Origin of the sequence: Nitratireductor mangrovi, from assembly GCF_007922615.2 — a bacterium.
Classification (GTDB): domain Bacteria; phylum Pseudomonadota; class Alphaproteobacteria; order Rhizobiales; family Rhizobiaceae; genus Mangrovimarina; species Mangrovimarina mangrovi.
The window spans coordinates 2,078,437-2,528,132 of sequence record NZ_CP042301.2 but is presented as its reverse complement, the minus strand read 5'-3'; the positions used below and the strand labels follow the sequence as shown (position 1 = coordinate 2,528,132).

Below are 449,696 nucleotides of genomic sequence, written 5' to 3'. Positions count from 1 at the left end.
CTCGATGCCGGTCACGCAATTGTCGGTGAAGGAGCGCGCTGCGTCCGACATCAGCTGCACCGACTGCAGGAAATTGTAGGCCATGACGGGGTTGTAGACGTTGAGCTCGAAATGGCCCTGGCTGCCGGCGAAGGTGAGCGCGGCATGGTTGCCGAAGACCTGGACGCAGACCTGGGTCAGCGCCTCGCACTGGGTCGGGTTGACCTTGCCGGGCATGATCGAGGAGCCGGGTTCGTTTTCCGGCAGCGCCAGTTCGCCCAACCCGGAACGCGGGCCGGAGCCAAGGAAGCGGATATCGTTGGCGATCTTGTAGAGTGCGGCGGCGGCGGCGTTGATCGCGCCATGGGAAAACACCATGGCGTCGTGGGCGGCGAGAGCCTCGAACTTGTTGGGCGCCGTGACGAAGGGCAGGCCGGTGATCGCGGCAACGTTTTCGGCCACCTTCTCGGCAAAGCCGAGCGGCGCATTGAGCCCGGTGCCGACGGCGGTGCCGCCCTGCGCCAGCTCCAGCAGGCCGGGCAGGGTGGTCCCGATACGGTCGATCGCCGAGGCGACCTGCGCGGCATAGCCCGAAAACTCCTGGCCGAGCGTCAGCGGGGTGGCGTCCTGGGTGTGGGTGCGGCCGATCTTGACGATGTGGTCGAAGGCTTTCGCCTTGGCCTCAAGCGCGGCGTGCAGGTGCTTGAGCGCCGGCACGAGGTCGTGAACGATGCGTTCGGCGCAGGCGATGTGCATTGCGGTCGGATAGGTGTCGTTCGACGACTGGCTCATATTGACGTGGTCGTTGGGATGCACCGGCTTCTTCGATCCCATCTCGCCGCCGAGCAGTTCGATCGCGCGGTTGGAGATGACCTCGTTGGCGTTCATGTTGGACTGGGTGCCCGAACCCGTCTGCCATACGACGAGCGGGAAATGATCGTCGAGCCTGCCGTCGATCACCTCCTGCGCGGCGGTGACGATCGCCTTGCCGATTTCGGGGTCGAGCCGGCCGAGCGCCATGTTGGCTTCTGCCGCGGCACGCTTGACGATGCCGAGCGCGCGAACCACCGAAAGCGGCTGCTTTTCCCAGCCGATCCGGAAATTTCCGAGCGAGCGCTCGGCCTGCGCGCCCCAGTAACGGTCGGCCGCAACCTCGATCGGGCCGAAGGTGTCGGTTTCAGTTCGTGTCTGTGTCATGGTCGTGGTCCCGAAGCTGATGGAGGTGAAGGGCCGCGGCGCCGGCTTGCCACCGATCGGGCAGCCAAGGCAAGGCGTCAAAATTTTTCGGGCCCAGTTGTCGAATCCGGATTTCGCCGCTCGTCGTGTGGTTGAAGGCCGGCAATGGAGCAGGCCGAGCGCAACCGAGAAGGAGAAAGTCATGCGTGTGATGGTGATGGTCAAGGCGACGCCCGAATCCGAAGCCGGCGTCATGCCGAGCAAGGAAATCCTGGCCGAGATGGGCCGTTTCAACGAAGAACTGGTGAAGTCCGGCGTGATGCTGGCCGGCGAAGGCCTGCATCCGACGTCGAAGGCGGTGCGCATCAACTTCTCCGGCAAGGAGCGCATGATCGTCGACGGCCCATTCACCGAAACCAAGGAACTGATCGCCGGTTTCTGGATCCTGCAGGTGAAGTCGATGGAAGAGGCGGTCGAATGGATGAAGCGTTCGCCGTTCCAGGAATCGGCAGTCGAACTCAGGCCGATCTTCGAGATCGACGATTTCGGCGACGCGGCGACGCCGGAAATCCGCGAGCAGAACGACCGGCTGCGCCAGCAGACCGAAGGCCGAGGCTGATTTTTCGTGAGGGTGGCCGGCGTGAGAGCCGGGCGCCGGAGGAGCTTGATATGCGATTCATGATGCTGATGATCCCCGCCGGCTACGAAAGCGCGGCGCCGGGAACCATGCCCGACGACACGGAACAGGTCGACGCGATGATGGCCTATAACCGCTCGCTGCAGGAGGCAGGGGTGCTGGTTGCCTGCGACGGGCTGCACCCGCCATCGATGGGCGCACGGGTACGCTTCGACACCGGACGGCCGGTCGTCACCGACGGGCCGTTCGCCGAGGCGAAGGAGGTGCTCGGCGGCTATTGGGTGATCAACGTCGCTTCGCGCGACGAGGCGATCGAATGGGCCAAACGCTGCCCGGGCGCGGTGAACGAGACGATCGAGGTCCGCCAGGTGATGGAAACGGACGATTTTCCGCAGGAGATGCAGACCTCGCTTGCGGATTTCGAAGCGATGCAGAACCGCTGATACCGCTTCCTGCGTTGTCGCGATGACGAGGCAGGTCATGGATTCGTGGCGGCGCCAGCCACTGGCAACAACCATGTCAGGACCGACATCAACCGTGCCTTGCGCGGTCCCGGCCTCCGTTCTATCCGGGGGCCGTGACGGCTACGGACACACATCGCGCCATCGAGGCGGTCTGGCGGATCGAGCAGGCGAAGCTGGTAGCCAGCCTTGCACGGCAAGTGCGCGACGTCGGCCTGGCCGAGGAGTTCGCGCAGGAGGCGCTGGTCGCGGCGCTGAAGCGCTGGCCGGAGACCGGCGTACCGGAGAAGCCCGGCGCCTGGCTGATGGCGACGGCGAAACGGCGGGCGATCGATCATTTCCGCCGCAACAAGCTGATCGATCGCAAGCATGCCGAACTCGGCCACGAGATCGAGACCGAGGAGGACCCGGTCGCGGGGCTGGAAGCCGCGCTCGACGACCATGTCGGCGACGACCTCTTGAGCCTGATCTTCACCGCCTGCCATCCGATCCTGTCGGCCGAGGCACGCGCCGCGCTGACGCTGAAGCTGCTCGGCGGGCTGACGACAGGGGAGATCGCGCGCGCTTTCCTGGTTCCCGAGCCGACCGTGGCACAGCGCATCGTGCGCGCCAAGAAGACCCTCGCCGAAGCCAACATCCCCTTCGAAGTGCCGCGCGGCGAGGAAATGGCCGAGCGGCTCGGCTCGGTGCTGGCGGTCATCTATCTGATCTTCAACGAGGGCTATTCGGCGACCGCCGGCGACCACTGGACGCGGCCGCAGCTCTGCGACGAGGCCTTGCGGCTCGGCCGCATCATGGCCGAGCTGGCGCCGGCCGAGCCGGAGGTGCACGGGCTGGTGGCGCTGATGGAAATCCAGGCCTCGCGCATCGGCGCCCGCATCGACCGCAACGGCGAGCCGATCCTGCTTCCGGACCAGGACCGCAGCCGCTGGAACCGGCTGCTGATCAACCGCGGGCTGGCGGCGCTCGAACGCGCGGAACGCCTTGGCGGCGGCCGCGGCTTCTACGTTTTGCAAGCGGCGATCGCGGCCTGTCATGCACGCGCGGCGAGCGCGGACGACACGGACTGGACCCGCATTGCCGGGCTCTATGCCGTGCTCGGCGCGGAGGCGCCGTCGCCGGTGATCGAGCTCAACCGCGCGGTTGCGGTCTCGATGGCCGAAGGACCGGCCGCCGGGCTCGAAATCGTCGACCGGCTCGTCGGCGACAAGGCGCTCAAGACCTACCACTTCCTGCCCAGCGTGCGTGGCGATTTTCTCGCCCGCCTGGGGCGCTTCGACGAGGCACGAGGCGAATTCGAGCAGGCCGCCGCACTGACCCAGAACGCACGCGAGAAGACCCTGCTCACCGAGCGGGCGCAATCCTGCGCGCGCGGCGAGATGCCTGACAGGTGACCGCATGAAGCTCTATTTCAGCCGCAATCCCAACCCGCGCCTGGCCGTCGCGGTGGCGCGCTACCTGCAAGCGCCGGTCACGTACGAATTCGCCGCGCCCCTGGCGCCGGGCGAGGCGGCGCGGTTCGCGCCGCTCAATCCGAATTTGCGCCTGCCGATCCTCGACGAGCAGGGACGCGGGCTGTGGGAAGCCGATGCCATCGCCTGCCGCCTGTCGCGCGTCGTTTCCTCCGGCTTCTGGCCGAGCGGCGATGACGAGCCCGAGATGATCCGCTGGCTGAGCTGGGGCAAGGCGAATTTCGTGCACGCTTGCGACATGGTGCAGTTCGAGCGCGGAACCAGGCGGCGCTATGATCTCGGCCCGACCGACGAAAGGCAGGTGGAGGAAGGGCTGGCGGCTTTCCGCAGGGCTGCGGCACTGCTCGAGCCGGTGCTTGCCGGCCGGGACTGGCTGGTAGGCGATGCGCCGACCTATGCCGATTTCCGCATGGCCACCTTTCTGCCGTTCAACGACGTGGCCCGGCTGCCCTTGTCCGAATTTGCGGCTGTCAGCCGCTGGTATGAGAGGCTCGAGGCGATCCCGGCCTGGCGCGACCCCTTTCAAGGATTGAGCGCACCGGAACTTCCGCCGGTCACGGGATGAGGCCGCCGCAGGGGTGACCGGTTCCGGGCCCTGGGCCTACCAGGTGCCCATGGTGCCTTCCGGCTCGACGGACCGTACACCCTCGATGGCGCCAGCCGCCTGGCGGACCACCTCCGGCTTGCCGCGCAGAACCAGCGTGCCGATGAATTCCATGCGTTCCTCGACCGTGACGCCGCGCTGTTCGAACTGCCGTGCGACCTCGTCGAGCGAGGTCAATGACGGGTCGATGGCGCAGGTGAACCTGCCGGTCGTCTTGCGTTCTTCCTGATCGGCCATGGCATGGCTCCCGACGCTTTCAGATGCTGGCGCCGCCGTCGCGGCGGCGCCAGGGGTCAAGCGATGTTGCCGCTCGCGGCCGATCCTACTCCGCCGCCTCGGCCGTCGGATAGGTCGGCTGGAAGTAGCGCCACCACCAGGGCAGCGGCTTGACGACGACGTTGCGGCGGTAGGGCGCCTGCACGACACCCGCGCCGACATGGCCGGCCGGCTCTCCGCTGATGGCGTCGGCGGTGGCGATCAGGCGCTGCCAGAGCGCACTGCCGCGATAGGAGGCGTTGGATTCGGCGATCAGGGCGGCGATGCCGGCAACGTGCGGCGTGGCCATGCTGGTGCCGGACTTCAGGCCGTGCGTGCCCTGGGCGACAGGGATCGACGACAGGACGCGCACCCCGGGTCCGGCAATGTCGACCTTGCCGTGCGGCGGGTGGAAGGTGACGTTCGAAAACGCCGCGCGGCGCAGGTTCTCGTCGAGCGCACCGACGGCCATGATCGAGGGCGAGTTCGCCGGGCGGCCGACGGGCTGGAGACCGTTGGTGGATTCGTTGCCAGACGCGGCGATGATCAGGCAGCCGGCATTGAGCGCGGCCAGCGCCGCGTTTTCGTAGACCTGCGAGAAGCCGGCGCCGCCGGCGGGCGCGCCGAGCGACATCGAGATCACCTCGCATTTGTTGGCCACCGCCCAGTTGATGCCGGCGAGAATCCAGCCGTCGGCGCCGCTGCCGCCATTGTTGAGCACCTTGCCGGCGAAGATCTCGGCCTCATAGGCGACGCCGTAGCGGTCGGTGGTGCCGTCGGCGGGTTCCTTGGGACCGCAGGCGGTGCCGATGCAATGGGTGCCGTGGCCCTGCAGGTCCTGAACCGCCTCGCCCGGAACGAAGGAGCGGCTGGTGATGTTGCGGCCGGCGAAATCGGGATGGTTCAGGTCCATGCCGGTGTCGAGCACGCAGACCTTGATGCCCTTGCCGGTGCGGTTCTGGATCAGCGGAAAGGAGACGACCGTGCGCGTCTTCTGCAGGCCCCATGTGGCGCCGACGGCGAGCATGCCGGCATCGGCGGCCTGGGGCATCTGGCCCGACGGCGCGCCGTACTGGTCGGCGAGTGCGTTGGCGGCGTCGCGGAAGCCGCGGACATAGTCGCCGAAATCGCCGGCGAGCGCATACATCATCTGCTCGGGCTCGACGATCGGGCCGTCGGCGTCCTCGGCCAGCACCGACATGGAGGAGATGCGGCCGAGCTGGTCGGCGTCCGACGGCGTGACCACGGCCACGCCGATTTCGTCGAAATAGATGCCGTCGCCGCTCTCGATCGCCTCGGCGGTGACGTTCTGGTCGTCAAAGTCGCGCGAGCTGGCGATTTCGAGCCCGACGTCGTTTTTCATCGCCTTCTGGGCCTTCTTGCCCTGATGCGGTCGGCCGACCACAAGAATGCGTCCGGTGAATTCGGGTTCTCTCGGCAGTTCGATGATTTCGGAGGTCATGACAGGCTATCCCTGGCTGTGCCATGGTCGCTCCACCGGCGCCTGTTGCGCGGCGGATGCCACGGCGTTGCGCCCCTTCAAGCTGGACTTCTCTTCCGCCGCCCCCGTTGCGGACGCCCTCGTTTGTCACCGCCGGGCAGGCCGGCGGCGCGTCTTTCTTCGGCTGCTGCAACGATATGAGCAGTAGCCGCACGCGTCTGTGCGGCGCTTCACAGTACGGGTGAAGTTTTTTGCCGGGCTCGCCTTTGCGTTGCGTCCGCCTGGCACCAGCCGCGGCGCATGGGCCAGCGGCGGGTGCGGGTCTTGCTAGGCCTGCTGACGGAATACGCCCCAGCGCCGTCCGGTGCGGACATGGCCATGCAGGAGCACCAGCACGGTGAGGCTCACCGCGCCGACTTCGGAGAGCGGCGAGGCAAGCCAGATGCCGTTTTCGCCGAGCAGCGGCGGCAGGGCGAGCGTCAGCGGAATCGCGAACAGGTAGGTGCGCGACAGGTTGAGGACGGCGGTGCGCGGTGCATCGCCGATTGCCTGGAAATAGCCGGCAAGCATCATCAGCGGGCCGGCAACGACATAGGCCGCGGTGATGACCGGCAGGATGCGGGTGAGTTCGGCGACCGTCGCCGCGTCGTCGACGAAGATGAAGCCGATCTCGCGCGATGCGAAAAACAGCGTCGCCTGCACAATCGCGCAGTAGACGAAGGCGGTGGCGAGCGCGAGCCGCAGGCTGCCATTCGAACGCGGCCACAGCCCGGCGCCGTAGTTGTTGCCGGCGATCGCCTGCAGCGCCATGCTAAGCCCCAGCATCGGCAGGTAGGTGAAGGTGAGCACGCGGGTGGCGATACCGTAGGCGGCGACCGTCTCGGCATAACCGTCGCCGCCCCAGGCCTGGACCATGGCGATGGTGGCGCCGGAGCCGAGCGAGATGCCGAGAAAGGTGAGGCTTTGCGGCGCGCCGAGCGCCAGGAACTCACGCCAGCCATGACCCCAGTCGGCGAGCGACAGCCGCGCCAGCTTGAGCGGCGTGTCGGCGCTGAGCCGGAAGACGAGGATCGCGGCGAAGGCGAGCAGCATGGCGGCGACCGTGCCGATGGCCGAACCGGCGACGCCGTAGCCGAGCACCGCGATCAGCAGGTAGTTGAAGCCGATATTGGCGAGCGAGGTGGTGAGGCTGACCGCCGCCATCAGGGCCATGCGGCCCTCGCAGCGCAGCGCGTCGGAGTTGATCGACAGCACGAACAGCAGCGGCGAGCACCAGATCAGGATCGAGATGTAGAGATAGCCGTCGTGGGCAAGCTGCCCGGAGCCGGCGGCGAGCCATCGCGCCAGCGGGCCGCCGGTGGCGGCGAAGAGCGCGATCAGGGCGCAGCAGACGAGCAGCGCCAGCACATGCGCGCCGACAAAGGTGGCGCGGGCATTGTCGTGGTCGCCGGCGCCGAGCCGGCGGGCGAGCACGCTCGCCATGCCGCCGGCCACCAGCGTGGCGAGCGCCACCAGGAGCATGTAGACCGGAAACATCAGCGTGACGGCCGAAAGTGCGGCCGCGCCGACGTACTCGCCGAGGAAGTAGGCGTCGATGACGGTCTGCAGCCCGTTCATGCTCATGACCAGCACGATCGGCGCGGTGGTGCGCAGGAAGAGGGCGGGCAGGGGCCCGCTCAGGAAAGGGTTTTTTTGCGCGGAAGGCGTGTCGGGCATCGGGTCGGTCTCCTTGCGCCGGAGAACGCGAACGGGGCCCGCATTGCCATTCCATCGGCGCGCCGGAAAGCGACGTTTGTCCGAGAGGCTTCACCGTGGCATGTGCCTGCGGGCGGCGGGTGCCTCGACCGGCGGCGGATTTAGCTGCGCCGGGCGGTGATGTCAACGCGGTCGGGATATGCTTGCGCGCCGGCCGTCCTTTGCGTTGACCCTGCGGCATTGCCGGGCTACTCGGTTTACCGGATGTTCGAACTCATCATCGCCGCCATCCTCATCGTCCTGAACGGTGTCTTCGCGCTCTCCGAACTCGCGCTCGTGTCAGCGCGCCGGCCGCGGCTGCAGATACTCGCGGCCAAGGGCAAGCGCGGCGCGGCGGCAGCGATGCGGCTTTCGGAACACCCCGGGCGTTTCCTGTCGACGGTGCAGATCGGCATCACGCTGGTGGGCATCCTCGCCGGCGCCTTTTCGGGCGCGGCACTCGGCGAGCGCATGAGCGCCTATCTGGTCGAGGCAGGCATACCGGCCGGCAGCGCCGGGGTGGCCGGCTACGCGCTGGTGATCGGGGCGATCACCTTCCTGTCGCTCCTGATCGGCGAACTGGTGCCGAAACATCTGGCGCTCAAGAACGCCGAGGGTTTCGCCTGCATGATGGCGCCGGCAATGGAGATGCTGTCGAAGGTCGCCGCGCCGCTGGTCTGGCTGCTCGACGGCTGCACGCGGGCGGTGCTGTTCGTGCTCGGCATGTCGGCCGAGCCGGAAAGCGCCATCACCGACGAGGAGATCCAGACGCTGATCGCCGAGGCCGAAAGCGCCGGCGTCATCGAGACCGCCGAGCAGACGATGATCGCCGGCGTCATGCGGCTCGGCGACCGCAATGTGCGGGCGCTGATGACGCCGCGCACCGAGGTCGAGATGCTCGACGCGGCGGCAAGCGAGACCGCGCTGCGCAAGGCGCTGACCGGCTCGACGCATTCGATCATCCCGGTCTACGAGAAGGATGCCGACGTGCTGCTCGGCGTGGTGCGGCTGCGCGATCTGGTCAGGCCGCTCAACCTGAAACGCAAGTTCGACCTGAAAAAGCACGTGCAGGCGGCGCCGGTGATCCCCGATACGCTGGGCGCGCTGGCGGTGCTGAGAACGCTGCGCCACGCCGACGTGCCGATGGCGCTGGTCCATGACGAGTTTGGCCATTTCGAGGGGGTGGTTACGCCGGCCGACATCCTCGACGCCATCGCCGGCGCCTTCAAGTCGGACCTCGACGACGACGAGCCGGAGGCGAGGCAGCGCGCCGACGGCTCATGGCTTTTGAGCGGGGCGATGCCGGCCGACGAGATGGCCGATCTGTTGTTCATCGAACTGCCCGAAAAGCCCGGCTACGACACCGTTGCCGGCTTCCTGCTCGACAAGCTGAAACGCATTCCCGAGACCGGCGAGGTGGTGGAGGCGAGCGGCTGGCGCTTCGAGGTGGTCGACCTCGACGGCCGCCGCATCGACAAGGTGCTGGCCAGCCGGGCGGAGAACTAGCCTGGGTGGCGGGAATACGATTCGGTTCAAGAAAGAACGCCTCCCGCACTTTGACAGTGCCGGGAGGCGCCCTTTCGTCCGTCGCTGTTCCGTAAAGCTGCGTTGGACAGCCAAAAAACACGCGCCGGGTGAAAAAGTTCCGGCGGACCGCGCGTTTTGCTGGCTTTCTGATACCCGGCCAAAAGCCTCTGCGATCAAATCAGATTACAAAAAATGGCGGCAGCGTCGCCGCTGCCGCCCTTCCTGATTGAAGCCGGATGGCTTCCCGGGCAAGGCCCGGGACGGACTTAGAAGTCCATGCCGCCCATGCCGCCCATGCCGCCGCCGGGCATCGCCGGAGCCGCCGATTCCTTCTTCGGCGCCTCGGCGATCATCGCCTCGGTGGTGACCAAGAGGCCGGCAACCGACGCGGCGTCCTGGAGCGCGGTGCGCACCACCTTCACCGGATCGACGATGCCCATGGCGATCAGGTCGCCATATTCGCCGGTCTGGGCGTTGTAGCCGTAGGTGGCCGACTTGTTCTCGAGGATCTTGCCGGCAACGATGGAAGCCTCGTCGCCCGCATTCGAGACGATCTGGCGAGCCGGGGCCTGGAGCGCACGGCGCACGATGGCGATGCCGGCCTCCTGATCGGGGTTCTCGCCCTTGGCCTTGATTGCAGCCGAAGCGCGCAGCAGCGCGACGCCGCCGCCCGGAACGATGCCTTCCTCGACGGCCGCGCGGGTCGCGTTGAGGGCGTCGTCGACGCGGTCCTTCTTCTCCTTGACCTCGACCTCGGTCGCACCGCCGACGCGGATGACGGCGACGCCGCCGGCGAGCTTGGCCAGCCGCTCCTGCAGCTTCTCGCGGTCGTAGTCGGAGCTGGTCTCCTCGATCTGCTGCTTGATCTGGGCAACGCGGCCCTGGATCTCGCCCTTCTTGCCGGCGCCGTCGACGATGGTGGTGTTTTCCTTGTCGATGCGAACGCGCTTGGCGCGGCCCAGCATGTTGAGGCCGACATTCTCGAGCTTGATGCCGAGATCCTCGGAGATCACCTGGCCACCGGTCAGGATGGCGATGTCCTCGAGCATGGCCTTGCGGCGGTCACCGAAGCCCGGTGCCTTGACGGCCGCGACCTTGAGGCCGCCGCGCAGCTTGTTGACCACTAGCGTGGCCAGGGCCTCGCCCTCGACGTCCTCGGCGATGATGACGAGCGGCTTGGACGACTGCACGACCGATTCCAGAACCGGGAGCATGGCCTGCAGGTTGGAGAGCTTCTTTTCGTGCAGGAGGATGTAGGCGTCCTCGAGCTCGGCGACCATCTTGTCCGGGTTGGTCACGAAGTAGGGCGACAGGTAGCCGCGGTCGAACTGCATGCCTTCGACGACCTCGAGCTCGGTCTCGGCGGTCTTGGCTTCCTCGACGGTGATGACACCCTCGTTGCCGACCTTCTGCATGGCCTCGGCGATCATCGCGCCGATTTCCTTCTCGCCATTGGCGGAGATGGTGCCGACCTGGGCGACTTCCTCGGAGGTCTTGATCTTCTTGGCCTTCTTGACCAGATCGCCGGCGACCTCGGCAACGGCGAGGTCGATGCCGCGCTTCAGGTCCATCGGGTTCATGCCGGCGGCAACGGCCTTGGCGCCTTCCTGCACGATCGACTGGGCGAGAACGGTTGCGGTCGTGGTGCCGTCGCCGGCCACGTCATTGGTCTTCGAGGCCACTTCGCGCACCATCTGGGCGCCCATGTTCTCGAACTTGTCCTCGAGCTCGATCTCCTTGGCGACGGTGACGCCGTCCTTGGTGATGCGCGGCGCGCCGAACGACTTGTCGATGACGACGTTGCGGCCCTTGGGGCCGAGCGTCACCTTCACCGCATTGGCGAGGATGTCGACGCCGCGCAGCATGCGCTCGCGGGCGTCACGGGAAAACTTTACGTCTTTTGCAGCCATATCCTAGCTCCTGGGCAAACGCCCGATTGTCCTTCTGGATGTTCTTGAAGCGTTTGTCGGGGTCAGGCGATGACGCCCATGATGTCGGACTCCTTCATGATCAGGAGCTCCTCACCATTGAGCTTCACTTCGGTGCCGGACCACTTGCCGAACAGAACCCGGTCGCCAGCCTTGACGTCGAGCGGGACCAGCTTGCCGGTCTCGTCGCGGGCGCCGGAGCCGACGGCGATGATCTCGCCTTCCTGCGGCTTTTCCTTGGCCGTGTCCGGGATGATGATCCCGCCAGCCGTCTTTTCCTCGGATTCGACCCGGCGAACGACCACGCGGTCATGAAGCGGGCGAAACTTCGACTTAGCCATTTGCATATCCTCAATGCGGATGGTTTCTCTGGAAACTTCCGCCCGGCGAAGCCCGGACGGCCGGTTAGCACTCACAGATGGCGAGTGCTAACGAGCGGTGAGATAGTCGCTCGTCCATATCGTGTCAAGAAGTCGGGGCAGGGGGCCGCGCCACCTGGTCAAGGGGGGCGCGCGGTTTCTAGCTGACGATGCGCAGATTGGAAAGCTCGTCGCCGATTTCCTTGAACTTTTCCGACAGATTGCTGCCGGTGGCATTCCAGAACAGCTTGGCCGGCTTCGATGGATCGATCGGATCCTTGCGGAAGCGAGACTCCGACGCGCAGGCCTTGAGGCCGTCGATCTGGGCCTTCTCGGTGCTGTTGCCCTCGCTCAGATCGAGCGCCACGGTCATGATCATCACGCCGGCGGTCTTGGCGTTGGCGCACAGCGTCTGCAACTGCTCGTTCAGCGCCGCGGTGTAGTTGGCGTTGGAATAGTCGAAATCGCCGATCGCGCTGCTGGTGCCCATGAACAGGCGCGTCTCGCTGCCGCCATCATAGGCGACGCCGGTGTAGCCATAGGCGGAATAGGTCGACTTGTTGCCGGCGGGATCGCTGTAACCGAGCGAACCCGGCGTGTAATAGGTGTTGGCGCCGTCGGTCAGAACGATGACGACCTTGTCGTTGCCCTTCTCGCCGTCGCCGCGGCCTTCGGTGTAGGGCGCGCCGCCGGAGACGGTGCGCCAGCCCCAGGCAAGACCCTCGGGCACGTTGGTGGCGCCGTTGGGCGACATGGCGTCGATGGCGCCCTTGATCGTGGCGATGCCGGCCTCGGTCGTCACGTCGGTCAGAGGCGTGATCGGCTTGGTGGTGCAGGAATAGTTGGGCCCGGAGCCCTGCGGCGAACTGGCGCCATAAGGCCGGACCTCGAAATATTTGCCCATGTTCTTCTGGCGGGTGGCGCCGGAACTGCTCTCGGTGCCGTCGTTCCACCAATTGTTGACGGCGGAGAAATTGTCGGGATCGGCATCGAGCGCGGTTTCCCAGCGGTCGCCGGGTTCGTCGGGCGCGAACATGGGCACGAACAGCGTCGCCGGATCGCCGGTATAGACCCCCGCGACCCCGGTCGGCACGGCCGGCGCGGCGTCGGTGACGTTATAGGGGTGAGGCCGCGCCTCTACGCAGCCCTGCCAACTGGCATATGTGGCGATGGTCTCGTCGTAATAGCCGGTCTCGCGCCATTCGCCATGGCGGCAGGAGCCGTTCTTGCGATAGCTGGTGCAGACCCATTCCTGGCCGGTGACCACCCATTCGCGGGTGTCGACCTTCTTCATGTCCTTGTAGAGCGAAAAGCGCGACAGCGGATCGCCTTCCTCGCCATCCCAGGCCGTGCCGGCCTTGACCCACATGGCGCCGGTCTTTTCGGCGCGCTTCTCGCCGGTGCTCATCGTCGACCAGTCGAAATTCTCGTGGTGGACCGGCGAAACGCCGTCGACGTCCATCCAGGCAGCACCCGCATTGTCCGGCCCGACATTGACCGAGGCCGCGAACGGGACCAGCGAGAACTGGACCGGCTTGTCGACCTGCTTGATCAGGGCTGCCTGCTGGGCCAGCGTATCGACGAGCTGCTTGGCCGCGGCCTTCAGGAGGTCGATGCGCTTTTCGCCGGAGCCGGAGCCCAGATAGCTCATGGAGCCAGAATTATCGAGCGCCAGCGCCACTTCGAGCGTGTTCTTCAGCCGCAGCTCGGTCCTGGCGCCGAAGCTGATGTTTTCGGTCTCGGCGCCCTTGGTCAGAAGGCTTTTGAAGATCGGGAAAAAATAGGGCTGGTAGTCGAGCTGCGCCGACAGCTTCAGCGTGCCGCCGCCGGCCTCGTTGGTCGGCAGGGTGACGGTGAGCACCGTGTCGGCGGGCTTCACCGGGCCGAGATTGGCCTCGAAGAAATCCTTCGCATAGGCCTTCAGTTCGGTCTCGGTTGCGCCTTCGACGATGCGGCGCGCGGTGGCAATGCCGGCGGCGTCGAGCGCGTTCAGCATGGCCTGTTTCTGGCGGTTCATGTCGGTGAAGTCGATCGCCACCGCGACGCCGCCCATGATCGGCAGCAGACCGATCGCGAAGGCGACCGAGTAGTTGCCGCCGGTCGCGCCCAGGAAGCGGCGCAGCAGGCCGCGCCCGTCACCCCGCCGCGCCGCGGCGCGCGGCGCGGGTGCCGCAGCGTGGGTTGTCATCCGACGATGCGCAGGTTGGAGAGCTCGTCGGCGATCTCCTCGAACTTCTCCGAGAGATTGCCGCCGGTGGCGTTCCAGTAGAGCCTCGCCGGCTTCGACGGGTCGGTCGGATCCTTGCGGAAACGCGATTCCGAGGCGCAGTCCTTGAGCGCGTCGATCGCCTTCTTTTCGTCGGACTTGCTTTCCGACAGGTCGAGCGAGACGGTCATGAGAATCAGGTCGTTGCTCTTTGCGTTGTCGCAAAGCTGCTTCATGTGATCGTTCATGCCCAGCGTGTAGTTGCTGTTGGTATAACCTGACTTCGACACGCCCGAGCCGGTGCCCATGAAGATGCGGGCGTAGGAGCCGCCAGGCTGGGTCTTGCCGGCGTAGCCGTAGGCCGAATAGGTCGACTTGTTGCCGGCGTCGTCGCTATAGCCGAGTGAACCCGGGGTGTAATAGGTGTTGGCGCCGTCGGTCAGAACGATGACGACCTTGTCGTTGCCGTTCTCGGCCTCCGAGCGGCCCTCGGTGAAGGGGGCTCCGCTGGAAACGACGCGCCAACCCCAGGCGAGGCCCTGCGGAACGTTGGTCGCGCCATTGGAGGCCATGTCGTCGATGGCGTCCTTGATCGTTTGCAACCCGGCGGCCTTGGTGACGTCGGTCAGCGGCGTGATCGGCTTGGTGGTGCAGGAATAGTTGGGTCCCTGGCCGGAACCAGCCGCGCTGATTCCGGATGCCGGGGCAAAATATTTCGGCATGTAGGACTGGCGGTAGCTCGAGCTGCCGGAGGTGTTGTCCGACCAGTAGCTGTTCGGCGCCCAGCCGCCCGAGGTCAGATCGCTCTCGTCGGGAGCGAAGGTGGGCACGTAAAGCGTCGCCGGTGTGGCGACCGTCGGTGCCGTATCGTTGGTGTTGTAGGGATAGGGACGCGCTTCCACGCAGCCCTGCCAACTGGCATAGGGGCCGTAGGTGTAGACCCAGCCGCCATTGTCGACCCAGTCGTACTTCTTGCAGCCGCCCCACCAATAATACTTGGTGCAGCCATATTCCCAGTTGCTCTCCCAGTTCTGGCCGGTGACGCGCTTGATCTCGTTGAGCAGCGAGAAGCGGGTCACGAGCGCGCCTTCCTCGGCACCCCAGCCGGAACCGCTCTTGTAATAGGCGCCGCCGCTGGCCAGCACCTTCTTGTCGCCGGTCATGCTCGACCAGTCGAAATTCTCGTGATGGATCGGGGAGCGGCCCTGCGTGTCCATCCAGCTCGCCGAAGCGTTGCCCGGGCCGACATTGACGGTGGCGGCGAACGGCACGAGGCCGAACTGCACCGGCTTGTCGACCTGTTTCATCTGCTCGGCCTCGTTGGCGAGCTTTTCGACGAGCTTCTTGGCCGCGTCCTTCAGGAGCACCATGCGCTTCTTGCCCGAGCCCGAGCCGAGATAGTCCATCGATCCGGAATTATCGAGCACGAGTGCCACCTCGAGCGTGTTCTTGAGCCTGACCTGCGTCTGCGCGGCGAACGTGATGTCGCCCATCTCCGAGCCGATCAGGCTGCCGAAGGTGGACAGGAAGTACGGCTGATAGGGGTGCTCGGCATCGATCGTCAAAAGTCCGCCGCCCTTGGTGCTGGTGGGCAGCGTGACGGTGAAGGTCGTCTTGCTGGTGTCGACGCCAGGCATGTTGGCGGCGAAGAAGTCCTTGGCGTAGGCCTTGGCCTCGTCGTCGGTCGCGCCTTCGACGATGCGGCGCGCGGTGGCGATGCCAGCGGCGTCGAGCGCGTTGAGCGTCTGGATGCGCTGGCGCGTGATCTCGGCATAGTCGACGGCAAGCGCCAGGCCGCCCATGATCGGTACGATGGCGATCGCGGTAGCGATCATGTAGTCGCCGCGCCTGTCGCGGAGAAACTTGCGGAACATCGTCGTGCACCCCTGCAGTCCAAACGGATCAGGGCACCATGCCAAAAACTCGCTAAGTTCCCGTTTTCGCCGCCGCTCGAATTCCGACGATTGCGTTCAGCGGCCGTTAACCGAACCGCTCACGCGACGCGCCCCATGCCGGGACGCAGCCGCTTGGGCGGCGAAAAGCGCTCGCCGACCATGATGTCGACCCCGATGTCGAGCAGGTTGACGGCGTCCTCGTCGGTGGCGACGCCGGTGGCGATGACAGCGATCCCGGCTTCGGCGGCGGCTGCGACGATGTCGAGGCCGGAGGGTGCCTTGCGCCTGGTCCTGGTGCGGTCGAGCAGCCGGTCGGTCGAAAGCTTGAGGAACCCGGCATGGCTGGCGCGCAGGCCGGCGATGTTGCCGACACCGCCGTCCCAATCCTCGGCGGCGAAGCTTATGCCGGTGTCGAGCAGCCGGTCGATGGCGTCGCGGTCCGCTCCGTTCGCGTTGAGCAGCAGCGCCGATGGCGCCGACAGCACCACGAGGCGGGCGAGCGGCGGATGCAGTTGCAGAAACCCGATCGTCTTTTCCAGCTCGGCCGCGTCGCGAAGCAGGTTTTCCGAGACCGGGCAATGAAGCGGCGATTTCTCGCCGCCCGTTCCAAGCATGCGCCGGCTCGCCTCGGCGGCGCTGGTAATGGTCAGCCGCTCCAGCGCGGCGCGGGCGAGTTCGGCGCCGTCGGCGAGGCGGCCGACATCGACCGCCAGTTCGTCGTCGATCTCCAGGTGCACGAAGGTCTCGAAGCCGACGGCTGCATTGGCGTCGACCGAAACGATCGGCTGCAGGCTGAGTTCGATGTCCCCGGCCTCGATCGCGCTGGCGAGCGCGGCCTCGACCTTGCGCGCGCTGGGTGCGCCGCGCTCCTTGCCGGGGGCGGACGGACGCGCACTCGCCAGCTTGATGACGTTGCGGTCGCCGTCATCGGCGTCGCCGCGTTCGTCACGCTCGGCCAGCCGGCGCGACAAGGTCTCGATTTCGCCGCGCATGGCGTCCTGCATCTCGCCGATGGTGCTGGCGCTGGAGACGCTGGTCGAGGCGACCTGGCGCAGAGCGTGATCGACGGAATAAAGCAGCGTGTCGAACTGTTGCGCGACGCGCCGGGCCCGGGCGAGGGCGATCCAGGCAATGATCAGGGCGAGGAGCGCCACGGCGAGTGCGCCGAAGACGGCAGCAGTGGGGAGGGCTGCGGCGTTTTCCGCCGCGGCCGCAGGCGTCGCGACGAGCAGCGCCGGCGGCGCGCCCCAAAAGGCTGCCCGGCGCGCGCGAACCATCCGCGAAAACCCCGATCCCATGACCTGCAAAGCCGTCCGTCCTCTCGATTTACCGGCGGCATTTTCCCACGCCGGGCGGCGCGCGTTAAGCGAAAGCTGGTGACACGGTGAACGGGTTCGGTTAATTGCCGACACCGTGAAACGCCCGCCCAGGGCGGCATTGTCGATTTCCCGGCGGAGCCTCATGACCATCACCGCGAACCCGATCGATACGCTCGAGGCGATTTCGGATCGTTATGCGGTCATCCTGTGCGATGTCTGGGGCGTGGTCCACAATGGGGTACGCGCCTTTCCCGATGCCTGCGCGGCGCTCGAGCGGGCGCGCGCGGCGGGCAAGGCGGTGGTGCTGATCACCAATGCGCCGCGCCCGCGCGCCGACGTGACGGAGCAACTCGGCATCCTCGGCGTGCCCGATACCGCCTATGACCGCGTGGTGACGTCGGGCGATGTCACGCGCGACCTGATCCGCTCGGGTCCGCGCCGCGTCATGCATATCGGCCCCGACCGCGACCTCTCGATCTTCGACGGCATCGACGTGGAGCTCGCCGAGGAACCGGAGGCTTCCGCCGTGGTCTGCACCGGGCTTGTCGACGACGAGACCGAGACCCCTGAAGACTATGCCGAGATGCTGCGCCGGCTGCGCGCCCGCGACCTGCCTTTCGTCTGCGCCAATCCCGACATCGTGGTCGAGCGCGGCGACCGGCTGGTCTGGTGCGCCGGGGCGCTGGCGCGCGACTTCACCCAGCTTGGCGGCCGTACGCTGATTGCCGGCAAGCCGCACCGGCCGATCTACGAGCAGGCGCTGAAGGAGGCTGGCGAGGTGCTCGGACGCCCGGTCGGCAAGGACGACGCGCTGGCCATCGGCGACGGCGCGCTTACCGATCTGAAGGGCGCGGTGCAGAACGGCATCGATGCACTCTACGTTTCCGGCGGCATCCACGCGCGCGACTATGGCGACCCGGCCAATCCGGATCCCGAACGCCTTGCCAGTTTTCTTGCCGGCCATGGCCACGAGCCGGTGGCCGTGATGCCGTTCCTTCGCTAGCCGGCCGCCGGTGACAGCAGGCCGATGAAAAGCTTCGCCCGTATCAAGGATGTCGCAGAGCTGCCGGCGGAATTGCGCGGCGGCGTGGTCGCGATCGGCAATTTCGACGGCGTGCATCGCGGCCACCAGTCGGTGCTGGAGCGCGCGCTGGGCGAGGCGAGGAAGCTCGGCGTACCGGCGCTGGCGCTGACCTTCGAGCCGCATCCGCGCACCTTCTTTCGACCCGATACGCCCGTGTTCCGCCTGACACCGGCGCCCATGAAGGCGGAACTTCTAAGGGCGATCGGCTTTGACGGCGTCGTCGAGCAGACTTTCGACCGTGCCTTCGCCGACCAGAGCGCAGAAGAATTTGTCGGGTATATCCTGATGGACGGCCTCGGCATCGCACACGCGGTTACCGGGTTCGACTTCCATTTCGGCCGCGACCGGCAGGGCGGGCCGGCCTATCTCATTGAAGCCGGCGAGCGCCACGGCTTCGGCGTGACGCTGGTCGACGCCTTCCGCGACGAGGGCAGCGAGGTGGTGTCGTCGAGCCGCATCCGGGCGCTGCTCGCAACCGGTGACGTCGCGCAGGCGGCCGGTCTGCTCGGCTACCGCCACACCGTGGCTGGCGAGGTGGTACGCGGCAAGCAGCTTGGCCGCACGCTCGGTTTTCCGACCGCCAACATGGTGCTGCCGCCGGAAGCCGACCTCAAGCACGGCATCTACGCGGTGCGTTTCCGCCGCGCCGACGGCTCGCTGCACGATGGCGTGGCAAGCTTCGGCCGGCGGCCGACGGTCGACGAAGCCGGCGCACCGCTGCTCGAAACATTCGTCTTCGATTTTTCCGGCGACCTCTACGGCGAGACCTGCCGGGTGTCGCTGTTCGGCTTCCTGCGCGGCGAGGAGAAGTTCGACAGCCTCGAAGCGCTGACCGAGCAGATGCGCCGCGACGAGGCCGAGGCGCGTGCCCTGCTTTCCGGCGTCACGCCGCTATCGGAACTCGACATCACAATCGCGTTTTGAGCGTTGTTGCGGCTCGACCGGGACGACCGGGCGGGGCATTGAGCGGCGATGAAAAAACGTATTCTGGTCACCGGCGGCACGTCCGGCATCGGGCTGGCGCTTGCGCGGCGTCTGACGCCGACGGCCGACCTGCTTCTGACGGGGCGCCGCGCCGCCGCCGACATCCGCGACCTGCTGCCGGAAGGCGCCGCCTATGCCGCCGCCGACCAGGCGCACCCGGAAGCGGCGACGGCGACGATCGCGGCGGCACTTGCCGAGCTTGGCTGGGACGGGCTCGACCTTGCCGTGCTCAACGCCGGCCTGGGTCGGGTCGGCGACCCGGCGGCGGAAGCGCCGGAAGCGCTGAGGGAGACGCTCGACGCCAACCTGCTTGGGCCGATTCTTCTTTCCCGACTGCTGCTGCCGCGGCTGGAGGCGTCGCGCGGCAAGCTGGTGCTGATCGGCTCGACCGCGCATCGCGGTGCGCCGGGGTTTGCCAGCTACGCCGCCTCCAAGGCCGGCCTTAACGGCTTCGCCCGCGCGCTGGCGGAAGAGTGGCGCGGGCGGGTCGAGGTGCGCGTGATCCATCCCGGCCCGACGGCGACCGGCATGCATCAGCGCGCCGGCCATGATCCCGGGCGGGCAGGGCGGTTCTTCGCCTCCCCGGAAACCATGGCGGCGCTGGTGGAAGAGGCGATCGCGGCGCGCCGCGCCGCGACCACGATTTCCTTTGTGCGCTTCCTGCTCCGTCGCAAGCCTGCCCCAGGCGCGAGGGTTGGGCGGTGAAGCGGGCGCTGGTCACCGGCGGCGCGGGCGGCCTGGGTGCGGCCCTTGTCGCGGACCTTGCCGCGCGCGGCTACGCGGTGGTGTCGGTCGACCGCGCCGAGAGCGGCACCGGGGAATGTGTGAGCCGGATCGTCTGCGACCTTGCCGAACGTTCCGAGGTCGATCGGGCGCTGCCGATGATCGCCGATGCCGGACCGTTCGACGTCGTCGTCCTCAATGCCGGCGTCAGCGCCACCGGCCGCTTCGAAAGCGTGCCGGCCGAGGCCTATCGGCGGCTGATGACGGTCAATGCCGAGACGCCGATGCTGATGGCGGCCCGACTCGTTAACGCCGGCGCGGTGCGGCATCTCTGCTTCGTGTCGTCGCTCTCACATTTCACCGGCTATCCGGGAGCCGCGGTCTATGCGGCCTCCAAGGACGCGCTTGCGATCTATGCCACGAGCGTGAGGAAACCGTTCGCACGGCGCCGCGTCTCGGTGACGCTTGCCTGTCCCGGCCCGCTGCGGACGGACCACGCCGCCCGCCACGCGCCGGCGGGCGCCGACGAAAGCCGGCGGCTGGCGCCCGAGGCCGCGGCGCGGCAGATCCTTGACGCGACCCTTGCCGGGCGGCGGCTGGTCGTGCCGGGCGAAAACGCGCGGCTCTTCGCGCTTGCCGGGCGGCTGGCCCCGGCGGCGGTGACGCGCCAGATGCGGCGGCTCATCTTCGAGCGGCTGGAGAAGGAGGTCTGGTAGCTATCCGAACAGCCTGCTGTCGAAGGGATAACGCCAAGTGCCGACGATCGAGATCAGGCGCGCGGAAGGATGCAGGGGGTTGATCAGCAGGTTGGCCGCTTTCGGCATGATGGCGGATGGCACGCGCAAAACGGCGCTCTTGCGCGCCTCAAGGAATTGCGAACCCACGCGCTGCGAGACGGCAAGGTCGCGCTCCCAGCCGGCGGGCAACTCGACGTCGATGACGTGGATGTCGTCGGGGACGTCGATGTCGATCAGCTGATAGCCGTCCGGCACCGTCTCCCGGCTCGCGTGGACAAGAATTTCAAGCAGCGATGTTGAAGGGTGGTCGGCGCAATAGATGATGGGCCGTCCCTTGACGTGCCAGCGTCCGGACACGGCTCGGCCGCCTTGTCCGGAGAGGTCGGCGTAGTTGGAAATGCGCCAGGCGCGCATCGCTCAGGCGAGCATGCCGTGGTCGATGCGCGCGAGTTCGTCTTCCACCAGACGCGCGCCGGTTTCGGACTGCATCAGGTCGATCGGCCTTGCCCCATCCAGTGCTACGCTCTCGTGGCGCAGCCAGCGCCGGAATTTCTCCGCGCTGGCGAACACACGTGTGCCATGCTCGGAGATGCGTTCGAGCCTGATCACGCGATCGGACTCGACCGGCGAAAGCACCTCGCCCTTCGCCTTGCGGCGCGCCAGCGTGCGGCGCGGGGCGATGATGCGATAGAGCTCGTCGTCGGAGAAGCCGAGCTTGCGCAGACCGTCGAGCCGCTCGACCGGAACGGTGAAGCTTCCTGGGGAAGCGGTGACGGGGAAGGCGGTGTTCATGAGTTCCCTGCCGATCATGCCATTCGCCCATGAATATAGGCGCAAATGGCCAGAAAGCCAAATTCCGGTGCGCCGGACTTGCCCCTTTATTCTTGCTGCCGGCTCCTTTAAATAGCGCGCCCATGAGCACGAGCCAGCGTCCGCGTCGGACCGCGATACGAATTACCGGCCCGGGCTTCCGGGCGGCCTGAGGCCGCCGGAAGCGCCGGGTGTTGCCGCGCGCCCCGCCGCGCAATCCGTTCGATCCCATCAGCCCGGCCCGCAGCGCATCGCGCGCGGCCACCGACACGGCGAGACCATGACCGACACGTCCGACAAGCTCGACTATTCCAAGACCCTCTATCTGCCCAGGACCGACTTCCCGATGCGCGCCGGCCTGCCGGCCAAGGAGCCGCAGCTGGTGGCGCGCTGGGAGGAACTCGACCTCTACCGGCGGTTGCGCGAGGACGCGGCCGGGCGGCCGAAATTCGTGCTCCATGACGGCCCGCCCTACGCCAACGGCAACATCCATATCGGGCATGCGCTCAACAAGATCCTGAAGGACGTCATCACGCGTTCGTTCCAGATGCGCGGCTACGATTCCAACTACGTGCCCGGCTGGGACTGCCACGGCCTGCCGATCGAGTGGAAGATCGAGGAGCAGTACCGCGCCAAGGGCCTCGACAAGGACCAGGTGCCGGTCAATGAATTCCGCAAGGAATGCCGCGACTTCGCCAGCCACTGGATCGAGGTGCAGACCGGCGAGTTCAAGCGGCTGGGCGTGGTCGGCGACTTCGACGATCCGTATCTGACCATGAGCTACCACGCCGAGGCGCGGATCGCCGGCGAGCTGCTGAAATTCGCGATGTCGGACCAGCTCTATCGCGGCTCCAAACCGGTGATGTGGTCGGTGGTCGAACGCACCGCGCTGGCCGAGGCCGAAGTCGAATATCACGACTACGAGTCGGACACGGTGTGGGTGAAGTTTCCGGTCGCATCCCTAACCGGGGATACGTCGGACCTTGCAGCTCTCGATTTCGAAGCAGCCCAGAAAGCGGTACTGGCAAAAGTTCTGGAAGCGACTGCCGCCACCGAGGCCCATGATCTTTTCGGTGCCTCCGTCGTCATCTGGACGACGACGCCGTGGACGATCCCGGGCAACCGCGCCGTGTCGTTTTCCCCGCGCATCGACTACGGGCTTTACGAGGTGACGGCCGCGGAGAACGATTTCGGCCCGCAGCCCGGCGAAAGGCTGATCTTTGCCGATGCGCTGGCGGAAGAGTCGTTCGCAAAGGCGAAGCTTGCGTACAAGCGGCTGCGCGCGGTTTCGGCCGACGCACTCGCGGCGATGACGTGCGCTCACCCGCTGAACGGCCTCGGCGGCGGCTACGATTTTCCGGTGCCGCTGCTGGCCGGCGCCCATGTCACCGACGATGCCGGCACCGGCTTCGTGCACACCGCGCCCGGCCACGGCCGCGAGGATTTCGACGCCTGGATGGACGCGGTCAAGGAACTGCGTGAACGCGGCGTCGATACCGCGATCCCTTTCACCGTCGATGATGCCGGCTTCTTCACCAGGGACGCGCCGGGTTTCGGGCCGGACCGCGAGGGCGGACCGGCACGCGTCATCGACGACAACGGCAAGAAGGGCGACGCCAACAAGGCGGTCATCGAGGCGCTGATTGCCCGCGACATGCTGTTCGCGCGCGGGCGGCTGAAGCACCAGTACCCGCATTCATGGCGCTCCAAGAAGCCGGTGATCTTCCGCAACACGCCGCAATGGTTCGTCCATATGGACAAGGAACTGGACGAGTTCGGGCTGGGGCAGAGCGACCAGTCGCCAAAGCCCGACACGCTGCGCACGCGCGCGCTGGCCGCGATCGACGCGACACGCTTCGTGCCCGCCGCCGGGCAGACACGGCTGCGCTCGATGATCGAGGAGCGGCCCGACTGGGTGCTCTCGCGTCAGCGCGCCTGGGGCGTGCCGATCTGCGTCTTCGCCGACGAGAACGGCGACGTGCTGAAGGACGAGGCGGTCAATGCCAGAATCCTCGAAGCCTTCGAGGCAGAGGGCGCCGACGCCTGGTTCGCCGACGGTGCGCGCGAACGCTTCCTCGGGAGCCGCGCCAACGAGCCGTGGCAGATGGTGACCGACATCCTCGACGTCTGGTTCGATTCGGGCTCCACCCACGCCTTCACGCTGGAGGACCGGCCCGACATGAAATGGCCGGCCGATGTCTATCTGGAAGGATCGGACCAGCATCGCGGCTGGTTCCATTCCTCGCTGCTCGAAAGCTGCGGCACGCGCGGCCGCGCGCCCTACGACACCGTCATCACGCATGGCTTCACCATGGCCGAGGACGGTCGCAAGATGTCGAAGTCGCTCGGCAACCAGGTGCTGCCGCAGGACGTGATGGCGAAGTCCGGCGCCGACATCCTCAGGCTGTGGGTGATGACCACCGACTACTGGGAGGACCAGCGGCTCGGCCAGAACGTCATCCAGACCAATGTCGACACCTACCGCAAGATGCGCAACACGATGCGCTGGATGCTGGGCACGCTCGCCCATGACGAGGGCGAGGAGGTGGCGGCGGCCGACATGCCGGAACTGGAGCGGCTGATGCTGCACCGGCTGGCCGAACTCGACCAGATCGTGCGCAAGGGCTACGACAATTTCGACTTCAAGCGCATCGCCCGCTCGCTCAGCGATTTCATGGTGATCGACCTGTCGGCGTTCTATTTCGACGTGCGCAAGGACGCGCTCTACTGCGACGCGCCGTCGAGCCTGCGCCGCCGGGCGGCGCTGGTCGTGGTGCGCAGGCTGTTCGACGCGCTGGTGAAATGGCTGGCGCCGATGCTGCCCTTCACCACGGAGGAGGCCTGGCTCGACCGCCATGGCGACGCGGTCTCGGTGCATCTGGAGCAGTTTCCGGACATCCCGGCCGAATGGCGCGACGAGGCTCTGGCGGCGAAATGGCGCAAGGTGCGCCAGGTCCGCCGCGTCGTCACCGGCGCTCTGGAGCTCGAACGCGCCAACAAGACCATCGGCTCGTCGCTGGAGGCGGCGCCGAAGGTGTTCGTCGCCGATGCCGAGCTGATGGCGGCGCTTGGCGGTGTCGACATGGCCGAGATCTGCATCACCAGCGGCATCGAACTGGTCGGCGGCGAAGCACCGGGCGACGCGTTCCGCCTCGACGAGGTGACGGGCGTCGGCGTGGTGTTCGCACGCGCCGGCGGAGTCAAATGCGCCCGCTCGTGGCGTTACACCGACGATGTCGGCAGCGACCAGGCCTTTCCGGAGGTCTCGGCGCGCGACGCGGCGGCACTGCGCGAGTTACAGGCCATGGGCCGATTGTGATCGAAACCGCGCACGTCCGGGGCAATCGGGGCGAACCCGCTTGCCCCGCTCTTTTTCCGGCCTCAGGCGCCGGCGGGCGCATCCGCGCCCCTGGCTTGCGGCGCATGAGCGCCGGCGGCCGGTCGGCCTCGCCATTTTCGCCCCGGCGCAAGTGCCAGGGCGGGACCGGACTGGGACAATGTTCCATCACCCTATCGCCATGGCGCGCCGGCGCGTTGCCCTTGTCAGGGCGTTCCTGTACAAGGGCGTCCGGCGTGCCTCGTCAATATGTTGCCGGATTTACGGTTCATCAGGCGCTCGACGGGCACAATATCTTCGGTGATACCGAGAGGCGGTTGGAGTGAAGGATTTGCGCATCATGCGTGCACGCGGTTTTGCACACCCTGCGGCGATCGCCGTGGCGGCAGCCGCGATCGCGCTTTCGGGCTGCGTCGGCTCGCCGACCTACGGCACCGACAAGCCGGCCGACCAGCAGCTTCTGGAAGACCTGACCGGAGTGCTGTCGCTGGCGCCCAAGGACAAGAAGAACATCGAATACAAGCCGCGGCCCGAACTGGTTAAGCCGGCCTCGACCGCGGCGCTCCCTGCGCCCCAGGACGGGATCGTGACCGCGTCGAACCCGGCCTGGCCTGAATCGCCCGAGCAGCGGCGTGCCCGCATCCGCTCGGAAGCGACCATCAACTCCGAAGCCTACAATTTCGACCCCGAGGTCACCGACGACGTTGCGGCCGTCACACCGACGCAGCGCCGGCACACGCGTGGCGACCCGGTCGACGTGAACGGCAATCCGCTGGTCGACATCAATCGCGGCGGCCGCGATGAGTTCAATCGCCGCCTTGCGGAGCGCAACCAGGGCAACCCGACCAACCGCAAATATCTCTCCGAGCCGCCGCTCGACTACCGCGTTCCGGCGGCTTCCGCGCCGACCGACGATATCGGCGAGGACGAGTGGAAGAAGAAGAAGCGGCGCGAGAATAACGCCAAGGAAGGCTGGGGCTGGGAAGACATCCTGCCCTGGTAGGCTCGCCGTTGCTTCCGCCGTGACCGCCGCTAGGAAGTGTCGCGGCGCTGGACGAAAAAGTCCTTCAACAGGTCGGCCGCCTCGCGTTCGGCAAATCCCGAATAGACCTCCGGCGCATGATGGCATGTGGGCGCAGTGAAGAAGCGCCCGCCATTGACGACCGCTCCGCCCTTGACGTCCTCGGCGGCGAAATAGAGCCGGCGGATGCGCGCAAACGAGATAGCGGCCGCGCACATGGCGCAGGGCTCCAGCGTCACATAGAGATCGGCATTCTCGATGCGTTGCGAGCCGGCCGCCCGGCAGGCCTCGCGGATCGCCAGCAATTCGGCATGCGCGGTCGGATCGCTGAGTTCGCGGGTGCGGTTGCCGGCGCGCGCGACGATCGCACCGTCGACGACGACGACCGCGCCGACCGGTACTTCCTCGCGGGCCGCGGCGGCGCGCGCCTCGGCAAGCGCTTCCCCCATGAAATCGGGCTGTCGGGCCGGCATTCGCTCTGACAATTCCTCTCGCAAGCGGTGCGCGATGCTGATAGTTAGCCGCCCGGAAAGGCCACGACCAGATGAACGACAAAAAAGACGACGGGCGCAATGGCGGCAGGCCCGGCGGCAGCGCGGGCCGGCGGCCTGAGCGGCGCGGTTCGCCAGACGAGCGCCGTGGCGACAAGCATCGCGACGGCAAGCAGCGTGAAGGGGGGCGCCGTGAAGACGGGGCTCGTGAAGGGGGGCGAGGCCATGACCGACCGCGCGGCGGCAAGCCGGGCGGAAAACCGCAGGGCGGCGGTTTCAAGTCGGCCCCGCGCCCGCGTTCCGGAGAAGAACGGGCCAGTGCGGAGGCAGGCGCAGGCGAGCGCATCGCCAAGCGGCTGGCGCGCGCCGGCATCGCCTCGCGGCGCGATGCCGAGGCGCTGATCGAGGCCGGCCGCGTCGCCGTCAACGGCGTGGTGCTCAAGAGCCCCGCGGTCAATGTCTCGGCCAGCGATACGATCACGCTCGACGGCGAACCGATCCCGGCGATCGAGCGCACGCGGCTGTTCCTGTTCCACAAGCCAGCCGGCGTCGTCACCACCAACCGCGACCCGGAAGGCCGCCGGACCGTGTTCGACGCGCTGCCGAAAGACCTGCCGAGGCTGATGACGGTCGGACGGCTCGACATCAACACCGAGGGGCTGCTGCTTCTGACCAATGATGGCGGGCTGGCACGGGTGCTGGAACTGCCGGCGACCGGCTGGCTCAGGCGTTATCGCGTACGCGTCCACGGCACGGTCGACGAGGCGCGGCTGCGCGCGCTCGGCGAGGGCGTGGCGGTCGACGGCGTCTTTTACGGCGCGGTCGAGGCGTCGCTCGAACGCGTGCAGGGCACCAATGCCTGGCTCAGCATCGGCCTCAGGGAAGGCAAGAACCGCGAGGTCAAGAACATCCTCGGCGCGCTCGGGCTCGAGGTTACCCGTCTGATCCGCGTTTCCTACGGGCCGTTCCAGCTGGGCGAACTGGCCGAGGGCGCGGTGCTGGAAGTGCGCGGGCGCACACTGCGCGAGCAGCTTGGCGAGAGGCTGATCGAGGAGGCCGGCGCCAATTTCGACGCGCCGGTCGCGGTGCCGTTCTCCAACAAGCCGGTGGTTGCCGATCGCCCCCGCAAGGAAGAGCGCCCGCCCGCAGGCGGGCGCCGGGGCATCGAGGAGCCGGGCGAGGGCGGGCTGATCCGCAACCGCAAGCGCCAGCGCGAGGATCGGCGCGAGAATGCGCTGTCGCGGCTCGACACCCGGCAACCGGGAAGAGGCCGCAAGGACGAGGAGCGCGGCAAGGACGCACGGCGTTCGCGCACCAGCAACGTCTGGATGGCGCCGGGCGCGCGTCCGGCCGGCAAGAAGGCCGCGAAGCCCGAGCCGGACAGTGCGCCGGAACGGCCGCGCAAGCCGGCTTCCGCGCTGCGCCGGGCGCCCGAACGTGAAGGCGAGGCAGGCCGTCCCGCATCGCGCCCGGGCCAGCCGGCGAGGGACAAGCCGTTTCGCTCACGCGCCGACAGGCCGGCCGGAAAGCCGTTCGCGGGCAGCGAGGCAAAGCGCGACGGAGACAAGCGGGCGCCGGGCGGCGCAGATCACGCTGGCCGGGCGCGGCCCGGCCATGATGCCGGCAAGGGGCGCTACGGCAAGACGGGCGGCCAGTCCGGCTCGTTTGCCGGGAAACCCGGCCGGGGCAAGGGACCGGGAGGGCCGCGCAAGGGGCCGAAGGGCCGCTGATGCGCATCGTCGGCGGGGCGTTTCGCGGCCGTCCGCTCGCAGCACCACGCTCGGACGCGATCCGCCCGACGACCGACCGCACCCGCGAGGCGCTTTTCAACGTGATCTCGCACCGCTATGGCGAACGGCTCGAGGGCGCCCGCGTGCTCGACCTCTTCGCCGGAACGGGGGCTCTCGGGCTGGAAGCGCTGTCGCGTGGCGCAGGCTTCTGCCTTTTCATCGAGGAATCGGCCGAGGGCCGGGCGCTGCTCAGAACCAATATAGAGGCGCTTGGCCTGCAGGGGCGCACCAAGGTCTTCCGCCGCGACGCCACGCGGCTCGGCGAGGCCGGCACCATCCAGCCTTTCGATCTGGTCTTCGCCGACCCGCCCTACGGCAAGGGGTTTGGCGAAAGGGCTTTCGCTGCCGCGCGCGACGGCGGCTGGCTCGGGCCCGGCGCGATGCTGGTGCTCGAAGAGGCGGCGTCCGCCCCGTTCGCCACGCCGGAAGGCTTCACCATTGCCGACGAGCGTCATTATGGCGACACGATCATCCGCTTGATCGAGACGAGTTGAGCCGAACGCGTCGCGGGCGATCCCGAAGAATTCATCCGCCGTGCGTTCGTCGCCGCCCGCCAGATGCGCTAATATTCTGGTGATCAAGCTGCCCCCGAGAGGTGATTCTCCATGATTTTTGCTGATCGAAGCGCCCGGCTGCCGGTGCTCCGTATCGTCCTCGCCCTGGTTTTCTGCGTTGGCGCCGTGCCTGCCGCGTTGGCCGAGACGACGGCGCAAGACGAGGAGAGCAGAGTCACCCGCCATGTGCTCGACAACGGTCTCGAGATCATCGTCATTCCCGACCACCGCGCGCCGGTGGTGACCCACATGCTCTGGTACAAGACCGGCAGCGCCGACGAGACGCCGGGCAAGTCGGGTATCGCGCATTTCTTCGAGCATCTGATGTTCAAGGGCACGACCAACCACGGGCCGGGCGAGTTTTCGCGACGGGTGGCGGAGATCGGAGGCCAGGAGAATGCCTTCACCTCCTACGACTACACCGCCTATTTCCAGCAGGTCACGCCCGAGGCGCTGGAGACGATGATGGCGTTCGAGGCCGACCGCATGCGCAATCTCGTGCTCAGCGACGAGGTTATCGGGCCGGAGCGCGACGTGATCATCGAGGAGCGGAACTCGCGGGTCGAGAACGAGCCGGGCGCGCTGCTGGGCGAGGAGGTCGATGCCACGCTCTACCAGAATCATCCCTACGGCATTCCGGTGATCGGCTGGATGCACGAGATCGAAGAGCTCAACCGGGCCGACGCGATCGCCTTCTACGAGCGCTACTATGCGCCCAACAACGCGGTCCTGGTGGTGGCGGGCGACGTCACCGCCGAACAGGTACGGACACTCGCCGAGGCCACCTACGGCAAGGTGGCGCGCGGCCCTGATTTGCCGCCGCGCATCAGGCCGAAGGAGCCGGAGCAGAACACAAGCCGCACGGTCACGCTCACCGACGCGCGGGTGACGCGGCCGTCCTTCCGCAAGGCATGGGTGGTGCCGTCCTATTCGACGGCCGAGCCGGGCGAGGCGGAGGCGCTCGACCTGCTTTCCGAAATTCTCGGCGGCGGGGTGAGAAGCCGCGCCTACGAGACGCTGGTGGTGGAAAAGGGGATTGCCTCCTCCGTAGGGGCCTATTTCCAGTCGGATGCACTCGACGATACCAGCTTCGAGATCTATGGCGCGCCGCGCGGTGACGCGACGCTCGCCGAGGTCGAGGCGGCGATGGATGCCGAGATCAGCCGCATCGTCGACGACGGTGTCACGGAGAAGGAACTTGCCATGGCCAAGAAGCGCTATGTGCGCAGCATGATCTTCGCCCGCGACAGCCAGCAGGGCATGGCGCGCATCTATGGCGCCACGCTTGCCACCGGCGGCACGATCGAGGACATCGAGGAGTGGCCGCGGCGCATCGAGGCGGTGACGGCCGAGCAAGTCAAAAGCGCTGCGCGCCGTTATCTGTCGCCGGACCGCTCGGTCACCGGCTATCTGCTGCCCGCAACCGAGGAGCGTTCGTGATGCCCGCACTTCTCTGCGCACCGTTCCGGATCGCCCGCCCGCAAGCGGTGGAAGCCGCACGCCTGATCGTGGCCCTGGTGGCGCTGGCCTTCGTGGCGCTGCCGGCGAAGGCGGCCGTCGACATCCAGAAGGTCGAAAGCGAGAGCGGCGTCACGGCCTGGCTGGTCGAGGATTACAGCGTGCCGCTGATCTCGGTGCGGTTCGCCTTCGAGGGCGGCAGCATCCAGGAGCCGGCCGGCCAGGAGGGCCTTGCCCGGCTGATGAGCGGTCTCTTCGATGAAGGTGCCGGCGGGCTGGACCGCGCCGCCTTCCAGGAGCAGCTCGACCAGAGCGGCGCCGAGATGTCGTTCGATTCGGGCGCCGACGCCTTCTACGGCTCGATGCGGATGCTGGCCGAGGAGCGCGAAGCCGCCTTTTCGCTGCTGGCGCTGGCGGTGAACGCGCCGCGCTTCGATCCTGAACCGCTGGCGCGCATCAGCTCGCAACTCGCCAACCGCATTGCGGCGCGCGAGAACGATCCCGACACCAAGGCCAGCATCGCCTGGGCGAGCGCGATCTATGGCGACCATCCCTATGCACGCCGCCAGGAAGGCACGCCCGAAACACTGGCCGCGATCACCGCCGACGATCTGCGCGCCTTTCACCGGCGTCTGTTCGCGCGCGGCAATCTGGTGGTCGGCGTCGTCGGCGCCATCGATGCCGAAACCCTGAAGACCGAGCTCGACAAGGTGTTCGGCAGCCTGCCGGCCGAGCCCGATCTGCAGCCGGTCGAGGTGGTCGAGCCGAAGGTCGACCAGAAGATCCTGCTCGAATTCGACCTGCCGCAGGCCTCGCTCCGCCTCGCCTATCCGGGGATGCGGCGCGACGATCCGCGTTTTTTCGCCGCCTATCTGATGAACCACATTCTCGGCGGCGGCACATTCTCCTCACGCCTGTTCGAGGAGGTGCGCGAGAAACGCGGGCTCGCCTACGGCGTCGGCTCGACCATCGTCAACCGCGATTATTCCTCAGCGCTGATGATCGGCACCTCGACGCGCGCCGACCGGGCGCAGGAGACGCTTTCCGTCATCCGTGACGTGGTGAAGACGATGGCTGAGGAAGGGCCGAGCGAACAGGAACTGGCCGACGCCAAGAACTACGTGCTCGGCGCCTACGCGATCAACAATCTCGACACCTCCTCGGCGATCGCACGAACGCTGGTGGACCTGCAGATCGAGGAACTCGGCATGGACTATATCGAGCGCCGCGAAGAGCTGATCGGCGCAGTGACGCTGGACGAGGTGCGCGAGGCGGCGCGGCTTCTGCTTTCCGGCGAGCCCGCGGTCATGATCGTCGGGCCGGCGGACGAGGCCGGGAAGGAAGGCTGAACCTTGCAGGAAGCGCTGCACCCCCCCGAACGCGCCGCAAGCGGTGGCGATCCGTCCTTTGCCGTCGCCTTCGGCGGTGGCGGCGCGCGCGGGCTGGCCCATATCCATGTCATCGAGGCGCTGGACGAGCTCGGCCTCAGGCCGGCTGTCATCAGCGGCTCCTCGATCGGTGCGATCATGGGCGCCGGCATGGCTGCCGGAATGAGCGGCCGCGACATTCATGACTATGCGCGCTCGGTGCTGTCGCGCCGCGCCGAGGTGGCGACACGCATGTGGCGGGCGCGGCCCGGCACCATCGCCGAGTTCGTCGCAGGCGGGCTGAGGGTCAGCCAGTTCAATGTCGAGCGCATCCTGAAATCCTTCCTCCCCGAAGATATCCCGACGGCCTTCGAGGACCTCAAGATCCCGCTCAAGGTCACCGCGACCGACTACTACAAGCACGAACTGGCCGTGTTCGAGAGCGGCGACCTCATCTCGGCGCTCGCGGCGTCGGCGGCCATTCCGGCCGTGTTCAGGCCGGTCCGGCGCGACGGCCGCATCCTGATCGACGGCGGCATCTACAACCCGGTGCCGTTCGACCTTCTCGAAGGTGCGGCGGACATCGTGATCGGTATCGACGTGGTCGGCGCGCCGGCGCAGGAGGGCGTCAAGATGCCCAACTCGATCGACCTGATGTTCGGCGCCACGCAGCTGATGATGCAGTCGATCATCGCCCACAAGCTGAAGACCTGCCGTCCGGCGATCTTCCTGCGCCCGCCCGTCTCCCGTTTCCGGGTGCTCGACTTCCTGAAGATCGACGCCGTGATGGCGGAGACCGTTTCGATCAAGGACGAGACCAAGCGCGCGGTCGAACTTGCCGTGGAGGAGTATCGCCGGGTGGCGGCGGAGTAGATTCTCCGTCAGCCGGCCGTGGTGGCCTTGCCGGTGGAGAAAGGCGACTGCGCCGCCGGCGGCGGACCCGGCAGCGGTTCGTCGGGCGGTTCGCGCGTCGCGATCCGCGCCAACACCCTGAAACAGACGGCGACCGCCGCCAGCCCGAACACGACCGCGCCCAGGCCCCAGCCGGCGATGACGCCCTTGGCGCCATAATAATGGGCGCCGAGCCAGACGAAGGGGATGATGCCGAGCGTCGAGCGGCCCCAGTTGAAGACGGTCGAATAGGTCGGGTAGCCGAGATTGTTGAAGGCGGCGTTGGCAACGAACAGGGCGCCGTTGAACAGGAAGCTGCCAGCGGCGAACAGGCAGAAGAAGATGACGAGGTCACGCGCCTCGCCGGTGGCGTTGAAGAGCGCGGCGATGGCGTCGGAAAAAAGCGCCAGCAGGGCCCAGGCCGCGAGCACGTAGATGACGGTGACGGCCATGGCGTCGCGCATGGTCGTCTGCAGGCGGTCGAAGCGTCTGGCGCCGTAGTTCTGGCCGAGGATCGGCCCGACCGCGCCGGACAGCGCGAAAATGGCGGCGAAGGCAACCGGGACCAGGCGGCCGATGATCGCCCAGCCGGCCACCGCCTCGTCGCCGAAGCGGGCAATCATCGCGGTGACGTAGGAATTGCCGACCGGCGTCGCGATCTGGGTGGCGACGGCGGGCAGCGCGATGGCAAAGAAGGGTCGGGCGACCGCCATGAAACGGGCACGGTCGGGCAGTCTGACGAGACGGTGGACATGATGGGCGCCGTGCAGGCCGACGATCACCATCACCAGCCGTGACAGCACGGTGGCGATCGCGGCGCCGTCGAGGCCGAGACCGAAGCCGAAGATGAAGAGCGGATCGAGGATGGCGGCGGCGAAGCCGCTCGCCAGCGTCACATACATGGCGCGCCGTGCATCTCCGGTGCCGCGCAGGATGCCGGTCGTGGCCATGCCGACGCCGACGATCGGCGCCGACGGCAGCACGATCTGCAGGAAACGCGTCGCCATGTCGAGCGTTGCGCCCTCGGCGCCGAGCAGCGCGGTGAGCTGCCTCAGGAAAGGCCAGACGAGGGCCGTGATCAGGCCGAGGGTGAGCGCGACATAGAGGATGGCGGCTCCGCCGGCCGCCGCCGCATCATCGCGCGCGCCACGGCCGAGCGCACGCGAGACCAGCGCCGAGGTGGCAATCGTGAGGCCGATGCCGATCGACACGGTGAAGAACATCAGCGTCGAGGCAAAGCCGATCGCGGCCGCCAGTTCCTGCACGCCCAGAAGCGAGATGTAGAACAGGTTGAGCGCGTCGACGACGAAGATGGCGACGAGGCCGATGGAGCCGGTCGCGGTCATGACCACGACATGGCGCATCGTCGAGCCTGCGGTGAATTTCGCCGGCGCTGCGGCCTTGTCCGCTGCTGCCATGGCCGCTCGCGGCGTTACGCCGCGAACACCTTTTCCAGCGAGGCAAAGCCCTTGAACTCGAGCGCGTTGCCCGAGGGATCGCGCAGGAACAGCGTCGCCTGCTCGCCCGGTTGGCCGCGGAAGCGGATTTGCGGCCGCTCGATCCAGGCGATGTCGTCGCGCGCCTCGAGCCGTTCGGCCAGTTCCTGCCAATCGGCCATCTCCAAGACGACACCGAAATGCGGGATGGGCACGGCGACGCCGTCGACCGTGCCGGCGCCCGCCGGATCACCCGTGTCCGGCCGCAAATGCGCGGAGAGCTGGTGGCCGAAGAGCGAGAAATCGACCCAGCTTTCCGACGAGCGCCCGATCTCGCAGCCGAGCACGTCGGCGTAGAAGCGCCGTGTCTCTCCGAGGTCGCGCACCGGAAAGGCGAGGTGGAAGGGCGTCATGAACTGTTCTCCGCTGGCAATTGCCGGCTATTCCGCGGGCTCGGCGCCTTGCGACGCATCTGTCGTTCCGGTCTTGTCGAGCCGGCGGGATTCGCGGCTGGGCTTGATCAGGGGTTCGGGCGTCATCGGGCGGGTCTTGAGCTTGTCGGAGCCGGCATAGAGACCTTCGACGGCCTGGATCGCCAGCCGCTCCTCGTCGCGGCGGCGCACGTCCTCGCCGATCTCGGCAACCGTCTCTTCGTCGAAGCCGAGCGCTTCCAGCGTGCGGCGGCCGAACAGCAGGCCCGATTCGAAGGTCTCGCGCAGCTCGTAGTCGACGCCCTTGGCGCGCAGCTCCAGCGCATGGGTGCGGTCGTAGGAGCGCACATAAAGACGGGCATGCGGATATTCCATCTGCACCAGTTCGACGATCTTGTCGGTCGCCTCCTTCTCGCGCGTGCACACGGCGACGATCTTGGTACGCCGGATGCCGGCGGCCTCGAGCACGTCCTTGCGGGTGCCGTCGCCGAAATAGATGCGGAAGCCGAACTTTTCCACCGCACGCACCCGATTGGCGGAGTGGTCGATGATGGTCACGTCGCGGCCGCCCGACAGGAGGATCTGCGCGGCGATCTGGCCGAAACGCGAAAAGCCGATCATCAGGACATCGGAGCCGGCGCCGTGGAAATCCTCCTCCATCGTCTCCTCCTCCTCGGCGGGGATGAGGAAACGCGAGAGGCCGGACGCGATCGGCGTCAGCACCATCGACAGCGTCACCACCGAGATCAGCAGCGAGGAGGTGTCATGCGAGAAGATCGACGCCGCGGCGGCGGCCGAAAAGATCACGAAACCGAACTCGCCGCCCTGCGGCAGCAGCAGGGCCACGCGCACGGAACTCGCGTGCGGCGACCCGAACAGACGGCAAAGGGCGTAGATGCAGACCGCCTTGAGCACCATGAGAATCGGCACGGCAACGATGATCGTCAGCCAGTTGTCGACGATGACGTCGAGTTCGAGCGACAGGCCGACGGCCATGAAGAAAAGGGCGATCAGAATGCCGCGGAAGGGCTCGATGTCGGCTTCCAGTTCGTGCCGGTAGGATGATTCGGCGAGCATCACGCCGGCGATGAAGGCGCCCATCGCCATCGAAAGGCCGGCGAACTGCATCAGCGCGGCGGCACCCAGGACGACGAACAGGGCGGCCGCGATCATCGCCTCCTTGGCGCCGGTGTTGGCGATGATCCGGAAGAGCGGGTTGAGCAAGTAACGCCCGGCCGCCAAGAGCGCGACGATGGCGACGACGGCGATTGCGAACTGTTCGAGGCCGGAGCGCTCGCCCTCGCCGCCGCCGGGCGCGAAGAGCGGCACCAGCGCGAGGAGGGGAACGATGGCCAAATCCTGGAACAGCAGGATCGAAAACGCCGTCTGGCCGTAATTGCGGTTGGTGTCGCCGCGCTCCTCGAGAAGCTGCATGGCAAAGGCCGTCGACGACAGCGCCAGCGCAAAGCCGACGATCACCGCAGGCTGCCATTCGAGCCCGGTCATGGCGAGTGTGGCCGCGGTCAGGACGATGCCGGTGATGACGACCTGGGCCAGGCCGAGCCCGAAGATTTCCCGCCGCATCGCCCAGAGCCGCGACGGCTTCAGTTCGAGCCCGATGATGAACAGGAGGAGCACGACCCCCAGTTCGGCGACGTGCAGCAGACCCTCGCCATCGGTGATCAGCGCCGCGACCGGGCCGATCGCCACGCCCGCGGCCAGGTAGCCGAGGACCGTTGCCATGCCGACGCGCTTGAACAGCGGCGCCGCGACGACGGCGCCGCCGAGCAGCAGCAGTGCCTGCGAGAAATAGGTCGCGCCCTCGGCAGCCATGTCGTTCCCCTGCTTGTCGACCGAACCTTGATGCGGGCCCGCCTGGCGTCCGCCCATTGCACATGCATGCGCGGGGCAATAGATGGGGGCTGTCCGCGACGCTGCCAACGCTGCCCGCATGGCGAGGCCTTCCAACCGGGAATACCGCATGTCGGAACCGATGAATACCGAAAAGCTCGTCGATACGGTGAGCGCGCTTGTCGAGGCCGGACGCCGTGCTGGCGCCGAGGTGGCCGACGCGGTGGTGGTGCGCAGCCGCTCGACCAGCGTCTCGGTGCGACTCGGCAAGGTCGAATCGACCGACGCCTCGGAAAGCGACAACATCTCGCTCAGGGTGTTTGTCGGCAAGCGCGTCGCCAGCGTCTCGGCGACGGCCGGCGCCGACGCGGCCGCGCTGGCCGAGCGGGCGGTCGCCATGGCCAAGGCGTCGCCGGAAGACCCCCACCAGGGACTGGCGGACGAGGAATTCCTGGCGCGCCAGGTCCCCGACCTCGATCTCTTCGACGCAACCGAAATCGGCGCCGACCGGCTGCGCGCCGACGCTCTCGCCGCCGAGGAAGCCGCGCTAGCGGTCGAAGGCGTCACCAATTCCAGCGGCGCCGGCGCCAGCGCCGGCCTTGGCGGGCTGATGCTTGCGACCTCCAGCGGTTTTGTCGGCCAGTATGTCGCCTCGCGCTTCTCGCGTTCCGTCAGCGTCGTCGCCGGCGAGGGCACGGCGATGGAACGCGATTACGAGTTTTCCTCGCGGCTGCATTTCGCCGATCTGGAGGATGCGGCGGCGATCGGCCGCAAGGCCGGCGAGCGCACCGTCAGGCGGCTTGGCGCGCGCAAGGCGAAAAGCGGTCCGGTGACCGTCGTCTACGACCCGCGCGTGGCGCGCGGCATTGCCGGGCATCTCGCCGGCGCGATCAATGGCGCGTCGGTCGCCCGCAAGACCAGCTTCCTGCGTGACAGCATGGGCAAGAAGGTCGCCAACGCGGCGGTCACGGTGACGGACGAGCCGCGGCGCGTGCGCGGCCCGTCTTCGCGGCCCTTCGACGGGGAAGGTGTCGCCGGCCTGCCGCTCGTCATGGTCGACAAGGGCGTGCTCGGCCACTGGCTGCTTTCGACCGCCGTGGCGCGCGAACTCGGACTGGAGACCAATGGCCGCGGGGTGCGTTCGGGATCGTCGATCACCCCGTCCTCGACGAACTTCGCGATCGAGCCGGGCGAGGCCACGCCCGAAGACTTCATCGGTGCGCTGAAGTCCGGCTTCTACGTCACAGAGGTGTTCGGCCAGGGCGTCAACATGGTCACCGGCGAGTACAGCCGCGGCGCCTCGGGCTTCTGGATCGAGAATGGCCAGATCACCTACCCGGTGTCGGAAGTGACGATCGCGGCCAACCTCAAGGACATGTTCCTCAACATGATACCGGCCAACGACATCGACCGCCATTTCGGCACGGCCGCTCCCACGCTTCTGATCGAGGGCATGACGCTTGCCGGGAGCTGAGGCGTTTTCTTCCGACGAGTCCGATCTCGACCTCGTTCGAGACGCCGCGGCCGAGGCCGGCCGCATCGCGCTGCGCTACTTCCGCAAGGATCCCGATGTGTGGATGAAAGGCGGCAATTCGCCGGTGAGCGAAGCCGACATCAGTGTCGATCGCTTCCTGCGCAGGACGCTCGGCGGCGCCCGGCCGGATTATGGCTGGCTGTCGGAAGAGACCGCCGGCCATGAGCGTAGGGGCGCGCACCGGACCTTCGTCGTCGATCCCATCGACGGCACGCGCGGCTTCATCGAAGGCCGCAGCACCTGGTGCGTCAGCGTCGCCGTGGTGGAAGGCGGCCGGGCCGTTGCCGGCGTGCTCGACTGCCCGGCGAAAAACGAAATCTACTGGGCTCGGCGAGGCGCGGGCGCGTTCTTGAACGGCCGAGCCATCGCGGTGCGCAAGGCCGGCCCGACGCCGATGGTCGGCGGCCCGAAACCGCTCATCGATGCGGTCGCCGAGCCACTGCGCGCAACGCTGAAGCGGACCCCCTACGTACCATCGCTCGCCTACCGCATCGCGCTGATCGCCTCGGGCCAGCTCGACGCGACCTTCGTCAAACCCAATTCCCATGACTGGGATCTCGCCGCGGTCGACCTCGTCCTGACCGAGGCCGGCGGCGAAGTGCTCGACGAGAACGGAGATCGTCCGATCTATGCCGGTCCGTCACCGCGCCATGGAGCCCTGGTCGCCGGCAGCGGCCCGCTCCTGGCCGGGCTGGCGCGGGCCATCGCCGCAGGGGCGCCTGAATCGGCCGGCACACGGTGAGCCTTGTCCCCGGCTGCCGGCGAAAGCTTACGTAAACGGCAAAGCGCAGGTTTCCAATCGCGCCGGAATGATCTAAGCAGATTCGATTTTCACCAACATGCACGGACACCGAAATGGCTGAGGACACAGGCAAGAAGCAGCTTTTGCACCTCGTCTTCGGCGGAGAGCTCAAATCATTGAAGGGCGTCGAGTTTCGCGATCTGAACGACCTCGACATCGTCGGCGTCTTCCCCGACTACGCGACGGCGGAAACAGCCTGGCGGTCGAAGGCCCAGCAGACGGTCGACAACGCCCATATGCGCTATTTCATCGTGCATCTGCATCGTCTCCTCGACCCCGAGGCGGACGGTTAGCGGGGCGACAGCGATGACGGATGAGCGGCTCGGCCGCATCGATGACGCGCATGCATTGCGCCGCGGGCGATGGTCGACGATGAGGAAGTCCTTGTGGCGGAAGATGCGGGTCCGGCTCGCACAGTCCGATCTCGTGAACGGTGCCCTTGTCGGCGCGATCTCGCTGGCGCTGCGCTTCATCTACCTGACCAACCGCACCGCCAGGGGCTCGCAGGACGCGCAGCGGGCGTTCGACGCGCATGCCCCGGGAATTGCCGCCTTCTGGCATGGCCAGCACATCCTGGCGCCCTGCATGAAACCGAAGGGCGTGGAAATGGCGGCGCTGTTTTCGCGCAGCAAGGACGCCGAACTCAACGCGCGGGTGGCGGAACGCTTCGGTTTTGCCGTCGTGCGCGGTTCGGGCGGGCGCGACCGCGCCCGGACGCTCGAAAAAGGCGGCATCAGGGCGCTGCTTGCCCTCAAAAAGGCGCTCGACGATGAGAAAGCCGTGGCCATGATTGCCGACATTCCCCACGGCACCCCGCGCGAGGCCGGCCTCGGCATCGTCATGCTTGGCCGCATTTCCGGCCGGCCGATCGTGCCGGTGGCGCTGGCAACGAGCCGCCGCAAGGTCATCGAGAGCAGCTGGGACAAGACCACCATCAACCTGCCCTTCGGGCGCAAGGCAGTGGTGTTCGGCGACCCGGTGCTGGTCCCGGCCAATGCCAGCGACGAGGAACTGGAGGCCAAGCGCCGCGAGATCACCGACGGCCTCAACGCGGCTACAGCCGAAGCCTACAGGCTCGTCGACGGGCCATGAGCGAACGCTGGGCCCGCACCATCCTGTCGGCCTACCGGATGGCCGGCGCCGCCGTCTATCCGCTGGTCGGCGGTTACATCGCCTGGCGCTCGACCAAGGGCAAGGAGGAGGCGGGCCGGCGGCGCGAACGCTACGGCTTCACCCGCATCGCGCGGCCAAGGGGCCCGCTGGTGTGGATGCACGCGGCCAGCGTCGGTGAAACCAATGCGGTGATCCCGCTGGTGGAACGCATTGTCGGCTACGGCATCGGCGTCGTCATGACGACGGGCACTGTCACCTCGGCGCGGGTCGTTCGCGAGCGCTTCGGCGACAGGGTCATCCACCAATATGTGCCGCTCGACCTGAAGCCGACGGTGAACCGCTTCCTGTCGCACTGGTCGCCGGACCTCGCCATCATCGCCGAATCCGAGATATGGCCGATGACCATCCTGGAGCTCGGCGCCCGGCGGGTGCCGCAGGTGCTGGTCAACGGGCGGCTGTCGGACCGCTCCTTCGCCGCCTGGAAGAAGCGCTCCTACCTGGCCGAGGCTTTGATGGAAAATCTCGCCCATGTGGTGGCGCAGTCGGAAGAGGACGGCGCGCGCTTCGCCGCGCTCGGCGCGCGCCCGGTGACCGTCTCGGGCAATCTGAAGGTCGACACCGACCCGCCGCAGGCTGATCCGGAAAAGCTTGCCGCGCTTGCCAAGGACGTTGCCGGCCGCCCGACCTGGGCCGCGATCTCCACCCATGACGGCGAGGAGGAAATCGCCGCCGACGTTCACCTGCTCCTGAAGGCACGCCACGCCGGCATCCTGACCATCATCGTGCCGCGCCATCCCGACCGGGCCGACACGCTGGAAGCGATGTTTTCGGCCAAGGGGCTGACGACGGCGCGCCAGAGCCGCGGCGACCGCGTGTCGCCGGCGACCGACATCCTGTTCGGCGACACGATCGGCGACATGGGGCTCTATCTGCGCCTGACCGAGATCGCCTTTGTCGGCCGCTCGCTGGAGGCCGAGGGCGGGCAGAATCCGATCGAGCCCGCCATGCTCGATACGGCGGTGCTGTCGGGACGCAACGTCCAGAATTTCCGCGAGGCCTACCACCAGCTGATCGAGCGCGGCGGCGCGCGCCTCGTCAATGACCGCGAGATGCTGGCCGGCGCGGTCAACTTCCTTCTCAACAATGAGGGCAAGCGCCGCGAGATGATGGCTGCCGGCCGCGCCACCGTCGACGAGATGCGCGGCGCGCTGGCGGCGACGCTGCGTGCGCTCGAACCCTACATCCAGCCGCTGATCGTGAAAGCCCGGCTCGAGGACGGTTCCGGGAGGCGCTGACGGTGACCAGCGAAGCCCCTCCGTTCTGGTGGGAAGAGCCGGACTGGCGCGCGCGCGTTCTGTCGCCGGTGTCCTGGGTCTACGGTGTCGTCGCCGGCCGCCGCATGGCGCATGCGCGCCGCGAAAAGATTGCAGCGCCGGTGCTCTGCGTCGGCAACCTGACCGTTGGCGGCTCGGGCAAGACGCCGACGGCGATCGCCATGGCGCGAGCGGCCAGACGCGCCGGCCTGAAGCCGGGCATCCTCTCGCGCGGCCATGGCGGCGGCATCGCTGCTGAGCCGCATCTCGTCGACCGCGACCATGACAGTGCCCGCCATGTCGGCGACGAACCGCTGCTCCTTGCGCGTCATGCGTCGGTCGTCGTGACGCCGCGGCGGGCCGACGGCGCCCGGCTGCTGCTCGAAAAGGGCTGCGATTTCCTGATCATGGATGACGGCTTCCAGAGCGCGCGCATCCATGCCGACCTGTCGCTGATCGTGATCGACGCGCGGCGCGGGCTGGGCAACGGCCACACGATACCGGGCGGCCCGATGCGGGCGCCGCTCAACCGCCAGATGGGCTATGCCGATGCGGTGCTGGTCGTCGGCGAGGGCGACAGCGCCGCGGCGGTGGTGCGGCTTGCCTCGCGCGCCGGCAAGCCGGTCTACGCGGCGACGCTGAGGACAGTGAAGGCGAAGCGGCTCGCCGGACGCGACTTCCTCGCCTTTGCCGGTATCGGCGATCCGGAGAAATTCTTCCGCACCGTGTCGGAGGCCGGCGGCCATGTCGCGCAGCGCCGCGTCTTCGGCGACCACCACGCCTTTGCGGAGGACGACCTGGCCGAACTGGCCGCCGACGCGCGGGCGAAGAAGCTCGAACTGGTGACGACGGAGAAGGACGCCGTGCGGCTGGCGACCGGGTCGCAGGCGGCGCGCGATTTCGTAGCCGGACTGGAAGTCGTCGCCGTGGAGATGAAGTTCGAACTGGCTTCGGTGCCCGACCGTATCATCGCCGACACGATCGAGGCGTACGACGTGCGCCGCCACGGCGTGTCGCGGGCAGGGTAAGCCGGCGACGCTCAGCCGCGCTTGCGCAGTCCGGGGTCGACGTCGATCTCGCGGCTGAGCGAGATCGCGGCGCTGGCATAGGCCTCCTGGCGCGCGACGCTCCAGTATTTGAGCTCGTCGAGCGGGATCGCTTCGCCGGTGACGGCGCAGCGCACGAAGGAGCCCGGGCTGGCGACCTGAAAGTCGCCGTCCAGATAGCGCAACCGCGCTTCCTTCGCGCCTGGTCCTTCGAACCGGTTCATCCGCCGTTCGGCCTCTTCGTCATGAGTGCGCCCTAAGCGCCATATTTCCGCTGCCGGGTCAAGCCGGTTGCGCCCGCGTGCGGCGCCGTCAGCGGCGGCCGAACAGGCGCTCGATGTCGCTGAGCTTGAGTTCGATATAGGTCGGGCGGCCGTGATTGCAGGTTGCCGAGCCCGGCGTCGCCTCCATCTGCCTCAAAAGCGCATTCATCTCGTCGGGCTTGAGCCGGCGGCCGGAACGCACCGAGCCGTGGCAGGCCATGGTGGCGGCGATCTGGTCGAGGCGCTCCCGGAGCGTCTCGGCGGTGTCGTTTTCGGCGATCTCGTCGGCGAGGTCGCGCACCAGCGCGGCAATGTCGGTCTCGCCAAGCATGGCCGGCGTCTCGCGCACGGCGACCGCGCCGGGGCCGAAACGTTCAAGCCCGAGGCCGAAACGTTTCAGCGTTTCGGCGTGGCGGGCGAGGCGGTCGGCGTCGTCTTCGGCAAGGTCGACGATCTCCGGCATCAAAAGCAGTTGCGCGGCGAGCGGGCGCGCGTGAAGGGCGTTCTTCAGCGCCTCGTAGACCAGCCGCTCATGTGCCGCATGCTGGTCGACGATGACCAGCGCGTCCTCGGTCTGGGCGACGATGTAGTTCTCGTGGACCTGCGCCCGGGCCGCGCCGAGCGGCGCGCGCAAGGTTTCGGCGGGCGGTTCGGCAAGGGCGGCCCCGGCGTCGCCGCTGGGTGCCGCGGCCGTTTTGAAGGTGGCCTGCCCGTCCTCCCCGAAACCCGACAGCGGCCGCTGCGGTGAACGCGCGAGGTCGAAGGGCATCGATGCATAGGCGCGCTGCAGCCCGTCATGCGAGCGGTGCTGGTTGGCGGGGCCGGGATGCGAGGCGGGCATGCCGCCGGGCCGGAAGGCACCGGCGAGGCCCGCCGCGGCGCTTGTCGCCGGGCGGATGCCGGCGCCGGCGAGCGCCTGGCGGATGGCGCCGATGATGAGGCCGCGCACCAGCCCCGGGTCGCGGAAGCGTACATCGGCCTTGGCCGGGTGGACGTTGACGTCGACCAGTGCCGGGTCGAGCGTCAGGAACAGGGCGGCGACCGCGTGGCGGTCGCGCGGCAGCACGTCCTGATAGGCGGCGCGGATCGCCATCGCGATCTGGCGGTCGCGCACCGGCCGGCCGTTGACATAGGCATATTGCTGCAGGGCGTTGGCGCGCGTGAAGGACGGGATGGAGACCTGCGCGGCAAGCCTTACGCCCTCGCGCTCGGCTTCGACCTCGAGCGCATTGGCCGGGAACTCCTCGCCCAGCACCCGCGCCAGCCGCCGCAGCGTGCCCTCGGCGTCGCCGGTCTCGGCGGGCAGGTCGAGCCGCGTCCGGTCGCTGCCGGACAGGGTGAAGCGCACCGCGGGAAAGGCCACCGCGATGCGCCTGACGACGTCGGTCACGGCGCTGGTCTCGGCGCGCTCGCCCTTCATGAATTTCAGCCGCGCCGGGGTGGCGAAGAAGAGGTCGCGCACCTCGACCATCGTGCCGGGATTGGCGGGTGCGGGATGCGGGCGCGAGATTTCGCCGCCTACGACCGCGATCTCGCTGCCGTCGTTGGCGCCGCGGGCGCGGCTGCGAATCGAAAGCCGCGCCACCGCTCCGATCGACGGCAGCGCCTCGCCACGGAAGCCGAGCGAGCGGATGTCGTGGATATCGTCGGCAAGCTTGGAGGTGCAGTGGCGCGCGATCGCCAGAGGCAGTTCGTCGGCCGGGATGCCGCTGCCGTCGTCGATGACGCGGATCAGGTTGAGCCCGCCGCCGGCGGTCGTGACCTCGATGCGGGTGGCGCCGGCGTCGAGCGCGTTCTCGACCAGTTCCTTGACGACGCTCGCCGGCCGCTCGATCACCTCGCCGGCGGCGATCTGGTTGACCATGGTGTCGGTAAGCTGGCGGATCGGCATGCCCGCGCTTATAGCCGGATTCGGCGCCAAGCACAGGTGGTGCGCGGGCGCCAGACACGGCGGGCGGCGAACTCAGCGCTGGTAGCTCGGCAGTTTCGCGATGCGGTCGACGAATGTGGTCGGCAGGGGGTGGGCGAAGGTGGCGTTGATGAGCAGGCGGTCGCGGTTGAGCACGTAGCAGACAATGCGCTCGTTGCTGAAGGGAAAGCGGACATAGAAGGAGTCCGGCAGGTCGGCGATGCCGCGCGTGTCGAGCTGGATGCCGCCTTCGGAGATGTTGCGCACCAGCGCCTTGGCTTCCCGCAGCGAACGGATACCACGGGAGAACTGGATTTCCGCCAGGATGGCGACAGGCCGCCGGCGATAGCGCCGCTTCTCGGCGGTCGCCGCCTGTGATGCGCCTTTGCGCGCCAGTGTGCCGTCCATGGCCGTTGCTACCCGTGAGCGTTGCCGACCCCGAATGCGGATTCTGACATTCGGGGGTTATCAAACCGTTACGTATGAAACAGATGCCGGCGGACCATCAGGCCTGCGCAAGCAGCCAGTCGCGAACCTTCAGCGCGTTCGGCGACAGGTCGCGGTCGCGCTGCCAGACGACATGGAACCATTTGCCGGTCGCCATGGCGTGGCCGGTGACCCGGGTGAGCAGTCCGCTGGCCAGGAGCCGTTCGGCAAGATGGCGCCAGCCGAGCGCGATGCCCTGGCCTTCCATGACCGCCTGGATGACCAGCGCATAGTCGTTGATCAGCAGCCCGCGGGCGGCCACCGGGCCGGCGTGGCCGGCCGAGCGGAACCAGTCGGACCAGCTTGCCGCCTCGCGATAGGGTTCCTCGAGATGGATGAGCCGGTGCTGGTGCAGATCCTCCACGGTGCGCGGCAGGCCGAAACGTGCGGCATAGGCGGGGCTTGCGACCGGGAAGATTTCCTCTTCCGCCAGTGGCAACGCCTCGTAGCGCGGCCAGTCCCTGGGGTCGCCGCCGCGGATGCCGAGCGGAATGCGCTCGGCGACGATGTCGAGGTCGCGCTCGGCGGTCTGGATGCGCAGGTCGACGCCGGGCACCTCGTCGCGGAACTGCTGCAGGCGCGGCATCATCCAGAAGGAGGCGAAGGCGGTTGAGGCCGACAGCGTCACATGGCCGCCCGTGGCCGCCAGGCGCAGGTCTTCGGCCGATTTGCGGATATGCGACAGGCCGAGCGCCACGTCGGCGAAAAAGCGCGCGCCAGCCTCGGTCAGGAGCACCTTGCGGTGGCGGCGCTCGAACAGCGGCACGCCGAGCTGTTCCTCGAGCCCGCGGATGGCATAGGAGACGGCGGCCTGGCTCATGCCGAGCTCACGGCCGGCGGCAGTGAAGCTCTCCAGCCGGCCGGCGGCCTCGAAGACGATCAGATTGCCGGCCGAGGGCAGCAGGTGGCGCAGGCTTTGCATAAGTCAAGCTTATACAAGAAATGAAGATTTTCCAGCGTCACAGCGACCGGTGGCGCGGTTAGGGTCGACCAGGCTTTTGCTCCGGAGGTCAGGTGATGGCGGTGGCGCAGACAGCGACGGCAGGCCAGCGGCGCGAGCGCGGCGGACGCAGCGCCCGGCGCGAGCAGCGCAGCCACGGCGCCAGCGGGCCCGGACGCCCGTTCATCAAGCGGGCAATCCCGACCTACGACATCCTGTCGGAGGACAACCTCGTCCGCATCGAGACCGCCGCCGACCGCATCCTGGCCGAGATCGGCATCGAGTTCCGCGACGATCCCGCCGCGCTCGACCACTGGCGGCGCGCCGGCGCCAGGGTCGACGGCGTGCTCGTCAAGTTCGAGCCGGGTATGCTGCGCGAGATCCTCAAGACCGCGCCGGCCGAATTCGTCCAGCATGCACGCAGCCCGGAAAAATCGGTGCGGATCGGCGGCGACGCGGTGGTGTTCGCGCCCGCCTACGGCTCGCCCTTCGTCATGGACCTCGACAAGGGCCGCCGTTACGGCACCATCGAGGATTTCCGCAATTTCATCCGGCTGGCGCAGTCCTCGCCCTGGCTGCACCATTCCGGCGGCACGATCTGCGAGCCGGTCGACCTGCCGGTCAACAAGCGCCATCTGGAGATGGTCTACAGCCATATCCGCTATTCCGACCGCCCGTTCATGGGCTCGATCACGGCGGAAGAGCGGGCCGAGGATTCGATCGAGATGTGCCGCATCCTGTTCGGCTCCGACTTCGTCGACGAAAACTGCGTCATCCTCGGCAATCTCAACGTCAATTCGCCGCTGGTATGGGACGGCACCATGACGCGGGCGCTGCGGGCCTATGCGCGCGCCAACCAGGGCACCGTCATCGTGCCCTTCATCCTCGGCGGGGCGATGGGGCCGGTGACCAATGCCGGAGCGATCGCCCAGTCGCTGGCCGAGACCATGGCTGGCTGTGCGCTCGCCCAGCTCGAGCGGCCGGGCGCGCCGGTGATCTTCGGCAATTTCCTGTCGTCGATGTCGCTGCGTTCGGGCTCGCCGACCTTCGGCACGCCGGAGCCGGCGATCGGCTCGATGGTGATCGGGCAACTGGCGCGGCGGCTGAACCTGCCGCTCAGATGTTCGGGCAATTTCACCACCTCGAAGCTGCCCGACGCGCAGGCGATGACCGAATCGACATTGTCGATGATGGCGGCGATCCATTGCGGCGCGAACTTCATCCTGCATTCGGCCGGTTTTCTCGACGGGCTGTTGTCGATGTCCTACGAAAAGTTCGTCATGGACGCCGATCTGTGCGGCGCACTCGCCACCTATCTCGACGGGGTCGCGGTCGACGACAACCAGCTTGCCCTCGACGCTTTCCGGGAGGTCGGGCCGGGCAGCCATTTCTTCGGCTGCCAGCATACCATCGCCAACTACGAGACCGCGTTCTGGGACAGCGAGATCGCCGACAACGACCCGTTCGAGAAATGGGAGGCAGGCGGGGCCGAAGACGCGGCAACGCGCGCCAACCGGCTGTGGAAGAAAAAGCTGGCCGAGTTCGAGGCTCCGCACCTCGACCCTGCGACGGACGAGGCGCTGAAGGACTTCATCGCGCGAAAGGACGCGGCGATGGAAGACGCCTGGTACTGATGGTTGCCGGGGTGCAGCGACAATGACGTCGAACGCATGGTCATGCCGATGAAGATCACCGATATCCGCGTCACCCATGTCAACGTGCCCTTCGACGCGCCGTTCTGGTGGACGGCCGGACTTTACGGCGGCGCCTCGAAATCGATCGTGGAGGTCGAGACCGACGAGGGACTGGTCGGCCTCGGCGAGGCGCCTTGGTGGCATTTCGGCGAGGTCATCAAGGCGGAGATCGCGCCGGCGCTGATCGGCGCCGACCCGCTCGACCTTGCCGATTGCGAGGCGCGCTGCGTGCCGCCGTGGCAGATCACCGCCAATACCGGCGAGAACGCCGCCTCCGTCGCCTTCGGCGCCGTCGAACTGGCGCTGTGGGACATTCGCGGCAAGGCGTTCGGGCTGCCGCTCTACAAGCTCCTCGGCGGGGCGGTGCGCAAGGACATCCCGTTCTCCGAATATTTCGCCTTCCGGCCGCAGCAGGACGGCGCCGGCGGCGAGATGAGCCCGGAGGCGATCGTCGACTATTGCCTGAGGATGCGCGCCGAGCACGGCTCCTCGATCTTCGAGGGCAAGCTCATCCTCGGTGATCCGGAACTGGAAATCCGCACGGTGCGCATGCTGCGCGAAGCGCTGGGCGCGGGCGTCCAGCTCAAGCTCGATTCCAACATGCAATGGTCGCTGACCACGGCGCGCTGGGTGCTGCGCGAGATCGAGCCGTTCAACATCCGCAATTACGAGGACCCGGTCGCAAGCTTCGAGGAGATGGCGGCATTGCGCCAGCATTCGCGCATTCCCTTCTCCACCCACGTGCCGGATTTGCGCCGCGCCGTCGCGCTCGGCGCGCCCGATACCTTCGTGTGCAATTTCGCGGCGCTTGGCGGGCTGTCGCGGACGCTGAAATTCATCGCCGCCTGCGAGGCGATGGGCAAGGGTTTCTGGTGCTATTCCAACGATCTCGGCATCATGACGGCGGCCTATCTGCACGTCGTCGCCGCAACGCCGTGGATCACGGAAGCCTCGCAGTCGCTGTTTCGCTGGCAGGTGGGCGACGTGATCGAGGACGGGCCGTTCCGCCAGCAAAACGACACCGTCAGGGTGCCGGAAGGTCCGGGGCTGGGCGTGGCGCTCGATGACGGCGCGATGAAGCGCTGGGCGGCGCATTTCGCCGAAAACGGCCCGATGAACCATTTCACCGACCCGGCCAGCCCCGGCCGCTATCGCCGCCTGCCTTTGAATTGATGTGATCGGAATGGAGCATGATGGTATGGAATGGACATGACGAAACTGCTCGAACAGGTTTTTGAAGAAGCCAAGCGCTTGCCGCCCGAGAAGCAGGATGAGCTCGCCCGTGCAATCATAAATATCATGTCCGGTCGGTCGGACGACGATGTCTATGTTCTCTCGGAGGCTGAACGAGCGGCGATAGAGGTTGCCCGCCGGCAGGTTGCGCGCGGCGAATTCGCGAGCGAGGAGGAGATAGAGGCGCTCTTCAAGACTTATGCTTCATGAAAACGAGCCTTTCGCCTGCCGCCCTCGCGGATTTGGCCGAAATCCTCAAGCTGCTCGCGACCGAGTCGCCGTCCGCCGCGCGCGGGTTTCGCGAACGGTTTCGAAACGTTCGCACGCTCCTCGCGAACTATCCCGCTGTGGGCCGTCAGACGGATGATCCTTCGCTGCGCTGCGTGAATCCGGGCCGCTATCCCTATCTCGTGTTCTTCGAGGTAGTCGGTACACAGGTCGTCATCATGCGCATCATGCACGGTGCGCGCGATCCCCGCTCAATGCCAGCCACACCCAGCTAGCCAACCATGACATCCATCGCCAACGACCCGCTGCTCCAGCCCTACCGGCTCAAGCACCTGACGCTCAAGAACCGCGTCATGTCGACCGCGCATGAGCCGGCCTATTCTGACGACGGGCTGCCGAAGGAGCGCTACCGGCTCTATCACGCCGAAAAGGCAAAAGGCGGCATGGCGCTGACCATGACCGCCGGCTCGGCGCTGGTCTCGCGCGACAGCCCGGCGGCGTTCGGCAATCTGCAGGCCTACCGCGACGAGATCGTGCCATGGCTGGCCGAACTCACAGATGCCTGCCATGCGCATGACTGCAAGGTGATGATCCAGCTCACGCATCTCGGCCGCCGCACCGGCTGGAACACGGCCGACTGGCTGCCGGTGCTCTCTGCCTCGCCGGTGCGCGAGCCGGCGCACCGCTCGTTCCCGAAAGAGGCCGAGGACTGGGACATCGAGCGCATCGTCGCCGACTATGCGGCGGCGGCGCAAAGGATGCAGGCCGCCGGCCTCGACGGCATCGAGTTCGAGGCCTACGGGCACCTGATGGATTCGTTCTGGTCGCCGGCCACCAACCGGCGCGAGGACGAGTTCGCCGGCAGCCTCGACAACCGGCTGCGCTTTTCCTTCCGCGTCATCGACGCGGTGCGCGCCGCGGTCGGCCCGGATTTCGTCGTCGGCATCCGCATGGTCGCCGACGAGGACTGGGAGAGAGGGCTTGCGCGCGAGGACGGCGTCGAGATCGCGCGCCGCTTCGCGGCCTGCGGCAAGGTCGATTTCCTCAACATCATCCGTGGCCATATCGAGACCGACGCCGCACTCACGGAGGTGATCCCGATCACCGGCATGCGGTCCGCGCCGCATCTCGACTTCGCCGGCGAGGTCAAGGCGGTGACGAAGTTCCCGGTGTTTCACGCCGCGCGCATTGCCGATGTCGCCACCGCGCGCCACGCGATCGCCGCGGGCAAGCTCGACATGGTCGGCATGACCCGGCCGCACATGGCCGACCCTCATATCGTCAGGAAGGTGATGGCCGGCGAGGAGGATCGCATCCGCCCCTGCGTCGGCGCCACCTACTGTCTCGACCGCATCTACGAGGGCGGCGAGGCGTTGTGCATCCACAACGCCGCCACCGGCCGCGAGGCGACGATCCCGCATGTGATCGCGCGCAGCAACGGGCCCTTGCGCCGCGTCGTGGTGGTCGGCGCCGGGCCGGCCGGGCTGGAGGCGGCGCGCGTTGCGGCCGAGCGCGGCCACCAGGTGACGGTGCTGGAGGCGGCGTCGCAGGCCGGCGGCCAGGTGCGGCTGGCCGCACAGAACCCCCGACGCAAGGAACTGATCGGCATCGTCGACTGGCGGCTGGCCGAACTCGAGCGGCTCGGCGTCGAAATCCGCTACGATTGCTGGGCCGAGCCGGACGATCTCAGGGCGCTCGCCCCCGAAATGGTGGTGATCGCCACCGGGGGGCTGCCGCAGCCGCCGCCGCTCGCCGAAGGGGACGATCTTGTCACCACGAGCTGGGACATCCTTTCCGGTTCGGTGAAGCCCGGCGGCTCCATCCTGTTCTATGACGACAATGGCGGCCACCAGGCGATGAGCGCGGCCGAAGTCGCCGCCACCTCCGGCGCGTCGGTCGAATTCGTGTCTCCGGAGCGCTTCTTCGCGCCGGAAATGGGCGGCATGAACCATGTGCCCTATATGCGCTCATTCCATGAAAACGGCGTGCGGGTGACGATCAATACGCGCCTTCTTGGAGTGCGCCGCGAAGGCAACCGGCTCGCCGCCACGCTCGGCTCGGATTTTGCCTCCGGCTTCCGCGAGGAACGGCTGGTCGACCAGGTGGTGGCCGAACATGGCACGACGCCGCTCGACGAGCTCTATTTCGCGCTCAAGCCGCTTTCGTCCAATCAAGGCGCGGTCGACTACGAGGCGCTGGTTTCGGGTGGCGACATCTTCCCGTCGTCCAATGCCGACGGCGCGTTCGTGCTTTTTCGCATCGGCGACGCGGTCGCCTCACGCAACATCCACGCCGCCATCTATGACGGCATCCGCTACGCGATCAGGCTGTAGCGCCTTCGGCAGCGGCCTCTTCGACCACCCACGCCAGGAACTCCCGCAGGCCGGCCTGCTCCTCGGCGCCCGGCCGGTGGACGAGTCGGTAGGGGTGCTCGCCGGCGATCGTGTTGCGCGAGGCGTTGGCGAGCCGGCCGGCGGCGAGTTCGCGGCCGACCAGCAGCCTTGGCACCAGCGCCACGCCGAGCCCCGCGGCGGCGGCCTCGATCAGCATCGAGAACTGCTCGAAGCGATGGCCGCGCAAGGTGGTGCGCGGATCGATGCCGGCGGCCTGGAACCACTCCAGCCACAATGTCGGCCGCGTCGATTGCTGCAGCAGCGGCAGGCCGGCCAGTTCGGCATCGTCGAGAAATTCCCTGCCGGCAAGCAGTGCGGGTGCCGCGACCACGATCAGTTCCTCGCCGAACAGCGGCACGATGCCGGATGTGTCGGCTTCGGCCGGGCCGCGCTGGATCACCGCGTCGAAGGGTTCGGCGTGCAGATCAACCGGGTCGAGCCTGACGGTGATGTCGATGGTGACCTGCGGCGCGCGCTCCAGGAAACGGCCAAGCCGCGGCACCAGCCAGCGGTCGGCGAAGGTCGGCAGCACCGCCAGGCTGATGACGTCGGACTGGCCGCCGAAGGCCATCACCCGCACCGAGGCCTCGTGCAGGTGGTCGAGCACGGCCTCGGCGTCGCGCAGGAAACGCCGGCCGGCGTCGGAAAGCACCAGGCGCTGGCGTACGCGGTGGAACAGGTTGACGCCGAGCCGGTCTTCCAGCATGCCGAGCGAGCGGCTCACCGAACTCTGTGTCAGGCCTAGATCATCGGCGGCGCGAATTGTCGTGCCGTAACGCACGCAGGCGCGAAACGCCTGGAGTTCGGCTACGGTTGGGATGTAGGCGCGGCGCATGACGGCTGTTTGATCCCATTGATCGCAAAAACGCATAAACTTCGCGGGAATTGTTGTTAGCGCGAAGCGCCGTTGCGGTCTAGGATGGGGCCAATGGCGGTCGTCCGCCAAGATCGCGCATCGTTGGGAGGTCCCATGAACATTTCCGCACAAAAGCCGGCGAGCTTCGTCTGGAACGACCCGTTCCTGATCGAGGACCAGCTGTCAGAAGACGAACGCATGATGCGCGACGCGGCGGCGAGCTTTGCCGCCGACAGGCTGATGCCGCGCGTCCAGGACGCCTATATGGAGGAAAAGACCGATCCGGAGCTGTTCCGCGAGATGGGTGAGGCGGGCCTGCTCGGCGTCACCATTCCGGAGGAATATGGCGGGCTCGGCGCCAACTACGTCACCTACGGGCTGGTGGCGCGCGAGATCGAGCGTGTCGATTCGGGCTATCGCTCGATGATGAGCGTGCAGTCGTCGCTGGTCATGTATCCGATCCACGCCTACGGCTCCGCCGAACAGCGCAAGAAATACCTACCCAAGCTCGCCTCGGGCGAGTTCATCGGCTGTTTCGGCCTGACCGAGCCCGATGCCGGTTCCGATCCCGGCGGCATGAAGACCAGGGCCGAAAAGACCGATGGCGGCTACCGGATCTCCGGCTCCAAGATGTGGATCTCCAACGCGCCGATCGCCGACGTGTTCGTGGTGTGGGCGAAGTCGGCTGCGCATGACAACCAGATACGCGGCTTCGTGCTCGAGAAGGGCATGAAGGGGCTTTCCGCGCCCAAGATCGGCGGCAAGCTTTCGCTGCGCGCCTCGATCACCGGCGAGGTGGTGATGGACAATGTCGAGGTCGGCGAGGACGCGCTGCTGCCCAACGTGTCGGGGCTCAAGGGCCCGTTCGGCTGCCTCAACCGGGCCCGCTACGGCATCTCCTGGGGCGCCATGGGCGCGGCCGAGGATTGCTGGTTCCGTGCCCGTCAATACGGGCTCGACCGCAAGCAGTTCGGCAAGCCGCTCGCCGGCATGCAGCTCTATCAGAAGAAGCTCGCCGACATGCAGACCGAGATCACGCTCGGCCTGCAGGGCTCGCTGCGCGTCGGGCGGCTGATGGACGAGGGCAAGATGGCGCCGGAGATGATCTCGATCGTGAAGCGCAACAATTGCGGCAAGGCGCTCGACATCGCCCGCCAGGCCCGCGACATGCATGGCGGCAACGGCATCCAGATCGAGTTCCACGTCATGCGCCACGCGCAGAACCTGGAGACGGTCAACACCTATGAGGGCGCGCACGACGTGCACGCGCTGATCCTCGGCCGCGCGCAGACGGGATTGCAGGCGTTTTTCTGAGGCTTGCGAAAATGATTTGCGCCGGGGAATGCCCTGTCGGCCGCGCCATTCAGGCGACGTGCCGAGCCGCGGAGGATTTGCCGATGCAGACCACGTTGCGCCCGTCCGCCTTTGCCCGGTAGACGGCGGCGTCGGCTTCCTCCATCAGGGTGGCAAGCGTCTTTTGCTGATCGGCATCGCGCGTTGAAAGGCCGATGCTGACGGTGACCTTGCGCCTGACGCCGTTCGTTCCAGCGACCGGCAGCGCCTGAACGCCGGCGCGGATCGCCTCGGCCTGTTCATGCGCCTGCTGCGCATCCACGTCGGTCAGGATCACAGCGAATTCCTCGCCACCGAGCCGGGCGACGATATCCTCGTCCGGCCGCACACTGCCAAGCAGCGCCCTCGCCACCGTGACGAGGCAGGCATCGCCTTCGACGTGGCCGTAGCTGTCATTATAGGATTTGAAATGATCGATATCGACGATCATGACCGCGCAGCGGCCGCGAACGGCGCGGGCGAACGACATCAACCGCCGGCGGTTGGCAAGACCGGTGAGCGGGTCGGTATGGCTCTCGATCTCGAGTTCGCGATTGGCGGCTTCGAGTTCGGCGCTGCGCTCCTCGAGGCGCTCCGCCAGCCGCCGGTTCTCGATCGACAGCCGCAGCGCGTTGGTCAGCTGATCGCCAAGCACGCGGCCGATGACGACGGCGAAGGCACCGAGCAGGAAGAAACCGATGGCAATCGGCCATTTGAACTGCAGCGTGCTCAACGCGGCGCCGACCGCATAGGGCCAGAAGATCGGCAGATGGAACAGATTGTAGGCGCGCAGGTGCACCACCGAAGGGATCGAAACGGTGACGGCGGCAAGACCGATCGTAACGGTGACCAAAGCCTGGTGCTCATTGGCGAAGCTCAGCATCCAGCCGCCGCCGACACCCCAGCTGAGGCCGGACAAAAGATGCATGAGGCAGACGAAGCGCGCCCAGGAGCGGGCGTTCCAGCTTTGAGGAATCCTGCGTGCGTAAAGGACCGTCGAGACAAGGTTGGTGACGGCGACCGCCACGATGCAGCCCAGCCAGAACAGCAGAACCGTCGCGGTTGACGGCGACCAGTAGACGTAAAGCGCGATCAGCGCGCCGACGATGCTGAGAAACGACGCGGGCGAGGAGTTGAGCATCGCGTCCATCCGCATCGACAGAATGACATCCTTTTCATTCCTGTCGGCCGATGCGTCGCTCACGGCAATTTGCTCCTGCCCATCAATCGCGAGAGCCTAGCGCGGCACTCCTAACATTTGCTTTCGCGACGTGCCCGCCGCCCTTGGCGAGGAATACGGCGGCGGGTGTCGCCTGGGCGATTGTCTGCGCAGGCCGAATGGGCCACAAATCCGGCTGGAGGTAAGCGATGACGAAGGCATTCCTGACCCATCTGGAGGGCGAACTCGCCGAACTGCGGCGGTCCGGGCTCTACAAGTCGGAGCGTGTCATCACCTCCACGCAGTCGGCCCATATCGAGGCCGGCGGCGCCGACGTGCTCAATTTCTGCGCCAACAACTATCTCGGGTTGGCCGACAATCAGCGCGTGCGCGCGGCGGCCAAGGCGGCACTCGACCGCTATGGCTACGGCATGGCCTCCGTGCGTTTCATCTGCGGCACGCAGGAGGAGCACAAACAGCTGGAGGCCCGCATCTCGGCCTTTCTCGGCTTCGAGGACACGATCCTCTATTCCTCCTGCTTCGACGCCAATGCCGGCCTGTTCGAGACTCTGCTTTCGGAAGAGGATGCGATCATCTCCGACGCCCTCAACCACGCCTCGATCATCGACGGGGTGCGGCTGTCGAAGGCGAAACGCCTGCGCTACGCCAACAACGACATGGCCGATCTCGAGGAAAGGCTGAAGGAGGCCGAAGGCTGCCGCTTCAAGCTGATCGCCACCGACGGCGTCTTTTCCATGGACGGCATCATCGCCAACCTTGGCGGCATCTGCGATCTGGCCGAGAAATACGGTGCGATGGTGATGGTCGACGACAGCCATGCCGTCGGTTTCGTCGGCGAAAACGGCCGCGGCACGCCGGAGCATTGCGGTGTCGAGGGCCGGATCGACATCGTTACCGGCACGCTCGGCAAGGCGCTCGGCGGCGCGTCCGGCGGCTACACGGCGGGCAGGGCGGAGGTGGTCGACTGGCTACGCCAGCGTTCGCGGCCCTATCTGTTTTCCAACACGCTGATGCCGGCGATCGCCGGGGCCTCGCTCGAGGTGCTCGACCTGATCGAGGCGGGCGGCGAACTCAGGAAAAAGCTCTATGACAACGCGGCGCGCTTCCGGTCGTCGATGACCAAGCTCGGCTTTTCGCTCGCCGGCGCCGGCCACCCGATCATCCCGGTGATGATCGGCGACGCGGCGCTTGCCGGCAAGATGGCCGAGATGATGCTGGAACGCGGCATCTATGTGATCGGCTTTTCGTTCCCGGTGGTGCCGAAAGGGCAGGCGCGCATTCGCACGCAGATGTCGGCGGCGCATTCGGCCGAGGACATCGACCGCGCGGTAGCCGCGTTCGGCGAGGTGGGGAGGGAACTGGGGGTGATCGGGTGACGATCGAGATGGTGTTTGGCCGTCCCTATCTTTCGGAGACATCGAAGTGTCCAACATGATGCGCGCGCTGGTGAAGGCGAAGGCGGAGCCCGGCATCTGGATGGAGAACGTCCCGGTGCCCGAGGTCGGGCCCAACGACGTGCTGGTGCGGGTGAGGAAGTCCGCGATCTGCGGCACTGACGTCCACATCTACAATTGGGACGAATGGGCGCAAAAGACCGTGCCGGTGCCGATGGTGACCGGCCATGAATTCGTCGGCGAGGTCGCCGATACGGGTTCCGCGGTCACGGAATACCGCATCGGCCAGCGCGTCTCGGGCGAGGGCCATATCGTGTGCGGCCATTGCCGCAACTGCCGGGCGGGCCGCGGTCATCTCTGCCGCAACACGCTCGGCGTCGGCGTCAACCGGCCGGGCAGCTTCGCCGAATATGTGTGCCTGCCGCAGCACAATGTCGTCGCCATTCCCGACGACGTGCCCGACGAGATCGCGGCGATCTTCGATCCGCTCGGGAACGCCGTTCACACCGCGCTTTCCTTCGACCTCGTCGGCGAGGACGTGCTGGTCACCGGCGCCGGGCCGATCGGCATCATGGGCGCGCTGGTGGCGCAGGCGGTCGGCGCGCGCAAGGTGGTGATCACCGACATCAATCCCGTGCGGCTCGACCTTGCCCGCAAGATGGGCATCCATCACGTGGTCGACGCGGCCAACGAGAAGCTTTCCGACGTCATGCGCGAGGAACACATGAAGGAGGGTTTCGATGTCGGGCTGGAAATGTCGGGCTCGGCCGGCGCCTTCCGCGACATGATCGACGTCATGAACAATGGCGGCAAGATCGCCATTCTCGGCATCGCGCCGACCGGCTTCTCGATCGACTGGAACAAGGTCATCTTCAAGATGCTGACGCTGAAGGGCATCTACGGCCGCGAGATGTTCGAGACCTGGTACAAGATGATCGCGCTGGTGCAGGGACCGCTCGACGTTTCCGGCCTGATCACGCACAGGATCGGCATCGACGACTTCCAGGCCGGCTTCGACGCCATGCGCAGCGGCAGTTCCGGCAAGGTGGTGATGGACTGGTGAGCGGACGGCCGCGCAAAGACGTGGTGTCAATGGATCGACGACGCTCAGGTCGACTGCTCTCGCGAAGCGATTTCGCCATCGGTGGCCGGCCTTTCGCCGGCAAGCAGGAAAGTGGACATCGGTCCTACGCCGCGAACTTCGATTGCGCCCCTTGCCTCGAAAAAGAAGGTGTCGCCCGCCATAAGGCGGAATGCCTCGCTGACCTGGATGGAACCCGGCAGGCCGTGCGATTCCATGCGCGCGGCGACGTTCACGGCATCACCCCAAACATCGTAGGTGAAGCGGGTCTCGCCGATGATGCCGGCCGTGGCGCTGCCGGAATGGATGCCGATGCGAAGGGCGAGCGGCGTTTCGCCGAGCGGCCGCCGCACCTCCGGCGCGTCCCGCATCGCCAGCGCCAGCCGCCCGATCGCCAGCGCACCGCCGCGGTCGTCACCATTGAGCCCGCCGACGGCCATGTAGCTGTCGCCGATGGTCTTGATCTTTTCCGCGCCTGCCTGTTCGCATAGGCGGTCGAAGGCACGCACTAATCCGTCGAGATGGTCGACGATGTCTTCAGGCGGCAGGTTGCGTGCGGCCGCGGTGAAGCCGGCGAGGTCGGCGAAAAGCACACTCAGCCCGTCGATGCGGTCGGCGACGCGGCGGCCCGGATCGTGGCTCAGCCGCTCCACCACGCTGGCCGGCAGCACGGCGGCAACAAGCATCGAAGCTCGCGCATGCTGGTCTTGCAGGGCGATTTCGGTGCGGCGCAGGCTCGAAAGCACGAAATAGATGACCAGCGCGTTGACCACCGCGACATTGACCATGGCGTGAGAAGAGACCAACCGCCGCAGACCATCGTCGCCGGCCGCCAGCATGCCGTCATCGCTGACCAGCGGCAGCGCCGCAAGGAGGCTGGCCAGCGCCACCATGAACCACGGCGCATAGGCGCGCGGATTACCGATGCCGAAGGTGAACAAGATGATGCCGGCAAGGGCGAAGTAGACGTAGATCTGGCTGTCGCGGCCGAGCATGACGAGCGTGAAGAGGATCGCCGCGGTGCTGATTCCGGCAAGGACATGCGCGGCGACGAAATCGCCGGCGCGGTGGAGAAACGGGACCGCCAGAAGGCCCGCCAGAAAGACGACGTCGGCAAGAACGAGAGGAAACAGGCCGAAGAGGTCGTATGCGCAGAACGCGGCGACATGTGCGGCCACGTTGGCGGCCGAAGCCCAGGCAAAAATGTTGGTGAAGCGCTGCCGCCGGACGACCATCGGGTCGTCGGCGCTGATGCCGAAGGAGGCGGCCGCCTCGAGCCATCGCGGCAATGGCGCGGCGTGGACCGCCGGCAATGCCAGTAGGTCGCTCAGCCGTGCCGGCTTCGGGTGGCGGCCGTCAGTCATCGCGCGAACCCGCGCTCCAGCGCGTCGAGCCCGGTCAGCAGAGCCTTGCGTTCACTTTCACGCAAGGCGGCCAGCATGGCCGCCTCGAACGCGCGGGCGAACGGCACGAGTTCGCGATAGACGCGCTGGCCGGCACGGGTGAGCGTCAGGTTTTCCACGCGCCGGTCGGCGTCGTCGGTCGCCCGGGCCAGCCACAGGCGCTTTTCGAGCGCGGCGACGGCGCGCGATACCTTGGTCTTGTGCATGGAGGAATGCGCGCCGATCTCGGTCGCGGTCATGGCGCCATACTGGCCGAGGGTCGCAAGCAGCCGCCATTCGGGACGGGTCAGGCCGTGACGATCCTTGTAGATGCGGGCAAAGTCGCGGCTGACCGCGTCGGCGAGCCGGTTGAGCCGATAGGGCAGGAAGTTTTCCAGTTCCAGCGCCGCGGCTTCCATGGTCTCATGGCGGGGAGAGGTCATGGGCAAGACCGTTGATAGTTGCACTTTCGATCGTTACGGGTGCAACAAATTTTTCCGGCGGTCAAATGCGGCCGCGGCAGACCGACAGCGCCCGGCAGAGGAGTGGCAATCTTGAAACTGGCGACACTGAAGAACGGTACGCGCGACGGCAGGCTGGTGGTCGTGTCGCGCGACCTGACGCGTTGCACCGACGCCTCCTTCCTGGTGCCGACGATGCAGGCGGCACTCGACGACTGGAAACGGATGGCGCCGCATCTGGAGGCACTGGGCGAGGGGCTGGAGCACGGCTCCGTGCCTTCCGAACGCTTCCACGAGCATGACGCCCATTCGCCGCTGCCGCGCGCCTATCAGTGGGCCGACGGCTCGGCCTATGTCAATCACGTCGAACTGGTACGCAAGGCGCGCAATGCCGAGATGCCGCAAAGCTTCTGGACCGATCCGCTGATGTATCAGGGCGGCTCGGACGCGTTCCTGGCGCCGCGTGATCCGATCCTGATGGCCGACGAGGCTTATGGCATCGACATGGAGGGCGAGGTCGCCGTCATCGTCGACGACGTGCCGATGGGCGCGAGCGCGGACGAGGCGCGGGACGCGATCCGGCTGGTCATGCTCGTCAACGACGTTTCGCTGCGCGGTCTGATCCCGGCCGAACTCGGCAAGGGTTTCGGCTTCTTCCAGTCAAAGCCGTCCTCGGCCTTCTCGCCGGTCGCGGTGACGCCGGACGAACTCGGCGAGGCATGGGATGGCGGCAAGGTCTCGCTGCCCCTGTGTGTCGACCTCAACGGCAAGCCGTTCGGCCGCGCCGAGGCGGGTCTCGACATGACCTTCGATTTCCCGACGCTGATCGCGCATGCGGCCAAGACAAGGCCGCTCTCGGCCGGCGCCATCATCGGCTCGGGCACGGTCTCCAACAAGCTCGACGGCGGGCCGGGCAAGCCGGTCGCCGAAGGCGGCGTCGGCTATTCCTGCATCGCCGAAATCCGCATGATCGAGACCATCGAAGGCGGCAAGGCCTTGACGCCGTTCATGGGTTTCGGCGACACGGTGCGCATCGAGATGAAGGACCGGAGCGGCCATTCGATCTTCGGCGCCATCGAGCAGGTGGTGGAGAAATACGAGCGCTGACGACGGGGGCCGTGGCGTCGCGATTGCATGGCGCCGCGGCCGCGCTATCCTGCGCCGGGGCTCAAACCGGGAAACGGCGATTGCATGAACGACGGGTTTTTCGTGGCGACCGGCCTCTGGGCCGTGGTCATGCTGGCGCTCTTCATCCAGGCGATCCGGCTTTCCTACCGGATCGAGGAACGCTCAGAGGGCCTGAAGAACCGCACCGGGCTGCCGCGCTATGCGGCGATGCCGCTTACCGTCGCCAACTACAAGGTGGCGCGCGACGCCGAGACCCAGGCGATGCGCCGGCGCATGCTGATCCTCCTGGCGCTGGTCGCGGCAGGCTTCGTGCTGATGGCGGCATGGCTGGCGATGACCGGCAGCCCCTAGGCCGGTAGGCGGCCTACGAATCGCCAAACGAAAAAGCGGCGGAGGCCCGCCGCTTTTTCCGCCGTTTCGCGTTGAGGGCTGCTACTCGGCGGCCTCGGTTTTGATCACGCCGCGGCGGATCTGGTCTTCCTCGATCGATTCGAACAGGGCGCGGAAATTGCCCTCGCCGAAGCCTTCGTCGCCCTTCCTCTGGATGAATTCGAAGAAGATTGGGCCGATCACGGTCTTGGAGAATATCTGCAGCAGGATCTTGGTCATGCCGCCGTTCAGCACGCCTTCGCCGTCGATCAGAATGCCGTGCTCCTTCATGCGCTCGATCGGTTCGTCGTGGCCGTTCACGCGGTCATACGACATCTCGTAGTAGGTCTCGGGCGGGCCGGGCATGAATTTCAGACCATTGGCCGCCAGCCTGTCGGTGGCGTCGTAGATGCCGTCGGTGCCGACGGCGATGTGCTGGATGCCTTCGCCGCGATACTTCTTCAGATATTCCTCGATCTGGCTGGTGTCGTCCTTGGATTCGTTGAGCGGAATCCGGATCTTCCCGCAGGGCGAGGTGATGGCGCGGCTCATCAGGCCGGTGATGCGGCCGTCGATGTCGAAGAAGTGGATCTGCTGGAAGCCGAAAAGCTCGCGGTAGAACGCCCACCACTTGTCCATGTTGCCGCGATAGACGTTGTGAGTGAGGTGGTCGAGGTAATAGAAGCCGACGCCTTCCGGCTTCGGGTCGGTTTCGCCGATCCAGTCGAATTCGTCCGCATAGGCCGAGCCCTTGTCGCCGTACTTGTCGACGAAATAGAGCAGCGAGCCGCCGATGCCGACGATGGCCGGCACGTCGAGCGTCTTGCCGCCGCCCTCATAAGGCGTGGCCCCCATCTTCACGGCATGCTCGAAGGCATGTCTGGCGTCGACCACGCGCCAGGCCATGGACGGGGCGCAGGGGCCGTGCTTGCCGACGAATTCCATGGCGTGCGAGCCGGGCTCGGCATTGACGACATAGTTGATGTCGCCCTGGCGCCACACGGTGATTGCCTTCGACTTGTGCCTGGCGACGGCGACATAGCCCATGCGCGTGAACAGTTCGCCGAGTTTTTCGGGCTCGGGATGGGCGAATTCGACAAACTCGAAGCCGTCGGTTCCGGCGGGATTTTCCGGCGAGATCTTCGGCGGCGGGGCATCGTGCGGGAAGGGGCCCATGTCATCCTCCTGTGGCGCTGCTGGCACATATGTTCGATTGGCCGGATTCTAGCGCGAAACGCCCGCACGAGGCTTGCAATCTGTGGTGTCCAATGGTCATGTTGCGCACAGATCGTGCACATATCCACGGAAATTCGTCTCCATGACGCAGCTTGATCAATTCGACCGCAAGATACTGGCTCATCTTCAGGATGACGCGCGCCTGACCAACAACGACCTTGCCGAACGGGTCAACCTGTCGCCGTCGCAATGTTCGCGGCGGCGCCAGCGGCTCGAGGAGGACGGTTATATCCGTGGCTACCGCGCCGTGCTCGACCGTGAGAAGCTGGGATACACGCTGGTCAACATCATCTCGGTGACGCTGGCCACCCACAATCGCGACAATGCCCGGCACTTCGCCGAGCTCCTGTCGCGGCTGCCGGAGGTGCAGGAGGCGCATGCGCTGACCGGCGAGATGGACTACATCCTGAAGGTGGTGACACCCGACCTGCGGTCGCTGTCGGAATTCGTCAACGGCGTGCTGTTGCCGCACGAATCGGTGCAGCACGTGAAGACGGCGATCGTGCTGGAGTCGCTCAAGGAAGCCGGTGGCCTGCCAGTCCGGCAGACGGCATCAGGCCGCGCATGACGCGCGCACCGGCGCTGCAGCAGAATAATGTTACGATAAAATCGGGAATCCCTGCTTTATTGTTACGCGTTTTCCGCTAAGGATAGGCTCGACCGGAGACCGGTCGTGATCGATAATCACCTGGAACCGGGTTGAAGATCCAACGGGAGGAACCGAATGAACATGAAATCCCTGAAAACGCTGGCGCTTGCCGGCGCGGTCGCGGCGACGACATTCCTGTCCGGAAGCGTTGCAGGCCTCGCCCAGGAAGTCACGCTGAAGATGCACCAGTTCCTGCCGGCGCAGGCCAATGTGCCGAAGCTGGTTCTCGACGTGTGGGCCAAGGACGTCGAAGAGGCGTCGGGCGGGCGCATCAAGGTCGAGCATTATCCCTCGATGCAGCTCGGCGGCACGCCGCCGCAGCTCATGGACCAGGCGATCGACGGCACCGTCGACATCATCTGGACCGTGGTCGGCTATACGCCGGGCCGCTTCCCGCGCGTGGAGGTGTTCGAGCTTCCGTTCATGATGACCAATGCGGACGCGACCTCGCGCGCCTATTGGGATCTGTTCGAGAAGGAGATGAAGGACACCGACTTCAAGGATGTCCACATCATCGGCACCTGGGTGCACGGCCCGGGCATGATTCATTCCAAGACGCCTGTCAACGGCCTTGGCGACATGAACGGCCTCAAGCTGCGCGCCCCGACCCGCATCATCACCGGCCTTCTCGGCGAACTCGGCGCCACCGCCGTGGGCATGCCGGTTCCGGCGGTCACGGAAGCACTTTCCAAGGGCGTCATCGACGGCTGCGTCATTCCGTGGGAGGTCACCGCGGCGCTGAAGGTGCCGGAGCTGGTCGAGAACCACACCGAATTCGGCGGCGACCACGCGCTCTACACCACCGCCTTCGTGCTGGCGATGAACAAGGAGCGCTACGAGAGCCTGCCCGACGACCTGAAGAAGGTCATCGACGACCATTCGGGCCAGGAATTCTCGGCTTTCGCCGGCCGCACCCAGGCTTCGGCTGACGGCCCGAGCAAGCAGATCGCGGTCGACCGCGGCAACAACATCATCACCCTTGGCGATGAAGAAGTGGCCCGCTGGAAGGAGGCCGCGCAGCCGGTCTACGAGAACTGGATCAAGGAAATGGAAGGCAAGGGCATCGACGGCCAGGCGCTGATCGACGAAGCCCGCATGCTGATCGACAAATACAGCAAGATGTAAGGCCGCAAGGCCTTCCGGAACGGGGCGGACGGCATACGTCCGCCCCGTTTTTTGCAAGAGCGCCGGGAGCGGACCGGACAGGGCGGACGGCCGCCGCCGTCCGCTTTCCCATTTCGATCGTTGCGCATCAAACGGTATAGTGGCATCTAGGCTTGCCGGCCCGACGCAATTGTTATAGGGCATAGCAAAAATTCCGGCCGTTCAGGCCGAGGGGCGCGGTCGGCAGGCCGCGGGCTCGGGGAGGACGATGAGAACGCTCTCGGTGTTCATTAACGCTCTCGCGCGGTTCCTTGCGATCATCGGAGGCATTGTGCTGGCCGCGATCACCGTGCTCACGGTGGTCAGCATCACCGGGCGCTCGCTGGTGCCGTTCGGCCTTGCGCCGGTGCCGGGCGACTTCGAACTCGTCGAAGCCGGCACGGCCTTTGCGGTGTTCGCCTTCCTGCCGTGGTGCCAGCTCAATCGCGGCCATGCGACGGTCGATCTCTTCACCAGCTATCTGCCTGAGAGCACCAACCGCTGGATCGACCTCGTGTCGGAGATCCTGATGACGGTGATCCTGATCCTGCTGGCGGTGCGGCTCTGGTACGGGATGATGGACAAGATCCGCTACGGCGAGACGACCTTCATCCTGCAGTTTCCGGTGTGGTGGGGCTTTGCCGTGGCGATGGTCGGCGCCGTCGTCGCTGTCATCGTTTCGGTCTATATGGTCGTGGTTCGGGTCAAGGAGGTGCGTGAAGGCCGTACGCTGCTCGCGCCGACCCTGGGGGGCGGGCATTGAGCAATCTCGAAATCGGCGTCTGGTCCTTTCCGGTCCTTTTGCTCCTGATCTTCCTGCGCCTGCCGATCGGGCTGTCGATGCTGATCTGCGGCATCGTCGGCACCTATCTCGTCACCGGCACCTGGAAGCCGATGCTCGGCAAGCTGAAGCTCGAGACCTATTCGACCTTTTCCAACCATTCGCTGTCGATCATTCCGCTGTTCCTGCTGATGGGCCAGTTTGCCGGCCTCGGCGGCATGTCGCGGGCGCTGTTCAAGGCGGCCGAGACCTGGCTTGGCCACCGCAAGGGCGGCGTGGCGATGGCGGCGATCGGCGCCTGCGCCGGTTTCGGCGCCATCTGCGGCTCGTCGCTGGCGACGGCGGCGACGATGGCCCAGGTCGCACTGCCCGAACTCAGGCGCTACGGCTATTCGGGTGCGCTGGCGACCGGCACGCTGGCCGCCGGCGGAACGCTCGGCATCCTCATTCCGCCGTCGATCGTGCTGGTCATCTATGCGATCCTCGCCGAGCAGAACATCGCCAAGCTGTTCCTGTCGGCCTTCGTGCCGGGCGTGCTGGCGGCCATCGGCTACATGATCGCGGTTTCGATCTATGTGCGGGTGTTTCCGGATTCGGCGGGCGCCAGCCCGCGCGTGCCCTATGCGGAGCGTTTTCGCGCGCTGCTCGACGTCTGGCCGGTGCTGCTGGTTTTTCTGACGGTTGTCGGCGGCATCTATTTCGGCTGGTTCACGCCGACCGAGGGCGCCGCGATCGGCGCGGCCGGCACCGGGCTGATTGCGCTGGTCAATGGCGGGCTGACCCGCAAGACCTTCATCGATTCGGTGCTGGCGACGGCGACCGCCACGGCGATGATCTTCTTCATCGTCTTCGGCGCCTCGATCTACAACGGCTTCCTGGCGCTGTCGCAGGTGCCGCAAGAAATTGCTGCCTACATCTCCGGCCAGGGGTTCAACCCGTGGATCGTGCTGATCGGCATCCTGGCGCTCTACCTGGTCCTCGGCTGCGTGATGGATTCCCTGTCGATGATCCTCTTGACGATCCCGATCTTCTTCCCGATCGTCACCGCCCTCGACTACGGGCTGAGCCCCGAAGAGTTCGCGATCTGGTTCGGCATCCTGGTGCTGATCGTGGTCGAGGTGGGATTGATCACGCCACCCGTGGGCATGAACCTGTTCGTCATCAACTCGATGGCGCAGGGAACGCCGATCTCGCACACCTATCGCGGCGTGGCGCCGTTCGTGGCAGCGGACCTGACCCGCACCGCAATCCTGGTGCTTTTCCCGTCGATCTCGCTGTTCCTCTTGCGCTGGCTCTATTGAGCCGGCGCGGTTTGGCCGCTTCCGGGTTTGGCGAGACGCGAGATCGCCTGGTGCTGTGACAGGAAGACCTCGCCGCTCATGTGATCGAGGAAGTCGGTGCGTTCGAGGCGGTCCATCACCGGGCCCTTGACCTCCGAAAGATGCAGCGTGACCTCCATGTCGGCCAGCCGCCGGTTGATGGCTTCCAAAGATTCCAGCGCGCTCATGTCGATGTGGTTCACCGCCGGGCACATCAGTACGACATGCCTGATCTCCGGTGACCGGGAAACGAGATCGTAGACGCGGTCCTCGAGAAAGCGGGCATTGGCGAAATAGAGGCTTTCGTCGACCCTGAGCGAGAGGATGCCGGGTGAAGTCTCGACCGCATGGCGGCAGATGTTGCGGTAGTGCTCGGTGCCTGGGACACGCCCGACCACGGCGGTGTGCGGCCTCGACGTGCGGTAGAGGTGAATGAGCACCGACAGCACGACACCGGCCGAAATCCCGACCTCCACGCCCGACAGCAGCGTTGCGGCGATGGTGACCGCCACGGCGGCGAAATCGGCCCTGGAATAGCTCCATGACTTGCGCAGCACCGAAAGGTCGACCAAGGAAAGCACGGCAACGATGATGGTCGCGGCCAGCGTTGCCTGCGGCAGGTAGAAGAGCAACGGCGTCAGGAAGACGGTGGCGAGCGCCAGCCCGGCCGCGGCGAAAGCCCCGGCGGCCGGCGTGCGTGCCCCGGCGTCGAAATTCACCACCGAACGCGCGAAACCGCCGGTTACCGGATAGCCGCCTGAAACGCTGGCTGCGATGTTGGCAGCGCCGAGGCCGATCAGTTCCTGGTCCGGTACGATATGCTGGCGTTTCCGCGCCGCAAGCGTCTGGGCTACAGAGACAGACTCGACGAAGCCGACGATCGAGATCAGCGCGGCAGGGCCGGCAAGAGCCAGCCACAGATCGGGGTCGAGGACCGGCGTCGTCAGGGGCGGCAGGCCCTGCGGCACACTGCCGACGAGCGCGACCCCGGCAGACCCCAGGTCGAGCAGCCAGGCGACCAGCGTGGTGACGGCGACGGCGAAGACGGGCCCGGTCTTGGCGACGATGTCGGCGGCGCGCGGCCCCAGCCCGGAGCGCAGGAGGATCGGTTTCAGTCCCTTGCGGACCCAGAACAGGAACCCGGCGGAAGCGATGCCGATGGCGGCGGTCGCGGGATGAAGGTCGGGAAGTGCGGAAACAAGCGAAGTGAGCAGCTCGGGCAGGTTGTGGCCGCCGGCGGAAACGCCGAAGACATGCCTGAGTTGGCTCGCCGCGATCAGGATTCCCGATGCGGTGATGAAGCCCGAGACCACCGGGTGCGACAGCAGGTTGGCGAGAAAGCCGAGCCGCAGCAGGCCCATGGCGAGCAGGAGCAGGCCGGACATGAAGGCAAGCAGGATCGCGGCGGTCGCATAGTCGGCACTGCCCTGTTCGGCGATGCGGCCGATGGCGGTCGCCGTCATCAGCGACACGACGGCGACGGGGCCGACGGCGAGGGCACGGCTGGTGCCGAAGACGGCGTAGGCGACCAGCGGCAGGATCGAGGCGTAAAGGCCCATCTCCGGCGGCAGGCCGGCCAAAAGCGCGTAGGCGAGCGATTGCGGGATCAGCATGATGGTGACGATGACCGCGGCGACGACGTCGTCTCCGAGCGCCTCGCGATCATAATCCCGGCCCCAGTCGAGGACCGGAAAGTAGCGGCGCCAGCCGCCGTTTTTTGCTGCTTGCATGGCCATTCCGTGCGTTCGTCGCGCACGACCTTTCATCGCGCCGGCGGTCCGCCGGGGCGTCGTCCATTCGACCTTCCAGCTGTCGGGCGTCGCCGCCCTGCGCGTCAGCCGCTTTTCTGCTGGACCAAGCCGTAGAGGTTCATGCAGCGGCCACCGGTGCGGCAATAGGCGAGAACCGGCCGTGGCAGGTCGGCGAGCGCGGCCGCCATATCGTCGACATCGTCGCCGGTGATGGCACCGGAAACGACCGGGATAAAGCGGAACTCGAGCCCGGCTGTGCGCGCCGCCGATGCCACGGTGTCGTGCGGCACGGCGCCGTCCTCGGTGTCGGGGCGGTTGCAGACGAGGCTCTTGTAGCCGGCCTCGGCGATCGCCGGAACGTGCTCGGGGCCGATCTGGCCGGCCACCGAGAAGTCCTCGTCGAGTTTGCGGATTTCCATCATTCGTTTCCTGCTTGCCTGCGTCCGCCGTCAAAGCCCGTTCACGGGCACCTTCAGAAAGCTTTTGCCGCTTTCGTCCTTGGGAGGCAAGCGGCCGGCGCGCATGTTGACCTGCAGCGACGGGATGATGAGTTTGGGCATGGCGAGTGTGGCATCGCGCGCCTCGCGCATGGCCACGAACTCGTCCTCGGTCACGCCGTCGCGAACGTGGATATTATGCTCGCGCTCCTCGGCGACCGTCGTCTCCCATTTGATGTCGCGACCGTTCGGCCCGTAATCGTGGCAGATGAAGAGCCGCGTCTCGCCGGGCAGGGCGAGAACACGCTTGATCGAGCGGTAGAGCGCACGCGCGTCGCCGCCGGGGAAATCGGCGCGCGCCGAACCGCCGTCGGGCATGAACAGCGTGTCACCGACAAAGGCGGCATCGCCGACGACATGGGTCATGCAGGCCGGCGTGTGGCCGGGCGTGTGCATGACATGGGCCGTCATCGTGCCAATCTGGTAGCTGTCGCCATCCTTGAACAGCCGGTCGAACTGCGAGCCGTCGCGCTGGAACTCGGTGCCTTCGTTGAAGATCTTGCCGAACGTGTCCTGGACGACGGTGATGTTTTCGCCGATGCCGAGCTTTCCGCCCAACTGCTCCTGGATATAGGGCGCGCCGGAAAGGTGGTCAGCATGGACATGGGTCTCGATGATCCACTCCAGCTTCCAGCCCTTGTCGCGGATATGCGCGATGATCTGGTCGGCATGATCGTGGGTGATGCGGCCGGCGGCGTAGTCGATGTCCATGACCGAATCGATCACCGCGCAGGCGTCGGAGTTCGGATCCTTGACGATGTAGGAGACCGTATTGGTGGCCTCGTCGAAAAAGGCGGTAACCTCCGGTTTCACGGAAAGGTCCGCGGTGAAGGGCAGGGCGGTGGTCATCCCATTCATGCTCCTCTGCTTGGTGTTTGCTGTGCGGCCACGACGCTGCTGCCGCGTACCTTGATCCAGCGCGCCAGGGCGATGCCGGCGATCATTGCTGCCAGAAAGACCGGCGTTTCGGGATGGCCGAGGCCGAGGGCGGGCACGGCTCCGCCGGGACAGAAGCCGGCAATGCCCCAGCCGACGCCGAAAAGCGCCGAACCGCCGACCAGCGGCAGATCGATCGCGCGGCTGGTGGGCAGCCCGAAGCTCTTCTCGAACAGCGGCCGCTGCCGCGCGCCGAAGACGAGGCGGTAGCCAATCGCGGTCGTGACCAGCGCGCCGCCCATGACGAAGGCGAGGCTCGGATCCCAGGTTCCGGCGATGTCGAAGAAGTTCAGCACCTTGGCGGGATTGGCCATGCCGGACAATGCGATGCCGAGGCCGAAGATGGCGCCGATGATGAAGGCGGAGAGCAGCTTTGGCATGGGTCAGGCTCCGAACACGTGGCGCACGACATAGACCGTGGCGAAGGCGGCGATCATGAACACGATGGTGGCGGTGATCGAACGCGGCGACAGCCGCGCGATGCCGCAGACGCCGTGGCCGCTGGTGCAGCCGGAGCCGTAGGTGACGCCGACGCCGACGATGAGCCCGCCGACGACCAGCGCCAGCGTCGAGACCGGAACCGCGAACGGTACGATCCCGCCGGCGACGATGAAGACGAAAGGCGCCAGGGCGGCGCCGGCGAGGAAGGCTGCGCGCCACGGCCAGTCGACCGGCAGAGGCGGCACGACGCCGGCGAGAATGCCGGTCATGCCGGCGATGCGGCCATGGAGAAGCATGAGGAACACCGCCGACAGTCCGATCAGGACGCCGCCGGCGAGCGACAAGAGGGGGGTGAATTCGGTCATTTCGGTTACGGGCCTTCAAGGCTTGCGGATGCGATCTTGACGCTATATATGATGATGTGTTCATGTGTTCAAGGGAAAAATCGCATGCAGATGGATATCGACCGGCTCAACCACTCCGCCGAGCAAGCGGCCGAGCTTCTGTCGGCGCTGGCCAACAAGAACCGGCTGATGATCCTGTGCCATCTGCTCAACGGGGAGATGGCCGTGCAGCCGCTCGCCGACGCCGTCGGCATGAGCCAGTCGGCGCTGTCGCAGCAGCTTGCCAAGCTCAGGCTGCAGAAGCTGGTTGCGACGCGGCGCGCGGGCCGCGAAATCCATTACAGCGTTGCCTCGGCGGAGGCGGCCGAGGTGCTGGCCACGCTCTACCGGCTCTATTGTGCGCCGGAGGCGGGCTCGGCGGCCGCGCGCCGCGAACCCGTCACCGCCGACGCCTAGGGCCGGCCCCCGTTCCCGACCGTCGAACGGCCCTGTCCGTCGTTGCTCAGCAATTCCGGCAACCGTGTTCCCGCTCTTCTCGGAGTGCCTTGGCCGGTCGCCGGCCTCAGGCGGCGTTCGGGAACAGTCCGCCGGCCTGCGCCAGCGCTCGCAAATGATGGTCGGCATTGCCGAAGGCGACGTCGATCATGGTCAACCGCTTGAAATAGTGGCCGACGGCATATTCCATCGTCATGCCGACGCCGCCATGAATCTGGACGGCGTTTTCGCCCACCAGCCTGCCGCCGCGGCCGATCTCGGCCTTGGCGGCATGCATCGCGCGGGCGCGTTCGCCGGCATCGGGCTCGTTTGCCATCATGGTCGCGAACATGGTGATCGAGCGCGCCTGCTCGATGGCGACATACATGTCGACGGCGCTGTGCTGCAGTGCCTGGAAGGAGCCGATCGGCACCCCGAACTGCTTTCTGACCTTCATGTAGTCGAGGGTCAGGGCATGGGTCGCCGTCATGACGCCGACCGCCTCGGCGCAGAGCGCGGCGATCGCCTGGTCGACGACGTGGCGCACCAGCGGCAGGCCGTTTTCCGGATCGCCGAAGACGGCAGAGGCCGGCACCGCGACATTGTCGAGGCGGATTTCGGCGACGCGCAGACCGTCCTGGCCGGGATAGCCGCGGCGCGAGACGCCTTCTGCGGTCGCATCGACGAGGAAGACGCCGATGCCGGCCTCGTCGCGAGTGTCGCCTGCGATGCGCGCGGTGACGAAGATGCGGTCGGCGCAATCGCCATGCAGCACCACGCTCTTGGCACCCGACAGCACCCAGCCGTCGCCGCTTTTCGTCGCCGTCGTCGTCACATGGTTGAGGTCGAAGCGGGAACCTCGTTCGGTATGGGCGAAGGCAAGCTTGAGCGCACCTTCGGCAACCTGCGGCACCCATTTGGCGCGCTGCTCGGCCGATCCGCCGAGGCGCAGGAAGCCGCCGCCGAGGATCACCGTGGCGAAAAACGGCTCCAGCGCCAGCGCCTTGCCGAGCGCCTCCATGACGATCATGGTCTCGACCGGGCCGCCGCCGATGCCGCCATCCTCCTCGGCAAACGGCAGGGCCATCAGCCCCATCTCGGCGTAGTGCCGCCACATCTCGGCGCTCCAGCCTTCGTCGGAGGCGAGCACCCGGTTTCGCTCCTCGAAGCCGTAGCGGTCGGCCATGAGCCGCTCGAGCGAGTCTTTCAGGATCGATTGTTCTTCGGAAAGGTCAAAGTCCATACAAGCTCCTATGGGACATCGTGGCCCTTGTATCACTATCGCGATATGAGATATTGGGATGAAGCAGGTCATCATCCTGCCGGGGGCGGCGAAAGCCCTGCGCAAACACAGGGCAGAAGCGGCGCGTATCGTCAGCAAGGTCGAGGACTACGCTCGCGAGCCCGCGTCGCTGGCGAAAAATGTGAAGGCCCTGACCGGGAGCCGCACCTTGCGGCTGCGGGTCGGGGACTATCGGGTCGTTTTCGAGGAAACCGAGACCGAGATTATCGTGACGGCGATCGGCCCGCGAGGATCGGTCCATGAACAACGGGAGCCGACGATGAATGTGCGCTTCTTCAGGGACGACGAGGGCCGTGAAATGGCGGTGCTGCCGCGTACCGAACTCGATGCGCTGGCGCAGGTCGCGTCGCATGCGGAGGCGGTCGCCGACTATCGCTCCGGACGCCTGCCTGGCCTGTCGCCTGCCGAGGCCCTTGCCTTCGCGCAGTCGTCGTCCCCGCTTGCCTTCTGGCGCAAATATCGCGGACTGACCCAGGCGGCGCTGGCCGGGCGCGCCGGCATCTCGCAGAACTACCTTTCGGACATCGAGAACGGCAAGCGCAGCGGCCCGGTCGAACTCTGGGTGCGGTTCGGCAAGGCACTCGATCTGCCGGTCGAGCACCTGCTCGAAGCGGAATAAGGCGTCAGGGCGCCCGTCCCCGCTGACGCCAGCGGCAGCCGCCATCACAGCCCCAGCACCGCCTTGGCGATGATGTTTTTCTGGATCTCGTTGGAGCCGCCGTAGATCGAGACCTTGCGGTTGTTGAAATAGGCGGGCGCGGCGTGCAGCGCATAGTCCGGCACGTCGGAGGGCTCGTTCCAGCGGTCGTCGTCCTCGGCCATGTAGGGCATGGCGTAAGGCCCCATCACCTCCATCAGGAGATGCGTGGTCGCCTGCTGGATTTCGGAGCCCTTGATCTTGAGGATCGAGGAGGCGGGGTCGGGCCGGCCGGTGTTGCCGCGCTTGGCGTCGGCGGCGACCACCCGCAGCTGGGTCAGTTCCAACGCCTTGAGGTCGATCTCGATCGAGGCCAGCTTCTCGCGGAAGCGCTCGTCCTCGATCAGCGGCCGGCCCGACGACATCTCCTTGCCGGCCAGTTCGCGGATGCGGGCGACACGCTGCTTGGAGACGCCGATGCGGGCGATGTTGGTGCGCTCGTTGCCGAGCAGGAACTTGGCGTAGTCCCAGCCCCTGTTCTCCTCGCCGACCAGGTTTTCGACCGGCACCCTGACGTCGGTCAGGAACACCTCGTTGATCTCGCGGCCGCCGTCGATGGTGACGATCGGGCGCACCTCGATGCCCGGGCTCTTCATGTCGATCAGAAGGAAGGAGATGCCTTCCTGCTTCTTGGCCGCCGGGTCGGTGCGCACCAGGCAGAAGATCCAGTCGGCATATTGCGCCAGCGTGGTCCAGGTCTTCTGGCCGTTGACGATGTAGTGGTCGCCGTCGCGAACCGCACGCGTCTTCAGCGAGGCGAGGTCGGAGCCGGAGCCGGGTTCCGAAAAGCCCTGGCACCACCAGTCGTCGAGATTGGCGATGCGCGGCAGGAAGCGTTTCTTCTGCTCCGCCGAGCCGAAGGTGTAGATCACCGGGCCCACCATGTTGACGCCGAAGGCGAGCGGCTGCGGCGCCGGGTAGCGCTGCAGTTCCTCCAGATAGATATATTGCTTCATCGGGTCCCAGCCGGTGCCGCCATGTTCGACCGGCCAGTGCGGCACAGCCCAGCCCTTCTCGTTGAGGATACGGGTCCAGCGCACGAAGTCGTCCTTGCCGACATGCTCGGCGTCGATCATCTTCTGCCGGATTTCCTCGGGCAGGTTGTCGCGGAAGAACGCTCTCACCTCTTCGCGGAAGGCGTTTTCGTCGTCGGTGAAGCGAAGGTCCATCTCAGCCTCGTTCAGTTTGATTGGACGGCCCCCTGCACCAGGCAAAGGCTCGGTGGAGGGGGCGCGGGGCAGACATCAGTTGATCTCGAACAATCCCGCCGCGCCCATGCCGCCGCCGACGCACATGGTCACGACGGCATATTTGACGCCGCGGCGCTTGCCCTCGATCAGCGCGTGGCCGGCAAGCCGCGCGCCCGACATGCCGTAAGGGTGGCCCAGCGCGATGGCACCGCCGTCGACATTGAGCTTTTCGGGGTCGATGCCGAGCTTGTCACGGCAGTAGATCACCTGCACCGCAAAAGCCTCGTTCAGTTCCCAAAGGCCGATGTCGTCGACCTTGAGGCCGTGGCGTTCGAGCAGGCGCGGCACGGCGAAGACCGGGCCGATGCCCATCTCGTCGGGCTCGCAGCCGGCGACGTTGAAACCGCGGAAGATGCCCAGCGGGGTGAGCCCGCGCCTTTCGGCCTCCTTCGCGTCCATCATGACGCAGGCCGAGGCGCCGTCGGAAAGCTGGCTGGCATTGCCCGCCGTGATGACGCCGTTCTCGCGTACCGGCTTCAGCCCGGCCAGGCCCTCAGCGGTCGATTCCGGCCGCGGGCCCTCGTCATGGGCAAGGGTGACGTCCTTGTGGGAGACCTCCTTGGTCTCCTTGTCGACGACGGCCATGCGCACGTCGATCGGCGCGATCTCGGCGTCGAAGCGGCCGGCCTCGCGCGCCGCTGCGACGCGCCGCTGCGACTGAAGCCCGTATTCGTCCTGCTTTTCGCGCGAGATGCCATAGCGCTTCGAAACGATCTCGGCGGTGTCGATCATCGGCAGGTAGACCTCCGGCTTGATCGCCATCAGCTTGTCGTCCATCAGCCGGAACGTGTTGCGGTGATCGTTCTGCACCAGGCTGATCGATTCCAGCCCGCCGGCGATGCCGGCCTTGACGCCGTCATTGCGGATGGCGTTGGCGAGCAGCGCCATCGACTGCAGGCCCGAGGAGCACTGGCGGTCGATGGTGGTGCCGGCCGTGGTCACCGGCAGGCCGGCGGTCACCAGCGCCCGGCGGGCGACGTTGAGGCCGGTCGCGCCCTCCTGCATGGCGCAACCCATGATCACGTCCTCGATCTCGCCGCCTTCGAGGCCCGAGCGCTTCAGCGCATGCTCGATGGCGTGGCCGCCGAGTGTGGCGCCCGGCGTGTCGTTGAGGGCGCCGCGATAGGCCTTGCCGACCGGGGTGCGTGCGGTGGATACGATGACGGCTTCGGCCATTCCTGGTCTCCTGTTTGTCCGTTCAGGAGGCTGCGCGCGCGCTTTCGCGCCGTGCCGCCTCTTCCTGCTTGAGTTCGAGTTTCGACAGCTTGCCGACGGGGGTGCGCGGCAGCGCATCGCGGATTTCGAGTGCGGCCGGCATCTCGTGGCGGCCGAGCCGGCCCTTCAGGAAGGCGCACAGCGCTTCCAGCGTCAGCGGCGCGGCGCCCTTGCGCAGCTTGACAAAGGCCTTGGCCGCCTCGCCGCGATAGGCGTCGGCGATGCCGATCACCAGCACCTCCTCGACGTCGGGATGCTCGTAGATCATCTGCTCGATCAGCTGCGGATAGACGTTGTAGCCGCCGGACAGGATCATGTCCTTCTTGCGGTCGACGATGGTGAAAAAGCCTTCCTCGTCCATGAAGCCGATGTCGCCGGTGAGAAGCCCGCCCTCGCTGAAGGCGGCGGCGGTCTCCTCCGGCCGGTTGAGATAGCCCTTGGTGACGTTGGGGCCGAAGATGCGCAGCTCGCCGGTCTCGCCCTGCGGCAGCACGCGCGCCGGATCGTCGAGCGCCACGACGTCGACCCAGATGCCGGGCAGGGGGATGCCGATGGTGCCGACCTTGTCGGGCCGTGTGGTCGGAATGTTGGTGCCGGCCGGCGAGGTCTCGGTCATGCCCCAGCCGCCGAGCAGGTCGTGGCCGGTCGCCGTCTTCAGCTTGCGCGCGGTCTCGACCGGCAGCGGCGCACCGCCGGAGCCGCAGAAATGCAGCGAGGAATAATCGCGCTTCTCGAAACCCGGCACCGAGCAGATGGCGATCCACATCGTCGGCACGCCGGGGAAGATGGTCAGGCCGGCCTCGATCTCGTCGAGCGCGACCTCGGGATCGAAGCGCGTGTGCATGACCATGGTCTGGCCACCGCGCACGCAGCGCAGCATCACCGCCGTCAGGGCGTAGATGTGAAACAGCGGCAGCACGAGAAGAACGCGCTCCTGGCCGCGGCGCATCGTGCCGGTGAAGTCGGACCAGAGATCGTAGCTTTCCACTGCGGTCGAAATGTTGCGGTGGGTCAGCATCGCCCCCTTGGGCATGCCGGTGGTGCCACCGGTATATTGCAGGAGTGCCAGGTCTTCGATGTCGACCTCAGACTTCGATTCAACCGGGTCAGAAACCGATTCAGCTTGCTCCGGGGATGATTCAACGAATACCGCGAAGGTGCTGAAATCATTGCCTTCCGGCATCGGACCGGTGAGTGCCGAAGGACCAAAGGCCTGATCCTCGCCGACGATCAGCCGGTCGATCAGGCCGCGCGCCTTCAGCCCCGCGGCGCGGATCGCAAGCTCGCCGATATTGGTGGTGACGACAATGCGTGCGCCGCTGTCGGCGAGCTTGTGTTCGAGCACGCGCTCGCTGTCGAGCGGCGACAGGTGCACGACCGTCGCGCCGGCCTTCAGCGCTCCGAAGAAGCTGACGAGATGGTAGACCGTATTGGGCAGCAGGAAGGCAATGCGCGTGCCCCGGCCGACCCCGGCGGCGCGGAAGGCGCGCGCGGCGCGGTCCATCTCGGCCTTGAGATCGGCGAAGGTCAGGACCGCGTCGCGGAAGATGACCGCTTCGCGTCCGCCCCATTGCACGGCCGCCTCGTCGACGACCTGATGCACCGGCCAGCCCTCAAGCTCCACCGCCGGCGACAGGCCGGGGGGATAGGAGGCTTTCCAGGGCGCGGACGCAAGGTCCATGGTCAGGCGGCCTTGCCCTTGCGGGCGGCGGCGAGGCTTCCGCTGTCGGCGGCCTCCCTGAGCAGTTCGGCGGGCTCGAAGACGGCCTTGCCGGTGCGGCCGTGCCAATGCTCGAGCCGCTCGACGATCTTGCCGAGGCCTTCGCTTTCAGCCCAGAACATCGGACCGCCCTTGCCGATCGGGAAGCCGTAGCCGTTGACCCAGACGATATCGACGTCGGAGGCGCGCGAGGCGATGCCCTCCTGCAGGATTTTCGCGCCCTCGTTGATCATCGGATACATGGTGCGCTCGGCAATTTCCTCGGCCGAGATGTCGCGTCGGTTGACGCCCTTTTCGCGCGCCTTCTCCTCAATCAGCGCCGCAACCTCCGGGTCGGGCGTCGGGGTGCGCGAGCCGGCTTCGTAGATGTAGAAGCCCTTGCCGGTCTTCTGGCCGAAGCGGCCCTGCTCGCACAGTGCGTCGGCGATCGCCGCCGTCTTGCCGAGCGACTTGCGGTTGCGCCAGCCGATGTCGAGCCCGGCGAGGTCGCCCATCGCGAACGGACCCATCGGCCAGCCGAAATCGGTGAACACCTTGTCGACCTGCTCCGGCGTGGCGCCTTCGAGCAGGAGGTCCTCGAGTTCCGCCGAGCGCGAGGCGAGCATGCGGTTGCCGACGAAACCGTGGCACACGCCGACGACCACCGGTACCTTGGCGATCTTGCGGGCGACGGCCAGGGCGGTCTTCAGCACGTCCGGCGCGGTCTTCCTGCCGCGCACGATCTCCAGCAGTCGCATGATGTTGGCGGGCGAGAAGAAATGCAGGCCGACGACGTCGGAAGGCCGGCTGGTCGAGGCGGCGATTTCGTCGACGTCGAGATAGGAGGTGTTGGAGGCAAGGATCGCGCCCGGCTTGGCGACGGCGTCGAGCTTGCCGAAAACCTCCTTCTTGATCGCCATTTCCTCGAACACGGCCTCGATGATGAGATCGCAATCGGCGAGATCGGCATAGTCGGTGGTGCCGGTGAGAAGCCCCATGCGCTTGGCCTTGGCCTCCTCGGTCAGCGAGCCGCGCTTGACCGAGATGGCGTAGTTGCCGTCCATGCGGGCTATGCCGCGATCGAGCGCCTCGCGGTCCATCTCGAGGATCGTCACCGGAATGCCGCCATTGAGGAACGACATGGCGATGCCGCCGCCCATGGTACCGGCGCCGATGACGCCGGCGCGCCTGACTTCGCGCGGCTCGACCTCCTTGCCGACCCCCGGCACCTTGGCCGCCTCGCGTTCGGCAAAGAACAGGTGGCGCTGGGCCCTCGACTGTTCACCCTCGACGAGTTCGACGAAATAGGCGCGCTCCTGGGCCAGCGCCTCGTCGAAGGGCATGGTGAGGCCGTTGCGCACCGACTGCGCGCAAAGCCGCGGCGCGTCGAGGCCGCGCTTCTTTTTCAGGAGCGCGGCGACGCCGGCGTCGAACGTGTCGAGGTCATTCTTCGCCTCGGCGATCTTGTCCTCGCGCCGGCTGACCGGGACCAGCGCGGTTGCCTTGTCCGCCTGCTCGCGGGCGAAGGCGACGGCGTTGGCCACGAGGCTATCGTCATAGACCGCCTCGACCAGACCTTCGGCGAGCGCATCCCTGGCGCCGATCGGGTTGCCCGACACGATCACCGTCAGCGCTTTCAGCGGTCCGATCAGCCGCGGCAGCCGCAGCGTGCCGCCGGCGCCCGGCAGCAGGCCGAGCTTGACCTCCGGCAGGCCGAACCTCGCGTTGCGGTCGGCGACGCGGAAATGGCAGCCCATCGCGAGTTCGAGCCCGCCGCCGAAGGCGGTGCCGTGTATGGCGGCCACCGTCGGCTTTTCGAAGCTTTCGAGCAGCACGATCAGTTCGCGCAGATTGGGGCTCGCCGTCGCCTTCGGCGTGTTGAACTCGGTGATGTCGGCGCCGGCGATGAAGGTCGCGCCGGCGCAGGCGATCACGACGCCGCGCACCGCCTCATCGTCGCGCAGCGCCTCCAGTGCCTTGCCGAGCGGCTCGCGCAGATGGAAGCTCAGCGCGTTCACCGGCGGATTGTCGAGCGTCACGATCGCGATCTCGCCGTCGCGGCTGACGGTGACATGTTCGGTCATCGAATTCCTCCCTGGCCGGGCTTCTGCGGCGCCGGATGGTCCGTTCTACGCCCTGAAGGCGTGGTTGTGAAAGTTGGAAATCAACCGGGCAACGGCATCCGGCTGTTCGATGCAGGGCAGGTGCCCGGCATTGCCGACGATCTCGAAGGCCGCGTCCGGGATCAGGTCCGCCGTGGAGCGCACCAGATCGGGCGGCGTCGAGCCGTCCTGGTCGCCGACCATGCACAGGGTCGGCAGCCGAAGCGAGGCCGTGCTTTCGGTGAAGTCGGCATCGCGCAGCGCCGCGCAGGTGCCGGCATAACCGTCGACGGTGGTGCGCGTCAGCATGGCGACATAACCGACGAAGTCGGCATTGTCCGGGCTGCGGTAGGCCGGGGTGAACCAGCGCTCCATGATGCCGTCGGCGAGAGAGGCGATGCCGTTCTTCGTCACGCCGTCGATGCGCTGGTTCCACATTTCGGCGGTGCCGATCTTGTGGGCGGTGTCGCACAAGACCATCGCCTTGACGAGGTCGGGACGCCTGGCGGCAAGGCCTTGCGCGATCATGCCGCCGACGGAAAGCCCGACCACCGTGCAGGCGCTGACGCCGAGATGGGCAAGCAGCGCCTCGAGGTCGCCGACATGGTCGTCGATCGCGTAGGGCGCCGGCGTGGCCTCGGACAGGCCGTGGCCGCGCTTGTCGTAGCGGATGAAGCGGAAAGCGTCGCCCAGCCGCGCCACGACATCGTCCCAGATGCGGAAGTCGGTGCCGAGCGAATTGGCAAAGACCAGCACCGGGCGGTCGGTTCCGCCGCGATCCTCATGATGCAGCACGACGCCGTTGGCGCGCACGAATGCCATCGATTGTCCTCCCTGATCACCGACATACTACCGAGTATGTTGGCGAGTTCAAGGGGTGGAATCGCACCAGTGGCGCTATTCGGGACGGAAGTGCCCTTTCTCCAGGTTCCACAGAGACATGCCGGCGTCGCCGGCCTGCGGGAAGCGTTGCGATTCCTGGATTGCCCGCAATTGCGCGCGGGCTTCCTGCGGTGCAACGGCAAGAGTCGACTTTGCCGCGTTGAGGCGCACCTGCATGTTCGGGTGGTTGAAAAGCGTGAGCAGGACGCGGCGCTGGTCGCCCGGCCGGGCGCGCAACTCGTTCACGATCTCGGCCTTACGGTCGTAGAGGCGATTGAACTTGCGGGTGTCGAATGCGTCGAGCGCATCGGCCTGGGCAACGCCGATCTCGATGAAACGCTGGACGAGTTGGGTTATTCTCATCGAAGTGACGCTCGGTTTGCTCATCGCTATTCGGGGCGGAACACGCCCTGTTCGAGGTTCCAGAGTGACATGCCCGCCTCGAGTGCCTGCGGCTGGCGCCCCGATGCGCTCAGTTCCTCGAGGGTCTGACGGGCCGCGTCGGGGGCGATCGCCAGCGTGTGCTTGGCGGCCTTGATGCGGACCTGCGCATTCGGATGACCAAGAAGTGCGACAAGGGCCGTGCGCCCGTCCGGTTCGCGGTGCTTCAGTTCGTCGCTCACCGCGCGCATGGCGTCGAAAAGCCGGTTGAACCTGCCGGTGTCAAACTCTTCGAGCGCATCGGCTTGCGCGATGCCGATCTCGACGAAACGCTCGACCAGTTCTGCAGGGGTCATCGCGGCGAAGTTCGGTTTGGCCATGGCTATTCGGGGCGGAAATACCCTTTCTCCAGGTTCCACAGCGACATGCCGGCGTCGCCGGCCTGCGGGAAGCGTTGCGATTCCTGGATCGCCCTGAGTTGCGCGCGGGCTTCCTGCGGCGCAACGGCAAGCGTCGACTTAGCCGCGTTGAGGCGCACCTGCATGTTCGGGTGGTTGAAAAGCGTGAGCAGGACGCGGCGCTGGTCGCCGGGCCGGGCGCGCAACTCGTTCACGATCTCGTCCTCGCGGTCGTACAGGCGGTTGAACCTGCGGGTGTCGAATGCGTCGAGCGCATCGGCCTGGGCAACGCCGATCTCGATGAAACTTGAAATCAGCGTGTCGAGCGGCGTGTTGTTCAGCCTGGTCATGCCACCTCCGAGCGATCGGCACAGAGGCATGCTACCACAAGTCGATGAAAGCCGGCGATCGCACTTGCCGGGCGGACTAGATGCGCACCTCTTCGATCTCGCCACCGGATTCCGCATTGAACGCCGACGCGAAAACGAGCACGTCCTCGATGGTTTCGTCCGCGTGTGCGGAAGTGACGATGAAGCAATCTTCATCTCCGTCGCCGATGATCAGCCAATCGATCTTGTCCTCGACGGCATGGGCGTCCTTGCCGACGACGGCTATCAGCGACACACCGTCCGCCAAGCAGTCTTCCACGAAGGCCGGCAGGCGGGACGGGTCGGTCAGTGGTGTATGGAGGATAATCTTGGCAGCGTAGGTCATGGCGTAGGTTGAGGCTGGAGTTTGCGGCGCTTGGCGCAGAGCATACTGCCAACCGGTGACGTCTGAAAATCCGCCGCTTGCCTTGCCATCACGGCGCCGCTATACGTCTCGGCATGTCTTCCGCCCGCATCGAGACCGGTTATGCCGCGCGCGCCTTTTCCGCGCAGGCGACGGTGCGCGCGCTTTCCTCGACCCTCCTGCTTCTCGGCCTTATCGGCGATCGCCGGGTCCGCTGAAGGAGCGCCCGGCGGTCGATATGCCTGACCGGGCCTGCTGCTCCTCGCACAAACAGCACGACGAAACCGAGATTTGCGCCACGCGACGGGACCGCCCTTCGCCGGCGGCGCGGGAGACGAGACGATGAACGAACAATCCCCCATCAGACAAGCGCCGGTCGGCATGCCGGACGCGGCGCGCAAATACCAGCCCTATCCGGCTGTCGGCCTCGCCGATCGCACATGGCCGGCCAAACGCATCGAGAAGGCGCCGATCTGGTGTTCGGTCGATCTGCGCGACGGCAACCAGGCGCTGATCGACCCCATGGGCCACGAGCGCAAGGCGCGCATGTTCCGCCTGCTGCTCGACATGGGCTTCAAGGAGATCGAGATCGGCTTTCCGTCGGCCTCGCAGACCGATTTCGACTTCGCCCGCTGGGCGATCGAGGAGGGCGGGGTGCCGGCCGACGTCAGCCTGCAGGTGCTGGTGCAGTGCCGGCCGGAGCTGATCGCGCGCACCTTCGAATCGCTCGAGGGCTCGGTGAACCCGATCGTGCATTTTTATAATTCCACCAGCGAGTTGCAGCGCCGGGTCGTGTTCGAGAAGGACGTCGCCGGCATCCGCGGCATCGCCACCGACGCGGCCAAGATGATCACCGACATGGCGGCCAAGGCCGGCGGCGGCTACCGCTTCCAGTATTCGCCGGAAAGCTTCACCGGCACCGAGCTCGAAGTGGCGCTGGAAATCTGCAACGCGGTGACCGAGATCGTCGACCCGACGCCCGACCATCCGCTGATCATCAACCTGCCGGCGACCGTCGAGATGTCGACGCCCAACATCTATGCCGACCAGATCGAGTGGATGTGCCGCCAGCTCGACCGCCGCGACAGCCTGATCGTGTCCCTGCACCCGCACAACGACCGCGGCACCGGCATCGCCGCGACCGAGCTCGGCTTGATGGCGGGCGCCGACCGCGTCGAGGGCACGCTGTTCGGCAATGGCGAGCGCACCGGCAATGTCGACATCGTGACGCTGGCGCTCAACATGTACACCCAGGGCGTCGACCCGCTGCTCGACTGCACCGACATCACGCGCATGAAGGACGTGTTCGAATATTCGAACCAGATGAAGATCCCCGAGCGCCATCCCTATGTCGGCGAACTGGTCTACACGGCCTTTTCCGGCTCGCACCAGGACGCCATCAACAAGGGCATGAAGGCGATCAAGAAGGCCAACAAGGAGCTCTGGGAGGTTCCCTACCTGCCGATCGACCCGGCCGATGTCGGCCGCACCTACGAGGCGATCATCCGCATCAACTCGCAGTCGGGCAAGGGTGGCATCGCCTATGTTCTGCAGGCCGATTATGGCATCAACCTGCCGCGCAACCTGCAGGTCGAGTTCTCCAAGGTGGTGCAGCAGATCACCGACGCCGAGGGCAAGGAACTGCCGTCGAAACGCATCCATGACAGCTTCATGGAGGTCTATGTCGAGCAGCCCGGCGCGCGGCTCAAATATGTCGACCACCACACCTATCCCGACACCGCGGCCAAGGGACGCCGCGTCGTCGAGGCGGTGATCACCGACGGCGGCCGGGAAGTGACCATCCAGGGCACCGGCACCGGGCCGATCGACGGGTTCGTCGACGCGCTGTCGCGCCATATCGGCGTGCAGCTCTCCGTCCTCGACTATTCGGAACATTCGCTGCAGCGCGGCTCCAATGCCGCGGCGATCAGCTATGTCGAGGTCGAATATCCGGATGGCCGGCTGTTCGGCGTTGGCGTCAACACCAACATCGTCGCTGCCTCTCTCGAGGCCGTGGTCTCGGCCGCCAACCGCATCCTCGGATAACCGGCCGGCCGCCTCTCCCGCAGCGGGCGGGGCGGCCCCGACCTGACGCGTCGAAAACCAAAAGGAGCCCGGCTTGAACGACAGGCTTTTCGCGTTCGAGGCGGGTTCCGGCCCGCAAACAATCGTCTTTCTGCACGGTTTCGCCGGTGGCCATTTCGTCTGGAAGGCCGTCCAGGGTGCCCTTTCCGGCACGTTCCGCACCATCGCCTACGATCTGCCCGGTCACGGCGGTTCCCTCGACTTTCCGGACGCCGGTCCGCCCAAGGTGGCGGCGCGGGCGGTGCTGGCCGACCTCGAAGCGCGCGGCATCGAAAGGGCGCATGTCGTCGGCCACTCCATGGGCGGCGCAGTCGCGACGCTGATGGCGCTGTTCGCGCCCGAAAGGGTCGCCTCGCTGACGTTGCTGGCGCCGGGCGGCTATGGCGAGACCATCAACGCCGCGCATCTGCGCTCCTACGCCGCGGCGCGAACCCGTGAGGATGTCGCCACGGGCCTTGCCGAAATGTACGCGCCCGGTGTCGCGATCGCGCCGGAAACCATCGACGATTATGCCAACATGGTGTCGCAGGCCGGTCAGGCCGAAAGGCTCTCCGCCTTCGCCGCCGATCTGTTCCGGGGCGACCGCCAGGGCGTCATCCCCGCAGCATCGCTCGAGGCCCTTCGCATGCCGGTCACGGTGTTCTGGGGCGAGATGGACGCCATCCTGCCGTTCGAACACACGGCCAATCTGCCGCCAAACTTCGCGCTCGAGGCGCTGCCCGGGGCGGGCCACATGCTGCCGGACGAACGCTCCGCCGAAATCGTCGAGTTCCTGCGCCGTCGGCCTGGCTGACGCCGTTGCGGTCCGGTTCGCAGCCGCTCAGGCTCTGAGCGGCCGGCGCGGTGGCCGGCTGTCGGTGGGCACCAGACGTTCCTTGCTCGCCCAGATGGCGACGTCCTGGCGGCGGCCTTCGAGATGGTTGGCGCCGAGCGCGTCGAAACCCCGCAGGAGGCCGTCGGTGGCCTCGGGATAGCGCGCGACGACGTCGGCGACGACAGCGTCGCTGATCACCGCCATGCGCCCGAGGGCGCGGGTCGATTCCTCGAGCCGGCTCGCCGCGTTGACCGTGTCGCCGACGACGGCCAGTTCCAGCCGGCGTTCGGTGCCGATATTGCCCACGACCACCGGGCCGTAATGCAGCCCTACCGCCACCTGAACCGGTTCCTCGTCGCGTGCCAGGCGCCGCGCATTGAGGCCGGCGATATCGTCGATGATCGCCTTCACGCAGGAGACCGCGTTGAGCGAATCCTGCGGCAGCGGCTCCGGCGTGCCGAAGGTGGCCATGATGCCGTCGCCGATGAACTTGTCGAGCGTGCCGCCGTGGCGGAACACCGCCTCTTCGAGCAGGCCGTGGACCTCGCGCAAGAGGCTGATCGTCTCGGCCGGCGTATGGCGCTCCGACCAGCGCGTGAACCCGACAAGGTCGGCGAAAAGCACCGCGGCCTTGAGTTCGCGGATCTGGGTCAAGGGTACGTCGTTGCGGGCGAGCTGGTCGACGGTCGCCTGCGGAAAGTAGCGCGCAAGGTTCAGCCGCTGGCGTTCCAGCGCGGCATAGCGCCATACCAGCCGGCGCGAGCGCGACACGCCGGCCGCGAGGATCACGGCGACGATGGCGAAGACGACGACGTTCTGAAGGACGACGGAAAGGTCGACGAGTTCCGGGTCGGCGATCAGCGCGATGCGCGAAGTGATGTCCATGGCGCCGCCGCCGATCGGCGAATAGATCACGCTGCCGGGCAGGGTCGCGAGCCAGGCGATGCCGACTAGCCAGCAGACGATGCCGACGAAGCCCCCCCAAAGCACCAGCTTGGGCTGGTCCGAGAAGGCGAGGCTGGAAATCAGCACGAAAAAATAGATCGAGGTCTGGAAGCGGAGCGCGAATTGCGGCGGATACTCGACCGGCGACAGCGGGTTGGGATGAATGAGCATGAAGGTCATCAGCGCGAAATCGAGCGTGACGAACACATACATGTGCCAGGATTTGAGGCGTCCGATGCGGTCCATCAGCACCGGAACGAAGCCGGTCAGGATGAAGAAGACGACCAGTGCCTGATAATAGAGGAAATCGGGGTAGGGGGCGACGATCGCCACCAGGAAGAAGATCACGGTCAGCGCGGCGACGCGGCCCTGCATCTGCAGCCGGCGCCCTTCACGCTCGTGGTTGTCGAAGGTTTCGTTGAGAAGCGCCGGAAAGTTCGGCCTGCGGCCGACCCTGCTCCTGAGAGCGGAGCCGACCCTTTCAGCAACAGCCATCGATCTCGTTCCGGCGCGGTTGATACCGACGCACAGATAGTAAGCGTTGCCGGTGCTGCAAAGGCGTTAGTGGCGCGCGTGCCGCCATCTGCTGTCGTTTTGTCCCGGCGATATTCTTTTTGGCCCTGCCGGACAGTGTGTTAATGGGTAGTTAACCATGATCGGGTCCGGCAGGAGGTCGGCATGAACGAGACCAGGAACGGCGCTTCCGCCGAAAGCAAGGGCAGGCTGGCGGAGGCGATCCGCGAGGCAAAGACCGCAGCGGCCGACCGCGAGGACGTGGTCGTCGAGCTGCGCGAGGCGGCGCGGATGCGGCTGGAACTTCTGGCGCAGGAACTCGAACCCGTCTTCGCAGACGTACCTGCCGACGATCTGCTGTTCGATTTCGCGATATCTTCAGGCACGCAGCCGCGGCTGTGGATCGACGCCGTCTCCCATGTCGCGATGGGCCGCGACCGCCGCACCTTCCGTTTCGTGCGCGACACCCGCCTGGGGCGAACGGTGCTGGCCGAATCGACCGATATGCGCCCGGTCGCCGACCAGGTGACGCGCTACATCGCCGAGCGCATGATCGAGCGCCAGCGCTGGCTCGACGGTCCGGTCACGTCGCTGCGCGGGCGAACTGATGGTGAAACCGACGAGGCAGAGGCGGTCCGGCAGAGCGATGCTCCCGCCATGCCATCGCGGGCGGTTTCCGCCGAGGAGGCGCAGGAAGCCGCCGGCCCGGACGGAGACGGCCGGGGGCTCAAAGGTTTCCTGTCGGGAATGGGCCTCGTGCTTGGCGGCGCCGCACTTGTGTTCGCCGTCGCCGCGGCCATCTACTGGGATCGTCTGGCCGCCTATGTCGCGGCCAATTGAGGCCTGACGCGAAGGTCCACCGTCTCGATATCCTTGACTGAAAGGGCCGCGCCGCTGACGCCGCGCCGCGTCAGCGTGACCGACCAGTCCTTTCCGGCCTGTGCGATCTCGAAAAGATTGTATTGCGCCGGCGGCTTGTGGCCGCCCGCGCCCTGGCCGGCGGCGGTCACGCCGACGACAGGCACCTTGTCCCTGGTGCCGTCGATCCAGTGCAGCGTCGGCAGGTGCGTGTGGCCGTGGAGCACGAGTTCGGCGCCGTGGCGGCGAACCGTCTCCTGGAACAGGCCGATCCCGTAAAGCCGCTTGTGCGCGGTGGTGGCTCCGCGCACCGGCGGGTGGTGGATCATGATCACCCGGAAGAGCCCGCCCTCGCCGGCGATATCGAGCAGCTTGCCGAGGCGCCTGGCCTGCTTCTCGCCGAAATGTCCCAGCGCCATGAACGGTCCGGTCGCGCGCGCCGAGGAGACGCCGACGAGTGCGATGTCCTCGCGAACACGGAGATAGGGGTAGCCATATTCGCTGGAGCCGACATGGGTCACCTCGCCCTTCATCCAGGGCCGCCAGGCGCGGCAGCTCTTGGCCAGCGCGCCGGGCACATAGGCGTCATGGTTGCCCGGCACCACGGAAACGGTTTCCGGCGTTCCGAGGCTGACCAGCCACTCGCGTGCCACTTCGATCTCGGCATCGAGCGCCAGGTTCACGAGGTCGCCGGTAACGGCAATGTGGTCGATGTCGGCGGCGGCCATCCCGGCCAGCAAGGCATCGGTGACGCCGTTCTGGATGTGATGGCGACGGTTGCGGCGCCAGTTGACATATCCGGTGATGCGCTTGGACGCGAGCTCGCGATAGGTTAGCGAGGGCAGGGGACCGAGATGGATGTCTGAGATATGGGCCAGTCGGAACATCAACCCTTTCTAGGGCAGGGACTTCGCATGATCCAGCCCGCGGCCGCGTTCGCATGAGCCAGGCGCCGTCCCGGCCCGCCCTGTGGACGCGGCTGCGCAACCGCTTGTTCCATCTCTATTTCCTGCTCTCGCGGCCAATGACGCTGGGCGCCCGCGGGGTGATCTACCGGACCACGGACGACGCGGTTTTCCTGGTGCGGCACACCTACGTTCCGGGCTGGCAACTGCCCGGCGGCGGGCTGGAGGTTGGCGAGACGATGGAGGACGCGCTCACGCGCGAACTCGCCGAGGAGGCCGGGGTCGAACTGACCGCGCCGCCTGTCCTGAGGTCGATCCATTTCAACCGCCGCGCCAGCCGCCGCGACCATGTCGCGCTGTTCCTGATCACCGACTTCGTGCAGGCGGCGCCCAAGCAGCCGGACCGCGAGATCGCCGAAGCCGGCTTTTTCCCGCTTGCGGCTTTGCCCGACGGCACCACGCCGGCGACCAGGGCGCGGCTCGACGAGCTCTTCGCGGGAAAGCCTGTCTCGCCCTATTGGTGACGGTGCATCGAGCGGCGTCAGGCGGCGGCCCTGAACCGGTCGCGGTCGTGGGGCCGCGTGTAGTCGATCTCCGGGCCGACGGGCACGATGCGGGTCGGGTTCACGCTTTCGTGGCTGCCGTAATAATGCTGCTTGATGTGGAACATGTTCACCGTCTCCGCGATGCCGGGCACCTGGTAGAGTTCGCGCAGATAGTTGGACAGGTTCTGATAGTCGGCGATGCGGCGCAGATTGCACTTGAAATGGCCGACATAGACCGGGTCGAAGCGCGCCAGCGTCGTGAACAGGCGCCAGTCGGCCTCCGTCAGGCGGTCGCCGACGAGGTAGCGTGACCGGGCCAGCTGCGCCTCGACCTCGCCCAGCGCCTCGAAAAGCGCGGCGAACGCTTCCTCATAGGCTTCCTGCGAGCGCGCGAAGCCGCATTTATAGACACCATTGTTGACCGCCTCGTAGATGCGGTCGTTCCAGCGGTCGATGTCGGAGCGCAACTCGGCGGGGTAGAAATCACGCGATGCGTCGCCCCATTCGTCGAAGGCGCTGTTGAACATGCGGATGATCTCGGAGGATTCATTGGAGACGATGGTCTCCTGCTTCTTGTCCCACAGCACCGGCACCGTCACGCGGCCCGAATAGTGCGGGTCGGCCCGGGTATAGATCTGGTGCAGGAAATCGCTGCCGTAGAGCGGGTCGCCGGTCGCGCCGTCGCGTTCGACGAAGGTCCAGCCGTCGTCGCCCATGAAATAGTCCACGACCGAGACGGAGATCGCGTCCTCGAGCTTCTTCAGCACCCGGAAGATCAGCGTGCGGTGGGCCCAGGGGCAGGCATAGGAGACGTAGAGGTGGTAGCGGCCGGGTTCGGCCTTGAAACCGCGCTCGCGGCCGGGCGCCGGGCTGCCATCCGCCGTGACCCAGTCGCGGAACTGCGACTGCGAGCGCACGAAGCGGCCGTCGCGAATGCGGCCGTCCTCCCATTTCTGATGCCACTTTCCCTCGACGAGCAGACCCATGCGAATAACTCCTGTTCGGCCCAAATCTAGGGGCTCGCGGGGAAATGCCAAATGCGCCGGGCCGTAAACAATTCGTCACCCGGCCAAAGGACCGCCGCATTGCGGCGCCACTTTCGCGTGGACGCGCCCGGGATTTGGTGCTAGCGAACGTTCCCCGGAGGAACCCGCTCGTGACGCATTTCCGTATCCAGCGACGACGACCAACGCGACGCGCCTGAGGCGCGCTCCCTCGCGCCGCATCCGCGCGGCCTGGTCCTTGCCTTGCGATACGGAAAAAAGATGCTCGACATCGCCTATCTGGCCGAAACGGCCGCTCACGACGACGCCATTGAGGATATCAACCAGGAAGCCTTCGGGCCGGGCCGTCACACGCGCGCTGCCTACAAGATCCGCGAGGGCGGGCCGCACGAGCGCGCACTGTCTTTCGTCGCGCTGCATGACGATCAGGTGATCGCCACGGTGCGGCTGACCCGGGTGGCCGTCGGCAAGGGCCGCTCGCTGCTGCTCGGCCCGCTGGCGGTGAAGCCGGCCTTCAAGGATATGGGGATCGGCCGCAAGCTGGTGCGCATGGCCGTCGAGGCGGCGCACGAGGCGGCGGCAGGCTCGGTCATCCTGGTCGGCGACGAGCCCTATTACGGCCCGCTCGGCTTCCGCAAGATTCCGCCCGGACAGGTGACGATGCCGCGGCCGGTCGATCCGCACCGGCTGCTGATCCATGAGATCGCGCCGGGCGCTCTAGAGTTGCTGCAGGGCGCGATGGTTCACGCCGATCTGGCGCGTCAGCCGGCCTGAAGCCCGCTCAGCGGCCCTCGCGGTACCACATCGCAGAGAAGGCCAGGAGCAAAAGCGCCAGGCCGAAGAAACCCGCGAAGAGCGGCACCCGGTTGACCGATTTCAGGATCGAGTCGCTGGTCGTGCGCAGCCCGATCCAGTCGCGGCCGGAGGCGTCGCCGCTGGAGCGCACGGGCACGATGCCGGGCAGCGCCAGACGCCCGGCGAAGCCGGCAAGCCTGCGCACGCTGCCGCCGGTCTCCTCGGCAAGCGGCGCCAGCACCTCCTCCGTCGACACCGTCTCGGCGAATTCGGGCGCGTTGACCGGGCCGACATGGGCGAGCGTGGCGAGGTCGCCATTGGCGATCTGGTAGAGCCCGATCTCGTCGACGGTGGCGGTGCCGGTGAAGATGCCGGGCGTCGCGGCAACGAGCGGCACGTCGAGGGTCGCGCCCGACGGCGTGATGACGCGGGCCGGTCCGGCCTCGTCGCTCATCGTCTGGCGGCGCACCTCCAGCGTCATGCCGCGGCCATGCGCGGTCAGCCGCTCCTCCTCCAGTTCCGGCTCCTTCATCAGCCAGTGCGCGATGCGCCGGTAGAGCGCGACATGCGGGCCGCCGCCCTCGAAGCCGCGCGCCCACAGCCAGCCATGGTCCGACAGGAACATGCCGACGCGGCCCTCGCCATTGCGGTTGAGCAGCAGCAGCGGCTCCTCGCGCGGCCCCTTCATGACGACGTGGCCGGCGGGGCGGTCGATGCCGATCAGGCGGAACCAGCGGCTCCAGTTCGGCGGCTCCTGGCCGGAACCCTCGAGCCCGCGGGTGACCGGGTGACGCGCTCCGGTCTCGGTCAGGCGTGGATAATACGCCTCCTCGATGACGTTGCCGGTCGGCAGCGCCGGCAGCGCCGACATCAGCGGCGTGCGCGAGATCGACTGGTTGCCGGCATATTCGGGGCCGGCGGCGACCAGCAGCGCGCCGCCCTGTTCCACATATTCGGCGATGTAGTCGTAATAGAGGATCGGCAGCACGTCGCGATGCTGGTAGCGGTCGAAGATGATCAGGTCGAAGTCGTTGATCTTCTCGACAAACAGCTCGCGGGTCGGGAAGGCGATCAGAGACAGGTCGTTGATCGGCGTGCCGTCCTGTTTCTCCGGCGGCCTGAGAATGGTGAAATGCACGAGGTCGACGGCGGCGTCCGACTTCAACAAATTGCGCCAGGTGCGTTCGCCGGCATGCGGCTCGCCCGAAACCAGGAGCACGCGCAGGTTCTCGCGGATGCCGTCGACGATGGCGATGGCGCGGTTGTTGGTGTCGGTGATCTCGTCCTCGGCACGCTCGATCGCCAGTTCGACGATGTTTCGCCCGGCGCCGGGCACGGTGATCTGCAGCGGCATGTCCTCGCCGAAGATGGCGCGGTCGACGGCGACCTGCTGGCCGTTGACGGAGATGCGCACGTCGACCGGCTCACCGTCCTCGCCGCTGCCGGTGACGCGGTAGGTCATCTCCAGCGGCTTGTCGACGATGCCGAAGCGCGGCGCGTTGACGAAGCGGATGCGGCGGTCGCGCTCGTCCTCGTCGCCGGTGATCAGCGCGTGCAGCGGCCCGGGCATGCCTTCCGCCGTCGCCGGCAGGTCATGCACCTGGCCATCGGTGACCATGATGGCGCCGGCGATGCGCGACGGCGGCACGTCGCGGAAAACGCTTTCCAGTGCCGCGAAAAGCCGCGTCTCGGTGCGGTCGTCGGTCTCGCTCGCGCGGCCCGCCTCGACCACGCGCACGTCGAACTGCCTGAAGCGGCCGAGCCGCGCCTTCAGTTCCTCGATGGCGCGGTCGGTGGTGTCGGTGCGTTCGCCGATATCCTGGCTCTGGCTGCGGTCGGCGACCACGGCGACGACGCTCTGCAGCGGCTCGCGTTCCTCGTCGAGCAGCACCGGGTTGATCAGCGCCAGCGCCAGGGCGGCAAACGCGGCCGCGCGCAGCAGCGCACCGCGCTGGCGCATGAAAAGCGACGCCAGCGCCAGCACGGCCATCGGCGCGATCAGCAGCGCCAGCACCGGCCAGGACAGAAGCGGTTCGAAGGCGATCGACCAGTTCACGATACGCTCCTACTGGCCCAGCCGTTCGAGAAGGATCGGCACATGCACCTGATCGGATTTGTAGTTGCCGGTCAGCATGTACATCATGATGTTGACGCCGGTGCGCATGGCGTAGACGCGCTGCATCGGGTCGGCCGGCACGGTCGGCAGCAACGGGTCGCCATTGGCGTCGATGGCCCAGGCGCCGGCGAAATCGTTGGCGGTGATCATGATCGGGCTGACGCCGTCGCCGGTCCTGACCGGCCGGTCCTCGTCGCTGCGTGCATTGAGCGAGGCTTCGACCCAGAGCGGGCTGCCGCTGAAGCGGCCGGGGAAGCTGCGAAGGATATAGAACGACTTGGTCAGAACGTGGTCTTCGGGCACCGGCTCCAGCGGCGGCACGTTGAGGTCGGCCAGGATGTCGCGCAGCCGGCGGGTCGCCGCGCTGGCCGAGCCTGAGAGTTCGAGGCTGGTCGAATACTGGTCGCGCGTGTCGAACAGAACCGTGCCGCCCTGGCGCATGTAGCTGTCGATACGGGCGACGGCGTCTTCGGACGGCATCGGAGCGGCCGGATCGATCGGCCAGTAGATCAGCGGATAGAACGCCAGTTCGTCATTGGCGATGTCGACGCCGGCCGGCTCGCCGGGTTCGAGCGCCGTCTTGTCGATCAGGAAGCGCGTCAGGCCGGCGATGCCGGCGCGGCTGACCGCGTCGATCGAGGAATCGCCGGTGAGCACATAGGCGATCCGGGTCGTGGCGATTGCCGCGATCGCCTCGGCGTCGCCGGGCTTGGCGTCCTGCGCGAACACGGTTGAAGGGGCGAGCACGAGGCCCGCACCGGTCAGCCCGGCCACCAGCAACAGACCCGCGGCTGCGGCGCGGCGCGCGGCGCGCGGACGGCGCGTGAACAGGCCGCCCATCCAGAACACGGCCAGCGTGTCGAGCACCATCAGCGCCAGCGCCGCGGCAATCAGGATACCGCGCAGGTCACGCGACTGGTCGAGCGCATATTCGCCGACGGTCACCGGTACCGAGGTCGCGGGCCTTTCGATGGGGGTCAGCGTCGCGTCGGCGGCCAGCAGATTGTGCGCCACAAGGCCCTCCTCGGTGCCATAGAGGCCGGGCGGGTTCTCCACCGTCACCCTGCGTTCGCCGGCCAGCGCCAGCGGTCGTGCATCCGGCGTTGGCGGCACCAGCACGCCATCGGCCGACACCAGCCGGAACGGCGCCAGCGTCTGTCCGCCGCCATTGGCGCCGGCTTCGATGGCGCCCTGGTTGCGCGAAAGCTGCACGATGCGGCGCAGCATTTCCACGAAGCTGCCCGAGATCGGCAGGTTGGACCAGGTGGCCTCCGGCGTCACATGGAAAAGCACGATCGTGCCGTCACCTTGCTTGGCGCCGGTGACCAGCGGCGTGCCGTCGGCGAGGTTGGCCCAGGTGTGCTCGAAAAGGTTCGGCGTCGGTTCGGCCAGCACCTGCCGGTTGACCTTGACCTCGCGCGGCGGCGTCAGGTCGGCGAAGGGCCCGGAAGGCGGAAACTCGGCGACCGGCTGCGGCTCGGTCCAGGTCAGCGAGCCGCCGAGTGCGCGCTCGCCGAGCCTCAGCCTGACCGGCAGCAGGTCCTCGTCATTGTCGGCCGCGGCCAGCCGCGAACCGGCGAAACGCACCAGCGTGCCGCCGCCATTCAGCCAATCGATCAGCTGCCGCCGGGCAGTGTCGGGCAACGTGCCGATGTCGGCCATGACGATCATGGCCGGCTTGCGCTCGATCAGCGCCGGGATCGCCTCGCTCAGGTCGGAGGTTTCCGGCTCGACCAGATCGGCGAACGGTTCGAGCGCCCGCTCGATGTAATAGAGCGGCGACAGCAGCGGCTGCGCCTGGTCGCCTTCGGCCTGCGACAGGAGGCCGACGCGGCGCCGCTTCGAATTTTCGTCGAGCAGCCGCACCGCCGCGGCCTGGTTCTCGCCGTCGACGCGGATCGTGGAAAAGTCGTTGCGCAGTTCGAAGGGCACCTGAATCTCGGCCACTGCAGTCGTCTCGCCGGGACCGAAGGTGAAGGCGGTGTCGGCGATGCGGCGGCCGCGATCGTCGAAGGCGCCGGCGGTGACCTGGCGCGGCGCGGGGTCGCCCGCGGGCCTCTCGGCCGTCACCGTGAAGACGTCGGGCCGGTTTTCGGTCGCGGTCAGGCCGAGCATGGCCAGCCGCTCGGGCTCGATCCAGAGCAGATTGGCCGCGCCATCGCCGAGAAGCGTGGCGAAGGCGGCTTCGTCGCCGGCGGTCGCCAGTCCGTCATTCAACACGGCCACCGTTGCGCCGGGCAGGGTCTCGAGCGCTGCGGCGACGCGGCCGTAGATCGACGCCCGGTCGACCGGTACCGGACGGGGCCCGGCCGCGTGCAGCCGGTCACGGGCCTGTTCGGCGTCGAAGGGGCCGATCTCGGCGTTGGGTTTTTCCGCAGTCATGGCCAGGATTACCGGTGCGCCGCTTTCGGCGGCATCGGCGATCAGCCGCTCGGCGGTCGCCACTCTCAGGTCCCAGTCGGTCGCCGAGGCCCAGCCATTGTCGATGACCAGCGCCAGCGCTTCGCCGCCGGTCTCCAGCTTCTCGCGCGGGCGGAAGACCGGCTCGGCAAGCGCCAGGATGATCAGCGCCGCCATCACCAGCCGCAGCAACGTCAGCCACCACGGGCTCTTGTAGGGCGTTTCCTCCTTCTTGAGCACCCGAGCAAGGATGCGCAGCGGCGGAAAAATCTCCGATTGCGGCTTCGGCGGCGTCAGCCGCAGCAGCCACCAGATGACGGGCAGGGCAAGAAGGCCGAGCAGGACGAGCGGTTGTGCGAAGGCGAGAAAGCTCATGGCCGGACCCCCGCAGCATAGCTGGTGCCCGCGCCCAGCGCCATATGTACGCGCACCAGCGCCTCGGAGGCGAGGCGGTCGGTGTGATTGACCGTGTAGCTCCAGGACAGCCGCTTGCACCAGGCGCCGAGCGCCTCGCGGCGCGCCAGATAGAGCTGGCGGTAGTCTTCGCCCAGCGTCTCGGCACGGCCGGCGGTGAGCTTTTCGCCGGTTTCGGGATCACGGAACTCGGTGCGCCCGGCATAGGGGAAGTTCTCTTCGGCCGGGTCGGCGACCTCGATCAGGTGGGCGCGCACGCCGTGGCGGGCGAGCGGGTCGAGCCATTCCATGGTTTCCTCGACCGGGTCGAGGAAGTCGCTGGCGATGACGATATCTGAGAAGCGGCGAATGGTCGAAAGGTCCGGCCGCTGCGGGAACTCGGCGGTGTGGCTGAGGATCGCGGCCAGCCTTTCGGCGCCGTTGCGGGCCACGAAGGGATCGGACAGGCCGGGCCAGGCGATGCGCTCGCCGCTGCGCGACAAAAGTTCGGCCAGCGCCAGGGTCAGCACCATGGCGCGCGACTCCTTGGAGACGGTGGCGTTGACCGACTTGTAGAGCATCGATGGCGAGGGATCGGCCCAAAGCCATACTGTGTGCGCGGCCTCCCATTCGCGGTCGCGCACATAGGTGTGCTGGTCGTCGCGAGCCGAGCGGCGCCAGTCGATGCGGGCGATCGCCTCGCCCTCGACATAGGGCCGGAACTGCCAGAAATTCTCGCCGATGCCGCGCTTGCGGCGGCCGTGCCAGCCGGAAATGACAGTGTTGACGATGCGGCGGGCGTCGATCAGCAGGTCGGGGACGAGGGATGCGCGGAGCCGACCGCGCGCAAGGGCGTCACTGGTTGCGACCGGGACGGCCGCTTCGCCGATTTGCGCCATCAACCGCCCGCTTTCACCAGCCTCGCGATCACGTCGCGTACGTTCATGCCTTCGGCGCGCGCCGCAAAGGTCAGCGCCATGCGATGCTGAAGCACCGGCTCGGCGAGCGCGTGGACGTCATCGACAGATGGCGCCAGCCGGCCGTCGAACAGCGCCCGGGCGCGCGCGCACAAGGTCAGCGCCTGGCTTGCGCGCGGGCCGGGACCCCAGGCGACATGCTTGTCGGTGTCGGCGTTGCCCATTCCGGGACGCGCCGAGCGGACCAGGTCGAGGATCGCCTCGACCACGCTTTCGGGAACCGGCATACGGCGGATCAGCGCCTGGATCTCGCGGAGCCTTTCGCCTGTCAGCACGTTGACGGCCTTTGCTTCCTCGACCCCGGTGGTCTCGAGCAGGATGCGGCGCTCGGCCTCGATCTCGGGATAGAGGATGTCGACCTGCATCAGGAAGCGGTCGAGCTGCGCCTCGGGCAAGGGATAGGTCCCTTCCTGTTCGAGCGGGTTCTGTGTCGCCAGAACGTGGAACGGGGCCGGCAGGTCATGGCGCGCGCCAGCCACGGTGACGTGGTACTCCTGCATCGACTGCAGCAGCGCCGACTGGGTGCGCGGGCTGGCGCGGTTGATCTCGTCCGCCATCAGCAGCTGCGCGAAGACCGGACCGGGAATGAAGCGGAAATAGCGCTTCCCGTTCTCGTCCTGCTCCATGACCTCGGAGCCAAGGATGTCGGAAGGCATCAGGTCGGGGGTGAACTGGATGCGCCGCGAATCAAGGCCGAGAACGATGCCAAGGGTCTCGACCAGCTTGGTCTTGGCCAGTCCCGGAACGCCGACCAGCAGCGCATGGCCGCCGGCGAGGATCGCCACCATGGTGCGCTCGACTACGGTTTCCTGGCCGAAGATCACCCTACCGACGGAGTCGCGGACCCTGGAGAGGTCGGCGAGCGCGCTTTCGGCCGCCGCGATGATCTCCTTCTCCGTGGCTGCCTTCTCCTTCGCGCTCACGCCCATGCCGAGTTTTCCCCTGTTGACCGGAACCCGTTGCCGAGAACACATGATCCGCTGATTCGTGGCATTCCGATATATCGAGCCTGAACTTAAAACAGCCAAAGTGGCTGACAAGCGGAACGACAGTGACTATTTCGTGACCATGTCCGAGCAAAACAGCCATACATCCAAAGGCTTGAACGAGGCTGGTGATGCGGCTGGTCTTGCGGCATTGATTTCGCGCGCTGCGCGGGCCGGCAAGGGATTGCCGCCGGTGGAGCGCTGGAACCCTGAATTCTGCGGCGAACTCGACATGGAAATCAGGGCCGACGGCACCTGGTTCTACATGGGAACGCCGATCGGCCGCATGCCGCTGGTGCAGCTTTTCTCCACCGTGCTGCGCAAGGACGCTGACGGCATCACCTATCTCGTCACCCCGGTGGAGCGGGTGGCGATCCGCGTCGAGGACGCGCCTTTCGTGGCCGTCGAGGTCGACGTTTCGGGTTCAGGCGACGACCAGGTGATGACGTTTCGCACCAATGTCGGCGATGTGGTCGAGGCCGGGCCGGAACATCCGCTGCGCTTTGTCGACGAGGACGAGACCGGCGGGCTCAAGCCCTACATCCTGGTGCGCGGCCGGCTGGAGGCGCTGGTCGCGCGCCCGGTCATGTACGAACTGGTCGAGCATGGCGAGGAACTTGAGATCGACGGCCGGACGATGTTTGCCGTGCGCTCGCGGGGCGAAATCTTCCCGATCATGCCCGCCGCGGAACTGAAGAAGCTGAGCGGGCAGTGATGGAGGCGATCGAGGCGCTGCCGTTCTCGGCCGAGGACTTCCGCCGCCGTGCGTTGCGCGAACAGGCGCCGCATACCGTCGAACTCGGCGATCACGTGCTCAACCCGTCGCTCAAGGACCTGATCCTCGGCAACCGCCTGCGCGACGCGGCGGTGCTGATTCCTGTCGTCGACAGGGGCGACGAGGCGACGCTGCTTCTGACCAAGCGTACCGACACATTGAAAAACCATTCCGGCCAGATCGCCTTTCCCGGCGGGCGGATCGACCCCGATGACGGCACCGCCGAGATCGCCGCGATCCGCGAGGCGCAGGAAGAAATCGGGCTCGACCCCGGCTTCGTCGCCATTGCCGGCCGCATGCCCGACTACGTCACCGGCAGCGGCTACCGCATCGCGCCGGTGCTGGCGACGGTGCGGCCGGGCTTTTCGATCACCATCAACCCGGCCGAGGTGGACGATGCCTTCGAGGTGCCGCTGCGTTTCCTGATGGACCCGGCCAACCACCGCCGCGAAAGCCGAGTGTGGAACGAGCGCGAGCGCTTCTTCTATACGATGCCGCATGGGGAAAGGTATATCTGGGGCATCACCGCCGGCATCATCCGCACCGTCTATGAAAGGCTCTACGCGTGAGCAGGGTCTCGATCGCGGACAGCGCCGAATGGCTCGGCGCGGCCGAACTGCAGCGGCTTCTGGCCGTGCTTTCGGAGCGTGGCGAGGAAGCGCGGGTCGCCGGCGGGGCGGTGCGCAACACGCTCCTCGGCGAGGCGGCCGGCGACATCGACATCGCCACCACCTGCCTGCCCGACGAGACGATCGCCCGCGCGGGAAGGGCCGGTTTCAAGACGGTTCCGACCGGCTACGAACATGGCACCATCACCGTGGTCGCAGGCGGAAAGGCCTATGAGGTCACGAGCTTGCGCGCCGATATCGAAACGGATGGCCGGCGCGCCAAGGTGCGTTTCGGCCGCGACTGGCAGGCCGACGCGGCGCGGCGCGACTTCACCATCAACGCGCTTTACGCCACTGCCGAAGGCGAGGTCATCGACCTCGTCGGCGGGCTGGCCGACATCGAGACGCGGACCGTGCGTTTCATCGGCGATGCCGAAGAGCGCATCCGTGAGGACTATCTGCGCATCCTGCGCTTCTTCCGCTTCTTCGCCCGTTACGGCTCCGGCCGTCCCGACGCCGAGGGGCTGAAGGCCTGCGCGCGGCTGAAGCAGGGGCTCGACGGGCTCTCCGCCGAGCGGGTCTGGGCGGAACTGAAGAAGCTGCTTGCGGCGACCGACCCGTCGCGGGCGCTTTTGTGGATGCGGCAGGCGAGTGTTCTTTCCCGCATTCTGCCGGAAAGCGAGAAATGGGGCATCGACGGCATTCACGGCCTGATCGAGGCCGAGCGTGATCTCGGCTGGGCGCCGGACCCGCTGTTGCGGCTGGCATCGATCATCCCGCCCGATCCGGTGAGGATCGCGCCGATGGCGCAGCGGCTGAAACTGGCCAACGCCGAGCGTGACCGGCTGGCCGCCTGGGCGGCGACGCCGGCGGTCGCGCCGACGACGACCGAGACCGAACTGGCGAAACTCGCCTACCGCGCCGGACGCGAAGGGTTCGAGGACCGACTGCGGCTGGCGCTCGCCTCTGCGAGAGCGCGTGCCGCGGGCGATGACAAGGCGATGGTCGAGGCCGGCGGCTTCTACCGGCTGAAAAAGTTCCTCGACGGCTGGACGGCGCCGAAATTTCCGCTCGGCGGAACCGACCTTGTCGAACTCGGCATTCCGGCCGGACCAAAGATGGGCAATGCGCTGCGCGACCTGGAGGAGATGTGGATCGATTCCGGCTTCCGGCTGGAGCGGTCAGAGCTCATCGACGAGGCGGAACGCATGAAACGGGAATTGCTCGGCTAGCTGCCCGACTTTTCCGTGACTTCTGCCCGGGTTTCACGAATTTCGGCGCAAACCCTGCAAAAAAGCCCCGGAAACACCGGGGCTTTTGAGCGCGTTTTCGCTGGCAATGTCAGGCGGCGTCGCGCGCCTTCTGGATGCGCGAGCGGATGGCGTCGACCATCGTTTCGCGGATGACGTCCTCGCCATGGTCGACGCGCATGTGCTCGACCGCGCGGCGCATCACCTCGGCTTCGTCTTCGTGCCGGGTGTGCCAGTCACAGCCGGGAACGAGCGATCCGCAATGGAATTCCTTCATCGTCTTCCTCCTGTTTCCGTTCTGCTGGCGGGTTTCAACAAGGATAACACGAAATGCGGCGTTTCGTTGCCGGATTGGCGATCACGATTTCAACTGGTTACGGCCATTTCACCATTGGCGGCATCGATGACAGGATCGAATCGACATTGCCGCCGGTCTTGAGCCCGAAGGTGGTGCCGCGGTCGTAAAGCAGGTTGAACTCGACATAACGGCCACGGCGGATGAGTTGCTCGTCGCGGTCGGCATCGCTCCAGGCGTCGTTGAAATTGCGCCGCACCAGTTCTGGATAGATCGCGGCAAAGCTTTCGCCGACATCCCTGGTGAAAGCGAAGTCTGCCTGCCAGCCGCCCTTTTCGGGCGCCGAATGCAGCCAGTCGTAGAAGATGCCGCCGATGCCGCGCGCCTCGTTGCGGTGGGTGAGAAAGAAATATTCGTCGCACCAGGCCTTGTATTTCGCATGGTCGGCGATGGCATGCCGGGCGCAGGCGGCCTGCATGGCGGCGTGGAAATCGACCGTGTCGGGATCGTCCTGGCGGCGGCGGCGGTCGAGCACCGGGGTCAGGTCGGCGCCGCCCCCGAACCACTGCCGGGCGGTGACGACCATGCGGGTGTTCATATGCACGGCCGGCACGTTGGGATTCCACGGATGGGCGATCAGCGAGATGCCGGAGGCCCAGAAGCGCGGGTCTTCCTCGCTGCCGGGGATCTGCCTGCGGAACTCGGGCGAGAACTCGCCATAAACGGTCGAGGTGTGCACGCCGGCCTTTTCGAAGACGCGGCCATGGATCATCGACATGACCCCGCCGCCGCCAAGGCCTTCATCGCGCTGCCACGGCCTTTTTTCGAAGCGCCCGGCCGGCTGGTCGGACAGCGGCCCGTCGAGTTCGTCCTCCAGCGCCTCGAATTCGGCACAGATGCGGTCGCGCAGCTGCTCGAACCAGGTCTTTGCCTCGGCCTTCCTGTCCTCGATGTCGGCCGGCATGTCGGCCGGAATTTCCGGGCGCTGCATCACAATCCCTTCCGCCGCCGGCGCAGTTGCCGGCACCCGGCGCAATAGCGCCGATCGGGCGGTTCGGGCAAGCGCGGCGGCGCTTCGTCGACGCCGGCACAAATGACTCGCCAGCCATGCGATTCGTTAATAGGCTTGCCGGGACCTTGGGAGAGGCTTTGTGCGAACACCGCCGAGACCGCCCCTTGAGGGGTTGAAAAAGAGGCTCGACAGGCACCGTTCGGAGGGGGAGCGGCTGCCGCGTGACGGCTTCCTGCGCGAGACCTATATCCTGCCGCGCGACGATGCCCGGGCCAAGGCGCGCGAATGGTTCGACCGCTGGCCGAAGCAGGCCTACTGGACCGCGATCGAAAGCTGGTGCGAGCGCCCCGAGGACGTCATCGAATTCACCATGCGGCGGCTGCCGACGGCGGATTGATGGCGCGGCAGATATGGTTTCTGTTCGATCAGGCGGTCGCTTGGCGCCGACCGCCCGATGTTAGGCGATTGCGGTCTCACGACAGCGGACTATCCTTGGCCTCGATCGCGGTGACGTCCGATCGGCATCACGCCGTTGGCAATCGCCAACTCGCCTCCAACTCCTGCTAGCGCGCTCCCACCTGCCGCATCGCTTCGCCGGCGGCCATTGCCGCGGCCACCGCGAGGTTGAGGCTGCGGCCGCCACCCGGCATCGGGATCGTCAGGCGTTCGTCGGCGGCCGCGTGCACATGGTCGGGAGCGCCGGCCGATTCGCGGCCGAAGAGCAGGATATCGCCGCGGCGATAGTCGAAGCCGGCATAGGGCAGGGCGGCGCGCGTCGAGAAGAGCAACAGGCGGCGATTTTCGTCCACGCGCCAGGCGTTGAACATTTCCCAGTTGGCATGGCGGGTCAGCGCCGCCATCTCCAGATAATCCATGCCGGCGCGTTTCAGCGTCCGGTCGGAAAGGTCGAAGCCGGCCGGTTCGACGATATGGACCTGAACGCCGAGGCAGGCCGCGAGCCGCAGGATGGCGCCCGTATTGCCCGGAATGTCCGGCTGGTAGAGCGCGATGTCGAAGGGGCCGGTCACGCAGGGGGGCCGCACGCGACGACCTTCTTTTCGAGCAGCATGCGCACGAACGCGCGTCGGTCGGGAATGGCGATCTTGAAATCGCGCTCCAGAATTGAGGCCAGTTCGTCGGGGTCGTTGAGCTCGCGCCGTTGCGTGCGGCCGCCCTTCTCATGGATTGCGAATGAATTTCCGCGAAGGGCGTAGCGGCGACCGGGCACAGCGCGGGCGGCGATGAGGCTGGTGACGAAATGCGAGGCCGGGTTGGTCGACAGGAAATAGCTCGAGACCTGATAGTCGACGTCGAACTGCGGTGCGAGGTCGAAGCGGTAGAGCGTGCGCCATTGGCCATCGACTTCGGCCTGCAAGCGAAAATGATCGCCGGTCTCCAGGATGCGGAAGCTTTCGTGCGGCGTCTCCTGCACGATGCCGGGCGCCAGCAGCAGCGGCGTCGTCAGCGTCAGCCCGCCGAAGCCGACATCGGCAATCAGGATGCGACCGTCGAGGTCGATGCGCAGCAATTGGTGTCCGCGCGGGGTCACCGCGTCTTCCGCTTGGCCCCAGAGCACGCGTGCCGCAAGTCCGCCGACAGTGAAGCCGAGCGCTCGCAGCGCGCGCATGAAGACGAGGTTGTGCTCGAAGCAATAGCCGCCGCGGCCGCGGCCGATCAGCTTGTCGAGGACGCGAGCCGGTTCGAGGTCGACGGCCTTGCCCATGAAGGGATCGAGGTTTTCGAACGGGATTGCCTGCGGGTGGGCCTCGTGAAGCGCGGCGAGCACCGCGAATGTCGGCTCGCGCGGCCCGTGATAGCCGATGCGGCGGAAGTAGGCGTCGAGATCGAGGGGTTCGGACGCCGCATCGCCGCGTGGCAAGGTGGCTGCATCTGACATGGGAACAGGCCTTTGCTGGTCGTCTTTCCGGTCACGTAAGGGGGTTGTGTACAGCTTCAAGGATGGTTGAAGTCAAGCGGGGGCGCGTCCGTTCAATCCGGACGGTCGCCTATCCAGTAGCGCGGGCCGGCGCCGCGCCGGGCGGCGGTGTCGGCAGGGTTGACCAGCTTGCATTTTCCCATCGACAGGCAGCCGCAGCCGATGCATTCGGTCAGTCCGGCCTTCAGGCGCTCCAGTTCGGCGATGCGGGCATCGATCCTTGCGGACCATTTGCCGGAAAGCTTCTGCCAGTCCGTTTTGGTCGGTGTCCGCCCGTCGGGCAGCCGGGCGAGTTCGGTGCCGATTTCTTCCAGGGTCAGCCCCACCTTCTGGGCGAAGACGATGAAGGCGATGCGCCGCAGCACGGAGCGGGGAAAACGCCGGTGGCCGACGCCGGCGCGTTCGGAGCGGATCAGGCCGCGCTCCTCGTAAAACCTGAGTGCTGACGCTGCGACGCCGGAACGCTTGGCGATGGCGCCGATGGTGAGGGTCGTTTCCATGAGAGAGAAAAAAGCACAAGCCGCCCTTGATCTCAAGTTAAGTTGAACTTCTATCTTCGTGTCATCGAGGCCGGCAGCCTGGTCGCACAGGGACCGGCGGTTGGCGAGATGTTGGCCGAAAAGGCGCAAGGAGCGGAGCAATGGTGCCATTTTTGCAAAACATGTTGAGACGCGGGAGGACAGCGCTCGCAAGGGTTACGCAGGAGCCGTGGCGCTGCGATCCGCTGGCGCACCCGGTGCTCGACCGTATGACGCCTGCGGAGCTGGGCGATCTGCCGCTGGGCGAGGTCTGCTACGATTGCAGTACCGACCGTTGAGCGGGCGAGGGTTGCCGATTGACAACACCTGGCCGGTTTGTGCCCGCGGGTTGCAAATGCGGGTTGGCCCCGAGGGAAGGCGGGTCTATAAGCGCCCGGTCCGAAACCGAAGCCAGAAGGAGGCAGCCATGACAATCATGATGTTCGCATCATCCCTCTGCCTCTCCGGCAGACCCCGTTCCTGACGGCGGCATTCGGTTCGACGCTTTTCTACTGACAGGCATTTCCGTTTCGAATCCCGCCGGGCTTTTAGACCCGACACCCGAGGATTCGAACCGTGTCACATCCGTTCCGCCCCTTTGCCGCCGCGCGGCCGCGCCCTGAAGACCCCTCGGCGTCGCTGGCGCCCGGCATCATCGTCGCGCTGGTGCTGGCTGCGATCGCGGTCCTGACCGCCAGTCTCGGCCCGCGCATGCGAAGCGCCGACACCGCCCTGGAAACGCGGCTCGCCGCGCCCGCTCATGACACCTGTTGGCAGCACACGCCGCAAGCGCGCTCCTGTCAGCCCGATTTGCTTCTATATTGATCTTTCGAGGCCAAGACATGTTTCGCTGGTTTGAAAAGAGACTGGATCCGTTTCCGCCCGAAGAGCCGGAGGAACCGCCGCGCACGCTGCTGGCGTTCTGCCTGCACTATACGCGCGGCGCCTGGCCCTATCTGGTGCCGGCGGCCATCCTGATGGCATTGATCGCGATCACCGAAGTGTGGATGTTCGCCTTCCTCGGCAACATCGTCGACTGGCTGACCGAGAAGGATCGCGCAACCTTCCTCGACGAGGAGGGCTGGAAGCTTGCCGGCATGGCGCTGGTGGTGCTCGTGGCGCTGCCGGTGATGGTCTGGCTGCACTCGCTGGTGAGCCAGCAGACGCTGATGGGCAACTATCCGATGCGGATACGCTGGCAGGTGCACCGCTACCTGCTCAAGCAGTCGATGACCTTCTACCAGGACGAGTTCGCCGGCCGCATCGCCACCAAGCTGATGCAGACGGCGCTCGCGGTGCGCGAATGCGTCATCAAGCTGTTCGATGTGCTGAATTACGTCACCGTCTACTTTGCCGGCATGCTGTTCATCGTGGCCGCAGCCGACTGGCGGCTGGCGGCGCCGCTGGCGGTGTGGCTCGTCGCCTATGTGTTCCTGATGCGGTACTTCGTGCCGCGCCTCGGCAAGGTTGCGGAAGAGCAGGCCGATGCGCGCTCGCTGATGACCGGCCGCGTTGTCGACAGCTACACCAACATCCAGACGGTGAAGCTGTTCTCGCATGCGCGCCGCGAGGCCTCCTACGCCCGCGACGGCATGGGCCGTTTCCTCGGAACGGTCTACCGTCAGATGCGGCTGGTGACCTGGCTCTACGGCATCCTCTACGCGCTCAATTCGCTCTGCCTTTTCGCAGTCGCCGCTCTCGGCATCTGGCTGTGGTTTGTCGAGGCGGTCACGGTGGGGGCGATCGCGGTCGCGGTCGGCCTGGTCTTGAGGCTCTGGGGCATGTCGCAATGGATCATGTGGGAACTGTCGGCGCTGTTCGAGAACATCGGCACGGTGCAGGACGGCATCAGCTCGATTTCACTGCCGCGGCTGGTCGACGACCGGCCGGGCGCGAAAGACCTTGTGGTCGAGGACGGCGGCATCTCCTTCGACAAGGTACGCTTCCACTACGGCAAGGAGAAAGGCGTTATCGAGGAACTGTCGCTCGATATCGCCCCGGGCGAGAAGGTCGGCATCGTCGGCCGTTCCGGCGCCGGCAAGTCGACGCTGGTCAACCTCCTACTGCGTTTCTACGACATCGAGCGCGGCCGCATCCTGATCGACGGCCAGGACATCGCCGCGGTCACGCAGGACTCGCTGCGCGCCAATATCGGCATGGTCACGCAGGACACCTCGCTGCTGCACCGCTCGGTGCGCGACAACATCCTCTACGGTCGGCCGGACGCCAGCGAGAAGATGGTGCTGGAGGCGGCGCGGCGGGCCGAGGCGCTGGAATTCATCGGCACATTGTCCGACCCCAAGGGCCGCAAGGGGCTCGACGCCCATGTCGGCGAACGCGGGGTGAAGCTTTCCGGCGGCCAGCGCCAGCGAATCGCGATCGCCCGCGTGATGCTCAAGGACGCGCCCGTCCTGATCCTCGACGAGGCGACCTCGGCGCTCGATTCAGAGGTCGAGGCGGCGATCCAGGAAAACCTCTATCGGCTGATGGAGGGCAAGACGGTGATCGCGATCGCGCACCGGCTTTCCACCATCGCCGCGATGGACAGGCTGGTGGTGATGGACAAGGGCCGCATCATCGAGGAGGGCACGCACGAACAGCTTCTTGCCGGAAACGGGCTTTACGCCCAGCTCTGGGAGCGGCAGTCGGGCGGCTTCCTCGACCTGCAGCCTGCCGAGGCCGCCGAATAGTGGGACGAAAAGGCCGGCCGCCATGCTTATGGGCAGGCGACCGGCCAAGGCTCAATCGGCTAAGTTGACAGCATGCGCGACGGTACCGACATCGACCACATGACCGAAAGCGGGATATCAGAGCGGATTTGGCGGCGCGTGGAAGGCGTCATCAATCCGTTTCAGGACACCGAGGAAGAGGTGCTGCCGCGCGATGCGTGGCGGTTCATCCTCTATTTCGCGCGCCAGGCGAAGGGGCCTTTCATCCTGCTCCTGATCACCGGTGGGCTTGTCGGAGCCGTCGACGCCGGGCTCTACTGGTCGATCGGCTGGCTGGTCGACCTGCTCGACAGCGCCGAACCAGCGACGCTTTTTGCGGAACACTGGCCGGAACTGGTCGGGCTCTTGCTGCTGGTTTTCGTGATCCGCGCCGCGGTGATGGTCGGGGCGGCGATCGTCGAGCAGCAGATCATCGTGCCCGGTTTCTTCGCCATGGTGCGCTGGCAGGCGTTCCGGCGTGTTATCGAGCAGCCCTACGAATTCTACCAGAACGATTTCGCCGGCCGCATCGCGACCAAGATCATGCAGGGCGGCGAGGCGGTTGGCGACTTCATCGTCTCTGTGCTGCAGTCAATCTGGTCGTTCCTGACCTTCGTCATCCTGGCAACCACGCTGCTTGTCGCGCTCGACCCGCTGATGGGGCTGGTGGTGGCGCTGTGGTTCGGCGGCTACCTCATGATCATCCGCTTCCTGCTGCCCCGCCTGAGGCGCGCCGGACGCGCGACCGCCGACCAGCGCTCGATCTTCAACGGGCGGCTGGTCGACGCCTTCACCAATATCATGGCGGTGAAGCTGTTCGATTCGGGTCGGCGCGAACACGCCTTCGTGCGCGACGGACTGGAAGGCTTTTTCCAGGCGGTGAAAAGGTTGACGCGGGCGATCACCACGGTGCGCGCGGCGGTCAACTTCCTCAACGGCGCGATGATGGCGGCGGTCGGTACGATCGCGGTCTGGAACTGGTCGCAAGGCACGATCTCGACCGGCGCCATCGCGGCGGCGCTCGGCCTGGTCTTCCGGCTCAACAACATGTCGGGCTGGATGATGTTCAACATCAACGGGCTGATCCGCTCCTACGCCACCATCCAGGACGCGACCGGCACGATCTCGGTCGAGCCGGCGATCCGCGATGCCGAAAACGCGGTCGAGGCGCAGCGTGCCGACGGCGACATCCGCTTCGAAAACGTCTCCTTCCATTACGGCAAGGGCGGTGGCGTGGTCGACGGGTTCAACCTGCACATCCGTCCCGGCGAGCGCGTGGCGCTGGTCGGGCCTTCGGGCGCCGGCAAGACCACGATCGTCAACCTGCTGCTCAGGCTGTTCGACGTCGAAGGCGGACGCATCCTGCTTGACGGGCAGGACATCCGGCAACTGACGCAAGGGTCGCTGAGGGCGCAGTTCGGCGTCGTCAGCCAGGAGCCGATGCTGATGCACCGCTCGATCCGCGACAACATCGCCTATGGCCGGCCCGGCGCCAGCGACGAGGAGATCGTGCTTGCGGCGAAGCGGGCCGAGGCGCACGACTTCATCATGGGGGTTTCCGACCCCAAGGGTCGCACGGGCTATCAGGCGCATGTCGGCGAGCGCGGCGTGAAGCTTTCCGGCGGCCAGCGCCAGCGCATCGCGATCGCCCGCATGATGCTGAAGAACGCGCCGGTGCTCATTCTCGACGAGGCGACCTCGGCGCTTGATTCGGAGGTCGAGGCGGCGATCCAGGACAATCTGCAGCGCATGATGGAAGGCAAGACCGTGATCGCGGTGGCGCACCGGCTTTCGACCATCGCAGCGCTCGACCGGCTGGTGGTGCTCGACGAGGGCCGTATCGTGGAGGACGGCAGCCATGACGAGCTGGTTGCGCGCGGCGGGCTCTACGCGCAGTTGTGGAAGCGCCAGTCGGGCGGTTTCCTGCCCGGTCGGGTGGCGGCGGAGTAGCGGACGATGGCCGTGCGTGTGCCGCAGGCGCTGGCGCCGAAATCGGATGCGGACAGTCCGCTCGCCATCGACGTCGACATTCTGGCCGAGAAGGCGACCGCGCTCGGTCGCGCCGGCGAGAAGGTCGAGAAACGGCTTGCCCTGCTGAGCGAGGGCGCCGATGACGGCCCGGAGCGCGAGCGGCTGTTGAAGGCGGCGGCCGAGGCCGTGCACGCCTATTTCATCCAGCGCGAACTCTGCGGCATGCGCCGCCACGAGGCGGTCATCCGCGAATATGCCATTCCGCGCGCGGTGCTGGTGAGGCTCGGCGCGCGATAGGGCAGGTGACGGCTATTCCAGCCATTCGGTCTCGAAGCTTCCTGCCTCGTGGATGTCGATCGTCTCCAGCGGGCCGGGGCCGAGATTCTCGAATTTGTGCGGAACGCCTGCCGGCACCACCAGGATGTGGCCGGCGGCCGCCTCTATCTCTTCCCCACCGACCGTGAAGAGAGCCCGGCCGCTTCTGATGACGAAGGTCTCGGCATAAGGATGGCGGTGCAGGCGCGGTCCGCCGCCCGGCCGCTCGATCCTGTTGGCGATCACGCAGATGCCGGCGCCATGGACACCGCCCTGCCATTCGCCTTCGAAACGGCCCGTATCGGGAAGCCAGTCTTCGGGTGGGATGATGCTGGTCATGGCACAGATTCGTTCCGGTGGTGCGACAGCCTATTCCGGGATCGGGGCGCGGCGCTACTGACAGCGGGCGTCATGCTGACGGGCGAGGCGGGAATCGCTGGCGGCACGCCATCCATAAGCGTGGACGGCCCCGTCGCGGACGCGGCCAGGCGTGATTTTCGGGCGCCAGGAAAACCCCGCGACAAACTGCCCACCCGCCGGGCAATCGTATGGACAAGCGCCGGCATCACGCCTAGAAACCATCGCCAATTGCCGGGATTCCAGCCGGCCTGCGCGCTGCCGCGTGCGGGCGCCCCGATCCAGCGGAGCGGAGCGCGGGGCAAAGGCTCACATTCGCGAAGAGGACATGACCCGTGAGCGTCGACGAAACCCATGAACCCAACCGCCGGGACTTTCTCTACGTAGCGACCGGAACCGCGGCCGCGGTCGGCGTCGGCGGCGCCGTGTGGCCGTTCATCGACCAGATGCGTCCCGACGCCTCGACGCTGGCGCTGGCGACGATCGAGGTCGATGTTTCGGCCATCGAGCCCGGCATGTCGGTTACGGCCAAGTGGCGCGGCAAGCCGGTCTTCATCCGCAACCGTACGCCGGAGGAGATCGAGGCTGCCAAGGCCGTCCCGCTCGCGGACCTGAAGGATCCGGTAGCGCGCAACGCCAACCTTTCGTCCGACGCGCCGGCCACCGACGTCGACCGCTCGGCCGGCGAGGGCAAGGAAAACTGGATCGTGATGATCGGCTCGTGCACGCATCTGGGCTGCGTGCCGCTTGGCCAAGCCGGCGATTTCGGCGGCTGGTTCTGCCCCTGCCACGGCTCGCACTACGACACGGCTGGCCGCATCCGCAAAGGCCCGGCGCCGGAAAACCTGGCCGTGCCGACTTTCGAATTCATCTCCGACACCACCATTCGGATCGGTTGAGGGACTGGGGAACAGCATCATGGCCGGTGGACATTCGACCTACAAACCCTCGACGGGCTTCGAGCGCTGGATCGACAAGCGGCTGCCGCTGCCGCGCCTCATGTACGATTCCTTTGTCGCCTACCCGGTACCGCGCAACCTGAACTACGCCTATACCTTCGGCGGCATCCTCTCGATCATGCTGGTGGCGCAGATCCTGACCGGCATCGTGCTGGCCATGCACTACACGTCAGACACCGGCATCGCCTTCCAGTCAGTCGAAAAGATCATGCGCGACGTGAATTCGGGCTGGCTGTTGCGCTACCTGCACGCCAACGGCGCGTCGATGTTCTTCATTGCCGTCTACGTCCACATCTTCCGCGGGCTCTACTACGGCTCCTACAAGGCGCCGCGCGAGCTTCTGTGGATCCTCGGCTGCATCATCTACCTGTTGATGATGGCGACGGCCTTCATGGGCTACGTGCTGCCCTGGGGCCAGATGAGCTTCTGGGGCGCGACCGTCATCACCGGCTTCTTCACGGCAATCCCGCTGGTCGGCGAGTGGATCCAGCAGCTGCTTCTGGGCGGCTTCGCGGTCGACAACCCGACGCTCAACCGCTTCTTCTCGCTGCACTACCTGCTGCCGTTCATGATCGCCGGCGTGGTCGTCCTGCATGTGTGGGCGCTGCACGTGACCGGCCAGACCAATCCGACCGGCATCGAGGTGAAGTCCAAGACCGACACGGTCGCCTTTACGCCCTACGCGACACTGAAAGATGCGTTCGCGATGGTCGTCTTCTTCATCGTGTTCGCCTATTTCGTCTTCTACATCCCGAATTTCCTCGGCCATCCGGACAACTATATCCAGGCCGATCCGTTGAAGACGCCCGCCCACATCGTGCCGGAATGGTACTTCCTGCCCTTCTACGCCATCCTGAGGGCGATCACCTTCAACGTCGGACCGATCGATTCCAAGCTTGGCGGCGTGCTGGCCATGTTCGGGGCTATCGCGGTGCTGTTCATCGTGCCGTGGCTTGATACGTCGAAGGTCCGTTCGGCCTCCTACCGGCCGTGGTACCGGCTTTTCTTCTGGCTGTTCGTGGTCGATTCGATCTTCCTGGGATGGCTCGGCTCGCGCCCGGCGGAAGGCACCTACGTGATCATGGCTCAGGGCGCGACGCTCTACTACTTCGCCTTCTTTATCGTCATCATGCCGGTGCTGGGCCTCCTAGAGACGCCACGACGGCAGCCAGGCTCGATTACCGAGGCGGTGCTGGCGCGCCATGGCGGAGGAGCCGCCGCGCTGCCCGACAGCGCGAATGCAGCGCCCGAGAAGACCGTCTGAGCGCGCGACCGTGAAGCTTGAAAGGAATTTCCGCATGAAGACGATCCTGAGCGGTTTCGCGGCGCTCGCAATCGTGGTCGCCGGCCTCGCGGGCCCGGCGGTTGCCGCCGAGGGCGAGGCGGAGCCGACACACTTCCCGATCAAGAAGCCGGCGGAGCTCAACTGGTCGTTCGAAGGGCCGTTCGGAACCTACGACAAGGCTCAGCTGCAGCGCGGACTCAAGGTCTACAAGGAGGTCTGCGCGGCCTGCCATTCGATGAGGCTGGTCGCGTTCCGCACGCTGGCGGACCTCGGCTATTCGGAAGCGCAGGTAAAGGCGTTCGCGGCCGAATACACGGTCCAGGCCGGCCCGGACAATGATGGCGAGATGTTCGAGCGCCCTGCCATTCCGTCCGACTACTTCCCGGCGCCGTTCCCGAACGACGCTGCTGCAGCTGCGGCCAATGGCGGTGCCGCGCCGCCTGACTTCTCGCTGATCGCCAAGGCGCGGGCGGTGGAGCGCGGCTTCCCGACCTTCGTCTTCGACATCTTCACGCAATATGCCGAGGGCGGCCCGGACTATATCCACGCGCTCCTGACCGGCTACGATGAAACGCCGCCGGAAGGCATGGAGATCGCCGAAGGCACCTACTACAACCCGTATTTCGTCGCCGGAAAGTCGCTGGCCATGGCGCCGCCGTTGTTCGAAGACATGGTGACTTATGACGACGGGACGCCGCAGACGGTCGACCAGTATGCAAGGGACGTGTCGGCGTTCCTGATGTGGGCCGCCGAGCCGCACATGGAAGAGCGCAAGAAGACCGGCTTCCGGGTCATCGTGTTCCTGCTGCTGTTTGCCAGCCTGGTCTACCTGACCAAGCGCAAGGTGTGGTCGAACATCGCGCATTGAGCGCGGCCACAAGGGCGAATCGGGAAAGGGCGCTGCGAGCGCCCTTTTCTTTTGGCCCGCATGAGGCCAAAACTATCGCGCAACGGGGCTCCTTCTTTCATGCGACAGACACTCGAAGACACGCTGCTGGCAGCGATCCGCACCATTCCGGACTATCCCAAGCAGGGCATCCTGTTTCGCGACATCACCACGCTGCTCGGCAATGCGCGCGCTTTCCGCCGCGCCGTCGACGAACTGGTGCATCCCTATGCCGGGACCAAGATCGACAAGATTGCCGGCATCGAGGCGCGCGGCTTCATCCTCGGCGGGGCGATCGCGCATCAGCTTTCGGCCGGCTTCATCCCGATCCGCAAGAAGGGCAAGCTGCCGCACGACACGGTGCGCGTGGCCTACAGCCTCGAATACGGCATCGACGAGATGGAAATGCACAAGGATGCGGTTGCGCCGGGCGAGAAGGTGATCCTGGTCGACGATCTGATCGCCACCGGCGGTACCGCCGAGGGCGCGGTGAAGCTGTTGCGGCAGATGGGTGCGGAGATCGTTTCCGCCTGCTTCGTCATCGACCTGCCGGATCTCGGCGGCCGCGCCAAGCTCGAGGCGCTCGGCGTCGATGTCAGGACGCTGATTTCCTATGAGGGTCATTGAGGCTGGCGGCCGGCGGACTTTCGTCGCCGTCATCGTTGGTCCTATGCTGCCTTGATGCTCACTGCCTTGCCGCCGAAACGCGACTGTCTTGGGCCGACGCTGCGCCGCTGGCGTGTGATCAACCGCGTCAAGCAGGCGGCACTCGCCGAGGAACTCGGCGTCTCGCAGGCGACGGTGTCACGCTGGGAATCGGGCGCGCTCGCGCCGGACCGGCATGAAAGCCGCCGGCTGACCCGGCTCCTGACGGCACGGCCGTCATCGTCCGCCGACAGGGCGTTGCTCGACCTCGTGCGCCTGTCGAGCGAACCTGTGCATCTGATCTGCGACCTGACGCACCGGCTGCTGGCGGCCTCGCCGTCGCGCTGCCGGACATGGCGGGTGGCTTGCGAAGATCTTCAGGGCACCTCGCTGTGGCGCTTCGCTTCCGAAGGCATCGATGACGGCGAGGCGTCGCTGGGTGACCGTGGCTGGTACGATGAACTGGCGCCGGAACTCGCGATCTGCACCGAGCGGGCCGAGTTCGCAGAACTGACCATCCGCGCCGGCACGATCCGCTATGCGCGCCTGGCACTTTCCGACGGCCGCTTCGCGCGCCTCGTGCGCGACGGACGGCGTTCGGGGCCTGCATAAGATATTCCGCCGGTCGCATTGGCGATCGCTGCGGACTAGCCTGTCGGCATGGAATCAGTACGGCCAGCAGACACGCAACGCCTTGCCGCCATCCTCAGTTTCGTCCAGGCGGCGGAACGGCTGAAGGATACGCTGAGGAGCGGGATCACAGCGCAGGGTCGCGCCGAGAGCACGGCCGAGCATTGCTGGAGGCTCTGCCTGCTCGTGATGCTGTTCGAGCGCGAACTGGCGGGCTACGACCATCTCAAGCTCCTGAAGCTTTGCATCGTCCACGATCTCGGCGAGGCAATCTCCGGTGATGTGCCGGCGATCCACCAGGATGGCGATCCGGGACGTGCGGCGCGCGAACGGGCCGACCTCGTGACGCTGTGCGCGCCGCTGCCTGATGATTTGCGTGACGAGATTGTCGGGCTATGGGACGAATACAACCAGGCGGCGTCGCCCGAGGCGATGCTGGTCAAGGGTTTCGACAAGCTGGAAACCATGCTGCAGCACGTGATCGGCAAGAACGCGCCCGACTTCGACTATGTCTTCAACCTGTCCTACGGGGTCGCGCAGACGGAAAGACATCCGCTGCTGCGGGCGCTGAGGGAACTGGTCGACAAGGAGACGACGAGGCGGGCCGAAGGGGCGGAATGAGTGCGCCCGGGAGCGAGTGTCTCAGCCGGCCGTGGGCACTTTCTTCAGAGTCAATTCGACCACGTCGGGGGTGACGGCCACTTCGGCGAAGCCGAGCTTGCGAAGGATGTGGCGCGAGGCCGCGTTGTCGGGATGCACGGTCGCCCGCAGCGATGAAAGGCCAAGGTCTTTGAACGCGAAGCGGACGAGACCGGCCGCGATCTCCGAGCCGTAACCCTTGCTCCATACCGGCCGCTCGAAGCCGTAGATCATTTCTTCGGGTGCACCTTCAGGCCTTGCGAAACCGGCCCAGCCGATGAGGCGGCCGGTGGCAAGCTCGATCACGGCGCCGGTTCCGTAGCCGTGGCGGGCGACGTTTTCGCGTGACCGCTCGATCCACAAACGGGTCGTGGCCCAAGCAAGCGGGGTTCCGTCGTCGGTGTAACGGACAACCTCCGGGTCGGCGACGATACGAAAAAGCGGCTCCAGGTCGCCGGCGGCGAAGGGCCGGAACAATAGCCGCTCGGTGCGAAGGAACATTGCCGGTATCGGATGCGGCATCGGTCGCTGCTTTGGCTTCAACATCTCTCGCACTTGGCGACCGGAACCGACCTGGCCGTTACTCCGCCTTCATCAGCACCATGGTGGTGAAGGTCATGACCGTTTCGCCGTTCTGGTTGATTGCCGCATTGTCGGTGGTCAACATGCGCCAACCGGGCCGCGTGGCCAGAGCGCGGTGGGCGCGGGGGGTACGGGTGAAGGTGATGGTGTCGCCGACATAGACCGGCTTCAGCCATTTGAGGTCGCGCAGGCCGGCCGCCGGACCGAATTCGATCGGCGTTCCCCATTGCCTGGAACGCTCGACGGTTGCCGGGAAGGAGGCAGCGTTGTGCTTCATCCACATCGATATGGTGTGCCATCCCGAAGCACAAAGCCGGCCGAAGACGCTTCTGGCGGCCGCTTCCTCGTCGATGTGAAATCGCTGCGGGTCGTATTTGGAGGCGAACTCCTTGATCTCCCCGGCCTGAAAGGTGTGGCTCCCGAGATCGACCGTCTCGCCGATACCAAGCTTTGCGTCGAGGCTCATGCCGCCGTCTCCGGGTTGCGCAGCAGGAACATGCCGGTATTGGCCATTTCGCAGATCACCTCGCCGCGCTGGTTGCGCAACTCGTGCCGTACCGAGACGAAGCCCAGCCCGGGACGCGATTTCGAGATCCGCTTTTCGAGGATGACGGAGCGCCCGGTAAGGGTGTCGCCGGCCAGCAGAGGCTTGCGGAAATTGACGTAGTCGACGCCCGGCGCGCCCTGCGAGGTCGAATCGAGGATATAGGCGTCGCACATCATGCGCATGAACAGGGACGCAGTGAACAGGCCGGCGGCGGAAAGCCCGCCAAGCATGCTGGCCTTGCCCGCCGCCTCATCAAGATGCATCGGCTGCGGATCGTAGCGGCTGGCGAAATCGATCATCTCCTCGGCCGTGACCAGCCGCGGGCCGAACTCGATCGCGCCGCCGACCTCGAAGTCCTCGAAGGCCCATTTTTTGTCCGTCATGCGCTCACCTGTTCAATTGCGAACAGTCTTTGGCGGGTTTGCGCGGGCGGCGCAAGCGCCTCGCGCGGCAATCGATGGGCCAGTCATGAGCGTGCCGCAGACATCATCCGTGGTGCGTAACGAAGAAGAAGGCCGGCACGGCAACGTAGAGGGCGAGCGCGACGAGCAGCGCGATACGTACCCACAGGGCCCGATAGCGCCGGAACAGGATCACCACCAGCAGGATGCCGATCGCGGCCTCGAAAAGCCCGAACCAGTTGCCGTAGTGGTTGGCGTCCCAGTAGGAGACCGGCGAACGGAACCGCCAGTCGCTGAGTGGCCAGAAATGCATGTGGGCATCGTCGCGATGGAACAGGAAATCGATTGCCGAATGAAGCAGCGCCGAGGCCGAAAAGGCGAAGACGAGAGCGGCTGCACCCTCGCGAGATGTCTTTGCCGTAAGCGGACGGGCGCCGGGCTCGGCTGCGGCCGCGGGCCAGGCGCGGCGGGTCCTGCCGGAAAGCGCCAACCCGGAAGCCAGCGCCAAGCCGCTCCAGAGCAGGAAATTATGGCCGACCGCGTTGGCGATCTGCCACCAGTCCTGCCAGTAGATGCGGCGGAAGATCTCGGAAAGGGGGAAGCCGGCAATCCTCAGTGTCCCGACGGTGACATACATCGGCAGATCGGGCACGAGGCTGCCGGCGGCCGCCGCCCAGGCCAGGCGCGGCATCGGCTTGCCGAACAGGGCGGCACCCATCAGCACGTGGGTCTGCGAGTTCATGGATGCAAAGTGGCCGAGCCACGAGCGGGGGTAAAGCACCTCGGCGCATAAAAACAAGCGCACCGAACCGGCTGAGCGGCGGCGTAGGAAATGTCACGTTACCGTGGCCGCCTTGCGACAGCGCTAGTTAAACCTTTCCTCACATAGACTTGATAGCATCATGGGAAATCGTTGACAGGAGCAGGTGCCGATGGGCGTCTACGAGGCAAGCAAGCGCGGGATCATGGCGCTCTGGTACTGGTATGTCAGGAGGCTCAACAGCGTCTGGCCCACCACAACAATCGAAGGCAGACAGTTCGCGGTGTTCCCCGGCGTCTACAGGCCACTGGAAAACGAGCATGCCTGCGCCGCCTACTGCCGCGAAGGAGACCGGGTGCTCGATCTCGGCTGCGGTATAGGGGTCGGCGCCATCTTCTGCGCCGACAAGGCGGGGCATGTTCTGGCCACCGACATCAGCGAGACGGCGCTGCGCAACGCAGAGGAAAACTGCCGGCGGCACGAGGTGCGGAACATCGACTTCCTGCACAGTGACATGTTCGACAAGATCGATGGAGAGTTCGACCTGGTCATTGCGAATCCGCCCTATATCGCGGCCGATTTCGCCGATGCCGAAAACCAGTATGCGACCTCGGTGCGTTACCTGCCGCTGCTCTTCGACGCCATCCACGATCATCTCGCACCTGGCGGACGCCTGCTGGTCCAATACCCGGCATGGTTCCGTGGTAGCCTGCTGAAGCTCGCCGCGTCCCATGGCATGGTCCTCAAGGAGGAGCGGCGCATGCCGAGGAAATCGCTTGGTTTGGCGCTGACCAGCCTGCTTTACCTGCAGGTTGGCTTCCGCTCGACCTTCTTCCTGTTCGAGCCGGCGGCGGGAAAGCCCGCGGCACAAGACGCGCCCAAAGCCCGCGCCGCGTAAGGAACGACGCGCCTGGGGTGACGGAAGCCGATCGGCACGGAATGACCTGTGTGTTCGGGCTCAGGCGACCTTCAGCGCGCCGCCGACCTCGTGGATGCGCTTTTCAGGGCCGTGCTCAGCCAGGTGTGCCTTGATGACCTTGAGCCCGTTGGCCATGTTGCGTTTCCAGTCGAGCGCAACGAACAGCTTGACGACATTGAGCGCCAGCCTGTTGCGGGCATGGAAGGCATAATCCCAGACGATGCGGGCATTGTCGCCTTCCGGCAAAGCCGTCATGCGGCCCTTGGCGTGATCCGAAAACAGCCGGATCGGATTGTCGTAGGCATAGGGCATGTAGAAGTAGGAGTTCGGAAAGTCGGTGCTGAGAATGCGCTCGCGCGCAACGGTCCCGTCCTTGAACTTGATCAGCCGCTCCGACCCCGGCACGCCGTAGGGATCGCCGGGAAGGGGTTCGCACCCGAGAACCGGCGACACGAAGGGTGTGCCGAGCATGAAGTTCTCGATCGGCTCGTCGATATACCAGTCGAAGAAACGCTCGGCCCGGATCGGCAACACGTCAACGACCTGGCAGTGCGCGTAATTCGACTCGTCAGGGTCGAGTGCGGGAACGACGACATCGCTCATCTTGGCGGAACCCCAATTGCGGTTCCGCCAGCATATGCCGCCAAACTCGTTTCGGTATGGTTAACGGGCGTCCTTTTGGCGAGGCTGGAAGATCAAGGAATGTCAGGTGTTGAACTTGAACAGCATCACGTCGCCGTCCTGAACGACATATTCCTTGCCTTCGTCGCGCGCCTTGCCTGCTTCCTTGGCCGCGACCTCGCCACCGAGCGCGACATAGTCCGGGTAGGCAATCGTCTGGGCGCGGATGAAGCCGCGTTCGAAGTCGGTATGGATGACGCCGGCCGCGCGCGGGGCCTTGGCGCCGCGCGCCACGGTCCAGGCGCGCGTCTCCTTTGGTCCGGCGGTGAAGAAGGTGATCAGGTCGAGCAGGGCGTAACCCTCACGGATCAAGCGGTCGAGACCGGCTTCCTCCAGCCCCATCGCTTCCAGATATTCCGCCGCCTCGGCGTCGGGAAGTTGCGCGACCTCGGCCTCGATGGCGGCCGAGATGACGACGGCGCGGGCGCCCTGGGCGGCGGCCATCTTCTCTACCGCAGCACTAACCGCGTTGCCGGCCGCGGCATCGCCTTCGGCGACATTGCAGACGTAAAGCACCGGCTTGGAGGTGAGAAGGTTCAGCCCCTGCAGAAGCCTCAGATCCTCGATGGCGATGCCGGGCAAGAGCAGGCGCACCGGCTTGCCGTCCTGCAGCAGGGCGAGCGCCTTTTCCATCATCGGCAGAACGGTGATGGCTTCCTTGTCCTTTCCGGTGGCGCGCTTGCGGGTCTGTTCGGTGCGCCGCTCCAGGCTTTCGAGGTCGGCCAGCATCAGTTCGGTCTCGACCGTCTCCGCATCGGCGACGGGATCGATGCGGCCTTCGACATGGGTGATGTCGTCATCCTCGAAGCAACGCAGCACATGCACGATGGCGTCGACCTCGCGGATGTTTGCGAGGAACTGGTTGCCGAGACCTTCGCCCTTCGAGGCGCCACGTACGAGGCCGGCGATGTCGACGAAGGAGATGCGGGTCGGGATGATCTCCTTCGACTTGGCGATCCGGGCGATGGCGGCGAGGCGCTTGTCGGGGACGGCCACCTCACCGGTGTTGGGCTCGATGGTACAGAAGGGATAGTTGGCCGCCTGCGCTGCGGCCGTCCTGGTCAGCGCGTTGAAGAGCGTCGACTTGCCGACATTGGGCAGGCCGACGATGCCGCATTTGAAACCCATGGTGATTGGTCCTGTCGGGAAACGTCGTGTGGAGGCCTATGGTCAATGAGGCCGGGAAGGTCAAGGCGCGCGGCGGTCAGTCGCTGCCGAACAGCTTTTTCAGCATAGCCGCCATCGGCCCGGTTTCGGGAACGGAGACGGACGGCTTTTGCGGCCGCGCCTGACGAATATGGCTGCGTCCCTTGGCGGGTTTGGCTGCCGGGACGTCCATGTCCGCCTTCTTCGCTCCTGCCGGTCTCAGGCCAGCGCCGGGCACGGCGAGTGCGAGCTTGTTCATGAAGCCGTTGTCGTCGCCGGTCGCCAGCCTGTCGGCATTGTCGGCGATGGCTTCGAGCAGCGGTTCGAGCCAGGCCTGGTCGGCCTTGGCGAAATCGCCCAGGACATGGTTGTGGACCAGCGCCTTGTCGCCCGGATGGCCGATGCCGATGCGCACGCGGCGGTAGTCCTTGCCGCAATGGGCGTCGATGGAGCGGATGCCGTTGTGTCCGCCGGCGCCGCCGCCAGTCTTGACCCGCACCTTGCCGGCGACGAGGTCGAGCTCGTCATAAAAGACCGTCAGGTCGGCCGGGGCGAGCTTATAGAAACGCAGCGCCTCGCCGATCGCCTGCCCGGAGAGGTTCATGAAACCCTGCGGCTTGACGAGCAGCACCTTTTCGCCGCCGAGACGGCCTTCGGCGACCTCGGCCTTGAACTTGTTCGACCAGGGTGAAAAGGAATGGCGGCGGTGAATGGCCTCCGCCGCCATGAAACCGACATTGTGCCGGTTGTTCGCATATCTGGGACCGGGATTGCCGAGACCGGCAAAAATGAGCACAGCGCGTACGCTCCCGGCGAACCGGGCCTATTCTTCCCCGTTCTCGGCTTCGCCCTCGCCCTCGGCATCCTCCTCGCCGACGAGTTCGGTTTCCGGAGCCTCCGGAGCACCTTCGTCTTCCTCGGACTTGAGGCCGGCGGGAGCCGCGATGGTGGCGATGGTGAAGTCGCGGTCGGTGATGGTCGGCTTCACGCCTTCCGGCAGCTCGACGGCCGAGATGTGCACAGAATCGCCGATGTCGAGGCCGGTCAGGTTGACGGTGATCGCCTCGGGGATGGCGTTCGCGGGGCAGGTAAACTCGATCTCGTGGCGCACGATGTTGAGCACGCCGCCGCGACGGATGCCGGGCGCGTCGTCCTCGTTCTCGAAATGCACCGGGATGTTGACGGTCACGATCGTGTCCTTGCCGATGCGCAGGAAATCGACATGCATCGTGAAGTCGCGGACCGGATCGAGCTGGTAATCCTTGGGCAGCACCTGGATCTTCTTGCCGTCGACGTCGATCGTGGCGATCGTGGTCATGAAACCGCCGGCGTTGATCCTCAGATGCACCTCCTTGTAGGGCAGGACGATCGGAAGCGGGGGCTGCTTGTCGCCGTAAATGACGGCGGGCACCTTGCCGTTGCGGCGAATGTCCCGGGCGGACCCCTTACCGACCCGTTCGCGCGCCTCGGCCTTGAGCTCGTAGCTCTCGTGGCTCATGGCTTTTCCTTTCAAGTTTTGGAGCGTTCGCGGGTGGCCAAGCCGGGCCCGAAAACGTCGAAAGCCGCCGGTGGGCGGCCCTCATCCGCGGTGCCTCCAAGGGTGTCTACGCGGGTGGCGGTGCTATAGGCGAATGCCGTGCAAAACGCAAGCGACATGCAGCGGGCATGGTCGGTCCGCTACAGGCCGACGCCGCCGACCGGTTCGGTACGCGTCTGGCTGTCGAAACCGGCGATGATCGGTCGCGCCTTTGCAATCGTCGCCTGTACCCGTGGCAGGTCGAGCGAGGCCTTGTGGCTTTGCTCGTCGGTCCAGACCTCGGTGATCCAGATCGTGTCGGCGTCCACCGGATCACGGGCAACCACATAGCTGAGGCAGCCCGGCATGGCCTCGGTGCCATCGAGGAGCAGCGCCACGAGTTCATCGCGCTTGCCGGGGCTCGCCCGCATCCTGCCGATCAGTCCAAACAAGGCCTTTCCTCCGGGGTCGTCGACGGTACGACGCTTAGCGATGGCGCTTGGTCCTCACAAGCTCACCGAGGCGCCGGCCAAAGCCACAGATGACAGATGCTGCCACTTGACCCGGCTTGACGAGGACCTCTGTTGCGGGCCCAATCGTGCGGACAGGAGGAACTTCATGAAACATTTTCCAAGCGGCTCGCGGCCAACCCGGCGGGCGCCGTCCGACTGGTTCACGGGCACGGTGTGGCAAGACCCGATCGTGGAGACCGAGGCACCGGCCCGCCTGCGCGCCATCACGGTGCATTTCGAACCGGGCGCCCGCACCAACTGGCACACGCACCCGCTCGGCCAGACGCTTCACGTCGTCGCGGGGCTCGGGCGAGCGCAAAACGAGGGCGGCGCGGTGATCGAGCTCAGGCCGGGCGACACGCTCTGGATCCCGCCCGGCGAAAAGCACTGGCATGGCGCCGGGCCGGAGACCGGGATGACGCATATCGCCATGCAGGAAGCGCTCGACGGCAAGGCGGTGGAGTGGATGGAGCCGGTGTCCGACGAGGACTATCGCGGCTGACGACGCAAGAAAAAACCCCGCCAGCCCGAAAGCCGGCGGGGGAGTGAGGAGAGTGCAATCTCCATTCCCGTATCCGCGGGCTTACCGCTGACACGGGAATTCCGTTCAGAGCGACCAGATGCGGCGCTGCAACGCGATCGTGTGCTGCGCAGACGCCTCGACGCCCAGCAGTGCTTCGCGGTCGAGGCCGACGTCGCGCAGCAGACGATCGTCGTGTTTGGCAAGCACGGCGCGGGTCGCCGCGTCGAGAGTCCGGCGTGCGCGGTCAGTCCGCTCGCGCTTTTGCGCGAACCAGCCGGCCGATGATTGAAAGTCCAGTGCGATAGCCATCTTAGCCACCTCGAAAATGCTCGTTGGAGGCGGAGATAGGACGCGCTTTGACATGTTTCAAACGAATTGCAATGATGCCTGTCATCAGGGTTTTTGATGGGGTCGATCGTGCAGCTCGACAGCGACCTGCTGAGAACATTTGTCGCCGTGGCCGACAGCGGCAACTTCACGCGCGCGGCGGATTCGGTCGGGCGCACGCAGTCTGCGGTCAGCATGCAGATCAAGCGACTGGAGGAGATCGTCGGCGAACAACTCTTCGAGCGCGGCTCGCGCGGCGTGGAACTGACGCGCAAGGGTGAACTGCTGCTCGGCAACTCACGCCGCATCGTTTCGCTGATGGAAGAGACCGAGGCGTCGTTCCGGGCGCCGCCCCTGTCGGGGCGGGTGCGGATCGGCATCCCGGAGGAGTATGGCTATACGGTGCTGTCGCAGGCGCTGGGTAGCTTTGCACGTGCTCATCCGCGGGTCGACATCACCGCGCATTACGGCCCCTCGGCCCGCAATCTTGCTGCGCTCGATGCCAACCAGCTCGATCTCGCCGTTGTTTTCGAGTGGGAAGACGTGTCGAGCGGCGAAACGCTCAGGATCGACCCGACAGTCTGGGTGACGTCCGACGATCACAATCAGCACCTGGAAAGCCCGCTGCCGATCGCGCTTTACGACCGGTCGGGCTGGTGCACGGATTTCGCGATGAAATCGATCGAGCAGCGCCGGCTGGAGTATCGCATCGCTTATCGGAGCGACACCAGCGGCGGGCTCAAGCTGGCGGTGGCGTCCGGCCTGGCGATCGCACCGATCTCGCGTTCCAACATCCCCGAAGGATGCCGTGAACTCGGGGCCATGGAGGGCTTCGGCGACATCGATACGTCGCGGGTGGTGCTGCACCGCAATCCGAAGTCGAAAAGCGCGGTGACTGACGGCATGGTGGAGGCGATCCGCGCCGCGTTCAGGGATGTGGAGCCGGTCTTCTGACCGGCTCCGACGGGGCCGCACCTGCCCGTTGAACGGCGCCTCGCGATAGCGTAATGTTCCACTCACGGGGGCATGGGTGGACTCCCCGTCGAGGCTTCGGCCCAAGCTCCGCCTTCGCTTTCTCGCGGAGGATGCCATGCCCCGAAGAATCTCGCCCCACGACCTCATCGCACTCACCGGGATTGGCCGCCGGCCGCTTGTGGTCGACGTGCGCCGACCGCCGGCATTCGAGGAGAGCGGCCGGAGAATTGCCGGCTCGATCTGGCGCGACCACATGGCCGTCAGCCAGTGGCTGCCCGAACTGCCCCATGACCTCCAAGTCGTGGTCTATTGCGCGCACGGCCACAATGTCAGCGAGATCGCCGCGGCCGAACTGGCGGCCGCCGGGGCTGACGTGGCCATGCTGCATGGCGGTTTCAGCGCCTATGTCGAGGCTGGCGGCCCGACCGTGGCCAATGAGGGCGAGGGCGTCGACGTGAGCGGGCCAGGCAGCGCCTGGGTCACGCGCGAGCGGCCCAAGATCGACCGCATCGCCTGCCCTTGGCTCATCCGCCGCTTCATCGACCCGCTGGCCCAGTTCCGGTTCGTTGCCGCCGAATGGGTTCGCGACGTCGCCGAGGAGACCGGGGCGATCCCGTTCGATGTGGAGGGCGTGCGTTACTCGCACCGCGGGGATGGCTGCACCTTCGATGCGCTGATCGAGGATTTCCACATTGACGATTTGCCATTGTCACACCTCGCGGCCATTGTGCGCGGCGCCGACACGGCGCGGCCCGATCTGGCCCCGCAGGCGTCGGGGCTGCTGGCGCTGTCGCTCGGGCTTTCGGCGATCGAGAACGACGACCTTGCGCAACTGGAAACGGGCATGATCTTCTACGACGCGCTTTATGGCTGGTGCCGCCATGCCCGCGAGCAAACCCACAACTGGCCTGCGAAATCGGCATGAGCGGCGAGGTGTTGACGCGGACGGCTGAGGGGCCGTCCTTCGGCGACACGGTCGCCGTCTTCGCCCGCATCGGTTTCCTGTCCTTTGGCGGACCGGCCGGGCAGATCGCACTCATGCATCGCATGCTGGTGGAGGAAAGGAAGTGGCTCGATGAGCCGCGGTTCCTGCACGCGCTCAACTATTGCATGCTTTTGCCGGGACCGGAGGCGATGCAGCTTGCGACCTATGCCGGCTGGCTGATGCACGGCGTGAGGGGCGGGCTGGTTGCCGGGCTGCTTTTCGTGTTGCCCGGCGCGCTGGTGATCACGGTGCTTTCGGCGGTCTATCTGGCGCTGGGCGATTTGCCGATCGTGGCGGGCCTGCTCTTCGGCCTCAAGGCGGCGGTGCTGGCGGTGGTGCTGGAGGCGCTGATCAAGGTCTCCAAAAGGGCGCTCAAGGGGCCGGTGATGGCCGTGATCGCGGTGGCGGCGTTCATCGGCATCGCGTTTTTGAAGATGCCGTTCCCACTGATCATCCTGTTGGCGGCGGCTGCCGGCGCGCTGCTCCATCTGACGGCAGGGGAGGGCAAGGCAACCTTGCCCGGAGGCGATCCCGTGCTGGCGCCGCCGGCACCGGAATGGACACGGCCGAGCATGCGCCGCTTCGCTGGCACCACCGCGACCTGGCTGTTGATCTGGTTCGGGCCTCTGTTCCTGCTTTCGGCCGCGCTGGGCGCGGGCCATGTCCTGACGCAGGAGGCAAGCTTCTTTTCCAAGATGGCCGCGGTGACCTTCGGCGGTGCCTATGCGGTGCTCGCCTATGTCGCGCAGCAGGCGGTCGAGGTGCATGGCTGGCTGATGCCCGACGAAATGCTGACCGGGCTGGGCCTTGCCGAAACGACGCCGGGGCCGTTGATCCTCGTCCTGGTTTTCGTCGGTTTCCTCGGCGGCGCCGGCCTTTCAGGGCTGGAACCGCTGGCCGGCGGGCTAGCGGGGGCGACGGTGACGCTGTGGTTCACCTTCGTGCCGTGCTTCCTGTGGATCTTCGCCGGTGCGCCCTATGTCGAGACCGTGCGGGCCGTGAAGTGGCTGGCGAGCGCGCTGGCCGCTGTGACCGCGGCGGTGGTCGGCGTCATCGCCAATCTCGCCGCGTGGTTCGCGTTGCATGTACTCTTCGGAACAGTCGGCGAGGCCCGGTTCGGACCGTTTGGCATACCGGTGCCGGATGCCGGAAGTTTCGATCCGGTGGCGGCGATCATTGCCGCAGGGGCCGCAGTCGCGCTTATCGGCTTCCACCGCAACATGATCCTGGTGCTCGGGCTTGCGGCCGTTGGCGGGCTGCTCGCGCGGCTGGTGCTCGGCTGATCAGTCGAACAGGCTCGACACCGATTCTTCGGTCGCAGTGCGCGAGATCGCTTCGCCGATGAGGTCGGCGATGGAGACGACGCGGACATTGTGACCGGCCTGGACGCCGGACGTGGGCTGGATGGAATCGGTGATGACCAGTTCCTTGAGCTTGGAGCCGGTGATCCGCGCCACCGCGCCGCCGGACAGCACTCCGTGGGTGATATAGGCGGTGACGCTGGTGGCGCCGTTGGCAAGCAGGGCGTCGGCTGCGTTGCACAGCGTGCCGCCCGAATCGACGATGTCGTCGATCAGCAGGCAGTCCTTGCCACGCACGTCGCCGATGACGTTCATGACCTCGGATTCGCCCGGACGCTCGCGGCGCTTGTCGACGATGGCAAGCGGCGCGTCGATGCGCTTGGCGAGCGCGCGCGCCCGCACCACGCCGCCGACGTCGGGCGACACGACCATGACGTTGGCGAGATCGTAATGCGCCTTCACGTCACGTGCGAGCACCGGCACCGCGAACAGATTGTCGGTCGGGATGTCGAAAAATCCCTGAATCTGGCCGGCATGGAGATCGAGGGTCAACACCCGGTCGGCGCCGGCCTGGGTGATGAGGTTGGCGACCAGCTTGGCCGAGATCGGGGTGCGGCCCGACGCGCGCCGGTCCTGGCGGGCGTAGCCGAAATAGGGAATGACGGCGGTGATGCGCCTTGCCGAGGAGCGGCGGAAGGCGTCGATCATGATGAGCAGCTCCATCAAATGATCGTTGGCCGGGTAGGAGGTCGACTGCAGCGCGAAGACGTCCTCGCCACGGACGTTTTCCTGGATCTCGACGAAGATTTCCTGGTCGGCGAAGCGCCTGACACTGGCTTTTCCGAGCGGCGTGTTCAGGTATCGGGCGACGGCTTCGGCCAGCACCCGATTGGAATTGCCCGCGAAAAGTTTCATCCAGGATCCCCGGCGGTCGGCGAGATATGTAGGCGGCTTTTAGCGATGCACGGCGCTATTGCAAGCGCGCGCCGGCCAATTCGTAACGCTAATCCAAAGAAAGGGTTTCAATGCGGGAGCCGCCGGCGTGGTGGCGGACGAGGTCACCCCCGGCCCGCACCAAGCCATGTCGAAAACTCGTCGATGGTGCGATCGGCGATCGTTTCCATCGTTGCCGTGGGGACTGCCGCCCAAGCGTCCGGCGCGGTCGAGGCGACGCGCTCCTGGCCCTGGATGCGGTGCAGGCGATTGCCGTCGGGACCGACCACGTCCCAGACAAAAATGACGATGGTCTCCTTGTCCTCGCTGATGGCGGAGAAATAGCCCTTCAGGAGATGGGTGGCGGGCGTGTCGCCGCCGCCGGTGATGGCGAGCCCGCGCTGGGCGGCTCGTACCGAGAGGCGGTTGGCGAGCGGCGTGGCCGCGGCCACCGTGGGGCCGACAACGGGCGCGAAGGCCAGCCGCGTATCGGCTTGGGCGAGGTTTGCCGTCTGTGGCGGGGTCGGCAGGTTGCCATTGCCTTCCTGTGGCGCCAGCGCGTTCACCGGCACGCCGCTCCGACCGGCGCGAACCGCGTTCGGGTCGAGCGCGTCGGTGCTGCTGCAGCCGGCAAGGGCCGCAACGGCAAGAAGGCAACAGATGGCGAAAGGCGTCTTGCGGCGCACCTCACTGTTCCTCCCTGTTGGCGACGACGGCGCGCAATTCTAACCGAAACCGGTCTTCAGCGCACGATCAAGTCGAGATCGTGGCGGGACAGAGAGGTGGGCGGGCCATCCGTCGTGAGATAGGTGCGCCCGAGCGTCATCGCGGTCTCGGTGTCGGAATCCATGATGATCATGTGCGCAAACAAGGTCATGTCGGGTGCGACCGGCTCCGGATTGCCGGCGTAGAACATCGGCTGGTCCATCCATGACGGCGTGAAGCGTGCCCCCAACGAATAGCCGCAGGCGTTGAGGCGGTGACGGGTAAGGCCATGGCTTTCCATGACACGGGCATGGGCGTCGAAGACATCGCCGAAAGTCTTGCCGGGCACCATCGCCTCCTCTACCGCGCCCATGGCGGCGCGTGCCGCCTCGAACAGTTCCTGATGGCGCTTGGAGACCTTGCCGAGCACGACGGTGCGCATCATCGCCGCGTGGTAGTGGTGATAGACGCCGGCCCATTCCAGCGTCAGCTGGTCGTTCTTCCTTAGCTTGCGACGGCCGGCCTTGTAGCGGCACAAGAGCGCGTCGGGACCGGAGCCGATGATGAATTCGTTGGCCGGATAGTCGCCGCCGCCGGCAAAGATCGCGCCCTGCATGGCGGCCAAGATCTCGCCTTCGTCGCCGCCCTGCTTGATCAGCGGCAGCGCGGCGTCGAGAGCGTCGTCGGCAAGCTGGGCCGCCTTGGTCGCCTTGGTGACCTCGGCCGGGCTCTTGAACTGCCGCAGCCTGCTGACCACGGCCGAGGCATCGGTGATCTTGCCAAAGGTCTGGAGCTGCTCGTCGAGCCTGCGCCCGTTGAACGCGGTAAGGCCGTGGGTGTTGTATTCGACGCCGATCTGGCAGCCGAGCAGGTCGAGGTCGTTGAGAAGATTGCGCAGGTCGACAGTCGGATCGGCGCCGTCGCGATCAGTCCAGACGCGAATGTCCTCGATGATCGAGGTGTGGCGAGCCTGGCGCAGGTCGGCCGAGCGGGTCAGGAGAACCATCTGGCCGTCCGCCTTCACGACGAGGCACTGGAAAAAGCAGAAGCCGAAGGTGTCGTAGCCGGTCAGCCAGTACATGCTCTCCTGGGCGAAGAGCAGCATGGCGTCGAGCTTGCGGTCGGCCATTTCGATCAACAGCCGGTCCTTCCGCGCATCGAATTCCGTGCGCTCGAAATGCAAAGCCATCAGTTCCCCTCCAGAACGATTGCCGAAATCTGCCGACCGTAGTCCGGCTCCTTGCGATGTGTGGTGCGCCGGTAGGAGAAGAACAACTCCTCCTCGGCATAGGTGCAGCGATCTACCTGCGTCGCGCCGATGCCCGCTGCCCGAAGCCGGTCCACCGTGTAGGTGTTGAGATCGAACTGGGCGTGTCGTTCCCGGGCGGCGGGCGCGAAATAGCGGTCGTTCTTCGGATCGGCAAGCCGGAAGCGCGCGACGAATTCGGGGCCGACCTCGTAGTTCTTCTGGCTGATCGACGGGCCGAGGACGGCCACGATGTTGTCGCGCCTGGCGCCGATCTCGATCATGCGTTCGATGGTCGATTCCAGGATGCCGCCAAACGCGCCCTGCCAGCCGGCATGCGCGGCGCCGATGACGCGGGCCTCGGGATCGGCGAAAAGCACCGGGCCGCAATCGGCGGTCAGGACGCCGATCGCCAGCCCCGGCACGTCGGTGACGAGCCCGTCCGCCTCCGGACGATCGCCGGCGACCGGTTCGCGGACAATGCGCGCCTCGGCCGAATGGACCTGGTACTGGGTGACCAGATGCGTGGGGGCAACGCCGAGTTGACGCGCCACGCGCGCCCGGTTCTCGCGCACGAGTGCCGGATCGTCGCTGGAGCCGAGGCCGACGTTGAGGGACGCATAGAGCCCGTCCGATACGCCGCCTTTGCGGGTGAAAAAGCCATGGTCGATGCCGTCGAGTTGGGCAAGCGCGGGTGTTCGGATGGGCTCCGGCCTCAAATCGTTCAGCATGCTTCGCCTTGCCGTTGGTTGCCGCCGCGGCGCGGATCGTGGGGCAGGGACATGGGCAAGTCAATCCGCCCGGCCGAAGGGATGGACCGTCCTGCCGGGTCTTGAAAGAGCCAATACCTTGAAAAGGCTTCCCATTTTATCTTGGCCGGCGAGCCGCTCGACTTCGCTCGCGAGACGTTCGCGCAGGGTCGCGTCGCCCGACGCGCCGAGGTGCCCGGCGCGCTCCAGCAATCCCATGGCGAGCAGGAAATCGCCCTGGGTCATCGTGTGGGCAGCAAGGCCGGCCTGAGCAGCGGTTGCGGCCAGCGCGGAAAAATCGACGTGGGACGTCAGGTCGGCCTCGCCCGGCGTGTCGAGAATGCCGGCGAATTCGTGCGCGCGCACGGCCTGCAAGGTGTCGCCGAGATCCGGCTCGAGGTGACCGTAGTCGAAAAAGAGGCCGGCGCCGTCATGAGACGCTATGCGCACGGCGACTTCCTCCATAAGGGCGGTGCGGGCCGGGGCGACCTCAAAAACGGCGCCGTCAGGGGCAATGCCGGCGCTTGCGGGCAGCAGCCCGGCGTCGAGCGTGCCGGCGCCTGCGACAAAGCGAAAGGCACCGCCGTTCGCGTCGAGCCCGACATGCCGTTCGAGCCAGTGATCGCCGGACTTCACGAATTGGCGCAGGGGCAGGGCGTCGAAAATCTCGTTGCCGACAACCAGAAGCGGTCCGGCGGGAACGTCGCGAAAGGAGCCATACCAGGCGACCTTGGCGCCGGCATCGGCAAGCGTCCGGCGCTGAACCTCGGTCAGGCGCGGGCTGGCCTCGACCATGGCGATTTGGGCCGCGGCCAGGAATGCGGGGTCGAGGCGACGCAGGGTGCGGATGACGTCGGCCATCAGCGTGCCGCGGCCCGGCCCGATCTCGACGATCGTCGCCCGGTCGGCGATGTCTGCCAGTCGCCAGGCCGAGTAGAGCCAGACCGCGACCAGTTCACCGAACATCTGGCTGACCTCGGGCGCGGTGGTGAAGTCGCCGGCGGCGCCAAAGGGCTGACGGGTGGTGTAATAGCCGTGCTCGGGATCGAACAGGCACATCGCCATATAGTCGCCGACCGGTATCGGTCCGGTCTGGCGGATCAGCCCGGCGATCTTTTCGCCAAGCGCGTTCATGCCGCGGCGGCGCGCCTTGCCGTCATCATGGCCCACAAGCCGACGAGCACCATCGGCAAGGAAAGCACCATGCCCATCGTCAGCCAGCCGCTGAAGAGATAGCCGATATGGGCGTCGGGCTCGCGGAAGAATTCGACGATGATGCGCGACAGGCCATAACCGGTGACGAAGGCGCCCGACACCAGCCCGGGCGAGGCAAGTGCGCCGAATCGGTGAGTGAAAAGGCGCAGGACGATGAACAGCACCAGGCCTTCGAGCAGCGCCTCGTAGAGCTGACTGGGGTGGCGCGGTTCGGGTCCGCCATTGGGAAAGATGAAGGCCCAAGGCACGTCGGTCGGGCGACCCCAGAGCTCGGAATTGACGAAATTGGCGACCCGGACCAGACCGAGGCCAACAGGCACGCCGGCTGAAACCACGTCGAACAAGCGCCATACCCCGACGCCGCGCGAACGCGCGAACAGGATCATGGCGAGTGTGGTGCCGAGAAAGCCGCCATGGAAGGACATGCCGCCCTCCCAGACGGCCAGGATGGCGAGCGGGTTTTCGATGTAGCGGGCAAAATCGTAGAACAGGATGTAGCCGATGCGCCCGCCGAGCACGACGCCCGCCGCCGCCCAGACGATGAAGTCGTCGAGGTCGTCGGGCCGCATGGGCGCGCCGCCCGGCAGCCACAGGCGCTCATTGGCCAGGAGACGCTTGCCGTACCACCATGCGAACAGGATGCCGATGACGTAGCCAAGCCCGTACCAATGTATGGCGAGCGGGCCGATGCTGATCAGCACCGGGTCGATCTCGGGGAAGGGAAGCACGGCCAGCGGCACGAGCAGGTATTCGGTCAAGCAGGCCTCCGGCGCCGTTATGGCGAACGCGCGGAGATATGCGCGGGGATGGCAGCCCGGTCAAGCTAGGGTTCGAACGGCTGCACAAGGGCCTTGCAGGGGACACCGGCGCCGGGCGGCTTGCATTCGGCGCGCGCGCCCACTACCTCGATAGGGCACGGAGACACATTCGCCATGACCACGACCGGACCGGGCGGACCACACCGCATTCTCGATGACCTCGCCAAGCTCTTCACGGACGCGGCGGGCGCGGCGCAGGGCGTGCGCAACGAGGTCGAACAGGCGTTCCGGGCGCAGGCCGAACGCATTCTCAATTCGATGGACGTGGTCCAGCGCGAGGAGTTCGAGGCCGTGCGCGAAATGGCGGTCAAGGCGCGGGCCGAAAACAAGACGCTGGCCGCGCGGCTGGAACAACTCGAGGCCAAACTTGCCGGAGACGCCACCGGCAAGGCCAAAAAGGGCGGCCAGGAGCCGAAATCGCCAAAATAATTTGTGCCGATTTCCACAGGCTCGGACTGCAAAAAAGGCTTGATGCAGAATCCCTTACGCGCGGGCACGAAAACGCCGGCAAACGGTCTATCCACATGAGGGCGCTGTTCGGGCAAAAAAGCGCTGGCACTCCGACTCTGTATCAATACACTGAATTTACTGCATGATTCGTTTCAGGGTCATGCGCCGGGGGAGGGGTGGATCGGCCAGGTTTGGTTTGGCCGCGTTGTGCCCGCCCGGCGTCTTCAAGGTTTGTCGCGCGTGCGCGTTGCCAGCGGAGCGCGCGATGGCGCTCCCACAATGACAGGGAATTCTTTATGAGCCTTCTGGAACTCGACCTCGCTCGCACCGCCCATCCGGTCGACGTGATCGAACAGGTCGCGCATGCGAATGACTGGGCTTTCGAACGCGCCGGCGATGACGAGATCGCGATCTCGGTCGCGGGCAACTGGACCGACTACCACATCTCCTTTTCGTGGATGGAAGAGTATGAGGCGCTGCATCTGGCCTGCGCCTTCGATATCAAGGTGACCGACCAGCGCGTGACCGAGGTCATGCGGCTCCTGGCGCTGATCAACGAACAAATGCTGATCGGCCATTTCGACCTGTGGGAGCAGGAAGGCGCGATCATGTTCCGTCAGGCGCTGCTTCTGGCGGGCGGGGTCGAACCGACGGCGCAGCAGGTCGAAATGCTGCTCGCCAGCGCGCTCGAAGCTTGCGAGTGCTATTTCCAGGCCTTCCAGTTCGTGGTCTGGTCCGGGGTCTCCGCCCGCGACGCGCTCTCCGGCACGCTGTTCGAGACCCAGGGCAACGCGTGAGCCCGCAAAACGCATGAATTCCGGCGGTAACAGGAAGCCAGAGATCGGCTTTGCCGATTTCGACAAGGTCGATATCCGGGTCGGCACCATCGTGGCCGCCGAGGATTATCCGGAAGCACGCAAGCCGGCGATCAAGCTGAGGGTCGATTTCGGCCCCGAGATCGGCGTGAAGAGATCCTCTGCGCAGATCACCAGGCACTACCAGCCGCAGCAGCTTGTCGGGCGCCAGGTGATGGCGGTGGTGAATTTTCCGCCGCGCCAGATCGGCAAGTTCCTGTCAGAGGTGCTGACGCTCGGCTTTCCGGACGAGGACGGCGAGGTGGTACTCGCCGCCATCGACAAGAAGGTGCCGGACGGCGGCCGGCTGTTCTGAAGCAGGTTCCGTGCCCTATTCGTGCAGCCTGACCGCCCGTAGAGGATTGCCGTCGTCGACGTAAAGCAGGCCGCCCGGCTTGAGCGCGGCGGCGATGCGGGGCATGGCTCGGCGACCGGCCTCCGGATGGCGACCATCGAAGGCACCGACCCTGACCGCGAAGGCGATGTCGAACGGCTCTTCGCCCGGCTCAAGGGCTAATTCTTCGGCCGCGACCTGACGCAGGCTCAGCAGACCGGCTGCGATCTCCTCGCTGCACGCGGAGCGCGCTTGCGCGATCGCCCGGGCCGAACGGTCGGTGGCGAGCACGTGACCGGTGCCGATCCGGCGCGCGACCTCGCGCGCGGCCGCACCCGGGCCGCAGCCGATCTCCAGCACGCGCATGCCGGGCCTGAGCGGCAGGGCGTCGACGATCGCCACGAGGCGGGGTGAGAGGTTGGTCGTCATTTGCGACTTTCGCAATCGAGCGGAAGCTGCTCCCCCGGCGCGCCAGGGCAAGCGCCTGTCAGGCCCGTGCCATCATGCGGGCAAGTTCCTCAAGGCCGGCGAGCATGGCCTTGCGTCGTTCGTGCGGCAGATCGGCGAAACGGTCGACGAACTCGGCGCCGAAATAGCCGGGTGAAGCTGTGACCATGGCGCGGCCCTTGTCGGTCAGACGCGTATAGACGATGCGCCGGTCGGCGGTCGAGCGGTAACGCTCCACGATGGCGCGGCTTTCGAGATTTTCCAGGATGGTGACGACCGTCGCCGGGCTGAGGTCGGCGAACTCGGACAGCGCGTTGGTGGTCACCTCGCCGAGTTCGGCAACGCCGATCAGCACTACCAACTGCGGCGTCGTCAAACCGCTGGCGCGCGCCAGCGCCCGCGACTGAAGGTCGATCGAACGGACGATGCGGCGGATCGATTTCATCAGGCCGCGAAGCTCCCCCGAAGGGAACGATTCGCCGCTTGGCGCGTTTTTAATCTGCTGTTCGTTCATCGGCAGCCGGGAATGATTTGACTTCTAATAATTCGAACTATAATAAACCGGCCACGAAAGCAATGGCATCCCCAACGACAACGGAGGTTTGAACACGCGCATATGTGCGGCATTTGTGGTGAGATCAGATTCGACAGGGCGGAACCGTCCGCCATCGCAATTTCAAGGATGGCGGACGCGCTGGCGCCACGAGGCCCCGACGGCTCCGGAATCGTGATCCACGGCAATGCCGGCTTCGGGCATCGGCGGTTGAAGATCATCGACCTGTCGGAGCGCGCGCGCCAGCCGATGAACGATCCCGAACTCGGGCTCACCATCGCCTTCAATGGCTGCATCTACAACTATCCGGAACTGCGTACGGAACTGGAAGGCAAGGGCTACCGGTTCTTCTCGACCGGCGACACCGAGGTCATTCTGAAGGCTTGGCATGCGTGGGGCGAAGAATGCGTCGAGCGGTTTCACGGCATGTTCGCCTTCGTGCTGCAGGAGCGCGAAACGGGCCGCGTCGTGATGGCCCGCGACCGCTTCGGCATCAAGCCGCTCTATCTCGCCGAGGATGTCGAAAGGCTGCGTTTTGCGTCGTCGCTGCCGGCCCTTCTGGCCGCGGGTGACGTCGACACCAAGATCGATCCGGCCGCGCTGCACAACTACATGAGCTTCCACGCCGTGGTGCCGCCGCCGCGCACCATCCTTTCGGGCGTGCGCAAGCTGCCGCCGGCGACGATCCGCGTCATCGAGGCGAACGGCGTCAGCCGCCAGTCGGTCTACTGGAACCCGCCGCACGAGCGCGATCCGGCCGACAGCGGCGTCGGCGCGGAGGAATGGCGCGACCGCGTGCTGGAAGCGCTGCGGCTTGCCGTCAAGCGGCGGATGGTGGCCGACGTGCCGGTGGGCGTGCTCCTGTCGGGGGGTGTCGATTCCAGTCTGATCGTCGGTCTGCTCGCCGAAGCGGGCCAGACCGGACTGATGAGCTTTTCGGTCGGCTTCGAGGAGGCCAATGGCGAGAAGGGCGACGAGTTCGTCTATTCCGACCTGATCGCCGAGCGTTTCGGTACCGACCACCACAAGATCTTCGTGCCATCGGACAAGCTGATGGACGCGCTGCCCGGCACGATCGGCGCCATGTCGGAACCCATGGTCTCCTACGACAATGTCGGCTTCTACCTGTTGAGCCAGGAAGTCTCGAAGCACATCAAGGTGGTGCAGTCGGGCCAGGGCGCCGACGAGGTGTTCGCCGGCTATCACTGGTACCCGCCGCTGATGAATTCCAACGATGTCGTCGGCGACTACGCCAAGGTCTTCTTCGACCGTTCGCACGAGAAGCTGAAGACCCAGCTCGGTCCGGACTGGATCAACGGCGTCGACCCAAGTCTCGAACTCGTGCGCGAGCATCTGGAACGGCCCGGCGCCGATACGCCTGTCGACCGGGCGTTGCGGCTCGATGCCAATGTCATGCTGGTCGATGACCCGGTCAAGCGGGTCGACAATATGACCATGGCCTGGGGGCTGGAGGCGCGGGTGCCTTTCCTCGACCATGAACTGGTCGAACTTGCCGCGCGCATCCCGCCTGAGGAGAAGATCCGCGACGGCGGCAAGGGCGTCCTGAAGGACGTCGCGCGCCAGGTCGTGCCGAGCGAGGTGATCGACCGCAAGAAGGGATACTTCCCGGTGCCGCAGCTCAAATATGTCGACGGACCCTATCTCGACATGGTGCGCGACGCGCTGACCTCGCAGGCAGCGCGCGAGCGCGGGCTTTTCCGCAAGGACTATCTGGAAACGCTCTTCGAAGCGCCCTCCGAGCACATCACGCCGCTGCGCGGCTCGGAACTGTGGCAGGTGGGGCTCCTGGAGATGTGGCTGCAGACGCATGGGATCTAGGCCAATGACCAAGGACCGCGGTACGGACGCCAAACCCCATTCGGGCCGTGCGGAAAAGGCGCTCGGCTATCGGCTGAAGCGCCTGCGCGCGGACTCGCTCAAGCCGCCGATCGCGCATGGCGAGGCCGAGCAGAGCGCGATGCGCGGGGAGGTCGCGCTCGATTGCGGTTGGGGCCGGCTGCTCTTTGCGCAGACCTACCCGGACAATGAGAGCATCATCGCCGCGCTTGGCGAGGAAGGCGACAAACGACGCGACATCGCCTTTTACATCCGCGATCCGCACGTGATCCTGTCGCTGGCGCCGCAGGAAACCTTCCTCGATCCGTCGCACACCTATCGGCTCGACCTGTCCACGTACCGCCCAAGCCGGCGCAAGCCGAAGAGCTTCTTCGTCCGCCGGCTTTCGTCGAAAAGCGATGCCGAGGCGGTCAACAACATCTATGCATCGCGCGGCATGGTGACGGTTGACCCGGATTTCTTCTGGGCGCAGCGCGACAGCCGCGCGATCACCTACTTCGTTGCCGAGGACGAGCAGACCGGCGAGGTGATCGGCACGGTGACCGGCATCGACCATCAGCGGCTCTTCGCGGACCCGGAGAAAGGCTCGTCGTTGTGGTGCCTGGCGGTACATCCGCAAACGCGCCATCCCGGGGTGGGCGAGATGCTGGTGCGGCGGCTGGCCGAGCACTTCCAGGCCCGCTCCGCCGCCTTCATGGACCTCTCCGTGATGCACGACAACGAGCAGGCGATTGCGCTTTATGACAAGCTCGGCTTTCGGCGCGTGCCGATCTTTGCCGTCAAGCGCAAGAACTCGATCAATGAAAAGCTGTTCGTGACACCGATCGAGAACCAGGACGCGCTCAACCCCTATGCCCGCATCATCGTTGACGAGGCGCATCGGCGCGGCATCAAGGTCGAGGTGACGGACGCCGAGGGCGGGTTCTTTCGCCTGACCTATGGCGGCCGCTCGGTGCATTGCCGCGAAAGCCTGTCGGAGATGACCTCGGGTGTCGCAGTGTCGATCTGCGACGACAAGGCCGTCACGCGCCGCGTCGTCGAGCGGGCCGGACTGGTGGTGCCGGAGCAGATGACCGCCGACGCGGACGCGGCCAACGTCGCCCCGTTCCTCGAAAGGCACGGAAGCGTCGTCGTGAAGCCGGCGCGCGGCGAGCAGGGGCGCGGCGTCGCCGTCGGGCTGGAGACGATGGGGGATATCGAGCGCGCGGTCGCCGAGGCGCACAAGGTCTCCGATCGGGTGCTGGTCGAATCCTGCTTCGAGGGCGAAGACCTTCGCCTCGTCGTCATCGACGGCAAGCTGGTCGCCGCCGCCGTGCGCCGTCCGCCGCGTGTCGTCGGCGACGGCGAGCATGATATCGGTGAACTGATCGCGCACCAGTCGCGCCGGCGCGAGGCGGCGACAGGAGGGGAAAGCCGTATCCCGATCGACGACGAGACCCTGCGCTGCCTGGCGGCGCAGGGGCTGACGCTGGAAACCAAACCCGATGCAGGACACGAGATCGTCGTGCGCAAGACGGCGAACCTGCACACTGGCGGCTCGATCCATGACGTGACCGGGATCGTGCATCCGCGGCTCGTCGAGGCGGGCTGCGCGGCGGCGCGCGCCATCCGCATCCCGGTCGTCGGCATTGACCTGATGGTGAAGGCGCCGACGAAACCCGACTATGTGTTCATCGAGGCCAATGAGCGGCCGGGCCTTGCCAATCACGAGCCACAACCGACGGCGGAACGCTTCATCGATCTTCTCTTCCCGCATTCGCGCATGCCATGGGCGGATGCGTCGGCACGTACGCTGGCGGAGGCGGCGACGTGACGGGCATGAAGATCGACATGGACTATCTGATCGGCCAGTTGAAGACGCTGCTGTCGATCGACAGCCCGACCGGCTATACCGATTCCATCGTGCGCTACTGCACCGAGGAACTGGAACGTCTCGGCCTGAAGCCGGAACTGACCCGGCGTGGCGCGATCCGCGCGGTGCGGCAGGGCAGCCGCCGCTCCGGTGCACGTTCCGTGGTGGCGCATCTCGACACGCTGGGCGCACAGGTCAAGCTGGTCAAAGCCAACGGTCGCCTGGAACTGGTACCGATTGGCAGCTGGTCGTCACGCTTCGCCGAGGGCGCGCGGGCCAACATCTATGCCGAGGATGCCATCGTTCGCGGCAGCATCCTGCCGCTGAAGGCATCGGGGCATACCTACAACAACGAGGTCGATACCCAGCCGGTCGACTGGACCAATCTCGAAATGCGCATCGACGCCTTGACGACCTCGGTCGAGGAGACGCGGGCGCTCGGTATCGATGTCGGCGACATCGTCGCAATCGACCCGCAGCCGGAGTTTCTCGACAACGGCTTCATCGTGTCGCGCCACCTCGACGACAAGGCCGGCGCAGCTATCACGCTGGCGACCGTTGAGGCGCTTGAACGGGCAGAAGCACGGACCCCGGTCGACATCCATTTTCTGTTCACGATCGCCGAGGAGGTCGGGGTCGGTGCGACCTCGATCGTCGCCCCCGAGGTCGCCTCGATGGTCACCGTCGACAACGGCACGACGGCGCCGGGGCAGAACTCATCGGAGTTCGGGGTGACGATCGCCATGGCCGACCAGACCGGACCGTTCGACTATCACCTGACCAAGAAGCTGGTCGAACTTTGCCGCGAGCACGAAATCGATTTCCAGAAGGACGTGTTTCGCTTCTACCGGTCCGATTCGGCCTCGGCGGTGGAGGCCGGCCACGATGTCCGGACCTCGCTGGTGGCGTTCGGCATCGACGCCTCGCACGGCTATGAACGCATCCACGAGCATGCGCTGGAATCGATCGCGCGGCTGTTGACGATCTACGTGACCAGCCCGCTCGAAATCCAGCGCGACGTGGAGGAAATCTCCGACGTCGAGGGCTTCACCGAGCAGCCGATGGCCGAACGCGACGAGGAATAGTTCCGATCGTTTCCGTAGCCGATCAGGCCGGGATACGGACCACGGCGCGCAGGCCGCCAAGCGGACTGTCGTCGAGGGTGATGTCGCCGCCATGGCTGCGGGCGATGTCGCGGGCAATCGACAGGCCAAGGCCGGTACCGCTTGAATCCTGGTTGCGTGCTGAATCGAGCCGAACGAAGGGCCGGAACACGTGCTCGCGCTTCTCCGACGGAATGCCGGGACCATCGTCGTCCACGGTGACGACGAGGGAGCCCCGGCCGTGGGCGGCGTTGACGTGCACCGTCTGGGCGTAGCGGAAGGCGTTGCCGACCAGATTGGTCATCAGTCGCGAAAAGGCGGTCGGGCGCACGTGCACTTCGGGATCGCCCGAGAGCTGGACACTGAGCTTGCGCTTGCGCAGCTTGGCTTCCTCGGCCAGCTTGGCGAACAGGGTCTCAAGGTTCAGTCCGCCGGTATCCTCCAGCGCCTCTCCGCGCGCGAAGGACAAATAACCCTCCAGCATCGACTGCATGTCCTCGATATCGTTATCGAGTGCCTCGACATCTGCCTTGCGCCCCGAGACGGCGAGTTGAAGCCGGAAGCGGGTGAGGATGGTGCGCAAGTCGTGACTGACGCCGGTCAGCATGGCCGTGCGCTGCTCGATCTGGCGCTCGATGCGCTCGCGCATCTGCAGGAAGGCCTGGCCGGCGCGGCGGACCTCGTCGGCGCCGCGGGGGCGGAAGTCCTCGGGCGTGGGCCGACCCTTGCCGAAACTCTCGGCGGCCTCCGCCAGTTGCTGGATCGGGCGGATCTGGTTGCGCAGGAACAGCACCGCGATGACGATCAGCACCAGCGAGGTGCCGACCATCCACAACAGGAAGATATGGGTATTGGAGGCATAGGCCTGGCTGCGGCGCGCGAAGACACGCAGGACCTTGTCGTCGAGCTGGATGCGGATTTCGACAATGTTGGAATTGCCGACCGTATCGATCCAGAACGGCCGGTTGATCTGGGCGGTGATCTCGGCGCTCAGAATCTGGTCGAGGATCGAGAAGAACGGCTTCGGTCCCGGTGCCGGCAGGGGGTCGGGCGGCATGATGTCGACCTTGAGCGACAGGCGTTCCTGCGCGATGCGCACCGCGTTCTGATGACCGGCCTCGTCCGGATAGGTCTCGATCATGTCGATGACGGCGGCGATGTCGCGGGTGACGGCTTTCGAAAGTCGCTGGGTCACCGTCTGCCAGTGCCGCTCCATGAACACGAAGGCCACGACCGACTGCAGCAGGATCATCGGCGCAATCACGATGATCAGCGAGCGGGCGTAGAGCCGCTTCGGCATGTAGCGCGAGACGCGCCGCCAGAACCGTCGCCAGGTGTTGGGCACCGGGCTGAGGGCGCGCGTGACCCGACCGGCGATGCCGGTCGGTTCGGCCGGTGATGTCTCGCTCGTCGTTGCCATCAAGCGATTCCGTGGAAGCTCGCGCCCGTGCATCTCCCGCTGCCGGACCAGGCCAGTCTATTCGACGCTCAGACGGTATCCAACACCGCGTACCGTCTGCAGCCAGATCGGGTTGGCCGGATCGCGTTCGATCTTGCGCCGCAGGCGATTGATCTGGACGTCGATGGTGCGCTCGCCGACTTCGGCGTCGCCGCTGACCAGTTCGTGGCGGGCGATCGTCTCGCCGGGCCGTTCGGCGAAGATGGCGAGAATCTCCTGCTCGCGGTCGGTCAGCTTGATGCCCTCGCCGGCGCGCTTGAGTTCGCGGCGCGCAATCTGGAAGGTATAGGGGCCGAAGACGATCTGCTCGACCTTGGGCGATTGCGGCGGACCACCGCGGCGGAGCACGTTGTTGATGCGCAGGATCAGCTCGCGCGGGTCGAACGGTTTGGGCAGGTAATCGTCGGCGCCTGCCTCCAGCCCGGTGATGCGGTTGTCCGTTTCCGAGAGTGCGGTGAGCATAAGGATCGGCACTTCGCGGGTCTCACGCAGCGCCTTGGTCAGGTCGACGCCGCTTTCACCGGGCATCATCACGTCGAGGATCAGCATGTCGAAGTCGAGGCCTGCCAGCTGGCGCCGGGCTTCGGCCGCGGTTCCGGCGACGGTGACGCGGTAGCCGTTGGCGGTCAGGAACTGGTTGAGAAGGGTGCGGATGCGCGTGTCGTCGTCGACCACCAGAAGATGGGGGGCGTCGTCCCCCGGTATGATCATTTCATCGGCCATCGTTTGGTCCTCGACTGCCGGGCCGGCCGGGCAGATTGTCGATCTGCGCGCGCAGCTCCGGATTCACCATCGCCTTGAGGAAACGTTCTATCACATCCCGATGCGTCGGGCCCGTTTCCAAGAGGGCAGCACCGATGCGCCGAGACTGTGGCTTCGCAAGGGCAAGGGCGAGCGAGCGCCCTTTGGCGGTCGGGTAGAGTTCGCGCTGGCGCCGGTCCTTGGGGCCGGGCAGTTGCACGACGTGTCCGGTGTCGATCAGCTGCTTTAGGACACGCGCCAGGCTCTGCTTGGTGATCTTCAGTACGTCGAGCAGTTCGGCCACCGTCAGGCCCGGCATGCGGTTGACGAAATGCAGCACCCGGTGGTGGGCACGGCCGAAGCCGTCGGCAGCCAGGATCTGGTCCGGATCGGATGTGAAGTCCCGGTAGGCGAAGAAAAGTAGCTCGATCAAGTCGAGGTCGACGCCGTCCTTTCGCGACAGCGCGGTCCTGATCGGTACGGCATCCGTTTCAGCCTCGCCGGGCATGGGCACTTCCTGTGTCGAAAAATATGTCAGCTATATTGACATATATAGGGCGGAGGGGTAATTTTCGACAAGCTTTTCGGCAGATTGCGAACGAAAAGGCAAGGCTGGCATTGCGCCGTGACGTTTCCTTCCCTTTGCCTTTTGCCGTGTGATCAGCGAGAATTGTGACCGGTCGCGGGTGGCGGCACGGAATCCAAGCATTTTTGGTTTGGCGGCTCGGGTCCGCGGGAGGTGAGTATGGCATCCGTTCCATTCGATCAGCTTGATGGATCAATCTGGATGAACGGCGCGTTCGTGCCGTGGGCCGATGCCAAGGTCCACGTACTGTCGCACGGGCTGCATTATGCCAGCGCGGTGTTCGAAGGCGAGCGGGCCTATGGCGGTGAAATCTTCAAGCTGACCGAACACACCGAAAGGCTCCACGAATCGGCCCGAATCCTGGGATTCACGATACCCTATTCGGTCGCGGAGATCGACGATGCGTGCCGCAGCCTGCTGAAAAAGCAAGGTTTTCTAGATGCTTACGTGCGCCCGATCGCCTGGCGCGGCAGCGAGCAGATGGGCGTGTCGGCGCAGAACAATCGCATCAACTGCGCGATCGCGATCTGGCAGTGGCCGAGCTATTTCGACCCGGCGCAGAAGCTCAAGGGCATTCGGCTCGATATCGCCGAATATCGCCGACCGGACCCGCGTACGGCGCCGTGCAAGTCGAAGGCGGCCGGCCTCTACATGATCTGTACCCTTTCCAAACACGCTGCCGAGGCCAAGGGCTATGCCGACGCGCTGATGTTCGACTGGCGCGGCCAGGTCGCCGAGGCGACCGGCGCCAACGTCTTCTTCGTCAAGGATGGTGTGATCCACACGCCGAAGCCGGACTGTTTCCTCGACGGCATCACCCGGCGCACCGTGATCGAGCTTGCCCGCCGGCGTGGATACCAACTGGTCGAGCGCGCCATCATGCCGGAGGAGATGGAAGGGTTCGAGCAATGCTTCCTGACCGGCACGGCCGCCGAGGTGACGCCGGTCTCCGAAATCGGCCCGTACCGCTTCGAGGTCGGCGAGATCGCGCGCACCCTGATGGAGGACTATTCGGCCGAAGTGCAGCCCCGCCACGCGGCGGCCGCGGCTGAATAGGGTATCGGCAGCGTCAACTTTGCGCTTTGTGACGAATGGCCGACAAGTTGTGTGGAACTTTCCACGCAACCGAGGTCGTGTTTGACTTTAGTCTGGTTCGGGCGTTGCATCGGACAAGCTGGCGTCTTGCTGGCGTGAACCGGAGGGATGTCCCATGGAAGCATTGATGCCCATCATCGTTCAGATCGTCACCGGCATCATCGGCGGCCAGGCCGTCGGCGCGGCGGTCAAGCAGGCGGCGATGAGCCAGCTGCCGAAAATTCTCAGCGGTGCCATCGGTGGCGTGGCCGGCGGTCAGATCCTCGGCTCGCTGATGGGCGATCCGGCGACGGCAGGAGCGCTGAGCGGCATGCTTGGCGATGCGGTCGGCGGCGTTGCGGGTGGCGGCATTCTGACCGCTATTGTCGGCGCCGTCATGGGTGCGATGAAGAAGTAACCAAAGACCGCCGCTGGTCTCTTCGGGCGGCCATTCGAGCCGCCCGTCTGCTGTTGTGTTTCGCCCGTGCTACCGCAGCGCAGGCTTCGGAGCAGTCACGGCCTCCGCCAGCAATTCGGGCCGGGCGTTGCTGCCGGTGATGATCGTCGCGACCTTGAGTCCGCGGAACATCGGGCGGTTGCGCATGATCGCCGCAAGACCCGCCGTCCCGGATGGCTCGGCCACCAGACCGCCTGCCTGCAGCAGCAGCGCCATCGCGCCCAGCAGCGCGTCTTCGTCCACCTCGACAATGTCGTCGATGACGGCCGCGACGTCGTTGACGGCCGACGCGATCGGCGTGTCGATCGCCATGCCGTCGGCGATGGTGCGTGCGGCGGCGCTTACCGGCTTGCGCGCGGCAAGCGACTGGCGCATCGCGGGCGCGCTTGCCGCGGTCACGCCGATGACGCGCGTGCCCGGCGACGTTGCCTTGATCCAGGAGCCGACGCCGGTCACCAACGCGCCGTCGCCGATCTGTACCAGCACGGCGTCAAGCTCCGGCGCCTGCCGGAGAAGTTCCATGCCGATTGTGCCGGCGCCAGCGGCGATTTCCGGGTGGGCGCCGTCCTCGATGTAGAAGGCGTTCGTGTTGGCCGCAGCCTGCCGCGCGGCTGCCTTGAAGTCGTCGCCCTGCGGCACGAGCCGGACCTCGGCGCCCAGCCGTTGCATCGCGGCCAGCTTGCCCGGATTGATGTCGTCGGTCGAAAAGATCGTCGACCTGATGCCGCGTCTTGTCGCCGCGCGGGCCACGCCCTGGCCAAAATTGCCGCTGGACGTGGTGACCACGTGCAAGGGGCTGTTCTCAAGCGAGGCCATCAGCGCCTCGGTGCCACGTCCCTTGAAGGAGCGGATCGGATTGAGTGTCTCTACCTTCAGCGCCACCTGGCAACCAAGCTGTTGGTCGATGGTCTCCTGTCGCACCAGCGGAGAGCCAAGGAAAACCGGGTCGATGAGCGCACGTGCGCTGGCGATGTCGGTCTCGGTGATGGGAATGGTCACTTCGCTTCTCCGTCATTGGCGTTGCCACGACGCTGTTGTAGGCTATAGCCCGCGCGGTCAGGCCGCGTATATTGAGCAACCGACGCCTATTTTTCGCACTCTTGATGTCATTGACGCGCGTTTCCATGAACCTCAACTCAACCCTTGATCCGGCCGACCGCATTCTGCTCGACGCGCTGCAGCGTGATGCCAGGGTGAAACTGGAAGCGCTTGCCGAGGAGGTGGGGTTGTCGGCCTCCGCGGTTCAGCGGCGGATCGCGCGCCTGCGCGAGACCGGCGTCATCGCCGGCGAATGTGTCGTGCTCGACCCCAAGGCGGCCGGCAACCGGGTTACGGTGATCGTGGAACTGATGCTGGAACGCGAACGGTCGGCCTTGACCGAAGGGCTGAAGCGCTGGCTGATCGCGGCGGAGGAAGTGCAGTCCGCATGGGGTGTCACCGGCGAAACCGACTTCGTGCTGGTGGTGACCGCGCCGGACCTTGAAAGCTACGAGCGCTTCACCCGGCGCATGATGGATGACAACGAGGTCATCCGCGAATTCCGCAGCAGCGTCGCCCTCAACCGGCTGAAGCACACTCTGTTCGTGCCGGTGCTGTCTGAAGGCGCGGGCTGAACGGCCGGGCCAGCGCCGCCAGAGGATCGGCTGCCGTCAATCGCGCCGCTGCTCGGCGCGAACATAAACCCAGCCGGTCGCGCCGGAACGCAGTTGCGCCTCCACCCGCTGGTAGTCATCGACTTCGTAGCTGTCGGCAGCGACCAGTTCGGCTGCGGTAATGGCAAAGACGGTCCCGTCGACCGTGTCACCCGGATCGCCAGTGAAAACCACGATCGGATGGTGAGCCTCGCCGCTCAGTTCCACGACGGCGGGGTCGGCCATCGCTATCATCTCGCGCCGGTACCCGACGAGGGCGTCCGGGCTCCCTTCAAGGGCGCGGCCGAAACTGGCCAGTTGGACCTCCCGCTTCTGCAAGGTGCCGTAGGAAAACAGCCGAACGTTACGCGGCTCGCCAACATCCATTTGCCTTCTCCCGATGCGGGGCGGTCGCGGGTAGACGGCCCGGGACGCGATCACTAAGGGTGTTCCGACAAAGCCGAAGGGAATTCAATGGGACAGCTCAATGCCGGCGTCATTCCAGTCACGCCGTTCCAGCAGAATTGCACCATCCTGTTCGATACCGAGAGCAAGGAAGGCGTTGTCGTCGATCCGGGCGGCGAGGTCGAGCGCATCATCGAGGCGATCGGGCAGAACGGGCTCAAGATCGGCGCGATCTGGCTGACGCACGGCCACATCGACCATGCCGGCGGCGCCATGGACCTCAAGGATGCGTTGGGCGTCGACATCATCGGGCCGCATGAAGGCGACAGGCAGATGCTGCTCAACCTGGAGAGCCAGGCGCAGATGTTCGGGCTGGCCGATCCGGTTCGCAACTGCACGCCCGACCGCTTCCTGGCGGAAGGCGAGCGGGTATCGTTTGGCGGGCACGAATTCGAGGTCCTGCATTGCCCGGGCCACGCACCCGGCCATGTGGTCTTCTTCAACCGGGCAGCCAATTTCGCCCATGTCGGCGATGTGCTCTTTTCCGGCTCGATCGGGCGCACCGACCTGCCCGGCGGCGACCACACGGCGCTGATCCGCTCGATCAAGGAAAAGCTGCTGCCGCTCGGCGACGATGTCGGCTTCATTTGCGGCCACGGTCCCGGCGGCCGTTTTGGCGACGAGCGGCGCAGCAATCCGTTCCTGACCTGACCGCACGCCCCTGGCGCCAACACGAAAAAAAGCCCCGCCCAGGGAGGCGGGGCTAAAGCGTTCGGCCTGGAGGTCAGTTGGCGACGCAGAAATGGTCCTGTCCGTCGTAGCCGCGGAAGGTGCCGGTGCGGTCGTTGAACGACCGGTAGCGGTTACGGCAGTAGTCGAACCATTCGCGCGTCCATGGCTCGAGGCCGCCATAGGCGTGCTGATCGGCATAAACAACCTGCGGGCGCGGATAGCGCTTGCCGGGCGCCGGCGGGAAATAATCGACGTCCGGATAGTCGTCGATGACATAGTCGGGCTCGCTCTCGGCCGCGCTGATGGCGCCGACGACGAGGCCGCCGATCACCAGGCCGAGAATACCGGCGGCGAGCAAGTCGTCCTTGGCCTGTTCGCGATGGTGCTGTTCGGGATGGCGCGGGCGGTGCTGACGCCAGCGCTCGCCGGCGCTCGCCTCGATGATGGGAACGAGCGTCGTCGCGGCGACGGTGGTCGTGACAAGAACGGATTTCAGGAAACGGTTCATTCGCATGCTCCTGGGAAGGATGCCGGTCCGGAGAGGGCCGGGCGCTTGCGAATGGATAAGTCAGTGCGGCTGAACGCGGGCTGAACGAGACGTTCAGGCTCGTCGTCGCGAAACGCCGCGGGTAGCGGCAAGACTGGCCGGTGCGGGACACGCGGCCCCGCGACCTGAAACTATTGGGGTGCCGGTCAGGCGATCACGAGATTGACCGCTTTCGGACCCTTGCCGCGGCGGTCGGGCTCGGTGTCGAACGATACCTTCTGCCCGTCTTCGAGACCGGGAAGCCCGGAGGCCTGCACGGCTGAGATGTGCACGAAGATGTCCTTGGCGCCATCGTCGGGCGTTATGAAGCCGTAGCCCTTGGCATGGTTGAAAAACTTGACGGTCCCGGTCATCTGACCCATCGGAATCTCCTTTCTCCCGTCAGGTAGTTCCCTTGCGGAGCCATGCCCCGCACGTCATCGGCCGTTCACTGGGGGAGAAGAAACAGTCGGATCCACGCCGGGGCGGTGCCAAGGGCCCTCTCGTTTCGCGATCCACCCGGACGCCATCGGCGCAAGTCAAGACCGGGGCATGCTATTCCAGTCTCCGGGCCGGCAAATGCCCGAATGCGGCAGTTGTCCCCCATTTTCGGGTGAACGGCAAGGGCAGATTTACGTTACGGCAGGTCCGGCGCCGAGATTGCCTAATCGTTGGGCAAAGGCTCGCCGGAACGCCTGATTTCGCGGATGCGGCAGTTGCCGCCGACGTGGCGGTGATAGAGCATGCCGGCGCCCGGCACGTAGTGGCGGCGCGCGTCGCGGTGGCAATCGAGCGGTTTGGCCGTTTCAGGCGCTCCGGTGGCGACAGGAGCACAATCGCGCTGCCGGTGGCGGTGCGGCACCGTCTGGCGGAACTCCTGCACGTAATGGCGGCGCACGCTGTCGTGGCAACCGCCGGCCAGCAATAGCTGGCCGCGAGGTGCAGGCGTGATGTCGACCGGCGGCGGCATGGCAACCGCGCCGCCGGCCAACATGAACGCCAGGAAAGCTGTCGTCGACGGGCCTGCCGGCATGATCGGTTCCTCGTTCCCCCGCAGATATAGGTGGCGCACCTCACAATGCCCGCGCTGAGCCCGACACTTCGCGGGCGAGCCTTAACGGAGGATGAATCCGGCGCCGGCCGGGCGTTCTGTACGGAATTCGGGCAAAGATGTATGGTTTCGCGACAAGGCCGATGTGCGCAACGCGTGAGCGTCACCGGATCGTAACGCAACGGAACAAAGATTGATCGCCGTTGCCGATCCGTTTCCGCAATCTGCGCGTTGAATGACCAGAGTAGCAGGTTCACCGGCCATAGAAGCCGGCCCGACAGGAGGCCCAGGAGATGTCACGCCCCACCCAGACGACGGTTCGCCGGCCCGTGCCGGCGCCGCCGCGACCGAGCGAAGCCCGCGACGCCATCCGCGAGGTGGTGGAAGCGGTGTGTTCCGAACTCGGCGTTTCGGCGCGCGAAAGGGTCCGCCGCGCCGCGATCGAGCAGCGCGTGCTGGTCGCCTACAAACGCGGCCCGCGCCAGCCACTCGATCTCGTCCAGGCCGGCCTCGACGGCTGACCGTCGTCAAGGCCTCCACTTCGGACCGCCGGTGTGGCGCGTCCGGGCCTCGGTACTACCTTCCGCAGTTCGCCGGCACCGACGGCCGTTCCACATTGTCCCGAACAACAAGCTGTGCGCAGCACGCGCGCTTTGCTATGCCTTCGCCCGAAAGGGTGGGGGGCTGGGTCCGTTGTCTTTCGTGATCGCAAGACCCGTCGCGTGGTCCAAATCGATACTAACGCGGCCGCAATAGCATGGCGAATTTCCCGCCACGCTACGTGGTCTCGTGGCCGTTTCGGCTGGTCTGGCCTTCATTGCGAGGCGGCGAAGGGCTAGACCGGGCGCCGTTGCGGGCGAAGATCGACGATGGAGCGGGCAAGCCGGCGGCGCGGATCGTGGTTCTCGGCGATCTCGGTGCGACCCCGAACGCCAGACCGCTCGCCTGCGATCCGACGCTCCGGGAACTGATCGCCTCCGCCGATCTCGTCGTCGCGAATTGCGAGGGACCGGTAATGCGGCGGCCACGCAACCTCGCGACCCGGAGCGGGCTGCGACATGCCATAGAGCCGGACCACCTTGCCGGCCTGCTGGCCGCGTTGGGTGTCGAGACCAAACGTCTGGTGCTCGGCCTCGCCAACAATCACATCCTCGACCAGGGTACGGTCGGACTGGCGGAGACCCTCAATCATCTCAAGGCCATGGGCGTGCGCAGCGTCGGTGCGGGCATGGCCGGACCGGTCCCGACACTCACGGTGTCCGCCGGACTGGTCGACATCACGCTGGTCGCCTTCACCCGATGGCGCAACGGCGGCGACGCGGCCTACCGCCGTCACGTCGCCTTGCAGGATGCGCTCGAACCGGACGACTGGCGGGTGGTTAGGGAGGAGGCGGCGCGCGGCGGCCTGACCTGCGTCCTGCCGCACTGGGACTGGGAGTTCCGGCACTTTCCCAGACCGCAGACCCGGCGGCTGGCCCGCGAACTTGCCGGGAAGGGGGCGACGCTGATCGTTGGCAGCCACCCGCATGTGCTGCAGCCACTCGAAAGGGTTGACGATGCACTGATTGCTTACGGGATCGGCGACCTTGCCGGATGCCTGCACGAACGGCAGCCCTGGCCGACCCGGCTTTCGGGCATGCTTTCGGTGGACGTCGACCGCGCGGGGCGCCTGCTCGGTTACGAACTGACGCCGGTGGTCCGGCTCAGGGGCGAACGGTCGGACCGGCTGGTGCCGGTAAGTGCGCGGAGCAACGGCGCGTCCGCGAATCGCGTGGCGCTGCTGTTTCCGCCGTAGGCGGACCTGGCCTTTGCCGGACCGTTCGTCCGGTCGTTAAAGGACCGACGCAATCAGCGCGGTATCGTAATATTCGCGCATTTCGACCGGCTTTCCGTCCCTGAAAAGCCAGAAGTCGGCCGCGTTGACCTCGACTTCCTCATCCGTCGTCCGTCGGCGCAAACGCATGCGCGTTTCGGCGGCGACGCGATCGCCATCGGCGAGGATGGAGATCGCCTCGAAGGACAGGTATTCGAAATCGGCATCAAGCTGCATCAGGCGGGCCAGAAACGCATCCTTGCCGGCGCATGTCCCCGCGTAGCGCGATTGAGAAGGCTCGGCGATCCACTGGAAGCAGATGTCGTCGGCGCAATGGGTGAGCGCGCCGGCAATATCGCGCGCGGAGTAGTCCTGATAAATCTGCCTGACGGTCTCGGCCGGTGTCATGACGCTTCCTCCCATGGTTGCAGGGAGCAAGCATTGCAGCTTCCTGACGGAAATGGGAAGTGGGATCACCGTCGTTGAAACGACCGCATGCTCGCGGGAACTTTGAGCGGCAATATTGTCCGCCTAGCTCCCAGGCCGGCCGGTCTTTTTGGACCGGCGGGCACGGCGCTCGTCGGCGGCCTCTTCGTAAGAGCCGGCGCCTGCGCGGTGCCGTCTGACCGGCCTGGCATCCTCCGGTGGTGAGGGCGGGGTGCCGCCGGCCGGCTTTTCGGTGCGCCGTACCGTCATCTCGTCGAGCGTGTTCTTTCGAAACAGCGAGCCCTTGCCGCCGCTGCCGTCATCCGGGGTGCCGTAGTCCGAGCCATGCGCCTCGCGATGGTTCTGCTTCTTGAACAGCGAGCGCGGTACGGCGCCTGCCGGTGTCGCGTGGTCGCCGCTGGAGCCCATCTCGTCGAGCTCCGGCTTGGCGAAATAGCCGCCGGACCTTCCGTCTTGTGAGGCAGTTGCCTCGGGGGCGCCGGCGGGCGGCGCAGCACTTCGGCCTGAACGATCGTCGCCGCGCCCCCTGGCCTTGTCGCGACGGCTCTTCTTCGTATTGGCGATGCCGGTGTCGCGGGCAAGCGGGTCGTCCATGACCGCCAGTTCGGTCTCCTGCAGGCGCTTGATCTCGTCGCGCAGCCGGGCGGCCTGCTCGAAGTCGAGATCGGCGGCGGCGTCGCGCATCTGTTTTTCGAGATGCTCGATATGCGAGCGCAGATTGTGGCCGACCAGAGCGCCTTCCTCGGCGCGGTCGGAAATGTCGGCGCGGACATGATCCTTCTCGTAGACGGAATCGAGAATGTCGGCGATGCGCGAACGCACGCTTTCCGGGGTGATGCCGTGCTCGGCGTTCCAGGCGAGCTGCTTCTCGCGCCGGCGCTCGGTCTCGGCCATGGCGCGTTCCATCGAGCCGGTGACCGTGTCCGCATAGAGGATGACGCGGCCGTCGACATTGCGCGCGGCGCGGCCGATGGTCTGGATCAGCGAGGTCTCGGAGCGCAGGAAACCTTCCTTGTCGGCGTCGAGGATGGCGACGAAGCCGCATTCGGGAATGTCGAGGCCCTCGCGCAGCAGGTTGATGCCGACCAGGCAGTCGAAGGCGCCGAGGCGCAGGTCGCGGATGATCTCTATGCGCTCCAGCGTGTCGATGTCGGAGTGCATGTAGCGCACGCGCACGCCCTGCTCGTGCAGATATTCGGTGAGGTCCTCGGCCATGCGCTTGGTCAGCACAGTGCAGAGCGTGCGGTAACCGCGCGCCGCGGTCTCGCGGATTTCACCGAGCACGTCGTCGACCTGGCTCTTGGCCGGACGCACCTCGACCGGCGGGTCGATGAGGCCGGTCGGGCGGATGACCTGCTCGGCGAAGACGCCGCCGGCCTGCTCCATCTCCCAGCCGCCCGGCGTCGCCGACACGGCGACGGTGAGCGGGCGCATGGCGTCCCATTCCTCGAAACGCAGCGGCCGGTTGTCCATGCAGGACGGCAAGCGGAAGCCGTATTCGGCCAGCGTCGCCTTGCGGCGGAAGTCGCCGCGATACATGCCACCGATCTGCGGGATGGTGACATGGCTTTCATCGACGAAGATCAGCGCATTGTCGGGCACGTATTCGAACAAGGTCGGAGGCGGCTCGCCCGGCCTGCGGCCGGTGAGGTAGCGCGAATAGTTCTCGATGCCGGCGCAGGAACCAGTCGCCTCCAGCATCTCGAGGTCGAAGCGGGTGCGCTGCTCGAGCCGCTGCGCCTCGAGCAGGCGGCCGGCCTTTTCCAGTTCGTCGAGGCGGTGGGCCAGCTCCTCCTTGATCGACTTCACGGCCTGATTCAGCGTCGGGCGCGGCGTCACATAGTGCGAGTTGGCGTAGATCTTGACCGACTTCATGTCGCCGGTCTTCTTGCCGGTCAGCGGGTCGAATTCTGTGATCGACTCGATCTCGTCGCCGAACAACGAAACGCGCCAGGCGCGGTCCTCGAGGTGGGCCGGGAAGATTTCGATGGTGTCGCCGCGCACCCGAAACGAGCCGCGCACGAAGTTGATGTCCTGGCGCTTGTATTGCTGGGCGACGAGGTCAGCGAGAAGCTGGCGCTGGTCGAGCCGGTCGCCGATCTGCATCTGGAAGGTCATTGCCGTGTAGGTCTCGACCGAGCCGATACCGTAGATGCAGGAGACGGAAGCGACGATGATGACGTCGTCACGCTCCAGCAGCGAACGCGTCGCCGAGTGGCGCATGCGGTCGATCTGCTCGTTGATCGAGCTTTCCTTCTCGATATAGGTGTCGGTGCGCGGCACGTAGGCCTCGGGCTGGTAGTAGTCGTAGTAGGAGACGAAATATTCGACCGCGTTTTCCGGGAAGAACTGCTTGAACTCGCCGTAAAGCTGAGCGGCCAGCGTCTTGTTGGGCGCCAGGATCAGCGCCGGGCGCTGCGTCTCCTCGATCACCTTGGCCATGGTGAAGGTCTTGCCCGAGCCGGTGACGCCGAGCAGCACCTGGGTGCGGTCATGGGTGCCGACACCTTCGACAAGGTCGCGGATCGCGGTCGGCTGGTCGCCGGACGGCTTGTATTCGGTCTCCATGCGGATCGGCACGCCGCCTTCGGACTTTTCCGGCCGCTCGGGGCGGTGCGGCGTCCAGAGCTGGCCGTGCTTGTGCAGCGGGTTGCCGCTCTCGATCAGATCGGCCAGCGCCTTCACCGTCGCGGTAACCCCGGTATTGGCGAGCGAGGCCGCGTCTTCGAGGGTCACGTCGAGCCCGGCGACCGGCATCAGGCCGGCGGCGGCGCGATCCCTTGCCGAAGCCGCGCCGCCCATCGAGGTGCCGCGCGCGGTTTTGGTCGGAGCGGCCGAGCGCTCCGGAATCTTCTTCGCACCCTTTCCCGGCTTGGCCTCCTCGGTGTCGCCCGCGCGCACGCGGTGCTTGCCGGCCTCGGAGCGGATACGGCGCATTTCCGATTGGCGCGCTTCCGCTTCGGCGGCCCGTTCCATATCGCGCGCCCAATCCGACACCGGGCCGGAAAGCGGGGCGCCCGAGAGCTCCGGCTGCGGCGCTTCGCCGAAGCCGCCTTCGCGGTCCAGCGGTTCGGCGGCGTCCATGAAGTCGGTCAACGGGCTACGCCGCTTGCGCGCGGAACGCTCCTCGCCAGCCTGCTTGCGCGGCGCCTTGTTTCCGGGGGATCGGGCCATGGCGCGAATATGGAGAGAGTCCGCCGGAAAGGGAAGGGCGAGCGGCAAGGTTTGACCGAGGCCGGCGCCGGTCCTGACAGGAGGGTGTCAGCAGGGGTTCAGTCGCGACGGGCCACGATAAATGGCCGTATGTCCATGCCCCTGCTGCCATGGCGGGCGCGTTCGATGATGCTGAAGCCGGCGTCCGTGATGACGTTTTCCAGCCGTGCGGCGGTAAAGCTGCTCACGGAGGGTGCCTTGCCGATCATTTGCATCACCGGCACCGCCATGCGGATCAGGATGTTGGCGTCGCCCAGGCAGGGTGTCTTGGAGACGAACAAGCCGCCAGGCTTCAACAGGCGCCTGACGGCGGCGACCCCGGCCGCAACATCCGTCAGCATGTGAACCGCGTTGAAGGCGAGGATGGCGTCGAACGAGCTGTCTTCCCAGGGCGCATCGTCCAGCGTGCCTTTCTGAAAATCGACACGGCCTTCGCCACCCGCAGTGGCCTTTTCGCGCGCGATGGCAATCATCTCGCCGGAAATGTCGGTGGCGACGTAAGTACCGACATGAGGCGCGAGCTTCAGCGCCGTGGTGCCGGTGCCGCAGCCGAACTCCAGCACCCGATCGCCGGCGTGCAGATAGGTCCGCGTGCGGCCGAGCGTCTTTTCGTATCCGGCCATGTCGGTGATCGGATCCTTGGCATATTTGCGCGCAAGGCGATCCCAGAAGCGCTCGTCCCGCAGGGTCTGTGACATTTGGCGTGTCTCCTTGGGCGGCGATTTAGCACAAACCGATCGGAAGAAAATTGCATAAATACGGAAGATATATATACGATTTCGTATGAGTGATTTCGACTGGAATCAGGCCCGCGCCTTTCACGCGACGGCCGAGACGGGCTCGCTTTCGGCGGGGGCGCGCAAGCTGGGCCTGACCCAGCCGACGCTATCGCGTCAGGTGGCGGCATTGGAGGCACAGATGGGCGTGACCCTCTTCGAACGGGTCGGCAAGCGGCTGGTGCTGACGGAGTCGGGACACGATCTGCTCGACCATGTTCGGGCGATGCGCGAAGCCGCAGACGCGATGGCGCTGGCGGCATCGGGCCGGTCGCAGACCATTGCCGGTCGGGTGAGCATCTCGGCCAGCGACGGCATCGCCGTGCATGTCCTGCCCGACATTGTCGAGCGCATCCGGGTCGATGCGCCGCAGATCGTGCTTGAGATCGTTGCCTCCAATGCGCTCAGCGACCTGCGTCGGCGCGAGGCAGACATCGCCATCCGCCATGTGCGTCCGGAGCAGCCGGACCTGATCGGCAGGCTCGTCCGCGAGACCACGGCCAGCCTCTATGCCTCGCCCGACTGGGTCGCTCGGCACGGACTGCCCGAGGCGCCAGTTGATCTCGCCGACGCCTGCTTCGTTGGTTTCGATGCCGACGGCCGTTTCGTCGAGCATCTGGTGTCGGTGGGGCTGCCGGTCAGTGCCGAGAATTTCCAACTGATCAGCGAGAACAGCCTCGTCGTCTGGGAACTGGTCAAGCGCGGGCTGGGTCTCACCTTCATGCTGCGGGAAGTGGCCGAGCAGACGCCCGGCATGATCAGGCTGCTGCCTGAACTGGACGTAACGTCGATACCGTATTGGCTGGTGACGCATCGCGAGCTGCGCACCAGTCGCCGTATTCGCATCGTCTACGACATTCTCGCGGAGGAGTTGGGGCGATAGAGGACTATTTCAGATCCCGCGGCCGCAGGAAATGCGTGAGGGTCGCGCCGCCGGCTGCAAGGTCCGACCAGATACCATCGAAGGCGAAGCGGGCGAGTGCCGCGGTCGGGAATTTGGTGCGCAGCCGGTCGACAGCTGCGGCATCAGTGCCGGCGTTGGCCAGCATCGCCGCGAGGTCTTCCATGCCTGGGTTATGGCCGACAACGATCAAGCGACGGCAGTCGTTATCGGCGTTGCGGATCGCAGCGAGAATCGCCTGCGGGCCGGCCTCGTAGATCGTTGCGTCAAAACGGGTATCGAGGGCCGGAAGTGCGTCAGCGACTAGTTGCCAGGTCTGGCGCGTCCGCAGCGCCGGCGAGACGATGGCGAGATCGGGCACCCAGCCGCGACGCAGGATTTCCTTGCCCATGGCGTGAGCCGCCCTTCGGCCGCGCTGGGCAAGCGGCCGGTCGAAATCCGCGAGCGTCGGATCGTCCCAACTCGACTTGGCGTGGCGCAAGAGCAGAAGTTCGGGCACGATTCAAAGGCAATCCACGAGCGCTGCATCAAGGACGGCACCGGCGCCTTCGAGCGGGATGATCGCAAAGGTCTCGTAGGGCGATCCGTCGGCCGCGTTGGCCGGCGTAATGTCGAAATGGAGTGCGAGGCGAGCGCCGTCGCGCATCGCCTCCACCAACTGGCGGTCAACCGGTGCCAGATGGTTTTCCGCGACGGTTCCCTCCGAGAACAGCACCACGGCGATATCCGAGCCGGCCGCGACCAGCGGGTAGTCGTGATCATCGACGCTCGCGACGATCTTGCCCGGTGTGTAGAAATAGTCGGCGGTGCCGCCGCTTTCGGGCAGCACCGGGCCGTCGTCCCGGGAATAGAGCTCGAGCTGGAAAGGATCGCCGCAGGCCACGACGACGGCCTCGAGCGTGCTGTTGGTCGAGCGCGGCGTGCCAATGGCGACGCCGTTGTCGAAACGCCACTCGGCATGGGCGGATTGGCTGGCGGCGATCAGCATGGCGGCAGTGAGGCAGGCTCTGATTGTCGGCATGGGCAGACCTTGCGCGAGATTCGCACCTTTGGAAAGGGCGGACGGTCCGCATGTTCATGACGGCAGGCTGTCAGCACGTGGGTGTTACGGCATGCCGCGGCGCGTTTGGAGCGTCCTTGAATATGTTCTGGAGTAGGTGTGAATGTCTAATGACGACAGGACGCGTGTCATCGAACTGCGTCAGTATCAGCTTCGTCCAGGCGCGCGCGATACGCTGATCGAGCTCTTCGACAGCCAGTTCATCGAGAGCCAAGAGGCGTGCGGCATGCGGGTGATCGGCCAGTTCCGCGACCTCGACGATCCGGACCGTTTCGTCTGGCTGCGTGGGTTTGCCTCGATGGAGGAGCGGGCGGCGGGCCTCACGGCATTCTATGGCGGACCGGTCTGGACCGAGCACGGCCCAGCGGCCAACGCGACCATGGTTTCCTCCGACGATGTGCATATGCTGCGCCCCCTCGCGGAGCCGCCGACGTTCCAGGCGAGCGACCGGACGCAGCGGCTGTTGCTGGCAGCAATTCTTCCTTGCGCGCCAGATGGCGAAATCGTCGGCGAGATTGCTGCCGCGTGTTCCGGCGCCGAAGGCGACGTGCTCGCCTTGCTGGGGAAGGAAGACGCGCCGAACAATTGGCCGCGGCTCTCGGTTCACGATCGACTGGTATGGGTGCTGATTGCGCGGTTTGCCAGTGAATGGGCGCTAGATCGCGGTGTTGCCGCGGTAGCGGCCGCGGCGGCGTTGCATGCCGATATACTCGATGGCCCGCCGGAATTGCGCCGGCTGGCGCCGACCGCACGCTCAAGGCTGTAGCAATTTCTCATTCCCAAACGACCTGGCACGGGCGCGCAAGGTTGAAAATTCGCTTAAAACTTTATCCTTAAAATTCGCATCCAAGATCGCCCGAGTTTTCCAACGCGCGCCCCTCGCTTACGATACTGTCCGGACTCAGGAGAGGGAGGCTGAAACCGGGTTGGCGGGCAACGGGGCACAGGCTTGCGCAAATCCGGAACTCACTGCGATGCCGATATGGTGTCATGACGTAATCGCAACGCGGCAAAAAATATCGCAACATCTTGCAAGGGTCCGCCACCTCACCCCACGGGGAGGCACCCCCAAATCCACGGGATCAGGAGTGAGAGCTCTTCCCTGAACCCGGGATGCGCGGCCAGCGCTCAACCCCACCCCTATGGTCGCTGGCCGCGCAGGTTTTCCTGCGCCGATCTTGTGAATCATCCAGAGAGCGCGCCCGGTCGTGCCGATGCGGCGCGGGCCGACGTTCGCCAGGAAGCGCTTAGTCGATCAGGCGCAGGCGTATCGCCTTGGCAACGGCCTGGGCGCGGTTGACGGCGCCCAGCTTCTGGCACCCCGACGTGACGTACTGGTTTACCGTGTGCTCGGACAGACCGAGGATGGCGGCGATCTCGACACTGGTCTTGCCGGCGCCGATCCAGGTGAGGCATTGCCGTTCACGCATGGTCAGTCGGGGCTCGGACATCGACGGTATCGGCTTGTCCAGTGTCATCATGCGGTCGAACAGGCCGATCGCGCCAAGCGAGAGACGTCCGACCTCGTCGATGTCTGGCAAGGGCCGATCGCCGCCAAACGCGACCAGACCGCGGGCTGAGCCAGACGAGAAGACCGGGATGCCTAATCCCATGCGAATGCCGGCCCGCGCCAGCACGGCTCGACCGTGGTCATCCGCCTGCTGGGGGTCGGCTGTCGTCTTGCCGATGTGCTGCCAGGTAAACGGGCGGGCGGTTCGCAGCGCTGAGCCGAGAGCGTTCTCGGCTGCGTCGTAGCCGCGAATGACCGTCTCCGGCAGGCTTGTGAAGATCAACTGGCGCGACAGGCCGCCTTCGCCGTCATGCTGCATCTTCAGGGCGGCGAAATGGCGGAAGCCGGCCTCGTCGGTGAGACCGCGCAGGAAATCATAGGCGTCGACCATGTTGGCGAGACGATCAAGACGATCGCAAAACCAGTCCCAGTCCTGCCGGGACGATTTCAAGGCGGGTTGCATGCAAGCGGGCTCGGGTTCGGTCCAGGGCGCGGGACCATGACGATTGGCGCTGTCGGGTCTGGCCTGGCAGCGACGATAACGGGCAGGTAATGGATCGCGCGCGGATTTCAATCCTGACGCGCATCGCCGGAGCAGACCCTGGCGGCAATTGCCCCGCTTCGCCAGACACGCTGATGAAACGGAATTTCGTTTTTTGCCGGGAAACAGACTGCAGGGAAACAAAAATTGCCGGGAAGCCGCCCAGCAGATGCGCAATCGTTCCCCGCACGCGAGTCGGTTGTGAATGCCCGCCCGTGGAGCGACATTGCGCACATCCGGTTTGCAACCTCGGGTTCCTTTTGGGAAGCGGACGGGCTCAGAGGAGTTCCCTGTCCTCCCGCCGACGGGCTCGCCTAGTCAGTCAATGAGAGCCCATCGGATCGCCTTTGCGACAGCCTGGGCTCGATTGACCGCGCCGAGTTTCTGGCAACTGGAGGTAATGTACTGATTGACGGTGTGCTCGGACAGCCCGAGGATCGCGCCGATCTCGGTGCTCGTCTTGCCCGCCGATGTCCACACCAGGCACTGCCGCTCGCGATCGGATAGTTTGGCCGGCGGTTCGCCGTCGACGTCGTCGAAGATCACCTGCAGTCGCTCCGCGAAGTGCGTCATCAACAGCAGCAGCGATGCGATCTCGCCGCTGACGGGCAGGCCGCGCTCGCCAAGCAGGCAGAAGGTCAGCCTGGGGCCACGCGCCGTTCCGACCGGAATGATCACACCGTTGAGAATCCCGAAATCCTTGAAAAGATCCCGGGCGCGGCCTTCGTCCGCCTTGTTGCGTCGGCGCGAGGCCGCCTGCCAGGACCACGTGATGGGTGCGACGGCGCGGCGGGCGCTCGCGAAGGTCGGGCTCGTCGTCAGCAGGCCAGATTCGTCATAACCGCGGATGAATTCAGCCGGCCAGTTGCTGAGCAGGACATGATCAGCCAGACGCTGGTCGCGTTCGGGCGGCAGTGCAATGACGGCTCCGTAGCGAAAGCCGGTGTTGCCACAGATCTCCTGCAGAACGTCATAGGCATCGTAGCGGTTCTGAATGCCTTCCATCCTCCGGACGAGATCTTCGTGCGGGAACGCATCGGGTTGGGTCATTTGCTGGGGTCGACCGTAGCTTGCTCATCTGCGTCATCACTCGTGCAGGGATCACGCCTGGGCAACGTTCTCCCATCGCCGCCGAAGCCGATTCGGCAGCTTGCCGCTAGCGGTGTATCCTTTTTTTCCAAAATTGGCAGCGATTATTGCCGGCTTCGTTGCGTATCGGTGTCACTTGCAGCCTAAATGCGACACGTCGTGTTAGGCGACGGTCAAGAATCGGTGCCGGCGGGATTCCAAACGTCGGTCCTGGATGTCGCGACCAGAGCAGGGCATCGTACGCATCGCGGACAATCGGGCGAAAGGCGAGAGAGGCAAGCTGATGCGGTGGCCGGCTATCTCGGCGAAATGCCACCGGAGCGCCGCCGGGCGCTGAAGGCGGTTCGCGCGGTCGTTCTCGAACATCTGCCGGACGGCTACTTGGAAGCGGTCAATTGGGGCATGATCAGCTACGAGGTGCCGCTGGCGGCAAGCGGCAAGACATATAACGGCAAACCACCGATGCTCGCCGCGCTTGCGAACCAGAAACGCCATATGGCGCTTTATCTTTGCGGGCTCTATTGCCGTCCAGCCCTCGAGCCCGACTTCAGAAAGGCCTTTGCCGAGAGCGGGCGCAAGCTCGACATGGGCAAGGCCTGTGTGCGGTTCAGGGCACTTGATGACCTCGACCTGAAGGCCGTCGCCAAGGTCGTCGCGGCGGTGCCCATGCAAGAGTTCATCGAACTCGCGAGGTCAGCCCACCGGAAGCGCTGAATGCAGCCGGGAGCGATTTCCGGTCGTCAAAAACCGTAAGCTGGCCTTGCCGTTGTGGATGCTTTCGTGATCCGCGGCGAGATCGATCGGGACAAAAGGATGGCGCCGAAATTGCGGTGTTTGCGGCGACGAGGCACCCGGGCGATGCCGTCGCTGGGTGTCCGGCATCCAATTGTGTCTTTTTCAAGCCATTGAATATGTTGAAAAAACACACCCAACGTGATTTGCGAACCGGGTTCGTGGCGCGTAGCTCTTGCGTCGTCCGGCGGGGCTTCCCGGCATTCCCCCAAGAAGGGTTGCCCCGTCCGGATCCGATTATCGACGAGGAAGGAACAACCCTTATGAAGACGATTCTGGTCTCCGCCACAGCCTTGCTTGCCGCGATCGGCGCAGCCTATGCGATCGACGCGGAAGGTGTGGTGCAGTCGGTCGACGAAGGAGCCCGCATGGTGATCCTCGAGGACGGCACCACGCTGAAGGCGGCCGACGACGTTTCGCTCGACGGCGTCGCGGCCGGGACGAGGGTGAAGCTCACCTTCGACGAAGCAACCTCGACCATCACCGCGCTCGAAAAGGCCATGTAGCACGGCAACAACAGGCGATATCACCAACTGGCCGGCCCCTCGGGCCGGCTTTTTCGTTCGCGCCGCGTCCCGGTTGCACTCGCACGCGAAAGCCGCTCTAACCGTTTCCGGCAATCCGAGCGAGGGAGGCGGGCGTGGCACGCGGACGGTTCTGGATGTCGAGGCGCTTCCTTCTCGGGGGCGCGGTCGCGGCGGGCGCCGTCGCATGGGGCGGGACGACGCTGGCCAGGCTCGCGCGTGCGCCCTCCGGCGCCAAGGACGCCGGGCGCATCGCCGACGTTGACGGGATCACGCTGACCAGCCCGCGGCCGCTGAACCCGCCGCCCCACGATACCGACCTTCCCTGGCTGTCGCGGGGCGGCAGCCTCAACGATGCCAGCGCTCTGTCGCGCACGCCCGTTTATGGTGTGGTTGGCGTCAGGAGCGAGGAGGATGTGGCCCGGGCGCTTGCCTTCGCGCGCGAGAGCGAGCTCAAGGTGTCGGTTGCCGCAGTCCGGCACTCGATGGGCGGGCACGCGTTCGACGACCATGCGCTGGTGCTCGACATGCTCGCCTTCAACAAGGTCGAAGTTGACGAAGCGGCGCGCACCATGACCGTGCAACCCGGCGCGACCTGGCATGACATCCAGAACCGGCTGCATCCGCGCTTCGCGGTCAAGGCCATGCAGTCGACCGACATCTTTTCGGTCGGCGGTTCGATCTCGGTCAATGCCCACGGAATGGATCACAATGCAGGCGCACTCGCCGGAAGTCTGCGTTCCATGCGGGTGATGGTGCCAAACGGCGAGGTTTTGGCCTGTTCGCGCGACCACAACGCCGATCTCTTCCGCCACGTCGTCGGCGGCTACGGCCTCTTCGGCGTCATCTTGTCGGCGACCCTGGATATCGTGCCCAACGCCGTTTACCAGACCTCGCGCGCGATCATCCGCTCACAGGACTTTCCAGGTTTTTTCGAGCGGGAACTCGAAGGGGAGAACGGACCGGGCCTGTTCTATGGCCACCTTTCGACGGCACCGGGCAATTTTCTCGACGACATGATCGTCTACCGCTACGACGCGGTCGCCGAAGAGGCGCCGCCCGACATGCCAGCGCTTGGGGCGCCAGGGTCGGTCTGGCTCAAGCGGCTGATCATGAACCTTGCCAAGCGCGGCGACCTTTTCCAGCGCTTCAAATGGTTCGCCGAAAAGAACCTCGAACCCGAGTTCGAAGCCTGCACCGTGCCGCGGACCGCGGCGATGGGGGAGGGTGAGGCATGCCTGGTGTCGCGCAACAACCCGATGCACGATTCGGTGCCGTATCTCTTCAACGATCTCGGCGACGAGACCGACATCCTGCACGAATATTTCGTACCGCGCGCTGAATACAACGGCTTTATCGACGATGCGCGGGCGATCCTCGCCGCGCAGGAGTTGCCCGTGCTCAACGCTTCGGTGCGGGTGGTAGACGGCGAGGACATCGCGCTTTCCTATGCGCGCGAGCCTGCGTTCTCGCTGGTGCTCTACATCAACCAATCCGCTGACGAGGCCGGCAACGCGGCGATGCGCAAGCTGACGCGCGACCTCATCGACCTCACCTTGCGCCACCGCGGTCGGTTCTTCCTGCCCTACCAGTTGCATTACACCAAGGAGCAATTGCTCAAGAGCTATCCCGAGTTGCCGCTTTTCCTTGCCAACAAGCGCGCCTACGATCCGGAAGAGCTTCTGACCTCGACCTTTTACCGGACGCTCAAGGCGCTCGCCGAGGGCGCGCCGCTGCCCGGCCCGGCCTGAAACGGACATTCCCGCCTTTGCACCCGTCGAGACGACCGAGTTGCCGCGAATCGTGATTCTGGGAGGCTACGGCGTGTTCGGAGGACGGCTGGCGCGCCTGCTCCTGGCCGATGGCGGGGCCGACATCGTGGTCGCCGGCCGAAGTCTGGCAAAAGCGCGTGCCTTTTGCGAGCAACATGGCGGCAGACCTCTGGCGATCGACCGCGACGGCGATCTTGCCAACGTCTTCAACGGCCTCCGCCCGGCGATCGTCATCGATGCGGCTGGGCCGTTCCAGGCCTATGGCGACGATCCCTATCGGGTCGCGCGTACCGCAATCGAGGCCGGAGCACACTATTTCGACCTCGCCGATGATGCCGGCTTCGCTGCCGGCATAAGCTCGCTTGACGCCTTTGCCTGCGACAACGGCGTGGCCGCGGTCTCGGGAGTGAGCAGCGTGCCGGCGCTGTCGGCGGCCGCCGTACGTGCGCTCGTTCCCGAGGGCGCCGCCATCGATCTGATCGAAACCGCTATCCTGCCGGGCAACCGGGTTCCGCGCGGCCGCTCGGTGGTGCACGCCATCCTTTCGCAGGTCGGGCGACAGGTCGCCGTCTTCCGCCATGGCCAACCAACAATGACGACGGGCTGGGGGAAGGGCAGGATTTACAACGTTTGGACCAAGTCTGGGCTGCCCTTGCGGCGACGCGCCCGCGCCCTTTGCGTGCCTGACATTGCCCTCTTCCCGGAGCGCTTCGCGGCGCGCAACGTGGAGTTTCGGGCAGGACTGGAACTTGGCCTGATCGACCGGGGGCTGTGGTGGCTCGGGCTGCTCGTGCGGTCCGGCGCGATACGGGACCTAACGGCACTGGCGCGCCCTCTGACAGCGCTGGCCCGCCCGCTTGAAGAGTTCGGCAGCGATCGCGGGGCGATGGTCGTGCGCGCCTTCGTGCGTGATGGCGATGACGTCGAACGGCGTGAGTGGCAACTCGTTGCCGAGGCCGGCGACGGCCCCTTCATTCCAGCCGTCCCAGCGAGGGCTCTGGTGCGCAAGGCACTGCGAGGCGGGCTGACGGCCGGAGCGCGACCCTGTCTCGATGACATCGATCCGGACGACGCGACCAAGGCGATGGCCGGGCTGCAGGTCTCTACCGTCATCAGTCGAGAACGGGAAACGCCGCTCTTCCGCGAAGCCCTAGGGCCTGACTTCAACCGGCTGCCGGCGCCGCTGCGCGCGGTCCACGACGCGCGTGTCCATAAGCGCTTCGTCGGGCGGGGCCGGGTTCGCCGTGGTTCGGGGCCGCTGACGGAACTGCTGTGCCTGGCTTTCGGGTTGCCGCAAAGCAGTGATGATCTTCCGGTCACGGTATCGATCGAACGCGACGGAGCAGCCGAGATCTGGACGCGACACTTCGGGCGCCAGCGATTTCGTTCCGTTCTCAGACGCAGCGCCAGCGACGGCAAGGGTAGGGTCAGGGAGCGCTTCGGACCGGTGTCGATTGAGATCGACCTTGCTCTTGCCGACAGTACGTTGAGCTATCCCGTCGGCGGCGGGTCGTTCGCGGGGGTTCGGCTGCCGTCCTTCCTTGTCCCGCGCAGCGAGACGCGCGAGTCCGTCGACGAAGACGGTCGCTTCTGCTTCTCGGTGCGAATATCGCTGCCGCTCACCGGCCTGTTGATATCCTACGAAGGCTGGCTCGAGGACGCTTCCTGATTGCGCGCCTCCACAAGCGGCGCGACGTTCACGTGGCTGAAATCCTGCGTAACGCGAATTTAGCAGTGGCAACCGGCCCGTTCACGCCGTGTGATTTCGGTTGCAGGCGATTTCGGCAAAGTTGCGACGGTTGTGGCGGGCAGGTCGTGCCGCGCGGTCGCGAAAATCAGCGCTTGCACGCCCCGGGCGGCGTTCAACGAGGCGGACGGACGGCAATGTGGCGAAAACAAGTCGTTGAAATCATTTATTTCTTTCACTGTTGTTGATTTGCGACAGCCGACCGGACGCGCCTAGCTTCCGGGTGTCGGCGGGCTTTCCTCGCTCGGGCAACGGAAACACGGAAAGCCTGACCGGCAAGACAACGAACGACGGGAGTCAAAACGTCATGAAGAAGATCCTCTCAGCCCTCGCCGCCACCGCGTTTCTCGCCAGCGCTGCTTATGCAGCCGAAGTGCAGGGAACGGTACAGTCGGTCGACCCGGCGACCCGCACCATCACGCTCGAGGATGGCACCAGCTACACGGCCGACCAGGCGGTCGACCTGAGCACCGTCGTGGCTGGCGACAAGGTGATGATCACCGTCGACGACACCACCACGAGCGCGGTCGAGATCAACAAGGCGGAGTAGCGCTTCTCGAACCCGAACCTCCTGCAAGGCCGGTCCCGCTGGGGCCGGCCTTTTCGATTGGCCGGGCCGCCGCGGCGCTTTCGTTTCGACGGCGTACAATTCCTGTCATAAATGCCGGCTAGGCACGCGGCGACGTCCAAGAGAGGGATCGATTCGATGAAGATTGCGGTTCTCGGCGGCGACGGTTTCGTCGGTTGGCCCACTGCGCTGCACCTTTCTCAGCTCGGCCACGACGTTCATATCGTCGACAATCTCTCGCGGCGCTGGATCGATACCGAACTCGGCGTGCAGTCGCTGACGCCGATGGATTCGATCCAGGAGCGCACCCGTATCTGGCATCAGGAGACCGGGCGCCGGATCCATTTCCACCTGATCGACCTGGCGAGAGATTACGAGGTGCTGAAGCGCTGGCTCGCGGACGAGCGGCCCGACGCCCTGATCCACTTCGCCGAGCAGCGTGCCGCGCCCTATTCGATGAAAAGCGACCGGCACAAGAACTACACCGTCAACAACAATGTCAGCGCCACGCACAACGTGCTGAACGCGATGGTCGAGACCGGGCTCGACGCGCATCTGGTTCATCTCGGCACAATGGGCGTCTATGGCTATTCCAATGTCGGAGCGGCGATCCCCGAGGGTTATCTGCCGGTCGGGGTCGAGACGCTGGCCGGCGAGACGGTGACTCAGGAAATCCTCTATCCGGCCAATCCGGGCTCGATCTACCACATGACCAAATGTCTGGATCAGCTGCTGTTCCAGTTCTACGCGAAGAATGATGGCGTGCGCGTCACCGACCTGCACCAGGGCATCGTCTGGGGCACACATACCGACCAGACGCGGCGCCATGCGCAGCTGGTCAATCGCTTCGACTATGACGGCGACTACGGCACCGTGCTCAACCGTTTCCTGATCCAGGCTGCGATCGGGTATCCACTCACCGTGCACGGCACCGGCGGCCAGACGCGCGCCTTCATCCACATCCAGGATTCGGTGCGCTGCATCGAACTGGCCCTGAAGAACCCGCCGAAGGCCGGCGAGCGGGTGAAGATCTTCAACCAGATGACCGAGACGCACCGGGTTCGCGATCTCGCCAAGATGGTGGCGCGGATTGCCGGCGGCACGGTCGCCTATCTGCCGAACCCGCGCAAGGAAGCGGCCGAAAACGACCTCGTCGTCCACAATGAGCAGTTCCTCGACCTCGGGCTCGACCCGACGACGCTCGAAGAGGGGCTTTTGTCGGAAGTGATCGACGTAGCAAGGAAATTCGCCTATCGCGTCGACCGCAGCCGTATTGCGGCCGTCTCCGCCTGGACCAAGGACATCGCGCCGACCGTTGAGCGTGATCCCGAGGGCAAGCGGCTGAAGAAGGTCAGTTGACGTCAGTTCCCCCATGACTGGAAGGTGGCGAACGAAGCGAGCCGGGAGGGTCCTCCATCCAGAGCGCTGCCGAAACGAACCCACCCGGCCGATCGTCTCAGGCGCTTGGCCACCCTCCACTCGAGGGGGAGGGAACTGGCCGCAACGCCTACGTAACCCTCGTCACCAATACCGATTTTGCCAAGGGTGCTACGGCGCTGGTACGCTCGCTCAGGCATAGCGGAACCAAGGCGGATATCGTCGTCATGCACACTGGCGGAGTCGGCGCCGCCGAACTCGCGCACGTCGCGGCGATGGGCGCGATGCCGCGAGCAGTCGACCTGCTGCCGACCTCGGACGCATTCAATGCACGCCACGCGAAACGCGAGATCCACGGCCGCAATCCCTTCACCAAGGGGCGCAAGCCGGCGTTTCACACACCGCTCGACAATTTCGCCAAGCTGCGGCTTTGGGAACTGACGGAGTACGACCGGGTCGTCTTCCTGGACGCCGACACGCTGGTCGTGAAAAACATCGACAAGCTGTTTTTCTATCCCGAGTTCTCCGCCGCGCCAAACGTCTACGAGCACCTCGGCGATTTCCACCGGCTGAATTCGGGTGTCTTCGTCGCCTGCCCGTCGCAGGCGACGTTTGACGGGATGCTGACGGTGCTCGACGCACCGGACGCGTTCTGGCCGCGCACCGACCAGAGCTTCCTGCAGCACTTCTTTCCCGACTGGCACGGCCTGCCGATCTTCTGCAACATGCTGCAATATGTCTGGTTCAACCTGCCGGAACTGTGGGATTGGAACTCGCTGTCGGTGATCCACTACCAGTATGAAAAACCCTGGGAGACCGACCATCCGAAAGCCGAGCGGCTGAGGCCGCTGATCGAGCTGTGGCAGGCTTATTTCGACGGCGGGCAAATCCCCGACCTGGAGGACCTGCCCGGCCCAGTGAAAGAGGCGCGCTGACCGTGGCCTCCGTACTCGTCTCAGGCGGCACCGGTTATGTCGGTCGCTTCATCGTCGAGGCCCTTCTCGATGCCGGGCACGTCGTCGCAGTGTTTGGCCGTACCGCGCCGCAGCGAGGTTTCTTTTCGCGCGAGGTTGGCTTCGTCGAGGGCTCACTCGATCCCGACCGCGATCAGGAACGCGCTTTCGCCGGCATCGACCACTTCGTCCATGCCGCTTTTCACCATCTGCCCGGACGTTATCGTGGTGGCGAGGGCGACGATCCGACGACATTCCGCCGCCTCAACGCAGACGGCAGCATCGCGCTGTTCGAGCAGGCAAAGCGTGCCGGTGTGAAGCGCGTTGTGTTCCTTTCGAGCCGCGCCGTCTACGGCCGCCAGCCGCCGGGCACGGCGTTGACCGAGAATACGCCGCCACTTCCAGACACGCTTTACGGGCAAGTGAAGCGCGAGGCGGAGCGGGCGCTGGCCGGTCTCTCCGGCGAGGACTTTGCCGGCGTCACCCTGCGCGTCACCGGGGTCTATGGACCGGGCGGGCTGGGGAAGACCCACAAATGGGCCGGCCTGTTCGAGGATTTCCTGACCGGCAACACGATTGCGCCGCGCGTTGCGAGCGAGGTCCATGGGGCAGATGTCGGCGCGGCGGTGCGGGTGGCGCTGGAGGCGGATCAGGAAAGCGTGGCGGCTGAGGTTTTCAACGTCTCCGACATCGTGCTCGACCGCCGCGACCTGCTCGCCGACGTCAATCGTGTGACCGGCAGTTATTTCGAGCTGCCGCCCGCCGGCGACCGTTCCGGGCTCAATGTGATGGCGACCGAGAAGCTCGAGGCGCTCGGCTGGCAACCGGGCGGAATGGCGTTGCTTGAGGATACCGTGAAGGCGATGTGCGATCGGACGATGCGGCCGGTCCGCTAGCTCGCCGCTGCCGCAACCTCGCGGCGGCCGACCTCGGCGAACAGGCTCAGCGCGAACCATCTGCGGAAGGCGGCGATGTCGGCACGCGAACCTTCAAGGCGCAGCCTATCACTGCGGATTGCTTCGCCGAGGTCGAGGTGACCAAGCCAGATTCTGGACATGGTCCGGATGTGTGTCCGGACAAGAAGACGGACCTCGAAACCAGGATCCTTCACGCACAAATCGGTGCCATCGTCGTCGAAGACGAGCCAGTAGAAGCGGTGGCTGGCCGGCACGCCCTCATAGTGAAACTGGACCACGAAGCGCCCGTCGCGCGGCACTTCGCGGGCGACGGCGCGGCGCCTGACGTCCCACATCAGAAGGTCGGGATCGAGGTTTTCCGGTGCGGTCAGTTCGTGCCGCAGCCAGCGCTGGGCCCAGTTGCCCATCGTTTCCAGCACCGGCAGCAATTCTCGCCCCGAGGCGGTGACACGATATTCGCCAGCCCGGCCGTCGGCGCTGCGATGATGTTTGACGATGCCGGCCTGCTCGAGTTCCTTCAGCCGCCGGGACAGCAGCGCGGATGACATGCGCGGCACGCCGCGCTGGATGTCGTTGAAGCGCAGGCTGCCGCACAGGAGTTCGCGCACCACCAGCGCCGTCCAGCGTTCGCCCAGCACCTCGGCGGCGAGCGCGATCGGGCAGAACTGCCTGTATCCCCTGGAGCGAGCCATGACCGAGATCGTAACGCGCCCTGTTCGTCGCGATCAACTTCACATTTGAAAGTTGAAGCGGGCGGACGGCGGAAGCACCCTTGTGGCGGACACGAGATATCAAGGAGTATCCGATGACCGAGAAGATCGACCTGCAACACGTCCTCGCCGAGGTGGGCCCTGCCTTTTCCGACGGCGTGGCCGAGCGTGACCGCGAGGCCGTTTTCGTCGCCGGCCACTACGACATGCTCCGGCGATACAAAGTGTTTTCAGCGATAGTGCCGCTGGAGCTCGGCGGCGGAGGGGCCTCGCATGGCGAGATGTGCGCCTTCATCCGCGGCCTGGCGCATCATTGCAGCGCGACGGCGCTGGCGCTTTCCATGCACCAGCATCTGGTGGCGGCGGCGGTCTTCAACGACCGCAACGGCAAGCCGGGCCGCAAGCTTCTCGAAAAGGTTGCGGGCAACGAGACGATCCTGGTCAGCACCGGCGCCAATGACTGGCTGTCCTCCAACGGCACGGTGGAGAAAGCGGATGGCGGCTATCTGGTCAGCGCGCGAAAACCGTTTGCGAGCGGCTCGCCGAAAGGCGACGTGCTGGTCACATCCGCGCCATGGCAAAATCCCAACGAGGGATGGCAAGTGCTGCATTTCCCGGTGCCGATGCGGGCGGAAGGCGTTTCGCTCGGCGGCGACTGGGACACGCTCGGCATGCGCGCCACCGGCTCGGAGACGGTAATCCTCGACAAGGTGTTCGTGGCCGAGGACGCGGTGGTGCTGAAACGTCCGCGCGACGCCTATCACCCCGCGTTCAGCGTCATCCTGACGGTGGCGATGCCACTGATCGTATCGGCCTATGTCGGTGTTGCCGAGGCGGCCGCTGACATCGCGCGCGGGCTTGCGGTCAAGCGCGCCGACGATCCGGCTACGCCCTATCTGCTTGGGGAACTCGAAAACCGGCTGACGACGGCGCAGATCGCGGTCGATGACATGGCAAGGATCACCAATGATTGGGCGTTCGCGCCCACGCCGGCGAACGCAAACGCCATCCTGGTGCGCAAATCGATCGCTGCCGGCGCCATCATTGCGACCGTCGAGAAGGCGCTGGAGGTTGCCGGCGGGGCCGGCTTCTACAGAAAGATCGGGCTGGAGCGCCTACTGCGCGACGCGCATGGCGTCCAGTTCCATCCCTTGCCGGAAAAGCGCCAGCAGCAATTCACCGGTCGCCTTGCGCTCGGCCTCGAACCGATCGACCTGACCGGAACGGAGACGAGCCAGGCCAGGCGCGCGGCCTGATGCGACCTTCGGGTGTCGCCTGCCTTGCATCGCGCTCGCCAATGGCGTCCTAGGTTCGAGGCGGACCGGAGGCACGAAGGAGGTCGGCGGATGGCGGACGAGGAGCATCGCAGCCCGGGCGCGGGTTATGCCTCGCCGCCCTGCTTCATGCACGAGTTGCAGCCGGGCTACGCGGCAGCGGAGGCGGACCCGCAAGCGGTGGCCGATGTGATGCGCTGGCGCAAGGCCGAACGGCAGCGGCTGATCGAAAAGCGCCTTGCCGTCTCGGCCGACGAAAGGGCCGCGATGGCAGGCCGGATCGCGGAGCATCTGTGGCAGACGATCGGCGAGCCGGCCGGGCGCCGGCTCAGCCTCTACTGGCCGTTTCGCGGCGAGCCGGACCTGCGCGGTTTCGCCGCCGAGTTCCATGCGGACGGCGGCAGCCTCGCGCTGCCGGTCGTGATCGAGAAGGCAGCCCCGCTCGTCTTTCGCGACTGGCGCCCGCGCATGAAGCTCGAAAAAGGTGTGTGGAACATTCCGGTACCGCCCGAGGCCCCCGCGGTGGTGCCCGATATCGTGATCGCCCCGGTAGTCGGCTTCGATGCGCGCAGCTACCGGCTTGGCTATGGCGGCGGTTTTTTCGATCGCACGCTCGCAGCGCTGCCGGCGAGGCCGCTGGTCATCGGGGTCGGCTACGCCGATGCCGCCATTGCGACGATCTATCCGCAAGCGCATGACATCGCCATGGATTTCATCGTCACCGAGGACGGCCGGGTGGGGTAGGCAGGTCAGTCGGCTTCGGCCATGGTGGACCGGACCAGGGTGCCGCTAATGCTCCGTTGCCAGTGAGCCGCGGAGGTGGTCGTTTGCCGTGTCGCTGTCGTCGGCAGCCGGCGCGTCGGCGAGAAAATCGAGCATCTCCCGTACCACCTCGGCCGGCTTTTCCACATGCGGGATGTGGTTGACGTCGTCGAGCACGCTCAGGCGGGCGTCGCCGAAAGCGGCCGCGATCGCCTCGCCCTGATCGAGCGGGGTCACCGTGTCCTGCCGGCCCCAGACGATCAGCACCGGCGGGGCGAAGCCGCCATAGGCAGCCGGGTCGGCCGAACGCGCGCCGCTCTCGTTGCCGAAAAGCCCGCTCAAGAACCAGTCGCCGACCGCCGTCGTGGTGCCGGCGACGACGAGCGGGCGCTGGTAGAGCGCGATGCGCTCGGCTGTGACGATGGCGTCGTCGTGGATGAAGTCGCGCAGCCCCTTGCCGGTCATCCACGGATTGGTGAACGTTGCCGCAATCGCTGCGTCGCGCAGCCAGCCGACGCCGAAGAGCGGGGCCAGCGGCGGGCCGGAATGCGGGCGGCCGAGGCCGATTGCGACGTCGAGCAGGGCCAGCACCTCGACGCGTTCCGGCGCGGCAAAGGCGGCCTCGATGGTGGCGCCGCCGCCGAAGGAGTGGCCGGCAAGCGCAAACCGGTCGAGCCCGAGCACATCGGCGAAGCCGAGCAGGCGCCTTGCCTGCGCGGTGCGCGAATAGTCGCCGTCTGCCGGGCGCCGCGAAAAGCCGAAAGGCGGCAGGTCGGGCGCGATCACCCGGAAGCCGGCATCAGCGAGCGGACCGGCGATGTCGCGCCAGGTCTCGGCCCAGGCCATGGTGCCGTGGACGAGGACAAGCGGCCTGCCATCGGTCTTGCCCCATTCGCGGTAGTGGATCGGCAGGCCGTCGACAGTGACGAAGGTCGCGCCAGCGCCGGCTGCCGTCCCCGGGTCGGCGCGCTCGCGCAGCGTGGCCCAGCCGCGCAGCCCGGCGAGTGCCGCGACGGCGACGATGAGGAGCAGCAGCACGAGGCGCAGGGCGATCTTCAGCATGCAGGCCTGCCTTCGGCGTTGGCGGCGGAACGGTAGCCGCGGCCGTGCGGCTCAGTAGTCGTAGACATGCTCCAGCAGCACCTCTTCGGCCTGAAGCGCCGGGATGATCTCGTGAAGGTGGCGCACCGAGGCGACGAGCCCGGTGCGGCGCGCCGATGGCTCCGCCGGCAGCTGGTAGGCGAAAAGCTCCCGCGTCGCCTCGGGCGCGGCGATCGCGTCATTGGAAAGCACCGTCAGCAGAATCTCGTCATTGCCGCCGATCTCGATGAAACGCACGCCCTTGTCGACCAGCCGCGGGATCATGTCGGTGAAGACCTGATAGCGCCGGGTCACGAACACAGAGCCGTCGAGGCCGAGGTCCTTTTCCAGCATTGTGTCGGCCTCGTCGGCGATGGCCTCTCGCACCGGGCCGGCGGCCCAGACATGGATGTCGAGGAAGGCGGGATCGGCGGTCGCCTCCAGCCCGGCGGTAATCAGCGCCGCATATCCCTGCTTGATCGAATAGCCGAGGCCGAAGGCGAGCTTGCGCTCCCATGAGCGCACCGCCGCGAAGCCGGATGCCGTCTCCGTCTGCCATAGCGCGGCGCGCTTTTCGGCATAGGGAAAGCGGTACCAGGGCACCTGGTCCAGGAAGGCGGCATACTCGGCGGCGGTGATCGCCTGGAAACGGTCCTGCGGCGTCTTTTGCCAGCCGGCAGCGAATTCGGTCAGGCGGCCGATGGTGTTTTCCCATGTCCACTGAACGGCGTTTTCGATCGTATGGCTGGTGCCGATGACGACCAGCATCAGATGGTTCTGCGAATGGAAAGGGTAGCGCGCGGCGGCGCGCACGACGAGTGCGTAGTCCTGCCAGAAGCGGCCGATATAGGCCCAGTAGGGAAAGTCGGTCTCGCTACGCACGGCGACGAAGCCGGCATATTCGCGCGCCGCGTAAACGATCGCCCATTCCGGATAGGTGAGGAAGGTCGATTCTTCCGCACGCTGATAGCCGTCGATGCCGGATCGTACCTCGGTGCGCAGCACCTCCAGCGGCGCCGTTTGGGCGACGCCAGGCGGCGGCGCGGCATCGTATGAAGGCGTCGTCAGCCAGCCATACGCGAAGCCTGCCACCGGGATCGCCACGACGATGACGACGAGCGTGACGAGGAGGCGGAAGAGCCGCCCGATGAGCCGCAGCATGGCGTCAGGCCGGTGCGTAGGTTTCGCGGATGCGGCCGGCCAGCCAGAAGCCGATCAGGACCGCGATGCCGCCGATCGCAAGATGCGGCAGGTTGGCAAAAAAGCGCGTCGGCAGTTCGACATCGTTCAATGAGCGGAAGCCGTCGATGAAGATGCCGCCGTCGAGGCAGCCGGAACCGGTGACCAGCCCGAGCACGCCGTCGAACAGATAGACCGAGCCGAAGAGGCGGAAATAGAGCACCGAGGCGCGGTGCGAGACGATCGCGGCGGCGAGCGCCCAGACGCCGGAAAAGGCGTGCAGCAGGTCGTCGTACCATTGCAGGGAGAACAGGCCGAACAGATAGCCGTTGGCGTCGTTGAAGGCCGGCACGTAGCCGATGCCGACCACGGCGAAAAACATCACGGCATAGGCGATGCCGAGCTTCTGTATCAGCGTCATGGGCTGCTCCCCTCGTTGCGGGCGCGAGTGTAGCCGATTCCGTTGCGCCTGGCAGGCGGGATTCGGGCATTGCCGATACTTCAGGATGCCGGATTCCTACGGTCAGAGGCGATGCTTTTTCTGCCGGCGGTGCCGGAGTGCGGCAGGCGACCGCGACGGCTATTCGCCCAACCTGGCGGGAAAGCCGGGAGCGCGCAGATCGGTGCCGGTCTCGTCCTCCAGCAGCTTGACGATCATGGTCGACCAGGCGTCGCCGCCATAGGCCGCCTTGCCTTTCTCGAAGATCGCCGCGACGCGGTTGGCGAGGTCGAGCGGCGCGCCGAACTCCTCGGCCATGGCGCGCGCGAAACCGAGGTCCTTGAGCGCGAGGTCCATCGTGAAGCCGATATCGTAGGAACCGTTCAAGACCAGCTGGCTTTCGGTCTCGTGGACGAAGCTGGTGCCCGAGGAGGCGGCGATGGCGTGATAGGCCTGCGCCAGGTCGAGCCCGCCGCGCCTGGCAAGCATCAGCGCCTCGCCGGCGGCGACCAGATGGACGAAGGCGAGCATGTTGGTGATCACCTTGATCACCGCCGCTGCGCCGACCGGTCCCATCAGGAAGTGCCTTTCGCACATCGCGGCAATGGCGGCGCGGTGGCGTTCATAGAGAGCGGGGTCGCCGCCGACCAGCGCCGTAATCTTGCCGGATGCCGCGAGATGGACGCCGCCGGTGACCGGGCATTCGAGCACCTCGATGCCACGCGCGGCGGCGAGGGCGGCCAGCCGCAGCATCTCGTCACGGCCGTTGGTCGACATCTCGATCCAGGTCCCGCCCGTGGGCAGGCCGTCGAGCAGGCCGTCCGGTCCGGCGAGAACAGCTTCGCTGACGGCGGGCGAGGGCAGGCAGGTGATGGCGTTGCCGGCCTTGCGCGTGGCCTCCGCCGGGGTGGCGCAGGCGACCGCGCCCTTTTCGGACAGCCGGCGAACCGCTTCCTCGTCGCGGTCGACGACGAAAACGGCAAAGCCGGCGCGCAGCAGACTGGCGGCGAGATGACCGCCGAGATGGCCGAGGCCGATGAAGGCGTAGGCGGGGCGCTCGTTCATGGCTCGCTGCTACGGCATCAGCGGGGTCTGCATCATCTGCAGGTGCAGGTCGGTGCCCTCATAGGGATGCGCCTCGCAGACCGCCTCGTCGAGTTCGACACCGATGCCGGGCTCGGTCGAGGGGATGACATCGCCGGCCTGCCATTCGATCTTCTTTTTCAGGAGTTTTTCGTGGAAGCCGTCCCACTGCTTTAGCGATTCCAGGATCAGGAAGTTGGGCAACGTGACGGCGAGCTGGATGTTGGCGGCGCCGACGATCGGCCCGCAATAGCAGTGCGGGGCGACCTGGATGTGGTAGGCCTCCGCCATGGCGGCGATCTTCTTGGTTTCGAGGATGCCGCCGGAGCGGCCGAGATCGGGCTGCAGGATGGTGGCTGCGCGATGCTCGATGATGCGAGCGAACTCGGCCTTGGTGGTCAGCCGCTCGCCGGTCGCGACGGGGATCGAGGTGGCGCGCGCCACCTGCGCCATCACCTCGGGCATGTCGGGCGGCACCGGCTCCTCGAACCAGAGCGGATCGTAGGGCTCGATGGCGCGCGCCAGCCGGATCGCGCCGGAGGCGGTGAACTGGCCATGGGTGCCGAACAGGATGTCGGCCCTTGTGCCGACCGCTTCGCGGATCGCCTTCAGCATGCGCGCCGAGGTGTCGATGTCGGCGAGCCGCGGCTGATGGCCGTCAAAGGCGGTGTAGGGGCCGGCCGGATCGAGCTTGACGGCATTGAAGCCCTGACGGACATATTCGGCCGCGCATTCGGCTGCCATTTCAGGGTCGTTGTAGACATTACGGCCGGACGGCGCGTCCTCGGAATGCACGCTGCCTTGCTGAGGATAGAGATAGGTGTAGGAGCGCAGCGTCTCGTGCACGCGGCCGCCGAGAAGCATGTAGACCGGCTTGCCTGCTTCTTTGCCGATGATGTCCCAGCAGGCGATCTCGAGCGCGGAAAAACAGCCCATGACGGAAACATCCGGGCGCTGGGTGAAGCCGGAGGAGTAGCAGCGGCGGAAAAAGGCCTCGACGTCGTGCGGGTCGCGGCCGATGAGGTAACGCTCGGCCAGATCCTCGATCATTCTCGCCGTCACATGCGGGCCGAAGGTGGCGTTGTAGGCTTCGCCATAGCCGACGACGCCGGAATCCGTGGTCAGCCGCACGAAGATGAAATATTTGCCGCCGATGCCGGGCGGCGGATTGCCAACCACCCAGGTCTTTACGTCGGTGATCTTCATGGCGCTGCTCCGGTGATCAGTTAGTGAGTAGTGATGTAGGCAGTAGGCAGTAGGCAGTAGGCAGTATCGAGTTTGTTCTATTCCCTATTCCCTTGTTCAAACACGATCACGTTGCGCAGCGCGTGTCCGGCATTGACCTCGGCGATCGCTTCGTTGATCTCTTCCAGCGGATAGCGCCTCGTGATCAGTTCGTCGAGCTTGAGGCGGCCATTGCGGTAATGCTCGACCAGGGCGGGGATGTCGGTGGCGATGTTGGCCTCGCCCATCTTGGAGCCAATGATTTTCTGGTTCCATGCCGCAAGCGTGCCCGGGTCGTATTGGGCAAAGACACCGGAGGGCGGCATGCCGACGACGACGACCGTTCCGTTCTTGGTGATGTAGTCGAAGGCGCGGTCGAAGGCAGCCTTGGCGCCGACCGTTACGAAGACATGGTCGACGCCGCGGCCGGCGGTCAGTTCGCGGATGCGGGCCGCCGCGTCCTCTTTTGCCGGATTGACGCCGTGGGTGGCGCCGAAAGTCTTCGCCGCCGCCAATTTGTCGTCGGTCAGGTCGATCGCCACGATCACCGATGCGCCGGCCACCACGGCGCCCTGGACGCTGTTCAGCCCGACGCCTCCGCAGCCGACCACCGCGACGCTCTGCCCCGGCTTGACCCGGGCCGAATTGACGACGGCGCCGAAGCCGGTGATGACGCCGCAGGCAAGCAGCGAGGCGCTGTCGAAGGGCACGTCTTTGGGGATCGCCACCAACTGGCTTTCGTGCACCACCACCTTGTCGGCAAAGGCGCCGGTGCGCATCGACTGGTCGTAGCGGCGGCCGTCGGCGCCGGAAATCGCGCCGTTCCTGTCGAGCGGAAACACCTCCTCGCACATGACGCGGCTTGCCTGGCGGCAATAATGGCAGTCGCCGCAGGAGCGGATCAGCGTCACGACGACATGGTCACCTTTGCGGGTCCCTGTCACACCTTCGCCGGTAGCGGCCACGATACCGGCCGCCTCGTGGCCGTAGACCGCCGGAAGCGTTCCGCCCCAGGCGCCTTCGGCATAAGAGATGTCCGAGTGGCAGATGGCGCAGGCGGCGATGTCGACGAGTACCTCACCGGGTCCCGGCTCGGCCAGCATGATCTCCTCGATCGTCAACGGCTGGCCAAAGGCGTGGCAGACGGCGGCTCTGGCTGTTGGCATGGCTGGCGATCTCCGGACGACAGGCGGGTGCCGGCAGCCTAGGCGAGGCGGCTCGGGCGTGCGCACGGCCACGGCGACATGAAGCGTCGTGATTGTCTTGGTCGCGATGCTTGTCGTGGCTGTCGCGAGCGGCGTTGACGCTTGTCGGAGCGCCCGCTACGAGCGAAAGGCGATCAACGAACGGACGGCATGACATGAGCGACACCGCAACAGCGCCGCTGGGCGAACTGACGCTTAGGACGCTCGCCATGCCGGGCGACGCCAATGCGGCCGGCGACATTTTCGGCGGCTGGGTGATGGCGCAGATGGACCTTGCATGCGGCATCCGCGCCGCCGAGCGGGCCAAGGGTCGGGTGGTCACGGCGGCCGTGAAGGAAATGTCGTTCGCCAAGCCGATGAAGATCGGCGACACGCTGTGCATCTACACCAACATTGCCCGCGTCGGCCGCACCTCGATGGTGCTCAAGGTCGAGGCGTGGGCGCAGCGTTACCTCTCCGACCTGATGGAGAAGGTCACCGACGCCGACTTCATCATGGTCGCGCTGGACGGCCAGGGAAAGCCGACGCCCGTGCCGGCGGACGGCTGAGCCGGGCGCCGCGCGGTGAACGCCGTCCTGTCTCCGAGGCACTACGGCGAATTGCGCGCCATGGCGCGGCGGCTGATGCGCGGCAGGCACGACGCCGACGATCTGTTCCATGAGGCGTTGATCGTCGCCATGCGCGCCGGGCGGCTGGATGATCCGGCAGCGCCTGCCTGGCTCGGCGGCGTCATGCGCAACCTGGCCGCCGCGGAGGCGCGCAGCGCCGTTCGGCGCCGGCGGCGGGAGGAGCGGTTTCCTTTCCTGCCAGGCGCCTCGGACAATCTTCATGGCTTCCCCCCGGATTTCCTGGCTGGGCTGCCCGCCGGCTTGCGGATCGTGGCGCTGCTTGCCGACTGCGGCGCTACCCGGGCCGAAATCCGTCATCTTTTGGGACTCAACGATACAGCGTTGCGCCAGCGCATTTCAGCGTTGCGGCGCAGATGGGCGGCATTTGACGACGGCAACCACGCTGGGTACCGCCGGCCTGAACAGCCGCTCGCGCTCGGGGCGATCCGCCGCGCGCTGCTGCCCCTCGCACGCCGAGCGCTGGTGCATCTGGCGAGCCACGACCCCGATGGTCATCTGATGGCCTTTGGAAAAATTGCGCGGCCGCCTCACAAAACGTCAAGCAGTGGCAACTAGCGGTGTCGAAAGCATCACAGGAGGAACCCATGCTTGGACAGGCCCGCATCGGCACGATCTGCTACTACGTCACCGACATCGACCGTACCGAAGCCTTCTGGCGCGATGTGGTCGGCCTCGAAGTGCGCCGGATGGGTGACGACGGCAGCGGCAATGACTGGCTTGCCGCGAACACCGCCGGCGGCCTTGAACTGATCTTCTTCATGAACGAGTGCCGGCCCGGCAACACGCCGATCATCGTCTTCGACCTGACCGAAGGCGGCATTGATGATGTCATGGCCGGGCTTGCGGCGAAGGGAGCCACGATCGTCACCCCGGTAAGCCACGCGCCCGGAGGCTGGTCGGGCGATTTCGCCGATCCTGATGGCCATGCGATCTCGCTCTACCAGACGGAGGGCGTGCCTCGCAGCCGCGGCTGAGCCATCGCGGGGGACCGCGCCTACTTGCAGGCGCGGTAGCCGTTGCGGCGCGGCTTGATGTCGAAGTGGAAATGATCGGCGTGGTCGCGGTCGTAGCCGGGGCCAAGCACGGTGGTGAAATAGTCACAGGCGTCGGAACGCACCGAGTTCAGCAGCCCGCGCTGGCGGAAGGAGAACCAGCCGGGCTTGCGCACGTCGATGTCGCGGCCGTTCTTCAGTTCGATGCGCATGACGTCGAGCGCATTGCCGCGCGAGTGCTCCGACATCTTGGAGGTGCCGTTGACCTTGCGGCACGAATAGCTCGACCCCTGATGGATCGTCCGTACGCCGGAAAAATAGCGCCAGCGCGCGGCAGGCGCGAGTTCCTCCTTGGCCCAGCGCGCGAAGGCAAGGGCCATCTGGCAGTTGAGCGTCGCCGCAGGCTTCATCGCGATGCTGCCGGAAAAACCCGAGACCTCGACCGGGTGGTCGATGCCGCAGGAGGCGCTGTCGCGGATCGCCGCTATGTCGCGGTACTTTACGCCGAGCCGCTTCAGGTCGCGCCGGCACTGCACCTCCTCCGCGGGCATCGAGGCGAAGGGCGAGGCCGGCCGGTTCGAACGCGGGAAGCCGACCAGGAACGGGTTTGACGGGATCAGCCGCTGCAGCCCACGCGCCGGTGCGACGGCGCTGGTGCGCGTGCCGACATCGACGTCCGGCCGCAAGGCCTCGGATACCGAGCAGGCGGCCAGAACCGCGCCACTCAAGGCGAGCGCTGAGAGGCTGGCAAGGGCGGTTCGTGGCCGGCCCGCAACCGGCGCCCCGCGGCGGAACAACTTACGCATGAACTTCGGTTCCCGTCCTTCTCGCCTGAAGGTAGCGGTCAACGGTAAAGGAAAGCTCACGCCGGCCGTTTACGAGTGGGGCCGGATCGTGGCGTCGTAGTTGGCGAGAGCCGCGAGGCACTTTTCCAGGAAGCGGCGCTCGGCCGGCTGGCGGCAAAGCGCCAGCGCCTGCCGGTAGGCGGCGCGGGCGTCGACGACGCGGCCAAGGCGGCGCAGCATCTCGGCGCGAGCCGAATGGGCGAGGTGATACTCGTCGAGGCCACCATCGGCGATTGCCGCCTCGATTGCGGCGAGACCTGCCTCGGGGCCGTCGCGCGCACCGATTGCGGCAGCGCGGTTGAGCGCGACGACAGGCGACGGCTCGACCTGCGAGAGCACATCGTAGAGCCCGACGATGCGGCTCCAGTCGGTCGCGCCGAAATCAGCCGCGTCGGAGTGCGTGCCGGCGATCGCCGCCTGCGGCAGGTAGGGGCCGGCGCGGCGCGTGGCGAACGCCGCCTCGATCAGTCCCTTCGCCTCGGCGATCAGGCCGCGGGCCCAGGCCGAGCGGTCCTGATCCTCGAGCAACACGATGTCGCCGGCAGCATCGACGCGGGTCCGGCGTCGCGATTCATGCAGCAGCATCAGGGCGAGCAAGCCGCGCGCTTCGGGTTCGTCGACGAGCGAGAGCAACAGCCGGGCGAGGCGGATCGCTTCAGCCGAAAGGTCGGCGCGGATCAGACCCGGGCCGGTCGTCGCGGCATACCCTTCGTTGAAGACGAGGTAGATCACCCGCAACACGCTTTCGAGCCGGGCCGGAAGCTCGCGCCGTCCCGGCACCTCGTATGGGATGCCTTCGTCGCGAATTTTCGCCTTGGCGCGCACGATGCGCTGGGCGATGGTCGGAGTGCGGGTCAGGTAGGCGCGAGCAATCTCCTCGGTGGTCAGTCCGCCGACTTCGCGCAAGGTGAGAGCGATACGCGCGTCCGGCGAAAGAGCCGGGTGGCAGCAGGTGAAGATCAGCCGCAACTCGTCGTCCTGGATATGTTCGGGCATCTCCGGCTCCGGTTCGGGTTCCGTGATCACGACAAGACTGGGCAGCGCGGCGGCCAGCCGCCCCTGTTTTCGCCAGCGGTCGATGGTCTTGAAGCGACCCGCCGAGACCAGCCAGGAATAGGGGTTCGCGGGCACACCCTCGCGCGGCCATCGTTCGGCCGCTGCCGCGAAGGCATCGTGGAGTGCTTCCTCCGCTGCCTCAAAGCCGCCGAGCAGGCGCACCAGCGTCGCCAGCACACGCCGCCTTTCGTTGCGGTAGGCGGCTTCGACCGCGGCGGTGGCATGCTGGACCATGATCGAGCCCCTAGAGTTCGGGCCGCGGCTTCGAAAAGTCGACCAGAGGGCGCACCTCGACCGAACCGACACGCGCCTGCGGGATGCGGGCGGCGACCTGCAGCGCCTCGTTGAGGTCGACGGCCTCAATCACCACAAGGCCGCCAAGCATCTCCCGGGTTTCGATGAAGGGACCGTCGACGGCCGACATCTGCCCGTCGCGCACGGTCACCGTCATCGCCTCGTCGGGCAGTTCCAACGCGACCGAGGACACGAAATGGCCCGTCTCCTTCAGCCCTTCGTCGCTGGTCTGACATTCGTCGAGAACGGCGTTGGCCTCCGGTGCTCCGCCGAACATAAGCTTGGGATCGTAGTAGATGAGGCAGGCATATTGCATGTCGGGTTTCTCCAATTCGCGCAGGGACGCATGTGGTCGCTCGACGGCGCCGATTTTCGACAGTGCTACAATTTTTTCGGAGGGCGTTGTCGAAAAGGTCGGCCGGCCGACGACAAGGGGTGTCATTTCAACAGGAGACACCCCGCATGCATATCCAGTTTGCAGAACTTCCGGTCAGGGACCAGGACCGCGCCAAGGCCTTCTATGGCGAGCATTTCGGTTGCCGGGTCGCGGCCGATGCGCCAATGGGCAATGACGGCTGGCGCTGGATCGAACTCACGTTCGAGGGTGCCGAGACTGCGCTCCATTTCACGCGCCGCAAGGACAACAAGCCGTCGGCCGAACCGGTCATGGTGCTTGTCGACGACGATGTCGCAGGGACCGCGAACCGGCTGAAAGCGGCAGGCGTCGAGATCATCACCGAACCGCAGGAAGCGCCCTGGCAGCCCGGCCGCACCGTTGCCGAGTTTCGTGACAGCGAGGGCAACCGCATTGTCCTCGCCGATCGGCAGGGGGCCGGCCGATGAACCTTCGCAATGCTCTCACCGTGCTGGCGGCCGCCGCAGCTTTCGGCCTGCCGTCTGCCGCTCTTGCTCAATCGACCGCATCTGCGGCCGCCCGCGCCGCCAATAAGGAACAAACCGAGATGAACACACCACTCACCACCGCCACCCTGAAAGTGACCGGCGCCAGCCTTCATTACGAGGTTCGCGGCTCCGGACCCTTGCTGGTCATCATCCCCGGAGGCCCGCAGGACGCCGGCGTCTTCGCTGAACTGGCCGAACGGCTTGCCGACCGCTATCGCGTCGTCGCGTTCGATCTGCGCGGCAACTCGCGCAGTTCCTTCGACGGTCCGGCCGTCGATCTGGACGTCGACGTCCATGCCGACGATGTCGCGCGCCTGATCGAGGAACTTGGCGGCGGCTCAGCCTATATCTTCGGCACCAGCGGCGGCGCGCAGATCGGCCTCAACCTTGCGGCCAGGCATCCCGGCAAGGTCAAGGTTCTGGTGGCGCATGAACCGCCGTCGGTCATGATGCTCGACGACCCGTCCGAGGCGCTGGCCGCTGACCGCGCGCTTCACGAGACCTACAGGCGCGAGGGCGTCGATGCAGCGATGGCCGCGTTCTTCGCCATGAGCGGCCTCGACGATGGCAATGCGCAGGACGGGCCGCCTCCATTCGACATTCGCCCGGAGGCGGCCGAAACCTTCGAGCGGGTCTCCGGCAATTTCGAATATTGGCTCGCGCACGGCCTGCTACCGCTGTCGCTCTACGAACCGGATGTCGAGGCTCTCAAGGCGGGTGCGCCGAAGGTCGTGGTGGCGCTCGGCGAGGCCTCGGTCGGCCAGCCGATCCACGAGATGGGCAGCGCGCTGGCACGCATGCTCGGTATCGACCCGGTGCCGTTTCCCGGCGACCACATGGGGTTCGAGCAGGACGCAAGAGCGTTTGCCGACCAGCTTCACCGGAGCTTCGCGGCGCAATAGCCTATCCCTGAGGCAGGGGCGTCCGGCCGGGCGGCCTCGCCTACTGGCAAAACGTGCCGCCGTTTCGCCTCTTTCCAAGGTCGAAATGGAAGTGGTTGGCGTGGTCGGCGTCGCTGCCGGGGCCGAGCACGGTCTTGAACGGCCCGCAGGCGGCAGTGCGAACCGAGCGCAGGAATTCGCGCCGGCTGCGATCGATGGTGCCTTCGACGCGCACCACGGTGCCGCCGGCAAGCTCGAACGCGGCAATGTCAAGCGCATTGCCATAGGCGTGTTCGGAGAGCTTTTCGCTGCCGTTGCGCGGCCGGCAGACATAGCCTGAGACCTGCCGGACCGCTTCGACGTCCTTGCCGAAATGCAGTGTGGCGGCCGGGCCGACGACTTCACGCAGGAAACGCGCTGCGGCCGTCGCGACGGCGCAATTGACGAGGGCCGGCGGTTCCAATGCGACGCCAGCGCCGAGGCTCGTCACAGTCACGGGGTAATCGATGCGGCAGCCGGCGGGATCGCTCACCGGGTCGGCTTCGGAGAAGGCAGCGCCAAGCGCCCTCAGTTCGACGCGGCAGGCGATTTCGGCTGCCGGCATGGAGGGCGGGAGATTGTGCGCGCCGTCTGCGTTTTCGTCGGCCCGGGGCGCGGTTTGAGGCACGGCGCGACTGCGCCGCGGAAGCGCGTCCGGCGGAACCCGGTCATTGTTTTTCGTCCCGGCGCCAGGGCGGGGTAGCGGTTGCGGGGCGGTCTCCGGCAAAGCCTGCGCTGCCGCGGCTTGCTTGACGGGCAAATGCAAAAGACATGCAAAAACAATGAAGAGCGCGCTTTTTCGATGGATCTGATTCAACCCTCTGAGATTGCGATTCAACGGCTTGAGAAAACGATTCAGCTAGGATGTGGTTGCATGCTGCGGCCTGCCGGCAACGAATGAAAGGCGGTCGGGTTCACAAAACGTGTCCGCCGCGAAAGATCAGTCTCGTATCTGGAAGTCAGGCGCCGATCGCCTCGAGACCTTCCTCGAGCCAATCCCCGAGCATGGGCATGCCGAGCAGATATTTGGCGGTGCGGCGGCGGTCACGCAGGCGCGCCTCTGCAACCGCGTCGTCCCATTCCGAAATTTCGTAATCGCCGCGGCCGATCCATGCGATGGCAACGAGTTCGGCGGCCTCATCGACATTGAGGTCGCCGATCAGTTCGCGCAACTCGGCCTCTGTGAGGTTTTCCGATTCTTCCTCGACCAGGCCGTCATGGTGGTGGCCGTCGGTCATCTGGTCGTCGAGTTCGATCTCGTGCTCGGCGCCATCATTGTAGTCGTCATTGATGGCGGCACTGATCGCTTTCGCCTTGAGCACGAAGAGGCGAACCGTGTCGGGGTCGATGCTCAGGTCCCAGCTGCGTTCGATCGGTTTCTGCACGGTGTTTCTCCACCCCGCGACCCTGATCATAATGGATTTATCCGCGCCTTGATGCAATCGGGGACGGAACCGGACTCAGGCCGTGCGGCGCCGGCGCTCGATCAGCGGAGGCAGGGCCTCGACCAGAATGATCGCCGCGAAGATCAGGCCGCAGCCGGCAAGTCCCGCCGCCGGCAGCCTTTCGCCCAGGAAATAGGCGCCGAACAGTGCCGCGAAAACCGATTCCGACGCCAGGAAGATCGCAGCCTGCGGCGCCGTGGTGTAACGCTGCCCTACCGCCTGCAGGGTAAAGGCGATGCCGCCGGAGAAGATGCCGGCATAGAGGATCTCGGGCGCGGCGGCGCGAATCGCGTCAAGCCCGATGGGTTCGACAAGCAGGGCCACAGCCAGGCCTAGCGCGGCGCAGACGGCGAATTGCGTGACCGCCAGCGTGACCGGGCGGCCGCTGCCGGCGGCGTGGCGGGCGATGAAGATCATCTGCAGCGCCCAGAACAGCGCGCACAGGATGGTGAGCCAGTCGCCGACGGTGAGCCGCTCGATCGCGCCGCCCGATAAAAGCCAGATGCCGGCGAGCGCCATTGCCGCCGAAGGCCAGACGACAGGGTGCGGCCATTGCCGATAGATAAGCACGGCCAGGAACGGAACCATCACGACGTAGAGTCCGGTGAGGAAACCGGAATTGGTCACTGTCGTGGTGAGTAGGCCGACCTGCTGGGCCGCCATGCCGCCGAACAGAAACAGGCCGATCACGGCGAAAGCGCGCCAATCGCGCGTCTGGAGGCCGGTCTTTGCGACGGCGTGCTCACGCAGCGCGAAGGGCAGCATCGCCACGGCGGCGACTAGGAAGCGCAAGCCGACGAACAGGAACGGTCCGACGGCGGCCATTGCAGTCGACTGGGCGACAAAGCCCATGCCCCAGAGAGCACCGGCGAGGAGAAGAACCAGATTGGCGACCGGGCGTGACATGCAGGTGACCGAGGTTGGCGACTGGCTGGCTCTCTAGCAGCCAGCGGCGGCGACCGAAATGGCTCCCGGCCAAGATACGATCCCGACGATCGAGGCATCCCACCGCTTCCGTCACGTCAATTTGAGGATGACATGGCATGATTCGGTCTTATTCTTGGGTTCGAAGGGTCGAAACCATTTTTCCGTGCGAACCGTAGCTGAGGCGAGCACAACAGGAGGACTTCATGCCGAGACATGTCACGACGATTGCCGCCGCGTTCCTCATCGGGCTGCCGCTCTCAGGCGGAGCGGCGCTGGCTGCTGGCGGTGGTAGTGATGTTAAGGACTGCCCGACCGGGCAGGTCTATGACCAGTCGCAGAAGAAATGCGTCGAGAAGTCGAGTGCCCTCGATACGGAGAGCTTGTTCAAGGCCGGCCGCCAGCTGGCCTATGACGGCAAATATGACGAAGCGATCTCGGTGCTGAAGCTTGCCGAAGGTCGCGGTGATGCCGGCGTCTACAACATGCTCGGCTATTCGCACCGCAAGCAGGGCAAGCTGCTCATCGCCCTCGGTTACTACGAAGAGGCGTTGCGGCTCGACCCGGACCACGTTCTGACACGCGAATATCTCGGCGAGGCCCATCTGCAGATGGGCGATGTTGCCTCGGCGCGCGACCAGCTAGGCGAGATCGCCAAACGCTGCGGCACCGGCTGCGACGAGTATGCGGAACTGGAACGGCAGATCGCCGCGTTCGAGCGCGCCAACGGCTGAGCAGACGACCGCAAATAACGGGGAAGGGCGCGCCGGTCATGGCGCGCCCTTCGCTTTTTCCGGGTCCGTTGTTTGAGGAGGCTAGCCGCCGCGTGAGAGCCTGATGATGGCGCCGTCGCCTTCGTCGGTCAGCAGCCACACCGAGCCGTCCGGTGCTACGCTGACATCGCGGATGCGGCCGAACGCGCCTTCGAACATGCGCTCCTCGCCTAGCGCCTTGCCGCTTTCGTCGCGCTTGATGCGGGTCACAAGCTCGAACTTCAGTGCGCCGCCGAGCAGGTCGCCCTGCCATTCGGGAAACATGTCGCCATCATAGGCTGTCAGCCCGGACGGCGCGATCGAAGGATCCCAATACATGACCGGCTGCTCGTAACCTTCGGCTTCGGTGCCGACGCCGATCTTGGTGCCCGAATAGTTGCGCCCGTAGGAGATCACCGGCCAGCCGTAATTGGCTCCGGCGCGGGGACGGTTCAGCTCGTCGCCGCCGCGGGCGCCGTGCTCGATGGTCCACAACGCGCCGGTGACGGGGTCCCAGGTTGCGCCTTGCGGGTTGCGATGACCCTTCGACCAGATTTCCGGCAAGTGCGCGGCGCCGTCGGCGGCGGGATTGTCAGCCGGTACCGAGCCGTCGGGATTGATGCGCAGCACGGCGCCGGCATGGTCGCGCATGTCCTGGGCGCGGTCGGCGTCGCCGCGGTCGCCGATGGTGAAGAACAGCGTCCCGTCGGGCGAAAAGACGATGCGTGAGCCGAAATGGCGCGCCGTGCCGCTCTTTTTCGACATCGAGAAGATGGTTTCGACGTCTTCGAGCTTGCCTCCCGCCTCGTCGCGCTTGAGCCGTGCGCGCGCCACTGCCGTTCCGGTACCGCCGGGGCCGGGTTCGGAGAAGGTGAAGTAAATCAGGTTGTCACGGGAAAAATCCGGCGAGGCGGCAACATCGAGGAGGCCGCCCTGTCCGCGCGCGGCGACCTGTGGCACACCCGCCAACGGTTCGGAAAGGCGGCCGCCCGACAGGATGCGCATGCGGCCGGGCCGCTCGGTAACGATAGCGTCGCCATTCGGGAGATAGTCCAGCCCCCAAGGGTGCTCGAGACCGTCGGCCAGCACCTCCGATTCCACTACCACCTCTTCGGTGGTGAAGCGCTCGGCATGGGCCGCCGGGACAAGGAGCAGCGCGCTGGGAAGGCCGATCGCGAGGCTCGCGGCAAAAAGCGTGGTGCGGTTCATGCGTCTCTCCCAAAGCTGTCCGTCGATTGACAGGTAGGGTCCGCCCGCATCGGTGCAAGCGCGCGCGACGATGACTCCGGCGAAAACCGTTGTATCCTTGATCACAAGCGGTTGAGCGCGAATCACCGGGGGCGCATGCACGGGGTCAACGACAATCCGGAACCGAGACACGGCGGCCCGTTCGTCCCGTCGACGCTGTCGCTGTTCCTTCCGACCATCGTCGTCGTCGTCGGTTACGGGCTGCTTCTGTCGTTTCTGTTTGCCGCCGGGCGTGGCGATGGGGCTCTGGCGCGGCTCTGCATCGTGGTGCTGGCAATCGGAGGACCGTTCCTGATCGCCCATGCCGTGCTGCGCCGCTTCACGATCAGTGTCGCGGTGATGCCGCGGGCGCTCTACCTTCATCGCGGGTTCCCTCACAGCCAACCGTTTGAAATTCCTTATGCGCTGATCGATCGGGTGAGCGTGCGGCGTGGCCTGCCGGGCCGCATTGCCGGCAGCGGGGCGCTGGTGGTGACGCTGGCGAACGGTCGTCGTGTCGTCGTCGGCGATCTTGCCCAACCACATGCCGCGGCGCGCGCCATATGCGCCCACCTTCCGGAGCCTCGCGTGCGCGACCTGGGCGAGGCAGGCGACGGAACCCCGGATAACCTGCCGCAGGCCGCGGCCCGTTAGTGTATCCGGCAAATTTTGCACGTGAAAACGCCGGCCGCCATTGCTATATAGGATTGGACTGAGTTTGTGCGGTTCCGTGGCTGAAGCTCGCGGACCGTTTTCTTTTTGTGCTTCGCCCGGGGGGACAGGTGCCTTGCACTGCCGGGTGGAGCGCCAAAGCGAGGAAAGGCCTTATCATGAACAAGGTCCCGATGACCGCGTCCGGATTCGAGACTCTGAAGGAAGAACTGCGCTGGCGGCAGCAGGAAGAGCGCCCGCGGATTATCGAGGCGATCTCGGAAGCGCGCTCGCATGGCGATCTGTCCGAAAACGCGGAGTATCACGCCGCCAAGGAATCTCAAAGCCTTAACGAGGGTCGCATCGGCGAGCTTGAAGACCTGATCGCGCGGGCCGAAGTCATCGATGTCAGCAAGCTGAGCGGTGAGACGATCAAGTTCGGAGCCACGGTCGAACTCGTCGACGAGGACACCGAGGAAACGCGCACCTACCAGATCGTCGGTGACCAGGAGGCGGACGTGAAGTCCGGCCGCATCTCGATCTCATCGCCGATCGCGCGCGCCCTGATCGGCAAGGAGGTCGGCGACGCGATCGAAGTCAACGCTCCCGGCGGCGCCCGTGGGTACGAGATCGTGAAGGTGGCGTTTATCTGATCCTTCCCGCGGAGCCGGCATGCCAACAGCGCGTATCGCGTCATGAGGGTCCCCGACGCGGGCGCCATCGAGGTCGTGGCACCCAACTTCAAACGCCGATTGTCGGGCGTGACCAGCACGATCGTCCAGCTGGTGCCGTTGCAGGCAAAGGCGATCGGCATCGCGGTCTTCGGACCGGGGCTGCCGGCGTCCCTGCCGGCACTTGGCTGGGCTGACCTGCCGGCGCTGCTGCGCCGGCCGCGGTCGCGGCCTTTCCGTATCTGGCATGCGCGACGCAACACTGAAATGGCGGGCGGGATCATGCTGAAGCATGTCCTGCGCGCGCCCGTGAAGCTGGTTTTCACTTCAGCTGCGCAAAGGCGTCACAAGCACCTTACCAAATGGCTGATCCGACGCATGGATGCCGTCATCGCGACCAGTCGCCGCTCGGGCTCCTATCTCGACGTCCCGCACGACGTCGTCATGCATGGCATCGATCTCGATCGCTTCCATCCGGCCGAGGGCGCCGAAGACACGCTTGCCGCAGCCAGGCTGACGGCAGCGCACGCGGTCGGCTGTTTCGGCCGCATCCGGCATCAGAAGGGCACCGATCTTTTCGTCGATGCCATGATCGCCTTGCTGCCGGAGCATCCTGGCTGGATCGCCGTCATCACCGGGCGTGTTACCCCCGAGCACCGCGCATTTGCCGACGCGCTCAAGGCGAGGGTGGCGGAGGCCGACCTCTCCGACCGCATTCTTTTCCTGGGCGAGGTGCCCGACATTGGTGTCTGGTACCGGCGTGTCAGCCTCTACGTCGCACCGTCGCGCAACGAGGGCTTCGGCCTGACGCCGCTCGAAGCGATGGCGTCGGGAAAGCCGGTCGTGGCCAGTGATGCCGGCGCCTATGCCGAGATGATCGAGGACGGAAAAACCGGCCGGGTCGTTGTGGCCGGCGACGGTGTCGGGCTAACAGAGGCCATTCGGCCCTATCTCGCCGATCCACGACTGGCGGAGGCGCACGGGCGGGCGGCGTTGGTGCATGTGCGCGCCAGGTTTCCGCTGGCACGGGAGGCAGACGCGATCATTGCGGTCTATCAAAGGCTTTGGGCGGGGGCGAGGTGATGGCCGACGTTCTCATCGTCGCCAAGTCCAATTCCTACGGCCTGACCCGCGACATGGCGCTCTTCAAGGCCGAACTCGAGGCGATCGGCAAGTCCGTGGAGACGGCGTCCCCGCGCGGGCGACAGTTCCTCGACCGCCTGTCGCGCCGCAAGCGGGCGAAAACGGTCGTTCACATGGAGCGCGCCTTTCCGCAATGGTATTCGGCCGGCGAGCGCAACTGGCTGATCCCCAACCAGGAACGCTTTCCGAAAAGACAGCTGGGACGGCTCGCGGGCATTGACCTAGTGCTTGCCAAGTCACGGCATGGCGAAGCGGTGTTTGCGGCGCGCAGCGTTGCCACGGAGTTTCTCGGCTTCATCTCCGAGGACCGCCGATCCCGCGACATCGGCAAGGAATGGTCACGCTTTTTCCATCTGGCCGGCGGCAGCGCAGTCAAGGGCACCGAGGATGTCATCGGCTTGTGGACGAAACATCCCGAATGGCCGGAACTGGTGATCGTCCAGAAGGACAAGGACCTTGCCACGGCGCGACCTTCCAACATCCGTATCGTGTCGGGCTATCTCGACGATGCCGAACTGAAGCAGCTGCAGAACGCCTGCGGCGTTCATCTGTGTCCGTCGCGTTCGGAGGGCTGGGGCCATCATATCGTCGAGGGGCTTTCGGTCGGTGCCGTGCTTGTGACGACCGACGCGCCGCCGATGAACGAGCACGTGACGCCAGAAACCGGCGTCACGGTTGCCCATGCACGGTGCGAGCCGCGGCACCTCGGCACCAACTTCTTCGTTGATCCAGTTGCGCTCGAAACGGCAATCTCGAACTTGGTGCGGATGGACGATGCAAGCAAGGCAAAGCTCGGTGCGGCGGCCCGCGAGCGCTACGAAACGATGATTGTCGGGTTTCGGCAGCGGCTTGCCGCGCTGCCCTGGTAGAAGGTGCCGTTTGCGGTCAACCGGTGATGTCGACAAGTCCCTCGTCCTTGACCTGACGGATGGTCAGGGCGGTGCGGACGGTATCGACATTCGGCGCCGAGGTCAGGGTCTCGATAACGAAGTTCTGGAAGGTGGTGAGGTCGGTCGCCACGCAATGAAGCAGGAAGTCGGAATCGCCCGACACCATCCAGGCCCGGCGCACGATGGGCCAGGTACGGGCCAATTCAGAGAAGGACTTGAGTTCCGCATCCGACTGGTGCTGCAGCCCTATGAGGCAGAAGGCGACAACGTCATAGCCGAGCGCCGGCGCATTGAGCAGAGCCCGGTAGCCGCGGATGATCCCGTTGTCCTCCAGACGCTTGACGCGCCTCAGGCACGGCGGCGCCGAGATGCCGACGCGTCGCGAAAGCTCGACATTGGTGATCCGGCCGTCATTCTGGAGTTCGCGCAGGATCTTCCAGTCGGTCGCATCGAGATCGGCCTTGATCGGCATTCGTTAGCTTTCCGGCGTGTTGCGCGAAAGAATCTTTCTCCGCCGCACTCATAAGCCAAAGCGCCGCGCCCGCCAAGACGGCTGCCACGAAGACACAAGAGTTGCGGACAACCGCGCTAAATGCCGCGCCGGACTTGCGCAACGGTGCCGCCAATCCTTAGATCAGGTCCGACTGAAGGCCTCGCCGCGCGGGCGGCGCGGGCTATTGCTGTTGTTCGAAAGGAAATCCGGACATGAGCGCCAAACACGCGCCCGTCATCATCATCGGCTCCGGACCGGCCGGCTACACCGCGGCGATCTATGCGGCGCGCGCCATGCTCAAACCCATGCTGATTGCCGGCATGGAGCAGGGCGGACAACTGATGATCACCACCGATGTCGAGAACTATCCGGGTTTCGCCGATCCCATCCAGGGACCGTGGCTAATGGAGCAGATGCTCAAGCAGGCCGAGAATGTCGGCACCGACATCGTCAACGACATCATCACCGAAGTCGACCTCGACGTGCGCCCGTTCCGGCTCAAGGGCGATTCGGGCACCGAATACACCTGCGACGCGCTGGTGATCGCGACCGGCGCCAAGGCCAAGTGGCTGGGGCTGCCGAGCGAGGAGACGTACAAGGGCTTCGGTGTTTCGGCCTGCGCGACCTGTGACGGCTTCTTCTATCGCGGCAAGGACGTCGTGGTGATCGGCGGCGGCAACACTGCCGTCGAGGAGGCGCTTTACCTGTCGCACCTGGCGAAATCGGTGACACTGGTGCACCGCCGCGACGAATTGCGTGCCGAGCGCATCCTGCAGGAGCGACTGTTCAAGAAGGACAACGTCAAGGTTCTGTGGGACATGGAGGTCGACGAGGTGGTCGGCGAGGCGGGCAAACCGCCGATGCCGCCTTCGGTCAATGGCGTCAAGCTGCGACACAAGAAGACAGGCGAGATCACCGACATGCCGATCGACGGCGTGTTCGTGGCGATCGGTCACGCGCCAGCCGTCGAGCTTTTCGCCGGCAAGGTGAAGCAGAAGCCGAACGGCTATCTGTGGACCGAAGCGGATTCGACCAGAACCAACATCCCCGGCGTGTTTGCGGCGGGCGACGTCACCGACGACATCTACCGGCAGGCCGTTACCGCGGCCGGCCTGGGCTGCATGGCCGCGCTGGAAGCGGAAAAATATCTGGCCGAGATGGAAGCTCATCGCGAAGCGGCCGAATAAGGCCGCTATCCGGGGGCGGGGAGGAGGCGCATGGCGCTCGACTGGGACAAGCTGCGTGTGTTTCACGCCGCCGCCGAGGCCGGCTCCTTCACCCATGCGGCGGAGAAGCTGAACCTGTCGCAATCAGCTATCTCGCGGCAGGTCAGCGCGCTAGAGCACGATATCGGCGTGTCGCTGTTCCACCGCCATGCGCGCGGGCTGGTGCTCACTGAGCAAGGCGAATTGCTGTTCCGTACCGCCCACGAAGTTTTCATGAAGCTCGAGTCGGTGCGCTCCCGGCTGATGGAGACCACCGAGAAGCCGTCCGGGCTGTTGCGCGTGACGACGACCGTGGGGCTCGGCGCCGGCTGGCTGTCGCAGCGCATGCAGGAGTTCCTCGACCTCTTTCCCGACATCCAGATCCAGCTGATCCTCGCCAACGAGGAGCTCGACCTGACGATGCGCCAGGCCGACTGCGCCATAAGGTTGCGCCAGCCGCAGCAGCCCGACCTGATCCAGCGCCGCCTTTTCACCGTTCATCTGCATGTCTTCGCGGCACCTGCCTATATCAACCGTTTCGGCAAGCCGGCTTCGGCGGCTGAACTCGACCGGCATCGTCTCGTCACCTTCGGTGAGCCTCTGCCGCCCTATCTCAAGGATCTCAACACGTTGCAGACATTCGGCATGCCGGAAGGCGAAAGGCGCCCGGCCGCGCTGCAGATCAACGACTTGATGTCGATGCGGCGCGTCGTCCGCCGCGGCGCAGGTATCGCGATGCTGCCCGACTACATGGTTGACCCGGAGGCTGGGCTCGTCCAGTTGTTGCCGGAAATGGAAGTGCCCGCGTTCGACACCTATTTCTGCTATCCGGAGGCGATGAAGAATCAGGCGAAACTGAAGGTCTTTCGCGACTTCATCTTCTCAAAAGCACGCGGCTGGACCTATTAATCCGCTGGATTCGGCAAAAAATCCACGAACTTTTGCACGGTCTTTGCGCAAAATCTGCTTACAGCACAGGCATTTGCCCGAGCCATGCATTTTTGCACGGGTGATGTGCAATTCATGTGCTTGCGAAAACGGCAGGCCGCGCACATATATCGATCACTCCCGGGCGCGTTCCTCCTCCCATTAGCGCCCGCGAGTGTTCCCCTCTGGAGGTTTCGCCGTTTTACGGCACTCCAATAACTAGGCCGGTTCCAAAGGTTCCGGCCTCTTTTTTTGCCTGGGGATAGTCTGCGCACAACCGGCCGCCTGGCGGACCCGCCCTTTCGTGAAGGGGCGTGCGGCGCGGTTTCCAGCGGCGCCGGCCGGCCGGCGGGCGCCGTCTTCCCATTCACATGAACAGGGCTTCGTCCACCATGCCCTCGTAAAGCCCGGCGACCTGCTCGCCATAGCCGTTGTAGATGACCGTCGGGATGGTCTCGCCCGTGTGCAATACGCGTTCCTGAGCCTGGCTCCAGCGCGGATGTGGCACTTCCGGGTTCACATTGGCCCAGAATCCGTATTCGTTCGACGCGATCCGTTCCCAGAAGCTCACCGGGCGTTCCTCGGTGAAGGTCACCTTGACGATCGACTTGATCGACTTGAAGCCGTATTTCCACGGTAATGCCAGCCTCAGCGGCGCGCCGAACTGTTTGGCAAGCGGCTTGCCATAGACCCCGGTGACCATGAAGGCGAGTTCGTTGGCCGCCTCGGCCATCGTGACCCCTTCGACATAAGGCCACGGATACCAGACCTGTTTCTGGCCGGACGCCATGGCCGGATCGAGAAAGGTCTCGAAGCGCACATATTTGGCGCTGGCTTGCGGCGCGGCGAGTTCCACCAGCGCCGAAAGCGGAAAACCGGTCCACGGCACCGTCATCGACCAGGCTTCCACGCAGCGGTGCCGGTAGAGACGCTCCTCAAGCGGCATTTTCCGGATCAGGTCGTCGAACGCCAGTTTCTGCGGTTTGTCGACCAGGCCGCCGATCTCGACATCCCAGGGTCGGATCTTCAGGTCCTGCGCGGCGCGGGCGATCTGCTTGTGCGAACCGAACTCGTAGAAGTTATTGTATTGCGAGGACGCTTCCTCAGGCGTCAGGTCGCGCTCGATCGTGTAGGCCTCGTTGCGCCCGGCGGGATAGAGGTCCGCAGTGGGATCGTCGGCGGCAAGCGCCCGGCCGGCAAAGGGCGGTGCCGCCAACGCGGCCATGCTGGCGCCGAAGCCGGCCAGAACGGCGCGGCGGTTGAAAAAGACGTGCTCCGGCGTCGCCTCGCGCTCGGCGATAGCCCAGTCCGGGCGGCGATGAAAATGCGCCATTGTTTCCTCCGCGAACAATCGCCGCGACGCTAGCCGATGCCGACGTGATCGCAACTCAATCGCCATCACTTCTGCGTGGCCGCGGTCGTTGCTCCGGCCTTGCCGGTGATCAGGCGGCCTTGACCTTCGCAGCGATCTCGTCCGCCTGCCTGCCGGTCAATTCGGCCATGTGGTCGAACGCGGCGCGGAAGGTGGCGACGCCAGCTGTGGCGGAGCGCAACTCCACGATAAGGTCGCCGATCTCGGATTGCGGGATCATCGCCTCAACCACGTCCCAGCCTTCCCAGCCCGGGCGGGCGTCGAAGCCGAGGATCTGGCCGCGCCGCTGCGGCAGGATCGCGGTTACCTTGGCGGTCGCGTCCGACGGTGCATAGACCTCGATCTTCATCACCGGCTCGAGGATCACCGCCGAACAGGCGGGCATGGCCTCGCGCATGGCAAGCTTGGCGGCCATCTGGAAAGCCATGTCGGAGGAGTCGACCGAATGGTAGGAGCCGTCGGAGAGGTTGACCGCGATGTCGACCACCGGGAACCCGAACACACCGGATTTCAGGTAGTCGCGAACACCCGATTCGACCGAGGGAATATATTGCTTCGGCACTACGCCGCCGGTGATGGTGTCGGTGAATTCGAACCCGGCGCCGCGCGGCAATGGCTTGATCTCGATCACGACGTCGCCGAACTGGCCATGGCCGCCAGACTGCTTCTTGTGGCGGCCGCGCTGCTGCGCGCCCTTCCTGATCGTCTCGCGGTAGGGAATATTGGGTTTCCCGGAGTCGACCTCGATCTGGTATTTGTTGGCAAGCCGCTCGGTCGTTACCCGAAGATGCATCTCGCCATGGCCGGAGATCACTGTTTCGCCGGTATCCTGGTGCTCGACCACGATCGATGGATCTTCCTCAGCAAGCTTCTGCAGCGAGGAGGAGAGCTTGACCTCGTCCTTGCGCTCGCGTGGCCTGAGCGCCACCGCGTAGACGGGCTGTGGCGCCTCCGGGCGGGCGAGGGCGTCGGGCGCCTTCTTGCCGGCGGTCAGCGTGTCGCTGGTCCTGATGTCGTCGAGCTTGCCGAGCGTGACGGTCTCGCCCTCCGTCGCCTTCTGCACCTTGTTCTGGTTGCGACCGAGCATGCGGTACATGCCGGAGATGCGGCCGGTGGCTCCGGTGTCGGCAATGATCTCGGTGCCGTCAGCAACTTCGCCGGACAGCACACGGACCAGCGACAGCTTGCCGCCGTGGGCGGTGTGGATCGTCTTCATGACCTGCATGACGGTGTCGTCGCTGGCCGAAAGGCCAAGGCGGTCGCGGGTCTGGGCAACATCCGGCGCGTCATGGCGGATGGCCTTCAACAGGCGCAGCACACCGTTGCCATGCTCGGCCGAGCCGATCAGCACCGGGATTACCGTGCCTTCGCGCAGGTCGGCCGTGAGGTCGTCGAACACTGCGTCGCGCGCCGGCTCGATCTCCTCCAACAGTTGTTCCATCAGGTCGTCGTCATGATCCGCGAGCGTCTCGAGCATGGAAAAACGAGCCTCGATCTCGCGCGCCTTCTCGTCATCCGGGATCGGCGCGATCTCGCTTTCGGCATGCTCGCGATAGACGTAGGCCCGTTCCAGCGCGAGATCGATCGAGCCTACGACGATGCCGTCCTTGCGCAGCGGGATCTGACGCAAGAGCAGCGGCACGCTGCTTGCCGGCTGCAACAGCTTCAGCGTGTCGCGGACGCCGATGGCCGACTTGTCGACCTTGTTGATGAAGAGCACACGCGGGATGCCGAGCGTTTCCAGGGTACGCATGATCAACTGAAGCGCGGGGATCTTCTTTTCATCCGCCTCCGCGACAACCACCGCGAGATCGCAGGCGGCCAGCACGGGTTCGGCCTCGTAGGCGAACTCGATCGAACCGGGGCAATCGATGAAAGTGAGGCTGTCCCCCATGAATTCCGTCGTGGCGGCGGTCGCCTCGACGCTCATGACATGCTCGCGCGCTTCCGGGGAATCGTCGCCGACCGTGTTGCCGGACGCGACGGTGTTCTGGCGCGGAATGGCGCCACAGCGCGCCAACAGGGCTTCCAGCAATGTCGTCTTGCCGCTCGCGAAGGGACCGACAATGGCGATGCATTTCGGTCCCGTGCGTCTTCCTCCGGCGCGATTACCCATTTGAACGACCTCCTCCTCACGCTGACATGTGAGCGGCGGCCGGCCCGCGGCCGTCGCGCGCCGGGATTATCGTTACCCGGCTGGGGATATCGTCACACGGCTTTCATATCGTGGCAAGAGATCGCGTGCCGCCGCGCGTCAGGCGGCACGCGAAAGGGTGCGCCCCGGAGGGGCGTGCCTGCCGTCAGTTGGCGGCTGGAGAAGCATGCATGAGGCTCAGGCCTTTCGCCGTCCGGTTGGCAAAGCCCTTCCAGTAGCTGTGTTCGGGCTTGAAGGTGCCGTCTTCGTTGGTTGCCCAGACACCGTCGGCGGCGTTCTCGACCAGGTCGAGATAGCCGGCCATGGCCTCGTCCTGCTTCAGATGCAGGCCGAAGTAGGCGGTGGCGAAATGCTGGGCGATGTTGTTCATGCGGACCGTGTCCCAGACCGGATCGGCATAGTGTTCGAAGGGCACGAAATCGAGCGTGTCGACCGGCTGCCAGGATTCCTTCGGAGCAGGCATCGGAGCGGCGGCGTTATGGTTGGCGTTCTCGAAGGTCAGCAGGTGGCGATCCGCGTTGACCGCCTGCTCCCAGATTGCCTTCACGCCCTTTTCATAGCCGGAGACGTCGTCGACGCTGCCAGCCACGAAAAGCACGGGCGTCTCGATGCCGGCGAGGCCGTCTGCATCCCAGAAGCCGCGTTCCATGCCCCACGGCGCGAACGCGATCACCGCCTTGATGCGCTGGTCGGGCAGCGCGTTGTGCGTCTCCGAGCCCGCCAGGTGGACGGAGAGCGTGCCGTCCGGCGCGCCCCATGAAAGCTCGGTCGCCGCTTGGGTGACGCCGCCGCCGGCCGTGATCACGGCGCCGTAACCGCCCATCGAATAGCCGACGAGACCGGTCGTGTCAGGGTTGGCGAGGCCATTGAGGAAGCTGTCGGCGTCGCCGGCAAGCCGCGCCATCTCGTCAAGCACGAAGAGTTGGTCGAGCGGTCGGTTCACCAGCGTGGAGCCGAACGCGGCGCGGTCATTGTAGGTCGAATCGGTGTGGTCGATCGACGCCACGACATAACCCTTGGTGGCAAGGTTTTCGGCCAAGTGGCTGAGCAGGAATCGGTTTCCGGGGTAGCCGTGCGAGACCAGTACCAGTGGCCAGGCACCTTCGCCGCGCTTCTTGGGCGTCGCGTCGCGAACTGCGCGGCCGGTGAGGGTGACAGTTGTCTGGCCGTCCCGCAGGAAGACGCCTTCATACGTGCCGCCGACGGCGTCGCCCTCGGCCGGATACCAGACCTCGACGGTCAACGGCCGGTCGTAACGCGGATGCTCCTTGCCGGCTTCGACATTGAGGATGTCGATGCGGCCAGGATCCGACAGTTGAATGGTCCGCACGCCAATCGCATGTTCGCCGAACGCCGCGAGTTCGGGCGCGTCTGGGCGGATCAGATCGATTCGGTTGTCGTTGGCCATAGCGGGGACGGCAAACACGATCGTAGCGATGGCGGCAAGCGCGATGTTCCTCATGGGACGATCCTCTCCTTGTGCGGCTATCAATAAAGTCGTTCCTAGCCCGAGCCGTCGACAGGCGCGTGACATCCACCCCACAACAGTCGCGCGACCGGGCAACGCATGCAAGGATGATGAGAAGCGGCTACGTCAGCGCGATTACCGGTCACCGGTGAGAACGCCGGGATCGTATTCGCAAATCGGTCGCAGTTCGAGCGCGCCGCCGGCTTGGTGGCTGGCGAATTCCTGCGCAAGACCGATCGCCTCGTCGAGATTTTTGCAGTCGAATATCCAGAGGCCCAGAAGGACCTCCTTGGTTTCGCTGAAGGGTCCGTCGAGCACGGATAGCTTGGTGCCGGATCGCACCGTGACGGCGGCGGTCGTAGGCATCAGGCGCAGATTGGGCCCGAGTTGCCCTTCGGCGGCAAGGCAGTTCTCGGTGACCTTGTGCCGGCCAATGACCGCGCGGACCGTGGCCTCGTCCGCAGAGGCGGCTTCGCTGCCGTAGCATAACAGTGCAAAAAGCATCGTTCCCGGTCCTCGTTTGCCCAAGGACGCAGGAACCGGCCGGATGCCGACTGCACCGGCCGGAAATTTTCTGCCGCAGGTCGGACACGCTGACCTGACTGTCGCGGACGTCAGTCGCGGCCGGCTTCCATGATCTTTTCGGCGAGGAGGCCGGGGTTGGTGAAGCACACCTCGTGGCCGCCCGGGGCCTGCACGAGGCGGAACAGGCCGAGCTTTTCGGACAGCCGCGGGTGCCAGCCGAGGCTCTGGGGCAGGGCGGTATCCTCGGTGAAGTTGATGTAGGACTTGGCGACGTCCATCTCGGCGGGGTTCTTCGACAGGGCGATCTTGTCGGTGAAGGTGGCGTAGGGATGCGGATTGAGCTTCGCGAATGCGCTGTCGGCCAATGCGGCATCGGCATCATTCATGAACGCCTCGCGCCAGATCGGCGGCGGCAGCATGACCGCGTTGTCCGGGCTCTGGCCGCTGATCGCGTCGAACAGTTCAACGTAGTGGGCGGGCACCATGTCGTTCAGGCATTCGCCATTGTTGGGCACGAAGGCGTTCCAGTAGACGAGTCGGCGGACCCGGTCACCGGCGCGGTCTGCTACGCCAGTGATGACCATGCCGCCATAGGAATGGCCGACGAGAATGACGTCGGTGAGGCCGTTCTCATTGAGGTAATCGGCGATCGAGGAGATCGCGGCCTCGAGCCCTGCGCGCCGGTCGTCGCCCGGCGCATTGCCGGCAATGGTCGGCGTGTGGACGTCGTGGCCAGCAGCCCGGATGGGCGCGGCGACATCGGCGAGCAATTCGCCGGTGTGCCAGGCGCCGTGAACAAGCACATAAGTTGCCATTTTTTCCTCCCTGTTCTTCAATCGATGGGGCGTTCAAGTTGCGACGATCCGCCGGAAGGCGCTTGGCCGAGGGCGCACAAATCTGTGCCGGGGACGAACGGTGTCGGGAGGAGCCGATCCATGGGAAACGAGATCTCAGAGGCGTCGCGGCCATCGCTCGATTGGGGCCACGTCTGGGACACGCGCGATGTCAGGGCCGCCGAAGCTTTCGACTATTATCGCGAAGGCATCTGCCAATCCTTCATGGAACTGGTGCCGGAGGCCGAAGCAGGTCGCCGGCGCGCCTTCTCGGCACGGGTGGAATCGCATCCGCTCGGCGAGGGCGCGGTCAACCGGGTGCATGCGACGTCGCATCTCGTTCTGAGGACGCGGCGCGAGATCGAGCGTTCTCCGCGCGAATGCTTCTATCTTAACCTGCAACTCGGCGGCGAGTGCCGCATCGCGCAGGCAGGCGCCGAGATCGCCTTGCGGCCTGGTGATGTCGGCATCTTCGATTCCGGCCGGCCGTTCGCGCTCGAACACCGGAAGTTGCCGTCGCTGGGCGTCGCTTCGTTCTGGGTCCCGAAGGATGCGCTTGGGGAGCGGCTGAGCGCGCCACTGCCGGAGGCGCCGCGGATCGTCTCGCGCGAGCCGGTGCTGGGCGGGCTGATCGCGGAGACTGCGCGCTCAATCCATGACGGGTTCGGCCATCTCGGCGAGGCGTCAAGTGGGCGGCTGTTTTCGATGCTGCTCGACCTCACGGCGATGGCACTCGGCCACGAAACCGGTACAGATGTTTCGCGGCTGCCCTCGCGTCGCGACGCCCAGTATCTGACGCTTTGCCGGTATGTGCGGCGCAACCATGCCGATCCTGGCCTGGATGCGGCGCGCTGCGGCCAGGCACTCGGCATTTCGCCGCGTTATGTGCAGAAGCTCTTCGCGCTCAACGGCACGACGCTCGGTGCCTTCCTGCTGGAGACGCGGCTGCACGCCGCGGCGACAATGCTGCGCGCGGCGGCCAATTCGCATCTGCCGGTCACGTCGATCGCCTTTTCCTGCGGTTTTTCCGACCTGTCGCATTTCGGCCGAGCGTTCCGCCGCCGCTACGAAACGACACCGGGCGAGTGGCGCCGCCGGCTGCACTAATCACGGCAGGCGTGAGCCCGGCTCTGGCGGCCGGGCTTTGATGCGGTTTCAGGTCAACGAGCCGGTGAAACGCTGGATACGGGTACAGGCTTCTTCCAGCACATCCTCCGACGTCGCGTAGGAAATGCGGAAATTCGGGCCGAGGCCAAAGGCAGAGCCGTGCACCACCGCGACCCCTTCAGCCTCAAGCAGTTCGGTGACGAAGTCCTCGTCGTTCCCGATCACCTTGCCCGAGGGCGCTTTCTTGCCGATCAAATCGACGCAGGACGGGTAGACGTAGAAAGCACCTTCCGGGACGGGACAGGAAATGCCGCGCGCCTGGTTGAGCATCGAAACGACAAGGTCGCGGCGGCCCTGGAAGATCGCCTTGTTGCGGGCGACGAAGTCCTGCGGTCCGTCGAGCGCCTCGACCGCCGCCCATTGTGCAATCGAGCAGGCGCCCGAGGTCTGCTGGCCCTGGATCATGTCCATCGCCTTGATCAGTTCGATCGGGCCTGCCGCGTAGCCGATACGCCAGCCGGTCATGGCATAGGCCTTGGAAACGCCGTTCATGGTCAACGTACGCTCGTAGAGCGCCGGTTCCACCTCGGCGATGGTGCGGAAGACAAAATCGCCGTAGGTCAGGTGCTCGTACATGTCGTCGGTCAGCGTCCAGACATGCGGGTGGCGCACCAGCACATCGGCGAGCGCCCTCAGTTCGGCTTCGGTGTAAGCGGCGCCCGACGGGTTCGACGGCGAGTTCATCACCAGCCATTTGGTCTTCGGCGTGATCGCCTTTTCGAGCGCTTCCGGCGTCAGCTTGAAGCCGTTGTCGATCGAGGTCGCGGCGAAAACCGAGATGCCGCCGCAGATTGCCACCATTTCCGGATAGCTCACCCAGTAGGGCGCCGGGATCACGACCTCGTCGCCGGGATTGAGCGTGGCCATGAAAGCGTTGAACAGGATCTGCTTGCCGCCGGTGCCGACGATGGTTTGCTCCGGCCGGTAGTCGAGATTGTTCTCGCGCTTGAACTTCTTCGCGATCGCCTCGCGCAGCGGCACGATGCCGGAAACCGGCGTGTATTTGGTCTCGCCGCGATTGATCGCCTCGATCGCCGCGTTCTTGACGTTGTCGGGCGTGTCGAAATCCGGTTCGCCGGCACCGAGGCCGATCACGTCGCGGCCTTTCGCTTTCAGTTCGCGCGCCTTCTGGGCAACCGCGATGGTCGCGGAAGGCTTGACGCGTGAAAGGGCGTTGGCGAGGAAGGCCATTCGATCTCTCCCTGGGAGCGGTCCGACGCTGCGTCATCGCAGCCGCGTTCCTATTGTCCGAATGTCACGCAAATCGCAAGGCTCGGCCTGTCTCGAGGACAAATATGCGGTGCCGGCGGCGTTAACGATGTAAAAAAGCTCCTGCGCGACAATGGCGGTTGGCTCGGCGGCTGCTACAGGCTCCGGCCACCGACGCGCGGGCGCGGCCCGCGGCGTTCCGACAAGAATCTTCGGAGTTTCCGACCGGTGTCGCGCAGCGCAGGACTGGCCCATATCATCCGACAGGACGACGGCACCTCGGTCGGCGTGTGGGGCGTCTATACGATCAAGAGCGCGTTCCAGCCGGTGTTCGCCTTCGGCGGCGGCAAGCTTTCCATCACCGCCTATGAAGGGTTGGTGCGTCCGTTCCGCGACGGCGAGGGCATGTCGCCCGGCGTCTTCTTCAAGGGCATCCCGGCCATCGACCGCTTCCACGTCGAAACGCTGATGCGCACGCTGCACATCCTCAACGCGGCGCGGTGCCTCGACCCGAAAGCGTCGATCTTCGTCAATTTCGACCCGTCCCTGTTCAGCGACGCCGAGATCGTGGACGTTGCGATCCGCGACATGCGCCTCGTCTTGCATGAGGCCCGCATGCATCCGAGCCGGATCGTGTGTGAAGTGACCGAACAGAAATCTGCCTCGCGCGGCGCGTTGCGCCGCTTCGTTGCCGCGCTCAGGGCGAGTGGTTTCAGGATCGCCGTCGATGATTACGGGGCTGACGATTCCGACATCGCCCGCATTGACGAATTGCAGCCGGATATCGTCAAATTCGACGCGCACTGGATCACGAGGCTCATGGAATCAGGGGCCGGCTTCGGACTACTGAAGGCGATGGTCTCGAAATTTGCCGATCGCGGGATCGAGACGGTCTTCGAGGGGATCGAGGAAACGTGGCAACTGGAACTCGCCGAACAGTCGGGCGCCTCTATGGTACAGGGTTTCGTGCTGGCGCGGCCCGAGATCGCGCCGACGAGCTTTGCGGTGTTCTCGCGCGGTGCGGCCCAGGAGCATCTGGAGAAGTTGCCGCGCGCCGAGGTGAAGGCGCCGGCGGCCGCGCCGCAACCGCGCAGCGGCGGGCGGCGAGCAGCGTTCGGCCGTCGCGTCGCCGGCAAGTAGAGTTGTCGAGCCTCACCGTGCGCACCGCAGCGATCGGGAGGTTGCCCCGGTCATGACCGCCGACTTCTCCTTCAATATCGATGAAGTCGGCATCGCATACGGGCGCTTCCAGGAATTGCGGCTGAAGAGCTGCTATCAGCCGCTGTTCCGGGTCGAGGACGACAATCTGGTGCCGTTCGCCGTGGAAGCGCTGGTGATCGCCTTTACCGCCGGCAAGGCCGTGCCGGCGACGAGCCTGTTCGAACGTGCCGAGAAGTCCGAGCGCGAGGCGCTGGAACGGCTGTGTCGCGTTCTCCACATGCGCAACTACGCCAATATCGGCGTCGACGGCCTCGAGCTGTTCTTCAACGCCGACCCGGCGATGTCCGACGTCGATGTCGAACATCTGGAATGGCTCTTCATCGAAAACGCCATTCCGCCGGGTCTGGTGGTGTGTGAGATCACGGAAGGCGCGGGGCCCGGCCGGGAACGGGTGGCCGCGCTGGTGCGCCGGGTCCGGCAAGCGGGCATGCGTGTGGCGCTGGACGATTTTGGCGCCGGACACTCGACGCCGGCGCGGCTACGGCTGATCAAGCCCGACATCGTCAAGATCGACGCCGTGTGGTTCCAGAAGGCGGTTGCCGATGATGAAGCGCGCGGGCTGCTGCCGGGGCTTTTTTCGCACTTCCACGATCTCGGATGCCGGGTTCTGGTCGAGGGTATCGAGACGGCGGAACATCTGGAGACCGCGGTTTCGGCGGGAGGAGACTTCGTCCAGGGCTTCCTGATCGCGCGGCCCGCGCTTGCCGGCACCATCTTCGACGACGCGCCGGTTGCGCTCGCCAGCCTGGCGCCGGCGCTTGGTCAAGGGCAGCTTGCCGAACGGCGCTGACCGATCAATCGGCTTCATCGTTCGTGCAGAAACTATGATTGGCCTGCCGCTCCGCAGCGGACCATAGTGCGCCAGCAATGAGGGTGACGCGATGATCACGATCTACGGCATGGGCGATAGCGGCAATTGCTACAAGCCGCGGCTCCTGATGGCCAAGCTCGGCCGGCCGTTCCGGCATGTCGAGGTCAACTCCGTCGACGGGTCAACGCGGCAGCCGGAATTCCTGGCGAAGAACCCGAACGGCAAGGTGCCGTTGCTGGAGACCGAAGACGGACGCTTCCTGGCCGAATCCAACGCGATGCTGCTTTATCTGGCCGAAGGCACGCCCTACCTTCCTGGCGACGCTTACGAGCGGGCGCTCGCCTATCAGTGGCTGTTTTTCGAGCAATACAGCCACGAGCCCTACGTTGCGGTGCGGCGCGCGCTCTACGTCTACCCGGAGCGGGCGCATCAGCGAACGCCGGAAAGGCTGGAGGAAACGCTCGCCGGCGGCAACAAGGCGCTGTCGGTGATGGAGGCGCAACTGGCCAGGACGCCGTTCCTCACCGGGGAGAGCATTTCCGTCGCCGACATATCGCTTTATGCCTATACCCATGAGGCGGAACGAGGCGGCTTCGACCTGTCGGCGTTTCCCGCTGTTTCGGCGTGGCTGGCGCGGGTGGCGGCTGATCCCGGACATGTCGGCATGGGCTGGCGCCCGCAAGCATAGGGGCAGAGGAGTGTTTGCCAGCGCTCCTGTATTAACGGTCAGGCGTCTTGCTTGCCCGTGAGCCTCACCCCGTTGGCATTCGCGATGATATCGGAGAGCATGGGGACGTAGTCCTTGCCGTGGCCGGTGCCGACCGCGAGCGCGAAAGCGTTGCGGGCGGCGGCGCCGAGCGGGTTGGCCACGCCTGTCGCGTTGGCGAAGGCGGACAGATAGCTCAGGTCCTTGAGGCCGTTCTCAAGGGCGAATTTGTGCGCCTCGGGGTCGCGATCCAGCACCCATCGGAAAAAGGTCTGGTAGAAGAGACAATCCATACGCCCGCCGCGAATGACCTTGTCGAAGACCTCGGGGCTCAGCCCGGCCTTGGCGCCAAGGGTCAGGGCCTCGGCATAGATCGCCGCATAGCCGAGCGAAATGAAGTTGTTGAGCAGCTTCATCGTATGGCCACTACCGACCGGGCCGGTATGCACGACCTTCTGGGCGAAGCAGTCAAGCACGGGCCGCACCCGCTCGAAGGCCTCTGGCGTGCCGCCCGCCATGACGTCGAGCGTGCCGGCCTCGGCATCGGCGGGCGTGCGGCTCAGCGGCGCGTCGACGAAGGTTATGCCCATTGACGCCATTTGTTCGGCGAGCCGAATGGTGGAGGACGGGTCCGAGGTCGAGCAGTCGCAGATCAGCATCGGTCTTGCCGCGGAGGCGAGACCATCCGCGCCGGTCACGATCGCCTCGACCTGCGGACTGCCGGTCACGCAAAGCACCACGATGTCGCAGGTTTCGGCCAGTTCCCGGGCGGAAGATACCTCCTTCGCGCCGAGCCGCTTCAGGTTTTCGACCGGTTCTCGGTTGCGATGACCCAGCACCTGGAGTTCGAAGCCCTTGGCAAGGATGTTCTTGGCCATGCCGTGCCCCATCAGCCCGACGCCGACGAAGCCTATGCGATCCCGTGATGCCATATCCGATCCCCTTCAACATTTAGGGCGACGATACCCGGCGGGCGCGGCGAGGTCATCCCTCCCCCGCCACAGACGCAAAAGGGCGGGATCAGATCCCGCCCTTTCTCATGTCTCGGTTCTGCGCGACCGCTGTCGCGCCGGCTCCAATCAGCCGGCTGCGGACAGGTTGCCGGCCGAGGAACGGCCGGTACGGCGGTCCTGCTGAATCTCGTAGTTGATCTTCTGACCTTCCACGAGATTGCCCATGCCCGAGCGCTCGACGGCGGAGATGTGCACGAACACGTCCGAGCCGCCCTCGTCAGGCTGAATGAAACCGAAGCCCTTGGTCGCGTTGAACCATTTCACTGTTCCGGTTGCCATGTTGATTTGTCCTTCAAGTCTGCAACGTCATGTGGCCGCGGCGCGGCCGGTGGTATCGAGATTTTGGAGATTGACGTGAGCAAACGCGAAGGATCGCGACCTGCCGTATCGATCGGCCGAAAATTTCAACGGGCCTCATATACCGCTCCGCGCCTTTTCTGGCAAGCTTTTGGCGTTGTCGGATCGGCCTCCTTAGGAGAGCCTTCGGGCGAAGGCCAAAGCCTGAATCCGGGCGTTTTTGCCGCATGCTCGTCGGATTTGGCGGCAAGTATCGGAAGGCTGGCGACTTTAAGGCAGGCGACTACTGCCAACGGGAGGCGAAGATGCGCGGAACCATCTTAATGACCTTGGCGGCGCTTGTTGTCGTCGCACCGGCGCAGGCAATCTCGCGTTACAATTCTGAGACACTGAGTTGCCACCGGGCGCAAACCATCCTGCGGCAGGAAGGCGCGGCGGTCTTCCGCTATGCGTCGAAGCGCAATCCATCGCTGACGCTCTACGACCGCTATGTCGCGCATGGCGGCTATTGTGGCTGGGACGAATACGCCGCAAATGCCTGGGTGCCGACACGCGACGAACCGCGGTGCTTCGTGCGCAAATGCCGCCCGAAGGTGTTCCAGGACGACCATTTCTGACCGCGAAGCGGCCGCCGGTGCGACTAGAACGAGAACGCGATCTGGTCCGGTTGCGGCTCACCGAGCCTGACGCCCTCAAGCGCCAAAAGCCGCATCTTGGTCTCGCCGCCGCCAGGGGCGGAAAAGCCGCCGAGCTTGCGGCCGGCGGCGAGCACGCGATGGCATGGCACCACAAGCGGAACCGGGTTGCTGCCCATCGCCTGGCCGGTCTCGCGCGCCGCGGTCGCATGGCCGGCACGCGCCGCCAGTTCGCCATAGGTCGCGACTTCGCCGAAGCCGAGCTTGAGGGCCTCGACATAGATGCTGCGATGGAAGGCCCTGGCGCGCGACAGATCGAGTGGCACATGCGAGAAGTCGACCTTCTCGCCGGAGGCGTAGCGACGGATATCGGCCACCAGCGCCCGAACCCAGCCGGGCCATGCAGCTTCGCTTCGTACCACAACGCATTCCGCAGGTGCGGTGCGCGAAAGCCTGCGCTCAGCATTGCCGCCATCGTCGCCCGGTAGGCAGACACGGCAGAGCCCGCCGCGTGTCCAGGCGATGCCGAAGACGCCGAGCTCAGTGTCGAATACCGTCCGTCCGCTTTGTGCGACCAAGGCGAATCCCGTGGGAGTGTTCAAGAGTAGACTAGACTAGACTAGCATGGCACAAGCTTCGAACAAAGCGCGAACGCAGCCTTGCTGACAGTTGATGCCAGCCGTCGCAATCAGTCGAATTGCGCCGCGATGAAATCCCCGGTCTTGCCGATGAGTTCGTCGACCATCTCGGTGCCCTGAAAGGCATTGAAGACATGATCCATCGGCCGCACGTAGAGTTCTTCCTCGCCCTCATGATAGTCGAGCAGGACCTGGCCCGAAGCCGGCTGCGGGAAGACGACATCGTCATTGGTGCCGACCGCGACGAACAGCGGCTCGTCGAACTGGGCGATCTCGGCGACGGGATCAACGAGAAACAGGCTTTCGAAAAAGCCGGTCTTGAGCGCGATCTCGGCGCCCCAGGGCAAGGTCGCCTTCACGGCCTCGCCGTCGCTTGCAAGCCCAGCCTTCATGACGTCCGGGCCGAGCACGAAGGTCATCGCCGCGGCGAGGTTGCTGCCAGGCGCCCAGAGCGCCAGTGCCTCGATGTCGTGCCGGGTGCGCGCCGCGACCGCGGAGGCGACCGTGCCGCCCATGCTCCAGCCGACGATCGCCATCTCGTCATCATCGACCTCCCCGGAGGCGGCCAGATAGTCGAGTGCGGCCAGGCCGTCTTCCACCTGGCGGATGACGGTGGTGTCGGCGAACTCGCCGGCGCTTTCGCCAGAGTTGCGGAAATCGATGCGCAGGCTGGCGATGCCCTTTTCGGCCCACATGCGCGCCGCGCGGGCAAAGATGCCTTCCTTGACGGCCGGAATTTCGAGCTCATCACGGCTGCCGGTGAAACCGTGCAGGAGCAGGATCACGGGCGGGCTGGCGACACCGTCGGGCAGGTTCATGGTGCCGACAACCGTCTCGCCGCCGACCTTGAACTCGATCACCTTTTCCGCGGCCGCCACCGGCAGGGCGGTCAAGGCGAGGGCTGCGGCAACGGCAAGGCGGGGAGCGATGGTCATGGCGGAGTTCTCTCGGCGGTGCGGTTTCGTTGCCGCTGACCGTAACACCGCCGGGGGTATGCGCAAGCGTCATCACCAGACGTTTGGCGCGGCCAGGAGGAATGGCGTTCGTGCCGTCAGGCGGCTTGCCGCGCCAAGAGCAGCGAACCTTTGCTGACCAGGAAATTTCGCAGGCGCTCATTGTAGTCCGGCACAACGGCGGTCTTCACCGAGGGCCTCTTCGCCAGTTCACTGCGCCAGCGGAGCACTTTCGTCAGCCCGTCGAAGATGCCGAGGTCGGCCAGTTCGTCGAAGACATCGAAGTAGCGGAAAACCGGTGCGAACACGGCATCGACCAGGGAGAAGATGTCGCCGGCGAAGTAAGGGCCGTCGCCAAGTTCGGCTTCAAGGCGCGCGAATTTTTCCTTCAGCGCCGAAATCGCGGCCAGGAACGCCGATTCGTCGTGGCTGACCTCGAGTGTCCAGATGTCACCGAGGATGGCCGAGGCGAATTCGATCCAGGCGCGATGGCGGGCACGCGCCAGCGGGTTTTCGGGGTGGAGCCGCGGTGTGTGTACCTCGTCGAGATATTCTACAATCGGCGCGCTCTCGAACAGCACCTTGTCGCCGACCTGCAGCAGCGGGACCTTGCCGCGCGGCGAGATCTTCAGGAACCACTCGGGCTTGTTTTCCAGGTCGATGTCGATCCGCTCGAAGGCGACGCCCTTCTCGGCAAGCACGATGGCGGCGCGCTGGACGTATGGGCAGAGATCGAACGAGACGAGGATCGGGGGCGTGGTCATGGTGTTCCTTTCGACACGGACAAAGGCATGTAAATGCAACAGCATCGATATGGATGCGATTGCATTAAAAGTCAATCTTGATGCAGGTGCATTAAATCAATTATGGGTGATGCATGGCAGAAGAGAAGCAAGCGGCAGCAACGCCGCCACACGCGCCCGTTGGCCGTGGCGAAGCGTCAGCCGAAGCCGACGTGGCGGCGTGGATCGCGCTCGCGCGCGCGAACAGGCGGGCGATGCGGCTGATCGAGGGACGGCTGAAGCAGGCCGGGCTGCCGCAACTCGCCTGGTACGATGTCTTGTGGGAGCTGGAGCGGGCGGGAGCCGACGGGCTCAGGCCGTTCGCGCTGGAGCGGCGGCTGCTCTTCGAGCAGTACAACCTGTCGCGGCTGGCCGACCGGATGGCCAAGGCGGGCCTGGTCGAGCGGCGCGCCTGCGCGGAGGACGGTCGCGGCCACATGCTGGCGATTACCGAGCAGGGCCGCGAGATGCGGGAACGCATGTGGGCCGTCTACAGGCCGGCGATCGCCGCGGTGATCGGGTCCAGTTTGAGCTTGGCCGAGAAGGCGGTGCTGGCGGGCCTGCTCGACCGGACCGGCTGAGCCGCACCGGCAATCTGTCAGGCCTGCCGGGTCGTCGCCCGGCGTTGCGACCCGGTGACCGGTCGCGGCCGGAGCGCCCCGGCGCGTGAGGGCCGGCGGAAAAACCGCCGGCTCCCGATGCGGCAAGACTACTTGCGTGCGATCGACACGACCATGTCGCTGTCGTCGGTGGTCACGACCACGCTCGCGCCCGGCTCGATGCCTTCGAGGCTGACGCCGTCGGCGACCTGCAACTCGGCGCCGTCTTCCATCACGATCACCTTGGCGTCGGCGTCGATCGACGACACGATGCCCTCCATCTCGGCGGCGAAGGCGGCGGAAAGCATGGCCGCCGAGGCAATGGCCATGGCGAACAGGGTCTTCATGGGAATGTCTCCATCAATGGGATGCAGTTGCGATATGCCCGCCGCCGGCGCGGCGCCGGCGCTGTGATTGCCGGCGTCACCGTGGCGGACGGCAGCGATCTAGTGCGGGCCGTCTCGCGCGGCAACTGGCTGAAAAATATAAATTTTCCCGGAAAATCCGTCCCGAATTCCGCCGCAATCCGGCGCTTGCGGCCGCCCCGTCGCGGAAGCAGTCGAAGTGCCGCTTGACCGGCGCGGCGCGGGGCGGCGATAGTCGGCGCCGGGGCAGGGGGAAGGGATTGCCGCACGAGAGCGACGACGACAGACTGATCGACGCCATCTACGAGGCTGCGGTCGTGCCGGGCCAGTGGCCGGGCGTGCTTTGCGAAATGACCAGGCTCGGGAACGGCGCCGGCGGCGTGCTGGTGGTGGCGCGCGGAGCCGACCAGACCTGGATCTCGTCGAGCGAGCCGTTCGACGAGATGATCCGCGAGCACTACCGCCAATACAGCGTCGCCCAGGAGCGCACGACGCGGCTGATCGCGGCGCGCCATCCCGGCTTTCTCACCGACCTCGACGTGTTCGCGCCAGGCGAGATGGACGACGACCCGGTCTACCGCGACTTTCTCTATCCGCGCGGGCTCGGCGTCGGCATCGCCACGGCGATCCAGGTGCCGAGCGGCGACACCATGATCTTCCATGTCGAGGGGCACCGCGAAAACGGTCATTACGGCCCGGACCTCGTCGGCCGCTTCGACCGGCTGCGGCCGCATCTGGCGCGCGCGGCGCTGATGTCGGCGCGGCTGTGGCTGCAGCGGCTTGAGGCGGCGATGGCCGTCCTGGAAACGCTCGGCCTGCCGGGCGGGGTGATCGACGGCGGCGGGCGGCTGGCGGCCGCCAACGGGCTTTTCGAGGGGCTGGTGCCGTCGGTCTTCCAGGATCGCAATGCCGGGCTTGCGATGCGCGACAAGGCGGCCGACCGGCTGCTGCAGGACGCGCTGAGGCGCGCCCGCGCCGGCCGCCTCGACGGCGCCGGGCGCTCGGTGCCGGTGCGCCGGCATTCGCCTGCCGACAGCCTGATCGTGCATGTCCTGCCGCTGCGCGGGGCGGCGCGCGACATCTTCACCGCCGGCAGCGCGCTGATCCTGGCGACGCCGCTCGCGGCGCGCGGCGTGCCGGGCGCCGACGTCATCCAGAGCCTGTTCGACCTGACCCCGGCCGAGGCCAGGGTGGCGGCGGCGATCGCCACCGGCGCCACCACCGGCGAGATCGCCCGGCTGACCGGGGCCTCGGTGGCGACGGTGCGCAACCAGCTCAACCGGGTGCTGGCCAAATCCGGCCTCGGGCGCCAGGCCGAACTGGTCGGGCTCTTGCGCGCGGCAGGCGTGGTGACCGGCGGTTTCGACCCCGGCTGATTCGTCTTCGCCGAAATTTTTCGCGGGCGTCGCGTGGCGCGGCAGCCACAGCCGGGCCTTTTCGCCGCGCCGTGTGACGCAAATGCGTCATGCGGCGGCCGCTTTCCGCAGCGATAGTCCGCTCGACGACGCGGCCGGTCCGAGGCCGTGTTCGACCATCCGAGTTCCCGCGGTGCCGACGTTCCCGACTTTTGGGGACGGGCCGCGGAATCCGCTTCCGGGCGGGTGGCGCCAGGTGGGGTGCGCCATCGGGCGCATGCCCGCCGCCCGGAACCGGTTCGCTCTCGCGGGCGAGCCCGCAACCGTTTTTCCGCGAAGGCCCCTGCGGAAGGCGGCGGCGGCGCGCCCGCGGGAGCGGGTTCCTTTCCTCAATCACGGTCATGCGGCCGCCGCTGGCCCAGCGGGCAGGACGGCCTGCCCGGTTGCCGGCGGGCGCCGGCGCTGGTGGTATCGCGGCGCACGCGAACCGGAGACAAGGCCCATGACCGACTGGAACCTGCCGCGCGAGGGCGGCTGCCGCTGCGGCCGGCTGCGCTTCAGCATTTCGGCGTCGCCGCTCGCCACCAGCGCCTGCCACTGCACCGGCTGCCAGAAGATGACCGGCTCGGCCTATTCGCTGACGGCGATGGTGCCGGCCGACGGCTTTGTCGTGACGGCCGGCGAGGCGGTGATCGGCGGGCTGCGCGGGCCGGTCAGCCGGCATCATTTCTGCCCCTCCTGCATGAGTTGGGTCTTCACCCGCATCGCCGGCATGGATTTCGTCAATGTACGACCGACCATGCTCGACGACCCGGCCGGCTTCGAGCCGTTCATGGAGACCTGCACAGCGGAAAGACTGCCTTTCGCGGCGACCGGCGCGGTGCGCAGCTTCGAAAAGTTTCCGCCCATGGAGGGCATCGGGGCGCTGCTGCGCGACTATGCCGAATGGGCGGCGGCGCGCGACCTTGGCCAGGGCGGCGCTTCGTCATAGCGCCCGCGCTGCGGCGCCGTCCCGGCATGGATTCCGGGCCCGCGCCGCGCTGGCCCGGGCTGACGAGCGCAAGGGTCCGGCACCGGCCCGGGATGGCGACATGCAGGCCGGTATCCCCGCTCAGTCGAAGGCGTTGAAGTCCGGCAGTTCGAAATCCGGCGCCGGGTTCGGCGGGTTGCGGGTCGCCAGCCGGTGAATGAAGGTCAGCATGTCGACGGCGTTGCATTCGGCGCGCGCCGACAGGTGGCCGCCGCAGTCATGGGCGACGTTGGCGTCGAGCTTCAGATGGCAGGCGCCGTCGCGGCGGCAGGCGCGGCGCGGGCAGCGTTTCGGCGCGCCGTCGCGCCAGGCGGTGATCTTCAGCGCCTCCTCCAGCGCCGACAGGATTTCGGGCGGCAGGTCGCGGGGATGCAGGGTCGGTGCGTTCATGGCTGGGGGTCCTTTTATTGATCGCTCACGGGTGGATTTATTGCGCTCGCGGCCGAGCGCTCGCCTCTCGGCTCGCTGGCCTCCGCGGGGGCGGGCCAACGGGCTGATTCTTTCCTTTGCGTGCTCCGCTTCGCTGCGCATCGCGGGTGCCCGCTCGGGCTTGCGGCTGACGCCGGGTTCGCGGGTGGGTTTGTTGGCGCTTGCGAGTCGGTACGGCATCGCCGCGCGAATCCTCCCCTGCGGAGCGGGGGAGGGGGACCGCAGGCGGTGGAGGGGGCATATCCCCCTCGCCAGCGGCTCGTGTCGGCGACACTGGCTCGGCCATCGAGCGAACCGCCAGGGCTTTTGCGCCCCCTCCACCACTTCGTGGTCCCCCTCCCCCGTAAACGGGGGAGGATTCGCCGCGACGAAATCGCCTCTCCTTTGTCCATGCTTCATCGCCACCACGCCCGCAAAGTGCGTCTGGTCCTTTGGGAAGCGGGCGCATGACAGCCATCCTTCGCTTCGTGTTGTTGTTTGACGCCTGCCACGCGCCCCGCCGGTGTTCTTGCCCGGTTGTGCAGATGCGCGTTGCCGCCCTTTCGAGACGGCACTCGCAAAGCCGGTGGCCTCGCGACCGGAACCCTGTCGGCCCCGCATCTCACCCTGGGGCCCGGACCTGGGGACTCATCGCCCAGCAGCGTCACCTTTCACGCCACCGGTCCGGCACCGCCTCCGCCACGCTCGCCCGGTTCGCGACCCGCGTTCCCGTGCGGAAGGTGGGACGATGTTAACCGCGCTGGCGGGGGCGTGGATGAAAAGCGAGTAGTGAATAGCGAATAGTGAGTTGGGGCAAAGGGTTGGGGTGAGGGGCGGCGAAAATCGATGCACCGGGGGGCGCCGAGCCACGATTTCGACAAGCAAAAATACAAGCCGACAAAGGACAAGGCGAATAATGATAGAAGTCGTTTCCTAAGTGATAAGAAAACTTAGATAGGTGTTAATGGCTGCTCTTTGCTTCACCACCTTCTGTATTTGCCCGTAATTCCTCAAAGAATAAGTTTCTTTGGTGTATTATCCTCTCTTCGAGGAATTTATCATCTAATGATGCAAGAAATAAAAACGCGAACCCATAAAATTCTTCGATGCTTCCGTGCGCGAAATAAAGCTCCTGATTCTGAAAATTCTCAAAAAGAAGAATCTGATCATCGCCATTAATTCGCACAGTAGACCTTCGGTAAGAAAAAAATCCCAAAATTTTTCTATAGGACGTTCTTGAAAGAGATCTTTCAGTTGCGCCGCTGTTGAAAAGAACTATCTCCCTGAATTCCGGGTCTTCTTCAAACCTTCTGCCGATGTAATGTTTGTTCAAGAATCTATCCGTAAACTCCCCAAATTGCTTCCAAAATGAGAAAGAATAAATCTCTGATCTGTATTCTCCTATAAGTATTCGTACGAGCTCAGCTCTCTTTACGTTCTTATCTCGCGCAGTTCTGTCAAGTTCGTCAACGCATATCTGCGGAATGCTAATTCGAATCGGAACAAGTCGACGCTGAGCGCCGTCTTGAATTATTCCGGTTACCTCTTGATCGACCTCCCTTTCGAAAGACGATCCAATTCGCCAGTGTTCCGCAACTGGCGTCGAAATTCGAGCTAGTTTTCTTGCTCCATCCAAACTCGCGTATGTTATCATTTGCCTGTCACCAAGTAACCTTCCAATCTCTAAACGTAAGAACGGAAAATTTTCTACAGCTGATTTGTATAATTCACTACGTATTTGCATCCGTAGCTTATCCGTGGTTCCTAGCCAGTACCATCCTTCATCGAGAGCAAGACAATAAAGAATCGGATCTCCTATGTTCCTTTGATCGTGCTCTATCTTTTCTATGCGTAAAAAATGCTTTTGCGGTGGGACAATTCGGGTGAACGAAGATATAGTTGTTCCATCCGTTGATGTTTGTACGAAAAAATCACCGTCTTTGTCTGAAAAGATTGGCGTAGCAAACAACGGATAGTTATTATCGGTTACGAAAATGCACATGACTCTCATTTTAAGTGTCCAGATTCTTTCAGTATCTTAATTACTGCCATGTAAACTTGGCCGGCAAAAAACTCTGGTTGTGCGGTGTTAATTATCGAGTACTTTTCAATATATTTCGGGTTCCACCTCTCTATTGATTTAACCCATTTTTCAACGTCAAAAAACCGCTCAGGTACGACGATCCCGGTCAGGCATCCCTTGATCTTAATGGGCTGATTCATCTGTATTTCTATCGCCGACGCGCGCTCATCTGCTGGCGTGCGCGACGCCGAAGTCGGATTCGCTGGTTCGCGGGCGAGTTCGTAGAGGCCTGCGGCCTCAAAATTATCAATGGATATGTTAACATTTTTTCGACTAGATCCAGTAATATACTCATAGTTGCCCTGATAAAGGGCACCGATGTATTTTCTTACGTAGTCGATACTCGGAGGTAACTCGAAATCGTCTATCTTGCTCTCTCTATCGAAAAAATTGTTATACCGTCCAGAGAAAAATGCACCAGTATCGAAGGGAAATATTCGAAATATTTGCGAAAGTAATTTTTGCTCGTCCATTATAAATACAACGGGCCAATCGAAAGACAGCGAATCTTTTGATGCTATCTTAGTCCTATAGGAGGGACGTCCGTAAAATAGATATATCAATTCTTGCTTGAAAAAACTACATTTTCGTGTGGATATTATGTCTTCTGCGGTTATATTATTGAAATTATATGTATTGGTAATATGAACAAACGGAAGTGTGCCAGTTACCGGTTCACATTCATCAACGAACTGTCGCAGTCTATGGTTTGTCGGATTAGGCATGGTAGGCGAATGCTAGTCTAAGCTATCCGCTGTCTGCAAGACATCCCACGACGGACTGGGTGGCTGTCTGCCAGTTCCACTTGGAGAGGTTACGCAGCCGAGATTCCCCCCCCCTAATTTGCCTCTGACTCCCCGCCGTGCCAGAAGTCACACCGGGGTCGAAGTGACGGGCGAGACGGCATGATCTTTTCGACAATGCGCCGGGCGGCGCGGGCGGCGGGCATTTTGCCGCGCGGCGTGGCGATGGCGGCGGCGGTCGCGGCGGGTGCCGTGGCGATGACGGCCGGGCCGGCGGCGGCCGGCGGCTACGACACCGGCGAGCGCGACTGGGAGTTCCTGTTCAGCGAGGCGGGCGTGGCGACGGAGGCCGGCGTGCGCTACCTGGCGCCGCGGCGCACGCTGACCGGCATCACCGGCACGCTGGGCCCGAGCCTCAATGCGCGCGAGGCGGAAGCCTTCGCGGTGCCGCGCGGCAGCCTGGCGGTGCGGCTCGGCGAGAATTTCCGCTGCATGGCGAGCTATCGCGAACCCTGGGGCGGGCATGCCAATTACGGCACGGCATGGACCTATACGGCGTCGGCGGTGGAGCAGCATTTTTCCTCGCGCGACTACGGCCTGACCTGCGCCGCCGGCGCCAAGGTGGGCATGGGGCGGCTGTCGGTGGTCGGCGGCATCTCGGTGCAGGAGGCGAGCTACGAGCTGATCCAGGGCTTCGGGCCGGGGATCACCGCGGTGACCGATGTTTCCGACCGCGGCGTGGCGTGGCGGGCGGGCTTCGCCTACGAGATCCCCGAATATGCGCTGCGCGCCAGCCTGATCTACGATTCGGCCGTCGACTACGACATGACCGGCACCTTCACCGCCTTCGGGGCGGCGCTGCCGGTGTTCGGCGCCATCACCATGCCGCAGTCGGTGACGCTGTCGGCGCAGTCGGGCGTGGCGCCGGGCTGGCTCGCCTTCGGGCGGGTGAAATGGACCGACTGGAGCGTGGCCGACAACATGCCCTTGTGCCCGGTCGGCGTGCCGGCCTGCACGCAGGCGGCCGCCGTCAGCGGGCTGACGCTGCTTTTCAAGGATACGTGGACGGTGACGCTGGGCGCGGCGCACCAGCTTTCCGAGACGGTGGCGCTAGCCGCCAGCCTGACCTACGACCAGGGCGCGACGCAGGGCTTCACCTCGCAGACCGACACCTGGGTGGCGGGGCTGGAGGCGGTGATCTCGCCCGGCGACAATGTGCGGCTGTCGTTCGGCGGCTCGCTGGGGCTGATGACCGGCGGCACGCTGTCGACCATGGTGCTGCCCGGCGGCATCCCCAACCCGGTCGGCTATACGGCAAGCTTCGGCGACGACCTTCTGTGGTCGCTCGGCGGCAAGGCGGTGGTGACGTTCTAGGGGGTGGCTTCAGGCCTGCGCCCCCTCCACCACTTCGTGGTCCTGGCCCCCGCTCGGGCTCCGGGCGTTCGTCGCTTCGATCGACAAATCGTTGTCGATCGATCGCCTTCGGCGACCGCATTCTCACCCCCCGTGAACGGGGGAGGATCGGAGCGCTGAGGCTCAGAAATAATCCTGCAGTTTCCGCACCTCCAGCGAGCCGGCCTTGAGCGCGGCGATGGCCTCGGCGACAGCCTCGGCACCGGCCATGGTGGTGTAGTAGGGCACCTTCTGCATCAGGGTGGCGCGGCGCAGCGACTTTGAGTCCGACACCGCCTTCTGGCCGTCGGTGGTGTTGAAGACGAGCTGGACCTGGCGGTTGCGGATGGCGTCCTCGATATGCGGGCGGCCCTCCAGCACCTTGTTGATCTTCTCCGCCGCGATGCCGTTTTCGGCGAGGTAGCGCTGGGTGCCGCCGGTGGCGAGCACGCGGAAGCCGAGTTCGGCGAGGCGGCGGACGGCGGGCAGCACGCCGGGCTTGTCGGCATCGCGCACCGAGACGAAGAGCGTGCCGGAACGCGGCAGGTCGACGCCGGCGCCGAGCTGCGCCTTGGCGAAGGCGAGCGCGAAGTCGCGGTCGAGCCCCATGACCTCGCCGGTCGACTTCATCTCGGGGCCGAGCAGGATGTCGACGCCGGGGAAGCGGGCGAAGGGGAACACCGCCTCCTTGACCGCGACATGCGAGAGTGCTGCGTCGGGCTTGCCGCCATAGGCGGAAAAGGTCTTTTCCAGCGTCTCGCCGGCCATGATGCGGGCGGCGATCTTGGCGATCGGCCGGCCGATGGTCTTGGCCACGAACGGCACGGTGCGCGAGGCGCGCGGGTTGACCTCGAGCACGAAGATCTCGCCGTCCTTGACGGCATATTGCACGTTCATCAGCCCGCCGACATGGAGCGCCCTGGCGAGCGCCGCCGTCTGGCGCTCGAGTTCGGCGACGGTGTCGGCCGAGAGCGAATGGACCGGCAGCGAGCAGGCCGAATCGCCGGAATGGATGCCGGCCTCCTCGATATGCTCCATGATGCCGGCGACATGCGTTGCCGCACCGTCGGACAGGCAGTCGACATCGACCTCGATCGCGCCCGACAGATAGGTGTCGAACAGAAGCGGGTTCTTGCCGAGCAGGGTGTTGATCTGGCCGGTCTTGTCGTTGGGGTATTTCTGCTTGATGTCCTCCGGCACCAGGCCGGGCACGGTGTCGAGCAGGTAGGACTGCAGCTGGCCCTCCTCGTGGATGATCTGCATGGCGCGGCCGCCAAGCACGTAGGAGGGGCGCACGACCAGCGGGAAGCCGAGTTCGCCGGCGACGAGGCGGGCCTGCTCGACCGAAAAGGCGATGCCGTTCTTCGGCTGCTTGAGGCCGAGTTTCGTCAGGAGCTTCTGGAAGCGGTCGCGGTCCTCGGCGAGGTCGATCATGTCGGGCGCGGTGCCGAGGATCGGGATGCCGGCGCGCTCCAGCGCCTCGGCGAGCTTCAGCGGCGTCTGGCCGCCGAACTGGACGATGACGCCGGCAAGGCGGCCGGCCGCCTGTTCGGCGCGCATGATCTCGAGCACGTCCTCGGCCGTCAGCGGCTCGAAATAGAGCCGGTCGGAGGTGTCGTAGTCGGTCGAGACCGTCTCCGGGTTGCAGTTGACCATGATCGATTCATAACCGGCCTCGGCGAGCGCGAAGGCGGCATGGCAGCAGCAATAGTCGAACTCGATGCCCTGGCCGATGCGGTTGGGGCCGCCGCCGAGGATGACGACCTTGTCGCGCGACGAGACGCGGGCCTCGTCGGCGAGCTTTCCGGCGAACGGCGTCTCGTAGGTGGAATACATGTAGGCGGTCGGCGAGGCGAACTCGGCCGCGCAGGTGTCGATGCGCTTGTAGACGGGATGGACGCCGAGGGAATGGCGTGCCTTCTGAACGTCTTCGGCGTCTTTCCTCACAAGCGAGGCGAGGCGGGCATCTGAAAAGCCCATCGCCTTGAGCATGCGGAAATTGTCGGCGTCCGGCGGCATGCCGTGCTCGCGGACGCGGTCCTCCATGGCGAGGATCGCGGCGATCTGGTCGAGGAACCAGGGATCGATGGCGCACATGGCGTGGATGTCGGCGAGCGAGGTGCCGAGGCGCATGGCCTGCGCGACCATCCTGAGCCGGTCGGGCGTCGGCCGGCCGAGGGCGGCGCGGATGGCGTTGCGGTCGTCGCCCTGGCCGAGGCCGGGGATCTCGATCTCGTCGAGGCCGGTGAGGCCGTTCTCGAGGCCGCGCAGGGCCTTCTGCAGCGATTCGGCGAAGGTGCGGCCGATCGCCATGACCTCGCCGACCGACTTCATGGCGGTGGACAGAACCGGCTCGGCGCCCGGGAACTTCTCGAAGGCGAAGCGCGGGATCTTGGTGACCACATAATCGATCGAGGGCTCGAAGGAGGCCGGCGTGGCGCCGCCGGTGATGTCGTTTTCGAGCTCGTCGAGCGTGTAGCCGACGGCGAGCTTGGCCGCGACCTTGGCGATCGGGAAGCCGGTCGCCTTCGAGGCGAGCGCGGAGGAGCGCGACACGCGCGGGTTCATCTCAATGACGACCATGCGGCCGTTTTCGGGATTGACCGCGAACTGGACGTTGGAGCCGCCGGTCTCGACCCCGATCTCGCGCAGGACGGCGATCGAGGCGTTGCGCATCACCTGGTATTCCTTGTCGGTGAGGGTGAGCGCCGGGGCGACGGTGATGGAATCGCCGGTGTGGACGCCCATCGGGTCGATGTTCTCGATCGAGCAGATGATGATGCAGTTGTCCGCCTTGTCGCGGACCACCTCCATCTCGAACTCCTTCCAGCCCAGCACCGACTCCTCGATCAGCACCTCGGTGGTGGGCGAGGCGTCGAGGCCGCGCTCGACGATCTCGAAGAACTCGGAGCGGTTGAAGGCGATGCCGCCGCCGGTGCCGCCGAGCGTGAAGGACGGGCGGATGATCGCCGGCAGGCCGACATGGTCGAGCGCGGTGGCGGCGACAGCCATGGCATGCGTCATGTAACGCTGCTTGCGGTCGCCCTCGCCGAGGTTCCAGCGGTTTTCGAGTTCGTCGAGGGCGGTATCGAGTTCGTCGCCGGAGAACTTGCCGCGCAGTTCGGCGCGCTCGGCCTCGTGCTTCTGGCGGTCGGTGTTCTTCACTTCGGTGGCGTTGGCGAGCATGGAGCGCGGCGTCTCCAGGCCGATCGCGGCCATCGCCTCGCGGAACAGGGCGCGGTCCTCGGCCTTGTCGATCGCCTCGGCATTGGCGCCGATCATCTCGACCTCGTAGCGCTCGAGCACGCCCATCCGGCGCAGCGAAAGCGCGGTGTTGAGCGCGGTCTGTCCGCCCATGGTGGGAAGCAGCGCGTCGGGGCGCTCCTTGGCGATGATCTTGGCGACGACCTCGGGCGTGATCGGCTCGACATAGGTGGCGTCGGCAAGCTCCGGGTCGGTCATGATGGTGGCCGGGTTGGAGTTGACCAGGATGACGCGGTAACCCTCCGCCTTCAGCGCCTTGATCGCCTGGGTGCCGGAATAGTCGAACTCGCAGGCCTGGCCGATAACGATCGGCCCCGCACCGATGACCAGGATGGATTTGATGTCGGTGCGTTTGGGCATGGAGGCATCCGTTGGTTGCGTTACCCCTCATCCGACTTCGCCGCGCTCAGCCACCTTCTCCCACAAGGGGAGAAGGCCCCGCGCGACGATCTTCGGAATGTCAGGCTAGGCGCGCTCTATAGGGGAAGGAAGGCGGGTAGGGAACCCCTTGCGGTGCGGGCAAGTGCCGCCGTACCCATGGACGCAGGTACCCAGTAAATTTACGGGTTTCAAACCTGCCCTTCCAGAGACTTTTCCAGCAGTTCGATTTCGTCGGGCGTGAGGTCGAACGCCTTGTAGACGAGACGGTCGATTTCACGCTCGGCGGCTTCGATCCCGGCCGTCAGGCGGTTGACCTCGGCGCTGGCCTCCGCATGCAGCGCCTCCCAGCCGGCGCGCTCCTTGACCGGGATCTCCGCCTTCAACGCCCGCTTCACCTCGGCGCGGAACTCGTTGAAGTCGAGTTCGTGGAAGTTCTCCAGCTTGCGGGAGAGTTTGGAGCCGGGGGCGGCGAGGTCAGTGAGGAAGCGGTGAGTGAATGCAAGCTCACAACTCAATCGCGCTCCTGCAAGCCGCGAGGCATCTGCTGACAACGCTTTAAGTCTTTCGTCCCATGAGACTATCGGAAGCGTCTCGACATACTGAACGCGCATTTCATGCCAACCGTTGCGCACAGCTGGTGAAATAGCGGTAAGGTACCACCAGGCAAGGCGAGAATTCAGGAACGCGAGCAATTGCTGGTCATCTGACGGCACAAAGTACGATTTATCATTTGAGAACGCGCCGGTCAGTTCGAGTGAGAACATTCGCTCATTCTGAAAATGCGGATATGAAATCTTGGGCTCCGCAAGTTTCGGCTGATACGCCAGTTGCGCCTGTTGCAACTCCCACCATTCCTGCTTCGTCGCGCGGGCTTCCAGCCTGTCCCTGAACGGCAGCAGCCAGTCGCGGATCGCGGGATATGCTTCGATGTCCACCTTGCCCCTGGGGGTGTTGATGAGCCACAGCCCTTCCGGCTCGACCTGCCAGCGCTTGATGTTCTCGCCCTTGAGGAAGGGCTTGAGCAGTTCTGCCGACTTCGGGTCAGCCGCCACCAGCCGGTCGCGCGTCGGCGTGTCGATGACGAAAGCCTCGTTGAGGCCGGTCTTGATGCCGTAAAGCGGCGCGCCATAGACCTCGCCGAGCGTCTTTCTGCCGTTGACGATCTTGGCGCGCAGGGCGGCGAGCGCGTCGTCCTCGAATTGCCACGAGCGACCGCCGAGTCGCGCGCGCGGCATGGCGGCCGCCTTCTCGGTGAATGTCTGGCCAAGGTCGGGCGGCAGCGTGTCGCCGATATTGAGATAGGAAAGGCTGCCGCTTTGCGCGTCCGGGACACCGATCCCGGCCTTCTTTCTCGCCGTCACGATGGCCGGATAGGTCGTCACGCCCTCGAATATCTGCACGTCGCCGAAGTCGATGACCGCCTCTATGTCGGTATATTCCGACAGGAGCAGGCGCAACTTCTCGCCATAACCGGCGCGGAAGAAGCTCGACGTGGAGATAAAACCGAGGCGGCCGCCGGGTTTGAGCAGCGACACGCCCTTCTCGAAGAAATAGGCGGACAGGTCGGTGCGTTCGTCGGCGACCTTGTAGTGCTTCGCCAGCCACGGCTTGACCGGCTTGAGATGCTCCATACGGACATAGGGCGGGTTGCCGATGACGATGTCGAAACCGCCGTTGGCGAAGATATCCGGGAAGGCTGTCTTCCAGTCGAACGGCCGGTCCTCGGCTTTTGGGTCGTCGATCAGGCTGTTGCCGTCGCGGATCGTCTCGTCGAGTTTGGCGAGCCGGTGCTGACGGCGTGCGGTCTTCAGCCATAGGGCGAGGCGGGTGATCTCGGCCGATTCTACGTTGAGATCGACGCCGTAAAGGTTCCTAGACAGGATTTCGTCGTAGACGTCGAAATCCGTCTCGACTTCGAGATCGTCGAGGCGCTGCGTGACGCGGCGATATTCGGCTGCGAGAAGGTCGAAGGCCGCGATCAGGAAAGCGCCGGAGCCGCAGGCTGGGTCGACAATCGTGAGGCCGCGGAGTTCGTCCAGATAGGCCGTCCAGACAGAGCGCTCCTGCTCCTCTGTCCAAGCGTATTCGCCTTCTTCGTCTGGTCCGTCCAGACCCGCCTTTTCCTTGAGCAGGCGGTCGAACATCTCGCGAAGCGTGCGGCCTATCGTGTGGTCGGCCAGAAAGCGGGTAATGTGGTCGGGCGTATAGATGACGCCTTCGCGCTTGCGTTTCGAAACGGCAGGCTGGTCGCCGCGCAGCTTCTCGATGTCGCTGATCGACTGCTCGAAGATGTGGCCGAGGACATTGACCGAGACTTCCTGCCCATAGTCCCATTCGAGCAGACCGGCCATCTGCTCGGCCAGATGATCGGGTAGAACCACGGAATCGGCCACGGGGTCTTCGGCAAACAGCCCACCATTGTAGGGCCAGACATCGTTTTGCGGATTCGAGCTGGGATTGCCCTTGTCCACCCAGCGAAAGACACGGTTTACGTTCTGCCAGACAGGCTGGGGATCGAAATCGTTCTTCTGACTCACCGCGCGCTGGAAGATCGTCTTGGGCAGCATGCCGTTGCCCGAGGCAAAGGCGATGAAGATGACCCGGTCGAGCAGCTTCTGCGCCGTCTCGATCGCCTGAAAATGATCCAGCTTCGGGCCGTCGGCCGAGTCCTTCAGGAAGGCGACAAGTTCACCGCGAAGCTGGCCATACTCGTCATAAAGATCATCGGTGACTTCCTTGAGGGCCGCGTCCGACGAGCGGAGCAATTCCTCGGCTTCGCCCTCAAGAAAGCGCCTCGCCTCCAACAGAAGCAGCAGCCGCTTGAGCTGGCCCGGCTCGTCAAGGCGCGACAGGTCGAAACGCTCGTAGTTCTCGCGACCGCGCCCGAATCGGTAAAGGCGGATTTCCAGGCAGTTGGAGACCAGAACCCATTTGGCCCCCGGCACGTCCGCCGCGTAGTCCCACGCCTGCTGAACCGGGCTTATGCCGCGCCCCGGCATGATCTTGTCGAGATCGGGCGTGTCGGGACCCTTCATCTCGAAGGGCGCGAAGATACGGTTTCCTTCGCCGGTTGGGAAAAAACGGCCGAGCGCGGCATCCACCGCCTTGCCGCGCAGGGGATGCTCGTAGACGAGGCTGTATTCCGAATCGCCGGAGAAATCCCGATAGCCGAGAACGCCCTTCAGGATGTCGTCGAAGAAGGCGTTGCGAACGGCGGTTTCCTTCTGCTTCTGAAACGCCTCGCTCTTGATGTTGCGCGCATAACGTTCCGCGCGGGCAACCTGCTCGTCCGCAGGCGCAAGCGCCTTTTTGGCAAGCGCATCGTCAAGGGCCTTGGCGACAAACAGCGGCACATGGGCCACGCGCGTTGCCGCGCGCTTGCCGCCGTTGCCCGAGGAGGGGAGATCAACTCCGGCTGCCATGAACAGGTTCATAGCTGCCTACCTAGCAAATTCAAAAACCGGTGTCGGCAGGTTAGATCAGGTTCCTGACAGGTTTTGGTGTCAATGCCGCACCTTCCTTCAGGTGCAGACGGTGGAGCAGGCGCGCGCGGCGCTCGGTGAGGGCGCCGATGTCATCGTGGCACAAGGCACCGAGGCGGGCGGCCATGGCGGCCGCCGGGCGACCTTGCCGCTGGTGCCGGCGGTGGTGGATATCGCCGGCGCGGTGCCGGTGGTCGCGGCGGGCGGTATTGCCGACGGCCGCGGGCTCGCGGCGGCGTTGATGCTGGGGGCCGCCGGGGTTTTGTGCGGGACGGCGTTTTTTGCCAGCGACGAGGCGCTGTCGCCCGAGGGCGCGAAGGCGGTCGCCACCGCCGCGTCGGGCGACGATACGCTGCGCAGTTCGGTGTTCGACATCGCCCGCGGGCTCGACTGGCCCGACGGCTGGAACATCAGGACGTTGCGCAACGGCTTTTCCGACCGCTGGGCGGGCGACATCGATGGTTTGAGAGGCGAGGGGGCGGCGGCGCGCCAGCGCTACGCCGAGGCTGCGGCCAGGGGCGATTTCGACACCGCTGCCGTCATCGTCGGGGAAGGGGTCGGCCTGGTTGCGCGGCGCGAACCGGCGGGCGATATCCTGGCGCGCATGGTCGGTGAGGCCGAAGCGCTGCTGCGGTCAGCGCCCGCCTTTGTGGAAGCGGCCAGGCGCTGATCAGATCGGGCGGCCCGCGGCGTCTCAGCCGCCGAAGGCGACGTCGTCCCGGATTTCGAAGCGCTCATATTCGCCGACGCGGATCATGTTGAGCGTTGCCTCGCGCGAATAGCGCAGCTCGGCGCGGGCGTCGGAGCCTTGCGGCTTGCCGTCGCGGAAGCGGATGGTGCGCGCGCCGCCGTCGAACCACAAAACGGTGACGTCGGCGGCGCCGTCGCCGCGGCGCACGATGCCGACCTTGCAGGTGGTCATGGGCTGGCCGAAATAGCGCGCGCACGGCACCTCGGCGATGTCGTCATAAACGACGGGCGAAGGGTCGGCCTTGCCGACGACCACCGGGTCGATCTCGGGCGGCGGCGCCGCGGAAAGGATCGGCAGGCCGCCGGCCGCCGTCTCCTCGGCCGGCACGAGATCGCCGGCCACCGGTCCGGACGGTGTGTCGGGTTGCGGGGCGGGAAGCTCGGCTGCCGCCGCCAGGGCCATGATCTGCGGGGCGGATTTGGCGGGGTCTTCGGTGTCCTCCACGGGCGCGGTGGCGACCGCGTCCTCGGCCGGCGCACTTTCGCCAGCCGCCGGTTCCTCGGCGGGCTGCGGCGCTTCGATGGGCGCTGCGGGGCGGCGCGGCGACGGGCTCGGCAGTACGACAAGGTCGGCGGACAGCGTGGCTTCCGGATCGGGCACGGGCGCCGGCGCTACGGTCTCGTCGCCGGGCGTGAAGACGGCGCCGGCAAGCGGGTTCCCGGGGGCGGCCATGGCGACCAGCAGCGCGGTTTCCGCCGCCTCCAGCTTCTCGCGCTCGCGCCGGCCGTGGAAGGCAAGGGCGCCGTCGGTGGCAAGACGCGCTTCCAGCGCCGAGACCAGGATCGAACCGGAGGCCGCGTCCACCGGCTTGCCGCCGGCGTTTTTCTCCTCTGTGGCCGGTGGCACCTCGTCCGCCGTGTCCCGGCCAGGCTCGTTGTCGGCGGAGGCCAGCGTCGCCTCTTCGGCTGGAGCCTCCTCTGTCGTGTCGGCGGGCAGGTTGGCGTTGCCGGCCGCCTCGCGCGCGGCGGCGGCGTCTTCCTCGGAGACGAAGAGGTAGCGCGCCGGCGTCCAGCCGGTCAGGCCGTCGGCGTCGAGCGCCACGATCTTGCACCAGTCGTAACCCTTGAAGTTGCCGCACTCGAAGCGCCGAACCTCGGTGCCGTTGGGCAGGCGGCCAAGCACGAGGCCGAAAGGCGAGGCGGTGGCGCGGATGTTGAGCAGATCGGTCGCCGCGAGGCCGCGCACCGTCGCCACCACCGAAGGCGCGGCGACCTCGGCCGCCGGCTCGGCGCGTGCCGGGGCCGGCGCGAAGGGCAGCAGCAGGATCGCGGCGAGCGCGAGGAATCGGGTTCGCAGCATCGATGGCCTCGTGGAGCGCCCGGCTGGCGCGGGCAGACGGAAGCAATTTGTAGGCGATGGCCGGGGCCGGTGTCATCCCCCGTGCCGCGCGGCTGGGCACGTGGCGTGACACGCGGCGGCCTGCGTGTCGTCATGGCAACAGTTCGGAGCCGTCGACGCGCGGGGGGCGGTTCGGCCGTCGCGAAAAAGGGCTCAGCGCGGGCGCGAAAGGTAGCGCAAGAGCACGATGCCGTCGCCGAACGGGCGGCATTCGGCGAGCGACAGCGTTGTTGCCAAGCCATCGGGAAACAGCCTGATGCCGCGGCCGAGCGTATTGTGCCAGCGGGCCTTCTCGAGGGTGCGCGAGGCGACGTATTTGGGCAACGCGTTCATGCGCCTGGCATAACCGGCCTCGTCGTCGACCTCGGGCCAGACGGCGGCGAAGGCGTCATAGGTGCGCCGGCCGAAGAGCAGGGCTTTCGCGTCGAGAAGTTCCCGGTGCTTGAAGGCGTCGCCGTCCGGCCCTCATGTGAACGGCCCGGTCCAGTCGCCAAGGCCGGAGCCTTGCATGCCGACGGGATCCTCGATGACGCCATCGAGCGAGATGTACTGGGTGGTGACGATCCTGCCGGTCATGGGTGGCTTCCGTTTGCTGGTTGGAGTGCGTGCTGGCGAAGGCCGGTCAGCGGAGCTGGCTGCGGCGTTCGCGTTCGGCCTCGCTCGGGGTCTCGGCCGCGAAAGAACCGGTGCCCACGTCGCCAGCGCGCTGATAGGTGGCGACGATGCCGCCGGTCGAGGAGGTTCTTGACGAGGTCAGGTGGAAGGCGCCGGGAACGGCGCCGTCGCCGAACAGGCGCTTGCCGCGGCCGAGCAGGACGGGGAAGACGAACAGGGTGATTTCGTCGATGAGGCCGGCGGCGAGCAGCGTCTGCACCAGCTCGCTCGATCCCTGGATGAGTAGTTGCGGGCCGTCCTCCTTCCGGAGGTCGCGCAAGGTGGCGACGACATCCTCACCGAGGCCGCGGCTGTTTTCCCAGCCGAGCGAAGCGGGACGATGGGTGGCGACATATTTGGTGGCGCGGTTGAAGGCCCCGGCAATCCCGGCATTGGGTTCATCGAAGGTGGGCGAGGCCGGATCGACATCGACATAGGGCCAGTAGGCGGCGAAGATATCGTAGGTGCGCCGGCCGAGCAGCAGGTCGAAGGGCTGTTCGAAGATCGCGCCGATGGCGTCGCCGAGCGTGTCGTCCCAGAAGGGCGCCAGCCAGCCGCCAAAGGCGAAACCGCCGGAGGGATCTTCCTCGGGGCCGCCTGGCGCCTGCATGACGCCGTCGAGGCTGAGGAAAGTGGATGCGATGATGCGTCGCATGTCGAACTCCTTGCGTCGCGGGTTGCCGGCAAAGGCCGGTTTCGACAACACGACGAGCGGGTGAAGCGGATTTCGACATCGAAAGCGATTATCTGCCAGGGAAAGTTTGCCGCCAGCCTGCGAACCGCGTGGCTCCGCTATTCGGCCGGCAACTCAGCGAGCAGCGAGCGGCCGAGCGCGACATGGGCCAGAGTGCCTTCGGCGACGCCGGCATGGCCGTTTTCGCGCAGATGGGCGATGGCGTCGTCGCAGACGGCGAGACCTTCCTCGACCATGGCGCGGTCGCCCCGCGCCTTGCCGAGTTCGACCAGCGCCAGGCACAGGCTGTCCTCGGCAAAGCCGACATTGCGCATGTCGGCGAGTTCGTGGTGAACGGCGACGGCGTCTCGCAAGAGAGCAATCGCACGTTCATAAAGCTCCGCGCCGCCGCCCCGGCGACCGGCGAGGATCAGCGACCAGCCATGGGTATTGGCATTGAGCGCCCAGCGGTCGGGGGTGGCGTCGCGGGTGAAGACCGTGGCGGCCTTTCCCATATGTTCGGCAGCGGCGAGCAGCGCATCGAGATCGCCGTCACGCTCGCCGATCAGCGACAGGGTTTCGCCAAGGTGCTGCTGAGCCAGGCCCCAGTCGTGACGCCTGGCGGCGGGATCAAGCGTTTCCAGCCCGGCGCGGTAGAGCCCGGCGGCACGCCTCAGCACTTCCGTCCCGGCGGCAGCTGTGCCGTTGCTCTTCTCGATCGCGGCGATGTTGAGGGTGAGGTCGGCCCAAAGCTCTGGCAGCGAACCGCGGCCGGCGAATTCAAGGCCGCGCCGGTAAAAGGCGAGCGCGGCGTCGAGGCGCTCCGGATCAGCGCCGCGGGCGGCGAGCAGGCGCTGCACGTTGCCGGCCTTCATCAAGATTTCGGCCTTGTCGCCGTCGTGCCATCGCGGCGGCAGGTGCGCGGAGAGAGTCTTGTAGGCGGCCGCCGCCTGTTCGAGGCGTTCGGTACCGTTCTCGCGCTGGCCAAGGAAGAAGGCTGCCTCGGCGAGCCCGTAATGGGCCGCACCCCATGAGTAGATTACGTCAGGCTCCGGCGCGTACCCGGCAGCCGCCAGTTCGAGATGGCCGGCGGCGTCAACCATCATGGCGGCATCGTTGCGAGCCTTGGCAATCGTCAGCAGTGCCTGGCCGAGTTCGTAATGAATCTTCGGCCTGTTGGCATCGGCAAGCAGGTCGCCGGCGAGCAGGGCGCGCAGTTCCTTCGCCGCATCGGCGAGTTTTGCGATGTCGCCCAGGGCAGCGTACTTGAGCGCCACGGCGTAGCGGTGGCGAAGTTCGGCGTAGAGCGCCGGGTCGCGATCGGGGGGCAGGGCGTCGAGGCCGGCGCGGAACGCCTCGGCCGCACCCTCGTCGTCACGCACGTCGGACAGAAGGTTACCGATCTGGCGCTGGATATAGGCCCAGTCGCGCGGATCGCTTTCTCTGGAATACCCGTCGAGCGCGGCGCTGTAGCCTTCCAGCGCCTGGTCCACGTGCTCGACGTTGTGCTCGACCCGAGAAAGGTTGTCGTAGGCATTGGCGCGACTGAATTGTGACTCGGCCCACGCCCGCAGAACCTTGTCGCGCGGACGCTGCGCGATCGCCCTGTCGAGGGTTTCGATGGCCTGTCGGAAGAGGTTGGCGTCCTGCCGCATCGAGCCGAGCAGGCTCAGCGCGCCGCCGATCTGGTCGAGGATCTCCGCTACCCGCAAGCTTTTGTCCGCCGGCACACGAGCCAGCGCCTCGCGATAGGCGGTGAGTGCCTGTTCCACCAGGCCTTCGTCGCGCTTGAGGTCTCCGAGTTTTCGCAGTGCATCGGCGTCATGGACCTTGGCGTAAGCCCATTCGGATGGATGTTCGTCAGGTGAGAGAACAGCCAGTACCTCACCCAGCCCCTGGCGCGCCTTTTCGATCAGCGCCGGATCGCTCTCGTCGATGCCGAGATGCAGCATGGCGTAGGCGCGGTGGCGCCAATCGGCCGCCCAAAGCAGCGGCTTTTTCGTGCGGGTTCGCGCGGTCCCGGCGGCTTCGTAGGCCTCGACTGCGGCGAGAAGCGCGTCACGGCTGCCAGTGCGCTCTCCTATAACCCGATGAGTGTTGCCGAGATTGCTCTGGACGCGGGCCCACTCCTCAGGGTTCTGCGTTTGATCGTAGGTTTCGAGGGCGGCGTGAAAGGCTTCGATCGCATGCGCGAGGGCATCGGCTTCGCCGAAGGTTTCGCCGCGGGCCAGGTAGGCGATGCCGAGGCTGTTCTGGGTATTGGCCCAGCGCGCCGGATCGGCCTCGCGCGAGATCGCGGCAAGCGCAGCCTCGAAGCTGCCGATGGCTTCCAGAAGCGGCGCCGGGTCGGATCGCGCCAGGCCGAGATCGGTCAGCGCCATGCCGAGATTATGGCGCAGCGAGTGCGTGTCGGCTGCCGAGGCCGTGTCGCCGACATCGCCGAGTGCGTCGCGGTGGGCAGCAACGGCAAGAGCCTCGTCCGCCGGATCGTCGGTGAGGGCAGCGATGTCCATCAGGGTGCGGCCCAATTCGATCTGGACCGAGACGCGACGCGACGGCGCGCTGTCGGCGCCGAAGACCGTCAGGGCCGCCTCGAAGGCTTTCGCCGCCTGCCGCAAGGTCGGCACGTCGCGGGAATCGTTGCCGATACGCTTGCGGGCGAACGCCAGCTGTTCCTGGGCGTTGGCCCAGTTCAGCGGGTGGCTTGCACGGGTCCAGACCTCCAGCGCCAGTTCGAGCGACCTTATCGCTTCGGCCAGTTCGCCGGGCGCAGCCTGAACGGCCTCGTCCACCATGGCCTGAGCAAAGATGAAGTGCTGGTTGGCCCAGGCGGCCGGGAAGCGGTCGCGCGGGACATCGGCAATGCCGGCGCGGAGCATTGCGATGACCTGGCGGAACGCCTGCCGTCGCTCCGAGTCGACGAGTTCTTCTCCTTGCCGATGGCGCTCGATGAAAGGCAGGGCGACCGTGGCGGCGCCGAGCGAGAACTGGACCCGGGCTCGTCCGACCGGATCGTCGGCGCGGTTGTAGATAGCCCTGGCGGCTTCCAGCGCGGCGATGCCTTCGCGGACCAGATCGACGTCGATATCGGCCAGTGCGCGCTGCAGGAGTGTCGAGGCGAGGTTGAGCTGGATGTCCGCCCATTCGCGGGCATCGTGTTCGGCATCGACCTCGCGCAGCGCCTGCCGGTACGCGGTGATCGCCCGGTCGAGCGCTGCGTCGTCCCGGCCGCCTCTGGTTCCGATTTCGAGTTCGATGTCGCCGATCCGCTGGTAGGCCAGCGCCCGGCTGCGCCCGGCCGGAAGTGCGTCGAGCGACTGGCGGATGAGGGCGGTCACCGGGGCGAGGCCGGCGGTTCCAGGTTCGCGAACCGCGATGGCATAAAACGCACCGGCCAGGGCCAGCCGGGCCTCTGCGGACTGTTGCGGGGCATGACGGGTCTCGGCGACCAGATCGCGGGCAAGCGCTGCCGCGAGTTCCAGGCTTTCACGATCGCCGCTGACCCGGCCTCTGCGGATCCGCTCCTCGACTTCCCTGAGCCGGTAGGAAAGGGCGAGCGTGTCGTCCCAACGTGCGACCTGGTCGGCGGCACGCGCGTAGTAGCGGGCGGCTTCGCCGTGGTCGAAGACGAGCGCGCTGATTTCGGCGCTTCTGGCATATTCGGCGGCGAACTCGGTGCGCCGGGCGCGGATCAGGTCCTCCTCGCGCTCGATGACGGCGGAGAGCTCGTCAATGCGGCGGTCGACCTCGCCCCGCAGGCGGCGGGCGGCGGCGATGGCGCCTTCGGCCACGGCATGGTCGGTGAGCGCGGCGAGCCGCGCCAGTTCCGGATCGGGATTTTCGATGATGCGGCGCTCGGCCAGGAACGCCTTCAGCTGTTCGGCCTGCCGGCGCAGGACGGCGTCGAGTTCGGCCGGATCGTCGGGGGCGTTGCTGCCGAGCGCCTTGAGCATGGCGTAGACGCCGTCCATCGGCACGCCGCCGTCGGCGGCGACACGCTCGACCTGACGGCGCTCGAAGTCGGGCAGGGCGGCGATGGTGACGAGCAGTTGGCGGCGTTCGGCAAGGATCTCGCCCTCGGGGCCGGCGAGCGGCGCCGGCGTCTCGCCGAAGAAAAGCAGCCGGCGCAGGCTTTCATTGACCCATGGCCGCTGGCGGCCGGAGGTCTTCAAGTAGACCTCCTCGGCGACCATGCGCATGACGGTGCCGAACTCCTCGCCGGCCATCGCGGCAAGGTGTCTGGTCAGCGCGGCGGCGTAGGGGCTGTGTTCGCCCGGCTGGCCGTCGAGGGCTGGCTTGCCCGGCTCGGCGGCGAAGCCGATCACCACGCCGAAGTTTTCAGCGTCGTCGGACGCGGAAAGCGCCCTGGCGCCACGTGTCTCGGCAAGGCCGCCGGCGGAAATCGGCAAGGGCTCGGCGCCGGCCGCAAGCTTCAGCGTGGCGCCGGGCGGAAACGGATTGTCGCGACAGGCGTCGAGCAAGAGGATGGTGACCGGCACGGTCTCGCGCAGGCGGGCAAGCACTTCCGAAAGCGGCACCAGGCGTTCGGAAGCGGCCTCCAGCGCCGACAGGTCGGCGTCGATGGGCACCAGAAAATTCTCGCCGCCGGCCTCGATGCCGTGGCCGGCGTAATAAAGCACGGCGACGTCGGCCTCGGCAGCATCCTCGACAAAGCGGTCGAGATCGCGGGCGAGGTCTTCGGCGTCGCGGTCGGTGCGGCGGACCGAATCGAAGCCGAGATCGGAAAGCAGTTCCTCTACCGCGTCGGCATCATCCTCGGGATTGGCGAGCGCCGGCAGATGCGCGTAGTCGCCATTGCCGATCACCAGCGCGACGCCGGAAAGCGGATCGGCGGCTAAGGCGCGCGGCGCGAGCGCTACCGCCAGCAGCAGGGCAAACGCCAGTACCGCGGTGCCCCCGCACCATTTCAACCCCATTCGAAGCAAGATCGGCGCTCCGCCCTGGATGAAGGCTCAATGTGTCCCGTCTTCGTGGCAGTATAGGGGCGCCGACCCCGCTTGGCACGCAAGCGCGCTCAGCGGGCGATCGCGAGGATCGCAAGAATGGCGGCGGCGAAGGCAAAGAGGATGCGGGCGACGTGGAGCCACAGCCAGCGGTCGAGCAGGGCGGGTATGTCATCGGGCGCGACGGCGCCTGCCGCGATGCGGGCATTGGCAGGCAGGTGGAAGAGCCCGGTGACGGCCAGCACGGCAAGGATCGCCGCAAGCGCACCGAGCCAGAGCCAACGGGACGCCGGAGCCTGCCAGTCGAGCCAGGCCGAGGCGGCGAGGCCGAGCAGTGCCGGCAGGATGAAGACCGGCATGGCGCGGCCGATGAAATGGCTGTTGGCGGCGAACCAGTCGACGAAGGCTGCGGGTGAAAGGCTCTTCCAGTAGGCGACCAGCGCCAGGGCGATGAAGAGCATGGCACCGGCGAAGGCGGCACTGGCGCAGACCGCGAGGACGTTGGCGGCGAGGCGGAGCGTCATGGTTGCAGGTCCCGGAACTGGCGATCGGGCAGGATGCGCACCATCAGACGATCGCGGCGGGCAAACTGGTGGTAGAGCGCGGCGGCGGCGTGAAGGACGGCGAGCACGATCAGCGCCCAGACGATGAGGCCATGCGCGGCACGTGGCGGCAGCGTGGTGAAATCCGGCAAAGGGGCGCCGGCGCCGGAAACGAGGATCGGGGCAGCTCCGGAAAGCACGATGGTGGCGATGCCGCTGGCGGCGGCGGCGAGGATCAGCGGGTAGAAGGCAAGGTGCACCGCATGGGCGGCACGGATTTGCCAGCGGGGCTGGCCCGCGGGCGGTTCAGGTCGGCGGTCGGCGACAATCCACCACAGAAGGCGCGCGATGGTGAGCGCGGCGACGGCGAGGCCGGTCATCACGTGGACGCGCAGCACGGGGATTGCGCCGGGGCTGCCGGCCAGCGCCTCGAGCCGCAGCCCCGAGGCGACAAGGACGATGACGAAGAGGGCGGATAACCAGTGCAGCGCGATGGCGACGCTGCCATAGGCCTGGCGGGAACTTTTCCACGACATGGCGAACCTCCTTGATCGGTGGGCGTTCGCGGGTTTATATAGCATGCAATGTAAATAAATAGCAAGCTATGTAAAATGACATTCGTGCGTGAGCGCTCCGCCGGCTACATGACCAACTGGGCAGCGCGGCTTCTGGCCCGCGCGATCGACCGGCGGCTCAAGGAGCACGGCCTGTCGTCGGGCCACCTGCCGGTGTTTTTCGCGCTCGGCGACGGCAAGGCGATGACCCAGAAGGCGCTGGCCGCCGCGGCGGCGATCGAGCAGCCGACCATGGCGGCGACGCTGTCGCGCATGGAGCGCGACGGGCTGGTGCGGCGCGCACCGGACCCGAAGGACAAGCGCAGCGCGCTGGTGTCGCTGACGCCGGCGGCACTGGCCAGGGTGCCGGCAGTGCGGGCGGCGGTCGACGCCGTCAACAGGCAGGCGCTTTCAGGACTGAGCGAGGCGGAACGGGACGCCTATCTGGCCATGCTTGCGCGGATGGTGGCGGCGCTCGAGAACGCCTGAGCCGGGCGGCGGTCAATCGCCGCGCGGAGCGGCCGAAAACCAGATGTCGCGGAAGATGGCGGTGGCGGTCTCGTCCGGTTCGCGCTCGACCCTGCGCCAGAGCGAGCGCGTGGCCCAGCCCTCCATGCGCGAAGGCTGCCGCTCGGCGTCGCGCTCCGATTCGGCGCCGGCGCACGGGATGAACCACGAGCCCATGAAGGGTTCGCAGGAAAACGCGCCGCCCGGCCGGCGCCTGACGACGACGGCGAGGCCGACATCGGGCGCCGGGCGCCATGGAAACACCATGCGGCCGCCGGGGTTGAGGCTGTCGAGCCAGGCCAGCGGCGGCGCGGCGAGGCCGGCCGAGACATAGATGATGTCGCAGGCCGGGAGTTCGGCGGCGACCGCGTCGCCGGACAGCGCATGGGCGTTTTCGAACGGCTCGAGATTGTCGCGCGCATGGCGGGCGAGGTCGCGGTCGATCTCGTAGGCGTGCACCATGCCGGCCGGCAGCACCAGCATCGACAGGATGGCGGAGTAATAGCCGGTGCCGGCCCCGACATGGCAGACGATCTCGCCCGGCTGCGGCATGACGCGGCCGATCCAGGCGGCATGCAGGAAGGGCTCGCCATTGTTGATGCTCTTGGCGCGGTTCAGCGCCACCAGCACGTTCTGGTAGAGATGCGCGGGATCGGCGCTCGGCGTCTCGACGGGGCGCCCGCCGGCGAACACCGTCCACGGGCCCGGCGGCAGGAAGGCCTCGCGCGGGACCAGCGCGAAAATGCGCTCCAGGCGCGGGTCGGTCGAGCCGCTGGAAGCGGCCATCAGACGGGCATAGAACGCCTTGATGTCGGCCAGATCGGACAAGGTGGTGCCTCCGGCCCGCTTATAGCGTTTCGCGAGGCCGCTTGCACCAGCCAAGGACGAGCGATGTCTTTCTGGCGACGCGGCACGGTATTGACCCTGATCAAGGGCAACCCCTCCCACGCCCGGCATAAACGAGCTTTCGGACGGACGGAGGACTTGCCATGTTGTCGAGACGAAGCTTCATCGCTGGCGCACTCGGCGCTGCACTGTTGGCCGGCAGCGCGCCGGGGGCGCAGGCGGATACCTATCTCGGATCCTATGTCGCGCGGATTTCGGGGAACGACCATTATGCCAGCGACGGCTATCCGCTCGACAATGCGGCGCAGGTGGTCAGGCAGGACCGCGCCAATTTCCACCGCTTCGGCACCGGCGACGCCGAGGACGACTACGATCCCTGGTTCGGCAGCAACAAGGCGAGGGCGCGATTGCAGTCCATGCTCGAAAAGCGAGGGGCGATGAGCGGCGGAACGCGCAGGGCGATCATGAACGGCAACCCGCTGATCGAGGTCCAGGTGTTCAGCCGCAGCGTCAAGGTCCGCGTCCTGCGCTGACACCCGCTTCGCATCCGGGCGTCGCCAGATGAAACCCCAGATCGTAGCTTCGCGGCGCACACTCCCGTTCCGGGCGGCGATGGTAGGGCTTGCGCTCGTCCTCGGCCTGTCCGCATGCGCCCATCCGCCGCGCAAGGCGCCACCGCATGGCGACAATCCGCTGGCCGGCTGCTGCGAAGGCGCGGAACGAACTCCGGCCTGGCTGGTGGCGCTGGCCGAACCGGCCGCACCGGTGATCGGCCATGTCGTCGGCAGGGTGGTGTGGCGCGAGGGGTATCTGGCCGGCGATACCGAAGCCATGCGGCTGATCACGGAAACCCTGAGACCTCTCGATATCGTTGTCGTGAGTTCCAAGGGCCGCCTTTCCGGTCATACGCTGCCGGGGCTGTTCCCGCATGCGGCAACCTATCTGGGCACGGAAACCGAACTGCGCCGGCTCGGGATCTGGGAGCATGGGGCGTTTCTGCCCCACCAGGCCGACATCAGGGCCGGCAAGGTGTTCGTCGAGGCCGATTACAATGGTGTGCACCTTTCGCGACCGGAAACGGTCCTGAATGTCGACCGTGTGGCGATCCTGAGGCGCGTCGACGGCAGCCGGCGGACCCGACAACGGGCGGCGGCAGAGCTCGCCCGGCACCTCGGCGAGCCCTTCGATTTCCATTTCGACGGCGACGACAACGACCGGCTCTTCTGCACCGAACTGGTGGATCATGCCAGGCCGGGATTGGCCCTTGCGAGCCGCCAGGCATACGGGCGCAGGATCATCCTCGGCGACGAGATGGTGGCCGACGCGCTTTCGCGAAAGAACCGGCTGCGGGTCGTGCTCTACCTGAAGGGTGACGGAAACGGTGTTGCGAAGCCGGGCAATGCGGCGCTGGCGCGCGATATCGGCGCAGCGTGGCAGCCGACGCGCGGAGGGTGCGGGTTGCGCCGGGCGGGAGGCCAGAGCAACGCACGCTGACTTCACCGGCTTGACGCGGCGTCCACACGGATATTCTGTCGATGCCGGACGTGCGCTCCACCCCGGCGGCGCGGCGAATCCGGGAAGGGCGATGACATGAGGGTACACAACTTTTGCGCGGCGCTGGTGACGGCGGCCGTTTTGGCGTCGGGCGCATTGCCGGCCGGCGCAGACGAATATTTCGGATCCTACGTCGCCCGGCTTTCGCCCGACGATCACCGTGCCAGTGACAACTATCCGCTCGACAACGCGGCGCAGGTGGTGCGGCAGGATCGCGCCAACTACCACAAGTTCGGCGTCGTCGATTCCGAGGATGACGACGACCCGTGGTTCGGCACCGCGGAGGCGCGGGCGCAGATGCAAAGGATGCTGGAAAGGCCGGGCGCCATCGACGGGCCGACACGTCAGGCGATCATGAACGGCACGCCGCTGGTCGAGGTCCAGGTCTACAGCCGCAGCCTGCGGGTCTTGCTGTTGCGCTGACGGCCAGACGCGACACGGGGGCGCCACGGCGGCAGGACCGTCGCCGCCCGCCGGGTTTAGCCTTTTTCGGCCCGCCTCCCGTCGGTCGCGGCGAAATGCGCCAGCTGATCGGCGTGGGCCTTTCTGAACGCTGGGCGGTCGGTGATCCGCGCCACATAGGCCTCGGTCGCCGGACGGTTGCCGAAGGCGCGCACCCTGGGGACGCGGAGGACGTCGGCCATCAGGAGGTCCGCGACCGTGAAGCGATCGGCGGCCAGCCATTGGCGCTCGTTCAGCACCCGCTCCATGTGATCGAGGCGGCTTTCGAGCCAGCCGGCAAGGCCATTGTCGTTGGCGCCGGTCACTTCCAGAAACCACCAGGGCACCGCCACCATCTCGATCGAGTTGAGGGCGGCGATCGTCCATTGCAGTGTCTGGGCCTCGCCCGCCGGATCGCGCGGCATCAGCTTTTCGCTCTTTCGGGCAAGGTGCAGCAGCCCGGCGCCGCTCTCGAACATTTCCAGTTCGCCATCGCTCAGGAACGGGGCCTGGGCGAAGGGCTGACGCGCCAGATGGTCGGGCCCGCGATCGTCGAATGGGACCGTGCGGACGGAATAGCCGAGGCCGGCTTCCTCGCACGCCCATCTCAGCCTCAGGTCGCGCACAAAACCGCGCGGACCCTCAGGCACCCAGTCATAGGTCCAAACAATCAGTTCGCTCATCGCAGCAAGCCTCTTTCCCCGGACGTCCCGAATATCGGCCAGCCGAAAGCGTGGCTTGTGTGTCCGCTCCACCAGGTTCCATGACCCTGCGTCATGGGGCGCCTGCCGGCAGGAGGGCAACGCCCCAAAACGCTCCTTGCATTGAGCCAGCAAAGGGCCGCAGGTGCCAGGCCGGGGGCGAGGGCCGTTTGCGGCCGCAGAACACCGATGTCGCGGCACTCGACTTGACGCGATGGCGACACAAATAGTTGTTTAAGCAAACATGCGTTCCACCCGGTGGCGGGCGCAGCGGACTTGCGAGGAGGTTCGGCATGCGGTGGCGCGGCAGACGGCAAAGCTCGAATGTGGAAGACCGGCGCGGACGTGGTGGCGGCTTCGGCGGCGGTCCGGGCCGCGGCGGCGGCATCAGGTTGCCGGTGGGACGCGGGGCCGGCGGTGGCGGGCTCTCGGGCATCATCATCCTGGTGGTGGTGTTCTTCGCGCTGCGCGCCTGCGGCATCGACCCTCTGGAGATGCTGTCGCAGGGGCCGGCGGGTCCGTCCGGCGGCGGACAGACGCAAACCACCTCAGCCCAGGACGAGACGACGAAGTTTGCCAGCGTCGTGCTGGCGGAGACCGAGGATGTCTGGAACGGCATCTTCCAGGCCGAGGGCCAGAACTACGCCGAGCCGACCATGGTGATCTTCTCCGGCCAGGTGCGTTCGGCCTGCGGCTTCGCCTCGGCTGCCTCGGGCCCGTTCTATTGTCCCGGCGATCGCAAGCTTTATCTCGACCTCGATTTCTTCGGCGAACTCGACCGGCGCTTTGGCGCCTCGGGCGACTTCGCGCAGGCCTATGTGATCGCGCACGAGGTCGGCCATCACGTGCAGAACCTGATCGGGGTGCTGCCGAAATTCAACCAGATGCGGCAGACGATGAGCCAGGTCGAAGCCAACCAGATGTCGGTGCGGGTGGAACTGCAGGCCGACTGCTTCGCGGGCATCTGGGCACACTACACCGCGCAGAAGGGGCTGCTCGACGCCGGCGACATCGACGAGGCGCTGAACGCCGCCAACCAGATCGGCGACGACACGCTGCAACGGCGAACCCAGGGCTATGTCGTGCCTGAGAGCTTCAACCACGGAACCTCGGCGCAGCGCCGCGAATGGTTCGCGCGCGGGCTGGAAAGCGGCCAGCTCGACGCCTGCGACACGTTCAACAGCCCGGTCTAGGACTTTGTCCGGCTAAGTTTTTATTAAAGGTTGGCAGTCCATCTTTCTTTCATGAGATGGGTGATCCTGATCGTGTCCCTTGCGTTGATGACGGCCTACGATGCCGTTTATCTGGATGGCGAATTGTCGAGGGAAGCGATCAGGGAACTCGGAACGGTGACCGCGGTCATATCAGAACGGCTGTCATAGGGGCGGCGCGCGGCTGGGTGGCGCGCGTCTGGGCGGGACCGGCCGGCTCTCGATCGATGCGGGGTGTTGCAAAGTGGCCGGTCCCGCTTGCCGACAAAGGTCGACGGCAGCAGCCTGGCCTCAATTTCCTTACGTAACGTTAATTGCTAATGTAGCGGCGGCAAATGGAGTAGCCGATCAGGCCACCGCTTCGGCGATGTAGTCGAAGACGACCTGGTTGCGGCCGCGGTTCTTGGCTGCATAGAGGCAGCGGTCGGCCACCCGCAGGGCTTCCGAAGCGTTGGCACCGTGCCGGCGAAGGTCGGCTCCGCCGATGCTGACGGTGAGCCGGTGGCGCTCGCCCTTCTCGCCCTCCCAGGGGATGAGCTCGACATGGCGGCGGGTCAGTTCGGCGAGCTGCTCGGCCTCGCGCCGGTCGATGCCGGTAAGCAAGATGGCGAACTCCTCGCCGCCGATGCGCCCGACGGCGTCGGAGGAACGCACCGAGTAGCGCAGCGCCTGCGCGATCTTGCGCAAGGCCTCGTCACCCTTGGGGTGACCATATCTGTCGTTGATCTGCTTGAAGTGATCGGCATCGACGACGAGCAGAAAGCCCTCGCTGCCGCGCCCGACGGCCCGTTCGAGGCGGTCGAGAAAGCCGTCGCGATTGAGCAGGCCGGTCATCTGGTCGTGGCGGGAGACAAAGGTGAGGCGCTTGTGGGCGCTCTCCAGGTCGTTGTGCGACTGCGTGAGGAGCCAGTTGGCGCGGCGCAGCGCCTCGGCCTGGGAGAAGATGAACCAGGAGACCGGAAAGGCGATGACGACCGGGATCACCACGCACTCGATCCAGGCCAGCCAGTCGATCGGCATGCCCAGGATCCAGCGCGTGGGAAAGGACAGGCCGAAGGTTGCCGTCACCGCGATGGCGGTCACGGCGAGTGAACGCAGAAAGATCCGCTTTCTTTCCAATTGCATGCCAGACTCCCTGGCGGGACGCTAGCAGCGATATCTAAAGACCCCTTTGGGCTTGGAGCTAAAATTTTAGCGATCGCTCACCACGAGGTTACGCCGGCGAGATAAGAGGTGACCTGACCCATTCGAACGTTACACTGACCCAGCGCCGCGCGGGGCGTGGGGTCCTCCGGCGCGCATTTCCACCGTAGGAGGACGTCATGGTCTCAACACCCAACTTCACCGACGGCACCTGGCAGATCGCCTCGACGCTGCACATCAACGGCGCGCCCTTTGGCGACATTCTGTGGCAGAACATCGCCGACCAGAGCCTGGTGCTGTGGCAGCAGGATGGCACCTCCACGGTCGCTACCGACATTCTGCCCTCGGTCAGCGATCACGAAGTCGCCATTGTCGGTGATTTCGACGGCGACGGCCGCGCCGATCCCTATCTGCGCGATCAGGCTGTCGGCACCAACAAGGTGCTTCTGAGCAGCACCGGTGCGATCACCAACAGCGCGTCCGCCTCCTCGATCGCCGACGCCCGCGCGGCGACCGATCTCAACGGCGACGGCAAGGACGACGTCATCTATTTCATCAACACCAACGCCAACCTGCTGATCTTCGAGATGGACGGCGCGTCAGTGCCGGGTACCAGCAGCTTTGCGTCCGGCTACACAACGGACGATACCTTGCTCGCCGCCTTCGACGGGACGGACTTCGACACGTTCAAAAGCCTCTGGTTCGATGACTCCGCCAACCAGTTCGACATCACGAACCACGTCGATGGTGTGCGCTCGGTCACCGACAGCTTCACGGTCAATGCCGGCAACGAGTTTGTCATGAGCGGCGATTTCAACGGCGATGGCGATCCCGACTTTCTCTACCGGGATGCTACAGGCTTCGACAAGGGCAGCATCGAAGTCGTCTTCACCAACGGCACAAGCGAGATCGGCCGCGCCATCTACGATGCCCCCTCATTCGCAAATATCCAGTTCGAGGGCGGCGGCGACTTCGACAATGACGGCATCGTCGAACTGATCATGCGCGACACGGTGAGCGGCGAACTGACGCTCATGCAGGCGCTGCCGGGCACGACGTCCAGCCAGACCCTGACCGGCAGCGACACGAACGACCTCATCGATGGGGGCGACGGCTTCGACCAGCTTTTCGGGCTCGGCGGCGACGACCTGATCTTCGGCGGCGACCTCAACGACTTCATCGTGGCGGGCGACGGTGACGACCGGGTCGACGGCGGCGACGGGGAAGACTCGATCTTCGGCGGGGACGGGGACGATGTGCTTGAGGGCGGTATCGGCGACGACCAGATCATCGGCGGCGCCGGCGACGACACGCTGAGCGCCGGCAACGACACCGATATCCTCGATGGCGGCGAGGGCAACGACCTGCTCACGGCCGGCTCCTTCGGCGGCGACCACATGCGCGGCGGACCCGGCGACGACATCATCCGCGGCCGGGGCGACCGGGGCATCTTCGAGGGCCAGGACGGCGACGACGTGCTGTTCGGCGGCACGTCGCTCGATGTCCTGTTCGGCGGCAACGGCAACGACCTCATCATTGGTGGCCTGAGTTCCGACACGGTCTTCGGCGGCGGAGGCGACGATGTCATCTTCGGCGTCGACGCCCGCGGCGAATCCGACACCAACGACACGCTCTATGGGGGATCGGGGAGCGACTTCTTCTACCTCGGCAACGAGGACGTGCGCTTCTATCTCGGAACCGAGTTTGCCACGATCAAGGATTTCAGCACCTCGACGACGACCGGGGACTTCCTCGTCCTCGAGGGCACCTCGTCCTCCTACAATTTCGTGGACCAGGGCGCCACGATCGAGGTGCAGCAGGCCAGCGACTCAGACGTGCTGGCCGTCATCGAGACGGCCGCTTCCGCGGCCTCGGTCGAGGCGAAGGCAATCTATCTCGGCTGAGCCGGCCGGCCGCGCAATGTGTTTGACGAGGACGCGGCCCGGCAAAATGATGAAATTGTCATTTCCCCGTTAGGCGGGCGCTAAGCATTTGCCTTAGCGCCCCCTTAAACCGACAGGCCTAGAATGCGCCGATCAGTTGCTATGGGGGTTATGGCATGTTCCGATCTTTCCTGCAGCGGTTTCGCCGCGACGAACGCGGCAATTACGCGATGCTGATGGCGCTGGTCACGGTGCCGGTGGCGCTTGCCGGCGGCATGGCTGTCGATCTTGCCGCGATCAGTTCGCGCCAGGCGCAATTGCAGCAGGCGATGGACACCGCCGCGCTGGCGATCGCACGCGAGGGCGAAGGGCTGTCGGACGCCGAAGCGCACAGGATCGCGCAGCGGTTCCTGGAGGCGAATTTCGACCCGCGCTATGCCAACATCAAGATCGCGCGCAAGGGCCCGCGCGTCGAAGTGGCGGCCGATGCCCGCGCCGGGCTGACATTCGGCAAGCTGCTCGGCTATGAGGACTGGGAAGTTTCGGCGGCCTCGGCCGCAGACCTTGCCTATACCAATTACGAGATCGCGCTGGTGCTCGACACGACCGGCTCGATGGCCGGCGGCAAGCTGGCCGCCATGAAGGATGCCGTCATCGGCCTGATCGACACCATGTCGGCGCAGGTCAAGGGCAAGGACAAGCTGAAATTCGCGGTCGTTCCCTTCGCCAATTTCGTCAATGTCGGACCGCATTTCGGGCCGGACTTCAAGAAGAACGGCAAGATCATGAACAAGACCGGCGCCGAATGGCTGGACCTCAAGGGCAAGGCCGATTTTCCGCAGGTCGAACTCAAGAAGAACCTGAGCCGTTTCGAACTGTTCCAGCACCTGGGCGAGAGATGGGCCGGCTGCGTGGAAACACGCTACGCCGACGGCAAGGCTGCGCATGACGTCGAGGACACGGAGCCGACCAAGAGCGACAAGGCGAGCCTTTTCGTGCCGGCGTTTTCGATCGACGAACCGGAGGAAGACGGTTTCTCGAACTCCTACATCAAGTCGGACGCCGATCCGCTGGACAATTCCGCACCTGGCCAGGCCAAGAAGCTCCTGAAATACGGCGTCACCGAAGTCCTCGATCCGGTGAATCCCGCCCTGGAGTGGCTGAAGCCCGCGACCAAAATGTCGGGCGGCAAGGGCCCCAACAAGGACTGCGTGACGCAGCCGATCATGCCGCTCAACAACGACTTCGGCGCGATCAAGAAGAAGGTGAAGTCGCTCGAGGCCAACGGCACCACCAACATCATGGAGGGCGTCGCCTGGGGCATGCGCGTGCTGTCGCCGCACGAGCCGTTCACCGAAGGCCGCGACCGCAAGGAGATCGGCGTCGAGAAGATCATGATCGTGCTGACCGACGGCTCCAACGTGTTCGGCAACAAGAGCCACAAGCTCGGCTCGTCCTATTCGAGCCATGGCTACCTGGTCGACGGTCGCATCGGGATATCGGCGGGGTCGTCTTCCGACACCAACAAGCTGATGAACGCAAAGACCATGAAGGCCTGCGACAACGCCAAGGCGCAGAACATGATCGTCTATACGATCCGGCTCGAAGAGCCCGACGTGAAGACGGGCATGATGCTGAAGGACTGCGCGTCAAGTTCGGCGCATTTCTTCGACGCGCCGTCGCGCTCGCAGCTCGACGAGGTGTTCGGGAAGATCCGCGACCGCGTGGTGCGGCTGAGGATCGCTTCGTAGCAGCCCGGCGACGGAAAGGCCTTGTCTTTCGCGACCTGCGCGGCAAACTGCCGGGCAGGGGAAGGCGAGGGCAGACAGGCTGAAACGATCACTGCGAAACGCATCTAGCGCGCTGGGGATGGCGATCCTGGCCGCCATTTCGACGGTCGCCGCATCAGCGGCGGCCGAGTGCCGCAGCTTTGACGAGGCGGCGCGCCTGTCCGGGGCGCAATATGTCGACCTGCGCCTCACGCGTGGCTCGCCGATCGGCGACTGGGAACTGATACCGAACGACGCGCGCGGGGCCATTCTCGCCTATCTGCGCTATCCCACGATGCCGGGGGCGCAAGAGCGCAACGGGCTGATCTTCTACCATACCGACGGCGAGGCCATCTGCGGCTACTTCTGGGAGCGCGGCCGGATGGAGGCCGACGCGGCGCGTGGGGTGCCCACCATCCAGCCCGACGCCGTCTTCAGGCTTCCTGTCGAAAGCCCCGAAGCGCTTTCGCGAATGATCGAGGAAACGCTGGCTGTGCTGACGCTGCGCAGCGCCAACCCTGCGCGCAGCCCGCGTCCGCGGGCAGGAGGTGGCGAGACCCGCAGTGTCGCGCCGTTGCGGCTCCTGCCGACTGATGCCGACGATGCGCTGGAACCGCGGCTGGAGGCGATGTCGAGGGCTCTCTTCGCGGAGTTCGCGAGCGAGGTCGAAACGCTGTCCAGCCTGACGATCCTGCCGGCCCTCAACATCGGCACCGTACCCTTCGGTGCCCTCGACCCGAATGGCGACGGAACGCCGATCGTGGCCTCGACCATGGTGACCATCGAGGAGTCGATGAAGTCGATCGTCGACGGCAACATCTTCGGCATGCATCCGGCCGCCGGCGCGGCGGAGCCGGCGCCGATCGCGCCGCAAGCCATTGCCGGCGATCCGGACGCCACCGGCGACCCGACCTGGATATTTCCGCGCCTGCCCGGCGCGGCCGACGAGGCGCGCGCCGTTGCCGAGCATTTCCGCACGCTGCCGCTGGTGGGCGGCGACGTCACCGTCGCGACGCTGAAGCAGCGGCTCGTCGACGCGGAATATATCCACATCGCCGCGCACGGCATGAGCAGCGCCTCGGACCCGATGGACGGCAGCTTCCTGGCGCTTTCCGACGGGCGGCTGACCGCGCGCGAAATCCAGGCGCTGCCGCTGACGAAGGCGCCTCTCGTGGTGCTCAGCGCCTGCCAGACCGGGCTGGGCAGCCCGCTGCAGGCAGGCGTCATCGGGCTCGCCCGCGCCTTCATCGTGGCAGGCGCCAGCAGCGTCGTCGCCAGCCTGTGGAACGTCGACGACGAGGCGACGTCCTGGATCATGGCGCGGTTTGCCGAGCACATCTCGCGCCTTCCGCCCGCCGAGGCGTTGCGACGCACCCAGGACGAGGCCCGCCTGCGCTGGCCCGACCCGACGATCTGGGCCTCCTTCATGCTGTTCGGCGCGCGCACGGTCGGCCTCGACACCGCGCCGGCGGCTCCGATGCTGGCGCCCGGCGCCTTCGAGGTTAAGGTGCAGATCGAACGTGACGGCAGGATCGAGCCGATAACCGCCGGTGCCATCCCGATCGTCTATCCGGACGAGATTTTCGCCGTGGAGATTGCGAGCAATTTCGAGCGGCCGCTGGAGTTCAACTTCCTGTACCTGGACGCGGCCGGGACGACCTCCTTCCTGACGACCGAGTGGCTTGACGCCAGGGGGCGCGAAAGGATGCGGATCGCGCGCTTCGGCGACGACCCAGTGGGCCTCGAACGCGTGGTACTGGTGGCCAGGGAACAGGTCCCGGGGAGCGCCTTCGTGCCGCTCGAGGAGTTCACCGGCGCCAGCGAGATGCTGACGGCACGGGCGCTGCTGCACCCGGCCAGCCTCGGGCGCCTGCTGCCGCGCCAGGGCATCGTGCGGCTGGGCGGCTTCGGCGCGGGTGCCGGCCCCGGCGCCACGGCACCGGCAAGCGAGATGGTGGCGAAGGGCCAGAGGATATTCGCGACGAGTGCGGTATCCGGCGTGCGCAACTATCTGAGGCCAGACCAGAAAAGCCCGCTCACCGCGGTCATGGTGTTTCCCGTCGAGGTGCGATCGCGCTGAGGGATTGCCAGCCTGGGCCTAGAGCCGTTCATCGCTTCACAGAAGCGTCGAACGCCGCTTGTTTCTGCGCAATTCCGGACGGAAAGTCGGTTTCAGCTTTTCCTGGAATTGCCCTAGCGCTCGGCGAGTGCGGGCTCGCCCTTGCGCTCGCGAACGAGGTTGATGAAGCGGCGGAAGAGGTAGTGCGAATCCTGCGGGCCGGGCGAGGCCTCGGGATGCTGCTGGACCGAAAACACCGGCCGGCCCTTGAGCGCGATGCCGCAATTGGAGCCGTCGAACAGCGACACGTGGGTTTCCTCCACCGTGTCGGGGAGCGAGGCCGAATCGACCGCGAAGCCGTGGTTCATCGACACGATCTCGACCTTGCCGGTGGTGTGGTCCTTGACCGGGTGGTTGGCGCCATGATGGCCCTGATGCATCTTGACGGTGCGGGCGCCGAGCGCCAGCGCCAGCATCTGGTGGCCGAGGCAGATGCCGAAGGTTGGGATGCCGCTGTCGAGCAGTTCGCGAATCACCGGCACGGCGTATTCGCCGGTGGCGGCCGGGTCGCCGGGGCCGTTGGACAGGAAGATGCCGTCGGGGTGCATGGCGAGCACGTCCTCGGCGGTGGTGGTGGCCGGCACGACGGTGACCTCGGCGCCGAGGCCGGCGAGCAGCCGCAGGATGTTGCGCTTGACGCCGTAGTCGATGGCGACGATGTGCATCTTCGGGTCCTGCTGGGCGCCGAAACCCTCGTCCCAGACCCAGGGCGTCTCGGTCCAGGTCGAGCTCTGGCCGGAGGTGACCTCCCTGGCCAAATCGAGACCGACGAGGCCGGACCATTCCGCCGCGCGGCGGCGCAGCTCAACGCGGTCGAAGACGCCGTCGGCGGCGTGCGCGACAACGGCATTGGGCATGCCCTTTTCGCGAATCAGCGCGGTCAAGGCGCGGGTGTCGATGCCGCCGATGGCGACGATGCCGCGGCGCTTGAGCCAGGCGTCGAGATGGCCGGCGGAGCGGTAGTTGGAGGGCTCGGTGATGTCGGAGCGGAAGACGGCGCCGACGGCGCCGGCGCGCGCGGCCGGGGTCAGGTCCTCGATGTCCTCGTCATTGGCGCCGACATTGCCGATATGCGGGAAGGTGAAGGTGACGATCTGGCCGGCATAGGAGGGATCGGTGAGGATCTCCTGATAGCCGGTGAGCGCGGTGTTGAAGCAGACCTCGCCGACGGCGCTGCCTTCCGCACCCAGGCCGCGGCCTTCGATCTCGGTGCCGTCGGCAAGGACAAGCAGGGCGGTGGGTTTGACCGCCGTCCAGGGCGCGTTCGCTGAAGCCATCTCAAATCTCCGTCAGGCCGGCCGACGCCATCTTGAAAGCCGGCCCGCGCGGGGCCATATGGCGCGACGAAACGCACGCGACAAGGGCAAGCGTCCCGTCCCGTGCGTAGTGGAATGTCCATGCAAGGCGCGGACAATAAGGCAAGCGCCGATGCCGGTCAATTGCGGAAGATTGACCTTAGGGCAAAAGTTTTAGTCAGCGAAAACAACGGTTTGCACTGATACAAACGGTTTGCCTCGGCGCGGTCCGGGCGCTATTGTGCATGGCCGCGAATGGAGAATGATCCGATGCGCGAGAAAATCGCGGAAGCGCTGAAACAGGCGCTGAAATCGCAGGACAAACGCCGGCTGTCGACGATCCGCCTGATCCAGGCGGCAATCAAGGACCGCGACGTCGCCAACCGCGGCGCCGGCAAGGATCCGGTGAGCGACGAGGACATCCTCGCCGTGCTGGCGAAGATGATCAAGCAGCGCGTCGAATCGGCGCGCGTCTACGAGGAAGCCGGGCGGCTCGAACTCGCCGAGCAGGAGCGAGAGGAAATCGTCGTCATCAAGGGCTTCCTTCCGCAGCCGCTGGAGGAGGAAGCCGTCAAGCGCGCCTGCCAGCAGGTGATTTCCGATGTCGGCGCCGACGGGCTGCGCGACATGGGCAAGTGCATGAACGCGCTCAAGGAAAAATACCCCGGCAAGATGGATTTCGGCCAGGCGAGCGGCATCGTGCGCGGCATGCTGCGGTAGAGGTTTTTTCTCGCTCACGGGTTTTCTCGCGCCGTTCGTTTTCGCTCACGGCCAAGCTCGCTTTGCTCGCGGCCTCCGCGGGGGCGGGCCAACGGGCCCGGGCCGCAGTCGCGGCCTCGGCGCTGGTGCGCCGGTGGCTTTCGCTCACGGCCGTATCGCTCGCCTGAGGCTCGCTGGCCTCCGCGGGGGCGGGCCATCGGGCCCGGACCGCAGTCGCGGCCTCGGCGCTGGTGCGCCGGTGGCTTGCGCTCACGGCCGTATCGCTTGCCTGAGGCTCGCTGGCCTCCGCAAGGGCGGGCCAACGGGCCCGGGCCACGGTCGCGGCCCGGGGGTTCAGCGCCGGCGCAGCGTGGCGGGCTGCGCCAGGTGGCGGCCGAACGGGATCTTCAGCCAGGCGCGTTCGTGCAGATAATAAAGCAGCGACTTGGTGACCACCTCGGTGAAGCCGATGGCCGCGGCGAGCTTGAAGCTCTGGGTGATGACCAGCGAGATCAGCATGGTATCGAGCGTGCCGGTGATGCGCCACGAGATGGCCTTGGCGACACTGCGAGCGTGCGTTTCCACGAAGCTTCCCCGGACATGAACGACGGTCGCTCCTTATCCGGCTTTGCCAGGCCGGGCGAAAGGTCGTGCATTCCAGCCGGGCTGCGGCCCGGCGAAGGATTTTCTGCGCGTATGGCCGCCGGCGAAATGACGTGAGGCCGGCCGATCGGCGCAGGGTTTGCGCGCGTATATATGTGTGTGTGGCCTGACCGGTGTTCGGGCTGCACCGGTTCCCGGAAATGTCCTAGCGGGCCGAATCAGCCTTGAGGCGCGTCTCGCGCAGCATGCCCTGCTCCTCGAGCACCGGATAGGCGATCGAGGCAAGCAGCGAATTGATCTGCTTGAGGTCGCGGATCGTGTCGAGATGGATCGAGCTTGTCTCGAGGCTCTTGACCGTGCCTTCGCGCAGTCTCTCGAAATGGCCGCGGTTGGAGTCCTTTTCCCTGTCGCGCAGCAGGTCCTTTTCCCGCACCAGCTGGCGCGCGGTATCGCTGTCGCGGGAGACCAGCACGTTGAAGGCGAGCCGCGCGTTCGCCGCCACCGAAGCATGGAAGCCGGTGATGTCGCGCCAGCCTTCCTCGGTGAATTCCAGGCCACGCTCCATCTTGCGGCTCACATGCACAAGCATGTTGCGCACGATGATGTCGCCCACCTGTTCCAGCTTGACGCAGGCCCCGATCAGTTCCTGGCAGCGCAGGGCCTCATCCTCGGTAAGCGGATGGACCGTGACCTTCGCTAGGTAGAGCTTGATGGCCGCATGGCGCCTGTCGACCCTGTCATCGAGCGCGGCGAGGGCGTCGATGCCCTCCTTGTCGGCCCGGGCATAAAGCTCGATGATCCGCTGCAGCATGACCTCTATGGTCTCACAAATGCGCACCACCTCGCGGGTGGCATTGGCGAGCGCCTGGGCCGGTTTGTCGAGCGCCCTGGGATTGAGGGCGCTCACCTCCGTGGCGGCCAGCAGATCGGCGGGCCTGGTTGCGCTCGCCGAAAGGAACGCCTCGGCGAGCCGCATGACCGGACCTGTGAGCGGAATGGCGCAAATGGCAAGCAGAAGGTTGAACAGGAGGTGAGCGTGGATGAGTTGCTGCGGCGCGCTGTCGCCGAGGCGCTCGATCGGCGCGCCGACAAGAATGATCGCGAGCAGCGCCAGCATGGCGCCCGTGCCGCGCACGATCAGGTTTGCAAGCGGCACGCCCCGCGATGCCGGGGGCATGGCGCGCGACAGCACGGCCGCGATGACGCCGCCGCCAAGATTGGCGCCGAGCACGAAGACCAGCCCCAGCTCCGCCGGGATGAGGCCGCGCGCGGCGAGGGCGACCACAAGCAGGATCGCCGCGACGCTGGAGTGGAACAGCCAGGTCACAAACGCGGCTACGACAAAGGCGGTGACGGGATCGGCGGCAAGGTAGCGGACGATCACGGGCAGAAGCCGGCTGTCGCGCAGAGGCTCGGACGCCTCGCCGATCATGCGCAGCGACAAGATCAGGAGACCGATGCCGATCAGGATGCGGCCGAACTGGCGCCAGTTGCGCGCCTGGGTGGCCATGAACATCACGGTACCGGCGACAAGGCAGAGCGGCACCAGCAAAGCAAGGTCGAAGGAGAGCAGCCTGACGACGATGGCGGAGCCGATATCGGCGCCGAGGACGGCGATCAGCCCAGCCTGCGCGGACACGATGCCGGCGCCGGCGAACGACCCGACCAGCAGGCTGACGGCGGTGGCGCTTTGCAGGGCGACGGCAAGCGCGGCGCCCGCGACAACGGCAAGCAACGGGTTACGCAAGGTGACGCGCAGACGCTGGCGCAGGACGTTTCCGTAGGCCCGCTCGACGCCGGTGCGCACCATGCGCGTGGCCCACAAGAGCAACGCGACGGCACCAGCCAGATGAAGAAGCACCAGTGAACCGCTCATGACCTACCCGTCCGCCGGAAGCGCTCCGTTCGACGTGTGTTGCAGGTGCGATTCAGCGCTGGCGGCTCCGTCTCGGGGCGTCGTTTCTGCGGCAGATTTGATTAGCCGAACAACATCTTGCGATGCCCACGATACGACGAGCGCAGCGTCCGCGCAACGGCGCCGTGGCAGGCCTTCGGCGGGTCAAAGAGGTCCGCCGTGGATGCAGCCTCAGGCGGCGGAGGTCCTGCGCAGCGGCCGCACTTCCGCTTCGACGATATCCTCGGCGTTGATGGAGGGGATAGGCCCGGGCCGTCCGAGCAGGTAACCCTGGCCGATCTGGCAGAACTCGCCGGCGAGGAATTTCAGCTCCTCCGACGTCTCCACGCCCTCGGCCAGCACCGGCAGGCCGAGGCCGCGGCCGATGCCGAGCACCGCCTTGACGATGGTGGCGGCCTGCTCATTCGTGTCGACCTGCTTGATGAAGGAGCCGTCGATCTTGATCTTGTCGAAGGGGAAGGCGCGCAGGTTCGACAGCGAGGAGTAGCCGGTGCCGAAATCGTCCATGGCGATGTGAATGCCGAGCGCCTTCAACTGCCTGAGCGTGGTCAGCGCGCGCGTCATGTCGCGCACCAGCGCGGTCTCGGTGATCTCGAGTTCGAGGCGATGCGGCGACAGCCCGGTCTCGAGCAGGACCTGGTGCACGGTCTGGACGAAGTTGGGACTGTGCAACTGCACCGGCGAGACGTTGACGGCGATCGTCAGCGGCTGGTCCCAGGCGGCAGCCTCGCGTGCCGCGGTGCGCAGCACCCATTCGCCGATCGGCACGATGATGCCGCTTTCCTCGGCGATCGGCACGAAGACGGCCGGCGAGACATTGCCGCGTTCGGGGTGGCTCCAGCGCAGCAGTGCCTCGTAGCCGATGGTCTCGCCGGTATCGAGCTTCTTCTGCGGCTGGTAGACGAGCGCAAATTCATTGCGGGCGACGGCATGGCGCAACTCGTGCTCCATCAGGCGGCGCGAACGCGCCTCCAGGCCCATCGTCTCCTCGTAGAAGCGCCATGTGTCGCGGCCTTCCGACTTGGCGCGGTAGAGCGCGGCGTCGGCATTGCTCAAGAGCATCTCGCGATCGCTGGCGTTATCCGGGCAGAGGGCGATGCCGATGCTGGTCGACATAAGGCCTTCGGCGGTGGCGTTTTCGTTCTCCTCGCGGAAGGCGCGCAGGATCGCCTCGGCGATACGCGAGGCGTCTTCGGGGCGCGTGAGGCGCGGCGCGATGATGGCGAATTCGTCGCCGCCGAGGCGGGCCAGCATCTGGCCGTCCTCGAGGATGCCGGAAATGCAACGCGCCACGTTCTTGAGCATCTTGTCGCCGGCGGCGTGGCCGAAGAGGTCGTTGACCTCCTTGAAACGGTCGAGATCGAGGCAAAGCAGCGCGAGGTGGCCGCCGGTTTCGCCGGCAGCGACGATTTCCTCGTCGAGGCGGGCGGCGAAGGCGCGCCGGTTGGGCAGACCGGTCAGCGCATCGTGGAGGGCAAGCCGGCGGATATCGGCCTCGGCCTCCTTGCGCTCGCGGATGTCGCGCACGGCGACGACCAGATGCGGCGCACCGTCATAGTCGACCGGACGCGAGAGCAGTTCGACCGGGATCGAATTGCCGTCATTGATGACAAGCTCTGATTCGAAGATCTCCTGCGAGCCGTCGAGCAGCGAATTGCAGACGTCGTCGTCGGGGAAGAGGTCGCCGAGATAGCGGCCGCGCAGGATGCCGGGGCTCCAGTCGGTGAGGGCCAGGAAACTGGCATTGGCCGTCACCAGTTGCGGGCCTTTGCAGATGAGGAGGCCCTCGATGGCGGCGTCGACGAGGCTGTTCATGCGGCCGGCCTCTTCCTGGGCACGGCGGAAATCGCGAATGTCGACCCAGAGCGCGGCGCAGACCAGCATCAGGATGATGAAGCTGGCGGCGGCGACGGCGGTGGCCAGCAGCGGCCCGGGAATGGCCGAGGCGGGCACGGCGACCGCAGCGTCAGGCTGGATGGTGGCTGCGGCCATGCCGGTGAAATGCAGGCTGCAGATGGCGACCGTCATGACGAGCGCGCCGACCGTGCGCGACAGGATGGTTTCGCTTCTGAGCGACAGAAAGACGGCAAGCGCGCCGAGCCCGACGCCGAGCACCAGGGACGCGGCGACGAGGAGCTGATGCCAGGAGATCACGCCCTGTACCTCGAAGGCGGCCATGCCGATGAAATGCATGGCGGCGATGCCGCCGCCGATGAGCGCGCCACCGACGAGATGGTTTTCCACGCTGCGGCGCGCGGTGGCGGCGAAGATGCCGACGCCGGTGATGATGATGGCAAGCACCAGCGAGGCGAGCGTCAGAGGCAGATCGTAACCGTTGGGGACGCCAGGCTCGAAGGCGAGCATGGCAATGAAATGGGTCGCCCAGACGCCGGAGCCGATCGCGGTGGCCGAGACCGCCGTCCAGACCATGCGCATATGGCCGGCGGCCTTGCGCACATGGTGCAACAGGTTGACGGCGGTCAGCGAGGCGATGAGGCAGATGAGGCCGGCCAGCACCACGAGGCGCAGATCGTGCTCGTTCACGATGCAATTATAGACAGTCAGCATCCCGTCCCCCGGACCTTCCCCATACGTCAATCCCGCGCCGTCATAACAAAGGGGTTTTGAGGAAAGGTGAATCCGGGCGGCTCAATGCGACCCACCGGCGCGGCGGTGAGGCGCGGCGCGGGCTGTGAAAACCGGGAATGGCGGCGCGATTGCGCTCGCCCGGGGGGGCGGGCGCGCCTATATGGAGGGCGGAGGCCTTTTGTCCGATGCGCTTTTCGCCCAGTTTCCTCGACGAGATCCGCGACCGCGTGCCGATTTCATCGGTGATCGGGGGGCGCGTGACGTGGGACCGGCGCAAGACCAACGCCTCGCGCGGCGACTATTGGGCCTGCTGCCCGTTTCACGGCGAAAAGTCGCCGTCCTTTCACTGCGAGGACAGGAAGGGACGCTATCACTGCTTTGGTTGCGGGGTTTCCGGCGACCATTTCCGTTTTTTGACCGAACTCGACGGGATGAGCTTTCCGGAAGCGGTGGAGCGGGTGGCAGAGATGGCCGGCGTCCCGATGCCGGCGCGCGACCCGGAGGCCGAAAAGCGCGAAAAGGTCCGCGCCAGCCTGACCGAAGTGATGGACATGGCGGCACGCTTCTTCCAGGAGCAGCTGCAGGCGCAGGCGGGTGCTGCTGCACGCGCCTATCTGCGCGACCGCGGGCTGACCTCGGCGACCCAGCAGCGCTTCCGTCTCGGCTATGCGCCCGACAGCCGCAACGCGCTGAAGAACTTTCTCGCCGGCAAGAACGTGACCGTGGAGCAGATGGAAGCCTGCGGGCTCCTTGTCCATGGCGAGGACATTCCGGTCTCCTATGACCGCTTCCGCGACCGCATCATGTTTCCGATCGAGGATGCGCGCGAGCGGGTGATCGCCTTCGGCGGGCGCGCCATGTCGCCGGAGGTGGCGGCGAAATATCTCAACTCCAACGACACCGAGCTCTTCCACAAGGGCGAGGTGCTCTACAATCTGGCGCGCGCCCGCAAAGGGCAGGGCCGCGACGGCCAGGTGATCGCGGTCGAAGGCTATATGGACGTGATCGCACTGGCGCAGGCCGGCATCGAGAATGCCGTCGCGCCGCTCGGCACCGCGCTGACCGAGAGGCAGCTCGAACTGTTGTGGCGCATGTCGGCGGAGCCGGTACTTTGCTTCGACGGCGACCAGGCCGGGCTGAAGGCGGCGTGGCGCGCCGCCGACCTGGCGCTGCCGGCGATCGCGCCGGGGCGCAGCGTGCGCTTCGCGCTGATGCCGGAGGGGCAGGATCCGGACGATCTGGTCAAGGCCGGCGGGGCGGACGCCTTTGGCCGGGTGCTGGCGGAAGCGCGGCCGCTGGCAGAGATGATCTGGCAGCGCGAGACCGCAGGCGGCGTGTTCGACACGCCGGAGCGCCGCGCCGACCTGGAAAAGCGGCTGCGCGAGCTCGCCGGGCGCATCCGCGACGAGAGCGTGCGCCGCCATTACGGTCAGGACATGCGCGAGCGCGTGCAGGCCTATTTTGGCTCGTCCCGCACCGAGAAGCGGCCGTGGCAGGAAAACCGCCCATGGCAGGAGGCCGGCCCGTCCGGCCGCGGTCGCGCCGCCCACGCCGCCGGGCGGCTGGCGGTCTCGCCGAGCCTTGCGCGTTCGGCACTGGTCAGGCAATCGGCCGGCACGATGCCGCTGCGCGAGACGGTGATCCTGGTCTCGCTGGTCAACCATCCGGGGCTGATCGACGAGAATTTCGACGCGGTGGAAAGGCTCGACTTCCCGCATCCCGACCTGAAAGGCCTGCATGGCGGGCTGCTCGACGCGGTCGCCCATGACGCGGCGGCGACGCGCGAGGCCGTGGTGAACTGGCTGGCGCGGGCCGGGCTGGGACCGGCGTGGGAGGCGGCCGAGGCGCTGGTGCGGCGCGCCAGGCAATGGCCGGCGCTGGCCGAGGCGGCGCGCGACGATGCGCGCGAAGCCTTCCTGCAGGCGCTTCACTTGCACCGTTCGGCGGGCGCACTACATAGGGAACTCAAGGCGGCGGAGGCCGCACTCGCTTCCGAACCGACCGAGGAGAACTACCGGCAATTGCTGGAGATTCAGACCCAGCTGCGCGATGCACAAGCGACCGAAGCACTCATTGACGGATTTGGCGTGTTGTCGGGAAGAACGGCCCGAAGCTGATGCATTCGGGCATTTTTTCGCGCGAATCGGCGCAACGCGGCTTGACGTTGCAGGGAAATGACGGAATCAGGGCGGTTCGAATTCGTTAACGAAAGGCTGGCACAGGCCGGCAACACCGCCGCCGTTCGACATTTGGGCGTGACGCGGCAGGCAGGGTGCACGATCACGTCAGGGTTAATCGGGCTTTAACGCGCAGCAGGTAGGCGCTGTGGACGGGGCAGGCGCCCGGACCGCCCCCGGGAACGCGAAGCGGCAAACACGCGTTCCGCCAGGTTGGAGAAAAATATGGCGACCAAGGAAAAAGAAGAAGCCGAGACCGAACGCGAAGGCGGACCGGACGGCCCGCTGCTCGATCTTTCCGACGACGCCGTCAAGAAGATGATCAAGGTCGCCAAGAAGCGCGGCTATGTGACCATGGACGAGCTCAACGCCGTGCTCCCCTCCGAGGAGGTGACCTCGGAGCAGATCGAGGACACGATGGCGATGCTGTCCGACATGGGCATCAACGTCGTCGAGGACGACGAGGCCGGCGAGGACAACGAGCAGGACGGCGGCAGCGGCGGCGAGGAAGAATCGACCGAGGTCGCCGAGCAGACCGGCACCGCGGTCGCGCAGACGACGACCAAGAAGGAGCCGACGGACCGTACCGACGACCCGGTGCGCATGTATCTGCGCGAGATGGGCTCGGTGGAGCTTTTGTCGCGCGAGGGCGAGATCGCGATCGCCAAGCGGATCGAGGCCGGCCGCGAGACCATGATCGCGGGGCTTTGCGAAAGCCCGCTGACCTTCCAGGCGATCATCATCTGGCGCGACGAGCTCAACGAGGCCAAGATCCTGCTGCGCGAGATCATCGACCTGGAGGCGACCTATGCCGGCCCGGAGGCCAAGCAGGCGCCGGCGATCGAGCGCAAGGAAGACGACGAGGCGCCGAAGAAGGACGATCCGCGCAACGCCCGCCGCGGCCGCCCCGACGACGACATCACCAATGTCGGCGGCGAGGGCCAGCCCGAGGAAGAGGACGACGAGGAAGACGAGGCCAACCTGTCGCTGGCGGCGATGGAGGCCGAACTGCGCCCGCAGGTGATGGAGACGCTCGACGTCATCGCCGACACCTACAAGAAATTGCGCAAGCTGCAGGACCAGCAGGTGGAAAACCGGCTGGCCGCGTCGGGCTCGCTGTCGCCGAGCCAGGAACGCTCGTACAAGAAGCTCAAGGAAGAGCTGATCAAGGCGGTGAAGTCGCTGTCGCTCAACCAGAACCGCATCGAGGCGCTGGTCGAGCAGCTCTACGACATCAACAAGCGCCTGGTGCAGAACGAGGGCCGGCTGCTGCGGCTGGCAGAAAGCTACGGCATCCGCCGCGAGGAGTTCATCAAGGAATATCAGGGCTCCGAGCTCGACCCGAACTGGACCCGGCGCATCGCCAACCTTTCCAGCCGCGGCTGGAAGGAGTTCACCAAGAGCGAAGGCACGACGATCCGCGCGCTGCGCACCGAGATCCAGAACCTCGCCCAGGAGACGGCGATCTCGATCCAGGAATTCCGCAAGATCGTCAACCAGGTCCAGAAGGGCGAGCGCGAGGCCGCCATCGCCAAGAAGGAGATGGTGGAGGCGAACCTGCGGCTGGTGATCTCGATCGCCAAGAAATACACCAATCGCGGGCTGCAGTTCCTCGACCTGATCCAGGAAGGCAATATCGGCCTGATGAAGGCGGTCGACAAGTTCGAGTATCGCCGCGGCTACAAGTTCTCCACCTATGCGACATGGTGGATCCGGCAGGCGATCACGCGCTCGATCGCCGACCAGGCGCGCACCATCCGCATCCCGGTGCACATGATCGAGACGATCAACAAGATCGTCAGGACCTCGCGCCAGATGCTGCACGAGATCGGCCGCGAGCCGACGCCGGAGGAACTGGCCGAGAAGCTCGCCATGCCGCTGGAAAAGGTGCGCAAGGTGCTGAAGATCGCCAAGGAGCCGATCAGCCTCGAAACGCCGGTCGGCGACGAGGAGGATTCGCATCTCGGCGACTTCATCGAGGACAAGAATGCGGTCTTGCCGATCGACGCCGCGATCCAGGCCAATCTGCGCGAGACCACGACGCGGGTGCTGGCCTCGCTCACCCCGCGCGAGGAGCGCGTGCTCCGCATGCGTTTCGGCATCGGCATGAACACCGACCATACGCTGGAAGAGGTCGGTCAGCAGTTCTCGGTGACCCGCGAGCGCATCCGCCAGATCGAGGCCAAGGCGCTGAGGAAGCTGAAGCACCCGAGCCGGTCGCGGAAGCTGAGGAGTTTTCTCGACAGCTGACCGGATTTGCTGCGAAACGAGAAGAAAAGCCCGGCCATGGAGCCGGGCTTTTTTCATGCCGTGCCGTTGCGCGCGCGGCGATAGACGTAGACGGTGGCGGGCGGGATGTTTTTCCAGACACGGGCGGTGCGGGTGGCGGTGAGCCCGAGATCACGTGCGACCGCGGCGCGCAGCGGTGCGAACAGCCCGTAGGTGAACTGGATATAGACGCCGTCGGGCGCCAGCGCATGGAAGGCGGCGGCGAGAATGTCGCGCTGGGTGTCGGCCGGCATCGACAAAAGCGGCAGGCCGGAAACGACCGCGTCGAGACTGCCGGCCTCGGTTGCGGCGAGCCCCTGGGCCGGGCCGTTGACGATCGCGACACCGGGGAAGGCAGCGCGCAGGCTGGCGCAGAAGGTGTCGTTGACCTCGAACAGGGTCAGGTCATGCGGCGCAATGCCGGCCGCGAGAATGGCGCGGGTGAGGCTGCCGAGGCCGGCGCCGAACTCGGCGACGCGGGTGGCCGTCACCGGCAGTTGCCGCGCCATCATGGCGGCGAGCCCGGGCGATGACGGCGCGAGCGCTGAAACCTGGCGCGGGTGGCGCAGGATCTGGCGCGAGAACAGGCCGAACTCGGCGGCGCGGGTGGCGGGCATCTTTCCTCCTCAGCGGTCACGCATGATGCGGCAGGCAAGGGCCGGCGACAGCCGGTGGACAACGCGCAAGAGCTTCGTCTTCTCGATCCAGATCTCGTCGCGGCCCCTCTCGACGCCGGCGATGACGTCGGCCGCGGCCCGCTCCGGCGGGTATTTTTTCGGGGCCGCACTTGAGAGCGTGGTGTCGACCAGCGTCATAACCGCTTCGCTGACCTGGATCGGCAGGCCGGCATGGCGGCACTGGTCGCGCAAGGATCGCGTGAAGCTGCGCAGGCCGGCCTTGGTGGCGCAATAGACGGCGGCACCCCGCTTGGGGGCGATGGCAAGCCCGGTGGTGACGTTGACGATCGCCGCGGAAGGGTGCGCGCCCAATACCGGCAGCAGCGCGGCCGAGAGTTTCATCGGCGCGGTGAGGTTGATCGCGATCTCGAGCGCGATGTCGTCGAACCGTGCCGGCGACGGCGTCATGAGCTCGCAATGGTTCATGATGGCGGCGTTGTTGATGAGCACGCTGGTATCGGCGTGGTCGGCAGCGATCCAGCGGGCAAGGTTGGCGACCGCTTCGGCGTCGGCCAGATCGGCCTGGCGGGTGAGGACGGCGCCCGGATGCGCCTGGCGCAGCGCCTCCAGCGTGGCGGCGTCGCGGCCGATCGCGACGATACGGGCGCCGCGGGCGACGAGCAGGCGCGTCATCTCGCGGCCGATGCCGCGCGCGCCGCCGGTCAGAAGCACCTTGCGGCCTGAAAAATCGAGGGTTTTCGGCATCTGGCTGTTGTGAAGCGTGCTCTGGCTTGTCACGGGTGTCGTTGCGAGCCATGATGCGAATAATTGCTCGCTTTTGGTACTCGCATCGCATGAACGCCACCGTCGGCAAGCTCAACCCGCGCAAATCCCCGCTGCAGGGGCGCAGCCGCGCCACCTGCGAGGCGGTAATGGAGGCGGCTGCTCGCATTCTGGAACAGGACGGGCGGCAGGGCTTGACGACCAACCACGTGGCGGAAAGGGCCGGCATCTCGGTCGGTTCGCTCTACCAGTATTATCCGGGCAAGGAGGCGATCCTGGCGGCGCTGATCCGCCAGATGCGGCGCGAGATGCTCGCTGATTTCGAGGCGGCGGTGGTGGCGTCGCGAGACGCCAATCTTGCCGGGACGGCGAAGGCGCTGGTGCGCGCGGCGGTGAAGCACCATCTTCGGCGGCCGGCGCTGGCGCAGGCGCTGGAGCGCGAGGAAGCCGACCTGCCGCTGGACGAAGAGACGATGGCGCTGAAGGCGAAACTGCGCGCGCTGGTCATCGGGGTTCTCGCAGAGCGTGGGGTGGGTGACGCCGAGACCGTCGCCTTCGACCTCATCGCCATGTGTCACGGCATGGTGGAGGCCGCCGTGCAGACCGGCGAACGCGACTTCGACGGTCTGTGCCGGCGGCTCGACCGCGCCGTGCTCGGCTATCTGGGGGCGCCCGGCGCCGCCTGAGGGCGTCGCGGCAAACGAGCAGCAATCGGACAGATAGGAAGCAACAGGCCGGGCGGCGGACGCGTGGCCTCTTGACGTAGCTAAAAGAAACTATATAACCAGATTTATGGTTTTTCCTGATGGCAATCTGTCGATCGAGGAGGCGGCGCAGGGTTTCGCCGCGATCGGCTCGGAAGCGCGGTTGCAGGTGGTGCTGGTGCTGGTGCGTGCCGGCAACAGCGGCCTGTCGGTCGGCGACATCCGGGCCCGCACCGGCATGCCCGCCTCGACGCTCGCGCATCATCTGCGGTTTTTGACCTCGGCCGGGCTGGTGGCGCAGGAAAAGAGCGGGCGCACCGTGCTCAACCGCGCCGCTTTCGACCATCTGGAAGCGCTGGCCGGCTACATCCTCAAGGAATGCTGTGCCGACGAAGGCAAGGAGAGTTGACGTGACCGACGCCGTTCATGACAGCCTGTTCGCCGGCCGCCGGCTGCGCGCCACGGTCGCCACTCCCTGGACGATCGTCGTCCTGGCGCCGCTTGCGGTGTTGCTGCTCGACCGCGAGCGGTTCGTCGAGGTGCTGGCGATTGCAGCGTCGGCATTGGCCAGCACGCTGCCCTATATCGCGCTGGCGGTGCTGCTGATTGCCGGGCTCAAGGCATCGGGCGCGGAAGGCGCCCTCGGTACCGCCTTCAAGGGACGCGAAAACCGCATGATCCTGCTGGCGGCGCTGTTCGGCGGGCTGGCGCCGTTCTGCTCCTGCGAGGTGATCCCGTTCATCGCGGCGCTGCTGGCGGCCGGCGCGCCGCTGTCGGCGATCATGGCGTTCTGGCTTTCGTCGCCGCTGATCGATCCGCCGACGCTTTTCATCACCGCAGCAGCACTCGGCTGGCCGTTCGCGATCGGCAAGGCGGCGGCCGCTGTGGCACTGGGGCTCTTCGGCGGTTTCGTGGTCAAGGCGATGATTGCCGGCGGGCTGTTCGCGCAGCCGCTCAAGACCATCCCGGCGAAAAGCTGCGGCTGCGGGCCGTCGCCGCTCGAAGGCCGGCCGGTGTGGCGCTTCTGGAACGAGGGCGAGCGGCGGACAGCGTTTGGCGAGGCGCTGCGCGAGAACGCGCTGTTCCTGATCAAGTGGCTGACGCTCGCCTATGTGCTCGAGGCGCTGCTGATCACCTATGTGCCGGCCGAGCTGATTGCCGGCCTGGTCGGCGGCGAGGGTCCGTTCTCGATCGCGGTCGCGGCCGCCGTCGGCATGCCGGCCTATCTCAACTCCTACGTCGCGCCACCGCTGCTCGCGGGGCTGATGACGCAGGGCATGAGCGCCGGCGCGGCGATGGCCTTCATGGTCGCCGGCGCGGTGAGCTCGATCCCGGCCATGGCGGCGGTGTGGTCGCTGGTCGGGCGCGGTGTCTTTGCCGCCTATCTCGGGCTGGGATTTGCCGGCGCCGTGACTGCCGGGCTCATCTTCCAGCTTGCCGTTTGAGGGCCGCTACACGGTCCTGGCGCATTCGCGGCAGAAGGGCGTGTGAGGCAGGGCGTCGAGGCGTTCCTCGGAGATTTCCTTTTCGCATTTGACGCAAATGCCATAGGTGCCGGCCTCGATGCGCTTCAGCGCGGCCTCGATGGCGCGCTGCTCGTCCTGGCCGCTTGTACCGAGCCGCTCCAGAACCTCGTCGCCCTCGCTTTCGACCGCGCTGTCCTCCCAGTCGGGATTGGGCGCGTCGTCGAGTTCGTCCTCGATGCGGGTGAGCCGGTCATCGAGCTCGGCGAGGCGTTTTTTCAGCTGGGTCTTGCGTTTGGCGACGTTGGTCATGGCATTGTCCTTGAGAATAGGATCCCAGTTAAGGCCGAGTTTGCGGCCATTCGTTGATCCTGGTCAATAACGCGTCGCGGCAGCAGCCGTTCCCTGCCTTGCCGGCGCCATGCTCGCGGCCGATAATCCGGGCTGGCGGTGCGACGGCCAAAACCGGCGCCGGAAACGATTTCGATGCGGCACAAGGCGCCCCAAAACGTGAGGTGTGCCCGTGACGACCTACATCCTTCTGGCCGACTGGACCGAACAGGGCGTGAAGGCGGCGCGCGAATCGCCGAAGCGGCTCGATACAGCCAAGGAAGAACTTGAGGCGATGGGCGGCTCGATCCGGGCCTTCTATCTGACCATGGGCGAGTGCGACATGGTGGCAGTGTGCGAGGCGCCCGACGACGCGGTGATGGCGCGGTTCGCGCTGAAGCTCGCCATCGGCGGCCACATCAGGACGCGCACCTTGAAGGCGTTTCCCGAGGCTGCCTATCGCGAGATCATCAACTCGCTCGGATAGAGCGCGGATACGGTGGTGCAGGCGGCGACGCGGATCGGCTCGATCGAAGTCGGAAAGCGCGCCGATCGGTGTGCCGGTCGTGAGAACGTGATAGGGTTTCGACATGAACGAGCATATCATCACCGACCGGGCTCCCCACGGCACCACACAGGCAGCGGAAGGCCTGCCCCGGCGGGCCTGGACCGTTGTCGAGATCGAGGCGATGGTGCAGGCAGGGATCATCGCGGATGATGAGCGATTGGAGTTGATAGGCGGGGAGGTCGTGCCGATGCCGCCGAAGGGCGGACGCCACGAAATGGTGAAGGTTGAACTCAACCGCCATCTCCAGAGGACCGCCCCGGACGATATACAGATCGCGCCGGAAACGACCTTGCGGCTCGACGAAAGGAGCTTCGTCGAGCCGGATTTCTGCATTTTTCCGCGGGCGATCTTCCCCGGTGATCTGCGCGGCCATGACGTGCTGCTTGCGATCGAGATCGGCGACAGCAGCCTCTCCTATGATCGCGGGCGCAAGATCGCTGTTTACGCGGCCCACGGTATTCCGGAGGTCTGGGTGATCGATGCCGGCAGCCTGACCACACGAGTCCATCGCGGCCTTGGCGACGAGGGATATCGTGACGTTGTCGACGTCGGGCCCGACCAGGAACTTGCCTGCGCGCGGGTGCCGGGGATTTCCGTCGGTCTGACGGCACTCGGCCTGACGCCGCTCTGAGCGGGTGCTTCCCGCATGGCGCAGACGAGTCTGACCATCGAGACGCAGGGGCAGGGGCTCTACGAATTCACCGGCGAGGCAGCGGCCTTCGTGGCGCGCGAATCGGCGGACGAGGGGCTGCTGACGGTGTTCGTGCGGCATACGTCATGCTCGCTAATCATCCAGGAAAACGCCGATCCCGGCGTCCAGCGCGACCTGAAGGCGTTCTTCGCGCGCCTGGCGCCGCCGGCGGACGACCCGTCCATGGGCTGGATCGTGCATCGCAGCGAGGGGCGCGACGACATGCCGGCGCATATCAAGGCGGCGCTGACGCAGACCTCGCTCGGCATTCCGGTCGCCAATGGGCGCATGCTGCTCGGCACCTGGCAGGGGATTTACCTGTTCGAACACCGCGACAGCCCGCACCGGCGGCAAATCGTGTTACATATGGGGGGATGACGGCGCGGACCGCACCGGGCGGTCGGTGGCAGAGACGGGAGTATCGGATGTCCTTGCTGAAACGACTTTTCGGGCTCGGTGGCGGCGGCGAGGAACCCGGCGAGCCCAAGCCGGCCGCCGAGACCGAACACAAGGGTTTCCGTATCCAGGCGATGCCCTTCAAGGAGGGCGGCCAGTTCCAGACCTGCGCGCTCATCTCCAAGGAGGTGGATGGCGAAGTGAAGGAGCACCGGCTGATCCGCGCCGACCGCTTCGCCGCCCTTGACGACGCGGTCGACGTGTCGCTGCGCAAGGCAAAGCAGATGATCGACGAACAGGGCGAGCGGCTTTTCGGCTGAACCGAGGGCGCCGCGCGAGGCCGGGGCGGTTGAACTCGGCTCCGCAGCATGTACATCTAGCAAACTCGGCATGACGGGGCGTGAGGGGTAGAGCCGGCGTTGGAACGCAACCTGCTCAAATTCATCTGGCAGAACTCGCGCCTGAAGCAGATCTGGCTTCTGGTCGTGATCATCGCCTCGATGCCGCTCTATTTCATCACGCTGGAACTGCCGAAGCAGATCGTCAACGGGCCGATCCAGGGCGACGGCTTTTCCGGGGCCGGGGCGACGCAGCCCTTCCTGCGCCTGCCTTTGCCCTTCGCCGAGCAACTGTTCGGGCGCGAGATCATCCTGTTCGACGGCTTCCAGTTCGACCGGCTGACGATGCTGTTCGCGCTCGGCTTCCTGTTCCTGGCCGCGGTGATCGCCAATGGCTGGTTCAAGCTCTACATGAACACCTACAAGGGCAAGCTCGGCGAGAGCCTGCTGCGCCAATTGCGCTACACGCTGCTCGACCGGGTGCTGCGCTACCGGGTGGCACGTTTCCGCAACCTGAAGGGGGCGGAAGCGGCTTCGGTGATCAAGGACGAGGTCGAGCCGCTGGGCGAGTTCGTCGGCGATGCCTTCTCGCTGCCGATCTTCCTCGGCGGCCAGGCGATCACCGGGCTCTTGTTCCTGTTCCTGCAGTCGGTCTATTTCGGCCTTCTGACGATCGCGATCGTCGGGTTGCAGGTGTGGCTGATCCCGCGCCTCAGGCGCAAGCTGATCCAGCTTGGCCGGCAGCGGCAGCTGCAGGCGCGCAGGCTTTCCGGGCAGGTCGCCGAGACGGTGGAGATGGCGCCCGACATCCACGTCAACGACATGTCGAACTTCACCCGGGCGCGGCATTTCGGGCTTCTGTCGACCATCCTCAACATCCGCTTCGAGCTCTATCAGCGGAAGTTCCTGGTCAAATACATCAACAACCTCCTGATGCAGTTCCTGTCGTTCCTGTTCTACGTACTGGGCGGCTATTTCGTCATCACGGGCAGGCTCGACATCGGACAGCTGGTGGCGGTGATCGCCGCCTACAAGGACCTGCCGGGACCGATCAAGGGTCTGATCGACTACGACCAGCTGCGGCTGATCAACGAGGCACGCTACGAGCAGACGGTCGACAGTTTCCGCGACGACGGGCTGCTGCCGACATCGGTGCAGGACATGGCCGGCAAGCCGGTGGCGCCGTTGAAGGACGGCTTCCAGATCGACCGGGCGACGCTCGAGGACGAGACCGGGCGTGTGGTCCTGGAAAACCTCTCGATGCGGATTGCGCCGAGCGAACGCGTGGCGATCGTCACCCATGGCGACGACGCGGCGCGAACGGCGGCCAATGTCCTGTGCGCGGCCCTGGCGCGGCTGACGTCGCCGCTTGCCGGCACCATCGCGCTCGACGGCACGTCGCTCGACAATCTGCCCGAGAGCGTTACCGGGCGCCGCGTCGCCTATGTCGACGCCAACAGCTTCTTCCCGGCCGGTACCATTCGCGACAACCTTACCATGGTGCTGAAGAACCAGCCGGTGGGCCTCGATGTCGAGACGCATGGCATCGGCAAGGTGAAGAACGGCATGCTGCAAGGCGAGCCGCCGGGCGAAGACCTCGACTGGATCGACCTGGCCACGCTCGGCATCGCCGATGGGGACGCCTTTGCCCGCCATGTGCGCGAGGTGCTGGAGATTTCCGGCCTGTCGCTGCAGATACAGGACCTGGGACTGAGGGGCACGGTCGACCCCGAGGCCAACCCGGCCTTCTGCGACAAGATCGTGGAGGTGCGGCGCGAGTTCCGCGACAATGCCGCGAGCTTCGGCGTCGAGGGCATCGTCGAACCGTTCCACCCCGACCGCTACAACGACCAGGCGACGGTGGGCGAGAACCTGCTGTTCGGGACCGCGCGGATGCCGGCCTGGGAGCCGGACGGGCTGCCGACTAATCCGGTGCTGCTCTCGATCCTCGACCGGCACGAGTTGCGCGGAAGACTGCAGGACATGGGCATGCGCATCGCCGAAGCGCGCATCGAACTGTTCGGCGACCTGGCACCGGACAGCAAGATCTTCGAGACGGTGGCCGACGTCACCTTCGAGGAGGTGGCGCGGCTGAAGGAAATGATGGCGCGGCTCAGGATGGCCGGCCGCCAGACGCCGGAAGGAGCCGCGAGCCGCGGCGCGGCCAAGAAGGACAAGGCACTCACCGACAAGGAGGAACTGCTGCGGATTGCTTTCGGCTATTGCGAGGCGCAGAGCCGCTTCGGCGTGGTCGACGAGGAGATCAAGGCGGCGGTGCTGGCGGCGCGCGCCAATGTGCGCGAGGTGGTAGCCGAAATGGAGGCGGCGCCGGTCTTCTTCCATGACCCCGACCGCTACAACCCTACTGCGACGGTGCTCGACAACATCCTGCTGGGGCGCATCAGCTCCTCGGTGGTCGACGGCAAGGAGCGGGTGCTGGCGGCGGTGCAGGAGCTGATTTCACGCACCGGCATTTCGAACGGGCTCCTCGACGCCGGGCTCGACTTCGAAATGGGCAATGGCGGGCGGCGGCTGTCGGAGATGCAACGCCAGAAGCTGCGCGTGGCGCGGGCATTGATCAAGAAGCCCGACATCATCATCTTCAACGAAGTGCTGGGCGCGATGGACGCCGCCGGGCGGCGCGACATCATGAACCGGATTCTGGACCGGCCGCTCCTGAGCGACGAAGACTGGAATCCGGGGCTGGTCGCGGTGCTGCTTGACGACGAACTGGCCGCGCGCTTTGACCGCACTATCATTTACCGCAATGCTACATTGCGCGAGGAAGCGGTAGAAACCGGACAGGACGCGGCGGAAAGCGCCGCGCCGGCCGGCGACACCGAAGGGGCGAAAGATAATGCGCACGCTAAGTGACGAAGTTGAAGTGCTCCGCAAGATCCCCCTGTTCGCCTCGATCGAGCCGGCGAAGCTGAAGCTGCTCGCCTATGCCTGCGACAAGGTCGAGTTCGCGGACGGGCAGGTTCTGTTTCGCCAGGGCGACGAGGGCGACAGCGCCTTCATCGTGTTGAGCGGCACGGCCGATATCGTCTCGGAAACCGGCGGCAGCGAAGTGGTGGTGGCGCAACTCAAGGACCACGCGCTGGTCGGCGAGATGTCGGTCTTCTGCGACGCGCCGCGCTCGGCGACGGTGCGCGCCAACGGCAAGCTGATCGCGCTCAAGATCGGCAAGGGCTATTTCCTCGAACTGATCAAGGAATTTCCGGAACTGGCCGGGCGGATCATCCGCGAGCTGGCCTTTCGGCTCGCCAAGACCACGGCCGACCTCGCGGCGAGCGAACGGGCCGCGAACTCCTAAAGCGCCGGGCCGCCCTCACTTCGTCGTGCCAGGCCATCGATGAAGGCGGTCAGGATTTCGAGGAAAGGCCGTGCCGGCGCGCCGGCGTCCACCGCGAGAGCTGCCCGGTCATAGGCCGAGGACAATAGCAGCGTCAAAGCTTCGAGCGGCATGCGGCGAATGGCGCCCGCGGCCATGGCAAGCGCCAGGCCCTCGCGCAGCGACCGCGTGCCGCCGACGGTGGCGTCGATCTCGTCCATGTCGGCGCGGCCAAGCACGGCCGGACCGTCCAGCAGCAACAGCCGGGTGCGGCCGGGCGCGCGCATCGCCTCCAGGAACGCCTCGCCTCCGGCGATCAACGCGTCGCGCACGGGAATGTCGGACGGCGCGCCGCGCTCGATCTCCTCGGCGACCCGCGTCGCCTCCTCCACGACCACAGCCCGAAACAGCGCCTGCTTGTCGGCGAAATGGTGATAGAGCGCGCCGCGGGTGACGCCGGCGGCCGCCACGATCTCCGGCGTGCCGGTCTCGGCATAGCCCTTGTCGGTGAAAAGCGCGCGGCCGGCGGCGATGAGCTGGGCGCGCATCGCCTCGGTGCGCTCGCGGTTAGTTCGCCGTTTGGATTCCTGTTGCATACATGCAGCCTGTATGTTAGTTAGAACATGCATACAGATTGTATGTTTATCTGCGCCGAAAGGAAAGCCCGATGAAGACCACCTCCTACTACCCCGTGCTGATGACCGACGACGTCGAAAAGACCAAGGCCTTCTACGTCGACCATTTCCGCTTCCAGGCGCTGTTCGACGCCGACTGGTACGTCCACCTGCAGTCGACTGAGGACAAGCGGGTCAATCTCGGCATCGTCAAGGGCGACCATGAGACCATCCCGGCGGCGGGGCGCGGCACGACGCAGAGCCTGCTGATCAATTTCGAGGTGGCGGACCCGGATGCCGTCTACGAGCGGGTCAAGGCGGCGGGTCTCAACATCCTCCTGCCGTTGCGCGACGAGGCTTTCGGCCAGCGTCACTTCATCGTCGCCGATCCGAACGGGGTGCTGATCGATGTCATCAAGCCGATCCCGCCAAGCGAGGAGTTCGCCGAGCAATACAAGGCCGAGCCCTGGGCGGGGTGAAGCCAATGCAGGTCGCGGGCGACCGTCGGACATCCGGCGGCACCTCGCTGTGCATTGCCTGCTCGGGCGAGCATCTTGAGGCCAACCTCCCTCTTCTTCGCGGAGAGGGAGGTCGGAGCCGGCCGGGCTGACGGGCGATGCCTCGTCATCCCGCAGTTTCCCTCGCGACCGAGAGACGAACGAACTGCCGTGCTTGACGCGGCAGCCTCGCGGGCCCACCTAGCGTCAGGGCGGTGCGAAGGCCGCCGGCAGCAGGCGGAGCGGCGATGGCGCGCCGGGGATCATCGATCGGTTTCATGGGGCGTTTCGGGCGCTCGGGCGATCTGCGCCAGCTCGACGGCGCATTGAGGGCACACGATCTGCACCCCGCACTCGTTCCCGAGGGCGTGAAGCTGACCATCGTCAACCTTCTGAAAGACCATTTCGACAGCGACGAGCCGCCCGAGCATGCCTACGCGCCGGCGGCGGGTATCGTCGCCTATTCCGCGCTCGGCGCGGAAGCGTTCGAGCGGGCAAACGGCCGCGAACCGGCCAAGGCGATCGAGCACAGGATCGAAGCGGCGATCGCGACCGGGGCGGGTCACGACGCAGACCTCATCCTGCTTTGCTTGCATGCCGGGCTGATCCAGCCATCAGTGGTGGCGCGTTTCGAGCTGTCGGCCGAAGAGAACTGACCGGGTCACGCAGGAACCTGCCCTGATGGCCAGTTCGGCCCGCAACTGACCATCAGGCGAGTAGGAAAGAGGCCGCGTGCAGGCGACATTTCCACGAGGCGAACGGACCAGGAGGCGAAGATGGCCGGTTTCGATCTTGCGGAATTCTCGCGCGCGACAGCGGCACTGGCAAAGACGGCCGAGCCGCTGACGCTGGCGATCCATGGCGGGCCGCTGCGCGGCGGCAGCGCCTTCCATTGGCGCGACGGGTTCTTTGTCGCGGCCGAAGAAGTGGTCGAGGGCGACGACGAGATCGACGTGGTTCTTGCCGACGGCAGTGCGGCCAAGGCGGCGATCCAGGGCCGCGACCCGTCGACCGGCATCGTGCTGATCCGGCCCGGGCAGGGCATTGCGAGCCAGGAGTTCGAGCGGGCGGCAACACCGCAGGCCGGCGCTCTGGCGATGATCGTCGGGCGCGTCGAGGCGACGCCGATCGCCAGCCTCGGCACCGTGAGCGCCTGCGGGCCTGCCTGGCGCTCGATGCGCGGCGGGCAGATCGACCATCGCATCACGCTGGCAGCACCGCTCGACGGGCGCTTCGTCGGCGGCGCGGTCCTCGACGCGGAAGGGCGGCTGATCGGCATGATGCTGTTCGGGCCGCGGCGCCGGGCAATCGTCATCCCGGCCTCGACCATCGACCGGGTGGCGCCAATCCTGGCCGAGAAGGGCTATATGGCGCGCGGCTTCCTCGGCGCCGGGCTGCACCCGGTGCGCGGATCGGACGTTGCCGGCGCAATGGTGATGAGCCTGGAAAAGAACGGCCCCGCGGAGCAAGCCGGCCTCAGGCTCGGCGACATCGTCACCGGTTGGGACGGCGAGACGATTTCCGGACCGCGCGAGGTGATCCGCCGGCTCGGCAGCGACAGCGTCGGCACGACGGCGAAGCTGTCGGTCTCGCGTGGCGGCGAGGCGCGCGAGGTTGCGGTGAAGATCGGTACGCGGCCACTCGCCTGAGGCGGCGGTGCCGGCAGGAACAGGCAGAAGGGAAGCGCATGGCCGCAGGGCCGACGACCGTCCTGATCACGCTCGCCGACGCCGAGCGCGCCGACGAACTGGCGGGGCTTCTTTCCGAGGAGCACGGCCTTTCGGTCGTGCTGCCGTCGCGGCTCGACGCCGAGGGCGAGCCCGACGTGCTGCTGACCGACCAGCGGCCGCAGAATTCTCCGGTGCCCTTCGTGCTGCTCCAGTCCGAGGGGGCATCGCATGACGGCACGACGCCGCCAAGCGCGGTGCTGCCGGCCGGCGCCGATCCCGGGCTGATCGCCGCCGCGCTGACGCTGGCGGCGGCCGGCTATCGGGTCTCGGCCGAGCGTGGTCCGGCGCGCGGACCGGGCACGACGCTTTCGCCGCGCGAGGCGGAGGTGCTGGCGCTATTGGCCGAGGGCGCGCCCAACAAGGTGATTGCGCGCCGGCTCGACATTTCGGTGCACACGGCGAAGTTCCACGTTGCCGCGATCATCGCCAAGCTCGGCGCGGCCAACCGCACCGACGCCATCGCCATCGCGATGCGCGACGGGCTGGTGCATGTGTGAGGCCGGTGGCCTCAGGCGGCGACGATCTCCACCACCTCCACGTCGAAGACCAGGTCCTGTCCGGCGAGCGGATGGTTGGCGTCGACGGTGACCTCCTCTTCGCTGAGGTCGACGACGGTCAGAGCCAGTGGCTGGCCATCCGGGGTCGTCGCCTGCAGGCGGGTGCCGACGGCAAGATCGATACCTTCGGGGATCTGCGCGCGCGGCACGGGCTGGACCCGGTTCGGATCATGCGGTCCGTAGGCCTGGGCGGCCGGGATGGTCACCGAACTCTTCTCACCGACCGACAGGCCGTTCACGTGGTCGTCGAGGCCGGAAATGATCTGGCCGGCGCCGACCTCGAACTCGAGCGGGTCGCGTCCGGCGGAGGAATCGAATTCGGTGCCGTCGGTCAGCTTGCCCGTATAGTGGATGCGAACGACGTCGCCGCTCTTGACTTCGGCCATCATTGTTTCTCGATCTTGCTTGAGGAATTTGCGGTCGCGGGTTCGTGACCTCGCGCCGGGCGGCGGACCGGCATTTCTCGCGCGGTCCTACAGGGTACGTGACGAGCTTAACCCGCTGACCGCAAATGTAAACCGCAAGCTGCCTGCCGGCTCCCGATCGCCGCGGCCTGCGAAAAGCGGTGGTCGCGCGCGGCCTTCGTGCTCTAATGTTGGGAACATCAGACGGGAGAAACGGCATGTCGCTGAAGGGCAAGACCATCTTCATTTCCGGCGGATCGCGTGGCATCGGGCTGGCGATCGCGCTCCGGGCGGCGCGTGACGGCGCCAACATCACCATCGCCGCCAAGACCGCCGAGCCGCATCCGAAGCTGCCGGGCACGATCCACACCGCGGCCGAGGAGATCGAGAAGGCCGGCGGCAAGGCGCTGCCGGTCCTGTGCGACATCCGCAACGAGGAGCAGGTGGCGGAAGCCGTCGAGGCGACGGTGGACGCCTGCGGCGGCATCGACATCTGCATCAACAACGCCAGCGCCATCCAGCTGACCGGGACGCTTCAGACCGACATGAAGCGCTACGACCTGATGCACAACATCAACACGCGCGGCACCTTCCTGGTGTCGAAGCTGTGCATTCCGCACCTGAAGAAGGCCGAGAACCCGCACATCCTCAACCTGGCGCCGCCGCTCGACATGCAGGCGAAATGGTTCAAGAACCACGTCGCCTACACGATGGCGAAGTTCGGCATGTCGATGTGCACGCTGGGCATGAGCGCGGAGTTCGCCAAGGACGGGATCGCGGTCAACTCGCTGTGGCCGCTGACGGCGATCGATACGGCGGCCGTGCGCAACCTGCTCGGCGGCGAGGCGGTGGCCTCGATGAGCCGGGCGCCGGAGATCATGGCGGACGCGGCCTATGCCATCCTCAACCGGCCGTCGCGCGACTGCACCGGCAATTTCTTCATCGACGAACTGGTCTTGCGGGAAGAAGGCGTGACGGATTTCTCCCAATACGCGCCGGGCGCCAAGGGACCGCTGGCGGCCGACTTCTTCGTGCCGGATGCCGTGTTCGAGGAAACCGACACCAAGGTGGCGGGGACGTTTTCCTGACGGCGGCTTGAGTTCGTCGAAGCGCTTGACTGCGCCAGTGGCGCGCAACCCATGACAGCCGGCATGCCTCCGGGCGGCACGCGGCAGGGCCTGTGGTTTCTCGCCGTTCTCAGCGTGCTGCTCGGATTCGCCTCGATCTCGACCGATCTTTACCTGCCGGCCTTGCCGGCCATGGCTTCCGCGCTTGGAGCCGGCGAAGGCATGCTGGAATGGACGATCTCCGGCTATCTGGCCGGTTTTGCGTTCGGGCAGCTGTTCTGGGGACCACTGAGCGATCGATGTGGCCGGCGCAGGCCGCTGGTCGCCGGCGTGCTGGTTTTCGTGATCGGGTCAGGCGGCTGCGCACTTTCGACCGATGCCTGGCAGATCATCGGCTGGCGCGTTGTGCAGGCATTGGGCGCCAGCGCAGGTGTGGCGCTGGCGCGCGCCATGATCCGTGACCTCCATGAGCGCGACGAGGCGGCACGGCTGCTGTCGACCTTGCTGACTGTGATGGCGGCCGCGCCGCTGCTCGGCCCGACCATCGGCGCGCAGATCCTCCAATACGCCTCGTGGCAGGCGATCTTCTGGACGCTGGTCGCCATCGGCCTTCTGACCGCGGCAGCGGTCACGACCCTGCCCGAAACCCTGCCGCCGGAGCGCAGAGTCGCCGCTGCGCCGGGGCCGGTCATGGCCGGTTACCGTGACCTCCTGCGCAATCGCGGCTTCGTCGCCTACGCCGTGGCGATCGGGTTCTTCTATGCCGGCGTCTTCGCCAATGTCGCCGGCACGCCGTTTGCCTATATCGACTATTACGGTCTTTCACCGCAGCTCTACGCGGCGTTGTTCGCGGCGACCGTGGCCGGCCTGATGGTCGCCAATATCGTCAATGCGCGCCTTGTGACCAGGCTTGGCACCACGCGCATGCTTGTGGCAGGCGCAAGCGGCGCGGCGGCCAGCGGGTTCGCGACGGCGCTTGTGGCGGCGACCGGGTGGGGCGGTATCTACGCACTGGCACCAGCGGCGTTCCTGTTCGGCTCGATGAATGGCTTCATCCTCGCCAACGCCGTCGCGGGTGCATTGTCGAGTGTGACCACCCGGACCGGGGCAGCCTCGGCGCTGATCGGCGCGATCCAGTATGGCAGCGGCATGGCCGGGTCGGCGCTGGTGGGGGTTTTCGCCGACGGGACGCCATGGCCGATGGGTGCCATCATGGCGCTCGCCGGCATCGGCAGCCTCGCGGCCGCGTTGCGGATCGGGAGAGGATGACGTGAGGGCTGACCCTGATGTCGTCGATACGCGTCGGCACGATCAGGTCCGCGCCGGCAATCCCGCCTCGCGCAACATGCCTCGATACCATGCGAGCCTCTCGGCGTCGGGAAAGGGCAGGTTTTCGGTGTATTCCTCGATGGTGGCGTCCGGCTGGCGGGCGATGATCCCGGCGATGGCCGCACGGGCTTCGGAGGCGCGGCCGGTGTCGGCGTAGATCGCGGCCAGCCGCACATGCGCGTCGACGATGTCGGTGCGCTCCAGGCTTTGCCGCAACAGATCCAGTGTCCGCTCTTTCTGCCCGGCGAGATGGGCGACGAAGGCTTCGTTGGCAAGGATGGCGCCGGAGGGTGTCGGGCGAACCCTTCGCGACTTGGCAAATGCCGCCAGCGACCTTGCCAGCTCTCCGGTTCGAGGCAGAACCCAGCCGAGCATGGCGAGCGCGGCAAAGTCGTTGGGCGCGACCTGAACGGCTCTTTCTGCGAGCCTGACGCCCTCCTCGAGATTGCCTTCCTCGATGCGGACCGCTGCCAGATAGCCATAGCCCGAAGGGTTGTCCGGTCCCAGTTCGATGGCGCGCTCGGCATAGGAGGCGGCCTGCAGAAGGTCCTTCTGCGGTGAGGACGACCAGCGGCGACTGGCCGATTCCTTGTAGGCGGCGGCGATACCCGCGTGCGGGTGCGACCAGCCGGGATCGGCCGCGATCGCCTGCTCGAATAGGCCGATGGCGCGGATATTGGCGTCGCTCGAGAACTTTGCCCATTCCTCGAACGCCTCGTTGCATCTGAGCCAGGCGGTGAGGTTCCGGGTGCCGTTTGCCGCGATGCGGGCCTGATCCCCGGACACCAGCTTGGAGCGGATGCCGACGAGCGTCTTGTGGACGATCTGGTCCTGCAGTTCGAACAGGTCGGCGATGTCGCTGTCGAAGCGTTCTGCCCAGACGACGTTGCCCGTGGCGCCGTCGGTCAGCTGCAGCGTGACGCGCAGGCGGCCTGCGGCTCCCTGAGCCCGTCCTTCGAGAATGCAGTCGACACCCAGGCGGCGGGCAAGCTCCTGCGTGCCCACTCCGCTGCCGGCGAAGGAAAAGGAGTTGCTTCTTGATGTGACGGAGAGTTCCGAATTCTCGGCCAGGCCGGCGAGCAGGTCTTCCGACAGGCCGGCCGCGAACGCGTCAAGGTCCGGGCTGGCGGAGATATTTTCGATCGGCAACAGGGCCAGCGAGGGCTTGCGGTAGGCGAACCGCTTCCCCGCCCCGGCGGCGTTGCCCTGATCCTGCGGGCGCACGCGAAAGACGCGCAGGGGCTCGGAGATGTTTTTCAGCGCCTGTTCGCCCATGTCGTCGAAGGCGATGTCGACCCGGCCACGGACGTTTTCGAAGGCGCTGCGCGAGACGCAGATGCCGCCCGGCTCGGCGAGTTTTTCCAGCCGCGCGGCGATGTTGACGCCGTTGCCGAAAAGGTCGTCGCCCTCGACCACAACGTCGCCGAGGTTGACGCCGATGCGATAGCGGATCACGTCCTCGTCGTTGTCGGCGCCGGGCTCACGAAGCAGGGCCTGCTGGATGTCGACGGCGCACAGGACGGCCTCGACGACGCTGCCGTGCTCGGCCAGGAAGCCATCGCCCATTTCCTTGACGAGACGGCCGCCATGAGCGGCCACGAAAGGATCGATGATGCGGGCGCGGAGGTCCTTCATGCGCGCCAGGGTGCGCTGTTCGGCGCGCTCGATCAGGCGGCTGTATCCGACCACGTCGGCTGCGAGGATCGCGGCCAGTCTGCGCTGCACGCCAAGGGTCACCTGCACGGCACTCCGGTCTTTTCGGCCCCGGGGCAAACCTAGCCCAGAAACCGCTGCCGATGCATCAATGATGTTGGTCGGTGTCGAAGGCGGGCGCCGAGGCGGTGGTGCAACGACGAAAGGCGGGGTCACGCGACCCCGCCTTCCCATATGCTGCCTGCTCGCGCCGCTGACAGGTGCGGAACGCCGCACTCGTAGCCCTGGAGCCGCCGAACGTTGCAAAAAACGTCGAGGGGCTGCGGGTTCGGCGCAATCCGGACGGAAACCCGCGTCCAAGTGTCCTGGAGCTATTCGTTGGCCAGTTTCTCGGTGATCTGCCGGAACAGTTCGGCATTTTCCTCGTCACGGCCCACCGGCTCGGCGGTGTAGCTCGCCTTCACGATGACGAGGTCGTTGGCGGGGTCGATATAGATGTACTGGTGATGGAGGCCCAGCGCCCCGTAAGCGTCCGACCCGGGGAACGTCCACCACTGATACTGATAGCCCAGCGGCTCCTCGGGACCGGCCGGTTCGTAGCCTTCGTCGGGAACGGTCGCTTCGCGTACCCAGTCGGCAGGCACGACCTGCTTGCCATTCGCCTTGCCGCCATTGAGGAACATGAGGCCGAACCGGGCATGGTCGCGCGCCGTGGCGGCGAGGCCCGCGCCGAAGAATTCCCGGCCAACCGAATCCGGACCATCCATGATCCAGTAGGCGTCGCTTTCCATGCCTGCCGGCTTCCAGAGCTTTTCCGACATGTATTGCGCGCCGGTCTTGCCGACGGTCCGCTCGAGAATGCAGCCGAGCACGCTGGTGTCGAGCGTTGCGTAGTTGAAGGCGGCGCCGGGCGCGTTCGGTCCGGGGACCGATTCCTTTGCCGCGTAATCGCACCAGCGATATTTGTAGGCGACCAGCGCGTTGTCATGGACCTGGGTCAGCTGGGTGTCGCTGCCGAACTCATAGACTTCGAGCCAGTCCACGCCTGAGCGCATGCGCAGGAGATCACGCACCGTCGGTCCATCATAACCGGTGCCCTTCATCTCGGGCAGGTAGTCGGTGACCTTGTCGTCGAGGCTCCTGATAGCGCCGTCGGCGAGTGCCAGTCCGATCAGGGTCGACACGTAGGATTTCGCCACGGAGAAGGTGAGGAAGCGCGTGTTCTCGTCGCTGCCGTTGCGGTAGGTTTCATGAACGACATTGCCGTTTTTCACCACGACCAGTGCGTTGGTGGCGGTGGCTTCCAGAATGCCGTCGAGATCGAGCGTCTCCTCGCCGAAAGAGTATTCGCCTTCAAGCGAGATCGGCTTCGACGGCAGATTCCAGACAGCCTCGTCAGCGGCGACCGACCGGGTCGCGAACATCTGGTCCATGTGCTGGAACGTCAGATAGTTGAGCGCGGCATCGAACATGTGCGCGCGCGCGGTGATCATCGTTGGCGTCAGCCAACGGGAGTCGTCATCGGTGGACGCCGCGGCTGCCTGACTACCGAGTGCCAGGGTCAGCACTATCGCCGCCGATCTGGGGATACGAAGCTGTCGCATGCATACCTTCCTCTTGGGGGTTGAAGCCGTGGATCGCGCACGCCGTGGGCCGCGCATGAACAGGTCGTTCACGTCGTGAGCCAGCCACACTGGCGGAGGCCGCGCCAGACGCATAAAGTTGCCGAGCGACAACCAATAGCGTTCAGGTGACATGAAAACGCAGCAATTGAAGGCGCTGATCGCACTTGCCGAGACTGGCTCGATCCGTGGCGCGGCGCGAAGCATGGGCCTGACCCAGAGTGCGCTGACCAAAGCGTTGCGGGAACTGGAAGCGCAGACCGGAGCGCGGCTTCTGGTTCGCGAAACGCGCGGGACGCGCTTCACCCCGGCCGGAAGTGCACTGCTGGAGCATGCGCGTCTGATCGTTGCCAGCCTGCGCCGGGCGGAAGAGGACGTGCGTCGGCTCTCGGGGCAGGCCGTGGCGAGCGCGCGCATCGCGGTGACCCCGGTCGTCGCGGTGACCAAGCTCACCGGCATCATTCAGGAATTCGAGCGCCGGCATCCGTATGGCCAGCTCGATATCGATATCGGGACGATGGCGAACGCGGTCCAGCGGCTTATCGACGGCCGGCTGGACCTGGTGCTCGGGATGGCGACACCCGCGGCGTTGCCGGCTGACCTCGACTTCCGGCCAATGGGCGAAATCCTGCTGGCGCCGGTCAGCGGCTCGGAGCGCCTTGCCCGCCGCCCGGTCAGCTGGGAGGAACTGGCGCGGGAGCGTTGGCTGCTCAGTCCGGTACCCGGCGGCGCCGACCAGGCGGCACTCGACTGGCTCGAAGACAAGGGGGTGCGGCTCGCGCACCCGCCGATGCTGTGTCGGTCGCCTTTCCTGCACGCCGTGCTGAACCGGTCGACGGACCTGATCAGCTTCTGCCCGACCCAGATTCTCGAAGACGTTTCGCTATGGGGAAGAGGCCTGCATCAGCTGCAGGTGCCCGACCTGCCGCCGCCGCTGCCGGTGGGAATCATGACACGAAAGCATGTGCCGCTGTCGCTTGCGGCGCGCGATATCGTGGAGATCTCGTCACGACTGATGCAGTCGATCTGAGCGGGGATTGTCAACCTTATCTAGCCAAACATCAGGTCGCGCGCGAGGTCGGGCACGATCTGAATTGTCTTCAGTGCGGCTTTCAGCTCGGCCTGCTCGTCGCGCGACAGCGCTGCGGTCTCGACGCGGTTGGAGGCGGGGATGCCGGCCAGGAGATCGCGACTTTGCTGGGCAAGGAGCAGCCGCATCATGAGGGCATGGGCGCGGATGACGCGGTTGAGGTCGGCTTCGCCGCCGATCCCGTTGCCGATCAGCGCCTCCAGCCGGGCGCGAGTGGAATGCAGGCGGATGTCGTGGCGGATCGCCAGCGTGCGCGCTAGCGCGACGGCCGGGAAGAGCCCGAACATCTTGAGATCGAGGCGGCCTTCGTGGGTGTGGAAGCCGCCAAGCAGGGTGAAAGGGCTGGATCGCGCGAAGAGCCGCTCGCCGAGCAGCTTGGCGAACTCCGTGTGACGGCTGCCGAGTTCGTAGGCGAGGTTGAAAAGCTCACTCGCCAGCCGCGCTTCGCCGGCAACGGCCACCATGTCGAAAAAGATGTCGACATTGAGCAGGTCTTCGGGCCGGGAGCGGGCGATCCAGTTGGCAATGCGCTCCCTCCAGGTGGCAGAGGAACCACGCCATTCGGGGTTTTTCGCCATCACGCCGCCGGTACAGAACGGCACGCCGGCGGCGTCGAGCATGGTCGCGATCTTGTCGCCGAGGGCTGCGAACCAGAGATCTTCGCGACCGCCCGGTTCGCCTTCGGCAAAGACGATGGCGTTGTCCTGGTCCGGGGCGAGCAGGCTTTCGCCGCGCCCGGCCGAGCCGAGCACCATGACCGCGTAGGGGCAGGGCGGGGCGCCGCGCCCTTCGGCGAGCATTTCGGTCTCGGCGATGGCGGCGGCGCGACGGGTGAGGCCGCGCAATTCCTCGCTGACGATCTCGGCGATCGTGCGGGCGTCGATCTCCTCCTCGATCAGGCCGCGGGCAACGGCCGGCAAAGTCGCCCAGGCGGCGGCCATTGCTTCCGCGTCGCCCGCCGCCTCGATGTCGTCGTCGAGGCTGATCGCGGCGCCGGCGCGCAGACGCAGGAGGTCGCGCGCCGAAACGATGCCGGCGAGACGGCCATCCTCGTCGCGCACGGCGAGATGGCGGACCTTCAACCGGTCCATGCGCCCGATGGCGCGGTAGGCGAAGGCGGCGGCGCGAATGCTCTTGACCGGCCGGTTGGCGATCTCGCCGAGGGGAAGCGTGAAGGCGTCGGCGCCCGACGCGGCGATGCGGCGCATGACGTCGCGCTCGGTGACGATGGCGTAGTCCGACAGCAGTGCACCGGGTTCGCCGTCGGCCGAGACGAGCAGGGCGCCGATGCCGCGTCCGACCATCTGCGCGATGGCATCGCGCAGCGTGTCGCGCTCGCGCGCCACCACCGGCGGAGCGCTCATCAGTTCACCGATGCGATGGCGGTAGGCGAAGGGATCGACCGCGCCCAAGGCCTGGCGGCTGGCGAAGCGGTCGGGCCGGGAGACGGGCGCGGCCCAGCCGGCACGGTGATGCTGGTCAAGCTCGCCGGCAAGCGACAGGCAGGCGCGCTCGGCCTCGGCCAGCGTTCTGACGCCGCGCCCGGCAAGCTTCGGCAGAAGCGCGACGAAGATATCGGCGGCGGCGATCGCGTCGCCGAGGGCGCTGTGACGACCTTCGACGGCGACGCCGAGCCAGGCGGCGATGGTGTCGAGGGAATTGTCGGGAAGGCGTGCACCGGCGACGGTGGCGAGCAGGCGAACGCAGAGTGTGCGCGCCTTGTCAAGGACGATGCCGACGCGCTCGGCCTCTGCGGCCATGACGGCAAGATCGAAACCGATCGAGTAGCCGATGACGACGCGGCCGGCGACGTAGGCGCCAAGTGCTTCGGCGGCGCGCGGCCAGGCGGGGGCGTCGCGCACCATGGCGTTGGTAATGCCGTGGATGCGGGTCGCGGCGCCGGGAATGGCAATGCGCGGGTCGACCAGCATCTCGAAGCTGTCATCGTGCTTCACCTTGCCTGCGGCGACGGCCACGGCGCCGAGCTGGACGATGCGCGCGGCGGCCGCATCGAGCCCGGTCGTCTCGGTGTCGAGCGCCACCGCGTCGAGCGCGGCAAGGGGTGTGGCTCCGCTGGTCTTGCGCATCGTGCCTCCATAGCAGGAGACGGGGCGGAGCGACATTGATCCGGATCAGCGCGGATCGACGCGCAAAGGCCCGACCGTGGTGGCCGGGCCTTCACGTCCAGAGGATCGGACGGTAGGGTCAGTTGGCCTGCGCGACCGGGGCCACCAGCGGCGTGATGCGGCGGATGGCGACGCGGCGGTTTTCGCGCTCGCGCTCCTCGGTCCGCACCTTCAGATAGCGCTCGCCATAACCCTGGGTGACCAGGTTTTCCGGCGGGATGCCGAAGACGTTGGTGAGCGCCACGGCCACGGCCTCGGCGCGCTGGTCCGACAGGGCCAGATTGGCAAGGTCGGAGCCGACGGCGTCGGTGTGGCCCTCGATCAGGAAGGTCTCGCCGGGGTTTTCCTCAAGCAGGCGCTCGATGGCGGTGGCCACGCCCTCCAGCCGGGCGACCTCGCTCTCGGCGATCGAGGCCGAGCCGAACTCGAAGGTGATGGTGTCGAGATCGACGCGGCGCACCGTGTCGCGGATGCGGGCGGAGCGCTTGACCTCGTCGATGGAATAGAGGCGGCGTACCTTCTCGACCGGCGGCTGGTCGAGGAACTCGTAGTAGGTCTCGGGCCGCTCGACGCGGCGGGCGTCGAGTATGTAGTCGCGCGCCGGAATCCTCAGCCGCAGCGGCGGCAGGTCGGCGCCCGGATCACGCCAGTCGCGCACGCGCTCGTAATGACGCTCGTCGACATAGACGAGCACGATCTCGCGACCATCCGGCGTGATGCGCGAGCGGCGCACCACGTCGCCATAGCGGTTGCGGATAGTGACGATGCGGCTGCCATTGGGCCGGACAATCACCTCGCGCTCGCGGCCGCGCGGCAGACGCTCGTAATAGACCTCGCTTGCGTCGCGGCGCAGGCGCGGCCTGTCGGAGCTTTCCACGAAGGTCTGGTTGTTGAACTGGATGACGAAGCGGTCGCCGAATTCGCGCACGACCTCGGCACCTTCGGGCCGCTCGCGGCGGCGTTCACGGTCTTCGCCGGCTTCCTGGCGCTCGACGCGTTCGCCTTCCTCGGCAATCGCCGATTCCAGCTGTTCGGGCCGGGCCTCCTCATCCTGGGCGGCGGCGTCGGTCTCCGGCGGGGGCGCGTTTTCCTCCCCGGCCGGCGCGGCGGTCTGCTCGTCGGCCGGCGCAGCAGGATCGGTCGCGGACGGTTCGCCGACTGCCTGCTCGGCAGGCTGCTCCTTGGCGCTGTCGAGGATCGGCGCGGCGTTGCCGTCCTGTGCCGGTTCGCCTTCGGCCTGCTCGGCGGGTTCTCCGGCCGCCGCGTCAGGCTGTTCGGCGGGTGGCTGCGCGGCCTCCGTTTCAGGCTCCTCGGCCGGCGGTTCCTCGGCAGGGGTGCTGGCGGCGGGCTCTTCGGCTGCGGGCTCCTCCATGGCCGGTTCTTCGGCGGCAGGTTCCTCGGCGGCGGGCTCTTCGGGATCATCCGCCGGGGCGGGCTCCTCGGTGGCGGCGGGCTGCTCGGCCTCGGCCTCCGGTTGTTCAGCCGGTTCGGCCGCGGGCTGCTCCGCATCCGCGGGCGCGTCGTCGGCCGCGTCAGGCTGCTCTTCGGCCGGTTTCGGTTCCGGCTCCGGGGTTATCTCCTCGACGACAGGCTGTTCCGGCGCATCCGCCGGTTCGGCTTCTTGGGCCTGCGCCGGCTCCGCGGTGGCTGCCGGCTCTTCGGCGGCTTCCGGCTTCGGTTCGGGCTCGGGAGCGGCTTCCGGCGTCGGCTGTTGCTGCTTCGGGGCGGGTTCGGGCGCGACCTCCGGGGTCGGCGCCTCGGCTGCCGGCTTGTCGGCGGGTTGCGCGGCTTCCGGCGGGGGCTCCTGAGCGGCGGGCGCCTCCTCGGCCGCCGGCGCGGCCTCCTCGGCGGCGGGCGCGTCTTCCTTCGGGGGAAGCTCTTCCTTCACCGCCTCCTCGGCGGCGTTGTCGTTCTGGGCGAGCAGCAGCTGGCCGGTCGGCCGGGCGGTCTCGATGCGGTCGTAGGTCGCCGATGCGGGGTAGGCCGGCGCGACGCCCAGCAGCAGCGCGAGCGCGGTGCTGCCGGCAAGAATGCGAGCGTGGAGCGTCATTTGTGGCTGGTTCCTCTGGTCAAATCCCTTCCCGACAAGAACCCGGTGGGCGGCGGTTGGTTCCATCGCATGGCGTCTCGGCGCTTGACGATCTGCGCCTGAGGCGCGAAACCGCCGCGATGTCGACGCCGTTCTGGAAGCGCAAGCAACTGACCGAGATGACCGCGGCGGAGTGGGAAGCGCTCTGCGACGGCTGCGGCAAGTGCTGCCTGGCCAAGCTCGAGGACGAGGACACCGGCGCGATCCACTGGACCAGCGTCGCCTGTCGACTGTTCGACGCGGGGCTGTGCCGCTGTACCGACTACGAAAACCGGCTCGAGCGCGTGGCCGATTGCGTGCGGCTGACGCCGGAAAACGTGACGACGCTGTCGTGGTTGCCTGCGACCTGTGCCTACCGGCTGGTGGCCGAGGGCCGCGACCTTTTTTCCTGGCACCCGCTCGTTTCCGGGCGCCGCGACAGCGTGCACGAGGCCGGCATCTCCGTGCGCGGCAAGGTCACCGCCTCGGAAGACGACTTGGCCGAGGTCGAGGCCTATTTCGACCACATGCTGGAGGCCGAGCCGTGACGGCCGTCTTCATCCGCCCGGCGCGTGACGACGATGCCGACGAGATTCTTGCGATGGCCTGCGCGCTGGCGCGCGGCCATGGCGAACCCGACGATCTGCTGACGGTCGAGATGGTGCGTGCCGAGATGCTGGCCGATAACGGGCCGATACAGGTTCTGATTGCCGATTGCGGCGAGATCGCCGGTTACATCTCGCTGCTGCCGGCGTTCGAGTCCGGCCATGCCTCGCGGGGACTCTATGTCGCCGACCTCTACGTGAAGCCGGAGTTTCGTCGCGGCGGCGTCGCGAAAAAGCTGATGGCCGCCGCTGCGGCGACGGCGCGCGCCGAAGGCTGCGGGCATCTGTGGCTCACCATGCAGAAGACCAACGAACGCGCCGAGCGTTTCTACCGGACCGTGGCCGACGTGCGCGCCGAGGTGGTCGCCTTCGCTGTCACCGGCGATCGCTTCGCAGCTCTTGCAACCGAGGGCGAGGCCGCGCGTTCAGCCAAAACCTTCAGCGACAGGATCAAAGAATGAGCGAAGCCGAAACCCGCCGCCTGGTCGAGCGCTATCTCGAAGCTTTCAACGCGGCCGACAACGAGGCCATGCTGGCGCTGCTTTCCGACGATGTCGCGCACGACATCAATCAGGGCGGACGCGAGATCGGCGTCGAGAAGTTCCGCTGGTTCCTCGGCATGATGGGGAGACACTACCGCGAGGAGCTTTCGGACATCGCGATCATGGTCGGCGAGGGCGGTGTGCGCGCGGCGGCCGAATTCACCGTGCGCGGCACCTACCTGGCGACCGCCGAGGGGCTGCCGGAGGCGAACGGCCAGACCTACTCGCTGCCGGCCGGCATCTTCTTCGAGGTCGACGACGGCCGCATCTCGCGGGTGACGACCTACTACAACCTCACCGACTGGATCGCGCAGGTCACCAAGGCATGAGTCTCGAGGTCCGCCGGCTTGGCGAGGACGAGGCGAAGGCCCGCTTTGACGATCTGGCGCGGCTGCGCATCACCGTCTTTCGCGACTATCCCTATCTCTACGACGGCGACGCCGACTACGAGCGACGTTACCTTGCGACCTATTTCGCCGCCGACAAGGCGGTCATCATCGGCGCCTTCAATGGCGAGGAACTGGTCGGCGCGGCGACGGCGGCACCACTGTCGCAGCATTTCGACGCGTTTGCGCGGCCCTTCGCCGAGCGCGGGCTGAAGGTCGAGGAGTTTTTCTATCTTGGCGAGTCGGTGCTTCTGGCGCCGTATCGGGGCAGGGGCGTCGGGGTGCGCTTTTTCGAGGAGCGCGAGCAGGCGGCGCGCGGCTTCGGCTTTCAAGCTTGCGTCTTTTCCGCCGTGGTACGGCCACCCGACCATCCGGCGCGGCCGGCCGGTCATCAACCGCTTGATACGTTCTGGCGCCGGCGCGGTTACGCCCGCATTCCCGGCCTGGTGACGGAGTTTTCCTGGCGCGAGATCGGCGAGACGGCAGAGACCGCGAAGCCGATGGAATACTGGATGCGGCGCCTCGACGCCTGAAACACCTGCCTTGTTGATGAATGTGGCATGAACGGGCGGTTCGCCCGGGGTTCAGGCTGCGGCTGGCATTTTCGGACTATCGCCTCGGCGACAACAACACCGACCCCGAAACCGCCCGCAGGAGTAAGACCATGTTCCGTTTCCTCAAGACCGCCGCCCTTGCCTCCATGATCGGCGTCGGTGCCATCGGCGCGACCGCCGGCACCGCACAGGCCGACGGGCTGTCGATCGGCTTTGGCGGCTCCGGTGGCCATTTCTCGATGTATTTCGGCGATGGTGGCCGCCACTGGCATAGTGACCGGCGCTGGGGCAAGGGCCGGCATTTCCGCCGCGGCTGCACGCCGTGGCGCGCGGTGAACAAGGCGCGCCACATGGGTGTGCGCCATGCCCGTGTCGTGCGCGCCAACCATCGCATCATCAAGGTGCGCGGCCGCAAGTTTGGCCACCGCGTCAACATCGTCTTCGCGCGCGCGCCGCACTGCCCGGTCCTGAACTGGTAAGTTGGTTTCGCGGTTCGCCGCGACCGGCCTGACGCAAAACCGCCGGCGGATCGCTCCGCCGGCGGTTTCGTTTCAGTTGCGGCGGCTCATTCGCCGCCGATGGCGAAGCTCATATTGACCTGGACGGTATAGGTGTTCTCGCCGGCCTCGACCGGAGCCGCGCCCATTGCCTCGGCGCGGGCCTTGAACGGCATCGGCGACGGGCCGGAATTCTGTTCGTTGATTTCCACCACCGGGCCGAGCGCCACGCCAGCCGCTTCGGCGAGCGTGCGTGCCTTGGCGAGTGCGTCGGCGACCGCGGCCTTGCGCGCCTCGGTGATGGCGGCGGAGGGGTCGTCATTGCCGAAGGCGATGCCGCCGCCCTGGTTGACGCCAAGGGTGACGGCGCGGTCCAGCACTTCGCCGACGCGGTCGATCTCGCGCACGCGGACGCTCAGCGTGTTGGTCACCTGATAGGCGACGATCTCGGAGGTCTGGCGGCCGTCATCGTAGCTGCGCGATTCGTAGCGCGGATGGATCTGGATGCCGGCCGTCTGCAGGTCGCGGTCGGCGATGCCGGCCTCCTTCATCGCCGCGATGACGGCGGCCATGGCCTCGTTGTTGGCGTCCATCGCCTGGCGGGCGCTTTCGGCCTCGCGCATCACCGACAGCGACACCATTGCCAGATCGGGCTTCAGGCTCGCCTCGCCCTCGCCGGTGACGAGGATACGCGGCGCCGGCTGCTGCTGGGCCACTGCCGGCAGGGCGGCAGCGAGCGACAGGGCGCCGGCGAAGGCGAGGGGCAGGGCGGCACGGATCATGGGTTCGACTCCGGTTTCAAGACGTTGTCGCGGAGGTAGGGGCCGATTGTGGGTGGATTGCGGCGCGCGCTTGTGCCGGTGACGAAAAGCAACTAATTCACGGGGCCGTGGGGCCTGTAGCTCAATGGTTAGAGCCGGCGGCTCATAACCGCTTGGTTGGGGGTTCGAGTCCCTCCGGGCCCACCACTCAGTCTCCTGCCATTCGCCTGTTTCCGGCGGTCTCCAGATAGCCCCGTCTTTTCCGTGACTTGCGCGGGTGTGGTCGCCGACGTTTGGCGACAGAGACGCAATTGGCACCAATTGTGTGGCACAACGCGGCTCTTGTCTCTGCAGGGTCGTTTCCGTGTCCAAACGTTTGCGGCGGCGATGGTTGGATGATCGAGTGACTGAGGCACTCAGTCGGCCAGGAGGCTCTGCTGCCGTGCCCAGGAGAGGGGCAGGTCGCTGATGCGGGACAAGCGCTGGGCCGTCAGGTGTTCCGGCTGCGTGCCGGAGAGGATGGTCTCGGTGATGCAAGGGGCAAGGAAGGCGAGGGGAAGCAGCCGGCTGACCTCGGATAGATCCGTGTTGTTGAGCGTGGCGACTTCGCTCAGCGAGCGACCGCCGCCTTCCGTCAGCTGACGGAGGAAGAGGTGTGCCCGCAGGACAAGGCTGATGAGAGCGTCGTCCTGGCGTGGAGCCCGAGCCTGCCGATCATGCAGGATCAGACACTGCTCGACGCCGCGTCGGCGAAGCGAGAAGGGGCATTCGATCCGAACGAGCCGTGGCGTGGAGTTGGCAGCACCTGTCGTGCTCGCCCTCGTGCCTGTCAGATCGTCGGTCAGGGCTTCGACATCGAAGACGATGGTCAACTGTCCCGGCAGAAGCTCCACGGCCTGGATGAAGTGACGCAGCATGGCTAGTTTTTCAAGCGGCACTGCGGACTGATAGCCCTCAAGCAGCGCAGTCGAACGATCGAGCGCTGTCGCCACGTCACTCGTATAAGCGGATTCCTGAATCCAGCCAGACAGTTGCGCCCGGTCGGTCAGAACCCGAGTGAGCTGATGCTCAACCACTGATTCAAGCTGGGCAGCAGGCAGCCGCCAGCCGGCCAATGCGTTGTCGCTGCCTTCGACCTTGTCCTTGGAGACGTAGTAGCGATAGCGAGTGCCCTTCTTGTTGGCGTGAGCCGAGCGAAGCACGTCGCCATTCTCGTCGCGCACCAGGCCTGTCAGAAGATGCGTGCCAGTGCTGTTGGTGGCACTCCTTCTTTGCGGCGCCTGCGACGCCAGCAGCGCCTGGGTCTCGGCGAACACGTCCGGCTCCACGATCGGTTCGTGCTGTCCGTCGTGAAGCTGATCGCGGTGGCGGATCTTGCCGACATAGATCGGGTTGGAGAGTAGGTGATAGAGATTGCCGCGACAGAAGGAGCGCAGGCGCACCGGGTCGTCCGTTTCCTTCAACGTGGCGGCGTAGCCCTGTGCCTTCGCTTCCTTGGAGAGTGCCCGTACGGACTTCAGCTCCAGATACCGCTGGAACAGGAAGCGCACGATCTCGGCCTCCTGTTCGTGGACGATCAGCTTGCGGTTCTGAGCCCGGTAGCCAAGCGGGACGGTGCCGCCCATCCACATGCCCTTCTTCTTCGAAGCAGCGATCTTGTCGCGGATGCGCTCGGCCGTGACCTCGCGCTCGAACTGGGCGAAAGACAGAAGCATGTTGAGGGTCAGCCTGCCCATCGAGGTGGTGGTGTTGAACTGCTGGGTGACGGAGACGAAGGAGGCTTCGGCCTCATCGAAGATCTCCACGATCCTGGCGAAGTCCGACAGCGACCGGGTCAGCCGGTCGATCTTGTAGACCACCACCACGTCGATGCGCCGCTCGCGCACATCGGTGAGCAATCTCTGAAGTGCCGGCCTCTCCATCGTGCCGCCGGAGATGCCGCCATCGTCATAGCGGTCTGGAACGAGCTTCCATCCGAGAGATGCCTGCGAGGCGATGTAGGCCGCACAGGCTTCACGCTGTGCGTCGAGCGAGTTGAAGTCCTGGTCAAGACCTTCCTCAGTCGACTTGCGGGTGTAGATCGCGCAGCGCAGGCGCCGGACGGTATTGCCGTTGCCGCTCATAGCCCGAAGAACCTCGGACCGGACCAGTGGGTGCCGGTGATGCGCCTGGCAACCGCCGTCAGCGAACGGTAGAGCTTGCCGTCGAAGAGGATGCCGTCCTCGGTGATGTCGACGACATGCATGCGCCCGTTCCACTCGCGCATCAGCCGGGTACCCGGTGCCGGCGGCGGCTTGATCATCGCAGCGGCGGACGCTGCAGCCGATCCAGCCGTGCCCACCGAATTGGGCCTCACAAGATCTGACGACGCGACGCAACCGCTGTTGTCGGCACCAGCGGATCCCTTCGCCACTTGGCGTTCCATCTCCCTCTGCTTCGTATATTGCCGGATCGCCCGGCGGGCATGCGTCGACAGTCCGCCGAGCCGCCTTGCCTGCAGATGCCAGGCTGCGGATCGTTCCAGCAGACCACGCTTGACGCCCTTGGGTGGCGGGCAGCCATGGGCCTTCACCCACGCCGCCACCAGTTCCTCTCGCGGGAGGTCGCAGATTGCTGCGACCTCCCGCTCCAGCTTGTGATCGGCCCGCATGATGCTTCAGCCGGCCCTCGTCTCGCCGACGATGCGATAGCGCCTGGCGCCTTCCTTGCCGGTCTCGCTCTCGACGGTCAGACCCATCGTCTTCTTGACCGTGCCCGAGAGGAAGCCCCGCACCGAGTGCGCCTGCCAGCCGGTTGCCTCCATCATCGCGGCAATCGTCGCGCCCTTGCTGCTCCTCAACAGCTTGAGCACGGCATCCGACTTGGTCACCTTCTGCCTGCCATTCGATGCGGCTGCAGAAGCCTTGGTGTGCGCCTTGCCGGGTTTGCCGCCAGGCTTGCCCTGCTGCTTCGACCTGCGCCGCTTCTTCGGCCTCTCGTCCGAGCGAGGGGTCGCTTCGGCGGCCGGCTTCGAGGCCGGCGCCATCGTGTCCCCGCCGCTGGTGGTGGTGGTCAGGTCGGTGTCGTTGAGTGGCATGATGCTTCTCCTTCAGCTTGAGGCAGCCGGACCGTCCGGCGCCCGTACTGGCTGAAGCCCGCAGTCGCGGGCTGGAGAAGGCGGTGGGGCCAAATCGACCGGCGCTCACCGTCCGAACAGCAATGCTTCCGTTGCGGGTGAAGTCAAATGGAAAGCGACGAGGAGCGAAACGACGGGAAGGGGCCGTCAGCGGACCGACCGGTCTTGGGGATCAAACCAGAGAAAGCAGACGTCCGTGTTTGCGGTCATACCTATGCCGCGAAGGACGAAATGCAGACTGACTGTGGTTGAGACGTAGAGAAAGTCCGACGTTCTGCGCGATACGCTAGATATGTTTTAGGGCGAAGCGCTCATGAACGAGCCCTATCACAGCGGATCAACAGCCTGGGAGCGATCACTCCGCGCCGTGAATACGTATGACCCGGAGTATATCCGATATATTCCCAGGCCCATGTCTCCACTTGTCCGAAATTTCCAAGCTGTCTTGCTGAGTTTTCAGCATGCCAATTGGCTCTCATGCTGCCTTTGAAACATGAGACGACATTTGCTTTTCGTTCCGGGAGGCCGTTGCATGCTTTGGAACTGGTGGGCAGCTTCTCTCGCCTTACAGGTGCTTGCAGCGCGTTTATCGGGGTGGCATCTTGGTCAGTCTCTCCAACGCAGGCAGTGATACGGCGCGGTTGTAGAGACCGGAACCGGACAGCGCCATGCCCCCGTCGACCACGACGCGCGTGCCGGTGACGTAGGAGGAGAGCGGTAGCGACAGCATGACGGCCATCGCACCCACCTCGTCGGTTCCGCCGTAGCGCCCGAGCGGGATCATCGAGGTCCACGTATCCTCGCCGGCCGCCTCGTCCAGCCGCTTCATGCCCTCCGTGCCTGCGATGGCGCCGGGAACGAGCGCATTGGAGCGGATGCCGAAGCGGCCCCATTCCAGCGCAAGGCTGGCCATCAGGTTGTCGATGCCGGCCTTTGCGGCGCCGCCGTGCGACTGGCCGACGAAGGGCATGACCGACTGTCCGGCAGAGATGAAGAGGATCGAGCCGCGCGTCTCCTTCAACTGGCCAAAGGCGGCATGGGACGCGTTGAAGCTGCCGAGCAGGTCGATCTCGACCACGGTACGGAAACCCTTGGCGTTCATCGCTTCGGCGCGGGCGACGAAGTTGCCGGCAGCGCCGCAGACCAGCACGTCGACGCTGCCGAGCTCGCGGCGACTGGTCTCCAGCGCGGCGGCAAGCGCGTCGTAGTCGCGTACGTCCGCAACGCTGGCGCTGACCCGTGCGCCGAGCGCCTCGAGCTCGCGCGCCGCGCCCTCGAGCCGCTCGAGCGAGCGGCCGCAGATGGCGACGTCGGCGCCGACCCTGGCGAAGGTCTTGCCGATGCCGAGATTGATGCCGCTGCCGCCGCCGGTGATGAAGACCACCTTGCCCTTCATCGCGTCCGGGGCGATCCAGTCGTTGATGCTCATGGTCGGCTCCTAGCGCGGCATCATGCGGGCGCCGGCGTCGATCGAGATCGTCGTGGCGTTGATGTAGGGGTTTTCGGCGATGTGGCGCACCAGGCCGCCGAACTCGCCGGCCTGGCCCATGCGGCTGGGGAAGAGGATCATGCGTTCGATGATCGACCGCGAGACCGTCTCTGGAAGCCCGGCGACCATCGACGTGTCGAACAGGCCCGGTGCGATGGAGACCACGCGGATTCCGTGCTCGGCGAGGTCGCGGGCGACCGGCAGCGTGAGGCCCATCACGCCGGCCTTGGAGGCACTGTAGGCCGCCTGGCCGACCTGGCCCTGGGTCGCGGCACCGGACGCCGTGTTGACGATGACGCCGCGCTCGCCGTTGTCGTCGGGCTCGTTGGCCGTCATCGCGAGTGCGGCGAAGCGGATCACGTTGAAGGTGCCGGTCAGGTTGACGGCGATGACCTTGTCCCATGTCGCCAGCGGAAACGCCGCGCCGCGGGAGACCGTCTTGGCCGAGTCCGCCACGCCGGCGCAGTTGACCGCGACATGCAGCGCGCCGAACGTCTCGACGGCATGGTCGATCGCCGACCGGACGCTCGCCTCGTCGGCGACGTCGACCGTCCTGACGGCCACCGATCCGCCGAGCGTATCCGCAAGCCGGGCAAGCCCGGCCTCGTCGCGATCGACCCCGACGATCCGGGCTCCGGCCTCGGCGAGCGCCCTGCACGTGGCGAGGCCGAGTCCCGATGCCGCGCCGGTGACCAGCGCGACCTTGTCCTGAAGCTTCATCCTGTCCTCCCAAGCAATCCTATCGAGCGAGGATCGTGACGCAGGCCACGGCTTCCTCGATGCCGTGCAGTCCGCCGCCGTTCTCGGCGAGCGCGATGCGCGCGCTCTCGACCTGGCGGGGCCCTGCCTCGCCGCGCAGCTGCGCGACGAGTTCGTAGACCTGAGCCAGACCCGTGGCTCCGACCGGATGGCCGCGCGATTCCAGACCCCCGGACGGGTTGACCGGGATGCGGCCGCCGATCGTCGTCTCGCCGCGCTCGGAGATCACGCCGCCGTCGCCGAAATCGCAGAAGCCGAGGTTCTCGACCTGGATGACTTCGCCCATCGCGGTCGCATCGTGGACCTCGGCGACCGACACGTCCTCAGGCCCGAGCCCTGCCTTCTCGTAGGCGCGCTTTGCCGCCAGCGCCGTGCAGTGCTTCTCGACCTCCTCGGGCTCGCGGTCGCTGCCGGTCTGGATGACGCTGGCGAGAACCCTGATCGCGCGCGATCGATCGATTCCATGCCGCCGCATCCCCTCCTCCGTGACGAGGATGGCCGCGGCCGCGCCGTCGGAGATGGGCGAGCACATGGGCAGGGTGAGCGGATAGGTGATCGGCGGTGCCGCGAGGATCTGGTCGATCGTGTAGGCATCCTGGAACTGCGACAGCGGATTGTGGACCGAATGCGTGTGGTTCTTGGCCGCCACGGCGGCGAGCTGCCGCTGGGTCGTGCCGAAGCGCTTCATGTGGAGCCGCGAGAAGGCAGCGTAGACGTCCATGAAGGCGCTGTAGGGCTTGGGCGAGGTCGTGCCCTCGGGCACGTCGACGCCTTCGCCGAGGCGGATCAGCCGATCACGGATCTCGGCATCGTTCTCGACGTCCCAGGCGCTGTCGAAGGCGGCGAACATGAGCGCCCTGTCGGCAGAGAACATCTTCTCCGCGCCGAGCGCCAGCGCCACGTCGCCGTCTCCGGCCCTGAGAAAATTCACCGCAAGATTCACCGCGGTCGACGCGCTGGCACAGGCGTTCTCGACGTTCACGACCGGAATGCCGCCGATGCCCATGGAGCGCATGACGATCTCGCCGCGGATCATGTGCTGCCGCTCCATGTGACCCTGCGTGCAGTTCGAGAAATAGGCCGCCTGGAGCGCATCCAGCCCAAGGCCGGCATCCCCGAGCGCCTGATCCACCGCGGCCCGGGCCATCGCCTTGATGGTCATGTCGGGCATGCGGCCGAACGGGGTCATGCCGACCCCGACGACGTAGACGGCTTCCATCGCTTCCTCCCTCTCGCAGAGCGCAGCGCCGCTGGAAAACGGGCAGCGGCGACATCAGGCGCTTGCGCTCAAGTCTGCAAAGTCTACAATGTGACCGACCGAACAATCAACTGACTCAAGAGTAAAATTCTGGGAGGGTCGTCATGGACGCGAAGTCCGATACCAGCACGCTGGTCGAGGTGCGGCACGGCGCCGTCTGGATCACGCTGAACCGTCCAGCAGCGCTGAACTCGCTCACCCCCGCCATCGTCGCCGGAATTGATGCCGCGCTCGACCGCGCCATGGAGGACGACGTCAAGGCGGTGGTGCTGACGGGAAGCGGCCGCGCCTTCTGTGCCGGTGCCGACCTGAAGTTCGTCCGCGAGACCAGCGGGGGCGACGAGGCTGCCATGGCGACCTTCCTCGACACGGTCCTCGCCATGATGAACCGGCTCGAGAAGTGTCCGCGTCCGGTGATCGCGGCCGTGAACGGGATCACCGTGGCCGGCGGACTGGAACTCGTCCTGTGCTGCGACCTCGTCGTCGCCGCCCGTTCGGCGCGGCTCGCCGACGGCCACATCAATTTCGGGCTGCTGCCGGGTGGGGGCAGCTCGGTCCGGCTTCCGCGCAAGATCGGCCCCACACGCGCGAAATACCTGCTCTACACGGGAGACTTCATGTCGGCCGAGGCGCTGGCCGCGGCCGGTCTGGTCAACGAGGTCGTGGACGACGCGGAGCTGATGCCCGCCGTCGAACGCCTCGTGGCAAAGCTGTCCGAGAAGAGCCCTCTCGTCCTGCGCCGCGTCAAGGCGCTCGTCGACGACGGGCTCGAGCAGCCGGTGCCGACGGCGCTGCGGCTCGAACTCCTCGCGTCCGAACTGCATGCCGGCAGTCACGACATGCAGGAAGGCCTTGCGGCCTTCGAGGAGAAGCGCAAGCCCACCTTCATCGGGCGCTGAGAAGGCCACCATGAGCACGGACCGCTTCGCCCGCCTGCGGGACATCCACCATCGCGCCCATGACCTCGCACCCGCGATCCGGGCCATCCTGGACGGTGCCGGTGTCGCCCCGTCCGCGCTGGACGGCAGCGAGGCGCTGGCCCGCATTCCGGTGTTCAAGAAGGAGCGCATGATCGACCTGCAGCGCGAGAGACCGCCCTTCGGCGGGTTCCTCGCCGCGGAAGAGAGCGACATCGAGCGCATCTTCGTCTCGCCCGGCCCGATCAACGAACCCCAGATCCGCGGTGAGAGCGACCATTTCGGCTTCGCCGGCGCCTTCGCGGCGGCGGGGATCGGACGCGGCGACCGGGTGCTCAACACCTGGTCCTATCATCTCGTGCCGGCAGGCCTGGCGCTCGACGACGGGCTGCGAGCCACCGGCGCGGCGGTGATCCCGTCCGGCACGGGCAACAGCGAGATGCAGGCGAAGCTCGTCCTCGATCTCGACGTGACCTGCATCTGCGCGGCGACCGCCTTCTTCGTCACGCTCGCCGAGACGATCGAGGCGATGGGCCGCTCCCTGCCCGAGCAGTGGTCGGTGAAATCCGCGCTTCTCGGCGGCGAGTTCGGCGACTGGATGGGCAAGCGGAAACGGCTCGAGGCCCGCTACGGCATCAGGACCTTCTCGGTCTATGCGACCGCCGATTTCGGTATCATCGGGTTCGAGAGCGACGGCGAGGAAGGCTACGAGATCCATCAGGACCGGATCGTCCAGATCTGCGATCCGGTAAGCGGGGCACCGCTGCCGCCCGGCGAGCCGGGCGAGATCGTCGTGACCACGCTCAACGCCGGCTGGCCGCTGATCCGCTTCGGAACCGGCGACGTGGCGATCGCCCGATCGCTGCATGCGGACGGCACGGTGGCCCGCATCTCGATGCTCCAGGGACGCGTCGGCCAGGCGGTGAAGGCGCGCGAGATCTTCGTCTATCCGCGCCAGCTCGAGGACCTGGCCATCTCCGTGCCGGGTCTCGCCAGGGCCCAGGCCGTGGTCGCCCGCCCGGGACATCGCGAGGAGATCACGCTCAACCTCGTGACCGCCGAAGGCGCGGACGTCGATGCGATCCGGCGGCTGGCGGCGGATCGGTTCCGGGAGCTGTCGCGGCTGAAGGCGGACCACGTCGAAGTGCTCGCCGCGATTCCCGACGACGCACCGCTGGTGGTCGACCGCAAGGACGTCGGATAGGAGGTGACGTCCGATAGGCGGGCACGTCGGACAGGCGGCGCTCTTCCCTAGCCGAGCCAGCGCTTGCGCCGGCGGTAGTGCTTGACGTCGCGGTAGCTCTTGCGTTCGCCGTCGAGGTTCAGGCCGAGATAGAATTCGCGCACGTCCTCGTTGCGGCGCAGGTCCTCGCCCGCGCCTTCGAGCACGATGTGCCCGTTCTCCATCACGTAGCCGTAGTCCGCGAGTTCCAGCGCGACGCGCGCATTCTGCTCGACCAGGAGGAGCGTCATGCCCGATGCCTTCAGCCTCGCGAGCAGGGCGAACACCTCGTCGACCATCAGCGGCGCCAGACCGAGGGACGGCTCGTCGATCATCATAAGCTTCGGCCGTGCCATCATCGCGCGCCCGATCACCAGCATCTGCTGCTCGCCCCCGGACAGGTAGCCGGAGGTGCGGTCCTTGAGCGCGGCGAGGCGCCCGATCTCAGAATACACCTCGTCCAGCTTCGCGCGCACGGCCTTCAGCGACGGCTCGCGATGTCCGCCGATCAGAAGGTTCTGCTCCACCGTCAGGTGCTTCAGCACTCGACGGCCTTCCATGACGTGGATGATGCCGTGGGTGACGATGTTCTCCGGCTCGCCGTTGTCGATCCGCCTGCCATCGAAGAGGATGCTGCCCGCGGTGACCTTCCCGTCCTCCGTCTTGATGACGTTGGAGATGGACTTGAGCGTCGTCGACTTGCCGGCGCCGTTGCCGCCGAGCAGCGTCACGCACTGACCGGTCTCGATGCGCATGGAAACGCCCTTCACCGCCAGGATGACGTCCGAATAGATGACTTCGACGTTGTTGAGTTCGAGCATGCCGGGCTCCGGTAGCGGCGGCCGGGCCTTCGCCCGGCCGCCTTCGAGGTCAGGTCACCACTTCTCGATCGTCGGCACCGCCACGCCATCGGCGGCAGTGACGTATTTGCCGTCCTTCACCGTGCCGACGTTGACGGTGATCCCGCTCGTCGGGAACGGCGCCTCGTTGGTGTAGGTGACGTCCGAGAGCACGCCGAAGGTCTGGGCGCTGGTGATCGTGTTCGACAGAAGCGCGTCGCGCACCGCCTGGCCCGTCACTTTGTCCGGACCGACCTTCTTGGCCGCAGCCTCGATGGCACGGAGCGCGACCAGGGTCTGGTTCAGGCCCATGACGGTCGGAACCGTCCAGGCGCCCTGCATCGCGTAGTCGGCCTTCAGCTTGTCGTAGAACTTCTTCGGCTCGGTCGCCTCGTCGGTGGGCATCGCCATGCCGTAGACTTCGTAGTCGCCCTCGAGCTCGGCCATGCCGCCGAGCGCGCGGGCCGACGCGGTGATGCCGTTGTGGGAGCTCATGACGATCGGGACGTCGGAACGTCCGAGCGCCTGGAGCGCCCGCTTGGCGGCGACGACGGCGGCCGTGTTGGTCTGCACGTCGATGACCTGCGCACCCTTCTTCAGGACGCGGTTGAGCTGGGTCGTCAGGTCCGTCGGCTGGACCTCGGTGAACACCATCTCGACGAGTTCGACCTGGTCGGTCGCGCCGTGGGCGTATTTCTCGATTCCCTTGCCGATGTCGACATAGGCGGGCGAGGCTTCGGACGTGATCACGGCGATCTTCAGCGGCCCCTCGATGCCCTTCTCCTTGCGATACCATTCGAAGAAGGCGGCCGCCTCGTGCGCATAGGTGGCGCGGGGATTGAACACCCAGGGATCGGGCTTCCAGCCGAAGCCGTAGCCTGCGGTCGACATGATGAGCGGTATGCCGTCGCTCGGCAGGCGGCCGGCCAGCGCGGTGGCGTCCGGGGCACCGACGCCGAGCGCGATGATGGGGTTGAGCTCGGCCTTGATGCCCGGCCAGAGGCTCGCGACCTGCGCGGCATCGTAGCGGTGGTCGTAGTCCTTGATTGCCAGGGTGACCCCGAGTTCCTTGCCGACTTCGGCATTCCACCAGGCGACAGCCGAATGCCGCGACCCGGCGAGATCCTTCATCACGTCGGCGTAGGGGCCGGTGAAGTCTGCCAGCGAGGCGATGTTGTAGGTGGTGTCCGCCTGTGCCGGCGCCGCAAGCGCGACGGCCGCGGCCGACGCGAATGCCCATTTCCTGAAGAAATTCATCTGCCGTTTCCTCCCGTTGTCATGCGATTTTTGTCCACTCCGGTCCGCCATTCGTCAGTAGGGGAAAGGCCAGAGGCGATAGGACCGTTTGAGGATCGACCAGCGGTGCATGAGGCCGCGTGGCTCGAAGATCAGGAAGGCGGCGATGATGCCGCCCAGAAAGACGTTGAGGGCCGCGAAGACCACGTCGCCGCCGAGCGACGGCGCGATCTGGATGAAGGTCGGCCCGAGCGAGATGAAGGTCTCGCGGATCGTGATGATGACGACCACGCCGACGAGGGCGCCCGTCACCGAGCCGATGCCGCCGACGATGATCATCGCCACGAGCCAGATCGAGTGGAACAGCGTGAACTGGTCGACCGCCACGAAGCGCACGTAGTAGGCCCACAGCCCGCCGCCGATGCCCGCATAGAAGGCGCCGACCAGGAAGGCCATCGCCTTGGTGCGGACCACGTCGATGCCCATCATGCCCGAGGCGACGTCGTCGTCGCGCACGGCGACGAAGGCCCGGCCGTGCCGGCTGCGGGCGATCCCAAAAGCGCCAGCGACCATGATCGCCGCGATGACGAGACAGAGATAGTAGATCGATCTGTCCGTTGCGAACACGAAGCCGAACAGCTCGGCCGGCATCAGCGACATCCCGTTCGAGCCGCCGAGCCAGGATTGCGGCAGGTTGAGCACGAGGAAGTGGAAGATGGACTGCGCAGCGATCGTCGTCAGGACGAGGTAGAACCCCTTGATCCGGACGGCGGAGAGACCGAACACGAAGCCGAAGGCGGCTGCGGCGCAGCCGCCCAGCGGAATGGCGATCCAGAAGGGCAGGCTGTAGGTGGTCGCCGCGACCGCGGTGGCATAGGCGCCCGCCCCCATGAAGGCGGCTTGGCCGAGATTGACCTGTCCGGCGTAGCCCGTGCAGATCTGGAGACCCACGGCGACGACGGCGGTGATCAGCATCGCCGTCGCAACCGCGACGAGACGCGGGCCGACCAGCTCCGGCAGAGCCAGCAGGAACAGGAGGAGCAGAGCGAGCGCCAGTCCCTGCTTGCCCGTCCGGATGAGGGCCTGGTCGCGCGCGAAGCTGGTGGCGAAGACGCCTGCAGGATCCATCGTCTCAGACCCTTTCCACGGTCTTCCAGCCGAACATGCCGGTCGGCCTGATGAAGAGGATCAGGAGCATGACGATCATCGGGAACACCATGCCGACCGAGCCGCCGACGACCGGGTCGAGATAGGCGGTGACCAGTCCCTGGATCGTTCCCACGATGATGCCAGCGAGCAGGACGCCGGCGATCGACTCGAAGCCGGCCAGCAGGGCCACCGGGAGCGCTGCGATGCCGATCTCGGATGCCAGGAAGGACAGGGACTTTCCGCTCAGATAGATGATTGCGCCCAGCGTCGAGAGGACCGAGCCGAGGACCCAGGCGAAGGCCACCGAGCGCTTCACCGAAATGCCCATGGAGATCGCCACTTGGTGGTCCTCCGCCACTGCGGTCAGCTTCAGGCCGGGTCGGGTCTTGTTGAAGAACCAGGACAGGGCAAAGCCCACGACCGTGGTGATGATGCCGCCGATGAGGAGCGCGCGCGGGATCAGGATGTCGCCGATGATCACCGGCTGAAGCGGGAAAATGATCGGGAACGGGCGCACCTGCGGTCCGAAGAGGAGAAGGATCAGCCCGCGCATCAGGATGAGGAGGCCGATCGTCACCATCACCATCGCGAAGACCGACTCGCCCACGAGCCTCGAGAAGAAGATCCGCTCGATGAGCAGTCCGAACAGGGCCGCGAGGACGAAGGCAAGCGGCAGCCCGATCCACAGCGGCAGCCCGAGCGAGACGACCATCCACCAGACGAGGAAGCCGCCGAAGACGACCAGTTCGCCCTGCGCGAAGTTGAACACCTTGGATGCGCGGTAGATCACGACGAAGCCCATCGCGACCAGCGAGTAGAGGAGCCCGACGAGGGCCCCGTTGATCATGTAGTTGAGGACTTCGCTCATGCGATGGCCTTCTTCGGATGCGAGGTCGTGGCGAGGGTGAAGCCGTCATCGACGTCGTGGATCCGCACGATGGCCGACAGGGTTCCGCGGCGTCCGTCCTGGTAGGTGATCGGGATCTCGAGCGCCGTCGTGTCGCTGCCGGCATAGAGGTCCGTGACGAGTGCGTCGTAGCGCTCGGTCAGGAACTCGCGCCGAAGCTTGCGGGTGCGCGTGAGCTCGCCCTCGTCGGGATCGAGCTCCTTGGGGAAGTTGGCGAAACGGCGCACGCGCGCATGTTCGGGAAGGAAGCTGTTGACCCGGCGAATGTCGTCGCGGATCAGCGCCGCCACTTCCGGCTTCTGCGACAGATCGGTGAAGGTGGAATAGGCGATGTTTCGGTCTTCCGCCCAGCGCGACACGACTTCCATGTCGATGTTGATGAGCGCCGTGATGAAGTCACGACTCTCGTCGCCGAGCGTCAGGATGTCCTTGATGAACGGGCTGAAGCGCAGCCTGGTCTCGATGTATTGCGGCGGGAAGCTGTCGCCGGTGCGCAGCCGCTTCAGGTCGCTGATGCGTTCGAGGAAGACGAGTTCGCCGGACTGCGATGTGGAGACCGCGTCGCCCGTCAGGTACCAGCCGTCCGCGAGGCGTTCGTCGGTCTTGTCCGGCTTGCCGTGATAGCCCTGGAAAAAGGAGCCGCCGCGGATCATCAGTTCGCCGGCTTCCGAGACCTTCCATTCGAGCGGCGGACCGGCGTCGGGATGCGGCGTCAGCCAGCGTCCGACCGTCTCCAGGTCATAGCGCTCTCCCTGGTGCAGGGAGAGAAGCCCGATCTCGGTCGCGCCGTAGATGTTGCGCAGCGGCACGCCGATGGCATGGAACAGGCGGAACACGTCGGGCGCCATGGTGGCGCCGCCGCACACGGCGAGCTTGAGGCGCGTCAGGCCGAGTTTGTCGCGCAGCGGCTTCAGCACCAGCATGTCGGCGAGCGGATAGGCGAGGCGCGCGGAGAGCGGCGCCGGCTTGCCTTCGAGGCGACCGACATTGACCTTGTGGCCGATGGCGATGCCCCATTCGTAGACGCGGCGTCGGAACCTGCCCGCGTCCAGCATGCGCGCCTGGATGGTGGCGGCGAGGCTCTCCCACTGGCGTGGTGCGAAGACCATCATCTCGACCGCGATCTCGCGCAGGTTCGAGAGGACTTCCTCCGGGGATTCGGGAAAGTTGATCACCATCGGCGCGGCGAGGCCCATGGTGATGCCGACGATCTGTTCGGTGATCCAGGCCGGGGCGATGTATGTCAGATAGTCTGCGCCGGGTCGCACCTTCGTGGCTTCGATGACGCGGTGGGCGTTGTCGATCAGGCCCTTGTGGGTGACGATGACGCCCTTCGGACGGCCCGTCGTGCCGGACGTGTAGGAAAGGATCGCGACGTCGTCGGGAGTACCCTCGGCGACGATCCTCTCGTAGAGAGTGGGCTCCGCGGCATGGCTAGCCCGGCCGGTATCGATCAGGCTTTCGAGGGTCGTCAGGTTTTCCTGGCGGTAGGACCACATGCCGGTCCTGTCCCAGTAGACGATCTCGCGCAGCGTCGGCACCGTGCCGAGCACGGCGAGCCCCTTGTCGACCTGCTCCTGATCCTGCGCGATCAGGCACACGGCCTGACTGTCGTTCAGCTGATAGTCGATCTCGTCCGCGGTCAGGTCGGGATAGAGCGAGATGACCTTGCAGCCGAGCGACAAGGCTGCGAGCTCGCTCCAGAAGTTTTCCGGCTCGTTCTCGCCGATGATGCCGACGGTCTCGCCGCGCATCACGCCCATGGCGTGCAACCCCAGCGCCAGCGCCCGGACGCGCTCGAGCACGTCCCCGAACGTATACTCGCGCCAGTAGCCGCGCTTCTTGTGGCGCTGCGACAGGGTGGAGGCCTGCCCGGTCCCGCGGTCGAGCAACAGCTGCGGCACGGTCTGCATGACCAGCATCAGCGGTTCTCCCCGAGATAGGCCTTGAGGACCGCCGGATCGCGCTGCACCTCGGCAGGCGTGCCCTCGGCGATCATGCGCCCGAAATCGAGCACCACGACGCGGTCGGCGAGATCCATCACGACGCCCATGTCGTGCTCGACGAGGACGACCGGGATCCCGCGCGCCTCGCGGACGTCGAGGATGAAGCGGGCGAGGTCTTCCTTCTCTTCCGTGTTCATGCCGGCCATCGGCTCGTCCATCAGGAGGATCTTGGGTTCCTGGGCGAGCGCGCGACCGAGATCGACGCGCTTGCGAAGGCCGTAGCCGAGCGTCCCGACCGGTCGATGCCGGATGGATTCCATCTCCAGCAGTTCGATGATCTCCTCGACGGTCTCGCGATGGCGGAACTCTTCGGTCCTGGCCCGCCCGAAATGGGCGAAGGCATCGGCGATCGTGGAACGCATGTGCATATGGCGGCCGATCATGATGTTCTCGATCACGGTCATGCCGGAAAAGACGTGCGTTCCCTGGAAGGTGCGGGCGAGGCCGGCGCGGGCCACCTGGTGTACGCCCCTGGCGGACAGGGGCACGCCGTCAAATTCGATGACACCCTTCTGCGGGCGATAGAAGCCGCTGAGGCAGTTCATGAGGGAGGTCTTGCCGGCCCCGTTCGGGCCGATGACGGCCACGAGCTCGTCCGTGCCGACTTCGAAGCTCACGCCGTCGAGGGCCCTGACGCCGCCGAACTGCATGACCACGTCGCGTGCCGCCAGCATCGGCGTACGCGCGGCCGCGCGGCTTTCCGCGCGTGGAATAGCGGTTGCCTCCACGTCTCCTCCCACTGCTCCGGCCAGCCTGCGAACCCTCCTCGGTCCGTCGTTGTTCTGACCCGATAGATGTAGAATTTACTCGAAAGTAAAATCGTGTCAATCTGACGGCATGGAGATTGTTGGAGGAACATCGATGACCACTCGCCTGGGCAACCCCGACCTTGCGGCCGCACTGACGTCACGCCTTTCGGTCCCGGTCGTGGTGGGGCCGATGTTCCTCATTTCCGGGCCGGACCTGGTGATCGCCTCCAGCCGGGCCGGCGTCGTTGGTTCCTTTCCGACGCTGAACGCGCGGTCGCCGGCGATCCTCGATGAATGGCTGGCGCGCATGACGACCGAAACGGAAGGTCACGCTCCGTTCGCCGCGAACATGATCGTTCACCAGAGCAACACCCGGATCGACGAGGACATGGAAGTCGTCGCCAACCACAAGGTGCCGATCGTCATCTCCAGCGTGGGCAATCCGTCAGCGGTGGTGGAGCGGGTCCATCGCTACGGCGGGCTGGTCTTCGCCGACGTCGCATCGCTGAAGCATGCGCGGCGTTCCGCCGAAGCCGGCGTCGACGGCCTGATCCTGCTCTGCGCGGGATCCGGCGGCAACACGGGCTGGCTGAACCCCTTTGCCTTCGTGGGCGCCGTGCGCGAATTCTTCGACGGGCCCATCGTCCTGGCCGGCGCCATGACGCGCGGCCGGTACATTCATGCCGCGCAGCAGGTGGGTGCGGACTTCGCCTATGTCGGTACGAGTTTCATCGCCACGCGCGAGAGCCTCGCCAACGACCACTATCGCGAGATGCTCGTCGCCAGCACCGCCGACGACGTGATCCTCACGGACGCCGTCACCGGCATTCCCGCAAACATGCTTCGCCAGAGCCTCCAGAATGCCGGCTTCGACAAGGGGCACAAGCCGGAGGGCTTCAACCTCCTGAAGGAGATCGAGGTGCTGAAGGCATGGCGCGACATCTGGAGCGCAGGCCACGGCGTGGGTGACGTGACCCGCGTGGAAAGCGTCGCCGATCTCGTCGACCGGCTCAGGCAGGACTACCAGGCGGCGCGCTCGGGAGCACGGGCTGCTGCTGCATGAGGGCATGGTCCAGCAGGTCGGCGAAATGATGGGCGATCTCATCGCCGCTGAGGCTGCCGTCCGGGCGGAACCACTGCGTCATCCAGTTGATCGCCCCCATGAAAAAGAACACGGTCATCCGCGGGTCGACGCTGCGGATGCTGCCGTCGGCCTTGCCCTGGGCCACGAGCTGGCTGAACTCCCTCTGGAAATGATCGCGCCGCTTGCCGATCGTCTCGCGATTGGCCGGTTCGAGTGCGGAATATTCGCTGAGGACCGCGAAGGAGCCGAGTTCGCCGGTGATCAGCTCGATGTAGCGCCGGCACACATGGACGATCCGCTCCCGTCCCGTCTTGCCGTGTTCGAGCGCATAGGCGAGCGCGACCTCGCCGAGGTCCTGGGCGAGCATGTGACACTCGAACAGGATCTCCTGCTTGTTCTTGACGTAGTAGTACAGCGCCGGCTTGGTCACGCCGAGGGTCCTGGCGACCTCGTCAAGGGACGTGTCGTGGAACCCGCGGGCGCTGAACGCCTTCGCGGCTTCCCGAAGGAGCGCGGTGCGCTTGAGCTGGAACAACTGGTCGCGGCTCGGCGCCACGTTCTTCCAGGCGGAAGAATGCCGCCCTCTCTGAACCACGTGAAGATCTCCTGTAATCTCATGCGGCTCGACATGAGCCCGATGAAGCGCAGCGTTATTCAATAAACTGACCAGTTCGTCAATTTCACCATCCAGCGGGTCAGACGAAGCGTGGAGAGAGGAACGAAATGAAGGGTCTGTTCGACGGCATCAGGGTCCTCTCGCTCGCGGAGCAGTTTCCCGGACCGTACGCGACGCTCCTGATGGCCGATCTCGGCGCCGACGTGATCCTGGTCGAGCGTCCCGGGATTGGCGATCCGGCGCGCGCCTTCCCGGCCTTCTTCCGGTCGCTCGCGCGCAACAAGCGAAGCGTCTGCCTCGACCTGAAGGCGGCTCCCGACCGGGATGCCTTCCTGGCGCTGGTCGACACGGCCGACGTCGTGATGGAGGGATACCGACCGGGCACGATGGAGAAGTTGGGTCTCGGATACGACGTGCTGAAGGCGCGCAATCCGCGCCTCGTCCATGTCTCGATCACCGGTTTCGGCCAGACCGGCCCTGCCCGGATGCGACCCGCGCACGACCTGTCCTACCAGGGCGTTGCCGGCATGATCCGCCAGACGAAGGGCGGGGAGCCTGCCTTGCCGGATCTGGCGATCGGCGACCTGTCGAGCGGGACCTTCGCCGCCTTCGCGACCGCCTCGGCGCTCTTCGCACGCGAGCGCACGGGACAGGGCACCACCATCGACGTCTCGATGACCGACGGACTCGTCTCCTGGATGACGCCCTACCTCGTCCCGCACGTGGCCGGGGATTCCCCGTTCGACGTGCATGACGAACCCGCCTACGGAGCCTTCCGCTGCGCCGACGGGACCTATCTGACGCTCAGCATCGCGCATGAGGATCACTTCTGGGCCGGACTCTGCCGCGCACTGGGCTCGGAGGATCTGGCCAGCCTCACCGGCGCGCAGCGACGCGCACGATCGCCGGAACTGAGGCACCTGATCGCGAACCGAATCGCGCGCCACGACCGCAGCCACTGGAGCACGCTCTTCGACCGCGACGGCATCGCCTGGTCACCCCTTTACGACCTCGACGGCGTTGCGGCCGACCCACATTTCGTCGCACGTGGGCTGTTCCGGGACGTGGCGACGAAGACCGGGAGCGAGCGCCACGTCGCCCAGCCGGTCCGCTTCAGCGCCTATGCGACGGAGATCCGACGCCCCGCTCCGGCCCTCGGTGAACATGGCGACGAGGTTCTCGGTCGGATCAGGAAAGGCCGAGTTGCGGATCGATGAGCACCTTCGGTCCGGTCCGCCGCCGCGCGTAATCGGCGACAACCTCCGGCGAGAGGGCGTCCGCCAGCCCGATGGGATGACCGTATTCGCTGGCGAAGATGGTCCGAACTCCGTCCCGCACGCGATCGTGCAGGCGCGCTTGCGCCACGGCGTCGAGGTCGCGGAGGAAGTCGAACAGCAGCCACCCCGACACGCTCCAGGTGAGCCCGATCCCGCGCCCGATCTCCACGGGGGCCGGATCCAGCGTCCCATAGACGTAAGCGCGCTTCATTGCGGCGGTGCCGTAGCGGCTGTAGCTCGTGGCCGACCGGGATGCGGCCTGTTCCATCGCCCACAGGATCCGTCCCGTGAGCTTGCCGCCGACCGCATCGAAGCACGTCATCGCCCCGGTCGACGCAATCGTCTCTACCAGGCGGTCCTTGAAGTCCGGAGCGGAACTGTCGAGGACGTGCTGCGCCCCGATCGCCTGGAGCATCTCCGCCTGTTCGGGCCGCCTCACCACGTTCACGAGCACGATCCCCTCCTCCGCGGCGAGCCGGACGAGCATCTTTCCGAGGCTGGAGGCGGCAGCCGTGTGGACCATGGCGCGGCCGCCGTTCCGACGCAGCGTCTCCACGATCCCGAGCGCGGTGAGAGGATTGACCAGCGCGGATGCGCCTTCGGCCGCGGAAACGTCGTCCGGCAGTTCCAGGCATGCATCGCCGGAAATCGTCCGGAACTGCGCGAAGCATCCGTCGCCGAGGACCGCGACGCGCCTGCCTTCGAGGTGACGCATCCGTTCTCCCGCCCCGACGACGGTTCCCGCGCCCTCGACGCCGACCCGCAACGACTGGCCGAGGCGCAGACGGAGAAAGGACATCGCGCCTGCCGGAACGCGCGCCGTGAGCCGGGGCAGCCCGTCCGCCGTTCCACTCTCCAAGCTTCCCAGGTCGGACGGCCCGAACATGAGGCCGATGTCGGTCGGATTGATCGGGGTCGCTTCCATGCGCACCAGCACCTCGTCGGCTGCCGGATCCGCGACGGCGGCCTCGACCAGCCGCAGGTCCATCACGCCGTCGGCGGTGATCGTCGATCGCATTTCCAGACCACGCAATGGAATCGTCATGCCAGCGTTCTCTCGTTGCGGGACATCAGGACCCGCGGAAATTCGGCGCACGCTTCTCCAGGAAGGCGGCGATCCCCTCGCGCGCATCCTGGGTGGCGACGCTGTCGGCCATCGCCCGGGCTTCCCGGTCGAGCTGGGCTTCGAGACCCGCCGTCTCGCCATCGGCGAGGAGCCCCTTGATCCGGCCGAAGGCGGCGGTCGGCCCGGCTGCGAGCTTCGCGGCCATGTCGGTCGCCGTCCGTTCGAGGCCCTCAGCCGGCGCGACTGCATTCACCAGACCCCACTCGAGAGCTTCGGCCGCCGTCAGGCGGCGGTCGAGAAGGAGCATCTCGCGAGCGCGGTTCAGGCCGACCCTGCGCGGCAGCGTCCATGATTGTCCGCCATCGCTCGACAGGCCGGCGGCAGCGTAGCTCGACGAGAAGCGGGCCGTCTCGGCGGCGACGACGAAATCGCAGGCGATCGCAAGGCTCAGACCCGCACCGGCCGCGGGGCCGTTCACCGCGGCAATCGTCGGCGCCGGCATGCGTGCGAGGCTCGAGATCACCGCATGAAGGTGGAAGGTCATCGCACGGATCCGATGGCCGATCTCTTCGGCACCGTGCATCGTATCCAGCGCGCCCCCGACGCAGAAGAACCGCCCCGCGCCGGTCAGCACGACCGCGCGTACGGCCGAATCCGCCTCGACGTGGCGGATCGCATCGCCGAGATCGGCGAGAAGTTCGAGGCTCATGGCATTGCCGGCCTCGGGCCTGTCGAGCGTGACCCACGCAACCGAACCGCGGCGCTCCCAGCGGACGTTCTTCTCCGGCAATGCACCCTCCCTCACGACTGGCGCTTCGGTTGCGTCGATCTGATTGCCGATGAGAAAATAATCTGACTATAAAGTCAAATCGAGATGCTGAACGCTCGGGCGACCGTCAAGAGGAGAGGCCGGCATGACCATCCACGCCCAGGCAGCCGTCCTGCGGCCGCCAGCGACGGCGAGCCTGCGCTTCGGGTCGGTCGCGCAGGTCCTTCCTTCGATCGCCGCCGAAGAGCGGGCATATAGGGTTGCGATCGTCTCATCACCGTCGCAGACGAACTCCGTGCTGCTCGGGAGCGCGGCAGCGGCTCTCGGCGCGACGCTGGCTGGTTCCTTCCCCATCGTCCGGGCTCACTCACCCTATGACGATCTCGTCCGGCTGGTTTCGCTCCTGAAGCAGGCGGATGCCGATCTGATCGTCGCCATCGGCGGCGGCTCCGTCATCGATGCATGCAAGGTCGCACAGATCGGGCTCCGGCACGGTCTCGACGACGCCGAGGCGTTCCAGGCGTTCCGGACGGCTCCTCCCGGGCGTCCGGATCCGGCCGCCGGCATTCGCGTCGTCGCCGTACCGACGACGCTGTCGTCGGCCGAGTTCACGCCCTTTGCTGGCATCACAGACAGCGCCACGGGGCGGAAGGATGCCTACGACCATCCGCTGATGGTGCCGAAGCACGTGGTCTTCGACGCCGAAGCCCTGCTCGCCACGCCGGTGTCGATCGTGGCGGCATCGGGATCGCGGGCGATCGACCACTGCGTCGAGACCCTCTGCTCGACCGCCGCCGAAGCCTATCATGGCGCGCTCGCGCTCGCCGGCCTGAAGCTGTTGTGGCGGGGCCTGCCGATTCTTGCCGCCGGCAAGGCGAGCGCGGACGATGCGCGGGACCTCCTGCGGGCGTCGTGGATGGCTATCTCCGGACCGGCCGCGGGCATTCCGGTAGGGGCGAGCCATGCGATCGGCCGGGTCGTCGGCGCCGTCTCCGGGGTCCAGCACGGCCATACCTCGGCGATCCTCCTGCAGCGGGTGCTGGAGTGGAACGCCGAACTGGACGCGTGCCGTGAACGTCAGGAATGGATCTGCCGCGAACTCGATCTTCCCAATGCGGATCTCGGTGGCGCCGTCCGCCACCTGTTCGATGCCTGCGCGCAGCCGTCACGGCTGTCGGAAGCGGGCGTCGCGCGCGCGGACCTGCCGAAGATCGCCGCGTTCAGCGTGACGATGCTGCGGCATCCGAGCGTGGCCGGCAATGCGCGGCCGATCGCCACCGAGGCCGAGGTCATGGAAATCCTCGAACGCGCATGGTGAAACGGCGGGCCTCCGAGGCGCCGGCCGACCGGCGGCCGCCAGACCATGGTGGCGGTCCCGGGTCTGTCAGCCCTCGCGGATGCGGCGCGCGATGATCAGGCGCTGGATGTCGTTGGTGCCTTCGTAGATCTGGCAGACGCGGACATCGCGCGCGATCTGCTCGACGCGGTAGTCGTTGAGATAGCCGTAGCCGCCATGGATCTGGATCGCGTCGGAGCAAACCCGTTCGGCCATCTCGGCCGCGAAGAGTTTCGCGACGGAAGCCTCGCGGACGCATTCGACGCCTTCGTCGAAGAGCCGTGCCGCGTGATGGGTGTAGGTCCGCGCGATCTCGATCTGCACGAACATGTCTGCCAGCCGGAACGCGACGGCCTGGTGATCGAAGATCGCACGCCCGAATGCCTGCCGCTCCTGCGCATAGCGGGAGGCGAGTTCGTAGGCTGCGCGCGCCATGCCGACAGCCTGGGCGGCGACAGAGATGCGCCCGTCCGACAGCATGCCCATCGTCTTCGGCAGGGCCTGCCCTTCTCCGCCGAGCACGGCGGAATCCGGGACGAAGCAGTTGTCCAGATGCACCTGGACCGTATCGGACGTGACCTGGCCCATCTTCCGTTCCTGCGGTCCGATCGAAAGCCCGGGCGTTCCCTTCGGCACGAGGAAGAACGTCTTGCCGCGCGAGCCGGCATCCGCGTCCGAAACGGCCAGCACGATCACGAGACCGGCGCGAGCGCCGTTCGAGATGAACTGCTTCGACCCGTCGAGCACCCAGCCGCCATCGACCCGCCGCGCCCGCGTGCGGATCGCCGAGAGATCGGACCCGGCCGACGGTTCGGTCAGGCAGACGGCCCCGATGGTTTCACCGGACGCCATGCGCGGCAACCATTCGGACTTCTGATCCTCGTCGCCCAATCGCGAGAGAAGCAGCGCCGTTCCGAGATTGTGGACATGCACCAGAGTGGAGAGCCCGCCATCTCCGGCCGCCATTTCCTCGACCACAGAGATGAAGGTGGAGAGATTTGCCCCCACCCCGCCATGATCGGGAGCGACCAGAAGCCCGAAGAGCCCCATCTCGCCCATCTGCGCCAGCACGTCGGCCGGGACCTCGCCACTTCGGTTCCATTCTACCGAGTGCGGCACGATGCGTTCCTGGATAAACTGCCGGGCTGCGTCGACGACACTCTGTTCGATGTGCATGCGCTATTCCCCCGTATTCCATCACGCTGATAGCACTGATTCCTGTCTCAAATTTACCGAGAAGTAAATAGTTTGACCACTAGGTGATCCGCTGTGCCTGTCGGCCGTCGATATAGGGGCCGAGACCCGACTGTCCGGTTCTGGCCTCCACACTGGAGATAGCCGACGTTCATTCTACCATCCCATCTCGGGCTGGCTTGAGACGCCAAGCCGTATCGCATTCCTTTGGCAGGCTCCACTTCTTGCCGCTATACCGCTAGATGTATCGAATCTTGGAAGGGGCTCTGTAAGCCTTTGTGACGATGGAGCGGCATTCTCACTATGAATAGAACTGAAAACGCCCTCGAAAAGTCACTTGTTACAAAGCTTCAGGACCTGAAATATGAGCATCGCCCAGACATTCGCGACCGCGCCTCGCTGGAGCAGAATTTCCGGAAGAGGTTCGAAGAACTAAATCGCGTTCGCCTCACAGACGCAGAGTTCTCTCGGCTTCTCGACGAGATCGTCACGCCGGATGTTTTTACAGCCGCTCGGATCCTCCGCGAACGTAACAGCTTCACGCGTGATGATGGCACTCCGCTGCATTACACCCTGGTCAACATTAAGGACTGGTGCAAAAACGCCTTTGAGGTGGTGAACCAGCTACGCATCAACACCGACAACAGTCACCATCGTTATGACGTCATCCTCCTAATCAACGGCGTGCCGGTGGTTCAGATCGAACTAAAGACACTCGGCATTGTCCCGCGCCGTGCCATGGAGCAGATCGTCGAATACAAGAACGACGCTGGAAACGGCTATACTAGGACCCTCTTGTGCTTTCTTCAGCTATTCATTGTCAGCAACCGAGATCGGACGTTCTATTTCGCGAACAACAATGAGCGCCATTTCGCGTTCAATGCCGAAGAGCGCTTCCTTCCAGTCTATGAGTTCGCGGATGTCGACAACAAAAAGATTGTCCATCTCGACAGTTTCGCCGAGACCTTCCTCGCCAAATGCACCCTTGGCCAGACGATCAGCCGCTACATGGTTCTGGTCGCAAGCGAGCAAAAGCTCCTGATGATGCGGCCCTATCAGGTCTACGCGGTGAAGGCGATCGTGGACTCGATCGCCCAGGACTGCGGCAACGGCTATGTCTGGCACACCACTGGCAGCGGCAAAACGTTGACCTCTTTCAAGGCTTCAACGCTGCTAAAAGATAATCCGGACATTGAGAAATGCCTCTTTGTCGTGGACCGCAAGGATCTGGATCGGCAGACGCGCGTGGAGTTCAACAAGTTTCAGGAAGGCTGCGTTGAGGAGAACACTAACACCGCCTCCCTCGTTCGGCGCCTCCTGTCGGACGATTACGCCGACAAGGTTATCGTCTGCACGATCCAGAAGCTGGGCCTCGCGCTGGACGAAAACAGCAAGCGCAACAAGCAGCAGAAGAAAGGCGGCAAGAAGAGCTTCAAGGAGCAGCTGGAGCCCCTGCGCGACAAGCGCATCGTTTTCATTTTCGACGAATGCCATCGCTCGCAATTCGGCGAGAACCACAAGGCGATCAAGGAGTTCTTTCCGCGCGCCCAGCTCTTCGGGTTCACCGGCACGCCGATTTTCGATCAGAACGCGGCCCAGCAGAAGATCGAAGACACCCAGGCCAGCATGAAGACGACAGAAGACCTCTTCCCGCAGCGCCTTCATACCTACACGATCACCCATGCCATTGAAGACGGAAACGTCCTTCGCTTCCACGTCGATTACTTCAAGCCGGAGGGCAAGAATCTGCCCAAGCCCGGCGAGCCACTGGCGAAGCGCGCGGTGATCGAAGCGATCCTCGCCAAGCATGACCAAGCCACTGGTCAACGCCGGTTCAATGCCTTGCTGGCAACGGCGTCGATCAATGACGCCATTGAGTATTACGATCTGTTCAAGACCATGCAGGCTGAAAAACTGGCCGCCGATCCCGACTCCCGGCCACTGAACATCGCCTGCGTCTTCTCTCCGCCCGCCGAAGGCAATCCTGATGTAAAGCAGATCCAGGAAGACTTGCCGCAGGAGAAGGAGGACAACGCGGTCGAGCCGGAAAAGAAGAAGGAAGCGCTGAAGGTTATCCTTGCCGATTACAACGCGCATTACGGCACAAATCACAAGATCGGCGAGTTCGACCTCTATTATCAGGACGTGCAGAAGCGCATCAAAGACCAGCAATGGCCGGATGCCGACTTGAAGAACGCCTATCCCAATCAGGCGCACTACAAGATCGACATCACGATTGTCGTCGACATGCTGCTGACCGGCTTTGACTCCAAGTTCCTGAATACCCTCTACGTCGATAAGAACCTGAAGCATCACGGTCTGATCCAGGCTTTCTCGCGCACGAACCGGGTGCTGAACGCCACCAAGCCCTATGGCAACATCCTTGATTTCCGTCAGCAGCAGGGCGCGGTCGATGCCGCCATCGCGCTGTTCTCGGGCGAGGCCGCCGCCGAAAAGGCCCGCGAGATCTGGCTGGTCGACAAGGCGCCAGTGGTCATCCAGAAACTGGAGACTGCCGTCCAGAAGCTTGACGCCTTCATGAAATCGCAGGGCCTCGACTGCGCCCCTGAAGAAGTGCCTAACCTCAAGGGTGACGCGGCGCGTGCGGCCTTCGTTGAGCATTTCAAGGAGGTCCAGCGGCTCAAGACTCAGCTTGACCAATACACAGACCTGACCGAAGAAAACCGCAACACCATCGAAGAAGTCCTGCCGCGCGACAATCTTCTGGGCTTCCGCGGCGCCTATCTGGAAACCGCTCAGCGGCTTCGTGCCCAGCAAGGCAAGAGCGCGGACAAGCCAGAGCAGGAAGCCGACCAGCTGGACTTTGAGTTCGTCCTCTTCGCATCGGCGGTCATCGATTATGACTACATCATGGGCCTGATCGCCCGTTATTCTGATGCCACCCCCGGCAAGCAGAAGATGAGCCGTGAAGAGCTGATTGGCCTGATCCAATCCGATGCCAAGTTCATGGACGAGCGCGAGGATATCGCAGCCTACATTAACACCCTGAAGGCTGGCGAGGGCTTGAGCGAAAAGGCCATCCGGGAGGGCTACAGCCGCTTCAAGGCGGAGAAAAACGCGGCGGAACTGGCGGACATCGCGGACAGGCACGGTCTGGCCACCGAAGCGCTGGAAGGCTTTGTCGATACCATTCTGCAACGCATGATTTTCGACGGAGAGGCTCTGACCGACCTGATGGAACCTCTTGGCCTGAGTTGGAAGGCGCGGCGGCTCAAGGAACTGGACCTGATGACCGACCTGATGCCGCTACTGCTCAAGCGCGCCGGTGGGCGCGAGATTTCGGGGCTGAGCGCTTATGAGCAGTAAGGGGAAATCGCCTGTCGCACTGATTCCTCAGCGACGCTTTCCGGGATTTTTCGAGCCGTGGCTCTTTGAGCCTCTGTCGAGTGTTCTGTCGGAGCACAAGGTCAAGAATACAGCTCGTCACGAAGTATTCTCTGTCTCGATGGATAGCGGTATCGTCAACCAAGTTGAGCATTTGGGTCGTAGCTACGCTGCCGCAGACACATCTAACTACAATGTTGGGCATCGCTTTGATGTGGTTTACACGAAAAGCCCACTAAGGGCTTTTCCCTTTGGGATCGTCAAGCAATGCAAGTTCGATGGGGAAGTCGCGCTATCGCCACTTTATGGGGTGTTCACGCCGAACAACCCGTATGTGGGCTTGATGATCGAAGCCTTCTTTGAGGCGCCAGAGCGCGCGCAGGCGTTCCTTTCACCTCTTTGCCAAAAAGGAGCGAAGAACACGCTCCAGATTACCAACGAAACCTTTCTCTCCGGACGGATGCTCCTTCCGATAGAGGAAGGCGAACAACAAAAGATTGCCGACTGTCTGGGCTCGGCAGACGCGCTGATTGCCGCGCTGGGGCGGAAGGTTGAGGCGCTGAAGGCTCACAAGAAGGGCCTGATGCAGCAGCTTTTCCCCCAAGAGGGCGAAACCCAACCTCGTCGCCGGTTCCCCGAGTTCGAGGGGGCGGGGGAGTGGCGGGAAATGTCGGTTGGCGACTTTGGTCAGGTAATTACTGGAAGCACGCCCAGCACGGCCGACCCCACCCTATACGAAGGCAGCATTCCATTCGTATCACCCGCTGACATCTCTGACCTGCGATATGTAGATGAAACCAGAACCACGCTGACCGAGGCAGGCTTCGAGAAAACTCGCCCAGTCAGGGCGGGCAGCATCCTTTTCGTGTGCATCGGCTCCAGCATCGGAAAGATCGCCCAAAACACTCAAGAATGCGCGACGAACCAACAAATTAATGCCGTCATCCCTAGCGCAAAGCACTCGGATGGCTTCGTCTATTTCGCCTTGTCAAACGCCTCCGACCGCATCGCGTTGCTCGCCGGAAGGCAGGCAGTTCCGATCATCAATAAATCGATGTTCTCCTCCGTGCGGTTACTGGTCCCAGATCTTCTAGAACAAGAGCGCATAGCGAAATGCCTCGCCTCCCTCGACGATCTCATCGCCGCCGAGAGCCGAAAGCTCGACACCCTCAAGACCCACAAGAAGGGGCTGATGCAGCAGCTTTTCCCCCGGATCGGGGAGCGCGACGCATGAGCACTTACAAGAGCCTGAAAACGCTGGTGGCCCGGCTACGCGACGATCTGAACAATCCGACCGGTCCGGCCTCGCTCGTTTTGATCTATGCTTACAACCGCACCGGCAAGACACGCCTGTCGATGGAGTTCAAGGACGCCGGCAAGCGCCAGAACAAGAAAAACCCGACCGGGACCCCCGACACGCTCTATTTCAACGCCTTCACTGAGGATCTGTTCGTCTGGGAAAACGACCTTGAAGGTGACAGCGTGCGCCGTCTGCAGCTGAACGAGCAGTCGTCCTTCTTCAACGCGATGACGGAGCTCGCGCTGGACGAGACAATCGCCCGCTACCTTTCACGCTACGCCGACTTCGAGTTCGACTTCACTTACAAGGAGGTCGAGCAGGGTGGCGAGACACTGTTTAAGCCGGACTATGTGAGTTTCAACAAGGGCGGCGAGGCCAACATCAAGGTATCGCGCGGCGAACAGAATATCTTCATATGGTGCGTCTTCATGGCCATCTGCGAACGGATGCTAGATGGGCATGAATCATATCAGGGGAAGAAATACCTCTATATCGATGACCCGATCTCGTCGCTGGACGATAACAATGCGATATCCGTCGCCTGCGACCTTGCCAAGCTCCTGCGTCGGGCGGCCACACGGAAAGACGCTGAAGGCAAGGCTGCCCCGATCAAGGTGATTTTCTCTTCCCACCATGCGCTGTTCTTTAACGTCATGTGCAACGAAGTCGGTCGGAGGATTGATGACGCGCCATCGGTCGAGCATCGGCGCTATTTCCTGCACCGGCCAAGCGGCGACGGCACGTATACGCTTCAGGCGACGGAAGACACACCCTTCTTCCACCACGTGGCGACGCTCGCCGAGTTGCAGCGTGCGGCTGACCCGAGGAAAGGAACACTCTACACGTTCCACTTCAATGCCTTGCGCAGTGTCATGGAGAAAACGTCATCCTTCTTTGGGCACCCGAGCATCGCTTTTTGCTTGAAGGCCCTCGACAACGATGAAGACAGAGCGCTGTTCAACCGAGCGCTGAATCTGCTCAGCCACGGCGCTTATGCGATCCACGAACCCACCGAGATGGGTGAGGACAATAAGGAACTCTTCCGCCGCATCCTTCGAGAATTCATCACGCGGTTCGAGTTCGCCCTCCCTGGCACCGCATCCGCCCGGCCACCAGCACCGGCGCCCGAGCCCGCGCCCGCCCCTGAGGAAGCAACTGCATAATGAACGTCCAAAACCAAAAGCAACTGGGCAGAACGCTCTGGAACATCGCCGATACGCTGCGCGGCGCGATGAATGCGGACGATTTCCGCGACTACATGCTGTCTTTCCTGTTCCTGCGCTATCTGTCGGACAACTACGAGGCGGCTGCGAAGAAGGAGCTTGGGCGCGACTACCCCGATCCCAACGCGATCGACAATGGCGGGCGCTCGCCCCTATCCGTGTGGTACGCGCAGAACCCGGAGGATGTTGCGGCTTTTGAAAAGCAGATGCGCCTGAAGGCGCACTACGTCATCAAGCCGGAGCACCTCTGGACCAGTATCGCCCATATGGCACGCACCCAGAACGGTGAACTGCTGAACACCCTGCAGGCGGGCTTCAAATATATCGAGGAGGAGTCGTTCCAGAGCACGTTCGATGGCCTTTTCTCGGAGATCAATCTTGGCTCAGACAAGCTCGGCCGGACATACGCTGATCGCAACGCTAAACTCTGCACCATCCTCACCGAGATCGCCAAAGGGCTCGCCGAATTCTCGTCCGACGTTGATGCGCTGGGCGACGCATACGAATATCTGATCGGCCAATTCGCAGCCGGTTCGGGCAAGAAGGCGGGTGAATTCTACACCCCGCAGCAGGTGTCAGATATCCTTTCCGCGATTGTGACCCTGGACAGCCAGGAGCCAGCAACCGGGAAGAAAGAGCGCCTCGCAAGCGTGTTCGATTTTTCGTGCGGCTCCGGCTCGCTGCTGCTGAACGTGCGCAAGCGTATGGGGCCGCACGGCATCGGCAAAATCTACGGGCAGGAAAAGAACATCACCACCTACAACCTCGCCCGCATGAACATGCTGTTGCATGGCGTGAAGGACACGGAGTTCGAAATCTACCACGGCGACACGCTGGCCAATGACTGGGATATCCTGCGCGAGTTGAACCCTGCCAAGAAGCCTTCCTTCGATGCGATCGTGGCCAACCCACCTTTCAGCTTGCGCTGGGATGCGACCGAAGCAATGGGCGATGATGTGCGGTTCAAGAACTATGGGCTAGCGCCCAAGTCTGCCGCCGACTTCGCCTTCCTCCTGCATGGTTTCCACTATTTGAAGGATGAAGGTGTAATGGCCATCATCCTCCCTCACGGGGTGCTGTTCAGAGGTGGGTCGGAAGAGCGAATTCGAACCAAATTGCTGAAGGACGGTCACATCGACACGGTCATCGGACTGCCCGCCAACCTGTTCTATTCGACGGGTATCCCGGTCTGCATCCTTGTTCTGAAGAAGTGCAAGAAGCCCGACGACGTGCTCTTCATCAACTCGGCCGAACACTTTGCGAAGGGCAAGCGCCAGAACCAGCTCACAGACGAGCATATCGGCAAGATCATTGAGACCTACCAGTTCCGGAAGGAGGAGGACCGCTACTCCAAGCGCGTCAGCATCGAGCGTATCGCCGAGGAGGGTTACAATCTCAATATCTCTCGCTACATCAGCACGGCCGAGGAGGAGCTCGAAATCGATCTGATGGCTGCCCATGGTGAGTTGGTCGATGTCGAGAAACAGATTCGCGATGCGACGGCGAACCACAACACATTCTTGCAGGAGCTTGGGCTTCCACTTTTGCCGCTCACGAAGGATGATGTGAGCCCTTAGCAAATCAACGAACACAGCGCCGGATGAACGTCCGCTGTCGGGCAAAGTTTGTCTGCGCCTAAATGGCAGGAATGGGGGCGCAAAGCAGCCGCTGAGAGCAAAGTCGACCGATGACCGTCTCGGACCGGTAGCAAATCGATTTTGACGCGTGATTCTTTCGCCTGGACTATGTTGGTGCCAACAGACTGGCGGGGGAAGGGGATGACAGCTATATCCAGCACGGGCATTCGAAAGGTGCATTGGAGAAGAGATATTGTCAGGACGAATGCGCGTGCGGATATGAACTGCTCCGGGCTACAAGTTGCCATCGCGCCCATGATGGATTGGACATAAAAGGTGGAGATTGACGGGATGCTAGCGCCGCTCGATTGCCACGTGCGGACAACCTGTCGCGCGAATCCATCGCGTGATCCGCGTCAGCCGATCATCACCTCGACCAGTGCCATCTTGCGCTTCTTTCGGATGTGGCGGATCGCTTTGTCGAACGCCTCCGGCAGTTCATCGCCCAACGTCACCTGGATGGCCCAGGCGCGACTTGCCTCGGCGATCTTCACGAAATTCGGGCTGGGCTGTAGGGAGGTGAGCGGCATACGGTTTGCGCGCGCCGCATAGCCGTCGGGATAGAGGCCGAGTACGGAATGGCGCACCGCCGCCCATTCCGTATTGTTGAGAACGACGACGAGCACCGGTAGCTCAAGCGCCTCAGCAATTTGGTGGCAGACGACCGGATTGGCGAACATGTAGGAGCCATCGCCCATTGTGGCGACGATCAGTTTGCCGCGATCAGCGAGCTGCATGCCGAGCGCGGTCGGGAAGGACCAGCCGAGCCCGCCGGAATGCGGCTCCTGGTGCCAGGAATTGTGGCGCTTGAGGACTAGCGGGTCGAGCGGGCAGCCGAGTTCGGACAGCACTGTCGCGTCCTCGCCGGCAATCGCATCCGACAGGCATTTCGATACGCAGGCCTTGGTCATCGGATGGCTTGAAGCCGCCGTCTTCGCGACCTTTTTGCGGATCGCTGGCACAAGCTCGTCCAGAAGCTTGCGGCGCTGCATGCGGGCCCCGACATGGCGGTGGAGGTGCGTCCGCATCGCTTCCTCGAGGCGGATAAGTCCTTCGCCGGTTTCGCAGCCGATCGAGATGTCGGACCGGAAGGTGCGGACGGGAAAGCGAGTGAAGAGCGGGTCGGGCCCGAGATGCACGACCTTTGCATTGGAGCGCGGAACATGGATGTCGGGCGACCAGGGGGCGAGGCTGTCGATCACGAGGATCACGTCCGCCTCCTCGATCCAGGGCAGCGGGTCGGACCCGACATACGACGGATGGTCGGTGGCAATTGCGGTGGCGACAGCCCACCACTGGCAGACGGGGATAGACCACTCGTCCGCAAGCTTCGCGAGCGCCGCGAAGCCTGCCTCGGAGCCGGCGCCGCGCTGGGCGAAGATCAGCGGCGAACGCGCCTCGGCGAGCAGCCGTGTGGCCTGCTCGATACTCAACTGATCCGGAGCCGTGGAGACGGCGCGCATCGTTGGCGGTGCCTGCAGTGCATCGCCGGGCGTGGTCTCGCACAAAACCTCGCGCGGCAGGCTCAGATAGACCGGCCCCTTGGGCGTGGAGTTGGCGATCGCATGCGCGCGGTCGAGCAGCGGCCCGATCTGTTCGGGAAAGCGCAGTTCGTAATCCCATTTGCTCGCCTCGCGCACTAGTGCCGTCTGATCGCGCATTTCCTGGCCCCATCCGATCGGCACCGTGCGGGCGCCAAAGCGGCCGGACTCCATCACCGGGGTGCGGCCTGACATCAGGATCATCGGCACCTGGTCGGTCGCGGCATTGATCGCGCCGATGGCGCCATTGGCGAGGCCGACATTGGTGTGCAGGATCACCGCCTGCGCCTTGCCGGTGGCGAAATAATAACCGTGGGCCATGCCCAGCGCGGCATGTTCGTGGGGTATGACGATCGCCTCCGGCAAGGCCACGTCTTTCGCCGCCGCTTCCGCGAGACCCTCGATGATCGGGGGAAAGTCGGTTCCGGAATTGCAGAAGACATAGTCGACGCCGAGCGCCTTGAGGCGCGTGAAGAGCGCGGCCCCCGCCGTCACTTCACCCGTCGTCGCCGAATTCGCTGATCGCTCCAGCATTCTTTCCTCCTTGCCGCCACAACACAGCCAGGTTCGCGGCAGGCGCTCAGGCCTGCAATATCCAAACTAGTTTGGAATCAAACATCTTTCGACCGGGCCTGCAAGCGCCCGCCGGCTATCTCTCAGGCCAGCTCCTCGGCAATCCGTTTCAGGATGCGGATGAGATCGTCCTTTTGGTCGCCCGCGATTTCGTCCAGTACACGATCATGCGCCTTCGCGTGAGCAGCCAGTTCGGTGAAGCGCTCGCGGCCGAGTTCGGTCAGGCTCAATCCATAGCTGCGCCGGTCCCCCGGCCGCGGACTGGAAACCACGTAGCCATGTTTGGCCAGATCGCGCAGGATCGGCGTAAGGGTCGATTTGTCCCGCCCTGCGGCGCGGCTCAGCGCCATCGGCGCAATGCCGGGATTGTCGCCGATCAGGCTGAGCACTGCGAACCAGCCAGGCCGCAAATCGTCGCGTCCGGACTTGCTCTGGAAAGCGCGGAAGGAGGCGTTCTGCGCCAGTCGCAGATGGTAACCTATATAGCCGCTGAGCAGGCCAAGCTCGATATCGCCAGTTTGCGGCGGTTTGGCAGGGCCGGGCTTGGCGCGTGGGTTGTGTTCCGTCATCGTGCGCCGTTATGCCATAAGATAGTTTGGAGGCAAACAATTCCCTTGCGTGTTCGGCAGGTCAGACTTAGGCTTTCTGAAGGAGGCTGGCGCAGGCGGAGCGCCAGGGCGGCACGACGGTGGACAATAACAGGGAGGAATAACATGTTTCGCAATCGTACTTTCGCAGCGACAGTCGCTGCATTCGCGCTCCTGACAGGTAGCGCACTTGCTCAGGACGATCAGGTCGAACTGCGCTTTGCCCACTGGGTGCCACCACAACATCCGCTGCAGGTGCACGGCATGACCGAATGGGTCGAGTCGGTCGAGGAAGCTTCGGGCGGCTCGATCAACGTGACCATCTATCCAGGCCAGCAGCTCGGACAGGCCAAGGATCACTACGACATGGCCCGCGACGGTATCTCGGACATCTCCTTCATCAATCCGGGGTACCAGCCCGGACGTTTCCCGATCATCGGCGCTGGCGAGCTGCCGTTCCTGATCAGTAACGCCAGGGGCGGTTCGGCCGCGCTCGACGCTTGGTACCGCCAGTACGCCGAGCAGGAGATGTCGGATGTCAAGGTGTGCCTCGTGCATTTCCACTCGCCGGGCACCTTCCATTCGCGCGAGCCGATCAAGGTTCCGGGTGATGTCGACGGCATGAATGTCCGCCCCGCCCACGCCACCATGGCGAGCTTCGTCTCGCTGCTCGGCGGGCAGAATGCCCAGGTCTCGGCACCCGAGGCGCGCGATGCGCTGGAACGGGGCGTGGCCGACGCCATCACCTTCCCATGGAACTCGATCCTCATCTTCGGAATCGACAAGGCGGTGAGCCATCATCTCGACATCCCTCTCTATGCAACGACCTTCGCCTGGGTGATGAACAAGGCGAAATATGAAGGCATGTCCGAGAACCAGAAGAAGGTGATCGACGACCACTGCACCAGCGAATGGGCCGAGCGTGTAGCCGCCGGCTGGGCCGACAACGAGGACAGCGGCCGCCAGAAGATCATGGAGATGGACGGCCACAATATCATCGAGCCTTCCGAGGAGGACGTCGCCGCCTGGCGGGAGGCAGCCGCCCCCCTGCGCGAGGAGTGGAAAAAGAACGTCGCTGGAGTTGTCGACGACCCGCAGGCAGCCCTCGATGGCCTCGTCTCGGAACTGGAGAGCCGCGACTCCGCCTACTGAGGTATCGAATGCCCTGACGGACGAGTACAGGCCGGGCCGGGGATGATATCTTCGGCCCGGTGCGTATCGCGCTACTCAAGGATGACGGCATGGAAGCCTTCGAACGACAGATCGGCCGAGTGGCTGCGGCAGTTGACGGGGCCGCCGCGATCTTCCTTGCCGTCATCACGGCTCTGACCTTTCTTGCCGTCATCCTGCGCTATGTCTTCGTTTTGCCGTTCCCCGGCTCGTTCGATGTCAGCCAGATGCTGCTCGGGGTTGCGATCTTCTGGGGGATCGCAGCGGCTGCTTGGCGCAAGGAGCACATCCAGGTCGATCTGGTATGGCAGCTCATGCCGCCGGCGCTGCGGCGCATCGTAGACATCTTCGCCGACACGCTTTTCCTTCTGTTCGTTGTAGCGCTGACCTGGATGCTCTTGCTGCAGGTTGGCCGTGTGCGCTCGTCCGGCGAGACGACGTTCGAGCTGTCGATCCCCATATGGCCGTTCCATGCCGTCGCCTGGCTCGGCGCGGCGTTCTGTGTGCTGGTGCTTGTTGCCCGCATCCTGCATGCCGTCGTCCATTTCCGCACGCCGGCAGGTTCCGACTGATGGCGCTCAACGACCTCGTCGCGGTCGGCGGTTTCGTCGCCCTGTTCCTGCTGCTACTTCTCAGGGTGCCGATTGGCGTGGCCATGGGGCTCGTCGGTGTCGGCGGCTTCGGTTTTTTGAGCGACTGGAAGCCGGCCTTCAACCTGCTCGCGCTGTCGCCGATTCGCACCGTCACTGACTATTCGCTCGGCCTCGTGCCCATGTTCATACTGATGGGTGTCGTGGCGTCCGCCTCCGGCATGAGCGGCGAGCTCTACCGCGCTGCGAACGCTTTCCTCGGCCATAGACGCGGCGGGCTTGCCATGGCGACGATCACCGCCTGCGGTGGCTTTTCGGCCATATGCGGCTCCTCGGTGGCGACTGCAGCCACCATGGCCAAGGTCGCGCTGCCGGAGATGAAGCGCTACGGCTATCCCGATACGCTGGCGACCGGCTCGATCGCGGCCGGGGGCACGCTGGGTGTGCTCATTCCACCCTCGATCGTGCTGGCCATATACGGCGTGCTTACCGAGCAGGATATCGGGCGCCTGTTCATCGCGGGACTGGTGCCGGGCTTGCTGGCAGTGCTGATGTATCTCGTCACCGTCAGAATCTACGTCACGTTCGCCGGAGGCGGGGTTCCGGCACATGAGAAGACGAGCTGGCGCGAGCGTTTCGCGGCGTTGCGCGACGTCTGGGCCATCCTGCTGCTCTTCATTTTCGTCATCGGCGGAATCTATGGCGGCATGTTCACTCCGTCAGAGGCGGCCGGCATGGGCGCGGCCGGCGCCATCATCATCAGCGTCGTGCGCCGGCGGATGGGCTGGCGGTTGCTTTTCCGTTGCCTGCTCGAAAGCATCCAGGTGACGGCCGGCATCTTCATGATCCTGATCGGCGCGATCCTGTTCGGCTATTTCCTGACGATTACGCAGACACCACAGAAGGTGACGAATCTTCTGCTAGGACTGGAACTCGGCGCTTATCCCACGCTGATCCTGATCCTGCTTTTCATGCTGCTGCTCGGCTGCGTGCTCGACGCGATGGCGATGATCATCCTGATGATCCCGATCCTCTATCCAGTCGTGCTCGCACTCGGCTTCGACCCGATCTGGTTCGGGGTCATCATCGTCATGACGGTCGAACTCGGGCTGATAACGCCGCCCATCGGCATGAACGTCTTCGTTATCAACACGCTGGCGCGCGACGTTAGCCTGCAACGCATATATCGCGGCGTGCTGCCGTTCGTGGCGACCGATGTCGTGCGGCTTGCACTGCTGGTTGCGTTTCCGTGGATCGTGCTGTGGCTGCCGAACACGATGCGATAGGCGGCGGCCGATTGGACGAGGAACGCCGATAGACCAAGCTGAAGCGGCCCAACCTTTCTGTGGGATCTCACCGTAGAACTCGGCTTGTGGATCGAACTGGGCGCCACCTGACCTAATGCGATGAACTGCCTTCCCACCGAGACGCAGCTATTGTTGCGTACGATAGCTGATCGATTTTGAAAGCATCTCTTCCGCTTGGACTATGTTGGTAGCAACGGGCTGGCAGGGGGACGGGACGAGGGCTATATCCAGCACGGTCATCTGAACGGCGCATTGGAGAAGAATATCGTCAGGATGAATGGGCGCGCGGATAGGAATTACTCTGGGCCACAATTCGCGATCGCACCGATGATGGACTGGACGGAAAGCGCAGAAAGTTCAGACGGTTATTGAGGCGCCCGTGCAAACTCCGTGCTGCGGGAGAGTAGGAATGAGCCAACGCGGGTGTGTTCTTCGCGCGTCATCCGGTTCACGAATCGTAATCTCATGAATATTGAGCCTGAATCGCGGAGCCGGGGATCTATCGCGATCATAACCTCAAGGTCGTAAGGTCAGATCAGCGGCAAACCAATTTGATTTCGACGTTGGTCGAGAGCGTCATGCGCTGTCGAGAGAACCAGAGCGGTCGTGCTTCGCTGATCTTGCGTGTTCGCCCCAAAAGCAAAGTCAGTAAGTCTGGCCGGTTTGCCGATTGAGCTCTCTCCCTAATCGGATGCTCTTTCCGCAGTACACCGCTCATGTACCGATCGTAAGGCGTCATGTGGCCGAATGGCGCAGTTGGCAGGCTCCACATCAGGCCGCCGACTGCGACCGGTGCTCAATGGCAGTCTTGAACTTGCGTTCAACTTAAAGCATGGCCAGCCAGCGCATAAACCCACGGTGCGTTGTCTTGCCAATTCAGGAACCGGTGGCCCTTGGACGGTCGTAACGGTTTCGGCAATGCCGAGGCCGCACTTAGCGAGGAAGTCGGCGAACGCGCTATCCTTCTCGCGGGTATCGACGCGAACGAAGCGGCCTTGCAGCTTCCTGAGATGGACGGCGGTGAGATGGACGGCGTCCTGATGGTTTCGGGCTACGACGGGGCCAATCACGAAGCCACGCCCGAACTCGCGGCGCATGGAATAACCGACGATTTCGCCGCCATGGGTCAGGATGGAAATTGTCGCGTCAGCCGAGAGCAAAGCGAGCACTCGAGACCGATCGCTGCCGAACGCACGTTCGTCCAGCGCGGTGATCTCCGAGAAAGCCTTGCGCCGTCCGGCGACAAGTGGCTCACGACGTTCAGGCGCGGCGACGTGCAAGCCGTGGCGCTGCTGAAGTACATGTCTACTTTCCTCGGTCTGCTCTCGAAGAGCGGGCGGTCCGCTGCCGGCCCCACTTCAGGTCATCTTCGTCAGGGCGGAATGGTGGCGACGACTCTGTCGCCGAATTCATGATCCCATACGCCTACCTGACCGGAAAGCCCTCGTACCGTTCCAACGTACGACGTGGCTCGCTCACCGTAGCTAATCTGTAGCTTCGCTGTCGCCTCGGAGCTGAAATGGGGTGTGCTACGTCAGTGAAAATGTATTGAGATCAGAGCTTTGCGATGGTGGGCGATGACAGGCTCGAACTGCCGACATCTTCGGCGTAACAGAAACGGTCGAGGCTCTAATCGCCGCTGGATGAAGACTGAGTGGCAGGTCAGGTCTCTGGAGGCCCATTCGCTCATTGACCCCTAATCCGGTATCGCCTTTCTGATCATTGCCAGCATTTTCTCTGCGCGGGCGATGTCCTTTTCGACCATGTCACGAAATTCGTAGTTAGGCTCGTCGATCAGGAGTTGCGTCAGCTCGGCCAACTCCTCCTGGAACATGGTCTTGTGCTCACGGAGACAGTCCCACGCTTCCTTTTGTTCCTTGGTCACCGGTCCATTGATGCGAACTGCGCCGGTGCCCATGTCGATCACAATATCATCCGGATGCGGTAGCGGATTGGGCGGCTCGATGCCTTGGCGCTTGCAGCGCTCGATCTCGCGCTCCCATTCGGTCTTGTAGGTGATGGCGGTCTCCAGCCACTCGTCATGGAGCTGCTTGTTGGCTGTCTCGGTCGCGGCAAGTATCTGCGTGAACAGGCGCTGCGCCCGCTGGTTGCCCTTGGCGGCATTGACGGCCAGCGAGCGCACGACGGCCTGGGCCATGGGAATGGTCACCGTGCCGTTGGCATCGTTGATGGCGACAGTGCGATAGGCCTCCTCCAGAATGATGCTCTTGAGGCGTTCCTCGTGCAGCGCCGGCAGCTTCGCTTTGTTCTTCGAGCCCTTCGGCCTTCCATGCGGATTGCCGGACTTGCCCTTCTGGAAACGCGTTGACCTGGGCGGCTTTGCATAGCCCACTTCATATGTGGGTTCGGCTGCTGCCGGCGCCGACGGCGTGGCAAACAGTTCGGCGCTCCTGGAGGACCCGCTCATTGCCTGCCTCCCTCGTTTCGCCGAGCCTGGGAGGTGCCGGGATCGCCAGGCCGCACGATGCGCCGCTCGATGACGGTAATCGGCTCATGCTTTTCGTCAGGCGCATTGCGGTCGAACTGCTCCATCAGCTTGACCACCAGGGCGGCTGCCCGCGCGTCGCCCTTGATGGCGCGGGCCACCAGCGACTTGAACAGCGCCATGCGCTGCTCGATCACGCGCGTGGCACCGCCCTCGTTGATGGTGACCGGCGCCGACAGTGCCTGCTCGAGCAGCGACTTCGCCGACTTCGATCCTTTCGGACGCCCCTTCGGATTGCCGGACCGGCCCTTGGTGAAGCGGGTCGACTTCGGCGGCTTGCCGTAGCCGACCTCGTAGCCGGGAGAGGAAGCGGCAGCTTCTCCGTCCTCTTCGGGTTTTGCAGCCTCCGTCATTCCGCCGCCTCCCTATGCGGCGCAGCGTCAGGAGGCTGTTCGATGCCGCAGGCGATCAGTTCCGCCTCGTCCTTGGCATAGGCCTCCCAGCGGCGGATGATACGGTCGCAATAGACGGGATCGAGTTCGACCAGATAGCCGCGCCGGCCGGTCTTGTGAGCGGCAATCATCGTGGAGCCCGAACCGCCGAACAGGTCGAGCACGATGTCGCCGCGGCCCGAGCAGTCCTTGATGGCATCGGCGATCATCTGCACCGGCTTCACCGTCGGATGAAGCTGGAGTTCATCCATGCGGCCCGTCTTCAGCGTGTTGACGCCCCTATACTGCCAGACATTGGTCCGGTAGCGGCCGTGCTGGCCAAGCTCAAAGCTGTTGATGTGGGGAGCGGTGCCGTTCTTGAAGGCAAAGATCAACTCATGGCGGGAACGGTAGAAGGTGCCCATGCCGCCATTGTCCTTCACCCACACGATCAGGTTCTTCAACTCGGCATAGACGCCTTCGCCAGCCTTCAGCACCTCGTCCATGTGGCGCCAGTCCATGCAGATGAAGTGGATGGAGCCGTTGAGGCTGAAGGCGGCGAGGTTCTGGAAGGCCGTTCTCAGGAAAGAGATGAACTCAGCCTTGGTCATCTCGCCCGAGGCCATGGCGAACTCGCGGTGCTTCACCTTGCCCGAGCCGCCGACATGGCCATCGATCGGCACGTTGTAGGGTGGATCGGTGAAGACCATCCTCGCCTTCTCACCACCCATCAACGCCGCCACCGTCTCGCCATTGAGTGACGAGCCGCAGATTAGCCGGTGCGGACCCAGTTGCCAGATGTCGCCAAGCCTGCAGCGGGCTTCTCCGTCATCTTCAGGCAGCCGGTCCTCTTCCGGGGCGCCCGGCTCCTCAGGCTCCAGCCCGTCCACCAGGCTGTCGATCTCGGCGATCGTGAAGCCGGTGAGACCGATATCGAAGTCGAGATCGACGGCAAGCAGTTCCTTCAGCTCCTCCGCCAGGATCCCCTCGTCCCAGCCGGCATTCAGCGCCAGCTTGTTGTCGGCCAGCACATAGGCCCGTTTCTCGGCCGCACTCATATGATCAAGCCGAACGCAGGGCACCTCGGCGAGCCCGAGCAGGCGCGCAGCTTCCACCCGGCCGTGCCCGGCCAGGATCGTGTTCGAACCGTCGATGAGGATGGGGTTGGTGAAGCCGAAGCGTTCGATACTTTCGGCGATCTGGCGCAGCTGCTTCTTCGAATGCGTGCGCGCGTTCTTGGGGTATGGGGTCAGCTCATCGAGCCGACGGTACTCGCACTCCAATTTGGTGTCGTTGGACATTTGAGTGTTCCTTGAAGCGTTTCATCCGTTGTTGCTCCTCCCACCTGGTTACATCCGGGCCCTGATGACCCGAATCTGATGAAATGATGTGCCCGATTTGTTCCAATCGCAAGGCGCCATCAGCACCCATGCCCGGAATTCACAATCAAGCTTTGGTGACGGTGCCCCGTGTCTGCGACTTTGTGCGGCTACCTGTTCCGGCGCTGCAATTCCCTGTTCAAGCCGCAATGCTTCCCTGATTGGCGCCCTGTTATTCCCTGTTCCGGTCGAGCAGGGAAATCGGCTCCAAGCTATTGCAATTGCGTATCAATTCGCGGCAGAATTCGCCTGGAGAGTGCGAAAAGAGGCGATTTTCCCTGTAAATTCCCTGTAAACAGGGAAATCCGGCCCAGAGACAGGTTCGCCCGAGACTGCGCACACCACCAGTCGTAATCCCTTTCAACTCAACTAATGGGTTCCCATCGCCGGTCCTGAGGGCTCTTACGCCGATTGCAGGGCTGGTCGCAGTGGGCCCCGCGGTCCGCGGCACACCCGTCAGGTCTCCTGCCGGTCGCCTTCTTGCCCGAGCGCTGCTTCCACGATCGCCAAAAGGATGGCCTTGCGCTGCGACGGGTCAATGCCGCTTCCCGACAGGCTGCGCCAGACCGTGAAGTCGAGGAGTGCCGACGCGATCCTTGCCGGTTCCGACTCCCGCTCCGTTCGCAACGCCTCTGCGACCAACGCGCCGACGCCGTCTCCGACCTCGGCAAGGAACCGGGCGAGGGGGGCGACCCTGTCCTGATCCCTGACGGCGCTCCACAATGGCGCTTGCGCGCGGGCGTAGAATGAATCGAGTTCGTCGACGAGACGCCCAAGCCGCTCGGCGCGCGATTCAAGCCCCGCGAAGGCCGTCACCGCGCGTTCCGCGGTCGGCGGGTCGATAAGTTGCCAGAAGTGCGTGCCGCAAGCCTCGACGAGCAGATCCATGGTCGGAAAATGTCTGTAGACCGTAGCCGCCCCGACACCTGCCCGCGCCGCCACCTCGGGAAACGAGGTTGTGGCGACGCCCTGTTCGACATGCAGCTCCATCGTTGCCTGCACGATCCTCGCGCGCGTCTCGTCCTGCGCTTCGGCGCGCCGGGATTTGCGATAGGTGCGGGCCATGCATTCTCCTTATTGACGAGAAGAAATTTTCATGAAATAAGTTTATCACCAATTTAGGCGATCATGCCGTTGGCGTAAAGATGGAGATTCACATGACAATCCGGGAAACGGTCCCGGCTGCGCCGGTCTTCGCACCGGTTGCGCAGCCGAGGCAATTCCTTTCCTTCACCGCTCGCATCATGGGGAACGGAACCGATACCGGCGGCCTGCACGCCGTCGAGTTGCACCTGCCGCCGGGTGAAAGCTCGCCCTGGCACGTGCATCATGAGGAAGACGAGTGGTTCCACGTGATCGACGGCGAGATCGAAGCGATCGTGGGCGACACCCGGTTCAGGGTCGGCTCCGGCGGGTTCGCGTTCGGGCCCCGCCACGTGCCGCATGGTTTCCGTGTGACGAGCGCCACGCCCACCAGGCTGGTGCTGATCACCGTCGGCGGGCGTTTTTCGGACTTCATCGCCGAAAACAGCGTGCCGATCGCGGACGGCGCGACACTCGAGGTTGCCACGCCCGACCTGAAAAAGCTTGCCGCGTCGGCGAGCCGCTACGGGCAGGAGGTGTTCGGACCGTTGCCCGACTAGTGACGGGCTCCCGGCCAAGCGGTGGCGGCAGGCGCCGCCACCTCACGGGGTCGCAAATCAACGACGGCACGTGCGCTCGTATGGCGTATGCCGGTCGCGAAGCGCAATGCGCGAGCGACAGGTCGTAGATGGCCGATCATCGCGACGCGCGATGTGCGGAGAGAGTGACGAGGAGGAACGCCAGAGAAGCTTCCAGGACGTTCTATTCGCCGGAGAAGGAAACAACCGAACCGTCATCCGCCTTGAAGCGGAGTTTGCCGTCGTCGCCCTTGAAAAGGGAACCCGGCGGCACACCCTCACCACTCGCCGGGTAAGCCCTGGAAAAGGTGAAGACACCCCACGTCCTGACCTGCAACACATCCTCGTTGCCAAGCGATATCTGGTTGTTGGCGTCCGTCCATGAATCAGCACCTACGGCAGTCGAGTTGGCCGCGTCCGGTTTCTGCCGTTCGGTGTGGCCGGCGTCTGGTCCGAGAAAAACGCTGCGCAGCGGCGCTCCGGCCTCCCCTATCAGGGACCGGCCGGCGCGATGACCCGCCGCCAGCACGTCGCTGCCAAGGAACTCCTCAAGCGCCTGGTGCCCGATACCGACGAGGCGATCCCCGGCAATTGCGCCGCCAACGTCGTCTTCCGGGTTCGCGTCGATCAGGTTGGTTCGGTCGGCATTCGACGTGATCGCGCCGGCCCGATTACCTATCAGGATCAGATGGTCGCCATTGTCGCGATATCTCGCGGCGGCACGCCCGAAGATGACGTTCTCATCGCCCCGGCTCATACCCTCCGCAGCAACGTAACCGCCGACGGTGTTGCCCGTGCCCTGCGAGTGCCAAAGGGCGCTGTCGCCGATCGCGGTGTTGTTGCCCGCTTTGGCGCTGTGCTCCAAAGCACGAAAGCCGTAGGCGGTGGCTCCGGTGCCCTCTCGCATGAAGCGCGCCGCTTTGACGCCGGCAATGGTGCTGTCGGCCAGCGCGACCGCGTACTGCGCCGCGACCGTGCCGATGGCGATGGTGTTGTTCGCTTGCAACTGCTGCTGGAGGGCCTTGTGGCCTATTCCGATGTTGGCGCTGCCACCGAGCGGGCCGAATGAAGGACCACCAACGCGCAGGTTGAATGCCAGTACGGCGCGGGTCCTGGGGCCGACGACCCCATCAACGGGCAGGAAGTTCTCGCGCTGGAAAGCCCGGATGGCGGTTTCTGTCCGGGGGCCGAAAACCCCGTCTGGATCGACCGGCAGGTTCCACGCTCGGAGTTGGGCTTGCAATTCCGCGACCGCTTCGCCCCGCGACCCTCTCTTCAGCAAATCATCGGCTGAAGCAGGAAGGGTGAGCAGCAGCACGAAGGCCGCGAATAAGCCGAATTTCCTCATGGGCGATGCCTCCTTAGACGCGCGAGGGCGGGAAACCGCTTATCATCTCAGGTTGAGGGCGACAACTGAGTGCCAGTCGCGTCCCAAACTACCGTCGGCGTCCCGCGCCGTTCCCGGTGCCACATTGTTCGCGGCGACGTTTGTCGCGGCATCGAGAGTGACGGGTTACGATATGCGTGGAGGTGGGGCGAAGTGGGCCCGCACCCTACAAACCTAGGTCAAATCATCTGAGGCCGCCGGTCGCGGCGGGCGACAGCGTGCCGTCGTTCGCGCAGTCTGCGTAACCCGGTCAGCGCGCCTTGTACATGATCGTCGTTGCGTCCAGCCGGTCGGCGGACGGGTCGCGGCAATAGCCGGGGATGGTGCCCGCGGTGACATAGCCGAGCGATGCATAGAGCGGCTCGGCCATGTCGCCGGTGCGGGTGTCGAGCGTGATCAGGCTGCGGCCGAGGTCGCCGGCGCGGCGCTCGAGCGCTGCCATCAGGGCGCGCGCGATGCCGCGGCGGCGGAAATCCGGATGCACCATCAGCTTCGACACCTCGGCGCGGTGGGGCTGGTTGGGCGGCGTGTCGCAGTCGAGCTGGACAGAGCCAGCCAGCCGGCCGCCGGCCTCGGCGGCGAAAAGGATGCGGGTGCCGGCGCGCAGGCCAGGCAACACCTTCGCGCGCCAGAAGGTTTCGGCCTCGTGGAGCGGGAACGGCAGGACGAAGTTGATCGAGGCGCCGGCATGGACGCAAGCATGCAGCAGGGCAGCGAATTCGTTCAGGCGCGTCTCCAGTTCGGGGGCGGAGAGTGCGACGATGAGGGGTGCCGTCTGATCGTCCATTCTCACACCATGAAAAGCAGATAGCGAGCGCCCGAGCGCTCAGGGGTGGCAAATTCGCTCGGGCCGGCGAGCCGGTAGCGCAGGCAGTCGCCGGGGCCAAGGTCGTGCGCCGCCTCGTCGACGGTGACGCGAAGGCAGCCATCGAGCAAAACCAGGTGATGCTCGAGTCCGGGGCGCGAGGGATGGTCGTAGCGGATCGAGGTGGCGGCCGGGATATCACCCTCGATGACCTCGCCGGCGAGCGCCCCGGAAGGCGGCGACACGACGCGGCGGCGAAAGCCGGTCTCGGGGTCGCTCCAGAGCGGCTGCTCGCCGGCGCGGCGCAGCGGCGCGAAGCCGGCCTCGACCATCATCATCAGGCGTGACATCTGCAGGCCGTAGACCGAGCAGAGGCGGCCGAGGACGTGCGCCGTGGGGCTGACCTCGGCGTTTTCCAGCCGCGACAGCGTGGCGCGGCTGACCCCGGCGCGGGCGGCGAGTTCGTCCAGCGACCAGCCGTTTTCGCCGCGCAGGGTGCGCAAACGCTCGGCAAGGCGGCGGTCGGCGGTTTCGAGAATGAGTTCGCTCATATAAGGGATAATTTCTCTGATATGAGAAGGAGTCAAGTGCCTTCGGCGGGTGCCCGGTCAGGGGCGGCGACGGGTGAGATCTTTTGGCGCCGCGCATGGGCTTGCCAACGGCCGGCCGCTCCTCTATACATAAAATCCAGATATCCAGAATTATAGATATATGATCAAGAACGAAGCCCTCGACGCGCTTGCAGCACTCGGTCAGGAGACCCGGCTCGACGTTTTCCGGCTGCTGGTGCGGGCCGGTCCGGAAGGGGTACCGGCGGGCGACATCGCCGACCGGCTCGGCGCGGTGCAGAACACGATGTCGGCGCATCTGAAGGTGCTGGCGCAGGCGGGGTTGATCGCGGCGCGGCGCGACGGGCGCAGCGTGCGCTATTCGGCCGACATGACCGGATTTCGCGACCTGCTCGCCTATCTGATGGAAGATTGCTGCAACGGTAGGCCGGAGCTTTGCCGCCCGGCGATCGAGGCGGCGACCTGCCGCTAAGCCCGGGGCGCAACCGAAACGGCCGCGAGGGAGGCGGCAGGCAATGACCGACAAGATCTACAACGTGCTTTTCCTGTGCACCGGAAATTCGGCGCGCTCGATCATCGCCGAGGCGATCATCAACCGCGTCGGGGCCGGCCGCTTCAACGGCTTTTCGGCCGGGTCGCAGCCCAAGGGCGAGGTGCATCCCTTCACGCTGCAATTGCTGAAGACGATGAACCACGATACCGGCTTCGCGCGCTCGAAGAACTGGGAGGAATTCGCGGCTCCCGGCGCACCCGAACTCGATTTCGTGTTCACCGTCTGCGACAACGCGGCCGCGGAGGCCTGCCCGGTCTGGCCGGGGCAGCCGATGTCGGCCCATTGGGGCGTGCCGGACCCGGCCGCCGTCGAGGGGACCGAGGCGGAGAAACACTTCGCCTTCGCCGATACCTACCGCATGCTTTCCAATCGCATCTCGGTGTTCACCAGCCTGCCGCTGGCCTCGATCGACCAGCTGACGCTGCAGAAGCGGCTCGACGACATCGGCCGGGAAAAGCGCGAGGCGGGGTGAGGGCGCGATGAGCGATCTGTCGCGCCGGCTGGCCGCAGAGGCGCTGGGCACCGGGCTTCTGGTCGCGACCGTGGTCGGCTCCGGCATCATGGCCGACAAGCTGACCGACGACGTGGCGCTGGCGCTGCTCGGCAACACGATCCCCACCGGCGCCATCCTAGTGGTGCTGATCACCATCCTCGGGCCGGTCTCCGGCGCGCATTTCAACCCGGCGGTGAGTTTTGCCTTCGCGCTGAAGCGCGAGATCGCCGCCGGCGCGGCGATGGCCTATGTCGCGGCGCAAATCGTCGGCGGCATCGTCGGTTCGTTCGCCGCGCATGCCATGTTCGAACTGCCGATCCTGCAGTTCGCGGCAACCGTGCGCACCGGGCCGGGGCAATGGTTCGCCGAACTGGTCGCGGCCTTCGGGCTGGTGTTCACGATCCTGGCCGGGTTGCGCCACCGGCCGGACGCCATACCCTGGCTGGTTGGGCTCTATATCACCGCCGCCTATTGGTTCACCGCCTCGACCTCATTCGCCAACCCGGCGGTGGCGATCGCACGCGCCTTCTCGGACACCTTTTCCGGGATCCGGCCGGCCGACCTTCCGGGCTTCATCATTGCCGAAATGGCCGGGGCCGCGCTGGCCGTCGCGCTGGCTGGGTGGTTGCTCGCGGCGGTGAAAAGCCCGAAAAATGCGGCCAACGATCAACGCTACGAGGCAGCCGAATGACGATCACCATCTACCACAATCCCAAATGCGGGACTTCGCGCAACACGCTGGCGATGATCCGGCAAGCGGGCGAGGAGCCCGAGGTGATCGAATATCTGAAGACCCCGCCCTCGCGCGAAAAGCTGGTCGAACTGATCGCGGCGATGGGGATTTCGCCGCGCGAACTCCTGCGCGAGAAGGGCACGCCCTATCATGAACTCGGCCTCGGCGAAGATCGCTGGAGCGACGACGAACTGGTCGAATTCATGATGGCGCATCCGATCCTGATCAACCGGCCTATCGTCCTGACAGAGAAGGGCGCGGCGCTGTGCCGGCCGTCGGAACGCGTGCTCGAGCTTCTGCCGAACGCCGATATCGGAGCGTTCACCAAGGAGGACGGCGAGGTCGTGTCTGGCCAGGGCGGCCGCCGTACTTCCTGATTTCGACAGCAATCGAAACAGGGTTGACCGCGCGCTCGTACAGCTCTAGCTATTTTTCTAGAAATATCGAAATATATGAGTGGCGCTGCAACGTGCGCCGACGAGAATGCCAATGACCGATGCCACCCAGCCAACGGAAAGCTTCCCCAATCTTGCCGAGGAGCAGCTCCGGCCCATCGATGCCGAAGCGCTGTTCGACCCGCCGCGCTCGTCGCACGCGCCGCGTATCCTCATGATGTACGGTTCGCTGCGGGAGCGGTCCTATTCGAGGCTTGCTACCGAGGAAGCGGCGCGCATCCTGCGCAGGCTCGGTGCCGAAGTGCGCATCTACAACCCCGCGGGACTGCCGTTGCCCGATTCCGCTGCGGCGGACCATCCGAAGGTCAGGGAACTGCGCGAACTGTCGATGTGGTCGGAGGGCCAGGTCTGGTGCTCGCCGGAGCGGCACGGCGCGATGACCGGCATCATGAAGGCGCAGATCGACTGGCTGCCGCTATCGCTGGGCGGCGTGCGGCCAACACAAGGCCGTACCCTCGCCGTCATGCAGGTCTGCGGCGGCTCGCAGAGCTTCAACGCGGTGAACCAGTTGCGCGTTCTCGGCCGCTGGATGCGGATGGTCACCATCCCGAACCAGTCGTCGGTGGCCAAGGCATTCAACGAGTTCGACGCCGAGGGCCGGATGAAGCCGTCCTCCTACTACAACCGGATCGTCGACGTGATGGAAGAACTGATGAAGTTCACTCTGCTGCTTCGCGACAAGACCAGCTATCTGACCGACCGCTATTCGGAGCGGGTGGAAAGCGCGGCGGAGGTCGCAAGACGGGTCAACCAGCGCTCGCAGTGAGATCGGCCAACCGGGCATAGGTTCGATGCTTGTCGAAATCAGATTGATCGTTTCCGCCCTCCCGCCCCGGCTTGTTTCATGAGACACGAACAGGTGGCGGCCCAACTCGAGGCGCTGGGGAACCCGACCCGGCTGAACATCTACCGGATCCTCGTGCGCGCCGGGGCGGAAGGCATGTCCGTGGGACGTGTCCAGGAGAAGCTCGGCATTCCCGCCTCAACGCTGTCGCATCATTGCAAACGCCTCTGCGACACTGGCCTGGTTAGCCAGGAGCGCCAGGCGACGACGCTGATCTGCCGAGCGAGCTATACGCAGATGCAGGCCTTGATAGGCTATCTCGTCGACGAATGTTGCGCCGACGCTGACTGCGGCCCGCCGCGTGCGGAGCCGGGAAGGAGCAAAGGATGCTGAAACCCAGGGCAGCCAGTTCGGGCGGCGACGCGAGCGCGGCGGATCGTCAGGGGGGCTGTTGTGGCGGCCCGGCGCCAAAACAGGTCGAGGCCTGCTGCGCGATGGATGCCGAGGCGAAAGCCGAAGGGCGCGACGGGTGCGGCTGCGGCAACGCTATTGAACGGCGGGAAGGGGCGACCGAGAGCGCCGGTTGTTGCGGGAACGCCGGGTGAAAGCCGCTTCCGGGCGCGAACAGGCGTCTTCCGCTCCCAATCTGCGTTGGATGATCACGGCGCTCGGCATTGCCCAGATATGCTCATGGGGGTCGCTTTTCTATTCGTTTCCGCTGATCGCGGAGGCGATGCGGAGCGATCTCGGCTGGGCCAAGCCCGATCTCTACTTGGCGGTGACGACCGGGCTGGTCCTGGCAGGCATCGCCGCGTTTCCGGTCGGCGCGGCGATCGACCGCGGCCACGGGCGCTTCGTGATGACCGGTGCTTCGCTGGCCGCCGGCTTGCTGCTCGCGGCGTGGTCGCAGGTCGGGAGCCTGCCGGCGTTTTATCTGATCTTTGCCGCGATCGGCGGCCTGCAGGCGGCAACGCTCTACGAGCCGGCGTTCGCGGTGATCGCGCGGCGCGCGGGACCGGACGGCGCCCGGCGAGGCATCACGGCGCTGACGCTTTGGGGCGGCTTCGCAAGCACCGTGTTCGTGCCCTTCATCCAGTTGCTGATCGATGGCGGCGGCTGGCGCCAGGCGTTGCTGGTGCTTGCCGGTGTCAACATCGTCATCTGCGCGACGCTCTATTTCGTCGCCATCGATCCGGAAAAAGACCGCGCCCCGGCCTCTCGCGCGGTGACCGGCGTCGCTTCTCTCTCGGGTGCCAGCGCCGTCAGTCGCGCCATGCGGCTGCCGGTGTTCTGGGCACTGGCGCTGGCGCTCGTCGCCTATGCCGGCGCGTTCTCGGTGCTGACTTTCCACCTTTATCCGATCCTGCTGGAAAAGGGGCTCGATGCCGCGGCCGTCGTCGCGGTGATCGCGGTGATCGGGCCGGCGCAAGTGGCCGGGCGGGTGCTGGTATGGCTCCTGATGGCGGAAGCGCCGGTGCGCCGCATCGGCTCGTTCATCGTGCCGATCTTTCCGCTCGCGGCGGCCGGTTTCGCCTTCGCGCCACCCGACTTCTTCGTGCTCGCCGCAATCGCGCTTGGCTATGGCGCCGCCAACGGCATGATCACCATCGTGCGCGGGCTGGCGGTGCCGGAGATGGTCGACCGCAACGCCTACGGCGCGATCAACGGCGCACTGACGGCGCCGATGCACCTCGTTCAGGCGGTCGCACCGCTGGGCGCGGCGGCATTGTGGGCCCATGACGGCAGCTATGACGTCGTGCTGGTTGTGGTGATCGCCGGCGCGGTGGTGCTGGCGGTGAGCTTCTGGACCGCGGCGCTGCTGGCGAGCAGCCGCACGCAGGCGCGAGACGAAACAGGCTGATCGCCAAATCGTGATCGCCTCTTGGCAAGCGCGGCATTCGCGGCAAGACTGTGGCGCAGGGCCCGAGCCGGCGAGACATCCGCCCGGCCGGCCCCTGCGGGAGGAAGCGTTTGTACGACGAGTTGCTGCTGGTGATTTGGGTGCTTGCCCTTTTCCAGATCAAGCATTTCATCGCCGACTATGTCATGCAGCCGATGTGGATCATCAGGGCGAAGGGGCATTTCAGCCAGCCCGGCGGTTATTGCCATGCCGGCATCCACGCCGTCGGCTCAATTCCCGCGCTGCTTCTGGCAGGGCTGACGTTTTTGCCGATGCTGGCCTTCATGGCGGCCGAGTTCGTCGTCCATTTCCTGATCGACCATTTCAAGGCGCGCAACGCCTTGAAAAGCGGCAAGGGGCCGGACACCGCCGCCTTCTGGGCGATGCACGGCTTCGACCAGATGCTGCACCATTTCACCTATCTGGTGATGACGGGCGTCGCGTTCCGGCTGATGGCTGATTAGGCGAAGGCGGCCCGCAAGCGCCGCCGGTTCGCCATAGCCTCAGCGCGTCACGATCTCCGGGCCCATCAGGCTGTAGGGCAGCCAGGTGGACAGTACAGGCACATAGGTGACCAGTATCAGGAAGGCGAACAGCACCGCCACGAAGGGCAGGGCGGCGCGCACGACCTGGATCAGGCTCATGCCGGTAATGCCGGAGGTGACGAACAGGTTGAGCCCGATCGGCGGCGTGATCATGCCGATCTCCATGTTGACCACCATGATGATGCCGAGATGGACCGGATCGACGCCAAGTTCCATGGCGATCGGGAACACGACCGGGGCGACGATCAGGAGCAGGCCCGAGGGCTCCATGAACTGGCCGCCGAGCAGGAGCAGGAGGTTCACCGCGATCAGGAAGGTGAACCAGTTGAAGCCGTAGTTCAGCATCAGGTCGGTAATGGCGTCTGGGATGCGTTCCGAGGTCAGCACATGCGCAAAGAGCAGCGCGTTGACGATGATGAACATCAGCATGATCGTCGTCTTCGACGCTTCGGTCATCACCTTGCGCGTGTCCTCGTTGAAGAACATGCGGTGGAAATTGCGGCCCATCAGCGCGAAGTTGCGGCCCCAGATCGGCAGGCCGGCGACGAGATAGCCGGGGATGTTGAAGGGGTTCGATTCGCGGTCGCGCCAGACCGCGTAGGCGACCATGATGGCCAGCGACAGGACCAGGCCGACAATGGCGCGGCCGCGGGCACTGACGCCTTCCCATTCGGCGGTGACGAAGAAGGACAGGATCATGAACACGAAGAAGAAGGCGGCGGCGTAGACCAGCGAGGAAAAGCCGATGCGCGAACGTTTGCTGTCGGTCTCCTGGATCCAGCGCACGCCCTTGAGAGGCCCCATGTCGCGATAGATGAAGAGCGCGACGAAGAAGGCGTAGACGGCGGCGACCGCCGCGGCTTCGGTCGGCGTGAAGACGCCGCCGTAAATGCCGCCGAGGATGATGATGATGAGGAACAGGCCCCAGCCGGCCTCCTTGCCGCCGGCGATGATCTCGCCAAAACCCTTCCAGTCCTCGGCGGGCAGGTTTTTCACCCGCGCCATGACGTAGATGGCGACCATCAGCATCAGCCCGGCGACCAGCCCCGGCACCACGCCGGCCAGGAACATGCGCCCGACCGAGACGTCGGTGGCGGCCGAATAGACGACCATGACGATGGAGGGCGGGATCAGGATGCCGAGGGTGCCGGCATTGGCGATGATGCCGGCGGCGAAGTCGCGGCTGTAGCCGACCTGGCGCATGCCGGCGATGGCGATGGTGCCGATCGCCACCACGGTAGCCGGAGAGGAGCCGGAAAGCGCGGCAAACAGCATGCAGGCGAGCACGGAGGCGATCGCCAGGCCGCCCTTGATGTGGCCGACGGAGGCGATGGCGAAGCGGATGATGCGGGCCGCCACCCCGCCCGTCGACATGAAGGCGGACGCCAGCACGAAGAAGGGAATGGCCAGCAGCGTGTAGTTCTGCGAGGCCGTGAACAGCTGCAGCGCGACCGAGGACATGGAGTCCTGCGAAAACAGCGCGATGATGATGATCGAGGACAGCCCCAGCGACACGGCGACCGGAACGCCGAGGAACAGCAGGACAAGGACAAGGATGAAGAGGATAGCGGCTTCCATGGTCGTCTGTCCTCAGTCCTTGAGCGCGTCTTTGTGTTCGGAGACGAGTTCCTCGGCCTCGTGGCCGGCAATCACCAGTTCGCGCTCGCCGCGCAGGATGGCGATCATCGCCTCGAAGGCGCGGAAGGCGAGCAGCGCCAGGCCGATGGGCAGCATCAGATAGGCGATCCAGCGGTGGACGCGCTCCTGCAGACCGAACAGGTTCTGGAGCAATTCGGGATAGCGCAGGTCGTCGAGACCGGTGCCGAGATTGTACATGAAGGTCCAGTAGCCGATGGCGCCGGTCTGGCGCCAATTGGTACTGACATCGATCCCGAGCAGCACCAGCCAGGCCGCGTAAAGCAAGAGGAAGGCATAGAGGAAGGTAGCGAAGGCGCCGAAGACGGCGACCCAGCGGAAGATGCCGGCAGGCAGCAGGCGGACGAAAGCGTCGACGCCGAGATGGATGCTGCGCTTGATGCCGAAGCCCATGCCGAACAGGATCATCCAGGCAAACAGGATGCGGGTGAACTCAAGCGCGCCGCTCCAGCCGGTGTTGAAGCCGTAGCGGGCGATCACCTGCGTGAAGGAGACGAAGGTGATGATGGCGAGCAGGCTCGCCAGCACGTTTTCCTCGAAGCGGTCGACGCGCGCCGGCCAGCGCCGTTCGGCGAAAAAGAACAGCGCGACGAGCAGCGCCAGCAACAGTGCCGGCACGACGATGGCCATGGTAGCGTTCCCCCGGTTCGGTGTGGGCCGTCACGTGGCGCGGGCCCGGTATTTGCGCGGCGCCCCCGAAAGGACGCCGCGCTGGTTCATGTCTTGAAGGTCAGTTGCTGGCGCCGACGGCCATCGCCGCGTCGATCAGGTCGGTGCCGATGTCGCCCTGGAACTTTTCCCAGACCGGCTTCATGGTGTCGACCCAGGCCTGGCGCTGCGTAGCGTCGAGCTCGCGGATCACGCCGCCGGCGTCGAGGATGTTCTGCCGGCAGGCGGCTTCCTTGTTGGCGACGTCGGCATTGGCCGCGGCCGTCTCCTCGTTGACGATGTTGACGAACTGCTCCCGGACGCCGTCGTCGAGGCCGTTCAGCCATTCGGTCGAGGTGACCAGCAGATAGGCCAGCGTCTGGTGGTTGGTCTCGGTGACGCCATCCTGCACCTCGAAGAACTTCTGGGTGTAGATGTTGCACCAGGAGTTCTCCTGGCCGTCGACAACGCCGGTCTGCAGCGCGCCGTAGACTTCCTTGAAGGCGAGCTTCTGGGCCGATCCGCCGATCGCCTCGATCATCGCGTCGGCGACATCGGAGGTCTGGATGCGGAACTTGAGCCCGTTGGCGTCGCTCGGCTGCAGCAGCGGCTTCTTGGCCGAGAACTGCTTCAGACCGGAGAGCCAGTAGCCCATGCCGGTATAGCCCTTGTCTTCCATGGTCTTGAGCAGTTCCTTGCCCTTGTCGGACGAACCGAAGGACTCCACGTCCTTGAGGCTGGCGAACAGGAAGGGCAGGTCGAACAGGCGATATTTGAGCGTGTAGGCCTCGAACTTCGAAAGCGACGGCGCGGCGAGCTGGACGTCGCCGAGGAGCAGGGCTTCCATGACCTTGTCGTCGTCGAACAGGGTCGAGTTGGGGAAGACCTCCATGCAGGCGGTGCCGTTCATTTCGCTGTTGACGCGCTCGGCGAGCTTCTTGGCGGCTTCGCCCTTGGGATGCCCCTTCTCGGCCACGACATGGCTGAACTTGATGACCATCTCGCCGCTGTCGCAGCCGTCGGCCGCCAGCGCCTGGCCGGCAAACATCACCATCGCAAGCGCCGAGGCGGCGCCGAGTAGCTTCTTCATGATTGTCCTCCACATGCGGGGTCGAAAGCCCGCTGGTTGATCAGCGGGAGCAGCCGGCAGCCGATGGCGGCCGCCGCAATCCTCCCATGGACGATGCGCGGATCGCCCGTCCGCACCATGCTTAGCAAGCGCGATGCCAGACTCAGGCCCGAAAGCGAGGAAGAAAGAAGAAGTCTTTTGAATCAGGACGATAGGAGAAATTGTGCAGAAACGGATTCAGTTTGTCCCCGCGAGCGGTGGGGCGCAGATCACCCATCCCGACGTCGGGCGCGGGTAGAGAGTTACCCGTCGTCGCGAGCGACCGGCCGGTGCAACCTTTCCATTGACGATGCGGAGACCCGACCGTCCGCCACCTGCGAAGCAAGCGCGATGCCAGACAGGGGCTCCCGGTCCGGCAACGACAAAAGACGTTCCGGATCAGCGCGTTGGCATGAAGAGGGCGAAAGCAGATTCAGGCGGGGCGTGTGGCGCGGGCCACCCATCGCGGCACAGCACGGGCAGAAAGCTACCCGTCGTCGCGCGACGCGATGCCGAGCTTGCGCATCTTGTCGTAAAGCCCCTTGCGGGAAATGCCGAGCGCCTCGTAGGTCTCTTTTTGGCGGCCGTCGTGTCGCCTGAGCTCGGCTTCGATCACCGACTTCTCGAAGGCGGCCAGCCGGTCGGCGAGCCGGCCTGCATCGTCGGCTACCGTGAGCGTTTCGGGCGAGAAGCCGCGCCACAGGCCGAGCAGCCAGCGGTCGGTGATGTTGCGCAGTTCGCGCACGTTGCCCGGCCAGTCGTGCGCGGTGAGGTCGGCTTCGAGCGCCGGTGTCATTTCCGGCATGTCGCGGCGGTAGCGGGCGCGCGCCTCGCGCGCCAGATGCGCGAAAAGCAGCGGAATATCGTCGCGGCGCTCGCGCAGCGGCGGGATTTTCAGTGTCGCGACATTCAGCCGATAGAAAAGATCGGCGCGAAAGCGGCGTGCATCGCTTTCGCTCTTGAGGTCGGCCTTGGTCGCGGCGACGAAACGCACGTCGAGCGGGATCTGGCGGTTGGAACCGAGGCGCTCGACGGTGCGGTGCTCGATGGCGCGCAGCAGCTTCACCTGCAGGTCGAGCGGCATGGCCTCGATCTCGTCGAGGAAGACGGTGCCGCCGTCGGCATATTCGAGCTTGCCGATCCTGAGTTTCTGAGCGCCGGTGAAGGCTCCGGCCTCATGACCGAAAAGCTCGCTCTCGAAGATGTCCTTGGGCAGGGCGCCGCAATTGATGGCGACGAAATTGGCCCTGGCGCGATCGCCAAAATCGTGGAGGGCGCGGGCTACGACCTCCTTGCCGGAGCCGGTCTCGCCGAGGATGAGGACGTCAGCGTCGGTGGCGGCAAGGGCCGCGATCTCCTCGCGCAGCCGGCGCATGGCCGGATTGCGGCCGACGAGGCGCGATTCGAGATCGCCCGAGGCATCGAGCGTCTCGCGCAGCACGCGGTTTTCGAGCACGAGGCGGCGCTTTTCGATGGCGCGTCGCACGACCGTCGTCAGGCGGTGGACCGGGAAAGGCTTTTCGATGAAGTCGTAGGCGCCGTCGCGCATCGCCTCGACCGCGAGCGCCACCTCGCCATGGCCGGTGATCAGGATGACGGGCAGGGCCGGGTCGATCTCCAGGCAGCGGCGCATGAAATCCATGCCGCCCATGCCGGGCATGCGGATGTCGGTGACGATACAGCCGTAGAGCTCGCGCGTGACGGCGGCCAGTGCGTCCTCGGCGCGCGGGAAGGTGGCGACCGAGAGGCCTTCGATCTCGAAGCCCTGTTCGAGCGCCGGGCGCAGGTCTTCGTCATCATCGACCAGAAGAACGCGGGCGTCGCTCATGAGGCTCTTGCCAGTTCGCGGGTGCCGGCCCTTGCAGCGACCAGCAACACGGTGAACCGGGCGCCGCCGCCGGGCCGGCCTGCCACCCGGACCGCGCCGCCGAACTCGCGCACGATGTTGTAGACGATCGAAAGCCCGATCCCGAGGCCCTCGCCGACGCCCTTGGTGGAGTAGAAGGGTTCGAAGACCTGGTCGCGCATTTCGGGCGGGACGCCAGGACCGTTGTCCTCGACGGTGAGCGCAATGCGACCGCGGATGCGCCGGGCGCTGATGACGATCTCCGGCCTTTCCACCGCGCCTTGCGAACCGACGCCGGCAAGCGCGTCGAGCGCGTTGTTGACCAGGTTGACCACGACCTGGGTAAGGCGCAAATGGCCGCCGCGCACGGTCAGCTCGGGGGCGATGCCCTCGCGGCGAATGACGACACCGGCCTTGCGGGCACGGGGTCCGGCCAGCATCAGCGCCTCCTCGATGGCCGGCGCGAGAGCGACATTGGTGATCTCGGTGCCAGGCTTGCGCGCGAAGGAGAGCAGCGTCCGCGACAGTTCCGACATGCGCTCGACAAGCCCGGTGATCCTCGCCATGGCGTCGGCGGCGGCTTCGGCTCGGCCGCGCTTCAGGAACTCTGCGGCGTTGTCGGCATAGGTGCGGATGGCAGCCAGCGGCTGGTTATATTCGTGGCTGAGGGTCGCCGACATCTGGCCGAGCGCGGCGAGCTTGGCCGCCTGGACGAGCTCGTTCTGCGCCTTGCGCAATTGCTCCTCGGCCTCCGTGCGCTCCTTGACCTCACGGGCAAGCGCGGTGTTGGCCTCGGTGAGGTCGGCGGTGCGTTCGCCGACGAGGTGCTCCAGCCGATGCGCCACCGCCTCGGCACGCGCCTGCCTGAGCGCCAGCGCCTCGCGGCGCTTGACCAGATAGAATGCCAGGCTGCCGACCAGCAAGGCGACCAGCACCGCCACCAGACTGGCGGTGCGGCTGGCGGCGACGATCGGGGCGCGGTCGGCCAGCACGTGGAGCGTCCAGCCCATCAAGGGCAATTCGCGCCGGGCGGCGACATAGCTCGCGCCTGCCCCGTCGGCGATGCGGACCGTGTCGGCGCCCGGTTTACCGTCGATGATGACCGCGCCGTCGGCAGCGCTGCCATAAAGGCGGCGCAGCCGCCATTGCGGCCGATTGGAAATGAAGACGGTGCCGGCGGCGTCGGTGACGGCAATCGGATTGGCCGACAGCGACCAGGTCTGCTCGATCTGGTCGATGCGCACATAGACGGCAATGACGCCGATGAGCGCGTGGTCGCGGCGCACCGAGGAGGCAAAGACGTAGGCGCGCTCGGTCTCGTCGGACGACATCGATTCGCGGCCGAGCCGACCCTGCTCGGCCGCGGCAAGCAAAGCCTTCTCGTTCAGGCGGGAATTGTCGAAAATGCCGCGCGCGGAAGCGAAGATGCGCCCGGTGGCATCGGCGAGGGCGACGTCCTTGGCGCCGGAAAAGCCGGCGATCTCGAAGGCGACCTCGCGCGCGGCGGCAAGGTTGGCGGGCGTGCGGGGGCCTTCAAAAAGGGCGACGATGTCTTCGCGACGAGACAGGAGCGGCGGCAGCAGGCGGTACTTCTCCAGCACACCTGAGAGCGTCTCGGTCTGCAAGGCGATCGCCTCGCGGGCGGTCGCCTCGACGGCGCGATGTGCGCGGTCGCCGGCGACCATCTGCGCGACCCACGCGCCAGCACCGCCGCAGATCAGCGTAGCGGCGAAGACCGCCATGCCGATGCGTGCATATTTGCGGCGTATGGTCCGCTCACCGGCGTGAAGCTCGGCCGGTTCCACCTCATCCTCCCGGCGCTTTCGTATCCGTAGCCGACGGGCCCGGGACGTAGCGTTTTTGGTTTTCATGATGGTTTGGGAAAAAATGCCGATGCCGTCCAGTCATTTCTTGACGGCCGGGTCTCCCACCCCGAGCGCGGCCTATTCCGTTTCGCAATCGAACTGCGGCAGCAGCCATTCGCGAAAAATCCTGATCTTGGGGGCGTTGCGGCGTGCTTCCGGGTAAACGAGGAACATCGACTGATCTTCGGTGGCCACCAGGTCGAAGGGCTGCACGAGAAGCCCGGCCTCGATCTCCTGCTGGTAGAAAGGCACGGTGAGCAACGCCACGCCCTGGCCGGCTATGGCGGCACTCGCCTCGAGCGACTGCGACCCGAGATTGGTCGCCGGACGGTCAGCGAGCCAGTCGGAAGGAAGGCCCGCCATCGTCAGCCATTTCGGCCACCAGGGATCGGTGGGCGTGACGATCGGCAGCTTCATGAGGTCGGCGGGCTCGGCAAGCCCACCAAACGACTCGGCCAGCCGGGGCGACAGCATCGGCGAAAAGTCGGTCCGTATCAGGCGATGCGCGACGAGCCCGGGCCAGCCGCCCTTGCCGGCACGAATGGCGACGTCGGCCTCCTCGCGGGCAAAGTCGATCAGGTGCTGGGAGGCTTCGATGCGGACCGCGATCTGCGGGTGCTCGATGTGAAAGTCGCCGATATGGCGGGCGAGCCATCCGGTCGCGAATGTCTGCAGCGTGTTGATCACCAGCGTGCCCTGGGCGCCGTGGCGTGCCTCCTGCCAGGCCGCGGCGAGCAATTCGAAGGATTCGGTGACGACCGGCGCCAGCCGCCGGCCGGTGTCGGTCAGTTCGATCTGGCGCGGCTTGCGCACGAAAAGCGGGGCGCCGACACGGTCTTCGAGCACCTTGACCTGGTAGCTGACCGCGGCCTGGGTCATGCCGAGTTCGCCGGCGGCGCGGGTGAAGCTGGCGTGGCGGGCGACCGCCTCGAAGACGCGAATGGCGGCCAGCGGCGGAAGTTGCACGGCCATATCGATAAAACTGCCTTATGGTTTCCGATTACGGTTCAATTGGAAAACCAGCCTTTCCGGCGCCAGTTTAGCGGTCGACGGATTAACGAACAATATGAGGATCGATGTCATGGCCACGGCACAGAACCTGCTCAGGCTGTCCAGTCTTGGCGCACATTCACTGTCGTCCCGAATGCTTGCGGCGCTCACCGGCCTGCGGCCGCGCCCACGGCGTGTGCGTCTCGACCCGCGGACGCTGCCCGACCATCTCAGGCGCGACATGGGTTTCATGGACGGTAATGAACCGCGCGGCCGTCGGGCCCGCGATCCGTACTGGCCGGACTCGATCTGAATCAGTCGAAACAGAGTATTGCATTATAATGCACACATCTAGCTTCTGAGCCTTCATCTTGTTGAAATAGCTGAATAAACCTCCTGCTTGTGTCATTCCGGAGCGGCGCGGCGGCGACGTGCGAGGGTCTCGGCGCTTGCGCTTGCCGATGTGATTGTGCATGATATCGCACAAATCCGCTCGCCCTGCTCGCAAGCGGAGCCAAAATCGCATTCGGGAGGACAGGTTTTGGGCCAGCAAAACGGCAACGCCGCCAGCTATTTCGTCGACCGCCATGTCGATGAGGGGCAAGGCGGCAGGACCGCATTCGTCGAATGCGGGGCGGGCGGTCGCAGCCTGACCTATGCGCAGTTGGCCTCCGAGGCCGGCCGCATGGCCGATCTCTTCCAGCGCCACGGCATTTCGCGCGAGGACCGCGCGGCGATGATCGTGCTCGACCAGATCGAGTTCCCGGTGATCTTCTGGGGCTGTCTGAAGGCCGGCGTGATCCCGGTGCCGCTCAACACGCTTCTTTCGGCCGATTACTACGAGATCATCCTCACCGACAGCCGCGCCAAGGCGCTGTTCGTGTCGAACGAGCTCCTGCCGACGGTCGCGCCGATCCTCGGCAAGCTGCCCGACCTGCGCAAGGTGTTCGTCATCGGTGGGGAGAGCGAAGGTCATCTCGCCTTTGCCGACGAACTCGCCAAGGGCGAGCCAAGCGGCACCATTGCCGCGAGCGCAGACGAATGCGCGTTCTGGCTCTACTCGTCCGGCTCGACAGGGCGGCCGAAGGGCGTGCGCCATGTGCATGGCAGCCTGAAGGCGACCGCCGATACGTTCGGGGCGCAGGTCCTGGGCGCACGCGGCGACGATCTGGTGCTGTCGGCGGCGAAGCTCTTCTTCGCCTATGGCCTCGGCAACGCGATGACCTTCCCGATGGCGGTCGGCGGTGCGGCGGCACTTTTCAAGGCGCGGCCGACGCCGGCCGACATGTTCGCGGCGATGGCCGAGGTAAAGCCGACGATCTTTTGCGGCGTGCCGACGCTTTATGCCGCCATGGTTGCCCAGATGGGTGACGCAGCTCCCGCTGGTACCGAGCGGCTGCGGCTTTGCGTGTCGGCGGGCGAGGCGTTGCCGGCCGAGATCGGCAATCGCTGGAAGGCGCTCACCGGGGTCGATATCGTCGACGGCGTCGGCTCCACCGAGATGCTGCACATCTTCCTGTCCAACGCGCCGGGCAACATCGTCTATGGCACGTCGGGCGTCGCCGTCCCGGGCTACGCCGTCAGGCTGGTCGATGAGGAAGGCAGAGAGGTCGGACCGGGCGAGGTCGGCGAACTTCTCGTCGACGGACCGTCGGCTGCCGAAAACTACTGGAACCAGCGCGACAAGAGCCGCGCCACCTTCGAAGGGCGCTGGACCCGCACCGGCGACAAATACGAGCGCACCGAGGACGGGCGCTACGTCTATTGCGGGCGTACCGACGACATGTTCAAGGTTTCGGGCATCTGGGTGTCGCCGTTCGAGGTCGAGCAGGCGCTGGTCACGCATCCGGACGTGCTGGAGGCGGCCGTCGTGGCAGACCGCGACGAGGCCGGCCTGGAAAAGCCGCGCGCCTTCGTGGTGCTGAAGAACGGCGCGTCGGCCGACGGTCTCGAGGGGGCGCTGAAAGAGCATGTGAAGGCGAAGGTCGGGGCGTGGAAATATCCGCGCCGCATCGATTTCGTCGCCGACCTGCCGAAGACGGCGACCGGCAAGGTGCAACGTTTCAAGCTGAGAGAAGGAGCCTAGCGCGATGTGGACGAGCGGCGAAGGCATGATGATGCGGGCCGGCGGACGCTGGCTCGAAGGCAAGGGTTTCGGCCCGACGCCGGACAAGGCACCGACCATCGTGATGCTGCACGAGGGGCTGGGGTCAGCGGAACTGTGGCGCGATTTTCCGCAGAAGCTCGCCGATGCTACCGGCTACGGCGTCTTCGCCTATTCGCGCTTCGGTTATGGCGGCTCCGACCCGGCGCCCTTGCCACGGCCGATCGACTATATGAGCCGCGAGGCGACCGAGGTGCTGCCGGAGGTGCTGGGGGCGATCGGTTTCAGGAAGGGCATCTTCGTCGGCCATTCCGACGGCGCCTCGATCGCGGCGATCTATGCTGGCACGGTGCAGGATCACCGGGTGCGCGGGCTGGTGCTGATGGCGCCGCATTTCTTTACCGAACCGATGGGGCTGAAGTCGATCGCGGCGGCGAAACTCGCCTATGAGAACAGCGACCTGCGGCAGAGGCTGGCGCGCTACCACGTCCATGTCGACAATGCCTTTTACGGCTGGAACGGCGCCTGGCTCGATCCCGAGTTCGAGAAGTGGAACATCGAGGAGGTGATCGCCTATCTGCGTGTGCCGGTGCTGGCGATCCAGGGTGTCGACGACCAGTATGGCACCCGGGCGCAGATCGCCGCACTCGAGGAGCAGAGCTACAACCCGGTCGACGTTCTGATGCTGGAGGAGTGCCGGCACTCGCCCTTCATCGACCAGCCGCAGAAGACGCTCGACGCGATTTCCGACTTCGTCGCCCGGCTCGATGCCATCGAGGCGGCCGAGGCCGAGGCGGCTTAAGGCGCAAGCAGTGTCGATCCGCGCGCAGTTGCGGCCTCCCGAGCCTTCGGCCAAGAGCGGTTATCGCCCGCACAACGAAGACCGGGACGCGTGGCCACTTCCGGAACATGCCTTCGTGCCAGGCACGACCGCGCGGCCAGAGCAGGGGCTGTTCATGGAGATCGCCGAGCGTGCGCCCGAGGTGACCGATCCCGCGCAATGGTCCGACAACGAGGCCTGGCGCTACGGGTTCGCGCTCTATGGACACGGTTTCTTCTGGGAAGCGCACGAGGTCTGGGAGCCGGTCTGGATGGGGCTCAGGCCGAACAGTGCGGAGCGCATGCTGGTCCAGGGCCTGATCCAACTCGCCAATTGTTGCCTGAAGCTCAGGATGGGACGGCCGAGGGCGGCGGGAAGGCTCGCCAACCACGCCGCCGACTGCCTGTGGAACGCGCGGCATGGCCGCGAAAAATACGCCATGGGCGTCGATGTCGCACAGGCAGCCGACGACGCGCTGCGCTTCGCACAGGCGATCGAGGCGGGCGAGAGGGTGGCCACGGATGCCGACGTGTTGGTGGCGCAAAGACCGGCATTGGTCTGCGAGAATGCATTATAATGCATGATTTAAGATCAGCCGGCGTCGGTAAAGAGCATTATTATGCAAAATATCTCTTGGAAATAACATCGCGATGCATTAGAGTGCAGCGAAACTCGGAGGCTTAGGCGTGGTCAAGACAATCGATTTCCAGACCGACCCGACGCGATACCGCCATTGGCGCGTCGACTATGAAGGCGACGTGGCGCATCTGTTCATGGATGTCGACGAGAGTGGCGGCCTGTTCGAGGGCTACGAGCTGAAGCTCAATTCCTACGATCTCGGCGTCGATATCGAACTCGCCGACGTGGTGCAGCGCATGCGCTTCGAGCATCCCGAGGTGAAGGTCGTGGTCATGCAGTCGGGCAAGGAGCGGGTGTTCTGCGCCGGCGCCAATATCCGCATGCTGGGTGGGGCAGCACACGCCCACAAGGTCAATTTCTGCAAGTTCACCAACGAGACCCGCAACACCTTCGAGGCGGCCGGCGCGGAATCGGGCCAGTATTACATCTGCGCGGTCAAGGGCGCCTGCGCCGGCGGCGGCTACGAACTGGCGCTGGCCTGCGACCACATCATCCTGGCCGACGATTCCTCGTCCTCGGTGGCGCTGCCCGAAGTGCCGCTGCTGGCCGTACTGCCCGGAACGGGCGGGCTCACCCGCGTCACCGACAAGCGCAAGGTGCGGCGCGACCTCGCCGACGTTTTCTGCGCGGTCGAGGAAGGCGTGAAGGGCAAGCGCGCCAAGGACTGGCGGCTCGTCGACGACGTGGTGCCGAACACCAAATTTGCCGAGACGGTGGCCGAGCGGGCGAAGGAATTCGCCGCCAAGTCGAAGCGGCCTTCCGATGCCAAGGGCATTACGCTGACGCCGCTTGATCGCAACTTCACCGATGACGGCTCCATCACCTATTCGGCCGTGGAGGTCGAGATCGACCGCGAGAAGCGGAGTGCGCGGCTCACCGTGCACGGCCCCGATGGCGCGCCGCCGGCTTCGGTCGAGGCGCTGCGGGAAGAGGGTGCCGCGACCTGGATGCTGCGCACGGCACGCGAGCTCGACGACGCGATCCTGCATCTCAGGAACAATGAGATGGAAATCGGCGTCATCGTTTTCCGCACCCAGGGCGACGCGGCGCAGGTCGCTGCCCACGAGGCGTTCCTGCTCGCCAATCGCGACAACTGGCTTGCCAACGAGATTTTGCTCTACTGGAAGCGGGTGCTGAAGCGGGTCGACCTGACCTCGCGCTCGCTGGTGGCGCTGATCGAGCCGGGTTCGTGCTATGCCGGGCCGCTGGCCGAACTCGCCTTCGCCGCCGACCGCTCCTACATGGCCGAAGGCGAGTTCGAGGGCGACAACCGCCCGGTCGCGACGCTGACGCTGACCGAAGGCAATTTCGGTCCCTATCCGATGTCGAACGACCTGACCCGGCTCGAGACCCGCTTCCTGGGCGAACCGGAAAGCGTCGAGGCCGCCGGAGCGAAACTCGGCCAGGCGCTGGAGGCCGACGAAGCCAGCGAGCTCGGCCTCGTCACCTTCGCCTTCGACGACATCGACTGGGAGGACGAGGTTCGCATCTATCTGGAGGAACGGGCGAGCTTCTCGCCGGATGCGCTCACGGCGATGGAGGCCAATCTGCGCTTTGCCGGGCCGGAAACGATGGAAACGCGCATCTTCGGCCGCCTGACGGCGTGGCAGAACTGGGTGTTCCAGCGCCCGAACGCCGTCGGCGAGAACGGCGCGCTGCAGCGTTACGGCACCGGCCTGCGCGGCGAATTCGACATGAAGCGCGTGTAGCGGCCTGCGCCGTTCATGCGCGCCTTTTGACCACATTTTCTGATCTGGGAGTGCCCGATGTCTGAACTGCTCAATGTTTCCTACGACACGATGATCCCGAACAATGTCGGGCTTTCTTCGGACCGGCGTGTCCTGAAGGCGCTGGAGAAATGGCACCCCGGCTACATCAACTGGTGGAACGACCTGATCCCCAGGAACTTCCAGGAGTCGCTGGTCTATCTGCGCACCGCGATCTCGGTCGATCCCAAGGGCTGGGCCAAGTTCGACTACGTCAAGATGCCCGAATATCGCTGGGGCATCCTGCTTGCACCTCAGGTGGAAGACCGCAAGATCCCGTGCGGCGAGCATTTTGGCGATCCTGCCTGGCAGGAGGTGCCGGGCGAATACCGCGCCATGCTGCGCCGCCTGATCGTCATCCAGGGCGACACCGAGCCGGCTTCGGTCGAGCAGCAGCGCCATCTCGGCAAGACCGCGCCGTCGCTCTACGACATGCGCAACCTGTTCCAGGTGAATGTCGAGGAAGGCCGGCACCTGTGGGCGATGGTTTACCTGCTGCAGAAATATTTCGGGGCCGACGGCCGTGAGGAAGCCGACGAATTGCTGCGCCGCTCTTCCGGCTCGGAAGAGGCGCCGCGCATGCTGGGCGCCTTCAACGAGGCGACGCCCGACTGGCTGTCCTTCTTCATGTTCACCTATTTCACCGATCGTGACGGCAAGATGCAGCTGGAAAGTCTGGCCCAGTCGGGCTTCGACCCGCTGTCCAGAACCTGCCGCTTCATGCTGACGGAAGAGGCGCATCACATGTTCGTGGGCGAGACCGGCGTCGGCCGCGTCATCCAGCGTACCTGCGAGGCGATGAAGGAGGCCGGCATCGAGGATCCCTACGACATCCAGGCGGTCCGCAATCTCGGCGTCATCGACCTGCCGACGATCCAGAAGAAGCTCAACCTGCACTATTCGCTGTCGCTCGACCTGTTCGGCTCGGAGGTTTCCACCAACGCCGCCAATGCGTTTTCGGCCGGCGTCAAGGGTCGCTATCAGGAGACCAAGATCGACGACGATCACCAGCTCAAGGATGCGACCTATCCGGTCGTGCAACTGGTCGATGGCAAGGTGGTGACGGCCGATTTGCCGGCGCTGTCGGCGATCAACATGCGGCTTCGCGACGACTACATCCGCGACTCCCAGGGCGGCATCAACCGCTGGAACGCCTCGATCTCCAAGCTCGGCATCGCGTTCGAGATGAAGCTGCCGCATCCGGGCTTCAACCGCGAGATCGGCGTCTTCGGTCCGGCCTCGATCACTCCGGACGGCGAGATCGTGTCCAAGGAGGCATGGGACAAGCAGCGCGACGAATGGCTGCCGTCAAAGGCTGACGGCGACTACATCGCCTCGCTGATGAAGCCGGTGTGGGAGCCGGGCAAGTTTGCCGGCTGGATCGCGCCGCCGCGCGTCGGCATCGACAACAAGCCCGGCGACTTCGAATATGTGCAGTTGCACATGGCGTGAGGAAAGAACCCCTCATCCGTCGCCTTCGGCGCCGTCTTCTCCCACAAGGGGAGAAGGGCGGGCGTCTGACCTTCTCCCCTTGTGGGAGAAGGTGGCCGAGCAAAGCGACGTCGGATGAGGGGTTGTCGAACACAAGACGACGGAGTGAGCTCTCATGAACGCGCTCGTCAAACAGCACCTGATCGATCCGGAAATCTGCATCCGCTGCCATACCTGCGAGGAGGCATGCCCGATCGACGCCATCACCCATGACGAGAACAACGTCGTGGTCGACGCATCGATCTGCAATTTCTGCATGAGCTGCATCGCGCCGTGCCCGACCGGCTCGATCGACAATTGGCGCGTGGTCAAGCAGCCCTATTCGCTGGAAGAGCAGCTCTCCTGGATGGAACTGCCCGAGCAGGAGGAGTTGTCGGACGGCGGCGAGGGCGGCGGCTCGCTGGAGGCGCTCGACGACGAGGTGGCAAAGCTTCTTGAGGAGGCGCACAAGGGTGCCGGAGGCGCGGCCAAGGCGCCGGTGACGGCGTCGAAGCCGACCGTCAACCTTTTCACCGCGTCGAACCCGGTAAAGGCGGTGGTGCAGGGCAATTACCGCCTGACGGCGGAAGACGCCGATTCCGATGTGCGCCACATCATCCTCGATCTCGGCGCGACCTCGTTTCCTGTCCTGGAAGGGCAGAGCGTCGGCATCGCGCCGCCCGGCACCGACGCCAATGGCCGCCCGCACCGCATGCGGCTTTATTCGATCTCCTCGCCGCGCGACGGCGAGCGGCCGAACACCAACAATCTGTCGCTGACGGTGAAGCGCGAGCCGCAAGGCATCTGCTCCAACTATGTCTGCGACCTGAAGCGCGGCGACGAGGTCAAGCTCACGGGGCCGTTCGGCTCGACCTTCCTGATGCCGAACGACGCCAATGCGCATCTGCTGATGATCTGCACCGGCACCGGCTCGGCGCCGTTCCGCGGCTTCACCATGCGCCGCCAGCGTTCCGTCACCGGCGAGACCGGCGGCATGACGCTGGTGTTCGGGGCGCGGCAGCCGGAATCGCTGCCCTATTTCGGGCCGCTGAAGAAGGTGCCGGAGAAACTGCTTGAAAAACACCTGGTGTTCAGCCGCGTCGCCGGCAGCCCGCGCGAATATGTGCAGGATCGCATGCGCGCCGAAAAGGACAAGGTTGCCGCGATGCTCGCTTCGGACAAGACGCACGTCTATGTCTGCGGGCTGAAGGCGATGGAGGCTGGCGTCGAGGAGGCGTTCTCGGACATTGCGCGCGGAGCCGGGCTCGACTGGAAAGCGGTGCGCGACGCCATGCGCGAGAGCGGCCGCTATCATGTCGAAACCTATTGAGGCGGAGGCGCATGGACGCGAAGGTCGAAGGCGACGGGCGGGCCGGGGCGAAGACAATCTTCCGGCACCGGATCCATGTGCGCTGGGCGGACTGCGACCCGGCACTGATCGCCTATACCGGGCGCATCCCGAACTTCGCGCTCGAGGCGATCGACGCCTGGTGGCAGGCGCATGTCGGCGACGGCTGGTACGAGCTCAATCTCGACCGCAATGTCGGCACGCCCTTCGTGCATATGAGCCTTGATTTCCGCGCGCCAGTAACGCCGCGGCACGTGCTTTCCTGCGAGGTGAGGTTGCTGAAACTCGGCGAAAGCTCGGTCAGGTTCCGGGTCGTCGGTTTTCAGGACGACACACTCTGCTTCGAGGGCGAATTCGTCTGCGTCTTCGTGGAGGCCAAGAGTTTCCGCAAGCAGGCCGCACCCGCCGACATCCGGGCGCTGATCGGGCCGCTCGCCGTTTCGGGATAAGCTCTCGCTAGCTTGCGAATCGGCGAAATTTATGCATTATAATGCATAAATTCGAGCCCAAGGTGGCAAGACATGGACGAAATTGTCGGCTTCGACGGACGGGCAACGCCGCCCGAAACGGCCGCCGGCGAGGAGGCGGCCAACCGGGCGCTGCTGGCGCTGGTCGGCGAGCGCGTGCGCACGGCGCGCGCGCGAAAGGGGTTGTCGCGGCGCGTGTTGTCGGAAAAATCGGGCGTGTCGCAGCGCTACCTCGCCCAACTCGAAGGCGGCGAAGGCAATATCTCGATCCTGCTCCTTCGGCGCATCGCCGAGGCGCTCGACCTCAGGATCGAATGGCTGGTCGCGTCCGACGACCCGTGGTCCTCCGATACGGTGACGGTTTCGCGACTGTTCCAACGCGCCAACGCCGAGGAACGCCGGCGGGTGATCGCCATCCTCGATCCGGAACATCCGAGCCTCAGGCGGGCGCGGCGCATCGCCTTCATCGGGCTGCGGGGGGCCGGCAAGTCGACGCTGGCGCGCATGGCGGCCGACCGGCTCGGGCTGCCGTTTCTGGAACTCAACCAGGAGATCGAGGCGGCCAGCGGCATGCCGGTCAACGAGGTGATGGCGCTCTACGGACAGGAAGGCTACCGGCGGCTGGAGCGGCAGGCAGTGGAGCGGATCGTGGCGACCCATGACGAGATCGCGCTGGCAGTGGCTGGCGGCATCGTTTCCGAACCGGAGACCTTCGATCTGCTCTTGAGGCATTTCCACACGGTGTGGCTGAAGGCAGCACCGGAGGAGCACATGGCGCGGGTGCGCGCGCAGGGTGACACGCGGCCGATGGCGGGCAATCCGGCAGCGATGGAGGAGCTGCGCTCGATCCTCACCAGCCGCGAGGCGCTTTACGCGCGCGCCGGCATCCATGTCGATACCTCCGGCCACAGCCCCGAGGAGAGCCTGGAAGAGGTGCTGGCGAGCTTGGGCGAGGTTGGTCGGGCGGTAGGATAGGCGGGGGCCTTAACCCCTCATCCGCCTTCACTTCGTTCAGGCACCTTCTCCGACAAGGGGAGAAGGTGGGGCGGCGGCAACCTACCTGCAGATCGCCAACGTTGGTTGTGTGCGGCAACGGTCTTGCAATGTCCGGGCCTATTCCAGAAACACCTTCACGCTGGCGGCGCGGCCGGCGGCGTCGATCACCGTCAGGGTGGAGAAGCCGGCGCCGTCGGGCACCCAGGAGCCGGTGCGGCGGCGGGCCGAGATGCGCGCCGGGCGGCCGTTGGCGAGCCAGCGGAACGGCGCGCGGCCGCCATTGACCTTGAGCGCCAGTGGCATGGCGCCGCCCGCGGCGAGGCCGAGATCGACGCGCGCGCCTTCGGGCGGAAACACGATCTCGGGCGCCGGTTCGACTGGGGCTGTCTCGGCGACGCCCTGAGACGAGGCGAAGCGGCGCTGCGGGAAGGGGAGTTCGACGCGCGCCAGCCGCACCGCGCCGGCCGGCGGTCGCGGCAGCGGGGTGACCCCGAGACCGGATTTTGCAAACGCCTCGAACAGGATCGGCGCCGCGGCCAGATAGCCGGTCAGGCCGGGCACGGAACCGCCGTCGGGCCGCCCGACCCAGACGCCCAGCACATGGCGGCCGTCATAGCCGACCGACCAGGCGTCGCGGTAGCCGTAGGAGGTGCCGGTCTTGTAGGCGATGCCGAGCCGCGTCGCGCCTTCGGGCGGCGTCACGCCGGAAAGCACGTCGGCTATCTGCCACACCGCCTGCGGCGACAGGATGGGTTCGCTTCCCTTGTCCCTCCCGCCGGGATCGGCCGGATGGAAACGCAGCGGCGAAACGCGGCCGCCATTGGCAAGGCCGGTGTAAAGCTGGACGAGCCCTTCCAGCGTCACGCCGGCGCCGCCGAGGCCGATGGCAAGGCCGGGTGCCTCGTCGCGCGGCAGGGCGGGCGCGACACCGCCGCGGCGCATGCGGGCGACCAGCCGCACCGGCCCGACGGCGTCGAGGAGCCGGATCGCCGGCACGTTGAGCGACATTTGCAGCGCCTCGCGTACGGTCACGTCGCCCTGATAGTCCATGTCGAAATTTTTCGGCCGGTAGCCGGAAAAATTGGCCGGCCGGTCCTCGATCATGGTCTCCTGCATCACCAGCCCATCCTCGAAGGCGAGGCCATAGATGAAGGGTTTCAGGGTCGAGCCGGGCGAGCGTTCGGCGACCGCCATGTCGATCCAGCCGGCGCGGGCGGGATCGAAATAGTCGGCCGAGCCGGCCTTGCCGAGCACTGCGCCGGTCCTGGCGTCGGCGAGCACCAGCGCGACCGAGACCTTCGGCCCGAGCCGGGCCGAGGCGGTCTTCGCCACCGTTTCGAGCGCTTCCTGCACGCCGCGGTCGACCGTGACCTGATGACGTATCACGGCGGGATCGCCGCGCAGGGCGGCGTCGGCAACATGGGCGGCAAGACCGGGCAACGCATGTCGCGTCGAGGCGACCGGTACGGCCGCGGCGCGCGTCACCTCGCTTTCGATGATGACGCCGGCGCCGGCCATGCGGGCGAGCACGCGGTCGCGCGCGGCCTGCGCATTCACCGGATGGCGGTCGGGGCGGCGCGCCTCGGGCGATTGCGGCAGCGCGACCAGCAGTGCTGCCTCGGCCAGGCCGAGCCGGGCCGGCTCCTTGCCGAACCAGGCGAGGCTTGCGGCGCGCACGCCTTCGATATTGCCGCCATAAGGCGCAAGCGTCAGGTAGCGGGTGAGGATTTCCTTCTTCGAAAGCCGCCGCTCGATCTGCAGCGCACGCGCCATCTGGCGCAGCTTGGCGCCGACAGTTCGTGCCTCGCGCGGTTCGAGCAGGCGGGCAAGCTGCATGGTGAGCGTCGAGCCGCCGGAGACGATGCGGCCATTGGCGACAAACTGCAGTGCGGCACGCGCTATCGCCAGCGGGTCGACGCCATGATGCGACCAGAAACGCTGGTCCTCATAAGCGACCAGCATGTCGACGAACTTGCGGTCGACGCGGTCGAGGTCGGCGGCGAGCCGCCAGCGGCCTTCGCTTGTGGCGTAGGCGCGCAAGAGCGCGCCGTGACGGTCAACGACCTCGACCGAGACCGAGCCGGCCTTATCGAGCGGCGGCGGGAAGGCGCGGTCGAGGCGGTCGAGGCCGAAGGCGCCGGCTGCCAACACGACGGCGGCGAAGCCAAGGCCGATGGCGACCCGACGAAGCCGGGTGCGATGGAGAAACGACATTGCGGTTCCTGCCACTACTGGGCCGTCACCTCCATGAAGCCGGAGGCGGTGCGCGCCGACAGGCCCGGACGGTACATGTCCTCCACGCTCGCCGCCGGGTGCACGAAGACGCCGGGCGTTACCGCACGCACGACATAGGCGAGCGTGTAGTCGCGGTCGCCGCCCTGGCCACGGTCGAATGCGGCGATGAAGCGGTCGTCGCGGAACTCGGTGTGCACGGCGTCGGTCTGCCCGAGCCAGCCGAAATTGGCGAGTTCGGCGCTGCCGACAATGCGCGGATTGTCAATCTCGAAGCCTGACGGCAGGAGGTCGTTGACGAGGATGCGCGACGGCCAGTCGTTCAGCTCACGCACCTTGATCACGACCACGTAGCGCTCGTTCTGCTGCGCTTCGCTGATCGAGGCCGGGGTGCCGTCGAGATGGTAATAGCTGCGCTCGATCGAGAAGCCGTCGCCACCGGCGGGCAGCGGCTGCTCGGGTGCGGCGACCACGGTCAGGACCGCGTCAACGGGGTCGCCCCCACGATTGACGATGCCGAACGGGCTCGCCGCGATCTCGTCGCCGGTGAAGCGCTTCGAGAACGGTCCCTCGTGCGCGGCGCCGTTGATGCCGAGGCGGATGTCGTCGCTCGCCCCTTGCAGGGCGCGGGCGGCAAGCAGCAGCCAGGCCTCGTCCTGGGTGCTGGTCCAGCGGGCGCCGTTCTTCACTTCGGAGACATAGCTGACCATGGTCGGGACCAGTTGCGGCTCCGGCCGGGTCTCGGCGGCGAGCGCAAGCATGGCGGCACCGTCGCGCAGCTTGCCGCCATAGTTTCCATAGGCGCCGTAGCCGCCGGGCGTGGTACGCGCCAGCGCGTAGGCCGAGGCGAAGGCCTTTTCGGCCCGCTGGGCGTCGCCATAAAGGCCAAGGCTGGCGGCGAGTTGCGCACGCGCAAGCGGGGTCGAAAACTCCTCGAGCTGGGTGTCGACGTAATAACGCAGATCGCCGGCGGCCGCCTTGCGGTTGCGGGCGAGCACGTAGAGCGCATAGGCGATTTCGTCGCCGCGCGAGCGGATATCGACGTCGTAGGCAAGCGAGTTCTGCAAGTTGCGCAGCGCCTGGTCCATGGCGGGGGCGGGCACCTCATATTGCTGCTCGCGAGCCCGGGTCAGAAAGTCGGTGACATAGGCGTCGAGCCAGAGATCGCCGGAGCCCGGGCCCCACAGGCCGAAGGCGCCCGAGGAGGCCTGGTAGGACAGAACGCGCTCGATCGCGCCCTCCACCCGGCCGCGGATCGACGGATCTTCCTCCAGCCCTGCGGTGCGGGCCAGCTCGCTGACATAAAGCAGAGGCAGAGCACGGCTGGTAGTCTGCTCGGCGCAGCCATACGGGTAGCGGTCGAGCGTCATCAGCATGGCCGGAATGTCGAAGGCGGTCGAACGCGACACGTTGACGGTGACCGAGGCGCCTTCCGGGAGCGATGCGGCGAAGAGCTCGCTGTCGATCCTGAGCGCGCCGCCGTCGGCGGCCAGCGTCACCGTGCGGCGGGTCGTTACCGGCATGACGCCGGGCCGCACGGGCAGTGCCAGCGAGCGCTCGATGGTGAGCCCCGAGGCGTGGGCGAGCCTGACGGAGATTTCGCCATTGCCTGGGCGGTCGGCGGTGAGCGCCACGGAAACGGTCTCGCGGGCGCCGGCCGGAAGGTCGAGTGCGGCAGGCAGGCCGCCGGTGGCGGCGAGAAGCTCGGGGCCGGTTTCGACCGAGACGGTGTATTCGCCGGCCGGACCGTCGGTGTTGGCGATCTCGAGCAGCAGCCGCGACTGGTCGCCTGGCGCCATGAAGCGCGGCATGCTGGCGGTCAGCACCACCGGATCGCGGATGATGACGTCCTGTTCGGCGTGGCCGACGCCCGACCGTGACCAGGCGACCGCCATCACGCGGGCGGTGCCGTTGAATTGCGGGATGTCGAAGGTGACCGAGGCGCGGCCCTGCTCGTCGACGCGGACGATGCCGGAGAAGAAGGCGAGCAGCTTCTCGGTCGGCGCTTTCCCGGAAGGTGCCATGCCGCCGCCGTCGCCGCCGGTGCGCAGCCGGCCGGCGATGCCCGGCGAGCCGTCGATCAGGCGGCCGTAGAGGTCGCGCATTTCCAGGCCGAGCATGCGCTGGCCGAAATACCAGCCGTCAGGATCAGGCGTCTCGTAGCGGGTGAGGTTGAGGATGCCGACATCGACTGCCGCGACCGTCACATAGGCTTCCTCGCCGGCGGCGAGGCCGCCGACGGAGACGGGAATCGTGAGCGGCTGGCGCGGCTCGGTCTTCGCGGGCAGTTCGAGATCGATGGCGAGCTTGCGCGGACCGGGATCGACCGTCAGCCATTTGACGCCGATGGCGCGCATCGGCATGCGGGTCTCGGCCGCCTCGCCGGGCCGGAACAGCGTTGCGGTGAGATAGGTGCCGGCGCCGAAATCCTCGGTGACAGGCACGTCGATCGTCGCGCCCTCGGCCGGCACGGTCGCGGTGACGGCGGAGAGCAGGTTTTCGGCGCCTGCGGTCACCAGCACCTCGCCGGCAAAGCGCGGCGTGATCTTCAGCCGTGCGGTGTCGCCGACGGCGTAGCTTTCCTTGTCGAGGGCGATCTCGAGCGCATCGGGTGTCTCCGTGGAACTCGCCGCGACATACCAGCCGGCGGAGAACTCGATGCTGGTGGCGGGACCGGTCGGGTCCTCGGTGGCGATTTCGAGCCGATAGCGGCCCCAGTCGACCGCGGCCGAAATCTGCGGCTCGGCGGTAGAGGAGGTATCGACCGTGCCCTCGTCGACGAGGCTGGTCGAGATTACCGGCTCGTAGCGCCAGGAATTGCCGTCGCGGTACCACTGATAGTTGCGGTTGATCTTCACCAGCGACCATTCGAGGCCGGCAAGATCGACGCGCTCGCCGTCGGGGTCGACGGCAATGGCGCGAAAATTGGCGATGCTGCCTTCGGGCACCGAATTGCCCTCGAACTCGGCCTTGAGGCCGAGCGCATTCGTCTGCGAGCGAATTCCGAGATCGACCGAACGCTCGACGGCACGGCCGCCCGTCTCGACCATACGCACCGAGATGTCGGAGACAAGCAGTTGCGTGGTGGACGGCAGGCGGGTCACTTCGACCGGGAAGGAGGCCTGGCCGTCGTCACCGGTGCGCGGCAAGTCGGAAAGGTCGATGCGGACGTCCTCGACGTCCTCCTCGTCTTCGAGCCCGAAGACGTAGCCGGGGAACCGTTCCCATTCGCGGGTGCGTGAAATCACCATCTGGCCTTCGAGCGCCAGGCCCGCGGCCGGGGCGCCGTAGAGATAGCGGCCGTCTACGGTCACGGTCGCGGTCTCGCCAAGCGCGATCTCGTCAGGCTCGGCGGCCAGGTCGAACTCGATGCGGTCGGGCACGAAGTCCTCGACCAGGAAAAATTTCTCCGACAGCGCCGGCTTCTTCGGATCGGTGTGGATACGCATCGTCCAGGTGCCGCGCATGGCGGTTTCGGGCAGCGCTAGGTCGACGGCGTGGCCGCCGAGTTCGGCGCCGGTCGAGACCATACGACGATCCTCCACGCCGTCCGGGCGCTGGAAGATGAAGGTGAGTGGCAGGTCGTCGACAGCGTCGGCGGCCGGATTGCGCACAAGGGCGGCGGCGTGCACGGTCTCGCCGGCGCGGTAGATGCCGCGCTCGGTCCAGGAATAGACGTCGAGCGCGCCGGGCGAGGGCCGGCCCTCGACGCCGCGGTCGGAAAGGTCGAAGCCGGCGCGGGTCATGTCGAGGAAGACGAAATCGTCGCCTTCGCCGCGCGCCATCAAGACGGCGGGCGCCATGGCGTTGTCACCGCGGGTCAGGCCGGCATCGAAGCGGGCGCGGCCGTCGGCGCCGGTGGTGGCGGTGCCGAGGATTTCATTGTTGCGGGCGACCAGGTCGAGTGTGAGCCCGCCTATCGGCGCCGCGCTGTCGAGGGAGCGGGCGAAGACGTTGAGCCCGTCCTCGCCGGCGAAGGTGGCGAGCCCGATATCAGAGACGACAAACCACTGCGTGGCACGGGTTTCCCAGCTGTCGCGGCGGTCGTTCTCGGGCACGGCGGTCATCACGTAGATGCCGGGCTTGCGGTCGGGCACCGCCTCGTCGACCGGGAAGGAGGTAACGACCTCCTTGTTGCGTTCCGGCGCGATCTCCAGCATGCCTTCGAAGACCGGTTCGCCAAGGTCGTCGGCAATGCGGTCCATCTCGTAGGAATCGAGCTGGCGCAGGAACTGCGATTCGGACAGCAACCGCGACAGAGAGCGTTCGCCGACGCGGTAAAGCGCGATCTTCGCTGCCTCGGTGTTGACCGATACGACCGGGATGCCGCGGCGCACGCTTTCAGGCAGTACGAAATTGTCGCCGGTGAAGCGGATCGAGGGCGAGCGGTCGCGGACATAGATATCGAGCGCCACGGGTTCGCCGATCACCTCGCCGATGGCGGCCGGCAGGCCCTGGCGGATGACGATGCGGTAGCGGCCGCCGTGCTCGAGGCCGGCCACGCAGAGCTCGCGCTCGCCCTTGTCGACGGCAACGTTCTGCAGATTGTCGACGCTCACGAACTGCCCATAGTCGACGCCGCTCTTGACCAGATCTTCGGAGAACTGGACGCAGACGCGCGGCGTGGCACTGTCGGAATCGACGCTGTGCTCGGTGACGCGGAAGCCCTTGCGCCGTTTCAGGTCGGCGTAGAGCGCCTGGATCTCGGGCGAGGAAACGAGCGCCAGGCTCTCCTCATAGGCCGTGATCGCGGGACGGAACAGGTTGCGCTTCTCAAGCCCGGCGGCGAGCTGGTTGAGCGCGTTGGCGCGGTCGCTGGCCGTGCGCGACAGGAGGTAGCCGTTGACCGCTGCACCGGTCGCGGTGCGCTGGAAATAATAGGAGCTTTCGCCGGAGTTCGGCACGACCGCATTGGCGGCGGCGGCAAGGCCGGTCCAGATCGCGGTGTCGTCGGGCAGGATGGCGAGCGCGTTCTGGTAGTTGAGCATGGCGGCGCGCGGGTCGTTGCCGGCCATGGCGTTTTCGGCGGCCGAGACGAGGGAGACGAGGCCCGCGCCGCCGGCATTGGCCTTCGAAAGCGTTTCGCCGCGGAAACGGCGGGCGTCGTCGGTGACGTAGGGCGGTACGAAGGCGAGTTCCTTCGGCGCGCCGAGATCGCGCTCGCCGGTTGCTGCCACGACCTTGCCGGCCACGGCGCCTGGGAACGGGTTCAACTGGTTGAAGTCGGACTTCAGGAAGCACCATTCGGCGCTCGAATTGTAGGTGAAGGCGCGGCAGGAGGGGTCGCCCAGGCACTGGGCCTTGCACTGGTCGAGCGACACGTCGCGCTCAGTGCGCAGGTCGAAGCCGTAATAGTCGGAATCGGGCATGGTCTCGATCCGGCGGGTATCCTGGCCGAAGGCCGGGGCCAACATGACGAGGAGAAAAAGGACGAAAAGAGAATGGCCACGAGCCGCGCGCGTCGACATGATTTCCTCCGGATGCCTGCTCTTGCCCCGCCCACATTGGCCAAGCTTTGCGGAGGCTTGTCAACGCGGATCACGTAACGGCAAGCAAGACCGGCGATTGCGCCTAAAATGCGGAGAGGCGGCGTTCGACCTTGTCGAGAAAGGCTGTGCGGGCGCGTTCAGGCGTCGTGTCCATCTCGTATTTGGCCAGCCACAGCGTGCGGCAGTCGCGGGCACAAAGCGCCCTGATGCCGCGCAGCAGTGTCTTGCGCCCGGGCTGGCCAACGAGGAACGACCACCAGCGCGGCGCGCCGCAGGTGGTGATGACAGCGAGCTTGCGGATATGGCGCATCAGCGGCTCAATGCGGCCGCCTTCTGCCTTGAGCGTAAAGGCGACATCCTTGGCCCAGACGCGGTCGAACCACCCCTTCAGCATGGCCGGTGGCCCGTACCACCAGGTTGGATAGATGAGCACGATGGCCTCGGCCCAGCGCAGCGCCTCGAAATGCGGGACGAGCTTGTCGTCGACCGGCTCGTGAAGATTGTAGGTGCGGCGTTCGCCGTCCGACATGACCGGCTCGAAGCCCTCGGCGTAGAGATCGATCAGGCGTGGCTCGTGGCCGGCGGTGGCGAGTGCCGCCATCGCCCGGTCGCGGATGGCAGCGCAAAAGCTTTCCGGCGTCGGATGGCAATGGACGACAAGCACGCGCATGACGCCTTCCTACGAGCGAGTGGCCGGGCTTGCCAAGCCCGGTGAGTTTTGCCGGTTCGCGGAGCCCGCGACCGGGGCCGAAAGGCGCAGTAGTTGTTTTTCGACGCGGCCCCGGTGCATCCTTTGTGCGTATCCGCTAAAAACCTTCAGCACAATTTTAACCACTGTTGCTATTTTGGAGGAATGCTGGGCCCGGTCGCGGAATGTGTTGGAGTACCGCACGGCAGGCGCGCTTATCGCGGCCTCGCTTCCGTGTCCGCGCTCGTCTTGTGCCTCGCGCTGGCGCCCGCGCCGGCAATGGCGCTGGAGATTTTCGGCATCACACTGTTCGAATCGGAGGAAGACGAGGCCCCGGTCGTCGACCCGCTGGCCTATTCGGTGACCTTCGATACCAGCGACGCGAGCGACGACCTCTCAGCGAGCCTGCGCGCCGCCTCGACGCTGCTTGCCGACGAGGAACGGCCGGTGTCCGGTTCGCTTGGCCTGATTTCCAAGGCGCGCACCGAGCGCGAATTGCTGGTCGCGACGCTTTATGAAAATGCGCGTTACGACGGCACGGTGGAGATCGCCATCGCCGGCCGGCCGATCGACGACATTCCGCCCGATGCGGAGTTTTCCGGCGAACCAGTCCCGGTGAGCGTCACGATCAGGCCGGGACAGGTGTTCCGGCTCGGCGACATCGACGTGCGTGGCGACACTGGCGGCATCGCGCCGGCGCGTTTCGAACTGATGCCGGGCGGTCCCGCCGGCTCCACCGTGATTCTCGCCGCCGAACGCGGAATGGTGCGGGAACTGCGCAACCAGGGGCACCCGCTGGCGCGGATCGCGGACCGGGAGATCGTCGCCGACCACAATACGGGGCTGCTCGACGTCACGCTGGTGCTGGAGGCCGGGCCGGTCGCGCCGTTCGGGCGCACCAGTGTCGAGGGTACCGAGAAGGTCGACCGCGACTTCACCGCCTATATGGCCGGCATCGAGCCCGGCTCGACCTATTCGCCGCAGGAACTCGAAGATGCGCGCGAGCGGCTCCTTGCGCTGGAAGTTTTCGACAGCGTCGCGGTCAGTGAGGGCGAGGCGCTCGACGCCGACGGCACGCTGCCGGTCGACGTCGTCGTTTCGGAACGAAAGCACCGTTACCTCGGCATCGGCGCCACCTTCTCCAACACCGAGGGTGCGGGTGTGGAGGGCTACTGGGGGCACCGCAACCTGTTCGGAAAGGCTGAGAAGCTGCGCGTGGAAGGTTCGATCAGCCGTATCGGCGACACCAGCCGCTTCGGCCAGCTCGACTACAATGCAGCACTGCTGTTCGAAAAGCCGGGTGTGCTGGGCCCGCCGTCGCGTTTCACCGCCAATCTGAAGGCGGCGTTCGAACATCCCGACGCCTTCGACCGCAATTCGGTCAAGGGCGGCGTCGGCCTGGCCTATGAGCTCTCCAAGACCCAGAGCGTTTCGGGTGAACTGGCGCTCGACTATTCCAAGATACAGGATTCCTTCGGCACCAACCGCCACCTGATCGGCAGCGTGCCGCTGCAATATGTCTTCGACAACCGCGACAACCGGCTCGATCCGAAATCCGGCTTCCGGCTGATGGCCTATGTCGAGCCGGCGCACGACTTCCTGAACTCGACCTCGTTCGTGAAGGTGAAGGGCGAGGCGTCGGCCTATCGCGCGCTCGACGAGGCCAAGCGCTTCGTCGCCGCGGGGCGGGTGGCGGCCGGCGCCATCTATGGTGCGACGCTGGCGCAGGTTCCGGCCGATCGCCGCTTCTATTCGGGCGGCGGCGGGTCGGTGCGCGGCTACGGCTACCAGGACATCGGCCCGGTCGATGCCACGGGCATGCCGACCGGCGGGCTCTCCTTCTTCGAGGTCTCGGCTGAAATGCGCATCCAGATCACCGACAGTTTCGGCATCGTGCCGTTCATCGACGGCGGCACCGTGTCGGCAACCTCGACGCCCGACTTTTCCACGATGCGCTTCGGCGCGGGCCTCGGCGTGCGCTACCTGACGCCGTTCGGGCCGCTGAGGGTCGATGTCGGCGTGCCGCTCGACCGGCGCCCCGGCGATCCCGATTTCGGCATCTATGCGGGGATCGGTCAGTCGTTCTGATTGGCGCTGCCGGCGCGGCCTGACCCGTATCACCATGTTTTCGGCGGAAAATCCCCTATAGTTCGGGAGGAAACCGATTCCGCCGAAAGGAACCTCTTGCTCCGCAGGCTCACGCGAATCCTTCTGGTCAGTATCCTTCTCGTCCTGGCGTTCGTCGCCGGGATGGTGGCGATCTTTACCCAGACGGACGCCGGCAAGGCCAAGCTCGCGGCGTTCGCCTCGGCTCTGGCATCCTCGGCCGACAGCAAGGTGCGCATCAGCGGACTGTCCGGCATTCTGTCCGGCAAGCTCAGGATCGCGTCGGTCGTGGTCGAGGATCGCGAGGGCCCCTGGCTCTCGGCCGCCGGCGTCGAACTCGACTGGGCGCCTCTGGCGCTGGCCGGCTTCGACTTCCACGCCGAAAGGCTTGCGGCACAACGCATCGAGGTCTCGCGTGCGCCATTCGCGGGTGAAGAAGAGGCCGGGGCGAACGAGCCGCTGTCGCTTCCGGTATCGCTCCGGGTCGACCGGCTGGACTTGCCGGACATCGTCATAGGCGCCGCGCTCGCCGGCGAGGCGGTGCGGCTCAAGGCGAGCGGCTCGGCGAGTGCCGACGACCAGCCGCTGCGGTTCAAGACCGACCTCGACGCCGAGCGTACAGACGGCCGAAAGACCGTGGTCAACGCGAAGGTCGACTTTGCGCCGGGCGAAAACCGGCTCGATCTCGACGTGGCCGCCTCCGAGCCCGAGGGCGGCTTCATTGCCACGCTGCTGAAACTGCCGGGTGCGCCGGCGGTCGAAATCACGCTTGCCGGCAGTGGACCGCTGGCCGACTGGCAAGGGCAGGGCGCGATGAAGATCGACGGCCGCGCGGCGACCAGCATCGCGGCGCGACACCGCGAGACGGAAGCCGGCCGTCATATCGCGGCGAATGGCGAAGGCGACTTCCGGCGCTTTTTGCCCGAAGGGCTGATGCCGCTCGCCGAAGGCACGATGATCTTCGATTTCGCCGCAACGCTGGGCGACGATGGTGCCGTCGCGATCGAGCATGCGGTCCTGCAATCCGACGCCGTCAGCGCCGAGGCGTCCGGCCGGGTTGACCCCGAAGGGGAGAGCGACCTCGACGTCGTGGTGAAGGCTGTCGACGACCCGGTTATGCTGACCTTCGGCGCCGGGGCCGATCCGGTGATTGTGGCGATCAGGAGCGCGCGTGCCGCGATCACCGGCTCAGGCGCGGCGCCGGCCGTCGACGGCACGATCGACCTGTCGTCGGCGCAAGGGGCAGGCTTCGGCGTCGCCGACATCAAGGCGCGGCTGGCCTCGCCCGGCTTCGACCTGAGGCGGTGGACGGGACCGGTTTCGTTCGAACTTGCGGCGGGCGGTGTCGGTACCGTCAACACGGCCCTGGCGCCGCTGGTGGCCGGGCCACTGGAGATGAGCGGTGAGGCGCGGCTCGAGACCGAACGCGTGTCGATCGAAAAGCTCGAGGTCAAGAACCGGCAGGTCGGCCTGGCCGGGACCGGCGGGCTGGCGCCCGAAACCGGGGCGGCCGACGCGACGATTTCGGCGCAGATCGTGGTCGCGGCGCTGCCGGAGGCGGCGCGGCGCTATCTCGGCGAGCGGCTGAAGGTCTCGGGCCGGTTCGAGCGCGGTGCCGACGGAGCGCTCTCGGCATCCAACCTCGAACTGAACTCCGATCCGCTGACAGCCAGGGGCAACGTCAGCCTTGCCGAAGGCCAGGTGGAGGCGGCGCTGGCGGGTGCCTACGGTGCGGTGGCGCGGCTTTCGGACCAGGCGCAAGGTGCGATCGACTTCCAGCTTGCGGCGACTGGCGACATCACGCGGCCCGAGGTGGAACTGCGGGTGGCGAGCGAACGCATCGAAAGCGCCGGCCGCGCCATCACCGATCTGGTGCTGGAGGCGAAGGGTACCGCCGATCCGGCCAAACCGGTCGCCGATGTCAATCTTTCCGGCGCCATCGAGGGCGAGACAATCGATGGGCGCGCGCGGCTTCGGTCGGCCGAAGGCGGCGGCAGCAGGGTCGAGGAACTGCTGGTGTCGGTCGGTGAAAACCGCATCTCCGGGACGCTGGATCTCGACGCGGCTTTCGTGCCGGTCGGAGATCTGGAACTGGCGCTGCCCGACATCACGCCGCTGGCGGCGATGGCACTGGAGGAAGCGGCCGGGAATGTGTCGGGTACGATCAGCTTCCGCAAGGATGGCGCGGTGCCGACCGTCGACCTGGTGGCGCGCACGGACAGGTTGTCGCGCGGCGACCTGACGGTTGAGAAAGCCAGCGTCCGAATGGGGGTGAGGGACTATCTGGCCCAGCCGACGATTGCCGGGCGCGTCGAGGCCGAGGCCGTGCGGACGGGAGGCACGGAGATCGCCAAGATCGGCGTCGACCTGAGCCGCGACGGCGAGTGGACCGGTTTTTCCGGCAGCGCGACCGTCACGGGCATTCCCGCCGCGGCGGCCGGCCGCGTCAGGATCGCGGACGGCGAAACGACGGTCGAGCTTGCTTCGGCGAAAGGCGCCTTCCGCGGAATCCAGGCGGCGCTTGCCAGCGCGACGACGGTCAGGGTGCGCGACGGCACCGCGTATCTCGACCGGATGGCGCTCGGCGTCGAGGGTGGCACGGCGGAGGTCACCGGCAGCGCTGGTGAAGCGCTCGACCTTACCGTGAAACTCGCGAGCCTGCCTGCGTCGCTGGCGAATTCCTTCGCGCCGGGCCTTGCCGCCGCGGGTTCGGTTTCGGGAACAGTGAAAATCGCGGGTGCGGCCGCCGATCCGCGCATCACCTATGATGTCGACTGGCGCGGCGCGGCGACAAGCCAGACCCGGGAGGCCGGCTTCGGCGCCCTGTCGCTCGCCTCGACCGGCAGCTTCGAGAAGGGCCGGCTGCGCTTCGACGCCCGCGCCGGAGACGGCGGAGGGCTTGGCCTCAATGGCGGGGGAACAGTCAATACGGTGGGCGGGGTCTCGCTCGACACGCGGTTTGCCGGCAAGGTGCCGTTCTCGTTCCTGACCCAGCGGCTCGCAGCACAAGGGCTGGCGCTCGACGGTGGCGCCAATGTCGAGGTCGCGGTTTCTGGTGCAGCGGCGTCACCCGTCCTTTCGGGGTCGGTCAAGACCTCCGGGGCACGGCTGGTCGATGCGCGCTCCGGCATCGCGGTCCGGGATATCGCCGCCGACATAGGATTGGCGCGGGGCGTCGCGACCATCCGCTCAATGACCGGCGAACTGTCAACGGGCGGCCGGCTGAGCGTCGGAGGAACAGTGGCGGTCGATCCGGCGCGCGGTTTCCCCGCCGACCTTACCGCGCGGGTCTCCGACGGGCGCTACACCGATGGGCGCGTGGTGACGGCCAATTTCGGCGGCAACCTGAAGGTCACCGGGTCGCTCACCAACGTGCCGGAGCTTTCCGGCCAGGTCGACCTCGGCAAGACGATCATCACCGTTCCGGACAAGCTGCCGGCCTCGATCGCGACGCTCGACGTCAAGCATCGCAACGCCACCGGCGCCGTCGAGGCGCAGGCCAAGGCGCTGCGGCCGGCCGAGGCGAGCGGCGGCGGCAGCGGGCTGACGCTCGACGTGGTGGTCGACGCACCGCGGCAGATTTTCATCCAGGGCCGTGGCATCGATGCCGAATTCGGCGGCCGCATCAGGCTGACCGGCCCGGTGTCCTCGCCGCGCGCGATCGGCAATTTCACCATGCGCCGGGGCCGGCTTTCGATCCTCGGCCAGCGGCTCGATTTCACGCGTGGCACGCTCGACTTCGCCGGCTCGATGGTCCCGCGCCTCGACTTCGCCGCCGATACGCAGGCGGACGACGTGACGGCGACGATCGGGGTGGTGGGCGAGGCCAACAATCCGCGCTTCGAGTTCTCCTCGTCGCCCAGCCTGCCGGAGGACGAGGTGCTGGCGCGGCTGGTTTTCGGGCGCTCGCTGTCGAACCTTTCGCCGCTGCAGATTGCCCAGCTTGCCGCCGCCGCGGCCCAACTCGCCGGCGTCGGCGGCTCGACCTCGCTGCTCGACAAGTTGCGCAACCAGATCGGCGTCGACGACATCGACATCAAGACGGACGCGGAGACGGGCAGAGCGTCGGTGGCTGTCGGCAAGTATCTCAACGACCGCACCTATGTCGGCATCGAGAAGGGCGAAGGCGCCGGCACCGGCAAGGCACGCATCGACCTCAATATCGGGCGCGGCGTGAAGCTGCGCGGCGAGGCAAGCGACAGCGGCGAGGCCAAGGGCGGCATCTTCTTCGAGCGCGAATACTGATCCCTTCATGGAGAGTTGCCCGTATCCTGCAACTTGGCCGGCTATCCTCCTGACAGTTCCCGACAATCGTCGGGAGTCTCCCCCGCCGCGCCAACCGGGCTGGCTCCTGCGCGTCGGAGATGTCGCGCCGCAGCATCGCGGGGATTTGTTGCGCAAGCCGCCACGTCGGGGCGCCCGGCTTGCAGAAATTCGAAGCGCTCATGACTTTTCTGCGCCAAACTTGTCGCAATTGCAGCATCTTGGCGGACGGCAAAGTTGCACATTTCCGGCGGGACACCTTCCGGCAACCCCGTTTTGACAAAGGGGGCCGGATGCGAAATGCTAACAGGCGAAAAGCCAAAAATGGGAGAGTGCAATGACGTTCTACAAGAGCAATGGCGACCGCGTACCCGAGAAGGTTGCCCAGCTCGCCGAAAGTGCGAAAGCGGGCGAGATGGACCGTCGCGAGTTCCTGGCGGTCGCCAGCGCGATGGGCGCTTCGACGGCGATGGCCTATGGCTTGCTCGGCCTTGCGGCGCCGACTCCGGCGATGGCGCAGGAGCCCAAGAAGGGTGGCGTGCTGAAGGTCGCCATGCTGGTCAAGGAGCAGAAGGACCCGCGCACCTGGGACTGGTCGGAAATGGCCAACGCCGCGCGCCAGACGCTGGAGCCGCTGGTGAAGTACACCCGCGAGTTCACCTTCGAGCCGCGCCTGCTGGAAGGCTGGGAAGTCAATGACGACGCGACCGAATACGTCCTGAAAGTGCGCCAAGGCGTGACCTGGAACAATGGCGACACGCTGACGGCCGACGACATCATCTTCAACATCACACGCTGGTGCGACGGCAATGCCGAGGGCAATTCCATGGCCGCGCGCATGGCGTCGCTCCAGGATCCGGACACGAAGAAGGCGCGCGACGGCGCGATCGAGAAGGTCGACGACTACACGATCAAGCTCAACCTCAACAAGTCGGACATCTCGATCATTCCGGGCATGGCCGACTATCCGGGCCTGATCGTGCATCCCAGCTATGAGGAGACCGGCAGCGACTGGGTCGCCAACCCGATCGGCACCGGCGCATTCGAGCTGGTCTCCTACGAGGTCGGCAACCGCGTCGTGCTGAAGCGGCGCGAGAACGGCTCGTGGTGGGGCGGCGAAGCTCATCTCGACGGTATCGAGTTCATCGACTACGGCACCGATCCCTCGGCGATGGTCTCGGCCTTCGAATCCGGCGAGGTCCACACCAATTTCGAGACCACGGCCGACTATGTCGACATCATGGACGGCATCGGCATGGTGAAGTCGGAAGTCGTGACGGCGGCCACGATCGTTGCGCGCACCAATGTCAACAACGCACCCTACACAGACCAGAAGGTGCGCAACGCGCTGCAGCTCGCGGTCGACAACAATATCGTGCTGGCGCTCGGCTATGGCAATGCCGGCGACCCGGCCGAGAACCACCATGTCTGCCCGATCCATCCCGAGTATGCCGAACTGCCGGCGATCAGCCGGGACGTCGAGAAGGCCAAGGCGCTCATGGAAGAGGCCGGCCAGATGGACTACGAGCATGAGCTCATCACGGTCGACGAGGACTGGCACAAGAACACCGGCGACACCATCGCCGCCCAGCTCCGCGATGCCGGCTTCAAGGTCAAGCGCACGGTGCTGCCGGGCTCGACCTTCTGGAACGACTGGACCAAGTATCCGTACTCGATGACCAACTGGAACATGCGCCCGCTGGGCATCCAGGTCATCGCGCTTGCCTACCGTTCGGGCGAGGCGTGGAACGAGGCCGGCTATTCCAACCCGGAGCTTGACGAGAAGATCAATGCGGCCCTTTCGATCCCGGACGCCGACAAGCGCCGCGAGGTGATGAAGGAGATCGAGGAGATCATCCAGAGCTCGGGCATCATCATCCAGCCTTACTGGCGCAAGATCTACAATCACTCGGCGCCGGAAGTGAAGAATCACGGCATGCATCAGACCTTCGAGATCGATCTCGAAAACGTCTGGCTCGACGCCTGATTGCGACAGAAGGAAGGGGCCTGCAGGCCCCTTCCTTGCTTTTCATGAACAAGAATAAGACCCCGGCCGAGGGGAAGGGGGCAACGTGCTGACGTTCATACTTCGCCGTCTCGGCGTCATGGCACTGACCATGCTGTGCCTGACGCTGGTCGTGTTCTTTCTGGTCAATCTCGAACCGAACCTGAAAAAGCTGGCCATCAGTCAGCTGGACATGCGTTCCACCCAGGAAGATCTCGAGAAGTGGCTGCAGAGGAACGGCTACCGGCAGAACTTCTTCGTGCGCTACGGGCAGTGGCTCGGCGTCATGCAGAAGCAGCCGAATGTCGATCCCGAGACGGGCGAGGCCGTGCCGCGGTTCTCCTACTGCGATGAACCTGCCCGGGCCTATTACGGCGGTATCCTGCAGGGTGACTTCGGCTGCTCGACCAAGTTCAAGGTGCCGGTCTCGGAAAAGCTGTTCCCGGCGCTGGGCGCCACCGGCATCCTCATGTTCTGGGTGATGGTGGTGATGGTGCCGGTCTCGCTGCTGATCGGCGTGCTTGCCGGCATGCGCGAGGGGACGCGGACCGACCGAAGTCTGTCGGTCGCGTCCATCACCACGACGGCGACGCCGGAATATGTCTCGGGCGTCATCTTCACGGTGGTGTTCGCCTCATGGCTCGGCTGGCTCAACGGCTCCGCGGCGACGGCAACCAGCCAGGGCGTCAGCTTCTACAATTTCACGCTGCCAGTGATGACGATGGCGATCTACGGCATCGGCTACATCGCGCGGATGACGCGGGCCTCGATGGTCGAGGTCATGACCCAGCAATATATCCGGACTGCGCGGCTCAAGGGGCTGGCCTTCAACGCCGTCGTCGTGAAGCACGCGCTCAGGAATGCGCTGATCGCGCCGTTCACCGTCATCATGCTGCAGTTTCCGTGGCTCCTGACCGGGGTGGTCATCGTCGAGGTGATGTTCCGCTACCAGGGTTTCGGTTTCACGCTGGTCGAGGCGGCGGGCAACAACGATATCGATCTGTTGCTCGGGTGCTCGCTGGTGTCGGTGTTCGTCGTGCTTTCCACGCAGCTGATCTCGGATATCGGCTACGCATTTCTCAACCCGCGCATCCGCGTGCAATAGGAGGGGCGGATGCAACTTGAATATGTCGGTGCGTTCCGCATCATTCTCGGGGTGATCGCGCAGTTCTGGCCGGTGTGGCTGGCGATCGCGGTCATCCTCGGTCTGAGTTTCGCCTACAAGAAGCGGCTCGGCCTCTACGGCCAGCTGTTCGACAATGGCGTCGGCATCGCCGGCGTGTCGATCTGCCTGTTCTGGCTGTTCACGGCGATCTTCGCCGATACGGTGGCGCCGTTCGCGCCGCTCGACCAGCTCTTCGTCATGAAGAACGCGTTTCCGGGCGCGATCGAGCCGGAAAGCGGCAAGATCTTCCTGTTCGGCGGTGACCGGCTGGCGCGCGACGTCTTCTCGCGCATGGTCTATGGCAGCCAGATCGTGCTGATCATCGCGCCGGCGGCGACGCTGTTCGCGCTGATGGTAGGCACGACGCTGGGACTGCCCGCGGGATATTATGGCGGCCGGGTGGACACGATCCTGTCGTTCCTCGCCAATCTGGTGCTGGCCTTCCCCGTGATCCTGCTGTTCTACCTGCTGGTCACGCCGGGCATCATGGACACCCCGATCCCCTATGCGATGGCGGGTGTGTTCTTCCTGTTCCCGATCATCTTCTTCTGCACGCTGTTCTACACGCGCTTCAAGAGCCGGCCGCAATTGCTGGTCGTGCAGTTGGTGCTGACCGTGCTGATCGGCGGCTGGGTCTATCTCGGGCTCGTCTTCGATGCCGATCCGTTCGGCATCATCTCGATCGAGCCGAACGAGCTCAACATCTTCGTGGCGGTGGTGTTTGCCTCCTCGCCCGGCGTGTTCCGCATCGTGCGGGGGCTGGTGATGGACATCAAGACGCGCGACTATGTGGCCGCGGCCCAGACCCGGGGCGAGAACCCGTGGTACATCATGCTGTGGGAAGTGCTGCCGAACGCGCGCGGGCCGCTGATCGTCGATATCTGCCTGAGGATCGGCTACACCACCATCCTGCTCGGCACGCTCGGCTATTTCGGCCTCGGCCTGGCTCCCGAAAGCCCCGACTGGGGCACCGGCATCAAGGAATCGAGCCGACTTTTGCGCGCCTTCGTGCACCCCGCGCTGCCGCCGGTCTTCGCACTGATGTCTTTCGTGCTCGGCCTGAACCTGCTCGCCGACGCGCTCAGGGAGGAATCCTTGAAGGACTGACGCGGAGCGCCACCCTATTCGCAGCCGCCCCGCGATCCCGGGGCGGACGACCGACCGATCACTGAGAGCGACGCAATGAACGAAGCCATCAGCATCACGCGAAGCCAGAACCAGGCGGCGGAGCCGATCCTCGAAATCGAGAACCTGTCGATCTCGTTCTTCACCCGAAAGGGCGAGATTCCGGCGGTGATGGATTTCTCCTGCACGGTGATGCCAGGCGAGGCGATGGGCATCGTCGGGGAATCCGGCTGCGGCAAGTCGACCGTGTCGCTCGGCATTATGCGCGACCTTTCCAATGTCGGGCAGATCGTCGGCGGGCGCATCAAGTTCAAGGGCCGCGACATGGGCGACATGTCGGAGGAGGAACTGCGCCACATCCGCGGCAACGAGATCGCCATGATCTATCAGGAGCCGATGGCGAGCCTGAACCCGGCGATGAAGGTCGGCCAGCAGCTGATGGAAGTGCCGCTGCTGCATGACAAGGTGTCCAAGGAGGAGGCCTATAACCGCGCGCTGGAGATGGTGCGCGCGGTGCGTCTGCCCGACCCGGAACGCATGATGCGCTCCTACCCTCACCAGCTTTCAGGCGGCCAGCAGCAGCGTATCGTGATCGCGATGGCTCTGCTTTCCAAGCCGGCGCTGCTTTTGCTCGACGAGCCGACCACCGCGCTCGACGTCACCGTCGAGGCCGGCATTGTCGAACTGGTCAAGGGGCTCGGCAAGGAGTTCGGCACGTCGATGATCTTCGTGTCGCACAATCTCGGCCTGATCCTGGAGACCTGCGACCGCATCACGGTGATGTATTCGGGCGAGGCGGTGGAGACCGGCAATATCGACGACGTCTTCAACCATATGCGCCACCCCTACACGCAAGGCCTGTTCCGTTCGATCCCGCTGCCCGGCGCCGACAAGAACTCGCGGCCGCTGATCGCGATCCCTGGCCAATTGCCGTTGCCGCAGGAACGCCCTGTGGGCTGCAACTTCGCGCCGCGCTGCCACCATTTCGTGGAAGGCGTCTGCAACGCGGCCGAGATCCCGATGATCGAGGTCAAGGGCCACGACCGGCACATGAGCCGCTGCGTGCGCTTCAATGAACTCGACTGGGACGCGTTGCCGGAAGGTGCGGTGGTGGAGAACGAGCCGGCCAAGCCCGGCGCGCCGGCGCTGATTATCGACAATCTGAAGAAATATTACCACGTTGCCGCCAACGCGATCTTCGGCGGGGCCGAGACACGCACGGTCAAGGCCAACGAGACGATCAGCTTCGAGGCGCGCGAATCCGAGACGGTGGCGATCGTCGGCGAATCCGGTTGCGGCAAGTCCACGCTGGCCAAGGTGCTTCTGGGCCTGGAGACGGCGACGGACGGCACCGTGACGCTCGGCAACAAGGAAATCCAGTCGACGCCGATCGAGGAACGCGACGTCGACACCATTTCCTCGATCCAGATGGTGTTCCAGAACCCGTTCGACACGCTCAACCCGAGCCACTCGGTCGGTTCGCAGATCATCCGCACGCTGGAGAAGTTCAATGTCGGCAAGACCCAGGCCGACCGACAGAAGCGGATGCTGGAGCTGCTCGACCTGGTGAAGCTGCCGCGCGCCTTCGCGGTCCGCATGCCACGCCAGCTCTCCGGCGGCCAGAAGCAGCGCATCGGCGTGGCGCGTGCGTTCGCTGGCAACGCCAAGGTGGTGGTGGCCGACGAGCCGGTTTCGGCCCTCGACGTGTCGGTGCAGGCGGCGGTCACCGAACTGCTGATGGACATCCAGCGCAAGAACAAGACGACGATGCTGTTCATCAGCCACGATCTGTCGGTGGTGCGCTATCTCGCCGACCGGGTGGTGGTGATGTATCTCGGCTACATCGTCGAGCAGGGCACGACCGACCAGATCTTCGCGCCGCCCTATCACCCCTATACCGAGGCGCTGCTTTCGGCGATCCCGATTGCCGACACCAGCGTGGTCAAGGAGCACATCGTGCTGGAAGGCGACATTCCTTCGGCGCTCAACCCGCCGACGGGCTGTCCGTTCCAGACGCGCTGCCGCTGGAAGTCGCGGGTGCCCGGCAACAAATGCGAGACCGAGGTGCCGCCGCTCAAGGAACTCGGCAACGGTCACAAGAGCCTGTGCTGGCTCGACGACGATATTCTCGGCGAGATGGGGCCGGTGATCAGCTTCGAGGTCGGCGCCGGCAAGGTTGAGGAATCCAAGCGCAAGCAGGCAGCAGCCAGGGCTGCGAAGGGCAAGGCCGCGACCAAGGGCAAGGCCGCTGCCGGCCAGACGGCGAAGGGCGAAATTCCGCAAGCGCGCAAGGCCGCGGCAACGAAGACCGGCAAGGGCCGCGCGACCCGCAAGGCTTCGGCCGTGCCCGGCGAGTCCGCGCCGGCGAAGCTCATGACCGAGGCGGGGTCGGGCCGTCAGGCGGTAAGCGCGACGACCAAGCCGGCGACGGCGAAACGGCCGCGCACGGCGAAGCCGGCGACCGCCGACGGTGACCTCGGACGCCGCAAGGTGACGTCCCAAGGCCCGAAGAAGGTAACACGTGCCGAACTGGCGGAGACAGGCCCGGCTCCGAAGGCAGCGAGGAAGGCGCCGTCGGCAGCCGCGCGCAAGAAAAGTTCGGTGGCCGGCAAGGCGACGCCCGATCCGGACAGGAACCGGCCCGCCGGCATCAAGAAGCCCGCCAAGCCCGACGATCTCAAGCTGATCTCCGGCGTCGGGCCCAAGATCGAAGGCATTCTTCACGGGCTCGGCATCTACACCTACGGTCAGGTCGCGTCGTGGAAGAAGGCCGAGCGCGAATGGGTCGACGGTCATCTCAAATTCCATGGCCGCATCGAGCGCGAGGACTGGGTGAAGCAGGCCAAGGCGCTCGCCAAGGGCGGCGTCGACGAATACGTCAAGGTGTTCGGCAAGAAACCGCGCTAGCCGCACGACTCGGGAAGAGCCGGCCTCCCTCGGTGCCGGCGGCTAGAATGCCGCCGCCTGCGCGGAGACCTCGTCGAGGAAGGCGCGCGCGAGGCGGGAAAGACCGACCTTGCTGGCATAGACGGCATAGAGCGAAATTTCGGGCAATTGCCAGCCAGGCAGGACCTCGACAAGACGCCCCTTTTCCAGTTCGCCCTCGTGCATGTGCTTCTCCGTCCCAGCTATTTCATGCAGAACATGTTGCTGGCCGGCGCGCAGATCGCCGGCGAAGGTGTGTTCTCCGTTGCGTTCGGAGATGGTCGTGTCGGCATGATCGATGCGCGCGACATAGCGCTATGCGCCGCAAAGTGCGCGACAAGCGATGCCTGGGATGGCCGGGCGCTCGAACTGACCGGTCCGGAATCGATCGGCTTTCAGCATGTCGCACGGCTGCTTTCCGAGCAGATGGGCAGGCCGATACGCTATGAGCCGATCACGCCTCAGGCCGCGTTCGACTTCGTCGAGAGATCGGGGTGGGGCTCATGGATGGCGGCGCTGACTCGGGACTATGGCGCTGCCTATGCCGCCGGCTGGGGAGACTTCGTGACCGACCATGTGGCGATGGTGACCGGCCAGGCGCCGCGCCGTTTCAGGGACTTCGCCGCGGAGGTGTTCCTGCCGGCGCTTCGCGAAGGCGGACATCTGCCTAATCGGCGACCGGTGAAGTTTGGTCGCCATAAACTTGATTAGAATAGTCAAGTAAATACCAAGCGTTAGGAGGGTTTCTCAAAATTTGACCGATTGATAAAAAAAGAAAACGTGCTAGCCTTCGGCCAAGGAAAGAATGGGGAACCGACCGATGCCAGAAGGCCAGTTCAAGGACGGGATCGCCGCCGGACGGCTGTCGCCGTCGCAATATGCCGACAACTTTTCCGACCTGCATCCGCCGCTCGACCGCCACGAGGCGACGGTGGAGGCCGACCGCTGCTATTTCTGCTATGACGCGCCGTGCATGCAGGCCTGTCCGACGTCGATCGACATTCCGATGTTCATCCGCCAGATCGCAACCGGCAATCCGATCGGTTCGGCCAAGACCATCTTCGACCAGAACATTCTCGGCGGCATGTGCGCGCGTGTGTGCCCGACCGAGACGCTGTGCGAGGAGGTGTGCGTGCGCGAGGTGGCGGAAGGCAAGCCGGTGCAGATCGGGAGGCTGCAGCGCTATGCCACCGACACCGCGATGGCACAGCAAAAGCAGTTTTACGAGCGGGCGAAACCGACCGGAAAAAAAATTGCCGTGGTCGGTGCCGGGCCGGCTGGCCTCGCCTGTGCGCACCGCCTCGCCATGCATGGCCATGACGTCACCATTCTGGAGGCGCGGCCGCGGCCGGGCGGGCTCAACGAATACGGCATCGCCGCCTACAAGACCGTCGACGGCTTCGCCCAGGCTGAGGTCGATTACCTGCTGGCGATCGGCGGCATCACGGTCGAGAACGGCAAGGCGCTTGGCCGCGATTTCGCGCTCGCCGATCTGACCGGCGAATATGATGCGGTGTTCCTCGCCATGGGACTGGCCGGGGTCAACGCGCTCCACGCCGAAGGCGAGGACGGGCCCGGGGTGGCCAACGCCGTCGACTTCATTGCCGGGGTCAGGCAGGCGGACGACCTCGGACGTCTGCCCGTCGGCCGGCGCGTGGTGGTGATCGGCGGCGGCATGACGGCGATCGACGCCGCCATCCAGTCCAAGCTGCTGGGTGCGGAGGAGGTGACCATCTGCTACCGGCGCGGCAAGGACAACATGAACGCGTCCGAGTTCGAGCAGGATCTGGCGTCCTCCAACGGCGTGACCATCCGCCACTGGCTGCAGCCGAAGCGCGTCGTCTCGGTCAACGGCACCACGGTCGGCGTCGAACTCGAATATACGCGCATGCAGGGCGGCTCGCTGGTCGGCACCGGCGAGACGATGACGATCGCTGCCGACCAGGTGTTCAAGGCGATCGGCCAGAGCTTCGACGTCGGACCGCTGAATGGCAGCGGCAATGCGATCGCGCTCGAGAAAGGCCGCATCAAGGTCGACGAGGAAGGGCGGACGTCGCTGGCCAAGGTCTGGGCCGGCGGCGACTGCATTTATGGCGGCGACGACCTGACCGTCTCGGCGGTGGCGCAAGGGCGTGACGCGGCCGAAAGCATCAACCGGACGCTGATGGGGTAGGGACGTGGTCGGTTCCCACTTCCATCGCCATATCGACAGCCTGTTCGCGCGGCTTAAGCGCTGAGCCCAAGGGAGACGTACCCATGGCAGACATCCGCAACAATTTCGTCGGCATCAAGTCGCCCAATCCGTTCTGGCTCGCCTCGGCGCCGCCGACCGACAAGGAGTACAACGTCGTGCGCGCCTTCCGCGCCGGCTGGGGCGGGGTGGTGTGGAAGACGCTTGGCGAGGACCCGCACATCGTCAACGTCAACGGTCCGCGTTACGGTGCGATCTGGAGTGGCGACCGGCGCCTGCTGGGCCTCAACAACATCGAACTCATCACCGACCGGCCGCTGCAGACCAATCTGCGCGAGATCAAGAAGGTCAAGAAGGAGTGGCCGGACCGGGCGATGATCGTGTCGCTGATGGTGCCGTGCGAGGAAGAGAACTGGAAGTCGATCCTGAAGCTGGTCGAGGAGACCGAGGCCGACGGCATCGAGCTCAATTTCGGTTGCCCGCACGGCATGTCGGAGCGCGGCATGGGCTCGGCAGTGGGCCAGGTGCCGGAATATATCGAGATGGTGGTGCGCTGGTGCAAGCAGAACACGCGCATGCCGGTGATCACCAAGCTGACACCGAACATCACCGACATCCGCCGCCCGGCGCGCGCCGCCAAGGCCGGCGGCACCGACGCAGTGTCGCTGATCAACACCATCAATTCGATCACCAGCGTCAATCTCGACACCTTCTCGCCGGAGCCCTCGATCGACGGCAAGGGCTCGCATGGCGGCTATTGCGGCCCGGCAGTAAAGCCGATCGCGCTCAACATGGTCGCCGAGATCGCTCGTGACGCCGAGACGGCGGGGCTGCCGATCTCCGGCATCGGCGGCATCACCACCTGGCGCGACGCGGCCGAATTCCTGGCGCTGGGCGCGGGCAATGTGCAGGTCTGCACGGCTGCGATGACCTACGGCTTCAAGGTCGTCGAGGAGATGATCGAGGGACTGAAGAACTGGATGGATGCCAAGGGCCACGCAACCCTCGACGATGTCGTCGGGCGCGCCGCGCCGAACGTCACCGACTGGCAGTATCTCAATCTCAACTATGTCAGCAAGGCACGCATCGACCAGGACAAGTGCATCCAGTGCGGTCGCTGTCACATCGCCTGCGAGGACACCTCGCACCAGGCGATCACGGCGATCGTCGACGGCAAACGCCGCTTCGAGGTGATCGAGGAGGAATGCGTGGGCTGCAATCTTTGCGTCAATGTCTGCCCGGTCGAGGGTTGCATCGACATGGTGGCGCTGGAGGCCGGCGCGATCGACAAGCGGACCGGGGCCAAGGTCGAGCCGACCTACGCCAACTGGACCACGCATCCCAACAATCCGATGGCCAAGGTGGCGGCGGAGTAGCCACCCGCCGCGCCGGATGGAATCCGTGGGCGCCTCAGGCGGGCATCTTCTTTGGCGCGCCTGAGGCCATGTCCGTTCCGATATAGGGAAGCTGTTCTTCCTTCCAGGCGCCGAAGCCACCTTCCATGTGCGCCATCTTCTCCATCCCGGCGGCCAGGCATTTCTGGCCCACTTTTCGGGATCGCGCTCCCGAGCCGCAATGAAGCACGATCCGCTTCCCTTGCTGAAGGGGCAGGTGTTCAGGCCTGAAATCGGCCATCGGGAAAAGGAGGGCGCCCTCGATATGTTCCAGCAGATACTCCTGCGGGGTCCGCACATCGATCAGCACGATTTCACCGTTGCCCAGGGCCTCGTGCACCTGTTTGGGCGACCAGTTTTCCGGTTCTTTTGACATCGTGGGTTCCTTCTCTCAAAACCGATTGGCCGGAATGCGGAAATAGTGGTTTCCGTCTGCCTCCGCAGGCGGGAGGCGACCGCCGCGCAAATTGACCTGGAGCGCAAACAGCATCCGGTCGGGCAGACCGAGGCTGGCGTCGCGCTCCTCCCGCAGGCGCACGAACTCCTCTTCCGACACGCCGCCGCCCACATGCTTGTTGTGCTCGCGATGCGTCGCCACCGTCGCTTCCCATGCGGGTTCGTCACGCTCTTCGGTGCCGTAATCGTGCCCGACAAACAGCCGCGTCTCGTCCGGCAGGTCCAGGAGCTTCTGCAACGTCCCGTAAAGCGTCCGCGCCGACCCGCCGGGGAAATCCGTGCGGGCGGTGCCGAAATCCACATGCATGAAGGTGTCGTGAACGAACGCGGCATCGTCCCCGACCAGGTAGGTGATCGAAGCCAGGGTGTGGCCGGGTGAAAAGAGCACGCTTACGGGCAGACTGCCGACCTGGAACGTTTCTCCGCCTTTCAGCAGCCGGTCGAAGTCGCGCTCGGGATCAAATGCGGTTGGTGTGTTGTAGAGCTCTCTCCACAGTTCAGCCACGTCCCCGACTTTCTCGCCAATCGCGGTCTGGGCGCCGGTTCTCTCTTTCAGCCAGTGCGAAGCCATCAGGTGATCGGCATGGGGGTGGGTGTCCAGAATCCAGGCAACCTCCAACCCGTCGCGTTCGACAAAGCGCAGAACCTCTTCGGCGGCTTTGGTATCGGTCGTGGCGGAAGCCGGATCGAACCCCAAAACAATGTCGATCAAGGCGCATTGTTTCGTGTTCTCGTCGATGGCGACATACTGGACGCTGCCGGTAGGCTCCTCGTAGAAAGCGACCACTCTCGGGCTCGTCGGACCTGATGAAGGACTTTCACGCGTCAGCATGTTTGCTAGGACTCCATCGTTGAGGATGTAGGATGAGTTCCTAACGACGGTTCCCACGAAGGGTTCCATGCTTGCGCGCGTGGATCTCAGCGGGGCGAAGCGGAATTTTCTAGGGTCGGTATTCTAGTCGTCCAGTCGAAACCGCTGATGGCAGCCTTTGCACGTTGCTGCCACGGCGCGAAACGGAACGTCGATGTCGGCCGCCGCCGTTGCGGTGCCGGCGGCGACGCCAAGGCGGCTCGCCTTGCTTTCAAGTTCGGAGGCAAGCTCCGAGAAACGGTCCCAATCGCTCCATATCTCCGGGCGCGCCTCGCTCGGTGGATGGTCGGATCCTTCGGGAAACTGCTTGTCGAGTCGCCGCGCCTTGAACGCCACCTGTTCGGCCGCGCTGGCGACCGCCTGCGCGTCAAAACCGCGCTCGCCGCCGATCATGCCCGCGATCACTTTCATGCGGCCGGCCATATCCTTCATCGCTTCCATGCGCTCCTTGACAACGCCGGAGGCGCCCTGATGGGCAATGGCGGCGCCGGCGAGGGCAATCAGGCCCGCAAGGGCAAGAGCAGCCTTTCGAGTGGGTGTCAAATCCAGGTCCTTCCCGTCTGTTTGGCATCGTTCGGATGCGGTAGCGCCGTTCAGCGGTAACTGGCGAAGGTTTCGATCGTTCCGCCGCGGCGGACGAGGTTGACGTCGTAAGGGTCGGCGTCGGGGCCGGGCTCACCCATGCCCGGCGACCCGTAAGGCATGCCCGGCACGGCGAGGCCGATCGCGTCGGGCCGCTCGGCCAGCAGGCGCTTCACGTCGGTGGCCGGGACGTGGCCCTCTATGACATAGCCGTCGATGCGCGCGGTGTGGCAGGATGCCTGGTCGGCGGGCAAACCAGCGTCCGTCTTGGCGCTCATCAGGTCTGCCATCGGCACGTTCTCGGCGGTGACTGCGAAGCCGCTCTCGGACATATGCTTCATCCAGGCGACGCAACACCCGCAACTGGCCGACTTCAGCACATGGATAGAGCCGCCCGCCAGCGCGGCCGTGGTCATTAGCGTGAATGCGGTGAAGGCGAGGCCGAGGAACCGGTGTTTGCGGGGCATGCGTCTCTCCTTGCAGGACAAGGCGCCAATCGGCGCGATCGTTGTCCCGATAAAGGTTCCAGCAGGCGGAAGGTCAAGTTCCGGCTGCGAATGGCAGCCGGAGTCAGGAGCGGATATCGTGCTTATTGCGGATGGATATTATCCAGGATATAAATTATCCATGATTAAGGAAACGCGGCGATGAAGATCAGCGAAGGCGTCGAGGCGGCGATCCACTGCGCGGCAGTGCTGGCCGGGATCGAGAAGGGCACGACGTTGCCGGCTTCTGCGCTTGCCGAACTCCACGGCTTGTCGCCGACCTACCTCGTCAAGCATCTGAAGCAACTGGTGGCGGCCAAGCTGCTGGAGTCGGTTCCCGGTCCGCATGGCGGCTACCGACTCGCGAAGAAACCTTCGGCGATCTCGCTGCTCGACATCGTGCTGGCGGTCGAGGGGCCGAAGCCTGCCTTCCGCTGCGCCGAAATCCGCCAGCGTGGACCGGGCGCGCTGGAGCCGGAGGCCTATGTCAAACCCTGCGGCATCAATGCGGCGATGCTGCGCGCCGAGCGAGCCTGGCGCGCTGCACTTGCCGCGGAGAAGCTTTCCGACGTCATTGCCGGTTACGAAGAAAGCGCCGATCCGCGCGCCGTCGCCTTCAACTGCGCCTTCCTTGCCCGCCACCAGCGGCCGCAAGGCTGACCCCTCAACCAGTCCACAACGCAAAAATGGAGTTCCGCATGCAACCGCGTCTCGACTTCTTCGCTGCCGAGCCGAAGATCATGAAGGCCGTGCTGGCGCTCAACCACGCCGCCGAAACCTCCGGGCTCGAAAGGAGCCTTGTCCATCTCGTCAAGCTGCGGGCTTCGCAGATCAACGGCTGCTCCTATTGTGTCGACATGCACAGCCGCGAGGCGCGCAAGGATGGCGAGACCGAGCAGCGCGTTTACCTCGTTGCGGCCTGGCGTGAATCGCCGCTGTTTTCCGAGCGCGAGCGGGCCGCCTTTGCCTGGACGGAGAAGCTGACCCGGCTGGCTGATGGTCCCGTGCCCGACGAACTCTTTGATGAAGCCAGCAGCCAGTTCTCTGCCGAGGAAATGGTCAAGCTGACCGTGCTGATCGGCATGATCAACATCTGGAACCGGCTCTGCGTCGGTTTCCATGCCATCCATCCGGTCGCCGAGGAAAGCCGCGCCGCCTGAGGGCGCGGTCCCGGACTCAACCAGGAGAATTCCTATGCCGGCCGAATTTCTTCCCGCACTCGAAGTGGCAGGGCGGCTGCTGCTTGGCGGTGTCTTCGTCTTTGCCGGTTGGCGCAACATCGGCGCGTTTGCAACGCTTGTGCCGCTGATCGGCGCGCGCGGCATGCCCATGCCGAAGCTCATGCTTTCGGTGGCGATAGCGCTCCAGGTGATCGCCGGGGTGCTGGTGATCGCCGGTGTATGGCTGGCACCGGCCGCGATCGCACTGATCGGTTTCCTGATCGTCGCGACCCTCCTGTTCCACAATTTCTGGGATCATCAGGGCCTCGACCGCGTCAACCGTATCAACGGTCTGACCAGCAATGTCGCGCTGATCGGCTCCTTCCTGCTCGTCATGGTGGTCGCCAACTGACCCCCTTGGCGAGGCGACCGCCGACACCAGGACCAACGAAAACCGCTTTCCCGTTCGCGGCCGCCACGCTAGGAGGTCGCGAACAGGAAAAGACCTTGGACCAGATCGCACGGCCCGGCGCGCGTACGCGCCACGACACCTACGCCACCGGCGGCCAGAAACTTCTGGGACATCTGGCCATGCTTTCCTTTGCCGCGCTCGTGGCCGGATCGTTCTCGATGGGCGGGCTTGCGGCGCCGCATGTCGGCCCGGCCGCCATCAATGCCGCCCGGTTCCTGCTTGGCACGTCGATCATGGGCGTGGTCGCATTCATCTTTCTGCGCGGCCGCATTCCGCCGCCGCGCGCGCCGTGGCGGTTCCTGATACTCGGCGCGCTGATGGCGCTGTTCTTCATCACCATGTTCGTCGCACTGCAATTCACCGACCCGGTCTCGACCGGCGCGGTGTTCACGCTGATGCCGCTGATGAGCGCCGGCTTCGGATACCTGTTCCTCGGGCAGGTGCCGCGCCCGGTCGTGATCGTCAGCCTCGTCGTGGCGGCGGCAGGCGCGGTCTGGGTCATCTTCCGAGGCGATCCGGATGCGATCCTGGCCTTCGACATCGGCCGTGGCGAGACGATCTTTCTGTTCGGCTGCGCCGGTCATGCCGCCTATGCTCCGCTGGTCCGCAAGCTCAACCGTGGCGAACCGGTGCTCGCCTTCACCTTCTGGACCCTGTTTGCCACCGGGCTCCTGATCGCGGCCTATGGCGTGCGCGAGATCCTCGGCACGGCCTGGCTCGACCTGCCGGCCGTGGTCTGGATCGCGGTCGTCTATCTTGCCATCTTCACGACTGCCGGCACCTTCTTCCTGCTGCAGTTCGCCACGCTTCGCCTGCCGGCCTCGAAGGTGCTTGCCTATGGCTACCTGACGCCAAGCTTCGTCATTCTCTACGAGGGCCTGCTCGGGCACGGCTGGGTCAGCGCGAGCGTCGCGGCGGGCGCTGCGGTCACCGTGCTGGCGCTGGCCGTGGTGGCGTTTTCGCGCGACGGTTGAGGCGACCCTCAGACCTCGTGGGTGTCGAACATCAGCAACTCGACGCCGCCGTCGGCGAAGTTTGCCAGATCGGCCGCCGCGGCCTGGCCTTCTGCTGATGCGAGCCCGGCGTGAATGTCGGCGATGCTGTCGAAATAAAGCGTGGCGACCAGGTGGTAGTCCGACGCGCCGGTCGGCGAGGCGACGGGCCCGTTGCTGACGTCGTATTTCTTCAGGCCCGGTACCAATCTGGCGATGGGCACGTGGGTGCCGTAATAGTAGCGGTCGAAGGCTTCGGTATCCTTAGGCATCCTGTAAAGCGCAACAAGTTTGGCCATCGGTCTGTCCTCCCAATCCGGCCGGTCGCTTGCCGCCTGACGGTGCGGCCGTCACGCGCGCCCGGTGCCCGGCGAGGATAGACCGGCTGAAATGCTTCGGCCATCGGCGTTGATCGCATTCTTGCGGCGAACTGAGTGCCGGGGCCGGTCCGGCCGCGTCCCGCCAGCGCCACTGCGGGCTACGCCTTCGGCCTCAACCCTTCCATGAACAACTGTTCGAGGAACCGCGCGGCATCCTCGAAGCGGCCGTCACCGCCGCGGTCGGGGCCGAGCACGGCCCGCACCTGGACGTCGAAATCGGCGTAGTGCTGGGTCGTCGCCCAGATCGAGAAGATCAGGTGCCAGGGATCGGTGCGGGCGATCTTGCCGGCGCGCATCCAGCCCTGGATCACCTTGGCCTTGTCGTCGACCAGCGCCTTCAGTTCGCCCTCCAGCATCGGCATGATGCGCGGGGCGCCTTGCAGGATCTCGTTGGCGAAGAGGCGGCTTTCGCGCGGATAGTCGCGCGCCATCTCCAGCTTGCGGCGAATATAGTCCCGCAACTCGGTCAGCGGGTCGCCGATGTCGTCGAGTTCCTTGAGCGGCGCCAACCAGGTTTCCAGAAGACGCTGGATCAGCGTGCGGTGGATGTCGTCCTTGCTGCGGAAGTAATAGAGCAGGTTGGGCTTCGACATGCCGGCGGCGTCGGCGATCTGGTCGATGGTGGCGCCGCGGAAACCGTGCTGGGCGAAGACTTCGAGGGCGGCCTCGAGGATCAGCTCGCGCTTCTCGGTCTGGATGCGCGTCCGGGCCCTTTTCTTCGGTGACGGCGAATCCACTTTCACGTTCCGGCTCCACTGGGCTCGCGCCGCTGGCGCTCCGCTACTGGACCAATCGACTGGACCAGTGGCTGCCGACCTGTGGAGCGCGAATCCGGCCGGGCAGATCGTCTACAAAATCCTTGACCGCCCCCATGGCGGTGCTAACGTTTGTCCATTCGGTCAAAAATTGCGTAGCACAGTTGCGCAACAAAAACCAAGCGTTGGCGAACCACCGGCAAGGCACCTCGAAACGAAAGGCTTGGTATGTCCAACAGACTGAATGTGGCTCCGAACGATCTCTCCGCGTTCTGGATGCCGTTCACCGCGAACCGCCAGTTCAAGCAGGCGCCGCGTATGCTCGTGGGTGCGAAGGATATGCACTACACGACCTCCGACGGCCGCCAGGTCCTCGACGGCACCGCAGGCCTGTGGTGCGTCAACGCCGGCCACTGCCGGCCGAAGATCACCGAGGCGATCCAGCGCCAGGCGGCCGAACTCGATTATGCTCCAGCCTTCCAGATGGGCCATCCGATCGTGTTCGAACTGGCCAACCGCCTGGTCGACATCGCTCCCGAAGGCATGGACCATGTCTTCTTCACCAATTCTGGCTCCGAGTCCGTCGACACGGCGCTGAAGATCGCGCTCGCCTATCACCGCGCCAAGGGCGAGGGCTCGCGATTCCGCCTGGTCGGGCGCGAGCGCGGCTATCACGGCGTCAATTTCGGCGGCATCTCGGTGGGCGGCATCGTCGCCAACCGCAAGATGTTCGGCTCGCTCCTGACCGGCGTCGACCATCTGCCGCACACCCATCTGCCGGCCAAGAACAAGTTCGTGCGCGGCGAGCCGGAGCATGGCGCCGACCTCGCCGACGAACTGGAGCGCATCGTGGCGCTGCATGACGCTTCCACCGTCGCGGCAGTGATCGTCGAGCCCGTGGCGGGTTCGACCGGCGTCCTGATCCCGCCGAAGGGGTATCTGAAGCGCCTGCGCGAGATCTGCGACAAGCACGGTATCCTGCTGATCTTCGACGAGGTCATCACCGGTTTCGGGCGGCTCGGCGCGCCTTTCGCGGCCGACTATTTCGACGTCGTGCCGGACATCATCACCACCGCGAAGGGCGTCACCAACGGGGTCATCCCTATGGGTGCGGTGTTCGTGAAGAAGGAAATCCACGACGCCTTCATGAACGGGCCGGAGCATGTGATCGAGTTCTTCCACGGCTACACCTATTCCGGAAACCCGATCGCCTCGGCGGCGGCACTCGCCACCCTCGACACCTACAAGGAGGAGGGGCTCCTGACGCGGGCGGCCGAGATCGGCGCGCATTGGGAGGAGGCGCTGCATTCGCTCAAGGATGCGCCGCACGTGATCGACGTGCGCAATATCGGCCTCGTCGGCGCGATCGAACTGGAGCCAATCGCCGGCCAGCCGACCAAGCGGGCGTTCTCTGCCTTCGTCAAGGCATTCGAGCGCGGCGCGCTGATCCGCACCACCGGTGACATCATCGCGCTGTCGCCGCCGCTCATCATCACCAAGGGCCAGATCGACGAACTCGTCGACCATGTGCGCGAGGTGCTTTCCATGGTGGATTGAGCACCGCCGACGACAACCCGCGAGACCGGCGATGGGAACCGCCGGTCGCGGGAAGAATGAAATGAGAGGAATGACATGGCCGCACCCGGCGAAAATCTCCGCATCAACCCGGACCGCCTGTGGGATTCGATCCACGAAATGGCGGAGATCGGTCCGGGCGTTGCCGGCGGCAACAACCGGCAGACGCTGACGGACGAGGACGGCGAGGGCAGGGCGCTGTTCAAGCGATGGTGCGAGGCGGCGGGGCTCGAAATGGGCCTCGACAAGATGGGCACCATGTTCGCACGCCGCGAGGGCACCGACCCCGACGCCCTGCCGGTCTATGTCGGCTCGCATCTCGACACCCAGCCGACCGGCGGGCGCTATGACGGCGTGCTCGGGGTGCTCGGCGGGCTGGAGGTGATCCGTACCCTCAACGATCTCGGCATCAAGACGAAACACCCGATCGTGGTCACCAACTGGACCAACGAGGAAGGCACGCGTTTTGCGCCGGCGATGCTGGCCTCCGGCGTGTTCGCCGGCCAGCACGAGCTCGACTGGGCCTATGCGCGCCAGGACGCCAAGGGCAAGACCTTCGGCGACGAACTGAAGCGGATCGGCTGGCTGGGCGAGGAGGAGGTTGGCGCGCGCAAGATGCACGCCTTTTTCGAGCTCCATATCGAGCAGGGCCCCATCCTCGAGGCTGAGGGCAAGGATATCGGCGTGGTCACGCACGGCCAGGGGCTGTGGTGGCTGCAGGTGACGCTGACCGGCAAGGATTCGCACACTGGCTCGACGCCGATGCCGATGCGCAAGAACGCCGGCCTCGGCATGGCGCGTATCACCGAACTGGTGCACGAGATCGCCATGAGCCACCAGCCGGCAGCGGTCGGCGCCATCGGCCATTGCGACGTCTATCCGAATTCGCGCAACGTCATTCCGGGCAAGGTGGTGTTCACCATCGATTTCCGCTCGCCCGACCAGAGGACGCTCGACGCCATGAAGGCGCGGCTGGAGGCCGAGGCGCCGAAGATCGCCGAGGAACTAGGGCTCGGAATCGAGATAGAGGCGGTCGGCCATTTCGATCCGGTCACCTTCGACGAGAACTGCGTCAAAGCGGTGCGTGAGGCGGCGGAGAGACTCGGCTATTCGCATCGCGACATCGTGTCGGGCGCCGGCCACGACGCCTGCTGGATCAACCGCGTGGCGCCGACGGCGATGGTGATGTGCCCCTGCGTCGACGGGCTGTCGCACAACGAGGCCGAGGAAATCTCCAAGGAATGGGCCGCGGCCGGCGCCGACGTGCTTTTCCACGCGGTGGTGGAGACGGCGGGGATCGTGGAGTGAGGCTAGTAGGCTATCCGGAGAACCGCTGAATGACGGCCGTGCACGCCGCCTCCGTCGGGCCGGAAGCGATCAAGGCGATCATCGCCGGCGAGATCGCGGGCTACGACGCGGCGACCGAGGCGCGTCGGGCCTCGCGCACCGGGAGCGATGCGACGGCATGCTGGTACAGCCGCACGCTGGAAGATTTCGAGGCCGCCTTGATCGAACCGGCGCCGGTCATGGTAGGGTTCTCCGGCGGGTTCGAGCAGCGGTGCTGGTCGGTGACGCGCGGCGACGGCCGCTACCGCGTCGTCTACATGCCGATGGCCGGCTATTTTTCGCTGGCCGTCGACACGGTGTTCGGTCCCGTCGACATCGGTGTCCACGGACGGGCGATCGAAGTGTTCGGAGCGGTTTGACGTGTCGAAACGGGAACAGATGTCTGGCCAAAAGACCATAAATCAGCTTCTGGGATGGCAGGACGGGGAACCGCCTTTCGAAACGCCGCTCGCGGAGAAGTGCGAGACCGCGCTGGCAACGCCAATCGACGAACTCAGCATTGGGCAGTTGCGCCTCCTGATCAGCCAAAACCTGGGCACCGAACTGCTCATCGACCGCGTGGCCGACATTCTGGAAGAGAATCCGATGACTGCGGCAACCTTCTTGCAGGCGACCTGCTGATGGCCTGCCTACGCTTGCCGACCGACGTATGGCAAGGCCATCCGGGTGCATGGCATCGTGTTCACGCCGCGTTCGAATCTGTGCAGGCATCGGCCCGGGACTTGCAGGAGTTCGTCGACAAGGCGCGGCAGGAAAGTCGGGATTTCTATGCATTTGCCGGCGTGACTTCATGAGATCGCAAAGCGAGAGGTAATCATGTCCAAAGTCATCAGGAACGGAACCATCGTCACGGCGGACCGGACATGGAAGGCGGACGTGCTGGTCCAGCACGACAAGATCATCGCCATCGGCCACGACCTGCACGCCGATCACGAGATCGATGCCACCGGCTGCTACGTGATGCCGGGGGGCATCGACCCGCACACCCATCTCGAAATGCCTTTCATGGGCACCTATTCGTCGGACGATTTCGAGAGCGGGACGCGTGCCGCGCTCTCCGGCGGCACGACGATGGTGATCGATTTCTGCCTCGGCGATCCCGGCGGCTCGCTGCTCGACGCGATCAAGCGCTGGGACAACAAGTCGACCCGGGCCTGCTGCGACTATTCCTTCCACATGGCGATCACCTGGTGGGGCGAACAGGTGTTCAACGAGATGCCCGAGGTCATCGAGCGCGGCATCACCTCCTTCAAGCACTTCATGGCCTACAAGGGCGCGCTGATGGTCAATGACGACGAGATGTATTCGTCGTTCCAGCGCTGCGCCGAGCTTGGCGGCTTGCCGATGGTGCATGCCGAGAACGGCGACGTGGTTGCACAGATGCAGGCCAAATTGCTGGCGGAAGGCAATAACGGGCCGGAAGGCCACGCCTATTCGCGACCGCCCGAGGTCGAAGGCGAGGCGACCAACCGCGCCATCATGATCGCCGACATGGCCGGCGTGCCGCTTTATGTGGTGCACACCTCGTGCGAGCAGAGCCACGAGGCTATCCGCCGGGCACGGCAGAAAGGCATGCGCGTTTATGGCGAGCCGCTGATCCAGCATCTGGTGCTCGACGAGGGCGAATACGCCAATCCGGACTGGGACCATGCGGCGCGGCGTGTGATGAGCCCACCCTTCCGCAACAAGCAGCATCAGGATTCGCTTTGGGCCGGCCTGTCGGCCGGTTCCCTGCAGGTGGTGGCGACCGACCATTGCGCCTTCACCACCGAGCAGAAGCGAACCGGCGTCGGCGACTTCACCAAGATCCCGAACGGCACCGGTGGCCTCGAAGACCGCATGCCGGTGCTGTGGACCTACGGCGTCGGCAGGGGGCGGCTGACGATGAACGAGTTCGTCGCGGTGACCTCGACCAATCCGGCGAAGATCTTCGGCATGTATCCGAAGAAGGGCGCCATCGTCGAAGGCGCTGACGCCGATATCGTGGTGTGGGATCCGGAAAAGAAAAAGACGATCACGGCCAAGAACCAGCAGTCGGCGATCGACTACAACGTCTTCGAGGGCATCGAGGTCAAGGGCCTGCCGAAATATGTGCTGAGCCGCGGCGAGATCGCTGTCGACAATTTCGAGGTCAAGGCGAAGCCCGGCCATGGCGAGTTCGTGGCGCGCGAGGCGCGCGGCCCGGTCAGCCAGGCGCTGTCGCAGTGGAAAGAGGTCGTTGCGCCGCGCAAGGTCGAGCGGTCGGGCATTCCGGCGTCGGGCGTTTAGGAGCAATATGACCGTTCATCAGGGGCCAATCGAAGGGGCCGGGGTTTTGCAAGCCGCTGCAAGCGTTGTCGAGGCCAAGGGCCTCGGCCTCACCTTCCAGACCAATGACGGACCGGTGCAGGCGCTGGCCGACGTCGATCTCGCGATCGGCAAGGGCGAGTTCGTCTCCTTCATCGGGCCCTCGGGCTGCGGCAAGACGACTTTCCTGCGCGTCATCGCCGACCTCGAGCAACCCACCGCCGGCTCGATCACCGTCAACGGCATGACGCCGGCGGAGGCGCGCCGGCAGCGTGCCTATGGCTATGTGTTCCAGGCCGCGGCCCTCTACCCGTGGCGCACGATTGAGAAGAACATCGCCCTGCCGCTGGAGATCATGGGTATCTCGCGATCGGAGCAGGCCGAGCGCATCGCGCGGGTGCTGGAACTGGTCGACCTCAAGGGTTTCGGCAAGAAGTACCCCTGGCAGCTTTCCGGTGGCATGCAGCAGCGTGCCTCGATCGCCCGCGCTCTGGCCTTCGATGCCGACCTGCTCCTGATGGACGAGCCTTTCGGCGCGCTGGACGAGATCGTGCGCGACCATCTCAACGAGCAGCTCCTGAAGCTGTGGGAACGCACGACCAAGACGATCTGCTTCGTCACCCACTCGATCCCGGAGGCGGTCTACCTGTCGACGCGCATCGTGGTGATGTCGCCGCGGCCCGGCCGTGTCACCGACATCATCGAGTCGACCTTGCCGAAGGAACGGCCGCTCGACATCCGCGAAAGCCCGGAATTCCTGAAGATCGCCCATCGCGTCCGTGAGGGCCTGCGGGCGGGGCACAGCTATGAGTAAGAGCGAGCCCACGCTGGGTCAGAGGGTCTGATGGCGGTCTCTACCCCTACCGTGGCGACCACGGGTGCTCCACCGGCGCCGTCGTTTGTTTCGCGCCTGATGGCCGGTAAGACCATCCCGATCCTGATCGTCGTCGCGGTGATCGTGGCGGTCTGGTACGCCTTCGCCGTTTATCTGAATTCGCCGTGGCAGCTCGACCGCTATGCGCAGGCCGAGCAGGCCTGGACGGCCAGTGATCTGGTGCGTGACACGCTGAACCAGGAGCGGCCTGTGCTGCCAAGTCCGCATCAGGTGATCGCCGAGATGTGGAAGACGACTTTCGGCATGAAGCCGACCTCGAAGCGCAGCCTTGTCTACCACGGCTGGATTACGCTCTCCTCGACGCTGCTCGGCTTTGTCATCGGCACCGTGCTCGGCATCCTGCTCGCCGTCGGCATCGTGCACAACAGGGCGATGGACAAGTCGGTGATGCCGTGGGTGATCGCGTCGCAGACGATCCCGATCCTGGCGATCGCGCCGATGATCATCGTGGTGCTCAACGCGATCGGGCTCTCGGGGCTTCTGCCCAAGGCGCTGATCTCCACCTACCTCTCCTTCTTTCCTGTCGTGGTCGGCATGGTGAAGGGCCTGCGCAGCCCCGAGGCGATCCAACTCGACCTGATGCGAACCTATTCGGCCAGCACCGCGCAGGTGTTCTGGAAGCTCAGATGGCCGAACTCGATGCCCTACCTGTTCACCTCCATGAAGGTGGCCGTGGCGATCAGCCTCGTCGGCGCCATCGTCGGCGAACTGCCGACAGGCGCGGTCGCGGGGCTCGGCGCGCGGCTCCTCGCCGGCTCCTATTACGGCCAGACGGTGCAGATATGGTCGGCGCTGTTTGCCGCCGCGGCGATTGCCGCCGTGCTGGTCATGACGGTCGGCATCGCGCACAGGATGGTGCTGAAGCGCATGGGGATGGCCGAATGAGCGGCGCCTTCATCCTCGCGCTCCTGTTCTGGCTCGGCGCCTGGGCCTTCAACGAATGGCTGGTGCGCCGGAAGCCGGCCAACCGGGCGCAGGCGCGCGCGATCGGCATCTTCGTGCCGTTCCTGTTCGGCGTCACGCTGCTGGTGCTGTGGGAAGGCATCGTGCGCGGCTTTTCGATCCCGTTCGTGCTGCTGCCGCCGCCGAGCGCGATCTGGGCGCGCATCCTGACGTCGGTGCCGACGCTGTGGGCCGATTTCCGCCAGACCTTCCTGAAGGCGGTGCTGGCCGGCTATGTGCTCGGCTGCGGGTCGGGTTTCCTGGTCGCCATCCTGATCGACCGCTCGCCGTTCCTGCAGCGCGGGCTTCTGCCGCTCGGCAATTTCGTCTCCGCGCTGCCGATCATCGGCGTGGCGCCGATCATGGTCATGTGGTTCGGTTTCGACTGGCCGTCGAAGGCCGCGGTCGTCGTGATCATGACCTTCTTCCCGATGCTCGTGAACACGGTGCAGGGACTGGCCGCGGCCTCCGCAATGGAGCGCGACCTGATGCGCACCTATGCGGCGGGCTACTGGCAGACGCTGTTCAAGCTGCGGCTGCCGGCGGCTGGCCCCTTCATCTTCAACGCTCTGAAGATCAACTCGACGCTGGCGCTGATCGGCGCCATCGTCGCGGAGTTCTTCGGGACGCCCATTGTCGGTATGGGTTTCCGCATCTCCACCGAGGTGGGGCGGATGAATATCGACATGGTGTGGGCGGAAATCGCGGTTGCGGCGCTCGCGGGTTCCGTCTTCTATGGCGTGGTCGCGCTCGTGGAACGGGCAGCCACGTTCTGGCATCCGTCTGTCCGTGGCGGATAGACAAGGTTCAACCACAGAGGGAAACGACAAATGAAAACAATGATTGTCTCACTGCTCGCCGGCGCGATGTCGCTGGCCGCCGCGCAGGCGCTCGCGGCCGACAAGGTGACGTTGCAGCTCAAATGGGTCACCCAGGCCCAGTTCGCCGGCTATTATGTTGCCCAGGACCAGGGCTTCTACGAGGAAGAAGACCTCGAGGTCGAGATCAAGCCGGGAGGTCCCGACATCGCTCCGCCGCAGGTGCTGGCGGGCGGCGGCGCCGACGTCATCATCGACTGGATGCCGTCGGCGCTCGCGACCCGCGAGAAGGGCGTGCCGCTGGTCAACATCGCGCAACCCTTCAAGTCGTCCGGCATGATGCTGACCTGCCGCAAGGAGACCGGCATCGAGAAGCCCGAGGACTTCAAGGGCAAGACGCTGGGCGTCTGGTTCTTCGGCAACGAATACCCGTTCCTGTCATGGATGAGCCATCTCGGCATCCCGACCGACGGCGGTGCGGAAGGCGTCACCGTGCTCAAGCAGGGCTTCAACGTCGATCCGCTGATCCAGAAACAGGCCGACTGCATCTCGACCATGACCTACAACGAGTACTGGCAGGTGATCGACGCCGGCTTCACGCCTGAGGACCTAGTCGTCTTCAAATATGAGGACCAGGGCGTGGCCACGCTCGAGGACGGGATTTACGTGCTCGAGGACAGCCTCAAGGACGAGGCCTTCGTCGACAAGATGGTGCGTTTCGTTCGCGCCTCGATGAAGGGCTGGAAATGGGCCGAGGAAAATCCGGACGAAGCTGCAATGATCGTGCTCGACAATGACGCGACCGGCGCCCAGACCGAAAAGCACCAGAAGCGCATGATGGGCGAAATCGCCAAGCTGACGGCAGGCTCGAACGGCGCGCTCGACGAGGCCGACTACCAGCGTACGGTCAAGACGCTGCTAGAGGGCGGGTCGGATCCGGTCATCACCAAGGAGCCGGAAGGCGCCTGGACACACATGATCACCGACAAGGCACTGTAGACAGCGCCGAGCATCACGACGAAAGGAAGGGCGGGCAACCGCCCTTTCTTTTTGGCGCGGGCACAATCCGCGCATCCGAACGGTCGGCGCTGCGTTAGGATCGTGACAGCGATTCCACCGGAGTTGACCCCATGACCGCACCGCGCCCCTACAAGACCCATATCGGCAATCACCGCCTGCATCCCGAGACGCTCATGCTGTCCTACGGCTTCGATCCGGAGCTGTCGGAAGGCGCGGTGAAGCCGCCGGTGTTCCTGACCTCGACCTTCGTTTTTCACAGCGCGGAGGAAGGGCGCGACTTCTTCGACTACGTCGCGGGGCGCAAGGAGCCGCCGGGCGGCACGGCGGCAGGGCTGGTCTATTCGCGCTTCAACCATCCCAACAGCGAGATCGTGGAGGACCGGCTGGCAGCCTACGAGGGCGCCGAAGCCTGCATCCTGTTTTCCTCGGGTATGTCGGCGATCGCGACGACACTGCTGGCGATCGCCCGGCCCGGCGACGTGATCCTGCATTCGCAACCACTCTATGGCGGTACCGAGACCCTGTTGGCGCGGACGCTTGCCGATTTCGGCATCAAGGCGGTCGGTTTTTCCGACGGCGTCGACGAAAAGGCTATACGGGCGGCGGCCGACGCCGCACTTGCCAAGGGGCGGGTTTCGGCGATCTTCATCGAGACGCCTTCCAACCCGCTCAACACGCTAATCGACATGGAACTGGTCGCGCACATCGCCGCCGAGATCGCCGAACGTCAAGGCGGGCTGAGACCGGTGATCGCCTGCGACAACACGCTGCTCGGCCCGGTCTTCCAGCGCCCGCTCGAACACGGCATCGACGTGTCGGTCTATTCGCTGACCAAATATGTCGGCGGGCACTCCGACCTGATCGCCGGTGCGGTGCTTGGCTCGAAGGCGGTGACCAAGCCGATCAAGGCGCTGCGCGGGGCGATCGGCACCCAGTTGGACCCGCATTCGTGCTGGATGCTCGGACGCTCGCTGGAAACCCTGACCATCCGCATGGAGAAGGCCAACGACAATGCCCGCATCGTGGCCGAGTTCCTGCGCGACCATGCCAAGGTGGGCAAGGTGCACTATCCGCCCTTCTTCGGCGAAGAGACGGCGGCGGCGAAGTGCTTTGCCAGGCAGTGCAGCGGCGCAGGCTCGACCTTCTCCTTCGACATCAAGGGCGGCGAAAAGGCGGCCTTCGCCTTTTTGAACGCGCTGCAGATCTTCAAGCTCGCCGTCAGCCTGGGCGGCACGGAGTCGCTGGCGAGTCATCCGGCGGCCATGACGCATTCCGGTGTGCCGCTCGAAATCCGCGATCGTATCGGCGTTCTCGATTCGACCATCCGGCTTTCGATCGGAGTGGAGCATGCCGACGACCTGATCGCCGATCTGGCGCAGGCGCTGGCAATTGTCTGAGGCCGAGCGCCTTAAACGCCGAGCCTGCCGCGCTCTCGCCGGCGGAAGGCGGCGGGCGTTATGCCGGTCTGCTTGCGGAAGAAGCGGCTGAAATAGGCCGGATCGGAAAAGCCCAGCGCCAACGCGATCGACTGTGCCGGCAGGAAGGTGAAGACCAGGTCGCGCCGCGCTGCCTCTACCAAGCGCAGATTGATCAGTTCCTGCAGGCTGCGGCCGGTGGCTCGGCGCGCGATCCTGTTCAGATGCGCGGCGGAAAGGCCGAGCTTGTCGGCGTAGAAGGCGACGGGGCGGTGCTCGCGGAAATGCGCGCCGATCAGGGCGGAAAGCGCTTCGAGACGGCGCCCGTCGAGATCCATGGCCTCGTCGCCTCCGGCCGCCTCGTCGGCGCATCGGGCGAAGCCGATGACGGCGCCGGTCACCAATGCCTCGAGCAGGGCCATTCGGCCCGTCGCATGGCCGGTGAGTTCGGTTGCAAGCCGCGACATGGCGTCGATCGCCAGCGTCGCATCGCCGGCATCCTCGATCAGGCGCGGCTCGGCGACGAAGGCGGCGAGGCGGCGGTCGGACGCGGCCAGGTTGTCGAGGCGGTCGCGCAGCACGGTCACGACGAGGCCGGCGATGTCGCGCGAGAAGCGGAAGCCGTGGATGGCGCCGGGCGGCACGAAAATCGCCGCGCCGGCCAGGAAGGGGCGGTAGCGCCCGGCGATCAACGCTTCGCCGCTGCCATTCGAAATGTACAACATCTGGAAGAAGGCGGCGTGGCGATGCGGCCGGATCTCCCAATGGTGCAAGCGGCTGCGTTCGGGGATCGACTCGCAATGCAGCCAGAAATCCGCCTGATCGGCGCGCCGCTCGCCATAGAGCTGGTAGGTGGGGACGTGCCGGGTCATCCGCTTTCCGATCGTGCCATGCGCGGATTGTGCAAGAAGATGCGCTGACTGTCCATTGAGAGAGCAAGCTGTAGCGCGCATTCTCCCATGATTGGGAGAAAGGGAGGCGCATGCGCACACAGGTCGTCATCATCGGGTCAGGTCCGTCGGGCCTGCTGCTCGGGCAGTTGCTCACGAATGCCGGCATCGACAACCTCATCCTCGAGCGTTCGAGCAAGGAGCATGTTCTGGGGCGAATACGCGCTGGCGTGCTGGAAGAAGGCATGTGCGCCATGCTCGAGGAGGCCGGCGCCGGCGCACGCATGCGCCGCGAGGGCCTGCCGCATGAAGGCATCGACCTGACCTTCGACGGGCGCCAGCACCGGATCGACCTCTTCAATCTGACCGGCGGCAAGAAGGTGATGGTCTACGGCCAGACCGAGGTCACCCACGACCTGATGGACAAGCGCGAAGCGACCGGCGGGAAAACCGTCTATGAGGCGGCGAATGTCAGCCCGCGCGATTTCGACGGCGGCAAGCCTTACGTGACTTATGAAAAGGACGGGGTGACCCACCGCGTCGACTGCGACTTCGTTGCCGGCTGCGACGGTTATCACGGCGTGGCGCGGCGTTCGGCGCCGGAGGCATTGCTGAAAACCTATGAGCGTGTCTACCCGTTCGGCTGGCTCGGCATCATCGCCGAGGTGCCGCCGGTCAATCATGAGCTGATCTACGCCAACCACCCGCGCGGCTTCGCGCTCTGCTCGATGCGTTCGCTTGTGCGCAGCCGCTATTACGTTCAGGTGCCACTGGAAGAGAGGGTCGAGGACTGGTCGGACGAGCGGTTCTGGGACGAAATCCGCCGCCGCCTGCCCGCCGAGACGGCGGAGAAGATGACGACCGGCCCCTCGGTGGAGAAGTCGATCGCGCCCTTGCGGTCGTTCGTGGCCGAGCCGCTGCGTTTCGGGCGCCTGTTCCTGGTCGGGGATGCCGGCCACATCGTGCCACCGACAGGTGCGAAAGGGCTGAACCTGGCCGCGAGCGACGTACGTTATCTCTTCGATGCGCTGCTGGAACATTACCGGGAGAACTCGCAGGCCGGCCTCGACGGATATTCTGAGAAGGCGCTCAGGCGCATCTGGAAGGCGGAACGGTTTTCCTGGTGGATGACGTCGCTGATGCATCGCTTCCACGATTCAGGCGACTTCGGCCAGAAGATCCAGGAAGCCGAACTCGACTATCTGGTCCATTCGCGCGCCGCCTCGACGTCGCTTGCCGAAAACTATGTCGGGCTGCCCTATTGAGGCCTGCGAAGGTCGGTGCTCACCTGACGCAGCGTCCGCATGAACGGCTCGAGCAGTGGCGGCTGGCCCTGATCGGCACGTAGTGTGATGCCGACGGCGCCGCGCGTCTCCGAGGTGTCGACGGGCAGCGCCACGAAACTGCCGGCGGCGAGTTCGCCGGCGACAACGCCCTCCGAGATGATCCAGACGGCGTTTGTCTCGCGCAGGAAGGCGCGGCCGAAGGAATCGGAGACGCTTTCGATGCGCTGGCGCGGCTCGGGCATGGCGAGCGCGATCAGGAGGCGATCGACGAAGGGGCGGATGACGGAGCCGGTCGTCGGCATGATGACCGGGTGGTTGGCGATGTCAGCGGGACTGAAGGGCTTGCCTTCGACGAGCGGATGGCCGCGCCGCACCACGAAACGCACCTGTTCCGAATAGAGATGCTCGAAGGTCAGGCCGACCATGCGCTCGGGCGCCGCGAGGCGACCGACCACGACGTCGAGTTCGCCCTGCGCCAGTTGATCGAGGAGGACGGTGTTTTCGCCGGTCACGATTTTTACCCGCGCCTGGGCTTCGGTCAGAAAGGCAGAGATCACACGCGGCATGATTCGCGCCGAGACGGTGGGCAGGGCGCCGATCCGGAGCGGTGGTACGCTGCTAGCCTCGAGCCCGCGCAGCGTGTCGACGCCCTGGCGCAGCGCTGCGAGGCTGGCAGCGGCGTGGCGACGGAATGCCTCGCCAGCCGAGGTGAGGCGGATGCCCCGGCCGTCACGCGCAAGCAACGGCATGCCGAGTTCGTCCTCGAGCTCGCGCATGGTGCGGGTGGCCGCCGGCTGCGAAAGATTGAGGGCGGCGGCCGCCTTGCCGACGCTCATGCGCCGGGCGATCTCGAGAAAGACGGTCAGATGCCGTGTCTTGATCCGCATTCCTCATCAATATCAGAAACGGTATGAAAACGGTGAAAAATCTCATTTTTCATAACTCAGATATTCTGATTGAATAGACTCATGTGATGATGGAGGCGGAGATGACCGTTTCTTCGGAAAAGTCGGCGCGGCATGGGCAGGGGATGGCGACGCGTCGCGCCGTTCTGGGCGACGGCCATGTCGATCGTGCCGAGGCCAGCAAGACGGCCTTCGACGAGCCTTTTCAGGATCTGATCACCGAGGCGGCATGGGGCCATGTCTGGTCACGCTCGAACTGGACCAGACGCGAACGCTCGATGGTGACCATCGCGCTTCTGGCAGCGCTCGGTCACTATGAGGAAGTCGCCATGCATGTACGAGCGACAGCGAATACGGGCGCCACGCCCGACGATATTCGCGAGGCGCTGCTGCATGTGGCAATCTACGCCGGCGTGCCGGCGGCCAATCATGCCATCAAGGTGGTCAAGCAGACGCTGGCGGAGATGGAACGGTCCGCCGAGGGAGGGAACTGAGATGTCGAACAAGATGCCCGAGACGGGCTCGTTCTTTCAGCGTGACCGCGACTGGCATCCGCCGGCCTTCACGCCGCGTTACAAGACCTCGGTCCTGCGCTCGCCGCAAAAGGCGCTCCTGTCGCTCGACAACACGATCAGCGAGATCACCGGGCCTGTCTTCGGCCACAACATGCTGGGCGAACTCGACGACGACATGATCCACAATTTCGCCAAGCCCGGCGAAAGTGCGATCGGCGAGCGCATCCTCGTCTACGGCCGGGTTCTCGACGAGCGGGGCAAGGGCGTACCCGGCGCGCTGCTCGAATTCTGGCAGGCCAATGCCGGCGGACGCTACCGGCACAAGAAGGACCAGTATTTCGCGCCGCTCGATCCCAATTTCGGCGGCTGCGGGCGCACCATCACCGACGAGGAGGGCGGCTACATCTTCCGCACCATCAAGCCGGGACCCTATCCCTGGCCGAACGGCATCAACGACTGGCGGCCCGCGCACATTCACTTCTCGATCTTCGGCAACGGCTTCGCGCAGCGGCTGATCACACAGATGTATTTCGAGGGCGATCCGCTGATCTGGAAATGCCCGATCGTGTCCACCATCCCGAGCCGCGAGGCGATCGAGACGCTGATTGCGCCGCTCGACATGGAGGCGACGATTCCGATGGACGCGATGGCCTACAAGTTCGACATCGTGCTGCGCGGGCGCCGCTCGACGATGTTCGAGAACCGCAAGGAGGGCAATTGATGGCCCAGGACCTCAACCGCCTGAAGGAATCGCCGTCGCAGACCGCCGGCCCCTACGTGCACATCGGGCTGACGCCGAATTTCTGCGACATCGGCGGGGTCTACGATGCCGATCTCGGCCTCTCGATGGTCAACGACAAGACCAAGGGGGAGCGCATCACCGTCAAGTCGAGGGTTCTAGACGGCACCGGCACGCCGCTGCGCGACGCGCTGGTGGAAATCTGGCAGGCCGACGCGGACGGGCTCTACAACTCGCCCTCGGAAACCCGTGGATCGGCCGATCCCAACTTCACCGGCTGGGGCCGCTGCCCGGCGCATATGGAAACGGGCGAGTTCGTGTTCGAGACGATCAAGCCCGGCCGGGTGCCGTTCCGCGACGGTCGGCCGATGGCGCCGCACATCACCTTCTGGATCGTGGCGCGCGGCATCAATCTCGGCCTGCACACGCGCATGTATTTCGGCGACGAGGAAAAGGCCAATGCCGAAGACCCGATCCTGCAGCGCGTCGAGCACCAGGTGCGCGTGCCGACGTTGATTGCGCCGCGCGAGGGCAATGTCTACAGCTTCGACATCCATCTCCAGGGCGAGAAGGAAACCATCTTCTTCGACATCTGAGCGCGATGGCGACGTGAGCGTTTCCCCTTTCGAGCATCCATTCCTTTCAGGCCTGGTCGGCGACCCGGAGATCGCCGCCGAGTTCGCCGTCGACGCCGAAATCGTCGCCATGCTTGGCTTCGAGGCTGCGCTGGCGGAAGCGGAGGCTGCGGAGGGCGTGATTCCCGCCGGTGCGGGGCAAGAGATCGCGAGTCGGATCAAGGCGTTCGAGCCCGATCTTGAGGGTTTGCGCGAGGGCGTTGCACGCGACGGCGTTGTCGTGCCGACCCTGGTCAGTCAGTTGCGAAGTGAGGTCGGCGAGGCGCTTGCCGGACATGTCCATTTTGGCGCGACCAGCCAGGACGTCATCGACACAAGCCTGTCGATGCGGCTATCCCGCGTCCTCGACGTCCTGGGCGCGCGGATCGACGCACTTGCCGGGCTACTCGCCACGCTTTCCGAGCGCTACGGCGACATCGAAGTCATGGCCCATACACGCATGCAGGCGGCGATCCCCGTCACCGCGGCGCGCAAGATCAGGAGCTGGCGTGATCCGCTACTGCGCCACAAGTCGCGGCTTGCCGGCGTGCGTGAGAGCGTTGCCGTCCTGCATTTCGGCGGGGCCGCCGGCACGCTTGACAGGCTGGGCGGGAAGGGACAGGCGGTCGGCCGCAGGATGGCGATCGCGCTCGGCCTGACGGCGGTGGCCGATGCCCGCCACTCGGAGCGGGACGGCATGGCGGACCTCGCCTCGTGGCTGTCGCTGGTGACAGGCAGCCTCGGCAAGATGGGCCAGGACATCGCGCTGGCCGCGCAAAGCGAGGTCGGCGAGGTCAAGCTCGCCTCGGGTGGCGGTTCCTCGGCGATGCCGCACAAGGTCAATCCGGTGGGGGCGGAAACCCTCGTGACGCTGGCGCGCTTCAACGCGACGCTGGTTGCCGGCATGCATCAGGCGATGGTTCACGAGAACGAGCGCTCCGGTGCGGCCTGGACGCTGGAATGGATGTTGCTGCCGCAAATGGCGGTCGCCTGCGGGGCGGCCCTCGGTACGGCGAGCCGGCTTGTCGACGCAATTTCCTTTCCGGGGAAAGACGACGCGTGAACCAGCGCGCCATCGTCGTCTATTGCGGGCTCCTGATGTCGATCTCGGCCTTCACGGTCGACATCACGCTGCCGTCCTTTCCGGCCATGGCCGCGGACCTGGATGCACCGTTCGAGCAGGTGCAGTGGACGATCACCCTCTACATGGTCGGCGCCGGCCTCGGACAATTGCTCTGGGGTTCGCTTTCCGATCGGTTCGGACGGCGCCTGGTCCTGGGGGCCGGCCTCGGCCTGTTTCTGGTCGGCTGCCTGAGCGCGGCATTTTCGCCGTCAATTCTCGCGCTTCTGGCGAGTCGTCTCCTTCAGGGCGCAGGCGCGGCCGCCGCGATCGTCTGCTCGCGCGCCATACTGCGCGACCTCCATGCGGGCGAGGAACTCGCCCGCAGCCTCGCGCTGGCGACGGCTATCTTCGCGGTCGGGCCGATCTTCGCGCCGCTGATCGGTGCCGGCATGGCGGCGGTCGCCGGCTGGCGGTTCATCTTCCTGGCACTGGCGATATTCGCCGCCGGTCTGCTGCTCGCACTTCTGCGGTTGCCGGAAACCCTTTCCAGCCGTTCGATGGACGCGGTCAGGCCGAAGGTCTTCGCCGCGCGCACGCTACGTCTTTTCCGGCATCCCCAGTCACGGCATTTCCTGCTCCTTTCGGCTGTGATCATGTCGTCGATGCTCCTGATCCTCGCGGTGGCCCCGCGCATCTACGAGCACGCATTCGGACTGACCGGGACCGGCTTTGCGCTGTTCTTCGCCCTGCATGGCATGGGCATCGTGATTGGCCAGACCATCAACCGGCGCCTGATCCGGCGTGTCGGCGTCGTCGATGCCATGATCGCCGGCAACGCGGTGCTGATCATCTCGGCCGGTCTGATGGTCACGTTCGCGCTGGCAGGATGGATGAACGCCTACCTGATGACGGCCCTGCTGGTGCTGTTCGCGACCAGCTATCTTATCGTCTATTCCAACGCCGCCGCCATGGTGCTCGACCCGCATGGCGACATCGCCGGCTTCACGGCGGCGTTCTACGGCTTCACGAGCCAGATCGGCGCGTCGGTCGCGGTGTCACTGCTTGTCATCGGCATCGCCGCTTCGACCGTCGCTTTCGCGGCGGTGCTGATCGCGATCTGCGGAACCTGCCTCGCCGGCTTGCTCTTGTGGCGCGGCAGGTCGGTAGGGTAGGGCCGAGCCTACATGGCGTTCATCGTCAGGAGTTCATAACCGGCGACCTGTTCGCCATCCTGGTTGGTGACGGTGACGTCCCAGCGCACCTCGCCATACTCGGCGTTGCGGCGTGTCTTGGCTTTTGCCGTCAGCTGCACCGTGAGCGTGTCGCCGGGCGAAACCGGCTTCATGAAACGCAGATTGTCGAGCCCGTAATTGGCGAGCACCGGGCCCGGTGCCGGGTCGACGAAAAGGCCGGCGGCGAAGGACAGGATCAGGTATCCGTGGGCGACGCGGCCCGGGAAGAACGGGTTCGCCCTGGCCGCTTCCTCGTCCATGTGCGCATAGAAATTGTCGCCGGTGAACTCGGCGAAATGCTCGATGTCCGCGAGCGTCACCGTTCGTGACGCGGTTTCGAGCGTCTGGCCGATCTCGAGTTCGGAAAAGCGCAAGCGGAATGGATGTTTTTCGCCGGACGTGGTCGTCGCGCCCTTTACGTGCGTGCGGGTGATGCCGGCCAGAAGGTCGGGGCTGGCCTGCACGGCAGTACGCTGCATGTAGTGCATGACGCCGCGGATGCCGCCCATCTCCTCGCCGCCGCCGGCGCGCCCGGGCCCGCCGTGGACCAGATGCGGCAGCGGCGAGCCGTGCCCGGTGGCCTCGCGGCCGGTGTCGCGGTTGGCGAAATAGAGCCGGCCGTGGAAGGCGCCGGAGGCGAGCACGACCTTGCGGGCGACGTCGCGGTCGTGGGTGAAGACAGAGGCGACCAGCGAGCCGGCGCCGCGATTGGCAAGCGCGGTGGCATGATCGAGGTCGCGGTAGGCCATGACGGTCGAGACCGGGCCGAAGGCCTCGACCGAATGGATCTTTTCCGCGCCGTCGGGATCGTCGCAGGCAAACAGCATCGGCGAGACGAAGGCGCCGTTTTCGGCGTCGACCCCATCCGGGGCGAAGCCGTCATCGCCGCCAAAGACGCGGCGCGCCTCGGAGCCGATCAGGGCTGCCTTTTCGAGCACGTCGCGGCGCTGGTCGAGGCTCGCCAGCGCGCCCATGCGGGTGGTCTCGGCTCGCGGATCGCCGATCACCGTTTTCGACAGCCGCTCCGAGATCGCCTCGATGACGGCGTCGCGATGGTCGGCCGGCACCAGTATGCGGCGGATGGCGGTGCATTTCTGACCTGCCTTGGCCGTCATCTCGCGATGCACCTCCTTGACGAAGGTGTCGAATTCCGGCGTGCCGGGGGCGGCATCCGGCCCCAGAATGGTGGCGTTGAGCGAATCCTGCTCGGCAATGAAGCGGGTCGCGTTCTCCAGGATCGTGCGGTTGGCGCGCAGCATGCTGGCGGTCGCTGCGGAGCCGGTGAAGGAGACGACGTCCTGCGAACCGAGACGGTCGAGCAGGTCGCCGGTGGAGCCGGCGACGAACTGGACCGCGCCGTCGGGCAGCACACCGGATTCGACGATCATGCGGAAGGCTGCCTCGGCGAGCCATGCGGTCGCCGAGGCCGGCTTCACGATCGCCGGAACGCCTGCCAGCAGCGTCGGCGCGAGCTTTTCCAGCATGCCCCAGACGGGGAAGTTGAAGGCATTGATGTGGACGGCGACGCCCTGCAGCGAGGTGGCGACGTGCTGGCCGAGGAAGGCACCGGACTTGCCGAGCTGTTCGATGCCGCCATCGACATAGATGACGTCGTCGGGCAGTTCGCGGCGGCCCTTGGAGGAAAAGACAAACAGGGTGCCGATGCCGCCGTCGATGTCGATCATGGAATCGGGCTTGGTGGCGCCGGTGTCGTAGGAAAGTTCGTAGAGCGCGTCGCGGCGCTCGTTGAGATATTGGGCCACCGCCTTCAGCGCCGCCGCGCGCTCGTGGAACGTCATGGCGCGCAGGGCAGGGCCCCCGACCTTGCGGGCATGGTCGAGCATGGCAGCGAAGTCGAGCCTGGCGCCGAGTTCGGCGATGACGCGGCCATCGATGGCGCTTTTCAGCTTGGTCGTGTTGCCGGACGGTGCGATCCACTTGCCGGCGGCATAGCTGTTGAGGGCGAGAATGGTCATTGCGGAGGCTCCTGAGCCGGAGGAAAATTTCTGGTTTGTGCAGCTACGCAGTGCGCGCCGGCAGGTGCGAAAAGCCGCGGAAGCGGACGCGGCCGGTACGTTTGGGCTCGCCGGCAAGGCGGTAGTCGGGAAACCGTTGCAGAAAGCGTGAAATCGCGATTCGGCCTTCCATGCGCGCAAGCGAGAAGCCGGCGCACAGATGCGGGCCCTGCGCAAAGGCGAGGTGGCGGTTGGGCTTGCGCGAAATGTCGAGCCTCTCGGGCTCGTCGTACTGGCGCGGGTCGCGATTGGCGGCGCCGATCGCCAAATGGATGCGGGTTCCCGGCGCGATCTCTTCGCCATGGAATTGGCAGGTCTCGACCGTCATGCGGTTGCCGAGCTGGTTGGGGCTCTGGAAGCGCAGGAACTCGTCGACGGCGGTATCGATCAGTTCCGGGCTTTGCATCAGGCGACGGCGCTCTTCGGGCCACTGCGTGAGTTCGTGCAGCGCATTGCCGATCAGGTTGGTCGTGGTCTCGTGGCCGGCATTAAGAATGAAGATGCAGTTCTGCAGAAGCTCTGTGTCGGACAGAAGCTCGCCGTCATTGCCGTTGATGAGGCGGGTGAGCACGTCGGTCGCCGGGTCACCGGGATTGGCGCGGCGGTCGGAGGCAAGGTCGGCCAGATAGGCCTTGAAGGCGGTGACGGCGTCGTTGCCGCGTTTCTGCTGCTCTTCCGTCAGCACCGGCTCCAGCGCGCCGAGGATCGCCAGCGACCAGTCGCGCAGCGGTCCGCGCTCCTCATGCGGCATGACGAAAAGGTTGCCGATGACCTCGACCGGGATGGCGGCGGCGAAATCCTCGATCAGGTCGGTTTCGCCCTTTTCGGCGATGCGGTCGATGAGGCCGTCGACCAGCGCGATCAGCCCCGGCTCCATCGCGGCGATCGCCCTGGGGGTGAGCGCGCCCATCATGATCTTGCGCACACGGGTGTGCAGTGGCGGATCGTTGAAGACCAGGCTGGTGGTGTGATGCTCGTAAAGCGGCGTGTCGCCGAACTTGGGCAGGAATTCGACCTTCTTGTCGGACGAGAAGGTCTTCGTGTCGCGGTAGACGCGGTCGAGGTCGGCGTAGCGCGACAGCATCACCGAGCCGTCGGCGAAACGCTTGACCGGCGCGTGTTCGAGCAGTGCGCGATAGACGGGAAAGGGGTCGTCGGCAAAGCCCGGCGGCAGCGCGTTGATGTCGAACGCCTCAGCAAGGCCGCGTGTCGCCTCCATGCCCGTCATCCTCCCTGAACAAGGCCGCGCGGGCCGGCGCAGCTTCCGAAAGTATTATTGACCGTCCGGCCGGTTTATGCAAGATCGTAAAGACGAGCGCGGCGACGTTCCGCGTCAGGGGAGGGCAGGTGATGGCGTTGTCGGCGGAAGAGATCGCGCGCAGGTCGGCGGACGCGATGTGGGCGCGCGACGATGCGTCCAAATGGCTTGGCGCCAGCCTCGACGCGGTCGGCCCCGGCACTGCGACCTTGTCGATGACGGTCGAGACCCATCACACCAACGGCCACGACATCTGCCATGGCGGCTACATCTTCACGCTGGCGGATTCGGCCTTCGCCTTTGCCTGCAATTCCTACAACCGGATCGTCGTCGCCCAGCACAACTCGATCACCTTCATCGCGCCGGGCCGGCTCGGCGACCGGCTGACGGCGGAAGCGCGCGAGATCGCCCGTTTCGGGCGCTCCGGCATCTACGACGTGCGGGTGAGCGACCAGAAGGGCACGCTGATCGCCGAGTTTCGCGGCAATTCGCGCATGATCGACGGCACGCATTTCGACGACGGGAATGGCTGAGGCCGCCGCCCGGCCGGCCTCGGGAGGAGCACCATGAAGGACCTGACCCCCAGGAAGGACGACCTCGAGCCGATCGAAATCGCCTCGCGCGACGAGATTTCGGCGCTGCAGCTCCAGCGGCTGAAATGGTCGCTGAAACACGCCTACGCCAATGTGCCGTTCTACAAGAAGAGCTTCGACGATGCGGGCGTGCATCCGGACGATCTGAAGACGCTGTCGGACCTTTCGAAGTTCCCGTTCACTGTCAAGACCGATTTGCGCGACAACTATCCTTTCGGCATGTTCGCGGTGCCGCGCGAGCAGGTCATGCGCATCCACGCCTCCTCGGGCACGACCGGCAAGCCGACCGTGGTCGGCTATACGAGAAACGACCTCGATGTCTGGGCGACCTGCATGGCGCGCTCGATGCGCGCCTCGGGCACGCGGCCGGGCGACATCGTGCATATCGCCTATGGATACGGGCTTTTCACCGGCGGGCTCGGCGCGCATTACGGGGCCGAGAAGCTCGGCTGCACCGTGGTGCCAGTCTCGGGCGGCATGACGACAAGGCAGGTGACGCTGATCGAGGATTTCCGCGCCACTACGATCATGGTCACGCCGTCCTATGTGCTGTCGATCCTGGACGAATACCGCGCGCAAGGGCTCGATCCGCGAGAGAGCCCGCTTCAGGTCGGCATCTTCGGCGCCGAACCGTGGACAAACGCCATGCGAAGCGAGATCGAGCAGGCCTTCGACATGCATGCGGTCGACATCTACGGGCTGTCGGAGGTGATGGGGCCGGGGGTCGCCAATGAATGCGTGGAGACCAAGGACGGGCTGCACATCTGGGAGGACCATTTCTATCCCGAGATCATCGACCCGCAGACCGGCGAGCCGGTCGCCGACGGCGAGCGTGGTGAACTGGTCTTCACCTCGCTGTCGAAAGAGGCCTTCCCGATCATCCGCTACCGCACGCGCGACCTGACCCGGCTGCTGCCGGGCACGGCGCGCTCGATGCGGCGCATGGAAAAGATCACCGGCCGCTCCGACGACATGATGATCCTGCGCGGCGTCAACGTGTTCCCGACCCAGATCGAGGAGCAGATCCTGGCGCTCGACGGGCTGGCGCCGCACTTCCAGATCGAGCTCACCCGCGAAGGCCGCATGGACGAAATGACGGTGCATGTCGAGGCGGTCGTGACGCATGCCAGCGCCGACGCGCGCAAGGCGTCTGCGGCGGCTTTGCGCGAACGCATCAAGGATGTGGTCGGCATCACGGTCCGGGTCGACGTGACCGAGCCGGAGAAGGTGGCGCGCAGCCAGGGCAAGGCACAGCGCATCCTCGACAACCGGCCCAAGGGATAATGGCCCGCACCCGCGCCAAGGACTATGACGACAAGCGCCGTGCGCTTCTGCACCAGGCGGCGCTGACCTTCGCGCGCGACGGCTATGACCGCGCTTCCATGGCCTCGCTCGCCGCCGATTGCGGCGTGTCGAAGGCGTTGCTCTACCACTACTACGCCTCCAAGGAGGCGCTGCTCTTCGACATCATCAACACGCATCTGGAAGCTTTGGTTGATGCCGTCGAGGCCGCGGACGAGCCGGAGGCGCAGCCGCGCGCGCGGCTCGAATCGCTGGTCGCGGCACTGCTCGAGGCCTACCGGGACGCCGACGCCGAGCACAAGGTACAACTCGGCGCCCTGCAGCTTCTGCCCGAGGACGATCAGGCGCAGCTCAAGGCGCTGGAACGCCAGCTCGTCGAACGCTTCGCCGACGCGATCCGCGCCGTGCGGCCCGAACTCTTCGACGGCTCGCGGCTTTTGAAGCCGGTGACAATGAGCCTCTTCGGCATGCTCAACTGGTTCTATATGTGGTTCCGCGAGGGCGGGGCGGTCAGCCGCCGCGCCTATGCCGGGATCGCGACTGCGATCCTGGTCGGAGGCGTGGCCGGACTCGATGAAGAAGGCAGGTCATCGGATCGATGACCTTGTTGTGATTTCCCGTCGCGCCCCGGCGGGCCTAGCGTCGCGATCCCAACGATACGCCCTTTTCGGGAGGATTGTGATGACCACATTAGACGCAAGAGAACTGATCGATTTCCTGAGCCGCCGCCGCTTCCTTGCCGGGAGCGCAGCGCTCATCGCCACCCCGCTACTCCCAACGTCGGCCTTCGCGCTGCTCGAGAAGCGCCACAGCTTCACCCAGGGTGATTTCGAGATCACCGTGATGAGCGACGGCGACCTGCGGCTGCCGATGAACGTTCTGGCGCCGGACGCCACGCCCGAGCAACTGTCCGAGATCGCGAAGGAGATGGGCTGGGCCGAGATGGCGCAGCCGGCGACCAACATCCCGCTGATCAAGGCCGGTGACGACCTCGTGCTGGTCGACAACGGCTCGGGCGGCAAGTTCCAGCCCGACACCACCGGCCAGCTGGCGCAGAACCTCGCCAATGCCGGCATCGACCCGGCCTCGATCACCAAGGTCGTCTTCACCCACGCCCACCCCGACCATGTCTGGGGCACGCTCGGCGATGGCGATGCGCTCGCCTTCCCGAACGCCGCCTATTTTGTCGGCGCGGCCGAGTGGGATTTCTGGATGAACCCGGAGATCTTCAACCAGTTGCCCGAGGAAATGCATGGCTTCGCCAAGGGCGCGCAACGCGATCTCGCCGCGGTTGAAGGCCGCGTGACCATGGTCAGGGCCGGCGACGAGATCGTTTCCGGCATCTCCGTGTTGGAGACGCCGGGGCACACGCCCGGCCACATCTCGCTCGAGGTCGCGGGCGGTGACGGGCTGATCATCACCGGCGACGTGACGCCCAACGAGATCGTCTCGATCGAGCATCCCGACTGGAAATTCGGCTTCGACGCCATTCCCGATCTCGCCATCCAGACGCGGCAGGCGCTGGTCGACCGCGCGGCAACCGACAAGATCAAGCTGCTCGGCTACCACTTCAGCTATCCGGGCGTCGGCATGGTGGAAAAGGACGGCGCCGGCCACCGCTTCGTCGCGGCGATGTGAGGGCCACTGATATCAACGAGCGCATGTAATCGTCTCCGGCTCCGCTTCGCGCGGAGCCGGCTTCAGGCTATCCCGCTAACTTGCCAATCCGGCCGTCGCCGTGCCATCTGCCTCGCATGGATGTCACGGAGAGTTCGGCCGAAAGCGCGCTTGAAGGCCTGATCGACGCCTTGCACGGGCGCGGGCGGCTTCGCGTCTGGTCGCTGATCGTCACCTTTTTCGGCGATGCGGTGGTGCCGCGCGGCGGCCGCGTCGGCCTGTCGGTGCTGCAGGAACTGATGGCGCGGCTCAGGATCGAGACCGGCGCGGTGCGCACCGCGATGTCGCGCCTCGCCGCCGATTGCTGGTTGGAGCGCGAGCGCGACGGCCGCAACTCCTTCTACCGTCTGGCCGAGGAAGGCCGCCACGCCTTCGATTTCGCCACCAAGCGTATCTATGCCGCCGGCCCGCCCGGGTGGGACGGCACCTGGCTGGTCGCGGTGGCGCCGGCGAGCGGGGCCAACGGCGCGCGCGCCGGGCGCGAGCAGGCAATGGCCGAGTTGGGCTTCGCCGCGGCGGGTGCCGGCGCCTTCGTCCGGCCCTTCGCCAACATCCCGGAACTGACCGAGGATATTCCGCCCGGCCTGCTGGTCGTGCGCGGGACGGCTCTGCGTGAAGCGCCGGAGCTGTCCGCGCTCTGGGATCTCGATGAACTGGCCACGGCCTACCGGGCGCTCGACGAGGAACTGACGCCGCTTGGTCGCGCGCTTGAGCGCGGGGCGCGGCTTTCGCCACTCGACGCCATGGCGGCGCGCGTTCTGGTTGACCATTCCTGGCGCCGCATCGTGCTGCGCGATCCCGGCCTGCCGGCCGACCTTCTGCCGGCCGACTGGCCCGGCGAAATGACGCGGGCCCGGGTGAAGGCGGTCTATGCCGCACTTGCCGAACCGAGCGAAGCCTGGCTCGACGCCTCCGGCCTGCCGGCGCAGGTCGACGCAAAGAGGTTCAGGGGCAGGTTCGGCGGGATTTGAAGGAACCGCTCGCGCCGTTGGCTAATCCTCCAGATATGCAAACGCGCTGGTCGCCGTGACCGCCACCTTGTCCTCGCCCTTCGCCTTCATTTCGACGCGGGTGTAGGCCATGCGCCGGCCGTTGGAGAGCACCTCGACGCGGATCTCGACCGCTCCGGGTTTCAGCGGACGGATGAAATGGGTGGTAAGGTCGACCGTGGTGCAGATGCGGAAACGGCCGTTCAGGGCCGCCAGCGCCACCACCGAGCAGGTGTCGGCGGCCGCCGCCGTCGCCTGGCCGCAGATCACGCCGCCGACATGAACCAGCGCCGGGTTTTCCGGCAGCAGGAAATCGCCGCCCGATGCGTCGAAACCCTGCGGTTTCAGCCCCATATCGACGATCCACGGCGCAAAGACGCGCGCAAGCGTTTCCTCGGCCTCGCTTACTCCGAAATCCGGCATGGTCCCTCCATTTGTATGTTACGAAATATTGCAGATTTTCCGATTTTTTGTTACATATCGAAGATCGGACGGGTATCCCGCCATCCGACCACGGAGGAGCCAGCATGTACAGTCAGGGTCTGATCGGCGCCAAGACCGACACGGATGAGGACGAGGCCTTCCTCGCCGCGTTCCAGGCGCGCATCGACGCCGAGGAAAAGATCGAGCCCAACGACCCGATGCCGGAAGGCTATCGCAAGACGCTGGTGCGCCAGATCGGCCAGCACGCGCATTCCGAGATCGTCGGCATGCTGCCGGAGGGCAACTGGATCACGCGGGCGCCGTCGCTGCGGCGCAAGGCGGCCCTTCTGGCCAAGGTGCAGGACGAGGGCGGCCACGGGCTCTACCTCTATTCGGCGGCCGAGACGCTGGGCGTCAGCCGCGAGCAGATGACCGAGGAGCTTCTCTCCGGCAAGGCCAAATATTCCTCCATCTTCAACTATCCGACGCTCACCTGGGCCGACATCGGCGCCATCGGCTGGCTGGTCGACGGGGCCGCGATCATGAACCAGATCCCGCTCTGCCGCTGCTCCTACGGGCCCTACGCGCGGGCGATGATCCGGGTCTGCAAGGAGGAAAGCTTTCATCAGCGCCAGGGTTACGAGATCATGATGACGCTGGCGCGCGGCACGCCCGAGCAGAAGGAGATGGCGCAGGACGCGCTGAACCGCTGGTGGTGGCCGTCGCTGATGATGTTCGGGCCGCACGATTCCGACAGCCAGCATGGCGACCAGTCGATGAAGTGGAAGATCAAGCGCTTCACCAATGACGAGCTCAGGCAGAAATTCGTCGACGCCACCGTGCCGCAGGGCGAATATCTGGGCCTGAGCTTCCCCGACCCTGACCTCAGATGGAACGAGGAACGCGGCTCCTACGATTTCGGCGAGATCGACTGGGACGAGTTCTGGCGCGTGGTCAAGGGCGGCGGACCGATGAACCGCGAACGCATCGTCGCCCGCCGGAAGGCGTGGGAGGACGGCCAATGGGTGCGCGAGGCAGCGCTTGCGCATGCCGAGAAGCGCCGGGCGCGGCGCGAGGCGACGAAGCTGGCAGCGGAGTAACCAGAATGGCAAAGAACGAAATCCCGCTCTGGGAAGTCTTTATCCGGCCCCGCAACGGGCTTGCCCACAAGCATTGCGGCTCCGTGCACGCCGCCGACGAGGTGATGGCGATCCAGGCCGCTCGCGACGTTTATACGCGCCGCGGCGAGGGGGTCTCGATCTGGGTGGTGCCGTCGTCGGCGATCACCGCCTCGGACCCGGAAAGCAAGGATGAGAATTTCGAGCCGGCGCTGACCAAGGTCTACCGCCACCCGACCTTCTACGACATCCCCGACGAAGTGGGGCACATGTGATGGCGATTGAGAACGCGGTCGACCGCGACACGCTGGCCACTTTCCTGCTGCGGCTCGCCGACGACCATCTTGTGCTCGGCCACCGGCTGTCGGAATGGTGCGGCCATGCGCCGATGCTGGAGGAAGATCTCGCCATGCCGAACATGGCGCTGGACCTGATCGGCCAGGCGCGCTCGCTCTATCAATATGCGGCCGAAGTCGAGGACAAGGGGCGTACGGAAGACGACTTCGCCTATCTGAGGCGCGAGCGCGAATATCTCAACTGCCTGATGGTCGAGCGACCGAATGGCGACTTCGCCCACACCATGCTGCGCCAGCTCTATTTTGCGGCCTTCATGGAGCCGTTCTGGCAGCAGGCCGCGGGTTCCAGCGACGAGACGCTTGCGGGGGTCGCCGCCAAGGCGGTCAAGGAGGTCGCCTACCACATCCGCCATGCCGGCGAATGGGTGGTGCGGCTCGGCGACGGCACCGAGGAGAGCCGCAGGCGAATGGAAGAAGCGGTCGACGCGCTGGCGCCCTATGTCGAGGAACTGTTCGACGGCGACGCGGTGACCGAGGCCGTGGCCGCGGCCGGTATTGCACCCGACCCGTCGACCTTGCGCGACCCGTTCGACCGCACCGTTGGCGCCATCTTTGCCGAGGCCGGGCTCGACTTCGTGCAGGCGCCGTTCGCCCAGCGCGGGGGGCGCGAAGGCCGGCACGGGGAGGCGATGGGCTTCCTGCTCGCCGACCTGCAGCACATGCAGCGCACTTATCCGGGAGCGGTATGGTGATGGAAGCGCCGGCAGCCGCCTTTCTGCCCACTCGCGGGGAGGAGAGAAGCCGCGCCTGGGCCGCCGCCGCGTCGGTGCCCGATCCCGAGGTGCCATGTGTCACGGTGGCCGATCTCGGCATCCTGCGCTCGGTCGAAATGGACGGCGATGTCGCCGTGGCGAAAGTGACGCCGACCTATTCCGGCTGCCCGGCGACGCTGGCGATCGAGCTGGCAGTGGAGACCGCGCTGCGTGAGGCAGGGTTCGAGGCGCGCGTGGAGCGGGTGATCTCGCCTGCATGGACGACCGACTGGATCACCGCGGAAGGCCGCGAGAAGTTGCGCGCCTATGGCATCGCGCCGCCGGTCGAAGGCTCCAATTCGATCCGGGCGCTGTTCGGCGAGACTGTCGTTTCCTGTCCGCGATGCGACTCCGAGGAAACCGAGCGGGTCTCCGAATTCGGGTCCACGCCCTGCAAGGCGCACTATCGCTGCACCGCCTGCCGCGAACCGTTCGACTATTTCAAATGCATCTGAGCGCCGCGAACCGGCGTTGCGCGCTCTGCTGGAGTTGACCATGGCCCCCCGATTTCACGACCTGACCGTTTCGGCGATCGAGCGCCAGACCCCGGAAGCCGTCGCGATCGCCTTCGACCTGCCCGAGGATCTGCGCGAGACGTTCCGCTTCAAGCCCGGCCAGTACCTGACGCTGGCGACGAGCCTCGACGGCGAGGACGTACGCCGCTCCTATTCGATCTGCTCGGCCCCGGGCGACGCGCAGCTCAAGGTCGGAGTCAAGAAGGTCGCCGACGGGCGCTTTTCGCGCTTCGTCAACGACAGGCTGGCGGTCGGCGACACCATCCGTGTCATGCCGCCGGAAGGGCGCTTCACCTCTCTGGCCGGGCCGCGCCACGACTATCTGCTGATCGCATCGGGCTCCGGCATCACGCCGATGCTGTCGATCGCCAAGACGGTGCTCGGGCACGAACCGGATTCGACCGTGACGCTCGTCTACGGGAACCGCTCGACCGAGACGATCATGTTCCGCGAGGAACTGGAGGACCTGAAGGACCGGCACCTGCGCCGATTTTCACTGGTGCATCTGCTGTCGCGCGAAAAACAGGACGTCGACCTCCTGAACGGCCGCATCGACGGCGCACGCATCGAGATGCTCTCCGAGCGCGGGTTGATCGACCCGTTGGGCTCCGACGGCGTCTTTTTGTGCGGGCCGGGCGAGATGATCGACGACGTCGCCACGACGCTGAAGACTTACGGCGTCGACGAGGACCGCATCCGTTTCGAGCGCTTCACGCCGTCCGGCGAAGCGCCGCGGCCGCGCGCGCCGTCGAAGGCGGCGAAGAAGGCCGCCGCCGACGGGGTCGCCATCGAGGTCGTGCTCGACGGCATGCGGCGCGAGTTCCCGATGGGCGAAGGGGCGGCCAACGTGCTCGACGCGGCGCACGAGGCCGGGATCGAGCTTCCGTATTCCTGTGCCGGCGGCATGTGCTGCACCTGCCGGTGCCGCGTCGTCGAGGGGCAGACCGAGATGGCGGTCAACTTCTCGCTGGAGCCGTGGGAAATCGAGGCCGGCTTCACCCTTGCCTGCCAGACGCGGCCGCTGTCGCAGAAGCTGGTGCTCGATTTCGACGCGGCATAGGTCGCGCGGTCGACAGGCACCTGCCTCGCTTCAGTTCTGACGCGAAAGCACCACGTCGGCGGTCTGGTAACGGTCGCCGTCCCAGCTTCCCGAATGCATTTCCATGCGCCCCGAAAGTGGCGAGGTAAGCTGGAAGAGCAGCCGGCCCGTGGCGTCCTCGCCGGTCAGCCGGAAGCCGTTGGCGCCGAGGCGGCCGCTGCTCTGGCGGCCCGAATCCGGCCCCGAGCGGTTGCGGCCGACAAGCGCGCCGCCGCCGGTATCTGTGATTTCGGTCGAAAAGCCGCGCGAACCTTCCGAGGCGCCGCAGCGCCCGTCGACGATGATGCGGTCACCGCCTTCCGCCCTGATCGTCAGTCTGCAGGTGAGGCGGCCGCTGCTTTCCACGCTGGTCATGCGCTCATAGGTGCCCTTGCCGCGCCAGACCCCGACGTAATCGGCGAGGTCGAGGGCATGGGCATTGCCGCTTGCGGCGGCGAGCACGGCCATGGCGAGCGGTAGCAAGCGCATTAACTCTTCTCCGGTGCGGCGAGCAGGCTAACAAAGCCCGGCAGCAGGAACAAAGAGGAAAACAGCGCCAGGACCAGAGAGCCCGAGACGAGTTCGCCGAAGACGGCGACCGACGGCAGGCTGGAGATCTGGGTTACGCCGAGGCCGGCGACCAGAAGCAGCGTGCTCGCCGCGATCGGCGAGGCCGTGTCGCGGATGGCAAGCGCAAGCGGCGCGGCCGTGCCGGCGGCGGATGCGCGCTGGTAGCGGTTGACGAGGTGGATCGAATTGTCGACGGCAATGCCGAAGGCGATGGTAAAGGCGACGGCCGCGGTCATCGAGAGTTGCCCGGTCGTCAGGTAAAGCCACGCCTCGACGCCGAGGATCGGGATCAGGTTCGGCACCAGTGATGCCAGCCCCATGCGCAGCGAACCGGTAGCGACGACGAGGACAATCACCACCAGCAGGAGCGCGGCATAGAAGCCGAGTTGAAGGTCGGCGATCATGCCGGGCACCTCGTACGCCGACAGAAGCGGCAGGCCGACAAGGTCGGTCACGTCGGAAAGCCCGGCGTCGGCCAGCCTGTCGCGGATCGCCTCGGCCTCGGCGACGATCTGGTTCGATGTCAGCGACAGGTCGAGCGGAACCGGCAGCAAGTAGCGTGAGCCGTCGCGGGCGACATAACGGCGCAGGAGCGGATGGCCTTCCTCGGCAAGCCGGTTGATCTGCTCGGCATCCGGGAAAAGCCTGCTCGCGGTCTCTTCGTCCGCATCAGGAAAAACTGCGCGAGCCGCCTCGATCAGCCGGCCGGTATCGGCCGCGTCGAAACCGGTCTTGGCGCCCGTGTCTGCGACAACGACGAAAATCTGTCCGCTGCCGAGCCCCCTGGAGGCGAGCCGGTCCTCGACCTCGGCAAGCGCGCTTCCTTCCTGCAGGTGTTCGGAGAAACGAAAGCCGCTTTCGAGCTGCGACTGGGCATAGGCAAGCAATGCGAAAAGCACCACTGAACCGGCGACGATCGCCCGGCGGTAGGCGATGAGGGCCGTCGCAGCTCCGGAAAGGGCCGCGAACAAGGCGGTCGCGGCCGGTTTCTTTTCAGGCTCGCGCGGAAGCAGCAGCGACGCCAGGATCGGCACCAGCGCGATGACGGCCGCAAGCTGGATGAACATGCCGGCGAAGCCTGCCCATGCGAAAGTGTCCAGCGTGGCGCTGCCTGCAAGGCCAATGCCGAGGCAGGCAACAGCGGTGGTGAGGCTGGTCAGGAAGCAGGCCGGCCCGGTCTCGGCCACCGCCTCCCGGATGGCGGCGGGGCTTTCGAGGCCGCTGTCGCGGGCGCGCAGGATGGCGAAATAGAGATGCACCGCATCGGCGAAGCCGACCACGATCAATAGCGTTGGAATGATGGTGGTGATGGTGTCTATGGTGACGCCGGCGAAGGCGGCGAAGCCGAAAAACCAGATCACGCCGACGATGGGCGGTACCGCGCAGGTGAGCGCGGCGCGCCAGGAGCGGAAGATCAGCAGCGCCAGAAGCACGCACAAAGACACCGACACGGTCGCCAATAGTAGCGTGTCGCTTTTCAAGGCACGCTCGATCGACCGGTGGATTTCGCCGAGGCCGGCGAAGCCGACCGAGAGCGCTGGGGCGTAGGAGGTCGCAATCACCTCGATCTCGGCGCGCGACGAGGCGGACAGCACAGTCTCGTGCTGGTGCTTCTGGCCTATCATCAGCACCACAAGTGTCATCGTGCGGTCGGCTGCCATCAGATCCGCCGCCAGCGGCTGGCCGGCGAGAAAGCGATCGAGCCGCTGATCAGGCGGCAAGGCGTTGGCGACCTCCGTCCCGAGCCATGGCTCGGCGCCGCTGCCCGGCCCGGGCAGCGAAAACACCGAAATCGTCGCCTCGATGCCTTCGACAAGCTGCAACTCGGAGACGAACTCCTCAAGGGCGGCGTAAGCGTCCGGCGTGCCGAAATCTCCGGCCTCTACGACCAGCACCTCGTCCGTGGAAAAGCGATGGAAATCGCGTTCGACGGCGGCCAGGGCGTTGTAGACCGGGGTGTCGACCTTGAGGATGTCGGTCACCGAACCGTTGAACGTCAGCCCGGTGGCCAGCGCGGCAAGCGCGACGGCGGTGATCGCGGCGCAGGCAAGGGCGACGGGGCGGAGATGGCCGGTGACTGCCTCGCCGATCCTGTCCATCGCGAATTTTTTCATGCGCCGTCTGCCCAGTCCCCAAGCCGGGCGCCAACTGACCATGCGGCCGTTGCGATGACAACCTCGGCGGATGTGACGGTCGCGCTGGCGGTCGCTGCGGCAAGCCTATTCGCGGTTCCGGATCTGGGAAAGCGTGCGTGTCGGCGTGATCGCCTCCGGGTCGAGCTTCACCTCGATGATGGCCGGTATGCCGCTGGCGCGCGCGCGCTCATAGGCTGGCGCGAATTCCTCCGTCGTCGCCACAGTCTCGCCATGGCCGCCATAGGCGCGGGCCAGGGCGGCGAAATCCGGGTTCTGGAGCGTCGTCCCCGACACGCGGCCGGGGTAGTCGCGCTCCTGATGCATGCGGATGGTGCCGTAGATGCCGTTGTTGAGGATCACCACGATGACCGGCCGGCCGTATTGCACGGCCGTTGCGAATTCCTGCCCGTTCATCAGGAAGTCGCCGTCCCCGGCCCAGACCACGACCTCGCGTTCGGGAAAGATGCCCTTCGCGGCGACGCCGGCCGGCACGCCGTAGCCCATAGAGCCGGACGTTGGGGCCGCCTGCCCGTTGAAGCGGCGATAGCGGTGAAAGCGGTGCATCCAGGTGGCGAAATTGCCGGCGCCGTTGGCGATGATGACGTCCTCGGGCAGGTTTTCCTCCAGCCACGACATGACCGGCCCCATCTTCACAGCACCTGTCCCGTCCGTCGGCGGCGTCGACCATCCGAGATAGGACTGGTGCAGTTCCTCGGTGCGGTTCGCCCAGCGCGGGGCCGCTTCCGGCGCGGTCTCGGCAAATGCTTCGGCGAAGGCAGTGTTGGAGGCATTGATCGCCAGCGTCGGCCGGTAGACGCGGCCAAGCTCTTCCGGGTCGGGGAAGATGTGGACCAGCTTCTGGTCCGGATAGGGGCTCTTGAGAAGCGTATAGTCGGCAGACGGCATCTCGCCGAAGCGGCAGCCGACGAGGATGACGAGATCGCTTTTTTTGATGTAGGCGGCGAGCTTCGGGTTGGCGCCGATGCCGATGTCGCCGGCGTAACATTCGTGCATCTGGTCGCAGAGGGTCTGGCGGCGGAAAGAACAGCCGACCGGCAAGCGCCAGCGACTGATGCCGGCGCAGACCTGCTTCACGGCGTCCTCGGTCCAGCGGGTGCCGCCGAGTACCAGGAACGGGCGCTCGGCCGCGCCAAGCAGTTCGACCAGCCGCTCCATCTCGGGCTGCCCGGGCCGTGTCTCGACGGGAACGAAGGGCAGCGGCTGCGGGGCCTCGACCTCGTCGGTGAGCATATCCTCGGGCAGAACCACGACGACCGGCCCGGGCCGCCCGGAAGTGGCGACCGCGAAGGCGCGGGTGACGAGTTCTGGAACGCGCGCCGCATCCTCGATCTGAACCACCCATTTCGCCATGGTGCCGAGGAAGGCCCGGTAGTCGACCTCCTGGAACGCCTCGCGCTCGAGATTGCCGCGCGCCACCTGACCAACGAACAGGATCAGCGGGTTCGAATCCTGGCTGGCGATATGGAAGCCGGCGGAAGCGTTGGTGGCGCCCGGGCCACGCGTCACGAAGCAGATGCCGGGTTTTCCCGTCAGCCGGCCTTCGCAGTCGGCCATCATCGCGGCCCCGCCTTCCTGGCGGCAGACGATGTTCTCGATCGCCGAGTCGTGCAGAGCGTCGAGGACGGCGAGATAACTCTCCCCAGGCACGCTGTAGATGCGCTTGACGCCGTTGGCCTCTAGGCAGTCGACGACCAGTTGTCCGCCGGTTCTCATTTTTCGCGCGCCTCCAGTTCGGCCAGGATTTCGTCCGTGTGCTCGCCAAGCCGGGGCGACGGGCGCTCGTAGACCGGCGGCGTCTTCGACATCAGCATCGGCGCGCGCACCGAAGGCAGCCGGTTGCCATGGCCGTCGTCGAGGTCCATGCGCAGGCCGCGTGCGATCGTCTGCGGATCGGCGAAGGTTTCGGCGATGTTGTTGATCGGACTTGCCGGCACGTTGGCGGCTTCCAGCTTTGCGAGCAGAGTGTCCTTCTGCCAACTCGCAAGTTGCCCGATCAGCGTCTTGCGCAACTCGGCACGGTTTTCGACCCGGGCCGGGTTGGTGGCAAACGCCGCATCGTCGGCGAGCGCGTCGAGTCCGATGACCTTGCAGAGGTTGCGGAACTGGCCGTCATTGCCGACCGCCAGGATGATGTGACCGTCGGCGACCGGCAGCACCTCGTAGGGCGCGATGTTCATATGGGCGTTGCCTATCTGCACCGGCGGCTTGCCGGAGACCAGATAGTTGAGGTTCTGGTTGCCGAGGATCGAGATCTGGCTGTCGAACAGCGCCATGTCGATATGCTGGCCCTCGCCGGTCTGTTCGACGTGGCGCAAAGCGGCCTGGATGGCGATCACGGCATAAAGCCCGGTGAAGACGTCGGAGATCGCGACCCCCGCCTTCTGTGGCTCGCGGCCCGGTTCGCCTGTGATCGACATCATGCCGGCCATGCCCTGGATGATGAAATCGTAACCCGGGCGGGCGGCATAGGGTCCGGTCTGGCCGAAGCCGGTGATCGAGCAATAGACAAGGCGCGGATTGGCGGTGCGCAGGCTTTCGTAGTCGAGGCCGTACTTTTTCAGCCCGCCGAGCTTGAAATTCTCGATGATGACATCGGCACTGCCGATCAGCCGCTTCAGCGTAGCGGCGCCTTCCGGTGTGGCGAAGTCGAGCGCGATCGAGCGCTTGCCGCGGTTGGTCGAGTGATAATAGGCGGCAGAGAGATTCTCGCCGTCATGGCTCTTGACGAAGGGCGGGCCCCAGCGCCGGGTGTCGTCGCCGCCGGCCGGGTTTTCGACCTTGATGACATCGGCGCCGAGATCGGCCAGCAACTGGCCGGCCCAAGGCCCGGCAAGGATGCGGGCAAGTTCGATGACGCGAATGCCGGCGAGGGGGGGTGATGCCATGTCGGCCCGTCGGATGTTGTTGCGGACCCTTTCGGACTAGCAAATCGGCGTGGCAGCGTCAGCCCGGTTTTCCAGCATGGGTTTATGCGCTTGGCGCATCATGTCCTGCGAGGACGCCATCCACCCACGAGGCGAAATCGGACATGATCCGGTCGCGGTTGATCTCGTTCAGGCTCTCGTGGCGGGTCTCGGCGAAAATCGTTGATTGCAGATTCGAAAAGCCCATCGCCTTCATGCGCGCGGCCAGGGCCGCGACCGCCTTGCCGCCATCGGTGGCCGGGTCCTTCTCGCCGCCGACGAGGCTGAAGGGCAGGTCACGGCGGATCGCCGAAAAATTCGCATCGTCGGCCCCGGCGAATACCCAGTCGAACAGGTCGCGCCACATCGACACCGAAGCGTCCCAGCCGCAAAGCGGATCGGCGACATATTTGTCGACCTCTTCCGGGTCGCGCGACAGCCAGTCGAAGTCGGTGCGTCGATCGGGAATCTGCTTTGCCCAGGCCTGGAAGGTGAGACGTGGCAGCATGCGCGAGGGCACGTCGGAGCCGAGACGGAATTTTTCCCAGGCGAGGACGGCGCGTGCCGCCTTACCGAGGAGGCCGGCGGTGAAGTTGGCGTTCCAGATCGCCGCAGCGGCAATGCGGTTGGAATGCGCCAGGACAAAGTTCATCGCGACGAGGCCGCCCATCGAATGGCCGAAGACGATCACCGGGACGCCGGGCAGCGTCTCCGCGATGTGGTCGTGGACCGCCGTTATGTCGGCGACAACCTTGTCAGCCCCGTCGCCGGCAGTCGAAAAAATCCGCGCCGGCGCGTCGGGCGCGGTGGTATGGCCATGGCCGCGATGGTCGTGGGCGAAGGTGGCGATGTCGCGTTCGGCGAGAAAATCGGCAAAACGCGCATAACGCGCCGCATGTTCGGCGAGGCCATGATTGATCTGCACCACCGCCCTCGGCGCCCCTGCCGGCCGGCGCTCGTAAAGCCGAAGCACGGCACCGGTGGGTGAATTGATCTCTCTCTGGCTGTCGAAGCCCATCGCGTTCCCCTTGCTCACGGAGGAGGACATTGCCGCGATTGCGCGCAAGGAGCAATCGCCGTCGGTGTTTCGCACTCTTGCGGACGTGGCTTGAAAACCGGCCACAAGCTGTGGGATGCACTCGTCGTCCGCCGCGACCGTCCAATCCGGAGAGCCGTCATGTCCCTGGCGCGAGCCGCGTTTCTTCTCGCTCTGTGCATCAGCCTTACCGGGCTTGCGGTCACAAGCGGTCGCGCCGAAGTGAGACTTGAAGGGCGCTTCCTGGCGCAATCGTCGTGCCCGGCGACGCCGGCGATCCGCAACAAAGCCAATCCGGGGAAGGTTCGCGTTCGACCGGGCGAGGCCTATGCGCTGCTGGCGGGCAACAAGCCCGAGCCGACGCATCTGTTGATCACGGTCCCCGGCGCGAGGCCGGAGCGGCGCTGGGTCAGCGTCGATTGCGGGCAATGGCGCCAGGCCGAGGCCGGCTCTTCCGCGCAGAAGCCGCGGACGAAACAAGCGCCCGCGCGCCGGAAGACCGAGTTGGTGCTGGCGGTCAACTGGCAGCCGGGCTTTTGCGAGACGCGGCCCAAAGTACGCGAATGCCGGAGCCAGAGCGCCGGGCGATACGACGCCTCGCATTTTTCGCTGCACGGGCTTTGGCCGCAGCCGCCCGGAACCGTCTATTGCGGGGTTCCCGAACGTCTCGTCGAAACTGACAGGTCCGGCAGTTGGCGGTCGCTGCCAGAACTCGGCCTCGAAGCGGACCTGCTGCGCGAGCTCTTTACCGTGATGCCGGGCGCGGCTTCCTATCTGCATCGGCACGAATGGTTCAAGCACGGCAGCTGCTACGGGACCGACGCGCAGGCCTACTACGCGGACTCGCTGGCCCTGATGCGCGCGCTCAACGCGTCGGCAGCGCGTGACTTCTTTGCTGCGCGCATCGGCCGCAAGGTGACCGCGGCACAGATCCGGCGCGCTTTCGACGAAGCTTTCGGAGAGGGAGCCGGCGGCAGGGTGCGCGTCGCCTGCGTCATCGACCCCTCGAATGGTCGTCGCCTGATCGGCGAGATCACGATCGCGCTGGGCGGGCCGATCGGCGAAGGCGCCTCGCTCGCCGATCTGATCCATGCGGCGCGGCCGACCGGCAATACCGGCTGCCCGGAAGGAATCGTCGATCCGGCCGGCCTGCAATAGGGCGGCTGGTCAGAAGTTCTCAACCCACGGCCGAAGCTCGATCTCCCACGCCCAGGCGCTGCGGTCCTGGCCGATCAGCTGCATATAGGTTTCGGCGATCGCGTCGGGATCGAGCATGGAATCGGGCTTGTCGGCCGGCTCGGTGCGGCCCGGATTGCGGATTGCGCCGTCGATGACGACGTGGCCGACATGGATGCCCTTGGGGTGCAACTCGCGCGCCATCGACTGGGCCAGCCCGCGTAGGGCAAACTTGCCCATGGCGAAGGAAGCGGACTGGGGATAGCCCTTCACGCCGGCCGAAGCGCCGGTGAACAGGATCGTGCCCTTGCCCTCGGGCAGCATGCGCCTGGCCGCCTGCTGGGCGACGAGGAAGGCGCCATAGGCGGTGACCTGGAGCGCGGTCTGCACCTTGTCCGGGTCGATCTCGACGAAGGGCCCGCGGACGCGGAAGGAGGGGTTGTAGACCGCGACCGCGAGCTTGTCGCCGAGGCGGTCGACCAGGCCGAAGATGGCGTCGACGCCCTTGCGGGTCGAGGCGTCGGCGGAGACGGTGGCCGCGCCCGTCTCCCGCGCCAGTGCGTCGAGCTTGTCGGCGTCGCGGGCGGCCAGCACCGGCTTGTAGCCGGCGCCGTTGAGCTTGCGGGCGAGCGAGGCGGAAAGCCCGTCCCCGACGCCGACGATCAATGCAATGGCCATGGCCGCTCTCCTTGTCCGGGTTCGCCTTCGAACCGACAATGTCGGTGCCGGGCGCGGCAGCCGCAAGGGGAGCGGGGCAAATGGCAGCGAAAACCCGGCGACGCGGGGCGCCGCCGGGGTTCTTGTGTCCTTGCGGCGGCTGCTACCAGCCGAACTGGAAGGTGGCGCCGGTGCGGCCGTGGCCGTTCTGGACGATGTGGCCGTTGGTGTTGCGGCCGAACTGGAACAGGCCATAGGCGTTGTTGCCGCCGTTCTGGCGCAGCGTGCCGTTGTGGCCGTGGCCGTCCTGGTGGACGACGCCGAAATTGCCGCGGCCGATCTGGGCGATGCCGGCATTGTTGCCGGAACCCTTCTGGCGTACTGCGGCGCCACCCTTCACGGCGTTGAAGATCGAATAGAGCTGCAGGCCGGCGCGCATCGCGCGTTCGGAATCGGCACTGCCGGGCGCGATACTGATGCTGACCGAACCGCCGGCGGCGGCCGGAGCGGCAAAGCCCGAAACGCCGATCGAGGTGGCGAGAAGGGCAGCGGAAACGGTGCGAAGCGGCGTGCGGATCATGTCATCCTCCGGTGGTTTGCCATTCGCTCCGGTTCATGTCCGAAGCGTTGCCGCGATAATGTCCCATGCCGCATGAACCGACCCGGAACCGCACGTTCAGCTTGCGTTTAGAAATGCGGCGCTGGCCACAAAAAAAGGGCGCCGGCCCAGCCGACGCCCGTTGCAGAAAGAAAAGGCAGGTCGGCTCAGACCGGACCGCCGATGAACTCCTCGCACGCCGCGGTAAGCCTGCCGGCCTTCAGTTCCAGCCGGGCCTCGTAGCGGCCGCCGACCCCGAGCATGACGCGGCCGAGGCTTTCCTTCGTGCCGGGTGACGCGGCGAATTCGCCGCCCTGGCGGATGCGCGCCTTGCTGCCGGCGCCGCCGCCATCGACGGAAAGCTTGTAGTTGCCGTCAAGCCTGCGGTCGGCATGGGCGAAGGCTTCGATCACGGTCATGCCGTTGGCGGTTTGTGCGCGAAGCTCGCAGGCGAGAGGGCCGTCCTTGCCGTCCGGCCCGCTGGCGGCGGTGGCGACCCCGAGTGCCGCGGCGAGCGGGACGAGGCCGAGAAGGGCAATCCTGCGCATGGTCATTTCGGTCTCCTGTGACTCGGCTACTGTTACAGGCGGACCGGCCGGGATCGTTGCAAACCCGGCCGGCCGCAACCGGTCAGGCCGGTTTCAGCGGCAGGTCTGGACGATCGCGGCAACGTTGTTGTTGCCGGCCTGCACGGTCTCGGAACGGCAGCCGCGGCCGACCTGGACGCTGGCGGCCACGTTGCCGCGGCCATCCTGAATCAGGAGGCTGTCGTGACCGGTGCCGAACTGGGCGACGCCGGCCGCATTGCGGCTGCCCCACTGGTCGGTGCGGGCACGGTTATAGGCGCCTTCCTGGCCGATCGCGGCGGTGTTGCGGCGTCCGCGCTGCTCGGCGACGGCGCCGTTGCGATAGCCGTTCTGGTAGATGCCGATCTCGTTGCGCTTGCCATCCTGCAGGCCGCCGATCGTGTGCGACCAGCCATGCTGCTCGATCCAGATGCTGTTGGCCATGGCGGGCAGGGAGGTGAAGCCGATGATGGCGGCGAGGGCGCCGGTGATGAAGAGCCTGGTGGTCATTTTCTGCTCCAAGGGACTGCAATGGGTTTCGTTCGTCATGCGAACGAGATCACCTTCGCAGGCCGTCGTGGAACGGGGGCTGAACCGGCCGTTCAGCTTGGGTTCAGCCGATCGGGCATCCCGCGTCCGCCGCGCATTGCCCCGCCCGCGGCTTTCGCCTAAATACGCGGCGACTTCATCCTTCCCGTATTCGCGACACGGAGTTAGCGCGCGCCATGGCACGCCAGTTCATCTATCACATGTCCGGTCTCAACAAGGCCTATGGCACCAAGAAGATCCTCGAAAACATCCACCTGTCGTTCTACCCGGACGCCAAGATCGGCATTCTCGGCCCCAACGGTGCAGGCAAGTCGACAGTGCTGAAGATCATGGCCGGGCTCGACAAGGAGTTCACCGGCGAGGCTTGGCTGGCCGAGGGCGCCACCTGCGGATACCTGCCGCAGGAGCCGGAGCTCGATCCCGCGCTCGACGTGATGGGCAACGTCATGGAGGGCGTGGCGGCCAAGAAGGCGATCATCGACCGCTACAACGAGCTGATGATGAACTACTCCGACGAGACGGCGGAAGAGGCGGCAAAGCTCCAGGACGAGATCGACAGCCAGAACCTGTGGGACCTCGAAAGCCAGGTGGAGATGGCGATGGAGGCGCTCGGCTGCCCGCCCGGCGACGCCTCGCTCGACAAGCTGTCGGGCGGCGAGAAGCGCCGCGTGGCGCTCTGCCAGCTTCTCTTGCGCCAGCCCGACCTGTTGCTCCTCGACGAGCCGACCAATCATCTCGACGCCGAGACGACGGCATGGCTGGAAAAGCATCTGCGCGAATATCCGGGCGCGGTGCTGATCATCACCCACGACCGCTATTTCCTCGACAACGTCACCGGCTGGATCCTCGAGCTCGATCGCGGCCGGGGCATCCCCTACGAGGGCAACTACACCGCCTATCTGGAGGCCAAGGCCAAGCGCATGGCGCAGGAGGGCCGCGAGGAGGCGGCGCGCCAGAAGGCGCTGGCGCGCGAGCGCGAGTGGATCGCGGCGAGCCCGAAGGCGCGGCAGGCGAAATCCAAGGCTCGCTTCAAGGCTTACGACGAGCTCGTCAAGCAGGCCGCCGACCGGCGTCCGGGCGACGCCCAGATCGTCATTCCTGCCGGCGAGCGGCTCGGCCAGGTGGTGATCGAGGCCGATGGCCTGAGCAAGGGCTTCGGCGACCGGCTCCTGATCGACGATCTGGCGTTCAAGCTGCCGCCCGGCGGCATTGTCGGCGTCATCGGACCCAACGGCGCCGGCAAGACGACCCTGTTTCGCATGATCACCGGCCAGGACAAGCCGGACGGCGGCGAGATCCGCGTCGGCGAGACCGTGAAGCTCGGCTATGTCGACCAGAGCCGCGACACGCTCAATCCGGACCGGACCGTCTGGGAGGAGATTTCCGGCGGCAACGACATCATCAGGCTCGGCAAGCACGAGGTGAACAGCCGCGCCTATTGCTCGTCGTTCAACTTCAAGGGCGCCGACCAACAGCAGAAGGTCGGCACGCTGTCGGGCGGCCAGCGCAACCGCGTCCACATGGCCAAGCTGCTGAAGGAAGGCGGCAACGTCATCCTGCTCGACGAACCGACCAACGACCTCGACACCGAGACGCTGGCGGCACTGGAGGACGCGCTGGAGAATTTCGCCGGCTGCGCCGTCATCATTTCGCACGACCGCATGTTCCTCGACCGGCTCGCCACCCACATCCTCGCCTTCGAGGGCGACAGCCATGTCGAATGGTTCGAGGGCAATTTCGAGGACTACGAGGCCGACAAGATCAGAAGGCTGGGGCCGGAAAGCGTCAACCCGAAACGGGTGACGTATAAAAGGCTGAAGCGGTAGGGGACAACGCCAACGCGCGTCGTTCTCGACCGGGCGTTCTCCATTCGGCTAACCTCCCCAGATGGCTATGCCGCACAGGAGGCCCCTATGATCGCCAACATCGGCGCGCTGTTGTCGGAGCGGGCGCGGATCAGCCCGGAGATGGAGGCGCTGGCCGACCTGCCGGCCGGGATGCGGCTTTGCTACCGCGAACTGGATGCGCTGACCGAACGTGTCGCCGGCGCATTGGCGCCGCTGGTTCAAAAGGGCGGGCGGCTGGCGGTGCTCGCCGCCAACAGCCACTGGCACGCCGCGATCATGTTCGCCGCCGCGCGGCTCGGCGCAATCCTCGTGCCGCTCAACTGGCGGCTGACCGCGCCCGAACTCGCCTACCAGCTCGACGATTGCGAACCCGGCGTGGTGATCTTCGACCGCGCCAATGCCGAACTGGCGGCTGCGCTGAAGGCCTCGCATCCCGACCTGACCTGGATGCCGCTCGAAGACGGCGCCGGCTCGCTCGCCGGGCGCGCCACGGCAGCGCCGGAAGTGCCCGCACGTTCGGTGACGGCAGAGGACGGCTTTCTCATCCTCTACACCTCGGGCACGACCGGTCGGCCCAAGGGCGCGCTCCACACCCACGGCTCCTCGCTCGCCTGGTGTTTCAGCACGCTGGCGAGCTTTGAAAACCGCGTCGGCGACCGGCAATTGCTGGTGGTGCCGCTGTTCCACATCGCCGGCATCTGCCTTCTGCTCAACGCGGCGCATCGCGGCTTCACCCAGGTGATCGCCGGCGGCTTCGACCCGGACGAGACCTGGCAGCTGATCGAGGCCGAGAGGATCACCTCGATGTTCGCGGTGCCGACCATGATCAATTTGATGCGCGCGAGCGCGGCGCGCGAGCGCTGCGACCATGGCAGCCTGCGCTGGATCATGTGCGGGGCGGCGCCCGTACCGGTGACGCTGATCGACGTCTATGCCGGGTTCGGCATCGACATCCACCAGGTCTACGGCTCGACAGAGGTGCATGGCGGCATCGCCATCCTGCCGCCGGCCTATGCGCATACGAAAAAGGGCTCGACCGGGCTGCCCTGCTTCGGCATGGAGGTGCGCGTCTTCGACCAGGACGGCAAGGACGTGAAGCCGGGCGAGCGTGGCGAACTGGTCACGCGCGGCCGGCATGTGTTTCGCGAATACTGGCGGCGGCCTGAAGCGACAGAGGAGTCGTTCCGCGACGGCTGGTTCTATCTCGGCGACATCGGCGAGGTCGACGGCGACGGTTTCATCACCATCCGCGACCGCTCCAAGGACATGATCATCTCCGGCGGCGAAAACGTCTATCCGGCCGAGATCGAGGACGTGCTGATGCGCCATTCCGGCGTGTTGGAGGTGGCGGTGATCGGCCAGCCGGACCAGCGCTGGGGCGAGACGCCGCTCGCCGTCGTGGTGCGCCGTGAGGGTGCTGCGGAGGAGGCGGCGCTGTTCGCGGAGCTTGCCGCTCTGTGCGCGGAAAATCTCGGCCGCTTCAAACGTCCGACCGGTTATCGCACGATCGACGTTCTGCCGCGCAACGCGTCAGGCAAGGTGATGAAGCATGTGCTCAAGGCGCAGGTGCTGGAAGCGATCGCCTGAGGCGTCTGCTCTGCGCGCGTGTGCCGTCTACTCGATGCGGCAGCAGAAGGGGAAGAACGGCCCCGACAGCCCCGGTGCGCCGGTCGGCGTGAAGGTGAAGTCGTGGACGTTGTCGCCCTCGTCGGTGCAGCCGGCCGGCGTGTAGGCGATCGATCCGGTCACCGGGTGGCTGGTCTCGAAGGCCCACGGCTCCTCGCTCGAGAAGGTGACCGTGCCTGGCGTGGTCGTGATGTCGCCGCCCGAAAAGGCGTCGATGAAGGTCGACGTCATCTCCGGTCCATCGCAGACGAGTTCGACCGCCCAGTTGGGTTCGAAGCCGGGGCAGATCATCTTCTGGCCGAACGGAACGAGGTTGTTGCAGGTATAGTCGGCCGCCGGAGCGGCGCCGGGGAAGGCGGCAAGGGCGATGGCGGCGGTTGCGGTGAGGGGGCGCAGGCGCACGGCGAACCTCCTTCGGTCGCGTTGTTCCCCGCAAAGGCGATCCTATGCCGAGCTGCAACACCGGTAAAGAAGTTGCGCCGCCCATGGTGAATCCGCACCGGGATTGCTTGACCCGGCGCGACACGCGTGGCTCGATAGATGGGCGGTTGGGGACCGCTTGTTCCGGAAGGAAATCCGCCGATGAACCGTTTTCTCGCAACCGCGTCGCTGGTGGCCGCCGGGCTGATGCTCGCCGCGCAGTCGGCCGCGGCCAAGCCGGCGCGCTGCTTCACCACCGATGACGGCTATTACAATTGCGACTTCCGCGGCACCGATGGGCTCGGCTCCTTCGTCATCGCGGCTGGCGGCTATCCAACCTATTCGCTGATCATCGACCGGCCGGGCTTTGCCTTCGGCTTCGTGAATTTCGGCGACCGCAACATTCCGCTGCCGGGCGAATATGTGCGCAGCCGCGACGACGGAGCGTGCTGGCAAAATCCCGAGACCAGCACCAAGATCTGTGCCTGGTAAATGCAGCAGGTGCCGTGATCGCGCCATGGTGTCGCCATTGCACTGCAGCATAAAACCGGCATAAAGGGCTGGCATGGAAGCTTCTCGCACACGCAACGCCGCCGAGCGGCTCGCATTCGGAACCTCACCGACCAGAAAGGCGGACAGGCCCGTCATGAACCGCGTCGCGCTGAGCGGCATCGGCGTCAGCATCCCCGAAACCTCGATCAGCAACGAAGAGCTGGTCGAGTGCTTCAACTTCTGGGTCGATCGCGAGAACGCCGTGCGCGAGCGTCAGGGGCTGGAGCCGCTGCAGAAATCGAGCGCGTCCTTCATCGAGCACGCCTCGGGCATCAAACACCGCCGCGCCCACACGCCGGACGGCATCCTCGATCCGGACCGCATGGCGCCGCGAATAGCGGCACGCGAGGATGACGATCTGTCGGTGATGGCCGAATTCGGCGCGGCTGCCGCCCGCAAGGCGCTCGACGATGCCGGTGTGGACGCATCCCAGGTCGACCTCGTCATCTGTGCCGCCTCGCATCTGCAAAGGCTCTATCCGGCGCTCGGCATCGAGATCCAGAAGGAGATCGGCGCCCAGGGTGCCGCCTTCGACGTCAGCCTCGGCTGCTCTTCGGCGAGCGGCGGGCTGCATGTCGCGTTCAACATGGTGCGGTCGGGCGCGCACCGGCGCGTGCTGGTCGTCACGCCGGAACTGATCACGCCGCACCTCAATTTCCGCGACCGCCAGACCCATTTCATCTTCGGCGACGCGGCGACCGCGCTTCTGGTCGAGGCCGTGGAGGAGGGCGGTGGCGAGCCGGGCCGTTTCGAGGTGGTCGACACCCGCAACTGGACCCAGTTCTCCAACAATATCCGCTCCAATTTTTCCTACCTGAACCGGGCGGCGCAGGACGACATCGGCGTGCTCGACATGGAAGGCAAGCTGATCAAGCAGCAGGGCAACAAGGTCTTCAAGGAAGTGACCGTCGCCAGCCACCGCTTCATCGTCGACTTCCTGGCCGAGCACGACCACACGCCGCAGTCGGTGCGCCGCTTCTGGCTGCATCAGGCCAACGCGCGCATGAACGCGATGATCCTGAAACTCGCCTTCGGCGAGGAGGTCGGCCATGACCGCGCGCCGATGGTGCTTGACCGCTACGGCAACACCGCCGCCGCCGGTGCGGTGCTGGCGCTGTGGGAAAACCACCGTGACATGAAGGCCGGCGATTTCGGCCTTTTGTGCACCTACGGCGCCGGCTATTCGCTCGGCGGCGCCCTGCTCAGGATGATGTAAGCCTTCCATCGATCGCGGTGACGGCTCGATCACCGCAATTGACTGGAAATCGTCGCCTCACCGCGCCATTCTGCCGGCCTTGCCGAAAGGACCCAGAATGGATCTTCCGCTTACCCGCCTCGACCCCGAACCGGAAATCTATCCGGCGAGAAAGCTGCTCGGCCGCGTCGAAGGAACCTTCGTCGCGCCGTTCGACCATTTCGTCACCAGCCCTGCCGAGGGGCTGGAGCTTGGTTTAGAGGGCATCGAAGGCGATTTCCATGCCGGACCGACCCGGCGTTCGGGCAGCCGCGAACCCTGGTACGCACGCGGCACCGAGATGCGCAACGAACGCCAGCTGTCGATCGTGGCGCCGGACGAACTGGCGCTGATCGCGCGCGCGATGGGGATCGCCGAGATCAGGCCGGAATGGATCGGCGCCAACCTGGTCCTCTCCGGCGTGCCGCAGCTTTCAATGCTGCCTTCCGGCACGCTGTTGTTCTTCAAGGGCGGCGTGACACTCAAGGTCGACAGCCAGAACGGACCCTGCCGCATTGCCGGCCGCTCCGTCGCCGAGCATGCGAAGATGCCCGACCACGAAGCTGGCGCGCTCGCCTTCCCGAAGGCGGCGAAGCGGCTGCGCGGGCTGGTGGCCTGGGTCGAAAAGCCCGGACGCATCGCACCGGGCGAGGATTGCTCGGTGCGCATTCCCGAGCAGTGGATCTACCAGTCCTGAGGGCGAGGCGCCTCCTCAGCCTGACAGCAGCGCGATGAAGCGCTCGGCCACCGGCCGCATCAGCGAATTTTGGTCGAGTTCCAGAAACTTTCTGTAGGCGGCGATCGCCTCCGCCTTGCTGCCGGTATCGCGATAGCTGTCGCCGAGCGCCATGTGTATTTCGGCCCGGTTCGGCGCCAGTCGCATGGCCTCGCCAAGGACGGCGAGCGCTTCCTCGTGCCGGCCGAGCGCCTGCAGGATGCGGCCGGCCTGAAGCCTGTAGTCGGCATCGTCGGGGGCGAGCGCGGCGGCGCGCTGGAAGCGGTCGAGCGCCGCATCGAACCTGTCGAGCAGGAACAGTATGCGGCCATGCGCTGCCTGCGCGTCGCTGTCGTCCGGCGCATAGTCCGCGGCGTCGCGATAGATCGGCTCGGCGCCCTCCATGTCGCCGTCGGCGACATGTGCCGCGGCAAGGAAGGCAAAGGCGGGTAGGTAACCCGGGTCGATTTCAAGCGCCCGGCGAAGCAGATGCTCGCCTTCTTCACGGCGGCCGGCCTCCATTTCGATCTGGCCGGCGCGTGCCAGATGCCGGGGTGACAAGGGATCGGACTCGGCGGCTGCCAGCAGGTGCCGGACCGCGCCCTCGACATCGTTCTCGCTGAGGGCAATCTCGGCGAACCCGACGAGCGCGCTGACATGGCCCGGGCTGGCACGTGCGACCGTGGCGTATTCGCGCCTTGCGCCGTCGCGGTCGCCCGTGAGCCTCAGGCTGTCGGCGAGATTGGCATGGGCGACGAGAAAGCCCGGTTCCAGGGCAAGCGCGGCGCGATATTCTTCCATGGCGCCGGTGTGGTCGCCCGCCGCCGCACGAATGTTGCCGACGAGGTTGTGCGCCCAGTGCGCGTCCGGATGGCGCGAGCGGATCAGACGCCGGGCGAGAATGGTTGCCCGGCGCGGTTCCCTTTCCGCGGAGGCGGCAATTGCAACGAACGGATCGAGCACCGCCAGCACACCGCTTGCGGCGTTAGCGAAGTAGTCCCGCTCGGGCGTATCCGCGAGCGGCGGCAGGTCGATGATTTCAACGCCGTCGCGAATGACACGCAGCCTCAGCCTCAGCCCCTCGCGGGCGCAGCCGGGCTCGGCGCAGGTGAACTCGCCGGCGATCCGGGTCTCGTAGGCGTTGAAGAGCCGACGGATGTGGAAGATCAGGGATTCGATCGAGAATCCGGAATCGGGGAAAGAAAACTCCACCTTGCGCGAATCCGGTATCGCGGCGATGCTCGCCTTGGAGGTTCGGGACGCGCGCACGACATCCTGGAGTCCGTCCCACAGGCGGCTCGCCGCGACGTCTGGCGTTATCCCCTGATCCGCCATCACGCCCGGTACGCCGATAGGCTCGACAATCACCTGGTCGCGCCGGAACTGGCCGACGAGGATAGGCAGCACGACGATCACCGCGACGAGGAAAAGCAGGTTCAAGGAAACCGTGCGCAGCGTGCTCGACCAGGTTTCAAGACGCGGCAGGCTCAAAAACTCGCGCAGTCGCGTGATCGCCGCCCGCGTCCTGGCCGCCGCCGCCGACAGGGACTTTCCGGATTCCGACAACTTCGCACCCACCCACCCAAGCGCCAACAGGCGACGCCAAACTGCTGCAAGGATAGCAGAAGCCACGGCAAAGATAAGGCGGCGGTGCGGCGACGCGGTTTTGGCTCGAACCGATGTTGCAGAGGGCTTGCAACCCTTGGCTGGCCAGCTACGCTTCGTCGTCGTCCGGGTCGAGCATGCGCGTCGCGCGCCAGGCCGTCAGCGTGTCGTTGGTTTCGCCGACGACGAAGAAACGCGCCGAATCGCGGTCGTAGCCTTCGGCAAGCAGGTTTTCGTAGGCGGTGTGTTCATGGCGCACATGCGCCACCGTCGCCAGCCAGACGGCGAGGGAAGGCGGCAGCGTCTTCATGTGCGGCGCCATGGCATCGGCGCGTATCTTCTCGATGTCGGCGTAGGGAGCCGCCGGCAGGAGCAGGGTCAGCGCCTTCGCGACGGCGCGCTGGCGTCCGGTGCGGGCGATCATGTTTTCTGGGTGTCCTTGCGCCCGGTCGCCTCGGGGAAGGCGTCGATGCTGGCGAAATAGGGCTTCAGGTCGATCACCGGCGTCTTGTCGAGGACATCGATCGCATCGATCGTGATCGCACCGCTTTCCTGGTCGAGGCCGAGGATGCGCGCGACATGGAGCCCGACCGGATTGGGTCGCGCCGGCGAGCGCAAGGCGAAGACGCCGCGCGGTACGTCGACATGCGCCGGCTTCTGCAGGATCAGTTTGCGCGGCGAGCGGTCAAGCCAGGTCAGCACGGCGACGTGGCTGAACTCGTCGAGCCCGGCGAGACCTGTGCGATAGGCGGCGTCGATCTCCACCACCGCCGAACCGCCCCGCTCGCGCGCGGCGGCCATGTTGCGCGGACAGTCGGCACGCTCGGTCCAGGGCGAGCGGACACGCCCGATGAAGACGACATGCGCGTCAGGCACCATCTCGCCCGGGTCGAAAGGAAGCGCCTGTTCTCCTGGTCGTTTCATGTGGCGTCTCCCTGCTCGTGCGGCGCGTCGGTTGTGGCAAGCTTGCGCCATCTTCTGGCCCGAACGCGACATCGGTCTTGCAAGCAGGCCACAATTGATATAAACATATCTTTATATCGTTTGGAGGCAAGGATGCTGTCACGCAGCCAGATCGACCTCAACCAGTTGGTAGATAGCTTGAAGGCGGCGGCCGAATCCAGCCGCATGCGTATCCTGTTCCTGCTGTCGCGCGGCGATCTGACCGTCTCCGACATCACCGAGGTGCTGGGCCAGTCGCAGCCGCGCGTGTCGCGGCATCTGAAGCTGCTGCTCGATGAAGGACTGATCGAGCGCTACCAGGAGGGCTCCTGGGCCTATTTCCGGCTCGCCGACAGCGGCTTCGAGCAGGAGTTGGTGGCAACCCTGATTGCCCGCATCGACGCCTCGCAGCCGCCGGCCGACCGCGATCTCGAACGGCTCATCGCGGTCAAGAGCAAGCGCGCCGAAAGGGCTGCCGCCTATTTCAGCGAGAATGCTGCGGCCTGGGACCGCATTCGCTCGTTGCATGTGCCGGAAAAGGCGGTCGAGGACGCGATCCTCAAGCTCGTGGGCGAACGGCCGTTCCGGACCATGCTCGACCTTGGCACCGGCACCGGGCGCATGCTTGAGATACTGGCGCCGCTATACCAGCGTGGCGTCGGCGTCGACATGTCGCGCGAAATGCTGACCGTGGCGCGCGCCAATCTCGACAAGGCAGGCGTCGACAACGCCCAGGTGCGCCAGGGCGACATTCTGGCGCCGCCGGTCGAGCGCGACGCCTTCGATCTGGTGACGGTTCACCAGGTGCTGCACTATCTCGAGGATCCGGCGCTGGCGATCCGCGAGGCGGCGCGGCTGCTGCGGCCATCGGGCCGGCTGCTGATTGTCGACTTCGCGCCGCATGAGCTCGAATTCCTGCGTGCCGAACATGCGCATGCGCGGCTGGGCTTTGCCGACCAACAGATTTCCGAATGGCTGGAGGAGGCCGATCTCGATTTCGAGAAATCAGTCGCCTTCGCGCCGACCGGCGTGGCGGGCGACAAGCTGACAGTGAAACTTTGGCTCGGCCGTGACCGCAGGCTCCTCGTCGCTGCCGATGACAACGCCGAGGGGCAGATAACGGAGATGACTTCGTGAACCAGTTCCGCCTTTCACGCCGACCCGATATCGGCGAGAAAATCAACGTATCGTTCGAGTTCTTTCCGCCCAAGACCGACGCCATGGCGGCGCGGCTGTGGGAGACGACACAGCGGCTCGAGCCGCTGGCCCCGTATTTCGTGTCCGTCACTTATGGCGCCGGCGGCTCGACGCGCGAGCGCACTGCGCGCACCATCGAACGCATCATCAAGGAGACAAGCCTGACGCCGGCCGCGCACCTGACCTGCGTCGATGCCAAGTGCGATGAGGTCGATGGCGTTATCCGCCAGTTCCTCGACCTTGGGGTGAAGCGCTTCGTCGCATTGCGCGGCGACCCGGCCGAAGGCGTCGGCAGCCACTACCAGCCGCATCCGGGCGGCTACGCCAGCACGGCTGATCTGGTGGCGGCTCTGGCGCGGCACGGCGCAGAGGACATCTCTGTTTCCGCCTATCCGGAAAAGCACCCGGAAAGCCCAGACTACGCGACCGACATCGACGTGCTGAAGCGCAAGGTCGACAGCGGCGCCAAGCGCGCGATCACCCAGTTCTTCTTCGACAACGACGTCTATGAGCGCTACGTCGAGCGTGTCCGCCGGGCGGGCATCTACGCGCCGGTCGTACCGGGTATCCTGCCCGTGCATAATTTCGCGCAGGTGGCGAATTTCGCCGGCCGCTGCGGAGCGCATGTGCCGGCCTGGCTCGCCGAGCGTTTCGAGGGGCTGGAGGACGATCCGCAGACGCACATGCTGGTCGCCGCGGCGGTCGCTGCCGAGCAGGTCCTCGACCTTGTCGAGCGCGGCGTCACCGACTTCCATTTCTACACGATGAACCGCGCCGACCTCGCGATCGCCATCTGTCACATGATCGGCATCAGGGCACAGGCGCTTGTGGAGGAGGAAAAGCCCGCTGCCGCATAGGCGGGTCGATTGCTCCTGTCGCGAAAGAAGAACGGCCGGGCGTGGGACCCGGCCGTTCGATAGGATGTCTTACCGAGGCTTCCCCCCGAGAAGCGTCAGGGAAGTACCCCCACGATGAGGGCACCGATGAATGCAAACGCAGCACAAACCATCAGAGCGTTGATCGGCTTCGTCAGTCCCATCATATAGCCTCCTCTGCAGACTATGCCAAAAGTGTAGGAGAGTTTGGGCCACTGACAAGAGGATTTTGTGCTGCGCTGCGGCGTCGCTGTTGAGAACCGGTGTACCACCAAAGTCTTAGTCATTGAATTTTCTGGGCTTGGCCGGCTGTCAGGAGCGTGTGGAATTTTTTGCTCCGGATGCGGCGTCGAGGCCTGATTTCGGCATTGCAGCATCGTCCTGCCGGCGTCGAAGCAGCCGGCCGTCGATCACCAGCAGGCCACAGGCGATCAGTGCCATGCCGGCGAATTCGAACAGTTCGAGCCGCTCGCCGAGGAAGAGCGCTCCGAGCAGGATCGCGCTCACCGGAACAATCAGCGTGACCAGCGAGGCGTTGGTGGCGCCAGCCGCGGCGACAATGCGGAAATAGAGCACATAGGCGCAGGCGGTGGACAGGAGCGCGAGGCCGAAGACGGCGCTCCACGTGCCGGCGCTGGCGTCGAAAAGGCCGGACGGACCGTAAAGCAGCAGGATCAGCGGCAGCATGATCGCGCTCGACGCGGTCAGTTGTCCGGTCGCGACCACGGTCGGGGCAAGGCCGGTGATGCGGCGCGCGATCACGAAGGCGAAGGCGTAGGAAAGCGCCATGCCGAGCAGCGCCATCTTGGCCCAGACCGGTCCGCCCAGGCCGGCGAAGAGCCCGGGACCGACCATCACTGCGGTTCCCGCGATGCCGAGCCCGACCCCGGCCAGCTTGGCCATGCTGACCTTCTCGTCGGCGGTGAAGAGGCTGGCGACGATGATGGTCCAGAACGGCGTGGTGGCGTTCAGTACGGATGCCGCACCGGCGCCGAGCTCGGTCTGGCCGAGAAACATGAGCGAGAACGGGATGACGTTGTTGACCAGAGCGAGAAGCAGGAAGGCTGGCCAGTGCGCGAAGGCGGGCGCAAACGAGATCCGCCTTGCCGCGAGGTAAAGCTGAAGCGCCAGGGCCGCGATCCCGACGCGGAACAGCACCAGCGTCAGCGGCGCAATCTCCTGCACCGCGATGCGGGCGAAAAAGAACGATCCGCCCCAGATCGCGCCAAGCAGCAGCAATTGTGCCCAGACCGCAAGGGACATCGCTGGCGGCGCGCTTGTTCGGGTTTCGGCCACGTGTTTCCTCGTCGGGTTTTGCCCAGGATTACGGATCGCCAGGCTGGACCGCCACCCGTTTCCTGACCAGCGCCAGATTGCGCGGGGAATTCGTACCACGCGCGTCGTGCGGGGCATTTTGCAACCCGGCAGCGCCGAGGCCGTTCCCTGCATCGAGGCGACAGGCGAGGTAACTTCCACGCAACGCGTCACGGAAATCGAGATTTCATCCGGCGGCGCCATGTTCTAGCGTCGGCAGCAGCAGGAGCGGCCATGCAACGATTCGAAAATGCGCGCGAGGCGGCGCTGAGCCTCAGGCCCGACGATCCGGTCTACTGCTTTCGCCCGGAGGTGCTGAAGGCGGATGCGCGCCGCTTCATGGGACTTTTTCCCGGCAAGACCGCCTACGCGGTGAAGACCAATGGCGAGCCGATGGTGCTGAAGGCCCTCGCGGAGGCCGGTGTCGAGGCCTTCGACGTCGCCTCGCCGGCCGAGTTCGAGGCCGCGCGCGCCGCATCGCCCACCGCCGAAATGCTTTACATGCACCCGGTCAAGGCGCAGTCGGATATCCGACTGGCGCTGGAGACCTACGGCATCCGCGTCATCGCCATCGACCACGAGGATGAGATCAACAAGTTGTCGCGCGTGGTTCAGGCGCTCGACATCGATCCCGGCACCGTCACCGTCTTCGTGCGCATCCAGACCAAGGGAAACGCTGCCTACGAACTGTCGAAGAAGTTCGGGGCCGGGCCGGCGCATGCGGTTGAGCTTCTGCAGCGCCTTCACCGCAACGGCTACAAGGTCGGCATCTGTTTCCATGTCGGCAGCCAGATCGCCGATCCGGACACCTATGAGCGCGCGCTGGCCTCGGCCGACTGGGTGCGCAACCGCGCCGCCGTGCCGCTTGCCGGGCTCGATGTCGGCGGCGGTTTTCCGGCCGAATACGGCCATGATCCGAACCGCAAGGCGCCGCAACTGCCCTCGCTCGAGGAACTGATGGCGCGCCTGCGCGACGACATCACCGAATGGGGTTTCGGCGATGTGCCGCTGGTCGCCGAGCCGGGGCGGGTGATCTGCGCGCACGCCTTTTCGCTTATCGTGCGCGTGCTCCTGCGCAAGGGCCGGCGGCTTTACATCAATGACGGCATCTGGTCGTCGCTGTCGGACAGCTGGACCGGCAAGATCACGCTGCCGGCGCGCTTCATCCCCGATCCGGCAATCCGCAACCGCAATGGCGATGCAAAGAAGATCGTGCCGTTCAAGGTGTGCGGGGCGACCTGCGATTCCGTCGACATCCTGTCACGGCCGTTTTGGCTGCCGGAGACGGTCGACACCGGCGACTGGATCGAGATCGGCCATATCGGGGCCTATTCGCTGTCGCTCAGAACCCGCTTCAACGGTTTTTACCCCGACACCTTCGTCGAGGTGACGACGCCGTTCGAGCAGGGCAGCGCGCCGGAAAGCTTCGCCAGCCTCGAGACGATGGCCTGAGCGACGTTCAAAGCGCGGCCAGCAGCCTTGGCGTCGGCCAGCCGTCGACGGGGAAACCGAGCCGCATCTGCTCCTTGCGGATCGCCTCGCGCGTGTTGACGCCGAGGACGCCGTCAATGCCGCCGACATCATGGCCGAGCGCGACAAGCTTTTCCTGCAGCGCCCGCATCTGTTCCGGCGAAAGGCCGGGTTCGGGATTGCCGAGCCGGTAGGCCGGGTCGCCGGCAAGCCGGCGGGCGAGATGCGCGGCCGTCAGTGTGTAGACGAAGGACTGGTTCCACTCGAGATAGACGTCGTAGTTTTCGTAGACGAGGAAGGCCGGGCCCTTGTGGCCCATCGGCAGCACCAGCCCGGCATCGGGGCCGGCGCCGAGCGCGCCGCCGTCGCGAGTGGTCACGCCCCATGCCGCCCATTGCGACAGCGGCAGGCGGTTGGTCCTGCCGGTCTCGGCCCACGGCAGGTCGTTGGGCACACGCACTTCCTCCATCCAGGGCTCGCCGGCCCGCCAGCCGAGCTTGGAGATCAGGCGGCCAGCGGTCAGGATGACGTCGGGAACGCTGCGGCGCAGATCGACGCGGCCGTCGCCGTCGCCGTCGACGCCTTCGGCGAGGTAATCGCCCGGCAGCATCTGGATCTGACCGATCTCGCCTGCCCAGGCGCCGGTCACGTCGGCGGGCAGCACGCCCTGCTCGATCAGCTTAAGCAGCGCGATCAGGTGCGGGCGGAAAAGCGCCGGTCGGCGACAGTCATGGGCGAGCGTGGCGAGCGCGTTGAGCGTCGAAAAATCGCCCTGGACGGCGCCGAAGTCGGTCTCCAGCGCCCAGAAGGCGGTGATCACCGGTGCCGGCACGCCATATTGCTGCTGGGCCTGCGAAAAGGCGCCGGCATATTTCTTCATGTTCGCCGCACCGTTCCTGAGCCGGTAGGCGTTCACCATGCGGCCGGCGAACTGGTCGAAATCCTGGGTGAAGACGCTCTGGCCGCGGTCGCGGGCAAGGATGCGGGTGTCAAACTGCGCGGCGGCCAGTGCTCCGAGACCTGCGTTGCCGACGCCGTCCGCCCTGGCCTCGGCCGCGACGCCGGCCCGCCATTGCTCGAAATCGCCACCGCACTCCTGGGCCTGGGCCGAGATTGCACCAAGAACGATCGTGAGGGTCGTCAGGCCCGCCCGCAATGCCTTCATGAAACACGCTCCGTTTCGCCTCGATGCCCTGACGGCAGCATGGTCAGGCGACGGAAATTTGACAAGCGGCCTACTTGGTGTTGGCGGCCAGCCATTTGCGCCAGGCAGAGGCCGAGCCGTTGAAGACGTTGATGTCGGCGTCGCCCTTGATGCCGGGCACGATGCCGGTGCCGGTATATTGCCAGAACAGGAACGGGTGGCGGCCGTAGCGGTCGTCGGGGTGGTCGGCCACCGAACGCAGCCAGTAGGGGTAACCCTTGAAGTTCGCCAGACCGTTGTCGTCGAAGAAATCGATCGATGTGTAGATGATCGGCTTCTTGCCGTAGTGGCGCTCGACCGCTTCCAGGAAGATTCGCATCTCGGCGCGCACCGTGGCGGCCGGCGGCCTCAGGGTGCAGGTCGGCGAGAACGGGTTCCATTCCATGTCGAGCACCGGCGGCAATGCCGACGGATCGCGCGGCACGTTGCGGATGAACCAGCGCGCCTGCTCGATTGCCGGCCGGCAGAAATAGTAGAAATGGTAGGCGCTCCGCGGGACGCCCGCCGCCTTGGCGGCTTTCCAGTTGCGGTTAAAATAATCGTCGACGCGGTCGCCGCCCTCGGTCGCCTTGATGAAGGCGAAGGAGATGCCGCTGGCCTTGGCCTTGGGCCAGTCGATCTCGGTCTGGTATTTGGAAACGTCGGTCCCGTGTACGGGGTACGTCCAGGGCGCGCGATCCCTCCAGGCGTGCGGGTCGCGGTCACCGAAGCGCGGGTTGCTGACGGTTACGGTGGCGGACGACGATTGCGGCGCGATGTCACCAAGATCGTAGGAGACGGTGCTGCAGGCGGCCAGAAGTGTCGCCATTGCAAGCCCTGCCAAGCGCCGCATCTGTCGTTCCCCCACGCTTCGAATCGCGCCAAGACGGTCCGGCAACATGGTCAAGCAAAGGTTAACGCAGCGTCGGCGGCCCAATCTGCTTGCGCCCGACGGACAAAAAATTTCCATGTTGCTTTTGCGCCTCCACCACCCGACAGTGCCGCCGATAAAGAAGGATCATGGCGGTGGTGTGGTGGACGCCGTTGCCGGGGAAACGAGGGCAGCAATCCGTGCGCATCGCCTTGAGCATCGTCAAATGGCTTGTCGTGTTGCTGGTTGTCGCCGTCATCGGCGCCGCCGCTTGGCTCTACTTCTCGCCGCCGGCGCTGATCCGCGTCGCCTCGAATTATTCGGCCAAGATCGTGTGCTCGAACGTCTTTCTCGCCGGCCGCGACGCCGACGAGGTGCTGGCCGACGACGTGCAGGCGCCGGGCCACCCGATCCTAGGTTACATCTCGGTCGAGGTCGACGAGGCGCGCAGGACGGTTTCGGCCGGCCTGTTCGGCATCTTCGGCACCGGCCTGGCGATCGCCCGTGACGGGCTCGGCTGTGCGGTGTCGCCGAACGGCAATGCCGACCCTGACATTTCCGCCTCGGAGGGCGCCGGAACGGTGCCGCAGGGGCTGTGGCCGGACGGAGAGCTTGTCGAGGCCTCGCAGGATCCGGAGCTCGCCGCGCTGCTCGACGATGCCGGGATGGTGGGTCCGGGCATGCGCGCCGTGGTGGTGGTCCACAATGGCCGCATCATAGGCGAGCGCTATGGCGACGGGTTCTCCGCCGCGACCCCGCTACTCGGCTGGTCCATGAGCAAGACGGTGACGGCGGCGATCATCGGAACCCTGGTCACCGAGGGCAAGCTGGCGCAAGGGCAGGAGAACCTTCTCGACATCTGGTCCGGGGACGGACGCCGCGAGATCTCGCTCGCCAGCCTTCTGGCAATGGAAAGCGGGCTGGAGTTCAACGAGGATTATGGCGACGTTACCGACGTCACCCGCATGCTTTATCTCGAGCCCGACATGGCGGGCTTCGCCGCGGCCAAGCCGCTGGCGCACGAGCCTGGCTCGACTTTCGCCTATTCGAGCGGTACCACGCTGATCCTTTCGCGCATCTGGCAGAACGCGCTCGGCGAGCCCCAGACTGCGCTCGACTGGCCGCGCGAGGCGCTGTTCGACCGGATCGGCATGGCAAGCGCGGTACTGGAGGCCGATGCGTCCGGCACCTTCGTCGGCTCGTCCTATCTCTACGCGACCGGCCGCGACTGGGCCCGCTTCGGCCAGTTGCTGCTCCAGGACGGCAAGTGGAAGGGCGAGGACGTGCTGCCCTTCGGCTATGTCCGCTGGATGCGCTCGCCGACCGAGGCCTCGAGCGGCGATTATGGCAAGGGTCATCTGTGGCTGCACGGGCCACGCGCAGGGACGCCGGAAGGCACGCCCTCCGATGCCGGTTTCGAACTTCCCGACGACGCGTTCTGGCTGCTCGGCCATGACGGCCAGACAGTCACCGTCGTTCCGTCCAAGCAACTGGTGGTGGTGCGGCTCGGCCTGACGCCGTCGAAGCTCGGCTACAAGCCGCAGGCGCTGGTCGAGGCGCTGGCGAAATTGCTGGATTGAGGCCGCAAGGGTTCAGGCCGGAAGGCGCAGCGTCGCCAGGACCGCATAGCCGCGAAAAGCAGAGTCGAACGAAAGGCTTGCGCCGGTCCGCTGGCATTCCGATTCAAGCACTTCGCGCAGCGTGTCGCGTGGCGTGACGTGGAAGCGGCCGAGCCAAGCCCTGAGGCCAGTGCGAAACCAACCGGGCAGGCCCTGCTGGCCGCCGAAGTCGACGATGTGCAGGGAGCCACCGGACGCCAGGCAGTCGAGCCCGGCGGCGACCGTCCTTTCCCAGCCGGGGATCATGGACAGGGCATAGGAGACAAAGACGCGGTCGAAGGTCTTGCGGCCGAACAGCGCTTCGGCGTCAAAGCCGGTCGCGTCTGCGCGGGCGAGCGTGGTGCGGTCAGCGAGATCGTTGCGCTTCATCGCCTTTTCGGCCGAGGCCAGCATCTCGGCCGAGATATCGAGGCCGAAGAGCCGCGCGTCGCCATGGCGACGGCCGGCGAGCACGAGATTGCGGCCGGTTCCGCAGCCGAGTTCGAGCACCGAGCCGCGTGCCGGCACGTCGAGGTCGCGGATCAGCCGGTCGCGTCCCAAGAGGTAATATTTGCGGGTGAGGTCGTAGAAATGGCGCTGGACCCGGTAGACGCCGTCCATCAGCGCCGCGTGGTCACGGTTGTGGGCGTGCGTGGCCATCAGTCTTTGCGCACGTAGAGGTGGAAGCCGCCATAGATGGCGGAGCGGTCGCGCGCGCCGAGCTCGGCCGATTCCTCTTCCTCGTAGCGCCATCGCGACAGGAGATCGTCCGACACGCGGCCGGGCAGGATGGTCGGCAGCGCGGCGGTGCGGAAGATGACGCGCGCGCCGGGTGCTGCGGTCCGCATGATCTCCGCCCACAACTCGTTGAGCTGGCGGTCGTTCATCCAGTCCTGCGCATCGAGCAGCACATAGCGGTCGACCGAGTTGGCGGGCTTGCGGTGCAGGAACTCGGCGTAGTTGGCGCGGTGGATCGAAACGCGGCCGGCATTGGTCCGGATCGTGGCGAAGTTTCGCCGTTCGAGATAGGCGGGCAGGGCGGCTTCGCCCGCCTTGGGATAGCGGCGGGCGAAGGCCTGCCAGGCGAAGTAGTTGTCGGCGAGCGGGAAATGGCAGGCGAGCTTTTCGAGCCGCGCTTCCAGCACCCTGGCCATCGTGCCTTCGCCGGAGGTGATGAGGCTGTCATATTGCGCCGGCGGAATGCCGAGACCGAACAGCGACGCCTTCTTCGACGTCGCCCAGCGCACCAGAGGCTTTTCGAACAGGGGCTTCAGCCTCTCCTCGAAGAACAGCCGCTGCTGGCGCGGCGTCTGCGCGGTCATGATCTCGCGCGGGTCGACGCCGTGCATGCGGGCAACGAAATGGCCGGCGGAAATGCACAGGCCAAGCAGCCCGGTGCGGTAGAAATCGCGGTTGAAGACGCCGATGCGGCGGCGGCCGGTCCAGTCGCGGCCTTCCCAGTAGCGGCGCGAGGCCTGGTCGAGGCGCGGCGCGATGAAGCGGTCATAGGCGTCGCCGTTGTGGCCGTTGCCGGCCTCGCCGAAGAAGCGCAGGAAATCGCCATGCGAGGGCAGGCTGGCGGCTGCGGTCAGCTTCAGCCGGTTGAGCGCGACATGCGCCCGGTTGAGGTCGACGGCGTCGATCTTGGCGGGCGATCTGGCGAGATAGGAAAGCACGTTGCAGCCGCCGGACGCGATGGTGACCACGCGGTGCCCTTCGCCGAGCCGCATCGCGGCGATGTCGACCTCGGGGTCTTCCCAGATTTGCGGATAGACGAGACCGGAAAAAAGCATCGCGAACAGCCGCTCCGACAGGCCGGCTCTGGACATGGCCGGATGCTGGTAGACGGCTTCGCCGATGGGGCGGCTGGCGGATAGGCCGATCTCGGCCGACAGGTTTGTCATGGTTCGCGAATCCCGGAGCGAGGGCGTTTGCAAGCGGGTATGCGAGCGCGATGACAGGCGCGTGACAGTTTGCCGGCGCAGGCCGATGGGCCGCGGCCGGCTTGCATGTTGCGCTGCAATAAGCTGATATCGCCGAATGTCCGGCCCGACCGTCCCGCCCCTGCTCAGGCGCAAGCTCAAGGCGCATCTGGACTTCATCTATCCGGGGCGCGATACGGACGGCATCGCGGCGCGGATCATCGCGGCGTTCTGGCCCGATCGGCCCGAGATACGCATCCGCCCCAAGGCGCGCCGCACCAATGCGCCGCCCTGGAGCGAAAAGGACGCGGTGCTGATCACCTACGGCAATTCGCTGATCGACGGCGAGCACCCGCCGCTCACCCTGTTGCATCATTTCATGAACACGCATCTGAAAGGCGCGATCAACGGCGTTCACGTGCTGCCGTTCTTCCCGTGGACTTCGGATGACGGTTTCGCGGTCGTCGACTACAAGCGGGTCAACAGCGATCTCGGCTCATGGGACCATCTGGCCCGGCTCGGCGCCGACTACCGGCTGATGGCCGATCTGGTGCTCAATCACGTGTCGAGTTCCAGCGCCTGGTTCACGCAATTCCTCCAGGATCAGGCGCCGGGCCGGGACTATTTCGTCACGGCCGATCCCGCCGCCGATCTGAGCGCGGTGGTGCGGCCGCGCCCGCAGCCGCTGCTGCGCGCGGTGGAGACGCCTGCTGGCGAAAAGCATGTCTGGTGCACCTTCAGCCACGACCAGGTTGACGTCGATTTTGGCAATCCGGAGCTTCTGGTCGAATTCATCGACATCATGCGCTTTCACATCGATCGCGGGGTGCGCACGATACGGCTCGACGCCGTCGCCTTCATCTGGAAGGAGGTCGGCACGCCGTGCATCCATCATCCACGCACGCACGAGATCGTGCGGCTGATGCGGACACTTGCCGACTATGCCGACGAGGCGGTGGTGCTGATCACTGAGACCAACGTTCCCAATTTCGAGAACATCGCCTATTTCGGCAACCGCAACGAGGCGCATGCGGTCTACAATTTCTCGTTTCCGCCGCTGATGGTGCATGCGCTGCTCTATGGCACCTCCGAACTTCTCAACCACTGGCAAATGCGCATGCCGCCGGCGCCGCTCGGCTGTTTCTACTTCAATTTCCTCGCCTCCCATGACGGCATCGGGCTGCGGCCGGCGGAAGGCTATCTCGACGACGAGGCGATCGCCGGCATGATCGAGACCATTCAGGGCTTCGGTGGCCTGGTCTCGATGCGCTCGGCGCCCGGCGGGGGCGAGCGGCCTTACGAGATCAATGTTTCGCTATACGAGGCATTGAAGGGGACGGCCAGCGATGGCGAGGATGGGCTGCAACTGGCGCGCTTCATCTGTTCGCAGACCGTGATGATGGCGCTGGAAGGTGTTCCGGCCTTCTATGTTCACAGCCTGCTTGCCACCTCCAACGACCATGAGCGTGTTGCGCGTACGGGCCACAACCGCTCCATCAACCGCCATCAATGGGACTATCCGCGCCTGGAGGAACGGCTTGCCGACCCGGCGGACCCGCATGCCGGGGTGCTGGCGGAAATGCTCCGGCGCATCCGCATCCGAACGGCGCAGCCGGCCTTCCACCCCAACGCGACCCAATACACCCTGCAACTGGGCACTGCGCTGTTCGGCGTCTGGCGTCAGAGCCTCGACCGCGAGCAGTCGATCTTTGCCGTCCACAACGTGACCGCGCGGCCGCAGCCGCTGACTTTCGTCAGCCTGAACATGATCGCCGGCGAAAACTGGGTCGACCTGTTGAGCGGGGAGGTGCTTCATCCCGCTGCGGGCGAGATCGTGCTTGAACCCTATCAGTGCGTATGGATCAGCAACCGGGCGCGTGCACCGAGAAGCACTCGTCAGCCCTGAAGCCCGCCATCGGCGCCGTCCCTGGCGACCGCGTCGGCCAGTTCGGACAACAGGCCGGGGAAGGCGGCGTTGACACGACGCCAGTTGGGAATGAACGGCGTTTCGCTCGGGTTCTCCAGGAAGACCTCGCCGGCGGCGGTTATGTTGGCGGCGAAGAGTTCGACTGCCTGCTCCTCCTTGTGCCGGTCGAGCGTCAGCCCGTTCATCAGCGCGTCCGCGTGGTAGCTTTCGATCAGGTCGAGGGCTGCGCGGAAATAGGTCGCCTTGACGCTGCGCAACGTCCCGGCGGAAAAGATGACGCCCTCGGTCGCCAGCTTGCGGAAGATCGCCTTGGTGATGTCGATCGACATGCGCGACAGCCCCTTTGTCCGGTCCTCCTGCGACAGGTCCTGGTGCTTGTGGTCGTAGATGTCGGCGATGTCGACCTGGCAGATGGCGCGGGCGCTGGTGTTGCGGCGCATCTCCGACAATACACCGATCTCCAGGCCCCAGTCGGTCGGGATGCGCATGTCGGGGACCACGCTGACGCGCATGGCGAACTCGCCCGAGAGCGGATAGCGGAAGGCGGAGAGGTAGTCGATGTAGTTGTGCGGCCCGACGGTCAGGTTGAGCGCATGCAGGAGCGGCGTCACCAGCAGCCGGCAGACCCGGCCGTTGATGGTGTTGTTGGCGATGCGGGCGTAGTAGCCCTTGGAAAACACGTAGCGGAAGGCCGGATTGGCAACCGGGTAGACGAGGCGCGCCAGCAGGTCGCGGGAATAGGTGACGATGTCGCAGTCGTGGATGGCGATGACGTCGGCGTTCTGGGCGGCGAGCGCATAGCCGAGGCAGTACCAGACGTTGCGGCCCTTGCCGGGCTCGGTCGGGGCGAGGCCCGCTTCGGCGAGCTTCGCGTCGATCGCGCGCAGCCGCGGGCCATCGTTCCACAAGATGACATGGTCCTGCGGCAGCTTCGAAAAGAAGCTGCGGGCATGGGCGAACTGGTCGCGGTCGGCGCGGTCGAGGCCGATCACGATCCGGTTCAGATAGGGAACCTGCGCCAGTTCGTCCACGATCGCGGGCAGGGCGTCGCCCTCGAGCTCGGAAAACAGCGACGGCAGGATCAGCGTCACCGGGCGGCTGCTCGCATAGGCGACGAGTTCCTGTTCGAGCTCTTCTGCCGAGCGCCGGGTCAGGTTGTGGAGCGTCGTGATCGCGCCCGTCTGGGAAAAGTCGCCCACTAGGAAACTCCTTCGGCATCCGGCCCGGAGAGCCGTCTGAGGATTTCGATGATCGCCGCGTTCCAGCCCATCGGGCCGGGCAGTTCGGTGCGGATGATGCGGCCGTCGGCCTCGCCGTCGAGTTCGGCAAGCGGCTCGTGCGCGGGGTTGGCAACGACGACGCCCAGGTCGGCTGCCTCCAGCATGTCGCGGTCGTTCTCGGCATCGCCCAGCGCGACCAGCGGGTGGTAGCGGCGGCCGTCGCGCCGTTCCAGCATGGCGCGAACCTCGTTCATGCGCTTCGCCTTGGAAACGCCGCGCGAAATGGTCAGGAAACGCCCGCCGCGCACCGCCGACAGGCCATGACCGGCTAGATGGCGACGAAAGGCGGTCAGTTCCGCGTCGGTGCCGCTGAACAGCCCTGGTTCGGAATAGGCGCGGTCGGCAGCGCGCGCGGCGTCGGCGCGCCCGAGCCCGGTCAGTGCCGCGATGCGTCTTGCATCCATGTCGCCGAAGCCGGCGAAGCAGCCCTTGAGCTTGCCGGGAAGAGCGTCGAGGCAGGCGCGAATGTCGCCGTAGCACGGCTCCGCGTCGGCCGCGCCAGCTTTCGGCCAGGCGATGCCGCCGCCATTTTCGACGATCGCCGGCGTGTCGAGGCCGAGCCTTGCAAGGATCGGCCCTACCTCGGCAGCGGTCTTGCTGGTGGCGACCACGACCGGGACCGCCCGCGCCGCAAGGGCTGCAAGCGCGGGCAGGGCGGCATGGTGGTCGTAGCTTTCGTGGTCGAGCAGCGTACCGTCCAGGTCCGAGAAAACGATCATGCTCCCGGTCTAGCGGCAGCAGCGACGCGGTGCAAACTGTCGGTGGCCGTCAGGAATCGACTGCCTTGCGTTGCACGGGCGGTTGACATGAGGAGCGCTCGGCAACCAATTCCCTGACGCCCTCGTTGTTACCGTCAGGAGCACCGGCAGCATGTCCAGACGCGATTTCGATCCCGCCACGGTGACACCGGATGGCCGGCCGCCGGCCAAGGCGAAACTCTTCGACGGCAGTGTTCCGGGCCCGTACCGAGGCTCAGTCAATGGCGAAGTGCTGGGGACCGGCATCACGGTGCTCACCTATGGCAATGACGAGCCGGGCATCGGCCCGGTGCTGCATGTGCATCCCTATGACGAGGTCTTCGTCATCCAGCAGGGACGCGCCCGTTTCTTCGTCGGCGACGAAGTGATCGACGCCGAGGCGGGCGAAACCGTGCTCGGCCCCGCCGGCGTGCCGCACCGCTTCGTCAATCTCGGCCCGGGACGGCTGCAGACCGTCGACATCCACCTGTCGCCGCGCTGGATCCAGACCAATCTGGAGTAGGCGCGGCACTTACGCGGAGCCATATCCTCCCGCAGTCGGCGTGGTCACGATCACCTGTTCGCCCGCCTTGACGACGGTCTGGTCGCAGGCCTTCAGCTGCTCCAGGCTGCCGTCGAGCCGGCGCACCTCGGTGCGGCCGACCTGACCATCGCCGCCGCCGGCGAGGCCACGCGGCGGGTTGGCGCGGTGCGACGAGAGAATCGCACACTCCATCTCCTGAAGGAAACGGATGGTGCGGCGTGTGCCGTCGCCGGCATTCCACTTGCCCTTGCCGCCCGAACCGGCGCGGACATGGAAATCCTCGAGCAGCACCGGGAAGCGCAGTTCCAGCACCTCCGGGTCGGTCAACCGCGAATTGGTCATGTGGGTGTGGACCCCTGACGTGCCGGTGAAACCGCGCCCGTCATTCATCCGGCCGGCCGGCGAGCCCGAGCAGATGGTCTCGTAATACTGGTATTCGTCGTTGCCGAAGGTGAGATTGTTCATCGTCCCCTGGGCGTTGGCGAGCGCGCCCATGGCGCCGAACATGGCGTTGGTGACGTGCTGCGAGGTCTCGACATTGCCGGCGACGACCGCGGCCGGATAGGCGGGGCGCAGCATGCAGCCTTCGGGAATGATGATGTTGACCGGCCGCAGGCAGCCGGCGTTCATCGGGATCTGGTCCTCGACCATGACGCGGAAGGCGTAAAGTACCGCCGCGCGCGCGACCGGCTCCGGCGCGTTGAAATTGTTCTTCATCACCGGCGAGGTGCCGGTGAAGTCGACGGTCGCCTCGCGCTTGTCGCGGTCGATCGTGATCTTGACCCTGACCGCCTGTCCGGTGTCGGTCGGGTATTCGTACTCGGAGACGTCGGGCAGGCGGTCGAGCACGCGGCGCACACTCTCTGCGGCGTTATCCTGCACATGGCCCATATAGGCCTCGACGACGTCGAGCCCGAAATGGGCAACCATCTTCCTGAGTTCGGCGACACCCTTCTCGTTGGCGGCGATCTGCGCCTTGAGATCGGCGATGTTCTGGTGCGGGTTGCGGGCCGGCCAGGGGTGATCCGTCAGGAGGTTGTGCAGTTCCCTCTCGCGGAAGCGGCCGCGCTCGACGAGGCGGAAATTGTCGAACAGCACGCCTTCCTCGTCGACCGTGGTGGCGAGCGGCGTCATCGAGCCCGGAGCGGTGCCGCCGACATCGGCGTGATGGCCGCGCGAGGCTGCCCAGAACAGGATCTCCTTGCCCTGATCGTCGAACACCGGCGTGACCACGGTGATGTCGGGCAGGTGGGTGCCGCCATTATAGGGGGCATTGAGGGCGAAGACGTCGCCGGGCGCGATCTTGCCTTCGTTGAGCCGGATGATGGTCTCGACCGAGCGGTCCATCGAGCCCAGATGCACCGGCATGTGCGGCGCGTTGGCGACCAGCGCGCCGTCGCGGTCGAAGACGGCGCAGGAAAAGTCGAGCCGTTCCTTGATGTTGACCGAGTAGGCGGTGTTCTGCAGCGTCACGCCCATCTGCTCGGCAATCGACATGAAGAGGTTGTTGAAGACCTCCAGCATCACCGGATCGGCCTCGGTCCCGATCGCCGCCTGGCGCGCCTTGCGCTCGGCGCGCGTCAGAAGCACGTGGTTGCGGGCGGTGATCTCGGCCTGCCAGCCCGGCTCGACAACGATGGTCTGGTGGTCCTCGATGATGAGCGCCGGCCCGGCGACGCGATGTCCCGGGGCGAGTTCCGCGCGGCGGCAAACGCCGGCTTCGCGCCATTCGCCCTCGCAGAAGATGCGGGTCGTGGCGCCGGCCGTGGCGTCGCGCCTTTCGAGCGCCGCCTCGGCCTCGTCGGCGCCGACGTCGCGCATGTCGATCCCTTCGACGCTGATCGCTTCGATGATCATCGGCTTGTCGTCGTAAACGAAACCGAACTGCGCCTTGTGGGCGGCCTCGAATTGCGCCACCGCATCCGAGATTGAACGGCCTTCGAAATCGACCGGCAGTGGCGTGTCGGTGCCGTCGTAGCGGACCTGCAGCATGGGCCGCCAGGCGATCTCGTCCTCGGTGATGCCCTGGTCGGTAAGTTCGGAGAAAACCGCCTCCCTCAGCGCGCGAACGGTCAGCCCGATCTCTTCCATCGAGCTCTCGGCGAGCGGTTTCAGAAGCGCCTGCTGGCGCGAGGCGAAGACGGCGGCAAGTCCGATGCCATAGGCCGAGAGCAGGCCGGAGAACGGGTGGATGAGCACCGATTCCATGCCGAGCGCGTCGGCCACCAGACAGGCATGCTGGCCGCCGGCGCCGCCGAAGGAATTGAGCAGGTAGCCGGTGACGTCATGGCCGCGCTGCACCGAGATCTTCTTGATGGCATTGGCCATGTTTTCCACGGCGATGGTGACGAAGCCTTCCGCCACTGCCTCCGGAGTGCGACCATCACCGATCGCCGCCGCCATCTCCTCGAACCTGGCCCGCACCACTTCGCGGTCGAGTTGCTGGTCCTGGCCCGCGCCGAAGATGGCGGGGAAGAAGTCCGGCTGCAGCTTGCCGAGCATGACGTTGGCGTCGGTGACGGCGAGCGGGCCGCCGCGCCGGTAGCAGGCCGGGCCGGGATTGGCGCCGGCCGAGTCGGGGCCGACGCGGAAGCGCCCGGCGTCGAAATGCAGCACCGAGCCTCCGCCGGCGGCAACGGTATGGATGCGCATCATCGGGGCGCGGATGCGAACACCGGCGACCTCGGAATCGAAAGCGCGCTCGTACTCGCCGTCATAATGGGTGACGTCGGTCGAGGTGCCGCCCATGTCGAAGCCGATCGCCTTTTCGAAGCCGGCGATGCGTGCCGTCTCGACCATGCCGACGACGCCGCCGGCCGGTCCCGACAGGATCGCGTCCTTGCCCTGGAATTTGTCGGCAGCGGTCAGGCCGCCCGATGACATCATGAACATCAGCCGCGGCGACTTGGCGGCTGCCTCGCCCTCGGTCTCGATGTTCAACTCGCGAGCCACCTGTTGCACATAGCGGGACAGGATCGGCGACAGATAGGCATCGACCACGGTGGTGTCGCCACGGCCGACCAGCTTGATCAGCGGTGAGATCTGGTGGCTGACCGAGATCTGCGAGAAGCCAAGCCGGTGGCAAAGGCTGGCCGCCATCACTTCGTGGCCGGGCGCGTTCCAGGCATGCATGAAGACGATGGCGACGGCATCGATGCCGTCACGCTTCGCCTGCGCGATCTCTCCCTCGACGGCTTCGAAGTCGGGCATGGTTTCGACCTGGCCGTCGGCGCGCACGCGCTCCTTGATCTCGACCACCCGCTCGTAAAGCTGTTCGGGCAGCAGGATCTCCTTTGCGAAGATGTCGGGTCGGGCCTGGTAGGCGATCTTGAGCGCGTCGCGAAAGCCCTTGGTGATCAAGAGAAGGACACGGTCACCCTTGCGTTCGAGAAGGGCGTTGGTCGCCACCGTCGTGCCCATCTTGACCTCACCGATCCGCCCGGAGGGCACGGCGTCGCCGGGCGTCAGGCCGAGCAGATCGCGAATGCCCTGGACCGCAGCGTCGCGATAGGCTTCCGGGTTTTCCGAGAGCAGCTTGCGGGCGTGGAGTTCACCCGCGGGATCGCGGCCGATAATATCGGTAAACGTGCCGCCGCGGTCGATCCAGAAATCCCATTTGCCTGCGGTCATCGGTGGTTCCCTCGTGTTCGGTGGCCCGGATCAAAACCACGACTTCGATAAAACGTCAATAATTTGTTGACATAATTTGTTTGAGCGCGCAGTCTGGACCTGCTGCGACGGGAAAGGGAACATCCGTCGCCGGTTCGCAAGATGGGAGACTTCCGCATGCACCACCTCACCAAGACCGCACTTCTGGCCATGGCCGTCGGTTTCTCCGGTTCTGCCTTCGCGCAGACCAAGTGGGAAATGCCGGTGCCTTATGGCGACACCAATTTCCACACCCGGAACATCGTCCAGTTTGCCGACGACGTGAAGGCCGCCACCAATGGCGGGCTCGAGATCACGGTGCACTCCGGCGGCTCGCTGTTCAAGCATCCCGACATCAAGAACGCAGTGCGCCAGGGCCTAGCACAGATCGGCGAGATTCTCGGCTCGCGCCTTTCCAATGAAGACCCCGTCTACGAGGTCGATTCGATCCCCTTCGTGGCGACCAGCTATGACGATGCCAGGAAGCTCTACGCGGCTTCAAAGGAGACGCTTGCCGCGAAGCTGCAGGAGCAGGGCCTGCAACTGTTGTTCTCGGTGCCGTGGCCGCCGCAGGGTATCTATACCAAGAAGGAGATTTCGTCGGTCGATGACCTGAAGGGCCTGAAGATGCGCGCTTACAACGCCGCCACCGAGCGCCTGGCACAACTTGCCGGTGCCTTGCCGACCCAGGTCGAGGTGCCGGACCTGCCGACCGCCTTCGCCACCGGTCGTGTCGAGGCCATGATCACCTCACCCTCGACCGG

The 449,696-nt window shown here is 65.8% G+C and carries 432 protein-coding genes, 1 tRNA gene and 1 pseudogene (2 of these 434 only partly in view); 226 read left to right on the top strand and 208 right to left on the bottom strand.

Going from position 1 to position 449,696, the window contains the following annotated elements; translation table 11 throughout:
* Positions 1-1,176 carry the 5' portion of a class II fumarate hydratase gene (gene fumC, locus FQ775_RS12410; RefSeq protein WP_146300741.1) on the bottom strand. It extends 216 nt beyond the left edge of the window, so the window shows 1,176 of its 1,392 coding nt (coding positions 1-1,176); its start codon is at positions 1,174-1,176; its stop codon lies off the left edge, out of view.
* A 181-nt stretch (positions 1,177-1,357) separates the two neighbouring features.
* Between fumC and FQ775_RS12405 the strand changes: the two genes are divergently transcribed.
* The 4 genes from FQ775_RS12405 to FQ775_RS12390 all read left to right on the top strand — a co-directional run bounded on the left by FQ775_RS12405 (position 1,358) and on the right by FQ775_RS12390 (position 4,290).
* On the top strand, positions 1,358-1,774 hold the full coding sequence (locus FQ775_RS12405) for a YciI family protein (RefSeq protein WP_146300742.1): 417 nt from the start codon (positions 1,358-1,360) through the stop codon (positions 1,772-1,774).
* Positions 1,775-1,824: 50 nt separating this feature from the next.
* On the top strand, positions 1,825-2,235 hold the full coding sequence (locus FQ775_RS12400) for a YciI family protein (protein ID WP_146300743.1): 411 nt from the start codon (positions 1,825-1,827) through the stop codon (positions 2,233-2,235).
* Positions 2,236-2,369: 134 nt separating this feature from the next.
* Entirely contained in the window at positions 2,370-3,647 is a 1,278-nt protein-coding gene (locus tag FQ775_RS12395) for an RNA polymerase sigma factor (RefSeq protein WP_146300744.1), read from the top strand.
* A 4-nt stretch (positions 3,648-3,651) separates the two neighbouring features.
* A complete protein-coding gene (locus FQ775_RS12390) occupies positions 3,652-4,290 on the top strand; it encodes a glutathione S-transferase family protein (protein ID WP_146300745.1) in 639 nt (212 codons plus the stop codon).
* A gap of 36 nt (positions 4,291-4,326) precedes the next feature.
* On the opposite strand, the gene FQ775_RS12385 is transcribed toward FQ775_RS12390, so the two are convergent.
* From FQ775_RS12385 to FQ775_RS12375, 3 genes are all read right to left on the bottom strand, one after another.
* On the bottom strand, positions 4,327-4,566 hold the full coding sequence (locus FQ775_RS12385; protein ID WP_146300746.1) for a hypothetical protein: 240 nt from the start codon (positions 4,564-4,566) through the stop codon (positions 4,327-4,329).
* Between the two features lie 85 nt (positions 4,567-4,651).
* The gene (locus FQ775_RS12380) at positions 4,652-6,046 is read right to left on the bottom strand and encodes a S8 family serine peptidase (RefSeq protein ID WP_146300747.1); all 1,395 of its coding nucleotides are present in this window, start codon (positions 6,044-6,046) and stop codon (positions 4,652-4,654) included.
* Between the two features lie 306 nt (positions 6,047-6,352).
* Complete coding sequence (locus FQ775_RS12375; RefSeq protein WP_146300748.1) at positions 6,353-7,741, bottom strand: MATE family efflux transporter; 1,389 nt, start codon at positions 7,739-7,741, stop codon at positions 6,353-6,355.
* Positions 7,742-7,984: 243 nt separating this feature from the next.
* Here FQ775_RS12375 and FQ775_RS12370 point away from each other — a divergent pair, with 243 nt between their 5' ends.
* Positions 7,985-9,265: a hemolysin family protein gene (locus FQ775_RS12370; protein WP_146300749.1), complete on the top strand. Its 1,281-nt coding sequence runs from the start codon at positions 7,985-7,987 to the stop codon at positions 9,263-9,265.
* A gap of 287 nt (positions 9,266-9,552) precedes the next feature.
* Here the strand turns inward: FQ775_RS12370 and groL are convergent, their stop codons facing one another.
* From groL to FQ775_RS12345, 5 genes are all read right to left on the bottom strand, one after another.
* On the bottom strand, positions 9,553-11,196 hold the full coding sequence (groL, locus tag FQ775_RS12365; protein ID WP_167812946.1) for a chaperonin GroEL: 1,644 nt from the start codon (positions 11,194-11,196) through the stop codon (positions 9,553-9,555).
* Positions 11,197-11,258: 62 nt separating this feature from the next.
* On the bottom strand, positions 11,259-11,555 hold the full coding sequence (groES, locus tag FQ775_RS12360; protein ID WP_146298106.1) for a co-chaperone GroES: 297 nt from the start codon (positions 11,553-11,555) through the stop codon (positions 11,259-11,261).
* Positions 11,556-11,733: 178 nt separating this feature from the next.
* On the bottom strand, positions 11,734-13,761 hold the full coding sequence (locus tag FQ775_RS12355; protein ID WP_146298105.1) for a pilus assembly protein: 2,028 nt from the start codon (positions 13,759-13,761) through the stop codon (positions 11,734-11,736).
* A complete protein-coding gene (locus FQ775_RS12350; RefSeq protein ID WP_146298104.1) occupies positions 13,758-15,653 on the bottom strand; it encodes a TadE/TadG family type IV pilus assembly protein in 1,896 nt (631 codons plus the stop codon). The genes FQ775_RS12355 and FQ775_RS12350 overlap by 4 nt, the downstream gene beginning before the upstream one ends.
* 119 nt (positions 15,654-15,772) lie before the next feature.
* The gene (locus FQ775_RS12345; RefSeq protein ID WP_167812944.1) at positions 15,773-16,951 is read right to left on the bottom strand and encodes an EAL domain-containing protein; all 1,179 of its coding nucleotides are present in this window, start codon (positions 16,949-16,951) and stop codon (positions 15,773-15,775) included.
* Between the two features lie 184 nt (positions 16,952-17,135).
* Here FQ775_RS12345 and FQ775_RS12340 point away from each other — a divergent pair, with 184 nt between their 5' ends.
* Genes FQ775_RS12340 through FQ775_RS12325 form a run of 4 tightly spaced genes read left to right on the top strand, consistent with a single transcriptional unit; the run spans position 17,136 to position 20,500 of the window.
* On the top strand, positions 17,136-17,996 hold the full coding sequence (locus FQ775_RS12340; protein ID WP_146298102.1) for a TIGR01459 family HAD-type hydrolase: 861 nt from the start codon (positions 17,136-17,138) through the stop codon (positions 17,994-17,996).
* Positions 17,997-18,020: 24 nt separating this feature from the next.
* Positions 18,021-19,001: a bifunctional riboflavin kinase/FAD synthetase gene (locus FQ775_RS12335; protein ID WP_146298101.1), complete on the top strand. Its 981-nt coding sequence runs from the start codon at positions 18,021-18,023 to the stop codon at positions 18,999-19,001.
* 48 nt (positions 19,002-19,049) lie between these two features.
* Positions 19,050-19,766, top strand: coding sequence for an SDR family NAD(P)-dependent oxidoreductase (locus tag FQ775_RS12330; protein ID WP_146298100.1), 717 nt, complete (start codon positions 19,050-19,052; stop codon positions 19,764-19,766).
* Positions 19,763-20,500, top strand: coding sequence for an SDR family NAD(P)-dependent oxidoreductase (locus FQ775_RS12325; RefSeq protein ID WP_167812942.1), 738 nt, complete (start codon positions 19,763-19,765; stop codon positions 20,498-20,500). The genes FQ775_RS12330 and FQ775_RS12325 overlap by 4 nt, the downstream gene beginning before the upstream one ends.
* On the opposite strand, the gene FQ775_RS12320 is transcribed toward FQ775_RS12325, so the two are convergent.
* Positions 20,501-20,935: an RES family NAD+ phosphorylase gene (locus tag FQ775_RS12320; RefSeq protein ID WP_146297802.1), complete on the bottom strand. Its 435-nt coding sequence runs from the start codon at positions 20,933-20,935 to the stop codon at positions 20,501-20,503.
* Positions 20,936-20,938: 3 nt separating this feature from the next.
* Positions 20,939-21,331, bottom strand: a complete 393-nt coding sequence (locus tag FQ775_RS12315; protein ID WP_246730105.1) for an Xre family toxin-antitoxin system antitoxin — start codon at positions 21,329-21,331, stop codon at positions 20,939-20,941.
* Positions 21,332-21,611: 280 nt separating this feature from the next.
* Here FQ775_RS12315 and ileS point away from each other — a divergent pair, with 280 nt between their 5' ends.
* Positions 21,612-24,650 (top strand): isoleucine--tRNA ligase, encoded by a 3,039-nt coding sequence (ileS, locus tag FQ775_RS12310; RefSeq protein ID WP_146297801.1) that lies wholly within the window; start codon positions 21,612-21,614, stop codon positions 24,648-24,650.
* Positions 24,651-25,008: 358 nt separating this feature from the next.
* On the top strand, positions 25,009-25,671 hold the full coding sequence (locus tag FQ775_RS12305; RefSeq protein ID WP_146297800.1) for a hypothetical protein: 663 nt from the start codon (positions 25,009-25,011) through the stop codon (positions 25,669-25,671).
* Between the two features lie 29 nt (positions 25,672-25,700).
* On the opposite strand, the gene FQ775_RS12300 is transcribed toward FQ775_RS12305, so the two are convergent.
* Positions 25,701-26,162 carry a nucleoside deaminase gene (locus tag FQ775_RS12300; protein ID WP_246730104.1) on the bottom strand — a complete coding sequence of 154 codons (462 nt, stop codon included), beginning with the start codon at positions 26,160-26,162 and terminating at the stop codon, positions 25,701-25,703.
* Positions 26,163-26,233: 71 nt separating this feature from the next.
* Between FQ775_RS12300 and FQ775_RS12295 the strand changes: the two genes are divergently transcribed.
* The 5 genes from FQ775_RS12295 (at position 26,234) to FQ775_RS12275 (ending at position 32,222) form a co-directional block, all read left to right on the top strand.
* A complete protein-coding gene (locus FQ775_RS12295; RefSeq protein ID WP_146297799.1) occupies positions 26,234-27,910 on the top strand; it encodes a pseudouridine synthase in 1,677 nt (558 codons plus the stop codon).
* On the top strand, positions 27,910-28,464 hold the full coding sequence (gene rsmD / locus FQ775_RS12290) for a 16S rRNA (guanine(966)-N(2))-methyltransferase RsmD (protein WP_146297798.1): 555 nt from the start codon (positions 27,910-27,912) through the stop codon (positions 28,462-28,464). The genes FQ775_RS12295 and rsmD overlap by 1 nt, the downstream gene beginning before the upstream one ends.
* 111 nt (positions 28,465-28,575) lie before the next feature.
* Positions 28,576-29,964 carry a M16 family metallopeptidase gene (locus FQ775_RS12285; protein ID WP_146297797.1) on the top strand — a complete coding sequence of 463 codons (1,389 nt, stop codon included), beginning with the start codon at positions 28,576-28,578 and terminating at the stop codon, positions 29,962-29,964.
* Complete coding sequence (locus FQ775_RS12280) at positions 29,964-31,331, top strand: M16 family metallopeptidase (protein WP_146297796.1); 1,368 nt, start codon at positions 29,964-29,966, stop codon at positions 31,329-31,331. The genes FQ775_RS12285 and FQ775_RS12280 overlap by 1 nt, the downstream gene beginning before the upstream one ends.
* A 3-nt stretch (positions 31,332-31,334) precedes the next feature.
* Positions 31,335-32,222, top strand: a complete 888-nt coding sequence (locus tag FQ775_RS12275) for a patatin-like phospholipase family protein (protein ID WP_246730103.1) — start codon at positions 31,335-31,337, stop codon at positions 32,220-32,222.
* 8 nt (positions 32,223-32,230) lie between these two features.
* On the opposite strand, the gene FQ775_RS12270 is transcribed toward FQ775_RS12275, so the two are convergent.
* The 3 genes from FQ775_RS12270 to FQ775_RS12260 are packed head-to-tail and all read right to left on the bottom strand — an operon-like array spanning position 32,231 to position 35,940.
* Positions 32,231-33,658 carry an MATE family efflux transporter gene (locus tag FQ775_RS12270; protein WP_246730102.1) on the bottom strand — a complete coding sequence of 476 codons (1,428 nt, stop codon included), beginning with the start codon at positions 33,656-33,658 and terminating at the stop codon, positions 32,231-32,233.
* 14 nt (positions 33,659-33,672) lie between these two features.
* Complete coding sequence (locus tag FQ775_RS12265; protein ID WP_146297795.1) at positions 33,673-34,089, bottom strand: VOC family protein; 417 nt, start codon at positions 34,087-34,089, stop codon at positions 33,673-33,675.
* 27 nt (positions 34,090-34,116) lie between these two features.
* On the bottom strand, positions 34,117-35,940 hold the full coding sequence (locus FQ775_RS12260) for a monovalent cation:proton antiporter-2 (CPA2) family protein (protein WP_146297794.1): 1,824 nt from the start codon (positions 35,938-35,940) through the stop codon (positions 34,117-34,119).
* Between the two features lie 148 nt (positions 35,941-36,088).
* Here FQ775_RS12260 and FQ775_RS12255 point away from each other — a divergent pair, with 148 nt between their 5' ends.
* From FQ775_RS12255 to lpxK, 6 genes are all read left to right on the top strand, one after another.
* On the top strand, positions 36,089-37,432 hold the full coding sequence (locus FQ775_RS12255; RefSeq protein WP_146297793.1) for a TldD/PmbA family protein: 1,344 nt from the start codon (positions 36,089-36,091) through the stop codon (positions 37,430-37,432).
* Positions 37,419-38,234, top strand: a complete 816-nt coding sequence (locus FQ775_RS12250; protein WP_146297792.1) for a 3'(2'),5'-bisphosphate nucleotidase CysQ — start codon at positions 37,419-37,421, stop codon at positions 38,232-38,234. The genes FQ775_RS12255 and FQ775_RS12250 overlap by 14 nt, the downstream gene beginning before the upstream one ends.
* A gap of 113 nt (positions 38,235-38,347) precedes the next feature.
* Positions 38,348-38,587, top strand: coding sequence for a DUF4170 domain-containing protein (locus FQ775_RS12245; protein WP_146297791.1), 240 nt, complete (start codon positions 38,348-38,350; stop codon positions 38,585-38,587).
* Between the two features lie 13 nt (positions 38,588-38,600).
* Positions 38,601-39,386, top strand: coding sequence for a lysophospholipid acyltransferase family protein (locus tag FQ775_RS12240; RefSeq protein WP_146297790.1), 786 nt, complete (start codon positions 38,601-38,603; stop codon positions 39,384-39,386).
* Positions 39,383-40,702 (top strand): lipid IV(A) 3-deoxy-D-manno-octulosonic acid transferase, encoded by a 1,320-nt coding sequence (waaA, locus tag FQ775_RS12235; RefSeq protein WP_146297789.1) that lies wholly within the window; start codon positions 39,383-39,385, stop codon positions 40,700-40,702. Before FQ775_RS12240 ends, waaA begins: the two co-directional genes overlap by 4 nt.
* A 2-nt stretch (positions 40,703-40,704) precedes the next feature.
* Positions 40,705-41,748, top strand: a complete 1,044-nt coding sequence (lpxK, locus tag FQ775_RS12230) for a tetraacyldisaccharide 4'-kinase (RefSeq protein ID WP_146297788.1) — start codon at positions 40,705-40,707, stop codon at positions 41,746-41,748.
* Positions 41,749-41,759: 11 nt separating this feature from the next.
* Here the strand turns inward: lpxK and FQ775_RS12225 are convergent, their stop codons facing one another.
* The 4 genes from FQ775_RS12225 to FQ775_RS12210 all read right to left on the bottom strand — a co-directional run bounded on the left by FQ775_RS12225 (position 41,760) and on the right by FQ775_RS12210 (position 45,346).
* The gene (locus tag FQ775_RS12225) at positions 41,760-41,990 is read right to left on the bottom strand and encodes a DUF2093 domain-containing protein (protein ID WP_146297787.1); all 231 of its coding nucleotides are present in this window, start codon (positions 41,988-41,990) and stop codon (positions 41,760-41,762) included.
* A gap of 88 nt (positions 41,991-42,078) precedes the next feature.
* Positions 42,079-43,920: a DNA mismatch repair endonuclease MutL gene (gene mutL / locus FQ775_RS12220; RefSeq protein WP_146297786.1), complete on the bottom strand. Its 1,842-nt coding sequence runs from the start codon at positions 43,918-43,920 to the stop codon at positions 42,079-42,081.
* A gap of 72 nt (positions 43,921-43,992) precedes the next feature.
* A complete protein-coding gene (locus FQ775_RS12215; RefSeq protein WP_146297785.1) occupies positions 43,993-44,346 on the bottom strand; it encodes a PilZ domain-containing protein in 354 nt (117 codons plus the stop codon).
* A 97-nt stretch (positions 44,347-44,443) separates the two neighbouring features.
* On the bottom strand, positions 44,444-45,346 hold the full coding sequence (locus tag FQ775_RS12210) for a LysR substrate-binding domain-containing protein (RefSeq protein ID WP_146297784.1): 903 nt from the start codon (positions 45,344-45,346) through the stop codon (positions 44,444-44,446).
* 95 nt (positions 45,347-45,441) lie between these two features.
* Between FQ775_RS12210 and FQ775_RS12205 the strand changes: the two genes are divergently transcribed.
* From FQ775_RS12205 to FQ775_RS12185, 5 genes are read left to right on the top strand one after another with little or no spacing between them, the layout of a single operon-like run.
* On the top strand, positions 45,442-46,998 hold the full coding sequence (locus FQ775_RS12205; protein ID WP_146297783.1) for a trimethylamine methyltransferase family protein: 1,557 nt from the start codon (positions 45,442-45,444) through the stop codon (positions 46,996-46,998).
* A 42-nt stretch (positions 46,999-47,040) separates the two neighbouring features.
* Positions 47,041-48,231 carry a mandelate racemase/muconate lactonizing enzyme family protein gene (locus FQ775_RS12200; RefSeq protein ID WP_246730101.1) on the top strand — a complete coding sequence of 397 codons (1,191 nt, stop codon included), beginning with the start codon at positions 47,041-47,043 and terminating at the stop codon, positions 48,229-48,231.
* A 36-nt stretch (positions 48,232-48,267) separates the two neighbouring features.
* Entirely contained in the window at positions 48,268-48,501 is a 234-nt protein-coding gene (locus FQ775_RS12195) for a hypothetical protein (protein WP_146297782.1), read from the top strand.
* Positions 48,498-48,794, top strand: a complete 297-nt coding sequence (locus FQ775_RS12190) for a type II toxin-antitoxin system RelE/ParE family toxin (protein WP_146297781.1) — start codon at positions 48,498-48,500, stop codon at positions 48,792-48,794. Before FQ775_RS12195 ends, FQ775_RS12190 begins: the two co-directional genes overlap by 4 nt.
* Before the next feature lie 6 nt (positions 48,795-48,800).
* Positions 48,801-50,852, top strand: a complete 2,052-nt coding sequence (locus FQ775_RS12185; RefSeq protein WP_146297780.1) for an NADH:flavin oxidoreductase — start codon at positions 48,801-48,803, stop codon at positions 50,850-50,852.
* On the opposite strand, the gene FQ775_RS12180 is transcribed toward FQ775_RS12185, so the two are convergent.
* Positions 50,842-51,747, bottom strand: coding sequence for a LysR substrate-binding domain-containing protein (locus FQ775_RS12180; protein ID WP_146297779.1), 906 nt, complete (start codon positions 51,745-51,747; stop codon positions 50,842-50,844). The genes FQ775_RS12185 and FQ775_RS12180 overlap by 11 nt on opposite strands.
* 135 nt (positions 51,748-51,882) lie before the next feature.
* Here FQ775_RS12180 and FQ775_RS12175 point away from each other — a divergent pair, with 135 nt between their 5' ends.
* Positions 51,883-53,082 (top strand): acyl-CoA dehydrogenase, encoded by a 1,200-nt coding sequence (locus tag FQ775_RS12175; RefSeq protein WP_206064746.1) that lies wholly within the window; start codon positions 51,883-51,885, stop codon positions 53,080-53,082.
* A 49-nt stretch (positions 53,083-53,131) separates the two neighbouring features.
* On the opposite strand, the gene FQ775_RS12170 is transcribed toward FQ775_RS12175, so the two are convergent.
* On the bottom strand, positions 53,132-54,304 hold the full coding sequence (locus FQ775_RS12170) for a GGDEF domain-containing protein (RefSeq protein WP_146297778.1): 1,173 nt from the start codon (positions 54,302-54,304) through the stop codon (positions 53,132-53,134).
* Positions 54,305-54,468: 164 nt separating this feature from the next.
* On the opposite strand from FQ775_RS12170, the gene FQ775_RS12165 reads away from it, so the two are divergent.
* Both FQ775_RS12165 and tdh read left to right on the top strand, forming a co-directional pair.
* On the top strand, positions 54,469-55,656 hold the full coding sequence (locus tag FQ775_RS12165; protein ID WP_146297777.1) for a glycine C-acetyltransferase: 1,188 nt from the start codon (positions 54,469-54,471) through the stop codon (positions 55,654-55,656).
* A gap of 46 nt (positions 55,657-55,702) precedes the next feature.
* Entirely contained in the window at positions 55,703-56,737 is a 1,035-nt protein-coding gene (gene tdh, locus FQ775_RS12160) for an L-threonine 3-dehydrogenase (protein ID WP_146297776.1), read from the top strand.
* Positions 56,738-56,781: 44 nt separating this feature from the next.
* Here tdh and FQ775_RS12155 read toward each other — a convergent pair whose 3' ends face one another.
* Both FQ775_RS12155 and FQ775_RS12150 read right to left on the bottom strand, forming a co-directional pair.
* On the bottom strand, positions 56,782-58,119 hold the full coding sequence (locus tag FQ775_RS12155) for an adenylate/guanylate cyclase domain-containing protein (protein ID WP_146297775.1): 1,338 nt from the start codon (positions 58,117-58,119) through the stop codon (positions 56,782-56,784).
* Positions 58,116-58,580 (bottom strand): MarR family winged helix-turn-helix transcriptional regulator, encoded by a 465-nt coding sequence (locus tag FQ775_RS12150; protein ID WP_246730100.1) that lies wholly within the window; start codon positions 58,578-58,580, stop codon positions 58,116-58,118. The genes FQ775_RS12155 and FQ775_RS12150 overlap by 4 nt, the downstream gene beginning before the upstream one ends.
* A 111-nt stretch (positions 58,581-58,691) precedes the next feature.
* Between FQ775_RS12150 and FQ775_RS12145 the strand changes: the two genes are divergently transcribed.
* Together FQ775_RS12145 and FQ775_RS12140 are read left to right on the top strand one after the other, a co-directional pair.
* Positions 58,692-59,705 (top strand): fumarylacetoacetate hydrolase family protein, encoded by a 1,014-nt coding sequence (locus FQ775_RS12145; protein WP_146297774.1) that lies wholly within the window; start codon positions 58,692-58,694, stop codon positions 59,703-59,705.
* Between the two features lie 84 nt (positions 59,706-59,789).
* On the top strand, positions 59,790-60,077 hold the full coding sequence (locus FQ775_RS12140; protein ID WP_146297773.1) for a hypothetical protein: 288 nt from the start codon (positions 59,790-59,792) through the stop codon (positions 60,075-60,077).
* Positions 60,078-60,158: 81 nt separating this feature from the next.
* Here FQ775_RS12140 and hppD read toward each other — a convergent pair whose 3' ends face one another.
* A complete protein-coding gene (hppD, locus tag FQ775_RS12135) occupies positions 60,159-61,271 on the bottom strand; it encodes a 4-hydroxyphenylpyruvate dioxygenase (protein WP_146297772.1) in 1,113 nt (370 codons plus the stop codon).
* Between the two features lie 142 nt (positions 61,272-61,413).
* Between hppD and FQ775_RS12130 the strand changes: the two genes are divergently transcribed.
* The 4 genes from FQ775_RS12130 to FQ775_RS12115 all read left to right on the top strand — a co-directional run bounded on the left by FQ775_RS12130 (position 61,414) and on the right by FQ775_RS12115 (position 65,205).
* Positions 61,414-61,899 (top strand): Lrp/AsnC family transcriptional regulator, encoded by a 486-nt coding sequence (locus tag FQ775_RS12130; protein WP_146297771.1) that lies wholly within the window; start codon positions 61,414-61,416, stop codon positions 61,897-61,899.
* Positions 61,900-62,055: 156 nt separating this feature from the next.
* The gene (locus FQ775_RS12125; protein ID WP_146297770.1) at positions 62,056-63,105 is read left to right on the top strand and encodes a TRAP transporter substrate-binding protein; all 1,050 of its coding nucleotides are present in this window, start codon (positions 62,056-62,058) and stop codon (positions 63,103-63,105) included.
* Positions 63,106-63,352: 247 nt separating this feature from the next.
* On the top strand, positions 63,353-63,886 hold the full coding sequence (locus FQ775_RS12120; protein WP_146297769.1) for a TRAP transporter small permease: 534 nt from the start codon (positions 63,353-63,355) through the stop codon (positions 63,884-63,886).
* Positions 63,883-65,205: a TRAP transporter large permease gene (locus FQ775_RS12115; protein WP_146297768.1), complete on the top strand. Its 1,323-nt coding sequence runs from the start codon at positions 63,883-63,885 to the stop codon at positions 65,203-65,205. The genes FQ775_RS12120 and FQ775_RS12115 overlap by 4 nt, the downstream gene beginning before the upstream one ends.
* Here FQ775_RS12115 and FQ775_RS12110 read toward each other — a convergent pair.
* The 5 genes from FQ775_RS12110 to FQ775_RS12090 all read right to left on the bottom strand — a co-directional run bounded on the left by FQ775_RS12110 (position 65,199) and on the right by FQ775_RS12090 (position 69,213).
* Complete coding sequence (locus FQ775_RS12110; protein WP_146297767.1) at positions 65,199-66,953, bottom strand: SulP family inorganic anion transporter; 1,755 nt, start codon at positions 66,951-66,953, stop codon at positions 65,199-65,201. The genes FQ775_RS12115 and FQ775_RS12110 overlap by 7 nt on opposite strands.
* Positions 66,954-67,057: 104 nt before the next feature.
* Positions 67,058-67,393: a protein tyrosine phosphatase family protein gene (locus tag FQ775_RS12105; protein ID WP_146297766.1), complete on the bottom strand. Its 336-nt coding sequence runs from the start codon at positions 67,391-67,393 to the stop codon at positions 67,058-67,060.
* A gap of 30 nt (positions 67,394-67,423) precedes the next feature.
* A complete protein-coding gene (locus FQ775_RS12100) occupies positions 67,424-68,320 on the bottom strand; it encodes an MBL fold metallo-hydrolase (RefSeq protein ID WP_146297765.1) in 897 nt (298 codons plus the stop codon).
* A gap of 5 nt (positions 68,321-68,325) precedes the next feature.
* Positions 68,326-68,787 (bottom strand): DUF6691 family protein, encoded by a 462-nt coding sequence (locus FQ775_RS12095; RefSeq protein ID WP_146297764.1) that lies wholly within the window; start codon positions 68,785-68,787, stop codon positions 68,326-68,328.
* Between the two features lie 3 nt (positions 68,788-68,790).
* The gene (locus FQ775_RS12090) at positions 68,791-69,213 is read right to left on the bottom strand and encodes a YeeE/YedE family protein (RefSeq protein ID WP_146297763.1); all 423 of its coding nucleotides are present in this window, start codon (positions 69,211-69,213) and stop codon (positions 68,791-68,793) included.
* Between the two features lie 84 nt (positions 69,214-69,297).
* Here FQ775_RS12090 and FQ775_RS12085 point away from each other — a divergent pair, with 84 nt between their 5' ends.
* Entirely contained in the window at positions 69,298-69,648 is a 351-nt protein-coding gene (locus FQ775_RS12085; protein WP_206064744.1) for an ArsR/SmtB family transcription factor, read from the top strand.
* Positions 69,649-69,754: 106 nt separating this feature from the next.
* Here FQ775_RS12085 and FQ775_RS12080 read toward each other — a convergent pair whose 3' ends face one another.
* Positions 69,755-70,909, bottom strand: coding sequence for an acyl-CoA dehydrogenase family protein (locus FQ775_RS12080; protein WP_146297762.1), 1,155 nt, complete (start codon positions 70,907-70,909; stop codon positions 69,755-69,757).
* Positions 70,910-70,967: 58 nt separating this feature from the next.
* Between FQ775_RS12080 and FQ775_RS12075 the strand changes: the two genes are divergently transcribed.
* Positions 70,968-71,588, top strand: a complete 621-nt coding sequence (locus tag FQ775_RS12075) for a helix-turn-helix domain-containing protein (protein WP_146297761.1) — start codon at positions 70,968-70,970, stop codon at positions 71,586-71,588.
* Between the two features lie 44 nt (positions 71,589-71,632).
* Here FQ775_RS12075 and pimC read toward each other — a convergent pair whose 3' ends face one another.
* The 9 genes from pimC to FQ775_RS12030 all read right to left on the bottom strand — a co-directional run bounded on the left by pimC (position 71,633) and on the right by FQ775_RS12030 (position 80,346).
* Positions 71,633-72,835: a pimeloyl-CoA dehydrogenase large subunit gene (gene pimC, locus FQ775_RS12070; protein ID WP_146297760.1), complete on the bottom strand. Its 1,203-nt coding sequence runs from the start codon at positions 72,833-72,835 to the stop codon at positions 71,633-71,635.
* A gap of 75 nt (positions 72,836-72,910) precedes the next feature.
* Positions 72,911-74,092 carry an acetyl-CoA C-acyltransferase gene (locus tag FQ775_RS12065; RefSeq protein ID WP_146297759.1) on the bottom strand — a complete coding sequence of 394 codons (1,182 nt, stop codon included), beginning with the start codon at positions 74,090-74,092 and terminating at the stop codon, positions 72,911-72,913.
* 22 nt (positions 74,093-74,114) lie between these two features.
* On the bottom strand, positions 74,115-75,812 hold the full coding sequence (locus FQ775_RS12060) for an AMP-binding protein (protein WP_146297758.1): 1,698 nt from the start codon (positions 75,810-75,812) through the stop codon (positions 74,115-74,117).
* 2 nt (positions 75,813-75,814) lie between these two features.
* Positions 75,815-77,914 (bottom strand): 3-hydroxyacyl-CoA dehydrogenase NAD-binding domain-containing protein, encoded by a 2,100-nt coding sequence (locus FQ775_RS12055; RefSeq protein WP_146297757.1) that lies wholly within the window; start codon positions 77,912-77,914, stop codon positions 75,815-75,817.
* Between the two features lie 45 nt (positions 77,915-77,959).
* Positions 77,960-78,754, bottom strand: coding sequence for a 3-oxoadipate enol-lactonase (gene pcaD / locus FQ775_RS12050; RefSeq protein WP_146297756.1), 795 nt, complete (start codon positions 78,752-78,754; stop codon positions 77,960-77,962).
* A 75-nt stretch (positions 78,755-78,829) separates the two neighbouring features.
* Positions 78,830-79,177 (bottom strand): DUF2019 domain-containing protein, encoded by a 348-nt coding sequence (locus FQ775_RS12045; protein WP_246730099.1) that lies wholly within the window; start codon positions 79,175-79,177, stop codon positions 78,830-78,832.
* A gap of 26 nt (positions 79,178-79,203) precedes the next feature.
* Complete coding sequence (locus FQ775_RS12040; RefSeq protein ID WP_167812936.1) at positions 79,204-79,575, bottom strand: DUF2019 domain-containing protein; 372 nt, start codon at positions 79,573-79,575, stop codon at positions 79,204-79,206.
* 2 nt (positions 79,576-79,577) lie between these two features.
* Positions 79,578-79,943 carry a DUF2019 domain-containing protein gene (locus tag FQ775_RS12035; protein WP_167812934.1) on the bottom strand — a complete coding sequence of 122 codons (366 nt, stop codon included), beginning with the start codon at positions 79,941-79,943 and terminating at the stop codon, positions 79,578-79,580.
* Between the two features lie 76 nt (positions 79,944-80,019).
* Complete coding sequence (locus FQ775_RS12030; protein WP_489886387.1) at positions 80,020-80,346, bottom strand: DUF7684 family protein; 327 nt, start codon at positions 80,344-80,346, stop codon at positions 80,020-80,022.
* A gap of 74 nt (positions 80,347-80,420) precedes the next feature.
* Between FQ775_RS12030 and FQ775_RS24115 the strand changes: the two genes are divergently transcribed.
* From FQ775_RS24115 to FQ775_RS12020, 3 genes are all read left to right on the top strand, one after another.
* Positions 80,421-80,543: a hypothetical protein gene (locus FQ775_RS24115; RefSeq protein WP_256378192.1), complete on the top strand. Its 123-nt coding sequence runs from the start codon at positions 80,421-80,423 to the stop codon at positions 80,541-80,543.
* A 163-nt stretch (positions 80,544-80,706) separates the two neighbouring features.
* Positions 80,707-82,371: a 2-isopropylmalate synthase gene (gene leuA / locus FQ775_RS12025; RefSeq protein WP_167813172.1), complete on the top strand. Its 1,665-nt coding sequence runs from the start codon at positions 80,707-80,709 to the stop codon at positions 82,369-82,371.
* Between the two features lie 73 nt (positions 82,372-82,444).
* A complete protein-coding gene (locus FQ775_RS12020; protein ID WP_146300733.1) occupies positions 82,445-83,203 on the top strand; it encodes an alpha/beta fold hydrolase in 759 nt (252 codons plus the stop codon).
* A gap of 27 nt (positions 83,204-83,230) precedes the next feature.
* Here the strand turns inward: FQ775_RS12020 and FQ775_RS12015 are convergent, their stop codons facing one another.
* Positions 83,231-84,664, bottom strand: a complete 1,434-nt coding sequence (locus FQ775_RS12015) for an adenylate/guanylate cyclase domain-containing protein (RefSeq protein ID WP_146300732.1) — start codon at positions 84,662-84,664, stop codon at positions 83,231-83,233.
* A gap of 183 nt (positions 84,665-84,847) precedes the next feature.
* Here FQ775_RS12015 and FQ775_RS12010 point away from each other — a divergent pair, with 183 nt between their 5' ends.
* Positions 84,848-85,522, top strand: a complete 675-nt coding sequence (locus FQ775_RS12010; protein WP_146300731.1) for a hypothetical protein — start codon at positions 84,848-84,850, stop codon at positions 85,520-85,522.
* On the opposite strand, the gene FQ775_RS12005 is transcribed toward FQ775_RS12010, so the two are convergent.
* A complete protein-coding gene (locus tag FQ775_RS12005) occupies positions 85,504-86,427 on the bottom strand; it encodes a metallophosphoesterase family protein (protein ID WP_146300730.1) in 924 nt (307 codons plus the stop codon). The genes FQ775_RS12010 and FQ775_RS12005 overlap by 19 nt on opposite strands.
* A 53-nt stretch (positions 86,428-86,480) precedes the next feature.
* Between FQ775_RS12005 and FQ775_RS12000 the strand changes: the two genes are divergently transcribed.
* Positions 86,481-86,969 carry an NUDIX domain-containing protein gene (locus FQ775_RS12000; RefSeq protein WP_146300729.1) on the top strand — a complete coding sequence of 163 codons (489 nt, stop codon included), beginning with the start codon at positions 86,481-86,483 and terminating at the stop codon, positions 86,967-86,969.
* 17 nt (positions 86,970-86,986) lie between these two features.
* On the opposite strand, the gene FQ775_RS11995 is transcribed toward FQ775_RS12000, so the two are convergent.
* Positions 86,987-87,976: a glutathione S-transferase family protein gene (locus FQ775_RS11995; protein ID WP_146300728.1), complete on the bottom strand. Its 990-nt coding sequence runs from the start codon at positions 87,974-87,976 to the stop codon at positions 86,987-86,989.
* A 279-nt stretch (positions 87,977-88,255) separates the two neighbouring features.
* Between FQ775_RS11995 and FQ775_RS11990 the strand changes: the two genes are divergently transcribed.
* Positions 88,256-88,768 (top strand): GNAT family N-acetyltransferase, encoded by a 513-nt coding sequence (locus FQ775_RS11990; RefSeq protein ID WP_146300727.1) that lies wholly within the window; start codon positions 88,256-88,258, stop codon positions 88,766-88,768.
* 7 nt (positions 88,769-88,775) lie between these two features.
* On the opposite strand, the gene FQ775_RS11985 is transcribed toward FQ775_RS11990, so the two are convergent.
* From FQ775_RS11985 to FQ775_RS11970, 4 genes are read right to left on the bottom strand one after another with little or no spacing between them, the layout of a single operon-like run.
* Positions 88,776-90,845 carry a hypothetical protein gene (locus FQ775_RS11985; protein ID WP_146300726.1) on the bottom strand — a complete coding sequence of 690 codons (2,070 nt, stop codon included), beginning with the start codon at positions 90,843-90,845 and terminating at the stop codon, positions 88,776-88,778.
* Positions 90,846-90,854: 9 nt separating this feature from the next.
* Complete coding sequence (locus tag FQ775_RS11980) at positions 90,855-93,680, bottom strand: DUF4159 domain-containing protein (protein ID WP_146300725.1); 2,826 nt, start codon at positions 93,678-93,680, stop codon at positions 90,855-90,857.
* Positions 93,677-94,597 carry a DUF58 domain-containing protein gene (locus FQ775_RS11975; protein ID WP_146300724.1) on the bottom strand — a complete coding sequence of 307 codons (921 nt, stop codon included), beginning with the start codon at positions 94,595-94,597 and terminating at the stop codon, positions 93,677-93,679. The genes FQ775_RS11980 and FQ775_RS11975 overlap by 4 nt, the downstream gene beginning before the upstream one ends.
* A complete protein-coding gene (locus tag FQ775_RS11970; RefSeq protein WP_146300723.1) occupies positions 94,597-95,604 on the bottom strand; it encodes an AAA family ATPase in 1,008 nt (335 codons plus the stop codon). Before FQ775_RS11970 ends, FQ775_RS11975 begins: the two co-directional genes overlap by 1 nt.
* Positions 95,605-95,743: 139 nt before the next feature.
* Here FQ775_RS11970 and FQ775_RS11965 point away from each other — a divergent pair, with 139 nt between their 5' ends.
* The 3 genes from FQ775_RS11965 to FQ775_RS11955 are packed head-to-tail and all read left to right on the top strand — an operon-like array spanning position 95,744 to position 98,276.
* Positions 95,744-96,376, top strand: a complete 633-nt coding sequence (locus FQ775_RS11965) for a DUF1285 domain-containing protein (protein WP_146302031.1) — start codon at positions 95,744-95,746, stop codon at positions 96,374-96,376.
* A complete protein-coding gene (locus FQ775_RS11960) occupies positions 96,376-97,005 on the top strand; it encodes a CoA pyrophosphatase (protein ID WP_146302030.1) in 630 nt (209 codons plus the stop codon). Before FQ775_RS11965 ends, FQ775_RS11960 begins: the two co-directional genes overlap by 1 nt.
* Positions 97,002-98,276, top strand: a complete 1,275-nt coding sequence (locus tag FQ775_RS11955) for a CCA tRNA nucleotidyltransferase (RefSeq protein WP_146300722.1) — start codon at positions 97,002-97,004, stop codon at positions 98,274-98,276. The genes FQ775_RS11960 and FQ775_RS11955 overlap by 4 nt, the downstream gene beginning before the upstream one ends.
* A 109-nt stretch (positions 98,277-98,385) precedes the next feature.
* Here FQ775_RS11955 and FQ775_RS11950 read toward each other — a convergent pair whose 3' ends face one another.
* Together FQ775_RS11950 and hemF are read right to left on the bottom strand one after the other, a co-directional pair.
* On the bottom strand, positions 98,386-98,571 hold the full coding sequence (locus tag FQ775_RS11950; protein ID WP_146300721.1) for a DUF1059 domain-containing protein: 186 nt from the start codon (positions 98,569-98,571) through the stop codon (positions 98,386-98,388).
* A gap of 97 nt (positions 98,572-98,668) precedes the next feature.
* Positions 98,669-99,580, bottom strand: coding sequence for an oxygen-dependent coproporphyrinogen oxidase (gene hemF / locus FQ775_RS11945; RefSeq protein WP_146300720.1), 912 nt, complete (start codon positions 99,578-99,580; stop codon positions 98,669-98,671).
* A gap of 160 nt (positions 99,581-99,740) precedes the next feature.
* On the opposite strand from hemF, the gene FQ775_RS11940 reads away from it, so the two are divergent.
* On the top strand, positions 99,741-99,998 hold the full coding sequence (locus tag FQ775_RS11940; RefSeq protein ID WP_146300719.1) for a hypothetical protein: 258 nt from the start codon (positions 99,741-99,743) through the stop codon (positions 99,996-99,998).
* Positions 99,999-100,164: 166 nt separating this feature from the next.
* On the opposite strand, the gene FQ775_RS11935 is transcribed toward FQ775_RS11940, so the two are convergent.
* The 3 genes from FQ775_RS11935 to soxR all read right to left on the bottom strand — a co-directional run bounded on the left by FQ775_RS11935 (position 100,165) and on the right by soxR (position 102,037).
* Positions 100,165-100,644: a tRNA (cytidine(34)-2'-O)-methyltransferase gene (locus tag FQ775_RS11935; RefSeq protein WP_167812931.1), complete on the bottom strand. Its 480-nt coding sequence runs from the start codon at positions 100,642-100,644 to the stop codon at positions 100,165-100,167.
* A complete protein-coding gene (locus FQ775_RS11930; protein ID WP_146300718.1) occupies positions 100,626-101,498 on the bottom strand; it encodes an arylamine N-acetyltransferase family protein in 873 nt (290 codons plus the stop codon). Before FQ775_RS11930 ends, FQ775_RS11935 begins: the two co-directional genes overlap by 19 nt.
* Before the next feature lie 92 nt (positions 101,499-101,590).
* The gene (soxR, locus tag FQ775_RS11925; RefSeq protein WP_146300717.1) at positions 101,591-102,037 is read right to left on the bottom strand and encodes a redox-sensitive transcriptional activator SoxR; all 447 of its coding nucleotides are present in this window, start codon (positions 102,035-102,037) and stop codon (positions 101,591-101,593) included.
* A gap of 594 nt (positions 102,038-102,631) precedes the next feature.
* Between soxR and FQ775_RS11920 the strand changes: the two genes are divergently transcribed.
* The 4 genes from FQ775_RS11920 (at position 102,632) to FQ775_RS11905 (ending at position 107,031) form a co-directional block, all read left to right on the top strand.
* Entirely contained in the window at positions 102,632-102,880 is a 249-nt protein-coding gene (locus tag FQ775_RS11920; protein WP_146300716.1) for a hypothetical protein, read from the top strand.
* A 17-nt stretch (positions 102,881-102,897) separates the two neighbouring features.
* Positions 102,898-104,745 carry an ABC transporter ATP-binding protein gene (locus tag FQ775_RS11915; protein ID WP_146300715.1) on the top strand — a complete coding sequence of 616 codons (1,848 nt, stop codon included), beginning with the start codon at positions 102,898-102,900 and terminating at the stop codon, positions 104,743-104,745.
* Between the two features lie 72 nt (positions 104,746-104,817).
* A complete protein-coding gene (locus FQ775_RS11910) occupies positions 104,818-106,713 on the top strand; it encodes an ABC transporter ATP-binding protein (protein ID WP_246730333.1) in 1,896 nt (631 codons plus the stop codon).
* 6 nt (positions 106,714-106,719) lie between these two features.
* Positions 106,720-107,031, top strand: a complete 312-nt coding sequence (locus FQ775_RS11905) for a DUF6665 family protein (RefSeq protein WP_146300714.1) — start codon at positions 106,720-106,722, stop codon at positions 107,029-107,031.
* A 12-nt stretch (positions 107,032-107,043) separates the two neighbouring features.
* On the opposite strand, the gene FQ775_RS11900 is transcribed toward FQ775_RS11905, so the two are convergent.
* The gene (locus tag FQ775_RS11900; RefSeq protein ID WP_146300713.1) at positions 107,044-107,388 is read right to left on the bottom strand and encodes a cupin domain-containing protein; all 345 of its coding nucleotides are present in this window, start codon (positions 107,386-107,388) and stop codon (positions 107,044-107,046) included.
* A gap of 353 nt (positions 107,389-107,741) precedes the next feature.
* Between FQ775_RS11900 and petA the strand changes: the two genes are divergently transcribed.
* The 6 genes from petA (at position 107,742) to FQ775_RS11870 (ending at position 112,432) form a co-directional block, all read left to right on the top strand.
* Positions 107,742-108,305: a ubiquinol-cytochrome c reductase iron-sulfur subunit gene (gene petA, locus FQ775_RS11895; RefSeq protein ID WP_146300712.1), complete on the top strand. Its 564-nt coding sequence runs from the start codon at positions 107,742-107,744 to the stop codon at positions 108,303-108,305.
* A 19-nt stretch (positions 108,306-108,324) separates the two neighbouring features.
* Complete coding sequence (locus FQ775_RS11890; protein ID WP_146300711.1) at positions 108,325-109,629, top strand: cytochrome b; 1,305 nt, start codon at positions 108,325-108,327, stop codon at positions 109,627-109,629.
* Positions 109,630-109,663: 34 nt separating this feature from the next.
* Positions 109,664-110,518, top strand: coding sequence for a cytochrome c1 (locus tag FQ775_RS11885; RefSeq protein ID WP_146300710.1), 855 nt, complete (start codon positions 109,664-109,666; stop codon positions 110,516-110,518).
* A 99-nt stretch (positions 110,519-110,617) separates the two neighbouring features.
* Positions 110,618-111,163, top strand: coding sequence for an adenine phosphoribosyltransferase (locus FQ775_RS11880; protein ID WP_146300709.1), 546 nt, complete (start codon positions 110,618-110,620; stop codon positions 111,161-111,163).
* 54 nt (positions 111,164-111,217) lie between these two features.
* On the top strand, positions 111,218-111,793 hold the full coding sequence (locus tag FQ775_RS11875) for a helix-turn-helix transcriptional regulator (protein WP_146300708.1): 576 nt from the start codon (positions 111,218-111,220) through the stop codon (positions 111,791-111,793).
* A gap of 48 nt (positions 111,794-111,841) precedes the next feature.
* Complete coding sequence (locus tag FQ775_RS11870; protein WP_146300707.1) at positions 111,842-112,432, top strand: HD domain-containing protein; 591 nt, start codon at positions 111,842-111,844, stop codon at positions 112,430-112,432.
* A gap of 21 nt (positions 112,433-112,453) precedes the next feature.
* Here the strand turns inward: FQ775_RS11870 and FQ775_RS11865 are convergent, their stop codons facing one another.
* The 4 genes from FQ775_RS11865 to FQ775_RS11850 form a co-directional block, all read right to left on the bottom strand.
* Positions 112,454-112,951: a GNAT family N-acetyltransferase gene (locus tag FQ775_RS11865; protein WP_167812929.1), complete on the bottom strand. Its 498-nt coding sequence runs from the start codon at positions 112,949-112,951 to the stop codon at positions 112,454-112,456.
* Between the two features lie 79 nt (positions 112,952-113,030).
* Entirely contained in the window at positions 113,031-113,498 is a 468-nt protein-coding gene (locus tag FQ775_RS11860; protein WP_146300705.1) for a MaoC family dehydratase, read from the bottom strand.
* Positions 113,495-113,962: a MaoC family dehydratase gene (locus tag FQ775_RS11855; protein WP_146300704.1), complete on the bottom strand. Its 468-nt coding sequence runs from the start codon at positions 113,960-113,962 to the stop codon at positions 113,495-113,497. Before FQ775_RS11855 ends, FQ775_RS11860 begins: the two co-directional genes overlap by 4 nt.
* A 103-nt stretch (positions 113,963-114,065) precedes the next feature.
* Positions 114,066-114,722 carry a hypothetical protein gene (locus FQ775_RS11850; RefSeq protein ID WP_146300703.1) on the bottom strand — a complete coding sequence of 219 codons (657 nt, stop codon included), beginning with the start codon at positions 114,720-114,722 and terminating at the stop codon, positions 114,066-114,068.
* A gap of 190 nt (positions 114,723-114,912) precedes the next feature.
* Here FQ775_RS11850 and FQ775_RS11845 point away from each other — a divergent pair, with 190 nt between their 5' ends.
* Entirely contained in the window at positions 114,913-115,638 is a 726-nt protein-coding gene (locus tag FQ775_RS11845) for a methyltransferase (RefSeq protein ID WP_146300702.1), read from the top strand.
* A gap of 60 nt (positions 115,639-115,698) precedes the next feature.
* Here FQ775_RS11845 and FQ775_RS11840 read toward each other — a convergent pair whose 3' ends face one another.
* The 5 genes from FQ775_RS11840 to FQ775_RS11820 form a co-directional block, all read right to left on the bottom strand.
* Positions 115,699-116,262: an SRPBCC family protein gene (locus tag FQ775_RS11840; RefSeq protein ID WP_146300701.1), complete on the bottom strand. Its 564-nt coding sequence runs from the start codon at positions 116,260-116,262 to the stop codon at positions 115,699-115,701.
* Between the two features lie 102 nt (positions 116,263-116,364).
* The gene (gene ychF, locus FQ775_RS11835; protein ID WP_146300700.1) at positions 116,365-117,468 is read right to left on the bottom strand and encodes a redox-regulated ATPase YchF; all 1,104 of its coding nucleotides are present in this window, start codon (positions 117,466-117,468) and stop codon (positions 116,365-116,367) included.
* Positions 117,469-117,544: 76 nt separating this feature from the next.
* Positions 117,545-118,282, bottom strand: coding sequence for an aminoacyl-tRNA hydrolase (gene pth / locus FQ775_RS11830; RefSeq protein ID WP_146300699.1), 738 nt, complete (start codon positions 118,280-118,282; stop codon positions 117,545-117,547).
* A gap of 27 nt (positions 118,283-118,309) precedes the next feature.
* Entirely contained in the window at positions 118,310-118,984 is a 675-nt protein-coding gene (locus FQ775_RS11825; protein WP_146300698.1) for a 50S ribosomal protein L25/general stress protein Ctc, read from the bottom strand.
* Between the two features lie 179 nt (positions 118,985-119,163).
* Positions 119,164-119,454: a putative quinol monooxygenase gene (locus FQ775_RS11820; RefSeq protein WP_146300697.1), complete on the bottom strand. Its 291-nt coding sequence runs from the start codon at positions 119,452-119,454 to the stop codon at positions 119,164-119,166.
* Positions 119,455-119,620: 166 nt separating this feature from the next.
* Here FQ775_RS11820 and FQ775_RS11815 point away from each other — a divergent pair, with 166 nt between their 5' ends.
* Positions 119,621-120,016, top strand: coding sequence for a (R)-mandelonitrile lyase (locus FQ775_RS11815; protein ID WP_146300696.1), 396 nt, complete (start codon positions 119,621-119,623; stop codon positions 120,014-120,016).
* Between the two features lie 105 nt (positions 120,017-120,121).
* On the opposite strand, the gene FQ775_RS11810 is transcribed toward FQ775_RS11815, so the two are convergent.
* Entirely contained in the window at positions 120,122-120,346 is a 225-nt protein-coding gene (locus FQ775_RS11810; RefSeq protein ID WP_167812927.1) for a hypothetical protein, read from the bottom strand.
* A 96-nt stretch (positions 120,347-120,442) separates the two neighbouring features.
* Here FQ775_RS11810 and FQ775_RS11805 point away from each other — a divergent pair, with 96 nt between their 5' ends.
* From FQ775_RS11805 to chrA, 3 genes are all read left to right on the top strand, one after another.
* Positions 120,443-121,318 carry a LysR family transcriptional regulator gene (locus FQ775_RS11805; RefSeq protein WP_146300694.1) on the top strand — a complete coding sequence of 292 codons (876 nt, stop codon included), beginning with the start codon at positions 120,443-120,445 and terminating at the stop codon, positions 121,316-121,318.
* Between the two features lie 136 nt (positions 121,319-121,454).
* Positions 121,455-122,264, top strand: coding sequence for a chromate resistance protein ChrB domain-containing protein (locus tag FQ775_RS11800; RefSeq protein ID WP_146300693.1), 810 nt, complete (start codon positions 121,455-121,457; stop codon positions 122,262-122,264).
* Entirely contained in the window at positions 122,261-123,607 is a 1,347-nt protein-coding gene (gene chrA, locus FQ775_RS11795; RefSeq protein WP_206064869.1) for a chromate efflux transporter, read from the top strand. The genes FQ775_RS11800 and chrA overlap by 4 nt, the downstream gene beginning before the upstream one ends.
* On the opposite strand, the gene FQ775_RS11790 is transcribed toward chrA, so the two are convergent.
* The 6 genes from FQ775_RS11790 to lgt all read right to left on the bottom strand — a co-directional run bounded on the left by FQ775_RS11790 (position 123,608) and on the right by lgt (position 129,231).
* A complete protein-coding gene (locus tag FQ775_RS11790) occupies positions 123,608-124,540 on the bottom strand; it encodes a ribose-phosphate pyrophosphokinase (protein WP_146300692.1) in 933 nt (310 codons plus the stop codon).
* 143 nt (positions 124,541-124,683) lie between these two features.
* On the bottom strand, positions 124,684-125,244 hold the full coding sequence (locus FQ775_RS11785) for a hypothetical protein (protein WP_246730332.1): 561 nt from the start codon (positions 125,242-125,244) through the stop codon (positions 124,684-124,686).
* Between the two features lie 56 nt (positions 125,245-125,300).
* On the bottom strand, positions 125,301-126,452 hold the full coding sequence (locus FQ775_RS11780) for a M24 family metallopeptidase (protein WP_146300691.1): 1,152 nt from the start codon (positions 126,450-126,452) through the stop codon (positions 125,301-125,303).
* Positions 126,452-127,240: a peptidoglycan editing factor PgeF gene (gene pgeF, locus FQ775_RS11775; RefSeq protein WP_146300690.1), complete on the bottom strand. Its 789-nt coding sequence runs from the start codon at positions 127,238-127,240 to the stop codon at positions 126,452-126,454. The genes FQ775_RS11780 and pgeF overlap by 1 nt, the downstream gene beginning before the upstream one ends.
* A 60-nt stretch (positions 127,241-127,300) precedes the next feature.
* Positions 127,301-128,392 (bottom strand): class I SAM-dependent methyltransferase, encoded by a 1,092-nt coding sequence (locus FQ775_RS11770; protein ID WP_146300689.1) that lies wholly within the window; start codon positions 128,390-128,392, stop codon positions 127,301-127,303.
* Entirely contained in the window at positions 128,389-129,231 is an 843-nt protein-coding gene (gene lgt, locus FQ775_RS11765) for a prolipoprotein diacylglyceryl transferase (protein ID WP_146300688.1), read from the bottom strand. The genes FQ775_RS11770 and lgt overlap by 4 nt, the downstream gene beginning before the upstream one ends.
* Positions 129,232-129,405: 174 nt before the next feature.
* Here lgt and FQ775_RS11760 point away from each other — a divergent pair, with 174 nt between their 5' ends.
* From FQ775_RS11760 to FQ775_RS11750, 3 genes are all read left to right on the top strand, one after another.
* Positions 129,406-129,720 (top strand): accessory factor UbiK family protein, encoded by a 315-nt coding sequence (locus tag FQ775_RS11760; protein WP_146300687.1) that lies wholly within the window; start codon positions 129,406-129,408, stop codon positions 129,718-129,720.
* 317 nt (positions 129,721-130,037) lie between these two features.
* On the top strand, positions 130,038-130,538 hold the full coding sequence (locus FQ775_RS11755; protein WP_146300686.1) for a type III secretion system chaperone family protein: 501 nt from the start codon (positions 130,038-130,040) through the stop codon (positions 130,536-130,538).
* A 13-nt stretch (positions 130,539-130,551) separates the two neighbouring features.
* Positions 130,552-130,911, top strand: a complete 360-nt coding sequence (locus FQ775_RS11750; protein ID WP_146300685.1) for a tRNA-binding protein — start codon at positions 130,552-130,554, stop codon at positions 130,909-130,911.
* 15 nt (positions 130,912-130,926) lie between these two features.
* Here FQ775_RS11750 and FQ775_RS11745 read toward each other — a convergent pair whose 3' ends face one another.
* Positions 130,927-131,358, bottom strand: a complete 432-nt coding sequence (locus tag FQ775_RS11745) for an SAM-dependent methyltransferase (RefSeq protein ID WP_146300684.1) — start codon at positions 131,356-131,358, stop codon at positions 130,927-130,929.
* Between the two features lie 58 nt (positions 131,359-131,416).
* Positions 131,417-131,821, bottom strand: a complete 405-nt coding sequence (locus FQ775_RS11740) for a MarR family winged helix-turn-helix transcriptional regulator (RefSeq protein WP_246730331.1) — start codon at positions 131,819-131,821, stop codon at positions 131,417-131,419.
* 171 nt (positions 131,822-131,992) lie between these two features.
* Here FQ775_RS11740 and FQ775_RS11735 point away from each other — a divergent pair, with 171 nt between their 5' ends.
* From FQ775_RS11735 to FQ775_RS11725, 3 genes are read left to right on the top strand one after another with little or no spacing between them, the layout of a single operon-like run.
* Positions 131,993-133,768, top strand: a complete 1,776-nt coding sequence (locus FQ775_RS11735) for an N-acetylglutaminylglutamine amidotransferase (protein WP_146300682.1) — start codon at positions 131,993-131,995, stop codon at positions 133,766-133,768.
* 4 nt (positions 133,769-133,772) lie between these two features.
* A complete protein-coding gene (gene ngg, locus FQ775_RS11730; protein WP_146300681.1) occupies positions 133,773-135,599 on the top strand; it encodes an N-acetylglutaminylglutamine synthetase in 1,827 nt (608 codons plus the stop codon).
* Positions 135,596-136,723, top strand: coding sequence for an osmoprotectant NAGGN system M42 family peptidase (locus FQ775_RS11725; protein ID WP_167812925.1), 1,128 nt, complete (start codon positions 135,596-135,598; stop codon positions 136,721-136,723). The genes ngg and FQ775_RS11725 overlap by 4 nt, the downstream gene beginning before the upstream one ends.
* Positions 136,724-136,745: 22 nt before the next feature.
* On the opposite strand, the gene FQ775_RS11720 is transcribed toward FQ775_RS11725, so the two are convergent.
* Genes FQ775_RS11720 through FQ775_RS11710 form a run of 3 tightly spaced genes read right to left on the bottom strand, consistent with a single transcriptional unit; the run spans position 136,746 to position 139,449 of the window.
* Positions 136,746-138,161, bottom strand: a complete 1,416-nt coding sequence (locus FQ775_RS11720) for an ATP-binding protein (protein WP_146300679.1) — start codon at positions 138,159-138,161, stop codon at positions 136,746-136,748.
* Between the two features lie 57 nt (positions 138,162-138,218).
* Complete coding sequence (locus FQ775_RS11715) at positions 138,219-138,923, bottom strand: response regulator (protein WP_146300678.1); 705 nt, start codon at positions 138,921-138,923, stop codon at positions 138,219-138,221.
* Positions 138,913-139,449 (bottom strand): MarR family winged helix-turn-helix transcriptional regulator, encoded by a 537-nt coding sequence (locus FQ775_RS11710; protein ID WP_146300677.1) that lies wholly within the window; start codon positions 139,447-139,449, stop codon positions 138,913-138,915. The genes FQ775_RS11715 and FQ775_RS11710 overlap by 11 nt, the downstream gene beginning before the upstream one ends.
* Before the next feature lie 237 nt (positions 139,450-139,686).
* On the opposite strand from FQ775_RS11710, the gene FQ775_RS11705 reads away from it, so the two are divergent.
* A complete protein-coding gene (locus FQ775_RS11705) occupies positions 139,687-140,583 on the top strand; it encodes a branched-chain amino acid aminotransferase (RefSeq protein ID WP_146300676.1) in 897 nt (298 codons plus the stop codon).
* 154 nt (positions 140,584-140,737) lie between these two features.
* A complete protein-coding gene (locus FQ775_RS11700; protein ID WP_146300675.1) occupies positions 140,738-141,019 on the top strand; it encodes a hypothetical protein in 282 nt (93 codons plus the stop codon).
* 69 nt (positions 141,020-141,088) lie between these two features.
* Here the strand turns inward: FQ775_RS11700 and FQ775_RS11695 are convergent, their stop codons facing one another.
* The gene (locus FQ775_RS11695) at positions 141,089-142,057 is read right to left on the bottom strand and encodes a threonine ammonia-lyase (RefSeq protein WP_146300674.1); all 969 of its coding nucleotides are present in this window, start codon (positions 142,055-142,057) and stop codon (positions 141,089-141,091) included.
* A gap of 125 nt (positions 142,058-142,182) precedes the next feature.
* Here FQ775_RS11695 and FQ775_RS11690 point away from each other — a divergent pair, with 125 nt between their 5' ends.
* The gene (locus FQ775_RS11690) at positions 142,183-142,671 is read left to right on the top strand and encodes an Lrp/AsnC family transcriptional regulator (RefSeq protein WP_146300673.1); all 489 of its coding nucleotides are present in this window, start codon (positions 142,183-142,185) and stop codon (positions 142,669-142,671) included.
* 36 nt (positions 142,672-142,707) lie between these two features.
* On the opposite strand, the gene FQ775_RS11685 is transcribed toward FQ775_RS11690, so the two are convergent.
* On the bottom strand, positions 142,708-143,076 hold the full coding sequence (locus tag FQ775_RS11685) for a gamma-glutamylcyclotransferase family protein (RefSeq protein ID WP_146300672.1): 369 nt from the start codon (positions 143,074-143,076) through the stop codon (positions 142,708-142,710).
* 87 nt (positions 143,077-143,163) lie between these two features.
* On the opposite strand from FQ775_RS11685, the gene FQ775_RS11680 reads away from it, so the two are divergent.
* Positions 143,164-143,805, top strand: a complete 642-nt coding sequence (locus tag FQ775_RS11680) for an MBL fold metallo-hydrolase (protein ID WP_146300671.1) — start codon at positions 143,164-143,166, stop codon at positions 143,803-143,805.
* A 73-nt stretch (positions 143,806-143,878) separates the two neighbouring features.
* On the opposite strand, the gene FQ775_RS11675 is transcribed toward FQ775_RS11680, so the two are convergent.
* The 3 genes from FQ775_RS11675 to FQ775_RS11665 all read right to left on the bottom strand — a co-directional run bounded on the left by FQ775_RS11675 (position 143,879) and on the right by FQ775_RS11665 (position 145,385).
* Entirely contained in the window at positions 143,879-144,334 is a 456-nt protein-coding gene (locus tag FQ775_RS11675; RefSeq protein WP_146300670.1) for a BA14K family protein, read from the bottom strand.
* Between the two features lie 185 nt (positions 144,335-144,519).
* Complete coding sequence (locus tag FQ775_RS11670) at positions 144,520-144,735, bottom strand: cold-shock protein (protein ID WP_146300669.1); 216 nt, start codon at positions 144,733-144,735, stop codon at positions 144,520-144,522.
* 281 nt (positions 144,736-145,016) lie between these two features.
* Positions 145,017-145,385: a hypothetical protein gene (locus tag FQ775_RS11665; protein WP_146300668.1), complete on the bottom strand. Its 369-nt coding sequence runs from the start codon at positions 145,383-145,385 to the stop codon at positions 145,017-145,019.
* A 311-nt stretch (positions 145,386-145,696) separates the two neighbouring features.
* On the opposite strand from FQ775_RS11665, the gene FQ775_RS11660 reads away from it, so the two are divergent.
* Positions 145,697-145,924 (top strand): hypothetical protein, encoded by a 228-nt coding sequence (locus FQ775_RS11660; RefSeq protein WP_146300667.1) that lies wholly within the window; start codon positions 145,697-145,699, stop codon positions 145,922-145,924.
* A gap of 236 nt (positions 145,925-146,160) precedes the next feature.
* Entirely contained in the window at positions 146,161-147,198 is a 1,038-nt protein-coding gene (locus tag FQ775_RS11655; RefSeq protein WP_146300666.1) for a CapA family protein, read from the top strand.
* Between the two features lie 36 nt (positions 147,199-147,234).
* Here FQ775_RS11655 and FQ775_RS11650 read toward each other — a convergent pair whose 3' ends face one another.
* The 3 genes from FQ775_RS11650 to FQ775_RS11640 all read right to left on the bottom strand — a co-directional run bounded on the left by FQ775_RS11650 (position 147,235) and on the right by FQ775_RS11640 (position 151,574).
* Positions 147,235-147,624: a nuclear transport factor 2 family protein gene (locus tag FQ775_RS11650; RefSeq protein WP_146300665.1), complete on the bottom strand. Its 390-nt coding sequence runs from the start codon at positions 147,622-147,624 to the stop codon at positions 147,235-147,237.
* 123 nt (positions 147,625-147,747) lie between these two features.
* Positions 147,748-150,837 (bottom strand): excinuclease ABC subunit UvrB, encoded by a 3,090-nt coding sequence (uvrB, locus tag FQ775_RS11645; protein ID WP_146300664.1) that lies wholly within the window; start codon positions 150,835-150,837, stop codon positions 147,748-147,750.
* 98 nt (positions 150,838-150,935) lie between these two features.
* The gene (locus FQ775_RS11640) at positions 150,936-151,574 is read right to left on the bottom strand and encodes a class I SAM-dependent methyltransferase (protein ID WP_146300663.1); all 639 of its coding nucleotides are present in this window, start codon (positions 151,572-151,574) and stop codon (positions 150,936-150,938) included.
* A gap of 85 nt (positions 151,575-151,659) precedes the next feature.
* On the opposite strand from FQ775_RS11640, the gene FQ775_RS11635 reads away from it, so the two are divergent.
* Positions 151,660-152,535, top strand: coding sequence for a LysR family transcriptional regulator (locus FQ775_RS11635; RefSeq protein WP_146300662.1), 876 nt, complete (start codon positions 151,660-151,662; stop codon positions 152,533-152,535).
* Between the two features lie 4 nt (positions 152,536-152,539).
* On the opposite strand, the gene FQ775_RS11630 is transcribed toward FQ775_RS11635, so the two are convergent.
* Together FQ775_RS11630 and FQ775_RS11625 are read right to left on the bottom strand one after the other, a co-directional pair.
* Entirely contained in the window at positions 152,540-153,052 is a 513-nt protein-coding gene (locus FQ775_RS11630) for a SixA phosphatase family protein (RefSeq protein WP_146300661.1), read from the bottom strand.
* Positions 153,053-153,055: 3 nt separating this feature from the next.
* Positions 153,056-153,574, bottom strand: coding sequence for a hypothetical protein (locus FQ775_RS11625; RefSeq protein WP_246730330.1), 519 nt, complete (start codon positions 153,572-153,574; stop codon positions 153,056-153,058).
* 142 nt (positions 153,575-153,716) lie between these two features.
* Between FQ775_RS11625 and FQ775_RS11620 the strand changes: the two genes are divergently transcribed.
* On the top strand, positions 153,717-154,379 hold the full coding sequence (locus FQ775_RS11620) for an NIPSNAP family protein (RefSeq protein ID WP_146300660.1): 663 nt from the start codon (positions 153,717-153,719) through the stop codon (positions 154,377-154,379).
* Between the two features lie 481 nt (positions 154,380-154,860).
* On the opposite strand, the gene FQ775_RS11615 is transcribed toward FQ775_RS11620, so the two are convergent.
* Together FQ775_RS11615 and FQ775_RS11610 are read right to left on the bottom strand one after the other, a co-directional pair.
* Positions 154,861-155,586 (bottom strand): helix-turn-helix transcriptional regulator, encoded by a 726-nt coding sequence (locus FQ775_RS11615; protein WP_146300659.1) that lies wholly within the window; start codon positions 155,584-155,586, stop codon positions 154,861-154,863.
* A gap of 396 nt (positions 155,587-155,982) precedes the next feature.
* A complete protein-coding gene (locus FQ775_RS11610; protein WP_146300658.1) occupies positions 155,983-156,714 on the bottom strand; it encodes a helix-turn-helix transcriptional regulator in 732 nt (243 codons plus the stop codon).
* A 327-nt stretch (positions 156,715-157,041) separates the two neighbouring features.
* On the opposite strand from FQ775_RS11610, the gene FQ775_RS11605 reads away from it, so the two are divergent.
* The 8 genes from FQ775_RS11605 to FQ775_RS11570 all read left to right on the top strand — a co-directional run bounded on the left by FQ775_RS11605 (position 157,042) and on the right by FQ775_RS11570 (position 165,382).
* Positions 157,042-157,467, top strand: coding sequence for a DUF1801 domain-containing protein (locus tag FQ775_RS11605; protein WP_206064868.1), 426 nt, complete (start codon positions 157,042-157,044; stop codon positions 157,465-157,467).
* 341 nt (positions 157,468-157,808) lie between these two features.
* Entirely contained in the window at positions 157,809-158,051 is a 243-nt protein-coding gene (locus tag FQ775_RS11600) for a DUF1344 domain-containing protein (RefSeq protein ID WP_146300657.1), read from the top strand.
* A 134-nt stretch (positions 158,052-158,185) separates the two neighbouring features.
* Positions 158,186-159,820, top strand: coding sequence for an FAD-binding oxidoreductase (locus FQ775_RS11595; protein ID WP_246730329.1), 1,635 nt, complete (start codon positions 158,186-158,188; stop codon positions 159,818-159,820).
* A 52-nt stretch (positions 159,821-159,872) separates the two neighbouring features.
* On the top strand, positions 159,873-161,510 hold the full coding sequence (locus FQ775_RS11590; RefSeq protein WP_256378217.1) for a saccharopine dehydrogenase family protein: 1,638 nt from the start codon (positions 159,873-159,875) through the stop codon (positions 161,508-161,510).
* Between the two features lie 385 nt (positions 161,511-161,895).
* Positions 161,896-162,138, top strand: a complete 243-nt coding sequence (locus FQ775_RS11585; protein WP_146300655.1) for a DUF1344 domain-containing protein — start codon at positions 161,896-161,898, stop codon at positions 162,136-162,138.
* A 156-nt stretch (positions 162,139-162,294) separates the two neighbouring features.
* Positions 162,295-163,515: an NAD-dependent epimerase/dehydratase family protein gene (locus tag FQ775_RS11580; RefSeq protein ID WP_146300654.1), complete on the top strand. Its 1,221-nt coding sequence runs from the start codon at positions 162,295-162,297 to the stop codon at positions 163,513-163,515.
* A gap of 56 nt (positions 163,516-163,571) precedes the next feature.
* Complete coding sequence (locus tag FQ775_RS11575; RefSeq protein WP_146300653.1) at positions 163,572-164,468, top strand: glycosyltransferase; 897 nt, start codon at positions 163,572-163,574, stop codon at positions 164,466-164,468.
* A 2-nt stretch (positions 164,469-164,470) separates the two neighbouring features.
* Complete coding sequence (locus FQ775_RS11570) at positions 164,471-165,382, top strand: NAD-dependent epimerase/dehydratase family protein (protein ID WP_146300652.1); 912 nt, start codon at positions 164,471-164,473, stop codon at positions 165,380-165,382.
* Here FQ775_RS11570 and FQ775_RS11565 read toward each other — a convergent pair.
* Positions 165,379-166,095: a winged helix-turn-helix transcriptional regulator gene (locus tag FQ775_RS11565; protein ID WP_146300651.1), complete on the bottom strand. Its 717-nt coding sequence runs from the start codon at positions 166,093-166,095 to the stop codon at positions 165,379-165,381. The two genes, FQ775_RS11570 and FQ775_RS11565, sit on opposite strands and share 4 nt — an antisense overlap.
* Before the next feature lie 113 nt (positions 166,096-166,208).
* On the opposite strand from FQ775_RS11565, the gene FQ775_RS11560 reads away from it, so the two are divergent.
* Positions 166,209-167,369, top strand: coding sequence for an acyl-CoA dehydrogenase family protein (locus FQ775_RS11560; RefSeq protein ID WP_146300650.1), 1,161 nt, complete (start codon positions 166,209-166,211; stop codon positions 167,367-167,369).
* A 90-nt stretch (positions 167,370-167,459) separates the two neighbouring features.
* Positions 167,460-168,131 carry a 5-formyltetrahydrofolate cyclo-ligase gene (locus FQ775_RS11555; RefSeq protein WP_146300649.1) on the top strand — a complete coding sequence of 224 codons (672 nt, stop codon included), beginning with the start codon at positions 167,460-167,462 and terminating at the stop codon, positions 168,129-168,131.
* Between the two features lie 45 nt (positions 168,132-168,176).
* Here FQ775_RS11555 and FQ775_RS11550 read toward each other — a convergent pair whose 3' ends face one another.
* The 6 genes from FQ775_RS11550 to FQ775_RS11525 all read right to left on the bottom strand — a co-directional run bounded on the left by FQ775_RS11550 (position 168,177) and on the right by FQ775_RS11525 (position 174,320).
* Positions 168,177-169,211 (bottom strand): alpha/beta fold hydrolase, encoded by a 1,035-nt coding sequence (locus tag FQ775_RS11550; RefSeq protein WP_146300648.1) that lies wholly within the window; start codon positions 169,209-169,211, stop codon positions 168,177-168,179.
* Between the two features lie 51 nt (positions 169,212-169,262).
* Positions 169,263-170,390, bottom strand: a complete 1,128-nt coding sequence (locus FQ775_RS11545) for a hypothetical protein (RefSeq protein WP_146300647.1) — start codon at positions 170,388-170,390, stop codon at positions 169,263-169,265.
* Positions 170,391-170,394: 4 nt separating this feature from the next.
* Entirely contained in the window at positions 170,395-170,829 is a 435-nt protein-coding gene (locus FQ775_RS11540; protein ID WP_146300646.1) for a hypothetical protein, read from the bottom strand.
* 159 nt (positions 170,830-170,988) lie between these two features.
* Positions 170,989-171,912, bottom strand: a complete 924-nt coding sequence (locus FQ775_RS11535) for an NAD(P)-dependent oxidoreductase (protein WP_146300645.1) — start codon at positions 171,910-171,912, stop codon at positions 170,989-170,991.
* Positions 171,913-171,921: 9 nt separating this feature from the next.
* Positions 171,922-173,136, bottom strand: coding sequence for a mandelate racemase/muconate lactonizing enzyme family protein (locus FQ775_RS11530; RefSeq protein ID WP_146300644.1), 1,215 nt, complete (start codon positions 173,134-173,136; stop codon positions 171,922-171,924).
* Between the two features lie 77 nt (positions 173,137-173,213).
* Entirely contained in the window at positions 173,214-174,320 is a 1,107-nt protein-coding gene (locus tag FQ775_RS11525) for a Zn-dependent alcohol dehydrogenase (protein WP_146300643.1), read from the bottom strand.
* Positions 174,321-174,514: 194 nt separating this feature from the next.
* Here FQ775_RS11525 and FQ775_RS11520 point away from each other — a divergent pair, with 194 nt between their 5' ends.
* Genes FQ775_RS11520 through FQ775_RS11510 form a run of 3 tightly spaced genes read left to right on the top strand, consistent with a single transcriptional unit; the run spans position 174,515 to position 175,962 of the window.
* The gene (locus FQ775_RS11520; protein WP_146300642.1) at positions 174,515-174,907 is read left to right on the top strand and encodes an acyl-CoA thioesterase; all 393 of its coding nucleotides are present in this window, start codon (positions 174,515-174,517) and stop codon (positions 174,905-174,907) included.
* A gap of 15 nt (positions 174,908-174,922) precedes the next feature.
* A complete protein-coding gene (locus FQ775_RS11515) occupies positions 174,923-175,543 on the top strand; it encodes an RNA polymerase sigma factor (RefSeq protein ID WP_167812922.1) in 621 nt (206 codons plus the stop codon).
* Between the two features lie 29 nt (positions 175,544-175,572).
* Positions 175,573-175,962 (top strand): VOC family protein, encoded by a 390-nt coding sequence (locus tag FQ775_RS11510; RefSeq protein WP_146300640.1) that lies wholly within the window; start codon positions 175,573-175,575, stop codon positions 175,960-175,962.
* Between the two features lie 20 nt (positions 175,963-175,982).
* Here FQ775_RS11510 and FQ775_RS11505 read toward each other — a convergent pair whose 3' ends face one another.
* The 3 genes from FQ775_RS11505 to FQ775_RS11495 all read right to left on the bottom strand — a co-directional run bounded on the left by FQ775_RS11505 (position 175,983) and on the right by FQ775_RS11495 (position 178,617).
* Positions 175,983-176,786 (bottom strand): extensin-like domain-containing protein, encoded by an 804-nt coding sequence (locus FQ775_RS11505; RefSeq protein ID WP_146300639.1) that lies wholly within the window; start codon positions 176,784-176,786, stop codon positions 175,983-175,985.
* A gap of 69 nt (positions 176,787-176,855) precedes the next feature.
* Positions 176,856-178,115, bottom strand: a complete 1,260-nt coding sequence (locus FQ775_RS11500) for an RNA polymerase sigma factor (RefSeq protein ID WP_146300638.1) — start codon at positions 178,113-178,115, stop codon at positions 176,856-176,858.
* Positions 178,116-178,125: 10 nt separating this feature from the next.
* Positions 178,126-178,617 carry a YciI family protein gene (locus FQ775_RS11495; protein WP_246730328.1) on the bottom strand — a complete coding sequence of 164 codons (492 nt, stop codon included), beginning with the start codon at positions 178,615-178,617 and terminating at the stop codon, positions 178,126-178,128.
* 20 nt (positions 178,618-178,637) lie between these two features.
* On the opposite strand from FQ775_RS11495, the gene FQ775_RS11490 reads away from it, so the two are divergent.
* Both FQ775_RS11490 and FQ775_RS11485 read left to right on the top strand, forming a co-directional pair.
* Positions 178,638-179,018, top strand: coding sequence for a VOC family protein (locus FQ775_RS11490; protein WP_146300637.1), 381 nt, complete (start codon positions 178,638-178,640; stop codon positions 179,016-179,018).
* A gap of 119 nt (positions 179,019-179,137) precedes the next feature.
* Positions 179,138-179,980 (top strand): alpha/beta fold hydrolase, encoded by an 843-nt coding sequence (locus FQ775_RS11485; protein WP_146300636.1) that lies wholly within the window; start codon positions 179,138-179,140, stop codon positions 179,978-179,980.
* Positions 179,981-180,020: 40 nt separating this feature from the next.
* On the opposite strand, the gene FQ775_RS11480 is transcribed toward FQ775_RS11485, so the two are convergent.
* From FQ775_RS11480 to FQ775_RS11470, 3 genes are all read right to left on the bottom strand, one after another.
* Complete coding sequence (locus tag FQ775_RS11480) at positions 180,021-180,563, bottom strand: extensin-like domain-containing protein (protein WP_146300635.1); 543 nt, start codon at positions 180,561-180,563, stop codon at positions 180,021-180,023.
* A 394-nt stretch (positions 180,564-180,957) separates the two neighbouring features.
* Entirely contained in the window at positions 180,958-181,383 is a 426-nt protein-coding gene (locus FQ775_RS11475; RefSeq protein ID WP_146300634.1) for a DUF3775 domain-containing protein, read from the bottom strand.
* Between the two features lie 75 nt (positions 181,384-181,458).
* Positions 181,459-182,349: a DMT family transporter gene (locus FQ775_RS11470; protein ID WP_146300633.1), complete on the bottom strand. Its 891-nt coding sequence runs from the start codon at positions 182,347-182,349 to the stop codon at positions 181,459-181,461.
* 224 nt (positions 182,350-182,573) lie between these two features.
* Between FQ775_RS11470 and FQ775_RS11465 the strand changes: the two genes are divergently transcribed.
* Entirely contained in the window at positions 182,574-183,101 is a 528-nt protein-coding gene (locus FQ775_RS11465; protein ID WP_146300632.1) for a tetratricopeptide repeat protein, read from the top strand.
* Between the two features lie 81 nt (positions 183,102-183,182).
* Here FQ775_RS11465 and FQ775_RS11460 read toward each other — a convergent pair whose 3' ends face one another.
* Positions 183,183-184,328: a PQQ-dependent sugar dehydrogenase gene (locus tag FQ775_RS11460; protein WP_146300631.1), complete on the bottom strand. Its 1,146-nt coding sequence runs from the start codon at positions 184,326-184,328 to the stop codon at positions 183,183-183,185.
* A 135-nt stretch (positions 184,329-184,463) separates the two neighbouring features.
* Here FQ775_RS11460 and FQ775_RS11455 point away from each other — a divergent pair, with 135 nt between their 5' ends.
* From FQ775_RS11455 to FQ775_RS11440, 4 genes are all read left to right on the top strand, one after another.
* Complete coding sequence (locus tag FQ775_RS11455; RefSeq protein WP_146300630.1) at positions 184,464-185,000, top strand: PH domain-containing protein; 537 nt, start codon at positions 184,464-184,466, stop codon at positions 184,998-185,000.
* A gap of 176 nt (positions 185,001-185,176) precedes the next feature.
* A complete protein-coding gene (gene greA / locus FQ775_RS11450) occupies positions 185,177-185,650 on the top strand; it encodes a transcription elongation factor GreA (protein ID WP_146300629.1) in 474 nt (157 codons plus the stop codon).
* Positions 185,651-185,692: 42 nt separating this feature from the next.
* Positions 185,693-186,751, top strand: coding sequence for a glycosyltransferase family 4 protein (locus FQ775_RS11445; RefSeq protein ID WP_146300628.1), 1,059 nt, complete (start codon positions 185,693-185,695; stop codon positions 186,749-186,751).
* Positions 186,751-187,680, top strand: coding sequence for a glycosyltransferase (locus tag FQ775_RS11440; protein WP_146300627.1), 930 nt, complete (start codon positions 186,751-186,753; stop codon positions 187,678-187,680). Before FQ775_RS11445 ends, FQ775_RS11440 begins: the two co-directional genes overlap by 1 nt.
* A gap of 16 nt (positions 187,681-187,696) precedes the next feature.
* Here FQ775_RS11440 and FQ775_RS11435 read toward each other — a convergent pair whose 3' ends face one another.
* A complete protein-coding gene (locus FQ775_RS11435; protein ID WP_146300626.1) occupies positions 187,697-188,173 on the bottom strand; it encodes an Lrp/AsnC family transcriptional regulator in 477 nt (158 codons plus the stop codon).
* Between the two features lie 233 nt (positions 188,174-188,406).
* On the opposite strand from FQ775_RS11435, the gene trxB reads away from it, so the two are divergent.
* Both trxB and FQ775_RS11425 read left to right on the top strand, forming a co-directional pair.
* Positions 188,407-189,381, top strand: coding sequence for a thioredoxin-disulfide reductase (gene trxB / locus FQ775_RS11430; protein WP_146300625.1), 975 nt, complete (start codon positions 188,407-188,409; stop codon positions 189,379-189,381).
* 30 nt (positions 189,382-189,411) lie between these two features.
* Complete coding sequence (locus FQ775_RS11425) at positions 189,412-190,308, top strand: LysR family transcriptional regulator (RefSeq protein ID WP_146300624.1); 897 nt, start codon at positions 189,412-189,414, stop codon at positions 190,306-190,308.
* A gap of 385 nt (positions 190,309-190,693) precedes the next feature.
* On the opposite strand, the gene msrP is transcribed toward FQ775_RS11425, so the two are convergent.
* From msrP to FQ775_RS11400, 5 genes are all read right to left on the bottom strand, one after another.
* Positions 190,694-191,659, bottom strand: a complete 966-nt coding sequence (gene msrP, locus FQ775_RS11420; RefSeq protein WP_146300623.1) for a protein-methionine-sulfoxide reductase catalytic subunit MsrP — start codon at positions 191,657-191,659, stop codon at positions 190,694-190,696.
* A 109-nt stretch (positions 191,660-191,768) separates the two neighbouring features.
* Positions 191,769-193,814: an elongation factor G gene (locus FQ775_RS11415; RefSeq protein WP_146300622.1), complete on the bottom strand. Its 2,046-nt coding sequence runs from the start codon at positions 193,812-193,814 to the stop codon at positions 191,769-191,771.
* Positions 193,815-193,998: 184 nt separating this feature from the next.
* Positions 193,999-195,315, bottom strand: coding sequence for an alpha/beta hydrolase family protein (locus FQ775_RS11410; RefSeq protein ID WP_146300621.1), 1,317 nt, complete (start codon positions 195,313-195,315; stop codon positions 193,999-194,001).
* 141 nt (positions 195,316-195,456) lie between these two features.
* Positions 195,457-195,825 (bottom strand): YciI family protein, encoded by a 369-nt coding sequence (locus tag FQ775_RS11405; protein WP_146300620.1) that lies wholly within the window; start codon positions 195,823-195,825, stop codon positions 195,457-195,459.
* Positions 195,826-195,935: 110 nt separating this feature from the next.
* On the bottom strand, positions 195,936-196,661 hold the full coding sequence (locus FQ775_RS11400; protein ID WP_146300619.1) for an alpha/beta hydrolase: 726 nt from the start codon (positions 196,659-196,661) through the stop codon (positions 195,936-195,938).
* A 120-nt stretch (positions 196,662-196,781) separates the two neighbouring features.
* On the opposite strand from FQ775_RS11400, the gene FQ775_RS11395 reads away from it, so the two are divergent.
* Positions 196,782-197,786: a helix-turn-helix domain-containing protein gene (locus FQ775_RS11395; protein WP_167812919.1), complete on the top strand. Its 1,005-nt coding sequence runs from the start codon at positions 196,782-196,784 to the stop codon at positions 197,784-197,786.
* A 48-nt stretch (positions 197,787-197,834) separates the two neighbouring features.
* Here FQ775_RS11395 and FQ775_RS11390 read toward each other — a convergent pair whose 3' ends face one another.
* On the bottom strand, positions 197,835-199,037 hold the full coding sequence (locus tag FQ775_RS11390; protein ID WP_146300617.1) for a pyridoxal phosphate-dependent aminotransferase: 1,203 nt from the start codon (positions 199,035-199,037) through the stop codon (positions 197,835-197,837).
* A 246-nt stretch (positions 199,038-199,283) separates the two neighbouring features.
* Here FQ775_RS11390 and FQ775_RS11385 point away from each other — a divergent pair, with 246 nt between their 5' ends.
* The 3 genes from FQ775_RS11385 (at position 199,284) to FQ775_RS11375 (ending at position 201,775) form a co-directional block, all read left to right on the top strand.
* A complete protein-coding gene (locus tag FQ775_RS11385) occupies positions 199,284-200,195 on the top strand; it encodes an EAL domain-containing protein (RefSeq protein WP_146300616.1) in 912 nt (303 codons plus the stop codon).
* A gap of 52 nt (positions 200,196-200,247) precedes the next feature.
* Positions 200,248-201,066, top strand: a complete 819-nt coding sequence (locus FQ775_RS11380) for an EAL domain-containing protein (RefSeq protein ID WP_146300615.1) — start codon at positions 200,248-200,250, stop codon at positions 201,064-201,066.
* A gap of 91 nt (positions 201,067-201,157) precedes the next feature.
* Complete coding sequence (locus FQ775_RS11375) at positions 201,158-201,775, top strand: glutathione S-transferase family protein (protein WP_146300614.1); 618 nt, start codon at positions 201,158-201,160, stop codon at positions 201,773-201,775.
* A 38-nt stretch (positions 201,776-201,813) separates the two neighbouring features.
* On the opposite strand, the gene FQ775_RS11370 is transcribed toward FQ775_RS11375, so the two are convergent.
* Together FQ775_RS11370 and FQ775_RS11365 are read right to left on the bottom strand one after the other, a co-directional pair.
* Positions 201,814-202,725 (bottom strand): NAD(P)-dependent oxidoreductase, encoded by a 912-nt coding sequence (locus tag FQ775_RS11370; RefSeq protein ID WP_146300613.1) that lies wholly within the window; start codon positions 202,723-202,725, stop codon positions 201,814-201,816.
* 147 nt (positions 202,726-202,872) lie between these two features.
* Positions 202,873-203,085, bottom strand: coding sequence for a cold-shock protein (locus FQ775_RS11365; RefSeq protein ID WP_146300612.1), 213 nt, complete (start codon positions 203,083-203,085; stop codon positions 202,873-202,875).
* A 323-nt stretch (positions 203,086-203,408) separates the two neighbouring features.
* On the opposite strand from FQ775_RS11365, the gene FQ775_RS11360 reads away from it, so the two are divergent.
* Entirely contained in the window at positions 203,409-203,720 is a 312-nt protein-coding gene (locus tag FQ775_RS11360) for a hypothetical protein (protein WP_146300611.1), read from the top strand.
* Positions 203,721-203,743: 23 nt separating this feature from the next.
* Here FQ775_RS11360 and FQ775_RS11355 read toward each other — a convergent pair whose 3' ends face one another.
* From FQ775_RS11355 to FQ775_RS11345, 3 genes are all read right to left on the bottom strand, one after another.
* Positions 203,744-204,340, bottom strand: coding sequence for a methylated-DNA--[protein]-cysteine S-methyltransferase (locus tag FQ775_RS11355; RefSeq protein WP_432420058.1), 597 nt, complete (start codon positions 204,338-204,340; stop codon positions 203,744-203,746).
* 86 nt (positions 204,341-204,426) lie between these two features.
* Complete coding sequence (locus tag FQ775_RS11350) at positions 204,427-205,311, bottom strand: alpha/beta hydrolase family protein (RefSeq protein WP_146300609.1); 885 nt, start codon at positions 205,309-205,311, stop codon at positions 204,427-204,429.
* 116 nt (positions 205,312-205,427) lie between these two features.
* Positions 205,428-206,093: a glutathione S-transferase family protein gene (locus FQ775_RS11345; protein WP_146300608.1), complete on the bottom strand. Its 666-nt coding sequence runs from the start codon at positions 206,091-206,093 to the stop codon at positions 205,428-205,430.
* A gap of 113 nt (positions 206,094-206,206) precedes the next feature.
* On the opposite strand from FQ775_RS11345, the gene FQ775_RS11340 reads away from it, so the two are divergent.
* Entirely contained in the window at positions 206,207-206,692 is a 486-nt protein-coding gene (locus tag FQ775_RS11340) for a MarR family winged helix-turn-helix transcriptional regulator (RefSeq protein WP_146300607.1), read from the top strand.
* 128 nt (positions 206,693-206,820) lie between these two features.
* Here the strand turns inward: FQ775_RS11340 and FQ775_RS11335 are convergent, their stop codons facing one another.
* Positions 206,821-207,057, bottom strand: coding sequence for a DUF1344 domain-containing protein (locus FQ775_RS11335; RefSeq protein ID WP_146300606.1), 237 nt, complete (start codon positions 207,055-207,057; stop codon positions 206,821-206,823).
* 278 nt (positions 207,058-207,335) lie between these two features.
* Here FQ775_RS11335 and FQ775_RS11330 point away from each other — a divergent pair, with 278 nt between their 5' ends.
* The gene (locus FQ775_RS11330; protein ID WP_167812917.1) at positions 207,336-208,451 is read left to right on the top strand and encodes a helix-turn-helix transcriptional regulator; all 1,116 of its coding nucleotides are present in this window, start codon (positions 207,336-207,338) and stop codon (positions 208,449-208,451) included.
* A gap of 481 nt (positions 208,452-208,932) precedes the next feature.
* The gene (locus tag FQ775_RS11325; RefSeq protein ID WP_146298890.1) at positions 208,933-209,421 is read left to right on the top strand and encodes a GFA family protein; all 489 of its coding nucleotides are present in this window, start codon (positions 208,933-208,935) and stop codon (positions 209,419-209,421) included.
* 120 nt (positions 209,422-209,541) lie between these two features.
* Here FQ775_RS11325 and FQ775_RS11320 read toward each other — a convergent pair whose 3' ends face one another.
* The 3 genes from FQ775_RS11320 to FQ775_RS11310 form a co-directional block, all read right to left on the bottom strand.
* Positions 209,542-209,850 carry a hypothetical protein gene (locus FQ775_RS11320; protein ID WP_146298891.1) on the bottom strand — a complete coding sequence of 103 codons (309 nt, stop codon included), beginning with the start codon at positions 209,848-209,850 and terminating at the stop codon, positions 209,542-209,544.
* Positions 209,851-210,829: 979 nt separating this feature from the next.
* Positions 210,830-211,879, bottom strand: coding sequence for a hypothetical protein (locus FQ775_RS11315; protein ID WP_146298892.1), 1,050 nt, complete (start codon positions 211,877-211,879; stop codon positions 210,830-210,832).
* Positions 211,876-212,424 carry a hypothetical protein gene (locus tag FQ775_RS11310; RefSeq protein WP_167812915.1) on the bottom strand — a complete coding sequence of 183 codons (549 nt, stop codon included), beginning with the start codon at positions 212,422-212,424 and terminating at the stop codon, positions 211,876-211,878. The genes FQ775_RS11315 and FQ775_RS11310 overlap by 4 nt, the downstream gene beginning before the upstream one ends.
* Positions 212,425-212,856: 432 nt before the next feature.
* Here FQ775_RS11310 and FQ775_RS11305 point away from each other — a divergent pair, with 432 nt between their 5' ends.
* Positions 212,857-214,068 (top strand): OmpP1/FadL family transporter, encoded by a 1,212-nt coding sequence (locus tag FQ775_RS11305; RefSeq protein ID WP_167812913.1) that lies wholly within the window; start codon positions 212,857-212,859, stop codon positions 214,066-214,068.
* 162 nt (positions 214,069-214,230) lie between these two features.
* On the opposite strand, the gene carB is transcribed toward FQ775_RS11305, so the two are convergent.
* Both carB and FQ775_RS11295 read right to left on the bottom strand, forming a co-directional pair.
* On the bottom strand, positions 214,231-217,710 hold the full coding sequence (gene carB / locus FQ775_RS11300; protein ID WP_146301679.1) for a carbamoyl-phosphate synthase large subunit: 3,480 nt from the start codon (positions 217,708-217,710) through the stop codon (positions 214,231-214,233).
* A 209-nt stretch (positions 217,711-217,919) separates the two neighbouring features.
* Positions 217,920-221,153, bottom strand: coding sequence for an Eco57I restriction-modification methylase domain-containing protein (locus FQ775_RS11295; RefSeq protein ID WP_167812911.1), 3,234 nt, complete (start codon positions 221,151-221,153; stop codon positions 217,920-217,922).
* Between FQ775_RS11295 and FQ775_RS11290 the strand changes: the two genes are divergently transcribed.
* Positions 221,152-221,883 (top strand): NAD(P)H-dependent flavin oxidoreductase, encoded by a 732-nt coding sequence (locus tag FQ775_RS11290; protein ID WP_146302126.1) that lies wholly within the window; start codon positions 221,152-221,154, stop codon positions 221,881-221,883. The genes FQ775_RS11295 and FQ775_RS11290 overlap by 2 nt on opposite strands.
* Before the next feature lie 24 nt (positions 221,884-221,907).
* On the opposite strand, the gene FQ775_RS11285 is transcribed toward FQ775_RS11290, so the two are convergent.
* The 6 genes from FQ775_RS11285 to FQ775_RS11260 all read right to left on the bottom strand — a co-directional run bounded on the left by FQ775_RS11285 (position 221,908) and on the right by FQ775_RS11260 (position 230,671).
* Positions 221,908-223,263, bottom strand: coding sequence for an SH3 domain-containing protein (locus FQ775_RS11285; RefSeq protein WP_146301681.1), 1,356 nt, complete (start codon positions 223,261-223,263; stop codon positions 221,908-221,910).
* A 192-nt stretch (positions 223,264-223,455) separates the two neighbouring features.
* Positions 223,456-223,635 carry a dihydrofolate reductase family protein gene (locus FQ775_RS23780; protein WP_206064865.1) on the bottom strand — a complete coding sequence of 60 codons (180 nt, stop codon included), beginning with the start codon at positions 223,633-223,635 and terminating at the stop codon, positions 223,456-223,458.
* Positions 223,636-223,924: 289 nt separating this feature from the next.
* On the bottom strand, positions 223,925-224,611 hold the full coding sequence (locus FQ775_RS11275; RefSeq protein ID WP_146301682.1) for a dihydrofolate reductase family protein: 687 nt from the start codon (positions 224,609-224,611) through the stop codon (positions 223,925-223,927).
* A 137-nt stretch (positions 224,612-224,748) separates the two neighbouring features.
* Positions 224,749-229,566: a caspase family protein gene (locus FQ775_RS11270; protein ID WP_246730368.1), complete on the bottom strand. Its 4,818-nt coding sequence runs from the start codon at positions 229,564-229,566 to the stop codon at positions 224,749-224,751.
* Between the two features lie 98 nt (positions 229,567-229,664).
* Positions 229,665-230,117 carry an anthrone oxygenase family protein gene (locus FQ775_RS11265; protein WP_146301684.1) on the bottom strand — a complete coding sequence of 151 codons (453 nt, stop codon included), beginning with the start codon at positions 230,115-230,117 and terminating at the stop codon, positions 229,665-229,667.
* The gene (locus tag FQ775_RS11260) at positions 230,114-230,671 is read right to left on the bottom strand and encodes a cytochrome b (protein WP_167812909.1); all 558 of its coding nucleotides are present in this window, start codon (positions 230,669-230,671) and stop codon (positions 230,114-230,116) included. The genes FQ775_RS11265 and FQ775_RS11260 overlap by 4 nt, the downstream gene beginning before the upstream one ends.
* A 75-nt stretch (positions 230,672-230,746) precedes the next feature.
* On the opposite strand from FQ775_RS11260, the gene FQ775_RS11255 reads away from it, so the two are divergent.
* A complete protein-coding gene (locus FQ775_RS11255; RefSeq protein ID WP_206064864.1) occupies positions 230,747-231,178 on the top strand; it encodes a MarR family winged helix-turn-helix transcriptional regulator in 432 nt (143 codons plus the stop codon).
* Positions 231,179-231,190: 12 nt separating this feature from the next.
* Here FQ775_RS11255 and FQ775_RS11250 read toward each other — a convergent pair whose 3' ends face one another.
* Positions 231,191-232,024, bottom strand: coding sequence for a protein-L-isoaspartate O-methyltransferase family protein (locus tag FQ775_RS11250; protein ID WP_146301686.1), 834 nt, complete (start codon positions 232,022-232,024; stop codon positions 231,191-231,193).
* A 161-nt stretch (positions 232,025-232,185) separates the two neighbouring features.
* Here FQ775_RS11250 and FQ775_RS11245 point away from each other — a divergent pair, with 161 nt between their 5' ends.
* From FQ775_RS11245 to FQ775_RS11235, 3 genes are all read left to right on the top strand, one after another.
* Positions 232,186-232,575 carry a hypothetical protein gene (locus FQ775_RS11245; RefSeq protein ID WP_146301687.1) on the top strand — a complete coding sequence of 130 codons (390 nt, stop codon included), beginning with the start codon at positions 232,186-232,188 and terminating at the stop codon, positions 232,573-232,575.
* 28 nt (positions 232,576-232,603) lie between these two features.
* Positions 232,604-233,536 (top strand): YiiX/YebB-like N1pC/P60 family cysteine hydrolase, encoded by a 933-nt coding sequence (locus FQ775_RS11240; protein ID WP_146301688.1) that lies wholly within the window; start codon positions 232,604-232,606, stop codon positions 233,534-233,536.
* A gap of 96 nt (positions 233,537-233,632) precedes the next feature.
* Positions 233,633-234,019 carry a hypothetical protein gene (locus tag FQ775_RS11235; RefSeq protein ID WP_146301689.1) on the top strand — a complete coding sequence of 129 codons (387 nt, stop codon included), beginning with the start codon at positions 233,633-233,635 and terminating at the stop codon, positions 234,017-234,019.
* A 56-nt stretch (positions 234,020-234,075) separates the two neighbouring features.
* On the opposite strand, the gene FQ775_RS11230 is transcribed toward FQ775_RS11235, so the two are convergent.
* Complete coding sequence (locus FQ775_RS11230; RefSeq protein WP_146301690.1) at positions 234,076-234,720, bottom strand: glutathione S-transferase family protein; 645 nt, start codon at positions 234,718-234,720, stop codon at positions 234,076-234,078.
* Between the two features lie 311 nt (positions 234,721-235,031).
* On the opposite strand from FQ775_RS11230, the gene ypfJ reads away from it, so the two are divergent.
* Positions 235,032-235,931: a KPN_02809 family neutral zinc metallopeptidase gene (ypfJ, locus tag FQ775_RS11225; protein WP_146301691.1), complete on the top strand. Its 900-nt coding sequence runs from the start codon at positions 235,032-235,034 to the stop codon at positions 235,929-235,931.
* Between the two features lie 51 nt (positions 235,932-235,982).
* Positions 235,983-236,120, top strand: a complete 138-nt coding sequence (locus FQ775_RS11220; protein ID WP_167812907.1) for a hypothetical protein — start codon at positions 235,983-235,985, stop codon at positions 236,118-236,120.
* A 177-nt stretch (positions 236,121-236,297) separates the two neighbouring features.
* Here the strand turns inward: FQ775_RS11220 and FQ775_RS11215 are convergent, their stop codons facing one another.
* Positions 236,298-237,074: a GGDEF domain-containing protein gene (locus FQ775_RS11215; RefSeq protein ID WP_146301692.1), complete on the bottom strand. Its 777-nt coding sequence runs from the start codon at positions 237,072-237,074 to the stop codon at positions 236,298-236,300.
* A gap of 197 nt (positions 237,075-237,271) precedes the next feature.
* On the opposite strand from FQ775_RS11215, the gene FQ775_RS11210 reads away from it, so the two are divergent.
* The 3 genes from FQ775_RS11210 (at position 237,272) to FQ775_RS11200 (ending at position 242,824) form a co-directional block, all read left to right on the top strand.
* Positions 237,272-238,996: a calcium-binding protein gene (locus tag FQ775_RS11210; protein ID WP_167812905.1), complete on the top strand. Its 1,725-nt coding sequence runs from the start codon at positions 237,272-237,274 to the stop codon at positions 238,994-238,996.
* A gap of 155 nt (positions 238,997-239,151) precedes the next feature.
* A complete protein-coding gene (locus FQ775_RS11205; protein ID WP_146301713.1) occupies positions 239,152-240,726 on the top strand; it encodes a pilus assembly protein TadG-related protein in 1,575 nt (524 codons plus the stop codon).
* 118 nt (positions 240,727-240,844) lie between these two features.
* The gene (locus FQ775_RS11200; RefSeq protein WP_146301712.1) at positions 240,845-242,824 is read left to right on the top strand and encodes a CHAT domain-containing protein; all 1,980 of its coding nucleotides are present in this window, start codon (positions 240,845-240,847) and stop codon (positions 242,822-242,824) included.
* A gap of 113 nt (positions 242,825-242,937) precedes the next feature.
* Here the strand turns inward: FQ775_RS11200 and carA are convergent, their stop codons facing one another.
* Complete coding sequence (carA, locus tag FQ775_RS11195) at positions 242,938-244,140, bottom strand: glutamine-hydrolyzing carbamoyl-phosphate synthase small subunit (protein WP_146301711.1); 1,203 nt, start codon at positions 244,138-244,140, stop codon at positions 242,938-242,940.
* A gap of 288 nt (positions 244,141-244,428) precedes the next feature.
* Between carA and FQ775_RS11190 the strand changes: the two genes are divergently transcribed.
* Positions 244,429-244,878 (top strand): GatB/YqeY domain-containing protein, encoded by a 450-nt coding sequence (locus FQ775_RS11190; RefSeq protein WP_146301710.1) that lies wholly within the window; start codon positions 244,429-244,431, stop codon positions 244,876-244,878.
* A gap of 333 nt (positions 244,879-245,211) precedes the next feature.
* On the opposite strand, the gene FQ775_RS11185 is transcribed toward FQ775_RS11190, so the two are convergent.
* The 3 genes from FQ775_RS11185 to FQ775_RS11175 all read right to left on the bottom strand — a co-directional run bounded on the left by FQ775_RS11185 (position 245,212) and on the right by FQ775_RS11175 (position 249,943).
* On the bottom strand, positions 245,212-245,442 hold the full coding sequence (locus FQ775_RS11185) for a DUF2061 domain-containing protein (RefSeq protein WP_146299255.1): 231 nt from the start codon (positions 245,440-245,442) through the stop codon (positions 245,212-245,214).
* Positions 245,443-245,665: 223 nt separating this feature from the next.
* Positions 245,666-247,336, bottom strand: a complete 1,671-nt coding sequence (locus FQ775_RS11180) for a Na/Pi cotransporter family protein (protein ID WP_146299254.1) — start codon at positions 247,334-247,336, stop codon at positions 245,666-245,668.
* Between the two features lie 210 nt (positions 247,337-247,546).
* Positions 247,547-249,943, bottom strand: coding sequence for a sensor domain-containing diguanylate cyclase (locus FQ775_RS11175; protein ID WP_146299253.1), 2,397 nt, complete (start codon positions 249,941-249,943; stop codon positions 247,547-247,549).
* 206 nt (positions 249,944-250,149) lie between these two features.
* Between FQ775_RS11175 and dnaG the strand changes: the two genes are divergently transcribed.
* Together dnaG and rpoD are read left to right on the top strand one after the other, a co-directional pair.
* Positions 250,150-252,081 (top strand): DNA primase, encoded by a 1,932-nt coding sequence (gene dnaG / locus FQ775_RS11170; protein WP_146299252.1) that lies wholly within the window; start codon positions 250,150-250,152, stop codon positions 252,079-252,081.
* Between the two features lie 285 nt (positions 252,082-252,366).
* On the top strand, positions 252,367-254,391 hold the full coding sequence (rpoD, locus tag FQ775_RS11165; RefSeq protein WP_146299251.1) for an RNA polymerase sigma factor RpoD: 2,025 nt from the start codon (positions 252,367-252,369) through the stop codon (positions 254,389-254,391).
* Positions 254,392-254,444: 53 nt separating this feature from the next.
* Here the strand turns inward: rpoD and FQ775_RS11160 are convergent, their stop codons facing one another.
* Complete coding sequence (locus FQ775_RS11160) at positions 254,445-255,026, bottom strand: class I SAM-dependent methyltransferase (protein WP_146299250.1); 582 nt, start codon at positions 255,024-255,026, stop codon at positions 254,445-254,447.
* A gap of 9 nt (positions 255,027-255,035) precedes the next feature.
* Complete coding sequence (locus tag FQ775_RS11155) at positions 255,036-255,791, bottom strand: SDR family oxidoreductase (protein WP_146299249.1); 756 nt, start codon at positions 255,789-255,791, stop codon at positions 255,036-255,038.
* Between the two features lie 89 nt (positions 255,792-255,880).
* Between FQ775_RS11155 and FQ775_RS11150 the strand changes: the two genes are divergently transcribed.
* From FQ775_RS11150 to FQ775_RS11140, 3 genes are all read left to right on the top strand, one after another.
* Complete coding sequence (locus tag FQ775_RS11150; protein WP_146299248.1) at positions 255,881-256,495, top strand: TetR/AcrR family transcriptional regulator; 615 nt, start codon at positions 255,881-255,883, stop codon at positions 256,493-256,495.
* A 106-nt stretch (positions 256,496-256,601) separates the two neighbouring features.
* Complete coding sequence (locus FQ775_RS11145) at positions 256,602-256,922, top strand: ArsR/SmtB family transcription factor (protein ID WP_146299247.1); 321 nt, start codon at positions 256,602-256,604, stop codon at positions 256,920-256,922.
* Position 256,923: 1 nt separating this feature from the next.
* A complete protein-coding gene (locus FQ775_RS11140) occupies positions 256,924-257,958 on the top strand; it encodes a permease (RefSeq protein WP_206064862.1) in 1,035 nt (344 codons plus the stop codon).
* A 6-nt stretch (positions 257,959-257,964) separates the two neighbouring features.
* Here FQ775_RS11140 and FQ775_RS11135 read toward each other — a convergent pair whose 3' ends face one another.
* A complete protein-coding gene (locus FQ775_RS11135; RefSeq protein ID WP_146299246.1) occupies positions 257,965-258,288 on the bottom strand; it encodes a TraR/DksA family transcriptional regulator in 324 nt (107 codons plus the stop codon).
* A gap of 211 nt (positions 258,289-258,499) precedes the next feature.
* Between FQ775_RS11135 and FQ775_RS11130 the strand changes: the two genes are divergently transcribed.
* The 6 genes from FQ775_RS11130 (at position 258,500) to FQ775_RS11105 (ending at position 263,615) form a co-directional block, all read left to right on the top strand.
* Positions 258,500-258,793 (top strand): GYD domain-containing protein, encoded by a 294-nt coding sequence (locus FQ775_RS11130; protein ID WP_146299245.1) that lies wholly within the window; start codon positions 258,500-258,502, stop codon positions 258,791-258,793.
* A gap of 103 nt (positions 258,794-258,896) precedes the next feature.
* Entirely contained in the window at positions 258,897-259,505 is a 609-nt protein-coding gene (locus FQ775_RS11125) for a Uma2 family endonuclease (RefSeq protein ID WP_146299244.1), read from the top strand.
* 15 nt (positions 259,506-259,520) lie between these two features.
* On the top strand, positions 259,521-259,943 hold the full coding sequence (locus FQ775_RS11120; RefSeq protein ID WP_146299243.1) for a secondary thiamine-phosphate synthase enzyme YjbQ: 423 nt from the start codon (positions 259,521-259,523) through the stop codon (positions 259,941-259,943).
* Between the two features lie 47 nt (positions 259,944-259,990).
* Positions 259,991-260,281, top strand: coding sequence for an HlyU family transcriptional regulator (locus FQ775_RS11115; RefSeq protein ID WP_146299242.1), 291 nt, complete (start codon positions 259,991-259,993; stop codon positions 260,279-260,281).
* A 99-nt stretch (positions 260,282-260,380) separates the two neighbouring features.
* Entirely contained in the window at positions 260,381-263,173 is a 2,793-nt protein-coding gene (locus tag FQ775_RS11110) for an ABC transporter transmembrane domain-containing protein (protein ID WP_146299241.1), read from the top strand.
* A 10-nt stretch (positions 263,174-263,183) separates the two neighbouring features.
* Positions 263,184-263,615, top strand: coding sequence for a cyclic nucleotide-binding domain-containing protein (locus FQ775_RS11105; RefSeq protein WP_349291510.1), 432 nt, complete (start codon positions 263,184-263,186; stop codon positions 263,613-263,615).
* Here FQ775_RS11105 and FQ775_RS11100 read toward each other — a convergent pair.
* Complete coding sequence (locus FQ775_RS11100) at positions 263,612-264,229, bottom strand: TetR/AcrR family transcriptional regulator (protein ID WP_146299239.1); 618 nt, start codon at positions 264,227-264,229, stop codon at positions 263,612-263,614. The genes FQ775_RS11105 and FQ775_RS11100 overlap by 4 nt on opposite strands.
* 71 nt (positions 264,230-264,300) lie before the next feature.
* On the opposite strand from FQ775_RS11100, the gene FQ775_RS11095 reads away from it, so the two are divergent.
* The 4 genes from FQ775_RS11095 to FQ775_RS11080 all read left to right on the top strand — a co-directional run bounded on the left by FQ775_RS11095 (position 264,301) and on the right by FQ775_RS11080 (position 266,971).
* Complete coding sequence (locus FQ775_RS11095; RefSeq protein ID WP_146299238.1) at positions 264,301-264,726, top strand: VOC family protein; 426 nt, start codon at positions 264,301-264,303, stop codon at positions 264,724-264,726.
* A 266-nt stretch (positions 264,727-264,992) separates the two neighbouring features.
* Entirely contained in the window at positions 264,993-265,400 is a 408-nt protein-coding gene (locus FQ775_RS11090) for a hypothetical protein (RefSeq protein WP_146299237.1), read from the top strand.
* Positions 265,401-265,520: 120 nt separating this feature from the next.
* Positions 265,521-266,393, top strand: a complete 873-nt coding sequence (locus FQ775_RS11085) for a S1C family serine protease (RefSeq protein WP_146299236.1) — start codon at positions 265,521-265,523, stop codon at positions 266,391-266,393.
* A gap of 38 nt (positions 266,394-266,431) precedes the next feature.
* A complete protein-coding gene (locus FQ775_RS11080) occupies positions 266,432-266,971 on the top strand; it encodes a helix-turn-helix transcriptional regulator (protein ID WP_146299235.1) in 540 nt (179 codons plus the stop codon).
* Positions 266,972-266,982: 11 nt separating this feature from the next.
* Here FQ775_RS11080 and FQ775_RS11075 read toward each other — a convergent pair whose 3' ends face one another.
* Entirely contained in the window at positions 266,983-267,417 is a 435-nt protein-coding gene (locus tag FQ775_RS11075) for an FKBP-type peptidyl-prolyl cis-trans isomerase (protein ID WP_146301903.1), read from the bottom strand.
* 236 nt (positions 267,418-267,653) lie between these two features.
* On the opposite strand from FQ775_RS11075, the gene FQ775_RS11070 reads away from it, so the two are divergent.
* Entirely contained in the window at positions 267,654-268,523 is an 870-nt protein-coding gene (locus FQ775_RS11070; RefSeq protein ID WP_146299234.1) for an SDR family oxidoreductase, read from the top strand.
* Between the two features lie 51 nt (positions 268,524-268,574).
* Complete coding sequence (locus FQ775_RS11065) at positions 268,575-269,771, top strand: multidrug effflux MFS transporter (protein ID WP_146299233.1); 1,197 nt, start codon at positions 268,575-268,577, stop codon at positions 269,769-269,771.
* A gap of 42 nt (positions 269,772-269,813) precedes the next feature.
* Here FQ775_RS11065 and FQ775_RS11060 read toward each other — a convergent pair whose 3' ends face one another.
* Entirely contained in the window at positions 269,814-271,574 is a 1,761-nt protein-coding gene (locus tag FQ775_RS11060; protein ID WP_167812900.1) for an adenylate/guanylate cyclase domain-containing protein, read from the bottom strand.
* Between the two features lie 281 nt (positions 271,575-271,855).
* Positions 271,856-273,088: a serine hydrolase domain-containing protein gene (locus tag FQ775_RS11055; protein ID WP_206064861.1), complete on the bottom strand. Its 1,233-nt coding sequence runs from the start codon at positions 273,086-273,088 to the stop codon at positions 271,856-271,858.
* A gap of 166 nt (positions 273,089-273,254) precedes the next feature.
* On the opposite strand from FQ775_RS11055, the gene FQ775_RS11050 reads away from it, so the two are divergent.
* A complete protein-coding gene (locus tag FQ775_RS11050; protein ID WP_167812898.1) occupies positions 273,255-274,136 on the top strand; it encodes a LysR family transcriptional regulator in 882 nt (293 codons plus the stop codon).
* A gap of 20 nt (positions 274,137-274,156) precedes the next feature.
* Here FQ775_RS11050 and FQ775_RS11045 read toward each other — a convergent pair whose 3' ends face one another.
* Positions 274,157-276,283, bottom strand: a complete 2,127-nt coding sequence (locus FQ775_RS11045) for a DUF294 nucleotidyltransferase-like domain-containing protein (RefSeq protein ID WP_146299230.1) — start codon at positions 276,281-276,283, stop codon at positions 274,157-274,159.
* A gap of 118 nt (positions 276,284-276,401) precedes the next feature.
* Entirely contained in the window at positions 276,402-278,372 is a 1,971-nt protein-coding gene (locus FQ775_RS11040) for an OmpA family protein (protein ID WP_146299229.1), read from the bottom strand.
* A gap of 119 nt (positions 278,373-278,491) precedes the next feature.
* On the opposite strand from FQ775_RS11040, the gene FQ775_RS11035 reads away from it, so the two are divergent.
* The 5 genes from FQ775_RS11035 to FQ775_RS11015 all read left to right on the top strand — a co-directional run bounded on the left by FQ775_RS11035 (position 278,492) and on the right by FQ775_RS11015 (position 280,956).
* Positions 278,492-278,938 carry a YcgN family cysteine cluster protein gene (locus tag FQ775_RS11035; protein ID WP_146301901.1) on the top strand — a complete coding sequence of 149 codons (447 nt, stop codon included), beginning with the start codon at positions 278,492-278,494 and terminating at the stop codon, positions 278,936-278,938.
* Positions 278,935-279,456: a GNAT family N-acetyltransferase gene (locus FQ775_RS11030; RefSeq protein ID WP_146299228.1), complete on the top strand. Its 522-nt coding sequence runs from the start codon at positions 278,935-278,937 to the stop codon at positions 279,454-279,456. Before FQ775_RS11035 ends, FQ775_RS11030 begins: the two co-directional genes overlap by 4 nt.
* On the top strand, positions 279,453-279,866 hold the full coding sequence (locus FQ775_RS11025) for a ketosteroid isomerase-related protein (RefSeq protein ID WP_146299227.1): 414 nt from the start codon (positions 279,453-279,455) through the stop codon (positions 279,864-279,866). Before FQ775_RS11030 ends, FQ775_RS11025 begins: the two co-directional genes overlap by 4 nt.
* Positions 279,863-280,456, top strand: coding sequence for a GNAT family N-acetyltransferase (locus FQ775_RS11020; protein WP_146299226.1), 594 nt, complete (start codon positions 279,863-279,865; stop codon positions 280,454-280,456). The genes FQ775_RS11025 and FQ775_RS11020 overlap by 4 nt, the downstream gene beginning before the upstream one ends.
* A 131-nt stretch (positions 280,457-280,587) precedes the next feature.
* Positions 280,588-280,956 (top strand): hypothetical protein, encoded by a 369-nt coding sequence (locus FQ775_RS11015; RefSeq protein ID WP_146299225.1) that lies wholly within the window; start codon positions 280,588-280,590, stop codon positions 280,954-280,956.
* An 86-nt stretch (positions 280,957-281,042) separates the two neighbouring features.
* Here FQ775_RS11015 and FQ775_RS11010 read toward each other — a convergent pair whose 3' ends face one another.
* Entirely contained in the window at positions 281,043-281,756 is a 714-nt protein-coding gene (locus FQ775_RS11010; RefSeq protein WP_146299224.1) for an SIMPL domain-containing protein, read from the bottom strand.
* Between the two features lie 110 nt (positions 281,757-281,866).
* Here FQ775_RS11010 and FQ775_RS11005 point away from each other — a divergent pair.
* A tRNA-Ile gene (locus tag FQ775_RS11005) sits at positions 281,867-281,942 on the top strand.
* Between the two features lie 209 nt (positions 281,943-282,151).
* Here FQ775_RS11005 and FQ775_RS11000 read toward each other — a convergent pair.
* The 6 genes from FQ775_RS11000 to FQ775_RS10975 all read right to left on the bottom strand — a co-directional run bounded on the left by FQ775_RS11000 (position 282,152) and on the right by FQ775_RS10975 (position 288,317).
* Complete coding sequence (locus tag FQ775_RS11000; RefSeq protein WP_146299223.1) at positions 282,152-283,858, bottom strand: recombinase family protein; 1,707 nt, start codon at positions 283,856-283,858, stop codon at positions 282,152-282,154.
* Positions 283,855-284,385: a DUF2924 domain-containing protein gene (locus FQ775_RS10995; RefSeq protein WP_146299222.1), complete on the bottom strand. Its 531-nt coding sequence runs from the start codon at positions 284,383-284,385 to the stop codon at positions 283,855-283,857. The genes FQ775_RS11000 and FQ775_RS10995 overlap by 4 nt, the downstream gene beginning before the upstream one ends.
* A gap of 6 nt (positions 284,386-284,391) precedes the next feature.
* Positions 284,392-284,811 (bottom strand): DUF3489 domain-containing protein, encoded by a 420-nt coding sequence (locus tag FQ775_RS10990; protein ID WP_246730327.1) that lies wholly within the window; start codon positions 284,809-284,811, stop codon positions 284,392-284,394.
* Between the two features lie 625 nt (positions 284,812-285,436).
* On the bottom strand, positions 285,437-286,279 hold the full coding sequence (locus tag FQ775_RS10985; protein WP_146299221.1) for an SDR family oxidoreductase: 843 nt from the start codon (positions 286,277-286,279) through the stop codon (positions 285,437-285,439).
* A gap of 9 nt (positions 286,280-286,288) precedes the next feature.
* Entirely contained in the window at positions 286,289-287,059 is a 771-nt protein-coding gene (locus FQ775_RS10980) for an SDR family NAD(P)-dependent oxidoreductase (RefSeq protein ID WP_146299220.1), read from the bottom strand.
* Positions 287,060-287,078: 19 nt separating this feature from the next.
* Positions 287,079-288,317 (bottom strand): thiolase family protein, encoded by a 1,239-nt coding sequence (locus tag FQ775_RS10975; protein WP_146299219.1) that lies wholly within the window; start codon positions 288,315-288,317, stop codon positions 287,079-287,081.
* 143 nt (positions 288,318-288,460) lie between these two features.
* On the opposite strand from FQ775_RS10975, the gene FQ775_RS10970 reads away from it, so the two are divergent.
* Positions 288,461-289,255, top strand: coding sequence for an enoyl-CoA hydratase/isomerase family protein (locus FQ775_RS10970; protein WP_146299218.1), 795 nt, complete (start codon positions 288,461-288,463; stop codon positions 289,253-289,255).
* Positions 289,256-289,265: 10 nt separating this feature from the next.
* Positions 289,266-290,477, top strand: a complete 1,212-nt coding sequence (locus tag FQ775_RS10965; RefSeq protein ID WP_146299217.1) for a phenylacetate--CoA ligase family protein — start codon at positions 289,266-289,268, stop codon at positions 290,475-290,477.
* Positions 290,478-290,524: 47 nt separating this feature from the next.
* Here the strand turns inward: FQ775_RS10965 and FQ775_RS10960 are convergent, their stop codons facing one another.
* From FQ775_RS10960 to FQ775_RS10935, 6 genes are read right to left on the bottom strand one after another with little or no spacing between them, the layout of a single operon-like run.
* Positions 290,525-291,316: an ABC transporter ATP-binding protein gene (locus FQ775_RS10960; RefSeq protein WP_146299216.1), complete on the bottom strand. Its 792-nt coding sequence runs from the start codon at positions 291,314-291,316 to the stop codon at positions 290,525-290,527.
* 54 nt (positions 291,317-291,370) lie between these two features.
* Positions 291,371-292,591, bottom strand: coding sequence for an ABC transporter substrate-binding protein (locus FQ775_RS10955; RefSeq protein ID WP_146299215.1), 1,221 nt, complete (start codon positions 292,589-292,591; stop codon positions 291,371-291,373).
* Positions 292,592-292,645: 54 nt separating this feature from the next.
* The gene (locus FQ775_RS10950) at positions 292,646-293,698 is read right to left on the bottom strand and encodes a branched-chain amino acid ABC transporter permease (protein ID WP_146299214.1); all 1,053 of its coding nucleotides are present in this window, start codon (positions 293,696-293,698) and stop codon (positions 292,646-292,648) included.
* Positions 293,699-293,702: 4 nt separating this feature from the next.
* On the bottom strand, positions 293,703-294,587 hold the full coding sequence (locus tag FQ775_RS10945; protein ID WP_146299213.1) for a branched-chain amino acid ABC transporter permease: 885 nt from the start codon (positions 294,585-294,587) through the stop codon (positions 293,703-293,705).
* Positions 294,584-296,548, bottom strand: coding sequence for an AMP-binding protein (locus tag FQ775_RS10940; protein WP_146299212.1), 1,965 nt, complete (start codon positions 296,546-296,548; stop codon positions 294,584-294,586). The genes FQ775_RS10945 and FQ775_RS10940 overlap by 4 nt, the downstream gene beginning before the upstream one ends.
* Positions 296,548-297,360 carry an ABC transporter ATP-binding protein gene (locus FQ775_RS10935; protein ID WP_246730326.1) on the bottom strand — a complete coding sequence of 271 codons (813 nt, stop codon included), beginning with the start codon at positions 297,358-297,360 and terminating at the stop codon, positions 296,548-296,550. Before FQ775_RS10935 ends, FQ775_RS10940 begins: the two co-directional genes overlap by 1 nt.
* A 133-nt stretch (positions 297,361-297,493) precedes the next feature.
* On the opposite strand from FQ775_RS10935, the gene FQ775_RS10930 reads away from it, so the two are divergent.
* On the top strand, positions 297,494-298,444 hold the full coding sequence (locus FQ775_RS10930; protein ID WP_146299211.1) for an NAD(P)H-dependent flavin oxidoreductase: 951 nt from the start codon (positions 297,494-297,496) through the stop codon (positions 298,442-298,444).
* On the opposite strand, the gene FQ775_RS10925 is transcribed toward FQ775_RS10930, so the two are convergent.
* The gene (locus FQ775_RS10925) at positions 298,392-299,021 is read right to left on the bottom strand and encodes a TetR/AcrR family transcriptional regulator (protein WP_167812896.1); all 630 of its coding nucleotides are present in this window, start codon (positions 299,019-299,021) and stop codon (positions 298,392-298,394) included. The two genes, FQ775_RS10930 and FQ775_RS10925, sit on opposite strands and share 53 nt — an antisense overlap.
* 167 nt (positions 299,022-299,188) lie before the next feature.
* On the opposite strand from FQ775_RS10925, the gene FQ775_RS10920 reads away from it, so the two are divergent.
* On the top strand, positions 299,189-300,298 hold the full coding sequence (locus FQ775_RS10920) for a CaiB/BaiF CoA transferase family protein (RefSeq protein WP_146299209.1): 1,110 nt from the start codon (positions 299,189-299,191) through the stop codon (positions 300,296-300,298).
* Here the strand turns inward: FQ775_RS10920 and FQ775_RS10915 are convergent.
* Entirely contained in the window at positions 300,270-301,403 is a 1,134-nt protein-coding gene (locus FQ775_RS10915; protein ID WP_146299208.1) for an alcohol dehydrogenase catalytic domain-containing protein, read from the bottom strand. The genes FQ775_RS10920 and FQ775_RS10915 overlap by 29 nt on opposite strands.
* Positions 301,404-301,428: 25 nt before the next feature.
* Entirely contained in the window at positions 301,429-302,214 is a 786-nt protein-coding gene (locus tag FQ775_RS10910; protein WP_146299207.1) for an enoyl-CoA hydratase/isomerase family protein, read from the bottom strand.
* A gap of 124 nt (positions 302,215-302,338) precedes the next feature.
* Between FQ775_RS10910 and FQ775_RS10905 the strand changes: the two genes are divergently transcribed.
* Positions 302,339-303,511, top strand: a complete 1,173-nt coding sequence (locus tag FQ775_RS10905; protein WP_146299206.1) for an iron-containing alcohol dehydrogenase — start codon at positions 302,339-302,341, stop codon at positions 303,509-303,511.
* 66 nt (positions 303,512-303,577) lie between these two features.
* Here the strand turns inward: FQ775_RS10905 and FQ775_RS10900 are convergent, their stop codons facing one another.
* Entirely contained in the window at positions 303,578-304,705 is a 1,128-nt protein-coding gene (locus FQ775_RS10900) for an acyl-CoA dehydrogenase family protein (RefSeq protein WP_146299205.1), read from the bottom strand.
* 321 nt (positions 304,706-305,026) lie between these two features.
* Between FQ775_RS10900 and FQ775_RS10895 the strand changes: the two genes are divergently transcribed.
* The 4 genes from FQ775_RS10895 to FQ775_RS10880 are packed head-to-tail and all read left to right on the top strand — an operon-like array spanning position 305,027 to position 312,168.
* Entirely contained in the window at positions 305,027-308,050 is a 3,024-nt protein-coding gene (locus FQ775_RS10895; protein ID WP_146299204.1) for a type I restriction endonuclease subunit R, read from the top strand.
* Entirely contained in the window at positions 308,040-309,302 is a 1,263-nt protein-coding gene (locus tag FQ775_RS10890; protein ID WP_146299203.1) for a restriction endonuclease subunit S, read from the top strand. The genes FQ775_RS10895 and FQ775_RS10890 overlap by 11 nt, the downstream gene beginning before the upstream one ends.
* Positions 309,299-310,531, top strand: a complete 1,233-nt coding sequence (locus FQ775_RS10885) for an AAA family ATPase (RefSeq protein ID WP_146299202.1) — start codon at positions 309,299-309,301, stop codon at positions 310,529-310,531. Before FQ775_RS10890 ends, FQ775_RS10885 begins: the two co-directional genes overlap by 4 nt.
* A complete protein-coding gene (locus tag FQ775_RS10880) occupies positions 310,531-312,168 on the top strand; it encodes a type I restriction-modification system subunit M (RefSeq protein ID WP_146299201.1) in 1,638 nt (545 codons plus the stop codon). Before FQ775_RS10885 ends, FQ775_RS10880 begins: the two co-directional genes overlap by 1 nt.
* A 416-nt stretch (positions 312,169-312,584) precedes the next feature.
* Here FQ775_RS10880 and FQ775_RS10875 read toward each other — a convergent pair whose 3' ends face one another.
* The gene (locus FQ775_RS10875; protein ID WP_146299200.1) at positions 312,585-314,303 is read right to left on the bottom strand and encodes a thiamine pyrophosphate-requiring protein; all 1,719 of its coding nucleotides are present in this window, start codon (positions 314,301-314,303) and stop codon (positions 312,585-312,587) included.
* Between the two features lie 122 nt (positions 314,304-314,425).
* Positions 314,426-314,911, bottom strand: a complete 486-nt coding sequence (locus FQ775_RS10870; RefSeq protein ID WP_146299199.1) for a MarR family winged helix-turn-helix transcriptional regulator — start codon at positions 314,909-314,911, stop codon at positions 314,426-314,428.
* Positions 314,912-315,055: 144 nt separating this feature from the next.
* Here FQ775_RS10870 and FQ775_RS10865 point away from each other — a divergent pair, with 144 nt between their 5' ends.
* From FQ775_RS10865 to FQ775_RS10855, 3 genes are read left to right on the top strand one after another with little or no spacing between them, the layout of a single operon-like run.
* On the top strand, positions 315,056-316,081 hold the full coding sequence (locus tag FQ775_RS10865) for a TRAP transporter substrate-binding protein (protein WP_146299198.1): 1,026 nt from the start codon (positions 315,056-315,058) through the stop codon (positions 316,079-316,081).
* 59 nt (positions 316,082-316,140) lie between these two features.
* Positions 316,141-316,671, top strand: a complete 531-nt coding sequence (locus FQ775_RS10860; RefSeq protein ID WP_146299197.1) for a TRAP transporter small permease — start codon at positions 316,141-316,143, stop codon at positions 316,669-316,671.
* Positions 316,671-317,975: a TRAP transporter large permease gene (locus FQ775_RS10855; protein ID WP_146299196.1), complete on the top strand. Its 1,305-nt coding sequence runs from the start codon at positions 316,671-316,673 to the stop codon at positions 317,973-317,975. Before FQ775_RS10860 ends, FQ775_RS10855 begins: the two co-directional genes overlap by 1 nt.
* Before the next feature lie 704 nt (positions 317,976-318,679).
* On the opposite strand, the gene FQ775_RS10850 is transcribed toward FQ775_RS10855, so the two are convergent.
* From FQ775_RS10850 to FQ775_RS10830, 5 genes are all read right to left on the bottom strand, one after another.
* Positions 318,680-319,165 carry a GNAT family N-acetyltransferase gene (locus FQ775_RS10850; protein ID WP_349291512.1) on the bottom strand — a complete coding sequence of 162 codons (486 nt, stop codon included), beginning with the start codon at positions 319,163-319,165 and terminating at the stop codon, positions 318,680-318,682.
* A gap of 527 nt (positions 319,166-319,692) precedes the next feature.
* The gene (locus FQ775_RS10845; protein ID WP_246730325.1) at positions 319,693-320,424 is read right to left on the bottom strand and encodes a DUF5681 domain-containing protein; all 732 of its coding nucleotides are present in this window, start codon (positions 320,422-320,424) and stop codon (positions 319,693-319,695) included.
* A complete protein-coding gene (locus FQ775_RS10840) occupies positions 320,421-320,855 on the bottom strand; it encodes a DUF5681 domain-containing protein (RefSeq protein ID WP_146298090.1) in 435 nt (144 codons plus the stop codon). The genes FQ775_RS10845 and FQ775_RS10840 overlap by 4 nt, the downstream gene beginning before the upstream one ends.
* On the bottom strand, positions 320,852-322,174 hold the full coding sequence (locus tag FQ775_RS10835) for a site-specific DNA-methyltransferase (RefSeq protein ID WP_146298089.1): 1,323 nt from the start codon (positions 322,172-322,174) through the stop codon (positions 320,852-320,854). Before FQ775_RS10835 ends, FQ775_RS10840 begins: the two co-directional genes overlap by 4 nt.
* Positions 322,175-322,708: 534 nt before the next feature.
* Positions 322,709-323,317, bottom strand: a complete 609-nt coding sequence (locus tag FQ775_RS10830) for a TetR/AcrR family transcriptional regulator (RefSeq protein WP_146298088.1) — start codon at positions 323,315-323,317, stop codon at positions 322,709-322,711.
* 92 nt (positions 323,318-323,409) lie between these two features.
* Here FQ775_RS10830 and FQ775_RS10825 point away from each other — a divergent pair, with 92 nt between their 5' ends.
* Positions 323,410-323,895: a cupin domain-containing protein gene (locus FQ775_RS10825; protein ID WP_167812894.1), complete on the top strand. Its 486-nt coding sequence runs from the start codon at positions 323,410-323,412 to the stop codon at positions 323,893-323,895.
* A gap of 202 nt (positions 323,896-324,097) precedes the next feature.
* Here FQ775_RS10825 and FQ775_RS10820 read toward each other — a convergent pair whose 3' ends face one another.
* The 3 genes from FQ775_RS10820 to FQ775_RS10810 all read right to left on the bottom strand — a co-directional run bounded on the left by FQ775_RS10820 (position 324,098) and on the right by FQ775_RS10810 (position 326,656).
* Complete coding sequence (locus FQ775_RS10820; RefSeq protein WP_146298086.1) at positions 324,098-325,261, bottom strand: peptidoglycan-binding domain-containing protein; 1,164 nt, start codon at positions 325,259-325,261, stop codon at positions 324,098-324,100.
* 289 nt (positions 325,262-325,550) lie between these two features.
* The gene (locus FQ775_RS10815; protein WP_146298085.1) at positions 325,551-326,087 is read right to left on the bottom strand and encodes a GNAT family N-acetyltransferase; all 537 of its coding nucleotides are present in this window, start codon (positions 326,085-326,087) and stop codon (positions 325,551-325,553) included.
* Positions 326,088-326,089: 2 nt separating this feature from the next.
* The gene (locus tag FQ775_RS10810) at positions 326,090-326,656 is read right to left on the bottom strand and encodes a helix-turn-helix domain-containing protein (RefSeq protein ID WP_146298084.1); all 567 of its coding nucleotides are present in this window, start codon (positions 326,654-326,656) and stop codon (positions 326,090-326,092) included.
* Positions 326,657-326,816: 160 nt separating this feature from the next.
* On the opposite strand from FQ775_RS10810, the gene FQ775_RS10805 reads away from it, so the two are divergent.
* From FQ775_RS10805 to FQ775_RS10770, 8 genes are all read left to right on the top strand, one after another.
* On the top strand, positions 326,817-327,146 hold the full coding sequence (locus FQ775_RS10805; protein WP_146298083.1) for an ArsR/SmtB family transcription factor: 330 nt from the start codon (positions 326,817-326,819) through the stop codon (positions 327,144-327,146).
* 43 nt (positions 327,147-327,189) lie between these two features.
* The gene (locus FQ775_RS10800) at positions 327,190-327,699 is read left to right on the top strand and encodes an arsenate reductase ArsC (protein ID WP_146298082.1); all 510 of its coding nucleotides are present in this window, start codon (positions 327,190-327,192) and stop codon (positions 327,697-327,699) included.
* Between the two features lie 7 nt (positions 327,700-327,706).
* Positions 327,707-328,411 (top strand): aquaporin, encoded by a 705-nt coding sequence (locus FQ775_RS10795; protein WP_146298081.1) that lies wholly within the window; start codon positions 327,707-327,709, stop codon positions 328,409-328,411.
* The gene (arsC, locus tag FQ775_RS10790; RefSeq protein WP_146298080.1) at positions 328,408-328,830 is read left to right on the top strand and encodes an arsenate reductase (glutaredoxin); all 423 of its coding nucleotides are present in this window, start codon (positions 328,408-328,410) and stop codon (positions 328,828-328,830) included. The genes FQ775_RS10795 and arsC overlap by 4 nt, the downstream gene beginning before the upstream one ends.
* Positions 328,831-328,942: 112 nt before the next feature.
* Positions 328,943-329,674 (top strand): arsenical resistance protein ArsH, encoded by a 732-nt coding sequence (gene arsH, locus FQ775_RS10785; RefSeq protein ID WP_146298079.1) that lies wholly within the window; start codon positions 328,943-328,945, stop codon positions 329,672-329,674.
* A gap of 78 nt (positions 329,675-329,752) precedes the next feature.
* Positions 329,753-330,085: an ArsR/SmtB family transcription factor gene (locus tag FQ775_RS10780; protein WP_146298078.1), complete on the top strand. Its 333-nt coding sequence runs from the start codon at positions 329,753-329,755 to the stop codon at positions 330,083-330,085.
* A gap of 208 nt (positions 330,086-330,293) precedes the next feature.
* A complete protein-coding gene (locus tag FQ775_RS10775) occupies positions 330,294-331,553 on the top strand; it encodes an MFS transporter (protein ID WP_349291508.1) in 1,260 nt (419 codons plus the stop codon).
* Between the two features lie 110 nt (positions 331,554-331,663).
* Positions 331,664-332,056, top strand: a complete 393-nt coding sequence (locus tag FQ775_RS10770; protein WP_246730324.1) for a DUF3307 domain-containing protein — start codon at positions 331,664-331,666, stop codon at positions 332,054-332,056.
* A gap of 39 nt (positions 332,057-332,095) precedes the next feature.
* Here FQ775_RS10770 and FQ775_RS10765 read toward each other — a convergent pair whose 3' ends face one another.
* The 6 genes from FQ775_RS10765 to FQ775_RS10740 all read right to left on the bottom strand — a co-directional run bounded on the left by FQ775_RS10765 (position 332,096) and on the right by FQ775_RS10740 (position 340,232).
* Positions 332,096-333,715, bottom strand: a complete 1,620-nt coding sequence (locus FQ775_RS10765) for a TRAP transporter large permease (RefSeq protein ID WP_146298076.1) — start codon at positions 333,713-333,715, stop codon at positions 332,096-332,098.
* Positions 333,716-333,727: 12 nt separating this feature from the next.
* Complete coding sequence (locus FQ775_RS10760) at positions 333,728-334,423, bottom strand: TRAP transporter small permease (protein WP_146298075.1); 696 nt, start codon at positions 334,421-334,423, stop codon at positions 333,728-333,730.
* A gap of 100 nt (positions 334,424-334,523) precedes the next feature.
* Positions 334,524-335,531: a DctP family TRAP transporter solute-binding subunit gene (locus tag FQ775_RS10755; protein ID WP_146298074.1), complete on the bottom strand. Its 1,008-nt coding sequence runs from the start codon at positions 335,529-335,531 to the stop codon at positions 334,524-334,526.
* A 505-nt stretch (positions 335,532-336,036) separates the two neighbouring features.
* Positions 336,037-337,377 carry a sigma-54-dependent transcriptional regulator gene (locus FQ775_RS10750; protein WP_146298073.1) on the bottom strand — a complete coding sequence of 447 codons (1,341 nt, stop codon included), beginning with the start codon at positions 337,375-337,377 and terminating at the stop codon, positions 336,037-336,039.
* The gene (locus FQ775_RS10745; protein ID WP_167812892.1) at positions 337,374-339,200 is read right to left on the bottom strand and encodes a sensor histidine kinase; all 1,827 of its coding nucleotides are present in this window, start codon (positions 339,198-339,200) and stop codon (positions 337,374-337,376) included. Before FQ775_RS10745 ends, FQ775_RS10750 begins: the two co-directional genes overlap by 4 nt.
* Positions 339,201-339,338: 138 nt before the next feature.
* Complete coding sequence (locus FQ775_RS10740) at positions 339,339-340,232, bottom strand: LysR substrate-binding domain-containing protein (protein WP_146298071.1); 894 nt, start codon at positions 340,230-340,232, stop codon at positions 339,339-339,341.
* A 109-nt stretch (positions 340,233-340,341) separates the two neighbouring features.
* Between FQ775_RS10740 and FQ775_RS10735 the strand changes: the two genes are divergently transcribed.
* The 9 genes from FQ775_RS10735 (at position 340,342) to FQ775_RS10695 (ending at position 349,839) form a co-directional block, all read left to right on the top strand.
* Positions 340,342-340,563: a hypothetical protein gene (locus FQ775_RS10735; RefSeq protein ID WP_146298070.1), complete on the top strand. Its 222-nt coding sequence runs from the start codon at positions 340,342-340,344 to the stop codon at positions 340,561-340,563.
* A gap of 228 nt (positions 340,564-340,791) precedes the next feature.
* A complete protein-coding gene (locus FQ775_RS10730) occupies positions 340,792-342,336 on the top strand; it encodes a benzoate-CoA ligase family protein (protein ID WP_146298069.1) in 1,545 nt (514 codons plus the stop codon).
* A 4-nt stretch (positions 342,337-342,340) separates the two neighbouring features.
* Positions 342,341-343,156, top strand: a complete 816-nt coding sequence (locus FQ775_RS10725) for an alpha/beta fold hydrolase (RefSeq protein WP_146298068.1) — start codon at positions 342,341-342,343, stop codon at positions 343,154-343,156.
* Between the two features lie 115 nt (positions 343,157-343,271).
* Complete coding sequence (locus FQ775_RS10720; RefSeq protein WP_206064860.1) at positions 343,272-343,751, top strand: DUF309 domain-containing protein; 480 nt, start codon at positions 343,272-343,274, stop codon at positions 343,749-343,751.
* 109 nt (positions 343,752-343,860) lie between these two features.
* Positions 343,861-345,522, top strand: coding sequence for a 2,3-epoxybenzoyl-CoA dihydrolase (gene boxC, locus FQ775_RS10715; RefSeq protein WP_146298067.1), 1,662 nt, complete (start codon positions 343,861-343,863; stop codon positions 345,520-345,522).
* 57 nt (positions 345,523-345,579) lie between these two features.
* Positions 345,580-347,031 (top strand): benzoyl-CoA 2,3-epoxidase subunit BoxB, encoded by a 1,452-nt coding sequence (boxB, locus tag FQ775_RS10710; protein ID WP_146298066.1) that lies wholly within the window; start codon positions 345,580-345,582, stop codon positions 347,029-347,031.
* A gap of 154 nt (positions 347,032-347,185) precedes the next feature.
* Entirely contained in the window at positions 347,186-348,379 is a 1,194-nt protein-coding gene (gene boxA / locus FQ775_RS10705; protein ID WP_146298065.1) for a benzoyl-CoA 2,3-epoxidase subunit BoxA, read from the top strand.
* Between the two features lie 11 nt (positions 348,380-348,390).
* Complete coding sequence (locus FQ775_RS10700) at positions 348,391-348,846, top strand: acyl-CoA thioesterase (RefSeq protein WP_146298064.1); 456 nt, start codon at positions 348,391-348,393, stop codon at positions 348,844-348,846.
* Between the two features lie 72 nt (positions 348,847-348,918).
* Complete coding sequence (locus FQ775_RS10695) at positions 348,919-349,839, top strand: helix-turn-helix transcriptional regulator (protein ID WP_146298063.1); 921 nt, start codon at positions 348,919-348,921, stop codon at positions 349,837-349,839.
* Positions 349,840-349,977: 138 nt separating this feature from the next.
* Here the strand turns inward: FQ775_RS10695 and pbpC are convergent, their stop codons facing one another.
* The 3 genes from pbpC to FQ775_RS10680 all read right to left on the bottom strand — a co-directional run bounded on the left by pbpC (position 349,978) and on the right by FQ775_RS10680 (position 358,251).
* Positions 349,978-352,074: a penicillin-binding protein 1C gene (gene pbpC, locus FQ775_RS10690; protein WP_146298062.1), complete on the bottom strand. Its 2,097-nt coding sequence runs from the start codon at positions 352,072-352,074 to the stop codon at positions 349,978-349,980.
* Positions 352,075-352,088: 14 nt separating this feature from the next.
* Positions 352,089-357,560 (bottom strand): alpha-2-macroglobulin family protein, encoded by a 5,472-nt coding sequence (locus tag FQ775_RS10685; protein ID WP_146298061.1) that lies wholly within the window; start codon positions 357,558-357,560, stop codon positions 352,089-352,091.
* A gap of 103 nt (positions 357,561-357,663) precedes the next feature.
* On the bottom strand, positions 357,664-358,251 hold the full coding sequence (locus tag FQ775_RS10680; RefSeq protein WP_146298060.1) for an NAD(P)H-dependent oxidoreductase: 588 nt from the start codon (positions 358,249-358,251) through the stop codon (positions 357,664-357,666).
* 252 nt (positions 358,252-358,503) lie between these two features.
* On the opposite strand from FQ775_RS10680, the gene FQ775_RS10675 reads away from it, so the two are divergent.
* The 7 genes and pseudogenes from FQ775_RS10675 to FQ775_RS24225 all read left to right on the top strand — a co-directional run bounded on the left by FQ775_RS10675 (position 358,504) and on the right by FQ775_RS24225 (position 371,840).
* Positions 358,504-360,357 (top strand): autotransporter assembly complex protein TamA, encoded by a 1,854-nt coding sequence (locus FQ775_RS10675; protein ID WP_349291507.1) that lies wholly within the window; start codon positions 358,504-358,506, stop codon positions 360,355-360,357.
* A gap of 96 nt (positions 360,358-360,453) precedes the next feature.
* Positions 360,454-364,620 carry a translocation/assembly module TamB domain-containing protein gene (locus FQ775_RS10670; protein WP_246730323.1) on the top strand — a complete coding sequence of 1,389 codons (4,167 nt, stop codon included), beginning with the start codon at positions 360,454-360,456 and terminating at the stop codon, positions 364,618-364,620.
* Positions 364,621-364,975: 355 nt separating this feature from the next.
* Complete coding sequence (locus FQ775_RS10665; protein ID WP_146298058.1) at positions 364,976-366,625, top strand: ABC transporter substrate-binding protein; 1,650 nt, start codon at positions 364,976-364,978, stop codon at positions 366,623-366,625.
* A gap of 85 nt (positions 366,626-366,710) precedes the next feature.
* Entirely contained in the window at positions 366,711-367,748 is a 1,038-nt protein-coding gene (locus FQ775_RS10660; RefSeq protein WP_146298057.1) for an ABC transporter permease, read from the top strand.
* A gap of 9 nt (positions 367,749-367,757) precedes the next feature.
* On the top strand, positions 367,758-368,915 hold the full coding sequence (locus tag FQ775_RS10655; protein WP_146298056.1) for an ABC transporter permease: 1,158 nt from the start codon (positions 367,758-367,760) through the stop codon (positions 368,913-368,915).
* A gap of 75 nt (positions 368,916-368,990) precedes the next feature.
* Positions 368,991-371,093, top strand: a pseudogene (locus FQ775_RS10650) (dipeptide ABC transporter ATP-binding protein); the annotation flags it as partial.
* Positions 371,070-371,840, top strand: coding sequence for a helix-hairpin-helix domain-containing protein (locus tag FQ775_RS24225; RefSeq protein WP_489886386.1), 771 nt, complete (start codon positions 371,070-371,072; stop codon positions 371,838-371,840). The pseudogene FQ775_RS10650 and the gene FQ775_RS24225, both read left to right, overlap by 24 nt.
* Positions 371,841-371,882: 42 nt before the next feature.
* On the opposite strand, the gene FQ775_RS10645 is transcribed toward FQ775_RS24225, so the two are convergent.
* Positions 371,883-372,044, bottom strand: coding sequence for a type 2 periplasmic-binding domain-containing protein (locus FQ775_RS10645; protein WP_146298054.1), 162 nt, complete (start codon positions 372,042-372,044; stop codon positions 371,883-371,885).
* 24 nt (positions 372,045-372,068) lie between these two features.
* Here FQ775_RS10645 and FQ775_RS10640 point away from each other — a divergent pair, with 24 nt between their 5' ends.
* The 3 genes from FQ775_RS10640 (at position 372,069) to preA (ending at position 375,425) form a co-directional block, all read left to right on the top strand.
* Complete coding sequence (locus FQ775_RS10640) at positions 372,069-372,569, top strand: Rossmann-fold NAD(P)-binding domain-containing protein (protein ID WP_146298053.1); 501 nt, start codon at positions 372,069-372,071, stop codon at positions 372,567-372,569.
* A gap of 109 nt (positions 372,570-372,678) precedes the next feature.
* Positions 372,679-374,031: an NAD(P)-dependent oxidoreductase gene (locus FQ775_RS10635; RefSeq protein WP_146298052.1), complete on the top strand. Its 1,353-nt coding sequence runs from the start codon at positions 372,679-372,681 to the stop codon at positions 374,029-374,031.
* Positions 374,032-374,114: 83 nt separating this feature from the next.
* Positions 374,115-375,425, top strand: coding sequence for an NAD-dependent dihydropyrimidine dehydrogenase subunit PreA (gene preA, locus FQ775_RS10630; RefSeq protein ID WP_146298051.1), 1,311 nt, complete (start codon positions 374,115-374,117; stop codon positions 375,423-375,425).
* A gap of 34 nt (positions 375,426-375,459) precedes the next feature.
* On the opposite strand, the gene FQ775_RS10625 is transcribed toward preA, so the two are convergent.
* The 4 genes from FQ775_RS10625 to FQ775_RS10610 form a co-directional block, all read right to left on the bottom strand.
* Entirely contained in the window at positions 375,460-375,819 is a 360-nt protein-coding gene (locus FQ775_RS10625) for a rhodanese-like domain-containing protein (RefSeq protein ID WP_146298050.1), read from the bottom strand.
* 15 nt (positions 375,820-375,834) lie between these two features.
* Positions 375,835-376,686: an MBL fold metallo-hydrolase gene (locus FQ775_RS10620; RefSeq protein ID WP_349291506.1), complete on the bottom strand. Its 852-nt coding sequence runs from the start codon at positions 376,684-376,686 to the stop codon at positions 375,835-375,837.
* 168 nt (positions 376,687-376,854) lie between these two features.
* A complete protein-coding gene (locus FQ775_RS10615) occupies positions 376,855-377,313 on the bottom strand; it encodes a c-type cytochrome (RefSeq protein ID WP_146298048.1) in 459 nt (152 codons plus the stop codon).
* Positions 377,314-377,363: 50 nt separating this feature from the next.
* A complete protein-coding gene (locus tag FQ775_RS10610; protein ID WP_146298047.1) occupies positions 377,364-377,819 on the bottom strand; it encodes a DUF411 domain-containing protein in 456 nt (151 codons plus the stop codon).
* Positions 377,820-377,999: 180 nt separating this feature from the next.
* On the opposite strand from FQ775_RS10610, the gene FQ775_RS10605 reads away from it, so the two are divergent.
* The 4 genes from FQ775_RS10605 to FQ775_RS10590 all read left to right on the top strand — a co-directional run bounded on the left by FQ775_RS10605 (position 378,000) and on the right by FQ775_RS10590 (position 380,443).
* Positions 378,000-378,497, top strand: a complete 498-nt coding sequence (locus FQ775_RS10605; RefSeq protein ID WP_146298046.1) for an RrF2 family transcriptional regulator — start codon at positions 378,000-378,002, stop codon at positions 378,495-378,497.
* A gap of 38 nt (positions 378,498-378,535) precedes the next feature.
* Positions 378,536-378,997 carry a carboxymuconolactone decarboxylase family protein gene (locus FQ775_RS10600; RefSeq protein WP_146298045.1) on the top strand — a complete coding sequence of 154 codons (462 nt, stop codon included), beginning with the start codon at positions 378,536-378,538 and terminating at the stop codon, positions 378,995-378,997.
* A 34-nt stretch (positions 378,998-379,031) separates the two neighbouring features.
* Positions 379,032-379,409 (top strand): DoxX family protein, encoded by a 378-nt coding sequence (locus FQ775_RS10595; RefSeq protein WP_146298044.1) that lies wholly within the window; start codon positions 379,032-379,034, stop codon positions 379,407-379,409.
* A 95-nt stretch (positions 379,410-379,504) separates the two neighbouring features.
* Positions 379,505-380,443 carry a DMT family transporter gene (locus FQ775_RS10590; protein WP_246730322.1) on the top strand — a complete coding sequence of 313 codons (939 nt, stop codon included), beginning with the start codon at positions 379,505-379,507 and terminating at the stop codon, positions 380,441-380,443.
* Between the two features lie 8 nt (positions 380,444-380,451).
* Here FQ775_RS10590 and FQ775_RS10585 read toward each other — a convergent pair whose 3' ends face one another.
* Positions 380,452-380,760 (bottom strand): EthD family reductase, encoded by a 309-nt coding sequence (locus FQ775_RS10585; RefSeq protein WP_146298043.1) that lies wholly within the window; start codon positions 380,758-380,760, stop codon positions 380,452-380,454.
* Between the two features lie 179 nt (positions 380,761-380,939).
* Entirely contained in the window at positions 380,940-381,578 is a 639-nt protein-coding gene (locus FQ775_RS10580; protein WP_167813169.1) for a TetR family transcriptional regulator C-terminal domain-containing protein, read from the bottom strand.
* 246 nt (positions 381,579-381,824) lie between these two features.
* Here FQ775_RS10580 and aptA point away from each other — a divergent pair, with 246 nt between their 5' ends.
* The 10 genes from aptA (at position 381,825) to FQ775_RS10530 (ending at position 391,876) form a co-directional block, all read left to right on the top strand.
* Positions 381,825-383,153: an omega-aminotransferase AptA gene (aptA, locus tag FQ775_RS10575; RefSeq protein WP_146298041.1), complete on the top strand. Its 1,329-nt coding sequence runs from the start codon at positions 381,825-381,827 to the stop codon at positions 383,151-383,153.
* A gap of 75 nt (positions 383,154-383,228) precedes the next feature.
* On the top strand, positions 383,229-384,479 hold the full coding sequence (locus FQ775_RS10570) for a Zn-dependent hydrolase (protein WP_146298040.1): 1,251 nt from the start codon (positions 383,229-383,231) through the stop codon (positions 384,477-384,479).
* Between the two features lie 29 nt (positions 384,480-384,508).
* A complete protein-coding gene (locus FQ775_RS10565) occupies positions 384,509-384,877 on the top strand; it encodes a hypothetical protein (RefSeq protein WP_146298039.1) in 369 nt (122 codons plus the stop codon).
* A 1-nt stretch (position 384,878) separates the two neighbouring features.
* On the top strand, positions 384,879-385,139 hold the full coding sequence (locus tag FQ775_RS10560) for a contact-dependent growth inhibition system immunity protein (protein WP_146298038.1): 261 nt from the start codon (positions 384,879-384,881) through the stop codon (positions 385,137-385,139).
* Positions 385,140-385,334: 195 nt separating this feature from the next.
* The gene (gene hydA, locus FQ775_RS10555) at positions 385,335-386,786 is read left to right on the top strand and encodes a dihydropyrimidinase (RefSeq protein WP_146298037.1); all 1,452 of its coding nucleotides are present in this window, start codon (positions 385,335-385,337) and stop codon (positions 386,784-386,786) included.
* Positions 386,787-386,793: 7 nt separating this feature from the next.
* Positions 386,794-387,618, top strand: coding sequence for an ABC transporter ATP-binding protein (locus FQ775_RS10550; RefSeq protein WP_146298036.1), 825 nt, complete (start codon positions 386,794-386,796; stop codon positions 387,616-387,618).
* Positions 387,619-387,717: 99 nt separating this feature from the next.
* Entirely contained in the window at positions 387,718-388,584 is an 867-nt protein-coding gene (locus FQ775_RS10545; protein ID WP_246730366.1) for an ABC transporter permease, read from the top strand.
* Positions 388,581-389,441 carry an ABC transporter permease gene (locus FQ775_RS10540; RefSeq protein ID WP_146298034.1) on the top strand — a complete coding sequence of 287 codons (861 nt, stop codon included), beginning with the start codon at positions 388,581-388,583 and terminating at the stop codon, positions 389,439-389,441. The genes FQ775_RS10545 and FQ775_RS10540 overlap by 4 nt, the downstream gene beginning before the upstream one ends.
* A gap of 30 nt (positions 389,442-389,471) precedes the next feature.
* Positions 389,472-390,458: an ABC transporter substrate-binding protein gene (locus FQ775_RS10535; RefSeq protein WP_146298033.1), complete on the top strand. Its 987-nt coding sequence runs from the start codon at positions 389,472-389,474 to the stop codon at positions 390,456-390,458.
* Positions 390,459-390,589: 131 nt separating this feature from the next.
* A complete protein-coding gene (locus FQ775_RS10530) occupies positions 390,590-391,876 on the top strand; it encodes a cystathionine gamma-synthase family protein (RefSeq protein WP_146298032.1) in 1,287 nt (428 codons plus the stop codon).
* An 11-nt stretch (positions 391,877-391,887) separates the two neighbouring features.
* On the opposite strand, the gene FQ775_RS10525 is transcribed toward FQ775_RS10530, so the two are convergent.
* Complete coding sequence (locus FQ775_RS10525) at positions 391,888-392,766, bottom strand: helix-turn-helix domain-containing protein (RefSeq protein WP_146298031.1); 879 nt, start codon at positions 392,764-392,766, stop codon at positions 391,888-391,890.
* A gap of 110 nt (positions 392,767-392,876) precedes the next feature.
* On the opposite strand from FQ775_RS10525, the gene pobA reads away from it, so the two are divergent.
* Positions 392,877-394,049, top strand: a complete 1,173-nt coding sequence (pobA, locus tag FQ775_RS10520; RefSeq protein WP_146298030.1) for a 4-hydroxybenzoate 3-monooxygenase — start codon at positions 392,877-392,879, stop codon at positions 394,047-394,049.
* Here pobA and pcaQ read toward each other — a convergent pair.
* Positions 394,043-394,957: a pca operon transcription factor PcaQ gene (gene pcaQ / locus FQ775_RS10515; RefSeq protein ID WP_146298028.1), complete on the bottom strand. Its 915-nt coding sequence runs from the start codon at positions 394,955-394,957 to the stop codon at positions 394,043-394,045. The two genes, pobA and pcaQ, sit on opposite strands and share 7 nt — an antisense overlap.
* 101 nt (positions 394,958-395,058) lie before the next feature.
* On the opposite strand from pcaQ, the gene pcaC reads away from it, so the two are divergent.
* Genes pcaC through FQ775_RS10490 form a run of 5 tightly spaced genes read left to right on the top strand, consistent with a single transcriptional unit; the run spans position 395,059 to position 399,078 of the window.
* A complete protein-coding gene (pcaC, locus tag FQ775_RS10510; protein WP_146298026.1) occupies positions 395,059-395,469 on the top strand; it encodes a 4-carboxymuconolactone decarboxylase in 411 nt (136 codons plus the stop codon).
* Between the two features lies 1 nt (position 395,470).
* Positions 395,471-396,211 (top strand): protocatechuate 3,4-dioxygenase subunit beta, encoded by a 741-nt coding sequence (gene pcaH / locus FQ775_RS10505; RefSeq protein WP_146298025.1) that lies wholly within the window; start codon positions 395,471-395,473, stop codon positions 396,209-396,211.
* A complete protein-coding gene (pcaG, locus tag FQ775_RS10500; RefSeq protein ID WP_146298024.1) occupies positions 396,211-396,825 on the top strand; it encodes a protocatechuate 3,4-dioxygenase subunit alpha in 615 nt (204 codons plus the stop codon). Before pcaH ends, pcaG begins: the two co-directional genes overlap by 1 nt.
* A 13-nt stretch (positions 396,826-396,838) precedes the next feature.
* Complete coding sequence (locus FQ775_RS10495; protein WP_146298023.1) at positions 396,839-397,906, top strand: 3-carboxy-cis,cis-muconate cycloisomerase; 1,068 nt, start codon at positions 396,839-396,841, stop codon at positions 397,904-397,906.
* A complete protein-coding gene (locus tag FQ775_RS10490; protein ID WP_167812890.1) occupies positions 397,903-399,078 on the top strand; it encodes a Bcr/CflA family efflux MFS transporter in 1,176 nt (391 codons plus the stop codon). Before FQ775_RS10495 ends, FQ775_RS10490 begins: the two co-directional genes overlap by 4 nt.
* Positions 399,079-399,086: 8 nt before the next feature.
* On the opposite strand, the gene paaZ is transcribed toward FQ775_RS10490, so the two are convergent.
* Both paaZ and FQ775_RS10480 read right to left on the bottom strand, forming a co-directional pair.
* Positions 399,087-401,114, bottom strand: coding sequence for a phenylacetic acid degradation bifunctional protein PaaZ (paaZ, locus tag FQ775_RS10485; protein ID WP_146298021.1), 2,028 nt, complete (start codon positions 401,112-401,114; stop codon positions 399,087-399,089).
* 43 nt (positions 401,115-401,157) lie between these two features.
* Positions 401,158-402,372: a cytochrome P450 gene (locus FQ775_RS10480; RefSeq protein WP_146298020.1), complete on the bottom strand. Its 1,215-nt coding sequence runs from the start codon at positions 402,370-402,372 to the stop codon at positions 401,158-401,160.
* A gap of 131 nt (positions 402,373-402,503) precedes the next feature.
* Here FQ775_RS10480 and paaI point away from each other — a divergent pair, with 131 nt between their 5' ends.
* From paaI to FQ775_RS10455, 5 genes are all read left to right on the top strand, one after another.
* Positions 402,504-402,944 carry a hydroxyphenylacetyl-CoA thioesterase PaaI gene (gene paaI, locus FQ775_RS10475; protein WP_146298018.1) on the top strand — a complete coding sequence of 147 codons (441 nt, stop codon included), beginning with the start codon at positions 402,504-402,506 and terminating at the stop codon, positions 402,942-402,944.
* Between the two features lie 33 nt (positions 402,945-402,977).
* Positions 402,978-404,288, top strand: a complete 1,311-nt coding sequence (gene paaK, locus FQ775_RS10470; RefSeq protein ID WP_146298017.1) for a phenylacetate--CoA ligase PaaK — start codon at positions 402,978-402,980, stop codon at positions 404,286-404,288.
* Positions 404,288-404,908 (top strand): TetR/AcrR family transcriptional regulator, encoded by a 621-nt coding sequence (locus tag FQ775_RS10465; protein WP_146298015.1) that lies wholly within the window; start codon positions 404,288-404,290, stop codon positions 404,906-404,908. The genes paaK and FQ775_RS10465 overlap by 1 nt, the downstream gene beginning before the upstream one ends.
* Positions 404,909-404,987: 79 nt before the next feature.
* Positions 404,988-405,944: an MBL fold metallo-hydrolase gene (locus FQ775_RS10460; RefSeq protein WP_146298014.1), complete on the top strand. Its 957-nt coding sequence runs from the start codon at positions 404,988-404,990 to the stop codon at positions 405,942-405,944.
* 116 nt (positions 405,945-406,060) lie between these two features.
* Positions 406,061-406,954, top strand: a complete 894-nt coding sequence (locus FQ775_RS10455; RefSeq protein WP_146298012.1) for a PaaX family transcriptional regulator — start codon at positions 406,061-406,063, stop codon at positions 406,952-406,954.
* A 21-nt stretch (positions 406,955-406,975) separates the two neighbouring features.
* On the opposite strand, the gene FQ775_RS10450 is transcribed toward FQ775_RS10455, so the two are convergent.
* Entirely contained in the window at positions 406,976-407,395 is a 420-nt protein-coding gene (locus FQ775_RS10450; RefSeq protein WP_146298011.1) for a PaaI family thioesterase, read from the bottom strand.
* 104 nt (positions 407,396-407,499) lie between these two features.
* Here FQ775_RS10450 and paaA point away from each other — a divergent pair, with 104 nt between their 5' ends.
* Genes paaA through paaE form a run of 5 tightly spaced genes read left to right on the top strand, consistent with a single transcriptional unit; the run spans position 407,500 to position 411,196 of the window.
* Entirely contained in the window at positions 407,500-408,495 is a 996-nt protein-coding gene (paaA, locus tag FQ775_RS10445) for a 1,2-phenylacetyl-CoA epoxidase subunit PaaA (RefSeq protein ID WP_146298010.1), read from the top strand.
* 5 nt (positions 408,496-408,500) lie between these two features.
* Positions 408,501-408,788, top strand: a complete 288-nt coding sequence (gene paaB, locus FQ775_RS10440) for a 1,2-phenylacetyl-CoA epoxidase subunit PaaB (RefSeq protein WP_146298008.1) — start codon at positions 408,501-408,503, stop codon at positions 408,786-408,788.
* The gene (gene paaC / locus FQ775_RS10435; RefSeq protein WP_146298007.1) at positions 408,788-409,561 is read left to right on the top strand and encodes a 1,2-phenylacetyl-CoA epoxidase subunit PaaC; all 774 of its coding nucleotides are present in this window, start codon (positions 408,788-408,790) and stop codon (positions 409,559-409,561) included. The genes paaB and paaC overlap by 1 nt, the downstream gene beginning before the upstream one ends.
* Complete coding sequence (gene paaD, locus FQ775_RS10430) at positions 409,561-410,076, top strand: 1,2-phenylacetyl-CoA epoxidase subunit PaaD (protein ID WP_146298006.1); 516 nt, start codon at positions 409,561-409,563, stop codon at positions 410,074-410,076. Before paaC ends, paaD begins: the two co-directional genes overlap by 1 nt.
* Before the next feature lie 40 nt (positions 410,077-410,116).
* Entirely contained in the window at positions 410,117-411,196 is a 1,080-nt protein-coding gene (gene paaE / locus FQ775_RS10425) for a 1,2-phenylacetyl-CoA epoxidase subunit PaaE (RefSeq protein WP_146298005.1), read from the top strand.
* 30 nt (positions 411,197-411,226) lie between these two features.
* On the opposite strand, the gene FQ775_RS10420 is transcribed toward paaE, so the two are convergent.
* The 5 genes from FQ775_RS10420 to FQ775_RS10400 all read right to left on the bottom strand — a co-directional run bounded on the left by FQ775_RS10420 (position 411,227) and on the right by FQ775_RS10400 (position 417,861).
* Positions 411,227-411,703, bottom strand: a complete 477-nt coding sequence (locus FQ775_RS10420) for a hypothetical protein (RefSeq protein ID WP_146298004.1) — start codon at positions 411,701-411,703, stop codon at positions 411,227-411,229.
* Positions 411,703-413,898 (bottom strand): efflux RND transporter permease subunit, encoded by a 2,196-nt coding sequence (locus FQ775_RS10415; RefSeq protein ID WP_167812889.1) that lies wholly within the window; start codon positions 413,896-413,898, stop codon positions 411,703-411,705. Before FQ775_RS10415 ends, FQ775_RS10420 begins: the two co-directional genes overlap by 1 nt.
* A 105-nt stretch (positions 413,899-414,003) precedes the next feature.
* Positions 414,004-415,653 carry a thiamine pyrophosphate-binding protein gene (locus tag FQ775_RS10410; RefSeq protein WP_146298002.1) on the bottom strand — a complete coding sequence of 550 codons (1,650 nt, stop codon included), beginning with the start codon at positions 415,651-415,653 and terminating at the stop codon, positions 414,004-414,006.
* Positions 415,650-416,825 carry a CaiB/BaiF CoA transferase family protein gene (locus FQ775_RS10405; RefSeq protein ID WP_146298001.1) on the bottom strand — a complete coding sequence of 392 codons (1,176 nt, stop codon included), beginning with the start codon at positions 416,823-416,825 and terminating at the stop codon, positions 415,650-415,652. The genes FQ775_RS10410 and FQ775_RS10405 overlap by 4 nt, the downstream gene beginning before the upstream one ends.
* Positions 416,826-416,907: 82 nt before the next feature.
* Complete coding sequence (locus tag FQ775_RS10400; RefSeq protein WP_146301806.1) at positions 416,908-417,861, bottom strand: alpha/beta fold hydrolase; 954 nt, start codon at positions 417,859-417,861, stop codon at positions 416,908-416,910.
* 159 nt (positions 417,862-418,020) lie between these two features.
* Between FQ775_RS10400 and FQ775_RS10395 the strand changes: the two genes are divergently transcribed.
* Entirely contained in the window at positions 418,021-419,037 is a 1,017-nt protein-coding gene (locus FQ775_RS10395; RefSeq protein WP_146298000.1) for a ribonuclease T2 family protein, read from the top strand.
* Positions 419,038-419,046: 9 nt separating this feature from the next.
* Here FQ775_RS10395 and FQ775_RS10390 read toward each other — a convergent pair whose 3' ends face one another.
* The 4 genes from FQ775_RS10390 to FQ775_RS10375 form a co-directional block, all read right to left on the bottom strand.
* Positions 419,047-419,733, bottom strand: a complete 687-nt coding sequence (locus FQ775_RS10390) for an SDR family NAD(P)-dependent oxidoreductase (RefSeq protein WP_146297999.1) — start codon at positions 419,731-419,733, stop codon at positions 419,047-419,049.
* 142 nt (positions 419,734-419,875) lie between these two features.
* Positions 419,876-420,292: a curlin gene (locus FQ775_RS10385; RefSeq protein ID WP_146297998.1), complete on the bottom strand. Its 417-nt coding sequence runs from the start codon at positions 420,290-420,292 to the stop codon at positions 419,876-419,878.
* Between the two features lie 185 nt (positions 420,293-420,477).
* Positions 420,478-420,864: a curli-like amyloid fiber formation chaperone CsgH gene (csgH, locus tag FQ775_RS10380; RefSeq protein WP_146297997.1), complete on the bottom strand. Its 387-nt coding sequence runs from the start codon at positions 420,862-420,864 to the stop codon at positions 420,478-420,480.
* 87 nt (positions 420,865-420,951) lie between these two features.
* Positions 420,952-421,386, bottom strand: coding sequence for a curlin (locus FQ775_RS10375; protein ID WP_146297996.1), 435 nt, complete (start codon positions 421,384-421,386; stop codon positions 420,952-420,954).
* 215 nt (positions 421,387-421,601) lie between these two features.
* Between FQ775_RS10375 and ettA the strand changes: the two genes are divergently transcribed.
* Positions 421,602-423,251 carry an energy-dependent translational throttle protein EttA gene (ettA, locus tag FQ775_RS10370; protein ID WP_146297995.1) on the top strand — a complete coding sequence of 550 codons (1,650 nt, stop codon included), beginning with the start codon at positions 421,602-421,604 and terminating at the stop codon, positions 423,249-423,251.
* Positions 423,252-423,338: 87 nt separating this feature from the next.
* The gene (locus tag FQ775_RS10365) at positions 423,339-424,859 is read left to right on the top strand and encodes an AMP-binding protein (protein WP_146297994.1); all 1,521 of its coding nucleotides are present in this window, start codon (positions 423,339-423,341) and stop codon (positions 424,857-424,859) included.
* Positions 424,860-424,886: 27 nt separating this feature from the next.
* Here the strand turns inward: FQ775_RS10365 and FQ775_RS10360 are convergent, their stop codons facing one another.
* On the bottom strand, positions 424,887-425,300 hold the full coding sequence (locus FQ775_RS10360; RefSeq protein WP_146297993.1) for a hypothetical protein: 414 nt from the start codon (positions 425,298-425,300) through the stop codon (positions 424,887-424,889).
* 180 nt (positions 425,301-425,480) lie between these two features.
* Between FQ775_RS10360 and FQ775_RS10355 the strand changes: the two genes are divergently transcribed.
* The 3 genes from FQ775_RS10355 (at position 425,481) to FQ775_RS10345 (ending at position 427,801) form a co-directional block, all read left to right on the top strand.
* On the top strand, positions 425,481-425,810 hold the full coding sequence (locus FQ775_RS10355; protein ID WP_146297992.1) for a hypothetical protein: 330 nt from the start codon (positions 425,481-425,483) through the stop codon (positions 425,808-425,810).
* A 154-nt stretch (positions 425,811-425,964) separates the two neighbouring features.
* The gene (locus tag FQ775_RS10350; RefSeq protein ID WP_146297991.1) at positions 425,965-427,086 is read left to right on the top strand and encodes a beta-ketoacyl-ACP synthase III; all 1,122 of its coding nucleotides are present in this window, start codon (positions 425,965-425,967) and stop codon (positions 427,084-427,086) included.
* Between the two features lie 97 nt (positions 427,087-427,183).
* Positions 427,184-427,801, top strand: coding sequence for an MOSC domain-containing protein (locus FQ775_RS10345; RefSeq protein ID WP_146297990.1), 618 nt, complete (start codon positions 427,184-427,186; stop codon positions 427,799-427,801).
* A 15-nt stretch (positions 427,802-427,816) separates the two neighbouring features.
* Here the strand turns inward: FQ775_RS10345 and FQ775_RS10340 are convergent, their stop codons facing one another.
* From FQ775_RS10340 to tsaA, 3 genes are all read right to left on the bottom strand, one after another.
* Entirely contained in the window at positions 427,817-429,385 is a 1,569-nt protein-coding gene (locus FQ775_RS10340; protein WP_146297989.1) for a tetratricopeptide repeat protein, read from the bottom strand.
* A 148-nt stretch (positions 429,386-429,533) separates the two neighbouring features.
* Positions 429,534-429,848 carry a DUF2293 domain-containing protein gene (locus FQ775_RS10335; protein ID WP_146297988.1) on the bottom strand — a complete coding sequence of 105 codons (315 nt, stop codon included), beginning with the start codon at positions 429,846-429,848 and terminating at the stop codon, positions 429,534-429,536.
* Positions 429,845-430,348, bottom strand: a complete 504-nt coding sequence (gene tsaA / locus FQ775_RS10330; protein ID WP_146297987.1) for a tRNA (N6-threonylcarbamoyladenosine(37)-N6)-methyltransferase TrmO — start codon at positions 430,346-430,348, stop codon at positions 429,845-429,847. Before tsaA ends, FQ775_RS10335 begins: the two co-directional genes overlap by 4 nt.
* Before the next feature lie 132 nt (positions 430,349-430,480).
* Between tsaA and FQ775_RS10325 the strand changes: the two genes are divergently transcribed.
* Entirely contained in the window at positions 430,481-431,503 is a 1,023-nt protein-coding gene (locus FQ775_RS10325; protein ID WP_146297986.1) for an ArsR/SmtB family transcription factor, read from the top strand.
* Positions 431,500-432,420 carry a methylenetetrahydrofolate reductase [NAD(P)H] gene (metF, locus tag FQ775_RS10320; protein WP_146297985.1) on the top strand — a complete coding sequence of 307 codons (921 nt, stop codon included), beginning with the start codon at positions 431,500-431,502 and terminating at the stop codon, positions 432,418-432,420. The genes FQ775_RS10325 and metF overlap by 4 nt, the downstream gene beginning before the upstream one ends.
* A 330-nt stretch (positions 432,421-432,750) precedes the next feature.
* On the opposite strand, the gene FQ775_RS10315 is transcribed toward metF, so the two are convergent.
* Positions 432,751-433,734, bottom strand: coding sequence for a DMT family transporter (locus FQ775_RS10315; RefSeq protein WP_167812888.1), 984 nt, complete (start codon positions 433,732-433,734; stop codon positions 432,751-432,753).
* A gap of 252 nt (positions 433,735-433,986) precedes the next feature.
* Between FQ775_RS10315 and FQ775_RS10310 the strand changes: the two genes are divergently transcribed.
* A complete protein-coding gene (locus tag FQ775_RS10310) occupies positions 433,987-435,204 on the top strand; it encodes an alanine racemase (RefSeq protein WP_146297984.1) in 1,218 nt (405 codons plus the stop codon).
* Between the two features lie 7 nt (positions 435,205-435,211).
* On the opposite strand, the gene FQ775_RS10305 is transcribed toward FQ775_RS10310, so the two are convergent.
* A complete protein-coding gene (locus FQ775_RS10305; protein ID WP_146297983.1) occupies positions 435,212-436,387 on the bottom strand; it encodes a lytic murein transglycosylase in 1,176 nt (391 codons plus the stop codon).
* Positions 436,388-436,457: 70 nt separating this feature from the next.
* Positions 436,458-437,258 carry a glycoside hydrolase family 25 protein gene (locus FQ775_RS10300; protein WP_146297982.1) on the bottom strand — a complete coding sequence of 267 codons (801 nt, stop codon included), beginning with the start codon at positions 437,256-437,258 and terminating at the stop codon, positions 436,458-436,460.
* A 218-nt stretch (positions 437,259-437,476) separates the two neighbouring features.
* Between FQ775_RS10300 and FQ775_RS10295 the strand changes: the two genes are divergently transcribed.
* Complete coding sequence (locus tag FQ775_RS10295; protein ID WP_146297981.1) at positions 437,477-438,856, top strand: serine hydrolase domain-containing protein; 1,380 nt, start codon at positions 437,477-437,479, stop codon at positions 438,854-438,856.
* A gap of 12 nt (positions 438,857-438,868) precedes the next feature.
* On the opposite strand, the gene FQ775_RS10290 is transcribed toward FQ775_RS10295, so the two are convergent.
* Together FQ775_RS10290 and FQ775_RS10285 are read right to left on the bottom strand one after the other, a co-directional pair.
* Positions 438,869-439,534, bottom strand: coding sequence for a class I SAM-dependent methyltransferase (locus FQ775_RS10290; RefSeq protein WP_146297980.1), 666 nt, complete (start codon positions 439,532-439,534; stop codon positions 438,869-438,871).
* Positions 439,534-440,778 (bottom strand): BtaA family protein, encoded by a 1,245-nt coding sequence (locus FQ775_RS10285; RefSeq protein ID WP_146297979.1) that lies wholly within the window; start codon positions 440,776-440,778, stop codon positions 439,534-439,536. Before FQ775_RS10285 ends, FQ775_RS10290 begins: the two co-directional genes overlap by 1 nt.
* Positions 440,779-440,914: 136 nt before the next feature.
* Between FQ775_RS10285 and FQ775_RS10280 the strand changes: the two genes are divergently transcribed.
* Positions 440,915-442,702, top strand: coding sequence for a sugar phosphorylase (locus FQ775_RS10280; RefSeq protein WP_146297978.1), 1,788 nt, complete (start codon positions 440,915-440,917; stop codon positions 442,700-442,702).
* Here FQ775_RS10280 and FQ775_RS10275 read toward each other — a convergent pair.
* Positions 442,693-443,922, bottom strand: coding sequence for a glycosyltransferase family protein (locus tag FQ775_RS10275; RefSeq protein ID WP_146297977.1), 1,230 nt, complete (start codon positions 443,920-443,922; stop codon positions 442,693-442,695). The genes FQ775_RS10280 and FQ775_RS10275 overlap by 10 nt on opposite strands.
* Positions 443,922-444,722 (bottom strand): HAD-IIB family hydrolase, encoded by an 801-nt coding sequence (locus tag FQ775_RS10270; RefSeq protein WP_146297976.1) that lies wholly within the window; start codon positions 444,720-444,722, stop codon positions 443,922-443,924. Before FQ775_RS10270 ends, FQ775_RS10275 begins: the two co-directional genes overlap by 1 nt.
* Before the next feature lie 151 nt (positions 444,723-444,873).
* On the opposite strand from FQ775_RS10270, the gene FQ775_RS10265 reads away from it, so the two are divergent.
* Positions 444,874-445,263, top strand: a complete 390-nt coding sequence (locus FQ775_RS10265) for a cupin domain-containing protein (protein ID WP_146297975.1) — start codon at positions 444,874-444,876, stop codon at positions 445,261-445,263.
* 9 nt (positions 445,264-445,272) lie between these two features.
* Here FQ775_RS10265 and FQ775_RS10260 read toward each other — a convergent pair whose 3' ends face one another.
* Positions 445,273-448,914, bottom strand: a complete 3,642-nt coding sequence (locus tag FQ775_RS10260; RefSeq protein ID WP_146297974.1) for a hydantoinase B/oxoprolinase family protein — start codon at positions 448,912-448,914, stop codon at positions 445,273-445,275.
* A 156-nt stretch (positions 448,915-449,070) separates the two neighbouring features.
* Here FQ775_RS10260 and FQ775_RS10255 point away from each other — a divergent pair, with 156 nt between their 5' ends.
* Positions 449,071-449,696: the 5' portion of a TRAP transporter substrate-binding protein gene (locus FQ775_RS10255; protein WP_146297973.1), read on the top strand. 346 nt of this gene lie beyond the right edge of the window; 626 of the gene's 972 nt are visible here — the first part of the coding sequence; it begins with the start codon at positions 449,071-449,073; the stop codon falls past the right edge of the window.

Excerpts from the sequence above, each read along its gene's own strand:
- FQ775_RS11540 (WP_146300646.1), bottom strand. The coding sequence starts at position 170,829 with ATGACGCTGATACAGAAGCTCGGCATCGCCTATGCCGTGATGTTTTTC.
- FQ775_RS11800 (WP_146300693.1), top strand. The coding sequence starts at position 121,455 with ATGCCCCGAAGAATCTCGCCCCACGACCTCATCGCACTCACCGGGATT.
- FQ775_RS12355 (WP_146298105.1), bottom strand. The coding sequence starts at position 13,761 with ATGACAACCCACGCTGCGGCACCCGCGCCGCGCGCCGCGGCGCGGCGG.
- FQ775_RS11425 (WP_146300624.1), top strand. The coding sequence starts at position 189,412 with ATGGCGCTCGACTGGGACAAGCTGCGTGTGTTTCACGCCGCCGCCGAG.
- FQ775_RS11125 (WP_146299244.1), top strand. The coding sequence starts at position 258,897 with ATGAACGAGCATATCATCACCGACCGGGCTCCCCACGGCACCACACAG.
- leuA (WP_167813172.1), top strand. The coding sequence starts at position 80,707 with ATGCCGGACGCGGCGCGCAAATACCAGCCCTATCCGGCTGTCGGCCTC.
- FQ775_RS10260 (WP_146297974.1), bottom strand. The coding sequence starts at position 448,914 with ATGACCGCAGGCAAATGGGATTTCTGGATCGACCGCGGCGGCACGTTT.
- FQ775_RS10735 (WP_146298070.1), top strand. The coding sequence starts at position 340,342 with ATGGCCACGGCACAGAACCTGCTCAGGCTGTCCAGTCTTGGCGCACAT.
- FQ775_RS10530 (WP_146298032.1), top strand. The coding sequence starts at position 390,590 with ATGACCGCACCGCGCCCCTACAAGACCCATATCGGCAATCACCGCCTG.
- FQ775_RS10570 (WP_146298040.1), top strand. The coding sequence starts at position 383,229 with ATGGCCGCACCCGGCGAAAATCTCCGCATCAACCCGGACCGCCTGTGG.
- FQ775_RS24115 (WP_256378192.1), top strand. The coding sequence starts at position 80,421 with ATGTCTTCCGCCCGCATCGAGACCGGTTATGCCGCGCGCGCCTTTTCC.
- FQ775_RS11155 (WP_146299249.1), bottom strand. The coding sequence starts at position 255,791 with ATGCCGAAAACCCTCGATTTTTCAGGCCGCAAGGTGCTTCTGACCGGC.
- FQ775_RS11660 (WP_146300667.1), top strand. The coding sequence starts at position 145,697 with ATGTCACGCCCCACCCAGACGACGGTTCGCCGGCCCGTGCCGGCGCCG.
- FQ775_RS12240 (WP_146297790.1), top strand. The coding sequence starts at position 38,601 with ATGACGGATGAGCGGCTCGGCCGCATCGATGACGCGCATGCATTGCGC.
- FQ775_RS10480 (WP_146298020.1), bottom strand. The coding sequence starts at position 402,372 with ATGGAGGCGACACGCGGCCTTGCTGAGGCGTTCGACATCAACGCGCTG.
- FQ775_RS10965 (WP_146299217.1), top strand. The coding sequence starts at position 289,266 with ATGAGCACGGACCGCTTCGCCCGCCTGCGGGACATCCACCATCGCGCC.
- FQ775_RS11875 (WP_146300708.1), top strand. The coding sequence starts at position 111,218 with ATGCTCACTGCCTTGCCGCCGAAACGCGACTGTCTTGGGCCGACGCTG.
- pcaD (WP_146297756.1), bottom strand. The coding sequence starts at position 78,754 with ATGGCATTCGTGCGCGCCAACGGCGTCGTGCTGCATCATGAGGATCGC.
- FQ775_RS12100 (WP_146297765.1), bottom strand. The coding sequence starts at position 68,320 with ATGACCACCGCCCTGCCCTTCACCGCGGACCTTTCCGTGAAACCGGAG.
- FQ775_RS11950 (WP_146300721.1), bottom strand. The coding sequence starts at position 98,571 with ATGAAGGAATTCCATTGCGGATCGCTCGTTCCCGGCTGTGACTGGCAC.
- FQ775_RS10595 (WP_146298044.1), top strand. The coding sequence starts at position 379,032 with ATGCCGGCCGAATTTCTTCCCGCACTCGAAGTGGCAGGGCGGCTGCTG.
- FQ775_RS11360 (WP_146300611.1), top strand. The coding sequence starts at position 203,409 with ATGCGCGGAACCATCTTAATGACCTTGGCGGCGCTTGTTGTCGTCGCA.
- FQ775_RS12200 (WP_246730101.1), top strand. The coding sequence starts at position 47,041 with ATGCCGATGAAGATCACCGATATCCGCGTCACCCATGTCAACGTGCCC.
- FQ775_RS12330 (WP_146298100.1), top strand. The coding sequence starts at position 19,050 with ATGAAAAAACGTATTCTGGTCACCGGCGGCACGTCCGGCATCGGGCTG.
- FQ775_RS11810 (WP_167812927.1), bottom strand. The coding sequence starts at position 120,346 with ATGGCTATCGCACTGGACTTTCAATCATCGGCCGGCTGGTTCGCGCAA.
- FQ775_RS11235 (WP_146301689.1), top strand. The coding sequence starts at position 233,633 with ATGAGGGTACACAACTTTTGCGCGGCGCTGGTGACGGCGGCCGTTTTG.
- FQ775_RS12195 (WP_146297782.1), top strand. The coding sequence starts at position 48,268 with ATGACGAAACTGCTCGAACAGGTTTTTGAAGAAGCCAAGCGCTTGCCG.
- rpoD (WP_146299251.1), top strand. The coding sequence starts at position 252,367 with ATGGCGACCAAGGAAAAAGAAGAAGCCGAGACCGAACGCGAAGGCGGA.
- FQ775_RS12225 (WP_146297787.1), bottom strand. The coding sequence starts at position 41,990 with ATGAACCGGTTCGAAGGACCAGGCGCGAAGGAAGCGCGGTTGCGCTAT.
- FQ775_RS24225 (WP_489886386.1), top strand. The coding sequence starts at position 371,070 with ATGGGGCCGGTGATCAGCTTCGAGGTCGGCGCCGGCAAGGTTGAGGAA.
- carA (WP_146301711.1), bottom strand. The coding sequence starts at position 244,140 with ATGGCTTCAGCGAACGCGCCCTGGACGGCGGTCAAACCCACCGCCCTG.
- FQ775_RS12305 (WP_146297800.1), top strand. The coding sequence starts at position 25,009 with ATGCGTGCACGCGGTTTTGCACACCCTGCGGCGATCGCCGTGGCGGCA.
- FQ775_RS11550 (WP_146300648.1), bottom strand. The coding sequence starts at position 169,211 with ATGCTGAAGATCGCCCTGCGCCTCGTGCTGCTGCTCCTCATCGTCGCC.
- FQ775_RS10970 (WP_146299218.1), top strand. The coding sequence starts at position 288,461 with ATGGACGCGAAGTCCGATACCAGCACGCTGGTCGAGGTGCGGCACGGC.
- FQ775_RS11840 (WP_146300701.1), bottom strand. The coding sequence starts at position 116,262 with ATGAGCGATGTCGTCGTTCCCGCACTCGACCCTGACGAGTCGAATTAC.
- FQ775_RS11990 (WP_146300727.1), top strand. The coding sequence starts at position 88,256 with ATGCTCGACATCGCCTATCTGGCCGAAACGGCCGCTCACGACGACGCC.
- pbpC (WP_146298062.1), bottom strand. The coding sequence starts at position 352,074 with ATGTCGTTTCTCCATCGCACCCGGCTTCGTCGGGTCGCCATCGGCCTT.
- FQ775_RS10885 (WP_146299202.1), top strand. The coding sequence starts at position 309,299 with ATGAGCACTTACAAGAGCCTGAAAACGCTGGTGGCCCGGCTACGCGAC.
- FQ775_RS10945 (WP_146299213.1), bottom strand. The coding sequence starts at position 294,587 with ATGAGCGAAGTCCTCAACTACATGATCAACGGGGCCCTCGTCGGGCTC.
- FQ775_RS12340 (WP_146298102.1), top strand. The coding sequence starts at position 17,136 with ATGACCATCACCGCGAACCCGATCGATACGCTCGAGGCGATTTCGGAT.
- FQ775_RS11340 (WP_146300607.1), top strand. The coding sequence starts at position 206,207 with ATGGCAGAAGAGAAGCAAGCGGCAGCAACGCCGCCACACGCGCCCGTT.
- FQ775_RS11615 (WP_146300659.1), bottom strand. The coding sequence starts at position 155,586 with ATGCAACCCGCCTTGAAATCGTCCCGGCAGGACTGGGACTGGTTTTGC.
- FQ775_RS11890 (WP_146300711.1), top strand. The coding sequence starts at position 108,325 with ATGGCCGGTGGACATTCGACCTACAAACCCTCGACGGGCTTCGAGCGC.
- FQ775_RS10390 (WP_146297999.1), bottom strand. The coding sequence starts at position 419,733 with ATGGCCATTGCATTGATCGTCGGCGTCGGGGACGGGCTTTCCGCCTCG.
- FQ775_RS11635 (WP_146300662.1), top strand. The coding sequence starts at position 151,660 with ATGAGTGATTTCGACTGGAATCAGGCCCGCGCCTTTCACGCGACGGCC.
- FQ775_RS10820 (WP_146298086.1), bottom strand. The coding sequence starts at position 325,261 with ATGAGGAAATTCGGCTTATTCGCGGCCTTCGTGCTGCTGCTCACCCTT.
- pcaG (WP_146298024.1), top strand. The coding sequence starts at position 396,211 with ATGGCCCAGGACCTCAACCGCCTGAAGGAATCGCCGTCGCAGACCGCC.
- chrA (WP_206064869.1), top strand. The coding sequence starts at position 122,261 with ATGAGCGGCGAGGTGTTGACGCGGACGGCTGAGGGGCCGTCCTTCGGC.
- FQ775_RS11080 (WP_146299235.1), top strand. The coding sequence starts at position 266,432 with ATGGCCGCAGGGCCGACGACCGTCCTGATCACGCTCGCCGACGCCGAG.
- FQ775_RS10655 (WP_146298056.1), top strand. The coding sequence starts at position 367,758 with ATGCAACTTGAATATGTCGGTGCGTTCCGCATCATTCTCGGGGTGATC.
- FQ775_RS10535 (WP_146298033.1), top strand. The coding sequence starts at position 389,472 with ATGAAAACAATGATTGTCTCACTGCTCGCCGGCGCGATGTCGCTGGCC.
- FQ775_RS11495 (WP_246730328.1), bottom strand. The coding sequence starts at position 178,617 with ATGACACCCCTTGTCGTCGGCCGGCCGACCTTTTCGACAACGCCCTCC.
- FQ775_RS11535 (WP_146300645.1), bottom strand. The coding sequence starts at position 171,912 with ATGAACGAGCGCCCCGCCTACGCCTTCATCGGCCTCGGCCATCTCGGC.
- FQ775_RS12265 (WP_146297795.1), bottom strand. The coding sequence starts at position 34,089 with ATGACGCCCTTCCACCTCGCCTTTCCGGTGCGCGACCTCGGAGAGACA.
- FQ775_RS11275 (WP_146301682.1), bottom strand. The coding sequence starts at position 224,611 with ATGCGACGCATCATCGCATCCACTTTCCTCAGCCTCGACGGCGTCATG.
- FQ775_RS11085 (WP_146299236.1), top strand. The coding sequence starts at position 265,521 with ATGGCCGGTTTCGATCTTGCGGAATTCTCGCGCGCGACAGCGGCACTG.
- FQ775_RS11675 (WP_146300670.1), bottom strand. The coding sequence starts at position 144,334 with ATGAACCGTTTCCTGAAATCCGTTCTTGTCACGACCACCGTCGCCGCG.
- FQ775_RS12335 (WP_146298101.1), top strand. The coding sequence starts at position 18,021 with ATGAAAAGCTTCGCCCGTATCAAGGATGTCGCAGAGCTGCCGGCGGAA.
- FQ775_RS11855 (WP_146300704.1), bottom strand. The coding sequence starts at position 113,962 with ATGACGGACAAAAAATGGGCCTTCGAGGACTTCGAGGTCGGCGGCGCG.
- boxA (WP_146298065.1), top strand. The coding sequence starts at position 347,186 with ATGAACGCGCTCGTCAAACAGCACCTGATCGATCCGGAAATCTGCATC.
- FQ775_RS10405 (WP_146298001.1), bottom strand. The coding sequence starts at position 416,825 with ATGGCATCACCCCCCCTCGCCGGCATTCGCGTCATCGAACTTGCCCGC.
- FQ775_RS11200 (WP_146301712.1), top strand. The coding sequence starts at position 240,845 with ATGGCGATCCTGGCCGCCATTTCGACGGTCGCCGCATCAGCGGCGGCC.
- FQ775_RS11755 (WP_146300686.1), top strand. The coding sequence starts at position 130,038 with ATGAGCCTTCTGGAACTCGACCTCGCTCGCACCGCCCATCCGGTCGAC.
- FQ775_RS11770 (WP_146300689.1), bottom strand. The coding sequence starts at position 128,392 with ATGAACGCGCTTGGCGAAAAGATCGCCGGGCTGATCCGCCAGACCGGA.
- FQ775_RS12105 (WP_146297766.1), bottom strand. The coding sequence starts at position 67,393 with ATGGAAATCCGCAAACTCGACGAGGACTTCTCGGTGGCCGGCCAGATC.
- FQ775_RS11000 (WP_146299223.1), bottom strand. The coding sequence starts at position 283,858 with ATGAGCGGCAACGGCAATACCGTCCGGCGCCTGCGCTGCGCGATCTAC.
- FQ775_RS11315 (WP_146298892.1), bottom strand. The coding sequence starts at position 211,879 with ATGAGAGTCATGTGCATTTTCGTAACCGATAATAACTATCCGTTGTTT.
- FQ775_RS11215 (WP_146301692.1), bottom strand. The coding sequence starts at position 237,074 with ATGCAATTGGAAAGAAAGCGGATCTTTCTGCGTTCACTCGCCGTGACC.
- FQ775_RS10995 (WP_146299222.1), bottom strand. The coding sequence starts at position 284,385 with ATGCGGGCCGATCACAAGCTGGAGCGGGAGGTCGCAGCAATCTGCGAC.
- FQ775_RS11485 (WP_146300636.1), top strand. The coding sequence starts at position 179,138 with ATGAACACACCACTCACCACCGCCACCCTGAAAGTGACCGGCGCCAGC.
- FQ775_RS10815 (WP_146298085.1), bottom strand. The coding sequence starts at position 326,087 with ATGGACGATCAGACGGCACCCCTCATCGTCGCACTCTCCGCCCCCGAA.
- FQ775_RS11370 (WP_146300613.1), bottom strand. The coding sequence starts at position 202,725 with ATGGCATCACGGGATCGCATAGGCTTCGTCGGCGTCGGGCTGATGGGG.
- FQ775_RS12190 (WP_146297781.1), top strand. The coding sequence starts at position 48,498 with ATGAAAACGAGCCTTTCGCCTGCCGCCCTCGCGGATTTGGCCGAAATC.
- FQ775_RS12060 (WP_146297758.1), bottom strand. The coding sequence starts at position 75,812 with ATGGACCTTGCGTCCGCGCCCTGGAAAGCCTCCTATCCCCCCGGCCTG.
- FQ775_RS11760 (WP_146300687.1), top strand. The coding sequence starts at position 129,406 with ATGACCACGACCGGACCGGGCGGACCACACCGCATTCTCGATGACCTC.
- FQ775_RS12000 (WP_146300729.1), top strand. The coding sequence starts at position 86,481 with ATGAGCCAGGCGCCGTCCCGGCCCGCCCTGTGGACGCGGCTGCGCAAC.
- FQ775_RS10700 (WP_146298064.1), top strand. The coding sequence starts at position 348,391 with ATGGACGCGAAGGTCGAAGGCGACGGGCGGGCCGGGGCGAAGACAATC.
- FQ775_RS12345 (WP_167812944.1), bottom strand. The coding sequence starts at position 16,951 with ATGGTTCGCGCGCGCCGGGCAGCCTTTTGGGGCGCGCCGCCGGCGCTG.
- FQ775_RS12165 (WP_146297777.1), top strand. The coding sequence starts at position 54,469 with ATGACGAAGGCATTCCTGACCCATCTGGAGGGCGAACTCGCCGAACTG.
- FQ775_RS10365 (WP_146297994.1), top strand. The coding sequence starts at position 423,339 with ATGATCGCCAACATCGGCGCGCTGTTGTCGGAGCGGGCGCGGATCAGC.
- FQ775_RS11245 (WP_146301687.1), top strand. The coding sequence starts at position 232,186 with ATGTTGTCGAGACGAAGCTTCATCGCTGGCGCACTCGGCGCTGCACTG.
- FQ775_RS10280 (WP_146297978.1), top strand. The coding sequence starts at position 440,915 with ATGTCCGGCCCGACCGTCCCGCCCCTGCTCAGGCGCAAGCTCAAGGCG.
- FQ775_RS11490 (WP_146300637.1), top strand. The coding sequence starts at position 178,638 with ATGCATATCCAGTTTGCAGAACTTCCGGTCAGGGACCAGGACCGCGCC.
- FQ775_RS11930 (WP_146300718.1), bottom strand. The coding sequence starts at position 101,498 with ATGTCAGATGCAGCCACCTTGCCACGCGGCGATGCGGCGTCCGAACCC.
- FQ775_RS10695 (WP_146298063.1), top strand. The coding sequence starts at position 348,919 with ATGGACGAAATTGTCGGCTTCGACGGACGGGCAACGCCGCCCGAAACG.
- FQ775_RS11265 (WP_146301684.1), bottom strand. The coding sequence starts at position 230,117 with ATGACGCTCCGCCTCGCCGCCAACGTCCTCGCGGTCTGCGCCAGTGCC.
- FQ775_RS10980 (WP_146299220.1), bottom strand. The coding sequence starts at position 287,059 with ATGAAGCTTCAGGACAAGGTCGCGCTGGTCACCGGCGCGGCATCGGGA.
- FQ775_RS10605 (WP_146298046.1), top strand. The coding sequence starts at position 378,000 with ATGAAGATCAGCGAAGGCGTCGAGGCGGCGATCCACTGCGCGGCAGTG.
- FQ775_RS12285 (WP_146297797.1), top strand. The coding sequence starts at position 28,576 with ATGATTTTTGCTGATCGAAGCGCCCGGCTGCCGGTGCTCCGTATCGTC.
- FQ775_RS11655 (WP_146300666.1), top strand. The coding sequence starts at position 146,161 with ATGGCGAATTTCCCGCCACGCTACGTGGTCTCGTGGCCGTTTCGGCTG.
- trxB (WP_146300625.1), top strand. The coding sequence starts at position 188,407 with ATGAGCGCCAAACACGCGCCCGTCATCATCATCGGCTCCGGACCGGCC.
- arsC (WP_146298080.1), top strand. The coding sequence starts at position 328,408 with ATGACGATCACCATCTACCACAATCCCAAATGCGGGACTTCGCGCAAC.
- FQ775_RS11365 (WP_146300612.1), bottom strand. The coding sequence starts at position 203,085 with ATGGCAACCGGAACAGTGAAATGGTTCAACGCGACCAAGGGCTTCGGT.
- FQ775_RS12175 (WP_206064746.1), top strand. The coding sequence starts at position 51,883 with ATGAACATTTCCGCACAAAAGCCGGCGAGCTTCGTCTGGAACGACCCG.
- FQ775_RS11375 (WP_146300614.1), top strand. The coding sequence starts at position 201,158 with ATGATCACGATCTACGGCATGGGCGATAGCGGCAATTGCTACAAGCCG.
- FQ775_RS10345 (WP_146297990.1), top strand. The coding sequence starts at position 427,184 with ATGGATCTTCCGCTTACCCGCCTCGACCCCGAACCGGAAATCTATCCG.
- FQ775_RS11620 (WP_146300660.1), top strand. The coding sequence starts at position 153,717 with ATGTCTAATGACGACAGGACGCGTGTCATCGAACTGCGTCAGTATCAG.
- paaZ (WP_146298021.1), bottom strand. The coding sequence starts at position 401,114 with ATGACCATTCTCGCCCTCAACAGCTATGCCGCCGGCAAGTGGATCGCA.
- FQ775_RS10305 (WP_146297983.1), bottom strand. The coding sequence starts at position 436,387 with ATGAAGGCATTGCGGGCGGGCCTGACGACCCTCACGATCGTTCTTGGT.
- carB (WP_146301679.1), bottom strand. The coding sequence starts at position 217,710 with ATGCCCAAACGCACCGACATCAAATCCATCCTGGTCATCGGTGCGGGG.
- msrP (WP_146300623.1), bottom strand. The coding sequence starts at position 191,659 with ATGGCGCATTTTCATCGCCGCCCGGACTGGGCTATCGCCGAGCGCGAG.
- FQ775_RS10410 (WP_146298002.1), bottom strand. The coding sequence starts at position 415,653 with ATGAGAACCGGCGGACAACTGGTCGTCGACTGCCTAGAGGCCAACGGC.
- FQ775_RS11745 (WP_146300684.1), bottom strand. The coding sequence starts at position 131,358 with ATGACGACCAACCTCTCACCCCGCCTCGTGGCGATCGTCGACGCCCTG.
- FQ775_RS12385 (WP_146300746.1), bottom strand. The coding sequence starts at position 4,566 with ATGGCCGATCAGGAAGAACGCAAGACGACCGGCAGGTTCACCTGCGCC.
- FQ775_RS11780 (WP_146300691.1), bottom strand. The coding sequence starts at position 126,452 with ATGGCTTTGCATTTCGAGCGCACGGAATTCGATGCGCGGAAGGACCGG.
- FQ775_RS11825 (WP_146300698.1), bottom strand. The coding sequence starts at position 118,984 with ATGAGCCACGAGAGCTACGAGCTCAAGGCCGAGGCGCGCGAACGGGTC.
- FQ775_RS10335 (WP_146297988.1), bottom strand. The coding sequence starts at position 429,848 with ATGATCGCCCGCACCGGACGCCAGCGCGCCGTCGCGAAGGCGCTGACC.
- paaE (WP_146298005.1), top strand. The coding sequence starts at position 410,117 with ATGGCCCCCCGATTTCACGACCTGACCGTTTCGGCGATCGAGCGCCAG.
- FQ775_RS10975 (WP_146299219.1), bottom strand. The coding sequence starts at position 288,317 with ATGGAAGCCGTCTACGTCGTCGGGGTCGGCATGACCCCGTTCGGCCGC.
- FQ775_RS12150 (WP_246730100.1), bottom strand. The coding sequence starts at position 58,580 with ATGACCTCTCCCCGCCATGAGACCATGGAAGCCGCGGCGCTGGAACTG.
- FQ775_RS11075 (WP_146301903.1), bottom strand. The coding sequence starts at position 267,417 with ATGGCCGAAGTCAAGAGCGGCGACGTCGTTCGCATCCACTATACGGGC.
- FQ775_RS11720 (WP_146300679.1), bottom strand. The coding sequence starts at position 138,161 with ATGGCAACGACGAGCGAGACATCACCGGCCGAACCGACCGGCATCGCC.
- FQ775_RS11510 (WP_146300640.1), top strand. The coding sequence starts at position 175,573 with ATGCTTGGACAGGCCCGCATCGGCACGATCTGCTACTACGTCACCGAC.
- mutL (WP_146297786.1), bottom strand. The coding sequence starts at position 43,920 with ATGCCGATCCGCCAGCTTACCGACACCATGGTCAACCAGATCGCCGCC.
- FQ775_RS11325 (WP_146298890.1), top strand. The coding sequence starts at position 208,933 with ATGACCGACTGGAACCTGCCGCGCGAGGGCGGCTGCCGCTGCGGCCGG.
- FQ775_RS11585 (WP_146300655.1), top strand. The coding sequence starts at position 161,896 with ATGAAGAAGATCCTCTCAGCCCTCGCCGCCACCGCGTTTCTCGCCAGC.
- soxR (WP_146300717.1), bottom strand. The coding sequence starts at position 102,037 with ATGGAAACGACCCTCACCATCGGCGCCATCGCCAAGCGTTCCGGCGTC.
- FQ775_RS11295 (WP_167812911.1), bottom strand. The coding sequence starts at position 221,153 with ATGGCAGCCGGAGTTGATCTCCCCTCCTCGGGCAACGGCGGCAAGCGC.
- FQ775_RS11735 (WP_146300682.1), top strand. The coding sequence starts at position 131,993 with ATGTGCGGCATTTGTGGTGAGATCAGATTCGACAGGGCGGAACCGTCC.
- FQ775_RS11230 (WP_146301690.1), bottom strand. The coding sequence starts at position 234,720 with ATGAGCGAACTGATTGTTTGGACCTATGACTGGGTGCCTGAGGGTCCG.
- FQ775_RS11965 (WP_146302031.1), top strand. The coding sequence starts at position 95,744 with ATGTCCGAGCAAAACAGCCATACATCCAAAGGCTTGAACGAGGCTGGT.
- FQ775_RS11390 (WP_146300617.1), bottom strand. The coding sequence starts at position 199,037 with ATGGCCTTCCTCGCCAACGCCCTTTCACGCGTCAAGCCTTCCGCGACC.
- FQ775_RS12350 (WP_146298104.1), bottom strand. The coding sequence starts at position 15,653 with ATGTTCCGCAAGTTTCTCCGCGACAGGCGCGGCGACTACATGATCGCT.
- FQ775_RS12125 (WP_146297770.1), top strand. The coding sequence starts at position 62,056 with ATGAACATGAAATCCCTGAAAACGCTGGCGCTTGCCGGCGCGGTCGCG.
- FQ775_RS10455 (WP_146298012.1), top strand. The coding sequence starts at position 406,061 with ATGGATGTCACGGAGAGTTCGGCCGAAAGCGCGCTTGAAGGCCTGATC.
- FQ775_RS12120 (WP_146297769.1), top strand. The coding sequence starts at position 63,353 with ATGAGAACGCTCTCGGTGTTCATTAACGCTCTCGCGCGGTTCCTTGCG.
- FQ775_RS12280 (WP_146297796.1), top strand. The coding sequence starts at position 29,964 with ATGCCCGCACTTCTCTGCGCACCGTTCCGGATCGCCCGCCCGCAAGCG.
- paaC (WP_146298007.1), top strand. The coding sequence starts at position 408,788 with ATGGCGATTGAGAACGCGGTCGACCGCGACACGCTGGCCACTTTCCTG.
- FQ775_RS11035 (WP_146301901.1), top strand. The coding sequence starts at position 278,492 with ATGTCGACGCCGTTCTGGAAGCGCAAGCAACTGACCGAGATGACCGCG.
- FQ775_RS12185 (WP_146297780.1), top strand. The coding sequence starts at position 48,801 with ATGACATCCATCGCCAACGACCCGCTGCTCCAGCCCTACCGGCTCAAG.
- FQ775_RS10665 (WP_146298058.1), top strand. The coding sequence starts at position 364,976 with ATGACGTTCTACAAGAGCAATGGCGACCGCGTACCCGAGAAGGTTGCC.
- FQ775_RS11445 (WP_146300628.1), top strand. The coding sequence starts at position 185,693 with ATGAGGGTCCCCGACGCGGGCGCCATCGAGGTCGTGGCACCCAACTTC.
- FQ775_RS11175 (WP_146299253.1), bottom strand. The coding sequence starts at position 249,943 with ATGCTGACTGTCTATAATTGCATCGTGAACGAGCACGATCTGCGCCTC.
- FQ775_RS11435 (WP_146300626.1), bottom strand. The coding sequence starts at position 188,173 with ATGCCGATCAAGGCCGATCTCGATGCGACCGACTGGAAGATCCTGCGC.
- paaA (WP_146298010.1), top strand. The coding sequence starts at position 407,500 with ATGTACAGTCAGGGTCTGATCGGCGCCAAGACCGACACGGATGAGGAC.
- FQ775_RS10990 (WP_246730327.1), bottom strand. The coding sequence starts at position 284,811 with ATGCCACTCAACGACACCGACCTGACCACCACCACCAGCGGCGGGGAC.
- FQ775_RS10865 (WP_146299198.1), top strand. The coding sequence starts at position 315,056 with ATGTTTCGCAATCGTACTTTCGCAGCGACAGTCGCTGCATTCGCGCTC.
- FQ775_RS11850 (WP_146300703.1), bottom strand. The coding sequence starts at position 114,722 with ATGAACTCGCAGACCCACGTGCTGATGGGTGCCGCCCTGTTCGGCAAG.
- hppD (WP_146297772.1), bottom strand. The coding sequence starts at position 61,271 with ATGGGCCCCTTCCCGCACGATGCCCCGCCGCCGAAGATCTCGCCGGAA.
- FQ775_RS10875 (WP_146299200.1), bottom strand. The coding sequence starts at position 314,303 with ATGCTGGAGCGATCAGCGAATTCGGCGACGACGGGTGAAGTGACGGCG.
- FQ775_RS10300 (WP_146297982.1), bottom strand. The coding sequence starts at position 437,258 with ATGCGGCGCTTGGCAGGGCTTGCAATGGCGACACTTCTGGCCGCCTGC.
- FQ775_RS10780 (WP_146298078.1), top strand. The coding sequence starts at position 329,753 with ATGAGACACGAACAGGTGGCGGCCCAACTCGAGGCGCTGGGGAACCCG.
- FQ775_RS10825 (WP_167812894.1), top strand. The coding sequence starts at position 323,410 with ATGACAATCCGGGAAACGGTCCCGGCTGCGCCGGTCTTCGCACCGGTT.
- groL (WP_167812946.1), bottom strand. The coding sequence starts at position 11,196 with ATGGCTGCAAAAGACGTAAAGTTTTCCCGTGACGCCCGCGAGCGCATG.
- paaB (WP_146298008.1), top strand. The coding sequence starts at position 408,501 with ATGGCAAAGAACGAAATCCCGCTCTGGGAAGTCTTTATCCGGCCCCGC.
- FQ775_RS10395 (WP_146298000.1), top strand. The coding sequence starts at position 418,021 with ATGTCCCTGGCGCGAGCCGCGTTTCTTCTCGCTCTGTGCATCAGCCTT.
- ileS (WP_146297801.1), top strand. The coding sequence starts at position 21,612 with ATGACCGACACGTCCGACAAGCTCGACTATTCCAAGACCCTCTATCTG.
- dnaG (WP_146299252.1), top strand. The coding sequence starts at position 250,150 with ATGCGCTTTTCGCCCAGTTTCCTCGACGAGATCCGCGACCGCGTGCCG.
- FQ775_RS12110 (WP_146297767.1), bottom strand. The coding sequence starts at position 66,953 with ATGCAAGCAGCAAAAAACGGCGGCTGGCGCCGCTACTTTCCGGTCCTC.
- FQ775_RS12035 (WP_167812934.1), bottom strand. The coding sequence starts at position 79,943 with ATGACCAGGCTGAACAACACGCCGCTCGACACGCTGATTTCAAGTTTC.
- FQ775_RS12245 (WP_146297791.1), top strand. The coding sequence starts at position 38,348 with ATGGCTGAGGACACAGGCAAGAAGCAGCTTTTGCACCTCGTCTTCGGC.
- FQ775_RS12370 (WP_146300749.1), top strand. The coding sequence starts at position 7,985 with ATGTTCGAACTCATCATCGCCGCCATCCTCATCGTCCTGAACGGTGTC.
- FQ775_RS11220 (WP_167812907.1), top strand. The coding sequence starts at position 235,983 with ATGAGATGGGTGATCCTGATCGTGTCCCTTGCGTTGATGACGGCCTAC.
- FQ775_RS10930 (WP_146299211.1), top strand. The coding sequence starts at position 297,494 with ATGACCACTCGCCTGGGCAACCCCGACCTTGCGGCCGCACTGACGTCA.
- FQ775_RS11040 (WP_146299229.1), bottom strand. The coding sequence starts at position 278,372 with ATGACGCTCCACGCTCGCATTCTTGCCGGCAGCACCGCGCTCGCGCTG.
- FQ775_RS10685 (WP_146298061.1), bottom strand. The coding sequence starts at position 357,560 with ATGTCGACGCGCGCGGCTCGTGGCCATTCTCTTTTCGTCCTTTTTCTC.
- FQ775_RS11665 (WP_146300668.1), bottom strand. The coding sequence starts at position 145,385 with ATGCCGGCAGGCCCGTCGACGACAGCTTTCCTGGCGTTCATGTTGGCC.
- FQ775_RS10375 (WP_146297996.1), bottom strand. The coding sequence starts at position 421,386 with ATGACCACCAGGCTCTTCATCACCGGCGCCCTCGCCGCCATCATCGGC.
- FQ775_RS12010 (WP_146300731.1), top strand. The coding sequence starts at position 84,848 with ATGAACGAGACCAGGAACGGCGCTTCCGCCGAAAGCAAGGGCAGGCTG.
- FQ775_RS10420 (WP_146298004.1), bottom strand. The coding sequence starts at position 411,703 with ATGCGCTTGCTACCGCTCGCCATGGCCGTGCTCGCCGCCGCAAGCGGC.
- FQ775_RS10950 (WP_146299214.1), bottom strand. The coding sequence starts at position 293,698 with ATGGATCCTGCAGGCGTCTTCGCCACCAGCTTCGCGCGCGACCAGGCC.
- FQ775_RS11805 (WP_146300694.1), top strand. The coding sequence starts at position 120,443 with ATGGGGTCGATCGTGCAGCTCGACAGCGACCTGCTGAGAACATTTGTC.
- FQ775_RS11900 (WP_146300713.1), bottom strand. The coding sequence starts at position 107,388 with ATGACCAGCATCATCCCACCCGAAGACTGGCTTCCCGATACGGGCCGT.
- FQ775_RS10835 (WP_146298089.1), bottom strand. The coding sequence starts at position 322,174 with ATGTCCAACGACACCAAATTGGAGTGCGAGTACCGTCGGCTCGATGAG.
- FQ775_RS12130 (WP_146297771.1), top strand. The coding sequence starts at position 61,414 with ATGACGCAGCTTGATCAATTCGACCGCAAGATACTGGCTCATCTTCAG.
- FQ775_RS10900 (WP_146299205.1), bottom strand. The coding sequence starts at position 304,705 with ATGCACATCGAACAGAGTGTCGTCGACGCAGCCCGGCAGTTTATCCAG.
- groES (WP_146298106.1), bottom strand. The coding sequence starts at position 11,555 with ATGGCTAAGTCGAAGTTTCGCCCGCTTCATGACCGCGTGGTCGTTCGC.
- FQ775_RS10880 (WP_146299201.1), top strand. The coding sequence starts at position 310,531 with ATGAACGTCCAAAACCAAAAGCAACTGGGCAGAACGCTCTGGAACATC.
- FQ775_RS12065 (WP_146297759.1), bottom strand. The coding sequence starts at position 74,092 with ATGGCCGAAGCCGTCATCGTATCCACCGCACGCACCCCGGTCGGCAAG.
- FQ775_RS11065 (WP_146299233.1), top strand. The coding sequence starts at position 268,575 with ATGACAGCCGGCATGCCTCCGGGCGGCACGCGGCAGGGCCTGTGGTTT.
- FQ775_RS11520 (WP_146300642.1), top strand. The coding sequence starts at position 174,515 with ATGAGCGACACCGCAACAGCGCCGCTGGGCGAACTGACGCTTAGGACG.
- pgeF (WP_146300690.1), bottom strand. The coding sequence starts at position 127,240 with ATGCTGAACGATTTGAGGCCGGAGCCCATCCGAACACCCGCGCTTGCC.
- FQ775_RS11700 (WP_146300675.1), top strand. The coding sequence starts at position 140,738 with ATGGAAGCATTGATGCCCATCATCGTTCAGATCGTCACCGGCATCATC.
- FQ775_RS10640 (WP_146298053.1), top strand. The coding sequence starts at position 372,069 with ATGCAGAACATGTTGCTGGCCGGCGCGCAGATCGCCGGCGAAGGTGTG.
- FQ775_RS10450 (WP_146298011.1), bottom strand. The coding sequence starts at position 407,395 with ATGCCGGATTTCGGAGTAAGCGAGGCCGAGGAAACGCTTGCGCGCGTC.
- aptA (WP_146298041.1), top strand. The coding sequence starts at position 381,825 with ATGTCCAACAGACTGAATGTGGCTCCGAACGATCTCTCCGCGTTCTGG.
- FQ775_RS11410 (WP_146300621.1), bottom strand. The coding sequence starts at position 195,315 with ATGAGGAACATCGCGCTTGCCGCCATCGCTACGATCGTGTTTGCCGTC.
- FQ775_RS11960 (WP_146302030.1), top strand. The coding sequence starts at position 96,376 with ATGGAGGCGATCGAGGCGCTGCCGTTCTCGGCCGAGGACTTCCGCCGC.
- FQ775_RS10810 (WP_146298084.1), bottom strand. The coding sequence starts at position 326,656 with ATGAGCGAACTCATTCTCGAAACCGCCGACCGCCGCCTTGCCGAGCGT.
- FQ775_RS11560 (WP_146300650.1), top strand. The coding sequence starts at position 166,209 with ATGACCGAGAAGATCGACCTGCAACACGTCCTCGCCGAGGTGGGCCCT.
- waaA (WP_146297789.1), top strand. The coding sequence starts at position 39,383 with ATGAGCGAACGCTGGGCCCGCACCATCCTGTCGGCCTACCGGATGGCC.
- FQ775_RS12155 (WP_146297775.1), bottom strand. The coding sequence starts at position 58,119 with ATGACTGACGGCCGCCACCCGAAGCCGGCACGGCTGAGCGACCTACTG.
- FQ775_RS10285 (WP_146297979.1), bottom strand. The coding sequence starts at position 440,778 with ATGACAAACCTGTCGGCCGAGATCGGCCTATCCGCCAGCCGCCCCATC.
- FQ775_RS10465 (WP_146298015.1), top strand. The coding sequence starts at position 404,288 with ATGGCCCGCACCCGCGCCAAGGACTATGACGACAAGCGCCGTGCGCTT.
- FQ775_RS11205 (WP_146301713.1), top strand. The coding sequence starts at position 239,152 with ATGTTCCGATCTTTCCTGCAGCGGTTTCGCCGCGACGAACGCGGCAAT.
- FQ775_RS12405 (WP_146300742.1), top strand. The coding sequence starts at position 1,358 with ATGCGTGTGATGGTGATGGTCAAGGCGACGCCCGAATCCGAAGCCGGC.
- FQ775_RS11670 (WP_146300669.1), bottom strand. The coding sequence starts at position 144,735 with ATGGGTCAGATGACCGGGACCGTCAAGTTTTTCAACCATGCCAAGGGC.
- FQ775_RS12040 (WP_167812936.1), bottom strand. The coding sequence starts at position 79,575 with ATGGCCAAACCGAACTTCGCCGCGATGACCCCTGCAGAACTGGTCGAG.
- FQ775_RS11880 (WP_146300709.1), top strand. The coding sequence starts at position 110,618 with ATGCGACAGACACTCGAAGACACGCTGCTGGCAGCGATCCGCACCATT.
- FQ775_RS12095 (WP_146297764.1), bottom strand. The coding sequence starts at position 68,787 with ATGCCAAAGCTGCTCTCCGCCTTCATCATCGGCGCCATCTTCGGCCTC.
- FQ775_RS12375 (WP_146300748.1), bottom strand. The coding sequence starts at position 7,741 with ATGCCCGACACGCCTTCCGCGCAAAAAAACCCTTTCCTGAGCGGGCCC.
- ngg (WP_146300681.1), top strand. The coding sequence starts at position 133,773 with ATGACCAAGGACCGCGGTACGGACGCCAAACCCCATTCGGGCCGTGCG.
- FQ775_RS11310 (WP_167812915.1), bottom strand. The coding sequence starts at position 212,424 with ATGGACGAGCAAAAATTACTTTCGCAAATATTTCGAATATTTCCCTTC.
- FQ775_RS10805 (WP_146298083.1), top strand. The coding sequence starts at position 326,817 with ATGATCAAGAACGAAGCCCTCGACGCGCTTGCAGCACTCGGTCAGGAG.
- paaD (WP_146298006.1), top strand. The coding sequence starts at position 409,561 with ATGGAAGCGCCGGCAGCCGCCTTTCTGCCCACTCGCGGGGAGGAGAGA.
- FQ775_RS10895 (WP_146299204.1), top strand. The coding sequence starts at position 305,027 with ATGAATAGAACTGAAAACGCCCTCGAAAAGTCACTTGTTACAAAGCTT.
- ychF (WP_146300700.1), bottom strand. The coding sequence starts at position 117,468 with ATGGGTTTCAAATGCGGCATCGTCGGCCTGCCCAATGTCGGCAAGTCG.
- FQ775_RS11680 (WP_146300671.1), top strand. The coding sequence starts at position 143,164 with ATGGGACAGCTCAATGCCGGCGTCATTCCAGTCACGCCGTTCCAGCAG.
- FQ775_RS10955 (WP_146299215.1), bottom strand. The coding sequence starts at position 292,591 with ATGAATTTCTTCAGGAAATGGGCATTCGCGTCGGCCGCGGCCGTCGCG.
- FQ775_RS11115 (WP_146299242.1), top strand. The coding sequence starts at position 259,991 with ATGTCCTTGCTGAAACGACTTTTCGGGCTCGGTGGCGGCGGCGAGGAA.
- FQ775_RS12140 (WP_146297773.1), top strand. The coding sequence starts at position 59,790 with ATGAACGACGGGTTTTTCGTGGCGACCGGCCTCTGGGCCGTGGTCATG.
- FQ775_RS11545 (WP_146300647.1), bottom strand. The coding sequence starts at position 170,390 with ATGCTGCGGCTCATCGGGCGGCTCTTCCGCCTCCTCGTCACGCTCGTC.
- FQ775_RS11320 (WP_146298891.1), bottom strand. The coding sequence starts at position 209,850 with ATGAACGCACCGACCCTGCATCCCCGCGACCTGCCGCCCGAAATCCTG.
- FQ775_RS11905 (WP_146300714.1), top strand. The coding sequence starts at position 106,720 with ATGGCCGTGCGTGTGCCGCAGGCGCTGGCGCCGAAATCGGATGCGGAC.
- FQ775_RS12180 (WP_146297779.1), bottom strand. The coding sequence starts at position 51,747 with ATGCGCCGCGCCTACATCCCAACCGTAGCCGAACTCCAGGCGTTTCGC.
- FQ775_RS11145 (WP_146299247.1), top strand. The coding sequence starts at position 256,602 with ATGGTTTTTCCTGATGGCAATCTGTCGATCGAGGAGGCGGCGCAGGGT.
- FQ775_RS11530 (WP_146300644.1), bottom strand. The coding sequence starts at position 173,136 with ATGAAGATCACCGACGTAAAGACCTGGGTGGTTGGCAATCCGCCGCCC.
- FQ775_RS12045 (WP_246730099.1), bottom strand. The coding sequence starts at position 79,177 with ATGAGAATAACCCAACTCGTCCAGCGTTTCATCGAGATCGGCGTTGCC.
- FQ775_RS12080 (WP_146297762.1), bottom strand. The coding sequence starts at position 70,909 with ATGGACTTTGACCTTTCCGAAGAACAATCGATCCTGAAAGACTCGCTC.
- FQ775_RS11190 (WP_146301710.1), top strand. The coding sequence starts at position 244,429 with ATGCGCGAGAAAATCGCGGAAGCGCTGAAACAGGCGCTGAAATCGCAG.
- ypfJ (WP_146301691.1), top strand. The coding sequence starts at position 235,032 with ATGCGGTGGCGCGGCAGACGGCAAAGCTCGAATGTGGAAGACCGGCGC.
- FQ775_RS12270 (WP_246730102.1), bottom strand. The coding sequence starts at position 33,658 with ATGGCAGCAGCGGACAAGGCCGCAGCGCCGGCGAAATTCACCGCAGGC.
- FQ775_RS11555 (WP_146300649.1), top strand. The coding sequence starts at position 167,460 with ATGGCGGACGAGGAGCATCGCAGCCCGGGCGCGGGTTATGCCTCGCCG.
- FQ775_RS11070 (WP_146299234.1), top strand. The coding sequence starts at position 267,654 with ATGTCGCTGAAGGGCAAGACCATCTTCATTTCCGGCGGATCGCGTGGC.
- FQ775_RS11255 (WP_206064864.1), top strand. The coding sequence starts at position 230,747 with ATGACATTCGTGCGTGAGCGCTCCGCCGGCTACATGACCAACTGGGCA.
- FQ775_RS11910 (WP_246730333.1), top strand. The coding sequence starts at position 104,818 with ATGCGCGACGGTACCGACATCGACCACATGACCGAAAGCGGGATATCA.
- FQ775_RS11870 (WP_146300707.1), top strand. The coding sequence starts at position 111,842 with ATGGAATCAGTACGGCCAGCAGACACGCAACGCCTTGCCGCCATCCTC.
- FQ775_RS11025 (WP_146299227.1), top strand. The coding sequence starts at position 279,453 with ATGAGCGAAGCCGAAACCCGCCGCCTGGTCGAGCGCTATCTCGAAGCT.
- FQ775_RS10985 (WP_146299221.1), bottom strand. The coding sequence starts at position 286,279 with ATGAGCATCAACGACTGGATCGCCCCGGACGCGATGAAGGGCAAGGTG.
- FQ775_RS11270 (WP_246730368.1), bottom strand. The coding sequence starts at position 229,566 with ATGGGGTTGAAATGGTGCGGGGGCACCGCGGTACTGGCGTTTGCCCTG.
- FQ775_RS10750 (WP_146298073.1), bottom strand. The coding sequence starts at position 337,377 with ATGAGCGACGCCCGCGTTCTTCTGGTCGATGATGACGAAGACCTGCGC.
- FQ775_RS10325 (WP_146297986.1), top strand. The coding sequence starts at position 430,481 with ATGCTGTCACGCAGCCAGATCGACCTCAACCAGTTGGTAGATAGCTTG.
- FQ775_RS12295 (WP_146297799.1), top strand. The coding sequence starts at position 26,234 with ATGAACGACAAAAAAGACGACGGGCGCAATGGCGGCAGGCCCGGCGGC.
- FQ775_RS10545 (WP_246730366.1), top strand. The coding sequence starts at position 387,718 with ATGGCCGGTAAGACCATCCCGATCCTGATCGTCGTCGCGGTGATCGTG.
- boxB (WP_146298066.1), top strand. The coding sequence starts at position 345,580 with ATGTCTGAACTGCTCAATGTTTCCTACGACACGATGATCCCGAACAAT.
- FQ775_RS10920 (WP_146299209.1), top strand. The coding sequence starts at position 299,189 with ATGAAGGGTCTGTTCGACGGCATCAGGGTCCTCTCGCTCGCGGAGCAG.
- FQ775_RS10270 (WP_146297976.1), bottom strand. The coding sequence starts at position 444,722 with ATGATCGTTTTCTCGGACCTGGACGGTACGCTGCTCGACCACGAAAGC.
- FQ775_RS12015 (WP_146300732.1), bottom strand. The coding sequence starts at position 84,664 with ATGGCTGTTGCTGAAAGGGTCGGCTCCGCTCTCAGGAGCAGGGTCGGC.
- FQ775_RS11465 (WP_146300632.1), top strand. The coding sequence starts at position 182,574 with ATGCCGAGACATGTCACGACGATTGCCGCCGCGTTCCTCATCGGGCTG.
- FQ775_RS11240 (WP_146301688.1), top strand. The coding sequence starts at position 232,604 with ATGAAACCCCAGATCGTAGCTTCGCGGCGCACACTCCCGTTCCGGGCG.
- paaI (WP_146298018.1), top strand. The coding sequence starts at position 402,504 with ATGGCGTTGTCGGCGGAAGAGATCGCGCGCAGGTCGGCGGACGCGATG.
- FQ775_RS11345 (WP_146300608.1), bottom strand. The coding sequence starts at position 206,093 with ATGACCACGCCCCCGATCCTCGTCTCGTTCGATCTCTGCCCATACGTC.
- FQ775_RS12210 (WP_146297784.1), bottom strand. The coding sequence starts at position 45,346 with ATGCAAAGCCTGCGCCACCTGCTGCCCTCGGCCGGCAATCTGATCGTC.
- FQ775_RS10645 (WP_146298054.1), bottom strand. The coding sequence starts at position 372,044 with ATGCACGAGGGCGAACTGGAAAAGGGGCGTCTTGTCGAGGTCCTGCCT.
- FQ775_RS11210 (WP_167812905.1), top strand. The coding sequence starts at position 237,272 with ATGGTCTCAACACCCAACTTCACCGACGGCACCTGGCAGATCGCCTCG.
- FQ775_RS11180 (WP_146299254.1), bottom strand. The coding sequence starts at position 247,336 with ATGAGCGGTTCACTGGTGCTTCTTCATCTGGCTGGTGCCGTCGCGTTG.
- pimC (WP_146297760.1), bottom strand. The coding sequence starts at position 72,835 with ATGGACCTTCGCTTCACCGACGACGAAAACGCCTTCCGCGAAGAGGTG.
- FQ775_RS10960 (WP_146299216.1), bottom strand. The coding sequence starts at position 291,316 with ATGCTCGAACTCAACAACGTCGAAGTCATCTATTCGGACGTCATCCTG.
- FQ775_RS11120 (WP_146299243.1), top strand. The coding sequence starts at position 259,521 with ATGGCGCAGACGAGTCTGACCATCGAGACGCAGGGGCAGGGGCTCTAC.
- FQ775_RS11690 (WP_146300673.1), top strand. The coding sequence starts at position 142,183 with ATGAACCTCAACTCAACCCTTGATCCGGCCGACCGCATTCTGCTCGAC.
- FQ775_RS11440 (WP_146300627.1), top strand. The coding sequence starts at position 186,751 with ATGGCCGACGTTCTCATCGTCGCCAAGTCCAATTCCTACGGCCTGACC.
- uvrB (WP_146300664.1), bottom strand. The coding sequence starts at position 150,837 with ATGGCCCGATCCCCCGGAAACAAGGCGCCGCGCAAGCAGGCTGGCGAG.
- FQ775_RS12205 (WP_146297783.1), top strand. The coding sequence starts at position 45,442 with ATGGCGGTGGCGCAGACAGCGACGGCAGGCCAGCGGCGCGAGCGCGGC.
- FQ775_RS11470 (WP_146300633.1), bottom strand. The coding sequence starts at position 182,349 with ATGTCACGCCCGGTCGCCAATCTGGTTCTTCTCCTCGCCGGTGCTCTC.
- ettA (WP_146297995.1), top strand. The coding sequence starts at position 421,602 with ATGGCACGCCAGTTCATCTATCACATGTCCGGTCTCAACAAGGCCTAT.
- FQ775_RS12005 (WP_146300730.1), bottom strand. The coding sequence starts at position 86,427 with ATGTTCCGACTGGCCCATATCTCAGACATCCATCTCGGTCCCCTGCCC.
- FQ775_RS10525 (WP_146298031.1), bottom strand. The coding sequence starts at position 392,766 with ATGACCCGGCACGTCCCCACCTACCAGCTCTATGGCGAGCGGCGCGCC.
- FQ775_RS10740 (WP_146298071.1), bottom strand. The coding sequence starts at position 340,232 with ATGGCCGTGCAACTTCCGCCGCTGGCCGCCATTCGCGTCTTCGAGGCG.
- FQ775_RS12090 (WP_146297763.1), bottom strand. The coding sequence starts at position 69,213 with ATGACCGAATTCACCCCCCTCTTGTCGCTCGCCGGCGGCGTCCTGATC.
- FQ775_RS10765 (WP_146298076.1), bottom strand. The coding sequence starts at position 333,715 with ATGGAAGCCGCTATCCTCTTCATCCTTGTCCTTGTCCTGCTGTTCCTC.
- FQ775_RS11045 (WP_146299230.1), bottom strand. The coding sequence starts at position 276,283 with ATGCGCAAGACCAGCGGAGCCACACCCCTTGCCGCGCTCGACGCGGTG.
- rsmD (WP_146297798.1), top strand. The coding sequence starts at position 27,910 with ATGCGCATCGTCGGCGGGGCGTTTCGCGGCCGTCCGCTCGCAGCACCA.
- FQ775_RS11015 (WP_146299225.1), top strand. The coding sequence starts at position 280,588 with ATGTTCCGTTTCCTCAAGACCGCCGCCCTTGCCTCCATGATCGGCGTC.
- FQ775_RS11095 (WP_146299238.1), top strand. The coding sequence starts at position 264,301 with ATGAAGACCACCTCCTACTACCCCGTGCTGATGACCGACGACGTCGAA.
- FQ775_RS23780 (WP_206064865.1), bottom strand. The coding sequence starts at position 223,635 with ATGAACGCGTTGCCCAAATACGTCGCCTCGCGCACCCTCGAGAAGGCC.
- FQ775_RS10600 (WP_146298045.1), top strand. The coding sequence starts at position 378,536 with ATGCAACCGCGTCTCGACTTCTTCGCTGCCGAGCCGAAGATCATGAAG.
- FQ775_RS10460 (WP_146298014.1), top strand. The coding sequence starts at position 404,988 with ATGACCACATTAGACGCAAGAGAACTGATCGATTTCCTGAGCCGCCGC.
- FQ775_RS10800 (WP_146298082.1), top strand. The coding sequence starts at position 327,190 with ATGACCGACAAGATCTACAACGTGCTTTTCCTGTGCACCGGAAATTCG.
- FQ775_RS11815 (WP_146300696.1), top strand. The coding sequence starts at position 119,621 with ATGAAACATTTTCCAAGCGGCTCGCGGCCAACCCGGCGGGCGCCGTCC.
- FQ775_RS11285 (WP_146301681.1), bottom strand. The coding sequence starts at position 223,263 with ATGCTGCGAACCCGATTCCTCGCGCTCGCCGCGATCCTGCTGCTGCCC.
- preA (WP_146298051.1), top strand. The coding sequence starts at position 374,115 with ATGGCAGACATCCGCAACAATTTCGTCGGCATCAAGTCGCCCAATCCG.
- FQ775_RS10760 (WP_146298075.1), bottom strand. The coding sequence starts at position 334,423 with ATGGCCATCGTCGTGCCGGCACTGTTGCTGGCGCTGCTCGTCGCGCTG.
- FQ775_RS10385 (WP_146297998.1), bottom strand. The coding sequence starts at position 420,292 with ATGATCCGCACGCCGCTTCGCACCGTTTCCGCTGCCCTTCTCGCCACC.
- csgH (WP_146297997.1), bottom strand. The coding sequence starts at position 420,864 with ATGACCATGCGCAGGATTGCCCTTCTCGGCCTCGTCCCGCTCGCCGCG.
- FQ775_RS11395 (WP_167812919.1), top strand. The coding sequence starts at position 196,782 with ATGGGAAACGAGATCTCAGAGGCGTCGCGGCCATCGCTCGATTGGGGC.
- FQ775_RS12320 (WP_146297802.1), bottom strand. The coding sequence starts at position 20,935 with ATGCGCGCCTGGCGCATTTCCAACTACGCCGACCTCTCCGGACAAGGC.
- FQ775_RS12380 (WP_146300747.1), bottom strand. The coding sequence starts at position 6,046 with ATGACCTCCGAAATCATCGAACTGCCGAGAGAACCCGAATTCACCGGA.
- FQ775_RS12085 (WP_206064744.1), top strand. The coding sequence starts at position 69,298 with ATGCAGATGGATATCGACCGGCTCAACCACTCCGCCGAGCAAGCGGCC.
- FQ775_RS11335 (WP_146300606.1), bottom strand. The coding sequence starts at position 207,057 with ATGAAGACCCTGTTCGCCATGGCCATTGCCTCGGCGGCCATGCTTTCC.
- FQ775_RS10725 (WP_146298068.1), top strand. The coding sequence starts at position 342,341 with ATGTGGACGAGCGGCGAAGGCATGATGATGCGGGCCGGCGGACGCTGG.
- FQ775_RS11305 (WP_167812913.1), top strand. The coding sequence starts at position 212,857 with ATGATCTTTTCGACAATGCGCCGGGCGGCGCGGGCGGCGGGCATTTTG.
- FQ775_RS10290 (WP_146297980.1), bottom strand. The coding sequence starts at position 439,534 with ATGGCCACGCACGCCCACAACCGTGACCACGCGGCGCTGATGGACGGC.
- pcaH (WP_146298025.1), top strand. The coding sequence starts at position 395,471 with ATGTCGAACAAGATGCCCGAGACGGGCTCGTTCTTTCAGCGTGACCGC.
- FQ775_RS11415 (WP_146300622.1), bottom strand. The coding sequence starts at position 193,814 with ATGGGTAATCGCGCCGGAGGAAGACGCACGGGACCGAAATGCATCGCC.
- FQ775_RS10585 (WP_146298043.1), bottom strand. The coding sequence starts at position 380,760 with ATGGCCAAACTTGTTGCGCTTTACAGGATGCCTAAGGATACCGAAGCC.
- FQ775_RS11970 (WP_146300723.1), bottom strand. The coding sequence starts at position 95,604 with ATGGGCGTGAGCGCGAAGGAGAAGGCAGCCACGGAGAAGGAGATCATC.
- FQ775_RS10905 (WP_146299206.1), top strand. The coding sequence starts at position 302,339 with ATGACCATCCACGCCCAGGCAGCCGTCCTGCGGCCGCCAGCGACGGCG.
- FQ775_RS12400 (WP_146300743.1), top strand. The coding sequence starts at position 1,825 with ATGCGATTCATGATGCTGATGATCCCCGCCGGCTACGAAAGCGCGGCG.
- FQ775_RS11980 (WP_146300725.1), bottom strand. The coding sequence starts at position 93,680 with ATGAGCTTTCTCGCCTTCGCACAACCGCTCGTCCTGCTCGGCCTTCTT.
- FQ775_RS10310 (WP_146297984.1), top strand. The coding sequence starts at position 433,987 with ATGCAACGATTCGAAAATGCGCGCGAGGCGGCGCTGAGCCTCAGGCCC.
- FQ775_RS11010 (WP_146299224.1), bottom strand. The coding sequence starts at position 281,756 with ATGATCCGTGCCGCCCTGCCCCTCGCCTTCGCCGGCGCCCTGTCGCTC.
- FQ775_RS11845 (WP_146300702.1), top strand. The coding sequence starts at position 114,913 with ATGGGCGTCTACGAGGCAAGCAAGCGCGGGATCATGGCGCTCTGGTAC.
- FQ775_RS10635 (WP_146298052.1), top strand. The coding sequence starts at position 372,679 with ATGCCAGAAGGCCAGTTCAAGGACGGGATCGCCGCCGGACGGCTGTCG.
- FQ775_RS11860 (WP_146300705.1), bottom strand. The coding sequence starts at position 113,498 with ATGAGCCTCGACGCAAAGCTTGGTATCGGCGAGACGGTCGATCTCGGG.
- FQ775_RS11505 (WP_146300639.1), bottom strand. The coding sequence starts at position 176,786 with ATGCGTAAGTTGTTCCGCCGCGGGGCGCCGGTTGCGGGCCGGCCACGA.
- FQ775_RS11460 (WP_146300631.1), bottom strand. The coding sequence starts at position 184,328 with ATGAACCGCACCACGCTTTTTGCCGCGAGCCTCGCGATCGGCCTTCCC.
- FQ775_RS12300 (WP_246730104.1), bottom strand. The coding sequence starts at position 26,162 with ATGCCGGCCCGACAGCCCGATTTCATGGGGGAAGCGCTTGCCGAGGCG.
- FQ775_RS11020 (WP_146299226.1), top strand. The coding sequence starts at position 279,863 with ATGAGTCTCGAGGTCCGCCGGCTTGGCGAGGACGAGGCGAAGGCCCGC.
- FQ775_RS11150 (WP_146299248.1), top strand. The coding sequence starts at position 255,881 with ATGAACGCCACCGTCGGCAAGCTCAACCCGCGCAAATCCCCGCTGCAG.
- FQ775_RS10565 (WP_146298039.1), top strand. The coding sequence starts at position 384,509 with ATGACGGCCGTGCACGCCGCCTCCGTCGGGCCGGAAGCGATCAAGGCG.
- FQ775_RS11710 (WP_146300677.1), bottom strand. The coding sequence starts at position 139,449 with ATGCCCGGCGAGGCTGAAACGGATGCCGTACCGATCAGGACCGCGCTG.
- hydA (WP_146298037.1), top strand. The coding sequence starts at position 385,335 with ATGTCCAAAGTCATCAGGAACGGAACCATCGTCACGGCGGACCGGACA.
- FQ775_RS11685 (WP_146300672.1), bottom strand. The coding sequence starts at position 143,076 with ATGGATGTTGGCGAGCCGCGTAACGTTCGGCTGTTTTCCTACGGCACC.
- FQ775_RS11100 (WP_146299239.1), bottom strand. The coding sequence starts at position 264,229 with ATGCAACAGGAATCCAAACGGCGAACTAACCGCGAGCGCACCGAGGCG.
- greA (WP_146300629.1), top strand. The coding sequence starts at position 185,177 with ATGAACAAGGTCCCGATGACCGCGTCCGGATTCGAGACTCTGAAGGAA.
- FQ775_RS11715 (WP_146300678.1), bottom strand. The coding sequence starts at position 138,923 with ATGGCCGATGAAATGATCATACCGGGGGACGACGCCCCCCATCTTCTG.
- FQ775_RS11640 (WP_146300663.1), bottom strand. The coding sequence starts at position 151,574 with ATGTCACAGACCCTGCGGGACGAGCGCTTCTGGGATCGCCTTGCGCGC.
- FQ775_RS10870 (WP_146299199.1), bottom strand. The coding sequence starts at position 314,911 with ATGACGGAACACAACCCACGCGCCAAGCCCGGCCCTGCCAAACCGCCG.
- FQ775_RS11135 (WP_146299246.1), bottom strand. The coding sequence starts at position 258,288 with ATGACCAACGTCGCCAAACGCAAGACCCAGCTGAAAAAACGCCTCGCC.
- FQ775_RS11525 (WP_146300643.1), bottom strand. The coding sequence starts at position 174,320 with ATGCCAACAGCCAGAGCCGCCGTCTGCCACGCCTTTGGCCAGCCGTTG.
- paaK (WP_146298017.1), top strand. The coding sequence starts at position 402,978 with ATGAAGGACCTGACCCCCAGGAAGGACGACCTCGAGCCGATCGAAATC.
- FQ775_RS11885 (WP_146300710.1), top strand. The coding sequence starts at position 109,664 with ATGAAGACGATCCTGAGCGGTTTCGCGGCGCTCGCAATCGTGGTCGCC.
- FQ775_RS10265 (WP_146297975.1), top strand. The coding sequence starts at position 444,874 with ATGTCCAGACGCGATTTCGATCCCGCCACGGTGACACCGGATGGCCGG.
- FQ775_RS11400 (WP_146300619.1), bottom strand. The coding sequence starts at position 196,661 with ATGGCAACTTATGTGCTTGTTCACGGCGCCTGGCACACCGGCGAATTG.
- FQ775_RS10350 (WP_146297991.1), top strand. The coding sequence starts at position 425,965 with ATGAACCGCGTCGCGCTGAGCGGCATCGGCGTCAGCATCCCCGAAACC.
- FQ775_RS10795 (WP_146298081.1), top strand. The coding sequence starts at position 327,707 with ATGAGCGATCTGTCGCGCCGGCTGGCCGCAGAGGCGCTGGGCACCGGG.
- FQ775_RS11580 (WP_146300654.1), top strand. The coding sequence starts at position 162,295 with ATGAAGATTGCGGTTCTCGGCGGCGACGGTTTCGTCGGTTGGCCCACT.
- tsaA (WP_146297987.1), bottom strand. The coding sequence starts at position 430,348 with ATGAAACGACCAGGAGAACAGGCGCTTCCTTTCGACCCGGGCGAGATG.
- FQ775_RS11750 (WP_146300685.1), top strand. The coding sequence starts at position 130,552 with ATGAATTCCGGCGGTAACAGGAAGCCAGAGATCGGCTTTGCCGATTTC.
- FQ775_RS11565 (WP_146300651.1), bottom strand. The coding sequence starts at position 166,095 with ATGGCTCGCTCCAGGGGATACAGGCAGTTCTGCCCGATCGCGCTCGCC.
- FQ775_RS11260 (WP_167812909.1), bottom strand. The coding sequence starts at position 230,671 with ATGTCGTGGAAAAGTTCCCGCCAGGCCTATGGCAGCGTCGCCATCGCG.
- FQ775_RS10415 (WP_167812889.1), bottom strand. The coding sequence starts at position 413,898 with ATGAAAAAATTCGCGATGGACAGGATCGGCGAGGCAGTCACCGGCCAT.
- FQ775_RS12055 (WP_146297757.1), bottom strand. The coding sequence starts at position 77,914 with ATGACCGAACATGTCACCGTCAGCCGCGACGGCGAGATCGCGATCGTG.
- pcaQ (WP_146298028.1), bottom strand. The coding sequence starts at position 394,957 with ATGCGGATCAAGACACGGCATCTGACCGTCTTTCTCGAGATCGCCCGG.
- FQ775_RS11055 (WP_206064861.1), bottom strand. The coding sequence starts at position 273,088 with ATGCGACAGCTTCGTATCCCCAGATCGGCGGCGATAGTGCTGACCCTG.
- FQ775_RS11455 (WP_146300630.1), top strand. The coding sequence starts at position 184,464 with ATGCACGGGGTCAACGACAATCCGGAACCGAGACACGGCGGCCCGTTC.
- FQ775_RS12255 (WP_146297793.1), top strand. The coding sequence starts at position 36,089 with ATGTCGGAACCGATGAATACCGAAAAGCTCGTCGATACGGTGAGCGCG.
- FQ775_RS11290 (WP_146302126.1), top strand. The coding sequence starts at position 221,152 with ATGAACAGGTTCATAGCTGCCTACCTAGCAAATTCAAAAACCGGTGTC.
- FQ775_RS11610 (WP_146300658.1), bottom strand. The coding sequence starts at position 156,714 with ATGACCCAACCCGATGCGTTCCCGCACGAAGATCTCGTCCGGAGGATG.
- FQ775_RS10680 (WP_146298060.1), bottom strand. The coding sequence starts at position 358,251 with ATGCGCGTGCTTGTCGTCCATTGCCATCCGACGCCGGAAAGCTTTTGC.
- FQ775_RS10840 (WP_146298090.1), bottom strand. The coding sequence starts at position 320,855 with ATGACGGAGGCTGCAAAACCCGAAGAGGACGGAGAAGCTGCCGCTTCC.
- FQ775_RS10755 (WP_146298074.1), bottom strand. The coding sequence starts at position 335,531 with ATGAAGAAGCTACTCGGCGCCGCCTCGGCGCTTGCGATGGTGATGTTT.
- FQ775_RS12390 (WP_146300745.1), top strand. The coding sequence starts at position 3,652 with ATGAAGCTCTATTTCAGCCGCAATCCCAACCCGCGCCTGGCCGTCGCG.
- FQ775_RS11380 (WP_146300615.1), top strand. The coding sequence starts at position 200,248 with ATGACCGCCGACTTCTCCTTCAATATCGATGAAGTCGGCATCGCATAC.
- FQ775_RS10845 (WP_246730325.1), bottom strand. The coding sequence starts at position 320,424 with ATGAGCGGGTCCTCCAGGAGCGCCGAACTGTTTGCCACGCCGTCGGCG.
- FQ775_RS11915 (WP_146300715.1), top strand. The coding sequence starts at position 102,898 with ATGTTTCGCTGGTTTGAAAAGAGACTGGATCCGTTTCCGCCCGAAGAG.
- FQ775_RS11975 (WP_146300724.1), bottom strand. The coding sequence starts at position 94,597 with ATGGCGCAAATCGGCGAAGCGGCCGTCCCGGTCGCAACCAGTGACGCC.
- FQ775_RS11090 (WP_146299237.1), top strand. The coding sequence starts at position 264,993 with ATGGCGCGCCGGGGATCATCGATCGGTTTCATGGGGCGTTTCGGGCGC.
- FQ775_RS10610 (WP_146298047.1), bottom strand. The coding sequence starts at position 377,819 with ATGCCCCGCAAACACCGGTTCCTCGGCCTCGCCTTCACCGCATTCACG.
- FQ775_RS11625 (WP_246730330.1), bottom strand. The coding sequence starts at position 153,574 with ATGCCGACAATCAGAGCCTGCCTCACTGCCGCCATGCTGATCGCCGCC.
- FQ775_RS11740 (WP_246730331.1), bottom strand. The coding sequence starts at position 131,821 with ATGAAATCGATCCGCCGCATCGTCCGTTCGATCGACCTTCAGTCGCGG.
- arsH (WP_146298079.1), top strand. The coding sequence starts at position 328,943 with ATGACCGATGCCACCCAGCCAACGGAAAGCTTCCCCAATCTTGCCGAG.
- FQ775_RS11480 (WP_146300635.1), bottom strand. The coding sequence starts at position 180,563 with ATGCCGGCAGCCGAAATCGCCTGCCGCGTCGAACTGAGGGCGCTTGGC.
- FQ775_RS10855 (WP_146299196.1), top strand. The coding sequence starts at position 316,671 with ATGGCGCTCAACGACCTCGTCGCGGTCGGCGGTTTCGTCGCCCTGTTC.
- FQ775_RS11160 (WP_146299250.1), bottom strand. The coding sequence starts at position 255,026 with ATGCCCGCCACCCGCGCCGCCGAGTTCGGCCTGTTCTCGCGCCAGATC.
- FQ775_RS11350 (WP_146300609.1), bottom strand. The coding sequence starts at position 205,311 with ATGACCATCGCTCCCCGCCTTGCCGTTGCCGCAGCCCTCGCCTTGACC.
- FQ775_RS11705 (WP_146300676.1), top strand. The coding sequence starts at position 139,687 with ATGGCATCCGTTCCATTCGATCAGCTTGATGGATCAATCTGGATGAAC.
- hemF (WP_146300720.1), bottom strand. The coding sequence starts at position 99,580 with ATGCAGCGCCCGGAAATTCCGGCCGACATGCCGGCCGACATCGAGGAC.
- FQ775_RS11790 (WP_146300692.1), bottom strand. The coding sequence starts at position 124,540 with ATGAAACTTTTCGCGGGCAATTCCAATCGGGTGCTGGCCGAAGCCGTC.
- FQ775_RS12215 (WP_146297785.1), bottom strand. The coding sequence starts at position 44,346 with ATGGACGGCACACTGGCGCGCAAAGGCGCATCACAGGCGGCGACCGCC.
- FQ775_RS12260 (WP_146297794.1), bottom strand. The coding sequence starts at position 35,940 with ATGGCTGCCGAGGGCGCGACCTATTTCTCGCAGGCACTGCTGCTGCTC.
- pobA (WP_146298030.1), top strand. The coding sequence starts at position 392,877 with ATGCGCACACAGGTCGTCATCATCGGGTCAGGTCCGTCGGGCCTGCTG.
- FQ775_RS11650 (WP_146300665.1), bottom strand. The coding sequence starts at position 147,624 with ATGACACCGGCCGAGACCGTCAGGCAGATTTATCAGGACTACTCCGCG.
- FQ775_RS12315 (WP_246730105.1), bottom strand. The coding sequence starts at position 21,331 with ATGATCGGCAGGGAACTCATGAACACCGCCTTCCCCGTCACCGCTTCC.
- FQ775_RS10830 (WP_146298088.1), bottom strand. The coding sequence starts at position 323,317 with ATGGCCCGCACCTATCGCAAATCCCGGCGCGCCGAAGCGCAGGACGAG.
- FQ775_RS10550 (WP_146298036.1), top strand. The coding sequence starts at position 386,794 with ATGACCGTTCATCAGGGGCCAATCGAAGGGGCCGGGGTTTTGCAAGCC.
- FQ775_RS10355 (WP_146297992.1), top strand. The coding sequence starts at position 425,481 with ATGAACCGTTTTCTCGCAACCGCGTCGCTGGTGGCCGCCGGGCTGATG.
- FQ775_RS12075 (WP_146297761.1), top strand. The coding sequence starts at position 70,968 with ATGAAGCAGGTCATCATCCTGCCGGGGGCGGCGAAAGCCCTGCGCAAA.
- FQ775_RS10540 (WP_146298034.1), top strand. The coding sequence starts at position 388,581 with ATGAGCGGCGCCTTCATCCTCGCGCTCCTGTTCTGGCTCGGCGCCTGG.
- FQ775_RS10915 (WP_146299208.1), bottom strand. The coding sequence starts at position 301,403 with ATGACGATTCCATTGCGTGGTCTGGAAATGCGATCGACGATCACCGCC.
- FQ775_RS10940 (WP_146299212.1), bottom strand. The coding sequence starts at position 296,548 with ATGCTGGTCATGCAGACCGTGCCGCAGCTGTTGCTCGACCGCGGGACC.
- FQ775_RS10625 (WP_146298050.1), bottom strand. The coding sequence starts at position 375,819 with ATGTCAAAAGAACCGGAAAACTGGTCGCCCAAACAGGTGCACGAGGCC.
- FQ775_RS11600 (WP_146300657.1), top strand. The coding sequence starts at position 157,809 with ATGAAGACGATTCTGGTCTCCGCCACAGCCTTGCTTGCCGCGATCGGC.
- pcaC (WP_146298026.1), top strand. The coding sequence starts at position 395,059 with ATGACCGTTTCTTCGGAAAAGTCGGCGCGGCATGGGCAGGGGATGGCG.
- FQ775_RS11865 (WP_167812929.1), bottom strand. The coding sequence starts at position 112,951 with ATGTTCCTTCGCACCGAGCGGCTATTGTTCCGGCCCTTCGCCGCCGGC.
- FQ775_RS11405 (WP_146300620.1), bottom strand. The coding sequence starts at position 195,825 with ATGCTTTTTGCACTGTTATGCTACGGCAGCGAAGCCGCCTCTGCGGAC.
- FQ775_RS10890 (WP_146299203.1), top strand. The coding sequence starts at position 308,040 with ATGAGCAGTAAGGGGAAATCGCCTGTCGCACTGATTCCTCAGCGACGC.
- FQ775_RS11500 (WP_146300638.1), bottom strand. The coding sequence starts at position 178,115 with ATGGTCCAGCATGCCACCGCCGCGGTCGAAGCCGCCTACCGCAACGAA.
- FQ775_RS10400 (WP_146301806.1), bottom strand. The coding sequence starts at position 417,861 with ATGGGCTTCGACAGCCAGAGAGAGATCAATTCACCCACCGGTGCCGTG.
- FQ775_RS11995 (WP_146300728.1), bottom strand. The coding sequence starts at position 87,976 with ATGGGTCTGCTCGTCGAGGGAAAGTGGCATCAGAAATGGGAGGACGGC.